Origin of the sequence: Micromonospora parathelypteridis (assembly GCF_014201145.1) — a bacterium.
In the GTDB taxonomy this organism is placed as follows: domain Bacteria; phylum Actinomycetota; class Actinomycetes; order Mycobacteriales; family Micromonosporaceae; genus Micromonospora; species Micromonospora parathelypteridis.
In genome coordinates this window covers 1,666,760-2,123,412 of record NZ_JACHDP010000001.1, presented here as the reverse complement: position 1 = coordinate 2,123,412, position 456,653 = coordinate 1,666,760, and the positions used below count along the sequence as shown (strand labels likewise).

Sequence of the window (456,653 nt, the reverse complement as noted above, 5' to 3'; positions counted from 1 at the left end):
CAGGTCACAGACCTTGGTCACGGCCGTGCCGATCACGCCGGTGAAGGTCGCGTACCCGCCGCCGATGTTGATCCCAGCCGCGCGGCCCTGCTTGTTGGCGTGTGTGCCCAGCGGCACGTGCACCGGCATTCCGCTGACCCGGTGCAGCGTCTCCACGCAGTCGCCGGCCGCCCAGACGCCGGGCAGCTCGGCCACCCGCATCCGCCGGTCCACCCGGATCCCGCCGGTCGGCCCGAGCGGGAACCCGGCAGCCTCGGCGAGCGCGGTGTTCGGGCGTACTCCCAGACCCAGGACCACGACGTCGGTCGGAATCGGCCCCTCGGCCGTGACCACCGCGGACACCCGGCCGTCCCGCTGCTCCAGACCGGTCACCGGCAGGTCGGTACGGATCTTGATGCCCAGGCCACGCATCGCGTCGGCGACCAGCTCGGCCATGTCGCCGTCCACCGTCGCCATGGGCTGGCTACCCGCCTCGACCAGGGTCACGGACAGACCGCGTTGGATCAGCGCCTCGGCGATCTCGACGCCGATGTACCCGCCACCGACCACCACGGCCCGGTGCGGCTGCGGCTCAGCCTCCAGCCAGTCGCGCAACGCCGCCCCGTCGTCGAGGGTCTGCATGCCGAAGACGCCGTTCGCGTCCGTGTCCGCCCAGGGCGGCTTCACCGGCACCGCGCCGGCGGCGTACACCAGGTCGTCGAAACGCTCGCGGACCTCGCCGCCGCGTTCCAGGTCCCGGGCGACCACCTCGCGGCGGTCCAGGTCGATGGCCGTGACCTCGTGTCGCATCCGTACGTCCATCGCGTACTTCGTGCGGAACGTCTCCGGATCCCGGGTGATCAGTTCGTCCGGGCCGGACACCAGCCCGCTGATCCAGTACGGGATGCCGCACGCCGAGTAGGAGGTGAAGTGGCCTCGCTCGAAGACCACGATCTCCAGGTCGTTACGGTCGCGGCGGCGTCGAGCCTGGGACGCCGCCGACATGCCGGCGGCATCCCCGCCGATGACGATCAGCCGTTGCGCCACGGGTTCATCCTGTCACGGGCTGATCAGTCACGGGTCTGCCGCGCGACGTCCTGCACCACGTCGGTGAGCCGCCCGGTGCGGGCGTACACCGCGCGTTGCCGGGCCGCTCCGCTGCCGTGCCGGCGCAACCCGCCCAGCAGGTCGGTCACCTCGGCCCAGTCGCCGTGCTGCTCCAGCGCCGGTCGCAGCCGATCCACGAACTGGTCCAGCAGCTCCCAGGCCGGGCGCAGCTCACCGTTGGTGACGTCGACGGCTTCGCCTTCCAGGCCGTCGTGGGCGGCCCTCCAGTGCGCGGCGACCAGCAGGTGGTGGTCGGTCTGCAACGCCGGCCGGTCGGCTTCGACATCGTCCATCGCGGTGGCCACCAGGGCCCGGACCAGCGCGGCGACCAGGACCGCGTCGTCCACCGAGGGGCAGACGTCACCGATGCGCAGCTCCACCGTCGGGTACTTCGCCGACAGGCGGGCGTACCAGTAGAGCATCCCCTCGTCGAGCATCACCCCGCTGGCGATCAACTGGCGGATCAGCCGCTGGTAGTGCTCGTGCGACTCCAGCCACGGCGTCGGCGCCACCGAGGGCCAGCGCTCCCACTCCACGGAACGCCAACTGGCATAGCCGGTGTCCTCACCTCGGGCGAACGGGGAGTTGGTCGTCATCGCGTGCAGCAGCGGCAGCCAGGGCCGTACGTGGTTGAGCACCTGCACGCCGGTCTCCGGGTCGGGGATGCCCACGTGCACGTGCATGCCGTTGTTGCCGGGTCCGGGGACGAGCAGCCGGAACCGCTCGATCATCCGGTCGAAGCGTGGCTTGTCGACCACCGGCGGCACCGGACCGTCCACCGGGCCGGTGCCGATGGCGAGCAGGCGTACGCCGGCCCGCTCGGCCGAGTCGGCGAGCGCCCGACGCAGCACGCCGAGGGAGTGCCGGATCGACGAGAGTTCCAGACCGGGTGGGCTGCCGATCTCGATCTGGCTGGTTTGGAACTCCCGCTCCACCTGCCCGCGCAGCTCGGCCGGCACCTGCTCCATCACCAGGTCGACGGCCGGGACCGCGGCTCCGGTGTGCGGGTCGACGAGCAGGAACTCCTCCTCGACACCCACGGTGAGCAAACCGGTCTCCGCAGCCATCTCGCTGGGCGCCTCCGCCACCTGGCCGGTCATGACACCACCGTCCGTTCCTGCCGTTCGCGGTCCGTCCGCGTCGGCCGCCCACTGGTTACCCAACGTGGCGACGCCGGGAAACGTGGCGGCGGCCCGTGGTACTCGGGTATGCCGCCGGATTCGGTCGGGCGGCGTGACAACGGGTCATATGCTGAGCCCGTGCCGGTGCCGCTGGGATTCCTACAGGTCGCGTGGATCTACGCGTTCGCCCAGCTCACCCTGCTTGCGGACCGGCCGGTCGACCTGCTCGCGGGCGCCGCGCTGACCGCCCTGGTGCTGCTCGCCGTGGTGCTGGCGGCGCGGGTGCTCAGCCGCTCGGGTGCGCCCGGAGCCGGGCCGCGCTGGGCCGGGTTGCGGGCCCGATCCCGTGGTCGGCGAATGCCCCGGCAGATCGACCCGGACGCCGCCGGTCGACCTCGTCCCCGCGCCCCCGGGCACCCCTCGGCCGCGTAGCGCCACGCCGCCACGCGGCCGATCCCGCCGTCACCGGTCCCCCCTGTCGAGCGGACGCCGCCCGGGGGAGGACCCCACCGGAATCGGACCGAGGGGTTTTCCATGCTTGCCTTCGCACCACTGCACGGCGCCGTCGGCGCTGCCGGCACCGCACTGTCCTGGCTCACCGACCTGCTCGAACCATTCGCCGGCGGCATGGCGACCGCCGCCGCCATCGTGCTCTTCACCGTCGCCGTCCGACTGCTGATCTCGCCGCTCACCGTCGCGCAGGTCCGCGGCGAGCGACGCCGCGCGGCGCTCGCCCCGCAGGTGCGTGACCTCCAGCAGCGGTACGCCGACGACCCGGCGACGCTTCAGCGCGAGGTGTTCGCGTTGTACCGGACCGCTGGCGCCAACCCGATCGCCGGCTGCCTGCCGTTGCTGATCCAAGCGCCGTTCCTGCTGGTCCTCTACCGGCTGTTCACCACGAGTGAGGGCGGCACCGGGCTGCTGGACGAGTGGCTTGCCGGGGTCCCGCTGGGCCACCATCTCAGCGACGGGGTGGCGGGGGCGGCCGGCCCGCTCTTCGCCGTGCTGCTGGCCGTTCTGCTGGCGGTGGCCTGGTGGTCGTCGCGGCGGGCCCGCCGGGCTTCGGCGGCCGTCGGCACGGTGGCCGGTACGCCCACCGAGGGACCGGGCGCGGCCGTGCTCGGCCGGCTGCTACCCCTGCTGCCGTTCACGACGGTGCTGGTGGCGCTGGTGCTGCCGCTCGCCGCGGTGATCTACCTGGTGACCACGAGCACGTGGTCGGCGATCGAGCAGGCGGTCCTCCGGCGACCGCAGGCGGTCGCGCTGGCCTGACCCACCTGACAGGCGAATCAACGACCGGCGGTCACCGACCGCCGGTCGTCGCGCTGCCGGCGTCGGCGGACCTTACGGATCACCCAACTGACCAGCATGACGACGAAGACCGCGACGATCGCGTAGTTGAACCAGTCGCTGTAGCGGGGCACGTCCTGCCACTGGTTGCCGAGCGCGTAGCCGGCACCGACGATGAGACCGTTCCACACCCCGCTGCCGATGGTGGTGAGCAGGATGAACTCGCCCAGCGGCATCCGGTTGGCTCCGGCCGGCACGGAGACCAGACTGCGGACCACCGGCACCACCCGGCCGATCAGCACGGCCCACCTGCCATGCCGCTCGAACCAGCGGTCGGCCTTCTCCAGGTCTTCGCTGTCCACCAACGGGATGCGGTCCAGCCACCGCTTGAGCCGTTCCTCACCGAGCGCCGCGCCGAGCCAGTAGAGCACCAACGCGCCGACCAGCGAGCCGGCCGTCGCGGCCAGCACCACGACCACCACGTTGAACTGGCCCTCGTGAGCCAGGAAGCCGGCGAGCGCCAGCACGATCTCGCTGGGGATCGGCGGGACGATGCTCTCCAACGCCACCAGCAGCGCCACGCCGACCGGGCCCATCGCCTCGATCACGGTTGCCACCCAACCGGTCAACCCGGTGAACTCGGACGGGTCACCAGTCTGGGCGTACGCCATGGTCGTCCTTCCTCATCGGCTGTCGGGGGATCGGATGGTCATACCCACTGACATCCCGATCACACCTGCCGCTCAGTGCTCCGGGTGCAGCGCGAGGTCCGCCGGCCCCTGCCGCCAGCCGGTGAACACCACGGTCAGACCGGCACGGGACGGCGCGCAGCAGAACGGGCCGGCCATCGCCACGGCCGCCGGGTCCAGCGGGGTGAGCCGAACCAGTCGCCATGGCTCGTCGTCGGCCCGGGCGCGGACGGTCAGCGCGTCGCCGGCCCGGCTGACCCGGACGGTCACCTCCCGACCCGCCCACTGCGGCACCGGTGCCACCGACCAGTCGGAGAACTCCCGGGTCACCACCGCGCCGAGCTGCGACTCGCCGTCGCTCATCTCGACGCCGGCCTTCGTCCAGGTCCGTTCGTCGACGCGGACGAGCGCGCCGGCCTGGTCGAACTGCGCCGAGAAGTCGAGCCGGAAACTCACCTCCATGGCGGTGTCGACCGGCAGTGGCGCCAGCAGAGCAGGGCCGTTGTCGTGGACGAAGCCGTAGCTGGTCTGCCGCCAGAAGTCGCTCTCCGCTGCCGGTTCGACGACCAGCTCACCGGCCGGGCCCTTCTCGACGCTTACCGGCGGGTGCAGCCAACTGCCCGCAGACCAGTCCAGCGGTTCGCTCGGGGGTACGAGATCGGTCTCCATGACGGGCACGGTATCCAACCGAGGCAGCCGGCCGCCGGACGGGTTTGCCGTAATGATCGTTCGGAGAAGTTTCTTCCGCATGGGTGACCGTTGGTATTCCGAAGCCGTCGTCTACTGCCTCGACATCGACACGTACGCCGACTCGGACGGCGACGGGGTCGGCGACATCCGTGGGTTGATCGGGAGGCTGGACTACCTGGCCCGGCTCGGGGTGACCTGCCTGTGGCTGCACCCGATCCACCCGTCCCCCAACCGCGACGACGGGTACGACGCCACCGACTTCTACAACGTGGACCCGCGCTTCGGCACCCTGGGCGACTTCGCCGAGCTCCTGCACCAGGCCGAGAACCGGGGCATCCGCGTGATCATCGACCTGGTGGTCAACCACACCTCCGACGAGCACCCGTGGTTCCAGTCCGCCCGATCCTCGCCGGACTCCCCGTACCGCGACTGGTTCGTCTGGTCCGACACCGAGCCGGACGACCGGCACCAGGGCATGGTCTTCCCCGGTGAGCAGGACGAGACCTGGAGCTACGACCGGACCGCCAAGGCGTGGTTCTACCACCGGTTCTACAAGTTCCAGCCGGATCTCAACTTCGCCAACCCGCAGGTCCGGGCGGAGATCAAGAAGATCATGTCGTTCTGGCTCCAGCTCGGCGTCTCCGGCTTCCGGATGGACGCGGTGCCGTTCATCATCGAGCTGACCGAGCCGGGCAACCCGAACTCCCCGAAGGACTTCGAGTTCCTCACCGAGATGCGCCAGCACGTGCAGTGGCGGCGCGGCGACGCCGTCCTGCTGGCCGAGGCGAACGTCGAGCCGGACCAGCTACCGACGTTCTTCGGCGACGCCAGCGGCTCCGGCAACCGGATCCACATGCTCTTCGACTTCATGCTCAACGGTCGGCTCATGCTCGCCCTGGCCCGGCAGGACCCGGAGTCGCTGATCGAGGCGTTGCGCGACACCCCGAAGCTGCCCGTCGGCGGGCAGTGGGCCACCTTCCTGCGAAACCACGACGAGATCGACCTGTCCCGGTTGACCACCGAACAGCGCAACGAGGTGTACGCGCAGTTCGGCCCGGACGAGACCATGCGCATCTACGACCGGGGCATCCGGCGCAGGTTCGCCCCGATGCTCGGCAACGACCGGCGGCGCATCGAGCTGGCGTACGCGCTGCAGTTCTCGATGCGCGGCACGCCGGTGCTGCGCTACGGCGAGGAGATCGGGATGGGCGAGGACCTGTCGCTGCCCGGCCGGGAGGCGATCCGTACCCCGATGCAGTGGTCGTACCAGCCGAATGCCGGCTTCTCCACGGCGGACCCGGAGAAGCTGGTCCGCCCGGTGATCGACAAGGGTGAGTTCGGCTACCAGGCCGTCAATGTCACCGCCCAGCGTGGTGACTCGAAGTCGTTGCTCGCCTGGTTCGAGCGCATGATCCGCACGCTGCGCGAGGCTCCGGAGATCGGCTCCGGCTCGACCACCCACATCGACGTGGCGATGCCGGCCGGGGTGCTCGCGCACCGGGCGGACGGGCCGACCGGCACCATGGTCTTCCTGCACAACCTGGGCACCGACGACGTCGAGGTGGATCTCAGCAGCCTCGAACCGGAGGCCGACCTGCCGATCGACGTGCTCGCCGACCGTGGCTACGGCGAGCTGGGCAAGCTCGGCGCGGTGAAGGTCTCCGGCCACGGCTACCGCTGGATCCGGCTCTGCCGGGGTGGCGGGTTCTGAGCTGACCGGGGGACCGCGCCGATCGGCGCGGTCCCCCTTCGCGTGCTCGCCGGACGATGTCACGTCCTCATCGCGGTGCGCCGATCAGCGCACGCCGAAGGCGCGGAGCACGGTCTGCTCGACCGAGTTGCCGGAGCTGTCGGTGGCGCCGGCCCGCAGGGAGACATAGGTCGCGCCCTTCGGTGCCCGCAGCTTCGCGGTCCAGGAGCCGTCCTTCGCACGGTCCAGCGCCTGCTTCTGCCAGTGCGCGCCGTCGTCGTACGAGATCTCCAGGCTGACCGGCCGGATGCTGCCGCAACCGGTGGCACCGGTCAGATGCGCCGCGGAGACGGTCAGGTCGGTCCGGCCCTTCGCAGTGCCGGCGGCGTCGGTGTCGACGCCGTAGTCGAGTTGGAGCAGCGGCAGCACGCTCGACTCCACTCCGGCGGCCGGTGCCTTCGACCGGAACGTCCACTCGGTGGTGGTGCTGGTGGAGTACCGGCCGACGGTCGGGTCCTGGGTGGTCCCCACCACCAGTCGGTACGGCCGCTCATCCGCGCTCGGCGCGGTGCCGCTGATCCACGTGCTGGTGCTCTCGCCGAGCAGCGTCGGACCCTGGTAGAGCTTGTTGGTCTGCCCTGCGGCGCTCATCGCCATGCCGACGTGGTCGGCGCCGCCCCAACCGGGCACGTCGAGGTTGAGAGCGTCGCCGGAGCGGGTCGGCAGTTTGAAGTTGTTGTTCAGGTGCGGTCGTTCGATCGGCTCGAAGAACTGCTCGGTGTTCCGGCTGCCGGAGCGGAAGCTGGTCCGGGGGTCGATCTGGTACGTCGTGGAGTCGAGGTACGCCTCCTGACCCCACGTGTACAGGTCGCCGGTGGACACCCAGTCGGTACGGACCGTGGCGAGCGGGCGGTTGCTGGTCTGGCCGATGCCCCAGTTGTTGTACGACGGCCAGTCGTACCGGAACTCGCCGCCCCGGGTCTGCGGCGTCGGGACGTTGAAACCGACGTCGATCCGGGCCAGCGTCTTCGGGGTCTCGGCCCGGCTCAGGTCGCGCGGAATCCGGTTGTGGTATGCCTGGACCAGGTCGTACACGTAGTCGGCGACCGGCTGCGAGGCGACCTCGACCTTCGTGGAGCCGCGCTGGATCTGCTGGATCAACGCCTCGCCCTCGTCGGTGCTGAGCATCGCCACCTCGATCGGGGTGGGGGTGAAGAAGTCGACCGAGTAGTCGCGCACCTCGCGCCACGGGAAGTCGTTGACCACCAGCATCATCTTCGCCCCGGCGGCGGTCGCCGCGGCGGCCTGCTCGGAGTCGCTGACCTCCCAGTTACGCCGGACCACGGTCACCGCGCCCCGGGCGTTCAGCCCGGCGTAGTCGCTCGCCGCACCGTTGCCGGCGAAGACCGTCGGCAACGTCCACCTGCCCTTCGGCAACTGGGTGGTGCCCTGCTGGCGCACCACGTCGTCGAAGTTCACCTTCGTGGTGCCGACGGTCAGCACCGGCTGTTCCTTGCGCCAGCGGGCACCGACGTAGAAGTCGCCGTGTCGCACGTCCCTGCTGGTGGGCTGCGCCCAGAAGCTGTCGAAGAACACGCCGCCCGCGATGAACGAGCGCCACCGCCCCTCGCCCTGGGACCGGTAGTAGTCCAGCCGGGTAAAGGTGTCGGCGGTCTGTTGCGGCACCGACGACTCGACCCGGCGGGCCGCCTTTCCGTCCAACCGAACCGTGGTGTCCGTGCGCAGGTCGATGTCGGGGTTGCCGAGCAGCGCCAGGCCGAGCGAGTTCGGGCCGTGGCTGCCGGTGACGTTCAGGAAGCTCATCGCCGAGTAGACGCCCTCGGGCAGGTAGAGCTGCGCCGTGCCATCCGGGTCGGTCTCGACGAAACTGATGTCGTAGCTGCCCGGCTGCCCCAGCTCGATGATCCCGCTGGCCGGCTTGCCGGCCCGGTCGGTCATCTCCAACCGAAGGTGGTGGTACGGGGTGAACGTGCCGACCGCGATGGCGGTGCGGGCCAGCACGGACCGGTCCGGCCCAGCGGCGACGACCTGACCGGTGTACCGACTGCCGGCGCCGGCCCGGGAGATGTCCGTGGTCAACGTGACCGTGGCGGTGCTGTTCGCGGGCACGGTCACCTGCGTCGCGGACAGGCTGAACAGCCCGGCCGGCGCGCTCGGCGCGTCCACCGAGAGGCCCAGCGTGATCGGCTGCCCAGTGGTGTTCGTGTACGTCACCGGGTGGGTGGCCTTCGTGGTGTCCTTGCGCACGCTGGTGGAGACGGTGCCGGTGGCGACGATCGGGGCGCGGACCGCGGCGGCGACGTCGACCCGACCGGTGCCGGCCTGGTAGGCGTCGTACTGCGGCGTGGCCTTGGTCGTGCTGACCAGGGCGTCCTTGAGCTGCTGACCCGTCCAGTCCGGGTGTTTCGCGGCGAGCAGCGCGGCGGCTCCGGCGACGTGCGGCGCGGCCATCGAAGTGCCGTCCATGGTCTGGTACGCGCCCTCGCCGGGCGCGTACTGCGAGCGGGCCGCGAGCACCCCGACGCCGGGCGCGGTCAGCTCCGGCTTGATGGCCTCGTCGCTGATCCGCGGGCCCTGGCTGGAGAAGTAGGCGAGTTGGTCGTCACCGTCCACGGCGCCGACGGTCAACGCCGCGTCGGCCGCGCCCGGGGCGGCCACGCTGCCGGGCAGGCCGGCGTTGCCGGCGGAGATGACGAACAGGGCACCGGTCTCGGCACTGAGCTTGTTGACCGCCTGGCTCATCGGATCGGTTCCGTCACTGGGCTGGTTGGAGCCCAGGCTCATGTTGATGACACTGGCGTCGGCCTCCCGGGCCGCCCACTCCATGCCGGCCAGGATCCAGGAGTCCATCCCGTGGCCGTCGTCGCTGAGCACCTTGCCGATGGCGAGCCGGGCATCCGGTGCGACACCCTTCTCCCGGCCACCGGAGGCGGCGCCGGTGCCGGCGATGGTGGAGGCGACGTGGGTGCCGTGCCCGACCCGGTCGGTGATCTCCTCGCCCGGCACGAACACGGCGGACGCGCTGATCCGGTCGGTCAGATCCGGGTGTGCCGCGTCGATGCCGGTGTCCAGGACGGCAACCCGCACGCCCGTGCCGGTGTCGCCGCCGGCCCAGACCGCGGGAGCGCCGATCTGCGCGGTGGTGTCGGCGAGGTCGGCGCGTACCCGCCCGTCCAGCCAGATCTTGGCGATTCCGCCGGAGAAGCGTCCCTTGTCGTCGGTCGCGGCGGTCGCCTTGGCGGTGGGGGCGGCCGTGATCGCGGCCCAGAACTCGTCGGCCCGGTCGCGGTCCTCGCTCAGCGCGGCACCCGAGATGCTGCTCAACGTACGGGTGCGGGTCGCGCCGGCGGGTGCGGTGGCGGTTCGCAGGCCGGCCGCCCCGGCGTCGTACGACACGATCAGGGGAAGGTGGTCCACCCGCTCGTCGTCGTACCCGTCGGCGATCAACCGGGTGACGTTGAACAGCCGCTTGTCCAGGGTGTTCGCGGCCACGTAGGGCAGCACCGACTGGGGGTAGACGTACAGGTCGTCGCCGGTCTCGACCACCCGCACCGGTGTCGAGGCGCCGTCTGGGCGCCGTACGTCGAGGGTGCCGCCGTTGGCGCCCTGGCGGGTGGTGACCGTGTCACCGGTGATCAGGGTGACCGAGTGGGTGCCGGGTGGGGTGGGCAGGCTTGTCGCGGGGGCGGGGGTGGCGCCGGGATCGGCCGGGGCTCCGGGGGCGGCGGCCAGGGCGGGTGATCCACCGGCTGCCGCGAGGGCCGTGGAGACCACGGCGGCTAGCCAGGCTCCACGGGTACGCGAGAACGTCACGTGATGTCGTTCCTTACTTCGTCGTCTGTTCGCTGGCGGGGGTGACAGCGATTCGGACGCTACGCGCGGAAGATCATCTCGTATAGATCCATTGTGTAAACCATGGTCATCGCCGGTGGTGGCCGACGAAGGTTAAGCTCCTCCGATCGACCCCAAGTTACCGGGAGGTAATCATGTCGGAGGAGCCCCGCGTCGCCATCGTCACCGGAGCCGCACGCGGTATCGGCGCGGCCACCGCCCGACGGCTGGCCGCCGACGGAATGACCGTCGCCGTCGTCGACATCGAGGAGGCGGCGACCAAGGAGACCGTGGACGCCATCGCCGGCGCCGGCGGCCGGGCGCTCGGAGTGGGCGCCGACGTCTCCGACCGGGATCAGGTCGAGGCGGCGGTGGCCCGTGTTGCCGCTGAACTGGGCGCGCCCACCGTGCTGGTCAACAACGCCGGTGTGCTCCGCGACAACCTGCTGTTCAAGATGACCAACGCCGACTGGGACACGGTGATGGGGGTGCACCTGCGCGGCGCGTTCCTGTTCAGCCAGGCCGCTCAGAAGCACATGGTGGACCGCAAGTGGGGGCGGATCGTCAACCTCTCCAGCACCTCCGCCCTGGGCAACCGCGGCCAGGCGAACTACGCCGCCGCCAAGGCTGGTCTGCAGGGCTTCACCAAGACGCTCGCCATCGAGTTGGGGCCGTTCGGGGTGACCGTCAACGCGGTGGCACCCGGCTTCATCGTCACCGACATGACGGCGGCCACCGCCGCCCGGATGAAGGTCGACTTCGACGACTTCCAGAAGCACGCCGCTGCCGAGATCCCGGTCCGGCGCCCGGGGCGGCCGGAGGACGTCGCGCACACCATCTCGTTCCTGACGAGCGAGGGTGCCGGTTTCGTCTCCGGGCAGGTCATCTACGTCGCCGGCGGCCCACGGGACTGACCCGCACACCGACGAGGGTGCTCCCTTCGTGGAGGGGACGCCCTCGTCGTCGGGTCAGGCGGGGGCGCGGCGGGTGCGCCAGAGCCAGATCAGGCCGAGCACCGGCAGCACCAGCGGGATGTAGCCGTACCCGCTGCCGAACTGCGACCAGACCGTCTCGTCCGGGAAGAGCTCCTTGTCGACAAGGCTCAGGATGCCGACCACGACCACCCCGACCAGCTCCACCGAGCAGCACGCCAGGGCGACCCGTCGGCCGGTGTGCCCGGCGCGGGCCAACCCCACCGCCGCCACGATGTAGATGAGTGCGGCCACCCCGGAGAGCAGGTACGCCACCGGCGCCTCGTCGAACTTGGTGGCGATCTGCAGACCGGCCCGGCTGGTCGCCGCGATGGCGAAGAGCAGGTAGACCGCGATCAGCAACCGGCCCGGGCCGGCGTTCGTGGCGCGTCCCGCCGGTCGTGTCTCAACCACCGAGCACCTCCCAGGTCTGCTGCAACCGGATCACCACCACCGGGGCCACCAGGCAGACCGCGCAGACGATCGCCGAACCCCAACGGGTCGGCTCCATCCGGGCCAGCACCCAGGCCAGCGGCGGCAGGCACACCAGCGTGACCAGGTAGCCGAAGAAGGCGCCGGGCTCACCGGGCCGGTCCCCACCGCCGACGGCCACCAGGGCCAGCACGCTCAACACGAGCAGCGCCAGTTCGAGGACGCCCAGGCCGATGAACTGCACCCGGTCCGGCGGCCGTTGGCGCACCGCTGCCACCAGCGCCCACACCGCGACGAGCAGCGACAGCACGATCGACGCCGTCGCCAGGACCCCGTCCACCGGCGAGTTGGCCGCCGCCGCGCTGGTCATCGGCCCCACCTGGTCGTCACCTCGGTCACCGGCACAGCCTACTAACCGTCGTAGTAAACGACTGACCCCGCCTCGGCACCCCCGACGCGTGCCACCGCCGGCGTGTCCGCCGCTCGCTGTAGAGCTGCCCCGCGAGTGGGGCGGGTCGGGAACCGTGCCTTGCGCCCCACGTCTGGGGCAGCTCTACAGGCACTGGCCGTACCAGCTCACGCCCGAGCGGCACGGACGTGAGCTGCTCCGGTTGGTCGACCCGCCGCCGGTGCCCCTGATGCGGCGACTAGCGTGGATCACGTCCGTGGCGTTGCCGCGGCGGGGGGAATAGCTGGAGGTACACGTGCTGCGGTTCGGCTTGTTCGGCACCGGTCACTGGGCGATCGAGACGCACGGAAAGGCGTTGCACGCGCATCCGGACGCGGAGTTGGTCGGGGTGTGGGGGCGTAACCCGGAGCGGGCCGCCGCGCTGGCCGAGCGGTACGGGGTGCCCGCCTTCGCCGACGTCGACGCGCTGATCGAGGAGTGTGAGGCGATCGCCGTCGCGCTGCCGCCGGACATCCAGGCCGACATCGCGGTCCGGGCGGCCGCCGCGGGCCGGCACCTGCTGCTGGACAAGCCGCTGGCGCTCAGCGTGGCCGACGCCGACCGCATCGTGGCAGCCGCCGACCAGTCCGGGGTCGCCTCGGTCGTCTTCTTCACCCAGCGGTTCCAGCCGAACGTGACCGCCTTCCTCGCCGCGACCGCCGCGGCCGGGGGTTGGCAGCACGGTCGGACCACCGCGTTCGCCTCGATCTTTCAGGACGGCAGCCCGTACGGCGGCTCGTTGTGGCGCCGCGAGCACGGCGCGCTCTGGGACATCGCCCCGCACGCGCTCTCCATCCTCCTGCCGGTGCTGGGCCGGGTGACCCAGGTGGCGGCGATGGACGGGCCGAGCGGGATGGTGCACCTGCTGCTCACCCACGAGGGAGGGGCCACCAGCAGCGCCTCGCTCTCCCTGGACGCCCCGACCGAGTCGATGGCCCGGGAGTTCGTGTTCTACGGCGAGAACGGCATCGAGAACGTCCCGTTCGGCGAGAACGACGCCGCCACCGCGTTCGGCGTCGCGATCGACCAACTCGTCGAGCAGGTGCGGGCCGGCACCCGGGACCACCGCTGCGACGTCCGCTTCGGCCGCGAGGTCGTCGGCATCCTCGCCGCCGCCGAAACCGCCCGCACCGAATCCCGCACCGTCACCGTTCCCGTCACCGTTCCCTAACCCCACCCACCTTGGCCCCCGGTGATCATGAAGTTAACGTCACGACACGCCGCGGCGGTTGGCAATAACTTCATGATCACCGAGGTCGGGTGATCACGGGGCCGGGAGGGCCGGGGTTGGGGGTTAGGTGATGGTGGTCAGGGCGGCGTTCAGCTCGTCCGGCGAGTCGAACTGCTCCGCCGGCAACGCCTGCAACATCTGCAACATCGCCGTGCTTGCCCCGTTCTCCTGCCCCCAGCGGATCAGGTCCTCCCGGGAGACCGGGTAGTCGAGCCCGGCCAGGTACTCCTGCAACTGAACCCCGGTGACGGTCATGCCGGCCGGCTACCCACTCGCGGTGGGCGTACACCGTCCCGGTCGGCACGCACGACGGCCCGGCGGCCGGCGTGTCGGGCCGCGACGCGCCCACGGTTTGCCGCAGCGGCGGTCGGGTAGCCGCTGGCATGCTGGTTCAGCGGCTCGGCGCGCCGAGCGACTTCGACCCGTTGCTGGAGCGCGTTCGAGACGCCCGGGTGGTGATGATCGGCGAGTCCACCCACGGCAGTTACGACTACTACCGGCTGCGCGAGCAGCTCACGCGCCGGTTGATCGCGGAGTGCGGCTTCTCCTTTGTCGCCGTTGAGGGCGACTGGCCGGACTGTGACCGGGTGCACCGTTCGGTGACTGCCGCGCCGGGTGGCGCGCTTGAGCCGCAGCTCGCGCTCGAACAGTTCGAGCGGTGGCCGACCTGGATGTGGGCAAACGCCGAGGTGGCCCGGTTCGCCAGTTGGCTGCGGGCCTGGAATGTGGAGCGTCCGGAGGACCAGCGCGCCGGGTTCCACGGGCTCGACGTGTACAGCCTCTGGGAGTCGATGCAGGCGATCTTCGACTACCTGGGGGAGGAGGACCCGACGTCGCTGGAGGCGGCACAGGACGCGTACCGCTGCTTCGAGCCGTACGGCAAGAGGGTCGAGGAGTACGGCGCGGCCAGCCGGTTCGTCTCCGCCCGCTGCGAGGAGGAGGTCGTCCGGCTGCTCGCCCGGACCCGTGAACACGCCCTCAACGATGGTCCAGATCGCTTCTCGGCCTGGCAGAACGCGGAGGTGGTGGCCGGTGCGGAGCGCTACTACCGGGCGATGGTGGCCGGCGGGCCGGACTCGTGGAACATCCGCGACACCCACATGCAGGACACGCTGGATCGGCTGCTGGACCGGTACGGCCCGGACGCCCGGGGCATCGTCTGGGCACACAACACGCATGTCGGGGACGCCCGTGCCACCGACATGGCCGCGGACGGGATGGTCAACATTGGTCAGTTGGCCCGGGAACGGCACGGCGACGACGCGGTGGCCCTGATCGGCTTCGGCAGCTACCGGGGCACGGTGATCGCCGCTCCCCGGTGGGGGTCGACTCCCGAGCCGATGGTGGTGCCGCCGGCCCGGGAGGGGTCGGTCGAACGGCGGCTGCACGAGCTGATGCCGGAGCGAGCGGTGCTGATCTTCGGCGGTGACGACCAGCCGGGCTGGGTGACCGAGACCGCGGACCATCGGGCGATCGGGGTCGTCTACGACCCGTCCTTCGAGTCCTGGGGCAACTACGTGCCGACGCGGCTCGGCGACCGGTACGACGCCTTCATCTGGTGCGACGACACCACCGCCCTGCACCCGCTGTCGGTCCCGGCAGTCCCCGGCGAGATGGAAACCTACCCAGCCGGCGTCTGACGCAGTGGAGGTGTGGCACCCCTCGGGCACCACACCTCCACTGTTGGATGGGTCAGACGTGGGTCGGGGTGCGGTCTTCCAGGTGGGTGCGGAGGCCTTCGCCTTCGATGTCGACGTTCGGGAGGGCGCGGTTCAGCCACCTCGGCAGCCACCAGGCGCGGTCGCCGAGTAGTGACATCACCGCCGGGACGATGGTCATCCGGACCACGAACGCGTCGATGGCGACGCCGATGGCGAGCGCGAAGCCCATCGACTTGATCACCGGGTCCTCCAGGAAGACGAAGCCCCCGAAGACCGAGATCATGATCAGCGCGGCCGCCGTGACCACGCGCGCGCCGTGTCCCATGCCGCTGATGGTGGCCTGCCGGGCGGACTTGCCGTGCACGAAGTCCTCCCGCATCCGGGACACCAGGAACACCTCGTAGTCCATCGCGAGCCCGAACAGGATGCCGATCAGCAGGATCGGCAGGAAGCTGATCAGCGGGCCCGGGGTGTCCAGACCGACCAGGTCGGCGAGGTGCCCCTGCTGGAAGACCGCCACCGTGATGCCGAACGTGGCGGCGACGGTGAGCAGGAAGCCCAGCGCGGCCTTGATCGGCACCAGCAGCGAGCGGAACACCAGCATCAGCAGCAGCACCGACAGCCCGACCACCAGCAGCAGGTAGATCGGTAGCGCGTCGGAGAGCTTCTCGGACACGTCGATGCCGATCGCGGTGACCCCGGTGAGCAGTACGTCCGCGTCGCGGATCCCACCCATCGAGCCGCGGATGTCGTGGACCAGGGTCTCGGTGGCCTCGTCGGTCGGGCCGGTCTTCGGGATCACGCCGAACAGCGCGGTCCGGCCGTCCGGGCTGAGCTGGGCCGGCGCCACCGCGAGGACGTTCTCGGTGCGCTGCAGCAGCGCGGTGACCTGCGGCACGGCGGCCGAGGTGGCCTGCGGCGTGTCACCGGCGACCACCACCGCGAGCCGGCCGGTGAAGCCCGCTCCGAAACCCTCGGTGGTCAGGTCGTTCGCCACCCGGGCGGGTGAGCCGACGGCGGCCGTCGCGGCGCCCGGCAGGCCCAGCCGCATGTCCGGCGTGGGCAGCGCGAGCAGGCCCAGGCCGAGCAGGCCGACCAGGATGACGGGTACGCGGAACCGGGTGACCAGCCGCGCCCAGCGGAACCCGAACCGGGACTGGTCCTCGGTCGTGGCGGTCTCGGCAACCGTGCCGTCGGCGGCAACCGTGCCGTCGGCGGCGACCGCGCGCAGCCGGCGGGGGAGTACCCGGCGACCGGCGAAGCCGAGCAGTGCCGGCTGGAGGGTGATCGCGACAAGTACCGCGACGGTGACCGTGCCGGCCGCGGCGAGACCCATCACGGTGAGGAACGGGATGTTCACCACGGCCAGCCCGGCCAGCGCGATGACCACGGTGGCGCCCGCGAAGACCACCGCGGAGCCGGCGGTGCCCACGGCTCGGCCGACCGCCTCCTCCGGGGACAGTCCGTCGAGCAGGTTCTGCCGGTGCCGGGAGGTGATGAACAGCGAGTAGTCGATGCCGACCGCGAGGCCGAGCATCAGCGCCAGGATCGGGGCGGTGCTGGTGAGCTGGACGGCGCCGCTCAGCGCGAACAGCCCGGCCATCCCGGCGCCCACGCCGATCAGCGCGTTGAGCATGGTCATTCCGGCGGCGACGAGTGAGCCGAACGTGATGATCAGGACGATCGCGGCGACGAGTACGCCGAGCGCCTCGGTGGAGCCGATCTCCGGCTCGCCGCCGAGCACCTCGCCACCCGGGGCGACCTGCCAACCCTGTGCCTTGGCCGAAGCGCCAACCTGCTCGTACGCGGTGCGCTGCGCGTCGGTCACGTCGTCCCCGCCGGTCGCGAACTGGACCTGGACCAGCGCGTACCGGCCGTTGGGCGTGACCGCGCCGACCTGGAACGGATCGACCGCGCCGACCACGCCGGGCAGTGTCGAGGCCTGCTGGACGAGTTCCTGCACCACGGCCTGGCCCTGCGGGGTGCCCAGTTGGCCGTCCGCCGGTGCCTTGACCGTGATGGTGCCGGTGGCGCCGCTGGCCGCGGGGAACTGATCGGCCAGCAGGTCGAGCGCGCGCTGGCTCTCGGTGCCGGGCATGGTGAAGTTGCTCGCCGTCGGGCCGCGCAGGGTCGCCGCGGCCAGGCCGGCGACGACGAGTACGACGAGCCAGAGCGCGACGACGAGCCGTCGCCGGCGCAACGCGCCCCGGCCGAGCCGGTAGAGCAGGGTGGCCATCAGGATTCCTTGTCCTCGGTCGTGGGTTGTTGGGGCAGGAGTGTGTCGACGGGTTCGACGGCCCGCCGGACGAGTCTGAGCAGGGCGGGGCGCAACTCGTCGTCGGAAATGTCGACGAACTCGGCGCACGCCTCGGAGATGCCGGCGAGCAGCACCAGCGCGGCGATCCGGGCTCCCGGCCGGTCGGAATGGCCGGCCAGCGCGTCCCGTAGCCGATCGGAGATCTGCTGGATGTGCGCGAAGGCCGGCTGGCACAGCAGCTCCGGGAACTCACCGCGCAGCACCGCGATCTCCCGCCGGAACCGGACCGCGAGGTCGACGAAGCCGCTGGCGGCGACCTCCTGGGCGGCCGCCCCGGTCAGGTCGGTGAGCTGGTCGTCGAGGTCCTGCAGCACGGCGATGGCCGGTGCCATCAGCTCGGCGAGCAGGGCTTCCTTGTTGGCGAAGTGGTAGAGCACGGTGGCCTTGGAGCAGCCGACCTCGCGGGCGATGTCCTGCAGGGAGGTGCCCCGGTAGCCGGTCACCGCGAATCGCCGCGCCGCCGCGGCCAGGATCTCGCCGTGCGTCTCGGACACCGCTCTCGCCATCATTGGTCCACCCCCGCAGACCAGCATGCCTGACCGATCGGTCAGAACCTGACCGATCGGTCAGACCGAAGCGGTGGCGTTCACCACACCCGGGCCGGTTTCATTCGGCGTGCTCGGCGTCGTACCTGGTCCGCGCCTCGGCGATGGCCCGACGATGCCGCTCGGCCCAGGCGGTCAGCGCCACCAGCGACTCGTACAGCTCCAGCGCCATGGGGGTGGCGGTGTACTCGACCTTGGGCGGAACAGTCGGGTAGACCGTGCGGTGCAACAGGCCGTCCCGCTCCAGGTTGCGCAGCGTCAGCGTGAGCATCCGGCGGCTGATCCCCTCGATGTGCCGCTCCAGCTCCGTGAAGCGCACCGGCCCGTGGGAGGCGGCCACCAGAACGCCGATGCTCCACTTGCCGCCGACCCGGTCGAGCACCTCGCGGACGGTGCACGCCCGCGCCTGACCCGAGGTGAAGGGCACGTTCTCGGCCGCACAGGTCAGCTCGGTTGCGATCAGCGCGGACACATCGCTGTTCCTCTGGGACATCAAAGTGCCTCCTTCCGCTCGGGTCCATGGTCACAGACGATGACCTCGGTAACAAATCGTGCACCAAGGAGGAATTTCATGGACCGCGTTGTCCCGTCCCGCTGGCCGGCGCTGCTGGTGCTCTGCGCGGGCAGCCTGATGATCATCCTGGATGGCACCGTCGTCGCGGTGGCGCTGCCCGCCGTGCAACGCGATCTGGGCTTCACCGCCGCTGGCCTGGCGTGGGTGGTCAACGCCTACCTGGTCGCGTTCGGCGGGCTGTTGCTGCTCGCCGGCCGACTCGGCGACCTGCTCGGCCGACGGGGGGTCTTCCTGGCCGGCGTCGCGCTGTTCACCCTGGCCTCGCTGGCCTGCGCGGTCGCCACCGGGCCGGCCCTGCTGGTGGGCGCACGGTTCGGCCAGGGCGTCGGCGGGGCGCTGGCCATGGCGGTCAGCCTCGGCATGATCGTCCGGCTCTATCCCGAACCGGCCGAGCGCGCCCGCGCCATCGCCGTCTTCAGCTTCACCGGCGCGGCCGGCGCGTCGATCGGCACCGTCGCCGGTGGGGTGCTCACCGACGTGGCCGGGTGGCGGGCGATCTTCCTGGTCAACCTGCCGATCGGGGCCGCCATCCTGCTCGCGGCCGTCCGCAGGCTCCCCGCCGACCAGGGAATTGGCCTGCGGGCCGGCCTGGACCTGCCCGGCGCGCTGCTCGCCACCGCCGGTCTGATGTCCGCCGTGCTGGGCATCGTGGGAACGGGCGAGCACGGCTGGACCAGCCCCCGAACCCTCGGCGCGGTGGCCCTCGCGGCGCTGCTGCTCGGCGGGTTCGCGCTACGCCAACGGGTCGCGACGACCCCGTTGCTACCGGCGCGGGTGCTGCGGGTTCCGGGTCTGGTGGCGGCGAACGCCGTGCAGTTCCTCATGGTCTCCGCGTACTTCGGTTTCCAGTTCCTGCTCGCCGTGGAGCTGCAACTGGTGCTCGGGCTGGACCCGGCCGCGACCGGCTGGGCCTTCCTGCCCACCCCGGTCGTGATCGCGGTGGTGTCGCTCGGCCTGGCCGGTCGGCTGATCGCCCGATGGGGCGCCCGCACCGTGCTGCTGGCCGGGCTCGGCCTGGCGGCCATCGGCTTCCTGCTGCTCGCCCGGCTGCCCGCCGACGGTGCCTACGTCGCCGACGTACTTCCCGCGATGCTGATCTTCGGGGTGGCCGGCGGTCTGACCCTGCCGGCCGTCACCACCCTGGCCATGGCCGGCGCGACCGACGCGGACGCCGGGCTCGCCTCCGGCCTGGCCAACACCACCCAGCAGGTCGGCGGCGCGGTCGGCCTGGCCGCGCTGGCCACCCTGGCAGCCGCTCGCAGTGACGGCTTGCGGGCTGCCGGCTGGGCCGAGACGGCCGCGCTGGCCGGCGGCTATCGGACGGCGTTCGCCGTGGCCGCTGCCCTGGTGGTCGCCGCGTTGCTGGTGGCGCTGAGCACGCTGCCGGGCGCCCGGCCCGCCGGGATCGATCGGCACGTCAGGTTGACCGACGACACCGGGGCCGGGAGGGTGGTCGGGTGAGTGAGGCCGATGAATCCCGGGACGGCGTGGCCCTGACCAACCTGGACCAGCCGCTGTCCGACCGTGACGACGCGACCAAACGTGACCTGGTGGACTACCTCGACGCGGTCAGTGAGCGGATCCTCCCGCAGTTACGGGGTCGGCCGCTGTCGGTGATCCGGGTCCGCCCCGGCCAGCCGCCGTTCATGCAGAAGAACCTGCCCCGCTACACCCCGGACTGGGTCCGCCGGGTGCCGGTCTGGGCGGAGGCGTCGCACCGGGAGATTTCGTACGCGCTCTGCGACGACCGCCGCACCCTGCTCTGGTTCGCCAACCAGCGGGCGGTGGAGTACCACCCGACACTGGCCACCGCGGCGGATCCGCACCGCCCGACCCACCTGGTGCTCGACCTGGACCCACCCGAGGGCGACGGCTTCCGCGCGGCCGTCGCCGCGGCCCTGCTGGTCCGCCAGGCACTCGCCGATGCCGGCCTGGCCGGCGCGGTCAAGACCAGCGGCGCCAAGGGCGTGCACGTCTTCGTTCCGGTGGCCGACGAGCCCACCGCGGAGGAGTTGGCCGCCGCCACCCGGGCGCTCGCCGTCCGCGCCGAGCGGCTCGACCCGGCGCTGGCCACCACGGCGTACATCAAGGAGGACCGGGGTGGCCGGGTCTTCGTGGACGCGACCCGCGCCGGCGGGGCGACCGTGGCGGCCGCGTACAGCCCTCGGCTGCGCCCCGGGACGCCGGTCTCCTTCCCGGTCGACTGGGCCGACCTGACCGAGGTGGCCCCCGCCGACTTCACCATCCGGACCGCGCCGACGCTGCTCGGTGCCGGTGATCCGTGGGCCGCGCTGATGCCGGCGCCGCAGCCGCTCCCCGCCGACCTGGTGGCCGAGGGTCGGACCATCCCGGTGGCCCGGGTGCAGGCCATGCACGAGGGAAAGCGCCGGGCCCGCGCCCGGCGGCAGGTCGATTGACGGTGGGTTGTGGCACGATTTTCCAGGTGACCAGCAAACCCGACGCGACGCAGCGACTCAGCGACCTCGCGCGGCTGCGCCGGGTCCGCGACCGGATCGACCGGGAGTACGCGTCTCCGCTGGACGTCGAGGCGCTCGCCCGGGGCGCGCACATGTCGTCCGGGCACCTCAGCCGCGAGTTCCGGCTCGCCTATGGCGAATCTCCGTACAGCTACCTGATGACGCGCCGGATCGAGCGGGCGATGGCGCTGTTGCGTCGTGGCGACCTGAGTGTCACCGAGGTCTGTTTCGCGGTCGGTTGTTCGTCGTTGGGCACCTTCAGCACCCGCTTCACCGAGTTGGTGGGCGTGCCGCCCAGCGTCTACCGCCGGCAGGCGGCGCAGGCGACGGTGGGGATGCCGTCCTGCGTGGCGAAGCAGGTGACCAGACCGATCAGGAATCGAGAAGCGCAGGTCACGGAGTCGCAACTAGCGTGACGGCCATGGACATCACCATTCACTCGAGTTTCCTTCCGCACACCGACCCCGACGCCTCGCTGGCCTTCTACCGCGACACCCTCGGCTTCGAGGTTCGCAACGACGTCGGCTACGGGGGGATGCGCTGGATCACGGTCGGGCCCGCGGGTCAGCCCACGACGTCGATCGTCCTGCACCCGCCGGCCGCCTCCCCCGGGATCACCGACGACGAGCGCCAGACCATCCTCGAACTGGTGGCCAAGGGCAGCTACTTCGGCGTCAACCTGGCCACCGAAGACCTCGACGCCACGTTCGCCAAGCTGGAGGCCAGCGACGCCGAGGTCGTCCAGGAGCCGACCGAGCAGCCGTACGGCGTACGGGACTGTGCCTTCCGGGACCCCGCCGGCAATATGATCCGCATCCAGGAAGTGCGCTGACCGTCCCGCACGACAGATGGAGACAGGATGAGCACGGCCAACCAGCCGTCCGCGCCGCACGTTGCCGACAGCCATGACCTGATCCGCGTGCAGGGCGCGCGGGTCAACAACCTCAAGGACGTCAGCGTCGAGATCCCGAAGCGCCGGCTGACGGTGTTCACGGGGGTCTCCGGCTCCGGCAAGAGCTCGTTGGTGTTCGGCACCATCGCCGCCGAGTCGCAGCGGATGATCAACGAGACCTACAGCGCCTTCGTGCAGGGCTTCATGCCGACGCTGGCGCGACCCGAGGTCGACCTGCTGGATGGCCTCACGACGGCGATCATCGTGGACCAGGAGCGGATGGGCGCGAACTCGCGATCCACCGTCGGCACCGCCACCGACGCCAACGCGATGCTGCGCATCCTGTTCAGCCGGCTCGGGCAGCCGCACATCGGCTCGCCCAACGCGTACTCCTTCAATGTCCCCTCGGTGAGGGCCACCGGCGCCATCACCGTCGAGCGCGGCGCCGGCAAGACGAAGACGGAGAAGGCGACCTTCACCCGCCTCGGCGGCATGTGTCCGCGTTGCGAGGGCATGGGCGCGGTCACCGACATCGACCTGTCGGCGCTGTACGACGACAGCCTCTCGCTCAACGAGGGCGCGATCACGATCCCGGGTTACAGCATGGAGGGCTGGTACGGCCGGATCTTCCGTGGCTGCGGCTACTTCGACCCGGACAAGCCGATCGGCAAGTACGGCAAGCGGGAGCTGCAGGACCTGCTCCACCGGGAACCAACCAAGATCAAGATCGACGGGATCAACCTGACGTACGTGGGTCTGATCCCGCAGATCCAGAAGTCCTTCCTCTCCAAGGACATCGACGCGTTGCAGCCGCACATCCGTGCCTTCGTGGAGCGGGCGGTGACCTTCACGACCTGTCCCGACTGCGACGGCACCCGGCTCAGCAAGGAAGCGCTGTCGTCGAAGATCAAGGGTAGGAACATCGCCGACGCCTGCGCGATGCAGATCAGCGACCTGGCTGCCTGGGTACGGGAAATCGAGGAACCGTCGGTGTCCCCGTTGCTGGCGGGGCTGCAACACCTGCTCGACTCGTTCGAGGAGATCGGGTTGGGCTACCTCTCGCTCGACCGGCCGTCGGGCACCCTCTCGGGCGGCGAGGCGCAGCGCACCAAGATGATCCGCCACCTCGGCTCTTCGCTCACCGACGTCACCTACGTCTTCGACGAGCCGACGATCGGGCTGCACCCGCACGACATCCAGCGGATGAACGAGCTGCTGCTGCAGTTGCGCGACAAGGGCAACACCGTGCTGGTCGTGGAGCACAAGCCGGAGGCCATCGCCATCGCCGACCACGTCGTCGATCTCGGTCCCGGAGCCGGTACGGAGGGCGGTGCCGTCTGCTACGAGGGCACCCTGGAAGGCCTGCGGGCCAGCGGCACCATCACCGGCCGACACCTCGACGACCGGGCCGCTCTCAAGGAGACGGTCCGGACGCCCACCGGCAAGCTGGAGATCCGTGGGGCGACGGCCAACAACCTGCACGACGTCGACGTCGACGTACCGCTCGGGGTGCTCGTCGTCGTGACCGGTGTCGCCGGCTCCGGCAAGAGCTCGCTCGTGCACTCCTCGATCCCCGCGGGCGCGGGTGTGGTCTCGATCGACCAGGGCGCGATCCGTGGCTCGCGGCGGAGCAACCCGGCCACGTACACCGGGTTGCTCGACCCGATCCGCAAGGCGTTCGCGAAGGCCAACGGTGTGAAGCCGGCGCTGTTCAGCGCCAACTCCGAGGGCGCCTGCCCGAGCTGCAACGGCGCCGGTGTCATCTACACCGACCTGGGGATGATGGCCGGTGTCGCCGCCCCCTGCGAGGACTGCGAGGGGAAGCGGTTCCAGGCATCCGTGCTGGAATACCGCTTCGGTGGCCGCGACATCAGCGAGGTGCTCGCGATGTCGGTGACGGAGGCCGAGAAGTTCTTCGGCGCGGGCGAGGCACGTACGCCGGCCGCGCACGCCATCCTCGACCGCCTCGCCGACGTCGGGCTCGGCTACCTCAGCCTGGGGCAGCCGCTCACGACCCTGTCCGGCGGCGAGCGGCAGCGACTCAAGCTGGCCACCCACATGGCCGAGAAGGGTGGCACCTACGTCCTCGACGAGCCGACCACCGGCCTGCACCTGGCCGACGTCGAGCAGCTGCTCGGCCTGCTCGACCGCCTCGTCGACGCCGGCAAGTCGGTGATCGTCATCGAGCATCACCAGGCGGTCATGGCGCACGCGGACTGGATCATCGACCTCGGCCCCGGCGCCGGCCACGACGGCGGCCGGATCGTCTTCGAGGGCACACCCGCCGACCTCGTCGCCGCCCGCTCCACCCTCACCGGCGAGCACCTGGCGGCGTACGTCGGCACCTGAGCGGAGGCCGTCGCCGCCGGTCGACCGACTACGCGACCGGCGGCGACGGCTCGCGCTGTGCCGTCGTGGCGGCGAGGACCCCGCACGTGGCGGTAAGCAGTCCGAGGACGGTCGTGCTCGGGTTGACGTACCCGGGCACGGCTGAGGTGACATACGTGCCGCCGCCGGTGAGGCGGCACTCGAAGCGGATCGGTAGGTAGCTGACCTCGTACCCGTTGACCTGGCTGGCCCGCTGCGGCCCGGCCTCCCGACAGGGTTCGATCGGGAAGGAGCCAGCTCCGCCGTCCTCCGCCCGCAGCACCGCGTAGCCGAGGTGGAGCAGACCCCACGCGTACATGGCGACGGTGCCGGCACCGGCGAGGAGCGCCGCCGTCCGCAGCCAACCCGGCCGGTCACGTCCGCCTTCCCGGAACACCGCTCTGAGGCTACGGACGGTGAGGACCGTCGCGGTGGTGGCCCCGGCGAGCGCGGCGAGGAGCAGAACGAGGAACAGCACGGCGACATTCTCGAGCATCCGCGCTCGCTGGCCTTAGCGGGCTAGCTGCACCGTCGGCCGGAGACTAGGAACGGGCTCTCAGGGGTGGGGTGCTGGCCGGCGGCTTGCGATGCTGGGTGGCCTGCTCGTAGTCGTAGGCCATGGCGAGCAGGGTGGGCTCGGTGAACGGCAGGCTGAGAAGTTCGACTCCGATCGGCAGGTGGTCGGGAGTGAACCCGGCTGGCATGGTCAGTGCCGGGAAGCCGGTGTTGGCCGACAACGGGCAGGTGCTGCCCGGCTGGCTCTCCGGAATCTTCGTGGCCTGCTGCATGACCGTGGGGTAGAGGACGGCGTCGAGGTCGAGGCTCGCGATGAGCTCGCGCAGTGCGTTCTGCAGCTCGGTGCGGGTCAGCAACCGCTGGAGGTACGCGTCGGTGGGCTGCGAGCGACCCAACCGGCCCTGCAGCGTGGCGAGCACGGTCGGAGTGACCTTGCCGGAGGTGACGATGTCGGCCAGGGTGACCTGGTCGCGCGGCTCCTCCAGAGCGGCCAGACCTTCCGGGAAGGTGATCCCGGGTTGGGCGAGGTAGCGGTTGAGGTCCCGCTCGAACTCGTCGTTGACCACGTCCGACCCGGCGACCAGCTCGAGGATCCGCTGCTGGTGGCCGATATCGACCACGGTGGCGCCCTGCGCGGACATGTCGGCCGCCGCCTGCCGGATGAGATCGGTGGCGGGTTGCTCGACGGCGGTCGTGCCCAGCACGTCGGTGAGGACGCCGATCCGCTTACCGCGTAGCGCCTGAGTGCTCAGCGACGAGGTGTAGCTCTCCGGTGTCTGGCCGATCGAGGCGGCGGTCACCGAGTCCTTGACGTCATAACCGACGGTCGCGTCGAGGACCAGCGCGACGTCCCTGACTGACTTACCGATCGGGCCGCCGACGTCCTGGGTCGCCGACATCGGCTGGATGCCGTCCCGGCTGGACAGTCCGAGGCTCGGGCGCAGCCCGACCAGGCCGTTGTGGGCAGCCGGGATGCGGATCGAACCGCAGGTGTCCGAGCCCATGCCGACCGGGGCGAAACTCGCCGCCACCCCGGCTGCGGTGCCTCCGCTGGAGCCGCCGGGGTTGCGGGTCTGGTCGTACGGGTTGCGGGTCTGGCCGCCGAGGGAGCTGATCGTGGTGATGCCGGAGGCGTACTCATGCAGGTTGGTCTTGGCGATGATGATCGCGCCGGCCGCGCGCAGCTTCGCCACCTGGGTGGCGTCGTCAGGTGGCCTTGTTCCGGCGAGTGCCTCGGAGCCGTTGGTGGTCGGCATGTCGTGCGTGTCGTAGTTGTCCTTCACCAGGATCGGAATGCCGTGCAGTGGTCCGCGAACCCTGCCCTTGCGCCGTTCGGTGTCGAGCTTCGCGGCCTCGTCGAGGGCGTCGTCGTTCACGGTGATGACAGCGTTGATGCCGGGTTGGTCGCCGTAGGCGTCCTCGAAGGCGTCGATGCGGCGCAGGTACTCGCGCACCAGTTGGACCGAGGTCACCTGCCTGCGTTGCAGCAATTGGCGCAGGTCGTCGACGCCCATGGTGACGACATCGTTGGCCAGACCGGGTCGGCTCAGGAGAGGAGGAGTGGCTGTCGACGCGTTGGGGGCGACCAGCGCGCCCGCGGCGAGACCGAGGGCCAGGACGGACGAGGCGAGGCGACGACGGCGGGCGAACGGGATGCCGATATTGATGTGCATGGCGCCGAGTTTCGGCTCATTCCCCTGTGGAGGACATCCGGCTAGCCTGACCAGATCCCCTAGTCAGTACCCGTAAGGGCCGGCGTGGCTCCGATCGAGGAGGAACCGGGCGGTGGCGTCGATGACGTCCTCGAAGTGCCCGCTGTGGCCGGGGTAGTGGAAACCATGCTCGGCCTGTTCGTATTCGAGCAGCGTGCACTCGTTGCCGGCCTGCACCATCGCGTCTCGGAACCGCCGCACGTGCTCGATCGGCTCCACCTCGTCGGCGGTGCCGTGGTGAATCAGCATCAGCGGACTCCCTGGCCGTACGAACTCGATCAGCGAGTACTCGATCGCCCGTCCCGTGGCGATGCCGACCTCCTGTTCGATGGAACGCTGACGCTCCGGCGAGAAGGCGAGAAGATCCAGGCCCGCCGGGTTGAGGGCCACGACGGCCGCGACACCGGGTCCGGGCACCGTTGGGGTCGTACCGGAGGCTGTCAGCGCGGCGACCAGCGCGAGATGGGCACCGGCCGAGCTGCCGCCCGAGGCCAGACACGACGGCTTGAGCCCGCGTGCCGCGGCCAGCCGCGTGAAGTGCTCCACCGCCTGCCGGACGTCGGCGACGCAGTCGTCGATACTCGCCGCGCCCTGGCCGAGCAGTCGGTACCCGGCCGACACCGCGAAGATTCCGCGCGACCCCAGCTCACGGCAGTGTGCGACCAGCCCGTCCGCCGATCCCGAGCGCAGGCCGCCCCCGTGGAACAGGACGATGCCGGCCGCGAGTGGGGTGCCGTCGGCCGGATCGAAGACCAGCAGGGGCAGTTTGCTGCCGTCGACGGTCTCGTAGACCATCGAAGATTCGCGGCAGGCTGCCATGACCAGCATTCGACCATCAACCGCAGACGACAGCCAACGACCTGTCGGCCGGTCAACGCGAAGATGCCCCGGCCGGATGGCCGGGGCATCTTCGACTGGTCTGTGCCCCCGGCAGGATTCGAACCTGCGCCCCCGCCTCCGGAGGGCGGTGCTCTATCCCCTGAGCTACGGGGGCTCAGCGACTGGAGAAGACTAGCAAACCAGCCCCCCGTACGCCGAATCGGTATCGGGTGAGCCGATCGTGTCGGCAACCGCCTACCCGGTGCTCAGGCCGCGACCGCCCGCCCACAGCTGGGCAGCGGGTGCAGGACGATTCGCCGGGGGAGCCGGCGTGGCCACTCGTTGCGCGGCCAGGAGCCGTCCACGATCAGGTGCACGGTGCGCTGCTCCTCGCCACTGAGCCGCAGCACGAAGTCGCGGGGGAGCGGCGGGTCGACCGTCGGCGTGGTGATCATGAAGCGCACCCGGCCACGCGACGAGACCGCGGAGATCACGTCGGCTGTCGGCATGGTGCCGCGCAGCCGGACCCGGCCGATCCAGTAGACCTCCGCGAGGTGCTCCTGGGCGGCCCGGGTGATCGCCGGGTACTCGCTGCGGACCCAGCGCTCGACCGCGCTGACGCAGAGCCCGCAGGCCCGCTCGCGCGGCTCGCGCGGACCCAACCCCCAGGCCCGGAGGTACGCCCCGACCGCGCCAGGATCCAGCGGCAGGTCGAATCGGCGCTGGATGAGCGTGGTGAGGCTCTGCCGTGTCCACAGCTCCTCGTCCAAGCCGAACTCGTCGGGGTGGACGCCCCGCAGTGTGTCGATCAGTTCGAGTTCCTGTTCGCGGCTGAGCATTCCCGGCTCGCCCTGCCGCTGTCCGCGACGGACGGCTGCCACCGCCCCGTCACCGCCGATGGTGTGGCGTCGGCACCAACTGGTGACCGAACGCCGTGCGTCTCTGAGTGCAACCCCCACGTCTTGGGCAACGAGCACGAATCGCAACTGGTCACGATATGTGGGGAGAAAACTCTCTAAGCAACGTAATCGGTTGGACCGCTCGAATCGCCCGTAAGGGGCATCAGCGGACGATATTGCACGACACGCCCCTGTGGGGGTCGATTTGATCATGCGCCCGGCGCTGGAAGGGGTGCTCAGCGCCCTTGATCGACTCCGTTTCGCCGATGTGGGGGTATCCGCACGCGATGACACCCCCACATCGGCGACCTGGAGTCGATCAAGGGCGCCGACCTGGGGTCGATCACTGCGGTGCCGTTGAGCGTGTCCGGCTGACACGAGCGGGCCCGCGTCCCGCTGACGTACGGCGGTGACGCGGGCCGGGTTTGCCCGTCCGGTCGATCAGCCCTTGGCCTGGGCCTGGAGCTGCTTGAGGTTGTTCAGTTCGGTCTGCTGGGTGGACTTCATGACCTGTGCCACCCGCAGCACCTCGGCGTTGTCGGTCTCGCCGAGCGCCGCGTCGATCATGTGGATGCCGCCCAGGTGGTGGTTGTACATCAAGGTCAGGAACTGCCGGTCGACCTCGATGCCCTGAGCGTCGCGCAGGGCGGCCATCTGCTGCGGCGTGGCCATCCCCGGCATCAGCCCGTCCTTGACGGTGGCTCCGTCGGACATCCACGACATCGGCGGCTGCGACCCGGTCGGGCTCAGGTCCCATTCGCGCAGCCAGGTCTGCATGGCCCCGATCTCGCCCTGCTGCCCGGTGGCGATGTCGACGGCGATCTGCCGCACCTCGGGAAGCGTCGCGGACCGGTACGCGAGCAGGCTCATCTCCACCGCTTGGGCGTGGTGGGTCGTCATGTCCCGCGCGAAGCCCGCCTCGACCGACGCGTCCCCGGGTCGGGTGAGCCGTGGGGTGAGCAGACCGCCGGCGTACCCGAGGAGCAGCCCCACCACCACCATGATGGCGAGCGCCAGCACGCCGTAGCGTCGCGCCGGGGCCCGGCCGCCCTCTTCCGGGGCGGCCTGGACCTCGTCGTAATCGCTGTCGGTGGTGGCGGGAGCAGTCATTTCGGTCCTTACTGGGTGGGCGGCTGCTGCTGAAGCTCACGCGGCGTGGTGCCGGTGGCGGTGATGCCCGTGTTGCACAGCGCCGTCGGGCCCTCGACGGAGGCGTTCACCCGCAGGTCCTTGATGAACTCGTCGATCCGCGAGTCGTCGGCGTTGTCGACCTTGAGCTGGTAGCCCCAGGCCTGGAGCGAGATCGGCTTGTCCAGGCCCTCGTACGGGCTCATCAGCGTCTTCTCGACGCCGCGCACCTTGCCGGCGAGCTTGTCGACCTGGTCCTTCGGCAGGTCCGGCCGGTAGGTGACCCAGACGGCGCCGTGCTCCAGGCTGTGCACCGCGTGCTCGTTGGCGATCGGGGCGTCGTAGACGTCGCCCATGCAGTTCTGCCAGGCGGCGTTGTGCACCCCACCCACCGGCGGCGAGTAGTTCCAGGTCAGCGGGCCCGACTTGTGCGACTCGTACTTCAGGCTGTCCGGGTCGGACTTGCGGATGTTGGCGATGCCGTCGATGGCGTTGGCCCGCTTGTCCCACGGCTTCGCGCCCTGGAACGACGCCCACGCGCCGTAACCGATGATCCCGGCCGCGAGCACGCCCACCGCGACGAAGAGCGCGATCGGGCCCCAGGCCCGACCCTGGCTCACCTTGACCGGGGTGACCGGCTTGCGCGGGCCCTTGCCACCGGCCCGGGGGGAGCCCGCCGGCTTGCCCGTCGGCTTGCCGGAACCGGCCTTGGCGCCGGACGCCGGCCGGCCCGCGGCCGGCTTCTTGCCGGTGCTGACCACGGTCGGGCGGCGCTCAGGGCCACCCGGGGTGCTGATGCTCATCGTGCCTCGTCAAGTCGGTCGGTCAGGGGAGTGGCGGGCCGGATGACGCGCAGGGGAGCCGCCGAGTGCCCGAGTCTACCCCCGATAACATGGTTGGGTGACTCCTGCAGAACTAGCCTCGGTCGTCCTTGCCGCCGCCCACGCCGTCTTCGAGCAGCGTGGGCTCGACCGCGCCGCGCTGCCGGCGAGCACGGTGGTGGAGCGACCGCGCAACCCCGAGCATGGCGACTACGCCTCGACGCTCGCTCTGCAGTTGAGCAAGAAGGTGGGCGTGCCGCCCCGGGAACTGGCCGCCGCCCTGTCCGACGAGCTGGGCCGGGCACCGGGTATCAAATCGGTAGAAATCGCCGGCCCGGGCTTCCTGAACATCCGGCTCGACGCGGCCGCCGCCGGTCAGCTCGCCCGGGTGATCGTCGAGGCCGGCGCGGAGTACGGCCGCAGCGACCGGCTCGCCGGCGAGAGGATCAACCTGGAGTTCGTCTCCGCCAACCCGACCGGCCCCGTGCACATCGGCGGGGTCCGCTGGGCGGCCGTCGGCGACGCGCTGAGCCGGCTGCTGCGTGCCACCGGCGCCGACGTCGGCACGGAGTACTACTTCAACGACGCCGGTTCACAGATCGACCGGTTTGCCCAATCGCTGCTCGCCGCCGCCAAGGGTGAGCCGGCGCCGGAGGACGGCTACGGCGGGGCGTACATCGCCGAGATCGCCACCGAGGTGCAGTCCCGCCGGCCGGAGGTGCGGTCTCTCGACGACGCCGCCGCCCAGGAGGTCTTCCGGGTCGAGGGCGTCGCGCTGATGTTCGACGAGATCCGCTCCTCGCTGCGCGACTTCGGGGTGGAGTTCGACACCTACTTCAACGAGAAGGACCTGCACGACCGGGGCGAGTTGGACCTGGCGCTGAACCGGCTGCGCGAGCAGGGTCACCTCTACGAGTCCGAGGGCGCCACCTGGCTGCGCACCACCGACTTCGGCGACGACAAGGACCGGGTGCTGCGCAAGTCCAACGGCGAGTGGACGTACTTCGCCGCGGACTGCGCCTACTACCTGGACAAGCGGGAGCGCGGCTTCGAGCGGGTCGTGATCATGCTGGGCGCCGACCACCACGGCTACATCGGCCGGATGAAGGCGATGGCCGCCTGCTTCGGCGACGACCCGGAGCGCAACCTGGAGATCCTCATCGGGCAGCTGGTCAACCTGCTGCGCGACGGCGCCCCGATGCGGATGAGCAAGCGGGCCGGCACCGTGATCACCCTGGAGGACCTGGTCGACGCGATCGGGGTGGACGCCTCCCGGTACGCGCTGGCCCGCTACTCCAGCGACTCCCCGATCGACATCGACATCGAGCTGTGGACCCGGGCGACCCGCGACAACCCGGTCTACTACGTGCAGTACGTCGCCGCACGGACGGCGGGTGTCGCCCGCAACGCCGCCGAGGTGGGGCTGGTGCCGGGCGCCGCTGACGCGTTCCGCCCCGATCTGCTCGACCACGAGAAGGAGAACGAGCTGCTCAAGGCGCTCGCCGAGTTCCCGGCGGTGGTGGCGACCGCGGCCGAGCTGCGTGAGCCGCACCGGGTGGCCCGCTACCTGGAGGAGAGCGTCGCGGCCTCCTACCACCGGTTCTACGACAACTGCCGAGTGCTGCCGTTGGGCGACGAAGAGGTCACCGACCTGCACCGCGCCCGGCTCTGGCTCAACAACGCCACCCGCACGGTGATCGCCAACGGTCTGCACCTGCTCGGCGTCTCCGCACCCGAGAGGATGTGACATGAGGGCTCATGAGGCTGGTGCGCTGCACGCGGACATCAGCAACCGGGGGCCGGCCTGGCTGCATACCCCGGAGGACGTCAACGCCCTGCTGCCGACGCTGTGGCCGCGGTCGGTGACGCGTGGCGCGGACGGCGCGCTGGCCGTCGCGGGCCTGAGCGTCCGTGACATCGCGGCCGAGTTCGGCACCCCGGTGTACGTCCTCGACGAGGCCGACCTGCGCTCGCGCTGCCGCGACTTCCGGGCGGCCTTCCCGACCGAGGACGTCTACTACGCCGGCAAGGCGTTCCTCTGCCGCGCGGTGGTCCGGATGATCGCCGAGGAGGGGCTGCACCTGGACGTCTGCACCGGAGGTGAGCTGGCCACCGCGCTCTCGGCCGGGATGCCGCCGGAGCGGATCGGTTTCCACGGCAACAACAAGTCGGCCGCCGAGTTGAGCCGGGCGCTGGACGCCGGGGTCGGTCGGATCATCGTCGACTCGTTCACCGAGATCGACCGGCTCACCGCGCTGGCCCGCGAGCGCGGGGTTCGCCCCCGGGTGCTGGTCCGGGTCACCGTCGGCGTCGAGGCGCACACCCACGAGTTCATCGCCACCGCCCACGAGGACCAGAAGTTCGGCTTCTCGCTGGCCGGCGGTGCCGCCGCGAACGCCGCGTTCAAGATCCTCGACGAGGGTGTGCTGGAGCTGCGCGGTCTGCACTCGCACATCGGCTCGCAGATCTTCGACGCCAGCGGCTTCGAGGTCTCGGCCCGTCGGGTGCTCGCCCTGCAGTCGCAGATCCGCGACGCGCGCGGGGTGGAGTTGCCCGAGCTGGACCTGGGCGGCGGCTTCGGCATCGCGTACACCACCCAGGACGACCCGGCCACACCGCAGGACCTGGCCAAGCGGCTGCGCAAGATCGTCGACTCGGAGTGCGCGGCGGAGAACCTGGCCGTGCCGCACCTGTCGATCGAGCCGGGGCGGGCCATCGTCGGCCCGTCCGTGTTCACCCTCTACGAGGTCGGCACGGTCAAGAACCTCGACGGCCTCCGGACGTACGTCAGTGTCGACGGCGGGATGAGCGACAACATCCGCACCGCCCTGTACGACGCGTCCTACTCGGCGACGGTGGCCTCCCGGGCCTCGGGCGCGGAGCCGATGCTCGCCCGCGTGGTGGGAAAGCACTGTGAGTCCGGGGACATCGTGGTGAAGGATGAATTCCTGCCCGCCGACGTGCAGCCCGGAGATCTTGTCGCCGTGCCCGGCACCGGTGCGTACTGCCGGAGCATGGCCAGCAACTACAACCATGTGCCCCGGCCACCGGTGATCGCGGTGCGCGACGGCCAGGCGCGCCTGATCGTCCGGCGGGAGACCGAAGAGGACCTGCTCGCATTGGATGTTGGATGACGTCACCTGTGCGCTTGGCGCTGCTCGGCTGTGGCACGGTCGGCCAGGAGGTGGTCCGACTGCTGCACGAGCAGTCGGCCGACCTGGCCGCGCGGATCGGCGCTCCGTTGGAGATCGCCGGCATCGCCGTCCGTCGGCTCGGCCGCGACCGGGGTGACCTGCCGGTCGACGAGTCCCTGTTCACCACCGACGCGCTCGGCCTGATCAAGCGGGACGACGTGGACGTCGTGATCGAGGTGGTCGGCGGCATCGAGCCGGCCCGCGGCTGGCTGGTCGAGGCGTTGCGCGCCGGCAAGAGCGTGGTGACCGCCAACAAGGCGCTGCTCGCCGAGGACGGCGTGGCCCTGCACGAGGCGGCGGCCGAGGGCGGCGGCGACCTCTACTACGAGGCGTCCGTGGCCGGGGCCATCCCGCTGCTGCGCCCGCTGCGCGAGTCGCTGCACGGGGACCGGATCAACCGGGTCACCGGCATCGTCAACGGCACCACCAACTTCATCCTCTCCGCGATGGACGCGACCGGCGCCGGTTTCGCCGAGGCCCTCGAAGAGGCCACCGCTCTGGGCTACGCGGAGGCCGACCCGACCGCCGACGTCGAGGGCTTCGACGCGGCGGCGAAGGCGGCGATCCTCGCCTCGCTGGCGTTCCACACCCGGGTCGGCGCCGCCGACGTGCACCGCGAGGGCATCACCGAGGTGACCGCCGCGGACGTGGCCAGCGCGCAGGCGATGGGCTGCACCATCAAGCTGCTCTGCATCGCGGCCCGGGGCGTCGACCCCACCGGCCGGGAGACGGTCAGCGTCCGGGTGCACCCGGCGATGATCCCGCGCAGCCACCCGCTGGCCAGCGTCGGCGACGCGTTCAACGCGGTCTTCGTGGAGGCGGACGCGGCCGGGCAGCTGATGTTCTACGGTCGGGGCGCCGGGGGCGCGCCGACCGCCAGCGCCGTGCTCGGCGACGTCGTCGCGGTGTCGCGCAACCGGCTCGCCGGGGTCCGCGCGGCCAGCGAGAGCGCGTACGCGGACCTGTCGGTCCGGCCGATGGGCGAGGCGTTGACCCGCTACCACGTCAGCCTCGACGTGGCCGACCGCCCAGGTGTGCTCGCCTCGGTGGCGAGCGTGTTCGCCCGGCACGACGTCTCGATCGCGACCGTGCGGCAGGGTTCGGCGAGTGGGTCGCCCGGTCGTGACGGCGACGCCGAGCTGGTCATCGTCACCCATGTGGCACCGGACGCCGCGCTCGCCGCGACCGTTGGCGAGCTGCGCGGTCTGGACATTGTCCGGTCGGTGACCAGTGTGCTGCGGGTCGAAGGCGGCGCCTGAGTCGTTGAACCATCGGTGGGACGGCTCGCGCGTCCCGCCAGGTGGGTAACCCGGGGTGTGCCATCGACCGCTCCCGCAGGCTGGTCCAAGGTGGTCTGATGCTCGGGTCGGCGCGGCGGTAGAGGCGAGGAGAACGACATGTGGCGGGGTCTGATCGAGGCGTACCGGGATCGGCTGCCGGTCACCGCGGCCACGCCGGTCATCACCCTGCACGAGGGGAACACTCCGCTGTTGCCCGCGCCGGTGCTGTCCGCCCGGATCGGGTGCGACGTGCACCTCAAGGTGGAGGGCGCCAACCCGACCGGCTCGTTCAAGGACCGGGGGATGACCCTCGCGGTGTCCAAGGCGGTCGAGGCCGGCAACAAGGCCATCATCTGCGCCTCCACCGGCAACACCAGCGCCTCCGCCGCGGCGTACGCGGCTCGGGCCGGGTTGACCTGCGCGGTGCTGGTGCCGCAAGGCAAGATCGCATTGGGCAAGCTGGCCCAGGCGCTGGTGCACGGCGCGAAGCTGCTCCAGGTGAACGGCAACTTCGACGACTGCCTGTCGCTCGCCGCGAAGCTGGCTCAGGACCACCCGGTCGCGTTGGTCAACTCGGTCAACATCGACCGGCTGCACGGCCAGAAGACCGCCGCCTTCGAGATCGTCGAGGCGCTCGGTGACGCGCCCGACATCCACTGCCTGCCGGTCGGCAACGCCGGCAACATCTCCGCCTACTGGATGGGGTACGCGGAGGAGCAGGCCGCCGGCGCCACCACCCGGGCCCCCAAGATGTACGGCTTCCAGGCTGCCGGGGCGGCGCCGATCGTGACCGGGCAGGTGGTGCCGGAGCCGTCGACCATCGCCACCGCGATCAGGATCGGCAACCCGGCGAGCTGGACCAAGGCGTTGGACGCTCGGGACGCCTCCGGTGGCCTCATCGCCGCCGTGACCGACCGGGAGATCCTCTCCGCGTACCGACTGCTCGCCCGCGAGGTGGGGGTCTTCGTCGAGTTGGGCAGCGCGGCCAGCGTGGCTGGTCTGCTTCAGCAGGCCGCGGCGGGTGCGGTGCCGCCCGGATCGACGGTGGTCTGCACGGTGACCGGTCACGGGTTGAAGGACCCGGAATGGGCGATCTCCACCGCGCCGGCGCCGTTGACCATCGCGAACGACCCGATGGCCGCCGCCCGCGCCCTCGACCTCGCCTGAGCGCGTCACCGCCGCTCGTGCGGGCCGGGGCCGCGTGACGCTCAACACACGGTGGCGACCGGTGGTACCGGCGGGGAGCGCGCGAGCAGCCTGACGGCGTGGGGGCGGCGGGGGTTCCAGTGATCGGATCCGGCACACTTTCGGGTATCCCCGCCCGCATTCTCGTTCAGGAGTGAGCCAGGCCGATGTCGCTGCTCGCCAGATTCAGCCTCGCCAACCGAGGGCTGATTGCCCTCATCGCGGTGGTGACCACGGTGTTCGGAGCGTTCGCCGTGCCGTCGCTGAAGCAGCAACTGCTGCCGTCGCTCGAGTTCCCGGCCGCGTTCATCGTGGCCGCCTACCCCGGTGCCGGCCCCGAGATCGTCGAGTCGCAGGTGACCGAGCCGATCGAGAACGCCCTCCAGGGCATCCCGGGGTTGGACAAGGTCACCTCCACGTCCCGCGAGGGGTCGGCCACCGTCCAGGTGACGTACGAGTTCGGTACCGACCTGGACGACGTGGTCAACAAGATGCAGACCGCGCTGAGCCGCATCAACGCCCAGCTGCCGGAGAACGTCGACCCCCAGGTCATCGCGGGTAGCACCGACGACCTGCCGGCGGTGGTACTGGCCGCGGCCGGCACGGCCGACGAGCGGGCGCTCGCTGAGAAGCTGAGCGCGACGGTGGTGCCGGAACTGGAGGGCATCGAGGGGGTGCGCACGGTCGAGGTGACCGGCACCCGCGACGACGTCGTGGTGGTCACCCCGGACCCGGCGAAGCTGGCCGCGGCGCAGATCCAGCCGACGGCGATCGGCGCGGCGCTGAAGACGAACGGCGTGGCGGTTCCGGCCGGCGCGGTGAACGACGGCGCGCTGGCCCTTCCGGTGCAGGTCGGTACGCCGATCGCCACCATGGAGGACCTGCGCGGCATCGTGGTCGCCCCGGGCGCGGCACCCGTCCGCCTCGGTGACGTGGCGACGGTCGAGCAGCAGCTCGCCCCTGCCACCGCGATCACCCGGACCAACGGCAAGGACAGCCTCGGCATCGCGGTCACCGCCGCGCCGGACGGCAACGCCGTGCAGATCTCGCACGAGATCCGCGACCGGCTCGCCGACCTGAAGGACGCCTCCGGCGCGGAGCTGACCGTGGTCTTCGACCAGGCTCCGTTCGTCGAGAAGTCGATCGAGTCGTTGACCACCGAGGGCCTGCTCGGCCTGGTGATGGCGGTCATCGTCATCCTGATCTTCCTGCTGTCGGTGCGCTCGACGGTGGTCACCGCGGTCTCCATCCCGCTCTCCGTGCTGGTGGCGCTGATCGCCCTGTGGATCGGTGACTACTCGCTCAACCTGCTCACCCTCGGCGCGTTGACCATCGCGGTCGGCCGGGTGGTCGACGACTCGATCGTGGTGTTGGAGAACATCAAACGACATCTCGAGTACGGCGAGGAGAAGCGGCACGCCATCGTCACCGGCGTCCGCGAGGTGGCCGGTGCGGTGACCGCGTCCACCCTCACCACCGTGGCGGTGTTCGCGCCGATCGCGCTGGTCGGCGGGTTCGTGGGCCAGCTCTTCGCGCCGTTCGCGATCACCGTGACGGTGGCCCTGCTCGCCTCGCTGCTGGTGTCGCTGACCGTGATCCCGGTGCTGGCGTACTGGTTCCTCAAGCCGCGCGGCGGCACCGTGGACGACGAGGCGGTGCGGCGCGCTGCGGAGGAGAAGGAGCTGCGCAGCCCGTTGCAGCGGGCCTACCTGCCGGTGATCGGGTTCGCCACCCGCAAGCGGTCGACCCGGTGGATCACCGTGGGTCTCGGCCTGTTGGTGCTCTTCGCGACCTTCGGCCTGTCCCAGAAGCTGGAGACCAACTTCCTGGACGACTCTGGCCAGGACACCCTCAACATGAGCCAGGAGCTGCCGGCCGGCAGTGGCCTGGCGGCCACCGACGCCGCGGCCAAGCAGGCCGAGTCGGTGCTGTCGGGCACCAAGGGCGTCGAGACGTACCAGGTGACCGCGGGTAGTGGGGACAACCCGTTCGGGGGCGGCGGCGGCAACAACGTCGCCAGCTGGAACCTGGCGCTCGACGGTGACACCGACGCGAAGCAGATGCGTGAGGTGCTGCGCAAGGAGTTCGACAAGCTCGGCGCCAGCGTGGGTGAGATCAGCTTCGGTGGCGGGCAGGAGGCGTCGACCAGCCAGCTTGAGGTGATCGTCCAGGCCAGCGACCCGGAGGTGCTGAACCGGGCCGCCGAGGAAGCCCGAGCGGCGATGGCTGGCGTCCCGGACGTCGAGGACGTCTCCACGAGCCTGGCCGAGCGGGTGCCGCGGGTCGACGTGACGGTCGACCGGGTCGCCGCCGGCCGGGCCGGGCTCACCGAGGCCGCCGTGGGGCAGCTCGTCTCGCAGGCGTTCCGGGGAGCGCCGCTGGGTCAGGTCGCGCTCGACGGTCAGCAGCAGAACGTGGTGCTGCGGTTCGGCTCACAGCCGCCGATGACGCTGGACGAGCTGCGGGCGCTGCCGGTGGGTTCGGTCAAGCTGGACGACATCGCGGACGTCACCCAGGGCGAGGGGCCGCAGCAGGTAAGCCGGATCGACGGTGAGCGCAGCGTGTCGGTGACCGGCGCGGCGACCGGCTCGAACCTGGGCGCGACCAGCGCGGAGCTGCAGAAGCGGTTGGACGCCCTCAACGTGCCGGGTGCGAGCTTCACGATCGGGGGCGTCAGCGCGGACCAGGCGGATGCCTTCGGCGACCTGGGCCTGGCGGTGCTGGTGGCGATCGCGATCGTCTTCCTGATCATGGTGGCCACGTTCCGCAGCCTGACCCAGGCGCTGATCCTGCTGATCTCCATTCCGTTCGCCTCGACCGGCGCGATCGGCCTGCTGCTGATCACCGGGACGGCGCTCGGCGTACCGGCGTTGATCGGTGTGCTGATGCTGGTCGGCATCGTGGTGACGAACGCGATCGTGTTGCTCGACCTGATCAACCAGTACCGGGCGAAGGGCATGGACGTCCGGGAAGCGGTGGTCGAGGGTGGACGGCGGCGGCTGCGCCCCATCCTGATGACCGCGGTGGCGACCATCTTCGCGCTGCTGCCGATGGCGCTCGGGTTGACCGGTGAGGGCGGCTTCATCTCGCAGCCGCTGGCGGTCGTGGTGATCGGTGGTCTGCTCAGCTCGACGCTGCTCACGCTGATCCTGGTGCCGACGCTGTACACGATGGTGGAGCACACCAAGGAGTCGCTGCGGGATCGACGCAACCGGCGGCGCTCCGGCGAGCCGGCGGAGACCGTGGCGGAGACCGACGAGGTGACGGGCCCGAACCAGGTCGCGGTCCCGAGCGGTGCGCCCGCCCCGGCGACGGCCGGGAGCGCACAGCCGGCCGGACGACCCGCCCCGTCGGGCGCGTTGGTGGAGGGCACGGACCAGTTCGAGGTGCTGCGGCTGCCCCGTAGCCGTACCTCGCCACTACCCCCGTCGGAGCCGACCGAGTAAGTAAGGACCAGCAGCACCAGGAACGCCCCCGGCGGGTTTCGCCGGGGGCGTTCCTGCGTCACCGGCCGGGACACTCCGACGGGGAGGACCTGAACCTGCACTTTGTGTCATGCCTTGCATACTCTTAGTGGCTGCGTGGCGGTGTTTGCAGAGCGGGCGGGTGGATGAGCGAGAGCGCGAACGGGTGGTCCCGGCGCGATCTGCTGCGCCGGAGCGGCCTGTTGGCGGGCGGGGCGGCCGTCGGCGCGGGGGCGTCGCAGGCATGGCAGAGCGCCCATCGCCGGTTGCCTCTCGGCGGTGGCCCGGCGAGCGCCACGCTCGTCAACCAGCAGCAGGGCCTCGCGCCCGGGGCGCTGGCGGTCGTCTGGTCGGTGCCGACCGGGCAGCGGCTGGTCGCGCTCACCTTCGACGACGGTCCCGCACCACAGTGGACTCCGCTGGTGCTGGACACCCTGGCCCAGCACCGGGTGCCGGCGACCTTCTTCCTGGTCGGGGCTCAGGTCAGGCGGTACGCCGACGTGGTTCGCGGTCGGCTCGCCGGGCACGAGGTGGGCAACCACAGTTGGACACACCGGGACCTGGCGCAGATGGACGCCGTCGAGGCGTACGACGACCTGAGCCGCAGTCACGACGCGATCGCCGACGCGACCGGGACCGCACCCCGACTGGTCCGCCCGCCCTACGGTCACCTGGGTGGGGCGGTGCTGCACGCGGCGGCCCGGCTCAACTATCGACTGGTGCTCTGGTCGTTGCAGATGGTGGAGCGCGAGTTCCCGGGTGATCCAGCCGGCCACGCCCGACGCGTCGTGGCCGATGTCCGGCCGGGGACGATCGTGCTCGGACACGATGTGGGACCGCCGCGACGGCTGGTCGCGCTACGTGGCCTGCCCGCCATGATCGAGGGGCTGCGGGCGCGCGGTTTCACATTCGTCACCGTCTCCGCGCTGCTGGGAGCAGGCGTGACCCCTACGCCGACCGGGTAGGGTCCCGCTCCGTGGCGTCCACCCTTTCGGTCCTTACCGGCAATCGGAGTTTCCGCAATCTCTTCCTCGCCGAACTGGTGGTCTTCGGCGCCGACTGGTTCGTCATGGTGCCGCTGCTGGTGCTGCTGCCGCACCTGACCGGCAGCGGGGTCTGGGGCGCGTTGGTGTTGGCGGTGGACACCGGCATCGTGGCGCTGCTGCTGCCGTACACCGGCACGATCGCCGACCGCTTCGACCGCCGGAAGATCATGATCGTCGCGAACGTGGCCGCGCTGGTCGGCGTGTTGCTGCTGCTCGGCGTGCGGGACGCCGGAACGGCGTGGCTGGCGCTGGTCGCGATCGGAGTGGTCGCGGTGGCCAAGGCGTTCTACTCGCCGGCCGCCCAGGCCGCGCTGCCGAACGTGCTGGAACCGCACGAGCTGGCCGCCGGTAACGCCGTGGCCGGCTCGGCCTGGGGCACCATGACCGTGGTGGGCGCCTCGCTCGGCGGCGTGCTCAGCACCGCTGCCGGCCCGTACGCTTGCTTCTGGGTGGCGGCGGTGGGCCTGGCGCTGGCCGCGGGCCTCGCCACGCGGATCCGCCGGCCGTTGCAGGCGCCGCGGGACGCCGACCTACCGGTCCAGCGCACCTGGACCGCCGTCCGCGAGGCGCTCGGCTACATCGGTCACCGTCCCCGGGTGCTCGCGCTGGTCACGGTGAAGTCCGCGGTCGGCCTGGGCAACGGCGTGCTGACCGTGTTCCCGTTGCTGGCCGGTGTGTACGGCGTCGGCCCGCTCGGTGCCGGCCTGCTCTTCGCCGTGCGCGGCGCCGGGGCGTTGGTGGGGCCGATCCTGATGCGACGGGTGCTCACCAACCGGTCGTGGCTGCTGCCCGGGCTCGCGCTGTCGATGTCGCTGTACGGCCTGTCCTACCTGGGCGCATCGCTCGTACGGTGGTTTCCGTTGGTGCTGTTGCTGGTCTTCGTGGCGCACTTCGCCGGGGGCAGCAACTGGGTGATGTCGAACTTCGCCCTGCAGGGCGAAGTCCCGGACCGGTTGCGTGGGCGTGTCTTCGCCACCGACATGATGCTCGCGACGCTGGCGATCTCGGTGAGCCAGTTGGCGGTGGCCCTGGTGGTCGACGAGGTGGACGAACGGGTGGTGCTCGCCGGCTGCGGGTTGGTCACCGTCGTGTACGCCGTCGGCTGGCGGATCGCCACCCGCCGACTCTCGCTCACCGACGCGGTCGCAGAGCCGGTGCCGGACCCGGCCGCCTGAATCCGGCGGTCCCAGGCTGCGGGCACCGGACCGGATCGTCGGTGCCGAGCCCTAGCATGAGCGCGTGCCGACGAATTTCACCGCTGGGCCGGTCCGTGTCCGGGTCCCCGCGACCAGCGCCAACCTGGGTCCGGGCTTCGACGCGCTGGGTCTCGCCCTCGGCCTCCACGACGATGTGGCCGCCGAGGTCTCGTCGGGCGGGGTCCGGGTCACGGTGACCGGGCAGGGTGCCGGCGAGTTGCCCGACGACGACCGGCACCTGGTGGTGCGGGCCATGCGAGCCGCGTTCGACGTGCTCGGGGCCCACCCCCCGGGGTTGAGCGTGGAGTGCGTCAACCGGATCCCCCAGGCGCGTGGGCTGGGCTCCTCGTCCGCCGCGATCGTCGCCGGGGTGCTGCTGGCCCGCGCGCTGGTCACCGACGGGGAGCACCGGCTGGACGACTCGGGCGCGCTCCGGCTGGCTGCCGAGATCGAGGGCCATCCCGACAACGTCGCACCGTGCCTGCTCGGCGGTTTCACGTTGGCCTGGTCCGAGTCGACCGGGGCCCGGGCGGTGTCCCTGCCGGTCGCCGACGGGGTGCGCCCCACAGTTTTTGTTCCGGCGGAGCGAGGTTTTACCGCGACCGCGCGGGCCGCGTTGCCGGCCACCGTGCCGCATGGCGACGCTGCGTTTACCGCGGGCCGGGCGGCGCTACTGGTGCACGCGCTCACCGCCGACCCGACTCTGCTGCTGCCGGCCACCGCCGACCGGCTTCACCAGGATTACCGCGCAGCCGGGATGCCGGCCACATCTTCCCTGGTCAACGCGTTGCGAGCGGCCGGTGTGGCAGCTGTGGTCAGTGGGGCGGGGCCGACCGTGCTGGCGTTCAGCGAGCCTCCGGCGAGCTTCCCAGTGGGAACAGATTGGCAGATCTGGCAGTTACCGATAGACGTCAGCGGCGCGCGGGTTGCTCGGGGTAGACTTGGACACGCCGAGCGGGACCCTGTTGCCGCAGGTCGGAAGAGTTGATTACGCTCTAGACCTAGCACAGCCGCGAAGCACGCGATCTCCTGCGGGGCGGCGCACCCCCGAAGCTCTCGGCGGTTAGCCCGTCACACCCCTGCCAAAGGCCCACGCCGCACCGCAGATTCCACAGGTCGCCGCAGACGGCGAGACCTGCTCACCGACGTTGGTGAGTCGGGATACCGACCGGCTGCTGTGTCACAGACTCCCGCGACGCGTCCTTGCGAGGCGGGTGCACCGAGGCCGCCCGGCCACCTGAACTCCGACTCCGGGCAGTCCCGGCCTTTATCGAGGGAAGGAATCCATTGAGCGACACCACCGACGTGACGTCGGATGTTTCCAACGTCGCTGGCGATGCCACCGCCGCCGCTCCCGCCCGTCGGCGGCGTAGCGGCACCGGTCTGTCGGCGATGCTGCTGCCAGAGCTGCAGAGCCTGGCTGCGTCGCTCGGCATCTCCGGCACGGCTCGCATGCGCAAGGGCGAGCTGATCGCCGCGATCTCCGAGCGGCAGGGCGGCAACGCCGCTGGGACCCCTCGACCGCGGGCCGAGGTCGCGGCCGCCTCGACCCGTGAGGGGGTGCGCGCCGAGGTGCGGGAGACCGCCGACCGGCCGGCAGCCGAAGGGCGCAGCGCCGAGCAGGCGCCGGCCGAGCCGGCCGCCGAAACTGAGGGCCGTGGTCGCACCCGGCGGAGCCGGGCCGCAGCGGCGGAGACACGTTCGACTGACGCGCGTGCGGCGGAGACGCCGCGTGCGGCTGAGACCGCGCGTTCGACTGAGACCGCGCGTGCGGCTGAGACGCGTACCGACGAGGCCGAAGCCGGCGAGCGGGCCGACCGTGGCGAGAACCGCCGCGACCGGGCCGAGCGTCCGGAGCGTGCCGAGCGGGGCGAGCGGGGCGACCGTGGCGAGCGTGCCGAGCGGGGCGAGCGCAACGACCGGGGCGAGCGGGGCGAGCGTGCCGAGCGGGGCGAGCGCAACGACCGTGGCGAGCGGGCCGACCGTGGCGAGCGCAACGACCGCACGGAGCGTGCCGACCGAGGCGAGCGGACCGAGCGGGCCGAGCGTCCTGAGCGCAACGACCGGGGCGACCGCAACGACCGGGGCGACCGGGGCGACCGCAATGATCGTGGTCAGCGTGCCGAGCGTGTGGAGCGGGACAACGACGACGATGACGGCGAGGGCGGCGGTCGGCGCGGTCGGCGCAGCCGCTTCCGGGACCGTCGCCGCGGGCGTGGCGAGCGCGCTGAGACCGGTGCCGACACCGGCGGGCGTGAGCCGCAGGTCAGCGAGGACGACGTTCTCGTCCCGGTGGCCGGCATCATCGACGTGCTCGACAACTACGCCTTCGTGCGGACGACCGGTTACCTGGCCGGCCCGAACGACGTGTACGTGTCGATGTCCCAGATCAAGAAGTACGGCCTGCGCCGCGGTGACGCGATCACCGGTGCGGTGCGTGCGGCCCGCGAGGGTGGCAACAGCGGCGACCAGCGGCGCGACAAGTACAACCCGCTGATGCGGCTGGACACGATCAACGGGATGGAGCCGGAAGAGGCGCGGCGGCGGCCGGAGTTCTACAAGCTCACCCCGCTCTACCCGCAGGAGCGCCTGCGGCTGGAGACCGAGCCGCACATCCTGACCACCCGGGTCATCGACCTGGTCATGCCGATCGGCAAGGGCCAGCGGGCACTCATCCAGTCGCCGCCCAAGGCGGGTAAGACGATGGTGCTGCAGGCGATCGCGAACGCGATCACCCGCAACAACCCGGAGTGCCACCTCATGGTGGTGCTGGTGGACGAGCGGCCCGAAGAGGTCACCGACATGCAGCGGTCGATCAAGGGCGAGGTCATCGCGGCCACGTTCGACCGTCCGCCGCAGGACCACACCACGGTGGCCGAGCTGGCCATCGAGCGGGCCAAGCGTCTGGTCGAGCTTGGACACGACGTGGTCGTGCTGCTCGACTCGGTGACCCGGCTCGGTCGGTCGTACAACCTGGCGGCACCGGCCAGTGGCCGGATCATGTCGGGTGGTATCGACTCCACGGCGCTCTACCCGCCGAAGCGCTTCCTCGGCGCGGCCCGCAACATCGAGAACGGCGGGTCGTTGACCATCATCGCCACCGCGCTGGTGGAGACCGGCTCCATGGCGGACACGGTCATCTTCGAGGAGTTCAAGGGCACCGGTAACGCGGAGCTGAAGCTGGACCGGAAGATCGCCGACAAGCGGACCTTCCCGGCCATCGACATCAACCCGTCCGGTACTCGTAAGGAAGAGGTCCTGCTCGCACCGGAAGAGCTGGCCATCATCCACAAGCTCCGGAAGGTGCTGCACTCGTTGGACTCGCAGGCGGCAATGGATCTCCTGCTGGACCGGCTCAAGCAGTCCCGCACCAACATCGAGTTCCTGATGCAGATCGCGAAGTCGACGCCGGGGGAGTAACCATCTCCTGGTGATCGACGACGGAGGGGCACGGCCGCTGTGGCCGTGCCCCTCCGTCATGTCACCCCGCAAGCACCAGTGCCGAGGATGGAGTTTTTCTTCGGTTTGGACAGTCGGTCTTGAAAGTTCTATTCACCATCGGCTTGACTGTCGTCCATGCGTACTCGCAGACGATCCGCCCGTCGCACCGGCGTCCTGCTGCTGACACCGCTGCTCGCCCTGGCCGCGCCGCTGCCGGCCGCAGCCGCACCTCCGGCCCCGCTCGCCGCCGCCCCGTCCCCCGGGGCCTCGCCGTCCGAGGTCTCGCCCACCGTCGCGGAAGACGCGCCGGCCGCGTCGTCGCGGCCGACCGGCTCGGTCAGTCTGGCTGCCGACCCGGCCACCGCGACTGCCCCGACCGCCGCCGGCGGTCTGGAGCCGGCCGGCGGCCTGGACACCACGAAGGCAACCCGACCGGTCGCGCCGGGCGTGCAGCTCACCTCCTTCGACAGGTACGACGCCGATGGCTGGTTGCGGGCCGACGCCCTCACCACCGACCTCGCCGGTGGGTCCACCGTCGACTACGTCAACTCGGGGGCGGTGAGTCGGGCGGAGCCGCTGCGTAACGCGGTGGACGCCTCGCGCGCGGTCGCCGCGGTCAACGGCGACTTCTTCGACATCAACAGCTCCGGTGCCGCCCAGGGCGTCGGCATCCGCGACGGTGAGCTGATCCAGTCCGCGGTCGGCGGTCACCGCAACGCGGTGGCGGTCACCGCGAGCGGTCTCGGTCGGGTGATCGAGGTGAACTTCGACGGCAGCGCCACCCTGCCCACCGGGCCGGTGGCGCTGACCCAGTTCAACAACCTGGTGCAGGCCGACGGCGTCGGCGCGTTCACCGAGCTCTGGGGGACGTACTCCCGGCAGCGGGCGGTGGAGGGCGCGGCCCGGGTGGTCGAGGTCACCGTGACCGGCGGTCGGGTGGCCGCGGTGACGGACGTGGCCGGCAGCGGCCCGATCGTCGCCGGCAGCACCGTGCTGCTCGGCCGTGACGCCGGCGCGGACGCGCTGGCGGGGCTTCGCGCCGGTGATCCGGTGACGGTGGCCTGGCGGCCGAAGCCCTCCGACGGCAGCACCCTGCACGCGGCGGTCGGCGGCGGCAACGTGCTGGTCCGCGACGGCGTCGTCCAGAGCATCGCCGACCCGACGCTGGCTCCGCGCACCGCGGTCGGCTTCAGCGCCGACGGTCGCAAAATGATCATGCTGACCGTGGACGGCCGTCAGGTCGACAGCCGCGGCGTGACACAGACCGAGATGGGCCGGATGATGGCCGAACTCGGCGCCCACCACGCGCTCAACCTGGACGGTGGCGGCTCGTCCACCCTGCTGGCCCGGGAACCGGGCGCGCCGGCCGTGCAGGTGGAGAACGGCCCCTCCGACGGTAGCGAACGGGCCGTGCCCAACGGCCTGGCCATCTACGCGCCGAAGGGCAGCGGTCGGCTCACCGGCTACTGGCTCGAGACGACCAGCGACCCCACCGCCGCCCCCGGTGTCTCACCGGTCCGCGGTGGCCGGCCCGACCGTGTCTTCCCCGGGCTGACCCGCGCCCTCACCGCCGCCGGCTACGACGAGACGTACGGCCCGGCTGCCGGGGCGCCCACCTGGCGGGCGACCCCGGCGGTACGTGGCCGCGTCGACCGCGACGGGGTGTTCCACGCCGGTGCGCCGGGGGCCAGCACGGTCACCGCGTCACGTGGCCGGGCCACCGGCTCGCTGGGTCTCACCGTGCTGGGTCCGCTGGCCCGGATCGGTCCCACCGTGCCGCGGGTCGGGCTGACCGGCCTGGACGGCAACGCCCTGGTCGGCGTGGTCGGGTACGACGCCGAAGGCAACACCGCACCGATCGAGCCGGCCGACCTGACCCTCGACTACGACCGGAACCTGCTGCGGATCGCGCCGACCGAGGACGGCAACCTCGCCGTCACCGCGTTGCGCGACACCGGCTCCGGCCTGGTGACGGTCCGGGTCGGACGCACCAGCACGGTCATCCCGGTCACCGTCGGGCTGACCGACGTGCCGGTGGCCGGCTTCGAGGACGCCGGGTCCTGGCGGTTCAGCCAGGCCCGGGCCAGCGGGTCGGTCGCGCCAGCGCCGGGGCACACCGGCACCGGCCTGCGAATGTCGTACGACTTCAGCCAGTCCACCGGTACGCGGGCCGCGTACGCCGATCCGCCCGCCTGGATCGAGGTGCCCGGCCAGCCGCAGGCGTTCGGCATGTGGATCCACGGCAACGGCACCGGCGAGTGGCCCAGCCTGCACCTGCACGACGCGCAGGACACCCAGCACGTGCTGCGCGGCCCGCTGATCACCTGGACCGGCTGGCGGTACGTGGAGTTCGCGGTGCCGGCCGGCGTGCAGTACCCGGTGCGGGTGCGCCGGTTCTACGTGGCCGAGACGAACGCCGCAGCGCAGTACACCAGCGAGGTGATCATCGACGACCTGGTGGCGAAGGTGCCGCCGACGGTGGACGTGCCGGCGGAGGCCCCGCGTACCGATCGGGTGGTGGTCCGCGACGGCACGGTCGACGGCGCGCCCTGGCGGTTCGCGGTGCTCTCCGACGCCCAGTTCGTCGCCGCCGATCCGGACAGCGACCTGGTTGCCCAGGCTCGGCGGACGCTGCGCGAGGTGAAGGCAGCCCGGCCGGATTTCCTCCTGATCAACGGGGACTTCGTGGACACCGCCTATCCGGCCGACTTCGCGCTGGCCCGGCGGGTCCTCGACGAGGAGTTGGGCGACGCGCTGCCCTGGTACTACGTCCCCGGCAACCACGAGATCATGGGCGCCCCGATCAGCAACTTCGAAGCGGCCTTCGGCGCCACCTCCCGGGTCTTCGACCACGAGGGCACCCGGTTCGTCACTCTGAACTCGTCCAGCGGGACGCTACGCGGCGGCGGCTTCGACCAGGTGCGGATGCTGCGCGAGACGCTGGACGCCGCGGCCAGCGACCCGCGCGTCGGTTCGGTCGTCGTCCTGCACCACCACCCGGCGCGCGACCCCAGCCCGGCGCAGGCCAGCCAGCTCGGCGACCGCAAGGAGGCGGCGCTGCTGGAGCAGTGGCTGGCCGACTTCCAGCACCGCACCGGCAAGGGCGCGCTGTTCGTGGGCGGGCACGTCGGGACCTTCCACGCCGATCGGGTGGACGGGGTGCCATACGTGATCAACGGCAACTCGGGCAAGACGCCGTCCACCCCGGCCGACCAGGGCGGCTTCACCGGCTGGACCGAGTTCGGCGTGGACCCGGTCACGCCGGCGGAGGCCGACCGCGCCCGGCGTGACCCGCTCGCCGAGGGGCCACGCTGGGTGGACGCGGAGTTCCACGCGCACACCGACCGGCTCGCGTTGACCGCCCCGGCCAGCGTCGCGGTCGGCACCCCGGCGTCGGTGACCGCCACGCTGACCCAGCCCGGCGGGCGTACGGTGCCGGTGGCCGCACCGGTGAGCGCCGACTGGTCCGCCTCGCCGGGGGTGCACGTCGGCTCGGCCGCCGGGGTGCGCCCGTGGCACACCGCCCGCTTCGACCCGGCCACCGGCACGCTGACGGCGCTACGTCCCGGTGCCCCCGTACGCCTTACCGTCACCGTCAACACCATCCGCGCCGAGGCCACCATCGCCCTCACCCGCTGAGTGTCAGGGGAGGGACCTCGGGTTACCGGGGTCCCTCCCCGGCCGACTCAGAAGTCGCCGTCGGCAACCTGAAAGACGGTGAGGCCGAGGGCTCGCCACATCTGGACCACCTGGACGCGGTCGTCGAAGACGCCGGCCACCCGGTAACGGTCCCGGACCTCCCGGTCGTAGATCTCCCGCTTGACGACCGCGTCCTTCCGGGTGTCGCCGAGAGCGCGCAGGTGCAGGCCGAGGTAGGGGACCGCGACGTGTCGGGCCAGCCACACCTCGGTGGCCGCGCGGGCGGAGGCGTCCCGCCCGGAGCAGAAGACCACGCCGTAGCCGGCGGCGTGCATCGCCCGGACCGCCGCGATCACGGGCGTGTTCGGCTGGTCCTCGCCCACCCGGGTCATGTCGTACGGGCTGCGCGAGACGGTCAGCGCGACGGTGCCGTCGATGTCCACCAGGACGATCTCCGGTGGCTCGCTCGACGGTGGGCGCACGACGGCGGGGCGCCCGGTGCGGGCCTGCGGCACGGGCAACGGCAGGGTCCGCCCCTCCAGGTACCGCTCGTACAGCCGGCGGATCGCGTCCGCGCCGACCTGGTCGGCGGTCGGCCGAGCGGCGTCGCGACGCAGGCACTCGTCCAGCGGCACGTCGGTGAAGTCGTGCACCTCGAACTCCGCGCCGTGGCGGGCGGCCACGTCGGCCCAGCTCCGCAGTGTCCGCGCGCGCAGGTTGGTGTCGTCCACGCAGACGTCCGCCCCGGCCCGCAGCAACGCCTCGACCTGGGCCCGCTGCACCGTGGTCACCTGCGCCTCGGCCCACTCGGTGAAGAGCCGCTCCCCGTGCAGCATTCGGCGCAGGTCGTCCCGGTTCACCCGCAGGACGGACGGCTGGAGGGTGCGGGCGAACGTCGTCTTACCCGAGGCGGGTAGTCCCCGGGTGGCGATCAGGCGGGTCATCGGCGCACCTTCGGCTCGACGGACGTACCACCGGCGGGCCACCCGGAGGCGGTCCGGCGGGTGGGCGAATGCCCCGCTGGGCGACGGGAATGCGGACGGGGAGGCACGTGTTGACGATGCCGGACGAGGTGTGCGGCCCGATTACCGGGTCGGCTCAGGCCCATGGCACACTGGTCAATCGGCCACCGGTTCCGGTTCACGCCCGAGCCCGTCGCGTACGGCGCGACGAGTGATGACGGCGACCCGGCGACCACCAACGAGAGGACCGAGGCGAGATGAAGGCAAACATCCACCCGGAGTACGTGACCACCGAGGTCAGCTGCTCCTGTGGCAACACGTTCACGACCCGCAGCACCGCCAAGGGCGGGGCGATCCACGTCGAGACCTGCAGCGCCTGCCACCCGTTCTACACCGGTAAGCAGCGCGTTCTCGACACCGCCGGCCGGGTCGCGAAGTTCCAGCAGAAGTACGCCAAGGTTCAGGCCAAGAAGGCCAAGTAACTCCTTGTTCGGCGCCCGCGTCCGGTTTTCCGCCGGACGCGGGCGCCGTCCGCTTTCCGCCCCGTTCTCGTCCGGCGGCCTGCTCTGAGGTCGGCCGGTGCCGCACCGTCGAAGGAGCATCCGCAGCATGAGCAGCGAGCGTCTGGCCGGGCTCCTCGACGAGTACGCGGAGTTGGAGAAGCGGCTGGCCGATCCGGCCATCCATGCCGACCAGGCCACCGCGCGCAGGGTCGGTCGTCGCTACGCCGAGCTGGTGCCGCTGCACAAGGCCGCCGAGGAGCTGGAGCAGGCCCGCGCCGACCTGGCCGCGGCTCGCGAGCTGGCCGCCGAGGACCCGTCGTTCGCGGGCGAGGCGGAGTCCATCGCCGTGTCCGTGCCGGTGCTGGAGGAGCGCCTCGCCGAGCTGCTCATTCCGCGCGACCCGCACGACGCCAAGGACGTGATCGTCGAGATCAAGGCCGGCGAGGGTGGCGAGGAGTCGGCGCTCTTCGCCGGTGACCTGCTGCGGATGTACAGCCGGTACGCCGAGCGGCACGGCTGGATCACCGAGGTGATCGACGCACAGGATTCCGACCTCGGCGGGGTCAAGGACGTCTCGCTGTCGATCAAGACCAAGGGTGTGCCGGAGGGCGGAAACGGCGTCTGGTCGCGACTCAAGTGGGAGGGCGGCGTGCACCGGGTGCAGCGCGTCCCGGTCACCGAGTCGCAGGGCCGGATCCACACCAGTGCCGCCGGCGTGCTGGTACTGCCCGAGGCCGAGGACGTCGACGTCACCCTCGACCAGAACGACCTGCGCATCGACGTGTTCCGCTCGTCCGGCCCGGGTGGCCAGTCGGTGAACACCACCGACTCGGCGGTGCGGATCACCCACCTGCCGACCGGCATCGTCGTCTCCTGCCAGAACGAGAAGTCCCAACTGCAGAACCGGGAGCAGGCGATGCGGATCCTGCGGGCCCGGCTGCTCGCCGCCGCCCAGGAACAGGCCGACGCGGCCGCCTCGGACGCCCGGAAGGCGCAGGTGCGCACGGTGGACCGCTCGGAGCGGATCCGCACCTACAACTTCCCGCAGAACCGGATCACCGACCACCGGATCGGCTACACCGCGTACAACCTGGACCTGGCGCTCGCCGGCGAGCTGGACGGGGTGCTGGACGCTCTCGCCGAGGCCGACCGCGCCGCCCGGCTCGCCGGCGACACCGAGCTCACCCGGCGCTGACGCCGCACGCTCCCGTCGGCTGCCGACGGTCTCGGCCGCTTGATCGACGCCAGCGGGGCGGGGGTCAGCTCGCGCGGGGGCGGGACTTGGCGCGGAGCATCTCTCGGTCGGCCTGCTCGAAGGCGACGCTGAGCGCGTCGCGCAGCCCACTGCCGCCGGAGACCTCCGCGAAGCCGATGCTCACCCCGACCGGGGTCCCCGGCACCAGCGACTCCCAGTCCTCCAGTCGGACGGCGGCCTCGATCCGACGGGCCACCTCGGCGGCCTCGGACATGCCGGTGTCCGGCAGCACCACCACGAACTCGTCACCGCCGTAGCGGGCCACGAAGTCACCCCGGCGCATCACCCGGTTGATCACCCCGGCGATGCGCTGGAGCACCAGGTCGCCGGAGTGGTGCCCGTGCCGGGTGTTGACCGCCTTGAAGCCGTCCAGGTCGCAGACGCCGATCACCACCCGCTCGCCCCGGGTGACCACGGCGGTGATGTAGCGCTCCAGTCGGCGCCGGTTGGGCAGCCCGGTGAGCGGGTCGGTCAACGCCTCGCCCTCGAACCGTGCCGCCTCGCGGCGCATCTCCTCATGGTCGATGCGGGCGGCGATGCCGTCGATGTAGACGTCCCGTAGCCGGTCGTTGCGCTGGGCCGCGAGCCGGAACGCCAGCCGGTCGGCCCGGTGCGCGGCCGAGTGGTCCCCGGCCCGGGCCAGCGCGATGCTGCGCAGACGAGCCGGCTCGGCCGCCCCGAGTGTCTCGGTGGACACGTGGATGGTGTCCAACCGGGTGACCGCCTCGATCGGCCGCCCGGCGGCGACGGCGAGACACACCTGCCCGAGCTGACGCATGTCGCGGGCGCGGGCGCTGTCCCCACCGTGGCTGATCAGGCGGGCCGGTTCGGCGTCCCCGTCGGCTTCCACCTGGTCGCCGAGCGCGGCCTGTCGGGCCGCCGCGTAGCCGTACGCGGCGAGGCTGCTCGGGCGCAGCTGACTGGCCCGCCCGGTGCGTACGAAGCGGGCCAGGTCGGCGGCCACGTCCCGCAGCACCCGCAGGCAGCCGTCGCTGTCGCCGTTGTGGTCCAGTGCCACGGCGTTGCGCAGTCGGATGCCCGGGGCGGCGAACGTCTCCTCCGGGATCCCGGCGGTGAGCCCGAGTTGCCGGGCACGCTCGATGGCGCCCAGGGCGTACCCGTGGAAGCTGAGGTAGCTGTAGGCCATCGCCAGGTCGTGCCAGCCCCAGGCGGTGTCCCGGTCCGGGTCCTCGACGGCGCCCAGCGCCCGGGCGGCTCGGACGAGGTGCGTGACGCAGCGGTCCAGTGCGCCCTGGTGGTGGGCGGCGAGCGCGGCCAGTGCGTTGAGGTGCCCGTGCAGGTACGGCTCGGCAAGGTCGCGGACGGCCGCCGACGCCTCCTCGATGGCCCGGGTGAACTCCGCGGTCCGACCGAGATTGATCAGCGCGGAGAGGCGCTGCACCAGCGCGTCGGCTCGGGCCGCCGGGTCGGTGGTGGTGCGGATCACACGCTCCAGCAGGACGTACGACTCCGCTGACCGACTGGCCTCCTGCAACGCCCGGGCGTGCGTCAAGGCATCAACCTGGTCACCGACCCGGTCGAGCCAGCCCACCCGCCAACCTCCTGTCGTGTGCGCCACGGCGCACCCGTTAGTCGCGTCGCCCGCGACGCATCATGATTATCGCGTGACCACTCTGCCGCAACACCCCCCCGAAGGGACAGGCCCCATCCGGCCGTCCGCCGCGGTGGCCCGAGCGGCCCGTGCGCTCGCCGTCGCCGGGGTCGGCTCGGCCCGGGCGGAGGCCGAGTTGCTGGCCGCGTACGTGCTGGGGGTGCCACGGGGTCGGCTGGCGCTCGCCGACGACCTCACCGACGAGCAGGTGGCGCGGCTCGACGGCCTGACGCGACGCCGTGCCGCGCGCGAGCCGCTGCAGCACCTGACCGGGCTGGCCGGGTTCCGGCACCTTGAGTTGTCGGTCGGCCCGGGTGTCTTCGTGCCCCGGCCGGAGACCGAGCTACTGGTCGGCTGGGGCGTCGAGCAGGCCCGGGGCCGGCCCGACCCGGTGGTGGTCGACCTCTGCAGCGGCTCGGGCGCGATCGCGCTCGCGGTGGCTCAGGAGCTGCCGGGGGCGCGCGTGATCGCGGTGGAGCGGTCCCCGGAGGCGCTGGCCTGGTTGCGGCGCAACGCGGCGGAGCGGGCCGGGGCGGGGGACCGGCCCATCGAGGTGGTCGAGGCCGACGTGACCGCGCCGGACCTGCTGGCGGAGCTGGTGGGCTCGGTGGACGTGCTGCTCTGCAACCCGCCGTACGTGCCGGACGACGTGGTGGTCCCGCCGGAGGTGGCCGGGCACGACCCGGCGGAGGCGGTCTTCGGCGGCGCGGACGGCCTGGCGGTGATCCGGCCGGTCGTCACCCGGGCGGCGGTGCTGCTGCGCCCGGGTGGCGTCTTCGGGGTCGAGCACGACGACACCCACGGTGCGGCGGTACCCGGGCTGCTCGCCGAGGACGGTGGGTTCACCGCCGTCATGGAGCATCTGGACCTCACCGGACGCCCTCGCTACGCCACCGCGTCCCGACGGGCGGACGGCCAGCACGCCCCGATCGGGGCGGCGTGGCAGACTGACTCCTCGTGATGCTCTACGACTGCCGGTCGCCCGCCGATCGGGACCGCGGCATCGCTGCGGCGATCGAGGCGGTCAAGAACGGCGAGCTGGTCGTCCTCCCGACGGACACCGTGTATGGGATCGGCGCGGACGCGTTCACCCCGTACGCGGTCAAGGCGCTGCTGGACGCGAAGGGCCGGGGCCGGCAGATGCCGCCCCCGGTGTTGATCGGCTCGCGACACACCCTGGACGGCCTGGTCTTCTCGTTGCCCAGCGCCGCACGGGACCTGGTGGAGGCGTTCTGGCCGGGTGCGCTGACGATCGTGGTCGAGCACTCGCCGAGCCTGCAGTGGGACCTGGGCGACAAGACGGGCACGGTGGCGGTGCGGATGCCGCTGCACCCGGTGGCGCTGGAGGTGCTGCGCGAGACCGGTCCGATGGCGGTCTCGTCGGCCAACAAGACCGGCCAGCCCGCCGCGGTGACCGCCGAGGAGGCGCGCGACCAGCTCAGCTACTCGGTGCGGGCGTACCTGGAGGCCGGGCCCTGCCCGGACCCGGTGCCCAGCACGATCGTGGATCTGACCGGTGAGGTGCCGCAGCTGCTGCGGGCCGGCGCGATCCCGTTGGAGAAACTGCGTGACGTCGTGCCGGATCTCGTCGACGGCCGGGGGGTCTGAGTGCCCCCGTTCACGGTCCTGCACGTCTGCATGGGCAACATCTGCCGCTCGCCGATGGCGGAGCGGTTGCTGGCCCTCGCGGTGCGGGAGCGGTTGACGCGGCGTGCGCAGGACCCGGCCGGTGCCGACGAGTTGGTGCACAGCCACAGTGCCGGCACGGGTGGTTGGCACGCGGGTGAGGAGATGAACCCGCCGGCGGCGCGGCAGGTCGTCGGCCGTGGCGGGGATGTCGAGGGGTTCGCCGCGCGCAAGCTGCGCTCGGACCACATCGACGCCGCCGACCTGATCCTGACCGCCACGGCCGATCAGCAGGAGTACGTGGTGGCGCTGCGGCCGGACGCGGCGGCCCGCACGTTCGTGCTGGGTGAGTTCGGCCGGCTGCTGGCCGCGGTGGACGCCGCCGCGTTGCCGCCCGGCGACGCGACCCCGGAGGCCGTGTACGCCCGGGGCGTGGCCCTGGTGGCGGCGGCTCACGATGCCCGGTTGGGCGCCTCGGCGCTGCCGACCGACGATCTGGACGACCCGTGGGGTCGCGGTGACCAGTGCTTCAGCCGGGTCGCTGACGAGATCGAGGAGACGGTCCACCCGCTGGCCGGCGCGCTGCTGCCCTGAGCGCCGTGCGAGTTTCCTCCGGGTTTGGGGAAAACCCGGGGCGAAAGGTGCGTTCCGGGTCATTCTGAACGGGTCCTAGCGTGACCGGCTCCTGCGGGGAGAGCTGATGATCCGGGCCCATCTCGACAAACTGCTCACCGTGGTGATCGCCGGAGTGCTGGCCGGGTTGATGCTGGCCGCAGCCGCCCTGCCGGTGGCCCTGGTCTTCGGGATCGGCTTCAGCGCCCTGTCCACGCCGTACTCGGAGCTGCCGAACACGCTCCGCACGCCGCCAACCGCCCAGCGTTCCAACCTCTACGCCAACGACGGCACCACCCTGATCACCTCCTTCTACCAGGAGGACCGGGTGGACGTGCCGCTGCACGAGGTGGCCCCGGTGATGCGCCAGGCGATCGTGGCGGCCGAGGACGTCCGGTTCTACCAGCACAGTGGGGTGGACCTGCGGGGCGTGGTACGCGCGTTCACCGTCAACAAGCGCGACGGCCAGACCCGGCAGGGCGCCTCCACGCTGACCATGCAGTACGTCCGCAACGTGCTGAGCAGCGACCCCCGGCTGACCGAGGCGCAGCGCGTGGCCGCCACCGAGATCACCACCGCCCGCAAGCTCCAGGAGATGCGGTACGCGCTCGCGTTGGAGCGCGAGCTCGACAAGGAGGAGATCCTCACCCGCTACCTCAACATCGCCTACTTCGGCGCCGGGGCGTACGGCATCGCGGCGGCCAGCAAGCGCTACTTCTCCCGGGCCCCGGCCGAGCTGACCCTGGCCCAGGCGGCGCTGCTGGCCGGTCTGGTCCGGTCACCGGACAGCGACGACCCGATCAACGGGGATGCCGACAGCGCGCTGCTGCGGCGGTCGTACGTGTTGGAGCGGCTGGTGGAGTCGGGGCAGGTGCCGGCGGACGCGGCAGCGGCGGCGCGGGCCGAACCACTGCAGCTACGGCCCAGTGAGACCCCGAACGACTGCACGGCGGTGCCCGAAACGCACAACGACTGGGGCTTCTTCTGCGACTGGTTCACCCGTTGGTGGAGCAGCCAGGCCGCGTTCGGTGCGACCGCCGACGAGCGGCAGCGCACGCTGCGCCGGGGCGGGTTCTCCATCGTGTCGTCGCTGGACCCCGCAGTGCAGCGGGCCACGACCGAGCAGGTCCTGAAGATCTATCGGCCGACGAATGTCGAGGCGGTGCCGACCGCGGTGGTGCAACCGGGCACCGGGCGGGTGCTGGCGATGTCGGTCAATCGCAACTACAGCGTGCGGGACAACCCGGTCGGGCAGAAGAACCACCCGAACACTGTCAACCAGTTGATCGCCGGTGGCGGTGCGATCGAGGGGTACCAGGGCGGCTCCACGTTCAAGCTCTTCACCATGCTGGCCGCGCTGGAGGCCGGCCTGCCGCTGTCGACCGATTTCGTGGCCCCCACCCAGCTGCTCACCCGTTTCCCGGTGACCGGGGAGGCGAGCTGCGACGGTCGTTGGTGCCCGACGAACGCCAGCCCGTCGTCGATGGACGGCCCCCGCACCATGTGGAGCGCGTTCGGCCGGTCGGTGAACACGTACTTCGCCTGGCTCACCGAGAAGGTCGGCGCCGACCGGGTGGTGGAGATGGCCGAGCGGCTCGGCATCGTGCTGCGGGCCGAGTCCGACGCCCGGCTGGCCCGCTACGGCGCGAAGAACTGGGGTCCGTTCACCCTGGGCGTGGCCGCGACCACTCCGCTCGACCTGGCCTCCGCGTACGCCACGGTGGCGGCCGAGGGGACCTGGTGCGCGCCTCTGCCGGTGGTCTCGATCACCGACGCGGGCGGGCGGCCGGTCGACGCCGCCAAGCCGGACTGCCGACAGGCGCTCGACGCCGACGTGGCGCGGGCAGCCACCGACGCGGCCCGCTGCCCGGTCGGCGACCAGTCGATGTACGGGCGGTGCGACGGTGCCACCGCACCCGGCCTGCGGGCGAAGCTCGGCCGTCCGGTGGCGGGCAAGACCGGCAGTTCGGAACGGTACGAGACGGAGACCGTGGTGGCGTTCACGCCGCAGCTCGCGGTCGCCTCGATGGCGGCGAACCCGGACAATCCGCGGGACGCGGTCGGTCAGGCGGTGCAGGCCCGGATGGTGGACGCGGTCGGTGCGGTGCTCGCCGCCGCCCTGCGTGACCAACCGGTACGCGACTTCGTCCCGCCGAGCGAACGAACCGCCCTCCAGCTAACCGGAGCCCGCACCGGCAACTAACCGCCCCCCACCCCCGTCCCCGCCCCCAACCCCCGCCGATCTTGCACTTTCTGTCTCGGCAAAAGGTACTTAGGCCCCAGATCGGCGACACAAAGTGCAAGATCGCGGGGGTTGGGAGGACGGGGGGACGGGGGAGCGGGGTTAGGGGGTTTGTTCGGCGTTTCGGGCTATGTTGCGGGCCATTCCGCCGAAGACCACCGCGTGGAAGGGGGCCACCGAGCCCCAGTAGGCGTGCCCGCTCAGCCCGCGCGGGAGGAAGACGGCGCGTTGCTGGTAGCGGCTGCGGCCGCCGTCGCCCGGCAACACCCGCATCTCCAGCCAGGCCCGGCCGGGCAGCCGCATCTCGGCGCGCAGTCGCAGCAGCTCGCCCGGGATGATCTCCTCGACCCGCCAGAAGTCCAGCGCCTCACCGACCTGTAGGCGGTGCGGGTCGCGTCGGCCCCGACGCAGCCCGACCCCGCCGACCAGCCGGTCCAGCCAACCGCGGACCGACCAGGCGAGGGGGAACGAGTACCAGCCGTGTTCGCCGCCGACGCCCTCGATGACCCGCCAGAGCGCCGCGGGTGACGCGTCCACCACCCGCTCCCGGACGTCGGTGTAGGCGGTGCCGCCGGACCAGTCCGGGTCGCTGGGCAGCGGTTCCGCGGGGGTGTCCGGGCCACTCGCGTTCGACCAGCGGGTCTCCACCTGGGCGTCGCGCACCTTGGCGAGCGCCAGCGCCACCGCGTCGTCGAAGCCGGTCAGCCCACCGGGTGGGTCGGGCACGTACCGGGCGATGTCGTGTTCGTGCGTCACGGCCTCGTGGATCAGGCTCTCCACCAGCGGGCGGGCGATGGCGTTGGGCACCGGGGTGATCAGGCCGACCCAGTGCGAGGACAGCGACGGGGTGAGCAGCCGGACCGGCACGATGATCCGCCGGCGCAGCCCGGCCACCCGGGCGTAGCGCTGCATCATCTCGCGGAAGGTGAGCACGTCCGGCCCGCCGATGTCGAAGCCCCGGTTGACGTCCGTCGGCAGCTCGCTGCAGCCGGCCAGGTAGCGGAGCACGTCGCGGACCGCGATCGGTTGGATCCGGTTGCGGACCCAGCGGGGGGTGACCATGGCGGGCAGCCGCTCGGTCAGGTAGCGCAGCATCTCGAACGACGCCGAGCCGGACCCGATGATCACCGCGGCGCGGAGCACCGCGGTGGGCACCCCACTGGCCAGCAGGATCCGGCCCACCTCGGCTCGGGACCGCAGGTGCGGGGACGGCACCTCCTCGTCGGACGCCGGCTCCGGCCCGCCCAGGTAGACGATTCGGCGTACGCCGGCCGCGCGGGCCGCCTCCGCGAAGTTCGTCGCCGCCGTCCGGTCCGCTGCCTCGAAGTCGGGCCGGCCGAGTGAGTGCACCAGGAAATAGGCGACGTCCACGTCGGCGAATGCGGTGGGCAGCGTCTCCGGCCGGCTCAGGTCCCCCTCGACGATCTCGGCAGCCGAGGCCCAGGGCACATCGCGCAGCCGCACCGCCTTGCGGGCCAGGCAGCGCACGGTGTGACCGTCGGCGAGCAGCAGTGGCGTCAGCCGCCCGCCGATGTAGCCGGTGGCTCCGGTGACGAGGCATCTCACAGGTCCCAGTGTGCGGCCCCCTAGACTCGTTCGCTGTGGAGACCGAGACGAGCACCTTCTGGGGGCCGGATTTCGCGCAGCTCAGAGCCACCGACCCGGAGATCGCCGGAGTGGTCCTCGGCGAGCTGGACCGGTTGCGGGGCGGCCTGCAGCTCATCGCCAGCGAAAACCTCACCTCGCCGGCGGTGCTGGCCGCGCTCGGTTCGACGCTGACCAACAAGTACGCCGAGGGCTACCCGGGCCGGCGTTACTACGGCGGCTGCGCCGAGGTGGACCGGGCCGAGGAGATCGGCATCGCCCGAGCCAAGGAGCTCTTCGGCGCCGAGCACGCCAACCTCCAGCCGCACTCCGGGGCGAGCGCCAACCTGGCCGCGTACGCCGCGCTGGTGCAGCCGGGAGACACGGTGCTGGCGATGGACCTGCCGCACGGTGGGCACCTCACCCACGGCAGCCGGGTGAACTTCTCCGGCAAGTGGTTCCACCCGGTCGGCTACCCGGTCCGCCCGGACACCGAGCTGATCGACTACGACGAGGTACGCGACCTGGCGCGGGCGCACCGCCCCAAGCTGATCATCTGTGGCGCGACCGCGTACCCCCGTCTGATCGACTTCGCCCGATTCCGGGAGATCGCCGATGAGGTCGGCGCGTACCTGATGGTGGACGCGGCGCACTTCATCGGCCTGGTCGCTGGCCGGGCGATCCCGTCCCCGGTGCCGTACGCCGACGTCATCTGCGCCACCACCCACAAGGTGCTGCGTGGCCCGCGCGGCGGCATGATCCTCTGCCGGGAGTCGCTGGCCCAGCGGATCGACAAGGCGGTCTTCCCGTTCACCCAGGGCGGCCCGCTGATGCACGCGGTCGCGGCCAAGGCGGTCGCGCTGCGCGAGGCCGCCCAGCCCGAGTTTCAGACGTACGCCAAGCAGGTGGTGAGCAACGCCCAGGCGCTCGCCGCCGGGCTGGCCGACGAGGGGATGCGCCCTGTGTCCGGTGGCACCGACACCCACCTCGCCCTGATCGACCTGCGGGACCTGGGGGTGACCGGCGCCGAGGCCGAACGCCGCTGCGACGCAGCGTCGATCACCCTGAACAAGAACGCCATCCCGTACGACCCGCAGCCGCCGATGGTGGCCTCCGGTCTGCGGGTGGGCACCCCGAGCGTCACCACCCAGGGCATGCGGGAGGGGGAGCTGCGGCAGGTGGCCACCCTGATCACCCGCGCCGTGCGCACCGATCCCGGGGCGCCGGGCGGCGCCGACGAGTTGACCCAGGTCGCCGCCGAGGTGGCTGAGCTGGTCGCGGCGTTTCCGGCGTACCCCCGTGGCTGAGCCCGGGGTGGTCGAGCCGGACACCGACCGACGGTGGCGGCTGCGGCACCTGCCGGTGTTGCTGGCCGCGTCGGCGGCGTTGGCCGCGGTCGCCGCGGTGGTGGGCGGGGTGACCGGTGGTGCGACGGCCGCGCTCGGCGCGGCGGCCGGCGTGGGCGTCACGGTGCTCAGCTACACGCTGACCACGGTGGTGCTGGCCCGGGCCGACCAGGTCAACCCGCAGTTGCTGCTGCCGCTCGGGCTGGGCCTGTACGTGCTGAAGTTCAGCCTGCTGGGTGGGGTGCTGGTGGCCGTGGCGTCGAGCGGCTGGCCCGGGTTGGTGCCGCTCTGCCTCGGCATCGTCGCCGGGGTGGCAGTGTGGACTGCGGTGCACATCTGGTGGCTGACCACGGTGCACGCCCGTCGGTCGCGCAGTTGACCTGCCGATCGGCCGGTCGTCCCAACTATCGGACGCGCGGGAATGTGTCGGCCTCCGGTCATTTTCCGACGGGCGGAAGGGGAGTAGCGTGCCCACAGACGACGGCGCCCACGAGAAGCCCACACAACGACGGTTGTGCGGGGGGTGAGGCACAGCCTCGTCTTCCCGGCTGATATCGTTCGCCCCGTCATGGCTGGTGACCAAACCCCCCGTCCCGCCGGTGAACCGGACGACTATCCGTCCGGCGCCGGTCAGGGTTGGACCGCGCTCAGCTACCTCATCGGAGGCATGCTCGTGTGGGGTTTCATTGGCTGGCTTGTTGACCAGTGGCTCGACACCGGCGGCGTCGCCACCGGGATCGGCGTCGTGCTCGGTATGGCCGGGGGGATCATCCTGGTCGTTCGCCGACTCGGCACGCCTACTTAGGAAGGGACGCGGTGTTCGGACAGGCGAACGTTCTGGCAGCGGGCCAGGCGGGATTCCCACCCACGGTGGACGACTTCTACCTGCCCAGCATCCTGCCGTGGAACGACCACGACTCGATCTGGTTTACCAAGATCACGGCGATGGTCTGGATCGCGGTCGGCGTCCTGATCATCTTCTTCCTGGCGACGTACCGGAAGCCGCAGTTGGTGCCGACCAAGAAGCAGTGGCTCGCCGAGTCGATCTACGGCTTCGTGCGCAACAACATCGCGGTCGACATGATCGGGCACGCGGGTGTGCGGTTCGCGCCCTACTTCACCACGCTCTTCTGCTTCGTGCTGTTGACGAACGCGTTCGCGATCATCCCGTTCTTCCAGATCTCGCCGAACTCGCACATCGCCTTCCCGGCGATCCTCGCGATCATCAGCTACGTGCTGTTCAACTACATCGGCATCAAGAAGCACGGCTTCGTCAAGTACTTCAAGAACTCGCTGATCCCGCCGGCGCCCTGGTACATCCTGCCGCTGCTGATCCCGATCGAGCTCTTCTCGACCTTCATCGTCCGGCCGTTCTCGCTCGCGGTGCGTCTCTTCGCGAACATGTTCGCCGGTCACATGCTCCTGCTGGTCTTCACGCTCGGCGGCTTCGCGATGCTGAGCGCCAATGCCTGGCTGGCCCCGGTCTCGGTGCTCTCCTGGGTGATGACCATCGCGCTCACCTTCCTCGAGTTCCTGGTGATCTGCCTGCAGGCATACGTTTTCACCGTCCTCACCGCCAGTTACGTGCAGGGCGCGCTCGCCGAAGAGCACTGATCCACCGCACCAACCGTTGTCGTCCCGCGTGAGAGTCACGCGTGATAACCAGGAGGAACCACACCAATGGACGTTAGCGTTCTCGCCGAGGTCAACGGCAGCACCGCTGCCATCGGCTACGGCCTCGCCGCCATCGGCCCCGGCATCGGCGTCGGCCTGGTCTTCGCTGCCTACATCCAGTCGACCGCCCGCCAGCCGGAGTCGTCCCGGATGACCCTGCCGTACGTCTGGATCGGCTTCGCCGTCATCGAGGCGCTCGCGCTGCTCGGTATCGCCTTCGGCTTCATCTGGGCTAAGTGATTCCGCCCTTCAACCGGGAGGTAACCATGAACTTCCTCGCCGCTGAGGGTGGTGAGTCCGCCCACAACCCGATCATCCCGCTCTGGCAGGAGGTCGTGGTCGGCTCGGTGGCCTTCGCCGTGCTCTGCTTCGTGTTGATGAAGTTCGTCTTCCCGCGCATGGAGCAGACGTTCCAGGCTCGGGTCGACGCGATCGAGGGCGGCATCAAGCGCGCCGAGGCTGCCCAGGCCGAGGCGAACCAGCTGCTCGAGCAGTACCGTGCCCAGCTCGCTGAGGCCCGGACCGACGCCGCCAAGATCCGTGACGACGCGCGGGCCGACGCCGAGGGCATCCGACAGGACATCCTCGCCAAGGCACGGGAAGAGTCCGATCGGGTCATCCAGGCCGGCAAGGACGCGCTCGCCGCCGAGCGGGCCACCATCGTGCGCGAGCTGCGCGCCGAGGTCGGCACGATCGCGGTGGACCTGGCCAGCAAGATCGTTGGCGAGTCGCTGGCCGACGAGGCACGCCGCAAGGGCACCGTCGACCGGTTCCTGAGCGATCTCGAGAGCACGGGGGCCCGCTGATGCAGGCCGCCAGCCGGGAGTCGTACAAGGTCGCGGCCGAGCGCCTCGACGCGTACGTCCGCGGCGCGGAGCCGTCGGCGGTGGCCTCCACCGCCGACGCCATCCTCTCCGTGGCGTCCCTGCTGCGGCGAGAGCCGCGGCTGCGCCGGGCACTGTCCGAGCCGGCTCGTTCCGGCGAGGACCGCGGTGCCCTGCTCGGCGACATGCTCGGTGGTCGGATCGGCGCCGACGCGCTCGACCTGCTCGTGGTGCTGGTGTCCGGCCGCTGGTCGGCACCGTCGGAGTTGCTCGACGGCGCCGAGCGGCTGGGCGTGGAGGCGCTGCTCGCCAGCGCCGACACTGCCGGCGAGCTGGGCGAGGTCGAGGACGAGCTGTTCCGCTTCGGCCAGGTCGTGACCGGTCAGTCGGCGCTGAGCAACACGCTGGCCGACCCGGTCGCTCCGGTCGAGCAGCGGGCCACGCTGGTCCGCGAGCTGCTCGCCGACAAGGCCCGACCGGTCACCGTCCGTCTCGTCGAGGTGGCGCTCGCCGGCTTCGGAGGGCGTTCCTTCACCGGCGCGCTCACTCGGCTGGTGGAGCTCGCCGCCGATCGACGCGACCGGCAGGTGGCGTACGTGACCGTCGCGGCCCCGTTGAGTGACTCCGACGAGCGCCGGCTGGGTGCGAGCCTCACCGCGATATACGGTCGTGAGGTCTCCGTCAAGCAGACGGTCGACCCCCACGTCCTGGGTGGCGTGAGCGTGCGGGTCGGCTCCGACCTGTACGACGGCACCATCCTGCGCCGCCTCAACGAGACCCGCAACGCGCTCGCGAAGCGCTGAGCGGCTTCGCCGCCCAGCAATGCGGTGGCTTCGCCGCCCAGCAATGCGGTGGCTTCGCCGCCTCAGTGTTGGGGCGGCTTCGCCGCCGGCAGCGCCCGGATTGACAGACGCCATTCGGACCGGTCGGTACTAGGTATCCCGGGCCCCTGAATTTTAAGGAAGCAGAGGATGGCCGAGCTGACCATCTCGACGGAGGAGATCCGCGGCGCCCTGGAGCGCTACGTCTCTTCCTACTCGTCCGACGTCTCCCGCGAGGAGGTCGGCACCGTCGCCGACACCGGTGACGGTATCGCCCACGTCGAGGGCCTGCCCTCGACCATGACCAACGAGCTCCTGGAGTTCGAGGACGGCACGCTCGGCGTGGCGTTGAACCTCGACGTCCGGGAGATCGGTGTCGTCGTTCTCGGTGACTCCGCCAAGTTGGAGGAGGGGCAGCGCGTCAAGCGCACCGAGCGGGTTCTCTCCGTTCCGGTCGGCGACGCCTTCCTCGGCCGTGTGGTCGACGCGCTCGGCCAGCCGATCGACGGGCTCGGTGACATCGCCAACGAGGGCTTCCGCGAGCTGGAGCTGCAGGCTCCGAACGTGATGTCCCGCCAGTCGGTGTTCGAGCCGCTGCAGACCGGCATCAAGGCGATCGACGCGATGACGCCGATCGGTCGGGGCCAGCGGCAGCTGATCATCGGTGACCGCAAGACCGGCAAGACCACGGTCGCCCTCGACGCGATCCTCAACCAGCGCGACAACTGGCGCACCGGCGACCCGAAGAAGCAGGTCCGCTGCATCTACGTCGCCATCGGCCAGAAGGCCTCCACGATCGCCTCCATCAAGGGGCAGCTCGAGGAGGCGGGCGCGCTGGAGTACACGACCATCGTCGCCTCCCCGGCGTCCGACCCGGCCGGCTTCAAGTACCTGGCCCCGTACACCGGCTCGTCCATCGGGCAGCACTGGATGTACGGCGGCAAGCACGTCCTGATCGTCTTCGACGACCTGAGCAAGCAGGCCGAGGCGTACCGGGCCGTGTCGCTGCTGCTGCGTCGCCCGCCGGGCCGTGAGGCGTACCCGGGTGACGTCTTCTACCTGCACTCCCGCCTGCTGGAGCGTTGCGCGAAGCTCTCCGACGAGCTGGGTGGCGGCTCGATGACCGGTCTGCCGATCATCGAGACGAAGGCCAACGACATCTCGGCCTTCATCCCGACCAACGTCATCTCGATCACCGACGGCCAGATCTTCCTGGAGACGGACCTGTTCAACCAGGGCGTCCGTCCGGCGATCAACGTCGGTACCTCGGTCTCCCGGGTCGGTGGCGCCGCGCAGGTGAAGCCGATGCGGAAGGTCGCCGGTTCGCTGCGGCTCAACCTTGCGCAGTACCGCGAGCTGGAGGCGTTCGCCGCCTTCGCCTCCGACCTGGACCGGGCCTCCCAGAACCAGCTGAACCGCGGTTCCCGGCTGGTGGAGCTGCTCAAGCAGCCGAACTACTCGCCGTACCCGGTGCAGGAGGAGGTCGTCTCCGTCTGGGCCGGCGTCGAGGGCAAGCTCGACGACATCCCGGTCGGCGAGGTGCGGCGCTTCGAGTCGGAGTTCCTCCAGTACCTGCGGCACAAGCACCAGGGTGTGCTGGCCGGGATCGCCGACAACCAGTGGGGCGACGACATCATCGGCTCCCTGGAGACGGCGATCGCCGAGTTCAAGCAGGTCTTCCTCGGCAAGGAGGACGAGCGTCAGGTCAACGACCAGGCCGCGCAGCCGCTGGAGGGCGACGAGAACCGCGAGACGGTGACCCGCTTCCGCGACGGCGCGACCGACCGCCCGGCCGAGAGCTGATCCCATGGCGGCCCAGGTACGCGTTCTTCGTCAACGGATCCGCTCGGCGAAGTCGATGAAGAAGATCACCAAGGCGATGGAGCTCGTGGCGACGAGCCGGATCGCCAAGGCTCAGGCCCGGGTGCAGGCGTCCCTGCCGTACGCCCAGGCCATCACCGGTGTGCTCACGGCGCTGGCGTCCAACGCTCGGATCGACCACCCGCTGCTCACTCCGCGCGAGCGGGTGCAGCGGGCGGGCGTCCTGTTGGTCACCAGCGACCGTGGCCTGGCCGGCGGTTACAGCTCCAACGCGATCAGGATGGCCGAGTCGCTGATCGCGCGGCTCAAGGCGGACGGCAAGGAGCCGGTACTCTACGTCATCGGGCGTAAGGGCGTCGGGTTCTACCGGTTCCGCGGCCGGCCGATCGAGGCGAACTGGACCGGCTTCAGCGAGCAGCCGTCGTTCGAGGACGCGCGTGCCGTCGGTGAGACGCTGATCAAGGCGTTCACCGCCGGTGCGGACGACGCGGACGGCAGCGCCGGTGCGGACGGGGTGCTCGGCGTGGACGAGTTGCACATCGTCTACACCGAGTTCCACTCGCTGATGACGCAGAACCCGGTCACCAAGATCATCGGTCCGATGCAGGTGGAGGACCGGCCGCGCTCCGAGGGGCTGCTGCCGGCGTACGAGTTCGAGCCGGAGGCGGAGGCGCTGCTCGACGCGCTCCTGCCGAGGTACATCAACACGCGGATCTACGCGGCGTTGATCGAGTCGGCGGCGAGTGAGTCGGCGGCACGGCGGCGGGCCATGAAGTCCGCCACCGACAATGCCGAAGAGATGATCGAGAAGTACACGCGTGAGATGAACTCGGCCCGGCAGGCCGGTATCACCCAGGAGATCAGCGAGATCGTCGGCGGCGCCAACGCGCTTGCCGCGTCGGGAAGTGAAGTGTGATGACTGCACCAGTAGAGACCAAGACGGCCACGGGTCGCGTGGTCCGGGTCATCGGCCCGGTCGTCGACGCCGAGTTCCCGCGCGACGCCATGCCGGCCCTGTTCAACGCCCTGAATGTCAACGTGAACCTGTCCGGTGGTGAGAAGACGCTGACCCTGGAGGTCGCCCAGCACCTGGGTGACAACCTGGTCCGCGCCATCTCGATGCAGCCGACCGACGGTCTGGTTCGCGGCGCGACGGTGCGCGACCTTGGCGAGCCGATCAGCGTGCCGGTGGGCGACGCGGTCAAGGGCCACGTCTTCAACGCGATCGGCGAGGTGCTGAACCTCAAGGAGGGCGAGACGTTCGAGGCCGACGACCGGTGGGGCATCCACCGCAAGGCCCCGGCATTCGCCGACCTGGAGCCGAAGACCGAGATGCTGGAGACCGGCATCAAGGTGATCGACCTGCTCGCCCCGTACGTCAAGGGCGGCAAGATTGGCCTGTTCGGCGGCGCGGGTGTGGGCAAGACGGTGCTCATCCAGGAGATGATCACCCGTGTGGCCCGCAACTTCGGTGGTACCTCGGTCTTCGCCGGCGTGGGTGAGCGCACCCGTGAGGGCAACGACCTCATCGCCGAGATGACCGAGTCCGGCGTCATCGACAAGACCGCGCTGGTCTACGGCCAGATGGACGAGCCGCCGGGCACCCGGCTGCGGGTGGCGCTCTCCGCGCTGACCATGGCCGAGTACTTCCGCGACGTGAAGAAGCAGGAGGTGCTGCTCTTCATCGACAACATCTTCCGCTTCACCCAGGCGGGTTCGGAGGTCTCCACCCTGCTCGGCCGTATGCCGAGCGCCGTGGGTTACCAGCCGACCCTGGCCGACGAGATGGGCGAGCTCCAGGAGCGGATCACCTCCGTCCGGGGCCAGGCCATCACGTCCATGCAGGCGATCTACGTGCCGGCGGACGACTACACCGACCCCGCCCCGGCCACCACGTTCGCCCACCTGGACGCGACCACCAACCTGGAGCGGTCGATCTCCGACAAGGGCATCTACCCGGCCGTGGACCCGCTGGCGTCCTCGTCCCGGATCCTCGCCCCGGAGTTCGTCGGCCCCGAGCACTTCCAGGTCGCCACCGAGGTGAAGCGGATCCTGCAGCGCTACAAGGACCTGCAGGACATCATCGCCATCCTCGGCATCGAGGAGCTCTCCGAGGAAGACAAGATCACCGTGGCCCGGGCCCGGCGGATCGAGCGCTTCCTCTCGCAGAACACCTACGCCGCGGAGCAGTTCACCGGCGTGCCGGGCTCGACGGTCCCGATCAAGGAGACCATCGAGGCGTTCCGCAAGATCAGCGAGGGTGAGTACGATCACTTCCCCGAGCAGGCGTTCTTCATGTGCGGCGGTCTCGAGGACCTGGAGGCCAAGGCCGAGGAGCTGATGAAGGCCTGACGGCCTGATTCGATCGAAGCAAAGAGACTGCCCCGGCAATGCCGGGGCAGTCTTTTGTTCATCTTCACGCCCTATCATCGTCGCGGTCCGTTACTCGTGCTCGTCGGTGTCGTGCCACCCGAGATACGGTCGTTCCGCGCGCTCACCTGAACGAGCGTTGATCTTTGCAACCTTTCGACGACGTGCGCCCGTCTTCCTCCCTGTGGGCGTAACGAACGGAGCTGCTCGTGGGTAAGGCCGGCAAGCGAGGCCGCAAGTCGTCCGTCTGGCGGGGCGTGCCGCGCTGGGCCAGGATCTGCACGGTGTTCGGCACCGTGCTGACCGTGCTCAGCGGAGCGGTGCTGGTCGGCACCGAGGCACTCATGGCCCGCTACGAGGGTGCGGTCGGCAAGGCTGACCTGTTCGGCGATCAGGCGGCGGGCGCCCAGCCCAAGAAGAGCGACATCAAGGGTCCGCTCAACATCCTGCTGGTCGGCATCGACCCGCGTACGCCGACGGCAGCGCCGTTGGCCGACTCGATCATGGTGCTGCACGTGCCGGCGTCGATGGACCGGGCCTACCTCTTCTCTCTGCCGCGTGACCTCTACGTGCCCATCCCGCCGTTCAAGAAGGCCAACTTCCCCGGCGAGACCACGAAGATCAACGCGGCCATGTCGTTCGGCAGCAAGGTGCCCGGGGCGAACCCCGACGCGGCTCGGGGCTTCGAGCTGCTGGCCACCACTGTGCAGAACGTGACCGGCATCAAGCGGTTCGACGCGGGCGCGATCATCAACTTCACCGGCTTCCAGAAGATCGTCGACGCCATGGGAGGCGTCGACATGTACGTCGAGCGGGAAGTGAAGTCCGAGCACAAGCAGCCGGACGGTAAGGCGCGGCCAGGCAATACGCGCGGCGAGGGCTACGTCGGCCCGCAGGCGATCTACAAGAAGGGCAACCAACACCTCAAAGGGTGGCAGGCGCTGGACTACGTCCGGCAGCGCTACCCGAAGAACGGTGTTCCGGACTCCGACTACGGCCGGCAGCGACACCAGCAGCAGTTCGTCAAGGCCATGGTCGGCCAGGCGTTCAGCGCCGACGTGGTGGCCAACCCCATCAAGCTGGACAAGGTGCTCCGCGCCGCTGGCCAGTCGCTGATCTTCAACGGTCGGGGCAGCAGCGTGGTCGACTTCGGGCTCGCCCTGAAGGACATCCGCCCCAACACCATCCAGATGATCAAACTCTCCGGTGGTGAGCTCAAGAACAGCAGGGGCGCCTACCTGGGTGAGCAGTTCTCGGCGGGGGTCCCGGACTTCTTCACCGCCCTGCACAACGAGCAGCTCGACCCGTTCCTGCTGGAGCATCCGGAATTCGTGAACAAGACCAAGTAGTCGTGACGCGGTTCTCCCCACCCGCGTTGGGAGCGCGCGCGCGTCAGGCTAGACTTTCGGCAATCCATCGCCGCAGCAAGGAGACAGCGTGGCACAGCAGCTTCACGTCGAGCTCGTCGCCGTCGAGGAGAAGGTCTGGTCCGGTGACGCCGAGATGGTCGTCGCGCGGACGACCGAAGGCGAGCTTGGTGTCCTGCCGGGGCACGCGCCGCTGCTCGGCCAGCTCGCAGAGCCCGGCCAGGTCCGCATCAAGCTTGCTGGCGGTGAGCAGATCTCCTACGAGGTGGCCGGCGGCTTCCTCTCGGTGAGCGCCGACGGCGTCATCGTGCTTGCCGAGAGCGCAACCCCGGTCTCCGCGCAGAGCCGCTGAGCCACACCGGGGATGGAGATCGTCGAAGGAGTCGGAGTCGGCGTTGTCGTCATCCTCGGCGCGCTTCTCACCCTCTTCGTTCGGCGAGCTCTGGTCACCCGCAGCGGTGGCATCATCCGGCTGAGCGTCCGAGTCACGACCGTGCTCGACGGTCGTGGCTGGTCGCCCGGCTTCGGCCGGTTCGCCGGTGACGAGCTGCGCTGGTACAGGATGTTCAGCTTCGCGATCCGACCCAAGCGGGTGCTCTCCCGCAAGGGGCTCGCGGTCGAGCGCCGCCGGTTGCCGGAGGGCCAGGAACGGCTCTCCATGCCGGCCGACTGGGTGATCCTCCGCTGTACCAGTCACCATGCACCGGTGGAGATCGCCATGGCGCGGTCTACCGTGACCGGTTTTCTCTCTTGGCTCGAGGCCGCCCCTCCGGGGGCGGTCTCGCCGCGTATGGCCTCCCAGGACTGGCCGGCTGCCTGAGCTGTCTTGGCTGTCGGTGGTCGCTGTCTTGGCTGTCGGTGGTTGCTGTCTGGGTTTCCGGGGAGCCCGCCCGGCTCCGGGCGGTCAGGCTTGATCCCTGCGCCGGGCGGGCTCCCCGGAAACCCTCGTCGGGCACTGTGCGTCAGTCCCGGCGGGGTTTTCTTCAGCTGCCGTTACCGGGTTGCGGGTTGTTCTGCCTCTACGGGGGCCGGTTCTGCCTCTACCGGGCCGGTTCTGGCTCTACCGGGCCGGTTCTGCCTCTACGCGGGTCGGTTCTGCCTCTACGCGGGTCGGTTCTGCCTCTACCGGGACGGTTCTGGCTCTGCTGGGGTTGGTTCTGGGTCTTGGGGGTTGGTTCTGGGTTCTTGGGTGGCTGGGTGGGCTTGATCGTCGCGAGGTCGGCGATGTTGCGGTGTTCCGCTGGTTGGATACCCCCACATCGCCGACCCTGTGTTGATCATGGGGTCGGCGGCCCGGCCGGGTGATTGGCGCGGCCGTGGGTCGTAGGGCCCGAGCCCATGCCGCGACGGCCGAGACGCAGCAAGATCGACTCCACATCCGCGATGTTGCGGTATCTGGGCGGCTGGACACCGCAATATCGGCGACATGAAGTCGATCTTGCCGGCTCTCGGCGTCGCGGCTCAGGTGGCCGGCCGGCCGGCCAGGAGGCTTCCCCTGGTACGCGTGGCTGCGGCCAGATCGGGAACGCACACCTTGACGTGGTGCGGAGCGCCGACGGTCAGCGCTTGCCGCCCGGCACCCATAGCACATCTCCCGCCGGATTTGCCGTTCTTGACAGGATAAAGAGCAGATCGGAGAGCCGGTTGAGATACTTTGCCGGGAGCGGGCTGGTCCGTTCCGGATCGTGGCTGACCAGCGCCCACGCCGCTCGTTCCGCACGCCGGGCAGTGGTCCTTGCCACGTGCAGCAGCGCCGCGCCCGCGGTGCCGCCGGGGAGGATGAAGGAGTCGAGCTTGGTCAGGCGTGCGTTGTACTCGTCGCACCAGCCTTCCAGGCGCTCGACGTACTCCTCGGTCACCCGCAGCGGCGGGTACTTCGGCTCCGGCTCGACGGGAGTGGACAGGTCGGCCCCGACGTCGAACAGGTCGTTCTGCACCGACCCCAGCACGCCCCGCAGCTCCTCGTCGAGCCCACCCAGGGCGAGCGCGACGCCGATCGCCGCGTTGCACTCGTCGACATCCGCGTACGCGGCGATCCGTGGATCGGTCTTCGGCACCTGTTCGTTGTTGCTCAGCCTGGTCATGCCGGCATCGCCGGCCTTGGTGTAGATGCGCGTGAGGTGGACGGCCATGACGCACAGCCTACGGATTCCCGACCTGACGATCCCGGCGCGCCCGGACAGCACCGCCAGTTGGCCGGTGGTGGTGGGTCCCGGCGACGCCGGCGATCCGGCGGTCAGTGATGTCGACGTCATCCGGGTCCACGGTGACGCCCGACTGGCCGGCACCGTGCACGTGGTCGGTGCCAAGAACTCGGCGTTGAAGCTGATGGCCGCCGCGTTGCTCGCGCCGGGCCGCAGTGTGATCACGAACGTCCCACGGATCACCGACATCGCGATCATGGGGGAGGTACTGCGCCGGCTGGGCTGCGACGTCCAGTTCGACGCGGACGACCCGGTCGACCCGATGGTCGCCCGCGGTGGGGTGGCCCGGTCTCGTTCGGTGACCATCGACGTGCCCGAACAGCCCGGCGCGGACGCCGACTACGACCTGGTCCGGCGGTTGCGCGCGTCGATCTGTGTGCTCGGCCCGCTGCTGGCCCGCCGGGGGTACGTGCGGGTGGCCCACCCCGGCGGTGACGCCATCGGATCCCGGGGCTTGGACATGCACGTCTCCGGGCTGACCCGGATGGGCGCGGAGATCTCCGGTGAGCACGGGTTCGTCATCGCGTCTGCCCCGCACGGGCTGCGCGGCGCGGACATCGTGTTGGACTTCCCCAGCGTCGGCGCGACCGAGAACCTGGTGATGGCGGCGGTGCTGGCCCAGGGCGTCACGACGATCGACAACGCGGCCCGGGAGCCGGAGATCGTCGACATCTGCACGATGCTCAACCAGATGGGCGCACGGATCTCCGGCGCGGGCACGTCGACGCTGCGGATCACCGGGGTGCCCGGTCTGCGCCCGGTGCGGCACGCCACGGTGGGGGACCGGATCGTCGCCGGCACCTGGGCGTTCGGCGCCGCGATGACCCGGGGCGACGTGACGGTGACGGGGCTGGACCCGGCGTTCCTGGAGGTGGCGCTGGACAAGGTGGTCGCGGCCGGTGGCCTGGTGGAGACCCGGGGGGATGGCTTTCGCGTACGGATGGACGACCGGCCCCGGGCGGTGGACGTGGTGACGCTGCCGTATCCCGGCTTCGCCACCGACCTGCTGCCGATGGCGATCGGCCTGGCCGCGGTGAGCGACGGCGCTTCCCTGATCACCGAGAACATCTTCGACGGCCGGTTCATGTTCGCCAACGAGATGATGCGGCTCGGCGCGGACATCAAGACCGATGGGCACCACGCGGTGGTGCGTGGGCGGGATCGGCTGTCGGGCGCCCCGGTGCAAGCGACCGACATCCGTGCCGGGGCAGGTTTGATCATCGCCGGGCTCTGCGCTCAGGGGGTCACCGAGGTCTCCCACGTGCACCACGTCGACCGGGGCTATCCGGACTTCGTGGCGGACCTGCGCGCCCTCGGGGTGGCGGTCGAGCGGGGCACCACTCCGGAGGAGCCGTCGCTGGAGATCTGAGGCCAGCTCCGGTCTCCACCTTCACGCCGCGCGTGCGTCCACGCGCCCGACGTCCACCCTGGCGGCAACCGTGCTCGTCGCGGCTCTCGCGATGTCAGGCGGCCTTCAGCGAGGCTCGCACGTGCCGTCGCGCGTCGTGGATGCGTGACTTCAGGGTGCCGACCGGGATGGCGAGGTGGTCGGCGATCTCGTCGTAGGTCAACTGGCACAGGTCACGCATTACCAGAGGGGCGACCAGTTCGGGTCGGTGAGCCTCCAGCCGTTCCAGCGCGTCCAGCAGGTCGAGCCGGGAGCCCGCGATCACGCTCGTGGTGCGTGGGTCGACGGCATCGAGCGGGAGCAGCGGCGTGGTTTGCTCGTCGGCCCGGCGCTTGAGGCTTCGGTACGTCTGCCGGGCGCAGTTGGCCGTGACGACGTACAGCCAGGTGGAGAACTTCGACCGGCCCGCGAAGCCGTCTATCTTGCGAGCGACCTGCAGAAGGGCATCCTGGCACGCCTCTTCGGCGTCCTGCCTGCACGGGAGGAGGCGCAGACACTGCCGCAGGACCTGCGGGCCGATCCTGATCAGCAGCGCGTCAAGAGCGGCAGCGTCGCCCGTGGCGGCGCGGCCGGCGAGCTCCTCGATTTCAAGATCGTCTGACATGCTCAGGCCCCGTTCCTCAGCGTCTTGGGGGTGATAATACGGGCGTGTCAGTACCCGACAAGATCGGCCGATATCGCGTTCTGCGGCGTATCGGTTCCGGAGCGTTCGCCACGGTGTGGCTCGGCGCCGACGATGCTCTGGACGCGTCGGTGGCGATCAAGGTACTGGCAGACAACTGGTCGTACCACGCCGATCTGCGGGAGCGGTTCGAGCAGGAAGCGCGGATCATGCGGCGGACGGATTCCAGCCTGCTCGTGCGTGTGCTCGACGTAGGTGAGCTGCCTGACGGACGGCCGTATCTGGTGATGCCGTACGCGGCCGGTGGCACCCTCGCGGATCGGCTCGTCTCGGGGCCGATGCCGGTACGGGAGGCCCTGCTCGTCGCGGCCGATATCGCCAGTGCCGTGACAGTGCTGCACGAGGCCGGTGTGCTGCACCGTGACCTCAAGCCGTCCAATGTGTTGTTTGAGCCGGCCGCGGATCGCGATCGGGTGCTCGTCGCCGACCTCGGCCTGGCCAAGGCGCTCGCGAACGCGTCCGGCTTCACCATCGCCGCCGGCACACCCGGCTACATGCCGCCCGAACAGGCCACCCGCGGCGGAGGCCTGGACATCCGCGCCGACGTGTACGCGATCGGCGCGACCCTGTACCACATGCTGACCGGAAGCCCTCCCGACCAGGCCAGCCGCGCCGGCAGGGGCGGGCGGTCGTTGCCCAGGCCGTCTCAGGTGCGGCCCGGAGTCCCGTCCACCGTGGACGATCTGGTGCGACGCGCGCTGCATCACGACCCTCGGCAGCGGTGGGCGTCCGCCGCGGTCATGCTCGAGGAGCTGCGTCGGGTCATCGCGTCGATGGAACGGGACACGGGCCGTGGCCGGCTCGTGCGGCAGTCGAGGAGAGTTGTCGGCGTCGGGGTCGCACTGACCGCGCTGCTGGCGACGACGGGTTCCAACTCCACCCTGCCGGCACGGTCGGGTTGGGTACGCGTCCACGATGTCTCTGGTGCCCTGTCGGTCGCCGTGCCGTCGAGCTGGGCCGGCGAGGTGAAGGACGCCGGCTGGGATCCTGCGGTGCTGCGACTTCCCGCTGGCCAAGCGCCGGGTCTGGTGGTCGCCCCGGATCTTGACGTCTGGCCCGATCCGGCGAGCCGGATACCCGGTGTTTTCGTCGGTGCGAGCAAGGCTCTGCTCGCCGGTGGCGCGGGGGCCGCTTTGCCCAGCCACACCTCCTGCGTCCAGCAGCCCGACCGGACCCTGGACGTGGGCGGTAACCAGGCACGAGTACGGCGATGGACCTCGTGTGGCGCCTCGGTCTCGTTCAGCGAGGTGGTGCTCTCCGTCCCGCAGCGCAGCTATGGCGTCTACCTCCAGATCAAGCAGATCGGCGACGCCGACCTGACCGACGAGATCCTGGCCGACCTGCGGTTGTCCAGCTCGCTGGCGCCGCAGGCCGGCCGGGTCGGGTCGGTTCACTCGTAGCAGTCCTGGTTCTTGAACTGCAGGGTCAGCGCGGTGACCTTGCCGTTCTTCGTTGCGATGCGGTAGACGGCCTTGTCGTTGCCGGGGGTCGTCGCGTAGCCAGCGTTGACCCCCTCCCTGTATGCCGGGTAGATCCGAAGCACCTCGGCGCTTGACATGCCGATGCCCAGACCCTCGGGCGTCCTGATGCCGGGCCACACGTCGATGGCGGCGATTCCCAGGGTCGGCGAGTGGGTGACGGTCCCCTCTTCGGTCGGTGCGGCGCGCAGGAATGAAAAGCTACAGCGCTCCGTGATGGCGAACGGGCGCAGCATTCCGGTCGCGGTGGCCTGCTGACGGGTCATTCCGAGCTTCAGCGAGCCGATGCCCTTCGGGCCCAGGACGAGCGAATCGGTGGTGGGGTTGCTCGACGGCCGCGCGGACGGCGAAGGCGACGCGGACGACGTGGACGGCGTGGACGGCGCGGACGGCGTGGACGACGTGGGCGTCGCGGTGGTGGCCGCGCTGGTCGTGGGGTCTGGTGAGCCGGCCGGCGCGGCGTTGCCGCTCTGGTGCGTCGGTGAGGCGCACGCGGCGACGAGCAGAAGGCAGGTGAGGGTTCCGACCAAGGGCGTGGTACGCATCATGAACTCCTGGCTAATTCCGCTGGGTTGTTGTCGTAGGGTTCGATGCACCCGCGAGGGAGTTTGTTCTCCGAGCGGAGTCGTGAATCCGTCACCGACTGCCCACCCCCAGGACCACCGCGGGCGCCCGACATCCTTTCGTGTGGAGCGCTTAGTCATCGTTCAGGCTCGCCGACTAGGGTGCAGTGAGGCACTCAATCGCAGCGAGGGAGAAGCAGATGGCGGGTCGACTCGCGGTCGTCGGGGCTGGGTTGATGGGTTCCGGCATCGCCCAGGTGGCAGCGCAGGCCGGCTGGCAGGTGACGCTGCGCGACCTGGACGACGCGGCCACCACCCGAGGGCTCGGCGGCATCCGGAAGTCACTGGAGAAGTTCGCCGAGAAGGGCCGGATCGAGGCGTCCGAGGTCGAGGCGACCCTCGCCCGGATCACCCCGACCACCGAGCTGGAGGCGGCGGCGGACGCGGACATCGTGGTCGAGGCGGTCTTCGAGCGGCTGGAGATCAAGCACGAGGTGTTCCGCGCGCTGGACAAGATCTGCAAGTCGGACGCGGTGCTCGCCACCAACACCTCGGCCATCCCGGTCACCCAGATCGCCGCGGTGACCGAGCGGCCCGAGGCGGTCGTCGGCACCCACTTCTTCTCCCCGGTGCCGATGATGCAGCTCTGCGAGCTGGTTCGTGGTTACAAGACCAGCGACGCCACGCTGGACACCGCGCGGGCCTTCGCCGAGGAGATCGGCAAGACGGTGGTGGTGGTCAACCGGGACATCGCCGGCTTCGTCACGACCCGGCTGATCTCCGCCCTGGTGATGGAGGCGGTCAAGCTGGTGGAGTCCGGCGTGGTGTCCGCGGAGGACCTGGACACGGCCTGCCGGCTGGGCTTCGGGCACGCGATGGGGCCGCTGGCCACCACCGACCTGACCGGCGTGGACGTGCTGCTGCACGCCTCGAAGAACATCTACACCGACACGGCCGACGAGAAGTTCTTCCCGCCGGAGCTGCTCCAGCGGATGGTCACCGCCGGCGACCTGGGCCGCAAGACCGGCAAGGGCTTCTACACGTACTGAGCCACGGCGACCGGGGCGGGTGTCCGCCCCGGTCGACCGCTCAGCCGTCGCGCTTGGTGGTCCATCGGAAGGTGGTCAGGCAGAGCACCAGGCCGACCACGCACCACAGGCCCAGCACCAGCGCGACCCGGCCCAGCTCGAACGAGCCGCCCGGCTCCTGAGCGCCGAAGCTCTCGGGCAGGAAGACCGACCGCAGCCCTTGGCACATCCACTTGAGCGGGAACAGCGCCGCCACCTGCTGCATCCAGGTGGGCAGGTCGGTGAAGACGAAGAACACCCCGGAGATGAACTGGAGCACCAGGGCGACCGGGGTGACCACCGCCGAGCCGCTGCGGGCGGTGCGGGCCAGCGACGAGATCGCGATGCCGCAGAGCGTGCAGGCGGTCACCCCGAGCACGGCGACCCAGCCGAAGGTGAACCACTTCCCGGCCGTACCCGGCAGGTGGAGGTCGAACAGCGGCACCGCGACGGCCAGCAGCAGCGCGGTCTCGGCGATGCCGATGGCCACTACCATGATCACCTTGCCGGCGAACCAGACCCACTTCGGCATCGGCGTGCCCCGGTAGCGTTTGAGCACGCCCCGGTCCCGTTCGATCGGGATCCAGATGCCGAGGTTCTGGAAGCTCACCGTCATCAGACCGGTCGCGATCATGCCGGTGATGAAGTACTGGGTGAACTTGACCCCGCCACCGATCGTGCCGCCGAAGATCGACGCGAAGATCAGGATCATGATGATGGGGAAGCCCATCGTGAAGACCACGGACTCCCGGCTGCGCAGGAACTGGGTGATCTCCAGCCGGCCCTGGCGCAGGGCGAGCGTGCCTGCTGCCGGCCGGCGGCCGCGGCTCGCGGCGACCGGCGTCGCGGGCTTCGTCGTGGTCGTCATCGTGCGTGTCCGATCATGGTGAGGTAGACGTCCTCCAGGGTCGGCCGGGTCACGGTGAGCCCGGGGACCTCGCCGCCGTAGCGCGCGGCCAGGTCGGCCACCAGGGCCGTCGGCGTCGCGCTCTGCGCACTCTCCAGCGTCCCGTCCGGGGTACGCCAGGAGACCGTCGCGAGCGCCTCCTGCCGATTGCCCAGCCGATTCGGGGCGGCCACCTCGACCAGCCGGCCTCCGGCGATCACACCGACCCGGTCGGCGAGTGCCTCGGCCTCGTCCAGGTAGTGGGTGGTCAGCACGATGGTGGTGCCGGCGGCGGCGAGGTCGCGGATCAGCTCCCAGAACTCGCGGCGGGCCTCCGGGTCGAAGCCGGTGGTCGGCTCGTCGAGGAAGAGCAGCTCGGGGCGCCCGATGATGCCCAGTGCCACGTCCAGGCGGCGCTTCTGCCCGCCGGAGAGGGTGTGCGTACGGGCCTTCGCCTTGCCGGCCAGCCCGACCCGCTCGATCACCTTGTCCGGGTCGTCCGCGTCGGGGTAGAAGCCGGAGAAGTGTCGGAGCACCTCGGCCACGGTCAACTCGTCGAACTCGCCGGTGCCCTGGAGCACGATGCCGACGCGGGAGCGCCAGTCGGCGGCAGGATGGGCCGGGTCCGTGCCGAGCACGGTGACCTCGCCGGCGTCCCGGCGTCGGTAACCCTCCAGGATCTCCACCGTGGTGGTCTTGCCGGCGCCGTTCGGGCCGAGCAGCGCGAACACCTCGCCGCGGTGGACGTCGAGATCCACGCCCGCCACCGCGACGTTGTCGCCGTACGCCTTGCGCAGCCCTCGGACGGAGATGGCCAGCTCGTCATCCATGCCGTCCAGTGTGCGTCCTGACCCGGCCGAGCTGGTGCCCGGGGTGTGGCGGTGCGCAACACTGCGAGCGCTTCGCGCCCAGACGTCCCCGACATGGACCTGTGTGGTTTTCCACAGCCCGTTTTACTGAACGGTAACTTAAGCTCCAGCCATGGATGAGACGGCATCTTCGGGGCGTCTGCCCGAGCGGGACCGCCCGTGGGTGATGCGCACCTACGCCGGCCACTCGTCGGCCACCGCGACCAACGCCCTCTTCCGGCGCAACCTGGCAAAGGGGCAGACCGGCCTCTCGGTCGCCTTCGACCTGCCCACCCAGACCGGGTACGACCCGGACCACGAGCTGGCCACCGGTGAGGTCGGCCGAGTCGGCGTGCCGGTGGCGCACCTCGGCGACATGCGGGCGCTCTTCGACGGCCTCCCGCTCGCCGAGATGAACACCTCGATGACCATCAACGCGCCGGCGATGTGGCTGCTGGCCCTCTACGGCACCGTCGGGCTGGAGCAGGGCGCCGAGCTGGCCCGCTGCGCCGGCACCACCCAGAACGACATCGTCAAGGAGTACCTGTCCCGGGGGACGTACATCTTCCCGCCGGCGGCGTCGCTGCGGCTCACCGCGGACGTCGTGGCGTACACGCTGCGCGAGATGCCCCGGTGGAACCCGGTCAACATCTGCTCGTACCACCTCCAGGAGGCCGGTGCCACGCCCGTGCAGGAGGTCGGCTTCGCGCTGGCCACCGCCGTCGCTGTGCTCGACGCGGTCCGCGACTCCGGCCAGGTGCCGGCCGAGCGGATGGGTGACGTGGTGCAGCGGATCTCGTTCTTCGTCAACGCGGGTGTGCGCTTCGTCGAGGAGATCGCCAAGATGCGCGCGTTCGGCGTGCTCTGGGACGAGATCACCCGGGACCGGTACGCGGTCACCGAGGCCAAGCAACGACGGTTCCGCTACGGCGTGCAGGTCAACTCGCTCGGCCTCACCGAGGCGCAGCCGGAGAACAACATCCAGCGCATCGTGCTGGAGATGCTCGGCGTGACGATGTCCCGCGACGCCCGGGCCCGCGCGGTGCAACTGCCGGCCTGGAACGAGGCGCTCGGCCTGCCTCGCCCCTGGGATCAGCAGTGGTCGCTGCGGATGCAGCAGGTCCTCGCGTACGAGTCGGATCTGCTCGAATATCCGGACCTCTTCGACGGCTCGCACGTGATGACCGCGCTGGTCGACGAGATCGTCACCGGTGCCCGGGTCGAGCTGGACAAGGTGCTGGAGCTGGGCGGTGTGGTCGCCGCCGTGGAGAGCGGGTATCTCAAGAGTGCCCTCGTCGGCTCGCTGGCCGAGCGCCGCCGTCGGATGGAGTCCGGCGCCGACGTGGTGGTCGGCGTCAACCGGTACCCCGAGACCGAACCCTCTCCGCTGACCGCCACCGGTGCGAAGGCTGTCGAGCAGGTCGATCCCGCGGTCGAGGCCGCCGCCGCTGACGGCGTACACCGGTGGCGTGCCGACCGGGACGCGGCCGCCGTCGACGCGGCACTGGCCCGGCTGCGCGCGGACGCCGCGACCACCACCAACCTGATGGCGGCCACCCTGGAGTGCGTCCGGGCCGGGGTGACCACCGGCGAGTGGGCCGGCGCGCTGCGCCAGGTCTTCGGCGAGTACCGGGCACCGACCGGCCTGGCCGGCGCCACCGGCAGCGGCGGCGACCCGGGCCTCGCCGCCGTCCGCGAGCGGGTCGCCGCCACCGCCCGCGAGCTGGGCAGCGGCCGGCTGCGGCTGTTGGTCGGCAAACCTGGCCTGGACGGGCACTCCAACGGCGCGGAGCAGATCGCGGTACGCGCCCGCGACGCCGGATTCGAGGTCGTCTACCAGGGCATCCGGCTGACCGCTGGGCAGATCGTCGCCGCCGCCGTGGAGGAGGACGTCGACCTGGTCGGGCTGTCGGTGCTCTCCGGTTCGCACCTGGCCGCCGTGCCCGCCGTGCTCGACGGGCTGCGGGCCGCCGGCCGGGCGGACCTGCCGGTGGTCGTGGGAGGCATCATCCCCGCCGGTGACGCGGACACGCTCAGGGCGGCCGGGGTGGCCCGGGTCTTCACCCCGAAGGACTTCGCCCTCACCGGCATCATCGACGACCTGGTGACGGTCATCCGGAGCGCCAACGACCTGCCCTGAACCCGCTTCCGGTGGGTCAGCGGCCGGCGTAGGTCATGCAGTCGGCCAGATCGTTGTCCGGGCCGACCTTGATGGACGACGCGTGGCACTCCAACTGCTCGTTGTGCCGACAGTCGGAGCGCTGGCAGGCGCCCACCTGGGCGACCAGCCCGTCCACCCCACCCCGGATGGGCGATTCGACGAAGGTGTGGCAGTGGGCGTGATCCATGCTGCCGATCGTGATCGCGAAGGCGTGGCAGTCACCCGACTGGTTGTACGCGCACGCGGAGACCACGCATTCCTGGACTCGGGGCATCTCCAACGCTGCAGTCATGCCAACCTCCTCTAGGCTTTTGACCCGATCCTAGGCTTTTATCGCCCCCCGGGAACCCGGAATGCGCCCGCCCCGCGCGCTTGCACTGGCGTTTGCGGCCGCTGATCGACACAGCGTCGGCGATGTGGGGGCATCGGTTCGCCGGGATGCCCCCACATCGGCGATATGAAGTCGATCGTGCTCGCGGGCGGTCGAAGCGTCGGACCCCGCGCGCCGGGCACCAGGGCTCAGACGCGGAAGCCCGCGGCGCGTGCCGCTTCGCGTTCCCGGCGACGTTCGGAGCGTCGCCGAACGAACCAGAAGATGAAGACCACCAGACCGAGCAGGAAGACGAGAACCAGCACCGGCAGGATGATCGCGACCACGGAGACCACCACGCTGGTGGCGTCCTCGGCGGTGCTGGCGACCGGGGCGCCGAACCCGGCGGTGGTCGCGTTGATGACGGGGCGTGCCGCCGACTTGAGCAGGTGCACACCCAGTGCCAGCAGAACGCCGGTGACGACCGGCACCCACTGGTGCGACGAGAAGAAGCTCCCCGGGTCACTGACCGTCACCGTCTCCGACGAGGACCCGGCGCCGAAGGCCAGACCGCCGGCGGTGGGCCGGACCACGGTCTGCACCACGTCGTTGAAGTGGTCGACCACGGGCACCTTGTCCGCCACCACCTCCACGGCGAGCAGTACGGCCAGGATGACGATGACCCAGCCGTTGCCGAGCCAGTTCCAGCCGCTCGGAAGGTCGATCAGGTCGGAGTAGCGGCTGAGTAGACCGAGGATGAGCAGGGGTATGTAGGCGTTCAGGCCCGCCGAGGCGGCGAGACCGGTGCCGGTGAGGACTTCGAACACGGTCTCAGCATCGCATCGACGCGCCAGTGCCGCTCGGTGGCGACCGGCGGGTGCTCGGCTACCCTCGTCGGGTGCGGTTGGTCATTGCGAAGTGCTCGGTGGACTATGTCGGACGGCTCTCGGCTCACCTGCCGCTGGCCACCCGGTTGCTGATGGTGAAGGCGGACGGGTCGGTGTCCATTCACGCCGACGACCGGGCGTACAAGCCGTTGAACTGGATGAGCCCGCCGTGTCGGCTGGAGGAGGCCCCCGGTGTGTGGCGGGTGGTCAACAAGGCTGGCGAGGAGCTACGGATCACCCTGGAGGAGATCTTCCAGGACACCTCGTACGAGTTGGGTGTGGATCCGGGCCTGCGCAAGGACGGGGTGGAGGCGCACCTGCAGGAGTTGTTGGCCGCCAACCCTGGTGTGTTGGGTGAGGGGTTCACGCTGGTCCGCCGCGAGTACATGACGGCGATCGGCCCGGTCGACCTGCTCTGCCGGGACGCCAACTCCGCCGCGGTCGCCATCGAGGTCAAGCGGCGTGGCGACATCGACGGGGTGGAGCAGTTGACCCGCTATCTCGAGTTGATGAACCGCGACCCGCTACTCAGCCCCGTTGCCGGGGTCTTCGCCGCTCAGGAGATCAAGCCGCAGGCGCGGGTGCTCGCCACCGACCGGGGCATCCGGTGCGTGGTCGTGGACTACGACAAGCTGCGGGGCATCGAGAAGGACGAGCTGACGCTCTTCTGATCGGCCCGCTTGCTACCTCCCGTACATCACCTTGATTGCCTTGACGAGCCGGGCCACGTCGGTCGGGGTCCGCTCGAAGGTCATCGACGGCAGCAGCGAGCGGGCGCGACGACGGGTGATCGCCTTGGCGCGGCCGAACTCGCGTAGCCCGTCCTCGCCGTGGATCCGCCCGAAGCCGGAGTCGCCCACCCCGCCGAACGGCAGAGTGGACATGCCGGCGAAGGTCAGGGTGGAGTTGATGGAGGCCATGCCGGAGCGCAGCCGCCGCGCGATGGACACCGCGCGTCGTCGGCCGAAGACCGAACCGCCCAAGCCGTACGGCAGAGCGTTGGCGCGGGTGATGGCCTCGTCGGCGTCACGGACCCGGCTGATGGTCAGCGTGGGACCGAAGGTCTCCTCCCGGACGGCGGCAGACTCCTCCGGGACGTCCACGAGCACGGTCGGATGGACGTACGGCGGCTGCACCGCGCTCGGGCCGCCGAGCACGGCACGCCCGCCGGAGGCGATTGCGGCGTCGATGTGCCCGCGGATCACGTCGAGTTGTCGGGGCATGGTGATCGGGCCGATGTCACTGCCCTCCGCACCGACGGTCAGCTGACCGGCGCGGGCCACCACCTTGTCGACGAAGGTGTCGAAGACCGAATCGACGGCGTACACCCGCTCGATGCCGATGCAGGTCTGGCCCGCGTTGGTCATGCCGCCCCAGACGCACGCCTCGGCGGCGGCGTCCAGGTCGGCGTCGCTGTCGACGATCATCGCGTCCTTGCCGCCGCCCTCGATCAGCACCGGGGTCAGTGTCTCGGCGCAGGCGGCCATCACCTTCCTGGCGGTGGCGGTCGAGCCGGTGAAGGCCACCTTGTCGACCCCGGAGCGGCACAGGGCGGCGCCAACGTCGCCCAGGCCGTGCACGGCGGTGAACACCGGCTGCTCGGGCACCACCTCGGCGAAGCTGTCCACCAGCCACTGGCCGGCGGCGGGCGTGTATTCGCTCGGCTTGAGCACCACGCCGTTACCGGCGGCCAGCGCGTACGCGGCGGAACCGATCGGCGTGAAGACCGGATAGTTCCACGGCCCGATCACGCCGACCACGCCGTGCGGCTGGTATTCGAGGTGCCCGGAGAACTCGGCGAGGATGAGCCGGGACCGCACCCGACGCGGGCCGAGCACGCGGCTGGCGTTGCGGGCGGCCCAGTCGACGTGCTCGATCGCGGTGACGATCTCGACGATGGCGTCGGCGATCGGCTTGCCGCCCTCGACGTGCACCACCTCGGCCAACTGCTCGATCCGCTTGGCGAGCAGGGCGCGCCACTGCAGCATCCGTTCGCGGCGGCCGGTGAAGCCGAGACCGGCCCACCACTCGCCGGAGGCGCGGGCGCGGTCGACGGCCCCCCGCACGTCGGCGTCGGTGGCGACCGGAAAGCGGCCTGCCTCAGCGCCGGTGGCCGGGCTCGTGGAGATCAACCGACCCGCCTCGATGACCGGGAGACCCGGGACATGCACAGCCGTCATGGCGGAAGTCTAGACCCGAGGATTACTCACCGGTAGGTCCTCGATCCCGGGTGGCGGGACCGGCGTCACGTGGCCTCGCTCGATCGTTGATCAGTGCAGCTCAGGGCATCGATGACAGAGGTAGCCCGTCCGAATCGTCGAACCGTGGATGGTCGGGAGGTCACGAGGAGCTGACCGCGCGGTCGGTACTGATGATTACCGTCTGGTGGCAGGCTGACGCGCGGAGTAACGGTGTGGGGTGGAGGGCAGACTGTCCATGGAGGAACATCCGGAGCTTTTACCGCTGTTGACCGTCGCGGGCGGGCCGATGCGCGGGGCGAGTTTTCGACTGCGAGTCGAACCGCAAGTGATCGGCCGGGCACCGACCGGCCACGTTGTCATCGGTGACCCGCATCTGAGCCGTCGCCACGCGGAGGTGTGGCTGGCCCCCGAGGGCCCGTCGCTGCGGGACCTCGGCTCGACCAACGGCACCTGGCTCAACGATCGCCGAATCACCGAGTTGGAACGTCTCTCCGACGGTGACGTGATCCGGCTCGGCCGCACCGAGCTGCGCCTGTTCGACCCAGGGGTGGCGCACACCGATCCGGTGGGGCTCAGCTTCGGCCCGCCCCGGCGGGACGTCCGACCGACACTTCCGCTGCCGTTGGCCGTGCCTCCGGGCGCCCGCCGCTGAGTGTCGGAGGGGTCCGTGTCATCGCCTCGCGACGACAAGGGCGCTTCCGGCACCTGACCGCACGCCGACCCGGGCGTGGCCCACACCTGTGCCGCGCCCGGGATGGCTGTCGGACACCTGGACCGGCGGAGGCGGGCGTGGCAGCATGCCGCGGATGGAAACCGAGCAGCGGACCGTGACGGCGAACGGCATCACCCAGGCGGTACGGGTGGCCGGCCCGCCGGACGGCACCCCGGTGCTGCTGATCCACGGCAACTGCTCGTCCGCGCCGTTCTGGGAGCCGCTGATCCGGCGCCTGCCGCCGACGCTGCGGGTGGTCGCCCCCGATCTGCGGGGGTACGGCGACTCCGCGACGGCACCGGTCGACGCCAGGCGGGGCCTGCGGGACTTCGCCGACGACGTGGCCGCCCTGCTGGACGACCCGACGCTCTTCGGCGTCAGCAACGCCCGCCCGGTGGTGGTCGGGCACTCCCTCGGCGGCGGAGTGGCGATGCAACTGCTGGTCGACCACCCGCACCGGGTGAACGCGGTGCTGCTCGCGGCACCGGTCTCCCCGTACGGCTTCGGTGGCACCCGCGACCTGACCGGCACGCCGACCACCCCCGACTTCGCCGGCACCGGCGCCGGCACGGCGAACCCGGACTTCGTCGCCCGGCTCGCGGCCGGCGATCGGAGCGCGGACGCCCCGGCCAGCCCGCGCGCCGTCCTGCGAGCCACCTATGTGGCCGATCCCGCCTCGCTGGGCACCGACGAGGATCTGCTGCTGGACACTGTGCTCTCCACCGCCACCGGGGACGACAACTACCCGGGCACGGCGGTGCCCTCGGAGAACTGGCCGGGCACCGCGCCGGGCGAGCGCGGGGTGCTCAACGCCCTTGCGCCGACCCACTTCCGGCTCGCCGACGAGCTGGTGGCCGTCGCCGACAAACCTCCGGTCACCTGGGTACGCGGCGACGCCGACGTCATCGTCTCGGACACCTCGCTGTTCGACCTGGCGTACCTGGGTTCCCTCGGTCTCGTTCCCGGCTGGCCCGGCGAGGAGTCCTGCCCACCGCAGCCGATGATCGGCCAGACCCGCGCGGTGCTGGAGAGGTACGCGGCGGCCGGCGGCGCGTACCACGAGGTGGTGCTGCCCGGCTGCGGTCACAGCCCGCACCTGGAGCGCCCGGCGGAGTTCGTCGCGGAGCTGCTGGCACTGACCACCGTGCCCGCCGCCTAGCACCCCCGCGTCGCCCGCCGCCTAGCACCTCCCGCGTCGCCCGCCGCCTAGCGGCCCTGCGTCGTCGTGGGTGAAATTAGCCACGGCGTCTCGACAACCGAACGTCACGTGGCAGACTCGCGCGCATAACCTAATCGGCCGTTCAGGGGCCGGGCGGAGTGTCTGGGGAGGCCGGTCGTGGCGCGCGAGTTCAGCACCGTGGGTGTGGTGGGGCTGGGCACCATGGGTGCCGGCATCGTCGAGGTCTTCGCCCGCAACGGCATCGACGTGGTGGCGGTCGAGATCTCCGAGCCGGCGCTGGAGCGCGGTCGGGCCACCCTCACCCGCTCCACCGACCGGGCGGTCGCGAAGGGCAAACTCGCCGCGGCCGACCGCGACGCCCTGCACGAGCGGGTGCACTTCGCGGCCGGGCTGGACGCGCTGCACTCCGTCGATCTGGTCATCGAGGCGGTGCCCGAGCACCTGGACCTCAAACAGCGGATCTTCGCCGAGTTGGACCGCATCTGCCGGCCGGAGACCATCCTCGCCACCAACACCTCGTCGCTGAGCGTCACCGAGATCTCGGTGGCCACCACCCGGCCCAACCAGGTGATCGGCATCCACTTCTTCAACCCGGCTCCCGTGATGAAGCTGGTCGAGGTGGTCCGCACGGTCGTCACCGCACCCGAGGTGGTCGCCGACGTCGAGGCGCTCTGCGCCCGGCTCGGCAAGGTCGACGTCACCATCAACGACCGGGCCGGCTTCATCGCCAACGCGTTGCTCTTCGGCTACCTCAACCACGCGGTCGGCATGTTCGAGTCGCACTACGCGACCCGGGAGGACATCGACGCCGCGATGAAGCTCGGTTGCGGCCTGCCGATGGGCCCACTGGCACTGATGGATCTGATCGGTCTGGACACCGCGTACGAGATTCTGGACACCATGTACCGGCGCGGCGGGCGGGACCGCAGGCACGCCCCGGTGCCGCTGCTCAAGCAGATGGTGACGGCGGGTCTGCTCGGTCGGAAGTCCGGACGGGGCTTCTACACCTACGAGCGGCCCGGCTCGCCGGTGGTCGTACCGGACGAGGCGACGCCGCTGACGACGGAGGCCGGGCTCGGCGACGGCGCGCGCGCCATCGCCAAGGTCGGCGTGGTGGGCTCCGGGACGATGGCCACCGGGATCATCGAGGTCTTCGCGAAGGCCGGCTACGAGGTCGTCTCGGTGACCCGGGGCATGGAGAAGTCCGCGACGGTCTGCGAGGCGGTCAAGACCTCGCTCAACAAGGGCGTGGTGCGCGGCAAGCTCACCGAGGCCGACCGGGACGCGGCGCTGGGCCGGATCAGCTGGTCGGCCACGCTCGACCACCTCGCCGACGTCGACCTCGTGGTCGAGGCCGTGGTCGAGGAATTGAGCGTGAAGAAGGCGCTCTTCGCGAGCCTCGACGAGATCTGCAAGCCGGGCGTGGTGCTGGCCACCACGACCTCCTCGCTGCCGGTGATCGACGTGGCGATGGCCACCCACCGGCCGGCCGACGTGGTGGGGCTGCACTTCTTCAACCCGGCGCCGGTCATGCCGCTGGTCGAGGTGGTCCGCACCATCCGCACCTCCCCGGAGGCCACCGCCACCGCCCGTGCGGTCTGCGCCGCGCTCGGCAAGACCGCCGTGGTCTGCGGCGACCGGTCCGGGTTCATCGTGAACGCGCTGCTCTTCCCGTACCTCAACGACGCGGTCAAGATGCTGGAGGCCAGCTACTCCACGGCCGACGACATCGACCACGCGATGAAGCTGGGCTGCGGCTACCCGATGGGCCCCTTCGAGTTGCTCGACGTCGTCGGGCTGGACGTCGCGCTGGCGATTCAGCGCGAGCTGTACCTGGAGTTGCGCGAGCCGGGCTTCGCGCCCGCGCCGCTGCTGGAGCACCTGGTCACCGCCGGCTACCTGGGCCGCAAGACCCGCCGCGGCTTCCGCGACCACTCGCACCGCTGACCGGGTCAACGCCGGAGGGTGCCCACTGCGTCTGCAGGGTGTGACCTTCGAGGAGTACGTCAGCAGCCGGGGCCCGGCGCTGGTCCGGCTCGCCCGGTTGCTGACCGGTGACGAGCACCGGGCCGAGGACCTCACCCAGGAGGTGCTGTCCCAGGCGTACGTGCAGTGGCGCAAGATCGCCCGCGCCGACCGGCCCGACGTGTACGTGCGCCGGATGCTGGTCAACGCCAACAACTCCTGGTGGCGCCGCCGATCGAGCCGCGAGCTGGTCGTCGACACCTTCGCCGAACGGGCGCACCGCGGCGACCTCGGCGGCGAAGCGGCCGACCGGGACGAGATGTGGCGCCTGATCCTCGGCCTGCCCGACCGCCAGCGGGCGGTGCTGGTGCTGCGCTACTACGAGGACCTCGACGACGCGACGATCGCCCAGATCCTGGACTGCTCGCCGGTCACCGTCCGCACTCACGCGATGCGGGCGCTCGCCAACCTCCGGGAGCGCTGCGGTGCCCCGGCCACGAACGGGAGCCGACCGTGAACGACCTCGACCAGCGGATCGATCAGACGCTGCGCGAGCGCGCCGAGGGCAGCGTGGACACCGACCGGCTGCTGACTGTCGCGGTGTCCCAGGGCCGCGCCCGGATCCGTCGTCGACGCACCGTCGCTGGCATCGTGCTCGGGGTGGTGGCGGTGCTCGGCGCGGGCGCGGCCATCGGTCCGGTGAAACTGCCCGAATCCGGTCCGGGCGTCGTACTGCCCGGGCCGGGCCTGCCGGCTGACCCCGTGGTGCGCGTGCTGCCGCCCCGGGCCGACGGCGTACCGGGTGCGGCCGCCCGGCCCGACCGGGTCGGCGCCGACCCCGACGTGCTGCACTTCGGGTTCGCCCCGGACGGGCCCCGCTACCTCTCCTGGTCGGTGCAGAGCGGCGTGGAGATGGCACGGCTCGACGTCGGTGGACGCACCGTCACCCTGGAGTTGGCCGCGTCCGCCGACGCGCTGCCCAGGCGCGCCCAGGGCCTGCCGGCGCTGGTGCCGGAGCTGGTCAAGGACGGCGTCTTCGACGGATCGGTGTCGCACGCCGAGGGGCCCTACGGCGTCATGGTCTGGCTGCGGCACTGGCAACCCGCACCCGGGGTGTACGCGCGGGCCAGCGTCAACGGTGCGGATGAGCGGGACCTGTTCGACGTGGCCGCCGCGCTGCGGCTCGACCAGGCGCACCGCTGCGGAGGCCCGCTGCGGCTCACCGCGCTGCCGGCGGGCACCCAGATCAGCAGGTGCGAGGTGACGGTGGCACCGTTCCCGGCGGCGTTCGGGGTGCAGATGGTGGTCTCCGGCCCGACCCCCGGCGGCATTCAGGTCGAACTGCAGTACGCGACCAGCATCACCGACAGTCGCACCGGGGGAAACCGGACGATCGGCGGCAAACTGGCCCTGATCGATTCCCAGAGTGGGAAGTTCGAGCTGCTCGGCTTCCCCAAGGCACACTTGACCGCCGACTTCGGCTGGCCGGTCCAGGGGTACACCGAGGACGACGCGGCAGTCGTGCTGGGCGGGGCGCAGGTCGCCGAGCACCTGGACCAGCCCACGACCTGGTGACCGCCCTCGGGCCGTCCGCCTCGACGGACCGTACGCTTGGTGACTGTGAGCCCCCGTCGCAATCGCCCTCGCCGGGACGACAACGCCAACCTGGACGACGACCGGGTCCGGCAGGGTGTCGCCTCGGTGCAGCAGTGGACCGACGGCGCCTGGCAGGTACGCGGGATCGGCGCGGGCGCGTCGGTCAAGACGTACCGCTGCCCCGGCTGTGACCAGGAGATCCGGCCCGGGGTGGCGCACCTGGTGGCCTGGCCGGCGGACGGCCTGGGTGACCTGACCGACCGGCGGCACTGGCACAGCGGCTGTTGGCGAGCCCGGGACCGGCGCGGCCCGGCGGTGCAGCGCGGCCGGGGCACTCCGCGCTACTGAGCTCCCGACCGGAGCGCCTCGGCTCGACGATCCGCCCGGGCGCCCCCGCGCCACGGCTTAGCGACCTGGATCACCCTGTTCGTGCCTGGGCGGGCGGCGGCGGTGAGTTCGCGACAGACTTGTGCGGTGAGCACAGCGATCCGCGCGTCGTCGATCCTCCCCGGCCGCCGGGAGGACATCGAGCTGCACACCGCCGACGGTCTGCGGCTGGTCGGCGAGCTGGCCCTGCCGGCCGACCGGCCGCCGGTGGCCACCCTGGTCTGCCTGCACCCGCTGCCCACGCACGGCGGAATGATGGACAGCCACGTCTTCCGTAAGGCGGCCTGGCGGCTGCCGGCGCTGGCCGACCTGGCCGTGCTGCGGTTCAACACCCGGGGCACCAGCAGCCTGCGCGGCACCAGCGAGGGAACGTTCGACGGCGCGGTGGGGGAGCGGTACGACGTGGCCGCCGCCATCGAGTACGCGGAGTTCGCCGAGCTGCCCAGCATCTGGCTCGTCGGCTGGTCGTTCGGCACCGACCTGGCCCTGAAGTACGGCTGTGACCCGGCGGTCGCCGGGGCGATCCTGCTCTCCCCGCCGTTGCGTTTCTCGGCCCCTGCGGACCTGGACACCTGGGCCGGTTCCGGGCGGCCGTTGACGGCGCTGGTGCCGGAGTTCGACGACTACCTGCGTCCGACCGAGGCGCGGGAGCGGTTCGCCGCGGTGCCGCAGGCCGAGGTGGTCGGGGTGCCGGGTGCCAAGCACCTCTGGGTGGGTGACGCGGAGACGGTGCTCGACGAGATCGTCCGGCGGGTCAATCCGGCCGTCGAGGTGCCGCTGCCGACGACCTGGGACGGCCCGATGGAGGCCGGCGACGTCAGCGCGTACGCCGACCGGACGGTGGCCTCGTTCGCCGACACGCCCGTCCCGGGCCCGTTGGCGAACAAGGCCGACTGACCCGCGGGCCGCGGGTCAGCGGATCTCCTGGCGCGGCAGCACCACCTCGCGCAGGATCAGTTGCAGTGCGGCCACCGTGGGGATGGCGATCAGCGCGCCCACCACGCCCAGCAGGGCCACCCCGAGCAGCGCGGCCAGCAGGGCGGCCACCTCGTTGACCTCCACCGAGCGCCGCATCACCTTCGGGTAGATCAGATAGTTCTCCACCTGCTGGTAGATGAGGAAGAAGACCGCGCAGGCGATGCCGGTGGGCAGGTTGTCGGCGAAGCCGACCAGACTCACGATCACCGCACCCAGGGTGGCGCCGATCTGCGGAATCAGGTCGGTCACCGCGACAACCACGGCGAGCGCGAACGGGTACGGCAGCCCGACGATCAGCGCGAAGACGAAGGTCGTCGCGCCGGCCAGCACCGCGATGCTCAGCGCGCCGACCATGTAGGCGCCGACTTTGGCCAGGATCTCATCGCCGATCAGTTGCACCCGCTCCCGGCGCGACCGGGGCACGAGCGAGTAGCCCAGGGCGCGCAGCCGGTTGAAGTACGCCAGGAAGTAGATGGTCAGCACCAGCACGGTCAGCGCCCGGAACACCGTGCCGAAGATCAGTTGGGCGCCGCCCAGTACACCACCGAGCGCCCGGCCGATCGTGTCGGCGTTGGCCGCGTTCTGCACCCGCTCCACCACGTCGTAGCGCTCCACCAGGTCATTGACCGTCGGATTGCGGCGCAACTCCTCGACGTAGCTGGGCAACTGCTCGATGAACTGCCCCGACTGCGTGACGATCGGCGGGACCAGCGCCACCACGCCGCCGCAGAGCAGCAGCACCACGGTCAACGCGACCGCCGCCACCGCCAGGCCGTGCGGCACGCCCCAGCGGCGTAGCCGCACCACCGCCGGGTTGAGGCCGACCGCGAGGAAGAGCGCGATCACCACCAACACCAGGATGCCGCCGGCGTTGCGAATCCCCTGATAGAGGGTGTACGCCAGCAGCACACCCAGGGCGCCGGTGAAACCGATCAGGAAGCTGCTGCGGCGCAGCGGCCGCCCCGGCGTGCCGAACTTGCCGGACGGGACCGCCGGCGGCTCGTCCGGGTCGATCCCCGGAGCGGGGACCGGCACCGGAGGCGGCACCTCGGCCGGCGCGGCCGGTGGGGGATTGCGAGTCACGTCCGGGTCGTCGCCCGACGGGCTGTGCTGCGGCACCAGAACCTCCCGGGTCTGCTTGGGGTCGGCCCCCGGCACATCCCCCGAAACCTGTTATACCTGTGAGTCATCAATATGACTCACAGGTATGTCACTCGTCAGGGCAGGGCCGCGTGGCCGGACGCTCAGCCCACAACTCCACCGTACGCGCTCGACCACGCGTGATCCGGACCGCGATCGGAGCGCCCCGACGGCGTCAGTCCTTCTCGATGGTGACCTTGCTGGGCTTGGCGCTGCGCTCGTCAGTGGTCGGCTTGGTGGGGCGCTTGCCGTTCTCGCCGGTGCTAGTGATCTTGGTGGGCGTGGCGCCTCGGCCACCCTCGCCCGGAACGGCGGCCACTGTCGGCTCGCCCTCCACCCCGGCGCTCGCCGTCCCACCGTCCACCGTGGTCACCGGCTCGGCAACCGGCCGTGTCGTCGACTGCCCGGCCTCCTCCGCGCTGGCGGTCACCGGCTGCTTGGCGTCGGCGGGTTCGGCCGTGCTCCCGCTCACCCCGTCGCCATCGGTCGGGGCGGTCGGGCCGTCGATCGGGCCGGCGACGCTCTGCAACCGCAGCTCGGTCATCTGCCGCTGAAGCTCGTCGGACTCCTGCCGGGACTTCCAGGTCTCCTGCCGCAGGTCCGCAAGCTGCTGCTGGGCCTGAGCGATCTCCAGCATCACCTGGGCGAGCTGCTGCCGGCCCGCCGCCGACTCCTGCTGGGTGGCCGCCAGGTGCTGCTGAGTGGTGGCCAGGTGCTGCTGGGTCGTGGCCGCGTACTCCTCGAACTGCCGACGGGAGGCCGCGACATGCTCGTCGGCCTCGCGGCGCTTGTCGCCGGCCTCGGTTTCGGCCCGGCTCAGCAGCTCGGCGGCCTCCGACTCGGATCGCTGGCGCAGAGCCGCCGCGTCCTGCTCAGCCGCCTGGCGAACCCCGGCCGCGCCCTGCTCGATCTCGTTCTTGCGCGTGGAGTAGTCGGTCTCCAGCTCGTTCTTGCGGCCCGTGTACTCGGTCTCCAACTCGTCGCGGCGAGTGGTGAACCCGGTCTCCAGTTCCTGCTGACGGCTGGTGAATCCCGTCTCCAACTCCTGCTGACGGCTGGTGAAGCCGGTCTCCAGCTCCTGCTGGCGGGACTTGTGCTGCTTGTCCAGCTCATCGCGGCGCTTGGCGAACTCCTGTTCGGACGTGGCCCGCCGCTGCGCCAGCTCCCGGTCGGCCGCCTCCCGACGCGAGTTGACCTCCTGCTCCACCCCGGCCCGCCACGCGCCCAGCTCCTGCTGGGTCTGTGCCCGGGTGTGCTGCACGTAAGCCTCGGTCTCGGCGCGCATCCGCTGCACGTACGCCTCGGTCTCGGCGCGGCCGCGTTTGGCCGCCTCGGAGGCCTGCGTGGTCAGCCGCTCGGCCTCCTGCTGCGCCTTCGCGCGGGTGGCCCGCCCGGCCATCGACGCGTCGTCGATGATCTGCTTGGCCTCCTGCTGGGCCTTCGCGTGGGTGGCGCGGCCGGCCTCGGTCGCGGTATCGGTGAGCCGCTTGGCCTCCTGCAGGGCCTTGGCGTGCACCTCCTTGGCGGCCTCGCGCAGGTCGCTGGCTTCCTGGCGGGCGTTGGCCAATGTCTCGCGGGCCGTCTCGCGCAGCTTGGTCGACTCCTGCTGGGCCCGCGTGTGAATCTCCTTGGCGGTGTCCCGCAGCTGGGTGGCCTCCTGCTGGGCCTTCGCCAGCGCGTCCTGCGCCGTCTTGCGCAGCTGCGCGGACTCGTCCTTGGCCGACCGCAGCGTGGCTTCCGCCTCGGCCCGCCGGGCGGCGCTGTGCCGCTCCTCCTCGGACCGCCGCGCGGCGAGGGCGATCTCGAAGTCCTTCAGTGCCCGCGCGGCCTGCTCGCGGGCCTCCTCGATGATGTGTTCGGCCGCGGCGCGGCGCGCCTCGATCTCCACATTCGCATCGGACAGGATCTGCTCGGCCAGCTCTTCGGACTGCGTGACGATCGAGTCGACCAGGGGGCCGAGGTGCCGGAACGAGGCCCGGTCGACCACGTTCATCTGCTTGCGCACCAGAGTCAGGTCGCGCTGGAGCACCTCGACCTGACCGGCGAGCTTGTGGATCTGTGTATACGCCTGTTCCCGTTCGTTGGTGAGGGTCGCGATCTCGTGCTCGGCACGCGCGACATACCGATCAACCTGTTTTTTCTCGTACCCCCGCAGAGCGGACTCGAAGCTTGGCTCCGTCGTCACGTCCCCGCCGAGAGCGAACAGTTCCTCGCCGTGCGACATGCCCCCATCCTCACACGCAACAGGCCCTGCTGGGGCGATACGGACGCGCCTTGTGCGAGCTACTTCACTTGGATTTTTTCCGGCATACCACGGGCTGGGAAACGCACACGGCGCGAGGTTGCACCGGTCACCCGGTGTCACCTCGCGCCGTCGATGCCCCGATCTGACGCCTCGCGTCAGCCAGCGGTCTCCGCGGGCACCCGCTCCTGACCGCCATCGGCCTTCTTGGCCTCCGGCTTGGCCGCCGGGGCGGCCGCGGCCGGCATCCCCGGAACGATGCCGGCGAGCCCGGAGAGCATCTGGCCCAGCTGCGAGGTGACCGCGTCCTTCTGCCGGGTGAGGTCCTCGACCTCGCGGCGGGCGGCCTGCGTGGTCAGCTCCGCCTCGGTGCGGGCCTCGGTGAGCAGACGCTGCGACTCGGCCTTGGCCTCGTTGAGGGTCTTCTCGGAGTGCGCCTTGGCCTTGTCCACCGTCTCGGCGGCGTTGCGCTCCGACTCGACCCGCCGAGCCTCGGCGCGCTGCTCGATCTCCTTGGCCCGCTCCTGCGCGGCCCGGGCACGCTGCTCGGCCTCGCTGACCATCTTCTGGGTCTGCGCGACCTGGGCGGCGTGCCGCTCGGACTCCTCGCGCTCGGACTTCTCCCGCCGCTCGGCCAACTGGAGCTCCAGAGCCTGGAGGTCCTTGTCGCGCTTGTCCCGCGCATCGGTCAGCAGCTTGGTCGCCTCGGCGCGCTTCTCCTCAGCCTCGCGGGCGGCCTTCGCCCGCTGCTGGGTGATCTCCCGCTCGGCGGTGGCCCGGAGGGTGGCGACCTCCCGCTCGACGGTCGACTTCAGCTCGGCCACCTCGTGCGCGGTGACGGTACGCAGCTGCTTGGTCTCGCGGTCGGCGTCCGCGCGCAGCGTGTCAGCCTCACGGCGGGCCTGCACCCGAACCTCGGCGGCCTCGCGCTCGGCGGCGGTGCGCAGGTTGCCCGCCTCGCGCTCGGCGCTGGCCTTCATGGCCGCGGCCTCGGCACGTGCCTTGTCGGTGATCTCGCGGGCCTCGAGGCGGGCGGCGGAGAGGATGCCCTCCGACTCGCGCTTCGCCTCGTTGCGGTGATCGTTGGCCTGCTCCTCGGCGAGCCGGAGGATCTGCTCGACGCGGGTGCCGAGCCCGGAGAGGGTGGGTCGGCTGTTCTCTTCGAGCTGCTTGTTCGTGTCGGTGAGCTTCTGCTCCAGCGCACTCATGCGCTGTTCGGCTTGGCGGAGTCGACGCTGGGCGTCGTTCATCCGCTGCTCGGCCTCGGCACGGGCCTGCTCGGACTGGGTCAGCGCGGCGGTCATCCGGCCGAGGAAGTCATCGACCTGGTGAGTGTTGTAACCGCGCAGGCCGACGGTGAAGTCTGGCTGCGAGTTCGCGTTATCGAAGAACGCGAGAGGGGAGGACTGCTGCTGGGGCATTGGGACATACTGGCAGACGCCCCAGGGTGCTTCGCAAGAGCGGTGCGAAGCTTTCGTGCCCTCTTTACATGGTCAACTGCCGCGATCCGCAGGGCCGGACCAATCGGCGATCTTGGCAGGTCCCGGGCGGGTCGGACGCCACGCAGCGTGACGCGGAAAAGGGCCCCGGGGTTACCCCGAGGCCCTTTGTTCGTTCCGGGTGGGTTTTCCGCTAATGGGAGCGGAAGAACAATGTCCGATCACCGCATTGGCCATCGAGCGTTCATCCGTCCGGCCGACTGCCGGGGCAGTGCCCCCGTACCGGCGCTGCCGGTCAGTGCTCGCCGTACCGGCGCTGCCGGTCAGTGCCCCCGGAAGCGGTTGATCGCGTCCTCGTGCTGGGCCCGCAACTCCCCGTCGCGTACGCCCAGCCCGTCGGTGGGTGCGAGGCAGCGCACCCCGACCTTGCCCTGGTGGGCGTTGCGGTGCACCTCGTACGCGGCCTGACCGGTCTGCTCCAGCGAGTAGGTGCGGGACACCGTGGGGTGCACCTTGCCGAGCGAGACCAGGCGGTTGGCCTGCCACGCCTCGTGGTAGTTGGCGAAGTGGCTGCCGATGATCCGCTTGAGGTGCATCCAGAGGTAGCGGTTGTCGTACTGGTGCAGGAAACCGCTCGTGGAGGCGCAGGTGACGATGGTCCCACCGCGCCGGGCCACGTAGACACTTGCGCCGAACGTCTCCCGCCCCGGGTGCTCGAAGACGATGTCCGGGTCCTCACCACCGGTCAGTTCACGGATCCGCTCGCCGAAGCGCCGCCACTCGTCCGGGTCCTGGGTCTCCTCGTCCTTCCAGAAGCGGAAACCTTCGGCCGCCCGGTCGATGACCAGCTCCGCGCCCATCTTGCGGCACAGCTCGGCCTTCTCCGGCGAGGAGACGACGCAGATCGGGATGGCGCCGCCGCCGAGCGCCATCTGGGTGGCGTACCCGCCGAGGCCGCCGGAGGCGCCCCAGATCAGGACCACGTCGCCCTGCTTCATGTTGGCCCCGTGGTGCGAGACGAGCTGCCGGTACGCGGTGGAGTTGACCAGCCCAGGGCTGGCCGCCTCCTCCCAGCTCAGATGCCGCGGCTTGGGCATCAGTTGGTTGGCCTTGACCACGGCCATCTCGGCCAGCCCGCCGAAGTTGGTCTCGAAGCCCCAGATCCGCTGCTGCGGGTCGAGCATGGTGTCGTCGTGCCCGGCCGCGTCCTCCAACTCGACGGAGAGGCAGTGCGCGACCACCTCGTCGCCGGGCGCCCAGCGGGTCACCCCGGGGCCGGTGCGCAGCACCACACCCGCCGCGTCCGAGCCGACCACGTGGTACGGCAGATCGTGGCGGCGGGTCAGCTCGGAGACCCGGCCGTAGCGCTGGAGGAACTTGAAGGTGGGCAGCGGCTCGAAGATGCTGGTCCACACCGTGTTGTAGTTGATCGCGCTGGCCATCACCGCGATCAACGCCTCGCCCGGCGCCAACTCCGGCGTCGGCACCTCCTGCACGTGCAGCGCCTTGCGCGGGTCCTTGTCCCGGGTGGCCATGCCGTCGAACATCCGGGCCTCCTCGGCGCGGACCACCACGCCCCGGTAGCTCTCCGGAACGGGCAGCCCGGCAACGCCGGCGAGCTCGCGGTCCGGATCGTTCGATTCCTCCGCCGCCATGATCGCTTCGAGGATGTCCTGCACGGTGACCTCCGGTTCATCCGCACCCGCACGGGCCCGGGTGCTGCCATCGTCGGCGCCGGTGGGCACGACCGCCATGTCGGCATTCGACACATCCGGCACCGGTCGCGCTCCTGTGGGGCCGGACGTTACTGAACGGTAGCTAGACCGGGAAGTCCTCTGTGAAAAACTGCATCGGCCGATGCGTGAAGGTGTCCGGCCACCCCGCCAACCGCGCACTGACGTGCTTGCGGGCCGGTTTTGGGCGGCGGGCAGGCGGCCGCTGCGGTTGATCCACTCCGCGTCGCCGAGGTGGCGGCATCCACCCTTGGGGACACCGCCACATCGGCGATCTGGAGTCGATCACCGCGCGGCGGACGGGCGGCCTCTCGGCGTGCGCGGCGGGTCAGTGGCCGGCGGGCGGGAGGCGGGCGGGAGGTCAGTGGTCGGCGGCGGGCTCGACGAGCTCGACGAGGACGCCGCCGGCGTCCTTCGGGTGCACGAAGTTGATGCGCGAGTCCGCAGTGCCGCGCCGCGGCGCGTCGTAGAGCAGGCGCATGCCCCGCGCGCGCAGCGCCGCGCAGGCCGCGTCGATGTCCACCACGGTGTACGCGACCTGCTGCACGCCCGGCCCGTTGCGGTCCAGGAACTTGGCGATCGTCGACTCCGGGGTGAGCGGTGCGAGCAGTTGCACGCAACCGCCCTCGGTGGTCGGCCCGACGGCCAGCATCGCTTCCCGGACGCCCTGCTCGGCGTTGGTCTCGACGTGTACGCAGCGCATCCCGAACGTCCGCTGGTAGAAGTCGATCGCGGCGTCCAGGTCGGCCACGGCGATTCCGACGTGGTCAATCTTGCGAAGCCCGATGTCTGTGACGTAGTCCGCACCGGGCTCGGCGGGGGAGTTCTCAGCCATGGCGCTAGTCTGACCGAACACTCGTTAAGGCGTACAGCTCGGCACCCCCTCGGAGGCAGGCATGGCTTCGGTGATCGTCAGCGGCGCGCGGACCCCGATGGGGCGCCTGCTGGGTAACCTCAAGGACCTTCCGGCCACGAAGCTCGGCGGGATCGCCATCAAGGCGGCGCTGGAGCGTGCCGGGGTCAGCCCGGATCAGGTCCAGTACGTGATCATGGGGCAGGTGCTGCAGGCCGGCACCGGTCAGATCCCGGCGCGGCAGGCGGCCGTCGAGGCCGGCGTGCCGATGTCCGTGCCGGCGTTGACCATCAACAAGGTCTGCCTCTCCGGTCTGGACGCGATCGCCCTGGCCGACCAGCTGATCCGCGCCGGCGAGTTCGACATCGTGGTGGCCGGCGGCATGGAGTCGATGACCAACGCCCCGCACCTGCTGATGGGCCAGCGCACCGGCTACAAGTACGGCGACGTGGTGGTCAAGGACCACATGGCGCACGACGGGCTCAGCGACGCCTGGGACTGCTGCTCGATGGGCGAGTCGACCGAGCGGCTCGGCACCAAGCACGGTATCTCCCGTACGGAGCAGGACACCTTCGCCGCGGCCAGCCACCAGCGGGCCGCCGCCGCGCAGAAGAACGGCCACTTCGCCGACGAGATCACCCCGGTGGTGATCCCGCAGCGCAAGGGTGACCCGCTGGTGATCAGCGAGGACGAGGGCATCCGCCCGGACACCACCGTCGAGTCGCTCGCCAAGCTGCGCCCCGCCTTCACCCCCGACGGCACCATCACCGCCGGCAGTTCGTCGCCGATCTCCGACGGCGCCGCCGCGGTGCTGGTGATGAGCAAGTCCAAGGCCCAGGAGCTGGGGCTGACCTGGCTGGCCGAGATCGGCGCGCACGGCAACGTGGCGGGCCCGGACAACTCCCTGCACTCGCAGCCGTCCAACGCGATCAACCACGCCCTGAAGAAGGGCGGTCTGAGCGTCGCGGACCTGGACCTCATTGAGATCAACGAGGCGTTCGCCCAGGTCGGCGTGCAGTCCACCCGTGACCTCGGCATCAGCCCGGACAAGGTCAACGTCAACGGTGGCGCGATCGCGCTCGGACACCCGATCGGCATGTCCGGGGCGCGTCTCGTACTCACCCTCGCCCTGGAGCTGAAGCGGCGCGGCGGCGGCACCGGCGCGGCGGCGCTCTGCGGTGGCGGTGGCCAGGGCGACGCGCTGATCATCCACGTTCCGGGCAAGGTCGAGAAGGCGCAGTGAGCGAAGCGGCTGAGCACGTCCCGCCAGCGGGCACCACGTCGGTGCGCCGCAGTCGGGACGTACCGCTGCTGGTCGAGCGGGCTCGCGCGGGTGACCCCCGCGCGGTGGCCCGGCTGATCACGTTGGTGGAGAACGGCGACGCGCTGCTGCCGGCGATCGCCGCCGCGCTGGCGCCGTACGCCGGGCAGGCCCAGGTCGTGGGGCTGACCGGTTCGCCCGGGGTGGGCAAGTCGACCACCACCAACGAGCTGGTCCGGGCGCTGCGGGCGCAGGGGCACCGGGTCGGCGTGCTGGCGGTCGACCCGTCCAGCCCGTTCACCGGTGGTGCGATCCTCGGCGACCGGGTGCGGATGCAGGACCACGCCACCGATCCGGGCGTCTACATCCGGTCCATGTCCAGCCGCGGGCACCTCGGTGGGTTGGCCGCGGCGACGCCACAGGCGGTCCGGGTGCTGGAAGGCGCCGGCTGTGACGTGGTGCTGGTGGAGACCGTCGGTGTCGGGCAGGCCGAGGTGGAGGTCGCCTCGCTCGCCGACACCACGCTCGTGTTGCTCGCCCCCGGCATGGGTGACGCGATCCAGGCGGTCAAGGCCGGCATTCTGGAGATCGCCGACGTGTTCGTGATCAACAAGGCTGACCGGGACGGCGTCGACGCCACGGTCCGCGACATCCAGGGCATGATCGCCCTCGGTGAGCGCGGCCCGGGGCAGTGGCGACCGCAGGTGGTCCGCTCGGTCGCCGCGCGCGGCGAGGGCATCGACGACATCGCCGCCGCGATCGACAAGCACCGGGGCTGGCTGGTCGAGCACGGCGAGCTGCGCCGCCGCCAGGAGGCGCGGGCCGCCGCCGAGATCGAGGCGATCGCGCTCGGCACCCTGCGCGCCCGGATCGGCTCACTGCGCGACGGTACGGAGTTGGCCACGCTCGCCACCAAGGTCGCCGAGGGCGCCCTCGACCCGTACACGGCGGCGGACGAACTGCTGGCCCAGCTCGCCCGTTGACCGTCCACCGGGGACACCCCGACGACACCTCGTCCTTGTAGGCTCGCACCGCCCCACGGCGGTGGGGTCCGGGCGGTGTGCCGGCGCGAGGAGCAGGGGAGTGGCTATGGACCACGAGGCGACGCAGGAGCTGACCACGGCATCGGTGGCGGCCGGCGGGACGACGCAGGTCTCCGACGAGGTGATCGAGAAGATTGCCGTCGCGGCGGCCCGCGCGGTTCCCGGCGTGGCCGAGCTGGGCGGGGACGTGGCCCGGTTCTTCAACTCGGTTCTCGACCGGGTCGGGCTGGATCAGGTGGGCGACGCCCGGCGGGGCTGCTCGGCCCACGTGACCGGGGACGCCGCCGTGGTCAACCTGGTGCTGGTGATCCAGGCCGGTCAGCCGGTGCCGGAGATCACCAGCCAGGTGCGTGCCCGGGTCACCGAGGCGGTCGAGGCGTACGGACTGCGGGTCGACGAGGTCAACATCCGGGTCGACGACGTGGCGATGGGTGGGCCTGCGGCTCCGACGGCCTGACCTGGTTACCCACGGGTAGAGCCTGACTTAGCGATCGTTCAGGTAAGGGCTCTACACTCGACGTGCATGTCGAGGACCCGAGGAGGAGCCCTGCTCATGGACGCCGACGAAATCGACGCCGGACGGGCGCGCTGGCAGGCCCGGTACGACGCCGCGCGCAAGCGGGACGCGGACTTCACCACGCTCTCCGGGATGCCGGTGGAGCCGGTCTACGGACCGCCCGAGGGCAGCGCGTACCCGGGCTTCGAGCGGATCGGGTGGCCGGGCGAGTACCCGTACACCCGGGGGTTGTATCCGACCGGTTACCGCGGGCGGACCTGGACGATCCGGCAGTTCGCCGGCTTCGGCAACGCTCAGCAGACCAACGAGCGCTACAAGATGATCCTCGGCGCCGGCGGCGGTGGCCTCTCGGTCGCGTTCGACATGCCGACGCTGATGGGCCGCGACTCGGACGACCCGCAGGCGCTCGGCGAGGTCGGCCACTGCGGCGTCGCCATCGACACCGCCACCGACATGCAGGCGCTCTTCGACGGCATCGACCTGGCCGACGTCACCACCTCGATGACCATCTCCGGCCCGGCCGTGCCGGTGTTCTGCATGTACCTGGTCGCCGCCGAACGGCAGGGCGCCGACCTGTCCAAGCTGGACGGCACGCTGCAGACCGACATCTTCAAGGAGTACATCGCACAGAAGGAGTGGCTCTTCGACCCGGAGCCGCACCTGCGCCTGATCGGCGACCTGATGGAATACTGCGCCGCCGAGATCCCGCGCTACAAGCCGCTGTCGGTCTCCGGCTACCACATCCGCGAGGCCGGCTCGACCGCCGCGCAGGAGTTGGCGTACACCCTGGCCGACGGGTTCGGGTACGTCGAGCTGGGCCTCTCCCGCGGGCTGGACGTGAACGTCTTCGCGCCGGGGCTGAGCTTCTTCTTCGACTCGCACCTCGACTTCTTCGAGGAGATCGCCAAGTTCCGCGCCGCCCGTCGGATCTGGGCCCGTTGGCTGCGCGACGTCTACGGCGCGACCAGCGAGAAGGCCCTCTGGCTGCGGTTCCACACGCAGACCGCCGGGGTGTCGCTGACCGCGCAGCAGCCGGTCAACAACGTCGTACGCACCGCCGTCGAGGCCCTCGCGGCGGTGCTCGGCGGCACGAACTCGCTGCACACCAACGCGCTGGACGAGACCCTGGCGCTGCCCACCGACGAGTCCGCCGAGATCGCCCTGCGTACGCAGCAGGTGCTGATGGAGGAGACCGGCGTGGTCAACGTGGCCGACCCGCTCGGCGGCTCCTGGTACGTCGAGGCGCTGACCGACAAGATCGAGGCCGAGGCCGAGGAGATCTTCGCCCGGATCCGGCAGCTCGGCGGGGACGGACCGCACCAGATCGGCCCGATGACCTCGGGCATCCTGCGCGGCATCGAGGACGGCTGGTTCACCGGGCACATCGCCGAGTCGGCCTTCGTCTACCAGCAGGCCCTCGAGAAGGGCGACAAGAAGATCGTCGGCGTCAACTGCCACACCGGTACGGTCGCCAAGGAGCTGGAGATCCTGCGCATCTCGCATGAGGTGGAGCTGGAGCAGCGCCGGGTGCTCGCCGAGCGCAAGGGCGCCCGGGACGAGGCCGCGGTTCGCGCGGCGGTGACCCGGATGGTCGAGGCCAGCCGTACCGACGAGAACATGATCCCCGCCATGCTCGACGCCGTCCGCGCCGAAGCCACCCTCGGCGAGATCTGCGACGCCCTCCGCGCCGAGTGGGGCACCTACCGCGAACCAGCCCGCTTCTAACCCACCCCCCCGGCCCCGCCCCACCCCCGCCCCGCATCCCCGCGATCTTGCATTTGCTGTCCCGACAGACGGCGCGAATGCCGCGTTTCGGCGGCAGAAAGTGCAAGATCGCGGGGGTGCGGGGTGGGGTCTGGGGTGGGGCTGGGATGGCGGGGTGAGAGTTGCAACGTCGGGGTTGCGGGTGACCTGAGATCGCGGGCTGACGTGCGAGACTAGGTAACCATGAGCGACCCACGGATCACCTCGTCGATCTTCACCCGCGGCGCGGTCGACCTCAGCACGCTGCGTGGCCCCGCACCAGCCAGTACCCGCCCCGGCACACCCCCGCAGGGTGGCCCGTCCAACGGCACCCCCGGCGCACCCACCGCCGGCGGTGACACCGCCATCGTCGACGTCACCGAGGCGACCATCCAGTCCGAGGTGCTCGAACGGTCGATGGCCATGCCCGTCATCGTCTTCTTCGGCGCGGCCGGCTTCCCGGAGAGCGACGAGTTCGCCCCGGTCCTGGAGCGGCTGAACGCCGAGGGTGGTGGCACCTGGGTGCTGGCACGGGTCGACGTGCAGGAAAATCCGCGAATCGCCCAGATGTTCCGGGTCCAGGGCATTCCCATGGTCTACGCGGTCGTCGGCGGTCAGCCGGTCGACGCCTTCTCCGGAGTGGTGCCCGAGGCGCAGCTGCGGCAGTGGATCCAGGCTGTGCTCAAGGCCGGCGGTGTTGCCGTCGCCGAGCCGGAGGATCCCCGCCTCGACGAGGCCGACGACGCGCTGATGAGCGGCGACCTGGACGCCGCCGAGCAGGCGTACCGGAAGATTCTGGCCGACGCCCCGGCGGACGCCGCGGCCACGGCGGGGCTGGCCCAGGTCGGCGTGGCTCGCCGGGTTGCCGGCGCGGACCCGGCCGCCGCGCTGGCCGCCGCCGAGAGCGCCCCCGACGACGTGGCCGCCCAACTGCTGGCCGCCGACATCGAGGTGCTCAGCGGCCTGGCCGAGCAGGCGTACGCCCGACTCGTCGGTCTGGTCCGGCGCACCGCCGGAGAGGACCGCGAGACGGTCCGCCAGCACCTGGTTTCGCTCTTCTCCATCGCCGGCCCGGATGATCCGGCGGTCGCCTCGGCGCGCCGGGCACTGGCCAGCGCCCTGTTCTGAGTTCGTAGCACGCCAGCGCGGGCCGGCGTTCCGGCCGGCCCGCCCGACCATCGAGGACGGGAGCTCATGATGCGCCGGATCGCCGTCCTCGACGCGCCGACAAATCTCGGTCTGCGGCCGCCGACGCCCACGTCGGTCCCCGGCTGCGCCAAGGCGCCCGGTGCGCTGCGCGACCACGACCTGCTGGCCCGGCTGCGCGCCCGCGACGCCGGCTGCGTCACCCCCGCCCGGTACGACCCGGGCGACTGGCGTCCCGGCGACGGGGTGTGCCACGCCCGGGAGATCGCCGACTACTCGCTGGCCCTCGCCGAGCGGATCGGCTCGATCATCGACCGGGGCGAGTTCCCGGTGGTGCTGGGCGGCGACTGCTCCGTGCTGCTCGGCTCGGCGCTGGCCATGCACCGCCTCGGTGAGGCCGTCGGCGGGCGCATCGGGTTGGTCTTCGTCGACGGGCACTCCGACTTCCGGCACCCCGGCAACGCCTCCTACGTCGGCGCGGCCGCCGGTGAGGACCTGGCCCTCGTCACCGGGCGTGGGCAGGCCGACCTGGCCGCGCTGGAGGGGCGCCGACCCTACTTCCGCGACATCGACGTGGTGGTGCTCGGCATCCGCGCGCAGGACGAGTACCGGCTCGACCTGCAGGCCGCCGGGATCACCACCCGGCCGGTGCCCGCGCTTCGTGCCGAAGGCGCCGCCCGGACGGCCCAGTGGGCGCATGAGCAGCTCGCCGACTGCGCGGGCTACTGGGTGCACATCGACGTGGACGTGCTCGACCCCGCGGTGATGCCCGCCGTGGACGCCCCCGACCCAGGTGGGATCGCCTTCGCCGAGCTGGAGATCCTGCTCGCCGGCCTGGTCGACACCCCGCACTGCCTCGGCGTGGAGCTGACCGTCTTCGACCCCGACTACGACCCGGACGGTTCGTACGCGGCCGAGATCGTCAACACCGTGGTCGCCGGCCTGGCCCCGGTCACCGCCCCGGAAGCGGTGCCGCCCCGCCTGCTGTCGGCCCGACCGGCCCCCAACCCGAGGCGCGGTAACGGCCGGACCGCGGCCGCCACCGAGCGACCCAACGGTCCGCGAACCGCGCCCGCCGACAAGTCGCAGTACGTCGAGGCCGCCTCGACCGACTTCTCCGTCGATGCCGGCCCGCCCGCCGACGCCGAGCTCGCCGGCGGTCGGTTGGTCGAGCAGTTCGGTGGCTCTTCCGGCGTGCGGTCGGCCGAGCCTTCCGTCGGGTCTCTCGGCGTGCGGTCGGCCGAACCCTCCGGCGGGTCTTCCGTCGGTCGGTTGGTCGACCAGTTCGGCGGGCCTTCCGGCGGTCGGTCGGTCGAGCCTTCCGGCGGTCGGTCGGTCGAGCAGGTCGGTGGGCCTTCCGGCGTGCGGCCGGTCGAGCATCCCGGCGAGCAGTTCGGCGGGCCTGCGGCGGATCAGTCGGGTCTGCGATCGGCGGAGCCGACTGGCGACGTCGACGTGGCGAGCCGGCTGTCCCTCGGCGGCGTGGCCCCCGCGAAGTCGGATCCACTCGGCATCCTCGGGCCGGTGCACCCCGGGCCGGCCGGCGTCGCGGCTGCGGTCGAGCGCGAACCGGTGGGCCCGCCCGCGTCGGCCGGCCCCGGCCTGCTGCGGCGGTCGACGCCGACCACGCCCGACGCCGACCACCCCAACGCCGACACCGCCTGAGCCACCCCGGACCCGCGCGACCTCAGACCGCGTCGCGTCGGACCTCGGGCCGGGCCGTCTCGGGCCGGGCCGTCTTGGGCCGGGCCGTCTTGGGCCGGGCCGTCTTGGGCCGGGCCGTCTTGGGCCGGGCCGCCTCGGACCCGCGCGACCTCAGACCCCGTGGCCTCGGACCTGCGCGACCTCAGACCTGGGCGGCCTCGGACCCGGGCCGCCTCGCGAGGCGCTTGATCGACACCGTATCGGCGATGTGGGGGTGTCTGGCGGCTTGGATGCCGCCAGGTCGGCGATCTGGTGTGGATCAGCCGCTTGGATGCCGCCATATTGGCGATCTGGTGTGGATCACTCGCGCCGATGCCGCCATGTCGGCGATCTGGTGTGGATCACGCGCGCGGATGCCGCCATGTCGGCGATCTGGTGGAGGTCAGCAGTCCCGATCTGGTGTGGATCACGCGCGCGGATGCCGCCATGTCGGCGATCTGGTGGAGGTCAGCAGTCCCGATCTGGTGTGGATCACCGACCCAGACCCAGACCCGGCGCTGACGCCGGCCGGGTCTGGGTCCTCGCGGCTCGTGGTGCCAGGTCGGTCAGGTGGTGGGGAGGGCGCGGAGGAAGCGCTCGGCGATCGGGACGGCTGAGGCCGTGCTGGCGCCGCCCTTCTCCACGAACACGGCGAACGCCACGTCGCCCCGCCAGCCGACGAACCAGGCGTGGGTGTGGGCGGGGTTGTCGTCGTACTCGGCGGTGCCGGTCTTGCCGTACACCTCGCCTGGCACATCCTTGAGCGCGCTGCCGGTGCCGCTGGTGACCACCTCGCGCATCATGGTGCGCAGCGCCGCGACCGACTCTGGCTTGAGCTGCTCGCCCGCCGGGGCCGGCTTGGCCGGCGCCGGGTCGGTCAGCAGCTTCGGCTGCTCGAACCGGCCTCGGGCGACGGCTGCGGTGGCGCCGGCCATGGCGAGCGGGCTGACCAGTGTGGTGCCCTGCCCGAACGAGGCGGCTGCCTGCTCGGCCTGGCTGCCGTTCGCTGACACCTTGCCGGTGAAGGCGTCGACGCCGAGGTCCCATTGACCTTCCAGGCCCAGTGCGCGACCGGCGGCGGCCAGCCCGTCGCCGCCCAGCTTCGGTGCCAGCGACGCGAACGCGGTGTTGCAGGACTTGGCGAAGTCGGTGCGGAACGGCACCGAGCCGAGCTCGAAGTTGTCCGAGTTCTTGAAGGACCGGCCATCGACGGTGAAGGTCTTCGGGCACGCCACCGGCCCGTCCAGGGTGATCGCCCCCCGGTCCAGCAGGCCCAGTGTGCTGACCATCTTGAACGTGGAGCCCGGAGGCACCTGGGCGGCGAAGGCCAGATTCTCCCCGGCCGGCCCGGGGCCGTTCGCCGCAGCGAGCACCGCGCTGTCGCTGATCCGCACCGCGACCAGCGCGGCTCGGCGCGGCTCCGCACGCAGCGCCCCGTCGGCCGCGTTCTGGATCGCGACATCCAACGTGGTCTTCAACGCCTGCCCGGGCTGCGCCTCCCGGCGGAACAACTCGGTGCCGGTGGGCTCCAGCTTGCCGCCCTCGGCGAGACGCTCGACCACCACGGTGAGCCCGGTGCCGCCACGCAGGCGCTCGTCGTAGCGGCCCTGCAGGCCGCCGTGCCCGACCATGTCGCCGACGACGTACCGGTCGGGGTGCGCGGCGATGTCGTCGGCCTGCGCCGGGTCGACGGTGCCGAGCAACGCCCGGGCGAACTCGCGGGTCGGCGCCAGGTCGATCTTGTCGGACTGGAACTTGGTGCCGGGCAGGTCGTAGATCCGGGGCTTGATCTGGAGGTACGCCTCCTCGCGGAGCGACACCACCTCGACGAAGGCACCCGGCTCGGCCTTGGCGACCCGCTCGGGAAGGTCGGCCAGGTCGACGGCGGGGACCAGCGCCGGGCGGATCGCCTTGAACGCCGCGTCGAGGTCCTTGACCAGCTTCTTCAAGTCGGTGACGCCGTTCGGCTGCACGCCGACCCGGACCACCGGGCGGGGGGTCACGAGCGGCTGCCCGGCGGCGTCCAGCACCCCGGCCCGGGTGCCGGCGTCGCGGCGCAGCGCCAACCGGTCTCCCTTGGTGAGCTGCTCGTGCATCACCCGGGGCTCCCAGATCACCTGCCACTGGTCGTCGTCGCCGTGGGCGAGCCGCACCTCCCGGTCGTACGCCCAGCGGGCCTCACCGGGCAGTTTCCACTCCACCCGGATCGGCGCGGTCGCGATGTCCTTGGTGACCTTCGGCTCGCCGCGACTCGTCAGCGTGGGCGGGGTGGCCGCGAACTCACCGGAAAGTTCCTTGATCTCGCGGGCCACGTCGGCCGACGGCAGCTTGGCGCCGGTCGGGTCGATCAGACCGACCGCCTGGAGATCGCCGCTGCGCCAGCCGGCGAGGAAGGCGTCGACGGTGCTCTGCGGCCCGTCGTCACCCGAGCAGCCGGCCAGAACGCCAGCCGTGAGCAGGGCCGCGGTGAAGGCGGCGGCCACACGGCGGACGGGGTTCGGCCGGTGGGGCCGGGGGTACGACAAGGGCATGGAGCTGGTCCTTCCGATCTCGGAGTGCCCTCGCACGGTAGTACGCCGACGCCGTCCTGAACGTCCCCCAGGTGTGCGGGCGCGCCTAAAGACGGGCCGGGCCAGTGTGATGAACATCCCGTGGCGGGGTATCCCGCAGCCGGCCAACCTCGTACCCGCAACGGGTGAAAGGACAAAGTCCCGATCCGGACGTCTGGCCAGTGGTCCGCCGACGAAGGCGCAGAACGGCAGGCCTAGGCTGAGCGGCAGAGTGACCCACAACGCGGTGGGTCGAGGGGAGTGGCACCGATGGACCGGCGTCCGGCGATCAAACCGGAACCCGACCTCCGGCAGGATGACTCCGGCCGGGATGACGACAGCTTCGATTCGGCGACCGACGGGGACGGCTACGGCCGACTCGACACGGGAGTCACCGGGCTGACCGGGTCGAGCATCGACACAATCTACGATCTGGGTCTGCCCACCGAGGCGTTGGCCGACGACGTGGAGGACGCCGAGCTCGACGAACCCGTTCCCAACGCGGAGCGCCTGGTGGCCCAGGCTGTCGCGCTCGCCGGGGACGACCACGACGCGGCGACACTTGTCGGCCGTTTCTGGCGGTTCGCCCCGGACGAGGAGCTGGTCGGCTTCACGGCAGAGGAGATGCTCGACGCGGCCCGGGCGCACCGGGACCTCGCCCAGCAGCGGGTGCCTGGCGAGTTGAAGCTGCGGATCCACGAGCCGCACGCCGACCAGCACCACACGGTCGTCGAGATCGTCACCGACGACATGCCGTTCCTGGTCGACTCGGTGACCGCGCTGCTCAACTCGTACCACCTGGACGTGCACCTGCTGGTCCACCCGCTGGTGGTGGTCCGGCGTGAGCCGTTGGGCCGGCTCACCGAGGTCTCCGCGGACGTGGAGCCGGACGACGCGATCGCCGGCGACATCATCGAGAGCTGGATGCGGATCGAGATCGACCCGGTCCGGGACGCGGCCGAGCGGGACCGCCTGCGCCGTGAGTTGCAGCGGGTGCTCACCGATGTGCGGGAGGCGGTGGAGGACTGGCCGAAGATGCGTCAGCGTTCCCTCGCGCTCGCCGACGAGCTGGCCTCGGCCCGTACCTCGGAAAACCGCCCACCAGTGCCGGAAAAGGACATCACCGACTCGGTGGAGCTGCTGCGGTGGCTCGCACACGACCACTTCACCTTCCTCGGTTACCGCGAGTACCGGTTGGTGGACGCCCCTGGGGGCGACGCCGCCGACCCGGTCGACGGCAAGGCGTTGGAGGCGGTGCTCGGCACCGGTCTGGGCATCCTGCGCTCTGATGCGCCGGACGCCCGGCCGCTGGCGTCGATGACCCCCGAGGCGCACGAGAAGGTGCTGGAGAAGCGCCTGCTCATCATCACCAAGGCCAACTCGCGTGCCACCGTGCACCGCTCGGCGTACCTGGACTACATCGGCTTCAAGATCTTCAACGAGCTCGGCGAGGTGATCGGCGAGCGGCGCTTCCTGGGCCTGTTCTCCACGGCCGCCTACCGGACCAGCGTCCGCGAGCTGCCGGTGGTACGCCGCAAGGTGGCCGAGGTGCTGGACCGCTCCGGGCTCAGTCGGCGCAGCCACTCCGGCAAGGATCTGATCCAGATCCTGGAGACCTACCCACGCGACGAGCTGTTCCAGATCAAGACCGACGACCTCTACCACGCGGTGATCGGTGTGCTGCGGATGGCCGGCCGTCGGCAACTGCGGGTCTTCCTGCGTCGGGACGCCTACGGACGGTTCATCTCCTGCCTGATCTACCTCCCCCGGGACCGGTTCACCACCCAGAACCGGCTGCGTATGCAGGACATCCTGCTGCGTGAGCTGAACGGTGTCGGGGTGGACTACACCACCCGCGTCACCGAGTCGATGCTGGCTCGGGTGCACTTCATCGTCCGCACCGACCCGACCCGGCCGCCGGGCGAGATCGACGCCGACCTGTTGGCCGAGGAACTGGCCGACGCGACGCGACTGTGGGACGACGACTACCGGCTGGTGCTGGAGCGCAAGCTCGGCGACGAGCAGGCCAAGCACCTGTTCACCCGGTACGCCGACGCGTTCCCGGAGGGCTACAAGGACGGGCACACGCCGTACGAGGCGATGAAGGACCTGGCGAAGCTGGAGCTGCTGGAGGAGCCCGGCCAGCTGGAGATGCACCTGTTCCGCAAGCAGCTCGCACCTCGGCCCGGCACCCGGGTGCCCGGTTCGGACCTGGCCGAGGCGATGGACGTCCGGTTCAAGGTCTACCGGTACGGCGAACCGATGATGCTCTCCGCGGTGCTGCCGGTGCTGCACTCACTCGGTGTCCGGGTGGTCGACGAGCACCCGTACGAGGTGGACCGGATCGACGGTCGGGTCTACCTGTACGACTTCGGCCTCATGCTGCCCGAGGGGCACCACGAGCTGGCCGAGGTGCGCCCGCACGTGGAGAACGCCTTCGCGGCGGCCTGGCGCGGCGAGGCCGAGGTGGACCGGTTCAACGAGCTGGTGCTGCGCGGCGGGTTGACCTGGCGGCAGGTGGTGGTGCTGCGCGCGTACGCGAAGTACCTGCGGCAGGCCGGCACGGTCTTCTCCCAGGACTACATGGAGCAGACCTTCGTCGCGTACCCGAAGCTCGCGGCACTGCTGGTGGAGCTGTTCGAGACCCGGTTCGCGCCGGGCGAGCTCAGCGCCGAGCAGCGTCAGCAGCGCAGCGGTGAGCTGGTGGAGACGATCCGGGGTGCGCTGGACGACGTGGCCAGCCTCGACCAGGACCGGATCCTGCGCTCGTACCTGACGCTGATCGAGGCGACCCTGCGGACCAGCTTCTACCAGAAGCGCTCCGACGGGCGGCCGAAGGCGTACGTGGCGTTCAAGCTCGACCCGCAGGCCATTCCGGATCTGCCGGCGCCCCGGCCGAAGTTCGAGATCTTCGTCTACTCGCCCCGGTTCGAGGGTGTGCACCTGCGGTTCGGGCCGGTGGCCCGGGGCGGGTTGCGCTGGTCCGACCGTCGGGAGGACTTCCGTACCGAGGTGCTCGGCCTGGTCAAGGCGCAGATGGTGAAGAACACCGTGATCGTGCCGGTGGGTGCCAAGGGCGGCTTCGTGCTGAAGCAGAAGCCGGGCGACCGGGACGAGGCGGTCGCCTGCTACCAGGAGTTCGTCGGCGCGATGCTGGACGTCACCGACAACATCGTCAGCGGGCAGATCGTGCCGCCCGTGGACGTGGTCCGGCACGACGGCGACGACCCGTACCTGGTGGTGGCGGCCGACAAGGGCACGGCGACGTTCTCCGACATCGCCAACGAGATCTCCACGGCGCACAACTTCTGGCTGGGCGACGCGTTCGCCTCCGGCGGTTCCGCCGGCTACGACCACAAGAAGATGGGCATCACCGCGCGGGGCGCCTGGGAATCGGTCAAGCGGCACTTCCGGGAGTTGGGCCTGGACACCCAGACCCAGGACTTCACGGTGGTCGGCGTCGGTGACATGTCCGGCGACGTGTTCGGCAACGGGATGCTGCTGTCCGAGCACATCCGGCTGGTGGCCGCCTTCGACCACCGGCACATCTTCCTCGACCCGGAGCCGGAAGCGGCCACCTCGTACGCGGAGCGTCGGCGGCTGTTCGACATGCCCCGATCCTCCTGGGAGGACTACAACCGGGAGCTGATCTCGGCCGGCGGTGGCATCTTCCCGCGTACCGCGAAGTCCATCCCGATCACGCCGCAGGTCCGGGCGGCGATCGGCCTGGACGATGACGTCGCACACCTGTCGCCGCAGGAGCTGATGAAGGCGATCGTCACCGCACCGGTGGATCTGTTCTGGAACGGCGGCATCGGCACCTACGTCAAGGCGTCCACGCAGACCAACGCCGAGGTGGGCGACAAGTCCAACGACGCGATCCGGGTGGACGGACGCAACCTGCGTTGCCGGGTGGCGGGCGAGGGCGGCAACCTGGGCTGGACCCAGCTCGGCCGGATCGAGTACGCCTTGACCGGCGGCCGGATCTTCTCCGACTTCATCGACAACGCAGCCGGGGTGGACACCTCCGACCACGAGGTGAACATCAAGATCCTGTTGAACACCGCGGTGGCCGACGGGGAGTTGACCACCGCCGAGCGGGACGAACTGCTGGCCGGGATGACCGACGAGGTCGCCGAGCTGGTGCTGCGGGACAACTACGACCAGGCTCGGGCGATCAACAACGCCCAGGCCCAGGCCGCCTCGCTGCTCCCGGTGCACCGCCGGATGATCAACGAGTTGGAGCGCTCAGGTGCGTTGGACCGGGCGCTGGAGGCGCTGCCGCCGGACGAGGAGTTGGCGGTTCGGAGCGAATCCGGCCTGACCGCGCCGGAGTTCGCGGTGCTGCTCGCGTACGTGAAGATCGTCCTGGAACGGGAGATCCTCACCGAAGGGTTGGCGGACGAGGAATGGACGACCGAGGTCCTGGTCAACTACTTCCCGACACCGATGCGTGAGCGGTTCGCCGACCGGATGGGCCGGCACCGCCTGCGCCGGGACATCGTCACCACGGTGCTGGTCAACGAGGCGATCAACCGGGGCGGCATCTCGTTCGTCTTCCGGGTCGTCGAGGAGACCGCCGCCAGTGCCGCGGACGTGATCCGCGCCTACGTGGTGGTCAGCGAGGTGTTCGGGCTGCGCGAGCTGTGGGACGCGGTCGAGGCGCTGGACAACAAGGTCGCACCCGAGTTGCAGACCAGCGTCTACCTGGACACCCGTCGACTTCTCGACCGGGCGGTGCGGTGGCTGGTCTCCAACCGGCGCTCGCCGATCGACGTGCCGGCCGAGATCACCCGGCTGCGCGACGGGGTCACCCGGCTGTTGCCGGGGCTGGAAGACCTGTTCTACGGCAACGAGCGGCAGGGCATCGCGGCGCACATCGACTCGATGACCGATCGCGGGCTGCCCCGTGACCTGGCGGAGCAGGCGACCCGGCTGATGTACAGCTTCGGCCTGATGGACGTGGTGGAGACCGCCAACAGCAGCGGGCGGGACGTCAGCGAGGTGGCCTCGGTCTACTTCGTGCTGTCCGACCTGTTCCGGGTGGACTCGCTGCTGTCGAAGATCTCCCTGCTGCCGCGGGAGGACCGCTGGCAGACGCTGGCCCGGATGGCGCTGCGCTACGACCTGTACGCCGCGCTGGCCGCGCTCACCGCGGAGGTGCTCGACTCCACCCCGGAGGACCTGCCGCCGCACGAGCGGGTGCAGCAGTGGGAGCAGTCGAACGCGACCTCGATCCACCGCGCCCGGCGGGCGATGGGGGAGTTCGACGAGTCGCGGGCGGATCTCGCCGCCCTGTCGGTGCTGCTACGCCAGATCCGCACCCTGGTGCGGACCTCCGGAGCAGCCGCCTGAGTCAGGTACGCCGGACGCGGTCCGGCCGGTCGGGTCACCCCGACCGGCCGGACCGCGTTTCGTTCGTCGCGGGTCACCCCACCAGGCTGGCGAAGACGACCACGTTGTCCGGGTAGCTCTTGGCGGCCTCGTCGAACTGCCCGCCGCAGGTGACCACCCGCAGGCTGGGCCGGTCGCTGGGCCCGTACACCAACTCGGTGGGGAAGGCCGTCTTCGGGTACGACTTCACCGAGTCGACCTTGAAGGTGGCTGCCAGACCGTCGGCCCGCCGCACGGTGACGGTGTCGCCGGGGGTGAGCGCGCCGAGGTCGAAGAAGACGGCCGGGCCGAGCTTCGCCGAGTCCACGTGCCCGACGATGACCGCGTTGCCGGTCTCGCCGGGGCTCGCGCCCGGCTCGTACCAACCGGCCTGGTCGGCCTGATCCAGCGGGGGGACCTGGACGGTGCCGTCCGGGTTGGTGCCCAACGACATGATCGTCGCGTCGACACCGATCCGGGGGATCTCGATGCTGGTCGGTGCGGAGCGCGCCAGTCCGGCCGGCGCATCTCCCTGACCGGCCGGCTGCCCATCGAGCGGCTGTCCATCGAGCGGCTGCCCATCGACCGGCGGGACGTCGGTGGCGGTGGCCTGCGGCCCGGTGACCTCGGGGCCGGCCTGGGCCAGCGGCTGCGGCGGGCGGGGAGCGGGCGTGGTCTTCAGGGAGGCGCCGATCATGCCGGCACCGATCATGGCCATGGTGACGACGACGGCCGCGCCGGCGGCACGCCACGGTTTCCCGTGACGGCCGCCGGCCCGTGTCGTCGTCACGTCAGACGAGCGAACCATCGGTCCGCCGACGACGCATCAGCACGATCCCGCCCAGCGCGGCAGCGCCGAGCAGCGTCGCCCCGCCGGTGGCAAGGCCACGGTCGGTGCCGGTGCTGGCGCCACCGTCACCACCGTCGACACCGCCGTGCGGCAGCACGACGAGCTCGCCCTCGCCGCACGAGCCCTTGAGCTCGTAGCGACCCGGCTTGGCGTCCTTGTCGACCTTGGCCTCGCCGTAGTAGACGAACTCCCGCTCCTTCTCCCAGCGGTCCTCGTCCGAGCCGTACTTGTCTTCGTCCTTGGAGTCCCAGCTCTTGTCGGAGCCGTACTCGTCGGAGCCGTACTTGTCTTCGTCCTTCGACTCCCAGCCCTTGTCCGAGCCGTACTCGTCGGAGCTGTTGTCCTTGGACTCCCAGCCGTTGTCCGAGCCGTACTCGTCCGAGCCGTACTTGTCCTCGTCCTTGGAGTCGCGGCCCTCGGAGCCGTACTCGTCGGAGCCGTTGTCCTTGGACTCCCAGCCCTTGTCCGAGCCGTACTCGTCCTCGTGCTTGGAATCCCGGCCCTCGTCGGAGCCGTACTTGTCCTCGTCCTTGGACTCCCAGTCCTTCTTGTCCTCGTCCTTGGACTCCCAGTCCTTCTTGTCGCGGTTGTCTTCCGCGTCCTGGCCGTGCTCCTCGCCCTTCCAGTCCTTGTCCTTGCTGCCCTCGTCCTCGTAGGCGTCGGCGGCTGCGCCGCCACCCTGGCCGCCGGACTTGTCGTCCTTGCCGTTCTCGTCCTTGCTGCCTTCGTCCTTGCCCTTGTCGTCCTTGCTGCCTTCGTCCTTGCCGTTCTCGTCCTTGCCTTCGTGGTCCTTGCCCTTGTCGTCCTTGCCGTGCTCGTCCTTGCCCTCTTCGTCCTTGCCGTTCTCGTCCTTGCCGTGCTCGTCCTTGCCCTTGTCGTGGTCGGCGGAGTCCTCCTCCTCGCCCCACTTGCGGTCCTCACCCCGGTCTTCCTCCACCGGCTTGAGCTTGACCTTGCCGGTGACCTTGGACCACACGTACGCGTGCTCCTGCCGATCCGGGCAGATCTCGAGGAGCTTGACCTCGTCGCCGGCCTTGACCACGTGAGGCTTGGCATAGACCTTGCCGTCGTGGTCCTTGCCGTCGTCGTGACCGTTGGCGTAGGCGATCCCCGGTGCGAACACCAGGAGCGACGCGCCGCCGAGCGCGGCGCCCGCAACGACCTTCCCGAGCATCTTCTTAGCCATGACCTGCGTCACTCCATCCCTGTTGTCCTGAGCCCGGCGACAACCGAGCTAAGACCGACGTTAGACCGTTTCATGACTTATGAAGTGAAAGATTCGTGTTTTGACCTTTGGTCAGGTAAGAGGCGAAGGGGTGCTACGCGGCTTTCAGCGCGCCGAGCGTCGTCTCTGGTGCCGCAGGCCCTTGCGGGTGCCGCACGACGTTCGGTGCTCACCGCGACCGGCGGCCTCGCTCATCCGGTAGCGCCGGCAGCGGTCCCGTAACGTGCCGCTCGGGGGTAACGTCCGAAACGGGTCCACGGGTGACCCCCGCCGCAACGCATCGAGGCATTGCCATGGAAGCGCTCCCATGCAAGAATCGGCGAACGCGGTTCGGAGAGCCACACCGCGCAGGCAGGCAGTCGAGGGCACCCGGTTACCGGAGCGACATCCCGCCGCCGATCGACCGGCCGTTGCGCCGGTGATGCACCACCACCACCACCACCATCGCCCGTCCGGGTCGGGCGCCCCCAAAGATTCCCGTGGCGCCGGAGGCCGTCCGTGCAGGACGCCCACCGGGCCGTCTCGCCGGGCCGTACGCGAGCCCGGTCTCGCCCAAGGAGATCAGTGGCATGAATGTGTGGAGAAGGCTATCCGGCCCACGCCGGGGCCTCGCGCTCGCCGGCGCGGGCGTCCTGGTCGCCGGCGGGTTGGTGACGATCCCGGTTACCGCGGCGCAGGCCGCGACGCAGTGCGACGTCGCCTACTCGAGCAACGACTGGCCCGGCGGCTTCACCGCGAGCATCACCATCAAGAACCTCGGCGACCCGGTCAACGGTTGGACGTTGGGCTGGACCTTCCCCAACTCCAGCCAGCGGGTGCAGCAGGGCTGGTCGGCCGAGTTCACCCAGTCCGGCAGCCAGGTGACCGCGCGCAGCCTGTCCTACAACGGCAACCTCGCGACCGGCGCGTCGACGAGCATCGGCTTCAACGGCGCGTGGAGCGGCAGCAACCCGAAGCCGACCTCGTTCACCCTCAACGGCGTGGTCTGCAACGGCGGAACCACCCCGACGACCGCGCCGCCGACGACCGCGCCGCCCACCTCCGCGCCGCCGACCACCGCACCGCCGACCACCGCGCCGCCCACCACCGGACCGCCCACCACCACACCCCCGCCGGGTGTGAAGGTGGACAACCCGTACGCCGGGGTTCCGGGTTACGTGAACCCGGAGTGGAAGGCCAAGGCGAACGCGGAGTCGGGCGGAAGCCGCATCTCCAGCAACCCCACCGCCGTCTGGCTGGACCGGATCGCGGCGATCAACGGCACCCCTAACAGCAGCTCGAACGGTGCCTTCGGGGTGCGGGACCACCTGGACGAGGCGCTGCGTCAGGGTGCCGGGTACATCCAGTTCGTGATCTACAACCTGCCCGGCCGGGACTGCGCCGCGCTCGCCTCCAACGGTGAGCTGGGCCCGGACGAACTGCCCAGGTACAAGTCCGACTACATCGACCCGATCGCCGCTATCCAGGGCGACGCGAAGTACCGCAACCTGCGGATCATCAACATCATCGAGATCGACTCGCTGCCGAACCTGGTCACCAACACCTCCGGGCAGGCTGGCGGCACGGCCATGTGTGACACGGTCAAGGCCAACGGCGCATACGTCAACGGTGTCGGCTACGCCCTCGCGAAGCTGGGCTCCCTCGGCAACGTCTACAACTACATCGACGCCGCGCACCACGGCTGGATTGGTTGGGACACCAACTTCGGCCCGACCGCCGACCTGCTGAAGACCGCCGCGGGCGCCTCCGGCAGCACGGTCAACAACGTCACCGGGTTCATCGTCAACACGGCGAACTACTCGGCGCTGCGTGAGCCGTACGTGAAGATCACCGACACCGTGGGCGGTCAGTCGGTCCGCCAGGCCAAGTGGATCGACTGGAACTTCTACGTCGACGAGTTGTCGTTCGCCCAGGCCTTCCGTACCAAGCTGGTCTCGGTCGGCTTCAACTCCAACATCGGCATGCTGATCGACACGTCCCGCAACGGCTGGGGCGGTTCCGCTCGGCCCACCGGACCGGGCGCGACGACCAGCGTCGACACGTACGTCAACGGTGGCCGGATCGACCGCCGTATCCACGCCGGCAACTGGTGCAACCAGTCCGGAGCGGGCATCGGCGAGCGGCCCCGGGCAAACCCGGAGTCCGGCATCGACGCCTACGTCTGGGTGAAGCCCCCGGGTGAGTCGGACGGCTCCAGCGAGCTGATCGACAACGAAGAGGGCAAGGGCTTCGACCGGATGTGCGACCCGACGTACGGCGGCAATCCGCGCAACGGCAACAGCGCGACCGGTGCGCTGCCCAACGCGCCGATCTCCGGCGCGTGGTTCTCCGCCCAGTTCCAGGAGCTCATGCGTAACGCGTACCCGGCGCTCTGACCGGATCGCCTCCGCACCCACCCGCCGCCGGCAGTAGGTGAGGCACTGCCGGCGGCAGGTTCCCCGGGTCCCCGGCTCGACCGTCAACGGTCGGGCCGGGGACCCCCCCATGGCCCGGTCAGGGCACGGTGCGCTCGATCGCCGCCCGGCCCTGCTCGGCCAGGTCACGGCGGGCCTTGTCCAGATTCTCCGGCGTGAGGTCCTGCCCGCGGGCCATCACCAGATCCTCCGGCTCCCAGGGTTGCTCGCTCCCGGTGCGGATGTTGTCCCCGCCAGCGCCGGTGCCCGTCCCGGTCGCCCCGGTGCCGGCGGCGTACGGGTCGCCGATCAAGTCGTCGGTGTCCGGCGCGAGGTCGTCCGGTCGGCCGCGGGGCTCGGTGAAGGTCGGGGTGTCCCGGTCGGGGCCACCTCCGGTCCGCAGCTGCGTGATGGTGATGTCGTCATCCACCGCCGAGGCCACCTCCGGGCTCTCCTCCAGCGGAGGTTGGCGATCGCGATCGGTCATGGTGCTGCCTCCTGTGTCCGCCCGGTGCCTGATTTCCCTCGCGTACCCCCTCGTGCCGCGCTCATGCCGCGCGGTCCGACGGTCAGGCGCCGGGCTGCTGCTCGTTGGGGGCCGGCGGTTCCGCCGGGCGCCGCCACTGCCAGAGCAGCATGAGCAGGCCGAAGACGAGCATGACCAACCCGGCCCAGAGGTTGATCCGAACACCCTGGGCCTTGTCGATCTCGGCCCGGCTGTCGAAGATGCCGATCAGCGTCACGATGATCCCGTACGCCACGAAGAGGCCACCGATCACCCGACGGATGTCGAACAACCGGGCTGCGGCGGAACGGCGCTGCTCCGCCTGCGTCTCGTCGATCAGCGGGTCCTGCGCCGGTTGGCCGTCGTTGCTCATCTGCCGACCCCTTTCCTAGAAGACCGGGATGTAGAAGAGGGCGGCCAGCACGACCGCGATCACACCGAGCAGCACGGGGGAGCGGTACCAGACGGCGTCCCCGGCGAGCACGTCGCCCTTCAGGTCGACGCCGCCCATGCCGTAGACCAGCCCGCGCAGTTCCTCGTCGCGCTTGGCGGCGGTGAGGGGTGTGAGGACCGCGGCGACCACCGCCACCGTGACGAACGCGATGCCGGCGCCCCAGAAGCTCTCCTCCAGGTCGGAGTTGAAGTCGATCACGCCGCCCTTGTAGAGCAGGTACGTCGCCAGCGACGCCAGGGTGCCCAACAGCAGCGACCAGAAGCCGGCGAGGGCGCTCATCCGCTTCCAGAACATGCCGATGATGAACGTGGCGAACAGCGGCGCGTTGAACAGTGAGAAGAGCGCCTGGATGTAGTTCATGATGTTGCTGAATCCGGCCGCGATGAACGCGGTACCGATCCCGATCACCACGGCGGCGACCGTCGCCCACCGGCCGATCCGCAGGTAGTACTCGTCGGACCGCCCGGGACGGAGGTACGCCTGCCAGATGTCGTAGGTGAAGACGGTGTTGAAGCCGCTCACGTTGGCCGCCATGCCGGCCATGAACGACGCGAGCAGACCGGTGACCGCCACCCCGAGCACGCCGTTGGGGAGCAGGTCGCGCATCAGCAGCGGGATCGCGTTGTTGTACTGCAGGTCGCCGCTCTCCGCGCCGAGACCCTTGACCGTGACCAGGGCCACCAGGCCGGGGATCACCGTGACCAGGGGAATGAACAGCTTCGGGTACGCGGCGATGATCGGCGTACGCCGGGCGGCGCTCATGTTCTTCGCTGACAGGGCGCGCTGTACCTCGGCGAAGTTCGTGGTCCAGTAGCCGAACGACAGGACGAAGCCCAGGCCGAAGACGATGCCCAGCCACTGTGCGCCGAGCGGGTTGGCGGTGCTGCCGGTGTCCTGCCAGGCGTGCAGGCCGGCCTCGCCGAGCTTGGAATCGCGTACCGAGTCCATCAGGCCGTTCACCCCGCCGACCTTGACCAGGCCGATCACGGTCACCGGGATGAGGCCGGCCAGGATGACGAAGAACTGGAGCACCTCGTTGTAGATCGCCCCGGACAGACCACCGATGGTGATGTACGCCAGCACGATCGCCGCGCCGACCACGACGGCGGTCCAGAGCGGCCAGCCGAGCAGCGCCTGCATCACCAGGGCCAGCGCGTAGAGGTTCACCCCGGCGATCAGCACCTGGGCGACGGCGAAGCTGAGCGCGTTCAGCAGGTGGGTGGGGCGGTTGAACCGCAGCCGCAGGTACTCCGGCACGCTGCGGACCTTCGACCCGTAGTAGAAGGGCATCATCACGATGCCCAGGAAGACCATCGCCGGCACGGCGCCGATCCAGTAGTAGTGGACCGTCATGACGCCGTACTGGGCGCCGTTCGCGGCCATGCCGATGATCTCCAAGGCGCCCAGGTTCGCCGAGACGAAGGCGAGGCCGGTCACCCAGGCCGGCAGGGATCGGCCGGAGAGGAAGAAGTCGACGCTGGTCCGGATCGCCCGTCGCGCGGCGAAGCCGACTCCGAGGACGGTGACGAAGTACAGCGCGAGGATCAGGTAGTCCAGGCCGTTCATGTCGAGGCGAAGACCGTCGCCGTCCATCCCCGTCACCTCTCGTCCCAAAGTTCGCGCTGATGTGCAGCGCGTGCCCTATTGCCCGGTATGCACGGTTTCACGTCTGTACCTGGGGTGAGTTGGTTTCGGGCGGATTCGGGGCGCCCCGGCCGACTGGCCGAGACGCCCCTCAGGTGCGGTCGCTCAACGGCCGAGTACGCGGTCCAGGAAGTCCCGGTAGTTACGCACCGCCATCCGCAGTTGCTCGGTGTCGGCCGAGCCGGCGTCCTGCCACCCACCCAGCGTGTTCTTCTGTGCGGCCAGCGCCGAGGAGAGGGCCTGGATGGCCTCCTCCACCAGCGACTGCGCCTCACCGGCGGCGGCATGCGGATCGTCGACGAAGCGCAACTGCACGTCCCGCCAGCGATCCCGGAAGCCCTGCGCGGTGTCCGTGTCCAGGAGCGTGGCCGGCTCGGCCGCGACTGTCGACCCGGCGGGGAGCGACGTTCCGGCGGCCCCCAGCGACGTGCCGTCGCCCTCGGTGGTGACCGGCTCGCCGTCCGCGTCCGGATCGACCATCTCCGGCGTCGCGCTGCCGTAACCGGCCGCGCCGGCGGCCACCGCGTCCGGGTCGGTCCCCGGGGCGGCATCCCGACGGTGCAACTCGGCCGTGGGGTCGGCCCGCAGGCCCTCGCGCTCGCCGTCCTCGGCACCGTCGCCGGGCTGGGCCGTCCGCTCGGCCCTCGGGTCCGGCTGATCCTCCGGGCGTGGGCTGGCCAGCGCGGAGGCGGCCACGGCGTCGGCCACCGTGGTCGCGCCGAACGTCGTCGGCAGCGGCCCGGGCTCGTTGAAGTCACCCTCGTCGGTGGACCGGTCGTCCCGCCGATGGCGCGGGTCGGAGTCGTCGGCCGGCTCGTCGTCGGCCGGGTCGTACGCGGCGTCCCGTTCGGTGCTGTTGGTCCGCTCCTCGGCGCCGGTCTGGTCGTCGAAGGTGCCCCGGTCGTCCAGGGCGTCCTCGGGGACGTCCGAGCGACCGGCCCGGTCACCGGCTGGCGGTACCGGAACGGGCGCGGAGCGGACGGCCTCCGGATGGTCGTTGCTCACCTGCTGCTCTTCCTGGCGCATCGGTGGCCTCCTCAGCGGCTCGTGGCGTCGTGGTCCGGGTGGTGGCGCTGTTCGGGCGTACGGTGGCCGGCGGGCTCCTCGCCGAGCAGGTCGGCGAAGAGTTCGCGGTAGTGCACGACCGCCTGCCGCAGCTCCTCGGTGCTGGCCTCACCCCGCGAGTTGCGCAGGTGGATGTCGTGCGCGTCGCGGTAGTTGGTCAGCGTGCGGGCGTGCTCGACGGAGAGGTGGGCGATCTGGTCGGAGAAGTCCCCGGTCGGGTAGCCCTGTTCCTCGATGAGCCGGGTGACCAGGGCGTCGGCGTCGCCCACCGTCTCGCCGGGCGAGTCGATGAAGCGGACCTGGAGCTCCTCCCAGGCGGCGCTGTAACGGGCCCGGGACTCCGGGCTGAGCGGGGTGAGCGTGAGCTCGGCGTGCCGGCGTTCCCGGTCGCGCAGTTCGCGCTCCGCGGCGGACCGGCTGTCCTGCTCCGCCACCACCCGGTCGTACTCCGGCCCGAACCGGCTGCGCAACGCGCGGCGGCGGCTGAGCGACCGGGCGGCCACGGCCAGCACCGCGACGATCACGAGCACGACGAGCACGATGACGATTACCTGCGTGGGCGACATGGGCTCCTCCTTCGTCACCTGGTATTCCCTCCGCGCACTGATCGCCAATCCCGATCCGGGGTACTTTCCTCGCGATCCGTTTAACTTGATTCAGTCCAGAAAGTGCGAGCGCCCCGCCGGTCCGCCGGCGGGGCGCTCGTCGTTGCCCATTCGGCACATCTCGCAGCGTCGATGTCGACGCGACAGGCGGTAGTGCAACGGCCCTCGATTACGTATCCTGCCCAAGGCGCCCGCGCCGGTGCCCGGCTTCCCGTCGGGCGCGAAGCCGGCCGGCGCGTTGCCCGGCGGTGCCGGCACCCCCTGCCACCCCTGTACGGGCGAGGTCTGATGAAAACCCGTGACTGGCCGATCCGCTCGAAGCTGACCGCGTTGGTCGTCGCGCCGGTGACCGCGCTCCTGGCGCTGTGGATCTTCGCGACCACGTTGACCTTCGGTCCCGCCCTGGACCTGCTCTCCGCCCGCACCCTGCTGTACGACCTGGGCCGCCCCGGCGAGGTCGTGGTCACCGAGTTGCAACGGGAACGCCGGCTCTCGGTGGTGCAGCTCGCGGGCACGGCCGAGCTACCCGCCCTGGCCGAGCAGCGGGAGCGCACCGATCGGGCGGTCGCCGAGCTGCGTCGCCGGGTCGACGGGGAAGCCCTGCGCGACGCCGCGGACGACCTGCTGGAGACCCGTGTCGACCAGTTGGTCACCGCCCTGGCGGCACTGCCGGCCGGCCGGGACTTCATCGACGACCGCAAGGTGGACCGGGCCGGCGCGATCGGCCTCTACAGCGGCATGGTCTCCGCGGCCTTCCAGGCGTTCGCCGGCATGGCGACCCTGACCGACCCCGACCTCAACCGGCAGGCACTGGCGCTCACCGCGTTGGGCCGCTCCCGGGAGTTGCTCGGCCAGAGCGACGCGCTGCTGGCCGGCGCGCTGGCCGCCGGACGGTTCGCCGAGGGCGAGCACACCCAGCTCGTGCAGGCCATCGGCAACCAACGGTGGCTCACCGAGAGCGCCGTGGCCGACCTGCCCGAGACCACCCGGGTCGCGTACCAACGGTTGACCGAGGGCGAAGCCTTCACCCGGCTGCGCGCGATGCAGGACGCGCTGGTCCTGGCCAACCGGTCCGGCCGGCCACCGGTCGACGCGGCGGCCTGGCAGACCAGCCATGACGCGGTGCAACAGCAGTTGCGCGACTTCGAGCTGGACGAGGCCGACGGGCTCACCGACCGCTCAGTGCCGATGGCGGTCCGCATCCTGGTGCGGCTCGCCGCCGCCGGAGTGCTCGGGCTCGTCGCCGTGGTGGTCTCGGTGCTGGTGGCGCTGCGGGTCGGCCGCACCCTGGTCCGGCGGCTCAGCGGCGTCCGCACCGCCGCGCTCGAGCTGGCCGAGCACCGTCTGCCGGACGTGGTGACCCGGCTGCGTCGTGGCGAGCAGGTCGACGTCGCCCGGGAGGCGCCACCACTGGAGTACGGCCACGACGAGATCGGCGAGGTCGGCCGCGCCTTCACCAAGGTGCAGCGCACCGCCGTCCAAGCCGCGGTGGACGAGGTCACCCTGCGTCGTGGGCTCAACGAGGTCTTCCTCAACATCGCCCGACGGAGCCAGAGCCTGGTGCACCGTCAACTGCACCTGCTGGACCGGATGGAGCGGCGCGCCGAGGACCCGGACGAGCTGGCCGAGCTCTTCCAGGTCGACCACCTGGCAACCCGACTCCGCCGGCACGCCGAGGACCTGGTCATCCTTGCCGGTTCCGCGCCCGGTCGCGGCTGGCGGAACCCGGTCGCGATGGTGGACCTGATCCGCGGCGCGATCTCCGAAGTCGAGGCGTACGACCGGGTGGACATCGCCGCCGCACAGCCGGCCGGCGTGTTGGGCCGGGCAGTCGGCGACGTCATCCACCTGCTCGCCGAGCTGGTCGAGAACGCCACCGCCTTCTCCCCACCGGACACCCGGGTCACCGTCACGGGGGAACAGGTGGCCAACGGGTACGTCCTGGAGATCACCGACCAGGGGCTGGGCATGTCCGCCGCGGCGCTGGAGACCGCCAACACCCGGTTGGCCAGCTCGCCCGAGTTCGACCCGGCGCAGAGCGCCCGCCTCGGCCTGTTCGTGGTGGCCCGGTTGGCGGCCCGGCACAACGTACGGGTGCGGTTGCGCCCCTCCGGGGAAGGTGGGGTGACCGCCGTGGTGCTGGTCCCCAGCGACCTGGTCACCGCCGAGCCGCCGGCCGGCCCCGACCCCGCCACGGTGACTGCCGCGTCGGCCGACCCGGGCCGGCGGCTGGCCCGCACGGCTCGCCGGGGCACGGTGCCCCGCCCCCGCACACGTCCGTCCACGGCCTCGCCCGCCAGCGCAGCGCCGCCCGCCCCGTCCAACGGCGCAGCGACCTCGGACACGTCGCCGGTCGTCGGGCTCGGCGACACGGTGTCGCCCGAGGACACGGCCGACGAGCTGGACGGCCTGCCCCGCCGGGTGCGACGGAACACCCCGGCAGCCCAGCGCCGGTCGACCGTCACCGACGCCCCGACGCCCCGATCTCCCGAGGAGGTGCGTCGGGTGATGGCCGCCCTGCAGGCAGGCACGGCTCGCGGACGCGCCACCGTCATCACGCCCTCGGCGCCCTCGGCTCCGGCGAAACCGGCAGCACCGGCCGCAGCGCCGAAGCCGGCCGCACCGGCCGAGCACACCGATCCGGCGGCCCCTACCAACCCGGCGACGAACCCCGAAACCCCCGACCGCAACTGAGAGGGACGCCTAGTGCGGCATTCGACGAAGCAGAGCGCCGGCCTCGACTGGTTGCTCGACGAGCTGGTGCAACGGGTGCCGGCCGCCCGGGAGGCGGTGGTGCTGTCCGCTGACGGCCTGCTGCTCGGCTGTTCGGCCGAGTTGGAGCGCTCCGACGCAGAGCACCTCTGTGCGCTCGCCGCCGGCTTCTCCAGCCTGGCGCGGGGCGCGAGCCGGCACGTGACCGGCGGCCCGGTCCGGCAGACCGTGGTGGAGATGGAGTCGGCGTACCTCTTCGTCACCGCCGCCGGTCAGGGTGCCTGCCTGGCGGTGGTGAGCGACGCGGACGCGGACATCGGGTTGGTCGCGTACGAGATGGCGATGCTGGTCATCCGGGTGGGGGAGAGCCTGGCCGCGCCGGCCCGATCGTCGGTGGGAACCGGTGATGCGGGCTGAGCCCCCCGGGCCGCAGCACGAGTGGCTGGACGGCGACGCCGGCCCGGTAGTGCGCCCGTACACACTCACCGGAGGCCGGGTACGCTCCGCCGTCGACAGTTTCAACCTGGTCGCGTTCGTGCTGGCTGAATCGGACGTCGACGCGGCGAGCCATCCGCACCTGCTCCCGGAGCATCGGCGGCTGGTCTCGTTGGCCCTCCGGCCGGTGTCGGTGGCCGAGCTGGCAGCCGAGCTGGACCTCGCGGTCGGTGTGGTCCGGGTGCTGCTCGGTGACCTTCTGGCCGAGGGCCTGGTCGCGGTGCACGAGCCGCCGGCCGCCGGCATCCTTCCCGACGACGACATCCTCAAGGCGGTGGTCAGTGGACTCCGTGCGCTATGACCAGGTGGGCACCAGCACCACCATCCCGCTGGCACTGAAAATCCTCATCGCGGGAGGCTTCGGAGCTGGCAAGACGACGTTGGTGAGCGCCCTGAGCGAGGTCCGTCCGCTGCAGACCGAGGAGGTGTTGACCGGCGCCGGGATCGGCACCGACGACATCTCCGGGGTGGAGGGGAAGTCGACCACCACGGTGGCGATGGACTTCGGCCGGATCACCATCAACGACGACCTGCAGGTCTACCTGTTCGGCACCCCGGGTCAGGATCGGTTCTGGTTCCTCTGGGACGAGTTGGCCTTCGGCGCGCTCGGCGCGGTGGTGCTCGCCGACACCCGTCGGTTGGCCGACTGTTTCCCGTCCATCGACTATTTCGAGCAGCGTGGCATCCCGTTCGTGGTGGGGGTGAACTGCTTCGACGACGCCCGCCGTTTCAACCTGGAGACCGTACGCCGGGCGCTCGACCTGGACCCGGACGTGCCGATGGTGCTCTGTGACGCCCGGGACCGGCAGTCCGGAAAAATGGTGTTGATCTCTCTGGTCGAGCACGTTGCCCGGCAGCGTGGGGAGCCGGTGCCGGCGGCCTGAGATCCGGGCTGGAAAGCCGGTTAACAGGCGGGCAATGCGGGCAGCCTCTGATTGGATCAGCGGAGGATGCCGGCAGAGGAGTTGGACGTGAGTGGTCAGGGTGAGGTCGTCCACATCGGGGGTTACACCGCGCAGAGTGGTGGGCGGGGCAGCGGCATCGTCGCGGCGCGTCGTGACCCGACGACCGGGGCGCTGACCCCACTCGGCACCGTGGCGGCCACGCCGTCGCCCTCCTTCCTGGCGCGGCACCCCACCCAGTCGGTGCTCTACGCGGTCAACGAGCTGACGGACGGGGAGATCAGCGCCTGGCGGGTCGGGCCGGACGGCGAGCTGGATCCGCTCGGCAGCCGGTCGACCGGTGGCGCCGAGCCCTGTCACCTGGCGGTGCTGCCCGACGGCGGTCACCTGGTGGCGGCCAACTACGGCAGCGGCAGTGTCGCGGTCTTCCCGCTCGACCCGCAGGGGGTGCCCGGCGAGCGCACCGACCTGGTGGTGCACGAGGGGCACGGCCCCGACCCGCAGCGGCAGGACCACGCGCACGCCCACATGGTCAACCCTGGACCGGACCGGGGGCCGCTCTTGGCGGTGGACCTCGGCACCGACTCGGTCTACCGGTACGACCTGGACGACGCGACCGGGCGACTCGTGCCCCGTGCGCCGCGGATCCGCACGGCGCCCGGCACCGGGCCCCGGCACCTGGCCCGTCACCCGGACGGTCGGCGCTGCTACCTCGTCGGCGAGCTGGACGCCTCGGTCACCGCGTACGAGCTGACCGACGACGGCGCGTTGCACCAGCGGGGTCGGGTCGAGGCGAGCGAGCGAACCGGTCACGTCCAGCCCTCGGAGGTCGCGGTCGGCCCGGACGGCCGGTTCCTCTATGTCGCCAACCGTGGGGTGGGGACCCTGGCGGTCTTCACCCTGGCCGGGGAGCTGCCTGAGCTGGTGGCCGAAGTGGACACCGGTGGTGAGTGGCCCCGGCACTTCGCGCTGATCGGGCAGCACATCTATGTCGCTGATGAGCGGGCGGACATGGTGCGGGTCTTCCGGCGCGACGCGGACACCGGCGTCCCCGAGGCGATCGGCGAGCCGGTGCCGGTGCCGAGCCCGACGTGTGTGCTGCCGTGAACCCCGCCGTCGATATGCGAGGGCGACACTGATTCGGCAACGCCACGAGGCCGCTGTATCACTCTGCGTCGCTAAAAGGTGGTCAACTGTTTCTCCTCCGTAACTTTAGTCCGAACGGATGTGGCAGAGACGGCACCTAGTACGCAAGATGGTCACCGTGTCAGCAGGCCGCCATCGCATGCGTTCGAAACTCCATCTAGCAGCCGCCGCCGGGACGGCGACGGTGCTCGTCGCCACGACCGGTGTGTGGTTCGGCTATCGGGAGTTGATCCAGCCCAACTGCTCCGGGGAGATCCGTCTCGCTGTGGCGGTCGCCTCCGAGCTCGCGCCCGCCGTGGACGCGGCCGCGTCCCAGTGGGTCAAGGACGGCGCGGCGGTGGGCCCAACCTGCATCCGGGTCGACGTCTCCGCGTCCGACCCGGTCGACGTGGCCGCCGTGGTGGCGGCCAAGCACGGAGCTGTCCTGGCCGGTGTGGGGCAGGCCAGCGGCACCGCCGTCAGCCCGGACGTCTGGGTGCCCGACTCCTCGACCTGGCTGCTCCGGTTGAAGAAGGACGCCACCGCGTTCGCTCCGACCAACGGCGCATCCATCGCACGCAGCCCCATCGTCGTCGCGATGCCCGAGCCGATCGCCGCCCGACTGGGCTGGCCGGACAAGAAGTTCAACTGGACGGACCTGCTCAAGCAGGTCAACAACACCAGCGCGCCGCTGCGCACCGGGATCGTCGAGCCGACCCGTGACGCGGCCGGCCTGTCCGGCCTGCTCTCGCTGACCGCGGCCGCCAGCGCTGCCGGCGGCGACGCCCAGCGCAGCACCGTCGGTGCGCTTCGGGCACTGGCCACCGGGCGCTCGTCGCTCCGCAACGATCTGCTGGCCCGCTTCCCGACCTCCAAGGACGCGACGTCCATCGCCAGCGGTCTCGGCGCGGCGGCGCTGTCCGAAGAAGACGTGATCGCCTACAACAGCAAGCAGCCGCCGGTCCCGCTCGCCGCTCTCTACATGGAGCCGGCACCGATGCCGTTGGACTACCCGTACGCGGTGCTGCCCGGCATCGAGCCGAGCAAGGCGTCGGCGGCCCGGGTGCTGTTCGAGCTGCTCACCAGCCCCAACTTCCGCAACCGGCTCGCGGCGCAGTCGCTACGCGCGCCGGACGGCAACTGGGGCGATGGCTTCAAGGCGCCGCAGGGTGCGCCGAGCCCGTCGGGCGGCGCGCCGACCGCACCGGCGAACGGTGGCACCGCCGCGGGTGGCCTCGACCCGGCCGCCATCCAGCGGGTCGTCTCCAGCTGGTCGATCGCCACCCAGTCCGGTCGGATGCTGGCCGTCGTCGACGTCTCCGGCTCGATGAAGGAGAAGGTGCCCAGCGCCAACAACCGCAGCCGGGAGGAGGTCACCGTTGACGCGGCCCGCCGCGGCCTCGGCCTCTTCGACGACTCCTGGTCGATCGGCCTGTGGACCTTCTCCACCAAGCTGGTCGGCAACCGGGACTACAAAGAGCTGGTCCCCATCGGGCCACTCTCCGGCCAGCGGGCCCAACTGGAGGCGGCGCTCGGCGCCGTCAGGCCCTCCAGTGGTGACACCGGCCTCTACGACACCACGCTGGCCGCGTACCAGGCGGTCCAGGAGAACTGGCAACCTGGCCGGGTCAACTCGATCGTGCTGTTCACCGATGGCGAGAACGAGGACGACAACGGCCTCAACCAGCAGCAGCTGCTCGCCAAGCTCAAGCAGCTCGCCGACCCGGATCGGCCGGTACAGGTCATCATGATCGGTATCGGCGAGGGCGTCAGCAAGGCCGAGCTGGAATCGATCACGAAGGTGACCGGTGGCGATGTCTTCGTCACCAAGGACCCGAGCGAGATCGGCAGCATCTTCCTCAGCGCGATCGCGCGACGGCCACCGGCGCCGCGCTGAGTCAACGCTCAATCAAAAAGGGGGCCCGCCCTACCGGATCGACGGTAGGGCGGGCCCCTTTTTTGGCTCCCAGGCTCAATAAAAGTGACGGCAATACGTCCGAAGCAATCGGCCGTCATAGTTATCGGGGCAGGATGGCGAATGATCCGGCACAGTCGGTCCGCCTCCGGTCCGACCCGTTGGCCGGGGCCATCCTGTACAGAGTGGGAGGGCCGGTGACCGCGGCGACCCTGTTGACCCCAGCCACGTCCGCTGAGCCGAAAGGCCGCCGTGTCGGGCTGGTGGCGCGCTCCGACGAACGGTCCTACGTTCGGGTCCTGGTGGTGCTGGACACCACCGTCCTCATCATCGCGCTCCTCATCGGGTACGTCACCCGCTTCGGTGACGACGATCCGAGCGGCTCGGAGATCCCGTACGTGCTGGTTGCCCCCGCGTTGGCGCTGGCCTGGCTGATCTCGCTCAAGGCGCTCGGCTGCTACGACGACCGGGTGATCGGCTACGGGGCGGACGAGTATCGGCGGGTCAGCTCCGCCAGCCTGCGACTCGCGGGTGCGACCGCCATCATCGGCTACATCGCCGACCTCGGCGTCTCCCGGGTCTTCCTGGGCATCTCCTTCGCGGTGGGCATCGTCGGGCTGGAGGTGGCGCGGTTCGCCGTCCGCAAGCGCCTGCACCGGGCCCGCCGGGTGGGTGCTGGCTGGTCCCGCAGAATGCTGGTGGTCGGCGACACCGCCCATGTCCTGGAGCTGGTGCACACGCTGCGCCGCGAGCCGTACGCCGGCTACCAGGTTGTGGGCGCGTGCATCCCGGACGCGTTGCTCGCACCGGTGGCGCAGCGACTGGGCGACGTGCCGGTGGTGGGGTCGTTCCGAGGTATCCCGGAAGCCGCCACCGCGATCGGCGCGGACACTGTCGCCGTGACCGCCTCCGGCGAGCTGACCGCGACCCGACTGCGCCGTCTCGGCTGGCAGTTGGAGGGGACCGGCGTCGATCTGGTCGTGGCACCCGCGCTGACCGACGTTGCCGGCCCGCGGATCCACACCCGCCCGGTTGCCGGCCTGCCGCTGATCCACGTCGAGGCACCGGAGTTCCGCGGTGCGCGCAAGCTGGTGAAGGGCCTCGTCGACCGGTCCGCCTCGTCGCTGGCGCTGGCGCTGCTGCTGCCGCTGATCGCGTTGATCGCCCTGGCCATCAAGCTGGACAGTCGGGGCCCGGTGCTGTTCCGACAGGTCCGCGTCGGCCGGGGTGGGCATGAGTTCGGCGTGTTCAAGTTCCGCACCATGGTGGTGAACGCCGACGCGCTGCTCGCCGAGTTGACCGCGCGCAACGAGACCGACGGCCTGATGTTCAAGATGCGCCAGGACCCTCGGGTCACTCGTGTCGGCCGGCTGCTGCGCAAGTGGTCCCTGGACGAGTTGCCGCAGCTGGTCAACGTGCTGTTGGGGCAGATGAGCATGGTCGGGCCTCGCCCGCCGCTGCCCTCGGAGGTGGCCCGCTACGACGGCGACGTGGCCCGGCGGCTGCTGGTCAAGCCGGGCATGACCGGCCTGTGGCAGGTCAGCGGCCGCTCCGACCTGAGCTGGGAGGACGGCATCCGGCTCGATCTCTACTACGTGGAGAACTGGTCCCTCGCCGCCGACCTCACCATCCTGTGGAAGACCTTCGGCGCGGTCCTGAACGGCCGCGGAGCGTACTGACCCACCGTCGGTCAGGGTTGCGGGCCGGTCCAGTCCAGGCAGACGACCACGGCGTCGTTGACCAGGTCACCGGCCACGAACGCACGCAGGTCGCCGATCAGGGACCGGACGGCGTCCAGCGGCGCCATCGGCCCGGTACGCCGTAGGAAGCGGTCCAGTGCCGTCTCGCCGTAGCGCACGTGTTGTCCGGTGGCCTCCAGCACCCCGTCGCTGACGACGAAGATCCGGTCGCCACGCTCCAGCGGGAACTTCTGCTCGTGGTAGTCGGTCGCCTCGAACATGCCGAGCGGGAACTGCGCCTCCAGGGGCTGTTCGGTGACCTCGCCGTCGCGCAGCAGGACCAGTCGGGGTGAGCCGGCGTCGACCACGGTCATCGTCCCGGAACGCAGGTCCAGTTCCATCAGCAACGCGGAGAGGTGCTGCTCGCCCCGGTACAGGTCGTAGAGCGCCTGGTCGGCAAGGGCGGTCTGGTCGGCCAGGCTCAGCCCGGCCCGGCGCGCGTTGCGCAGCGCGTGGGTGGCCAACGAGGTGAGCAGGGAGGCGGCGACACCCTCACCGCTGCCGTTGATGGTGGACAACCAGAGTCGCTGCCCGTCGTCGGACCAGTCGAAGCTGCCGCCGCGCACCGCGTACGCCGGCTCCAACTGCCCGGCCAGACTGAACGAGGGTCGGATCCGGCTGCGGCCGGGGAGCAGGTCCCACTGCATCTCGGCGGCCAGGGTGAGGCGCTGGGCGCGCCGTGCCGCCCGGTAGACGTCCGTGCCGGCGGAGACCGCCGCCAACTCGTGGGCGAGCGCGGTGGAGATTTCGGCCAGCGCGGCGAGGACCTCCCGGTCGTCCGGCACGGGCGACAGGCACAGCACCCCCCGACGCTCGCCACGCATCGTGACCGGGAACCAGGCGGTGCCGTCGGTGAGGGTCGGCGACTGGTGGTCGAAGGCGCGCCAGGCAGGGTGCCCGGGGCTCGTGATCGGATCACCCTCGGTGAGCGGCAGGAGTTCCGAGAGCCGGTAGTCGACCTGGTACAGCTCGACGTCGGTGATCCCGTACGACCGGACGAGCACATCCCCGACACCACCGACGAGCCGGTCCGCCGGTGTCTCGTTCAGGGCACGTCGTGCCTGATTGACCGGTTCGCTCATCGTCACTCCCTTGCTGAAAGCTCGACGACCAGTGGGCTCGGAGTAGTCTCGGGCCACCATGACCGAGATGAACGGTCCGACGGACCCCGAGAAGAGTATGGCTGCCGAACTGGACGAGGCGGCCGCTGCCCTGTTGGGCATCTGGGAATCCGCCCGGGAGGGGACGGCCAACCGCGTCTCCGGTGCCCAGCTACGGGCGGTGATGGTGGTGGAGCAGCACGACGGGATCAACCTGCGTCGGCTCGCCACCCGGCTCGACATGCTGCTCAGCTCCGCCAGCCGTCTCTGCGACCGGTTGGTCGCCGCCGGCATGCTGGAGCGCGAGCCGGGCCGATTCGACCGGCGGGAGATCGCGCTGCACCTCACCCCGGAGGCCCGCCGACTCCTCGCCGAGCTGCGGGCCGACCGTCAGGCGCAGCTCGCCGCCGTGCTGGCCAAGATGAGCCCAGAGGGCCGGGACGCGCTGCTGAGCGGAATGCGGGAATTCGACGAGAGCGCTCGCCGGCAGCAGGCGCAGAGCGCTTCGGCGGCGGGCGAGTCGGGGCAGGGGGACTGGCCGGACGACCCGGACCGGCCCACGGTGCGATCGAGGGACTGGTCGGTCGATCCGGACCGGCAGACCCGCACGGTGTGGGCGGGCCCGTCGGGCGGCCCGGAACGGTCGATCGGCACCAATCGGGACTGGCCGGCCGGGGACCCACCGGTGGCGCGGACCGCCTGATCACCCGTCGATCACACCGGCGCCGACCCACAGACGGACAGCCAGCCGGCGGGCTGCGCGACGATTCGGCGGGCCACCGAGCCGGCGGCACCCACCGCGGCGGCCTCCGCGCCGAGCGTCGACGGCCGGACCGTGACCGGCGACCAGGCGGCGGTGAGCACCCGGCCGGCGATCTCGGCGAGCACCGGTGGGCACAGCCAGGGCGCCAGCGCCGCGTAACCGCCACCGAGCACCACGGTGTCCAGGTCGAGCAGGTTGACGACGCTGGCCACCGCGACGCCGAGTGCCGTCCCGGCGTCGTGCAGCGCCCGCAGCGCGTCCGCGTCGCCGGCCTCGGCCAGCTCGGCGAGCCGCGCCGTCGCGGTGTCCGCGGGTAGCTCCGCCCGAGCCAGTCCGGCGGCGGCCACGATCGCCTCCTGGCCGGCGTACTGCTCCAGGCAGCCCTGCCCGCCGCAGCGGCACGGACGGCCTTCGGGGTGGACCGGGAGGTGCCCGATCTCGCCGCTCCAACCGCGGACGCCGCGGAACAGTGCCCCATCCAGCACGATGCCGGCACCGATGCCCACCTCTCCGGAGATGTGCAGGAAGCTGGACGGGCCGGGCGGCCGGGAGTGCAGCTCGCCGAGTGCGGCGAGGTTGGCCTCGTTGTCCACCACCAGCGCCGGGATGCCGGGCACCTGCTCGATCAGCGGAGGATGCTCGGCGAGCAGCGCGGGCACCGGCACGTCCCGCCAGCCGAGGTTCGGTGCGAGCCGGACCACCCCGGTGTCGTCCACCAGGCCGGGCACCGCGAGCGCGGCCCCGATCAGGGTGAGGCCCTGCTGGGCAGCGTCGTCGCGGGCCGCCCCGGCCATCTCCACCAGTCGGGCGAGGGCGTCTGCGGGGGCCACCGGGCGTAGGTCGGCCCGGTGCACGGTGCGATGCCGGACCTGGCCGGCGAGGTCCACCACGCAGACCGTCAGGTAGTCGACGTTGACCTCCAGGCCGAGCCCGGCCGGCCCCTGGTCGGCGAGGACCAGCCCGCGTGCCGGGCGGCCGGCGCCAGCGCGGGGTGCCGGGTCGGACTCGCTGACCAACCGGCCGGCGAGCAGGTCCTCGACCACCGCGGAAACGGTGGCTCTGGTCAGGCCGGTCGCGGTCGCGAGGTCGGCTCGGGACGGAGGTCGGTGGGCCGCGGCGATCCGGCCGAGCACCAGGGCGAGGTTGAGCTCGCGCAGACTGCCCTGACGGACTGCGCCGGCCGGGGCGTGGGTGAGGCTCACCCCTTGACAGTGCCATACGGCGGGCAAATAATTCAATGGCTGAACAAATAGCGGACAACACCACCCCGGAGGTCGCTCATGGCACCCCGTCCCACTCCCGCCGACAAGTTCTCCTTCGGGCTCTGGACCGTCGGATGGCAGGCCCGCGATCCGTTCGGTGACGCGACCCGCCCCGAGCTCGACGCGGTCGAGGCAGTGCACCGACTCGCCGAGCTGGGCGCGTACGGCATCACCTTCCACGACGACGACCTGATCCCGTTCGGGGCCGACGCCGCCACCCGCGATCAGCACATCGCCCGGTTCCGCAAGGCCCTCGACGAGACCGGCCTGGTGGTGCCGATGGTGACCACCAACCTCTTCACCCACCCCATCTTCAAGGACGGCGGTTTCACCAGCAACGACCGCGACGTCCGCCGCTACGCGCTGCGCAAGGTGCTGCGTCAGGTCGACCTGGCCGCCGAGCTGGGTGCCAGCACCTTCGTGATGTGGGGTGGCCGCGAGGGCTCCGAGTACGACCTCGCCAAGGACGTCCGCGCCGCCCTGGACCGCTACCGCGAGGCCGTTGACCTGCTCACCCAGTACTCCATCGACAAGGGCTACAACCTGCGGTTCGCCCTGGAGCCCAAGCCCAACGAGCCGCGCGGCGACATCCTGCTGCCGACCATCGGGCACGCGCTCGGTTTCATCTCCCAGCTGGCCCACCCGGAGCTGGTCGGCCTCAACCCGGAGGTCGGCCACGAGCAGATGGCCGGGCTCAACTACGCCCACGGCATCGCCCAGGCGCTCTGGCAGGGCAAGCTGTTCCACCTCGACCTCAACGGCCAGCGCGGCATCAAGTACGACCAGGACCTGGTCTTCGGCCACGGCGACCTGATGAACGCGTTCGCCCTGGTGGACCTCCTGGAGAACGGCGGCCCGAACGGCGGCCCGACCTACGACGGCCCCCGGCACTTCGACTACAAGCCCTCCCGGACCGAGGACATGGACGGGGTGTGGGCGTCGGCGGCCGCCAACATGAGCACCTACCTGCTGCTCAAGGAGCGGGCAGCGGCGTTCCGTGCCGACCCCGAGGTGGTCGAGGCGCTCGCCGCCAGCAAGGTCGGCGACCTGAACACGCCGACGCTCGGCGCGGGTGAGGGTTACGACGAGTTCCTGGCCGACCGGTCCGCGTTCGAGGATGTCGACGTCGACGCGGTGGCCGCCCGGGGCTTCGCCTTCGTCCGGCTCAACCAGCTCGCCGTCGAGCACCTGCTCGGCGCCCGCTGAGGCCCCGCCATGCCGTTGGTCGCAGGCGTTGACTCGTCCACCCAGTCCTCCAAGGTGGTCATCCGGGACGCGGAGACCGGTGCCCTGCTCCGGCAGGGCCGGGCACCACACCCGGACGGCACCGAGGTCGATCCGGAAGCCTGGTGGCAGGCGCTGCGTAGCGCCGTCGACCAGGCCGGCGGGTTGGCCGACGTGGCGGCGATCTCCGTCGCCGGCCAGCAGCACGGCATGGTGTGCCTCGACGAGGACGGCCGGGTCGTCCGCCCGGCACTGCTGTGGAACGACACCCGATCCGCCGACGCCGCCGCCGATCTCGTTGAGGAGGCCGGCGGCGGCGCGGTCGGGCGTCGGTTCTGGGCCGAGGCCGCCGGCAGTGTGCCGGTCGCCAGCTTCACCATCACCAAACTGCGGTGGCTGGCCACGCACGAGCCGGAGCTGGCAGCCCGGGTGGCCGCCGTCTGCCTGCCGCACGACTGGCTGACCTGGCGGCTGGCCGGCGCGCCGGGGTTGGGCGCGCTGCGCACCGACCGGGGTGACGCCAGTGGCACCGGGTACTGGTCGCCAGCCACCGGCGACTACCGACCGGACCTGCTGGAGCGGGGCTTCGGCCGACAGTTGGTGGTGCCCGAGGTGCTCGGTCCGGGGGAGTCGGCGGGAAAGCTGGCCGACGGGCTGGGTGGGCCGGGCGGCGCGCTGCTCGGCGCGGGCACCGGGGACAACGCCGCCGCCGCGCTCGGCGTCGGCGCCGGCCCGGGTGACGTGGTCGTCTCGATCGGCACCTCCGGCACCGTGTTCAGCGTCGCCGACGTGCCGGCCGCCGACGAGAGCGGAGCAGTGGCGGGCTTCGCCGACGCGTCCGGTCGCTTCCTGCCGCTGGTCTGCACGCTCAACGCGGCCCGGGTGCTGGATGCCGCCGCCGCGATGCTCGGCGTCAACCTGGACGAGCTGGCCGAGCTGGCCCTCTCCGCCCCAGCCGGAGCGGACGGGCTGGTCATGGTGCCCTACCTGGAGGGTGAGCGGACGCCGAACCGGCCGCTCGCCACCGGCGCGGTGCACGGGCTGACCCTGCGCACGTCGACCCCCGCGCACCTGGCGCGGGCTGCCGTGGAGGGCATGCTCTGCGCGCTCGCCGACGGCCTGGACGCACTGACCGCGCAGGGTGCCACGGTCCGCCGGGTCATCCTGGTCGGCGGCGGAGCCCGGTCGGCCGCGGTGCGTCGGATCGCGCCGCAGGTTTTCGGCTGCCCGGTCGTCGTTCCGCCGGCCGGGGAGTACGTCGCCGACGGCGCCGCCCGGCAGGCCGCCTGGGTCGCCCTGGGCGGTCCCACGCCGCCAACCTGGGCGGTCGAGGGCACCGAGGAGTACGCGGCCGAGCCCGTCCCCGCCGTGCGCGACCGGTACGCGGCGGCTCGCGGGTTGGTCCTCGACCGACGCTGAGACTCGGGATCGACGCGGGTGGGTGCCGGTGGAAGTCGACCGGCACCCACCCGCGTGACAACCTCCGCAGCGGAGTCTGGTTGGCTGCCCGTCATGACGGTGACCAGTGGCGGGCACGGCCGGGGCGGTGGCCCGGGGCACCGGTTGTACAGCGTCGTGGTGTTCGTGCTGCTCGCCTCGCTGGACAATGTGGCGATCGGGCTGGTCCCGCCGCTGTACGGCCCGATCTCCGACGCCTTCGACGTGTCGGGGCGGCTGCTCGGTCTGGTCACCGCGGTCAGCTTCCTGGTCAGCGCGGTCGCCGCGGTCGGCTGGGCGTACGTCGGTGACCGGACCAATCGCAAGCCGCTGCTCATGGTGGGCACGCTTGTCTGGGCGGCGGGCACCGGCGGCAGCGCGCTCGCGGGTGGCTACCTGACGTTCCTGGCCGCACAGTTGGTCGCGGCGGTCGGTCTCGGCGCGGTCGGCTCGGTGGGTTTCTCGGTGGTCACCGATCTGATCTCACCGACCCGGCGGGGGCTGGTGATGAGCTTCTGGGGCCTCTCCCAGGGGGTCGGCACCCTGGCGGGCACGCTCGTCGGTGGGCTGCTCGGGGCTACCGACTGGCGGCGGCCGTTCCTGACCCTGACCGGCGTCGGCCTGATCGCCACCCTGGCCTACCTGTTCACGTACGACATCCGGCGGGGCCAGAGCGAGCCGGAGCTGGCCGACAGGCTGGACGCCGGCGCCGAGTACGACTATCGGATCAGCCGTGCCGACCTGCCCCGCATCCTGGCCCGACGGACCAACCGGTGGCTGATCCTGCAGGGTCTGACCGCGCAGGCCGCGTTCGGGTCGCTGGTGTGGCTGCCGGTGCTCTTCGCCGAGCGGGCCGAGGCCCAGGGCTACTCGACGTCGACCGCGGTGGTGGTGGGCAGCGTCTTCGCCACGCTGTTCCAGCTCGGCGGGGTGCTCTCCATCGTGGGCGGGCTGATCGGTGACGCGGTGCAACGGCGTACGCCGAGAGGGCGGGCCCTGGTCGCCGCCGTCGGCATCCTCGCGGCGTTGCCGTTCTACCTGGTGCTGTTCTTCGTTCCGGTGACCATCGACGTGCCGGACGGCGCCAGCGGCGGCGCGGTGGTCGGCGCGGTGCTGTCCAGTGTGTTCACCGAGCCGTCGGTGGGGCTGAGCCTGCTCACCGCGATCGTCGCGCTCGCGTTGACCTCGGCCAACTCGCCGAACTGGTTCGCGCTGATCGCCGACGTGAACCCGCCGGAGCACCGGGGCACGGTCTACAGCCTGGGCAACCTGGTCAACGGGGTCGGTCGCGCGGCCGGCAACGGGCTGGTCGGGGTGGCGTTCCAGGGATTGCGAGCGGCATTCCCGCCGCCGTTGAACTTCGCGGTCGGGCTGGCCGCGTTCCAGCTCTTCTTCATACCCACCGGCGTCATGTACTGGCTCGCCTCACGGACCTCGCCGGCGGACATCGACAACGTGCACGACCTGCTGCAAGCCCGCGCCGACCGCCTCTGACAGGCCCACCCCGCCGGCCTGCTCGGGAGCATGGGTCGACGGGATGGGCCGGTCGGATCTGCGGTCAGCCGCGCAGCCAGACGGTCACGTCGGTCGGGACCGCGCCGTCGTCGTCCAGGGGTGCGCTGGTGGCGAGCACCTCGGCGCCCGCCGGCACCGGAACCGGGGCGTCACCGAAGTTGGTCAGCACGGTCAGCCCCGCGTTGCGGAAGGTCAGCACCTCGTCGCCGGAGGGCACCCACTCCAGGGTGCCCCGACCCAGCCCGTGGGCACGGCGCAACCGGAGCGCGGCCCGGTACAGCTCGTACGTCGAGCCGGGCACGTCGCGCTGGCGGTCCAGCGCGTACTCCGCCCAGAGCGAGGGTTGCGGCAGCCAGCTCGCGTCGGTCGGGCCGAAGCCGTAGGACGGGGCGTCGGCCTCCCACGGGATCGGCACCCGGCAGCCGTCCCGGCCGCGCTGGGTGTGCCCGCTGCGTGCCCAGGTCGGGTCCTGCCGGGCCTCGTCGGGCAGTGTGGTGTGCTCGGGCAGCCCCAGCTCCTCGCCCTGGTAGAGGTACGCGGAGCCGGGCAGGGCGAGCATCAGCAGCGTGGCCGCCCGGGCCCGGCGCAGGCCGAGCGCGGCGTCCGGCTGCGGGTCGCCGATGCCGATGCCGTTGGGCCGTACCGTGCCGATCGGCAGGCCGAGCCGGGAGGCGTGCCGCACCACGTCGTGGTTGGACAGCACCCAGGTGGTCGGCGCGCCGACCGAGTCGGTCGCCTCCAGCGAGCGGGTGATCACCGCGTACTGGGCCGGTGCGGTCCACGCGGCGAGCAGGTACTCGAAGTTGAAGGCCTGGTGCATCTCGTCCGGGCGGACGTAGCGAGCGAGCCGCTCGGCCGGCTCCACCCAGGCCTCGGCGACCAGCACCCGCTCGCCGGGGTAGCTGTTCAGAACCTGCCGCCACTGCCGGTAGATCTCGTGCACGCCGTCCTGGTCCCACATCGGCGGGCGCGGCTTGTCGACCTCGTTGCCGGAGAGGATCTCCTGCGGCTCCTGCCAGTCGGCCAGGTCGGCCTGCTTGATCAGGCCGTGCGCCACGTCGACCCGGAAGCCGTCCACCCCACGGTCCAGCCAGAACCGCAGCACGTCCAGGAACTCGGCGTGCACCTCGGGGTTGTCCCAGTTGAGGTCCGGCTGCCCCGTGTCGAACAGGTGCAGGTACCACTGGCCGGGTTGCCCGTCGGGGCCCACCGTCCGGGTCCAGGCTGGGCCGCCGAAGACGCTCTGCCAGTCGTTCGGCGGCTGGTCACCGGCCGGGCCGAGGCCATCTCGGAAGATGTACCGCGACCGTTCCAGGCTGCCCGGCGCGGCCGGCAGCGCTGCCTGGAACCAGCGGTGCGCCGAGGAGGTGTGGTTCGGGACCAGGTCGACGATCACCCGCAGGTTGCGGGAACGAGCCTCGGCGATCAGCTTGTCCGCGTCGGCGAGGGTGCCGAACAGCGGGTCGATGTCGCGGTAGTCGGCCACGTCGTAGCCGGCGTCGGCCTGCGGCGACGGGTAGAAGGGCGAAAGCCACACCGCGTCCACGCCCAACTCGACCAGGTGGTCGAGGCGGGCGGTGATGCCGGGCAGGTCACCGATCCCGTCACCGTCCGAGTCGGCGAACGAACGGGGGTAGATCTGGTAGATGGTCGCCTCGGTCCACCAACCGGTGATCGGGTGACCGGAGGGGTTCTGCTGCGTCGGATCGGTGTTCAGGGTCTTCTCCCGTATCGAGCTGTGGGTGGTGGGTTCAGTGTGCCCGGGGCGGTGCGGTCGAGTCCCGGACCACCAACCGAGTGGGCAGGATCACCGGCGTGTCGCAACCGGTGCTCCGTTGTCGCACGGTCGCTCCCAGCGGGCTGGCGCCGAGCGGGTCGAGCAGCATCCGGGCGGCCAACCGGCCCTGCTCGGCGGCAGGCTGGGCGATGGTGCTGAGCCCGAGCACGCCGGCCAGATCGTGGTCGTCGATGCCGATCACACTGACATCCTGCGGCACCCGCAGCCCGGCGTCGCGCACCGCGGTCATCGCGCCCATCGCCATCTCGTCGCAGGCGGCGACGATCGCGGTCGGCGGCTCGCCGCGGGCCAGCAACTCGGCGGCGGCGCGGTTGCCGCCGTCGATCGTGAAGGTGGACTCGACGTCCAGGCTCGGGTCGGGCCGCAGGCCGGCGGAGCGAAGCTCCGCCTGGTATCCGCGGCGTCGGTCGAGGTGGGTGGTGAAGGCCAACTCGTCGTCCGGGTCGCCGGAGATGTGCGCGATCCGGTGGTGGCCGAGGTCGATCAGGTGCCGGGTGGCGGCCCGGGCGGCCGCCACGTCGTCGATCCGTACGCACGGCCAGTTGGGCACCCTGCTCCCCGAGCTGATGGTCACGCCGGGCAGCTCCAGGCTGGCCAGCGCGGTCAGGTCGGCCGGCCGCAGTGGTGTGGCGACGAGCATGATGGCGTCCACCCGCTTGTGCAGGTTGGCCGTACGCAGGACCCGCTGGCGGACCTGCTCCCGGCCGCCCAGGTTGTAGAGCAGCAGGTCGTAGCCGGACTGGTGGAGGTACTCCTCGACCGCCTCGACGACGGTGCTGAAGAACCAGCGGGTGATCCGGGGGACCACCACCGCGACGGTGCCGGTCCGGCCACCGGCGAGCCGGGACGCGCTCGGTGAGACCTCGTAGTCGAGCTGTTCGGCGGCGGCGAGCACCCTGCGCCGGGTGGCGGCCGAGACCGTCGGAAGCCCGCGCAGGGCCCGCGAGACGGTGGCCGTGGATACCCCGGCCAACCGGGCGACATCATCGATCCTCGTCACGGTTCCCCCGCTCGGTGCCCGGCTCGTCCACCGCCGCCCGAGGGGCCGGGCGACGGTGGACGAGCGGGTCAGCCCTTGACGCTGCCGGCGAGCAGACCTCGCACGAAGAAGCGCTGCAGGGACAGGAAGACAATGAGCGGTACGACGATGGAGACGAACGCGCCGGCGGTCAACCGCTGCCACTCGTTGCCCCGGGTGCCGGCCATCTCGGCGAGCCGGACGGTGAGCGGGGCGGTCTCGTTGCCGCCACCGGCGAAGATCAGCGCCACCAGCAGGTCGTTCCAGACCCAGAGGAACTGGAAGATGCCGAAGGCGGCCAGCGCCGGGGTGATCAGCGGCAGCACGATGGTCCGGAAGATCTTCGGGTGGGTGGCCCCGTCGACCCGGGCCGCCTCCATCAGGTCCCCGGGCAGCTGCGAGATGAAGTTGTGCAGCAGGAAGACGGCGAACGGGAGTGCGAAGCAGGTGTGCGCGAACCACACCTGCGCGAACTTCTGCTCGTCGACCAGGTCCCAGGCCGGCATCAGGGTGACGCCGCCGAGGGTGACGCCGGTGGAGAAGAACTTCAGCAGTGGCACCAGGGCCATCTGCAGCGGGACGATCTGCAACGCGAAGATCGCGATGTAGAGCCAGTCCCGGCCGCGGAACTTGATCCAGGCCAGCGCGTACGCGGCGAGGGACGCGAAGGCGAGCGGGAAGAGCACCGACGGAACGGTGATCGCCAGCGAGTTGATGAAGTAGCTGGCGAGTTGCCCGGAGGACGACGACCGTCCGAAGAGAACCTGCTGGTAGTTCTCCAACGTGAACTGTGGGCTGGTGAACGCCGTCCACCAACCGGTCGTCTTGATCTCGTCCTCCGGTCGGAGGGAGGAGATCAACAGACCGAAGGTCGGGACGGTCCAGACCACCGCGATGACGATCGAGACCAGCGTCGCGGTACGGCTGTTCAGCCGTTTACGGACCCGGCCGGCGGTGGTGGACGGGGTGCCGTCGGTCTTCTGGGTGCCGGCGGCGACGGTCGGCGTTGCGGTCGTCATCTCAGCCCTCCCGCTGTTGACGGAGGTTGCGGATCTGGTAGATCACGACCGGGATGACCAGGATGAAGAGGAAGACCGCGAGCGCGGAGCCCTGCCCGTTCTGGCCGTACCGGAAGGCTTGGTTGTACATCTCGCTGGCGATCACGCTGGTGTCGTAGTTGCCGTTGGTCGCGGTCCGGACGATGTCGAAGACCTTGAGCGTGGCGATCGTGAGGGTCACCACCACGACGATCAGCGCCGGCCGGATGCTCGGCATGGTGATCTGCCAGAACATCTGCCACGGGCTGACGCCGTCGAGCCGGGCGGCCTCGACGATGTCGCCGGGGATCGCCTTGATCGCGGCGGAGAGCACCACCATGGCGAAACCGGCCTGGATCCAGACCATGATGACGATCAGCAGCAGCGTGTTCAGGGGTGATTCGAGCAGCCACTGCTTCGGCTCGCCGCCCAGGCTGACCACGATCTGGTTGAGCAGACCGATCTGGTCGCCTTCACCGCGATAGGCGTAGACGAACTTCCAGATGATGCTCGCGCCGACGAAGGAGATGGCCATCGGCAGGAAGATCAGTGACTTGGCCACCGCCTCGAACCGGGCCTTGTCCACCAGTACGGCGTAGATGAGGCCGAACCCGGTCGCGATCAGCGGGACCAGAACGACCCAGACCAGGGTGTTGATCAGGACCCGGACGATCGAGTCGTCGGAGAACATCCAGCCGTAGTTTCGCAGCCCCACCCAGTTGGTGCTGCCCGCATCCATGAAGGAGAGCAGCGTGGTGCGGATGGCCGGAACGACCAACCCGACCGTGAGCAGTAGCAGCGTCGGCAGCAGGAAGAAGAGCGCGAAGAGTCCCTCCCCCTGCCTGCGTCGGCGGGGGAGCGGGGCACCGCTGGCGGACGCGGCAACCAGCTGCGCCTCCCGGCGCCGAGCGAACCAGGCCGGCACCACGTCGAGAAGCAGGAGCAGACCGCCCACCACCACGACGAAAGCGATCAGCCCGTACATCAGCATGAGGAACTTCGGCTGTTCCTCCGCGAAGTCGAACTCCATCGACCCTCCCAGGTCCAGATCCGCCGGTGGGCCGGCCCGCGGCTGCGGACCGGCCCACCGCTCAGATCACTTCCAGCTGCTCTCGATGCCCTGGAGCACCGACGCGGTGTCCTTGCCGTTGATCCACTCGACCATGCCCTTCCAGAACGTCCCCGCACCGACGGCTGCCGGCATCAGGTCGGATCCGTCGAAGCGGAAGATGCCGCTCTTGTCCTGGAGGATCTGGACCGAGAGCTTGTCGATCGGGCTGGCGACGTTGGCGATGTCCAGCTTGTTGTTCGCCGTGACCCAGTTGCCGAGCTTCGCGCGGCTGTTGACGTACTCGGCCGAGGCGAGGTAGGTCTGCACCGCCTGCACCTCGGGGCGGTCGGTGTAGCCGACGACGAACTCGCCCGCGCCGAGCACCGGCTTGCCCTTGGCCGTGTCGATGGCCGGGAAGTAGAACGCGAAGGCGTCACCGTCCTCGGCCACCTTGGTGCCCTCGGGGAACTGGTTGGCGTAGAACGACGCCTGCCGGTGCATGGCGCACTTGCCGGTGGTGACAGGCAGGCCGGCCTCACCGAAGGCGGTGGTGCCGATGCTCTTCACCCCGCCGAAGCCGCCGTTCATGTACTTCTCGTTCTTCAGGATCGTGCCGGCCCGGTTGACCGCGTCGACGATCCGCGGGTCGTTGAACGGGATGGCGTGGGTGGTCCACTGGTCGTAGACCTCGGGACCCTGCGTACGCAGGATCACGTCCTCGATCCAGTCGGTGGCCGGCCAGCCGGTGGCGTCACCGGACTCGATGCCGGCGCACCACGGCTTGATGCCGCTCGCCGCGATCGTGTCGCTGAGCTTGATCAGGTCGTCCCAGCTGGTCGGGACCGTCCAGCCCTTCTCCTTGAAGAGCTTCGGCGAGTACCAGACGAAGGACTTCACGTTGGCACCGAGCGGCACACCGTAGAGGGTGCCGTTGACGGTGCCGTACTTCAGCCAGTCGGCCGGCAGGTTCTGCTCGGCCATCGTCTTGGTGTCGGCCCCGAGGGACTTCAGCTTGCCGGCGTCGGCGAACCGCTTGACCAGGCCCGGCTGGGGCACGAAGGCCAGGTCGGGCGCGTTGCCGCCGTCGACCCGGACCGGGAGCTGCGCCTCGAACTCGGCGTTGCCCTCGTAGTCGATCTCGATGCCGGTGCAGTCCTCGAACGACTTCCAGGAATTCCTGAGCAGGTCGGCCTCGGCGTCACGGATGGACGCGTAGATCGAGACCTTCTTGCCGTCGTGACCCTCGTACTTGTCGTATGCGGCGCACTCGGCCGAGCCCGCGTTGTTGCTCTTCTTGTCGTCACCGGTACCGCAAGCAGTGGCGCTGAGCGCCAGCCCGAGTACACCGGCGATCACGAAGGCCTGGCGTGGTCTGGTAAAGACCGCCATGCCGTCCTCCTTCCTAGCCGGCGCGGTCGTGCTGGTGACCCGTCGCCGGTCCGATTGGGCGTGCACACATGTAAGCGCTTGCATCCGATCCGGTCCACCCCCAGTCAGACACGAGCGAGTAACAATCCGGAAACCTCAAGGCCGCCTCGTGGGCGCGCTCCCGGACCGGATCTCGGACCCTTTCGAAGATTGACGATATCTGTCAGGCTGAGGGCACCACATCGAAGGTTTTCGACATAGGAGGAGCTGCATGCGTAAGCGGTGGATCAGCCTGTTGGTGACGGGTCTGCTCGTCGGGGGAGTACTGACGCCGGCGAGCCCGGCCCTGGCCGCGCCGACGTTCAAGGTGCCGTTCCCGTGCGGCCAGTCCTGGTCCGGGCAGACCAGGTCCAACCACAGCCCGGCGTACGCCGTCGACTTCAACCGCACCGACGACCTCGGCGACCCGGTGGTGGCCAGTGCTCCCGGCACCGTCGACCGGGTGACCGACCTCGGCGGCACCAGCTACGGCAAATACGTCCGGATCAACCACGGGGGCGGTTACAGCACCTATTACGCCCACCTCAACGGCTTCAACGTCTCGGTCGGGCAGACGGTCGGCTACGGCAAGGTGCTCGGCTGGGTTGGCAGCACCGGTGGCTCGACCGGCCCACACCTGCACTACGAGCAGCGCCTCAACGGCGGCGACATCCAGGTCCGGTTCAACGGCGGCCTCGCCCTGTACTGGGGCACCAAGAGCTACAGCAGCGACAACGGGTGCTCCTCGGGCAGTGGCAACGGCACGGTCGACACCAGCGGCACCCCGCTGACCGTCCGCTCCGGCCCCGGCACCGGGTACGCCTCGGTGGGCACCGTCGCCGACGGCACCCGAGTGACCATCGCCTGCCAGACCAGTGGCACGACGGTCACCGGCACGTACGGCACCAGCTCGATCTGGGACCGGATCGGCTCCGGCAGGTACATCGCCGACGCGTACGTGTACACCGGCCACGACGGCTACATCCCCGGCGTGCCCCGCTGCTGAGCGGGCGCGACGCTGGTCTCCGGCGGGCGAGCGCCCGCCGGAGACCAGGCCGTCAGGTGTCCAGCCGCCAGATCGACAGGTTCACCGCGCGGCGAAGGTGACCCAGGCGTCCATCGCGTCCATCGCGTCCATCGCGTCCATCGCGTCCATCGCGACGCCCGTGCCCCACTGCCCCAGGTCTGGGGCAGCTCTACAGGGGCTCAACGGGGCATCTGCGGTCGGACCGAGGCCGGGATCAGGAGGCGGGAGCGCCCGCGAAAAAGCGCCGGGGCCGCTGCGACCGGTGCTCCTGTCGGGAGGACGAAGCTCTGGTCGCGGCGACCCCGGCGGGTCCCGGTGTTACAAGGTGCGAACGTCAATTGAAGATGCTGACACCGCCCGGGCCGACCAACAGCCCGACGATGATGAGGACGATGCCCCACAGGATCTGCCGGCGGAACAGCGCGAGAATGCCGGCGACCACGAGTACGACTGCGAGAATCCAAAGAATCAGCTCCATGACCTCTGAATACCCGACTGGCCGATCGGGGAAACCTGGTCGGTGTCAAGTTGATCGCCAACGTGGAAGACGCTGTACGCCTGCTTGATCACCGGGTGCGCGACGTTGCGTACGCGTACCCCTCCGGGGGTCGTGCCGCGCTCGGTGCCGGCGTGCGCGTGCCCGTGCAGGGCCAGCGCGGTGGGCGCGGAGTCGATCGCCTGCCCCAGCTGGTACGACCCGAGGAACGGGTAGATCTCCAACGGTTCGCCGGCCAGCGTGTCCGGCACCGGTGCGTAGTGGGTGAGCGCCACCAGCATGTCGCAGTCCAGTGAACGCAGCGCCGCGCCGAGGCTGTCCGCGCTGTCGGTGGTGGTCCGCACGAACGCCTTCATCTCCGGCTCGCCGAAGTCACTCGCGCAGCGCCCGGCGAATCCGCCGCCGAAGCCCTTGACGCCGGCGATGCCGAGTCGGCCACCCGCGCAGTCCAACACCACGCCGTTGCCCTCCAGCACGGTGATGCCCGCGTCCTCGAGCACCTTGACCACCTGTGGCACCTGGTCACACTGGTGGTCGTGGTTGCCCAGCACGGTCACGACCGGCACGGCCAACCCACCAAACTCCTCTGCCACGCAGCGCGCCTCGGCCTCGGTGCCGTGCCGGGTCAGGTCCCCGGCCAGCAGCAGCACGTCGGCGCACTCCGGCAACTCCTCCAACGCGGGTCGGAACCGGCCGACCACGTCCTCGTCCAGATGCACGTCACCCACCGCGGCGATCCGGATCACCATGGAACCTCCCTCAGGGCAGTTGCTCGATCTCCGTGGGCGCCTGGGCGCGGATCACCCCGATGTCGCTGGCGATCGGCACGTCAGGAAAGCGCTCGGACACCCGGCGCAGGATCTCCGCACGCCGGTGCGGGCTCTCCACCTCGCCGTAGAGCACGAGGGCGCGTTCTCGTCGGACCACGGTGATCCCTTGTTCGGCGACGGCGGGATCCTCGGCGAGCAGCCTCTGGATCTCCGCCTCGACGTACTCGTCCGGTGGCCCGGCGCCGATGTCGCGATGATGGGTCACGATGTCCCCTCTCCTGGCTGGGTGCCGACGGCCGGCACCACCTCCAGCCGGTCCAGCAGCACCAGGAACGCCTCCGCGTACGGCGAGTGCTGCGTCTCCTTGCGTACCCTTTCCCAGTCGATCTGCTCCCGCAGCGACCGGGCCAGCGGCAGGCCGCGGGCGAAATCGCAGTAGTGCTGGGAGAAGCTGAGCAGCTTGTGCACCATGAGCTGGGTGGCGGACAGGACCGGCATGTGGATCGCGTCCACCGGCCGGATGACCGTGTCGGCGAACGTCTCCTCGGTCACCGGTGTCTCGATCGGCCGATGGATGAGGTCCACCATCCGGTCGTCGTCGAAGACCTTGACCAGCCAGTCCTCCGGTGGGCGCTGAGCGACGAAGCCGGCGGCCACCAGGGCCTCCAGCGACTGTTCGACGTCGGCCTCCCGGATCAGGAAGTCGACGTCGTGCTCGCTGGAGTGGCCCCCGTGGGCGTACACGGCGAAGCTGCCGCCCAGGGCGAACGGGATCTCGGACTGCTTGAGCACGGCGGCGACCTTCTTGAGGGTGTGCACCAGACTCTCGTCCCCGCGCTCAGCCATCTGGTTCTCCCGTCGTCAGGTCGGTGGACCGGCGGTTGGATTTCAGACTCCGGTACCCGGCATTACGGTCGGCCACACCTGGTTGTGTCGCGGTCGGGCGTCAACAGGGATGAAACACCACAAACCTCACGGACCCGGTGCATGGGTCGGATAACCTGTGGAGGGTGGCCAGATCATCGGGGATGCGACGCGGCAGGGCCCGGTTGCGCACCGTCGCCCTGATCGGCATCGACGGTTCGGGCAAGACCACTCAGGCACACCGGCTGGCCGACGCGCTGACGGCCGCCGGCCGCCCCGCGAAGTACCGCCGCAACGCCAGCGGGCGCCGTTGGCTCGGCCGCCTCGCCCACCGGCTCGGGCGGCCGGACGCGCAACGGCTCGTCGGGCGCGACGGCGTGCTGGCGGTGGAGTCCGTGCTGCGCTGGCTCGCCATCGCCGCAGCCCTGCTCAGTTGCCTGCTCACCGGCCGCACGGCGGTGATGGACCGCTACTCGGCCTGCCAGTACGCGAGCATCCGGGCGCACGGCGGGCAGCGCTGGGAGCGGCTCGCCCGGGCCGGCTATCGGCTGTTCCCGAAACCGGAGGTGACCTTCCTGCTCACCGTCGACCCGGCGGAGGCGTACCGGCGGATCGAGGAGCGCGGCACCGACCACGAGACGATGGGCTGGCTGACCGCGGCGGACACCGCCTACCGGGCCCTGCCTGAGTACCCGAGCTTCGTGGTGGTGGACGCGGGCCGCCCGGCCCAGGAGGTGACCGACCAGATCCAGGCGTACCTGGGGACCTGGCTGCCGCCGTCCCCCGGGCCGGCGCAGGGTGATGGTGACCCGTTGGCCGCTCAGGCCCGCCCGTAGACCGGGACGGTGGCGCCGCTGGTCGGGGCCGACTCGGCCGACGCGAGGAATCGGATCACCGGCGCGATCTCGGCCGGGGCCACCCAGCGGGAGTGGTCGGCGTTCGGTTGGGCGGCCCGGTTCGCCGGGCTGTCGATGACGCTGGGCAGCACGGTGTTGCAGCGCACGTTGCGCGACCGGTACTCCACCGCGACCGCGTTGGCGAACGCCAGCACCGCCGCCTTGGCCGTCACGTAGCCGGCCGCGCCGGGGAAGGGGGCGACCGCCGCGCGGGCCGAGACGCAGACCACCGCGCCGCCGCCGGCCGCCACCAGGTGGGGCAGCGCGGCCTGGGTGACCAGGTAGGTCGGCCGCAGGTTGACGGTGAGCATCCGCTCGAACTCCTCGACCGGCGTCTCGTGCACCAGCCCGCCGCTGGCGTACCCGCCGACCAGGTTGACCACCGCCCGCAGCGGCGCCGCCGGTTCCCCGGCGGCGGCCTCGACCGCACGCGCCGCGCCCGCCGGATCGCTCAGGTCCGCGACAGGCCGGACCAGCCCGTCCGCAGCCGGGTCCGCGCCGGGCCGGGCTTGCCGCTCCGGTACGACCACCCGCCAGCCCGCCTCGACGAACGCGGCGACGACCGCCCCGCCGAGCCCGCCGGTACCTCCGGTCACCAACACGCTGCGCTCCGCCATGCGCGTCACGCTAGTGCCTCGGGTGTCCGGAACCTCTCGGCGGCCCGCTGCCGGCGCTCTGCCGAGAGCAGAGCGGCTGGCTGAAACACCCGTCGGCAGCGCAGGATCATCGGATGCGGATCCTTGTTCTCGGTGGTACCCGGTTCCTCGGCCGGACGGTGGCTCAGCTCGCCGTCGACCAGGGCCACGACGTGACCTGTGCGGCCCGGGGAGTGTCCGGAGTCGCGCCGACCGGGGTCCGGTTCGTGCCGGTCGACCGTGACGATCCCGAGGCGCTGGTGCAGTTCGCCGACGAGAGCTTCGACGCCGTGGTCGATGTGACCCGCCAGATCAGTCACGCCAGGTACGCGCTCGCCGCGCTTGCCGACCACGTCGGACACTGGTCCTTCGTGTCTACGATCTCGGTGTACGCGGACAACACCACCCCGGGTCAGGCCGCGACGGACGCACCGGTGCTGCCACCAGCCCCGCCGGACGTGGATGGTCCGGTGGGGCCGGACCACCGCTGGTACGGCGAGTGCAAGGTGAGCATCGAGCGGCTGGTCCGGGAGCGGATGGGCGTGGACCGTTCGTTCATCTGCCGGGCGGGGCTGATCGTCGGCGCCCAGGATCCGAGCGACCGCTTCCCGTACTGGGTTCGTCGGCTGTCGGCCGGTGGGGAGGTGCTGGCGCCTGGCCGGCCGAGCGACCGAGTGCAGTTCGTGGACGTGGCCGATCTGGCCGGCTGGTTGCTGCATGCCGCCGACACCCGCCTCGGCGGCACGTACGACGGCATCGGGCCGGCGATGTCCCGGGCCGATCTGCTGAACGGCGTCGCCGCCGGGCTGGGCGTCGCCGATCCGGTCCTCACCTGGGTCGACCAGGAGTTCCTGCTCGCTCACGACGTGCGAGAGTGGTCGGGGGAGCGGGCGTTGCCGCTCTGGGTGCGGCTGCCGGAGTTCGGCGGCCTGATGGACCGGGACGCCCGACCGGCTCTGCACGCCGGTCTGGCGGTCCGTCCGCTACCCGACACCGTTCGGGCGACCGCGTCCTGGATGAGAGCACACCCGGCCGACGTACGGCAGGGTGGACTCGACCCGGCGGATGAGGCGGCGGTACTGCGGGAGTGGCAGGCTGTGCGGGACCGGTGATTCCGGCCGGCAACTGCATCCCCACCCGGCCTGTCATAGTTGACGCTTACGCTTGGTGAAAGTAAGTTTCACCCGTGGCGAAGAGTCCGAAGATTTCTGCGAGTCAGGAGCCCGGTGGGCTGATCGTCCACATCAGTGGGCTGTTGCCATCGCTGTCGCCCGCCGAACAGCGGGTTGCCCGGCTGGTCGTCTCCGACCCGGCCGCCGCCGCCCGGCGGACCATCACCGACCTCGCCACCGCCGCGGAGACATCCGAGGCGACAGTCATCCGGTTCTGCCGTTCGGTGGGCATGGACGGCTACCCCCAACTGCGCATCCGGCTCGCCGCCGAGGCCGCCCGCCGGATCGAGCCGCCGGACGCCCGGGTGGTCGGCGGAGACATCCCGCCCGGCGCCGACCTCGCCCAGATCATCGCCACCATCGCCTTCAACGACGCCCGCGCGGTCGAGGAGACTGCCGAACAACTCGACCCTGCCGCCTGCGAGCAGGTCGTCGAGGCGATCAGTGGCGCCGGTCGGATCGACATCTACGGCGCAGGCGCCAGTGGCTTCGTCGCCTCCGACTTCCAGCAGAAGCTGCACCGCATCGGCCGGATCGCCTTCTACTTCCCGGACGTGCACACCGCGCTGACCTCGGCCGCGCTCCTCGGCCGGGGAGACGTGGCCTTCGGCATCTCGCACACCGGCACCACCTCCGACGTCATCGAGGTGCTGGAGCAGGCCCGTACGCGAGGTGCCGTCACCGTGGCGCTGACGAACTTCCCGCGCTCGCCGATCACCGAGGTGGCGGACTTCGTGTTGACCACGGCGGCCCGGGAGACCACCTACCGCTCCGGCGCGACGGCCAGCCGGCTGGCCCAGCTCACCGTGGTCGATTGCCTCTTCGTCGGGGTGGCCGCCCGCAACCGGGCCCGGGCCCGCAAGGCCCTCGAAGCGACAGCCGAGGCGGTCCAGTCGCACCGGGTGGGTGCCAACCGGAGGCGGGCATGACGGCCGGTGCGGTGGAGCCGGACGAGGACATGCCAGCACCGCCCGCCCGCCCGACGGTCCGGGTGGGCGCACCCACCGAACGGCGTAACCCGCTCAGCGCCGACCTCGACCTGATGTCGACCCGGGACGTGCTCACCGTCATCAACGAGGCGGACCGGCGCGTGCCGGCGGCGGTCGCCGCGGTGCTCGACGAGATCGCCACCACCGTCGACCTGGCGGTCGCGGCGCTGCTCGGCGGTCACCGGGTGCACTACTTCGGGGCCGGCACCTCCGGCCGGCTGGGTGTCCTCGACGCGGCCGAGCTCGCCCCCACCTTCAACTCGCCCCGGCACTGGTTCTGCGCACACCTCGCCGGCGGCCCGGACGCCATGTTGCGGGCCGTGGAGGACGCCGAGGACGACGACCGGGGCGGCGCGGTCGAGGCAGCCAGTTGTGTGCGCGCCGGTGACCTGGTGGTTGGTCTGGCGGCCAGCGGACGCACCCCGTACGTCCTCGGGGCGCTCGCCGCGGCCCGCGCCAAGGGCGCTTCGACGGTGTTGCTCTGCGCCAATCCGGAGGCGGAGGCCGCCCGGTCGGTGGACGTGTTCATCGGGGTGGACACCGGACCCGAGGTGGTCACCGGGTCGACCCGGATGAAGGCGGGCACGGCGCAGAAGTTGGTGCTCAACGCGTTCTCGACCGCTGTCATGGTGCGACTGGGGCGGGTCTACTCGAACCTCATGATCGATATGGTGGCCACCAACGCGAAGCTCCGCGGGCGAATGATCTCGATTCTGGTCGAGGCCACCGGCTGCTCGGAGGAGGTCTCCCGGCGAGCCCTCACCGAGGCGGACGGTGACCTCAAGACGGCGCTTGTCTCCCTGGTTTCCGGTGCCGAGGTCGAGGCCGCCCGGGCTGCGCTGGCCCGCTCCGCCGACCAGGTGCGCGGGGCCCTCGCCCTGCTCGCCACCTAGCGTCACACGCCCCGGGAAGCGAACGGGGCTTCGGATTGTTCATCTGGCCGGGGGGTAATAACACTCCCGTGGATGAACCGACCGGTCCCCCGGTGCGTATCTGGCAGTGACCAGGATCGCAGCGTGGTGGTGACCCGGGTCGCTGTGCCCCCGCGGCGGGCGGTGTTGCCATGGTGCGGTAACCCGTACGTGGTGCCCAGCGGCGAGCCACCCGGCGGGTGCTGACAGCAAACATGGACCGTGCTCTCAGCTACTACTCAGGCATTCGTGACACTTTCGACTCACGACATGGAATCCCCGACACGTCTCATCTGTTGTGTAGGTGTCAGCACCGGTGGGCACAGCAGAAGTTACCAGGGGTTGACGGACGTGGGGAATGGCAAGGAACCGGGCAACCGGCGCGAGCGAGGGGACCGTGGGCAACGTGGACAAGAACATCGGCATGCGAACCGACGAGGTTGCCGAGGAGCGCGACCTGGTCGGCGTCTACCTGCACGAGATCTCCCGGACGCCACTGCTGGACGCCGCCAAGGAGGTCGAACTCTCCAAGGCTATCGAGGGCGGCCTCTACGCCGAGCACCTGCTCGGTGAGGACGCCGTCCCCACCGGTAGGGACCGGGCCGACCTGGAGTGGCTGGTCGTCGAGGGGGAGCGCGCTAAGGACCTCTTCATCCGCGCCAACCTCCGACTGGTCGTCTCGATCGCCCGCCGCTACGTGCGCTCGGGCATGCCCATGCTGGATCTCATCCAGGAGGGCAACACCGGCCTGGTCCGGGCGGTCGAGAAGTTCGACTACGAGCGTGGATACAAGTTCTCCACCTACGCCACCTGGTGGATCCGTCAGGCGATCAGCCGGGCGATCGCCCAGCAGGAGCGCACCGTCCGACTGCCGGTGCACCTCGTGGAGGACGTCAACCGGATGCGCAACGTGGCCCGGCAGCTGACTCGTGAGCTGGGCGCCGACCCGGAGCCGGAGCAGATCGCGGCCTCCCTCGGCGTCACCGTCGAGCGGGTCAACGAGCTGCGCCGCTGGTCGCAGGACACCGTCTCGCTGGACACCCCGGTGGGCGACGACGGCGACACGAACCTCGGCGATCTGGTCGCCGACAGTGACGCGCCGTCGCCGGAGGACATCGTCCTCAGCGGCCTGGAGCGGCAGCGCATCGAAGGGCTGCTCAACCACCTCGACGACCGGTCCGCCGGCATCATGCGTGCCCGCTACGGGCTGGAGGACGGCCGGGAGCACTCGCTCACCGAGGTCGCGTCCCGGTTCTCGCTGTCCCGCGAGCGGATCCGGCAACTCGAGATCCAGGCCCTCGGCCGGCTGCGTGAGCTGGCCCGGGCGGAGGGGCTGCAGGCAGCCTGACCTGGTAATAATGACGGCGAACGGCCGGCGTCCGATAGGGGGACGCCGGCCGTTCGCCGTATCCGGTCGTTCCTAGCGAACCCGGCCGTAGCCCTGGATGGACATCATGTTCATGCCCCGCTTGAGCACGTTGCGACCGGCGCTCGGCGCGTCGATCACCTGACCGTCGCCCACGTAGAGGGCGACGTGCCCGAGCCCGCTGTAGAAGACGAGGTCGCCCGGGCGTAGGTCGCCCCGGCCGATGTGGGCCACCGCGCTCCACTGCATGCGGGTGTTGTGCGGCAGGGACTTCCCGGCCGCCCGCCAAGCCGCCGAGGTCAGCCCGGAACAGTCGTAGCCGTTCGGCCCGTCGGCTGCCCAGGCGTACGGCTTGCCCACGGCGCCGAACGCGTAGCGCACAGCGGCGCCGGCGTCACCGGCCACCGCGGGCACGTTCTTGGCCTCGGCCGCCGCTGCCTTGGGTTCGGGTCGCTCGGTGGCCGCCCCGTACGCCTGCCGGCGCAGCTCGTACAGCTTCTCCAGGTCCTGTTCGATCTGCTTCTTGCCGGCCGCGAGCTGACGAGCCTGCGCGGCCTGCCGGGTCAGTGTGGCGTCCAGGCCGGCCTTCTCGTCGAGCAGCCGCCGCTGGTCGGCGGTGAAGCCGGAGATGCGCTCCTGCCGCTTGCGGGTCAGTTGGTCGAGCGTGCCAAGCCGGTCCAGCAGCCCGGAGGGGCCGCCGGGACGCAGCAGGGCGTCCGCGGTGCGCAGAGCGCCGCTCTTGTACGCGGTGTTGGCCAACTTGGCCACATCGGCCCGGCTCTGCTGGGCCTGCTGCTCCAGTGGGCCGATGCGGGAGCGTAATCGGGCCACCGCGGCCTCGTTTGTCTTGATCTCCTCACGCAGCTTGTTGTACGACTCGACGACCCGTTCCAACTCGGTGGAGGACGTTTCGATCCGGCGGGTCAGGTCGGCTGGGGACGGCTCGGCGTGGGCCACCGCCGTCGGGGCGATCAGCGCGGCCGACATGCCGACCAGCGCCACGGTGCGCAGCAGGTTTCTCAGGGATGACAAGAGCGAAAGGCCCCTCTCCCACGGCCGCCGGGGCTGCTGACGCCCTCGGCGACACCGGCCGGGGCCACCCGGGCGGACGGCACTGGGCCGGACCGGCTCGCTCAACCTAACCCGGGACGGATGTCGCTCGCAGTTGAAGCAGGGGCGAAAGTTGGGGGAGAGGCGGGTCGTGTCCCTGCGTTGGGTGGCGTTGATGACACCTGGTGCGACGGGATTGGACGCCCTTTTCGTGGGCAAATGGGCGATATGAGACCTTCGTCGTTCCGAGCGTATGCCGCCGGATTCCTGCCGGCCATAACCGGAAAAAGTGGAAATGGATGCTGTTTCTCGGCGATGTCACCGGTTTGGGGGAGCTGTCGAGAGTTCGTAAATGCCCAGGCCGGCTGGCGGGGCCACAACACAATGAAGGCCGGAGCCGGGAATCCCGTCGGCAGATAGCGACGTTTGTCACCAGCGGGTCAACCGGCCAACCGTCCCCCGCGGGAGGAACCGTGGATCGTGAAGGCGCAAGTGTGCGACCGCCGCGAACGGTGCCGGGTGCCCGGTCGACCCTGCTGTACGCGCGGCCCGGCATCATCGTGACCGTCGACCGGTTCACCGTCGGCCGAACCAGTTACCGGATCGCCGACCTGACCCATCTGCGTACCACCCGAGGCCCGCACGACCGGATCGCCGTCCGGGCCGTCGTCATCACCGCCAGCATGCTCGGCGGTGTCGCGCTGCTGCTCGGCTTCACCGGCGGGTTGGAACACCTGACCGCCGGGGCGTACCTCATCCTCGGCGCGGTGCTGCTGCTTCCCGCCGCGCTGGCCCTGGTCGGTGATCGCTGGCGCCCGCCGCCGCACGAGCTGTGGGGGTGGCACCGGGGAGCCGAGGTGCTGCTGTTCAGCGCCGACGACGAGCGGCAGTTCGGCCAGGTCACCCGGGCGCTGTTACGGGCCCGGGAAGTCAACCGGTACGGCGGCTGGGTCGACCCGCTCGCGTCGGCCGACCCGTGGCGGCCCAGCCGTTGACCCGACGACGGTGGGCCGGCGCCGAGTTGGCGTCGGCCCGCCGGCCGCTCAGCGGGCGACCGGCTCCGGAGCCCGTGCCTCCTGCGGCGCGGCCAACCAGGCGCTGACCCGGCGCTCGGCGAAGAACGAGACGAACGGCACGGTGCCGGCCAACATCACCAGCAGCATCCGCTTCAGCGGCCAGTCGGCTCGGCGACTGAGGTCGAACGCGGCCACCAGGTAGATCATGTAGAGGAAGCCGTGCGCCGGCCCCACGGTCTCCACCACGACCGCGTTGTCGAACACGTACTTCAGCGGCATGCCGATCACGACCAGCAGGATCAGCACCACGCCCACGATCCAGGCGATCACGCGGTACCGGGTAAGGGCAGCGCCCACCTTCGTCCGTCCTTCCAAGCCCGGCTCAGCCGGGATAGTCACCGGGCCGGGCGCCCGGATTGGCGTTCAACCATGACAGGTAGTGGTTGTAGGCGGCCAGGTCCGTGTCCTCGACGGCGTCGCCGGTGGCCGGCACCCGGGACACCCGCACCGGTCGGCGTACCGCCGGTCGGGATCCTGCGGTGACAGCCGGTTGCGGCGCGTCGGCCGGATCCGTCGGCGGCGCGTCGGCCTCGTCCGCGCTGCGGCGGGCCAATTTCACCTCGCGCCACCAGACGTAGACCACGAAGCCGGCGAAGATCGGCCACTCGACCGCGTACCCCCAGCTCAGGCTGTTGCCCGCGGTGGCCCGGCTGACCTGCCACCAGCCCAGCCCGAGGAAGCCCACGGCCAGCACGACCATGGCCACGTGACGCGCGATCCACGTCGGGGTCCAGAGCCGCCTCATGGCATCGAGGGTACCGGGGGCGGCGCCGGTCTCCGACACCGTGTCGTAGCTGTCGCGCGGCGGGGATGGTTTGGCGTCACCACGCCTGGGCATTCGTCTAGACGCCAGCCCAAACGAGATCAAGGGGGGCGATGATGACCGGATCGGTACGTGAGGACGGCTTTGCGTCCAGCGGCAGCACGGACATGAGCCCGGAGCAGCGGGTGCCCGAGTGGGGCGGCGATCACCTGGCCGACCCGGCGGGCACGACGGATCTCGACGGCGACCTGCTCGGCATCGACCCGACGGAGTTGACCGACGAGGATCTGATCCGCGAGATGCACAGCCTGCACCGCACCCGCCTGGACACCCTGCGGCACGCGGCGGACTCCGCGCTCGCCAACCACCTGCGGCGGACCGCGGAACTTGAGACCGAGTACCTGGCCCGCCACCCGGGCCGGGAGGTCGACCCCAGCCGTCTGCGGGACTCCTGATGGCGGCGCGCGCGGTGCGCGGCATGTCCGCGCCACCCGAGGTGGTCTTCAACACGGCCACCGACCCCGACCGAGCCTCGGCCTGGCTGCCGGAGCCGCTGCGCGGCGACGGCAGCCCCGCCGCCGAGATCAGCGGCGAGGAGTTGCGGGCTCGATGGGGTGACGGCGACGCCGATGACTGGACGGCCGAGATCCGGGTCGAGCCGGCGGATTCCGGCGGTGCCCGGATCCAGCTCGACCTGGCCGACGGGTCGGGCGGGCCGGGCCCGGACCAGTTGGCCGATGAGGCGCTCACCAACCTGGCACGCGAGGTCGCCGACAACCTCCAGGCCGGCTGAGTCGGCCGCGCGGGACGCCGCTCCCGCCCCACCACACGACACGAGGAGACCCGGTGAGCGACACTGGCCTGCGACAGAAGGCGACGCGGCTGCGTCGGGCGTACGCGCCGCACGAACACCGACCGCTCGGCGGCTACCTGGTGGCGATGGGCGCCTACGCCGGCGTGACCGGGGCGCTCGCCGGCCTGGTCAAGGCGACCGGTCGGCCGGTGCCGGAGCGACCCGCCCCGTCCGACGTGGTGCTGCTCTCCATCGCCACGCACAAGCTGAGCCGGCTGCTGTCCAAGGACGCGGTGACCAGCCCGCTGCGGGCGCCGTTCACCCGCTACGACCGCCCGATCGGCAGCGGTGAGGTGATGGAGCAGGTCCGCGACTCGGGCAGCCCTACCCGGCACGCCATCGGCGAGTTGCTGAGCTGCCCGTTCTGCCTGGCGGTCTGGGTGGCCACCGGGCTGACCGGTGGACTGGTGCTCGCGCCCCGGCTGACCCGGCTGGTGGCCACCGCGCTGACGGCGGTCGCCGCGTCCGACTTCCTGCAGATGGCGTACGCGACGGCGCAGCAGGCCGCCGAGGGTGGGCACGACGACGACTGACTCCAGGGAACGGCAGCGGGGGCCGGCGAATGCCGGCCCCCGCTGCGTGTACGCCTCAGCGCTGCATGCCGGACCAGCCGTGCGGCGACTCCGGTTCTCGTTCGTCGTCGTCCGCCCCGGTGATGATGTCCCGATCCACGGCGGTGCGGTCGTGCTCGTTGGCGAAGTCCGGCTCGGGCGTGGTGTCCCTGCCCTTCGGCGGTTGACCCAGCGCCGACACCTTCTCGTCGTGGTCCTCGTGGTCCGTCATGTCGGTGTCCCTTCTGCGGTCGCTCACGCGATGGAGCCGCTCAGCCGATGGAGCCGCCCAGCAGGTCGCTTGCCTCGTCCACCGCGTACTCGCCCTCGGGCAGCGCGTCGATGCGGGCGAGCAGGTCCGGCGGGAGTTCGGCGGCCACCGCCTGGCGGTAGATCTCCGCCTGTTCGACCCGCTCCTGCGCCCGGTAGATGTCGTCGAGCAGGTCGTCGATGGCCCGGGTGTCCGGCTCGCCGGCCACGGATGCGTCGTCGGTCACGCGATCAGCTACCCGGGCCGGAATCGGTCAAACGTCACGCGCCTGACCCGCCTGCGCGGGGGGAGCCTCGGGCCGAGCCAGTCGGGCGGGCGTAGAGACAGCGCCGCCCCCGGCCGGTGGGCCGGGGGCGGCGCTGGTGTCGGTGTGCAGGTCGCCTCTCGGCGAGTGGCACTGCGCGGCTCCAGCCGGACGGTATTCCGCGAAGGCTATTTAGGTGAGGCCCGGGGACACTGGACACACCGACACCCCAGTCAACGAGCCGACCCCCGCCCGTGTTCCGCGCGCCTTGGTGGCGGCCGTCACACCGTCGTCGGCAGGGTGGCCCGGCGAGCCTTCACCGCGGAGGCCAGGTGGTCGAGCACCTCGGCGGTGTCGTCCCAGCCGAGGCAGGCGTCGGTGACCGACCGGCCGTACTCCAGCTCCCGGGTCGGGTCGAGGTCCTGCCGACCGGGCAGCAGGAACGACTCCAGCATCACGCCGGTGATCCCGCGCTGGCCGGCAGCCAGCTGGGCGGCCACGTTGGCGGCGACCAGCGGCTGGTTGCGGTGGTCCTTGCCGCTGTTGGCGTGACTGGCGTCGATCACCAGCCGCTCCGGCAACCCCGCCGCGCGGAGCAGGTCGAGCGCGCCGCCAACCGACTGCGCGTCGTAATTGGGCCGACCGCCTCCGCCGCGCAGCACCAGGTGACCATCCGTGTTGCCCCGGGTGTGCATGATCGCCGGGGTGCCGGAGAAGTCGATGCCGGGGAAGACGTGCGGCACCCCGGCGGCGCGGATCGCGTCCACGGCGGTGCCGATGCTGCCGTCCGGGCGGTTCTTCATGCCGATCGGCATGGACAGGCCGGAGGCGAGCTGGCGGTGCACCTGGCTCTCCACCGTGCGGGCACCGATCGCGCCCCAGGCCACCGTGTCCGCGATGTACTGCGGTGTGATCGGGTCGAGGAACTCGCAGCCCACCGGCAGGCCGACACGCAGCACGTCGAGCAGCAACGCCCGGGCCAGCCGCAGGCCGGTGTTGACGTCCCCGCTGCCGTCCAGGCCCGGGTCGTTGATCAGACCCTTCCAGCCGACCGTGGAGCGGGGCTTCTCGAAGTAGACCCGCATGACGATCAGCAGGTCGTCGGAGAGCCGGTCCGCGGCGACGCGCAGGCGCTGGGCGTAGTCGAGCGCGGCGGCCGGATCGTGGACCGAGCAGGGTCCGACAACCACCAGCAGGCGGTCGTCCTCGCGGTCCAGGACGCGACTCACCGCGCGACGGCCGGTGAGCACGGCCGAGGCGAGCGGGGCTTCCAGGGGCAACTCGTGGTGCAGGAGGGCGGGCGTGGTCAGCGGCACGACACGGTCGATCCGCTGATCGCTGACCCGATCGGTCTCCGGGGTCGTCACGGTGGGCATCCTTTCGCCGACCGTGCCCGGGGCCGGTGCCCGGGACGAGCCGGCTGCTCGTACGCAAAAGGGCAGGAGCGACAGCTCCTGCCCAGCCGGCTCGGTCCGTGGTGACGTCAGTTCATGGTGAAGTCACCGGCTTGCGAGCCGGCTGTCTAAACCATCGATAGGAACGCGTCACCGGGCCAGCGTACCCGACCGGGCGGGCTAATCCGCAGTCGTCCCAAGATGCGCGCGACGAACACAGCGTGCCGAAGGCCGCGCCAGGAACACCGCGTGCCGAAGGCGAGGTCGGGGTAACAGGGGTGCCATGACAGACGAGCAGAGCGATCAGGACCGGGTCGAGTCCCGGGCGCACCTCCTACCCGAGGAAGCCGCGGTGGGCAGCGACGACCCGGAGGCGCAGGCGGAGGCCATCCTCACCGAATCGGACATCCGTGCGGCGGACCAGAACGCGGCGCCGGACACGGTGCTGGAACGTCGTACCTCGGATCAGACGGTGGCGGCGGTGGAGCCGCCGGACTGAACGGTTGCCCCGCGTGCCCGGCGGGACCCCCGGTAGGTCTGCTCCCGCAGCCAGGCCAGCGGACCTGCCACCCGGAGCTCGGGTGGCAGGTTGCGCACCGGGTCGAAGGCGAGCGCGGCGTCCTCCGCCGCACCGAGCTGGGCGCCGATGCTGACCTCCCCGACCGGCCGCCACGGACCCACGGCGGACGCGACCGCGAGCACCAGGCGCGGCGTGTCCGTCCGGGTCGCGGCGGCCACCGTGGCCAGGCTGCGGCCGAGGTCGACCGAGTCGGGGTCGACCAGCGCCGCCAGCCAGAGTCGGCGCGGGCCCGCGCGGTAGCAGATGATCGTGCTGTACGTCCCGGTGAAGCGGCGCCGAGGCAGCGGCAGGTTCCGCAGCACCGGGGCCGCGCCGCTGGAGCTGACCAGCAGGTCGAACGGTCGGCCGGTGTCGCGGTGCAGGCGCACGGCGAGGCCCAGCACGTCCGGCCAACTGCCGGGCGTGGGCGTGCCCTTGGAGAGCCGGATGGTGGTCCGGTACCGACCGGGGTCGTCCAGCAGACCGACCCCGGTGGGTGGTCCGGGCGTACCCCAGATGACCGTCTCGCCGACGAACGAGCGACCGGCCGGATGCAGCAGGCGGCCGCGGCGCCGCCGACCGAGCGCGGCGCTGGCACGTTCGACGGCGGTGGCGTCCCGGCCGGCGGACCGGGACGGTGGCGGGTTGACGGTCATTGCCCTCCGGTACCCCGACCGACGGCCTCGATGCCTCGCGGCCGGCTCGCCGACCGACCGCACGTCACCTTTCCGCCCGCGAGATCGGATAGCGTCGGGGCATGCCCGACAGCGGTTACCCCTGGCCCATCGAGACGTCCCGACTGGACAACGGCCTACGCGTGGTGGTGAGTGAAGATCGCACCGCGCCGGCCGTGGCCGTCAACCTCTGGTACGACGTTGGCTCCCGGCACGAGCCCGCCGGGCAGACCGGCTTCGCCCATCTTTTCGAGCACCTGATGTTCGAGGGCTCGGTGAACGTGGCGAAGACCGAGCACATGAAGCTGATCCAGGGCTCCGGCGGCTCGCTGAACGCCACGACCAACCCGGACCGGACCAACTACTTCGAGACGGTCCCGGCCGAGCACCTGGAGTTGGCGCTCTGGTTGGAGGCCGACCGGATGGGCGGCCTGGTCCCCGCGCTCACGCAGGAGACGCTGGACAACCAACGGGACGTGGTCAAGAACGAGCGCCGGCAACGCTACGAGAACGTTCCGTACGGGGACGCCTGGCTGCGCTTGTTGCCGCTGCTCTACCCGCAGGGGCATCCGTACCATCACGCGACGATCGGCTCGATGGCCGACCTGAACGCCGCCGACCTCGCCACCTTCCAGGCGTTCCACCAGACCTACTACGCGCCCAACAACGCGGTGCTCACCGTCGTCGGTGACGCCACCGCGTCCGACGTGTTCGCGCTGGCCGACAAGTACTTCGGCGCGCTGCCCGCACGCGACGACATCCCGCCGGCCCCGGACGGCCGCAGCGTGCCGGCGACCGGGCAGACGGCCATCGAGTCGGTCAGCGCCGACGTGCCGGCACCCCGGGTGTACATCGCCCACCGCAGCTACCCGTTCGGCAGCCCCGGCTACAACGTGATCACCGTTCTCGCCACCGTCCTCGGCAGCGGCCGGGGCAGCCGGCTCTACCAGCGGCTCGCCGACGGTGAACGGATCGCCCAGCCGGACCTGGTCGGGGCGTACGGGGTGGACCTCGCGCACGCCCCGGCACCGCTGATCGCCACCGCCACCGCCCGCGCCGGGGTGAGCGCCGAGCGGCTGGCCGAAGGGCTGGCCGCGGTCGTCGACGAGCTGGCCACCGTGCCGGTCACCGCCGCGGAGCTGGATCGAGCCAAGGCCATGCTCAGCACCGGGTGGTGGCGTCAGTTGTCCACGGTGGACGGCCGGGCCGACCTGCTCGGCCGGTACGCCACGCAGTTCGGTGACCCGGCCCGCATCGTGGACCAGTTGCCGGCCCTGCTCGCGGTGACCGCCGAGCAGATCGCCGAGGCCGCCGCCGACGTGCTCGCCACCGACCGGGTGATCCTGACCTACCTGCCCGAGGAGACCTCATGACGCTGATCGCCGACCGTCCCGGCCCGGGCGCCGCACGCCCGTACCGGTTCCCGCCGGTGGTTCGCCGCGCCGTGGCCGGCGGTCAGGTCGTCGCCGCGCACCTGCCCGGGCAGAACCTCGCCGTTGCTCTGCTGCTGCTCGACGTGGGCGCGGGCCAGGAGCCGATCGGCAAGGAGGGCCTGTCCGGGGTCCTGGCCAAGGCGCTGGAGGAGGGGACCGCGCAGCGGGACGCCGCCGCGTACGCGCTCGCTGTCGAAGGGCTCGGCACCGCCCTGTCGACCGGGTTGGACTGGGACTCGTTCCAGGCCAGCGTGGTGATCCCGGTGGACCGCCTCAGCGCGGCCGTGGAACTGCTCGCCGAGGCGGTCCGGACGCCCAGGCTGGACCCTGCCGACGTGCGCCGGGTCCGTGACGACGAGGCGACCGCGCTGCGGATGGACTGGGCCAACCCGGGTCCCCGCGCCGACGCCGCGTTGCGCGCGGACCTGTTCGGTGCCCAGAACCGCTGGGGACGCCCGATGCACGGCGACCCGGAGTCGGTCGCCGGGTTGGATGTGGAGGACGTGACGGTCTTCCACTCCGAGTGGTTCCTGCGCCCCGGCACCCTGATCGTCGCCGGTGACCTGGACCGGATCGACCTGGACGCGCTCGCCGCGGCGGCGTTCGCCGGCACCGGTGGCGGCCCGGCCGAGCGGGGTGGCCCGATCGAGGTGCCGCTGCACGCCGGCCGGCGGATCATCCTGGTGGACCGGCCCGGCTCGGTGCAGTCCACGCTGCGGCTGGGCCACCCGTCGCCGCACCGGGCGCACCCCGACCACGTGCCGATGACGCTCGCCGGCACGGTGCTCGGTGGGGCGTTCACGTCCCGGCTCAACCACCTGCTTCGCGAGGTGCACGGCTACACCTATGGCGTTCGGGGTGATTTCGCCTCGTCCCGGCGGTTCGGTCGGTTCGCGGTCAGCTCCGGGGTGCAGACCGCGGTCACCGTGCCGGCCCTGGTCGAGGCGGTGGGCGAGATCAACCGTACCCAGGCCAGCGGGGTGACCGAGGACGAGCTGGCGGTGGCCCGCTCCTGGCGGGCCGGGCAGCTCTCGGTCGAGTTGCAGAGCCCTCGGGCAATCGCCGCCGCGCTGACCACGCTGGTGGTGCACGGCCTACCGGACGACTACCACGCCCGGTTGCGTGAGTCGCTGCTCGCCGCCGACGTGGACCAGGTCTCCGCGGCGGCGGCCACCCACCTGCACCCGGACGCGCTGACCCTGGTCATCGAGGGCGACGCCGCCATCATCCGCGACGAACTAACGGCAGCCGCCCTAGGAGACCTGATCGCCTAACCCCACCACCCACCCACCACCCCCGCCCCCGTTGATCATGAAGTTGTTGTCACCTGGCACGGCGTGTCGCGGCGATAACTTCATGATCAACGAGGTGGGGGTCGGGGGGTGGGTGTGATGCCGGACGCGGGCGGTGGGAAAGGGGTCCCGTTCGTGGGGGTGGGCTGGGTAGCCTCGCGGGCATGAGGATCGGCATTGTGGGGGCCACCGGCCAGGTCGGTGGCGTGATGCGGCGGGTGCTGGCGGAGCGGGAGTTCCCAGCGGAGCAGGTGCGGTTGTTCGCCTCGGCGCGGTCCGCCGGGCGCACACTGCCGTGGCGCGACGGCGAGGTGACTGTCGAGGACGCGGCGACCGCCGACTATTCCGAGCTGGACATCGTGCTCTTCTCGGCCGGTAAGGGCACCGCCCGGGAGTTGGCCCCCCGGGTCGCCGAGGCCGGCGCCGTGGTGATCGACAACTCCTCCGCGTTCCGGATGGACCCGCTGGTGCCGCTGGTGGTCGCCGAGGTCAACCCGCACGCCGCCCTCGACCGCCCGAAGGGCATCATCGCCAACCCCAACTGCACCACGATGGCCGCGATGCCGGTGCTGCGTCCGCTGCACGCCGAGGCGGGTCTGGTCGGCCTGGTCGTCTCCACGTACCAGGCGGTCTCCGGTGCCGGGCTGGCCGGCGTCGCCGAACTGGACGAGCAGGTCCGCAAGGTTGCCGAGCACGCGGCCGGGCTGGCCTTCGACGGGTCGGCCGTGGAGTTCCCCGCGCCGCGCTCGTTCGCCGAGCCGATCGCCTTCAACGTCCTCCCGCTGGCGGGTTCGATCGTCGACGACGGCTCGTTCGAGACCGACGAGGAACAGAAGCTGCGCAACGAGAGCCGCAAGATCCTGGAGATCCCCGACCTGTTGGTCTCCGGTACCTGCGTCCGGGTGCCGGTCTTCACCGGCCACTCGCTGCAGATCAACGCCCGGTTCGCCCGGCCGCTCACCCCGCAGCGCGCCCACGAGCTGCTGGCCGACGCGCCCGGGGTGGCGCTGACCAACGTGCCGACGCCGTTGCAGGCCGCCGGGCAGGACCCGACCTACGTGGGGCGCATCCGGGCCGACGAAACCGCGGAGTACGGGCTGGCCCTGTTCTGCTCCAACGACAACCTGCGCAAGGGTGCCGCGCTGAACGCGGTGCAGATCGCCGAGCTGGTCGCCGCCGAGCGTCGCTGACCGTCGCCGTCACCGGGCCCTCGTCGACGTCGGCGAGGGCCCGGGTCCCGTTCGAGGGGCCCGCTCCTGGTCGACCGGTCGTGCTTGGATAGGACGATGCCGACCGTCCCACCTGGAGGAAAACGTGCCGGATGACCGTACCCAGCAGGCGTTGACGGATCTGGTCGCCAAGCGCTCGATGGGCGTTCTCGCGACCATCAAGCGGGACGGGCGGCCACAGCTCTCCACCGTGGTCTACTCCTTCGATCGGGCCGCGGGCCTGATCCGCGTGTCCGTCACCGACGGCCGGGCCAAGACCGCCAACCTGCGCCGCGACCCGCGCGCCAGCTTCCACGTCGCCAGCGACGACGGCTGGGCGTACGCGGTGGTCGAGGGTCGCGCCGAGCTGACCACCCCGGCCGTCGAATCCGGCGACGAGACCGTCGAGGAGCTCGTGGCGCTCTACCGGGCGCTGAGTGGCGAACACCCCGACTGGGACGAGTACCGCCAGGCCATGGTCGACGAGGGACGGTTGGTGCTGCGGCTGCACGTGGAGCGGATCTACGGCATGCCACCCCGAGGCTGACGCGCTCGTCGTTGCCGGTCAGCCCGGTTCGATCACGGTCACCCCGGGCCAGCGCTGCGCCGGCCGGTGCCGGGCCAACCGCTGTCGGGACCGGGCCACGTCCACCCGGGCCGGGTTGTGCCGCCAGATCCCGCCCAGCAGATCCCCCAGGCCGTAGGGGGCGCAGACCCTGAGGCGGTTCGCCAGGTCCAGCTGGACGGCGACCGCGGTCGCGTACTCCGGCCAGGTGGCGACTGCCTCGGCCACGCTGCGGTACGGCTCGATCGGGTCGCCGCCGAACTTCGCCGCGTACCAGGTGTGCACCGCCGCCTGGTTGCGGGCCTGCCACTGCGGCTCCGGCCAGGCCGCCGCCAGTCGGGCGGTGGCTCGATGGTCGTCGTCGGGGGTGAGCCTGGTCGGGTCGAAGAAGACCACGTCCACGTCCCGGACCGTCGCCGGGTCGAACCCGTCGCCGTACCGCTCACCCCAGACCAGATCGCGCAGGGCACCCGCGCCGATCCACGCGTCCGGCAGCCCGGAGTCCCGCACCACGGTCAACGCCCGGGTCAGCCAACCGCTGCCGCTGATCAGCTCCCGCAACTCGCCCTCGCCCGGCATCATCCGCCCACGGTAGGCGGCGGGCCGAGGCGTGCCGGCCGCAGGTGGGTGCGGCGCCCGTCGACGGGTATACCGCCCTCCCGTGCCGACTCGGCCGCCACGGAACGTCGGGGGAGGGGTGGATGGGCGCCGACACGACCAGCGACGAGGCCCGCCCCGGCGGCCCGCCCCTGCGCCGGGAAACCTCCCGTCTGCTGTCGTTCAGCGACGGTGTCTTCGCCATCATCATCACGCTGCTGGTGCTCGATCTGCAGCCACCTCGGGTCGGGCGCGGTCAGCTGCTGCACGCGCTGTTCGAGCAGTGGCCGGCGTACCTCGCCTACGTCACGTCGTACGTGTTCGTGGCGGTCAGTTGGCTGAACCACCGGTCCGCCTTCAACCGGGTCACCAGCAGCGGCAAGGGCCTCCAGTGGTACAACCTCGCGGTGCTGTTCAGTACCGCGCTGGTGCCGTTCGCCACCTCGGTCCTCTCGCAGGCCCTGCGGGAGGGTGACCAGTCGGACCAGCGGACCGGCGTGGCCCTCTACGGCCTGGTCGGCGGGTTGCTCTCGGTGACCTGGCTGGGGCTGTACCACTACCTGGCTCGACATCACGATCTGCTGGACGAGACCGTGTCGGGTGGGTTCTTCCCCATGGAACGGGCGCGAGCCGCGGCCGGCGTCCTGGGGTACGCGCTGGCGATCCTCGTCGGATTCCTGGCCAGTCCGCTCTTCGCGCTGGTGATCTTCCTGCTGCTGCCGATCTTCTATGCCATGACCAGCAGTGGCCTGTACGAGTTGCGGAGCCTGCGGCACCCCCACGGATAGGCGCCGGCCCGCCAGCGTTACCTGCTCCCGAGCGCCGGGTAGACGGGCCGTGCCGACACCGAGAGGGGAGCACCATGACAACGGTCGGAGAGTTCATGACGACCCGGTTGGTGACGATGGACGGCAACGAGACGCTCATCGCAGCCGCGCAGGAGATGCGTGACAGCGCGATTGGTGACGTGGTGGTGACCAACGGCGACAGTGTGGTCGGCATCGTCACGGACCGGGACATCACGGTCCGAGGTGTCGCGGAGAACATGGACCCGGGCTCGACCCGGCTGAGCCAGATCACCACCCGCGACGTGATCACCGTGAGTCAGTACGACGACGTGGTGGCCGCCGCGGATCTGATGCGTACGTATGCCGTACGCCGGCTCCCGGTGATCGACGACGGGCGCCTTGTCGGCCTGGTGTCGATGGGTGACCTCGCCGTCGAGCGTGAACCGCAGTCGGTGCTCGCGGACATCAGCGCCGACGACCCGAACAACTGACCGTCCGCCGCGGGCGCGCGCCGGCTCTCCCCGATGCGGGGGGAGCCGGCGCTGCGATGTCCGGACCAGACCGGTGCCGAGTTCACTCACCCGATCCGGGCGAGGTTGACCGGGGAGGCGGCGGGGACCCGTGCGGGGACGTGTGCAACGCCGGCCGTCCGCGCGACTTGAGCGCGGTAGTGGGATCCCGGGCCCGGCAACTGGGAGGAGTGGACCCGATGGTGGACGCGACCACGAGGTTCTTCGAGGATCTGGACCGGCGGGGGTACGAGCCCCTGCTGGCGAAGACCTCCGGGACGCTGCGTATCGACCTGCACGAGGGGGCGCAGACCCGGCACTGGCTGCTGAGGATCGACCGCGGCCGGCTGGAGGTGAGTCAGGAGGACCAGGAAGCCGACACGGTGATCGGCGCGAGCCCGGTCCTCTTCGACGACATCGCCGCGGGCCGTGAGCACGGCCTGGCTGCGCTGTTGCGCGGGGACATGACGGTGACCGGCGACGCCCGGCTGGTGGTGCAGGTGGAGCGGATCTTCCCGAGTTCCCCGGACGCCCGGGGGCCTCGTCGCCGCTTCGCGGGGGAGGTGCACTGATGGGGCAGAGCAACACGGTCCGGATCCTGGACGGCAACACGTTCGTCGTCTGCGAGGACACCGGCGACATCGAGGCGACTCCGAGCGAGCCGACCGGGCTGTTCTCCATCGACACCCGGTTCCTGTCCACCTGGGTGCTGACCGTCAACGGTGAGCGGCTGAACTCGCTCTCCTACGACGACCTGCAGTACTTCGAGTCGCGGTTCTTCCTCGTCCCGGGGATGGCCACGCACTACGTGGACGCGAAGTTGTCGATCATCCGGGAGCGCGCGGTGGGTGGCAGCTTCCGAGAGCAGCTCACCATCCTCAACCACGACGAGAAGCCGGTCGAGCTGGAAGTCCGGATGGACGCGGCGTCGGACTTCGCCGACCTGTTCCAGGTCAAGGACGAGATCCTCAACAAGAAGGGCGAGATCTACACCGAGGTCGAGCCGGACCGGCTGCGGTTGGGCTATCGCCGGGGCAACTTCCAGCGGGAGACGATCATCTCCTCGTCGATGGCGGCCCGCTACGACAGCAAGGGTTTCGCGTACACCGTCCATCTGGAACCCAACGAGCAGTGGGAAGCCGCCATCGACGTCCAGACGCAGGCGGTCGGGCCCGGCGGCCGGGATCTGCGTTTCGGACTGCGCGTGCACGGCACCGAGCGGCTTGCCCTGCAGCACGACCTGGAGCAATGGATCGCGGACGCGCCCAAGGTCAACAGTCAGCACGGCCGGGTGGCCAGCACCTACCGGCGCAGCCTGATCGACCTGGCGGCGCTGCGCTTCTCGCCCCTGTCGCTGGGCGGCGCCACCCTGCCGGCCGCCGGCCTGCCCTGGTTCATGACCATGTTCGGTCGGGACAGCATCCTCACCTGCCTGCAGACCCTGCCGTTCACCCCGCAGTTGTCGAAGACGACGCTGCGCATCCTCGCGTCCCTGCAGGGGAGCCGGTTCGACGACTTCCGGGACGAGGACCCGGGGCGGATCCTGCACGAGATGCGTTACGGCGAGACCGCGGCCTTCGAGGAGCAGCCGCACTCGCCGTACTACGGCTCGGTGGACGCGACGCCGCTGTTCGTCGTGCTGCTCGACGAGTACGAGCGGTGGACCGGGGACGTGGCGCTGGTCAAGGAGCTGGAGCAGGAGTCACGGGCGGCGCTGAGGTGGATCGACAACTACGCCGACCTGGTCGGCAACGGCTACATCTGGTACGAGCGCCGCAACACCGAAACCGGCCTGGAGAACCAGTGCTGGAAGGACTCCTGGGACTCGATCTCCTACTCCGACGGCACGCTGCCGCCGTTCCCACGGGCCACCTGCGAGGTGCAGGGGTACGCGTACGACGCGAAGATCCGCGCGGCCCGGATGGCTCGCGAGTTCTGGGACGACCCGGAGTTCGCCGACCAGTTGGAGCGGGAGGCGGCGGAGCTGAAGGCGCGGTTCAACCGGGACTGGTGGGTGGACGACGGCGAGTACTACGCCCTGGCCCTGGACCCGGACGGCCGCCAGTGCGACATCCTCAGCTCCAACATCGGCCACCTGCTGTGGAGCGGGATCGTCGAGCCCGAGCGGGCGGAGAAGATCGCCCAGCACCTGGTGGGGCCGCGACTCTTCACCGGCTGGGGCGTGCGGACGCTCGCCGAGGGGGAGGCCCGGTACAACCCGATCGGTTACCACAACGGCACGATCTGGCCGTTCGACAACTCGTTCATCGCCTGGGGCCTGCGCCGCTACGGTTTCGCCGAGGAGGCCGCGACCATCGCCAGCGGCATCCTGGACGCGGCCACCTACTTCGACGGCCGGTTGCCGGAGGCGTTCGGCGGCTACCCGCGGGAGCTCACCAAGTTCCCGGTGGAGTACCCGACGGCGTGCAGCCCGCAGGCCTGGTCGACAGGTACGCCGCTGCTGTTGCTCCGCACCATGCTCGGTCTGGAGCCGCACGAGGGTCACCTGGCGGTCGAGCCGCGGCTGCCGGTGGGGATGGGCCGCATCGAGGTGTTGGACATCCCGGGTCGCTGGGGTCGGATGGACGCCTTCGCCCGGGGCCGACTCGACCTGGACAACCTCGCCGACTGATCGAAGCGACCGCAGAACCGGCGGCGGCGCGCAGCCCGCGCCGCCGCCGGTCGCCACCCAGCCGGGCAGGGTAGATTCTGCGGATGCCGGAGCTCGTGTACCCGCCCGTTATCGCCACCGCCAAGACGTTGTTTCGCCTTCTCGACCTGAAGATCACCATTGAGGGCGCTCACCACGTTCCCCGCACCGGCGGGGCGGTGCTGGCCAGCAACCACGTCAGCTACCTCGACTTCATCTTCGCCGGTCTGGGTGCGAACGCGTCGGGTCGGCTGGTTCGGTTCATGGCCAAGCAGTCGGTCTTCACGCACAAGATCTCCGGGCCGCTGATGCGGGGGATGCGGCACATTCCGGTCGACCGGCAGGCCGGCGCGGCCTCGTTCCGCGCCGCCGTGGCCGCGCTCAAGCGCGGCGAGGTCGTCGGCGTCTTCCCCGAGGCGACGATCAGCCAGTCGCTGACCGTCAAGGAGCTCAAGAGCGGCACCATCCGGATGGCCCGCTCGGCGAAGGTGCCGGTATTGCCGGTCGCGCTGTGGGGCACCCAGCGGCTCTGGACCAAGGGTCACCCGCGCACGCTCACCCGCCGGCACACGCCGATCACCGTTCTGATCGGCGAGCCGATCAACCCGGCCGATTTCCCGGACCCGAACCTGCTCGACGCCGAGCTGAAGACCCGGCTCAACGCGCTCGTCGATCGGGCCCAGCGGGAGTACCCGGACGCGCCGGCCGGCCCGGACGACACCTGGTGGCTCCCCGCGCACCTGGGCGGCAGCGCGCCCACGCCGGAGGAGGCCGCCGCTCTGGACGCCGCCGACGAGCGCCGCACCGCCAGCGCCTGACGACGAGTTGGCCGGATCGTTCCGCACCCGGGCATGATGGTGTCTGCCGGCGCGTCCGTTCTCCGGTCAGGATCTTCAGTCATGAGCAGAGCAGCACTCGTCGTGATCGACGTTCAGGAATCCTTCCGTCAGCGCCCGATCTGGGCGTACGGTTCCAACCCCGACATGGTCGGTCAGGTCCAACGGCTGGTCGCCGCCGCCCGGGAGCGCGGCGACCTGGTGGTCTGGGTCCTGCACTCCGAGCCCGGCACGGGCGGATTGTTCGACCCCGCACTCGGGCACGTGCGGCTGATCGAGGGGCTGGTGCCGGCCGAGGGCGAGCCGACGCTGGTCAAGACCGCGCACAACGCGTTCACCACCACGAATCTCCAGCAGCAGCTCACCCAGGCCGGCATCCTCGACATCACCGTCTGCGGCATCCGCACCGAGCAGTGCGTGGAGACCACGACCCGGGTCGGCTCGGACCTCGGCTACCGGATGACCTTCGTCACCGACGCCACGCTGACCTTCCCCATCCCGCACTGGGACGTGCCGGAGACCGCCACGGTCGAGGAGATCCTCGCCGACCCGCGCACCCTGACCAACGAGGAGATCGTCACCCGCACCGAGTACGCGTTGGCCGGCCGCTTCGCGACCATCCGTACCGTGGACGAGGTGACCGGCGCGATCCTCGCCGGCACCCGGAGCTGACGCGATGACCCGGGTCGTCTTTCTGCTGGTCCCGCAACTGCACCTGCTGGACCTCGCCGGGCCGGCCCAGGTCTTCTCCAGTGCCGCCGACCTCGGCTACGACTATCAGCTGCACTACGTCGCCGAGCGGGAGCAGGTGCCCACGGTGCAGGGCGTACCGCTGGTCGCCGAACTCCAGTGGCCCGAGTTGGCCCCGGACGACCTGGTGATCGTGCCCGGTTGGCGGCCGGCGGCGCACGGGCCGGAGGGGCCCGTGTCGCCCGGCGACCTGCGGCGGCTGGCCGAGCACCACGCGGCCGGCGGCACGGTGGCCAGCGTCTGCGCCGGGGCGTACGCCCTCGGGCGGGCCGGGCTGCTCGACGGCCGCCGCTGCACCACCCACCACGAGGTGCAGGACGACCTGGCCCGCCGTCACCCGGCGGCCCGGGTCACCCGTGACGTGCTGTACGTGGTCGACGACCGGGTGGTCACCTCGGCCGGCATCGCCAGTGGCATCGACGTGGCGCTGCACCTGGTGGCCACCCGGCACGGCCCGGCGATCGCCGCGAAGATCGCCCACACGCTTGTCGTCTACGCCCGCCGCAACGGGCACGAGCAGCAGGCCAGCGCGATGATGCGGCACCGCTCCCACCTGTCGGACTCCGTGCACCGGGTGCAGGACCTGATCGACAGCCGGTACGCGGAGCCACTGCCACTGGCCGATCTGGCCGCCGCCGGCGGCGTGGCCGAACGGACGCTGACCCGGCTGTTCCGCGCGACCACCGGGCTCACCCCGCTCGGTTACCAGCAACTGCTGCGGGTGGAGCGTGCCGAGCACCTGATCGGGCACGGCACGACCGTGGAAGCCGCCGCGCGAACTGTCGGTTTCACCGATGCCCGGATGCTGCGCCGCCTGCGAGCCCGTTCCACGGGGTCGGCTCCGGCCCTGAGCGGTAGTAGTCGTCCCGGGAGTGGAACTCCACCGGCAGCGAGCCGGGCAGCGTGACCCGGGTGTCCCCGGCGAGCAGGCTGGGGCCGGCCCGCAGCAGCAGCACGTCGCGCTCCTGCGCCGACAGGTCGACCAGCTGAGGGCGGGTGAGCCGGAACATGGCGACCGCCCGGCGGACCTGCCGGGCCAGCGCGGCGACCTCACCGGCCGGCCCGTCCAGGGCCAGGGCCGGCTGCTGGATGGTGCGTAACGCGTCGCAGACGATCAGCAACTGCGCCGCCGCGTCCTGCTCGGCGGCCGGCAGCTCCAACCGGGACGGCCACTGCCAGCGGATCTGCCCGCTCATCAGGCCGTTGAGGCGGGCGGGCGGCCGGGACCGTGGGGTGTCGTCGACGACCAGCGACAGTTGGGAGCCGCTACCCACCCAGCAGATCCGCTGGTCGGTGACGGTGACCGAGACCTGCTCGGGCAGTTGCCAGCCGCGCCGCGTCTCTGTGGGCCCGAGCAGGTAACCCGCGACCAGCAGCCGGTGCCGCCCGAGCACCCGCTCGCCGGGGACGGGACGCAGGTTGTAGCGGTAATCCAGGGTCGGCCCCACATCGTCGTCCGGGGCGTCGAACCGGTGGGGAGCTATGAAGAAGGGGGACGCGTCGGCGTGCATCGTCACGACCTCCCGGTCAGATGGCTGTGCTGTGAAGCCTGGCGGATCGGGAGACGGCTGTCATGACGCCCGTTAGGGGGTCGGCCGGTCGTGCGTCGCCTGTGACCGGTAGATGCCGATCTCCTCCGGGCGGACGAGGCCGTCCTCGATCGCGCGGGCGAGTAATGCCGCCTTCGTGGCGGCTGGCCGCCCCGCCCGGGTGTACTTGATCCGCGCACGGTCGACGTACTGCTTCACGGTGTGCTCGCTGATCTGCATCCGACGGGCCACCGACGCCTTGGACATCGACTGGAACCAGAGCAGCAGCGCCTCCCGCTCCTTGTCGGACAGCATCGGCCGGTCCGGCCGTGGGTCGCCGACCATCGCCCCGGCCAGCGCGGGCGGCACGTACGGCCGGTCGCTCGCGGCGGCCAGCACGGTCGCCACGCAGTGCTCCCGACCTTCGTGCTTGGCCAGGAACGCCACCGCCCCGGCGTCCAGCGCGGCGAGCATGGTCGCGGGGTCGGTGTGCTCCGAGTAGACCACCACCCGCCGCCCGGCGGCGCTCAGCTCGGCCAACTTGTCCAGCGCCATCCGCCCGTGCAGCCGCAGGTCGAGCAGGACGACGTCGGCGTCCGGCGCCGCCCGCAGCACCTCGTCCGGGTCGTCCCCGGTTGCCAGTACCGTCAGCCGTGGTTCGGTGGCGAGCCAGGCGCGTACGCCGTCGACCACCACCGGGTGGTCGTCGACGATCGCCACCCCGATCGGCCGGTCGCCGGTCACCGCCGCCACTGGGTCTGCGCCCATCTGATGCTTCCGTCCCGTTCGTAGAGGTGCTCTACCTGCCCGTCGTCGTGCTCCCCGGGGGGCGGGCCGGTGGCCTCCGGCCCCTCCCGGTCCGGTGTGACCAGGCTGACCACCACCTCGTCCGGACCGGAGACCACGGTCAGTCGCGCCCAGCCCCGGGCGTCGGCGAGGATGCCGTTGAGCGGGTCGGCCAGCCGGCGTCGGATCTCCACCGGCAGCGGCGGCGGGGTGCCGATGGTGACCAGGTCGATCGGCAGACCATTGCGTTCGGCCAGGTCGGCGGCGGCCCGCAACTCGTGCAGCAGCGGGTCGGGCACGTCGTCGGACTCCGCGATCAGTCGGCGCAGCCGGGCGGCGGCCAACATGCACCGGCGCTGCACCTCCGGGTCGTCCGGGTCGACCTGGCCGGCTGCCAACTCCCCGAGCACCCGCCCGGCCGCCGAGCTGACCAGGGTGAGCCGGTCCCGGCGTTCCCGGAGGGCCCGCTCGGCGGCATCCCGCTCCGCAGCCATCGCATGGCCGGCTGCGGAGACCGCGGCCCGCTCCCGAGCCAGGCTGACGATCACCGCGCTGCCCACGAACACCGCCACCGGGAGGGAGAACGTGCCGTAGACGTACATCACGTAGCGGGCCACGTCGGCCGGGTCGGGGCCGTGCCCGAGCACGGCGATCAGCGCGATCACCGCGTGCGTGGTCAGCAGGGCGATCAGCCCCACCACCCGGCGACCCCACAGCGCCAGCACGAAGAACCAACCGAGCGTGCCCCACACCCAGTTGGCGGCGGTGAACAACTGCCGGTCGCCGACGGCGACGAAGACGGCCACGTCGACGGCCAGCAGCAGCCCGGCCAGCGGCCACGGCGGCAGCGGCGAGCCGCGCAGCAGCCGCACCCCGGCCACCGCGCCGGCCACCGCGACCAGTGCCCAGCCGCCGAGCACCACCGCCGGTGCGCCGAGCTCCGCGCGGGCGGCCAGCACCGCCGGCAACCCGATCGCCACGTGCCAGGCCAGTGCGATGGCGACGGCGACGATCCGGGCACCCCGGTCGGACGCGTGCGCCACGGCAGCCGGAGCGGCGAGCCCGGCCGCGGACGTCGGCTGCCGGGGTGCGGGCACGCTGGTCCGCTCCGGAGCCTCCGGTCCGTGGATGGGGTGCGCCGGGGCGCCGAGGTCAGCCGACACCGGGCCACTCCAGGCGAATCCGGGTGCCCGCTCCGGCTGCCGACTGCACGTCGGCCCGCCCACCGACCGCCGCCATCCGGCCGCGGATCGACTCGCGCAACCCGTACCGGTGGGGTGGGACGGTGGTCGGGTCGAAGCCGGGGCCGTCGTCGGCGACCTCGACCGCGACGCCGATCGCGTCCCGGCTCAGCCGCAGCGTGACCCGCGCCCCCGGTGCGTGGCGGACCACGTTGGACAGCGCCGCGTAGGTGCTCTCGCTGATCGCGTCGGCCACACCGGCCGGGACCGCGCACGACTCCAGGTCCAGGTGCGCCGACAGCTCGGGCAGCCGGCCCGCCACCGCCCGCAACCGCCCGTCCAACGGCACCGGGCCGTCGCCGGCCACCGGGCCGACGTTGGTGAGCGCGACGAGGGTACGCAGGTCGGTGGCGCACCGGTCGCGGAACGCGGCGGAAGGGCCGGCCACCGCGCCGAGCCCCACCATGGTGAGCGTGCCGAGCACCGTGTCGTGCAGGTCGCGATTCTGCTGGCGTTCGGCGTCGCGGGCGGCCCGTGCGACCAACGCCTCCCGGGTCAACCGTTGATGCTCGACGAACACGCGGTCCGCGCGGCCGATCCGTCGGCGCATCACCGTCGCCATCATGGCCGTGCAGGCGGTCTGCACCAGCAGCGTGGCCGCGTGCGCCCGAGCCTCGGTGGAGTTGCCGGCCGCCTGTGCGCCCGTCGCGTACGCGGCGACGACGAGCAACCCGGCCGGGATCGACCAGCGCGCCGGGGCGGTGGCCTGCGCGTTGATCACCGTGGTGCTGGCCAGCACGGCGATCCAACTGCCCTCGCCGGGCAGCACCCCCGGTGCCACCAGCACGGGGATGAGCAGGCAGGTCGCCGCGGTTATCGCGACGTCAGCGGCGACCAGGGCCGGGTTGATGCCATGACGCAACGCACGGTGCGCGTACCAGACCGACCAGGCGGTCAATGCGGCGACGACCGGCAGCAACACGACAGGCTCGACCGGCGGGCCGTGCACCGACAGGGCCACCGCCGCGCCGATCACACCACAGGTCAGCCGCAGCAGGGCCGGCATCGTGGTGAAGATGAGGCCGAGCGCGCCACCAGCCGGATTGTCCAGGGTGGGCGGCGGCGGCACGGGTTGGGTGGCAACGGCCGGCATCGGGAAGTGTCCTTCCGACAACGACCCGGTCCGGGTCCGCGCGGCATAGATCGACGTCGGAGAATAACACGGTTGATCGGCTGTGATCACCCATTGTGCGCGATGTGTCGCAGAATCGTCATGTTAGGCCGCGGGCTGGAGCAGGTCCCACCGGTTGCCGTAGAGATCGACGAATACCGCTACCGAACCGTACGCCTCGTGCCGCGGCTCCTCCAGGAAACGCACCCCGGCGGCCACCATCCGGGCGTGGTCCCGGGCGAAATCCTCGGTGTGGAGGAACAGCCCGACCCGCCCGCCGGTCTGGTCGCCGACCCGGGCCTGCTGCTCGGCGGTGCTTCCTCGGGCCAGCAGCAACGCCGTCTCCCGAGCGCCCGCTGGGCGGACCACCACCCAACGTGAACCGTCCGGACGGGCGGTGTCCTCCACCAACTCGAACCCGAGGTCGCCGACGTAGAAGTCGATCGCCTCGTCATACTCCCTGACCAGTAGCGCGACAAGTCCCAGATGTGCCATTCGGCCATTCTGCCGGCGGGCGCTCCGCACCTGGCCGGCGGCGTCCCGGCTGGTCGCCCGCGTCACGCCGCCGGTCGCTCAGGCGAACGCGATCGGGGTGGACCGGAAGAACCAGTCGATTGCCCGACCACGGTCATCCACGGCGTTCACATAGCCGATCGCCGCGTACCGGCGCCCTCCCTCGGGCATCGTGAACCTCTCCTGGAAGTCGACGCCCGTGCCCGAGACGACGCGCACCACGTGCCCGCCGGGAGGCACCTTCACCGGGAACAGGACGAAGTTGTGCTGGCTTCCGACCGTGAAGCGTTGATCGACGATCTCGGTGCCGTCGATGCTCACCGTGAGGACGACCGGGTCGTCCCTGAACGACTGGTTGCTCACCCAGAGGTGCAGATCCGCCAGGTGTTCCTCGACGAGACGGACGGTGGGCGCGGTGGGGCCGCTCGATGGGGGATTCGCCGATGCGCTCGCCGGCGGGGAATCCCGCACGTCGCTCGGCCCGGTGCATCCCGTCGCGGCAAGCAACGCGGTCACGCTGAGGACCGCGGCACGTCGTCTGTCCACCCCGCTACGACGCCGAACAGCGGGCGTCGGTTCCGTCTGGCGCGCCGGAACCGGGAGCGTCCACCGTCCGTCCCATCTTCGGGTGGAGAGGTGGTGAGCCGGATGCGCGCGGGCCGATCGGCACTGGCGGCAGCGCTGCTCGGCGTGGTGCTGAGCGGCTGCGGTGGCACGAACATCGGGCCGGGCGTCGAGAACGAGCCTGGCCCGGCCCAGATCGTCGAGACGTGGACCTCCTGCGCCAAGGCGGCGCCCCACGCCGGAGGCGTCCTGTCGCTGCCGAACACGCAGACGCCGACACCGGCCGAGCCCGAGCCGAGGATCGGGCGCATCGACCCCGCGTTCAGCCCGGTCGCCGCCGTGATCTGCGGGCGGCAGATCCGGCCGGGCCCCAACGGGGGTCAGGAGCAGGTCGCCACCGAGCGACGCGCCGAGGAGATCGCCGCGCTGCTCGCCGCGCTGCGCCTGCCCAACCAACGGGCGCGCGGCGAGAACATCTGCACCCTCGACATGGTCGTCCCGCCATGGCTGGCCCTGGTCGACGACCGGGGACGCTGGCTGCGCCCGTACCTGCCGACAACCTCCTGCGGCAGACCGCGCCCCGAGGTCCTCGCCGCGCTGGACGGGTCGCAGTGGACCACGGTGGACACCCGTACCGTCGGGCCGGTCGGATCCCCGGCGGCCGAGGCCGCCGGATGCGCGCAACGGTGGGCGGACATGGTGTGGGTGGAGACCACCAACGGACGCCCCGCGACGCCCGGGCCGGCCATACCGCCGGCCGCCGGGCCGATGCGCCTCTGCGTCTACCAGGTGCCCGCGTCCCAGCAGGGCGGCGGCAAACCGGCGGGTGATTTCGTGTACGGCGGGCCGCTCCCGGCCGAGCGCCAGGCGGGCGTGCTTCGGGCGTTGGCCAACCGCCGCGCGGTGGTCGACTGTGCCACCCCGGCATCCCGCTTCGCGGTGCTGCGCCCGCTGGACGGCGCCGGTCCCGAACGGTACGTGGAACTCGACGGCTGTCGACGTTTCCTGATCGTGCCAACGACCGGCGGGGCTCAGCTCGGCCAGGGCGACGACATTCTGGCCACCCTGCTGGGGCCCATCTGAGCCGGCTGACCGGCTTTCTGGTGGGTGGATGTCGGCCTCGGTCCACGCCGTGCTCAACGGGCCGCCATCCGCCTGTCATCTGGCTACCACTTAATGATCAACGACTGCAGGACAAATCGTGTCCCTTCGAGAGGAACCCTGCGCGTGATCCCAGTGGAAGACCCCAGACCGGCAGCCCGTCTGGCGCGGCGGCGGTTCCTGACCGTGACCGGTGCCGCCACGGCGCTCGCCTTCGCCACCAACCTGCCCGGTGGGTCGAGCGCGGCTGCCGCCACCGACAAGCTCCACGACGACCCGTTCACCCTCGGCATCGCCTCCGGCGACCCGCTGCCCGAAGCGGTGGTGATCTGGACCCGGTTGGCGCCGCGACCGTACGAGCCGTTGGGCGGCATGCCGTACCACGCCGTCGAGGTGGAGTGGCAGGTAGCCACCGACGAGCGGTTCCGGCGGATCGTCCGCTCCGGACGCGCGACCGCGCGACCCGAGTACAGCTACAGCGTGCACGTGGACGTGCGCGGCCTGCAGCCCAGCCGGCAGTATTGGTACCGCTTCAAGGTCGGCCGGTACCTCAGCCCGGTCGGTCGTACCCGCACCACCCCGGCACCCGGCCAGCGGGTCGACCACCTCACCTTCGCCGTCGCCTCCTGCCAGGCCTACACGGACGGCTACTACACGGCCCACCAGCACATCGCCGCCGAGGACGTCGACGCGGTGGTGTTCCTCGGTGACTACATCTACGAGTACGGCATCTCCGCCTCCGGCGGGCTGCGCAATCTCGCCGAGCCGGTGCCGAGCCAGTTCCGCACCGAGGCCGACACGCTCGACCGGTACCGCCTCCAGTACGCGCTCTACAAGTCCGACCCCGACCTGCGCGCGGCGCACCAGGCGGCACCGTGGATTCCCACCTGGGACGACCACGAGGTGCAGGACAACTACGCGGGCCTGATCTCCAGGACCAACGCCCCGGTCGAGGACTTCCTGGTCCGCAGGGCCAGCGCCTACCGGGCCTACTGGGAGCACATGCCGCTGCGCTCGCCGGCCCCGCAGGGACCCAACTACATGCTCTACCGCCGGTTCACCTTCGGGCGGCTGGCCGAGCTGAACGTGCTCGACACCCGTCAGTACCGCGCCGACCAGGCTTCGAGCGACGGCTGGAAGGTCGACTCCGAGGAGCGGCGGGACCCGGCCCGTGCCCTCGCCGGCGCCCAGCAGCAACGCTGGCTGCTGGACGGCGTCCGCACCTCCCACGCGACCTGGAACCTGCTCGCCAACCAGGTGATCATGAGCCGGATGGACCAGGACCCGACGGCCGGCGACCTGTACAACATGGATGCCTGGGACGGCTACGCCGCCGAGCAGAAGGTCACCCTCGACGGGCTCGCCATGCTGCGGGGACGCAACCCGGTCGTACTCACCGGCGATGTGCACGCCGCGTACGCGCTGGACATGAAGCGTGACTTCGCCGACCCGGCCTCGCAGACGTACGGCGTGGAACTCGTGGCGTCGTCGATCAGCAGCGGCGGCAACGGCAGCGAGATCTCCGCGACCGGGCAGAAGTTCCTCGACAGCAACCCGCACCTGAAGCTCGTCAACGAGCGGCGCGGCTACCTCAGGGTCCGGCTCACCGAGCGTGAGCTGCGAGCCGACTACCGGGCGGTGCCGTACGTCGACCGCAACGACGCGCCCGTCAAGACCATCAGCTCGTTCACCGTCGAGGCCGGCAATCCCGGCCTGCACGCGGCATGAGGGGTAAAGCCATGACACGTACTCTCTGGCGCCGGCTCGTCGGCCTGTCCCGCGGCCGAAAGGCCGCTGTCGCCGGTGCCGTCATCGCCCTGGTGGCGATCGGCGGCACGGCCCCCGCGGTCGCCGGCCGACCCGCCCCGACCCGGTTGAGCCTCGCCTCCGACGTCAGCCTGGTGCAGGTCAACCCGATTCCCTGCGCGAACCAGGGTTTCCAGCTCCAGTTCGGCAACACCGGGCGCTCGGACGTCTACGCCGACGCGTTCCTTGAGGTGAAGGCGCCGCTGACGCTGTCCAGGAACCTGGTCTCCAGCTACCTGCCCGCCGGCTACACGCTCAAGGTGCCGATCACGGTGACCGCGCCCCGGGGCACCGCCCCCGGCAAATACACGATCACCGTCCGGTCCGGTGAGCGTCGGCTGTCGGTGCCGGTGGAGGTCGCGCCCGGACCGGTCGACACCACCGGCAACCTCGCCAGGTACGTGCCGGTGACGGCATCCTCGGAGAACCTGCCCACCTACCCGGCGTGTGGTGCGGTGGACGGCGACCGCGACTCGAACCACTGGGCAACCACGACCGGCTGGAACGACGCGAACAAGGGTTCCTTCCCCGACTGGCTCCAGGTGACGTTCGACCAGCCCGAGAAGATCGGCCGGGTCGACGTCTACACGCTCGACTCCACCAAGTACCCGGCCGCCAGGTACGGCCTGCGCGACTGGGACGTCCAGGTGCGGGTCGGCGAGGACTGGCAGACCGTCGCCCAGGTACGCGGCAACGTCGCCGGCCTGGTCAGCTCGACCTTCACGCCGGTCACCGCGACCGCGTTCCGGGTCGTCACGCTGGCCAGCAACGAGACCGCCGGCTACTCGCGGGTGGTGGAACTCGAGGCGTACGCCTCCTGACGGAGGTCATCGCTATACACCGCGTCCGGGCCGAGATCATCTCTCGGTCCGGACGCGGTGCCTTGTCGGCTGCTGCCGGTGTCACCACGTGTCAGGGCGGCCGAAGTCGCGGGCCGGCCGGTACCCGCCGAGCACCACCAGGCCGTCCGACTCGGCGTAACCGTTGCCCCACCCCTTGAGGAACGCCTCGACGACGCATGGTTCGACCACCATCTCCAGCACGTCGCTTCCCTGGCGGCGTGCCCGGTAGTCGCCCGCGACGAGATCCCCGGACCGGGCTTCGTAACCGTTCGTGACGAGTTGCGCCCGAACCGTCAACCAGCGACCCGACCCGTCACCCACGACGAGTGAGCCATCGATGAAGGGACGACGCTCCGAATCGCCGAGCGTGACCGAGCATTCGAGCAGCCGCCCGCCGGGCGGCAGAGACTCCAGGCGGAACGGCACGACGCAGCGCTGGGCATCGTCGAACCGGACCCGGCCCGCCACGCCAATCGCGTCGTCGCGGGTGGCCGCGTACGAGTCCAGTTGGGCCCAGAGGCCGTCAGCGGGTTGCCAGCGGACGAACCACAGTTTCTGGTCCCCGGACGGATCGAACCAGGCTGCCCCCGGGCGGCCTCCGACCAGCACCGCGGTCGGTGGCTGCGGTCGTCCCGCGGAGGACAAGGTCTGTTGCAGCCCGTCCAGCGATGCCTCGCTGCGCGCCAACGCGAAACGGGCCTGGCCGGTCGGGCCCCGAAACTCGACGCTCTCGATGCCGCGCCCGGCGCGCCACGTCGCCGAGTCGGCACCGCTGACCAACGCGTCGGCCGAGAAGTGCACCACGCCAGGATCGGCACCGACATCCTCGGGGCGTGCGATGGCGCCGGGCTGCCCCGACGCTTCCGGCAGCCGGAACGCCGCGGCTGGCACGACCGCGTCATCGGGGGTCCGTCCGGGCGGGACCGCCAAGACCGCCACGGTGAGGGCGGCGCACGCTGCTGCCATGCCCCCCGCGATCAGACCGCGGCGACGCCGTCGAAGCCGGCGACCGTGATCACGGGCGTGTGCCACGATCGGTGCCGGGTCGACGTCACCACCCGCGCGCTGCTTGAGTGTTGCGGCGAGCTGCTGATCGAGGTCGCTGAACATCAGTACTCTCCTGCCCGTGCGGGGGTCGGTGCTTCCTGCCGCTTGCGCAGCGCCGCCAGGGCACGCCTCGCGTGTGTGCGAACTGTGCCGGACGAACAGCCGAGGATCTCGGCGATCATCGTGTCGTCAAGATCCTCGTAGTAGCGAAGAACGATCACCGTGCGCTGACGCGCCGGCAGATCGCAGACGAGCCGCCACAGCGCATCGCGCTCGGCGACCACGCTGGCCTCGTCCTCGGCGCCTGCCCAATCGATCACCGCCGCGACGGAGATCTCCCGGCTGCTGCGCCGACGCCACCACGAGTTGTGGGCATTGACGAGCATCCGACGGACGTACGCGTCCGGCCGATCCGTCCGGGAAATACGCCCCCAGCGGGCGTACGCCCTGGCCAGAACATCCTGAACCAGGTCCTCGGCTCGGTGCTCGTCATCGGTCAGCAGTCGGGCGAGCCGCACCAGCGCCGAAGTGCGAGCGAACGCGTACTCCTCGAACGTCACGCCCTAATTAACGTCGTAGGTCGGCCAACCTGTAGACACCCGGCGGGCTTTTCTCGCTGAGCCTGACGAGGTGTGGTCGTCTGCGGATGCGCCGGAAGCGACTACCCCAGCGCCTCGGCGGGCGGCGGAGTCCTCTTCTAGTTGTCGGGGGGAAGGACACCGCTCGCCGTGTATCGCTCGCCGTCGTCGCCCTGAAGGTCGGCCCGCAGGTCCTCGGCGAAGCTGCCAAACTCCCGGTAGGCGTCGCCGCCGAAATGCCCCTTGACGTCGATGGCGCCTTCGAACCAGGTCATCGAGACAACGCTTCCATCGGCGCAGGTGTACACGTAGAAGGGGTGGCGATCCTCGCCCCACCAGATCCATCCGCCCACCGTGAGCGCCGGAGTGTTCTCCGCGTAGGAAAACCATTCGTCCAGAGCGATCGGGTGCTCTTCGCTGTCGTAGTACTCCGCGGCTCGGGTGATGTGCAGCTCGTACCCCACGCTTCCTCCACGCCGTCAGCTCGCGTTTCGGGCGGAGCGTAGCGTCACCTGTCTCCGTGAGCCCTCTCCGGCGCGGCTACCGTGCTGCGCCGAGCCGGGGTACCGGGTGGCGGCCGCGCCACGACTCCGCCCCGCTGCGCAGTCGATTCCAGCTTCGCCGCAGCCACCACGCGTACGCCAGCGCCAGCACCGGGCCGCCACCCAGAAAGAGGATTGGGGACAGCAAACCCGGTTCGTCACCCGCCACGTAGGCACTTCCGATCGGGTCGGCCCGATCGTAGATCACGTCGATCTCCTCCCCGACGCTCGGCGCGTCCCAGATCGAGTGGCCGACCCAGGTGGTGACCTCCGCACCGCTTCGAGTGGTGAAGTGGACCGACACCAACGACTGCCGGCCGTGCTGTTCGAGCACCGCCCCGGTCGCCCGTTCGCCGCGCTCCACCATGTCGTTGCGGTGATTCAAGTTGCCGAAGCCGCAGGCCACGAGGACACCTGCCATCAGTACGCCGGCGGCGAGGCCAAAGGCGGGGTGTCGGAGCCAGTAGCCGGGACGCCATCGACTGCGAAGTTTCCGCCCCACCGGGTCAACTGGCTGCCCGGTGCTCCAAGGTGCCGTCGCTCGCGAGCGACGTCGGTAGCGCTTGACCACGGCACCTCCCGTAGGCAGGTTGTTCTCGCCCACGGTAGTTGGCTGTGCGAAGCCCTATCGATCTCACGTATGCCCCGCCGCCGCCACCCGTGAGGTCGTTATTGCTGCTGGACGATCTGGATCGGATTGCCGTCCGGATCGGCCGTCCAGGCGATCAGCAGGCGATCGAGCCATCGGTGTGGTGCGGCCAGGGCGGGAGCGCCGTTCGCCGTGAGTTCGGCGTACGCGCCGGCGGTGTCGTCGGTCCAGAGGATCACCGCGGCCCGCTGGCCCTGAGGTACGGGGTCGAGCCCGTGATCATCGCGGGTGGAGGCCACCGAGGCGATGCCGATCTTGTAGCCGTCGAGCACGAGATCGATGTGGATCGGCTCGCCCTCGACCGGCACCCGGAAGGTCTCGGTGAAGCCGAGACCGACGTAGAACTCGGCGGCGCGGGAGACGTCCTCGCTGAACAGGATCACCTGAGGACTGCGGAACATCGACACCGCCCGACGCTATCAGCGCACTGACTCCACGTGAGGCGCGCCGGTGGTGAGTAACGAAGAACGGCATGGCAAGGCCCGATCCGACCTGATGCGCCCCCGCTACCCTCGCACGATGACCGCGACGCTCAGTGACAACGCCCGGGTACTCGTAGACGGCCCGAACCCTGCGGTGCTCGCCACCGTCAACCCGGATGGTGGTCCGCAGACCTCGGTGGTGTGGGTCATTCGGGACGGCGACGACGTGCTGATCTCGACGGAGTCCGGCCGACGCAAGGAGAAGAACCTGCGGCGCGAACCGCGGGCGAGCCTGACCGTAGTCGACCGGAACGACGCCGGGCAGTACATCGAGGTACGCGGCCGGGTCAGCGTGACCGAGGACATCGGCCGGACGGTGGCGGCTCAGCTGGCCGAGAAGTACGAGGGCCCGGGCGCGGGCGAGGAGTACCGGCAGTTGCCAGCGGACGTCGTACGGGTGGTGGTTCGGTTGACTCCCGACCGGGTTCTCGGTAGCGCAGCCCGCTGACCTGCGGTGAGATGGGTGCGCCCGGCAGGATTCGAACCTGCGGCCTTGGGATTAGAAGTCCCCTGCTCTATCCGCTGAGCTACGGGCGCGTGTGGCGTGCATGTTGCGCCCAGAGGGTACCGCCGTCCTGCTGCCCGGCGGCGAAAAGGGTGCCCGCGTCCACGTTGCCGAGCAGGGTCTCACGGCGACCGCGCGCCGAGCATCTGGGTTCCCACGGACCGCCCCGGCCACGGACCGTACCTTTGGCTGGTGCTGCTGGATCCCGACGCCGAGAACGATGTCGCCTACGAGCTGTGCCAGATCGTCGGTCGTGCCATCCTGCCGTACCGGTCGTCGGTCGACGATGAGCAGGTTCACGGCACCGCGTTCTTCTTTCAGGGCGGGGACGACCCGGTGGGGGAGTCGCTGCTGACGGCGGCCAACCTGGTCGGCGCGGCGGGTGGTGAGCTGGGCTTGCGGGCGAGCGTCACCGAACCGGCCGGGGTCGCGCCGGCTGCCGTCTCCGCGACCGAGATCGTGCCCGGCTGGGCCCGCTTCCCGGGCGACGGGGTCGCGGTGCTGCCGACCGCAGGCCTGCACCGGTATGCCGGCGACGGCGGCTGGCGGTGGCGCGTCCAGCCGGTGCCCGCGGGGATCGCCGCCGGGCCCGAGGTGGTCGCCCGCCTCGGCGCCGACGCCGATTCAGCTTTCGTGCTGGCCCATGGGGTACGCGAAGACGGGTCGCGCCCGCTGGAGGTGGCGATCGAGCGGGTGGTCCGTGACGGGGACGACGTGCGGATCACGACGGAACTGCCGCCGGGGTACGTCGGCGCGCCGGTCTTCGTCGTCCAGGCTGACACCGCCGGGGAGGTGTCGCTGTACTGCCTGGGCCTGGTGCTACCCGGCGTCGGCGGTCATCCGGTGGCGACTTTCGACCGGATCCGTGCCGTCCTTCCGGCAACGCCTGGCGACGTCTGAGCCCCTACCCGCTCACCGGTCAGCCGCCGGGCGTCGCCGCACCTGCCGCGTCGACGGTAGCCGCGTCGGCCGGGGCGGTGGGACCGGCGGCGAGGAACGCTTCGGCCCAGCGACCGACCTCGTCGAAGACCTTCCGTCGTACGGCGGGGCCGGAGAGCACGAGGTCGTGCATCCCACCGTCGAAGCGGGCCAGGGTGACGTGGCGGCCGAGGCGAGGCGCGTACCGGACCATGTGCTCGACGTCCAGCACGGCGTCGGCCAGAGTCGCGTTGTCGTGCCATTTGGTGCCCCGGTAGGAGCGGGTCGAGCAGGCCAGCAGCACCGGCACCTGGATGTCCAGACCAGCGCGTAGCCGGCGTTGACCGGTGCGGATCGCGTTCAGCCAGCCGGCCCGGACCGGGAACCCGGCCAGCGGCTTCCACGCCAGGTCATAGGTCCACTCGCCGCGGTGGTCGGTGTGGATGCTCTCGCCGTACACCGTGCCCAGCCCGAACGGCAGGATGCGGTGCGGCGCCCTGCGGCCCAGCCGGGACGCGGCGGCCGCGAGGGGTCGGCGCACCGCCCAGGGGGCGTTGAGGTCGAAGAACGGGCTGTTGAGCACCAGGCCGTCGATGGTGCCGGTGTCGCGGCGGGCGTCCGCCCAGAGCGAGAGGATCAGGCCGCCGGTGGAGTGGCCCATCGCCAGCAGGGTGTCGTGTCCGTCGTCGGAGCGGATGATCTCGGCAGCGGCGTCCAGCTCGGGGAAGTAGTCGCTGATGTCGCGGCAGAAGTTCGGCGTCTGGCCGGGGAGCAGGCTGCGACCGTATTTGCGCAGGTCGAGTGCGTAGAAGTCCCAGCCACGCTCGACGTAGAAGTCGGCCAGGTGGGTCTGGAAGAAGTAGTCGACGAAGCCGTGCACGTAGAGAACGGCCCGCCCGGTGGGGCGCTCGGCCCGACGCCGGACCAGGGTCGCGACGACAGGCCCTTCGTCATCGGTGCCCAGGTCGATCGTCTGCCGCTCGTACGGCGGTCCCAACACGTCCGGTTCCACGAACGCGACGCTACGCCGCCAACCTACCCAACGGTAGCCCCTGCTCTGACCCACCCCGTCCGTCCCGCGATCTTGCACTTGCTGTCGCGGCATAACGGGCGATAGCCGCGTTTCGCGGTCCGAAAGTGCAAGATCGCGGGGACGGGGCGTGGGTTATGCCGTTTCTGCGTCTGCCCGGGTGGGGTCGGCGGCGGGGAGGGGGTCCTCGCCGTTGGTTGGGTTTTGCTCGTTTTGGGGCTGTGGGAGGTCGCGCAGGTGCTTGTTGTGGCGCGGCTCCTGGCGGGTCTTGGCGTCGTTGAGTCGGCGACGCAGGTCGTCGCGGACGTCGTTGAGCGCGGCGTGCAGGTCCTCCTCCGCAGAGGTCGTGACGATCTTCTGCCGGCCGGCGATCCAGCACTCCAGGGTGACCTTCTGGCCCCGGGCCTCCCGGTCCTTGACCGACACCTCTAGCTCGGTGGCGTCGGCGTGGAAGCTGGCCAACCGGGCGTCGAGGGTGACGAACTGCTCGGCGATCCAGTTGCGGTCGCCCTGCGAGAACCCGGCGCCCACCCGCAGGCACTCAGCGACGGTGGCCGGGTTCGCCACGGCGCTCATCGCCGCGCCCCGGAAGCGTTCGCGGAGCCGATTCTGGTGATCATCATGGCGCTGACCTCTCGTCGACGTGGAGCTGTCGGTGGTGCGTAGATCAAGTGCATACCCAGATTGGTTGGCCCCGGAAACCGCCGACGCCCAGCCGGGTGGTTCGCCGTACCACATCAGGGCGTGATCAGGGCGTTGTCCACAGGTGGGTTCGTCGTCCACAGGTCGGGGGTGGGGCGCTGGCGGTGGTCGCGCTCAACGCACAGGCTCGGTGTCGAGTCGACTCGCGCTGGCAGGCCCCGATCCCCCTGGAGGGACGATGTTCGACACCTACGTAACAATTGTCGGCAATGTGCTGACAACGCCCGAGTGGCGGCGTACCACCCAGAGCAACACCCTGGTGGCCAACTTCAAGGTCGCCTCGACCGCCCGCCGGCTCGACCGGGACAGCGGCCGGTGGGTCGACGGCAACTCGCTCCGCGTCCGCGTCAACTGCTGGCGAAAGCTCGCCGAAGGCGTGGCGGCCTCGGTGATGGTCGGCGATCCGGTGGTGGTGTGCGGCCGGCTCTACACCCGCGACTGGACCGACGACGCCGGCAACCACCGCACGCTCTACGAGCTGGAGGCGGTCGCCGTCGGTCACGACCTGTCCCGGGGCCGGGCCCGGTTCCTGCGCAACCGGCCGACCATGACGACCAGCGCCGTGGAGGACGCGGAAGCCGAGAGTCGGGTGCACGGCGAGCCCACCGAGCCGGTGCCGGCCGGGCACGCGCCCGTACTCCCCGACGACCGCCCGCTGGACGACGACTTCGAGCTGCCCGACTACGCGGCGCTGCGAACGAGCCCGTTCGTCGACGGCCCGTTCGTCGACGGCCCGGGAGACGGCGATGGCACCCCGAACGGCGGGTTGATCGGGCCGGGCAACCTCCCGCCGGGCCTCGACGACGAGCTGGCCATTCCAACCGAGCAAGCCGACGAGCTGGCCCTTCCAACTGCGGAAGACCTCGACGACAACACCGACGCGGACCTGGACGACGAGTTGGGGCCCGTGCCGGACGAGGGTCGGCCGGAGCCTGTGCCGTCCGGTCGGGGGCGGCGGGGCCGGGGCCGGGTTCCACAACCGGCGTGACCGTTCGGTTCGACCATCGCAGGTCGGGCGGTGACCGAGCTGCCTGAGGTCCCGCGCATGTCGCGGGTGCTTCGGCGGCACGACACCACACGGCACGACGGGGGTGGGGTGGCGACGCGACCAGCGTCGTCACCCCAGGTGACGGCGGAGACCCGGCTGGAGAAGGCGGGCGGCGGTCGCGGCCGTCCCCGAGGCGTTGATCGCTGGAACACCGTGGGCCGGGCTGGTTCACGGGGTGCTCGTCTAGGCTGGCCGGCCGGAGGTGGTGCGGGTGCGACGGACAGCGCCGGTGGCGAATGCGGTGGGGCTGCTTGCCGGGTACGCGCTGGACAGGCTGCTCGGAGATCCACGCCGGTTGCACCCGGTGGCCGGCTTCGGGCAGGCCGCGAGTGCGCTGGAGCGCCGCCTCTACCGGCCGGACCGGACGGCGGGCGCGGCATTCACCGCGCTGGCCGTGGGCGGGCCGGTGCTGCTCGGGGCGGTCGCCGCGACGGCTACCCGGCACCGGCCGGTGACCCGGGCGGCGCTGGTCGCCGTCGGCACGTGGACCGTGCTCGGCGGCCGGACACTGCGCCACGAAGCCACCGTCATGGGGCGGACGCTGCGTGACGGTGACCTGCCTGCCGCCCGGCGTCGCCTCGGCCACCTCTGCGGACGGGACCCCTCGACGCTGGGCGAGTCGGAGCTGGCCCGCGCCACCGTCGAGTCGGTCGCGGAGAACACTTCCGACGCCGTCGTGGCCCCGCTGGTCTGGGGCGCGGTCGCCGGCCTACCCGGGCTGCTGGGCTACCGCGCCGCGAACACCCTCGACGCGATGGTCGGGCACCGGTCGACGCGCTACGCGCGGTTCGGCACCCCGGCCGCGCGCCTGGACGACGTCCTCAACCTGGTGCCGTCCCGGCTGACCGGGCTGCTCACCATCGCCGTGGCACCGGTCGCCAACGGGGATCGGCAGCGGGCCTGGCAGGTGTGGCGGCGTGACCGCAATGACCACCCGAGCCCCAACGCCGGCCAGTGCGAGGCGGCGATGGCCGGTGCGCTCGGCGTCCGCCTCGGTGGCCGCAACGTCTACTTCGGGCGCTCCGAGGTGCGGCCGTTCCTCGGCGACGGCCCCCGCCCGGAGGCGCGCCACCTGAAGCGGGCCGCCCGGATCTCCGGCGCGGTCGGGCTGGCCGCGGTTGGCCTGGCCGCCGCGTACCCGGTGACCCTCGGCCGCCTGGTCGGAGCCGTGAGCCGCCGCTGTCTCGGTGCCGTCGCGGGCCCGAGTGGGCTGGTCAGGACGGGCAGAGCTGTCGGAGCGGGGCGGGGGAGCAGGCGATGAGCGGCGGGCTGCTGGTCGCGGGCACAACCTCCGACGCCGGCAAGAGCGTGCTCACCGCCGGCATCTGCCGCTGGCTGCACCGCCAAGGTGTGAAGGTGGCGCCGTACAAGGCGCAGAACATGTCGAACAACTCGGCGGTTGTCGTCGGGTCGGACGGGCGCGGCGGCGAGATCGGGCGGGCCCAGGCCATGCAGGCCGCGGCCTGTGGGCTCGCACCCGACCTACGATTCAACCCGGTGCTGCTCAAGCCGGGCAGCGACCTGGCCAGTCAGGTGGTGCTTCTCGGCGAGGCGGTCGACACGATCACCGCCGGCACCTTTCGGCACCTGCGTCCCCGACTCGCTGAGACCGCGTACGCGGCGCTCGCCGAACTGCGCGACACGTACGACGTGGTGATCTGTGAGGGTGCCGGCAGCCCTGCGGAAATCAACCTGCGGGCCGGCGACTACGTCAACATGGGGCTGGCCCGGCACGCCAACCTGCCCACCATCGTGGTCGGTGACATCGACCGGGGTGGTGTCTTCGCCTCGATGTTCGGCACCGTGGCCCTGCTGGACCCGGCCGACCAGGCGCTGATCGCCGGCTTCGTGATCAACAAGTTCCGCGGCGATCTCGGGCTGCTCCAGCCGGGGCTGGACATGCTGCGTCACGTCACCGGTCGCCCCACGTACGGAGTGCTGCCCTGGGCACTGGACCTGTGGCTCGACGCGGAGGATTCACTCGCCTACGGCCGCGTGCTCGGCCGGCCCGCGTCCCCGTACGGCACCGAGTGGTTGGACGTGGCCGTCGTCCGCCTACCCCGGATCAGCAACGCCACCGACGTCGAGGCGCTGGCCACCGAGCCGGGCGTCCGCGTACGCCTCACCATCGAACCGGCCGAGCTGGCCGCCGCCGACCTGGTCGTCCTGCCCGGCTCCAAGTCCACCGTCGCCGACCTCGCCTGGCTACGCGAAACCGGTCTCGCCGACGCGGTGGCCGCACACGTTGCGGCCGGCAAACCGTTGCTCGGCCTCTGCGGCGGCTTCCAGATGCTCGGCCGCGCCATCCACGACACGGTGGAGAGTCGACGGGGCAGCGTGCCAGGGCTTGGCCTGCTGCCCATCGAAATCACCTTCGATCCCCGCAAGACCGTCCGGCAGTCGGTGGGCACCGCCCACGGCGACCTTCCGGTGCGCGGCTACGAGATCCACCACGGGTACGTCTCGCAGGCCGACCCCACCCTGACCCCGCTACTGACCAGCGACGACGGTGCCGGCGAGGGAGCCGTGCTCGGCGCGGTGCACGGCACGCACTGGCACGGGGCATTCGAGTCCGACGAGTTCCGCCGGTGGTTCCTCACCGAAGCGGCTCGCCTGGCCGGCCGTACCGGTTTCCGGGTCGCACCGGCAACCAGCTTCGCCGCCGCCCGGGAACGCTCGCTCGACCTGCTCGGCGACCTCGTCGAGGAACACCTGGACACCGACGCCCTCTGGCGGCTCATCGAAACCGGCCCACCGCCCGGCCTCCCGTTCATCCCACCCGGCCCTCCACCGTCCCAGTAGCCCCACCGCGCCGGGCGGCCGGGCGGTGGGGATTCAGGCGCGGGTGATCGGCCTGGGCGGTGGGGAATTACGGGCGGATGTCGGCGGGGCGGTCGGTGGTGGGGAGTCCAGCGGCCAGCCAGGCATCGACGCCGCCGATCATGTCGGTGGCCCGACGCAGCCCGAGGGTCTGCAGGCTGGCGGCCGCCAAGCTGGAGCTGTAGCCCTGCCGGCACACCAGCACGATCTCCCGGTCGTAGCCGGTGGCCTCCGGGATCCGCCACGCGCTGGCCGGATCGAGCCGCCACTCCAGCACGGTCCGGTCGATGACGACCGCCCCCGGCAGGTCGCCCTGTTCGCGGCGCTGCGGTTCGGTACGGGTGTCGACCAGCAGCGCGCCGCCGCGGACCGCCTCGACGGTCTGCTGCGGAGTTAGTCGGTGCAGCCCGGCGCGGGCCTGTTCGAGCAGGGCGTCGATACCGGGGCTCATCACGTCTCGGAGCACCACCCGATCATGCCGATTCGGTAGCACCCCGGGCGGCGAACGGGCCGCGCGTCACCCGTCGCCGCCCCAATTCCCCCGGACGTGACGATGCCTGGTCAGGGTGGTCAGCCGGACGGGTCAATCCGGCCCACACTGGTCGCTGATCCACGTGATCCACTCCGCTTCGCCGATGTGGCGGTGTCCGGCCATCGGGATACCGCCACATCGGGGATCTGGAGTCGATCACCCTGACCTGTGGTGGCGGCGGCATACTTCAGCCATGTGCCACGCGAGGCTGCGCTGACCCCCGACCCCGGCTGGCGGGCAGTAAGCCGCGAGGCCGGGGAGGCTGCGCTGACCCCCGACCCTGGCCGGCCGGCAGTAAGCCGCGAGGCCGGGGACGGCGGAGGCGTCGAGGGGCGGTCGGGCGGGCTTCCCGTGGCGGTCGTCGAGGCGTACGCCGAATTGGCTCGTCGGGTGCTCGCGGGCCCGGCGCGGTTGGGGCGGACCCGGCTGGTGGCGGTCGACGGGCCGAGCGGCGCGGGTAAGAGCCGGTTCGCCGCGCGTCTCGCGGATGCCCTGGCGGTGCGGTCGGGTGGCCGGCCGCCGGTGGTGCACACCGACGACCTGCTCGACGGTTGGGACGATCAGGTCACCTTCTGGCCCCGGCTCGACGAGTGGGTGCTTGCCCCGTTGCGGGAAGGGAAGCCCGGTGCCTACCGGCGTTACAGCTGGGTGCGGCAACGCTTCCTGTCCCGGCCGGTCCCGGTGCCGGTGGCGCCGGTGCTGGTGTTGGAGGGGGTCAGCGCCGCCCGTGCCGTCGTCCGGCCGGAGCTGACCCTGGCCGTGTTCGTCACCGCGCCCGCGTCGTTGCGGCTGGCCCGTGCGGTGGCGCGGGACGGGCCGGAGATCCTGCCCGAGTTGCGTCGCTGGCACGCCGGCGAGCGGGCGCATTTCGCCGCCGACGACACCGCGTCCCGCGCGGACCTGCTGGTGGACGGGGCGCCGACACTGCCGCACGACACGGACCGGTACTACGTGCGCATCCGCTGAGTGGGGCATGGACGTCCGTCACCGGCTACGGCACGATGCGAGAAGCACGTGCGAGAAGGCCGAAGCGAGATGGCCCAGGCCGCAGCGAACGGGGGACTCATCATGTCGGCAACGGACACGCCCGCGCGACGCCGGATCACCCTCACCGGCATCAGTTCGCGGGCCTGGGAGCATCCGGCCGACCGGGGTGCCCTGGTCGCGTTGCGGGAGCTGCGCGGGTTCGACGACGTGGTGCGGGCGTTCTTCGGCATGTGGAACGAGCGCGGCTTCCGACTGTCCGTGCTGGCTTCCGGCATCCGGGTGGACCATCGGCAGTATCCGGCGGTGTGGCAGCGCTACACCGAGGCAGCGGCGGTGCTGGACGTGGCCGAGCTGCCCGAGCTGTACGTGACCCAGTCGCCCTGGCTGGGTGCCGAGGCGGTCGGTCTGGACCGGCCGTTCATCGTGCTGAACTCGGCCTGCGTGCAGCACCTCGACGAGGACGAGCTGCGCTGCCTGCTCGGCCACGAGCTGGGGCACGTGGGCAGCGGGCACGCGGTCTACAAGACCATGCTCATGATCCTCACCCGGTGGGCGGCCAATTTGAGCTGGTTGCCGGTCGGCGCGATCGCCCTGCGGGCCATCATCGCGGCGATGCTGGAGTGGTGGCGCAAGGCGGAGCTCTCCGCCGACCGGGCCGGTCTGCTCGCCGGTCAGGACCCCGCCGCCGCGCTGCGGCTGCTGATGAAGCTCGCCGGCGGCGGCGACCTGTCCCAGATCGACACCACCGCGTTCCTGGAGCAGGCCGCCGAGTACGCCGGTGGTGGGGACCTGCGCGACAGCCTCCACAAGATCCGGATGACCGCGTGGAGCACCCACCCGGTGCCGGTGGCGCGGGCGGCCCAACTGCGCCAGTGGATCGACTCCGGCGCGTACGGGCGGGTGCTGGCCGGGGACTATCCGCGCCGCGACGACGACAGCTCGACCAGCGTCTCGGAGGAGATCAAGGCGGCTGCCGAGTCGTACCGGGAGGAGTTCAGCCGGTCCACTGACCCGCTGGTCGGCTTGCTGCGCCGGCTCGGCGACGGCGCGAGCGACGTCGGCGAGTGGGTGGGCGGCACCGCCGGTCGGGCCCGTTCCTGGATGGATGCCGCCACCGAGGCCGCCGGTCGCGCGCACCGTGCCGGCCGGGCCGCGCCTGGTGCGACCGCGGGCGCGGGCACCGCGGGAGGCGGTGACGGTACGGGCTCCGCCAGCACGCCCCGGTAAGGCCGGCATACGATGCCGGTCATGACCTCACCGATCATGTCCGAGTCCGAGGTGCGGGCCGCCGTCGAGCGGGAGATGCCCGGCGTACGCGCCGACCTGGAGCGCCTCGTCCGTATCCCCGGCATCGCCTTCGAGGGCTTCGACCACTCGCACGTGGAACGCTCCGCCGAGGCGGTCGCCGAGCTGCTGCGCGGCTGTGGCCTCGACGTCGACATCGTGCGTTCCGGCGGGCAGCCGGCGGTGATCGGCCGTCGGGCAGCCCCGCCCGGTGCGCCCACCGTGCTGCTCTACGCCCACCACGACGTCCAGCCGGTCGGCGACCGGTCGCTCTGGGAGTCCGACCCGTTCGAGCCGGTGGAGCGCGACGGCCGGCTCTACGCCCGGGGCGCCGCCGACGACAAGGCCGGCATCATGGCGCACGTCGCGGCGCTGCGCGCGTACGGCGACGCGCTGCCGGTCGGCGTGGTCCTCTTCATCGAGGGCGAGGAGGAGTACGGCTCCGATTCGCTGGAGCAACTGCTGGTCGACCACCGCGACGAGATCGCCTCCGACGTCATCGTGATCGCCGACTCCGGCAACTGGGACATCGGCGTACCGGCGCTGACCACCTCGCTGCGGGGCATCGTCAACTGCTTCGTCGAGGTCCGCACCCTGGACCACGCGGTGCACAGCGGCATGTTCGGCGGTGCCGTGCCGGATGCGCTCACCGCGCTGGTCCGGCTGCTGGCGACGCTGCACGACGATGCCGGTGACGTGGCCGTGGACGGGCTGGTCGGCCGGGAGGGCGCCACTGTCGACTACCCGGAGGACCGGGTCCGGGCCGAGTCCGGGCTGGCCGAGGGCGTGCAGTTCATCGGCACCGGCCGGATCACCGACCGGCTCTGGACGAAGCCCGCGCTGGCGGTCCTCGGCATCGACGCCCCGGCCACCGGTGAGGCGCCGAACGCCCTGGTCCCGGCCGCGAAGGCAAAGCTCAGCATCCGTCTCGCCCCGGGCGACGACCCCAAGCGGGCGTACGCGGCGGTGCGCGCGCACCTGGAGCAGCACGCGCCGTGGGGCGCCCAGGTGACGGTCAGTTTCGAGCACGATGGCGACCCGTGCGTGATCGACGCGTCCGGGCCGATGTTCGATGCCGCCCGTTCGGCCTTCCGTACCGCGTGGGACGGCACGGACCCGGTCGACATCGGTGTCGGCGGCTCGATTCCGTTCATCGCTACCTTCCAGGAGATGTTCCCGAAGGCGGCGATCCTGGTGACCGGGGTGGAGGACCCGCACGCCCGGGCGCACGGCCCGAACGAGAGTCTGCACCTGGGAGAGTTCGCCCGCGTCTGCCTCGCCGAGGCGCTGCTGCTGCGCAATGTGGCGGCAGCGGGCAGTTAGGTGTCGGAACGGCAACTTTGGGTCTGATCTGGGAGTTTACGGCGTGTCGGACGGCCGGCTGTTATAGCCTTTCGAACATGAGTACGAACGAGGTGATGGCCCGGTTGGGGGCCGCTGTCAGCGCACTGGGAGACGTCGACGTCTCCGCGTGGTCCGAGGACACGCTCAACGAACAACTTGGTGAGCTCTCCGCTGCCCTGGTCGCCCTCGACTCGGTGCTCTCCCGGGTCGCGGGCGAGGTCCGCGCCCGGGGGCTGCGCATCGAGGAGCCCGTCTCCGCCTGACCCGTCGTCCGCGTGAGCGGGCGGCACCCACCGACACCGCCCGGGCACGGCAATGCCCGGGCGGTGTCGGAGGTGACTGGCAGGATGAGCGACGTGCGTTTCCTCGACCTGGCGGCCACCTCCGCCGCCGTCACCGCCACCAGTGGCCGACGGGCCAAGGTGGAGCTGCTCGCTGATGCGCTGCGCCGACTCGACCCGGGCGAGGTCGAGCCCGGCGCCGGCTATCTCGCCGGTGAGCTGCGCCAACGGCAGACCGGGGTCGGCTACGCCAGCCTTCGTGACCTGCCGCCACCGGCCGCCGAGCCCACGTTGACCGTGGCCGCCGTCGACGCGGCCATCGAGCAGATCTCCGCAGTGCGTGGCACGGGCTCGCAGGGTCGGCGTCGGGCGTTGCTCGGCGCCCTCTACGCGGCGGCGACGGCCGACGAGCAGCGCCTGCTCACCGCCCTGTTCGGCGGTGAGTTGCGTCAGGGTGCCCAGGCCGGGCTCCTCGCCGACGCGGTGGCCCGGGCGGCCGAGGTGCCGGTGGCGGTGGTCCGCCGGGCCCTGCTGCTCTCCGGTGACCTGCGGACCGTGGCGGTGGCCGCGTTGGCCGGTGGGGCCGCCGAGTTGGCCGGGTTCGGCCTGCAGATCGGCCGGCCGCTGGCGCCGATGCTCGCGCAGAGCGCCCCCTCAGTCGACGAGGCCCTCGCCGCGACCGGCGTGCCGGCGGTGGTCGACGTGAAGCTCGACGGCATCCGCATCCAGGTGCACCGCTCCGGCACCGACATCGCCGTCTTCACCCGCAGCCTCGACGAGATCACCGCCCGGGTGCCCGAGGTGGTCGCCGCGGTCCGTGCCCTGCCGGGCCGGGAGTTGGTGCTCGACGGCGAGGCGATCGGCCTGGACGCGACGGGCCGGCCGCTGCCGTTCCAGCAGACCTCGAGCCGGGCCGCCCGACGCACCACCCCCAGCACCACCGGGCGCACACCTGTCGCCCCGGCGGTGCTCGCCGCGGCGGCCAGCACCGGCGCGACCGTGCTCACTCCGTACTTCTTCGACCTGCTGCACCTCGACGGCCAGGACCTGATCGACCTGCCCGGCCGGGAGCGGTGGGCCGCCCTGGGCGGTGCGGTGGACTCGTCGCTGCTGGTCGGGCGGATGGAGGTCGACGGCCCGGAGCAGGCCGCCGCCGCGTTCGCCGCCGCGCTCGACGCCGGGCAGGAGGGCGTGGTGGTCAAGGCACCGGACGCCCCCTACGACGCCGGCCGGCGCGGTGCCGCCTGGGTCAAGGTCAAACCCCGGCACACCCTCGACCTGGTCGTGCTCGCCGTCGAGTGGGGCAGTGGCCGACGGAAGGGCTGGTTGTCCAACCTGCACCTGGGTGCGCGCGACCCGCACACCGGCGACTTCGTCATGCTCGGCAAGACGTTCAAGGGCCTCACCGACGAGTTGCTGCGCTGGCAGACCGAACGATTCCTCGACCTCGCCGTGGAGCGCGGCGACTGGGTGGTCCGGGTTCGCCCCGAACAGGTGGTGGAGATCGCCTTCGACGGGGTGCAGACCAGCTCGCGCTATCCCGGGGGGATGGCGCTGCGTTTCGCCCGGGTGGTGCGGTATCGCGACGACAAGTCCGCCGCCGAGGCGGACACGATCGACGCCGTCCGTGCCATCCACGCCGGCCGCGTCACCGGCTGACGGCGACGCCAGCCCCGGTCACCGGCCGGACAACGACCGGGCGTAGTTGACCTGGTTGTTGATGTGCTGCACCTGGCCCTGGTCACTGACCGGGATCCGGGCCACGTACTGCTGATAGCCGTGGGTGACCGTCACCTGCACGGTGCCGTGGTGCCGGGTCTCCTTGACCAGCAGGAAGAGCAGGCTGAAGAAGGCCAGGCAGAAGAAGCCGACGATCGCGCAGACCAGGGCCCAGGTCGCCACCTTCTCCTCGCGTTGCCAGTAGTCGGCCACATGCCAGGTGGCCCCGGCCAACGGCAGCACCCCGGCGGGCGTGCGGATGACCGGCGGGCTCACCGTGATCTCGGCGATCTGCACCGCGACCACCTCCGGCCCGGCGAAACCGGGCGATGCCGGGTGCGCCGACACCGGGGACGGCGGGTACGGCCCGAGTGCCGGCCACGCCCCGCCGGGCGGCGGTGAATGCGGCCCGGGCGGGCCGGAGAACGGCGGCGCGGGTGGTGCCGAGAACGGTGGTGCCGGTGGTGCCGAGAACGGTGGTGCCGGTGGTGCCGAGAACGGTGCCGGTGGCCGTGGGGTCGGTGGCGTAGTGGCCTGCGGCGGCAGGGTCGGGAACGGCGTCGTCGGCGGCAGCGGCGCGGAGGACGACTGGGCGGTCCACGGGTCGATCGGCGGTTGCGGCTGGGTCACCGGCTCCGGCAGCGGGGCGGTTGGATCCGAACTCACCGAGACCTCCAACGCGAGATCGACACGCGGCGGAGACTACCGGCTGCCCTGTCGTCCCGCATGCCCCCGAGTGTCCGATTGGGACCCGGGCCGGCGCCTCGGTCAGGCGGACGCGCTCGGCGTCGGCTCGGCCGCCCGGTCCAGTGGAGCCGGGTTGACGCCGATACCGGCGGCGCGACGGGCCTCTCGGCGGGCCACCCAGCCGTAGCCGAACAGGGACATCACCGCGAAGAGCCACCACTGCACGACGTAGCCGAAGTTCTGCCAGTTGTTGGCGTGCCCGACCGGTACCGCCTTGAACAACGGGTCGGCCGACGGGGTCTGCTCGTCCAGCAGGATGTAGGCGCCGTAGACCGGGTAGGGCAGCTCGCCGGCGAGCCGCGACACCCCGATTCGCCGGATCTCCAGCCGCCCCTCGCGCCGCGCCACCGCGCCGGCGCCGCTCTCGGTCTCGTGCACCCGACCGACCACCGTCACGTCGCCGGTGGGCGCTGCCGGCACGGCAGGCTGGGCGGTCGCCCCACCCGCTGCCGGCGGGATCCAGCCGCGGTCCACCAGCAGCGCTGTGCCGTCGGGAAGCACCAGCGGGGTGAGCACCTCGAAGCCGACCCGGCTGTCCACCGTCCGGCCACGGACCAGCACGGTGTTCGTCGGGTCGTACCGGCCGGTGACGGTGACCCGGGTCCAGACCTTGTCCTCGGCGGGGGCCGGGCCCGTCGTCCCCGCGCCACCGGTGGGAGCGCGCAGCGCGTCGGCCAGCGGCGCCGGGGGCATCCGCTGGCCCGCGTCGATCCGTTCGTTGACCTCGGTACGCCCCCGGTAGCGGTCCAGCTGCCAGTTGCCGAGGAACACCATGACGGCGGCGGCAACCAGGGTCAGCGCGAGGGCGCCCAGCCAACGTGGGCTCAGCAGGAACCGGTACACGGCACCGAGGCTACCCGTATGACCGGCGCCACTGACCTGGACCGGGCCGGGACCGCGCCAGAACCGCGCCACCGGCCGCGCCGCCGGCCCCGGTTGGCGGTGCTCGCGTCTCCAGCCGGACAGGTATCGTCACGCCGACGGATCGGCCCCGGTCGTCCCCGTCGCGTACCCGCCGCCGCTCGCGAGGAGTCGATGATGACCGTCGTGCCGCGCCTGGTGCTCAGCGCGCCGTCCTCCGGGCACGGGAAGAACGCGCTGGCGATCGGGCTGCTCGCCGCCCTGGCCGAGCGGGGGGTCGACGTCGCCGGGTTCAAGCTCGGGCCGGACCACGTCGACGCCGCGTACCTCGGCCTCGCCTCCGGTCGGCCCGGTCGGGCGATCGATCCCCGGCTGGTCGGCGTCGACCGGCTCGCCCCGCTGGTGGCGCACGGCGCCGCCGGTGCCGGGCTCGCCGTGGTGCAGGGCAGCATGGGCCTGTACGACTCGGTCGGCGGCCGCCCCGAGCAGGAGTCCACGGCGGCCGCCGCCGCCGCGCTGCGCAGCCCGGTGGTGCTCGTCGTCGACGTGGCTGCGATGGGTCAGTCGGTGGCGGCCCTGGTGCACGGTTTCCGCTCGTACGACGAGCAGTTGTGGCTCGGTGGGGTGATCCTCAACCGGGTGGCGTCCTCCCGGCACGAGGCCATGCTGCGCGAGGCGTTGGACGACGTGGGTGTGCCGGTCTACGGCGCGCTGCGTCGCCACGACCTGCCGGCGGTGCTGCCGTCACGGCGGCACGGTGTGGCGCCGGTGGTCGACGGGTCCGCCGACGCCGTCCGAGCGGTACGTCGGCTGGGCGAGGCCGTCGCCGCCACGGTCGACCTGGAACGGCTGCTCGGGCTGGCCCGCTCGGCCCCACCGCTGCCAGCCCCGGCCTGGTCTCCCGAGGAGGCCCTCGGCGCGTTCATCGTCCCGGCGGACCGGCCGCTGGTGGCACTGGCCGGTGGACCGGGTGGCAGCTTCAGCCACCCGGAGACCGCCGAGTTGCTGCGGGCGGCCGGCGCCGAGGTCGTCACCGTCGATCCACTGCGTGACGAGGCGCTGCCGGTCGGCACCCGCGCGCTGGTCGTCGGGGGCGCGCTGCCCGAGGCGTACGCCGAGCAGTTGTCTGCCAATCGGCGGCTGTGCATCGCGGTGGCCGAGTTGGCGCGGACCGGGCGTCCTGTGATCGCCGAGGGTGCGGGGCTGCTCTGGCTGGCCCGGGAGCTGGATGGGCTGCCGATGTGCGGTGTCCTGGACGCGGTCGGTGTCAGCCGGGACGGCCTGGTGGCCGGCTACCGGGAGGCGACCGCTCAGACCGACAGTGTGGTCGCCGCCCAGGGCACGGTGCTGGTCGGCCACAAGGCGCACCGTGCGGTGCTCACCCCCCGAGCCGGTCAGCGCCCGGCGTGGAGCTGGGATGGTGGCGCGCCGGAGGGCTTCGTCTGGCGCAACGTGCACGCCTCGCAGCTCACCCTGTACTGGGCCGGTCATCCGGCCACGGCGGCCCGGTTGGTCGCCGCGGCGGCGGCCGAGGTGGTGCCCGCAGAGCCCGGCGAGGTGTCGGTGTGATCGGCCCGGCGCTGCGTCACCGTCTCCGGGTCAGCCGACGATCGCGTCCGACGGCGGGGTGAACTGGCGGGTCGGTTGGCCCTTCAGGCCGTCGCGGAGGGTCTCCGCCACCGCCTTGATGGGGATCTGGGACTGCCCGTCACCGACTGCGTTGAACGGGTTGTCCGGGTCGGAGATGAAGCTCGCCGCGGCCAACTCCGGGGTGTAGCCGACGAACCAGGCGGACCGGGTGCTGTCGGTGGTACCGGTCTTGCCGGCGACCGGGCGCCCGACCGTGCCCCGCACGCTGTCGGCGGTGGACCAGCCGCCGCAGCCGCCGCGCGCCGGGGTGTCCCCGGTCGGGCAGCGGGCGGCGTCGGTGGCAGCCCGAGCGGCGTCCGCACTGACCACCTGCCGGCAGCGCGGCTTGGCCACCTCACGTTGGATGCCACCGGGGGTGGCGTACGTGGCCGGTGTGCCGTCCCGGTTCATGATCGCCTGCACCGGGATCGCCTCGCAGTAGCGGCCGTCGGCCGCGATGGCGGCGTAGGCGTTCGCCATCTCCAGTGGGGTGGCGTCCGAGACGCCCAGGGTGAACGCGCCCCACTTCTTCGCCTTGTCCGGGGACGCGTGATCCCGGTCGACGTCGGTGCGCCAGCGCAGCCCGAGTTGCTCGGCCAATCGGACCGCTCGGTCCGCGCCGACCTTCTCCTCCAGCCACACGAAGTACGTGTTGACCGACTTGCCGAAGCCGGACCACATGGTCTGCTGGCCGGTCATCGCGCCGCTCGCGTTGGAGGGCGCCCAGCCGTCGTAGACGGCTGACCGGTAGCGGTACGGGGCGTTGAACGAGGTGGAGAGTGTCATCCCCGAGTCGAGCGCGGCCAGCATCGGGAACATCTTGAACGTCGACCCGGCCTGGTAGCCCGCCAGGTCACCGCCGCCGAGCAGCGGCGCCACCGTGTTCGGGTAGTTGGCCTTCACCTTCGGCCCGGCCTCGGGATTGGAGCTCTGCGGGTTTTCGGCCAGGTCCAGCGAGTACGTCCGGTTCACCGCCATCGCCTTCACCCGGCCGGTGCCCGGCTCGGAGACCACGATCCCGTTGGCGAACGGGCTGCCGGTGGCCTCCTTGGTGCCGACGTTCTTCTCCGCCGCCTCCTGGATCTTCGGCTCGAGGCTGAGCACGATCCGGTAGCCGCCCCGGCGCAGCTTGTCCATCCGTTCCAGCCGGTTCTCCCCGAACGCGGGCTGCGCACTCCACCAGTTCTTCAGGTAGTCGCAGGCGAAGCCCCAGCTGTTGTACTTGTCCGCCACCGCGGCGCAGTCGTGCGGCGGGGTGGTCAGCTTCAGTCGGATCGGCTCGGCCTTGGCGGCGGCTGCCGAGTCGGGGGAGAGGTAGCCGAGCTGGCCCATCCGGTCCAGCACGTAGTTGCGCCGCCCGGTGGCCTCCTTCTGGTCGGAGTCGGCCGGGTCGTACTCCGATGGGGACTTGACGAGCCCGGCGAGGGTGGCCGCCTCGACCGGGGTGAGGTCCTTCGGGGTCTTGGAGAAGAAGATCTCGCTGGCCGCGTAGATGCCGTACGCCCGGTGCCCGAAGTACGCCGAGTTCAGGTAGCGCTCCAGGATCTGCTCCTTGCTCATCTCCTTCTCCAGGTCCAGCGCCATCCGCATTTCCTTGACCTTGCGCAGGCTGGTCTGCTGGGTGGCTTCCTGGACCTCCTTGGGCGTGCTCGCGCTGTCCCGCAGGGCCATCCGGACGTACTGCATGGTCAGGGTCGACGCGCCCTGGGAGACCCCGCTGGACCGTGCGTTGGCCACGAAGGCGCGGGCCACGCCCTTCGGGTCGACGCCATGGTGCTGGTAGAAGCGGGAGTCCTCGGCGGCGACGATCGCCTGCTGGATGTTCGGCGACATGTCCGACAACTTGGTGTACTGCCGGTATTCCTCGTAGAACATGGTCAGCACGGTCTTGCCGTCCGGGGCGTAGACGTAGGAGGTCTCGGCGGGCAGGGCGGTGGTCAGCAGCTTGGTCTTCTGTTCCACCGCGTGTGCGGTGGCCTTCGCGCCGAGCCCGGTGAGGGCGACCAGCGGGTACGCGGCGGCGGCGATCACGATTCCAGCGATCAGTCCGGCGCGGAGAAGAGGGACGAGTCGACCAGCGGCAGCAAGGGGTCGGTTGCTCACGGTTAAAAGTTATGACATTTCCGATTCGTACATGAGAAGAACTCTTAAACCGCCGGGTGGTGACGCGGCTTACGCCGAGATCGACTGTCCGACCGGCCACCTTCCCGGCAGGATCGCGGACATGCCTGATCAGCCGAGCACGCTCGCCCTGCCCATCGGGGCCGAGCCAGACCTCGCGCACCACGGCGACGTGGAGGCGACCGCCGGCCTGATCGACCTCGCCGTCAACGTCCGTCGGGCGCGGCCGCCCGCCTGGCTGGCCGACCCGATCGCCGCGACCCTGACCGACCTGGCCCGCTATCCGGACGCGGCGCCGGCCCGGGCGGCGGTCGCCGCCCGACACCGCCGTCACCCGAACGAGGTGCTGCTCACCGCCGGCGCCGCCGAGGGTTTCGTGCTGATCGCCCAGGCGCTCCGCGGCATTCGCCGTCCGGTGGTGGTGCACCCCCAGTTCACCGAGCCGGAGGCGGCACTGCGGGCCGCCGGGCACCCGGTCGAGCGGGTGCTGCTGGACCCCGCCGACGACTTCCGGCTCGACCCGTCCCGGGTGCCCGCCGACGCCGACCTGGTGATGATCGGCAACCCGACCAACCCGACCTCGGTGCTGCACCCGGCGCAGACGGTGGCCGCGCTGGCCCGCCCCGGCCGGGTGCTGGTGGTCGACGAGGCGTTCGCCGACACCACCATCGCCCCCGGGCACCCCGGCGAACCGGAGTCGCTGGCCGAGCGGCGCGACCTACCCGGTCTGCTCGTGCTGCGCAGCCTCACCAAGACGTGGGGCCTGGCCGGCCTACGGATCGGCTATCTGCTCGGCGCTGCGGAGCTGCTGACCCGGCTGGCCGCCGTCCAGCCGCTCTGGGCCGTCTCCACACCCGCGCTGGCCGCCGCGTCGGCCTGCGCCACCGACGTCGCGGTCCAGGCCGAACGCGCGATCGCCGTCGACCTCGCCGCCGACCGCGACCACCTGGTCGCCCGCCTCGCCGACCTGCCCGGTGTACGCGTCGTCGGTCGTCCCGCCAGCGCGTTCGTCCTGCTGCACCTGCCGGGCGCGACCCCGATCCGGGCCGCCCTGCGGGAGCGGGGCTGGGCGGTGCGCCGAGGCGACACGTTCCCCGGCCTCGGCCCGGACTGGCTGCGGGTGGCGGTGCGCGATCGAATCACCACCGACGCTTTCATCGAGGTGCTGCGCGAGACCATGGAGGCATGATGCTGGAAACCACGATCGCGGCGATCCGCCCGGCCGACGAGACGGCCATGGCCGCCGCCCGTGAGCTGCACGGCCGGCTGACCAAGCCGGCGGGCTCGCTGGGCGCGCTGGAGGAGCTTTCGGTACGCCTCGCCGGCCTCGCCGGGGCCTGCCCGCCACCGCTGCCCGAGCCGGCCGCAGTGGCGATCTTCGCGGGCGACCACGGAGTGCACGCCCAGGGAGTCAGCCCTTGGCCGCAGGAGGTCACCGGGCAGATGATCGGCAACTTCCTGGCCGGCGGGGCGGTGGTCAACGCGTTCGCCCGGCAGGCCGGCGCCTCGGTCACCGTCGTCGACGTCGGTGTGGCCATCCCGCTGCCCGCGCAGCCCACCGCCGAGGCAGCCATCCTGGACCCGTCCGTGCCCCGACTGGTCGTCGCGTCCGTACGCCGGGGCACCCGCGACCTCGCGGTGACCGCCGCACTCACCCGGGACGAGGCGCTGGCGGCGGTGCAGACGGGCATCCGGATCGCCGACGAGCTGATCGACGCCGGAGCCGGCATCCTGCTCAGCGGGGACATGGGCATCGGCAACACCACCCCGGCCGCCGCGCTGATCGCCGCGTTCACCGGCGCCGACGCACTCGACGCCACCGGTCGGGGCACCGGGGTCGACGACCCGACGTACGCGCACAAGGTCGCCGTGGTGCGGGCCGCGCTGGCCCGGCACGCACCTGACCCGGCCGACCCGCTCGGCGTTCTGGCCGCCGTCGGTGGCCTGGAGCACGCCGCGCTCGCCGGGCTGATCCTGGGTGCCGCGGCCCGCCGCACACCGGTGCTGCTGGATGGCGTCATCGCGGTCTCGGCCGCGCTCGCCGCCGCCGCGTTCGCCCCGGACGCGGTGGGCGCCATGGTCGCCGGGCACCGTTCGGCCGAGCCGGGCGCGACGGCGGCACTGCGCCACCTCGGCCTCGACCCGCTGATCGACCTGGGGCTGCGCCTCGGCGAGGGGACCGGCGCGCTGCTGGCGTTGCCCGTGGTCACCGGCGCGGTCCGGGTGCTGCACGAGGTGGCCACCTTCGACTCCGCCGGGGTGGCCGAGAAGTGACCACGCGCAGCGAGCGAGCCGTCCGGCTCGGGGATGCGGCGTGAGCGCCAATCCGTACCCTCTCGGGCTGCGGCTCGACGGGCGGCGGGTGGTCGTGGTGGGCGGTGGCGCGGTCGCCACCCGCCGGGTGCCCGCGCTGCTGGACGCCGGCGCGGACGTCCTGCTGGTGGCACCGGAACTGACCCCGGCGCTGCGCGCCCGTGCCGACGCCGACCGGCTGCGCTGGGTGCCACGCCGGTTCACCCCCGAGGACCTGGACGGGGCGTGGCTGGTCCAGGTCGCGATCGACGACCCCGAGGCGGCGGAGTCGGTCAGCGTCGCCGCCGCCGAGCGGCGGATCTTCTGCGTCCGGGCCGACGATCGGACGGCCGCCACCGCCTGGACCCCGGCGGTGACCCGCCACGGCCCGGTCACCGTGGCGGTGCTCGGCGGCGGTGACCCCCGTCGGGCGATGACCGTCCGCGACGCGATCCGCGACCTGCTCGCCGTCCGCCTGGCACCGGATGGGATCGCTGGCCGGCCCGACGCTTCGACCGGGACGATCGGTGGGCGGCAGACCGGGCGGGTGGCGCTGGTGGGGGCGGGGCCGGGTGATCCTGAGCTGATCACCGTGCGGGGCTGGCGCCTGCTCACCGAGGCCGACGTGGTGGTCGCCGACCGGCTGGTGCCCGGCCTGCTCCTCGACGAGCTGCGCCCGGACGTCGAGCTGGTGGACGCCTCGAAGATCCCCTACGGACCGTCCCGGGGACAGGAGGAGATCAACCGGATCCTGGTCGACCGTGCCCTGGCTGGCGCTTTCGTGGTGCGGCTCAAGGGGGGTGACCCGTACGTCTTCGGCCGGGGTGGCGAGGAGTTGCTGGCCTGCGCCGAAGCCGGCGTGCCGGTGACCGTGGTCCCCGGGGTGACCAGCTCGATCGCGGCCCCCGCCGCAGCCGGGATCCCGGTCACCCATCGGGGGGTCGCGCACGAGTTCACCGTGGTTTCCGGGCACGCGGCGCCCGACTCGCCGGCGTCGCTGGTGCGCTGGGAAGCTCTCGCCGGTCTGCGCGGCACCCTGGTGATCCTGATGGGGCTGAAGAACCTCAGCGCCATCACCGAGACCCTGATCGCGCACGGTCGGTCACCGCAGACGCCGGCCGCCGTCGTCCAGGAGGGCACGACCGGCACCCAGCGAGCGTTGCGGTCCACCCTGGGCGCGGTGGCCGCCGACGCGCTCGCCGCCGACATCCGCCCACCCGCCGTCGTCGTGGTGGGCGACGTGGTGGGCGCACTCGACGGGTGAGGGCGTGGCTGCGGATCGCCGATGTGCTGTCGATCAGCGCCGGACAAACGGGGCCGGAGCGTGTGCGCTCCGGCCCCGTCTTCGTGCGAGTTGTCGACTACTGCTTGAGCATGTTGTCCAGCAGCAGGGCGCAGCGGATCAGACCGAGGTGGCTGTACGCCTGCGGGTGGTTGCCCAGGCCGCGCTCGGCGAGCGGGTCGTACTGCTCGGGGAGCAGCCCGGTCGGGCCGGCGGTGAGCACCATCTGCGCGAACAGCTCCTCGGCATCGGTGCGACGACCGGTGCGCAGGTACGCCTCGATCAGCCACGCCGTGCAGATGTGGAAACCGCCCTCGCGGCCGGGCAGGCCGTCGTCCCAGTGGTAGCGGTAGACGACCGGGCCACTGCGCAGGTCCGCCTCGATCCGCAGGACGGTGGACAGGAAGCGCGGGTCGTCACCCGGGAGCAGGCCGGAGAGCCCGATCCAGAGCGACGAGGCGTCCATGTCCTCGTCCCCGTACGCGACGCTGTACGCCTCGACGTCGGCGTGCCAGCCGTGCTCCAGCACGTTGGCGCCGATCCGGTCGCGCAGGTCCTTCCACTCGGGCCGGTCCTCGCCGCCGTGCTCACGCATCACGTGCAGCGCGCGGTCGACGGTCATCCAGCACATCACCTTGGAGAAGACGTGGTGCCGAGGTGGCAGCCGGGCCTCCCAGATGCCGTGGTCGGGCTCGTGCCAACGACGGCGGACCGCCTCGACCATGTTCTCCAGGACCCGCCACTCGTCGTCGCGGACCGAGCCCCGAGCGTCGGCGACGGCCGCGATCAGGTCGGCGATGGGGCCGAAGACGTCCAGCTGCAGCTGGTGGTTGGCGAGGTTGCCGACCCGGACGGGCCGGGAGCCGGCGTACCCGGGCAGCGTGTCGATGACCGCTTCGGCACCCAGCTCGTAGCCGTCGATGGTGTAAAGCGGGTGCAGTCGCTCCGGGTGGCCGCCGGTGCGCTCGATGCAACCGTCCACCCAGCGCAGCAGTGCCTCGGCCTCCTCGACGGAGCCCAGGTCGACGAGAGCGCGCGCGGTCAGCGCGGCGTCGCGCAGCCAGCAGTAGCGGTAGTCCCAGTTGCGGACGCCGCCCAACTCCTCGGGGAGTGAGGTGGTTGCCGCGGCCAGGATCGAGCCGGTGGCCTCGTGGCAGAGCCCGCGCAGGGTGAGTGCGCTGCGGGCCACCAGGTCCCGGGCGGTGGACGGCAGCCGCAGCGAGGCCACCCAGTCCTTCCACGGCTGCTCGGCGGCGGCCTGCCGTTCGTGGATCGGCACCCGGTGGTGCTCCAGGCTGTGGGTGGCGAAGCGCAGCTCCAGCACGACCTGCCCACCGGCGGCGGAGAGGTCGACGACCGCCTTGGCGGTCTCGTACCCGCCGTCGTTGACGACCTCCCACTGCACGCCGGGGGAGTAGAGCGCGACCGGCTCGTTGGAGCCGAGCACCAGCAGGCCGTCGCCGAGCGGCTGCAACTGCACGGCCACCTGGCCGAACTCGGGCCTCGGCGCGAACTCCACCCGGGCCTTGCCGCTGCCGGTGAGCACCCGGACGAGGGTCGAGTCGCCGGTGACGACCGCCGGGGCGTCCGGGACGGTCTCCCGGGCCGGCTTGTCCAACCAGTCGGTGACGGTGAGCCCGGACCAACGGGTCTCCACGGTCATCGTGCCGGAGCGGTAGCGCTGACCAAGCGGGATGCCACCGCGTTCCGGGGCGACGCTGAAGTGACCGGCCGGGCTGCCACCGACCAGGTCGGCGAAGATCGCCGCCGAGTCCGGTTTGGGGTGGCAGAGCCAGCTCACCTTGGCCTCGGGAGTGAGCAGAGCGACCGTACGACCATTGGCGAGCATGGAGTGCCGCTCGATCGGCACCGCCCGCTCGCCGAACAGCCAGTGCCGTCGGGTCTCCAGCAGCAGCGCCAGCGCGCGCGCCGCCTCCAGGGGGTCGGCCACCCGGTAGCCGGCCTGGGTGTCCCCAGGGCCGATCTTGATGCCGAGGTCGGGACCGTGCAGGTGGCCGAACGCGTTCTCGTCGGTGATGTCGTCGCCGATGAAGAGCACCGCGCTGGAGGCGAGCTGGGTCCGCAGTTGGTCGAGCGCGGTGCCCTTGTGGGTGGCCACGACGGAAAGCTCGATGACCTCCTTGCCCTGGGTCACCGTGACGCCGTCGAAGGTGGCCGGGCCGTTGCGGACCGCTTCGATGGCCGCGGCGGCGACCTGCGGGTCGACCCCGCGGGTGTGCACCGCGACGCTGGCCGGCTTGCGTTCCAGCCGGATGCCCGGGTGCTCGGCGGCGATCTCGCGCAGCGCGTCCCGGACCCGGGTGCGGACCGCGACCAGCTCGGGGGAGAGCCGCTCGACGAAGCCGATGTCGAACTCGGAGCCGTGGCTGCCGACGAGGTGCACCTCGCTGGGCAGCCGGGAGAGGGCGGCCAGGTCGCGCAGAGCCCGGCCGGAGACGACCGCCACGGTGGTCTGCGGCAGCGCGGCGAGCGCGCGGACCGCGGCCACCGACTCGGGCAGCGGGACGGCCGTGCTCGGGTCCTCCACGATCGGCGCCAACGTGCCGTCGTAGTCACAGGCGATCAGGAGCTGGGGGACCCGGGCGATCCGGCCGATGGCGGCGCGCAGCTCCGGGTCCATCACCCCGGTGGCCATTGCCGCTCCATCGTTGACGGTCGTGTTCACTCGGCCTCCGCCTCGGAAACTCCAAGCTCCGAGAGGAAAGACTTGGCCCAGTGGCCCACGTCGTGGGTACGCAGGTGACGTTGCATTGTCCGCATCCGGCGGCGTGCCTCGGTTTTCTCCACGTGCACTGCCCGGAGTAGGGCGTCCTTGACCGCGTCCGGGTCGTGCGGGTTACACAAAAATGCCTGGCGAAGCTCGGTGGCGGCACCGGCGAACTCACTGAGCACCAGCGCGCCACCCTGGTCGGCACGTGATGCTACGTATTCCTTCGCCACCAGGTTCATTCCGTCTCGCAGCGGGGTCACCATCATCACGTCGGCAGCAACGTACATCGCCGCCAGCTCACTGCGACTGTACGACTGATGCAGGTAATGCACCGCCGGCACGCCGACCCTGCCGAACTCGCCGTTGATCCGGCCGACCTCGCGCTCGACCTTGACCCGAAGTGCCTGGTAGTGCTCGACGCGCTCGCGGCTGGGAGTGGCCACCTGCACCATGACGGCGTCGGGGACTGTCAACTTTCCGTCAGCCAGCAGCTCGCGGAAGGCCTTGAGTCGCAACTCGATGCCCTTGGTGTAATCCAGCCGGTCCACGCCCAGAATTATCGTCTTCGGGTCGCCGAGTTCGGCGCGGATCTGCTTGGCCCGGGCCTGGATCGCCGGGTCGGCGGCCATCCGCTCCATCTCCTGGGTGTCGATCGAGATGGGGAAGGCGCCCGCCTTCACCTGCCGACCGTCGACCTGGATCATCTGCCCCTCGTAGCGCAGCCCGAGCAGGTGCCGGGCCAGCCGGACGAAGTTCTGCGCGGCCAGCCGCTGCTGGAAACCGACCAGGTCGGCGCCGAGGAGGCCGCGCAGGATCTCGGTGCGGAACGGCATCTGCATGAACAGCTCGATCGGCGGGAACGGGATGTGCAGGAAGAACCCGATCCGCAGGTCCGGGCGCAGCTCACGGAGCATCGCCGGGACCAACTGCAGCTGGTAGTCCTGCACCCAGACCGTCGCGCCCTCGGCCGCGACGTCCGCCGCGGCCTCCGCGAACCGCGCGTTGACCAGGCGGTACGCCTCCCGCCAGCGGCGCTTGTAGGCAGGCGTCTCCACCGCGTCGTGGTAGAGCGGCCAGATCGTCGCGTTGGACTGGCCCTCGTAGTAGCGCTCCAACTCCTCGGCGCTGAGGGGGACCGGGTGCAGCCGGATCCCCTCGAGGTCGAACGGCTCGGGGGCGGCACCGGTGCCACCGGCCCAGCCGACCCAGGTGCCCTGGTGTTCGGCGAGCACGGGATGCAGCGCGGTGACCAGCCCGCCGGGGCTGCGTCGCCACTGCCGTCCCTCGGGTGTGCTCACCTCGTCGACCGGCAGACGATTCGCCACTACGACAAAGGAGCTACGGACGGTCACGATCGGCCACCTCCGGGTACTGACTGGTCCACCGCGATGAGCGTACTGAGCGTAGCTGCGGCGTCTTGTGCCTCGTGCCGGAGTCTCCTACCCGCCCCGTACGCGCCGAAATCCCGAAGGTGATCTTGTCGACAGCGTGCCGATCAGAGGTCGATGATCGGCCACTCCTTGGGCAGCACCTCACCGAGCAGCTCCCGCCGATCCGTCATGATCGGCGTGATCGCCCGGGCCGCCTCCATCGCGGCCTGGGCCAGGTCCATGCCGCCCAGGCTTCGCGACCAGCCGCCGAGAATGGCGCACATGTCGTGCTCCACGGGCGTGACCATGACCTGCTCCAGATCGCCGACGATGTCGAGCAGTGGCCAGCCGTCGCTGGTCACCTGGCGATATGCGGCTGCCAGGCAGAGTGCCGGGACGATCACGGCCCGCCCTTTGTCCGCGACTTTCGCGATCTGCTCCCCGACCGCCTCAATGCCTTCCGAGTAGGCGAGGAGGCATGCGGTGTCGAGGACGAGGCCGGCATCAGTCACGAATGGTCATCCGTCCGCGAGATGCCTCGCTCAGCAGGGCGGCTGCCTTGGCCCGCAGTTCCGGGGTGATCTTCGCGTGCGCCTCGTCGAGCTTCCTGCCCGCCTCGGCGAGGCCTTCGTCGGTGAGCTGGAAACCCACCTGGCGAAGTGCCCGCCTCGTGCGCTCGCCAGCCATCCGCTGACGAACGGAGTCGGTGATGAAGGCAGAGACGTTGGGCTCCTCGGCTAGGCGCTCAGCCACGTCGTCCGGCACGCTGATGGCGATCTTCTTGGTCATACCGGCGACGCTAGTTGGTGATACCGCACTCGGCAAGGAGGCGCGTCCGCGTACTCCTGGGGCGGGGTGATGTGGGCGAAGCGCGCCGTACCTGTCAGGATTGACGATGGCGTGCGCGCGGCCGGTCACCGGCCGGCGGCGGCGGGCGGTCCTCGCAGCCCGCGCCCGCGCCGCCGATCAGCGACAGCAACCGACGGAGGTAGCCCGCACCGTGGCCCAGTACATCTACGTCCTGGAAAAGGCCCGCAAGGCGCACGGCGACAAGGTCGTGCTCGACAACGTGACGTTGAGCTTCCTGCCGGGAGCCAAGATCGGTGTGCTCGGGCCGAATGGCGCCGGTAAGTCCAGCCTCCTCAAGATCATGGCAGGGCTGGACAAGCCGAGCAATGGCGAGGCTCGGCTCATGCCCGGCTACACCGTCGGCATGCTCGCCCAGGAGCCCCCGCTCAACGAGGCCAAGACCGTGCTCGGCAACGTCGAGGAGGCGGTCGCCGAGACCAAGGCCAAGCTGGAGCGGTTCAACAAGATCGCCGAGCAGATGGCGACCGACTACTCCGACGAGCTGATGGAGGAGATGGGCAAGCTCCAGGAGGAGCTGGACCACCTCGACGCCTGGGACGTCGACTCCAAGCTCGAACTGGCCATGGACGCGCTGCGCTGCCCGCCGCCGGACGCCGACGTGACCCAGCTCTCCGGTGGTGAGCGCCGCCGGGTCGCACTCTGCAAGCTGCTGCTGGAGGCACCCGACCTGCTGCTGCTCGACGAGCCCACCAACCACCTGGACGCGGAGAGCGTCTCCTGGCTGGAGCAGCACCTGGCCAAGTACGCCGGCACCGTCATGGCGATCACCCACGACCGGTACTTCCTCGACAACGTGGCCAACTGGATCCTGGAGCTGGACCGCGGCCGGACGTACCCGTACGAGGGCAACTACTCCACCTACCTGGAGAAGAAGGCCGCCCGGCTGGCCGTCGAGGGCCGCCGCGACGCCAAGATGAAGAAGCGCCTCACCGAGGAGCTGGAGTGGGTCCGCTCCAACGCCAAGGCCCGGCAGACCAAGTCCAAGGCCCGCCTGGACCGGTACGACGAGATGGCCACCGAGGCGGAGAAGACCCGCAAGCTGGACTTCGAAGAGATCCAGATCCCGCCGGGCCCGCGTCTGGGCAGCACGGTCATCGAGGCGAACAAGCTCAGCAAGGGCTTCGGCGACCGCCTGCTGATCGACAACCTGTCGTTCTCACTGCCGCGCAACGGCATCGTCGGCATCATCGGCCCCAACGGCGTCGGCAAGACCACTCTGTTCAAGACCATCGTCGGGCTGGAGCAGCCCACCGACGGTTCGGTCCGGGTCGGCGAGACCGTGTCGCTGTCGTACGTCGACCAGAACCGTGAGGGCCTCAACGGCGACAAGACCGTCTGGGAGGTCGTCTCCGACGGTCTGGACTACCTGATGGTGGGCAAGGTCGAGATGCCGTCGCGGGCGTACATCGCCGCGTTCGGCTTCAAGGGACCGGACCAGCAGAAGCCGACGAAGGTGCTCTCCGGCGGTGAGCGCAACCGGCTCAACCTGGCGCTGACCCTGAAGATCGGCGGCAACGTCATCCTGCTGGACGAGCCGACGAACGACCTGGACGTGGAGACCCTGTCCAGCCTGGAGAACGCGCTGCTGGAGTTCCCCGGCTGCGCCGTGGTCATCTCGCACGACCGGATGTTCCTGGACCGCGTCGCCACGCACATCCTGGCCTGGGAGGGCGACGATCAGGACCCGTCCAAGTGGTTCTGGTTCGAGGGCAACTTCGAGGCGTACGAGAAGAACAAGATCGACCGTCTCGGCGCGGAGGCCGCCCGGCCGCACCGGGTGACGTACCGCAAGCTGACCCGCGACTGACCGGCCGAGAAGTGTCTGACCGGTTCGTCTACCACTGCACGCTGCGCTGGTCCGACCTGGACGCGTACGGCCACATCAACAACTCGCGCTTCCTCACCCTCTACGAGGAGGCGCGGGTGGCGTTGATGTTCGCCGGCGGCCGGGCCTGGGGGGTCGGCTCGTTCGCCGACGGGGTGGTGATCCGTCGGCACGAGGTCGACTACCTGCGCCCGGTCGACTACGCGCTGGGCCGGGCCACCGCGGAGGCGGCGCCCACCGTTCGGATCGAGCTGTGGGTGGAGGAGATCCGGGCCTCCCGGTTCACCGTCGCCTACGAGCTGTACGACGGCGAGGTGCTGGCCAGCCGAGCCCGCTCGGTGCTGGTGCCGTTCGACCTGACCCGCCAGGTGCCCCGCCGGATCACTCCGGAGGAACGGGAGTTCCTGCTCACGTACGCACCGCAGGGCGGCGTGGCATGACCCAACCGGGCGCGGCCGGGCCTGGACAGGCGGCGTCGACTCCGACGCACGGTGTCGCCGGGGTGGCGGACGCGGGCGCCTTCCTGGCCCGGCTGGTCCGGCTGGACCCGATCGCACCGGTCCGGCTGCGGCCGGCCGGTGGGCCCGGCCGGATCGCCCTCTGGGCCCGGCTGCCGTGGCAGGTCCTGGTGGTCCGCACGGTGGCCGGTGGGCCGGCCGACGGCACTGCCGAGGACGTGACGGTGACCGCCGCGGAGCTGCTGGCCGAGCTGGAGCGCGGTGGTGCGACCCGGCCGGTACGCCGGGACGCGCAGTGGCGATGGCCGCTGCCGCCGGTGCGGAGCCGGAGGGTGGAGGCGCTGCCCGTTGCCGAGCTGCGGCGGATCGCGGACGCCGCGGCGGGCACCCTGCGTACGGCGAGCGAGCAGGGCGTGGCCGGCCGTGCGGTGGGCCAACGGGTGTTGCGTGACGCCCTGCTCGACCACGTGGCGGTGCTGGTCACGCCGGACGGATCGGCCGCCCCGCCGGTCGAGGTGTCGCAGCGGCTGGTGCAGGGGGTGGTCCGGATGGGCTTCCTCGGCGCCGCTGACGGCCCGGCCGCCGGCAACGAGGAGGCCGCCGTTCAGGTACGAGTGGCCGGTCGTTGGGTCGGCCTGGTGGGACCATACGGAGCCGCGTGGTTGCAGAAGGCCACGGATCTTGCCGTGACACCCCTCAGTACTCGTCCGAACGGATGACCCCGGCTCATTCTTCTGGGCAGGGGCGGTCGTTGGGGGGGTGCTTCAACTCGGCTGTCCGGGTACCGTCCATGCTCGGATCCAACGCACCGTAGGCGACTGGATCCGCTGGGGAGTGAGGTGCGCGAGCGATGCCGTGGTGGTCATGGCGCCCCGGTCCCGCCGACGGCGGCGATCCGGAAACCCGAAGCGGGATCACAGTCGAGAGTGCGGTCCGGGTCGGACCGCCCAGCCCTCGCCAGCCGGGGGACGACTGCCCGGCCAACGAGCGGCCCGTGTTGACCGAGATGCTCGCCACCGTCGAGCCGGTGAGTCTGCGCCGCGTCTGCGACGCGCTCGATCTACTCGACGTGCGCTATCTGGCCGATGGCGACGGCAATCTGCTGGCCATGTGGGAGCGGCACGCCGTGCTGGTCACCCTCGAAGGGCCGGAGGACGAGATCCTGGTCATGCGGGCACGTCCGCACGCCACCGTCCCGCCGGACTGGGCTGACCGGGCCTACCGGGTGGTCAACGAGTGGAACCACACCCGCCGGTTCTGCAAGGCGTACATCGGCGACCCGACCGAGCGCGGGCAGCTCCCGATCTACGCCGAGCTCCAGGTGCCGCTCGGTGCCGGCACCCACGACGCGCTGTTGGTCGAAATGCTCGACTGCGGCGCGGCGGTGGCCACCAGCTTCGTGGACTGGCTGCACGACGAGGGTGCGCTGCTCTGACGCAGCCCCTCGATCGGGTGGGTCAGACGCCGTCGGCCTGGTCGTCGGTGGCGTTGACCATGAAGTACGCGGCGCGCTCCAGGTAGTCCCAGAGCGTGCCGGCGATCTCCGGCTCCAGGTCGAGCCGGTCCACGGCGCGGCGCATGTTCCGCAGCCAGGCGTCCCGCTCGGCCGCGCCGATCCGGAAGGGCGCGTGCCGCATCCGCAGCCGGGGGTGCCCGCGCTGTGCGGAGTACGTGTTCGGCCCTCCCCAGTACTGCATGAGGAACAGGGTCATCCGGTCCGCCGCCGGGCCCAGGTCCTCCTCCGGGTACATCGGTCGCAGCAGAGGATCGGTGGCGACGCCGGCGTAGAACTCGTCGACCAGCTTGCGGAAGGTGGGCTCGCCGCCGACCGCTTCGAAGAGGGTCGTCGATGCGCCGGGACGGTCGGATTCGCCTGCGGGGTTCACCGTTCCATCCTGCCAGGTGCGTCGCGTGTCAACCCGACCCGCTCACCGTGCGTCGGATCACGCCCTGAGCCCACAGAGAGGGACTGCGGGTGCCCCCGGCCCACTCGTGTCCGCGTGGGCGCACCGCGTCAGGTGACCGCGTGCCGGCGGTGGCCGTCACCGGCGCGCGGCTCGGGAGGGCCTGTCGCCGTGCCGCTCGGGTTGGCGGGCGGTTCGGCATTGGCCGCCGACGCCGCCGCGATCGCCTCGTCCAACGTCTGCTGACTCGGCCAGCGCAGCGCGGCTACCGCCATCAGCACCACGCCGGCCGCGCTCCACAGCCCGACCACGAAGGGGATGTTGTCGAAGTGATCGGCGATCAACCCGGTGACCAGCACCGCGAAGCCCTGGATGACCTGGACACCGGTAGCCATCACCCCGAAGGCGCGGGCCCGGAAGCCGTTGGGCAGAGCCTGGACGAAGAGCCCGTTGGCCATCGGCAGCATGCCGGCGACCGCGAAACCACAGACGGCGGCCAGCAACGCCACCGCCAGCGGTGGCGGATTGAGCAACGCCGGCACCAGCACCAGTGGGGCGAGCACCGCGAGCGGCCGCATCAGCTTCAGTCGGCGGGCCGGCCCGAACAGGCGGCTCACCAGCAACCCGCCGAGGATGAAGCCGACCGGGCTGGCCACCATGATCACTGCTTGGGCCGTGCTCGCGCTCATGGCGCCGCTGCCCTCCTCGTTGGCCCAGCCAACGGCCAACCCCTCGGGGAGGATCGAGAAGAGCATCGCGCTGAACACCAGCACCGCGATCGCCCGCAGCACCGGTGTTCCGAACACGATGGCGAAGCCCTGGCGAGTTTCCCGCAGCAGGTGGGTGCGGTGCGCCGGGTTCGCCACCGCCGGGCGGTTTCGCACTCCGAGGCGGACCAGCAGCGCCGAGACGCCGAACGTGGCCGCGTTGAACAGGAGCGCGACCTTCGGGTCGATCGAGGCGACGGCGGTGCCGAGCACGTACCCGATGATCTGTGCCGCCTGCCCGACGCTGCCGTTCAGCGACAGCCCGAGCACCAGCCGGTCCCCGGCGAGCATCTGCGGCATCAACGCGGACTTCGCCGCCTGGCTCGGCGGGTTGGCCAGCGTGGAGGCGAAGATGAGCACCAACACCGCCTGGTACGGCAGCTGCGGGATGGCGATGAGCAGCATCAGCGCCATCCGGATGAGGTCACACGCCACCATCACCCGCCGGTACGGGTACCGCTCCGCGAGTGCGGCGAGCACGGGACCACCGAGCAGCCAGGGTAGGAAACTGACCGCGAAGGCAACCGCGGAGAGCCCAACCGACTCGGTCTTCTGATAGACGAGCAGGGTGACAGCGGCCTTCGCGACGTAGTCGCCGACCCAGGAGAGAGCGCCCGCCACGAACACGGCGCGGAACTCGTGCTGGGCGAACACTTCGCGAAAAGTTGCTGGGCCTTCCGCGGAAGGTCGCTCGTCGGGCACCGTCGCCTCCATCGGCCTCCGGGTCGGCCGCTCGTGGCAGCCCGGCCGGAAGCGCTCGTCAGATCTACGGATCAGCGAGGATGTGATCACGCTTTGGCGGGAACGCGTGCTCCGGATTCTGCCCGATCGTCTGACAACTATCTAGGTCGAACGGGTCATTCGTCGCTTCCCCGACTGAACGAACGGACGATACCTGAGGGGCCGGCTGGCTCGCGACCCCTGAATTCGAGGACAACGGCGCCTGGGTCAGGTAGCGCCGCCCTGACCAGTCTCACCGTCCGGCAACGGCCTGGTCGGCAACCCGGGATAGATGCGGGCCGCCGCGATCTGTGCGGTGATCCCCGAGTTCTCCAGAGCCTCCGCGAGCCGCCGACGCAACTCCCGGCCCACCGCGAACTGCCCGTCGGCGGTCGTCTTCACCACCGTCCGGATGACCGCGCCGTCCACTGTCACCTGCTCGACGCCCAGCACCTCCGGCGCCTCGACGATCTCCGGTGACAGTTCGGGGTCCATCGCGATCGAGGCGGCCGCGGTCCGCAGGACGGCGGTGGCCTCCTCGGTGCTGCTGAAACCAATCGGCAGGTCCACCACCACGAGAGCCCAGCCCTGGCTCTTGTTGCCCACCCGGATGATCTCACCGTTGCGGATGTACCAGAGCACCCCGCGACCGTCGCGCACGGTGGTGACCCGGAGCCCGACCGCCTCGACCACGCCCATCGCCTCGCCCAGGTCGACGTTGTCGCCCACGCCGTACTGATCCTCGATCAGCATGAAGAGGCCGGCGATCAGGTCCTTGACCAGGCTCTGCGCGCCGAAGCCCAGCGCGACGCCGGCGATCCCCGCGCTGGCCAGCAGCGGCGCCAGGTCGAAGCTGAACTCCCGCAGGATCATCAGCAGTGCGATGCCGAAGACGAACGCGGTGGTCAGGCTGCGCAACACGGAGCCGATCGCCTCCGCCCGCTGCCGTCGCCGCTCGGGCACGAACTCGGCCGGGTCGACCGCGGCGCTGGGCACCCGCTCGCGCAGCGGCCGCAGCATCGTCGGCACCGCGCCGTCGGTGGTCGTCCGGACCAACCGGTTGATCGTGCGATGCACCGCCCAGCGGGCCGCCATCGCCAGCGCCACGATCAGCAGCACCCGCAGCGGCTTGAGCAGGATCCAGTAACTGCCCTCGGCGAACCAGGCCGACCTGGTCATTCGGAACAGGAATTCGCAGGAGGAACTGCCCTGGCAGTTCACCGACCCGACGGTGGACAGGGCAAGGGGCATCACGCTGGCGGCACTCACCCTGTCTTCGTACCGCAAGGAGCCCGCGCGCCCGCCGCCGACCCACCGGCCGGGTGACCTGCCGCCGAGGGCATGCCCGGAACGGGGCGAACCGGCCATCGTGACAGGTGCGGGAAAGAGCTTCATGCCCGACCCCGGATTAGTGCGTGCAATCCGGGGTCCGATCAGGGACTATTGGCGCAACGGACGTCGGTGATCGGCCTGGCGTCGACCGTGTGGGCCGTCGTGCCCCGGCCCCGGTCGGCGGCGGTCCGCAGCAGCCGCTGAACCGGGAGGGTGATCGCGATGCCTGACATACGACCCACGGTGGGCTCCGGCGCGTTGGTCCTCAACGCCACCTACGAGCCGCTGTGTGTCGTGTCGGTGCGTCGCGCCGCGATCCTCGTCCTCTCCGCGAAGGCGGTCTGCGTCGCTGATGGCGACGGCATCCTGCACAGCGCTCGGGACGCGCTCCCGGTGCCATCCGTGGTCCGACTGACCCGCTTCGTCCGCGTGCCGTACCGAACGCACGTCGGGCTGTCCCGGCGGGCGATCTTCGCCCGCGACGGGTGGCGGTGCGGGTACTGCCGGGGCCCGGCCGAGACCATCGACCACGTCTTTCCCCGTAGCCGGGGTGGCCGGCACGCCTGGGAGAACGTGGTCGCCGCCTGCGCCCGGTGCAACCACACCAAGGGAGACAAGACCCCGGCCGAGATGGGGTGGCGGCTGCACGCGCTGCCGGCCGCGCCGAAGGGCACCGCGTGGCGGGTGCTCGGGCACCGCGCCCCCGACCCCCGTTGGGCGGACTGGCTCGACCTGCGGGAGCCCGAAGTCGCCGCCTGACTCGTGAGATGGGCGCGACGGCGGCGCTGGTCGCTGGCTCAGTCCTGCTGGTCGTCCGCTCGGCGGGCCGCGCGCTCGTGACGGTCGGCTGCTCGGCCGTGCGCGATCGCGAGTAGCCGGTCGATCTCGGGCAGCATCTGCGGACCGGGCATGACGATGCTGCCGAAGCCGTACAGCGCGTAGCCCGGGTGCGGCACGAGGGTGTCCAGCCGGGCGAAGTCGAATGCGTGCCGGTGCTCCTCGAATGCCTTGGGCGGGAAGCCGAACAGCCTCTCGAACTCGGCGCGACCCAGGTCCAGGTTGAGGCGGAAGACACCGGGGCGGTCGAGCTGTGCGGCCTCGTCGAAGCCGGGCACGTCGTGCTCGACGATGGTGGCGAATGGCTGGCGGCGGTCCGGGCCGACGTGGAAGAACCGGTCGCCCCAGGCCCCCTCGGGTGCGCCGTTCTCCTCGCTCGCCACGACCTGTTCGACGCCCGGCAGCGCGAGGATCCGATCGGCGAGCATGGCCGCGTCGACGCCGGTAGGGATGTGCAGTACCGCATCGGCGTGTTCGATGGTGGCCTGGTCCAGCGGGAAGTAGCGGTAGTCGTGCTCTCTCTGCTCGGCCGGCGCTATCTCGGACGCACGGACGTACCCGGGATGGTTGGTCTTCTGCTGGAGTCTGCCTTCGTAGGTCGACGTGGCGGGTGCCTCGATGCCGAGCGCGGGACTCGATCCGAGGCTGCCGACGACCAGCGCGTACTGGTCTTTCAGCAGTGCGGCGATGATCGCGCCGGCGCCGGCCCACGACACCTCGGTTCCGGCCATCGCCATCGTGCTCTGGTGGCGTTGGAGGTGTGTGTTGTGCGCGAACACCAGTGTCGGTCCACGGTGCGCCTCGGTCGCCCGGATCGCGAGCAGGTTCTCGGCCATCAGGGCGTCCCGGACTCCGGCCAGGCGGGCGAAGCGTTCCTCCTGCGGCAGTGGTGCGGCGGCCGCGGCGTGGTAGCGCAGCAACGCGACCGCGGACGTGGCGTGTACGAACGCCGCCTGCCAGCCCTCGGGCCGCCGGGGTGCCCGCAGGTACAACTCGGTCAGGAGGTCGTCGGCGAGCACCCGCAGACGCTGGGCGTCGGTCGAGCACCCGATCGACCTGCCCGGCTCCCAGATCGCGGCGGAATCGCTCCACCGCTCCTCGTCCCCGATCAGGTCGTCGATCTCCGCTGACCGGTCGAGGCCGAGGAAGTCATCGACCCGGATGAGATGGCGCCGTGGACTCGGAGCACTCTCGATCTCCAGCGGGGCGTCGAAACCGTGGAAGGTCAGGCGCTCGGCAGTCGGCCGCACGGCGTTCCACTCGCGCATCCGCAGCAGCAGGTCGCGGTTGGCCGGGGCGGTGCCGAACCCGTGGCTGAACCCCTCGACCAGCGCGCGGTCGAGAGTCACGCCGTCGTCACCTTGCACGAACTCGTTGGCGATCAGCCCCGCCGCCCGGTCGCTTTCCAGCGCGATCGACCGGTAACCATGCTCGGCCAACGACAGGAAGGCCTCGTTGCGGATCTGCAGGAAGGCGGACTCACCATGCGTCGGCTCGCCGAGCGCGAGCAGGGACGGAGATCCAACAAGCAGGTCGAGAAGGGAAGTCATTCCATCAACCGTATCGTTGAACCAGCGGTTGAGACTCACGAGCGATTGAGCGCGGTGACAACCGCAAAACCCTCAAACCATGGGGTACGCCGGCCGGCGGCGCGTCAGCGCGCGGCGCCGTACGCCCGCAGGAAGGTCTGGACGCCCACCGCCGTGATCCGATCAGTTTCCTCCGGTGGCAGCGGGATGACGCCCCAGTAGGACCGCTGCACGATGTCCGCAGAGATCAGGACCATGAAGTGGGCCGTGGCCTGGGCGGGGTCGCCGTGTACGTCGAGCAGGCCGTGGTCGGCCAGCGCGGCCATGACCACGGTCAACTCGCGGGAGACCGGGCGTGGCCCGGCCTCCTGCCAGGCGTCGAGGGCCTCGGTCGGGACGTGCCCGGCCTCGCCGTGGATGTGTCGGACCAGTGAGAAGTGGTCCCGGAAGTCCGTCATCAGGGCGACCCAGGCGCGCGCCAGGGCCAGCAGGTCCCGCTCAAGATCCTCGGGTCGGGGCGGGCGCTGCGGATCCAGGCACTTCCGCAGTCGGACGAGTTGTTCGTCCCTGACCTGCCCCGCACTCCACTGCATCACCGAGCGGAACAGCTCCGCCTTTCCGCCGGGGAAATGGTTGTAGAGCGTGCGGGTGGAGGCGCCGGCCTCGGCGGCGATCGTGTCGATGCTGGCCCGGGTGTAGCCATCCCGCCCGAAGACCTCGCACGCGGCATGCGCGAGCGCCGCTGCCTTGTCCCCTCGCCCGCGTCGCGGCCGGCTCGCCGCCATTCCGTCCTCGAAGTCGGTGCTGGCCATCGTCGTCTCTCCCGCGTGCTGCTCGTCAATTACAACGGTGGTTGTAGTTTATACAACGACCGTTGTAATCTACCGTACGCGTCGCATCGGGCGCAGAAACAGCGAGCCGCCTGGGGGAACCGTCATGCCCGAAACCACCCGTGCCATCGAGTCGGCAACGGCTGAGAACGCCGCGCTACGGGTCGCCGTCATCGTCGGCAGCGCTCGCGGTGGCCGCGTCGGCCCATCCGTGGCCGAATGGTTCACCCGCCATGTCGGTGAGCGCACCGACATCGAACTCGACGTCATCGACGTCGCCGACCTGGATCTCCCCGTGGCCATGCCCGGCTGGGACGGTCTGCCCGTGCCTGCCCCGGCGATCCGGGTCAACCTCGCCAACGTCAGCTCCCGGCTCGCCGCCGCACAGGCATTCGTCGTCGTCACCCCCGAGTACAACCACAGCTTCCCGGCCGCCCTGAAGAACCTCATCGACTGGCACTACGTCCAGTGGCAGGCCAAACCAATCGGGTTCGTCTCGTACGGCGGGCTGGGCGGCGGCCTTCGGGCGGTCGAGCAGCTCCGGCAGGTCTTCGCCGAGCTACACGCCATGACAGTGCGCGACTCCGTGAGCCTGCACGGGCCATGGTCAGGGCTGGGCGAGGACGGCGTACCACTCGACACGACGGTGTGCGAGGGAGCCGCCAAGAGCATGATCGATCAGCTGGTGTGGTGGGGCCGCGCACTACGCGCCGCCCGCGCCACGCACCCGTACGGCAAGTGACGGCTGTGCGCGACGTTGCCGGCCTTGCCGGAAAGAGGGGTTCCACCGAGGACAGCGGCTTGACCGGGAGGACCGCTTCCACCGCCGACGGGACCTCCCGGGGCCTGGCTGGTGTGCTCACCGTCGTCGTGATCGGCTCGATCATGGCCGTGCTGGACGTCACGATCGTCAACGTCGCCCTGCGTCCGCTGGCGGTGGTGTTCGACGCGCCGCTCGCCGCCGTCCAATGGGTGGTCACCGGCTACACCCTCGCCCTCGCCGCCGTGATCCCGGCAGCCGCGTGGGCCATGTCCCGCTTCGGCGCGAAACGGGCCTACCTGACCGCGATAGCCCTGTTCACCGCCGGCTCCGGACTGGCCGCGCTGTCCTGGAACATCGAGACACTGGTGCTGTTTCGGATCCTGCAAGGGCTCGGCGGCGGCCTGTTGGTGCCGGTCGGTATGGCGATGGTCATCCGGACCGCCGACCGGGAACGGATGGGCAGGGCGATGGCACTGCTCGGCATTCCGGTGCTGATCGGCCCGGTGACCGGGCCGATCCTGGGTGGCTGGCTGATCGACACCAGGTCCTGGCACTGGATCTTCCTGGTCAATCTGCCCGTCGGCGCGCTGGCGCTGGTGCTCGCGGCGCGGCTGCTGCGGCACGACGAGCCACAGCCGGCAAGCCGGTTGGACCTGGTGGGCCTGCTGACGCTGTCCCCGGGACTGGCCCTGCTGATCTACGGGCTTTCCACCGCCGGCGAGCGCGGCAGCCTCGCCGCACCGCAGGCGTTGCTGCCCACCGTAGCCGGGCTGCTGCTGACCATCGGATTCGTCGTTCGTGGCCTGACCGCCCGCGCTCCGCTGTTGCGGCTGCGTCTGCTGCGCGACCGGACCTTCGCGGCCGGCTGCGCCGCCATGGTGCTGTTCCCGGCCGGATACTTCGGCTCCATGCTGCTGGCGCCGATGTACTACCAGACCACGCGCGGGCTTGGTGCGACCGAGTCGGGCATGCTGGCCGTTCCACTGGCCGTCGCCGTCGGCGTCTCGATGCAGATCGCCACCCGCAGGGTCGACCGGGTGTCCCCGCGACTGATGGTCCTCTCCGGCATCCTGATCGCCGCGTGTGGTCTGTCGCTGTTCGCCGTTCAGGTGGGGCCGGAGACGCCCTACTGGCGGTTGGCGGCGGCGCTGCCGGTGATGGGGGTCGGTGTCGGCATGGTGATGATGCCGGCGAACACGACAGCGATTCGAGGGCTGGCCACCGAGGACGTTCCGTCGGGCAGCACCTTGCTCAACATTGGCTCCCAGGTGGGCGTCTCGATCGGCACGGCGTTGCTGTCGGTGGTGCTGGCGTCGAACACCGCACGTACCGGGGGCGGGATACGGTCGGCGGCCGCCTTTCAGCACACCTATTGGTGGGCGGTGATGCTGCTCGCCCTGGCGGCGCTACCGGCGGCGCTGCTGCCGCGACGACGGGCGGGCGCGACGAGCGCACCGCGCCTGCCCGACCCCGCCTGAACCAGTCGGCTTCTCCAGAAGGGCACACCATTCATGTACGCGGCATTGCTGCACGAGTTCGGACCCGCCGGAAACCTTCGGTACGAGCAGGTCGCCGCACCGGTGCCCGGGAACGGCGAGGTTCGCGTCGAGGTACGGGCCAGCGGCGTCCACTTCATCGAGACCACGTTGCGGACCGGACGCGGGATCGGACCGCATTCCGCCCCGGCGTTGCCCGTCGTGCTGGGCAGTGAGGTCGCCGGGGTGGTGAGCGCACTCGGGCCGGACGTCGACGACAGTTGGCTGGGTCGTCCGGTGGTGGGCACGCTTGCGTCCTACGGTGGCTACGCCGAGCAGGCGGTGGTTCCGATCGATGCCCTCCACGATCGGCCCGAGCAACTGAGCGCGGAGGCCGCCGTGGCGATGGTCACCACGGGTGCCACCACGCTCGGACTGCTCGACATCGCACAGCCCGGCCCCGGAGACGTCGCGCTGGTCACCTCGGCAGCCGGTGGCGTTGGCGCCCTGCTCGTGCAGGCCCTACGTCGTCGGGGCGTCATCGTCGTGGGCTTGGTCGGTGGACCGGACAAGGTCAGGCAGGCCACCTCGTTGGGGGCCGACATCGCCGTCGATTACCGGGACCAGCGCTGGCCGGATGCGGTACGGGCAGACCTCGGTAGCCACCGGCAGGTGAACATCGTCTTCGACGGTGTCGGCGGAACCTCGGGGCGTCAGGCTTTCGACCTGCTCGGTCCCGGCGGGAGATTCGTGTTGCACGGCTGGGCTTCGGGCACCGCCACCCGCATCACCACCGACGACATCATCGCCCGGGCCAGCACCGTCACCTGGGCCCTGGGGCCACAGTTGCTGCGGCGGGCCGGCACCATGCGTGAGCTGCAGGCCCAGGCCATTCGGGCGGCCGCAGACGGAGCACTCACACCGCTGATCACCCGGTATCCCCTCAGCCGTGCCGAGGACGCGCACGCCGACCTGGAGAACCGTCGCGCAATCGGCAAGGTCATCCTCGTTCCGTAGCCCCGCCGCCCAGCAGTCCGAGGGGCTGCTGGGCGGTGAGCGATCGTGGGTAGCCGGTCAGCCAGCATGAGCCTTGACCAGCGAGGCGAAGACCACGACGTTGTCCGAGTAGCCGGTCTCGCCGCCCACCCATTGGCCGCCGCAGGTGATCAGTCGAAGGCTCGGGCGGCTGAAGTCGCCGTACACCTCGTCCACCGGCAGTCGCCCCTTGTCGAACTTCTCCACCGAGTTCACCTCGAAGACCGCCACGCTGTGGTCGGTGCGGGTGACCTCGATCTCGTCGCCGTCGCGCAGCTCACGGAGTTGGTGGAAGACTGCCGGCCCGCTGGTGGTGTCGACGTGTCCGACGATCACCGCCGGGCCGTACTGGCCAGGGGTGGGCCCCTGGTCGTACCAGCCGGCCTCCTGCGCGCGGGCCGCGTCCGGCACCGCGATGGTGCCGTCCGGGGCGATGCCCACATCGTGCACGGGCGCCTTCAGGTCGATCTTCTCGATGGCGAGGCTGGTCGGGCGGCTGGCCGGCAGCACCGGGAACTTCTTCGGTGGCGGTCGCAGGCCGGCGCTGAGCCGGTCCGGCAGCAGGCTCACGCCGGTCACCTGCTCGACGCCGAGCATCGCCACGATCAGCACCATCAGCGTGGCGATGGCCAGCACCGGCAGCCCTGGTCCCGTACCGAAACGGGGTCGGGCCAACCGCGTGCCGGCCGGGCTGCGCGGTGGCAGCGGACGGGCGGCCGGATCGCTGGTGCTGACACTGGCCGACCCGGCCTGCCCGGCGACCCGACACAGCCGACCGGAGGCGCGGGCCACCAGCCGGCCGGAGGCACGCAGCACCGGCCCGGCCCGGAAGCGGGCGCGGCCCTCCGGCCGCGCACGCGCGGATCTGCGGGTCATGGGTAATCCGGCTCAGGAGCCGGCTCCGCCCCGGCGCCGGCCGCCCGCCATTCCGAGCGCGACCGCGGTGGCGACAATTGCCACGCCGCCGAGCACCAGCAGCGAGCCGGTGCCGCGACCGCTTGCCGTTCCGCCGCCCCCGGTCGCCGGTCCCTTGCTGGGTGATGCCATGTTCAGCACGGTGAGCGTGGTCGACGCGGTCTGGCCGTTCTCGCAGCGCAGGTCGACCGGGTAGTCACCAGCCTGTTTGTCGGCCGGGATGGTGACCTGCGCGGTCAGGAAACCCTTGTCCGGCTTGAGCATCACGTGCCCGAACGCGTCGGAGTGCACGTTGGATTTCCGGTTGTTGTTGTCGTTGTCGCAGCTCGCCCGGATGCTGACCCGGCTACCGGCCTGGGCGCTGTTCGGTGTCACCTCGACGAAGGTGTTGTCGCCGGCACGCGCCGGTGAGACCGACATCAGGACGAACGCCCCGATCAGCCCCACCAGTGTCAGTGCGGACGAGAGCGCGCGGTTGATCGTGCGGATTCCCTGCATGATTTCCCCCCAACCGGCGACGACCGCCGGAACCCTCCCCTGGGCACGGCGTTGCTTTCCCGCTACCCCAGGCCCAAACCGGCCCGTCCCGTCGCCCAGGCCCGCGCGCGCCCCCAACTCGCCGCGATCTTGCACTTCCTGCCCCGACAAACAGCCCTACAGCCGACATTTCGCCGACACAAAGTGCAAGATCGCCGGGAGCGGGGGGGGGGGGTGGGGTCAGGTGCGGCGGGGTGGGGGGAGGGGGGTGATGGGCTGCCAGTCGAGGGGGGAGGAGAGGACCATCGTGCTCGACGGCTGGCCGTACGGGGCGAGTCGGTCGATGACCCCCTCGAAGGCGCCGATCGAGCCGGCGGCCACCTTCAACATGCTGCACGCGTCGCCGGTGATCCGGTGGATCTCCAGGATCTCCGGCCAGCCGGCCACCGCCGGATCGTGCAGGATGCATCGCGCGCCGTAGCAGGACATCCGGATCAGCGCGACGACGCTACGGCCGGCTCGGGTCAGGTCGACATGGGCGTGGTAGCCGGTGATGACGCCGGCCTCCTCCAGCCGGCGAACCCGCTCCGCGACCGCGGGCGGGGACAGGTGCACCCGCCGGGACAACTCACTGAAGGAGAGTCGCGCGTCGGCCTGCAGCTCGCGCAGCAGGGCCCAGTCCATGTCGTCCACGCTCAGACCTTACTTTCGTGAACCGACTTCGCCTAGTTGCCTTCGTTTCGCCAGGAGAACGCGCTGAGAGCCGTTGATCTGGCATTCCGCAGCCGATCCGACCGCGGGATCATGACGTCGCTAGTCCGGGGGAGGGAGACGAGATGGTGGATCAGACGGAGCGGCGGGCGCCGAACCGCCCCGCCACGGTGCGACCGGTAACCCCGGGGCAGCGGGCCGCCCAGGCGGCGCGTACCGGTGGCGAGCCGACGTTGGAGTTCGCCGACATGGTGCCGTACGACGCGTACGTGCAGGCCAGCGCGCTGCACAAGATGCAGCAACCGCTCAGCAGCGACCCCGGCGAGATGTCCTTCCTGATGGTCAGCCAGATCATGGAGCTGTACTTCGGGCTGACCTGCCACGAGCTGCGGGAGACCCAGCGGCTGATCCGCGCCGACGAGATCTGGGAGGCGCTGGCCCCGCTGCGCCGAGCCAAGCTGCACCTGGAGGGGCTCAACGCCGCCTGGCAGGGCCTGCGCTGGATGAGCCCGGCCGACTTCAACCGGTTCCGCAACCTGCTCGGTGAGGCCTCCGGCTTCCAGTCGGCCATGTACCGGCAGTTGGAGTTCCTGCTCGGGCTGCGCGACCCGGCGCTGATCCGCCCGTTCCGCCGGCAGACCGAGGTGCACGCCGCGCTGAGCGCCGCGCTGGCCGCCCCGAGCCTGTGGGACGACGTGCTCGCGCTGCTCGCCCGGCGCGGCTTCGACCTGCCCGCCGACCTGCTCGGCCGGGACGTGGCCGTCGAGCACGACCCGCAGCCGTCGGTCGAGGCGGCCTGGGTGCAGATCTACGGCGACACCGGCCCGGACAACCACCTGCGACTGCTCGGCGAGGCGCTGAGCGGTGTCGCCGAGGAGTTCGGCGACTGGCGCTGGAACCACGTGAAGGCGGTGCAGCGGACGATGGGCGCCAAGGTCGGCAGTGGCGGTTCCGCCGGGCTGGCATGGTTGCAGCGCAGCATGTCCCGGGTGGTCTTCCCGGAGCTGTGGTCGGCCCGTACCGCGATGTGACCGGAGAGCGAGACATGCACACCCCAGAACAAGAGGCACACCGCCTCGCCGGAGGCGAGGCCGATGCGTACCGCCTCGACGAGGCCGACCCCGGCCACCGGCACCTGTTCCACGTGCCGCCGGCTGATGGCGGCGACCACCCCGAGTCGGCGTACCTCGCCGGCAACTCGCTCGGCCTGCAACCCCGGGCCACCCGCGACGAACTCCTCGCCGACCTGGACGCCTGGGGGCGGCTCGGCGTCGAGGGGCACCTGGAGGCGGAGCGCGCCTGGCTGCCGTACCACGAGCTGTTGACCGCGCCGGCTGCCCGACTGGTCGGCGGCCGGCCCGCGGAGACCGTGGTGATGAACTCGCTCACGGTCAACCTGCACCTGCTGATGGTGAGCTTCTACCGCCCGGCCGGCACCCGCACGCGGATCGTCATCGAGGACGCGGCGTTCCCCTCGGACAGTTACGCCGTGCGCAGTCAGGCCCGGTTCCACGGTCTGGACCCGGACGACACGGTGGTCCGGCTGCGCCCACGCGCCGGCGAGGACGCCCTGCGTACCGAGGACGTGACCGACTACCTGGCCGCCGAGGGCGATCGGGTGGCGCTGGTGCTGCTCGGCGGGGTCAACTACCTGACCGGCGAGCTGCTGGACATCCCGGCGATCACGGCCGCCGGCCGCGCCGCCGGAGCGGTGGTCGGCTGGGACCTGGCCCACGCGGTCGGCAACGTGCCGCTGGCCCTGCACGACTGGGACGTCGACTTCGCCGCCTGGTGCTCCTACAAGTACCTGAACTCGGGGCCGGGTGCCCTGGCCGGCGTCTTCGTGCACGAGCGGCACCTCGGCGACGAGGACCTGCCCCGCTTCGAGGGGTGGTGGAGCACCGCGGAGGCCACCCGCTTCGAGATGACCCCGGTGTCCCGGCCACCGGCCACCGTGGAGGCCTGGCAGATCTCCAACCCGCCGATCTTCGCGATGGGTCCGGTGCGTACCTCCCTGGAGTTGTTCGACACGGTCGGCATGACGGCGCTGCGCGCGCGCAGCCTGCGACTCACCGGCTGGTTGGAGTCGCTCCTCGACGAGGTCACCGTCGGCCGGCCGCTGCGCGTGGTCACCCCGCGCGACCCGGCCCGGCGGGGCTGCCAACTCTCGGTGCGTATCGGCACCGGCAGCGCCGCCGAGCTGACCAAACGTCTGCGGTACGAGCACGGCGTCATCGCCGACGCCCGTGAGCCGGACGTGGTCCGGTTCGCCCCGGTGCCGCTCTACTCCACGTACCACGACTGTTGGCGGGCAGCCGCCGCGCTCGCGGCGACGGTCGGGCAGGTGACCGCATGACGTCCCGACGCGACGAGATCGCGATCATCGGTGCGGGGCTGGCCGGCTGTCTGGCCGCCTGTTTCCTGGCCCGGCGCGGCTACCCGGTGGCCCTCTACGAGCGCCGGTCCGACCCGCGTGCCGGCACGACCGAGCGCGGTCGCTCGATCAACCTGGCGCTCTCCGAGCGCGGGTTGGACGCGCTGCGCCGGATCGGCCTGGCCGAGCAGGTGATGACCGACGCGCTGCCGATGCGCGGCCGGATGATCCACCCGGTCGAGGGGGAGCAGCAGTTCCAGTCGTACAGCGCGGCCGGTGACCGGGCGATCAACTCGATCAGCCGGGGCGCGCTGAACAACGCCCTGCTGGACGAGGCCGCCGCGCTGCCCGGGGTGCGGATCGTCTTCGACCACCGGCTGGTCGGGCTCGACCCGATCGACGGCACCCTGAGCTTCGAGACCCCGCAGGGCCCGGTCGCCGCCAAGGCGTCGGTCGTGCTGGGTGCCGACGGCGCCGGCTCCGCGGTGCGCGGGCAACTGCTCGCGTACGGGCTGCTGGACGAGAACGTGGACTTCCTCGACTACGGCTACAAGGAGCTGACGATCCCGGCGCTGGGCGGGGACTTCGCCCTGGACCCGGACGCCCTGCACATCTGGCCGCGCGGCACCTCGATGATGATCGCGCTGCCGAACCCGGACCGCTCCTTCACCTGCACGCTGTTCTGGCCCAACGAGGGCGCCGGGAGCTTCGCGGCCCTGGACAGTCCGGCGGCGATCGAAGAGCACTTCGCCCAGCACTACCCGGACGTCATCCCGCTGGCGCCGAACCTGGTCGACGACTACCAGCACAACCCGGTGGGCGTGCTCGGCACGGTCCGCTGCACCCCCTGGCAGGTCTACGGGAAGGTCGGGTTGCTCGGCGACGCGGCGCACGCGATCGTGCCGTTCTACGGCCAGGGCGCCAACTGTGCCTTCGAGGACGTGATCGAGCTGGACCGCTGCCTGGACGAGTGCGCCGACGACTGGTTGGCGGCGCTGCCGCTGTTCCAGCGACGCCGGCAGGAGAACGCCGAGGCCATCGCGACGATGGCGCTGACCAACTTCGTGGAGATGCGGGACAAGGTCGCCTCCCCGGTGTTCCAGCTCCGGCGGAGGGTGGAGCACGCACTGGAACGGGCCCTGCCCGGCCGGTACGTTTCCCAGTACGAGCTGGTGTCCTTCTCCACCACCCCGTACGCGGAGGTGCGCCGCCGGGTCCGACGGCAGCACCGGGTGCTCGGCGCGGTGGTGGGCGGGGCCGGGTTGCTGCTGGTCGGCGCGATCGGCGCGGCACTGAGCCGAGGGAGGCGCGCATGACCGGCAACTGGGATCCGCGGTTGATGGCCGGTCACGCGCCGGCCGGGCCACTGCGGCTGCGCAACTTCGTCGGCGGCGAGTTCGTCGACGGTGGGTCGACGTTCGCCAAGGCCAGCCCGGTCACCGGCGAGCAGGTGTTCGAGGTGGTCGAGGCGTCGAAGTCCACCGTGGACGATGCGGTGGCCGCCGCCCGGGCCGCCCTGCGCGGGCCGTGGGGCCGGATGGGCGAGCGGGAACGCGCCGAGGTGCTGCGCCGGGTCGCCGACGAGTTGGAGCGCCGCTTCGACGACCTGGTCGCCGCCGAGGTCGCCGACACCGGCAAGTCCATCGCCCAGGCCCGCACGCTGGACATCCCGCGTGGCGCGGCGAACTTCCGGGCGTTCGCGGAGATCGTGGCGACCGCCCCCACCGAGTCGTTCACCACCGTCACCCCGACCGGCGGTCGGGCGCTCAACTACGCGCTTCGCAAACCGGTCGGCGTGGTCGCCGTCATCGTGCCGTGGAACCTGCCACTGCTGCTGCTCACCTGGAAGGTGGCCCCGGCGCTGGCCTGCGGCAACGCCGTCGTGGTCAAGCCCAGCGAGGAGACGCCCGCCTCGGCGACGTTGCTCGCCGAGGTGATGGCCGCCGCCGGCGTACCGGCCGGGGTGTTCAACCTGGTGCACGGGTTCGGGCCCGACTCGGCCGGCGAGTTCCTCACCCGCCACCCGGGAGTCGACGCGATCACCTTCACCGGCGAGTCGGCCACCGGCGGCGCGATCATGCGGGCTGCCGCCGACGGAGTGAAGGCGGTGAGCTTCGAGCTGGGCGGCAAGAACGCCGGCCTGGTCTTCGCCGACGCCGACCTGGACGCCGCGGTGGCCGGCTCGATGCGTTCCAGCTTCACCAACGGCGGGCAGGTCTGCCTCTGCACCGAACGCCTCTACGTGCAGCGCCCGGTCTTCGAGGAGTTCACCGGCCGGCTCGCGAAGCGCGCGGGCGAGCTGGCGTACGGCTGGCCGACCGACGAGGCCACCGCCACCATGCCGCTGATCTCCCACCAGCACCGGGCGAAGGTGCTCGGCGCATACGAGTTGGCCCGCGCCGAGGGCGCCGAGGTGCTGACCGGCGGCGGCACGCCCACCTTCGGTGACGCCCGTGACGGCGGGTCGTACGTGCAGCCGACCGTGCTCACCGGGCTCGGCCCCGACGCGCGTACCAACCGGGAGGAGATCTTCGGCCCGGTGGTGCACGTGGCGCCGTTCGACACCGAGGACGAGGCGTACGCGCTCGCGAACGGCACCGAGTACGGCCTGGCGGCGACCGTGTGGACCCGGGACGTGGGCGTCGCCCACCGAGCCGGAGCGCGGCTCGACGCCGGCATCGTCTGGGTCAACACGTGGTTCCTGCGCGACCTGCGTACCCCGTTCGGCGGGGTGAAGGCGTCCGGCATCGGCCGCGAGGGCGGCGTGCACTCGTTGAACTTCTACTCCGAACTCACCAACGTCTGCGTGGACCTGTCGTGAGCGCACCGCAGCGAGGAGCGGACATGGAACCCGACATCGAGGCCGCCAACCGGGAGTTGGCCGACGCCCGCAACACCGGCAAGCCGTGCCCACCGCTACGCGGTCGGCTGCTGCCGGAGGGGGACGTCGAGTCCGCGTACCGTGTGCAGCAGCTCCAGGCGCGGGCCTGGCAGGGCCGCGGTGAGCGCCGGGTCGGCGCGAAGATCGGGCTGACCTCCCGGTCGGTGCAGGAGACCTTCGGGGTGTTCCAGCCCGACTTCGGGATGCTGACCGACGCCATGGCGGTCGGCGACGGGGTCGAGGTGGCCATCGACCGGCTGCTCCAGCCCCGGGTCGAGGCGGAGATCGCGTTCGTGCTCGACAAGGACCTCCCGGACCCACAGATCACGACGGTCGACCTGATCGGCGCGGTCGACTACGTGCTGCCGGCGATCGAGATCGTCGACTCGCGCATCGCCGCCTGGGACATCTCCATCGTGGACACGGTCGCCGACAACGCCTCCAGCGGGCTCTACGTGCTCGGCACGACGCCGCGTCGGCTCGCCGACATCGACCTGCGGCTCTGCGGGATGGTGCTCGAGCACGCCGGTGAACCGGTCTCGGTGGGCGCCGGCGCGGCCTGCCTGGGCAACCCGCTGCACGCCGTGCAGTGGCTGGCCGGCACCCTCGCCCGCGCCGGTGACCCGCTGCGCGCGGGCGACGTGGTGCTCTCCGGCGCGCTCGGCCCGATGGTGCCGGTCACCCCCGGTGCCGCCTACGAGGCGCGAATCTCCGGGCTGGGCTCGGTGCGCACCTGCTTCAGCAAGGGAGGCAACCAGTGACCGGAGTGGCGGTGCTGGGATCGGGAAACATCGGCACCGATCTGATGATCAAGGTGTTGCGGCTCAGCAGCGAGCTGCGGATGGTGGCGATGGCCGGCATCGACCCGGCGTCCGACGGTCTGGCCCGGGCCCGCCGGCTCGGCGTGGCCACCACCGCCGACGGCGTGGACGGGCTCGTGGCGATGCCCGAGTTCGCCGACGTCGAGCTGGTCTTCGACGCCACCTCGGCCGGCGCGCACCGGCACCACGACGAGGTGCTGCGGGCGCACGGCCGCACGGTTGTCGACCTCACCCCGGCCGCGCTCGGCCCGTACGTGGTGCCGCCGGTCAACCTCGACGAGCACCTGCACGAGCCGAACGTCAACATGGTGACCTGTGGCGGTCAGGCGACCGTGCCGATCGTCGCCGCCGTCCGCCGGGTCACCCCGGTGGCGTACGGGGAGATCGTCGCGTCCATCGCGTCCCGCTCCGCCGGGCCGGGCACCCGGGCCAACATCGACGAGTTCACCGAGACCACGGCCCGGGCCATCGAGGTCGTCGGTGGCGCCGAACGGGGCAAGGCGATCATCGTGTTGAACCCGGCGGACCCGCCGCTGCTGATGCGCGACACCGTCTACTGCCTCTGCCCGGACGCTGACGCCGACACCGACGCCATCGCCGCCTCGGTGGCGGACATGGTGGCGTCGGTGCAGGAGTACGTCCCCGGCTACCAGCTCAAGCAGGACGTGCAGTTCGACCGGGTCGAGGCCTACCTGCCGACACTCGGGCGGCAGCTCACCGCGCTGCAGGTGTCGGTGTTCCTGGAGGTATCCGGTGCCGGGCACTACCTGCCGGCGTACGCCGGCAACCTGGACATCATGACCTCCGCCGCGTTGCGCACCGCCGAGCGGCTGGTAGCGCTGCGTTCTTCGGAGGTGGCCGCGCGATGACCGAGCTGTACATCCAGGACGTGACGCTGCGCGACGGCATGCACGCCATCGCCCACCAGTACACCGTCGAGCAGGTACGCACCATCGCCGCAGCGCTGGACGCCGCCGGCGTCGCCGCCATCGAGGTGGCACACGGTGACGGGCTCGCCGGTTCCAGCGTCAACTACGGCCACGGCGCTGCCAGCGACGCCGAGTGGATCTCCGCCGCCGCCGAGGTGTTGACCACGGCGAAGTTGACCACCCTGCTGCTGCCGGGCATCGGCACGATCGCCGACCTGAAGGCCGCCAAGGCGCTCGGGGTGACCAGCGTCCGCATCGCCACCCACTGCACGGAGGCCGACATCTCCGCCCAGCACATCTCCTGGGCCCGGGAGAACGGCATGGACGTGGCCGGGTTCCTGATGATGTCGCACATGAACGACGCCGCCGGGCTCGCCGGGCAGGCCAAACTCATGGAGTCGTACGGGGCGCACTGTGTCTACGTCACCGACTCCGGTGGTCGACTGTTGATGTCGGACGTGGCGCAGCGGGTCGACGCGTACCGGCAGGTCCTCGCTCCGGAGACGCAGATCGGCATCCACGCCCACCACAACCTGTCCCTCGGGGTCGCCAACAGCGTGCTCGCCGTCGAGCACGGTCGGGTCACCGGGCCCGGGATGGCCGGACCCGACGCACCGCACGGCCGGACCGTCCGCGTCGACGCGTCCCTCGCCGGCATGGGCGCGGGTGCCGGCAACGCCCCGCTGGAGGTCTTCGTCGCGGTCGCCGAGCTGCACGGCTGGAAGCACGGCTGCGACGTGTTCGCGCTGATGGACGCGGCCGACGACATCGTCCGCCCGTTGCAGGACCGGCCGGTCCAGGTGGACCGGGAGACGCTCTCCCTGGGGTACGCGGGGGTCTACTCCAGCTTCCTGCGGCACGCCGAGCGCGCCTCCGCGAAGTACGGCGTGGACGTCCGTTCGATCCTGGTCGAGCTGGGCCGGCGTCGGATGGTCGGCGGCCAGGAGGACATGATCGTGGACGTGGCACTCGACCTGGCCGGCAAGGAGCAGCAGTCATGATTGGACCGGACGTCGCGGGGATCGCCGAGAGGTTGGGCGCGGCTGCCGACGCGGCCACCGCCATCCCGCAGCTCGCCGCCGAGACCGGCCTCGACGTGGACGCCGCGTACGCCGTGCAGGCCGCCCTGCTCCAGCGCCGCCTCGACGCCGGTCAGCGGCTGGTCGGGCTGAAGATGGGGCTCACCAGCAAGGCGAAGATGGCCCAGGTCGGCGTCGACGAGGTGATCTGGGGACGGCTCACCGACGCGATGCGGGTGCCCGACGGCGGTGCCGTGGACCCGGCCGCGTACATCCATCCCCGGGTCGAGCCGGAGGTGGCGTTCCTGCTGGACCGGCTGCCCGAGCCGGGTGAACCGGTCGGCGACTTCGCCAGCGCGGTCCGCGCGGTCGCCCCGGCCATCGAGTTGATCGACTCCCGGTACGCCGACTTCCGTTTCTCGCTGCCGGACGTGATCGCCGACAACACCTCGGCCGCCGCGTTCGTGATCGGGCCGTGGTCGCCGGTGCCCGCGGGGCTGGACAACCTCGGCGTACTGCTGGAGGTCGACGGGCGGGTGGCGCAGGTCGGCTCGACCGCGGCGATCCTCGGCGATCCGCGCCGGGCCCTCGACGAGGGCATCCGGTTGGCCGGCCGGCACGGGGTGCGGTTGCAGTCCGGCTGGGTCTTCCTGGCCGGCGCCGCAACCGCTGCGGTGCCGCTGCGTCCTGGCGCCCATGTCCGTGCTGTCGTCGAGAAGCTCGGCACTGCCTCTCTGCGGGCTTCGTCATGACCGCGCGGGTGGTGGCTGGGAAGGCTGTGCCGCGGGGGGCTTTTCCGCACGTCAAGGTCGCGGGCGGGTTCGTCTTCGTCTCCGGTACGTCGTCGCGGCGGCCGGACAACAGCTTCGCCGGCGTCTCCGTCGACGAGTTGGGGACGACGAACCTCGACATCCGGGTGCAGACGCGGGCGGTCATCGAGAACGTGCGGGACCTGCTGCGCTCGGTCGGGGCGGACCTCACCGACCTCGTCCAGGTGACGTCGTACCTGGTCAACATGAACGACTTCGGTGGCTACAACGAGGTGTGGGCGGAGTTCTTCGACGCGTCCGGCCCGACCCGCACGACGGTGGCGGTGCACCAGTTGCCGCACCCGCACCTGCTCATCGAGATCCAGGCCGTGGCCCTTCTTCCCTCCGGAGGTCAGTCGTGAGCGAGATTGCCGAGCCGTTCAGCTTTCCAGGCTGGATCGCGGACAACCAGCACCTGTTGAAGCCGCCGGTGGGCAACAAGGAGATGTTCCCCGGCGGGGACGACTTCATCGTGATGGTGGTCGGCGGGCCCAACCAGCGCACCGACTTCCACGTGGACCCGTACGAGGAGTTCTTCTACCAGGTCAAGGGCAACATGCACATCAACCTGATGACCCCGGAGGGTCCGCGTACGGTGCACGTGCGCGAGGGCCAGATGTGGATGCTGCCGCGCAACACCCCGCACTCGCCGCAGCGGCCCGAGGCCGGCTCGATCGGTGTGGTCGTCGAGCGGGTCCGGGAGGAGGGCACGCTGGAGACGTTCCAGTGGTACTGCCCCGGGTGCGGCAACAAGGTGCACGAGGTGGAGCTGCAGGTCCGCGACATCGCCGCCGACCTACCGCCGGTGTTCCAGGCGTTCTACGCCGACGAGCAGGCGCGCACCTGCGCCACCTGCGGCACCCTGCACCCGGGCAAGGGCTGATGCCGGCAGGTGTGGTGGACGTGCACACGCACGTCGTACCGAAGGGTTGGCCGGACCTCGGCGCAGCGTGCGGCGGGTCCGGTTGGCCGTGGCTGCGGGTCGACTCCGAGCGGGCCGCCATGATCATGGTGGGGGAGACCGAGTTCCGCCCGGTCGGCGCCGAGTGCTGGGACGCGTCGCGCCGACTGGCCGACATGGACGCCGACGGCGTGGACGTGCAGGTGGTCTCGCCGACGCCGGTCTTCTTCAGCTATGACCGCCCGGCCGACCAGGCGGTGAAGGTCGCCCGGATCTTCAACGACCTGACCCTGGAGGTCACCGCCGCCGGGGGCGACCGCCTGGTGCCGTTCTGCCAGGTGCCCCTGCAGGACCCGGACGCCGCCTGCGCCGAGCTGGACCGGAGCCTGGCCGCCGGGCACGTGGGGGTGGAGATCGGCAACCACGTCGGCGACCGGGACCTCGACGACGCCGGGGTGGTCACCTTCCTCCAGCACTGCGCCCAGGTCGGCGCGCCGGTCTTCGTCCATCCGTGGGACATGCCGGGCGGTCCGCGGCTGGACCGGTGGATGGCCCGTTGGCTCACCGGGATGCCCGCCGAGACGCACCTGTCGGTGCTGGCGATGATCCTGGGCGGCGTCTTCGACCGGGTGCCGGAGTCGCTGCGGATCTGCTTCGCACACGGCGGTGGCAGCTTCCCGTTCTGGCTCGGCCGCGCCGACAACGCCTGGCACCGCCGCGGCGACCTGGTCCGTGGCGCGTCCGCCGGCCCGCCCAGCAGCTACGTCGACCGGTTCAGCGTCGACTCGGTGGTCTTCGCGTCGCCCGCGCTGCGGCTGCTGGTCGACACCCTGGGGGAGGACCGGGTGCTGGTCGGCAGCGACTACCCGTACCCGTTGGGCGAACGACCGGCCGGCGCGGTGGTCCGCGACGCCGACTTCCTCACCGACGCCCAGCGGGACAAGCTCCTGTCCGGCAACGCCCTGCACTTCCTCGGCCGGTCGGACACCACCTGATCGGCGGACGTCGTGTCGGCCGTCGACGGGCGTTCCCAGCGGGCAGGATGAGGGCATGTCCGAGCCGCACGACCTGACCGCGTTGGAGCAGGCCGCCGCGATATCCCGCGGCGAGCTGTCCAGCGTCGACCTGGTCGAGCACTACCTGCGCCGGGTGGCAGCCCTCGGCGACACCGTGGGCGCGTTCGTCACCGTCACGCCGGATCTCGCCCGGGAAGCCGCCCGGGCAGCCGACTCCGCGCCCGTCGAGGCCCGGGGCCCGCTGCACGGCGTACCGACCGCGTTCAAGGACCTGACGCTCACCGCCGGCGTCCGCACCACCTTCGGCTCGGCCGCTTTCCGTAACTTCGTCCCACCGGTCGACGCCGACGTGGTCCGGCTCATCAAGGCCGCCGGTCTGGTCAGCCTGGGCAAGACGACCACCTCCGAGTTGGGCTGCTCGCTCTACTCCGAGGGCCGGGTCGCGCCCCCGGCCCGCAATCCGTGGGAGCTGGCGTACACCGCGGGTGGTTCCAGTGGCGGCGCGGCGGCGGCGGTGGCGGCCGGGCTGGTCCCGGTCGCCCAGGGGTCCGATGGCGGCGGCTCGCTCCGCATCCCGGCGTCGCTCTGCGGCCTCGTCGGCTACAAACCCAGCCGAGGCCTGGTCTCCGGCGGGCCGCTCGGCTCCGGCGCGTTCGGCCTGCCCACCAGCGGCCCGCTCGGGCGGACCGTCACCGACGTCGCCGCACTGCTCGACGTCATGGCCGTCCCGGTCCCCGGCGAGCCCTACCTGCCACCGCCCACGCCGCCCGGCGGCTACCTGACCGCCGCTCGCCAGGCCGCGCCCGGCCCGCTGCGGATCGGCCGGTTCACCACGCCGATGCTCGCCGACGAACCGGTGCACCCCGACTGCGTGGCCGCCGTGGACCGGGCCGCCGCGCTGCTCACCGCGGCCGGCCACGAGGTGGTCGAGGTGCCGCCGCCGCTCGGGCCGGCGGCGTGGCCGCTGTTCGAGATCCTCTGGTACGTGCTGGCGCTCACCCCGGTGCCCCCGCAGCTCGAAGCGGAGCTGCTGCCGCTGACCCGGCTGCTGCGGGCCCGGGGCGCCGAGATCTCCGCCGGCACCCTGGCCGCCACTCTCGGCGAGTTGCAGGCGCAGGTCCGCCTCGGTGCCCGTCGCACCGCCGGCTGCGATCTCCTGCTCTGTCCCACCCTGGCCGCACCGCAGGCGCCCGTCGGCTGGTTCACCGCCGACGGTGACCCGGCGGCGGACTTCGACCGGCAACGCCGCTTCTCGCCCTACTGCGCCATTTTCAACGTCACCGGCGATCCCTCCGTCTCCCTGCCGCTCGGCACCACCACCGACGGCCTGCCCGTCGGGGTGCTGCTCACGGGCCGGTACGGCGACGACGCGCGGCTCATCGCTACCGCTGCGCAACTGGAAGACTCCAGTGACGGATGGGATCGGCACCCCGCAATCTGGCGGGCCGCCGACTCCGCTAACGTGAATGGTGACGGAGTCGGGCGGTCGGCATCATGATCGTCCATCCGACCCGACTGTTCGAGGTCGTCCTTCTTCCGCCTGGGGGCGTTGGGATTGTCTGTTACCGAGACGTTGCTGGTCTTCGTCGGCATCCCGGTGGCCGCGGTGCTGGTCATCGCCGGCCTGTCGTACGTCGGTAGCCGTGGTGGTGCCACCGGCGGTGGCGGGGGCGCCAAGCGCTACCGGCCGGGCCGGCCCTTCGACTTCACTCCGGTCTGGTTCCTGGGCCGCCCGGAGCAGCTGGCCGACTCGGCCGGCACCGCGCTGACGGCGGGGGCGCAGGCGCCCGCGCTGACCAGCCACAAGCTTGAGCAGGCCAGCGTCGAGGCGCCGGCCGGTGGAACCGGAGGCGCAAGTGACCGTTGGTGAGAAGCAGGCCGGGTCGGAAAATCCGCCCGAGGTGCTCGACGGGCCGTTCTCAACCCGCCAGCTGCTGCGCATCGACGAGGCGCTGCGCCTGGCCGACCAGGGCACCGGGCTGGTCTTCTCGGTCTTCGTCGGCGGTCTCGACGAGCCCATTCGCGAGCACGCCCAGCGGCTGCACCGCCAGCTCGCCGACCCCGACAAGTCGGTGCTGATCGCCGTGTCACCCAACCAGCGTCAGCTGGAGGTCGTCACCGGGCGCTACGCCCGCAAGCGCATCCCCGACACGTACGCGAAGCTGGCCGCGCTCTCCATGGTCGGCGCATTCAGCGGCGGTGACCTGGCCGGCGGCATCATCAACGGCCTCGACCAGCTCGCCAGCCACGCCGGCAAGGGCTGACCCGCTCCACCCCAAGCGCCGCACGCCGCGCTGTGTCGCACGCCGCCACGCAAGATCGTGCTCGATCCATGAAGTAGGGGCTTCCGCCGCGTCGGAGGCCCCTACTTCCATGTTCGAGCGTGATCTTCCCTGGCGGGGCCTGATCGTCACGGCTGAGCGTGCCCGGTGAGCACCACCGGACCGGCGTTGGCCCGGGCCGCCGGCGCCGGACAGAGAAACGACGTCGGCCCGGGTCGGCGCGGGTTTGTACCCACGCCGACGCCGGGCCGCGTACTTCCTGGTCAGGCCTGCTGGGCGTCCTTCGCGCGGGCCTTGAGCGCGCGGACCACGCCGTCGCGGCCCTCGGCGACCAGCCGGCGCAGCGGGGCGGGGTACCCGTCACCGGCCAGCCACGCGTCGGTGGCCGCGACCGTGTCGTCGTCCACCAGGTAGGTCGGGTAGGCCAGCTGGGCGAACTCCTGTGCCGGCTCGCTGTCCCGGGTGGCCCACACCTGGCCGACCGCAGCGAAGTACCGATCGCGGTACGGGGCAACCAGTTCCACCTGCGCCGGGTGGGCGAGGCCCTGCAGGAGCGCCCGGTGGCGCCAGTTGGGCAGCGCGTCCGGGCCGGTCAGCAGCGCCCAGACGGCCGCCTTGTTCTCTGCCGTCGGCACCAGCGCGTGCGCGTACGCCGCCTCCCGCTCGCCGCTGGCGGTGCGGTCGTTGACCAGCTCCGCCTCGATCTCGGCGGTGCCGGCGGCACCGTTGGCGACCAGCGCGGCGAGAACCGACCAGCGCAGCTCGGTGTCCACGGTCAGGCCGGCCGGCGCACCGTTGCCGTCCAGCCAGCCGCGCAGCGTGGCCAGGTCGTCCTCGGAGCGGGCCGCCGAGGCGTACGCACGGGCCCAGGCAAGCTGGAACCCGCTGCCGGGCTCGGCGGCGGCGAGCGCGTCACGGGCGGTACGGGCCAGCTCGGCCCAGCCGGTCGGCGCCCAGGCCGGGTCGGCGTAGAGGGTGATCGCGGTGGTCGCCTGGCGCAGGGTCGCGGTGACCAGGTTGATGTCGGTCTCCGCGGGGAGCCCGGTCAGCGCGAGCGCCACGTAGTCGCGGGCCGACAGCTCGGCGTCGCGGATCATGTCCCATGCCGCGGTCCAGCACAGTGCCCGCGCCAGCGACGACTCGAAGCCACCGATGTGCTGCACCACGGTCGCCATCGAACGGTCGTCGAGGCGCAGCTTGGTGTAGCTCAGGTCGTCGTCGTTGAGCAGCAGCACATCGGCGGCCCGCTTGCCGCGCAGCTCGGCGAGGTCGGTCCGCTCGCCGGTCACGTCGACCTCGTGCCGCTCGCGGCGGACCAGCCGCCCGTCGGTCAGGTCGTACAGGCCAACGCCGATCCGGTGCGTACGCAGGGTCGGGTACGCCGCCGGCGCCTCCTGCCGCACCACCACCTGCTCGTACGTTCCGTCCGCGCCGATCGTCACCTCGGGCCGCAGCGTGTTGACCTGTGCGGTCTCCAGCCACTGCGCGGCGAACTTGCGCAGCTCCCGGCCGGACGCGGCCTCCAGCTCGGTGAGCAGGTCGTCGAAGGTGGCGTTGCCCCAGGCGTGCTTGCCGAAGTAGGCCCGCAGCCCGGCGACGAACGGTTCCTCACCCACGTACGCGACGAGCTGCTTGAGCACGCTCGCGCCCTTGGCGTAGGTGATGCCGTCGAAGTTGACCTCGACGGCCTCCATGTCCGGCATCTCGGTGTAGACCGGGTGGGTGGAGGAGAGCTGGTCCTGCCGGTAGCCCCAGTTCTTCCGGATGGACAGGAACGTCGTCCACGCCTCGTTGAACCGGGTCGCGTGGGTGTTGCACCAGTGGCTGGCCCACTCGGCGAACGACTCGTTCAGCCACAGGTCGTTCCACCAGCGCATGGTGACCAGGTCACCGAACCACATGTGGGCCAGCTCGTGCAGGATCGTGTTGGCCCGCTGCTCGTACTCGAAGTTGGTGACCTGCGAGCGGAACAGGTAGTGCGACTCGGCGTGCGTCACGCAGCCGAAGTTCTCCATCGCGCCGGCGTTGAAGTCGGGCACCCAGAGCTGGTCGTACTTCGGCAGCGGGTAGCGCACGCCGAACTTCTCGTGGAAGAAGTCGAAGCCCTGCTTGGTGATCAGGAACAGGTCGTCGGAGTCCAGGTACTGCGCCATCGACGCCCGGCAGAAGGCCCCCAGGTCGATGCCGTCGTGACTGTCGCGCACCTCGTGGTACGGCCCGGCGCACATCGCCGTGATGTAGGTGCTCATCCGGGGCGACTCGGTGAAGTGCAGCGTCTTGAGCCCCTCACCTGCCGGCTCCTCGCGCTGCACGGGCATGTTGGACACCGCGCGCCAGTGCGCCGGAACGGTGGCGTGCCAGGTGTAGACGCTCTTCAGGTCGGGCTGGTCGAAGCAGGCGAACACCCGCTGCGCGTCGGCCGTCTCGAACTGGCTGTAGAGGTACGTTTCGCCGTCCACGGGGTCGACCGTGCGGTGCAGACCCTGGCCGCTGTTGGAGAAACCGAAGTCGGCGTCGACCACCAGGGTGTTGTCGCTCTCCAACCCGGACAGGACGAGGCCCTTCTCGGCCGACCAGTTGGTGAGGTCGACCGGCGCGCCGTTCAGGGTCGCGGAACGCACCGACTCGGCGGCCAGCTCGATGAACGTGCTCGCTCCCGGCTCGGCGCAGCGGAACCGGACCTCGGTCGTCGACCGGAACGTGCGGCCGTCGGCGGCCAGCACGGCGGTCGACAGGTCCAGACTGATGTCGTACCCCGTCACGTTGAGCAGGCGGGCCCGCTCGGTCGCCTCGACCTGCGTCAGGTTGCGCACTCCCGGCACTGTTCGTCTCCATCCCACATTTCGCCGTACGCCCGGCGGCGCCCGTCCGCCAACCGCTCGTGGCGGCCAGCCCGATCCGAGTCTTCCACGTACGGGCAGCCCGCGGTGGCCGAGGTCACGCTCTCATTCGGGTGCCGATGAATGCACCGCGGGGTGAAGATTCTCTTGAGACGTCGGGCTTCCGGCGCCATTCCGCCGCGAAGGGACCTCACCGTGAGCGATCGTGTCACCGCCGACATGTGGTTCGACCCGGCCTGCCCGTGGGCGTGGATCACGTCCCGCTGGCTGCTCGAGGTCGAGAAGGTCCGGGACGTGGACATCCGCTTCCACGTGATGAGCCTGGCCGTGCTCAACGACGGCCGGGACGAGCTGCCCGAGGAGTACAAGACGTTCCTGAAGACCGCCTGGGGCCCGGTGCGGATCTGCATCGCCGCCGAGCAGCGGTACGGCGGCGACGTCCTGCGCAAGCTCTACACCGCGCTCGGCACCCGGATCCACCTCGGCAAGGAGGAGCGGGGTCAGGAGCTGTACGTCGCCGCGTTGACCGATGCCGGCCTGGACCCGGCGCTGGCCGCGGCCGCCGACAGCACCGAGTACGACGAGGCGCTGCGGGCCAGCCACGAGGCGGGTATGCGCCCGGTCGGGCAGGACGTCGGCACTCCGGTCGTCCACGCGCCCGGCCCGGACGGCACCCCGGTCGCGTTCTTCGGCCCGGTGATCACCCCGGCGCCGAAGGGGGAGGCCGCCGGTCGACTCTGGGACGGCGTGCTGCTGGTCGCCGGTACTCCGGGCTTCTACGAGCTCAAGCGCACCCGTGAGCAGGGCCCGATCTTCGACTGACGGGCCGGGAAGGGTCCCCTGCGCGGGTGAACAGGGGACCCTTCCGACCGGGCACCCCACGACGACTCGCTCGGCGTGTCGCGGCACAGCGGGGTCTGCCCCCGTCACCGGGAGACCGCCGGGCTCGTTGGCCTGCATGTCCGCCGCAGCGACCCGCAGGGCCGCACCCCGCAGCTCGTGGAGGCATTCCCGATGGCCAAGCACCGTGCGTCCGGTGACGATCAGCTGACCCGGCAGGGGGTGATCGAGACTCCCGGCGCGGCCTACTGGTCGGTCGACGACTCCCGCTGGCCGACGGTCCGCCCCGACCTGCCCGCCCACGTGGCGGAGCTGCTCGCCCCGCCGATCGTGGTCGGCGTGGCCCGGGTTCCGGTGACCTCCCGCCTGACCCCGCCGGCCGACGATGCTTCGGCCGATGCTCCGGCACCGCTCGCCGATTCCGTGTCGCCGCCAGCGCCGGTTCTCGACTCTCTGCCGCCGGTCCCGGTCGTGCCTGCTCTCGTACCGTCGGCTCCGGTCCTTCCGTCGGCGGCCGCGCCGGCCGAACCCGCGCCGCCTCCGCCGGCACCCACCACCCCGCGTCCGGTGCCGACGCCGCCGCTGAACCCGCGGCCCGTCCCGTCGCCGCCTCCCGAGCGTCCGGTGCCGGGGCCGCCCGCGTCGCCCCGCCGCGCGGTGAACACCGGGCCGGCCGTGACCGGCCGACGGGGCAACGGCGGGCCGGCGACGGCAGGCAGGCACCGCCGGGGCGCGTCCGACCGCGCCAGCTGACCGACCTCGGCACTTTTTCATCTGGTGGACGCCGCGCGGGTCCCCGTCGGCGGCGACATCGTCGCCGGTAGCGTCAGTGGGCATGACGGTCGTGCATCCGATCTCCCGGGCCTGGGTCACCACTGGTGGCACCGGCGCGCAAAACTACGACGAGTTCGCCGACGACGCGGAGATCACCGCGATCATCGAGGCGAACCCGCACAGTGCTCTCGGCATCGAGATGCCGCAGCGCGCCCCGCAGAGCCTGGGCAAGTCGTTCCTCGACGCGCTGCCGGACGCGGTGGCCCGCCTCGCCGAGGCCAAGGCCGACGGCAGCTACACCCCCGCCGAGCAGGTGGTGGTGCTCTACCGGATCAGCGCGCCCGGCGAGGAGCCGGCGTACGGGCTGTTCGCGATGGTGGACACCGACCAGATCTCCACCCGGGCCGACGAGCCGGGCCTGGTGATCCGTAACGAGGACGTCTTCATCGCCAAGGTCCGCGAGCGGGTGGCGCTGGCCGACGCGCTGGGCCACCTGCTCTCCCCGGTGCTCCTGCTGCAGACCGGGCGGGGCGACGAGCTGCACGCCGCCCTCGCGGCGGCGACCGACACGGCCGGGGCGCCCGCCGCGACGGACACCGACCAGGCGGGGCGCACGCATGCCATCTGGCTGCTCGGTCCCGGCCCGGAGCAGGCCACGCTGACCGCCCTCGCCGGTGGCGGGGAGCTGGTCGTCGCCGACGGTAACCACCGCAGCCTGGCCGCCCAGACCGGCGGGCTGCCGCGCTTCCTGGCCGTGGTCACCACCCCCGCGTCGGTCGCCATCCAGCCGTACAACCGGCTGGTCAGCGAGCTGACCACCACACCGGCCGAGCTGCTCGACCGGCTGCGGGCCGCGGGCGCCGAGGTCGAGCCGATCGACGGCCCGGTCGAGGTCCCGGCGGCCGGCGGCACCGTGCACCTTCGCCTCGACGGCCAGGGGTACGCGGTGCGCCTGCCCGCCACGGCCGCAGGTGACCTGGAGAACCTGGACCACGCCCTGGTCGAGCGGCTGCTGCTGCGCGACGCGCTCGGGCTGGACCCGGGCGACAAGCGGATCACCTACGTCGGCGGTGACTACCCGGCGAGCTGGCTCACCGGGGAGGTCGACGCCGGGCGGGCCGAGCTGGCCGTCCTGATCGCGCCGGTGACGGTGGGCGACTTCGTCGCGGTCAATCTGGCCCGGGAGAAGATGCCGCGCAAGAGCACCTGGTTCACCCCGAAGGCGCGCGGCGGTATGGTCGTCGCCGAGCTGCCGCGCTGAGCGGCCTCGCACCCGACCGTGTGACGAACCCGGCTCTCCGACGCCGCCCGTGCGACGTCGGAGAGCGCGGCCTGACAGACTGCCCGGTATGCGCGTCTACCTGGGATCCGATCACGCCGGTTTCGAGTTGAAGGTGCACCTGGCCAACCACCTGGCCATGCAGGGGTACGACGTGGTCGACGTCGGTCCGCACGGCTACGACCCGGACGACGACTACCCGACGTTCTGCCTGCACACCGGCGACCAGGTGGTGGCGGACGAGACGGGCCTCGGGGTGGTCATCGGTGGATCCGGCAACGGCGAGCAGATCGCCGCGAACAAGGTCGCCGGGGTCCGCGCCGCGCTGGCCTGGAACGTGGAGACCGCTCAGCTGGCCCGCCAGCACAACGACGCGAACGTGGTAGCGGTCGGCGCCCGCCAGCACACTTTGGACGAGGCCACCGGCATCGTCGAGGCATTCCTGAACACGCCGTTCTCCGGCAACGAGCGGCATGCCCGCCGGATCGCCCAGGTGGCCGAGTACGAGCAGACCCGGCAGCTGCCCGACCTGCCCTGACCCGACCGGCGGTCAGCGCGGCGAGCGGGGCAACTCCTCGCGGGGCACCCAGTTACGTCGGACGACCACCACCCGGGCCTCCGCCTCGGCCAGGTCGTCGTCGGTGGGGCGGGCGGCGTCCCGGGCCCGCAGCGCGGCGCTCAGCCCCACCTGGGACGAGCCCGAACCGACCAACCCGCGCAGCCCGCGCTCGCCGTCGCGCTCGTCGCCGCCCGGGCTCCTGCGGCGCGGCGACGGGTTGTCACTGGCCGGCGCGCCCGCGGTGCTGGGCCTCGGGCCGTCGTCGCCCCGACCCGCCGACTCGGCGTCGGGGTGGTGGCGCAGCCGTCGCCGTCGTCGGTCGTGGTCACCCATCAGCCGACCGTACCCCGCTGGGCGTGCGATCCGGCACTGTCGTGCCGGCCCGCGTCTCGGGCGGGTTCGGCGGCCTGTTTGCCGGCTGGCTACCCTCGAATCCAGGCGGTGGTGATGCCGTCGGTCAGGGGGAGGACGAGATGGCAGACCAGACGCAGCCGTGGGCGGAGCGGACCGTGGAGGTGCCACCGCAGGCCGGCGTCGGGGTGCCGCCGCAGCGCGATGGGTTCCGCCGGGGCGTGGCCCCGGTGGGTCAGCCGCGCAGCCCGCGGACCGAACCGTTCCCGGTGGTCGAGCAGGAGCCGACCGGCACCGGATGGCCCGGCGGGCCGGTCCCGCGCCGGTCGCTGAGCTGGCGGATGGCGCAGCTGCGTCGTGGCGGTGAGTGGAGTGCCGCCGCGGGGCTCTTCGCGTTCGTCTGCTGGGGGATCTGGGCGCTCTCCGGCCAGGGTGACCTGAGCGGCCCGCTGCTGGTGCTGGTGCTGAGCCTGCTGGTGGCGGTCGGCCTGTTCGCCCTGTCCCGGTTTGTCGGCCGGGTGGTGCTGGAGCGGCAGTTCGGGCGGGTCCGCCGCAGCGCCCGAGGTGCGCACCTGGCGACGGCGGTGTTCCTCGCCGGCCTGGGCGTGGCGTGGCTCCAGCAGACCGAGTGGGTCGTCTCGGCGTGGAACTGGATCTCCTCGAACTGACGGACCGGGGAACGCCGGGCGGGCAGGCCTTCGCCGCCCGCCCGTGCGCCCGGTCGCGGCGCGCCGCGACACCGGTCGTCTCCCCACCAGGCAAGGCCGCTGCTTACCCGGCCGGCCACGGTTCATCCGTGGCCGGCCGGTCTGTCTCACGCCCCGTTCGGTCGGATCGCCGCCGGGAGCTCTGGCGGCGATCCGACCGCGCCGGTCAGCCGGCGGCAGACTCGGCGGCGTAGTCGCGGGCTACCCGGACCATTTCCACCAGCCCGCCGGCGTACTCCTGGGACTCGCCGTGCGCCTCGTCGAACGGCGGCTGGAAGCCGACGGCCTCCCACTCGCTGGTGGCCGCATTCCACCTGTCGTTGCCGACCTCGAAGTCCCACGCGAAGATGCCCAGCTCGTAGTAGAGCTGGTCGGCCGAGTTGCCGGCCGCGGAGTAGAGCACGTCGGCGACCGGACCGGTCTGCGACGGCCAGGTGACGGTGCCGCGTTCCTGTGCGATGGCGCCGACGATCCGCCGGGCGCTGTTGAGGAACAGCGTCGACTCGTCGATCGACGGCCGGGGCAGGGTGATCCGCCCGTCGGCCCGGTACGCCCCGGGCGGCCACATGAAGTACCCGCCGTAGGAGTGGACGTTCATCGCGAACTTGATGTTCGGGTGGGCCTGGGCGAGCGCGATGACGTTGCTGCTCTCCGCTTCGGACAGTTCGGCGGTGCCCGCGTAGGTGCCGGAGAGGCAGTTGGCGCTGGCGCCCACGTAGCCGTCGAAGTACGACCCGACGGTGTAGTTGCGGTTGAGGTCGACGCCCCACGAGGTGCGGTTCTTCGGGTCGCGGGCCGCTCCGGTGCAGTGGTTGACCAGGTTCTTGCGCTGGAAGTTGAAGTCGTTGAACGAGTAGTTCGCGCCATCCGGGTTGACCGTCGGGATGACGAAGATGTCGACCTGCTCCAGCAGCTCACGGGTGGCCGGGTCGGTGCGGGCGTTGGCCAGCATCCGCTCGGCGAACTCCAGCGTCACCAGCGGCGTGGCCCACTCCCGGGCGTGTTCCTGGGAGTACGCGAGCACCCCCACCCGGGAGCCGTCCCGGTGCACACCGAGGCGCAGGGCCTGCACCGTCCACGGCCGCGCCGGCACCTCGGTGCCCTGGAGGCCGTCGTCGAGCCGGGCGGGTCCGGCGACCGGCATGGGCAGCCCGGCCGAGCCGTCCTCGACGGTGGCCCGGAACCGGTTTGGTTGGCGGGCGTTGATCGCCGCCGCGACCTCGTCGGTGGTGCTCACCGTCTTGCCCGCGGTGTCGGTGGCCAGCGAGACCGTGAGGACGCGGTCGCGGTAGCCGACGGTCAGTGGGCGGTTTCGCCGACCCGGGTCGACCGTCCGCACCTGTACGCCGTTCATGCTCTGGTCGCCGAAGCGGACCGACTCGACCACCACGGCGGCCACCGCCGGGTCGCCCAGATAGGCGGCGGCGGTGCGCCGGTATCCCTGGGTCTTGTTCGGCAGGTCGATCACGTCGACCAGGCCCCGGTACTGGCGGGCCAGTCGCTTGATCCGCGCCTGGATGTCGATCGGCGTCAGGTACGCGTCGATGAAGTCCTTCTGGTAGCCGGCCGGCAGGGGCGGCGGGGTGGCATTCGGCCAGAGTGCCGGCGTGACCGCCCGGCTGACCCCGCCGAGGCTGGAGGTGGCGGTCAACTGAACCGGCCGATTCGGCACCGGCTGGGGAAGCGCGTAGTGGTACTGGTACTCGCCGGAGTCCTCGAACCGCGACAGCGGGAACGATCCGGTGGCGCCGTCGGACGTCCGCCAGCTGACGGTGATCTCCACGTCCGGGTCGTCGGTGGCGGTGGTGGCCACCTGGGCCTGCAGGAAGGTCTGCCCACCCGTGGTCCACCAGTACGCCTGCTGCACCTGGAGGGTGTCCACGGCCGCGGCGGCGGTGGTCCGTTGGCCGGCCGCCGGAGCGCGCAGGCCGGCAGCGGTGCGGGCCTGAGCCGCGCGGACGCTGTCGGCGTAGCGCTGGCTGCCGTCCTCGGCACGCTGCACGACCTGGACCGCGGTCGCGCCCTGCGAGGTCAGCTCGGCGAGCTGCGCGCCGGTCAGCACCAGGTCGGCGAGGATCCGCCCGTCCCGGGTCCGGGGCCGGTTGGCCAGGTCCGCGCCGGCGGCGACCAGCCGGTCGAGCTGTGCCTGATCGCGTAGCTGTACGCGGACCAGGGCGGTTTCCGTGGTGCTCAGGGTGATTGGTGTGGCCGGATCGGCGGGTGCCGCACTTCCCGGACCAGGGTGGGACAGCACTGCGCTGAACAGGATCGCTGTTGTGGCGGCAGCTGTCCACCGTCGTCGGACGATCATGTGCCCTCCTGACGGACATCGATGTCTTGGTCCCACACCAGTGCATAGATCGATATCTGTCAAGGTCGGCACCGCCGAACGCGGTTGTAGCCTCCGGACACCGTTTCTCGTTGATCTCAGAAGAAGCGCGAGTTCAGGAGCAACCGTCTGGGCCAGACCCCGCGTGACTATCTCGAAACCGGGGAACGGAGGCCTGAATGAGCGATCGCGACGAGGCGTTCGCCGAGTACTTTGCCGCACGGTCCGATGCCATGCGCGGCACCGCGTACCTGCTGTGCGGCGACTGGCACCGGGCCGAGGACCTGGTCCAGACCGCGTTCGTCAAGCTCTACCGGGTCTGGAATCGGATCTCGCGACACGAGGTGCTCGACAGCTACGTGCGCCAGATCCTCATCCGGACATTCCTCGACGAGCGGCGCCGCGGCTGGTGGCGGCGCGAACGGGTGGGGGTCGACAACGCCGAGCAGATGGCCGCCCCCGACTCGCCGGAGAGTCGGTTGGTGCTGCTCCAGGCACTGGCCTCCGTCGCGCCGCGCCAGCGGGCCGTACTGGTTCTCCGCTACTGGGAGGACCTTTCGATCGAGGACGTCGCGGCGCTGCTGGGGTGCTCTCCAGGGACGGTGAAGAGCCAGGCAGCACGCGGGCTCGACACGCTGCGCGGCCTCCTGGCCCCCACCGAAAGCGGGATCGAGATGGGGAAGCGATGAACGGAGAAGAGTTGCGCGACGCGTTGCGCAGCGAGATGGCGAGCACGACCCCGCCACCACCATTGAGTACGGGGGCAATGCTCGGCGCGGCACGGCGGGCGCACTTCCGCCGCCGGGCGGTGTGGGCGTCGCTCGGATCGGCGGCGGTGGTGTTGGCGGTGACCGGCTTCGCGGCCGTCGCCAACCCGGGTGGTGGCCGGGTCTACCAACCGGCGGGTGGCGGTCTACCGGCCGGGCCGGATTCCGGGGACACCAAGCAGGCGTGGCCGACCGGGCCGGACGGTCGCCCGCAGGAGGACCGGACCGCGCGGGCCGGAACCAAGCACGATCAGGGAGTTCGACTGCTCAACGAGGTCGTCTCCGTCGTGCCCGCCGGCTACACCAAGCCGGACGACCCCGCGAACCAGCCCGCCGAGCAGAGGACGCTGCGGACCCACCAGGCACAGTTCGAGGACAAGGTGAACGGCGTCGACCTGTGGAGTTACATGTCCTCGGTCGCCGTGGCCCAGGGCAACGGCACCGGGCGCGTGATCGTCGAGGTGCACGACGCCGGCAACCCGCTGCCGACCGAGCCGTGCGAGCTGGCCCAGAACTTCTGGGGCATGCAGGGCGAGTGCCAGGTCGAGACGATCGGAGCGGCGAAGGTCGGCGTGGTGGTCCGACCGGACAGCGACGACCGGCTCGACCAGTGGTCGGCGTACCGGCACCCGGATGGCGTGGTGGTCTTCGTGGCGCAGGGCGCGAGGCTCGACGAGAACCAGCCGGCGTTGAAGAATCTGCCGTTCTCCGTACCGGAGTTGGCGGCCCTCGCGGTCGACGAGCGGTTCCACCTGAAGTGACGCGGTGACCCGGCCTCGCCGGGTGGGCCCAGGTGCCGCGGTCGCGGTCCACCTGGGTCCTCGGGCGTCTGACGGGCGACCCCTCGGCGGTAGCCTCGGGCCTCATGAGCTGGTTGCCTGCCGACTTCGTCCACCCTGTCCACGTGCCCGTGCCGCACACCGCGCTTCACCTGCGGCCGATCCGGGAGGCGGACACCGCCATCGACTACCCCGCCGTGATGGGCTCCCGGGAGCGCCTGTGGGAGATCTTCGGCCCGGCCTGGGGGTGGCCCCCGGAGACGATGACCTATGAGGAGGACCGCGTCGACCTGCTGCGGCACGAGAAGGAGATAGCCGCGCACGAGTCGTTCAACTACGCGCTGCTGGACGAGGAGGAGACGGCGATCCTCGGCTGTGTCTACATCGACCCGCCCGAGCGCACCGGCTCCGACGGCGAGGTCTCCTGGTGGGTGGTGGACGACCTCGTCGGCGGCGAGGTGGAGCGCGCGCTCGACGCGCTGGTGCCGCAGTGGATCGCCGCCGACTGGCCCTTCCAGCAGCCCCGTTTTCTGGGCCGTGACATCTCCTGGCAGGACTGGCTCGCGCTGCCGCGCCTCTCGTGACACGTTCGAGGTGGGCGACCGGCCCGGGACTGGCGATGTGGCCTCTGACCTGGGCCGGAGGCCGTTGGAGCGGGCGACGAGAATCGAACTCGCGTAGTCAGTTTGGAAGACTGAAGCTCTACCATTGAGCTACGCCCGCGTGCACCCCGCCACTGCGGGACGCGCTGACAGCGTACCCAATCGCAGTGCCGACCGCGCAGCCGCACCACCGCCCCGGCCTCAAGATCCGCGCAACATCGGGGATGTTGCGGCCTCGACCCGCCGGGAAGCAGCACTTTCCCCGAAGTTGCGCGGATCTTGGGACCGAGCCGGGCCGGCGCGCGGGCCGCGGGCGGCGCGGAGCGCAGGTGGGCAGTAAGAGTGCTTTCAGCGGATATGTCCAGGTGGGGGGTCCCCCGGCACCGCCTGAGTCGCGCCGACGGCATAGACTGCACGTCGCCACGGGGTGTGGCGCAGCTTGGTAGCGCACTCGCTTTGGGAGCGAGGGGCCGTGGGTTCAAATCCCGCCACCCCGACTGTCGTCCGCGGCCGATCCGCCCCGGGTGCCGCCCAGTGCGGTCCCCGGGCGCTGCCGGTGCGTCAGGCCGGCTCACCTACACTCGATGGGCTGAATCACGCCCAGACTCAACTGAGATCCGTCAAGGAGTACGCCTGTGAAGAGCACCGTCGAGACTCTGAGCCCGACGCGCGTGCGGCTCGCCATCGAGGTGCCGTTCGTCGAGCTCGAGCCGAGCCTCAAGAAGGCGTACCGGGAGATCGGTTCGCAGGTCCAGGTTCCGGGCTTCCGCCGGGGCAAGGTGCCGACCGCGGTGATCGACCAGCGGGTCGGCCGGGGCACCGTCCTCAACGAGGCGGTCCAGGAGGCCATCCCGGAGAACATCCTCGCCGCGGTTCGCGAGCACGACCTGAAGACGCTGGGGCGTCCCGAGGTCGAGATCACCGAGTTCAACGACGGTGACTCGCTGAACTTCACCGCTGAGGTCGACGTCCGTCCGGAGATCACCATCCCGGACGCGACCACCCTCGAGGTGACCGTCGACGAGCTGCAGATCGACGAGAGCGAGATCGACGAGCAGGTGAAGAACCTGCGGGAGCGTTTCGCGACCCTGAAGACCGTCGAGCGGGCCGCCGCCGAGGGTGACTACGTCCAGATCGACCTGAACGCCACCGTCGACGGCGAGGACGTGCCGGGCGGCCAGGCGAGCAACATCTCCCACGAGGTGGGCAGCAAGCAGCTGCTGCCGGGCCTCGACGAGGCCGTGGTCGGTCTCGCCGCCGGCGAGGACACCACCTTCACCACCCAGCTGGTCGGCGGCGACCTCGCCGGTCGGGACGCCGAGGTGGCCGTGACCGTGCGCACGGTCAAGGAGAAGGAGCTGCCCGAGCTGAACGACGAGTTCGCCCAGATGGCGAGCGAGTTCGACACGATCGAGGAGCTGCGCGGCGACCTGCGGGCGCGGGTCACCCAGGGCAAGCAGGTCGAGCAGATCTACGCCGCCCGCGACAAGGCGCTCTCGCAGCTCGTCGAGGCCGCCGAGATCCCGGCGCCGGAGGGTGTCGTCCGCGAGGAGGTCGCCAGCCGTAAGCAGGCGATGATCGACCAGTTGGAGCGCATCGGCGCCTCGATGGAGGAATACCTCGCGGCCGAGGAGAAGACCGAGGAGCAGATCGACGCCGAGCTGACCGAGGCGGCGACCGAGGGCGTCAAGGTCCAGCTCCTGCTGGACACTCTGGCTGACGCGGAGGACGTGGAGGTCTCCGACGACGAGTTCGGGCACGAGATCGTGCACCGGGCGCAGCGTGCCGGGATGGCCCCTCAGCAGTACTACGACCAGCTGGTGCGCTCCGGCGCGGCCGCCGCGGTCTTCGGCGACGTGCGGCGGGGCAAGGCGCTCGCAGCCGTCATGGAGCGGATCACGATCAAGGACTCGGCCGGCAACGAGGTCACCCTGGACGCGCTGCGCGCCGCCAACGAGGCGGAGCACAACCACGCCCACTGATCGTCGGGTGCGGCCGCCGTCCGCCGCTGTGCGGTGGACGGCGGCCGAATCCTTTCCGGGGTACGCCCGGAAGCCCGCGCCGCGGGTGCTCCCGACACAGCTGCGCTGAGAGCGAACAGTGCCCCGACCGGGACTCTGCCGCCTCCCACAGCGGTTAGTGTCGGGAAAGACGGTACGGAGAGCGAAGGGCTGCCATGACCGACATGCACATCCCCAAGAAGTCGCTCCGGGCGATTGACGCGCGCGGTGGCGACTCCATTGGCAACCTCGACGACTCGGTCTACAACCGGTTGCTCAAGGAACGCATCATCTTCCTGGGCAGTGAGGTGACCGACCAGGTCGCCAACCGCATCTGCGCGCAGCTGCTGCTGCTCGCCGCGGAGGACCCGGACCGCGACATCAACCTGTGGATCAACTCGCCGGGTGGCTCGGTCTACTCCGGCATGGCGATCTACGACACCATGCAGTTCATCGACAACGACGTGTCGACCGTGGCGATGGGCATGGCTGCCTCGATGGGCCAGCTGCTGCTCTGCGCGGGCACCAAGGGCAAGCGTTACGCCCTGCCCCACGCACGGATCATGATGCACCAGCCGTCCGGTGGTCTGGGCGGCACGGCGTCCGACATCGCCATCCAGGCGGAACAGATGCTCTACACGAAGCGGATGTTCCAGGAGCGGGTCGCGCACCACACCGGCCAAGACCAGTCGCAGATCGAGGCGGACTCGGACCGGGACCGTTGGTTCACTGCCCAGGAGGCCATGGACTACGGCTTCATCGACAAGGTGATCATCGGGGCCGCACAGGTTCCGGATGGCGCCGGGACCCTGAGCTGAGGAGCTGACGATGACCGATCTGAGCCTGCCGCCCCAGTTCGCGGCCGTGCACAACCGCTACGTGTTGCCGTCGTTCGTCGAGCGCACGTCGTACGGGGTCAAGGAGTCGAACCCGTACAACAAGCTCTTCGAGGACCGGATCATCTTCCTCGGCGTCCAGGTGGACGACGCGTCGGCCAACGACGTGATGGCCCAGCTGCTGACGCTCGAGGGCACCGACCCGGACCGCGACATCATCATGTACATCAACTCGCCGGGTGGCTCGTTCACCGCGATGACGGCGATCTACGACACCATGCAGTACGTCCGTCCGGACATCCAGACGGTCTGCCTCGGGCAGGCCGCCAGCGCGGCGGCGGTCCTGCTGTCGGCGGGCACCGCGGGCAAGCGGATGGCCCTGCCGAACTCGCGGATCATCATCCACCAGCCGGCCACCGAGGGCGGCTACGGGCAGGGCTCGGACATCGAGATCCAGGCCCGGGAGATCCTGCGGATGCGGACGCAGCTGGAGGACATGCTCTCCCGCCACTGCAACCGCCCGATCGAGCAGGTTCGCAAGGACATCGACCGTGACAAGATCATGACGGCCGAGGAGTCCAAGGAGTACGGGCTGGTCGACACGATCCTGACCAGCCGCAAGAAGGGTCTGCTGGCGACCCACTCCGCCAGCTGAGCAGTACCGGGTCAGAGGTTGGCCGGGGCACCCGTTCCCGGCCGACCTCTGACACACCCGTTTTGGGGGTCGGAGAATGCCCCGCCAGCGGGTAACGTCGGGTCCGTACCGCTTCGCCGGTTGGGCCGGCGGGGTGAACCACACCGGGCGGCACGCAGCGTCCGCAGGTCAGGGCCGGGTCTCCGGCCGATGAGTGCAGGGAGAACGTAGGTGGCACGGATCGGTGACGGCGGCGACCTACTGAAATGCTCCTTCTGCGGCAAGTCGCAGAAGCAGGTCAAGAAGCTCATCGCGGGCCCAGGGGTCTACATCTGCGACGAGTGCATCGATCTCTGCAACGAGATCATCGAAGAGGAGTTGGCCGAGTCCGGCGAGGTGAAGTGGGAAGAGCTTCCCAAGCCGATGGAGATCTGCCAGTTCCTCGACAACTACGTGGTGGGCCAGGACCAGGCCAAGAAGGCGCTCGCGGTCGCGGTCTACAACCACTACAAGCGGATCCAGGCCGAGGCGGCTGGCGCGCCCGGCTCCGGCAGTGATGCCGTCGAGCTGGCCAAGTCCAACATCCTGCTGCTCGGCCCGACGGGGTGCGGCAAGACCCACCTGGCGCAGACCCTCGCCCGGATGTTGAACGTCCCGTTCGCCATCGCCGACGCCACGGCGCTGACCGAGGCGGGCTACGTCGGCGAGGACGTGGAAAACATCCTCCTCAAGCTGATCCAGGCCGCCGACTACGACATCAAGCGCGCCGAGACCGGCATCATCTACATCGACGAGGTCGACAAGATCGCCCGTAAGTCGGAGAATCCGTCGATCACGCGCGACGTCTCCGGTGAGGGCGTGCAGCAGGCTCTGCTCAAGATGCTCGAGGGCACGGTGGCCAACGTGCCACCGCAGGGCGGGCGCAAGCACCCGCACCAGGAGTTCATCCAGATCGACACCACCAACGTGTTGTTCATCTGTGGTGGCGCCTTCGCCGGCCTCGACCAGATCATCGAGTCCCGCACCGGTCAGGGCGGCACCGGCTTCGGTGCCCGGCTCCGGTCGGTCTCCGATCGGTCGACCGATGACATCTTCAGCCAGGTCATGCCGGAAGACATGCTCAAGTTCGGGTTGATCCCCGAGTTCGTGGGCCGACTACCGGTGATCACCAACGTGCGCAGTCTGGACCGCAGCGCCCTGGTGCGGATCCTCACCGAGCCGCGCAACGCCCTGGTCCGTCAATATCAGCGCCTGTTCGAGCTGGACGGGGTCGAGCTCGAGTTCGACGAGCCGGCGCTGGAGGCGATTGCCGACCAGGCGATGCTGCGGGGCACCGGTGCCCGTGGTTTGCGGGCCATCATCGAAGAGGTTCTGCTCTCCGCGATGTACGAGGTGCCGAGCAACCCCGATGCCGCCCGGGTGTTGATCACCCGCGAGGTGGTCCTGGAAAATGTCAACCCGACCATCGTTCCGCGCGAGTTCACCGGGCGTCGTGCCCGGCGGGACCGCGAGGAGAAGTCGGCCTGATCCTCCCCGCGTCACGCCGGTCGCTCGGTCCTGACGCGGCCGGCGTGATCGCGTTCGGCGGTCCCATTCGCCCGACGGGGTGATGACCACCATCATCAGTCGGACCGGCTCGTCGCTGTCGTTGCGGTAGCCGTGCTGCTGAGCGTCCCGCTGCTGATCGTTCTGGTGCTGGTTGTGCCCGGGGACCTCAAACTCCGGTGACATCGGCTGGGGACTGCTCGCAGGGGTGGCCGAGGCATTGCTCGGCGTCCTCCACACCCTTCTCGGCCAGGCGGACGAGAACGCCGGAATGTCGCCCGGGAGCGGCTGCGCGCGGTTCAGGTCGCCGGGCTCGGCTTCGCCCCCGGGGCTCTGGTGCTGGCCAGCCTCTGACGCTGTCCGCGCTGCCGCTGCGGCCGTACCCTGTCCTCATGCGCGTCGCCGTCTGCCAGCTGAACGCCCGGGACGACCGCAAGGCCAATCTGGCCGCCGCGGAGGTCCTGCTGGAACGCGCGGCCGCCGGCGGCGCGGACCTCGCGGTTCTGCCGGAGTACGTCGACTACCTCGGCCCCGCCGCCGGGTTGCCGGAGCCGGAGTCGGTGGACGGGGAGGTCGGCAGTTTCTTCGCCGGGATCGCCCGGCGCCTCGGGATCTGGCTGGTGGCCGGCTCCTTCCACGAGGCCGGCCCGGACCCGGAGCACACCTGGAACACGTCGTTGGTCTTCGACCGCTCCGGCAGCCTGGCCGCGAGCTACCGCAAGATCCATCTGTACGACGTGGAGATCCCCGGTCGGGTCTCCTACCGGGAGTCGGCAAGTGTCGCGCCCGGAGTGCAACCGGTGGTGGTGGACATCGAGGGTCTGCGGGTCGGCCTGTCGATCTGCTACGACCTGCGGTTCCCGGAGCTGTACCGGCTGCTCGCCACCGACGGTGGCGCACAGCTGCTGGTGGTGCCGGCGGCATTCATGATGCACACCGGTCGGGACCACTGGGAGGTCCTGCTGCGAGCCCGGGCGATCGAGAACCAGTGTTTCGTGGCGGCGGCTGGCCAGACCGGCGACCACGATCCGGGTCGCACCTGCTTCGGGCGCAGCATGGTGGTCGACCCGTGGGGGACGGTCCTCACCCAGTTGCCGGACGGCCCGGGCGTGTCCGTCGTCGACCTGGACCTCGACCGGCTCTCCGCCATCCGGGCCGAGTTGCCCAGCCTGGCCAATCGGCGGCTCTGAGCGTCAGCCCTCCAGGAGGACGCCGATCACCGCGAACCCGGCGATGGCCGCGGCGGTGACCAGCAGCGCGGTGGTCATCCGGGACCTGCCCCGTCGGGCGAGCCGTCCCACGGAGATCACCAGGACGACCAGCACGACCGCACCGATCACCAACTGCCAGAACGGCAGAAGAAGGCCGAGCAGCGACTCCTCGGCTAACACCCTCGTGCCGGGCCCGGACTCATACATGTCTGACACTCTGGCACGTCGGGGCAGCCCGCGTGTCGCGCTGTCTGGATGCGTCCACGTCGCCGCGCTGGTGTCGATCTTGACGACGAAGGGTGGGTGGCCGGGGCCCGCGGCAGGGGAACGGGGCGTGGCCTTCGTAAATGATCGAGGTGGCGAGGCTCGTGTGGCGACTCGTGCGGCGGCTCGTGTGCGGCGTGGCTCGCGGGGAGGTCCGGGCGGTCTGGCTTCGCTCGGGCAGCGTGCCTGCGTGGTGGTTGGGCGGCGTGCCTGCGTGGTGGTCGACGTAGGCAGGGCTCGGTGCGGCGTGGTGGTTGAGGTGGCCATGATCGTCACCAGGTCGCCGATGTGGGGGTGTCGCGCTGTTTGGATGCCCCCACATCGCCGATCTGGTGTCGATCATGGCGATGGAGGGGGTGGGCGGGCACTGGCCGCGCGGCAGGCCGATGCGGCGTGTCCTGCGTGGTGGTCGGGCAGTGTGCCTGTGCGGTGGTCGGGCAGTGTGCCTGTGCGGTGGTCGGGCGGCGTGTCCTGCGTGGTGGTCGGGCAGTGTGCCTGTGCGGTGGTCGGGCAGTGTGCCTGTGCGGTGGTCGGGCGGCGTGTCCTGCGTGGTGGTCGGGCAGTGTGCCTGTGCGGTGGTCGGGCAGTGTGCCTGTGCGGTGGTCGGGCGGCGTGTCCTGCGTGGTGGTCGGGCAGTGTGCCTGTGCGGTGGTCGGGCAGTGTGCCTGTGCGGTGGTCGGGCAGTGTGCCTGTGCGGTGGTCGGGCGGCGTGTCCTGCGTGGTGGTCGGGCAGTGTGCCTGTGCGGTGGTCGGGCAGTGTGCCTGTGCGGTGGTCGGGCGGCGTGGTGGTCGACGTGGGCAGGGCTCGGTGCGGCGCGGTGGTTGAGGTGGGCATGATCGTCACCAGGTCGCCGATGTGGGGGTCTCGCGCCTATTGAATGCCCCCACATCGCCGATCTGGTGTCGATCATGGCGCTGGGGCGCTGGGGCGCTGGGGCGCTGGGGCGCTGGGCGAGCAGGGTCTGCGCGGCGGTCGGCGCCGACCTGACCGGCAACGCCACCCGTCCGGCCGGTTGGCGCTGGCGCGGTCGATGCCCCGGGGCGAGCCGTAGTGCGTTCCGTGGCCCGGGTGGCGGTCGGGTCGGTGTGGTCGCCGGCTACGCCGGGGACCGCCGCGTCGCGGTCGACCAAACCAGTGATGAACCCTGATTTGCCTTCTCCGGGCCGTCCGCGTAACTTTCTCTCTGCACGGGGGAGGCCGGACAAACCGGCCGAGAACGGGCGCCAGGCTCGTGGCGGGAACGCCGAGCGAGACTGAGGATCGGGCGGTGCGGAACACTCCGGATACGGAGTTGCGAACGCGAAGCCGACCGGGTAGAGTTCTGAAGCCGGCAGGAGCCGGGCGGAGAGCCGCGAAGCGGCGATCGGCCGGTCTGCGGCTTCCCACGACAGTAACGACCGCCGGCTACGGCGTGCGTCAACGTGGGTCCGGACGAACCAGATTGATCGCCTCGAACATGAGGTTGACAATGAAAGTTCGACCAAGTAGGTTTGAGCGGTTGCCCCGAAACGGGGTTCCACTGAGTGTGGGGCTTTGGTTTGGTGTGTGGTTGTTCTTTGAGAACTCAACAGGGTGCTTGTAAAGCCAGTGCCAATTATGATTTATACCCCGGACTGGTCAGTTTTTGCTGGCTGGTTGGGATTCCTTTGGCAACATTTGTTTGTTGTCAGGATGCTGTTCAACTAATTTTTTGTTGGAGAGTTTGATCCTGGCTCAGGACGAACGCTGGCGGCGTGCTTAACACATGCAAGTCGAGCGGAAAGGCCCTTCGGGGTACTCGAGCGGCGAACGGGTGAGTAACACGTGAGCAACCTGCCCCAAGCTTTGGGATAACCCCGGGAAACCGGGGCTAATACCGAATAGGACCTTCGGCCGCATGGCTGGGGGTGGAAAGTTTTTCGGCTTGGGATGGGCTCGCGGCCTATCAGCTTGTTGGTGGGGTGATGGCCTACCAAGGCGACGACGGGTAGCCGGCCTGAGAGGGCGACCGGCCACACTGGGACTGAGACACGGCCCAGACTCCTACGGGAGGCAGCAGTGGGGAATATTGCACAATGGGCGGAAGCCTGATGCAGCGACGCCGCGTGAGGGATGACGGCCTTCGGGTTGTAAACCTCTTTCAGCAGGGACGAAGCGAGAGTGACGGTACCTGCAGAAGAAGCACCGGCCAACTACGTGCCAGCAGCCGCGGTAAGACGTAGGGTGCGAGCGTTGTCCGGATTTATTGGGCGTAAAGAGCTCGTAGGCGGCTTGTCGCGTCGACCGTGAAAACTTGGGGCTCAACCCCAAGCCTGCGGTCGATACGGGCAGGCTAGAGTTCGGTAGGGGAGACTGGAATTCCTGGTGTAGCGGTGAAATGCGCAGATATCAGGAGGAACACCGGTGGCGAAGGCGGGTCTCTGGGCCGATACTGACGCTGAGGAGCGAAAGCGTGGGGAGCGAACAGGATTAGATACCCTGGTAGTCCACGCTGTAAACGTTGGGCGCTAGGTGTGGGGGGCCTCTCCGGTTCCCTGTGCCGCAGCTAACGCATTAAGCGCCCCGCCTGGGGAGTACGGCCGCAAGGCTAAAACTCAAAGGAATTGACGGGGGCCCGCACAAGCGGCGGAGCATGCGGATTAATTCGATGCAACGCGAAGAACCTTACCTGGGTTTGACATGGCCGCAAAACTCGCAGAGATGTGAGGTCCTTCGGGGGCGGTCACAGGTGGTGCATGGCTGTCGTCAGCTCGTGTCGTGAGATGTTGGGTTAAGTCCCGCAACGAGCGCAACCCTCGTTCGATGTTGCCAGCGCGTTATGGCGGGGACTCATCGAAGACTGCCGGGGTCAACTCGGAGGAAGGTGGGGATGACGTCAAGTCATCATGCCCCTTATGTCCAGGGCTTCACGCATGCTACAATGGCCGGTACAATGGGCTGCGATACCGTGAGGTGGAGCGAATCCCAAAAAGCCGGTCTCAGTTCGGATCGGGGTCTGCAACTCGACCCCGTGAAGTCGGAGTCGCTAGTAATCGCAGATCAGCAACGCTGCGGTGAATACGTTCCCGGGCCTTGTACACACCGCCCGTCACGTCACGAAAGTCGGCAACACCCGAAGCCGGTGGCCCAACCCTTGTGGAGGGAGCCGTCGAAGGTGGGGCTGGCGATTGGGACGAAGTCGTAACAAGGTAGCCGTACCGGAAGGTGCGGCTGGATCACCTCCTTTCTAAGGAGCACCTTCACCTGAAAGGGTGCAAGGAGCCCGCGGCCCACGAATGTTGGGTCGGGGTGCTCAGATGGCGGAGACACTGGCAAGTTTTTCCTCGGCAACGGCCGGGATCGCCTAGTACAGCCACTCTTCGGAGTGGTGGGAACGGTTGCTTCCGGTGCGGCTGAGAAGGAATGTAAGCACCCTGTTGGGTCCTGAAAGAACAACCCTTGGGTTGTTGTTTCAGAGCCTTGAGTGGAGCGTGAACGCTTCACGAGGTTGCCAGGCATGGCCTGGCCCCACATACCGCCGGCGGTTGTCGGGTTTGGTGTGGGGCGGATCGGGTTGTGGGTTGGTCGTTTGTTGAGAATTGCACAGTGGACGCGAGCATCTTTGTGGTCAAGTTGTCAAGGGCGAACGGTGAATGCCTTGGCACCAGGAGCCGATGAAGGACGTGGGAGGCCGCGATAGGCCTGGGGGAGCTGTCAACCAAGCTGTGATCCCAGGGTGTCCGAATGGGGAAACCTGGCACCAGTCATGTGGTGTCACCCACACCTGAACACATAGGGTGTGTGGAGGGAACGCGGGGAAGTGAAACATCTCAGTACCCGCAGGAAGAGAAAACAATTTAGTGATTCCGTGAGTAGTGGCGAGCGAAAGCGGATCGAGGCTAAACCGGCTGCGTGTGATACCTGTCAGGGGTTGCGTGGTTGGGGTTGTGGGACCCTGCTGAACAAGCTGACACTTGTTCGAGAAGTTACAAAGTTAGTGGCTAGTCGAACAGTCTGGAATGGCTGACCGTAGACGGTGAAAGTCCGGTAGGTGAAAGTTGCTGACCTTCTGTGGGTGTTCCCGAGTAGCGGCGGACCCCTGAAATCTGCCGTGAATCTGCCAGGACCACCTGGTAAGCCTAAATACTTCCTGGTGACCGATAGCGGACAAGTACCGTGAGGGAATGGTGAAAAGTACCCCGGGAGGGGAGTGAAATAGTACCTGAAACCGTTCGCCTACAATCCGTCGGAGCCTTGCGGGGTGACGGCGTGCCTTTTGAAGAATGAGCCTGCGAGTTAGTGGCATGTGGCGAGGTTAACCCGTGTGGGGGAGCCGTAGCGAAAGCGAGTCTGAATAGGGCGATTCAGTCGCGTGTCCTAGACCCGAAGCGGAGTGATCTAGCCATGGGCAGGCTGAAGCGCGGGTAAGACCGCGTGGAGGGCCGAACCCACCAATGTTGAAAAATTGGGGGATGACCTGTGGTTAGGGGTGAAAGGCCAATCAAACTCCGTGATAGCTGGTTCTCCCCGAAATGCATTTAGGTGCAGCGTCGCGTGTTTCTTGCCGGAGGTAGAGCACTGGATGGTCTAGGGGGCCCACAAGCTTACCGAAATCAGCCAAACTCCGAATGCCGGTAAGTGAGAGCGCGGCAGTGAGACTGCGGGGGATAAGCTTCGTAGTCGAGAGGGAAACAGCCCAGATCACCAGCTAAGGCCCCTAAGCGTGTGCTAAGTGGAAAAGGATGTGGGGTCGCATAGACAACCAGGAGGTTGGCTTAGAAGCAGCCACCCTTTAAAGAGTGCGTAATAGCTCACTGGTCAAGTGGTTCCGCGCCGACAATGTAGCGGGGCTCAAGCACACCGCCGAAGCTGTGGCATTCACATTTTATCCTCGCTTGGACTTGATTCCTTGTGCAGGTGTGTGGATGGGTAGGGGAGCGTCGTGCCGCGAGTGAAGCAGCGGGGTGACCCAGTTGTGGACGCGGCACGAGTGAGAATGCAGGCATGAGTAGCGAAAGAAGGGTGAGAAACCCTTCCGCCGGATGACCAAGGGTTCCAGGGCCAGGCTAATCCGCCCTGGGTGAGTCGGGACCTAAGGCGAGGCCGAGAGGCGTAGTCGATGGACAACGGGTTGATATTCCCGTACCCGCGAAAGAGCGTCCCTGATGAACCTCGTTGTGCTAACCACCCAAACCTTCCGAGACCTTCGGGTTGAGGAGGGGGAGCGTGGGAACCTGATGGGTAGTAGTCAAGCGATGGGGTGACGCAGGAAGGTAGCTGAGCCCGGCCGGTGGTTGTGCCGGGGTAAGCGTGTAGGCCGTGTTGTAGGCAAATCCGCAACACATATAGGCTGAGACGTGATGCCGAGCCGATTCAGGTGAAGTCAGTGATCCTATGCTGCCGAGAAAAGCCTCTAGCGAGTTCTTAGCGGCCCGTACCCCAAACCGACACAGGTGGTCAGGTAGAGAATACCGAGGCGATCGGGCGAACTGTGGTTAAGGAACTCGGCAAATTGCCCCCGTAACTTAGGGAGAAGGGGGGCCGGAGACGTGAAGCCCCGCGCGGGTGGAGCGTTGTATGGCCGCAGAGAGCAGGGGGAAGCGACTGTTTACTAAAAACACAGGTCCATGCGAAGAAGTAATTCGATGTATATGGACTGACGCCTGCCCGGTGCTGGAACGTTAAGGGGACCTGTTAGCTCTTCGGGGCGAAGCGGAGAACTTAAGCGCCAGTAAACGGCGGTGGTAACTATAACCATCCTAAGGTAGCGAAATTCCTTGTCGGGTAAGTTCCGACCTGCACGAATGGCGTAACGACTTCCCCACTGTCTCAACCACAGGCCCGGCGAAATTGCAGTACGAGTAAAGATGCTCGTTACGCGCGGCAGGACGGAAAGACCCCGGGACCTTTACTATAGCTTGACATTGGTACTCGAATTAGCTTGTGTAGGATAGGTGGGAGCCGGTGAAGTCCATACGCCAGTATGGGTGGAGGCAATCTTGAAATACCACTCTGGTTGATTTGGGTATCTAACTTCGGACCGTTATCCGGTTCAGGGACAGTGTCTGGTGGGTAGTTTAACTGGGGCGGTTGCCTCCTAAAAGGTAACGGAGGCGCCCAAAGGTTCCCTCAGCCTGGTTGGCAATCAGGTGTTGAGTGCAAGTACACAAGGGAGCTTGACTGTGAGACTGACAGGTCGAGCAGGGACGAAAGTCGGGACTAGTGATCCGGCACTTGCGAGTGGAAGCGGTGTCGCTCAACGGATAAAAGGTACCCCGGGGATAACAGGCTGATCTTCCCCAAGAGTCCATATCGACGGGATGGTTTGGCACCTCGATGTCGGCTCGTCGCATCCTGGGGCTGTAGCAGGTCCCAAGGGTTGGGCTGTTCGCCCATTAAAGCGGTACGCGAGCTGGGTTTAGAACGTCGTGAGACAGTTCGGTCCCTATCCGCCGTGCGCGTAGGATACTTGAGAAGGGCTGTCCCTAGTACGAGAGGACCGGGACGGACGAACCTCTGGTGTGCCAGTTGTCCTGCCAAGGGCACGGCTGGTTAGCTACGTTCGGAAGGGATAACCGCTGAAAGCATCTAAGCGGGAAGCCTGCTTCAAGATGAGGTATCCCACCCACTTTGTGGGGTAAGGCCCCCAGCTAGACGACTGGGTTGATAGGCCGGAAATGTAAGCCCGGTAACGGGTTCAGTTGACCGGTACTAATAGGCCGAGGACTTGACTACTAAGCTGCTACGCGTCCACTGTGCAACTCTCGATAAACGAACAACAGACCACATGGTTGGTGTTGTTTGATATGTCGATAGAGTTACGGCGGTCATGGCGGAGGGGAAACGCCCGGTTACATTCCGAACCCGGAAGCTAAGCCCTCCAGCGCCGATGGTACTGCACTCGTGAGGGTGTGGGAGAGTAGGACGCCGCCGGACAATCTTTCAGAAAGGGCCACCCCCGACGGGGTGGCCCTTTCTGCATATCCGGAACCCTCCGAGGGCCGAATTCGACGCGGTCAGTTCCGCGACTGCATGTCCGCGCGGAGGTTGCGCAGCAGGCCGCCGGCGTCGTTTACGGAACGCCCCGGGAACATCGCCATCACGACGCTGCCGTGGTCGGCCCACCCGCACACCGCGAAGTCGCCGCCCTCACCGCTGGTGTTGCCGCACTTCATCACGCCGCCCAGGTCGCCCGCGGGCACCTCGCGCAGGCCGCTCACCGCGCCCGTCTCGTCCGACATCAGGCGGAAGAGGCTGTCCAGGTCCCGCTCCGGCTGCCAGAGCAGCGTGGTGCCACCGAAGATGAGCACCGAGCGCTTGTCGTCGGCCGGGTCGCGGTAGACCGTGCCGAAGCTGCGGTCCAACTCGATGTCCGCGGCCAGACCGCTGCGCAGGTAGTCGGCTGTGCTCTTCGCCCGTTCGCTGTCGTCCCGGGACAGGCCCGCTACCTGCTCGGGTGAGGTCAGCTGGGTGTCTTTCTGCTGCGCGATCCGCCACCCGCCAACACCCAGCACACCGGCGCCCGCGAGGCCGACCACGAGCGCGACCGTCCAACCGATCTTGCGCCGTCGGGACCAGCCTCCCGACCGCTCGTCGGGGTCACCCCCGGAGTCTCGGGTGCTCAGCTGGATCGGCTCTTCGGTCAGCTCGACCGGCTCGCGACCGCCGTCGAGCGATCGCTCGGTGAGATGTGCGTCGGACATAGCCGACACCGTACGCGAACCACAGGTGGCGCACGTCAGGTCTGCGGAAGCCCTCCGTAGACTTGTCAGGTGACCGAGAGACTGGATGCCCAACGCCCCGACGCCCCCACCCTTGCCGGCCAGTACCAGCCCGGCGAGGTAGAGCAGCGACGGTACGAGCAGTGGGTAGCCGCCGGGCACTTCCGGGCCTCCGCCGACAGCGACAAGCCGCCCTTCACCATCGTCATTCCGCCGCCGAACGTCACCGGCTCCCTGCACATGGGCCACGCGTTCGAGCACACGCTGATGGACGCCTTGACCAGGCGTAAGCGGATGCAGGGCTTCGAGGCGCTCTGGCTGCCCGGCATGGACCACGCCGGCATCGCCACCCAGAACCTGGTCGAGCGTCAGCTCGCCGCCGAGGGTCTCTCCCGGCACGACCTCGGTCGGGAGAAGTTCGTCGAGCGGGTCTGGCAGTGGAAGGCCGAGTCCGGCGGCGCCATCCTCGGCCAGATGCGACGCCTCGGCGACTCCGTCGACTGGGACCGTGAGCGCTTCACCATGGACGAAGGGCTGACCCGCGCCGTCCAGACGATCTTCAAGAAGCTCTTCGACGAGGGCCTCATCTACCGGGCCAACCGGATCATCAACTGGTGCCCGCGATGCCTGACCGCGCTCTCCGACATCGAGGTCGAGCACACCGACGACGACGGTGAGCTGATCTCCATCCGGTACAGCGACGAGGTCGTGGTGGCCACCACCCGGGCCGAGACGATGCTGGGCGACACCGCCGTGGCCGTGCACCCGGATGACGAGCGCTACCAGCACCTGATCGGTACCGAGGTCGAGTTGCCGCTGACCGGCCGCCGCATTCCGATCGTCGCCGACGCGCACGTCGACCCGTCGTTCGGCACCGGCATGGTCAAGGTGACCCCGGCGCACGACCCGAACGACTTCGAGATCGGCCAGCGTCACGACCTGCCCGCAATCACCGTGATGGACGAGCGCGGCGTGATCACCGTGCCCGGCCCGTTCGAGGGGTTGGACCGGTTCGAGGCGCGGCCGGCGATCGTGGCGGCGCTGCGCGAGCAGGGCCGGATCGTCGCGGAGAAGCGGCCGTACGTGCACGCCGTCGGCCACTGCTCGCGGTGCAAGACGACCGTCGAGCCGCGGCTGTCGCTGCAGTGGTTCGTCAACACCGCGCCGCTCGCCCAGGCCGCTGGCGACGCGGTCCGTGACGGCCGGGTCCGCATCGAGCCGGCGGAGCTGGCCAAGCGCTACTTCGCCTGGGTCGACAACATGCACGACTGGTGCATCTCCCGCCAGCTGTGGTGGGGTCACCGCATCCCGGTCTGGTACGGCCCGCAGGGCGAGATCATCTGTGTCGGCCCGGACGAGCAGCCGCCGACGGGCGACGGCTGGCGGCAGGACGAGGACGTGCTGGACACCTGGTTCTCCAGCGCGCTCTGGCCGTTCTCTACGCTCGGCTGGCCCGAGCAGACCCCGGACATGGCCAAGTTCTACCCGACGAGCGTCCTGGTCACGGGCTACGACATCCTGTTCTTCTGGGTGGCCCGGATGATGATGTTCGGCCTGTACGCGATGGACGGCAAGCAGCCGTTCGACGTGGTGGCCCTGCACGGCATGGTTCGCGACGAGCATGGCAAGAAGATGTCCAAGTCGTTCGGCAACGTGGTCGACCCGCTGGACTGGATCGACCGGTTCGGCGCCGACGCCACCCGGTTCACCCTGGCTCGCGGTGCGAACCCCGGCCAGGACGTCCCGGTCAGCGAGGAGTGGTGCCAGGGCTCGCGCAACTTCTGCAACAAGCTCTGGAACGCCACCCGGTTCGCCCTGATGAACGGGGCGCACACCACGGGCGACCTGCCGGCCGTCGAGCAGCTGTCCACCGTCGACCGGTGGATCCTGTCCCGGCTGGCGCACGTCACCGCCGAGGTCGACGAGCAGTTCGAGGCGTACGAGTTCGCCAAGGTGTGTGACCTGCTCTACCACTTCGCCTGGGACGACGTCTGCGACTGGTACGTCGAGCTGAGCAAGCCGGTGCTCGCCGAGGGTGGTGAGCGGGCTGACACCAGCCGGCGGGTGCTCGGGCACGTGCTGGACCAGCTGCTGCGGCTGCTGCACCCGGTGATCCCGTTCGTCACCGAGGAGTTGTGGCTCGCGCTGACCGGTGGCGAGACGGTGCAGACCGCCGCCTGGCCGGTGGTCGACCGGTCGTTGGTCGACGACGCTGCCGAGGCCGAGCTGGTCAGTGTGCAGCGGGTGGTCACCGAGATCCGGCGGTTCCGTTCCGACCAGGGGCTGCGCCCGACCCAGCGGGTGGCCGCCCGGTTGGACGGGCTGGCCGGGGCTGGTATCGACGCCCACGAGCCGCTGATCCGTTCGCTGGTCCGGCTCGACCCGGCCGGCGACGATTTCCAGGCCAGCGCGACGCTGGCCATGCCCGGCGCGGTCGGTGTCGCGTTGGACACCCGGGGGTCGATCGACGTGGCCGCCGAGCGTGCCCGGCTGACGAAGGACCGCGCGGCGGCTGAGAAGGAGGTCGCGCAGGCCCGGTCGAAGCTCGACAACCCTGCCTTCATCGGCAAAGCCCCCGAGCCGGTGGTCGCCAAGATCCGCGACCGGCTCGCCACCGCCGAGGCCGACCTGGTCCGGATCGACGCTGCACTGGAGACACTTTCCTCGTGACCGACCGTACCGATTTCGCCGCCGTCGAGGCCGAGCTGGCCAACCGCGGTTTCACTCGCATGGTCTTCGAACTGGACCGGATCGAGTCGCTGCTCGACCTGCTCGGCAGCCCACAGCGGGCGTACCCGGCGATCCACCTGACCGGCACCAACGGCAAGACCTCCACCGCGCGGATGATCGACTCGCTGTTGCGGGCGCACGGGCTGCACACCGGGCGGTACACCAGCCCGCACCTGGAGACCGTCCGGGAGCGGATCAGCCTGGATGGGGAGCCGGTCAGCGAGGAGCGGTTCACGTCGGTGTACCGGGAGATCAAGCCACTGGCCGAGCTGATCGACGCGCGGTCGGACGAACCGCTGACGTACTTCGACATGACCACCGCGCTGGCGTTCGCCACGTTCGCCGACGCGCCGGTCGACATCGCGGTGGTCGAGGTGGGCCTCGGCGGCGCCGAGGACGCCACCAACGTCATCCAGGCCGGGGTCTGTGTGATCACCCCGATCGGGTTGGACCACACCGAGTGGCTGGGTGACACGCTCCAGGACATCGCGCTGGCCAAGGCCGGCATCATCCACCCGGGTGCCACGGTGATCTCGGCGGCGCAGGAGGAGGAGGCAGCCGGCCCCCTTCTCGACCGTTGCGCCGAAGTGGGAGCGACCCTCGCCCGGGAGGGCACCGAGTTCGGCGTGTTGAGCCGGGCGGTCGCCGTCGGCGGGCAGGTGCTCAGCCTGCAGGGCCTGGGTGGCGTCTACGACGACGTGTTCGTTCCGCTGCACGGTGCCCACCAGGCGCAGAACGCCGCGGTGGCGCTCGCCGCCGTGGAGGCGTTCCTGGGTGCCGGGGCCCGACGGCAGTTGGACATCGAGGCGGTCCGGGAGGGCTTCGCCTCGACCAGCTCCCCGGGGCGGCTGGAGCGGGTACGCAACGCCCCGACCATTCTGTTGGACGGCGCGCACAACCCGCACGGCATGGCCGCCACCGTCACCGCGCTGCAGGAGGAGTTCGCGTTCAGCAAGCTGGTGGCGGTGGTCGGCGTACTCGCCGACAAGGACGCCGAAGGGATGTTGGCGCTGCTGGAGCCGGTGGTCGACCAGATGGTGGTCACGCGCAACAGCTCGCCACGGGCGATGCCGACCGATGAACTCGTCGAGCTGGCCTCCGAGATCTTCGGCGAGGAGCGGGTGGAGTTGGCCGAGGACATGCCGGACGCGATCGAGCTGGCGGTGGCGCTGGCCGAGGAGGACGTCCCCGGTGAGCTCAGCGGGGTGGGGGTGCTGGTCACGGGTTCGGTGGTGACGGTCGCCGACGCCCGTCGGCTGCTGAAGCGATGACCGGCCCGGAGCGCGACCCGCGCGCCACCGAGGAGTCAACCGGTTCGCCGGTCGATCAGGGCTCAGCCGGTTCGCCGGCCGATCAGCCGACGGGGGAGGAGCCGGCGGCCGGGCAGCCGCGACCCTCCGGGTTGCGCAACCCGGAGCGGGCGGTACGCGGCCTGGGCGCTGGCACGCTCAGCCTGGAGGCGCTCGTGCTGCTGCTGGCGATCCAGCCGATCCGGGTGGTCGGTGGTGACCTGAGCGGTGCCGCGATCGGTGCCGTGGTGGCACTGGCGGTGGCCGCTGTCGTACTCGCGGGCATGATGCGCCGCCCCTGGGCCTGGCACGCCGGCACCGTGCTCCAGGGCCTGCTGATGCTGGGGGGCCTGCTGCACTGGTCGCTGCTCGGGCTGGGCATCATCTTCGCCCTGGTGTGGGCGTACGCGCTGCACGTTCGTCGGGTCATCCTCGGTTGACGCCCGACCCGGTCTGCTGGCACCCCGAGAGGGGGGCGGGCCGGGTCAGGCCTCGGCGCGTTCCCGCCACTGGGTGAGCGCGATGCCGTGGCCGTCCGGGTCGCGGAACGCCGCCGCCCACACCTCCAGCTTGGTGCCCCGGTTGACCACCCGTGGCGCGTACGTGAATCGGACGCCCGACTCGCGTAGCCGCTCGTACGCCGCTTCGATGTCGTTGACCTCGAGGTTGACGTGCACCAGCCGGCGGCTGATGGGCGCGGCGCCGGTCACCTCCCGCAGCACGAGCCGGGTCGTGCCGGAGGCGAGTACGGCGTTGCCGGCACCCTGGTCGACCTCGGTGAAGCCGAGCACGTCGCGGTAGAAGCCGAGCGACCGGGACAGGTCGGTCACCAGGAGGGTGAGGCCCACCCCGCTGATCGGCGCCGCCGGGTCCGCAGCCGCGCCCCCGTCGAACCCGAAGATCGCCTCGTCCAGTTCCGCGTCGGTGACGGTCTCGCGGGCCGCCCCGACCGTGGACGGATCGTCCAGCGGAAGGTCGAGTGGGTCGAGCGGGTCGGTCGCCCGTGGGCCGGACCGCTGCGCGGGCGGCGGGTCGAAGCGTTCCGCGGGCGGCGGGTCGGTTGTCCGGTCGTCCTCCGGCACGTCGAAGGGACCGGCGTCGGGCTCGTCGAAGCGCTCCTCGGCCGGCGGACGCGGTGCCGGGGTGGCCCGCCGGGGCAGCCCACCACCGGCCTGCTGCTCGACGACGACGCCCTCCAGGACCACGGGGCCGCCCGGGCTCTGGTGCATCACCACGGGCTCGCGCTCGTCGGACACGACGCCCGGGTCGTCGCGCAGGGGGTCGGGGCGCAGCGGGTCGCTGGTGCGCAGAGGGTCGGGGCCGAGCGGGTCCCGGAACGGGTCGCGGAAGTCGTCCCGGAAGTCGTCGTCCGGCCCACGGTCGGCCCACGGCGGGGCATCCTGCTGGATCAGCACCTCGTCGATGGCGTCGGCGTCGGCGAACTCCGGTGGGAGGTCCGCGACGGCGGCGGCGGTCTCGGCGTGGGTCAGCACCTCGTCCCAGAGGACCTTGACGTGCCGCTGGTCGTCCAACGCGACCCGGATCGGCAGGGTCTGGCCCAGCGACGGCCACTTGGCGACCGGCACCCTCGGCTCGATGATCTTCTTGGATCGGGGCGGCAGGCCAGGCGCGTCGATCACCAGTTGCAGTTCGCAGCGGCCGAACGCGTACTGGGTGGGTGGTTCGGAGGCGCTGTGCACGTGCCCGACGCCGACCACCCAGGTGCGCCCGCCGCCGCGTACGGTCGCCAGCGCGATCGCCAGCACCAGCAGGGCGACCCCGAGAGCCACGATGGCCCAACTGGTCATGCCCAGCCCGAAGAGGACGACGAACGTGGCCACGGTGCCCAGCACCGTGCCGATCAGCTTGCGTACCGGCGCGATGGGCCGGTTCCCGCCATTCGCCACAGTGGACCTCCCGGGGGTCAGGGCCAGGCTAGGCCGGATCGGCCGCCGGGGGAAAGACCGGCCGCCGCGCCGGCGCCGGGACCGGGTCGCTAGGCTGACCGTACCGATCCCAAGCGTTCAGCGCGTACAGGAGGAACCCAGCGTGTCCAGCAACAGCCCGGATGAGCGCAGCCTCGTTCTGATCAAGCCCGACGCGGTCCGCCGCGGCCTGGTCGGCGAGGTCCTCTCCCGCTTCGAGCGCAAGGGGCTGCAGATCGACGCGATGGTGCACCGGACGATGGACGCCGCGCTCGCCGACGAGCACTACGCCGAGCACGTCGACAAGGCGTTCTACCCGCCGCTGAAGGACTTCATGACCAGCGGTCCGCTGGTCGCTCTGGTGCTCTCCGGAGATCAGGTCATCGACGTGGTCCGCGGGCTCGTCGGTGCCACCGACGGGCGCAAGGCCGCCGCCGGCACCATCCGGGGTGACCTGTCGCTGTCCAACCGGGAGAACCTGGTGCACGCCTCCGACTCGACGGACAGCGCCAAGCGCGAGATCGCGCTCTGGTTTCCTGAGCTGGGCTGACGCGACCCGGCCGAGACCGACCGTCGGCGCCGGCGTTCAGTCGACGGACTGCAGTTTTGTCGGGTTGCCGACCACGTAGATCCTGGTGATCTGACCGCCTGCCGCGGCGATGGTGAGGGTGTACCGAGTGCCGTCCGCGCGGGTGATCACCACTGCGGGTTCCCCGTTGAGTTCGACCCGTTCGATCGTCATCGGGTGGCGCGGGCCGTAGATCCCGGCGTAGAACCGGGCGATCCGGTCCGCGCCGCCGACCGGGTTGAGGGCGGCCCGAACCCGCCCACCACCGTCGTTCCAGGCGACGGCGTCCGAGGCGACCAGGCCGGTGAGGGTTTGCAGGTCCCCGTCCTGGGCGGCGGCCAGGAACGCGTTGAGCAGCCGCTCCCGCTCCGAGCGGCTGGCGGTGAACCGGCGCTGCTCCTGCCGTACCCGCGCGGTCGCCCGATGATGCAGCTGCCGGCAGTCGGCGGCGGACCGGTCCAGGATCTCGCCGATCTCCGTGTACGGCAGCTCGAAGGCCGTGTGCAGGACGTACACCGCCCGCTCCGGCGGGGTGAGCCGTTCCAGGACGTGCAACAACGCCGTGGAGAGCGAGTCGCGCAACTCCGCGTGGTCCAACGGCCCGAACGGCGAGGGCGTGGTCGGCACCGGCTCGGGCAACCACGTCCCCACGTACGTCTCGTGGGCGGCCTGCCGGGCCCGCAACCGGTCCAGGGCCAACCGGGTGACCACCCGGGACAGGTACCGGCGCGGCTCGCCGACAGCCGAGCGGTCCACGCCCAACCAGCGCAGGTACGTCTCCTGCAGCACGTCCTCCGCGTCGTGCCGGCTGCCGAGCAGGCGGTACGCGAGCCCAAGCAGCATCGGCCGGTGCGCCTGGAGCGCACCGGCCGCCTCTGCTGCCTCGGTGGTCACGCCTGGGCCGGAGGCTCCAACCGCATCGTCACTCCGATCCGATTCCACACGTTGATTGTGGCAATCGCGATGACGAGGTCGGCCAGTTCCTTCTCCGACCAGACCTTTGCGGCGGCATCCCACACCTCATCCGGAACACCGTGCTCACCGAGCCGGGTGACCGCGTCGGTGAGCGCCAGCGCTGCACGCTCCCGCTCGTCGAAGAACGGCGACTCCCGCCACGCGGCGACCGCGAACAGGCGGCGGCTCGACTCGCCTCCGGCGAGCGCGTCCTGGCTGTGCATGTCCACGCAGTAGGCGCACCCGTTGATCATCGACGCCCGCAGTTTCACCAGCTCAAGCACGGTGCGGTCGACGTTCGACTGGACGTACTTCTCCAGCCCCAGGACGGCCTGGTACGCCTTCGGCGCCACCTCGCCGGGATTCATTCGCTGCATGACTACCTCCCCTGATCGGTTCGACACCGACACGACGGATCGGCGGGGGCGTGTCGTGACAGCCAGGGCTGTGACTCCGGTCATGCCGACCGGACAACCGGCGTTCCGACCCGCGTCATCCGCATCGCCGATCGCGGTCATCTCCGCCCGGTAGACCGACGGGGTCAACCCATCACCGGGAGGAAGCATGACCGAGCTTGATCGACGTACCCTGCTGCGGGCTGGCCTGGTGGCCGGTGCCGGAGTCGCCGGCGGCGCCCTGCTGGGCGGTGCCGGCGCGAGCGCGGCCCCGGCCTGGCGCCCGGCCGGACGCCCGGTACTCACCCACGGTGTCCAGAGCGGTGACGCCACCGCGGACTCGGCGCTGGTCTGGACGCGGGCCGACCGGCCGGGCCGGATGCTGGTCGAGGTGAGCCGTCGGCCGGACTTCCGGGGCGCCCGGAAGCTGCGGGGCCCGGTGCTCACCCCGAACGGTGACTTCACCGGAAAGGTCCGGCTGCGCGGCCTCCCGGACGCCGAGCGGCTGCACTACCGGGTCCGGGTGGAGAGCCTGGACCGGCACGGGGTCGTCAGCGAGCCGCTGACCGGAACGCTGACCACCGCGCCGGGTCGGCACCGGCGGCGCGACGTGAAGTTCGTCTGGACCGGCGACATCGTCGGGCAGGGCTGGGGGATCGACCCGAACTTCGGCGGGATGTCGATCTTCCGGGCGATGCGGGAGACCCGGCCGGACTTCTACCTGTGCAGCGGCGACACGGTGTACGCCGACGGCCCGCTGGTCGAGTCGGTGACGCTGCCCGACGGGCGGATCTGGCGCAACCTGGTGACCCCGGAGAAGAGCAAGGTCGCCGAGACGCTGACCGAGTACCGGGGACAGTTCGCCTACAACCTGCTCGACAAGCACCTGCGGGAGTTCGCCGCCGCGGTGCCGCAGATCAACCAGTGGGACGACCACGAGGTCCTCAACAACTGGTACCCGGGGGAGATCCTGGACGACCCGCGCTACACCGAACAGCGGGTGGACGTGCTCGCCGCCCGGGCCCGGCAGGCCTTCAACGAGTGGCTGCCGGTTCCGGTCGACGGCCCGATGTACCGGCGGCTGTCGTACGGGCCGTCGCTCGACGTGTTCGTGCTCGACATGCGGACCCACAAGGACCCGAACGACGGCAACACGTACGCCGACCCGAAGCGCGGCCTGCTCGGCCGCGAGCAGCGGGAGTGGCTGATCCGGGAGCTCAAGCGGTCCACGGCGACCTGGAAGGTGATCGCCAACGACCTGCCGATCGGGGTGGTGGTGCCGGACGGTCCGACTGCCCAGGAAGGCGTCGCGCAGGGCGACCCGGGCGCGCCGGCCGGGCGTGAGCTGGAGTTCGCCGAGGTGCTGCGGGCCACCCACCGGGCCGGCGTGACCGGCATGGTCTTCCTCACCGCCGACGTGCACTACTCGGCCGCGCACCACTACGACCCGTCCCGCGCGTCGGTCGGTGACTTCACCCCGTTCTGGGAGTTCGTCTCCGGGCCCGCGCACGCCGGCGCGTTCGGCCCGAACGCGCTGGACGGCACGTTCGGCCCGAAGGCGGCCTTCGTGCACGCCCCGCCGCAGGCCAACAGCTCACCGGCGGAGGGCTTCCAGCACTTCGGTGAGGTCTCCATCGACGGGAAGTCGGAGGCCCTGACGGTCCATCTCCGCGACCGCGACGGCGCCTCCCTCTGGTCCACCACCCTCCCCGCCCCCTGACCCACCAACCCCCGACCCCGCCCCCGCCCCTGCCCCGCCCGGGCCGGGTCGGGGGTCGGGGGCGGGTTGGGTTACAGGGTGTCCAGGGAGGCTCGGCGGCGGGACTCGGCTTCGAAGACCTTGAGTAGGAGTGCGGCGAGGACGGCGTAGGTGGCGGCGATGGCGAGTTCGGCGGCGAGCTGAGGTGCGGCGGCCCGGAAGCCGTCGCCTGCGACCAGCCGGCGGGCCGCCTCGGCGGCGTGGGTGATCGGCAGCAGCTCGCCGGTGACCCGCATCCAGGCCGGTAGCCCGGCGGCGGGCACGTTCACCCCGGTGAGCAGGAGCAGCAGCGCAACCGAGACGTTGGAGACCAGCCAGACATCGCGGAACCGAAGCCCGATCGCGCCCAGGGTCAGGCCGAAGAAGCCGCAGGCCAGCGCCGCGACCGCCAGGGTCAGCAGCAACCCCGGCAAGGCGTCGAGCGGTACCCGGAGGCCGAGCAGCAGCGACGCGGCGCTCATGGTGGTCACCGCGATCAGCAGACCATTCGCCGCGTACGGCAGGACCCGGCCGAGGAAGACCGCGGTGCGGCTGCGCGGCGACAGCAGCACGTGCCCGAGGGTGCCGAAGCGGCGCTCGTTGGAGACCGCCATCGTGCCGCCGAAAACGCAGGCCAGGGAGGCCGCCAGTACCGCGTTGCCGGTGATGTAGAAGCCGTCGTCGGCGACCCCGAGCTGGCGTCCCAGGTAGGCGAAGAAGAGCAGCTGGAACAGCGGGCCGACGAGCAGCGTGCCGACGAACATCGCCGGGGTGGTCCAGTTGAACAGCGCCCGGTAGGCGATCACGCCACCGGTGCCGACCAGGCGGAGCAGTGCGGTCATCGTCGCCTCCTCAGGCCAGAGCGAGGGTGGCCGCCGCGCGGGCTCGCCGCTCGACGTGGGTCATCATGATCGCGCCGAGCACCAGGCAGGCCAGGCTGATCGCCAGGCAGACGCCGAGCGACGGCCAGACCGGCCCGCTGCCGGTGGCCGCCTCGCGAACCGCACGCGCACCCCAGGTGGTGGGCAGTACGGCGGCGATCGGGCCGGTCCAGCCGGGCAGCGCGGTGATCGGCACGAGCATCCCGGAGACCAGCCAGATCGGGTACTCCAGCGTGTTGGTCAGCGCGTTGGCGTTGCGTAACAGCACGAACGTGGAGGCGAGCAGCAGGCCGAACATGCCGAGCCCGATGATGCAGCCGGGCACCGCGACCGCGAAGGCCAGCGGGTCGGCGAAGGTCAGCGGAATGCCGTAGAGCAGGCGGCCCCAGGCGAGCGTGGCGACCATTGCGTACGTGCCGGTGAGCGCGGTGGCCAGCGTGATCGGCAGCACCACCAGAGCCGGCGGCCGGGGCGCCAGCATGATCATCTCCAGGGTGCCCTGCCAGCGCTGGTTCTGGATCGCGCCACCGGAACCGAACAGCACCGACGACCAGACGCCCATCAGCCCCGCCCCGACGGCGGCCTCCAACAGCCGACCCGGCTCGCCGCCGGCCCGGAACAGGTAGACGGCCAGGGTCGCCTGCACCACCGGCACGATCAGCGCCGTGGCGATCTCGAACGGCGACCGGCTGAGCTGCTTGGCGTGCAGCAGCGCGCCCACCGCGATCATCCGCAGCGTCCTCACCCGGCCACCGCCTCGACCGGGCGGGCCTGTGCGTTCACCCGGTTCACGATCGCCACGTACGCGTCCTCCAGGGTGGGCTGCCGGGCGGTGACCCGACCCAGCCGGACCCCGTCCAGCGCGCGCAGCACGTCCGCCTGCACGTCCACCCCCGCGTCGGACTGCACGCTCAGCACCTGGGCCGCCCCGGCGACGGTCACGCTTGCCTCCCGTACGCCGGGCAGGGCGTGGATGGCGGCGAGCGGGGCGTCGTTGACCCCGTACGCCTCCACCTCCAGCACCTGCCGGCCGTCGGCGTGATGGCGCAGCTCGGCGGGGGTGCCGAGGGCCTGGATCGTGCCGTTCGCGATCACCGCGATCCGACCGCACAGCTCGTCCGCCTCGGCCATGTAGTGCGTGGTGAGCAGCACGGTGGTGCCGGTGGCGGCCAGTTCGGCGACGGTCTGCCGCAGTTCCCGGGCGGCCACCGGGTCCACACCGATCGACGGCTCGTCGAGGAAGAGGACGCTCGGCCGGTGCAGCAGGCCCCGGGCGATGTGCAGCCGCTGCCGCATGCCCCGGGAGTAACCCTCCACCCGGTCGTTCTCCCGGCCGGTCAACCGGACCAGCTCGAACAGCTCGGCGATCCGCCGTTTCTGCTCCCGCCCCGGCACGCCGTACAGCTCGGCGAAGTAGCGCAGGTTGTCCCGGGCGGAGAGCCGGTCGTACAGGCCGCGGTCGCCGCCGAAGACGTACCCGATCCGCCGGCGTACCTCCCGGGTCTGCCGGACCACGTCGAAGCCGCAGACCCGGGCCTCACCGGCGGTCGGGATGAGCAGGGTGTTCAGCAGCTTGATGGTCGTGGTCTTGCCAGCGCCGTTCGGTCCGAGCAGGCCGAACAGCTCCCCGTTGCCGACCGTCAGGTCGACGCCGCGGACCGCCTCCACCTCCCGGCGCTGTGGTCGTAACCAGCCCGTTCGGCTGCGGTAGGTGCGGCGCAACCCGGCCGCCTCGATCGCGTACTCGCTCATGGGCGGCCACGGTAGGAGCAGCGGGCGGGCGGGGAAATGAATTCGGATCGGGCCGAATGCTCAGGCCGAGGCGGTCACCGGCTCGTCGCCGATCAACTGCACCAGGGCCACGCCGGCCGGTTCCAGCCCGTACAGCACCCGCCGGCCGACCCGACGACGGTGCACCACGCCGGCCGTGAGCAAAGCGGAGAGCTGCTCCGAGACGGTGCTTGGGGCCAGCCCCAGGGTGGCCGCGAGGCCGGCGGTGGTCGCCGGCCGGGTCAGCGCCCGCAACACCTGAGCCCGCCCTCGGCCGACCAGCACCGCGAGCCGGTCGATCGCCGGGTCCGTCGCGGGCCGGTCGGCGATCGGCCGGTCGGCCAACAGCACCGAGCCCCGGGCCTGGTACGAGACCGCGAGGATCTCCGAGTGATCGGTGGAGAAGGTGAGCGCTCCTCGGGAGAAGATCAACGGGATCAGCAGCAGCCGCTGGTCGACCGCCGTGAACTCCCCCTCGAACGGCTTGACCAGGGTCAGCACCGGCTTCTCCCAGAGCACCCGCTCGTGCAGGTCGGCCAGCAGCGCGTCCGGGCCGTGCGCGGCGAGCGCTCGCGCCCGGTGCAACACCTCCTCGTCCAGGGCAGCCCGCATCGCCGGCCACCAGGGCGCGATCGCGGCGTTCCAGTACGCCTGGAGGCCGTCGGCGAGCCGGTTCAGGGCCGCCTGCCGATCGGTGACGAACGGACGCAACCAACCCGGGAGGTCGGCGGGACGGTGGTAGCGGGGAAGCTGCTCGGCGATCACCGAGGCTGGCGTGGCCCGGAGCACGGCCAACTCCTCGGCGATGGTCGGGCTCGCCGTCGGTGGCACCGGGCCCAGGAAATCCGGGTACCAGGCGCCGGTCTCCGCATAGAGCCGGGCCGGGACAGCCTCCGGCAACTCGGCGAGCACCCTCCGGGCGTGCCGTGCCCAGCCGGTGTAGGGCCAGGGCGCCTCGTCCGGGTACCGGTCGAGCAGGTAGAGGCTGCACTTGGCCTCCCACAGCGGGCTGGTCGCGATCCGGGTACGGGCCAGCGTGGGCTCGTCCAGCTCGATCCTGATCACCCGGCCAGCCTAGGCGGCGGTCGGCGCGCGGGATTACTCGGCGGCGGAGCGGTGGGCGGGTCGAGTATCGTTGAGCACCGTAAGGCGATGACCCGGCCATCACCGGTGAGCCTCCGGAAGAACAGCCGGGTGACCGGCCCAGTAGAACCGGACGGGTCCGGCCCGTCACAGCCGGTAAATGAGCGGGCGGTCGATCCTGACCGCCAAGCGGGGTGGTACCGCGGACCACCCGGGAGCGCCGACTGAGGCGTACCCCGGAAAGGTTCGTCCTCGCAGACCCACTGATGAGTGAGCTGCGCGAGGAGAGCGACCCCCGATGGCCTATCCGATGCACGACCCGACCGCCGCCGGTGTCCCGGCGAGCCCGGACCTGCCCGCGGTCGAGCGCCGGGTGCTGGAGCACTGGACGGCCGACAAGACCTTCGAGGCGTCGGTCGAGGCCCGCCCGGCCGGCGACGACGGCAAGAACGAGTACGTCTTCTACGACGGCCCGCCGTTCGCCAACGGTCTGCCGCACTACGGCCACCTCTTCACCGGCTACGTCAAGGACGTGGTGCCGCGCTACCAGACCATGCGCGGCCGGCACGTCGAACGGCGCTTCGGCTGGGACTGCCACGGCCTGCCCGCCGAGGTGGTGGCCGAGAAGCAACTCGGCATCACCAGCAAGGCGGAGATCCTCGACCTGGGCGTGGCCCGGTTCAACGAGGCCTGCCGCACCTCGGTGCTGGAGTTCACCCAGGACTGGGAGCGGTACATCAACCGGCAGGCCCGCTGGGTCGACTTCACCAACGACTACAAGACCCTCGACCTGGACTACATGGAAAGCGTCATGTGGGCCTTCAAGACCCTGCACGACAAGGGTCTGATCTACGAGGGCTTCCGGGTGCTGGCGTACTGCTGGCGCTGTGAGACGCCGCTGTCGAACACCGAGACCCGGATGGACGACGTCTACCGGGACCGGCACGACCCGACGCTGTCGGTGTGGTTCGGGCTGACCCCCGACGAGTCCGCCCCGGAGTTGCTGCGCGGCGCGGTGAAGCTGGGCGTCTGGACCACCACGCCGTGGACCCTGCCGTCGAACCTGGCGCTCGCCGTCGGCCCGGACATCGAGTACGCGGTGCTGGAGCACCGGGGTTCCCCGGACAGCGAGGGCAGCGGGGAGCGGTACGTCGTCGGCGCGGCGCGGCTGGCCGCGTACGCCAAGGAGCTGGACGGTTACGAGCAGGTCGGGACGGTGTACGGCCGGGACCTGGTCGGGCGCCGCTACACCCCGCTGTACGACTTCCTCGTCGAGCAGGCCGGGGAGAACGCCTACCAGGTGCTCGGCGCGGGGTTCGTCACCACCGAGGACGGCACCGGGATCGTGCACCTGGCGCCGGCGTTCGGTGAGGACGACCAGGACGTCTGCAACGCCGCCGGCATCCCCACCATCGTCACGGTCGACGATCACACGCGGTTCACCGCGCTTGTCCCGCCCTACCAGGGCGAGCAGGTCTTCGACGTCAACAAGCCGGTGATCCGGGAGCTGAAGGAGCGGGGGGTGGTGCTCAAGCAGGACACCTACACCCACTCGTACCCGCACTGCTGGCGCTGCGACACCCCGCTGGTCTACAAGGCGGTGTCGTCGTGGTTCGTGGCGGTGACCCAGTTCCGCGACCGGATGGTCGAGCTGAACCAGCAGATCAACTGGACGCCGGGGCACATCAAGGACGGCTCGTTCGGCAAGTGGCTGGCCAACGCCCGGGACTGGTCGATCAGCCGGAACCGGTTCTGGGGCTCGCCGATCCCGGCCTGGAGGTCCGACGACCCGAACTACCCACGGTTGGACGTCTACGGCTCGCTCGCGGACATCGAGCGGGACTTCGGCGTACGCCTGACCGACCTGCACCGGCCCGCGGTGGACGACCTGGTCCGCCCCAACCCGGACGACCCGACCGGCAAGTCGATGATGCGCCGGGTCCCGGAGGTGCTGGACTGCTGGTTCGAGTCCGGGTCGATGCCGTTCGCCCAGGTGCACTACCCGTTCGAGAACGCGGACTGGTTCGAGCACCACTACCCGGGTGACTTCATCGTCGAGTACATCGGGCAGACCCGCGGCTGGTTCTACACCATGCACGTGCTGGCCACCGCGCTGTTCGACCGGCCGGCGTTCCGCAACTGCCTCAGCCACGGCATCCTGCTCGGCTCGGACGGGCGCAAGATGTCCAAAAGCCTGAGCAACTACCCGGACGTCTACCACGTGTTCGACTCGTACGGCTCGGACGCGATGCGCTGGATGCTGATGTCCTCGCCGGTGCTGCGCGGTGGCGACATGTCGGTCACCGAGGCGGGTATCCGCGACGCCGTCCGGCAGGTGCTGCTGCCGCTGTGGAACGTCTGGTACTTCTTCACGCTCTACGCCAACGCGGACTCCCACACCGCCCGTCGCCGGACGGACTCGACGCACCTGCTCGACCGGTACGTGCTGGCCAAGACGAACGAGCTGGTGTCGACGGTCGGCGCGCAGATGGACGCGTACGACATCTCGGGTGCCTGCGCCACCGTCCGTTCCTACCTGGACGCGCTGACCAACTGGTACGTGCGCCGTTCCCGGGACCGGTTCTGGTCCGGTGACGTCAACGCGTTCGACACGCTCTGGACCGTGCTGGAGACGCTCTGCCGGGTGGTGGCGCCGCTGGCGCCGCTGACCGCGGAGGAGATCTGGCGCGGGCTCACCGGGGAACGCTCGGTGCACCTGACCGACTGGCCGGAGGCGACCGAGTTCCCGGCCGACCACGACCTGGTCGCCGCGATGGACGCCACCCGGGCGGTCGCCTCGGCGGCGCTGTCGCTGCGCAAGGCCAAGGGGCTGCGGGTACGACTGCCGCTGTCCACGCTGACCGTGGCCTCGCCGGCGGCGGAGCAGCTGCGCCCGTTCGCCGACCTGGTCGCCGACGAGGTCAACGTGAAGGCGGTGGAGTTCAGCGCGGAGCTGTCCGCGTACTGCGAGCAGGTCCTGACCGTGGTGCCCCGGGCGCTCGGCCCCCGGGTCGGCAAGCAGGTGCAGCAGGTCATCAAGGCGGTCAAGGCGGGCGACTGGGAGCTGGTCGACGGCGCCCCGGTGGCCGCTGGTGTCACCCTCGCCGAGGGCGAGTACGAGTTGCGCCTGGTCGCCGCCGACGCCGAGCACTCCGCGCCGCTGCCCGGTGCCGAGGGTGTGGTGGTGCTGGACACCGAGGTCACCCCGGAGTTGGCCGCCGAAGGGCTGGCCCGCGACGTGGTGCGGGTGGTCCAGCAGGCTCGCCGGGACGCCGACCTGAACATCTCGGATCGGATCGTGGTGGCGGTGTCGGCGTCCGAGGAGGTGCGTGCGGCGGTGGCCGCGTACGCCGACTTCGTCTCCGGTGAGGTGCTGGCCGACTCGGTGGACTTCGTCGAGGGCCTCGACGGCTTCGACGGCGAGGTCGGCGAGGGCGAACGGGTGACGGTTACCGTCCGCCGCGTGTGAGGGAGGTGCCCTTCCTGACGCCTCGCGCACAGGAAGGGCACCTTCGCAACGGAACATCGCCAGGGTGCGGGCGCCTCGCCACCTCAGTCGGTGAGGTGTGGAGGCGTCCGCTACCGTGACACCGCCTGTCCGTACCTCATCTGCCGGAGGACCAGTGCCCCTGCTCTACACCATCGGCAAGCTCGCCGTGGGGCCCACGCTGCGGTTGGCGTTCCGCCCGACCGTCGAGGGGCTGGAGAACGTGCCGGAGACCGGCGGCGCGATCTTCGCCGGCAACCACCTCTCGGTGGCCGACGAGCTGTTCCTCGGCACGGTCGTGCCCCGGCACCTGGCGTTCTGGGCGAAGTCGGAGTATTTCAAGGGCACCGGCGTGAAGGGCGCGATCTCCAAGTTCGTCCTCACCGGCCTGGGCGCCATCCCGGTCGAGCGGGGCGGCGGTCGGGCTGCGCTGTCCGCGTTCGACGCGGCGATCCCGGCGCTCGAGGCCGGTGACCTGGTGGTGGTCTACCCGGAGGGCACGCGCTCGCCGGACGGCAGGCTCTACCGGGGGCGGACCGGGGCGATTCGGCTGGCGACCTCCACGGGCGTGCCGATCATTCCGGTGGGCATGATCGGCACCGACAAGGCCCAGCCGATCGGGGCCCGGGTGCCCCGTCCCGGCGCTGCCAAGATCACCATTCGGTTCGGCAAGCCACTGGACTTCAGCGGTCGGCCGACCGACCGCACCTCGCTGCGGCAGATGGCCGACGAGATGATGAGTGAGATCCAGAAGCTCACCGGCCAGGAGTACGTCCCCCGCTACGCTCCGCCGCGCGCCCACCCGGACCCGATCCGCGAGGCCTGACCCGACCTCAGCCCTTGGGCTGGACGATCTGGGCGCGCAGGGTGGCCAGTAGCGCGGCGCTGTCGCCGACGGAGAGTCGGGTGAACACTCCGGTGGCGATGCTGCCGTAGTCGACCGAGGTGCAGACCACCACGTCGCCGCCACCGGAGCGGCCGACCGCGCACCGTTCGTGCCGGCCCCGCACGCCGGTGTCCACGCTCTCGGGGGCGTCCAGCGCGTAGCGCTCGGTGAGCCGGCTGATCTCGGCCTCCGCGTCCGACTCCGGGTTCAGCCGGAAGCCCGTGCCGCCGAAGACGGTCACCTGCTTGCCGTTCGAGGTGGAGTAGATACCGGCGAAGGTGTCCTCGGCCAGCCAGTGCTCCTTGCGTACCTCGTTCTCCAACTGCTGGGCGGTCTCCGCGCTGCGGTTGTCCTGGCGCAGGCTCAGGTCGTCCACCTGCGCGGGCAGTGCGGCCTGGACCGGGTACTGGGCCGAGATCGGGAACCCGTAGTAGGCGGGGCAGCCGCAGCAGCAGGCCAGGGTGAGCAGCAGGAGCCACGGCCAGCGGCGACGTCGGCGGACCGGCACCGGCACGTACCCCTTGGGGGCCTGCCAGCCCGGCGGCGGTGCCATCGGCGGCGTGGTGGATCGCCGGCCCCGGCGCTGCTTGGGGGGCGCGGGCGGCAGCGCGGGCGGCGACATCGGCCGGGTCGGGATCCGGGGCCCGGTGGCCTGTGGTGGCCGCGGGGCGGCCGCCGGAGACACCGGGTGCGACCCGACCGGGGGAGCGGGCGGACCGGACCACTGCCGGGTCGCCGGCGGCGTCGGGTAGGGCGCTGTCGGGGGAAGCGGGGGCAGCTCGGCGGACGGCAGGTCCCAGCCGCCGGTGTCCACGCCGGCCCACGGGTCGACCGGGGTCTGGTGCTCCGGCGGGCCGACTGGCACCGGCGGCGGCGGGGTCGGCTCGACCGACTCACCCCAGGCGGGTCGGCGCGGCAGCGGGGGCGGCACCGGCGCCGAGCCGCTCCACCTGGGCGCGGGGGCCTCGGCGGTGGCGGCCTCGGGCTGGCCCGAGGGTTGCGGCTGGTCCGGAGTCTCGGGCTGCGCCGGGGACTCCGGCTGCGCCGAGGGTTGCGGCTGGTCCGGAGTCTCGGGCTGCGCCGAGGGCTCCGGCTGGTCCGACGGTACGGCTGGGGAGGTCGGCTCGTTGGCGGCCGCCGGATCCCGGTCCGGCTCCGCGCCCGGGGTACTCCCGTCGGCCGGCCGTGCTCCCGGCTGGGGCTCGGGCATCGCGGCAATCTCCTCTCGCGCCGGTCCGAGGTTAGTACCGCGCCGCCACCGCCGGACGGGCGCGTACCCTTGGGCATCATGAGTGCCCCGTCCCCGACGCCGCGTGCGGCCGCGACCGACTCTGGCCACGACTCCGTCTCGGCGCAACTGACGCCGCGCCGCGACCTGGAGCCGTCGGTCTGGTCCCAGCTTGAGCCGCTGCTGCCCCAGGTCTCCAAGCCCATCCAGTACGTCGGGGGCGAGCTGGGCGCCGTGACCAAGGACTGGGGCGCGGCGACCGTGCGTTGGGCACTGATGTATCCGGACGCCTATGAGGTGGGCCTGCCCAACCAGGGCGTGCAGATCCTCTACGAGGTGCTCAACGAGCTGCCCGACACCCTCGCCGAGCGGACGTACGCGGTCTGGCCGGACCTGGAGACCCTGATGCGCACGCACGGCGTGCCGCAGTTCACCGTCGACGCGCACCGGGCGGTCCGCGACTTCGACGTGTTCGGCATCTCCTTCTCCACCGAGCTCGGTTACACCAACATGCTCACCGCGATCGACCTGGCCGGCATCCCGATGCTGGCCGCCGACCGCACCGACGCCGACCCGGTGATCGTGGCCGGCGGGCACGCCGCGTTCAACCCGGAGCCGATCGCGGACTTCATCGACGCCGCGGTCCTCGGCGACGGCGAGGAAGCGGTTCTGGAGATCACCGCGATCGTCCGGGAGTGGAAGGCCGAAGGCTCCCCGGGCGGCCGCGACGAGCTGCTGCTGCGGCTGGCCCGGACCGAGAGCGTCTACGTGCCGCGCTTCTACGACGTCGACTACCTCCCGGACGGGCGGATCCAGCGGGTCGTGCCGAACCGGGCGGACGTGCCGTTCCGGGTGCACAAGCGCACGACGATGGACCTGGACGCCTGGCCGTACCCGAAGAAGCCGCTCGTCCCGCTGGCCGAGACGGTGCACGAGCGGTACGCGGTGGAGATCTTCCGAGGCTGCACCCGGGGCTGCCGGTTCTGCCAGGCCGGCATGATCACCCGTCCGGTGCGGGAGCGGTCGATCACCACGGTCGGGCAGATGGTCCGCGAGGGCCTGGAGTTCTCCGGCTTCAACGAGGTCGGCCTGCTGTCGCTCTCCTCGGCGGACCACTCCGAGATCGGTGACATGTGCTCGGGCCTCGCCCAGCAGTACGAGGGCACCAACGTCTCGCTGTCGCTGCCGTCGACGCGGGTGGACGCCTTCAACATCGACCTCGCCCAGGAGTTGTCCCGCAACGGGCGGCGTACCGGCCTGACCTTCGCCCCGGAGGGCGGGTCGGAGCGGATCCGCAAGGTCATCAACAAGATGGTGTCGAAGGAAGACCTGATCCGCACCGTCGTCACCGCGTACACCAACGGCTGGCGGCAGGTGAAGCTCTACTTCATGTGCGGCCTGCCGACCGAGACCGACGAGGACGTCCTCGAGATCGCGGACATGGCGCACGAGGTGATCAAGGCCGGTCGGGCCGCCACCGGCTCCAAGGACATCCGCTGCACCGTCTCGATCGGTGGGTTCGTGCCGAAGCCGCACACCCCGTTCCAGTGGGCCGCGATGGAGCGTCCGGAGGTCATCGACCACCGGCTCAAGATCCTCAAGCAGGCGATCAACTCGGACCGTTCGCTGGGGCGGGCCATCGGCTACCGCTACCACGACGGCGAGCCGTCGCTGATCGAAGGGCTGCTCTCCCGGGGCGACCGCCGGGTCGGCTCGGTGATCCGCAAGGTGTGGGAGAACGGCGGCCGGTTCGACGGCTGGAGCGAGCACTTCTCGTACCAGCGCTGGGTCGACGCGGCGGCCGAGACGCTGCCCGCGTTCGGGGTGGACCTCGACTGGTACACCACCCGGGAGCGCGAGGAACTGGAGGTCCTTCCCTGGGACCACCTGGACTCGGGCCTGGACAAGGACTGGCTCTGGCAGGACTGGCAGGACTCGGTCAGCGAGTTCGAGCAGGACGACTGCCGGTGGACGCCCTGCTTCGACTGCGGTGTCTGCCCATCGATGGACACCGAGATCCAGATCGGCCCCACCGGTAAGAAGCTGTTGCCGCTCACCCCGCTGGGTGGCAACGGCATGAAGGTCCCGGCCGGCGGCCACTCCCACTGACCGCCCGTCGCAGGGCAGCGCCTGGTGGCGGTGAGCCACTAAACTCCACATCCGACATGTCACCCAACGGGTCCGCGTCTCGCGGGCCCGTTGGCGCTGGTCGGGCCGCACAGCCCGCAACGGTCGACGCCGCGACCTCGCTGGGTATCGACGACGGTTGGTGCGGTGCGATGGCCGCTGGGGCTGCCCCGACTGGGTCAGACTCGATACGCTGGGTCTGACATGGACCGACCCGGCGGGTCGGGGACGGGGGAGGAAGCTAATGGGGACCATTCCGCCGCCGAACACCGGCGATCTACAGGTCAGCGTCGAGGACCTGGACGCCGCAGCGGCGTACGTCGAGCGGCTGAAGCAGTACGTCGACGACACCATCAGCTACGAGATGGAACGCATCAAGGAGCGGATGAAGGGCGACAGCAACAACGCCCAGACCGTCCCGAACGGCACCCCCTTCGGCGCCTACGAGGACGCCCGCATGCAGTGGCAGGCGCTGACCAAGTCGACGGCCAACATGGAGATGCACCTCAAGACGCTCTCCCAGAGACTCGCCTCGCTGAAGCAGGGCACCGAGGACATCGCCAAGGCGTTCCGTGACGCCGAAGCGCGCAACGGCGCCAACGGCAAGGAGATCGAGCGGCTGCTCGAGTCGGCGGCTCCGCCGCCCGCTGCCGACGGCGCGCCCACCTACCCGTACACGGCCTGAGGGGGACGGCATGGCTGGAGGAACCTGGGAGCGGTGCGTCCGCGAGGTGACGCTCTCCGCCGACCCGGAGACGGTCGGATCGGTCGGGCTGGGATGGGGCAACCTCTCCTCCGGCCTGACGCAGTTGCGGGACGCGCTCGTCGGCCGATCATTCGTCGGCCCGATCGCCACGGGTCAGGAGCGCCCGCACGTCGGTGGTCTGCCCGGGATGCTCGCCGGCTGGAAGGGCAGCGGCGGTGACGCCTACCGCGAGCATCTGGGTGAGATCGGTAAGCAGATCGAGGATCTGATCACCGATTCGACAAACGTCAGCGGCGCCATGGCGCGGATCGAGACGGACATCCGCACGGCGGTCGCCTCGATCCCGGTCCCACTGGGGGACGACTTCGGCATCAACGAGTGGAGCCTGCCCAACGGCACCGAGCTGGACGACGCCCGCGACGGCGAGAGCGCATCGGGCTTCCTCGCCGCGCTGCGCAAGGACTACCAGAGCAACCCCGGTTCGTACGCCGACGGCGCGTTCCGCGACAAGGCCGACGACCTGGAGGCGACCATGAAGGTCGACGGCCAGGCGGGTGACCAGAAGCGGGGTGGTTGGTGGGACACCAAGTCCCATCTGGACAACTGGTACCGGGACAACCAGCAGGCGGCCAACACCGCGATGTCCCCGCTGCCCCAGGCCGTCTACACCGAGCGCCCGAAGCTGCAGGTGGGCGAGGCGGGGCGCTATAGGGACGACTACCGACCGGACGATCGGGTGCCGCCGAAGGACGTCGGTGACGTCGGTGGCGGTGGCGGGTTCGACACCGGCGGTGGCCCACAGATCGGCAGCAAGCCGCCCGGCATCGGCGCCGACATCAGCGGTGGGCCGACGTCCAAAGGGGGCCCGTTCTCCCCGCCTCCGACCAGCGGGTTCGGCGACGGCTCCGGCACCGGCGGCGGCTCCGGTTCGTTCACCCCTCCGCCCACCGGTTCGGGTTATCCGGGCGTCGACGATGGCTACAGCACCGGTCTGGCCGGCGCCGCGCCCAGCGGCATTGGCGCCGGATACGGCGGCGCGGGTGGTGGCCTCAGCGGCGCCAACCTCGGCAGCGCCGGACTCGGTGGCGCCGGCGGTGGTTTCGGTGGCGGCGCGGGCGGCGGGATCGGTGGTGGTGGCGGCGGTGGCCTGGGTGCCGCCGGCGTGGGCAGCATCCCCGGCATGGTGGGTGGTGGCAACGGCAAGGTGCCGCCGATGACGAGCGCGGCGAACGCGCTGCGCGCCGCCACGGGTGCGGGTGCGGGTGCGGGTGCGGGCGGCGCCGGCCTGGCGGGCGGCGCGCGTGGCGGCGCCGGGATGGGGGCCGCCGGGATGGGCGGCATGATGGGCGGCGCGGGCGGTGCCGGGCACGGCGGTGGTGGTACGGGTTCTGAGCACTCGTCGTGGTTGACTGAGGACGACGATCCGTGGGGTCCTGGTGACGGGGCGTCCCCGGGCATCCTGCGATGAGGACTAACGGATGACAGTGAACGTCGGAGCGTTCCGGCCGGCTGCGGCCTGCCTGCTGGTGGGGCTCCTGGTGCTGGGGGCCGCCCAGCCGGCGGTCGCGGCACCTCGGCGAGCCGAACAGTGGTATGTGGACGAGCTCCGGATCGAGCAGGCGCACAAGCTGTCCACCGGGCGGGGCGTGGTCGTGGCCGTGATCGACAGCGGCGTCAACGCCAACCATCCGGATCTGAAGGGCCAGGTGCTACCCGGTGGCCGCAGCGACGGCGGCAGCGGAGACGGACGGGCCGACGCGCAGGGGCACGGCACGCACATGGCCGGCATCATCGCGGCCACGAACGCCAGCTCCGACGGCGTGGACGGCATTGCCCCCGGCGCGAAGATCCTGCCCATCAGGCTGGACGACTCGGCAGAGGATGACGCGCCGTATGACGACGTGCTGGTCAGCCGCGGCATCCGGATGGCCGTCGACGGTGGCGCCAAGGTGATCAACATTTCCCTGGGCAAGCCGTCGGCCGTCACCCCCGAAGAGGTCAGTGCCATCCAGTACGCCCTGGACCACGACGTCGTCGTGGTGGTCGCCGCCGGTAACACCGCCAACGGCAGCGTCAAGGTCGATGCTCCCGCCAGCGTTCCCGGCGTGATCGCCGTGACCGGGACGACCCGGGGCGGCAGGTTCTGGTCCGGGTCGGTCCAGGGTCCGGAGGCGGTGGTCGCCGCACCCGGTGATGACATCTACAACGCCGGCCGTGACAACGGCTACGGCTGGGGTGACGGCACCTCCGATTCCACGGCGATCGTCTCCGGCGTCGCCGCGCTGATCCGATCGAAGTACCCGAACCTCGACGCCCCCAACGTGATCAACCGGATCATCCGCACCGCCCGGGACGCCGGTCCCGCCGGCCGCGACCCGCAGTACGGCTTCGGCCTGATCGACCCGGTGACCGCACTGAGCGCGAACGTGCCGCCGGTCAGCGCCAACCCGCTGCTCGACCCGGCCGCCGTGACGAGTCCGGCGCCCGCCCAGTCGGCGGACGCGGCCGAGGAGTTCGACGTCACCCAGCACGGCGACCGTGGTGGCCCGACGGACCAGCAGGTCATGGTGGTCGTCATCGGTGTCGCCGTGGTGGTGGTGCTGCTGTTGGGGCTGGTGGTGTTCCTGATCTGGAACCGCCGTCGGTACCGCCGTGAGGCGGCCCTGGCGGCCGAGGTCCCGGACCACCTGCTCGACCAGGAGCCTCCCGGCGGTTACGGACCGCCCGGCGGATACGGGCCACCCACCGGTTACCCGCCGCCCCCCGGCGCTGGTTACGCACCGCCGTCCGGTTACCCCCCACCTGCGGGGTACGCCCCGCCCAGTGGTGGATACCCCCCACCGTCCGGCTACGCGCCGCCGGGTTACGGCCCGCCGGGAGGGGCACCACCACCGCCCCCGCCGCCGGGGAGCGGTAACCGGTCCTGATCATGGTGGCCGGCCGGATGACCTTCGGGTCTCCCGGCCGGCCATCGGCGTCCCGGCAGGTGATCATGGTGGAAGTCGACCGGTTTCCACCGTTTCGCCGGGGCAGGACGACCGCCCCGGATGCGTACCGTCACGGGCCCTGCGCCAGGATGGGCGGACACGCAGGTACACCCGAGGAGCCCACGATCGCCAAGAAGCCTCAACCCGAGGGCGGCCAGGCGCCGGTCGTCCAGCGCGTCCGCATCCGGTACGCCAAGCGCGGGCCGCTGCGGTTCACCTCGCACCGGGACTTCGCCCGGGCGTTCGAGCGTGCGCTGCGCCGGGCCGCCGTACCGATCGCCTTCTCCCAGGGTTTCCACCCGCATCCGAAGATCTCCTACGCCAGCGCCGCGCCCACCGGGGTGGCGAGCGAGGCGGAGTACCTGGAGATCGCTCTTCAGGCGGAGGTCGACCCGGAGCAGCTGCGGGCCGCGCTGGACGCCGCGCTCTCGCCAGGGCTGGACGTGTTGGACGCCGTGGTCGCCGAGGGGGGCAACCTTCCGGACCGGATCGAGGCCTCGCGCTGGCACATCGAGTTGCCCGAGGTCGAAACGGCGGTGCTACGCGCTGCGGTCGACGCTTTTCTCGCGGCCGAAGAGGTGCTGGTCGAGCGGATGACCAAGCAGGGCCGGCGCACTTTCGACGCCCGCGCGGCCGTGATATCGGTCGATGTCCTCGCGCCAACGCCGACGCCTTCCGGGGCGCCGGCCGTACCGTGTGCGATACTCGAACTGGTCGTGCGGCAGGTCACCCCGTCCGTACGGCCCGATGACGTCCTTTCCGGCCTCCGCGTGGTGGCCGACCTGGAGCCGCCGGTTTCGCCGAGGGTGACCCGGCTGGCTCAGGGCACGTTGACCGCGCAGGGTGCGATCGTGGATCCGTTGGATGCGGACCGCGGCGGGGCAGCCATCGTTGGGCACTGACCGACGGTCCGTGCTCTGGCAGGCAGACTTCGGCGGTCGCGCACCACGCGCGCCCGGCGGAAACACTTTTGCGGCGACCCTGCGTGGCAGCGCTCACACGCGCCCGGGGTAGCCAGAACTGGAGAACGTCCATGCTCGAGAACGAGCCCGAGGGCGGCGAACGGACCGGTTCACAGCCGGCCGGTGAAACCGCCGACCAGAGCACCACTGCCGACGGCGCCCCCGTCGCGACCCCCACCACGGCTGTCGGTTCAGCCCCGGTGGACCCGGTCGGCGCGGAGAGCGCTGAGCCTGCCGCGCCGGTTCGGCGTACCCGGGCGACCCGGCGTCGGGCCGCCCCGCTGAACCAGCCGGAGCAGACCGACGCGCCGATCGAGGCGCCCACCGGCGACACCGGCAGTGCCGAGTCGCCGCAGGCGGAGGTCTTCGCCCCGATCTCCGGCGACCTGGAGGTCGCCCCGAAGACCCCCCGGCGCCGCCGCAAGGCCACCCCCGTCGAGACGACCGCCGAGGAGCCGCTGGTCGCGGCCTCCGCGGAGGCGGCCTCGGCCGAGGTGGTCCCGCCGGTCAAGGTAACCCGTACCCGGCGTAAGAAGGCCACGCCGGCTGCCGTCGAGGAGCCGCCCGCGGTCGAGGAGCCCATCGCCGAGGAGCCGCTCGTCGCCGAGGAGCCGGTCGCCGTCGAGGAGCCGGCGGAGTCGGACCTGCGCGAGGCCGAGGCCGAGTTGAACGACACGGAGGCCGTCCCGAGCAAGACCGCCGCCGAGCTGGCCTGGAGCAGTGGCGCGCAGGAGCGTTCCGGTGAGGTGTCGCCGGGTGCCGCCGTCGCCGGTGTGACCGATGAGCCGAACGACCAGGTCGAGCCGGAGCAGCCGCGTACCCGTCGTCGGCGGGCCGCCCTCTCCGCGCCCACCGTGCTGTTCATGGCACCCCAGCCGGACGCTGTGCCGGTTACCCGACCGGTCGAGCCCGCCCCGGTCGCCGAGGAGCCGGCAGTGGAGGAGGCCGCAGAGCCGTCCCGCCGCCGGCGGCGTGGTCGCCGCGAGGTCGAGCCCGTCGAGGCGATCGAGGCCGAGGAAGAGCCGACCGAGGAGGCCGACGAGGCCACCGAGGCGGATGAGGACGACGAGGACAGCGCCGCCGCGCGCCGCCGCCGCCGGCGTGGTCGCCGGGGTCGTGGCCGGGGCAAGGGCGGGGCCGACGACGCCGAGGACGAGGAGTCCGAAGAGGCGGCGCAGGCCGATGAGGAAGAGACCGCCGAAGTCGAGGCCGAGGGTGACGAGGACGACGAGGCCGAGGGCGGGGACGGCCTGACCCGTCGCCGCCGGCGTCGTCGTCGCCGTGGCGCCGGCGACACGGAGGGCGCCGCCGACGACGGCGTACCGACCGTCGTGAAGATCCGCGAGCCGCGCCGGACCGTCGACGAGGTGCAGGGCGTGTCCGGCTCGACCCGCCTGGAGGCCAAGCGCCAGCGCCGCCGGGATGGCCGGGAGCAGCGGCGTACGCGGCCGCCGATCCTCAGCGAGTCGGAGTTCCTGGCGCGCCGGGAGGCCGTCGACCGCGTGATGGCGGTCCGCCAGCGCGGTGACCGCACCCAGATCGCCGTCCTGGAGGACGGCGTGCTGGTCGAGCACTACGTCACCCGCAACTCCTCCGGCACGATGGCCGGCAACGTCTACCTCGGCAAGGTGCAGAACGTGCTGCCGAGCATGGAGGCGGCGTTCGTCGACGTCGGCCGGGGCCGCAACGCGGTCCTGTACGCCGGTGAGGTCAACTGGGACACCTCCGGCCTGGAGGGGCGGGCCCGCTCGATCGAGCAGGCGCTGCGCTCCGGCGACTCGGTGCTGGTCCAGGTCACCAAGGACCCGATCGGGCACAAGGGCGCTCGGCTGACCAGCCACATCGCGCTCTCCGGCCGACACCTGGTCTACGTGCCCAACGGCAACGCCTCCGGGATCAGCCGGAAGCTGCCGGACAACGAGCGCAAGCGTCTGCGGGACGTGCTCAAGAAGCTGGTCCCGGACGGCGCGGGCGTGATCGTCCGTACGGCCGCCGAGGGCGCCAGTGAGGACGAGCTGGCCCGCGACGTCAAGCGTCTCCAGGCCCAGTGGGAGGACATCCAGGCCAAGGCTGCCGAGGGTGGCGCTCCGGTGCTGCTCTACGGGGAGCCCGACCTGGTCATCCGGGTGGTCCGGGACCTGTTCAACGAGGACTTCCGCGAGCTGGTGATCGAGGGCGAGCAGTCGTACGACATGGTCGAGTCGTACCTGTCGCACGTCTCCCCGGATCTGGTTGACCGGGTCCGCCGGCACGTCGGCACGAGCGACGTCTTCGCCGAGTACCGGATCGACGAGCAGATCATCAAGGGTCTGGACCGCAAGGTCTTCCTGCCCTCCGGTGGTTCGCTGGTGATCGACCGTACCGAGGCGATGACGGTCGTCGACGTCAACACCGGCAAGTACACCGGCTCCGGGGGCAACCTGGAGGAGACCGTCACCCGCAACAACCTGGAGGCGGCGGAGGAGATCGTCCGCCAGCTCCGGCTGCGCGACATCGGTGGCATCGTGGTAATCGACTTCATCGACATGGTGCTCGAGTCGAACCGCGAGCTGGTGCTGCGCCGACTCACCGAGTGCCTGGGCCGGGACCGCACCAAGCACCAGGTCACCGAGATCACCTCGCTCGGTCTGGTGCAGATGACCCGTAAGCGGATCGGCGCGGGCCTGCTGGAGGCGTTCAGCGAGACCTGCGAGTGCTGCAAGGGCCGGGGCGTCATCATGCACACCGAGCCGGTGCCGGAGAAGCCGCGCCCTGCCGGTGCGGGGGAGAAGGTCAAGGCGGTCGCCTCGTCGGTTGCCGCCGCTCCGGCCGCCGAGCAGGGCACCGCGTCGTCCCGCCGCCGGGCGCGTAAGAACGCCCCGGTCGAGCGGGCCGCGGTCGAGGTCGTCGACACCGACACCAGCGTCGAACCGGACGCCGACTACCAGGACACCATGGGCTACGACCTGTCCCGCTACGAGTCGGACACCGCCGCCGCGCCGGCGATCTCCGACAGCCAGCAGGGCGAGTCGGCTCGGCTGGCCGCGGCGGACGACCCGGACGCGCTCGCCGACGGTGAGGGCGACGAGGAGAGTGCCGAGGGTGGCACCGGCCGTCGCCGTTCCCGCCGGGGTGGCGCCCGCCGGCGGACCCGCCCCTGACCGTCTGACCGGCCAAGTGTTTGGCGAGGTCCCTTCCCCGGCAAAGACGGGGGAGGGACCTCGCCGTTCCGGCCACCCCGGTCCAGGAGCGGCCGCCCCGGGTCAGGAGAAGAAGATGCGCCGTCTGCTCGCCGTCACCGCGCTGGTCACCGTGCTCTTCGGCGCGGCGGGCTGTTCCGCCGACCGGTCGGGCGTTGGGCCGGGTCCGACCGGTGTGACCGCCGAGGGCTCCGGTACGACGCCCCCCGGAGTCACCGCCATGCCGGCCAGTGGTGGTGCGGCGGGAGGCACGACGCAGATCTGCGCCGCTGCCCAGCAGGCCAGTACCACCGCCCTCCGGACGTATGTGGCCGAGGTGGGCCAGATGATCGCGGCGGTGGGCGCCGGGGACAGCAGCACGGCCGAGGCTGCCCGCAGGCGGGCCGAGGCGGCGCTGGCCGCCTGGCGGACCCAGCTGCGGGAGCAGTCGGAGCAGGCCACCGATCCGCAGCTCAAGACTCTGCTCACCGACCTCGGCACCGAAGTGGCCGCGCTCGGCGCTGACGTGGAGTCCATCGACGAAACCGAGCTCGACCGGCTCCAGCAGCGCCTCGACCAGCTCTGCGCGCGCTGACCAGGGCGGGCCGGTTTGGGGTCCGGGCCAGCAATGGCGTACTCTTGCCTGCGGCGCACTTTTGGTGTGCCGAGTTCCCGTGTGCCCGCGCCGCCGTGCACTGCTACCCGGCGAGCCGCCGCGGGGACGACCGCCAGCAGCCTCAACGACAGGGAGTCCGCCTCCGATGTACGCGATCGTCAAGACCGGCGGCAAGCAGTACAAGGTCGCCGAGGGCGACGTGATCGAGGTCGAGAAGCTCACCGGTGCCCCCGGTGACGCGGTGAAGCTCACCGCGGTGCTCCTCGTCGACGGTGACGACCTGGTGACCGACGCGGCGAAGCTTGCCGAGGTCGCGGTGTCCGGCGAAATCGCCGCGCACACCAAGGGCCCGAAGATCCGGATCCACAAGTTCAAGAACAAGACCGGGTACCACAAGCGCCAGGGTCATCGCCAGCCGTTGACCCAGGTCAAGGTGACCGGCATTTCCAGCGGGAAGTAGGTCGTCCTCCAATGGCTCACAAAAAGGGTGCGTCCAGCTCGCGTAACGGTCGTGACTCCGCGGCCCAGCGACTCGGCGTGAAGCGCTTCGGTGGTCAGGTCGTCAGCGCCGGTGAGATCATCATCCGGCAGCGTGGCACCAAGTTCCACCCCGGTGACCTGGTCGGCCGTGGCGGCGACGACACGCTGTTCGCGCTGTCCGCCGGTGCGGTCCTGTTCGGCACCAAGCGCGGTCGTAAGACCGTCAGCATCGTTCCGCAGCAGTAGTTCTCGAGCTAAGCGGGCCGCGGACCTCCGGGTCCCGGCCCGCTTAGTTTTTTTTCGAAGTGCGGGGTCGAACCTCGCTGGAAGGATTGACGCCGTGGCAACGTTCGTTGACCGGGTCGTTCTGCATCTGCAGGCCGGCGATGGCGGGCACGGTTGTGTCTCGATCCACCGCGAGAAGTTCAAGCCGTTCGGCGGGCCGGACGGCGGCAACGGCGGGCACGGCGGCAGCGTGTCGCTGGTTGTCGACCCGCAGGTGACCACGCTGCTCGACTTCCACTTCCACCCGCACGTCAAGGCCGACAACGGCAAGGGCGGCGCTGGGTCGAACCGGGACGGGGCCAACGGCCACCAGCTGGTGCTCAAGGTGCCCAACGGCACCGTGGTGCAGACCTCCGACGGCACGGTGCTGGCCGACATGGTCGGCGCCGGCACCACCTTCGAGGTGGCCCGCGGCGGGCGCGGCGGGCGGGGCAACGCCTCGCTGGCCAACGCCAAGCGCAAGGCTCCGGGCTTCGCCGAGCTGGGCGAGCCGGGCGACCAGTTGGACATCGTGCTGGAGCTCAAGAGCGTCGCCGACGTGGGCCTGGTGGGCTTCCCGTCGGCCGGCAAGTCGTCGCTGATCTCGGTGATCTCCGCGGCCAAGCCGAAGATCGCCGACTACCCGTTCACCACCCTCGTGCCCAACCTCGGTGTGGTCCGGATGGACAACCACACCTTCACCGTCGCGGACGTGCCAGGTCTGATTCCTGGCGCGGCGACCGGCAAGGGTCTGGGCCTGGAGTTCCTGCGGCACATCGAACGCTGCGCGGTGCTGGTGCACGTCATCGACTCGGCGACCCTGGAGCCCGGGCGCGACCCGGTCGCCGACATCGACGCCATCGAGGCCGAGCTGGCCGAGTACGGGGCCGGGCTCTCCGAGCGCCCCCGGATCGTCGCCGTGAACAAGGTCGACGTGCCGGACGGCCGGGACCTCGCCGAGATCGTGCGCCCCGACCTGGAGGAGCGCGGCTACCGGGTGTTCGAGGTCTCCGCGGCCACCCGGGAAGGGCTCAAGGAGCTCACCTACGCGATGGCCGAGATGGTCGAGGCGGAGCGCAAGGCCGCCCCGCCCGCCGAGCCGACCCGGATCGTGATCCGTCCGATCGCCGTGGACGACGACGGCTTCACCATCACGGCCGAGGCCGACGGCTCCTTCACCATTCGCGGCATCCGGCCGGAGCGCTGGGTCAAGCAGACCAACTTCGACAACGACGAGGCGGTCGGCTACCTGGCCGACCGGCTGGCCCGGCTCGGGGTGGAAGACAAGCTGGCCAAGGCCGGCGCGCAGCCCGGCGACCTGGTCCGGATCGGTGAGCGCGAGTTCGACTGGCAGCCGACGCTCTACGCCGGCGTGGACTTCGTACCCGGCAACCGGGGCACCGACGTCCGCCTGGAGGAGAAGTCGAACCGGCTTTCCGCGGCGGACCGGCTCGCCGCCCGCAAGGCCCGCCGGGTGCGGTCGGCCGACGAGGTGGGCGCGGACTCGTCCGACGACCTCGACGACATCGACGACGAGGACGACGCCGAGTAGCCCGTTGCGCTCCGTGATCGGGTTGATTTCCGGAAACCTTCGCGAAATCCTCCCGTCCTAGCGTGGGGTGATGCTGATCGAGTCCCGGCCTGCCATCGATCCGGAGATCGCCGCCCTGGTCATCGCGCAGCAGCGTGAGCTGCGCGAGGCCGATGGCGGATTGGATGGGCAGGTCTTCGTCCCGCACGACGACGCCCGCTACCTGGCGGTGGTGGTGAACGGGCGGGCGGTCGCCTGCGGGGCGCTCCAGTCGATCGACGCCGAAACCGGCGAGGTCAAGCGGATGTACGTGCGGCCCGCGTACCGGGGGCGGGGCATCGCCCGTCAGTTGCTGGCGGCGCTGGAGGAGTGTGCGTTCCGGCAGGGGCACTCGGTGGTCTGCCTGGAGACGGGCACCTACCTGCCGGCCGCGATCGCGCTGTACAGGTCCTGCGGCTACGACGAGGTCCCCGTCTTCGGGGAATACGTAGGCAACCCGTACAGCATCTGTTTCGCCAAGCGGCTGCCGGTCGCGGCCTGACGGCCGCGCCGCCGACCTGTCACGTCAGTGCCGGTCGGCGGGGTTGTCCAGGCGTCCGCCGGTGCCCGCCTGGTTCGACAGCAACAGCCCGAGCGCGAGCATCCCGAAGCCGAGCGCGAGGTGCAGCCAGTTGTCGGCGTCGTTGATCGGCAGGATGTTCGCCCCGGCCTCCGGGTCGACGGCCTCGATCGCCAGGCCGTACAGCCAGAGCGCGAGGTAGATCGCGCCGCCGCCGGCCAGGAACAGTCGGGCGCCGCCGACGCTGCGGGCCAGCACCAGACCGGCCAGCCCGAACAGCAGGTGCACCGCGTTGTGCAGGATCGACACCTGAAAGAGCCCGAGCAGCAGTGCGTCGGAGTGGTGCCCGGCGAACCTCAGCTCGCCGTAGTCGGTGGTGATGCCGGGTATGAAGCCGAGGACGCCGATCAGCAGGAAGACCCCGGCCACGGCCAACGCGGCCGACTGGACCCGGGGGCGGTGGCTGGCCGGTCGGCCACCTCGCGCGTCTCGTGCCATCGCTGCCCCCTCCGTGGATCTGCCAGCCCTCGCGAACCTCACTGTCCGCAGCGGCGACGTGACGCAGCCCGACGATCCTCCATTTTGAAGTCGATCCGGCCTGCCGCGCAGAGAAATGCACGAAGAGGTATGGAAGCCGAAACGCAGGGTAGGGGTTTTGTCAGCGGCCGCGGCAACGTCGGCCGCATCCCCCGGCACAACCGCGACGACTTTCTGAGCGGAAGGGAAATCATGTCTTACGACCTTTCACCTACGTCTTCCACGTACGGGCAGGAGTCAACCAACGGCGGTGGCGTCCGCGACCAGGCGCGCCACGTCGGTTCCGAAGCCGCGCAGGCTGGCGGTGCGGTCGCCCAGACGGCCAAGGAGCAGGGCACCGAGGTCGGCCGTGAGGCGGCCCGGCAGGCCCGCAACCTCTACGGCGAGGCTCGCACCCAGCTCGCCAGCCAGACCGGTGAGCAGCAGCGCCGGGCCGCTGGTGGGCTGCGTTCGCTGGCCGACGAGATGCGCTCGATGGCCGAGCAGGGCGGCCAGGCCGGCCCGGTGAGCGAGCTGGCCCGCCAGGCCGCGGACCGGGTGCACGGCGTCGCCGGCTGGCTCGAGGAGCGCGAGCCCGGCGACCTGATCACCGAGGTACGCGACTACGCGCGGCGCAACCCCGGCACCTTCCTGGTCGGCGCGGCGGTCCTCGGCGTGCTGGCCGGTCGGCTGACCCGTGGCATCTCCGCCGCTGGCGACGACTCCGGCAACGGGTCCTCGACCTACCGGGGCGCTGGGGCGTACGACCCGGAGCAGACCGCCGTGATCCCGACGCCGCCGCCGACGCCTGCGCCTCGGGCGGTGCCCGACGCCGTCCCGCAGGGCGGCTACCTCGACCCGACCCCTGGCACGCACACCCCGCCGACGTCCGGTGGCTACGCCGACCCGGCGCCTGGTGGCTACGCCGACCCCACGCCTGGTGGCTACACCGACCCGACGCCCGGTGGTTATGCCGAGCCCAACCGGGGCGACCACCCGGAGCACTCCGGCACCGGTCAGCCGCTGCCGCCGGTGACCCAGACCGACCCGCTGCCGGGCGTGCCGTCCAGCGGCAGCCCCCGCCCGTGAGCAACCGAGTCATCCGAAGGGAGGCGACGGCATGACCATGCCGACGCAGGGGTCCGGACTGGACTCCGGATACCACCCCGACGCGGGTGCCCCGCACACCGCCGCGGAGGTGAAGAGCAGCTCCCTGGGTGACCTGATGCGTCAGGTCACCACCGACCTGTCGACGCTGATGCGTCAGGAGGTCGAGCTGGCCAAGGCCGAGATCCGTCAGGAGGGCAAGAAGGCCGGTAAGGCCGCCGGGCTCTTCGGCGGCGCCGGCTTCGGTGGCTACATGGTGGCGCTCTTCCTCTCGCTCGCCCTCTGGGCCGGGCTGTCCAACGTGATGGACGCCGGCTGGGCCGGGCTGATCGTGGCGGTCATCTGGGCTGCGATCGCCGCGGCTCTCTACTCCATGGCCAAGAAGAACGCCCAGCACGTACGCGGGCTCAAGCAGACCAACGACAGCGTGCAGCGGATCCCCGACGCGCTCAAGCCGCACCCGGAGGGAGTCACCCGATGAGCACCGATCCCGATCAGATCCGCCGGGAGATCGAAGCCACCCGCAACAGCCTCAGCTCCGACGTGGACGCGCTGGCGTACAAGGTCAGCCCCAGCCGCATCGTCGACGACCGCAAGCAGCGGGCCCGTTCCGCTCTGCAGAATGTGAGGGACAAGGTCATGGGAACCGCGTCTGACCTCGGCCACGGCACCGGCCAGGCCGCCCACTCGGTGGGTGACCGCGCCTCGTCGGCGGCCTCCAGCGTCAGCGACGCCGCGCACTCGGCGGCTACCACTGTCAGCGATGCCGCCCACAGCGCGCCACGGGTGCTCCGGCAGAAGTCCCAGGGCAACCCTCTCGCCGCCGGTCTGATCGCGTTCGGGGTCGGCTGGCTGGCGTCGTCGCTGATCCCCGCCTCCCGCCGTGAGCAGGAGGTCGCTACCCAGGTGAAGGCCAAGGTCAGCGAGCACAGCGGGGCGGTGACGGAGAAGCTGGGCGCGGTCGCCAACGAACTCAAGGAGGAGTTGCGCGAGCCGGCTCAGCACGCTGCCGAGTCGGTGAAGTCCACCGCTCAGGACGCCGTGCACGCGATCAAGGACGACACGAAGTCGGCCGCGCACGACGTCAAGGACCAGGCCCAGCAGGTCCGCCCCTGACCCCACCCCACCGCACCGCAGTCGCGACAGCTCGCGGCCACCACGGTGACCGCGAGCTGTCGCGACTCCACCCCGCCCCGCCCCCGCTCCCGCCCCCCTGCTCCCGCCCCCCGCTCCCCGCCCCGCGATCTTGCAGTTTCGGTCCTGCTTTTGCCGGCTTTCGGCCCTTCTGTCCAGACAGTAAGTGCAAGATCGCGGGGCGGGGGCGGGGGCGGGGGCGGGGCGAGGGCGGGGCGTGGTTAGTGGGGGCGGGTCTGCAGGGTGTGGGTCGGGTGGGCGGCTCGGCGGATTCGGGTTTCGCCGTAGCGGACGCCGCCGAGCAGGAACCGCTGGGCGACCGCGAGCCAGCCGCACACGCCGCGCTCCAGCAGCCAGACCGGGGCTGCCAGCGCCGTTGCCGGCGGGAAGACCGCTGTGCCGCCCGCGCGGCGGCGGCCCAGCTCGGCGAGGGCGACGGTGCCGACCGCCGCGCCGAGCAGCAGCGCGGGCCGCCGGGCCGCGACCGCCGCGGCCAGCGCCGGCAGGACCGCGAGCGCGGTCAGCAGACGGGCCGGCTGGGCCAGATCGTCGTACGCCTGGCGGACGCGTTGGCTGCGGAAGTGGGCGGCATCCGGCGGCAGTCGGCGTACGTACAGCCAGGCCGGCGCGGCCTCGGTGCCGTCGTACGCGCGCATGGTGCGGATCAGCTCCAGGTTCTCGAAGAGCACGTCCGGGTCGTACTCGCCCATGGCGAGGAAGGTGCTGCGACGCACGGCGAGGGTGCCCGGGTAGTCCGCGCCGAGCGCCCGGTTGAGCAGCGTCCGACCGGTGTCCCACCAGGCGTGCCAGGGCAGGGGGTCGAAGTAGTTCTGCGGTCGTACCAGATCGGCCCGACCCAGCAGGCGGTGCACGGCGATCAGCCCGGCGTCGTCGTACCGGACGTCGTCATCGGCGATCACCACGTGTTCGCGTTCCGCCGCGCGGACGCCGGTGCACACCCCGATCACCTTGCCGTTGAGCCCGCGATCGGCGGGATCGGGTGGAAGGTGCCGGACCAGCCCTCGCCATGCTTCGGCGTGCCGCGCGAAGAGGTCCGGTGCCGAGCCGTCGACCACGAGCACGTCGACTCTTCCGGCCAGCCAACGCAGGTAGCCGGTCAGCTCGGCCAGGCCGGTGTCGGTGTGCCAGCGCAGCGGCAGCACGTACGCCATCGGCAGGCGGGCCGCCGATGTGCTGGCACCGTGCCTGACGGCCCACCCACGCACGGCGCGTGGTACGTCACCGCTGGGGTTGACCGAGGGCATTGGCGCCTCCTGGGCGGGACGTACGGTCGGCGGGGCGAGGTCAGGCAGTGCCGCGGATGTTGGTGAGGGTCAGGCCGATGGGCGGCAGCGCGGGCATCCGGTGCAGGTCCAGGGCCAGGTTCTGGGCGCCGATGTCGTAGCGCATGGCGGTGGTCAGGTTGGCGACCGCCCGCTTCATCAGCTCGATGGTGATCCACTCGCCGGCGCAGCGGTGCCCTGTCCGGTGGTCACCGCCGCCCTGCGGGATCAGCTCGAACGGGTCCACCCGACGACCGGCGAACCGGTCCGGGCGGAAGAGCTCCGGTTGTGGCCAGAGCGACGGGTGGTGGTTGGTGCCGTAGAGGTCGAGCAACACGCGTCGGCCGCGGGGGAAGTGGTGACCCTGCCAGTCGAAGGAGCGTCGGACCCGGGCCGCCGCGATCGGGAAGAACGGGTAGTACCGGCGTACTTCCTGGACGAAGTGCTCGGCGGTTTCGTCGTCGTCGCGGACCCGTTCCCGCCAGGCCGGATGGTCGTGCAGGGCGAGCGCGGCGAAGACGAGGTACTGGTCCACGGCGACCACCGGGCGCAGCACGTTGAGCAACTCCACCGCCGCGATCCGCCGGGGGAGGAGCTCGCCCCGCCGGTCCCGGTGCTCGGCGATCACCGCCAGGGCGCTACCGGCCGGTGCCGGCGAGAAACCGGCCCGGGTCCGCTCGATGAGGGCGGCCAGCCACCGCTCGGCGCGGTGCCGGGCGAGGCGTCCCCGCCAGTGTCGGGGACCGACCACTGCCGGAGCTTCGATCATGGCGTGCAGCTCGACTGCGCGCCGGTCGACCTGCGACGCGGGCAGTGGCACCCCGGCCCAGGCGCAGACCACCCGGGTCAGCAGCCGGCCCAGCTCGTCGTAGAGCCGCACCGGCCCAGCGCCCTCCCAGGCGGGGATCCTGGTAAGCCACTCGTCGTCGAAGAGCTGGCCGAGCTGCCGGATGGCGGTCGGTGTCATGATCGTCATGAACATGGCCTTGCGGTCCCGATGCTCCGGTCCGTCCAACCCCTGTACGCCGCCCCGGCCGGTGAGGGTCCGCTGCACCCGCATCGGCATCGCGGTCGCCCGTTCGAAGCGCTCGTTGTCGTAGAACAGTTTTGCCGCCGGCCGGCCGCGGAGGCAGATGGTCGGGGCGAGCAGGATCCGGGTCCGGAAGACGTCACTGCCGTACCGCTCGCAGCGTTCGCCGATGAACCGGTAGCCGGAGCGGAGCAGCGCGAGGGTGCTGTCCGGGCTGCGGTCGGCCGGCATGGTCGCCATCGGGTCTCCTCCTGCGCAGGTGCCGGCGGTCGCCGCCGGCCTGCTCCTCGCCGCCCGCCAGACCGGCACGCCGGCGACGGCACGCTGCCTGACCGGCACGCCGGCGACGGCTCGCGGGCTGCGTTTACCCCCGTCGTCGCCGCTGAATCCCCGCGTCGGCTGGCCCCTCCCAGGGGCGGCGAAACCTGGTTGGCTGCTGGTGGGCCGACGGCCACGACCACGGGGAGGAAGCATGCGGGACAACAGGTCGCCACACTGGCGGCAGCGGCGCGCGGTCGAGGCGCTGGGCTCAGGTCGAGACGGGCGGGCGCTGATCGGGCCGCCCCGGCGACCCACGCGGCCGCACCGGTTCTTCACCGTGCATCTGGGCTTCACCGCGCCCGGCGCGGCCGATGCCCGCGAGGTGGCAGTGGCGTACGCGGAGGCGCTGAGCCTGCTCCGCCCGGAGGTGGCCCTCGGCGCGGCGGCCCTGTCGCCGGCCGACGCTTGGCACCGGGCCGAGCGGCTGTTCTGCGGGGCGGTCGGCCCGGACGGGGAGCGCTGCGTCGACGTGGCCGATCACCCCGGTTTCCACCACGCCCCCGGCCCCGGCGGCCTGGGCTGGGGCGACGGCGACGGCCCGGGTGACGGCTGATGGGGCTCACCAACCTGGGCCGACGGCCCGGGCCGGCAACTCGGCGTCCAACCCTGACGCCTGCGGCGCGTTTCCGCTCGTGTCGCCGTGCCGGTGTCCGGGTTACCGGCACCGGCACGGCACGCCAACAGCGACGAGGTGGCGAGGCGGGTCAGTCCAGGTCGAACTCCCCGTCCTGTGCGCCGGCCACGAACGCGTCCCACTCGGCCTGGGTGAAGACCAGCACCGGTCCTTCGGGCTCGGCGGAGTTGCGCATCCCGATCAGATCGTCGACGAAGGCGACCTCAACGGCGCTGTCGGAGGTGTCCCCTTCGGCCCGCTGCCAGACCGCTCGAGAGAGGTCGAAGTCGCCCTTGGGGTGCTGCGCCATGGTTCTTTCCTCCAGTGCCGAGGGTCGTGTGGTGACCGAGTGCCGATCCCCATCGGGCAGGATAAGCGGATGCCGAGCCTGACCCGTGTAGAGGCGACCGCGCGTGGCGCGGCGATTACTGTCGAGTCCTATCAGGTGGACCTCGACCTGACCGGCGGCGCCGAGCTGTTCCGCTCCCGCGTCGCGATCCGGTTCCGGGCGACCCCCGGCGCCGCGACCTTCGCCGAGGTCAAGCCTGCCAAACTGCTGGCGGTACGCCTCAACGACCGCGACCTCGACCCCGACCTGTTGACCGACAACCGGCTGCCGCTGAGCGGGCTGGACGCGGAGAACACGCTGATCGTCGAGGCCGAGATGGCGTACTCCAACGCGGGGGAGGGGATGCACCGCTTCGTCGACCCGGCCGACGGCGAGACCTACCTCTACGCGGTGAGCTTCCTCGACAACGTGCAGCGCATCTTCGCGGCGTTCGACCAGCCTGACCTCAAGGCTCCCTTCGTCCTCTCGGTCACCGCTCCACCGGAGTGGACGGTCTCCAGCAACGCCGAGGTGACCGCCCAGCCGACTCCGGGTCGCTGGGAGTTCGCCCCGAGCGCGCCGCTGGCCACGTACTTCTTCTCGCTGATCGCCGGGCCGTACCACGTCCGGCGGGCCGAGCACGATGGGGTGCCGCTGGGCATCTACTGCCGCCGATCGCTCGCCGAGCACCTGGACGCCGACGCCGAGGAGATCTTCACCATCACCCGGCAGTGCCTGGACCGGTTCCACCAGCTCTTCACCGAGCGCTACCCGTTCGGCAAGTACGACCAGGCGTTCGTGCCGGAGTTCAACGCCGGCGCGATGGAAAACCCCGGCATCGTCACCTTCCGTGACGACTACGTGTTCCGCTCGGCGGTCACCGACACCCAGCGCGAGCAGCGGGCCAGCACCATCGCCCACGAGATGGCGCACATGTGGTTCGGTGACCTGGTCACCATGCGTTGGTGGGACGACCTGTGGTTGAACGAGTCCTTCGCGGAGTACCTGGGCTACCGGGTCACCGCCGAGGCGACCCGCTTCGAGCAGGCATGGACGACCTTCGCCATGCGCCGCAAGGGCTGGGGGTACGCGGCCGACCAGCGCCCCTCCACCCACCCGGTCGCCCCGGAGGAGGTGGCCGACGCCGACGAGGGCCTGCTCAACTTCGACGGCATCTCGTACGCCAAGGGCGCCGGCGTGCTCCGACAGCTGGTCGCGTGGCTCGGTGACGAGGCGTTCCTCGCCGGTCTGAACGCGCACTTCGCCGCGCACCGTTTCGGCAACGCCACCCTCGCCGACCTGCTGGCCAGCCTCTCCACCGCCAGCGGCCGGGACCTTTCCGACTGGGCCGAGGTGTGGTTGCGCCGGCCGCAGGTCAACACGCTGCGCGCCGAGGTCGCCGTCGACGCCGACGGCCGCTACACCGAGGTGGCGGTGGTGCAGACCGCGCCGGAGTCGCACCCGGTGCTGCGCCCGCACCGGATCGGCGTGGGCCGCTACTCGGCGGACGGCACCGTGCAGCGCGACGAGGTGGATGTCGACCCGGCTGCCGATGGTGGCCGGACGGTCCTCGCTGAGCTGACCGGTGCGCCGGCGGCCCGGCTGTTGCTGCTCAACGACGGTGACCTCACCTTCGCGAAGGTGCGTCTCGACCGGGCATCGGCGGATGCCGTTCCGCTGATGCTGCCCGGTCTGGCCGACCCCCTCGCCCGGGCGATCCTCTGGGGTGAGGCGCTGGACGCGGTGACCGACGGGGAGCGGCCGGTCACCGCCCTGGTCGACCTGATGGTCGCCGCCCTGCCCACCGAGACCGAGGTGATCATCGCCGAGGACGTGCTCACGCTCAGCCGGTCGTTGGTGGACCGCTACCTCGACCCGCTGACCCGGTCCGCGGCGTTGGCCCGGATCGCCGGGGCATGCCAGCAGCTGCTCGATGGCGCGCCGGCGGGCGAGTCGCTGCAGCTGGCTGCCGCCCGGGGCTGGATCGCCGCGACCACCGACGCGGATCTGCTCGTCGGCTGGCTCGCCGGCCGGGACGTGCCGGCCGGGTTGAAGGTCGACGCGGAGCTGCGCTGGTCGGTGCTGCGTCGGCTGGTGGTGCTGGGCGCCGCCGGCGAGGCGGAGATCGCCATCGAGGCGGCCGCCGACAACAGCTCCACGGGCGCGGAACGGGCCGCCCGCTGCCGGGCCGCCCTGCCCGACCCGGCCGCGAAGCAGGCAGCATGGGAGATCATCGTGCGGGACACCAGGCTGTCCAACCGACTGTTGGAGGCGACCGCCGAAGGGTTCTGGCAACCCGAGCAGGCCGAGCTGACCGCCGCCTACGTCGAGCGGTACTTCGCGGACATGCCGGCCGCCTCGCGCCGGCGTACTCCGTGGACGGCCGACCGGGTGGCGAAGCTGGCGTTCCCCCAGTACGCCGTGGCGCAGCCGACCCGGGAGGCGGCCGCGGCGCTGTTGGCCGGCGACGACCTGACCCCCGGGCTGCGTCGGGTGGTCACCGACGCCGACGACGACCTGCGCCGCGCGCTGGTCGCCCGGACGGCGGTGGCCGCCGCGGCGGCGTGAGGGTAGGCGGGCGCGACGGCGTACGGCTGGGCGGGCGCGGGGTGGCTGGTGGGCCACCCCGCGCCGTGCTCAGCGCAGCGCGGGCTCGGTCGTGACCGGAGCGTCCCAGTCGATGACGTAGCGCTGCTCGTCGGCGACGGTCTTCTCCGGGTCCATCACGGTGCGCACCATCAGCGGAATCAGCAACGGCATCAGCGTCCGGGCGACCGGCCCCGGCGCCTTCGCGTGGTTGATCCGCGCGGCGCGGGCGGCGACCTTCTCCACTCGGGCGCGGCGCAGCCGCACGTACGCGGCGAACGCCGTCTCCACGTCCGGCAGATCGCGCAGGCAGCGGGCGAGCTGCACCGCGCTCTCGATGGCCAGCGACGCGCCCTGCCCTGAGCTGTTCGACGGCGCGTGCGCCGAATCGCCGACCAGCACCATCCGGCCCCGGTACCAGTGCGGCACCGGCGGCATGATCTGCAGCGACCCGGCGACCTGGAGTTCGTCGGCGTGGCTGGTCGCCATCAGCTCTCGGCCCGGGTCGTCGTCGCCGTAGCTGGTGCGCAGTGTGTCCAGCCATTGCGCCGCCGGCACCGCGCGTGCCTCGACGAAGCTCATCGGCCGCTGCTGCGGCAGGTTGGCCCCCCACCTGGTGCCGCCGCCGGGCTCCGGCCAGTACAGGTAGTAGCCGCGCCGCCCGAACGCGAACGTCATCGTGCCCGGTTCGACGTCCACCTCGTGCCGGGCGACCGCCTCGAAGCTGAGCAGCCCGGTGAACCGGGGGCCGGGGGCGGCCGGGTCGATGAGGCCGCGGACCCTGGACCGGATGCCGTCGGCACCGACGAGGATGTCGGCGGTGGCGGTGCTGCCGTCCTCGAAGCGGGCGGTCACCCCGCTGTCGGTCTGCTCGGCGTCGACCAGCCGCTTGCCGTACTCGAACGGGACGCCCTCGGCGACCGCCCGGTCGTGCAGCACGCGGTGCAGCTCGGCCCGGTGCACCACGCGCAGCGGCGGCACCCCGGCCAGGGTGGGTAGGTCGATGTGGCGACGGCCGACGGCCATCGCGCTGCGCTCGATCGGGGTGGCGATCGCGGTCACCGCCTCGTCCGCGCCGACCGTGCGCAGGGCCGCGACGCCGTTGGGCGCGAGCGCGAGGGTGCCGCCGACCCCGCTGGCCGTGGCGGGGTACGCCTCGTAGACGGTGGCGATGATGCCGGCGCGGTGCAGCGCGAGCGCCGTCACCGGTCCGGCGATGCCGCTGCCGATGACGATCGCGGTTCGTGCCGTGGTCATGGTCTCTCCCTGGGTGTCGTCGGTTCGTGCGCGTGCGAACCGACCTGGGAGGGAGCCCGGCTATCCTCTGTTTGCCGCTTCGGGCCGGATGCCTTCCCAGGTGTCGGTTCGAGGTAAGGGCTCCGGCGGGGTGTTGGCGCACCCCGCCGGAGCCGTTCGTCAGTCGGTGGTGTCCGAGGTCGGGGTGCTGGTCCTCTCGGCCAGCTCGGTCAGCTCGGCCGGAATCTCGCCGGTCTCGTGGTAGGCCCGCCAGAAGTCCAGCCCCGGGTAGCTGCCCGAGGTCAGCTCGGCGAGCAGGGCACGCAGCCAGGCCGTCTCCGCGGCCCGCATGGCCAGGTCGTACTCCGACTCCACCAGGAACAGCCGCGGGACCTCCCGCAGGTGGGCGTCGAGCGTTTCGCGGTCCTGCCGGAGCGCGTCGTCCAGCAGGTCCAGCCGCTGGCGGAGCAGGTCGGTGGCCTCGTCGGGGTGCAGCGCGGCGAGGACGGACAGCCCGGCGCGGAAGCGGGGATGCTCCGGCATCGGGGTGGAGACCAGCTCGCGAGCCCAGTCGACCAGCTCGGCACGCCCGGCTTCGGTGATCCGGTAGACGGTGCGTTCCGGCCGTCGGCCCTCGCGGACGCTTTCCACCGCGTCGATCAGGTGGTGTTTGTCCAGGTTGCGGATCACTGTGTAGAAGGACCCCCACTTGAACTCCATGTCCTGGTCCTTGCCCCAGGAGCGGAGTGCGGTGGCGATCTCGTACGGGTGCATCGGCCGTTGGACCAGGGCGGACAGCACCGCCAGCGCCAGCAGGTTGCTGACCTTGCGCCGCTTCGGCACGGCTGCCCCCTGTCCTCGTGACCAATTACTTGTCGACGAGTATACGCAGACGGGTAGCCCGCCCGCGACCCCTCGTGCCAGGCCGAGACGGTCGGCCAGGACGGTCGGCCTACGATCACTGGGTGGAGGAAGATATCCGGCGGATCGGGATCATGGGTGGCACCTTCGACCCGATCCACCACGGGCACCTCGTCGCGGCCAGCGAGGTGGCGGACCGGTTCGGCCTGGACGAGGTGGTCTTCGTCCCGACCGGGCAGCCGTGGCAGAAGGCTGACGAACCGGTCAGTCCGGCCGAGGACCGGTACCTGATGACCGTCATCGCCACCGCCTCCAACCCCCGCTTCCAGGTCAGCCGGGTCGACATCGACCGCACCGGGCCGACCTACACGGTCGACACCCTGCGCGACCTTCAGGCCGAGTACGGCCCCAAGGTGCAGCTGTTCTTCATCACCGGCGCGGATGCCCTGCAGCGCATCCTGTCCTGGAAGGACCTGGACGAGATCTTCGAGCTGGCGCACTTCGTGGGGGTGACCCGTCCCGGCTTCCCGCTGACCGACAAGCACCTGCCGGCGGACACCGTCAGCCTGATCCAGGTCCCCGCGATGTCCATCTCGTCGACCGACTGCCGTGCTCGGGTCGCCCGGGGCGAGCCAGTTTGGTATCTGGTGCCCGACGGTGTGGTGCAGTACATCGCCAAGCGGAGCCTCTATCAGCGCTGACTGCGCCGGATATCGCCCGGTTTAGGCCCCAAACTGGCCAGAACTGCAGGGCCGGGGTGTCGTCGGGTATGAGACGCTTGGAGGATCGCACGCTTGATCGAAGGAGAACGGTGACAGTTTCCGAACGCGCTCACGAGCTGGCTATCGCGGCCGCCCAGGCCGCTGCAGACAAGAAGGCGCAGGACATCGCGATCATCGACGTCGGCGACCAGCTCGCCATCACCGACGCGTTCGTGCTCGCCGCTGCCCCCAACGAGCGTCAGGTGCTGGCCATCGTCGACGCCATCGAGGAGCGCCTGCTGGAGATGCCGGAGAAGGCCAAGCCGATCCGGCGCGAAGGCGAGCGCGGTGGCCGCTGGGTGCTGCTCGACTACGTCGACATCGTGGTGCACGTCCAGCACACCGAGGAGCGCGAGTTCTACGGGCTCGACCGCCTCTGGAAGGACTGCCCCACCATTCCGTTCGTCGACCGCGACCTGGTCGAGGCCGACGCTGGGTCCGCCACCGCCGAATGACCCGACTGATCGTCTGGCGGCACGGCAACACCGACTGGAACGCCGCCAATCGCGTCCAGGGTCAGACCGACGTACCCCTCAACGAGCTGGGTCGCGACCAGGCTCGCGCCGCCGCGCCGCTGCTTGCGGCGCTGCGGCCCGACGCCATCGTGTCCAGCGACCTGAGCCGCGCCGCGGAGACCGCTGCCGCGCTCGCGACGCTCACGGGGCTTCCGGTACGCACCGACGCCCGGCTGCGTGAGCGGCACTTCGGTCAGTGGCAGGGGCTGCGCCTCACCGAGGTCGCCGAGCGCTTCCCCGACGAGTACGCCCGCTGGCGGGCCGGCGACCCCGACCCGGGCGCCGATCTGGAACCGCTGCACGACCTCGGCGAACGGGTCGCCGCGGCCCTGCTGGAGGCGGCCGACGCGGCCCCCGACGGCACCGTGGTGATCGCCACCCACGGCGGCGGCTCCCGGCAGGGCATCGGTCACCTGCTCGGCTGGGACCCGGGCGTGCTGCGCGGCGTCGGCTCCCTGGCCAACTGCCACTGGACCGAGCTGCGGCGCGCACCGAGCGCGCCGGCCATCGGCCGGCCCCAGGACGTCCGAGGTTGGCAGCTGCGGGCCCACAACGTCGGCCTGATCACCGCCCCGGTCGTCGTCGACGCGATCTGAGGGCTGGCGCTTCGGCGTTCGGGGCCTCGATCGGCTAGCGTGCCGGGCATGCCCGTCGCGGTCGTCATCGATTCCACCGCCTACCTTCCGCCCGAGCTGTTGCAGGCGCACCGGCTGACGGTGGTGCCGCTGACCGTCGTGCTCAACGGCGCGGAAGGGCTGGAGGGGGTGGAGACCCAGCCCGCCGACGCCACCCTGGCGCTGAGCGCCCGCCGCGTCACGGCGACCACCTCCCGCCCGGCACCCGAGCAGTTCGCCCGGACGTACCGCCAACTGCTCGACGCCGGCGCCGACGGGGTCGTCTCGGTGCACCTCTCCGCCGCGCTGTCCGGCACGGTTGAGGCCGCCCGCCTGGCCGCCGCCGACCTGGATGGCCGGGTGGAGGTCGTGGACAGCCGCTCGGCCGGCATGGGGCTGGGCTTTCCGGCCATCGCGGCCGTCACCGCCGCCGAGGCCGGCGTCGACCTCGCAGGTGTACGCGACGCGGCGCTCGCCGCGGTCGCCCGCACCACCGTCTTCTTCTACGTCGACACGCTGGAGTTCCTCCGCCGAGGCGGCCGGATCAACGCGGCCGAGGCGCTGTTCGGCACCGCGCTGTCCGTCAAGCCGATCATGCATATGCCGGACGGGGCGATCGTGCTGCGCGAGAAGGTCCGCACCGCCAGCCGGGGGGTGGCCCGGCTCGTCGACCTGGCCGTCGAGGCGGCCGGGGACGACGACGTGGATCTCGGGGTGCACCACCTGGCCGCGCCGCAACGGGCCGAGGCGCTGCGCGTCGCGCTGACCGAGCGGCTCGGTGACCGGCTGCACGACACGTACGTCTCCGAGGCGGGCGCGGTCGTCGCCGCACATGCCGGTCCGGGCCTGGCCTGCGTGGTCGTCCACCGCCGACCGGCGGGCTGAGCGGTGCCGCCGTCCTGTGTGGTCACCGGGGGCGGTCGCGGTGTCGGCCGGGCCGTGGTGGAACGCCTGGTGGCGACCGGTGCCACCGTCGTCGTGTTGGAGCGTGACGCCGACGCGGCCGACTGGCTGGCCAGCCACCCGGCCGCCGACCGGCTCGTCGCGGTGATCGGCGACGCCGCCGACGAGCGGGTGGCCGAGCACGCTGCCGAGCTGGCCGAACGTGCCGCGCCCCTGACCGGCTGGGTGAACAACGCGGCGGTGTTCCGCGACGCCACGCTGCACTCCGCGTCGGCCGACACGGTGCTGGACCTGATCGGGCTGAACCTGCGCCCGGCCGTGGTGGGCGCCGCGGTGGCCGTCCGCCGGTTCCTGGCCCGCGCCGCCGGCGGCGCGATCGTCAACGTCTCGTCGCACCAGGCCCGCCGGCCCGTGTCAGGCGCCCTGCCGTACGCGACGGCGAAGGCCGCCGTGGAGGGGCTGACCCGGGCGCTGGCCGTCGAGTACGGGAGGCACGGCATCCGCGCCAACGCCGTCGCGCTCGGCTCGATCGCCACCGAGCGGCACACCGAATTCCTGGCCGCCCAGGAGCCCAACCAGGCCCAGTGGATCGACGACGAGCTGAATCGGCTGCACCCGGTGGGCCGCATCGGGCGGGTCGACGAGGTGGCGGAGGCCGTCGCGTACCTGCTGTCGCCGGCGGCGAGTTTCGTCAACGGAGTGATCCTGCCGGTGGACGGGGGACGAGCCGTGCTCGGCCTCGACCCGGAGGCCCGCTGACCCGCCTACGCCGCGAAGCAGATCCGGCTCCTCGTGTTAGCCTCCGTGTGCGCCCCAGATGGGCCTACCCCCCGGAGGTTCTGGCTACTTCAGCCACCACGCCGAGATTGACGCGATGCACGCGTCTCTTGTGCGGAATCCGGGGCGTCGGCGCCCTCGGGGCTTTGTCATCGGTGTGGCTGGGTGAACGCTCGGGGCTTCCGGTCGGGTCTTCGGATCGACCGGGAAGACGGTACGCATGACAGTCACGTTCAACCACACCATCATCGCCAGCAAGGACAAGCAGGCCTCGGCCGCGTTCTACCGGGAGCTGTTCGAGCTGCCGGAGGCGCCGTCGTGGGAGCCGTTCGTCAACGTTCAGCTGGACGAGGGTGTGCTGCTCCAGTTCGCCGAGCCGCCGGTGGACATCCAGATGCAGCACTACGCGTACCTGGTCGACGACGAACTGTTCGTACGGTGCCTGGCGTTCGTCGAGGGGCGGGGCATCACGTACTGGGCCGACCCGCAGCTGAAGCGGGAAGGGGAGACCAACACCGAGCACGGTGGGCGAGGCTTCTACTTCTTCGACCCGGCGGGACACGCCATCGAGATCATCACCCGGCCGTACCTGTAGCGGGCCTGTCGGCCGGTCGGGCGCGGTTGGCCCCTCCGGCCGTCAGCCTTGCTGCTGAGCCTCGTGGGTCGTGGGGTCAGCGCTCTCGCCCGGCCGTACGGGATTGGTCAGCTGGAACCCCGGCGCCGCGAAGTTGGCCCCATGCTCGCGATCGGACAGCACGAACGTTCCGCCCCGCTGCTCTGGCTGCCAACCGCTCTCCAGGCCGCAGAGGATGACCGCCCGCACGTCGGCGGGTGTGGGGTAGCCGTCGTCGACAACGTACGGCCCGGGGGCCGACAACAGATCCGCTTCGAGTTTCTGGCTGTTCTTGCCGCCGGAACCCCAGGCGCGAACGTAGACGGCCCGCCGGGAGAAGCCGTTGACCCGCACGCTGTGCAGTGCCGCGCGCCACGTGTAGGTGCGCCCGTCGATGTGCATCTGCCGTAGTCGAGCCCGCATCTGAGCCACCTCCGTGGTCGGAGCTTTCAAGATCGGCAAGGCCTACTCTACTTCGTACTCCTCAATGGACCGATGGGTGATTGCTTACCGGACCTACCCTGCTGCCCATGAGGCCTCGCGGTCGCCGTCGGATCGTCAACCCACTGGGCGCGGTGTATCTGGCGGTGTTCACCGTCGCCGGCGCGATCGGCGCTCTGGCCGGAACAACCTGGGTTCGAGCCGACATGGTTGCTGTGCCGGCCACCGTGTTGTGGTGCGGCGCCCTGCTGGTGGCCGGGCTGGCGGTCTCGCCGCCGCCCCGGATCATCCTGCTGTCCGTGGCCTGGCTGATCAGTCCCCTCCTGATGTTCGCGGCCACCGGGGGACTGTGGTCGACAGTGCTCACGCAACGCGGTGAACGGGTCGTGGCAACCGTGATCGACGTGCGGGACGGCAACGAGAAGGGCCGCCACCTCTACTACACCCTCGCCGACCAGCACGATCGACGCATTCCCGGGGAACTGGGGATGTGGCCAGGCAGCAGCATTGGTGCCTCGAACAACCCCGAGGGCACGGTGGGGCAACGCGTCATCGTGGTACGGGATCCCCAGGGCTTGGTCGACCCGCGCCTACCCGAGGAGATCGGCACCGGCCAGGGCACCCTGATCCTCCTGCCGGGCGTCTTCGTCGTTCTCGCCGTGTTCTGCATGCTGGCCGGGCGGCAACGGCCCGGCGATGACGCGCCGCAGTGGTGGCAACCGCCCGGACGGTCCGACTCACACTCGACGCACTCATAGCAGATCGTCGCATGATCAGGGCGTTGTCCACAGTGGTGAAGGTTGTCCACAGGATGGCGTCGTCACCCTCCACCGCGCCAGGCCGCCGCCATAACGTCGCGCTGTGTCGCACGACGAGGAGACAGAGGTGCGCCAGCGCTTGCGCCGGCTGACGGAGGCGGCTGTCGTACCGCTACCCCGGCCGGACGCGCTGCCTACGGGCGTACCCCCGTCGTCCCTGGTCGGTGCGCAGCCCGCGGACGTGCATCCCTCCCGGCCTGCCGCATCGGTCGCCGAGCCGGCGTCGGGGGGCCTTGCGGTCCCGCCCGAGTCACGGTTGCCCGGCCCGGGGGCGTTCGACCCCGGACGGCGGGGTGTGCGGGCGTTGGCGGTCGTCGCCGTGGTGGTGGTGCTGGTCGCGGCCGGTTGGGCCTGGCGGTCCCGGCCGCAGCCGGAGCCGGTCGCCCCGCTGATCAGCGAGACCGCGTCGGCCGTGCCGGCGGGTGACCCGAGCGCGTCCGGCCCCGGCGAACTGGTGGTGGCGGTCGCGGGCAAGGTCCACAAGCCCGGTTTGGTACGGCTGCCGGCCGGCTCCCGTCTCGCCGACGCGGTGCAGGCGGCCGGTGGCGCGCTACCCGGGGTCGACGTGGCGTTGCTCAATCCCGCCCGCAAGGTTACCGATGGCGAGCTGATCGTGGTCGGGGTGACGCCGCCGCCGGGCGGTGCATCCGGACCTGCGGCGGGCGGTGCGGCACCCGTCGTCGGGCCGCTGAATCTCAACACCGCGACGCTGGCGCAGCTCGACGCGCTGCCCGGGGTTGGGCCGGTGCTCGCCCAACGGATCCTCACCCACCGGGATCAGCACGGCGGGTTCAAGTCCGTTGGCGACCTGCGGCAGGTCGACGGGATCGGCGATGCCCGTTACGAGCAACTCAAGGATCTGGTGACGGTGTGAGCAGATCCGCCTCCGCTGCTGGCGCACCGCCGGCTGGTCGGGCTCAGGCCGAGTCGCTGGCTGGTCGGGCTCCGGCCGAGTCGCTGGCTGGTCGGGCGCAGGCCGAGCCGCCGGATCTGCGACTGGCCGGGCTCGCCGTGGCGGCCTGGCTCACCGCGCTCGCCGGCCTGCACCTTGGCACTCGTGTCGCCCTGCTGGTGGCCGGCGCGGCGGCCGGTCTGACGTCGGTGGGTGCCCTACATCTGCTCGGCCGCTTCGGCCGTCCCCGAACCGCAGTGCGCCGCTACGGGTGGGTCGCCGTGGCGGTCGGTCTCGGTGTGGTCTGCGGTGGTGCGGCCACCGCCGCCCAGCTCGCCGTTCGCGACGCGCCGGCGATCCGTGCCCTGGCCGAGCAGCGTGCTCCGGTCACCGCCGAGCTGGTCGTCCGGGACGATCCGCGCCCGATCCGCTCTGCCGGGCGGCCGGGAATGCTGCTGGTATCGAGCGAACTGGTCCGGCTCACCGGCCCGGACGGCCGCCGGATCCACGCGTCGGTGCGGCTGCTCGTCCTGGCCACCGACCCGGCCTGGCGTGATCTGCTGCCCGGGCAGCGTGTCACCTCCGAGGGGCGGCTCGGCGTCCCCCGCGGAGGCGATCTCACCGCGGCCGTGCTCAGCACCAACGATCCGCCGGAGCGGCACGGTGTGTCGTCCTGGGCGCAGCGCGCCGCCGGCATTCTGCGTGCAGGCCTGCAACGGGCGTGCGCGCCGCTGCCCGACGACCCGGGCGGGCTGCTGCCGGGGCTGGTCGTGGGGGACACCAGCCGACTGCCACCCTCCGTCGAGGAAGACTTCCAGGCGACCGGGATGACACACCTCAATGCCGTTTCTGGGAGCAATGTCGCCATTGTGGTGGGCGCGGTGTTGTTGCTGGCCCGGTGGGCGCGCGCTGGCCCATGGCTCGCCGTCGGGCTCTGCGGGGTGGCGCTGGTGGGGTTCGTCATCCTGGTCCGCCCGTCGCCGAGTGTCGTACGGGCCGCCACGATGGGAGCGATCGGGCTCGCCGCGCTGGCCGCCGGTCGTCCCCGCGCCGCGCTGCCCGCGTTGGCCGCCGCCGTCACTGTGCTGGTGCTGGTGGACCCGGAGTTGGCCGGGGATCCCGGGTTCGCGCTCTCCGTGCTGGCCACCGGTGGCCTGCTGCTGCTCGCCGCACCCTGGCGGGACGGGCTGCGGCGGCGGGGTGTCCCGCCCGGCCTGGCGGAGGCGTTGGCCGTGCCGGCGGCCGCGCAACTGGCCTGCGGGCCGGTCGTCGCGGGCATCTCCGGCACGGTCAGCCTGGTTGCGGTGCCGGCCAACCTGCTCGCGGTGCCGGCCATCGCGCCGGCGACCGTGCTGGGCGTGCTGGCGGCGATCGTGTCGCCGATCTGGCCGTCCGGTGCCGAGTTCCTCGCGTGGCTGGCGAGTTGGCCGGCCTGGTGGCTGGTGGTCATCGCCCGCCAGGGCGCCCGGCTGCCGGGCGGCACCCTGCCGTGGCCCGGCGGGTTGCCGGGCGCCCTGCTGCTGACCGTGTTGACCGTCGCACTGTTGCTCGCGGTGCGACGGCCCCTCGTGCGCCGACTGGTGGCGGTGGTCGGCGTCGCCGCAGTCCTGGGCGCCTTTCCGGTTCGGCTGGTGGCTGCCGGCTGGCCGCCACCGGGTTGGGTGGTGGTGGCCTGCGCGGTGGGCCAGGGCGACGCCCTGGTGCTCCCGGTCGCCCCGGGCCGGGCGGTGGTGGTGGACGCTGGACCGGAGCCGGGTGCGGTGGACGGTTGCCTGCGTCGACTCGGCGTACGGGAGGTGCCCCTGTTGGTGATCAGCCACTTTCACGCGGACCACGTGGGCGGGGTGGCGGGGGTGTTTCGGGGGCGGTGGGTGGGTGCCGTGCTGACGCCGCCTTCGACGGACCCGGAGAGCGGCCGGGATCTGGTCCGGGCGGCGGCCACCGGTGGGCGGGCCGCGCTGTTGACCACCGTGGCCGGTGCGCGCCATCCAGTGGGCGGGGTCGACCTGCTGGTGCTCGGCCCGCCGTACCCGCTCGCCGGGACCAGGTCCGACCCGAACAACAACTCGCTGGTGCTGCGTGCGACCGTCGCCGGGGTACGGATCCTGCTGCCGGGCGACGCGGAGACCGAGGAGCAGCACGCGATGGTGGCGCGGGCCGCGCCCGGCCAGTTACGGGCGGACGTGTTGAAGGTCGCGCATCACGGTTCGGCGTATCAGGACCCGAGCTTCCTGGACGCGGTGCGGCCGGCAGTGGCGCTCGTGCCGGTGGGCACGGGCAACACCTACGGGCACCCGAATCCGGGGCTGCTTGCCCGGCTGAGCAGGGGCGGCGCCCGGGTGCTGCGCACCGACACCGACGGCGACCTGGCGGCGCTCCGGACCGATGGTGGCCTGGCCGTGGTCCGTCGGGGGATCCCACCGGGTCGACAATTCTGAGCCGACAGCGCGTCGGATCTCCAATGATCGACTCCAGATCACCGATGTGGGGGCATCAGGGTCACTTGATAGCGCAATATCGCTGATCTGGTGTGGATCAAGCGCAGGGCTGGGGGGATCGCGGGGATTGAACGGCTCGCGGGGACGCAGGGAGCGCGGGGACGTGGGGCCGTGGAGGCGGCCGGGCGGGCGTCGACCAGTCCGCAGCAGGCCACGTTCGATAGGCGAATTGCGGAATCGGTGACGAATTGGGATAGATGTCGGGTTTTGCACTGTGTGCGGGCTGCGCCGACCAAGCAGCGAATGAGCAGGCACGATCCCGCCGTGGGCCGTGCGAATATGGGCGGCGTGACCGCCGCCAGCCTCGCCCCCATTCTGCTCGTCCTCGGTGACGAGGAGCTGCTCGCCACGCGCGCGGTCACCGAAGCTGTCGCGAAGGTCCGTAGCGTCGACGCCGAGGTGGACGTCCGCGAATACCAGGCCAGTGCGCTCACCGTCGGCGAGATCGCCGAGATGCTCAGCCCCTCGCTGTTCGGCGGGCGGCGGCTGCTCATCCTGCGTTCCGGCCAGGATGCCCGCAAGGACCTGGTCGCCGCGCTACTGGCGTACGCGAAGAATCCCGACCCGGAAGTCCAGTTGCTGGTGCTGCACCTGGGTGCCGCCAAGGGCAAGGCGTTCGCCGACGGGCTGCGGGCGGCCGGCGCGACGGTCGTGCCGGCGGCCAAGCTCAAGGGGCACCGCGAGCGGGTGGCCTTCGTTCGTGACGAGATCCGCCGAGCCGGCGGGAAGTGCTCCGACGACGCCGCCGAGGCGCTCATCGCGGCGGTCGGCAACGACCTGCGCGAGCTGGCCGCTGCCTGCTCCCAGCTGATCGCCGACACCGATGGGCGGATCAGCGCCGACACGGTCGCCCGTTACTACCGGGGTCGGGTCGAGGTGACCGGCTTCACCGTGGCGGACGCCACCATGGTCGGTGACGTGCCGGGGGCACTGGAGGCGCTGCGCTGGGCCCTGCACGTCGGGGTCGACCCGGTGCCCATTGCCGACGCCCTGGCCGACGGGGTGCGCACGGTGGCCCGGGTCGCGTCGGCCGGGCGGGGCAACGCGTACCAGCTCGCCAGCACCCTCGGGATGCCGGCGTGGAAGATCGAGCGGGCGCAGCGGCAGGGGCGGGGCTGGACGCCGGAAGGCCTGGTCCGGGCCATGCAGGTCGCCGCCGAGTGCAACGCGGCCGTCAAGGGCGGCTCCGACGACCGGGCGTACGCCCTGGAGCGCGCGGTCTTCTCGGTCGCGGCGGCCCGGCAGGGCAGCATCAGGTGACGGGGGCGAACCGCCCAGCGTGGGCCACCGTCGCAGTCGACGAGGAGCGGTACCGACCGCTCTACGCCCGACTCCTCGGCCTGCGGTTCGTCAACCCCGGCGGCGTGCTGTGCTTCCTCTTCTTCGAGGGCACCATCGCCCTGGCGGTGCTGCTCGCCCTCGCCGAGTTGGTCACCTGGTGGGCGGTACTGGTGCTGCCGGCCGTGGTGGCGGCGATGGTCAAGCTCAACGACGTGGTGGCGGCGATCGTGGTCCGTTCCGCCGCGCTCGTGCCCGAGCAGGAACGGGACCGTTTCCGTCGGCAGATGGAACCGGTGGTCGGTCGGGCCCGAGTGGAGTGGATCTCGCACAGCGTCACCGGCGTGGTGATCACCGCCGACCCGGTGCCACCCACCCGCCGCGCCGACCCGTCAAGCTGAGCGCTGGGCCTCTGCCGGCTGGCCGCCGACCCGTCACGCTGAGCGCCAGACCTGCCGGCTGAGCGCCGACCGGTCAAGCGCCGGGCCGACCGGGCCGTAGACACACGGAAGCCCCGGGCCGAGGCCCGGGGCTTTCCGAATCTGTCTGACGGTGAAATCGTCAGGCGGACAGCGCCACCACGCGCTTCGCGATCGCGGACTTGCGGTTCGCGGCCTGGTTGGAGTGGATCACGCCCTTGCTGACGGCCTTGTCCAGCTTGCGCGAGGCGTCCTGCATGAGCGCGGTGGCCTTCTCGACGTCACCGGCCTCGGCAGCCTCGTTGAACTTCCGGACGGCGGTCTTCAGCGACGACTTGACCGACTTGTTGCGCAGCCGGGCCTTCTCGTTCTGCCGGTTGCGCTTGATCTGGGACTTGATGTTCGCCACGCGACAGCCTCGTCTTGATAGCTCGGGTTGGTCAGCTTGTGCGCGGGATGACGAACATGCGTCATCGCTGCGCGAAGAGCCAGGTTACCAGGTCGCCCGGGCCGAGCCAAAACGGCTCGGCCTTCGCGCGGACGGACCCGGCCCGTCGGGGGCCAGAATACGCTCCGGGCCGTTGCCGCCGGTCACCGCCAGCCCTGACGGCGAGCCAGCCAGTCGAGTGCCTGCTCCCCGCTCCACCGCTGGTGGGCGGGCAGGTGCGGCGAGGCGGTCGGCGGTGCCGCCGCGGCACCGGTGAGGTAATAGCCGGCCAACGCGGCCAGGGTCGCGTCCAGCGCGTCCGGGGGCGCGCCCGCGGTCGCCGGGTGCGCGGCGAAGAGCCGGTCCGCGTCCAACCCGCTGGCGTACGCGGTGAGCAGCAGGCCGGCCAGGTCGAACCAGGCCGGCCCGGAGCAGACCCAGGTCCAGTCACAGAACCAGGCTCGGCCGTCCGCGTCGATCAGCACGTTGTCGACCCGCAGGTCGCCGTGGATCAGGCCGGTCACCCCGGCGGCGTACCGGGGGAGGCGCGACTCCAGCGCCACCAGCTCGGGCAGCCGGCCCCGTGCCGGTGGCGGCAACGGTGGGGTCGGCTCGCGCCCCGCGGCGACCTCCTCCCACCAGAGGATGTCCGAGCGGGCCAGATCGGCCAGGTGCGGCAAGCCGAGCGCGGTCAGCTCCGCAGGCGGGTCGGCCAGGGCGGCGGCCACCTCCGCGTACCCGGCGAGGGTCGCGTCCAACTCGCCGGCCACCCAGGGCAGGCGCGGGGTGTGGCCGTCGACGGCGTCGGTGCAGAGCACGAACCAGCCGGCCTCGTGCAGGGTCCACCGGGGGCGGGGCGCCGGCAGGCCCACCGGCAGCCGGTCCAGGATCGCGGCCTCTCGGGCGTACCAGTCGACCAGATGCGGTTGCTCGGCGGCGGGTGCCGCCTTGACGAAGGCCCGGCCGCCGTCGGCCGTCTGGAGCACGGCGGCGAACCCCCGGGTGAACCCCGCGCCCGCGACCCGGGCGTTGACCACCGGCGCGCCGAGCCGTTCGCCGACCGCGGCCCGCAGCGCCGCCGGCAACGCCGGCCACGACGGGCGCAGCGCGCTCGCGTGGTAGGGCACCGGCGGCAGCAGGGGAGGAGACACCCCACCATGCTGCCCCGGGGTACGTGCGCGACGCACGGCGACACTGCCAGACTGCCAACCCATGAGGACCGAGGACTTCTGGCAGCTGATCGACCAGGCTCGGGCCGGCGGCGGGGGTGAGCCCGGCCCGGTCGCCGCGCGGGCCGTCGCGCTGCTCGCCGAGCGCGACCCGGAGGACATCATCGGGTACGCCCGGCATCAGACCCGGGTGCTGGCCGCCTCGCACAAGGCGGACCTGTGGGGTGCGGCGTACCTGATCAACGGTGGCGCCTCGGCCGACGGCTTCGAGCACTTCCGGGGCTGGCTGATGACCCAGGGTCGGGCGGTCTTCGCCCGCGCGGTCGGCGAACCGGACTCGTTGGCCGAGTTGCCCCAGGTGCGGGCGGCCTCGCTGAGCGGCGAGGAGTTCTCCGCCGAGCAGATGCTCTCGGTTCCGTGGGACGCGTACCGCAAGGCCACCGCGACCGAACTGCCGGCGGACCGCGACCCGGTGCGTACGCCGGACCTCAACGACTTCTGGGACTTCGACGACGAGGAGGAGGCGCGTCGTCGGCTGCCCCGACTGGCCGCGCTCTTCGTCGAGCCGCCGATGGAGTGAGGCACCCCCGGGCCGATCCGTCGCCCGCGCAGCGGGCGCACCCCGGCGGCGTGGGAACATAGAGGGGGTCGGCGGCGCGCCGGCCTGTTCACGTCAGCCGACCAGAACGGACCGCTGTGCCACCGAAGCTCGATCCCGGCGCGAATGCTCCCGGTTCCACCGACCCCGGTCGCATCCGGAACTTCGGCATCATCGCCCACATCGACCACGGAAAGTCGACCCTGGCCGACCGGATGCTGCAGCTCACCGGCGTGGTCGACCCCCGGCAGATGCGCGCCCAGTACCTGGACCGGATGGACATCGAGCGCGAGCGCGGCATCACCATCAAGAGCCAGGCCGTCCGCATGCCGTGGACCATCCGCGACGGCGAGCGGACCGGCGAGCACGCGGTGCTCAACATGATCGACACCCCGGGGCACGTCGACTTCACCTACGAGGTGTCCCGGTCGCTGGCCGCCTGCGAGGGTGCCGTGCTGCTGGTCGACGCGGCGCAGGGCATCGAGGCGCAGACGCTGGCCAACCTCTACCTGGCCCTCGAGAACGACCTGCGTATCATCCCGGTGCTCAACAAGATCGACCTGCCGGCCGCCCAGCCGGAGAAGTACGCCGAGGAGTTGGCCCACCTGATCGGCGGCGACCCCGCCGACTGCATCCGGGTCTCCGGCAAGACCGGCGAAGGCGTACCGCACCTGCTCGACGAGATCGTCCGGCAGTTCATCCCGCCGGTCGGCGACGCCGAGGCGCCCGCACGGGCGATGATCTTCGATTCGGTGTACGACGTCTACCGCGGCGTCGTCACGTACGTCCGGGTCATCGATGGCCGGATCAGCGCCCGGGACCGGATCAAGATGATGTCCACCGGGGCCGTGCACGAGCTGCTGGAGATCGGCGTCATCTCCCCGGAGATGGTGAAGGCCGAGGCGCTCGGCGTCGGCGAGGTCGGCTACCTGATCACCGGCGTGAAGGACGTCCGGCAGTCCCGGGTCGGTGACACGGTCACCATCAACAGCCGGCCGGCGGCCGAGGCGCTGGGCGGCTACAAGGACCCGAAGCCGATGGTCTACTCCGGCCTCTACCCGATCGACGGGTCCGACTACCCCAACCTGCGCGAGGCGCTCGACAAGCTCAAGCTCAACGACGCCGCGCTGGACTACGAGCCGGAAACCTCCGGTGCGCTCGGCTTCGGCTTCCGCTGCGGCTTCCTCGGCCTGCTCCACCTGGAGATCATCCGGGAGCGGCTGGAGCGCGAGTACAACCTCGACCTGATCTCCACCGCGCCGAACGTCGTCTACCGGGCGATCACGGACGACGGCGAGGAGATCGTCGTGACCAACCCGAGCGAGTACCCCACCGGCAAGATCGCCGAGGTGTACGAGCCGGTGGTCCGGGCCACCGTGCTGACGCCCAACGACTACGTGGGCGCGGTGATGGAACTCTGCCAGGGTCGGCGCGGCACCCTGCTCGGCATGGACTACCTCTCCGCCGACCGGGTGGAGCTGCGCTACACGCTGCCCCTCGCGGAGATCATCTACGACTTCTTCGACCAGTTGAAGAGCCGTACCAAGGGCTACGCCTCACTCGACTACGAGCCCTCCGGCGAGCAGGCGTCCGACCTGGTGAAGGTGGACATCCTGCTGCACGGCGAGCCGGTGGACGCGTTCAGCGCCATCGTGCACAAGGACAAGGCGTACAACTACGGCGTCACCATCGCCGCCAAGCTGCGTACCCTGATCCCGCGCCAGCAGTTCGAGGTACCGATCCAGGCGGCCATCGGCAGCCGGGTCATCGCCCGCGAGACCATCCGGGCGATCCGCAAGGACGTGCTCGCCAAGTGCTACGGCGGTGACATCAGCCGTAAGCGCAAGCTGCTGGAGAAGCAGAAGGAAGGCAAGAAGCGGATGAAGATGGTGGGCCGGGTCGAGGTGCCGCAGGAAGCCTTCATCGCCGCCCTCTCCTCCGACTCCGGCGACGGCAAGGCAGCCGGGAAGAAGTAGCGCCGCCCCACCACCCGTCGGCGCGGCTGCCCGTTGGTGGGGTCGCCCGCCGGCGCGGGCGCCTGTCGGTTGGGGTCGCTTTCCGTGCGGTGGCCTTCCGTGCGGTGGCCTTCCGTGCGGTGGCCTTCCGTGCGGTGGCCTTCCGTGCGGTGGCCTTCCGTGCGGTCGGTCTCGTTATGCGGTCAGGTTGCCCCGTGCGGTCGGGCCCTCTGTGTGGTCGGGCCCACTCGACGGGCTCCTCGTCGACCCGTTGCCTCGGTCGGCCTGCTTCGGCCGGGCTGCCTCGACCGAACTGTTTCGGGCGGGCTGTTCCGGTGGGCCTGCTTCAGCAGGCTCCTCGGCCGGTCTGCTTCGGTCGAGCTGCCTCGACCGGTCTCGTCGACCCGTTGCGTCGGTCGGTCTGCTCGGCCGGGCTGCCTCGACCGGTCTATTCGCCCGTCGTGGATGCCGGCTGGTTGCTGACGGCGGGAGTATGACCGCGGCGGCGGAACTTTTTTGGAACGCCGTCGCGGGCCGAATGGGTCGACGAGATGGGCTCCTACCTGTGTGGACGCGCTTCCGCGCCAACCGACGCACCCGTTGGACATTGACGCCCGGCTTCGTCCTGTCAGGTGAGTCGGTTTGGGTTTTCGGCGGCCCGGGCACTTAGCGGTCACGACAGGAAGCACACACATCGTGTGTCAGACATTCTTTGAAGGAGGACGACCGTGGAGCTCACCGTGTGGGGCATCATCACTGCGATCGTTGTTGGTCTCATCGTCGGCGCGCTCGGCCGCCTGGTCGTCCCCGGCCGGCAGAACATGCCGATCTGGCTGCACATGCTCATCGGTATCGGCGCGGCTCTGCTGGGCACCGTGCTGGCGCGGGCCATCGGCATCGCCACCGAGACGAACGGCGTGGACTGGGGCGAGCTGCTGGTGCAGGTCGTCGTCGCGGCCATCGCGGTCGCGCTGGTGGCTGGCGTGGGTCGCCGCCGCAGCGTCACCCGATAACACCGAGCACTACCACGTACCACCGCAACACCCCGGATGGGCGCTCGACCGACAGGTCGGGCGCCCATCGGCGTTCATCCCGGCAGTGGCCGATCGCCGTGCCTGTCCGCGTGCCTCCGGTGCACCGGATCGCCGTGACCGGCTCCGCTCCCTCTCGGCGAAGTGGGGGTGTCCCTGTGGGTCTGATGCCGCAATGTCGGCGATCTGGTGATGATCTCTTGGCCCGGCGTCCTGTGTGGTCACACGGCCCGGGCCTGCGTCGGCCCTCTCTGGCGCCCCACCAGGATCGACTCCGTTTCGGCGATGTGGCGGTGTCTTCCCGGGCTGATACCGCAATGTCGGTGATCTGGTGTTGATCTTCCGGTCGGGTGTCTTGAAGGGGTGGACGGCTGGGGCCCTCTCGGCGGGCCTTTCTGGCGCGCCCCACCGTGATCGACTCTGTTTCGGCGATGTGGGGGTGTCAGCCCGGGCTCATACCGCAATGTCGGCGACCTTGTGTTGATCATGTGGCCGGGTGCCGGGTGCCGGGTGCCGGGTGGCTGGGTGGTCGGGTGGCCGGGGCGGGGGCCGTGGCCCCGCGGGCCTGGGCGGGTGGCTGGTCGCCACGGTGGCCGGTCGACATCGTGGGGCCTGCGCGGAGGTGGGCGGTGGAACGTGTTCCTGTCGGCCAAGTCGTGATCGTTTGGTGGCCGGAGTCGGTTTGGATTTTCGGTGGGGCGGGCACTTAGCGGTCACGACAGGAAGCACACACATCGTGTGTCAGACATTCTTGAAGGAGGGTGGCCGTGGAGCTCACCGTGTGGGGCATCATCACTGCGATCGTTGTTGGTCTCATCGTCGGCGCGCTCGGCCGCCTGGTCGTTCCGGGCCGGCAGAACATGCCGATCTGGCTGCACCTGTTGATTGGTGTCGGCGCGGCTCTGCTGGGCACCGTGCTGGCGCGGGCCATCGGCATCGCCACCGAGACGAACGGCGTGGACTGGGGCGAGCTGCTGGTGCAGGTTGTCGTCGCGGCCGTCGCGGTCGCGCTGGTGGCTGGCGTGGGTCGCCGCCGCAGCGTCACCCGATAACGACTCGGCATCGCCTGCGGGACAGCAGGCCCGATAACGACCTGGCATCACCTGGAAGACAGCAGGACTGGCAAGACCGCACTACCGGAAAGAGCGCCCGGCCCTGGCCGGGCGCTCTTTCGTGCTATGTGCCCAACTTCGGCCCGATGTCACGGCGGCACTCGTCGGGCTTCTGCGGTACGGTCGCCACGATTTCGGCCAGCCCCGCCCACTGTCGTAAAGGAATTCTTCGTACTAAGGTGCGGCGGAGAAGGTTAGTTCCAGGCGGCGCGAGGGGAGAGTGGGCGTGAACAGGTGGAAGCGGCTGGCCCCGGTCACCGCCATGGTGGCCTCGGCCGCGATGGTGCTGACCGGCTGCGGGGGTTCCGGTGAGGACGCGGCTGACGACAGCAAGCTCACGGTCTGGATGATGGGCGAGGGCGGCGACGCGCAGAACGCCTTCCTCGACGGGGTCGAGGCCGAGTTCCGCCAGAAGCACCCCGACACCGACGTGGTGGTGCAGTACATTCCCTGGCTCGAGGCGCCCAAGAAGTTCCAGGCGGCGCTCGCCGGGGGCGAGGGGCCGGACGTCACCGAGCTGGGCAACACCGAGACTCAGGGCTGGGCTGCCCAGGAGGCGCTCGCCGACGTGAGCGGGCGGATGGGCGGCTGGGCCGACAGCAAGGACCTGCTGCCTGACCTGGTGCGCAACGCGCAGCTCGACGGCAAGCAGTACGGCGTGCCGTGGTACGCGGGCGTCCGGGCGATCTACTACCGCACGGACTGGTTCGCCGAGGCGGGCGTTCAGCCGCCGAAGACCTGGGACGACCTGGTCACGGTGGCCAAGGCCGTGCAGGCGAAGAAGAAGGGCACCTACGGCATCGCCCTGCCGGGCAACTCCGAGCTGCCTTTCTACTCCTTCCTCTGGGGGGCCGGCGGCGAGATCGCCAGCAACCAGGGCGGCGCCTGGAAGTCCGGCTACACCACGCCCGAGGCGCAGCGGGCCGTCAAGTTCTGGACCGACCTGGTGACCGTCCACAAGGTGGCCCCGCCGGCAGCGGCAGGCTGGAACGAGATCGACGCGCGCACCCAGTTCGCCACCGGCAAGGCGGCGATGGCGTTCGCCGGTAGTTGGCAGCAGGGCGCCATCAAGAAGGACAACCCCGAGATCGAGAAGGTCTGGGGTACGTTCCCGATCCCCGGCCCGGACGGCAAGGCGGCGCCCGGTTTCGCGGGCGGCTCGGACGTGGCGATCTGGAAGGACAGCGAGCGGCAGGACCTGGCCTGGGACTACCTGACCGTGCTGCTGAACAAGAAGAACGCGCAGAGCTTCGCGAGCAGCCTCGGCTTCTTCCCCGTCTACCAGGATCTCGTCGCGGGTGACACGTACGCCAACGACAAGGTGATGGCGGCGTTCGCCACCACCATGCAGAACACCAAGCTCACGCCGCTCACCCCGAAGTGGGTGGAGGTCAGCCGTACCAAGACGGTGACCCAGGCGATGAACAGCTCGGTCATGAAGGGTCAGAAGACGGTCGAGAAGGCTACCGCCGATGCGGCCGGTGAGATGGAAAGCATCCTCAACGCCAAGTGACCACGCTGACCGAGGTGCCGGAGACGGCCGCCGCGCGGGAGACCCCCGCGCGGCGGCGTCGCCGGGTGGACCGCCTGCCCTACCTGCTGCTCCTGCCCGCACTGGTGATCATCGGGGTGCTGCTGCTCTGGCCGCTCGGCCAGGTGGTGGCGATGTCCTTCTACCGGCTGAACAGCGTCCGGCAACTGCGCGGCGACCGAGAGTGGCCGTGGGTGGGGCTGGGCAACTACGCCGACATCCTCTCCGATCCGTTCTTCCTGACCGTGCTGCGCAACACGGTGTTGTTCGCCGCGGCCAACGTGCTGCTCACGATGGTCCTCGGCACGCTGGTCGGGCTGCTGCTCAACCGGCTCGGCCGCAAGATGGCGACCTTCGTGGCCAGTTGCGTGATGCTCGCCTGGGCCACGCCGGCACTGACCGGCACCATCGTCTGGAAGTGGATCTTCGACGACACGAGCGGCCTCGTCACGTGGCTGTTCAACGCGTTGCCGGACGGGCTCTCCAACAGTCTGTTCGGTCGTAGCGACTGGACCGGCTACGGCTGGTTCAACTCGCCACTGCTCTTCTTCGCCATTCTCACTCTGGTGGTGGTCTGGCACTCGTTCCCGTTCATCGCGGTGAGCGTGCTCGCCGGTCTCAAGAGCGTGCCGAGTGAGCTGCACGAGGCGGCCCGGGTGGACGGCGCCAGCCCGTGGCGGGTGTTCTGGAAGATCACCTTCCCGCTGCTGCGCCCGGTCTTCGGGATCCTGATCGTGCTCTCCACCATCTGGGACTTCAAGGTCTTCACCCAGCAGTTCGTGCTGGCCGGCGGCACCCAGGACCGGCCAACGTTCATGCTCGCCATCTACTCGTACGCCGAAGCTTTCTCTCCGCCGCCGAAGTACGGACTCGGCGCGGCCATCGCGGTGATCCTCACGCTGATCCTGCTGGTGGTCACCGGCTTCTACGTACGGATGGTGCTCAGGCAGGAGGACGAGTCGTGAAGAAGGTCGCCCTCAACGCCGCCGGGCTGCTGGTCGCGCTCTTCGCGGCGTTCCCGGTCTACTGGATGATCTCCACCTCGCTGAAGCCGAGCAACGAGATCTTCTCGGCCACCCCGCAGCCGGTGCCGACCCATCCGACGCTGGCGCACTACCGGGAAATCCTGACCGGCAACCTGATCCCCGGAGTCAGCTTCTTCGACTTCTTCCTCAACAGCGTGCTGGTCGCGGTCTCCACTGTGGTGCTCAGCGGCCTGGTCGCGTTGCTCGCCGCGACCGCGGTGGCCCGGTTCCGCTTCCGTCTGCGCACCAGCTTTCTGATCATGCTGCTGGTGGTGCAGATGATCCCGCTGGAGGCGTTGGTCATCCCGCTCTTCCTGATGATCCAGCGGCTGGGGCTCTACAACACCCTGCCCAGCCTGATCCTCACGTACCTCGGTTTCTCGTTGCCGTTCGCGGTCTGGATGCTGCGCGGCTTCGTCGCCGCGGTGCCCAAGGAGTTGGAGGAGGCCGCGGCCATCGACGGTGCCAGCCGGGCCCAGACCTTCCGTCGGGTCCTCTTTCCGCTGGTCGCGCCCGGCCTGGTGGCCACCAGCATCTTCTCCTTCATCACGGCGTGGAACGAGCTGATCTTCGCGTTGACGTTCATCAACGATCAGGGGAGCTACACGCTGCCGGTGGCGATGACCTTCTTCTTCGGCCGGGACGACACCAACTGGGGCCCGGTGATGGCCGCGTCCACCCTGTTCACCCTGCCGGTCATCATCTTCTTCCTGCTGGTGCAGCGCCGGATGGTCTCCGGCCTGGTGGCCGGCGCCGTCAAGGGCTGAGTGCGGACCCGCCGCAGGTCGGCCGCCCGCATGAACCAGGCCTAAGCTGGCCGTCATGACGGGCAGGGTGGCAGCGGTGAACCTCGGCGTGGTGACCGAGGCGGAGTGGGCCGGCGACGCGAGCGGTCGCAGCGGCATCGACAAGCGGCCGGTCGACGGGCCGGTGCTGGTCCGCTTCGACGGGGTGGTCGGTGACTTCATCGGAGAGCGGGCCCATCACGGCGGCCCCGACCAGGCGGTCTACGCCTACGCCGAGGAGGACGCCGGTTGGTGGGCGGCCGAGCTGGGTCGGGCCGTACGGCCCGGTGGGTTCGGTGAGAACCTGACCACGTACGCGGTCGACGTGACCGGCGCGGTGATCGGCGAGCAGTGGCAGGTCGGCGCTGCCCTGCTCCAGGTCACCAAGCCGCGTACGCCCTGCACCACCTTCGCCGGCTACTGGGGCGTACCGGATCTGATCAAGCGGTTCACCGCCCGGGCATTGCCCGGCGCCTACCTTCGGGTGTTGCGGGAGGGGGAGGTGGGTCCGGGCGACCCGGTCGAGGTGGTGGAGCGGCCCGCGCACGGCGTGACCATCGGTGAGGTGTTCCGGGCGACGAGCCTGGAGCCGGAGCTGCTGCCCCGGCTGCTGGACGCGGAGGACCTGCCGGAGAAGATCCGCGAGAAGGCCCGCCGTCGCCTCGCCGCTCGGCGCTGACCGAGGTGCCGCGACGACACCCGGCCTTCCGGTCCAGGCGGGGACAGTCGGCGGGCGAGCCATTGGATTCGGCCGTAAGAACCGGATGACGGGGCTGACCGAGGGCCGTTGCCCGTAATGTCCCCACCGAGGGCGTGCGGCGGGGGGCCGGGTGAAGCGCGATGTCGATGGCGACGGACGGTGGTGCTGGGGCGGCCCCACCAGCCGACCCGGACCTGGAGCGTCCGGCGTTCCTGGAGCTCTTCTTCGACCTCGTCTACGTCTTCGCGCTGGTCACCTTGGCGAATCTGTTGGCCAACAACCCGACCTGGATCGGCGTCGCCGAGACGTTGGTGCTGCTGCTCGCGTTCAGCATGATCTGGGCGCTGACGGTATGGGGCGCGGACGCCATCGACCTGGCCCGCCCGTCGGGGCAGGGACAGATCATCTGGGTGGCGGCGACCAGCCTGCTGCTGGCCGCGGTCGCGACAGATGCGTACGGTGATCGCGCGCTGCTCTTTGCGATCGCGTACTTGTTCATCCACTTCAGCACCGCCGCTTACTACGCCCTCGCCCCCTCGGCCAAGACCCTGCTTCCCGGCAGTATCCGGATCCTGACCTGGGAGTCCATCGCCGGCGTCGGCTGGATCGGCGGGGCACTCGTCGGCGGTTCGGGCCAGTTGCCGATCTGGGCGCTCGCGGTCGTCGTCGAGTACTCCGCGGCCGGGTTCGGCTGGCCGGTGCCCGGGATCGGCCGCTCACATGCGCGCGACTGGCGGCTGGTCAGCGGGCGGGTGGCCGAGCGTTACCGGCAGTTCGTCATCGTCGCGCTCGGTGTCGCGCTCTTCGTGACCGGAACGACCTTCAGCACGAGCGATGTCACGCTGGAACGAGCCTGGGCACTGGCGGTGGTGTTCGGCACCGTGGTGCTGATGTGGCGGATCTACACCTACCGCGCTGGTGAGTTGCTGACCGACGCCATCGCCCGGTCGACCAACCCGGCGCTGCTCACCCAGTTCGCCGCGGTCACCCATTTGATCATGGTGGCCGGAATCGTCGGCGCGGCGGTCACCAGTCACCTGGTGGTGGGCCGCCCGTGGGGCGAGACCCCGCCGTCGTGGGCCGCGGTCATCCTCGGCAGCCCCGCGTTGTACCTGGCCGGGCGGGGCGTACTCGATTTCACCGTGTTCGGGCGGATCTCGCGGTCCCGGCTGGGCGGGCTGCTGCTGCTGGCGTGCGTGGCGCCGGCGGCGCCACTGCTGCCGCCGATCGTGGTCGCGCTGCTCGCCATGACCGTGCTGGCCCTGATCGCCGTGGCGAACCTGGTGAGCACCCGTCGACACGCGCGTATGCCGGCACCGCCGATGCGGCGGTGACTCCTCGCGGCGGCCCCTCATGGTGTCGATGCGGTAGCTCCGACCGGTCCGCGGCGCGCGGCCAACTCTTCGCAGACCAGGGTGAGCAGCAGGACCAGGTTCGCTACCACCAGGGCGGTCAGCGGCTTGCGCAGGAACGTGTCGGGCCCCACCAGAGCGCACAGCGCCACGATCGCCAGCGCCACGATCGCCAGCACCCGGGACCAGAGGATCCGGGCGGTCACCACGGCATCGAACAGGACGCTGCCGAGCAGGAACAGGACCGGTCCACCGAGGATGGCGGCGAGCAACTCGACCGGAGCGCGGCCGAACGGTCGGTCGACGACTATCGAGGTGCTGGTCGAGACCAACACCACCCCGGCCACCATGACCAGGTGGGTGTACGAGGTGGAGGTGCCGGAGCGGACCCGTTCGACCGTTGCGACACCCGGTGGGGCAAGGATCCGCTGGACCCGCTGGAAGTAGAGCTGGAACAGCAGGACCGCGCTGACGAACGCGACCGCACAGGTGACCACCGGGCCGGCGGTGAATCCGCTGCCGGCCAGCCCCATGCCGGTGTTCAGGATCAACTCGCCGAGCGCGACGATGAAGATCGCCCGATGCCGCTCGGAGAGGTGCACCCCGGTGAAGATCTGGCTGGCGAGCTCGGTACGCCCCAGCCACGGCGTCGGCCAGCCGAACCGGGCCGAGCCGAGGTCGACCGCCACCGCGAGCGACCAGAGCACCAGCCGAGCCGTCTCCTCCACGAACACTCCGGCCACCCATGGCGCCACGGTGATGCCGAACCAGAAGAACACCCGGATGCTCCTGGCCTGGATCGGACGGTTCATCCGGGTGCCGGGGATCAGAACGGCGTCACGGGTGAGGTGGATGCCGAAGTACGCCGCGACGAAGAGCCACCCGTACCGGCCGAAGGCGTCTGGGGTCGCGATTGCCATCAGCAGGGTGCCGAGCATGACCAGCAGGACGGTGGCCTGGATGATCGGCAGCCGAGGGTCGAACAGGTCGGTGATCCACGCGGTCAGCACCCAGACCCACCAGGCGGCCAGCAGTAGGACGGCGGTCTGCGCCGCGCCTCGAACGGTCAGGTTGTCGGCCAGGCTGGCAGCGAGCCGGGAGAACATGAAGATGTAGACCAGGTCGAAGAAGAGCTCCAGGAAGGTCGGATACTCCGGCTCGCCGCGGCGGCGGAGGATCCGGGGTAGCGGAGCGGACGTCACTGCGGCTGCCTCCTGTGCCACCCCGCGCCCTGGGCGGCGGGAGCGCTGCGCCCCGACCCTGCGCACCCGCCACGCTACCGACAGTATGGTGCCGGGTGGCCCAGAACGGGCTCGCCCCGAGGGGTGGCGGCTCGCGGAACGTGGAACGGCCCCCTGCCTTGGGCAGAGGGCCGTTCTACGAGCAGCAGAAGATCAGCGGAGCCAGGGGACGCTGCGGTCGAGCCGGCCGCGCTCCTTGAGCTCCTTGCGCAGTGGGATCTCGTCGTCGACGTACCCGTCCCAGTTGATGCCCCAGTAGTTGGCGGTGTGGGTGCCCTCACCGATCAGCTGGCGCTGCACCGGGGTGCGGTTGCGGTACCACTCGCCGTTCACGTCGGGGTGCAGCTCGTCCAGCGGACGGATCCACCGGTAGGTGTAGCCGACGAAGAGCATCTTGCGGGTGATGGTCGACAGGTTCGTCGACCGCGAGTGCCACTGCCGGCGGTCGAAGATGAAGGCGTCGCCCGGGTTGGCGGTGATCTCCACCGTGCCCTCCGGGTCCGGGTTGTGCACGCTGAGGTCCGCGGGCCGGGGCAGCGAGTTCAACAGGTGGCTGCCCGGGATGACCTTGGTGGCGCCGCGGCCGGTCTCGGAGAGGTCCGACAGCACGTACGCGACCTTCAGCGAGAACATCGGCCGAGGCAGGTTCGGGTCCATCGTCTCAGGGTCGGAGTTCTGCCGGTACCCGTCCTGGTGCCAACCCCAGTAGGGCTTCTCCGGCTCAGCCGCCGGCGGGGTGACGTCCAGGTGGTTGTGGTGGGTGTAGATGTTCCAACCGGCCAGCCCCCACATGTACGGGAAAGCGATCGGGTGGGTGAGCAGCTCGCCGAAGAGCTCGTCGCGCTCCAGGAAGCCCAGCAGGTGCAGGGTGCCGTCCTTCTTGGTGGTGCCCTTCGCCTGCTCCTCCGCGTAGACGCGGTCGACTGCCGCCTCCAGCGCCGCCCGGTGGTCCTCCGTCAGGACGTTGCGCAGCAGGAGGAAGCCCTGCTCGTGAAACTCCTTGCGGTCAGTGTCGCTGATCGGTTCGTAACCGGTCCGGTCGCCGTAATCGAACACCGCGTCGTACCCCTCCCCATGAGGTGAAACCTTTTCTGGCACAGGCCGCCGATCGTAACGCGATGGCCAGGGCATCGGGGAGGGTGTGTTTCACGGGTGTGCCCTCAGTGGGACCCCGTGCAGCGGGAGGACTGCGTAGCGTGAGACTTCCACGACAAGTTGAGGGGATCGAACTATTTTGTCCGATTGTGCGGTGACTGCCGGTTAAGAGATCCGGGCCGGTCACCCCTCGTTGAACACCTCGGCGACCACCTGACCGGCGGGGTTCTGCTGGCCGCTCACCCGATCCCAGGTGCCGTCGCGAGCGGTCCACTCCAGGTCGCCGAAGCGGACGCGCTTCACCCCGTGGTCCTGGGCGTGCGAAACCAGCCAGTGCGCGTACCGCCAGCCGTCACGCTGGTCGCCCGGCGTCACCGCCAGCCCGGTCGGGTCGGTCGGGTCGAGGCCCTTCAACCCCCAGTCCAGCGCCAGGTTGCGGGTGAGCTGCGCGGCCGCCGCCGCGCCGTGCATTGCCGGGGTACGCCCCACCGTGCACGCGACCGCGCCGCTGGCGTCGCCCATCAGTGCCCGGCTGAGCACCTCGGAGTCGTCGGCCCATTTCTGGTAGGCCTCGGGGAAGGCGGATCGCTGCACCCGTTGGGCGGCGTCGGTGACGCGCATCTTCTCCCAGCCGCGCACTTTCTTGAGCGCCGCGTAGAACCGGTTGGCCGCGTAGCGCGGGTCGCGGATCTGTGCCGGGGTGCCCCAGCCCTGGCTCGGTCGCTGCTGGAACAGGCCGACCGAGTCCCGGTCGCCGTCAGCGAGGTTGCGCAGCCCGGACTCCTGGTACGCCGTGGCCAGCGCGACAACCACGGCCCGCTCGGGCATGCCGCGCTTCGCGCCGATCGCCGCGATGGTCGCCGCGTTTGCCATCTGGTCGGCATCCAGCGCGACCCGGCCGTCAGCCTGCACGGTGCACTTTCGTGACAGCGTCGGCAGCTGGAGGCGGTCGCCGACCTGCCGTACGACGAGCCAGATCGCGATCACGGCGACGAGGATGAGCACCACTCCACCCGCTACGGCTGCCCGAGTTCGCACCCACACCCCCAGATCGACAAGTCTGCCAAGCGTACGTCCCCGCCGCTCCGTTCGGGTCGTCCGAGCGGTTCGGGGCCGGCTCGGCGGCTCCGCCCCGGTTCGGGGTCGGCTCCGCCGACGCGTTCCGATCGAGGCATTCCCGCTTCAGGCGTGGTCTCACCTCCTCGTATGGCCTCGCCGCCCACCATGGCTCGGCGACAATCGAGGCATCTCCTGCCAGGTCCCGCCAGCCGGGTGGCAAGCACCCAGCGTTTCGGCGGGCTGACCTGTCGTGCGCATCACCGCCGCGACCCTGTGGGGAGGTGATTGACCGGTCAAGGACTTGAGGCGGTTGACATGTCAATCGCTGGCCCGCCCGGTCGAACACGCAGGCGGCCGGACCGGCCACGGAGCAAGGAGGAGTTCCATGGGAACGCTCGACGGCAAGGTTGTGCTCGTCACCGGCACCGGCGGCGGTCTGGGACGCGTCGCGGCGCTGACGTTCGCGCGGGAGGGCGCGAAGGTCGTCGGGGCCGACATCCAGGTGGCCGGCAACGAGGAGACGGTCGAACTCGTCCGGATCGCCGGCGGTGAGATGACCGGCATCGCGCCAGTCGATCTCACCAACCCGGAGCAGGTGCGGAAGCTCGTCGAGGACGCCGCCGCGGCCTATGGCGGGCTCGACGTGGTCTACAACAACGCGGCCGCGCTCCGCTTCGGCCCGATGCCGGACTTCTCCGTCGAGGACTGGAGGTACACCATCACCGGTGAACTCGACATTCCCTACTTCGTGTCGAAGTTCGCCTGGCCGCACCTCGTCCAGCGCGGCGGGGGCGTCATCATCAACGCCGCCTCCATGGCCGGCATGATCGCGGGTCAGGTCCCCCCGATGGTCGGCCACACCGCGGCGAACGCCGGCGTCATCGGTTTGACGCGACAGTTGGCGCTCGAAGGCGCGCCACACGGGATCCGGGCGGTCGCGGTCAGCCCCGGGCCCATCCTCACCCCGGCCAGTGAGCGCGACCTGGGCGACAACCAGGCGGCCCGGGACGCGATCACCAGCAAGACCCTCCTCAAGCGGTTTGCCCGCCCCGAGGAGGTCGCCGAGCTGGTGGTGTTCCTCGCATCGGACCGGGCGTCGTACATCACCGGGGCGAACTACCCGGTCGACGGCGGCGCGACCGCCTGGTGACCCGACCGAGCGGCCGGGGACGCCACCTAGCAGTGGCCGTCCCCGGCACCCCGGTCCTACCCGGCACCGGCCCCGGCACCCCCGGTCCTACCCGGCATGATCACCGTGATCCGCGTCCAGAGCGGCCACCCATCGAGTCAATCTCTTCTCCCGGAACGCGGTGACCCCCTCGCGTCCCTCGTCGGAGAGGAAGTAGCCGGTCGAGAGGGCGGCCAACCGGGCCAGGTCGCCACGCAGCTCGGCGGTGCCCGGCCGGCGCAGCAGCTCCTTCGCGCCGGCCAGCGCGCCGGGCGCGCCGCGGACCAGCGAGTCGCAGAACCGCTGCACCGCCGCGTCCAGGCCGTCTGCCGGCACGGACGCCGTGACCAGGCCGATCTCGGCGGCCCGCCGGCCGTCGAAGGTGTCTCCGGTCAGGTACAGCTCGGCGGCGGCGCGCGGGTGCAGCCGGGGCAGCACGGTCGCCGAGATCACCGCCGGGATCACCCCGATCCGCACCTCGGTGAACGCGAACGTCGCCTGATCGGCGCAGACCGCCAGGTCGGCGGCGGCGATCAGGCCCAGCCCACCGGCTCGCGCCGGCCCGGCGACCCGGGCCAGCACGGGCTTCGGGCACTCCCAGAGCGCGGCGAGCACGTCACCCAGCATCCCGGCGGGCACCGTCCCACTGGCGTACGCCGCGGCGGTCTCCTTCAGGTCGGCTCCGGAGCAGAAGACCGGGCCGGTGTGGTCGAGCACGATCACTCGAACCGCGTCGTCGGCGACCGCGTCCGCCAGCCCGGCCAGCAGCTGGGTCATCAGGCCGGTGGAGAGCGCGTTGCGGTTGTGCGGGCTGTCCAGGGTGAGGGTGGTCACCCCACGGGCCGTGGCGACCCGCACGAGGACGTCGGGAGAGGTCATGCCGGGCACACTAGTGGCCATGCCCGGCGTCCTTCCAGATGGTGAGACCGTCCCCGTTGACGGATCGCTGCCCGCCACCGCCACCGCAGCGGTCGGCGCGCGCGGCTTCGGCGTGTACGTGCACGTCCCGTTCTGCGCGAGCCGCTGCGGCTACTGCGACTTCAACACCTACACGGCGGCCGAGCTGGGCGGTGGCGCCAGCCGCGAGGGGTACGCCGACACCGTCCTGGCCGAGTTGGCACTCGCGGCCCGGGTGCTCGGCGACAGCCCGCCGCCCCGGGTCGACACCGTCTTCGTCGGCGGCGGCACGCCCACCCTGCTCCCCGCCGACGACCTGGCCCGCATCCTCGACGGCATCGACCGCACCTGGGGGCTGGCCGCCGACGCCGAGGTCACCACCGAGGCCAACCCGGAATCGGTCACCCCGGAATCGTTGAAGCTGCTGCGGTCCGCCGGCTACACCCGGATCTCGCTGGGCATGCAGTCCGCCTCCCCGGGAGTGCTGGCGATCCTGGACCGCAAACACAGCGCCGGCCGGGCCACCGCCGCCGCCCTGGAGGCCCGGGACGCCGGGTTCGAGCACGTCAACCTGGATCTGATCTACGGGACGCCGGGGGAGCGGGCCGAGGACTTCGCCGCATCGCTGGAGCAGGTCGTGGCCGCCGGGGTGGACCACGTCAGCGCGTACGCCCTGATCGTCGAGGACGGCACCCGGCTCGCCGCCCGGATGAGGCGCGGCGAGCTGGCGTACCCCAGTGACGACGTGGCCGCGGACCGCTACCTCGCCGCGGAGGCCGCACTCGACGCGGCCGGGCTCTCCTGGTACGAGGTCTCCAACTGGGCCCGCACCGACGAGGCCCGCTGCCGGCACAACCTGCTCTACTGGACCGGCGCGGACTGGTGGGGGCTGGGGCCGGGGGCGCACAGCCACGTCGGTGGGGTGCGCTGGTGGAACGTCAAACACCCCTCGGCGTACGCCCAGCGGTTGGCCGCGGGCGCGTCTCCTGGCCTCGCCCGGGAGGTGCTCACGGTCGACGAGGCGCACATGGAGGACGTGATGCTCCGGCTGCGACTCGCCAGCGGCCTGCCGCTGGCGGTGCTCGACGGCGTCGGCCGGGCCGGTGCGGAGCGGGCGCTGGCCGACGGCCTGCTGGACACCGATGCGTACGCGGCCGGCCGGGCGGTGCTCACCCTGCGCGGGCGGCTGCTGGCCGACGCGGTCGTGCGCGACCTGCTGCCCTGAGCGGACCCGCTGCCCCGGACCGGGGCAGCGGGTGCTGCGGGCCGGCCGGGGGAGCGGCCGGCCCGGATCACTTGATGAAGTTGGCGGACATCGGGTAGCGGTAGGCGGTGCCCTCGTTGGCCTTCATGCCCGCGATGATCCCGAACAGGATCTGGATCACCACGACGGCGATGCTGGGCAGGAAGAGCAGGCACCAGCTCACGAAGAGCAGCACGAACGCGATGATCGACCAGAGGATCTGGAAGTTCAGGGCGGCCAGAGCGTGCGCCCGGACGGCCGGCGACTGGTTACCGCGGGCCAGGTAGGCGATGAGCGGGGCGACGAAGCCCAGCGGACCAAAGCTGATCAGCGCGCCGAGGGAACCGCCGAAGTGCGCGACCAGCGCCCAGGTCTTGTCCTCGTTGCTGGCATAGCCGCCGTAGGCGCCACCGGTCGGATATCCGCCGGCGGGGTAGCCGCCGGGCGGGGGGTAACCGCCGGGCGGAGGATAGCCACCCGCCGGAGGGTAGCCACCTGACGGCGGTTGGTCACCAGTGGGCGGAGGATAGCCACCGGCCGGGGGATAGCCGCCCGGGCCGGGTGCCCCGGACAGTGGTGCGGTGGGCGGCTCGGCCGACGGAAACGAGCTCGGGGAGGTCGGCTCCGGCGGGTAGTCGCCGGGCTCACCCGCTCCGGGAGGGCGAGGAGGTTCAGTCATGGATGTCACGGTAGAGGCCAGTGGCAACGCCGCACCAGAGCGACTCCGCCCGGCAGTGTGGGCCGATCGGCCCAGCGGGGTTGCGCGAGCCGCACCGATGAGCCGCCGTTGATCATCGCGCCGGCGGGTACGCCGACGTAGACTGGCACTCGTTACAGTCGAGTGCCAGGAAGGCCCGGCCGGCCTATGGCGCCGGCGGCCGACGTGCGACAGGAGGTGCGGAGAATGGGTCTCGACGACCGGAAACTCGCCGTGCTCCGCGCGATCGTCGAGGACTACGTCTCCACCCAGGAGCCGGTCGGCAGCAAGGCGCTCGTCGAGCGGCACCAGCTCGGCGTGTCTCCGGCCACGGTCCGCAACGACATGGCCGTGCTGGAGGAAGAGGGCTACATCCGGCAGCCGCACACCAGTGCCGGCCGGGTGCCCACCGATCGCGGCTACCGGCTCTTCGTCGACCGGTTGTCCCGGGTCAAGCCACTCAGCCCGGCCGAGCGCCGGGCCATCGAGCGCTTCCTGGTCGGCGCGGTCGACCTCGACGACGTGGTGCACCGCACGGTGCGGCTGCTCGCTCAGCTGACCCGGCAGGTCGCCGTCGTGCAGTACCCGAGCCTGGCCCGTTCCTCGGTTCGTCACCTGGAGCTGGTGCCGATCTCCACCACCCGGCTGATGCTCGTCATGATCGCCGACACCGGCCGCGTGGAACAGCGGCTGGTGGAGCTGCCCGGCCCGGTGCCCGCCGACAACGTCACCGACCTGCGCCGGTTGGTCAACGAAAAGCTCGCCGGCGCCCGGCTGTCCGACACGCCGCCGTTGGTGCAGGCGCTTGTCGAAGAGGCGCCAGCCGAGCTGCGTCCGACGATGACCACCCTCGCCACGGTGCTCCTGGAGACGCTGGTCGAGCGCCATGAAGAACGCATCGCGCTCGCCGGCACCGCCAACCTCACCCGGGGCGGCCTGCTCGACTTCCAGGGTTCGCTGCGGCCGATCCTCGAGGCGCTGGAGGAGGAGGTCGTGCTCCTCAAGCTCATCGGCGAGACCGAGCCGAGCACGACCCGGGTGCTGATCGGCGACGAGAACGAGTTCGACAACCTGCGCGCCGCCTCCGTGGTCAGCACCGGGTACGGCCCAGGCGCCACGATCGTCGGCGGCCTGGGGGTGCTGGGGCCCACCCGGATGGACTACCCCGGCAATATCGCCACGGTGCGCGCCGTGGCACGCTACGTGGGCGAGTTGCTGGCCCAGAACTGACAGTCAGGGCCGACGGCCGGCTGCCGCCGGATCGGCGCAACGCGAGACGAACATGAGGACACGGAACGCAGTGGCCAGGGACTACTACGGCATTCTCGGTGTGAGCCGGGAAGCCTCCGATGACGAGATCAAGCGCGCCTACCGCAAGTTGGCGCGCCAGTTCCACCCGGACGTCAATCCGGACCCGGAGGCTCAGGAGAAGTTCAAGGACATCAACGCCGCGTACGAGGTCCTCTCGGACGACCGGAAGCGGCAGATCGTCGACCTGGGTGGCGACCCGCTCGCCCCGGGTGGCGGTGGCGGCGCTGGCGGCCCGGGTGGTCCGGGTGGTGCCGGCCCGTTCGTCGGTTTCCAGGACATCATGGACGCGTTCTTCGGTGGCGCGGCCGGTGGCGCCCGTGGCCCGCGTCCGCGTACCCGGCCGGGTGCCGACGCGATCCTGCGACTCGAGTTGGACCTGCACGAGACGGCGTTCGGCGTCGAGGCGCCGATCACCGTCGACACGGCCGTGCTCTGCACCACCTGCTCCGGAGCGGGCACGGCCGCCGGCACCCACCTGGCGACCTGCGAGGCGTGCGCCGGGCGGGGTGAGGTGCAGTCGGTGCAGCGCACCTTCCTCGGCCAGGTGGTCTCCGCCCGGCCGTGCACCGTGTGCCAGGGCTACGGCACCACCATCCCGCACCCCTGCCCCACCTGCGCCGGCGACGGCCGGGTGCGCACCCGCCGCTCGCTGACCGTCAAGATCCCGGCCGGGGTCGAGGACGGCATGCGGATCCGGCTGGCCCAGCAGGGCGAGGTGGGCCCGGGTGGCGGCACCGCCGGCGACCTCTACGTGGAGATCCACGAGCGGCCGCACGACGTCTACTCCCGCAAGGGCGACGACCTGCACTGCCGCGTCACCGTGCCGATGACCGCGGCGGCGCTCGGCACCCGCCTGACCATCAAGACCCTGGACAGCGAGGAGACGGTCGACGTCAAGGCCGGCACCCAGCCGGCCAGCACGCTGCGGCTGCGCGCCCGGGGTGTGCCACACCTGCGTGGCACCGGCCGGGGCGACCTCTACGTGCACCTGGACGTCCGGACGCCGACCAAGCTCGACCCGGACCAGGAGAAGATGCTGCGCGACTTCGCCAAGACCCGTGGTGAGGAGGTCGCCGAGCTGTCCAAGCAGGGCGGCTTCTTCTCCCGGATGCGCGACGCGTTCAACGGGCACGCCTGAGGTGTCCGCGCCGCTGTTCCTGGTCGAGGCGCTGCCCACCGGCGACGCGCTCACCCTGGACGGCCCGGAGGGGCACCACGCCGCGACCGTGCAGCGGCTGCGCGTCGGCGAGGAGCTGCTGCTCGCCGACGGTCGGGGCGGCACGGCCGCCGCGGTGGTCACCGCCGTCGGCCGGGGCAGCCTGGAGGTCACCGTCACCTCCCGGGGGTACGCGGACGCGCCCGTACCCCGGCTGGTGACCGTGCAGGGCATCGCCAAGGGCGACCGGGGTGAGCTGGCCGTGCAGGCGATGACCGAGGTCGGGGTCGACGAGATCGTGCCCTGGGCGGCGTCCCGCTCGGTGACGCAGTGGCGCGGAGACCGTGGCGTACGCGCCCGGGACAAGTGGGTGGCCACCGCTCGGGAGGCCGCCAAGCAGGCGCGCCGTCCCTGGCTGCCGGTGGTGGCCGGTGCGCCGGACGAGTCCACCGCGACGGTGGCCCGCCGGATCACCGGCGCCGCCGCCGGCTTCGTGCTGCACGAGGAGGCAACGGAGCGGCTCACTACCGCCGAGCTGCCGTCCGCCGGTGAGATCGTCCTGGTGGTGGGGCCCGAAGGGGGCATCGCCCCGGCCGAGCTGACAGCTTTTCAGGAGGCTGGAGGCCGGCCGGTGCGGCTCGGGCCGGCCGTGCTGCGTACCTCCACCGCCGGCGTGGCGGCGCTCAGCGTGCTCGCCACCCGGCTCGGCCGCTGGTAGTTCCAGCCCTGCCGCTCGTGGTTCAGCTGCGCAGGTAGGAAGCGCCGTTGAGGTCGACGATCGTGCCGGAGGCCCACTCGGCCTCCGGCGAGGCCAGCCAGTGCACCGCGGCGGCGATCTCCTCCGGTCGGGCCACCCGGTCGAACGGGCTCTGCGCCCGGATGGCCGCGCCCTGCTCGCCGCCCAGGCGCTCGGCGACCATGTCGGTCGCCACGAAGCCCGGCGCGACGGTGGCGACCGCGATGCCGTACGGCGCGAGCGCCACGGCGAGGGACTGGCCCAGCGCGTTCAGTCCCGCCTTGCTGGCGCCGTACGCCGGCTGGTCCGGCTCGCCGCGGAAGGCGCCTCGGGACGAGACGTTGACGATCCGACCGCCGCGTTCCCGCATGTGCTGGGCAGCGCACCAGGTGACGTTTCCCGCACCGGTCAGGTTGGTCTCCAGCACCTGCCGCCAGCGCTTCTGCCACTGCTCGTAGGACGCGCCGAAGATGGGGTGCGGGTCGTCCCGGTCGCCGTACATCCCGGCGTTGTTGACCAGCACGTCCAGCCCGCCGAGCAGTTCGGCGGACCGGTCGACCATGGCCCGGACCGCGTCCGGGTCGGTGAGGTCGGCGCGGACCACCACGTGCCCGGTGCCGGGCAGTTGCGCGCGCAGTTCCTCGGCCGCGTCGCCGGAGTCGCGGTGGTGGATCGCCACCCGGTCACCACCTGTCGCGAACGCCGTCGCCACCGCCCGGCCGATTCCGCGCGAAGCACCGGTCACGAGTACCGCTCGATCCGTCATGCCGGCCATCCTGCCTCAGCAGTCTTTTCCTTACACTGCCCGGATGGGATCCGACTGCCTGTTCTGCCGCATCGTCGCCGGGGAGATTCCGGCCACCGTGGTCCGGGAGACCGACACCACGCTCGCCTTCCGTGACATCGACCCGAAGGCGCCGGTGCACGTCCTGGTCATTCCGAAGGAGCACTACGCGGACATCGCCACGCTCGCCCAGGGTGACCCGGCGTTGGCCGCGGACGTGCTGGCGACGTCGGCCGCGGTGGCCGAGGACGAGGGCCTGCTCGGCGACGGGTTCCGGTTGATGTTCAACACCGGCGCGTACGGCGGTCAGGAGGTGTTCCACGTGCACGCACATCTGCTCGGCGGCGCACCGCTCGGCCCGATGCTCGCTCGGAACCTGGCATGAGCGAACCCGGTAGTCGCGTGGACGAGCGCCTGGGCCGGCTGGTCCGGCGGGTGCAGGCCGATGCGCGGGTGCCGGCGGTGTCGGCGGCGCTGCACCGGGCCGACCGACCGCTCTGGACCTGCACCATCGGCGCGACCGGCACCGACGACCCGCTGGGGCCGGGCACCCAGTTCCGGATCGGCTCGATCACCAAGACCTTCACCGCGGTGCTCACGCTGCAGTGCCGCGACGACGGGCTGCTGGACCTGGACGACCCGATCGGCCGGCACCTGGATCTCCCCGCACACGGCGAGCTGACCGTCCGCCGGTTGCTGTCGCACACCGGTGGCCTGCAACGCGAGCCGTTCGGCGACGTCTGGGACAGCCTGCGCGCGCCGGACGCCGAGCAGTTGCTGGCTGAGCTGGACCGGGCCGAGCGGGTGCTGCCGACGGGCCGCCGGTTCCACTACTCCAACCTGGGCATGGCCGTGCTCGGGCAACTCGTCGCCCGGCTGCGCGGCGAGAGCTGGGCGCAGTCGCTCACCGAGCGGGTCCTGACGCCGCTGGGGCTGACCGACACCACGGTGACCCCTCGGCCGACGGCGGCCACCGGATTCCTGGTCGACGCGTACTCCGACGAGGCACACCCGGAGCCGCCGACCGATTTCGGCGCGGTCGGTCCGGCCGCCCAGCTCTGGAGCACCGCGACCGACATGGCCCGCTGGGCGGCGTTCCTCGCCGACCCGGCCGCGCTGGACCCGGCCGGCGCGGTCCTCGCTCCCGCCACGCTGGACGAGATGCGCTGGCCGGTGACCACCACCGACGAGACGCTCTGGGGCGCGGGCTTCGGTCTCGGGCTGATCCTGGTCCCACAGGGGGATCGGGTGGTGCACGTGGGGCACGACGGGGCGATGCCCGGTTTCCTCGCCGGAGCGTACGGCCGGCGAGGAGGCGACGGCACGGCCGGCGCGATGGGTGCCGCGGTGCTCGGCTCGTCCGGCACGGCGGCCGAGGTGTTCGATCTGCCGCACCGGCTGCTCGCGGCGGCGGTCGAGCACGACCCGGCCGAGATCGAGCCGTGGCGGCCCGGCGCACCCGCCCCGGCGGCCCTGCGGGGAGTGCTCGGACGCTGGTGGGGCGAGGGCTTCGAGTACGTCTTCTCCTGGCACGACGGCGCCCTGCGGGCGCGGGGGGTCGGCGACCCCGCCGGACGCCCACCGGCGATCTTCACCCCACTGCCGGACCAGCCGGACGTGTTCCGCACGGTCTCCGGTCGGGAGGTCGGTGAGCTGCTGCGGCTGACCCGGGACGAGACCGGCGCGGTGGTCCGGATGCACTGGGCGACGTACCGGTTCACCCGTCACCAGGAGACCTTCGACCGGTACGACTTCCGGGCCGGGAGTTGATCGCGGCCAGCGGAAATGGGCGCGATGCGCCCTGCGTTGACCCGATACGATGGGTGGAACGTCCGCACGCCGTGCCAGCAGAGCCGGCTTCGAGATCGAGAGCAGGTGGCGCAGGGCCCTTCGGCCCGACCTATGACCGGCACCCCACCTCCCGGCCCGCCCCGGGTGCAGACCAGGATCACCGTGCCCGACCCGAAGATCATGGTCAATCTGCTCGGCGCAGGCGACGAGATCCTCCGACTCGTCGAACGCTCGGTCAACAGTGACGTGCACGTACGCGGCAACGAGATCACCATCACCGGTGAGCCCGCGGACAACGCCCTCGCCGAGCGGGTCTTCAGTGAGCTGCTCGAACTCATCGAGAAAGGCGAGACCCTGACCACTGACGCCGTCCGGCGTACCGTCGGCATGCTCGAGCAGGGCAGTGCCGAGCGGCCCGCCGAGGTTCTGACGCTCAACATCCTCTCCCATCGCGGGCGCACCATCCGCCCCAAGACGCTTGGGCAGAAGCGGTACGTCGACGCGATCGACTCCAACACCATCGTCTTCGGCATCGGCCCGGCCGGCACCGGAAAGACCTACCTGGCCATGGCGAAGGCCGTCCAGGCGTTGCAGGCCAAGCAGGTCAACCGGATCATCCTGACCCGGCCGGCGGTGGAGGCGGGCGAGCGCCTGGGCTTCCTGCCCGGCACGCTCAACGAGAAGATCGACCCGTACCTGCGCCCGCTCTACGACGCGCTGCACGAGATGCTCGACCCGGAGACGATCCCGAAGCTGATGGCCCAGGGGACGATCGAGGTCGCGCCACTCGCGTACATGCGCGGTAGGACCCTCAGCGACGCGTTCATCATCCTGGACGAGGCACAGAACACGACGCCCGAGCAGATGAAGATGTTCCTCACCCGGCTCGGCTTCAACTCCAAGATCGTCGTGACCGGTGACATCACCCAGGTGGACCTTCCCGGCGGGACCAGCAGCGGCCTGCGGGTCGTTCGGGAGATCCTGGAAAACGTCGACGACGTGCACTTCGCCCAGTTGTCCAGCTCCGACGTGGTCCGTCACCGGCTGGTCGGGGAGATCGTCGACGCGTACGCCCGCTGGGACGCCGAGCGGGAGAATCAGCAGGCGCAGGGCGTTCACGCCGTGCCGGGGCGACCCGCCCAGGGCGGCCGTGCCGGCCGTCGCCGCTAAAGCAGAGGAAAGCAGTTGTCCATCGAGATCGCCAACGAGTCCGGTGTCGAGGTCGACACCGACGCCGTGCTCGCCGTCGCCCGGCACGCCCTCGACGAGATGGGGGTCAACCCCCTCGCCGAGCTGTCCGTGCTGCTGGTCGACATCGACTACATGACCGAGCTGAACCACCGCTGGATGGGTGGCGACGGCCCGACCGACGTGCTCGCCTTCCCCATGGACGAGGGCAGCGTCGATCACGGCCCGGGTGAGTCCGCGCCCGCCGGCGGCGAGCCCGCCCTGCTCGGCGACATCGTGCTCTGCCCGGAGGTCGCGGCCAAGCAGGCGGCGACCGCCGGGCACGCACCGGCCGACGAGCTGCACCTGCTCACCGTGCACGGGGTGCTGCACCTGCTCGGCTACGACCACGCCGAGCCGGAGGAGGAGCGGGAGATGTTCGCTCTCCAGGCTCGCCTGCTCACGAGCTGGCGGTCGACCCGCACCCAGTGATGTCCACTCCTCCGTTACTGGCGGCCGGCGCCACCGCCGGCCTTCCCGACCTGCAGCTGATCGTCTTCGCGGCCGGCTTGGTGGTGTTGGCCGGTCTGATCGCGATGACCGAGGCGGCGCTCGCCGCGGTCTCGCCAGCCCGGGCTGCCGAGCTGGCCCGCGACGGCGTGCGGGGCGCGCGCACCCTCCAGGTCGTCGCCGGCGACGTCGTCCGGCACCTCAATCTGCTCCTGCTGTTGCGGCTGCTCGCCGAGCTGACCGCCACCACACTGGTGGCGCTGGTCGCGGTGGACAGCTTCGGCGCCGGCTGGCGGGCCGCTCTGGTGACCGCCGGCGCGATGACCGTGGTCAGCTTCGTGGTGGTCGGCGTCGCTCCGCGCACCATCGGCCGGCAGCACGCGTACGCCGTGGGTCGAGCGGTGGCGCCATTGGTCCGCTGGCTGGGCCGGGCGCTCAACCCGCTCGCGTCGCTGCTGATCCTGATCGGCAACGCGGTGACCCCGGGGCGCGGCTTCCGGGAGGGGCCCTTCGCCAGCCAGGTCGAGTTGCGTGAGCTGGTCGACCTGGCCGAGCAGCGCGGTGTGGTCGAGCACGGCGAGCGTCAGATGATCCACTCGGTCTTCGCGCTCGGTGACACCATCGCCCGCGAGGTGATGGTGCCGCGTACCGAGATGGTGTGGATCGAGGAAGGCAAGACGCTCGCGCAGGCGTTGGTGCTCTTCCTGCGTTCCGGTTTCTCCCGCATCCCGGTGATCGGCGAGAGCGTCGACGACGTGCTCGGTGTGCTCTACCTCAAGGATCTGATCCGGCGCTCCCGCGGCGGAGACCCGGAGGCCGAGCAGTTGCCGGTGGCCGAGCTGATGCGTCCGGCGACCTTCGTACCGGAGTCCAAGCCGGTCGACGACCTGCTGTCGGAGATGCAGGCGGCCCGCAACCACCTGGTCATCGTGGTCGACGAATACGGCGGCACCGGCGGTCTGGTCACCATCGAGGACATCCTGGAGGAAATCGTCGGTGAGATCACCGACGAGTACGATGTCGAACGCCCGCCCGTCGAACGTCTGGCGGACTCCTCGGTGCGGGTGACCGCCCGCCTGCCGGTGGAGACTCTGGGCGAGATGTTCGACACCGATCTGCCCACGGACGAGGTGGAGACGGTCGGTGGCCTGCTGGCCCAGTCGCTGGGACGCGTGCCGATCCCCGGCGCGGAGGTCGAGGTCGCCGGTCTCCGGCTGGTCGCCGAGGGCACCACCGGCCGACGCAACCGGATCGACACCGTCCTGGTCAGCCGGGTGGAGTCGGGCCAGGAGCAGGACACTGCGGGGCGCGGCGAGCACGCCGGCCCCGGGCACGACACGAACAACTATCGAGACGACGAGAGGCAATCCGCCGATGCCTGACACACCCGCCGCGCCTGCCGCCCGGCCCGCCCCCACCGCGTCGGCCGCGCTGAGCGCCGAGGACGGCAAACTCGTCGTCCTGGCCCGGGGAGCACGCGGACGGGTCGGCGCCGTAGAGGGCGCCGCGGTCCGGGATCAGGACGGCCGGACGTACGCCGCGGCCAGTGTCGCGCTGCCCTCGCTGACCCTCACCGCGTTGCAGTTGGCGGTCGCGTCGGCCGTGGCGGCCGGGGCGAGCCGGCTGGAGGCCGCGGCGGTGGTGACCGAGGCTTCGACCCTGGACGGCGCCGGGCATGCGGCGGTACGGGACCTCGCGGTGGACGCGCCGATCCACGTGGCCGCCCCGGACGGCACGATCCTCGGCACGGTGACTCAGTGAGCCCCGTGCAGGACCCGCAGGCACGGCCGTACCGGGCCGGTTTCGGTTGCTTCGTCGGCCGGCCCAACGCGGGCAAGTCGACGCTGACCAACGCCATCGTCGGCACCAAGATCGCGATCACCTCGAACAAGCCGCAGACCACCCGGCACGTCATCCGGGCCGTGCTGCACCGTCCGGAATCGCAGCTGGTCCTGGTCGACACGCCAGGTCTGCACCGTCCCCGTACCCTGCTCGGCGAGCGCCTCAATGATCTGGTCCGGTCGACCTGGACGGAGGTCGACGTGATCGGCCTCTGCATCCCGGCCGACGAGCCGGTCGGGCGCGGCGACCGGTTCATCAGCGGTGAGCTGGCCGAGCTGAAGGCGACCGTGCTGGCGGTGGTCACCAAGACCGACCTGGTGGACAAGCGTCGCCTGGCGGAGCAGTTGCTCGCGGTCAGCGAGATGGGGGAGTTCGCCGAGATCGTGCCGGTGAGCGCGGTCTCCGGGCACCAGGTGGACACGCTCGTCGATGTGATGACCAAATACCTGCCGCCGTCGCCGCAGCTCTACCCGGACGACATGCTGACCGACGATCCCGAGCAGGTGCTGGTCGCGGAGCTGATCCGGGAAGCCGCCCTGGAGGGGGTCCGCGACGAGCTGCCGCACTCCATCGCCGTGGTGGTGGAGGAGATGATCCCTGAGGGTCAGGTCATGAAGATCTACGCCGACCTGTACGTGGAGCGGCCCAGCCAGAAGGCCATCGTGCTCGGTCACAAGGCGAGCCGCCTCAAGGAGGTCGGCACCAACGCCCGCCGGCAGATCGAGGAGTTGCTGGGCGGCCGGGTCTATCTCGACCTGCACGTGCGGGTCGCGAAGGACTGGCAGCGCGACCCGAAGCAGTTGCGCAAGCTGGGCTTCTGACCTACCCCGCCGAGGCGGGTGCCCGGCCGGCGACATGATCGTCTTCGGTCGGGCAGATGGGGAAGTTCACGTTTGGGTGGGGGTCGCGGCCGTTTGGTGTGGGAGCCGCGCAGGGTAGGGGAGGTATGCCCCGCGTCCCCGACCGAGATGCAGGCTGATGCGCAACAGGTATCTCGATCTGCTCCGTTTCCTGGCCATCGTCCGAGTGATCGTCTACCACGTCACCGGGTACGCGACCCTCACCCTCGTCTTCCCCGCCATGTCGGTGATGTTCGCGCTGGCCGGTTCGCTGATGGCCGCGTCGCTGACCCGCTCCGGGCCGGCGGCGGTCGGGCGTCGACTGCGCCGACTGCTGCCGTCGCTCTGGGTGCTCGCCGTGGTCTTCGTACCGGCCATGCTGCTCAGCGGGATGGCGCTGACACCCCGAGTTCTGCTGTGGCTGTTTCCGATCGCCGACCCGCCCGCCAACAACTGGGGTGCCCTGGCGCTGAGCATCATCTGGTACCTGCGCGACTACCTGTGGTTCGTGCTCGCCTCACCTGTCGCGTTCTGGCTGTTCCGGCGTGCCCCTCTGCTCACCCTGCTGGCGCCGTACCTCCTGCTGGTGGCGATCGAGGCGGGGATCTACCCGGCGGCGCCGCCGGTGCTGCGTGAGTTCGGGCTCTATTTCGGAGCGTGGATGCTCGGCTTCGCCCATCACGCCGGGATGCTGCGCCGGCTCTCCGGCTGGTTGCTCTACCCGCTGGCACTCGCACTCGCGGTCGGCGGCGGCGCCTGGATCGTCGGGCATCCCGGTCCCCGCGGGTACGACCTGAACGACAACCACCTGGGCAACGCCCTCTGGTCGGCCGCGTTCATCCTGATCGTGTTGGGTCGGGCACCGTCCGGGGTGGGCTGGCTGGGTCGCAGCCGACTGTTCGACCGGGCGGTGACCGTGGTCAACCGACGGGCGCTCACCATCTACCTCTGGCACATGCCGTTCGTGGTGGCGCTCACCCCGCTGGTCAGCGTGGTGGGTTGGTCCCCTCGGCAGCCGGTGGGGTTGGCCATTCGGGTGCTGCTGGTCTTCGCGCTGGTCGGGCTGGTCACCTTGGCCATCGGCTGGGTCGAGGACGTCGCCGCCCGTCGCCGCCCGGAGCTGATCCCCGGCGGCCCGGTCCCGTCCGCCGGGGCGGCGGAGGCGACCGGCGAACGAACGGTGGTACCGGCGCAGCGGGTGGCCGGGGAATCCGCCAGCGTCGAGATCAACGCTGGCGGATCGTGAGGTTGCCGCTGCTGGCCGAACCGTCGAGGACCAGGGACGCCGCCGGGTTGTCGGCGACGGTGACGGTCTTGTCGCCGGAGTCGGCGTTGGACCGGACCCGGTAGCTGCCCTCCGGCACCAGCAGCGTGACGTCACCGCTGGACGCGTGGACCCGGGCCGAGGCGGGCTTGTCCAGCTCGACGTTGACGTTGCCGGAGGTGGCCTCCGCGTCGACCGTGCCGCTCAGCCGGCGTGCGCTGATGTCTCCGGACGAGGCGCGCAGCCGTACCGCGGCGGCGGCCTCGCTCACCTCGATGTTGCCGGACTGGGTCTCCACCCCGAGCGCGCCAGACGCACCGGAGACCCGCACGTCGCCCGAGCTCAGCCGCACGTCCACCGCGCCGACCCGGCTCAGCTCGATGTTGCCGGAGCTGGTCTCGCCCTGCACCGTCACGCCCTCCGGCACCGTCACCTCGTAGGAGATGCTGCACCGCGAGCCGCAGTCGGTGTCCAGCACCAGCTCGCTGCCTTTGATCTCGTACCGGGCGTTGTCGGGTTCACCGCCCTGGTAGCGCACCACCCGCTTGATCCGCACCTGGGACGCCGGGCCGGTGCCGCGGACCACCACGTCGCCCGCACCACCCGACAGTCGGATCGTGGTGACCTGGACTTCCTCGGTGTTGTCGTAGTCGAGCCGGCGGAACGACAGGTTGTCGCACCCGGCGAGCACGATGAGGGTGGTGGCGAGCCCCAGCGCGACGGGAGTGACGACGCGACGGCGGCGGGGGGTGGTGGTCCGGTGCAGTGCCATGGCCAGCACGCTACGGCCGAGCGAGAGCCCGGCGCATCGGGGTTCAGCCGCGCGTCCACCCCGAACCAACCCTGATTTCACACCCCGAGGGAGAATGGCCCGATGGCCGGGTATCGCCGACAGCTCTACCGCGACGACGCGGTGGTGCTGCGTGTGCAGAAACTCGGCGAGTCTGACCGGATCATCACCCTGCTCACCCGCCGGCACGGCCGGCTGCGCGCGGTGGCCCGGGGCATCCGCCGCACCACCAGCAAGTTCGGTGCCCGGTTGGAGCCGTTCGGCCACGTCGACCTCCAGCTCGCCGGTGACCCGAAGGGCAACCACGGCAGCTCACTGCACACCGTCAGCCAGGTCGAGGGCATCGAGCTGTACGGCAAGCGGTTCCTGGGGGATTACCCCCGCTACACGGCGGCCAGTGCGATCGCCGAGACGGCGGAGCGGCTGACCCCGGTCGAGCGGGAGCCGTCGCTGCGGCTGTTCCAGCTCACCGTGGGCGCGCTGAAGGCGCTGTCCCGGGGCGAGCATGACACCACCCTGGTGCTCGACGCGTACCTGCTGCGCGGGATGTCCCTCGCCGGCTGGGCGCCGGCGCTGATCGCCTGCGCGGTGTGCGGCACCCCCGGGCGGCACCGGGCGTTCTCCGTGCCGGCCGGTGGCGCGGTCTGCCCGGATTGTCGGCCACCCGGGGCGGCTCACCCCGCGCCGGCCACCATCGATCTGATGTCCGCGCTGACCACCGGCGACTGGGTGGTCGCCGACGCCACCGACTCCGGCGTACGCCGGGAGTGCAGTGGGCTGGTCGCGGCTCACCTGCAGTGGCACCTGGAGCGCGCGCTACGCTCGCTGCCGCTGGTCGACCGGGGTCCCTCGGCGGCCGGCACGGTCCCGCCACCGGAAGGCACCGGGGCCGTGGTGCTCCGGCCACGTGGCGACATCGAGGCCGGGGCGGACAGCGCGAGCAAGGAGTGACCGAGTGATCCGATCGAAGAAGGCCGGCCGGCGCGAGCCGACGCCGCCGACACCGCATCCGTCCGGCGCCCGGCCGCCGGCGCTGCCCACCGAGGCGGTGCCGAAGCACGTGGCGGTGGTGATGGACGGCAACGGTCGCTGGGCCAAGGAGCGCGGGCTGGCCCGCACCAAGGGTCACGAGGCGGGGGAGCACAGCCTTTTCGACACCATCGAGGGTGCGATCGAGATGGGCATCCCGTACCTGTCGGCGTACGCCTTCTCCACGGAGAACTGGCGGCGCTCGCCCGACGAGGTCCGGTTCCTGATGGGGTTCAACCGGGACGTGATCCGTCGCCGCCGCGACCAGCTGGTCGACCTCGGCGTCCGGGTGGTCTGGTCGGGTCGGTCCGGGCGGTTGTGGAAGAGCGTCATCTCCGAGCTGCAGACCGCCGAGGAGATGTCCCGCGACAACTCGACGTTGACCCTGCAGTTCTGCGTCAACTACGGCGGGCAGGCCGAGATCGGTGACGCCGCCGCCGCGATCGCCCGTGACGTGGCGGCCGGGCGGCTGGATCCGGCGAAGGTCAACGAAAAGACCGTGGCGAAATACCTCTACCACCCGGAGATCCCGGAGGTGGACCTGTTCCTGCGCCCCTCCGGGGAGGAGCGGATCTCCAACTTCCTGCTCTGGCAGGCCGCGTACTCCGAGCTGGTCTTCCTGGACACGCTCTGGCCCGACTTCGATCGCCGCCACCTCTGGTATGCGTGCGAGTTGTACGCGCAGCGGGACCGGCGCTTCGGCGGGGCGCTGCCCAACCCGGTCGCCCCGGTCATCTGAGGCGGCGCGCTTACCCTCACGTCACTCTGGGTATCACCTCTGTCAGAAGCCACTGACGGAGGTGAACCCACATGATCCAGAAGCGCATTGCCCAGTGGGCGGTGATGGCGGTCGCGGTGCCACTGGCGGCTGCCGGTGCCCGCCGGCTCAGCCACACCCTGGAGGCCCGGCGTGGTCCCTCCGGGGCGACCCGGTTGCTGACCAGGGGTGCGGACCTGATCCGCCCGCAGAAGGCCAAGCGCCGCAGGTTCTTCTAACCCCCAGACCCCACCCTCCCGGCGCCGCCCGCACCCCGTGCAGGCGGCGCCGCCCCATCCCCACCCACCCGGCCCCCGCCCTGCCCCGCCCTGCCCCCCGCCCTGCCCCTCGCGGTCGATCATGGAGTTGTGGTGGACGGTTCAGGCGCTTTCACGACTTCTGTCCACCACCACAGCTCCATGATCGACGCGGCAAGGGTGGGGCGCGGTGGGGGTGGGCTGGGTTTGTGGTGCGGTTGTTCCGGGGTCTTGTGGGATGGGGGCGGGTAGGGTCCGGAGGTGGTGGGACGACGGCGATGGAGGTGGATGTGCGGGACCTTCGGTACAAGATGATCATGGCGTTGAACGCGGCTGACCTTGGTGATCCGATCTGTGAGCAGGTGGCCGACATCTGTGCCGAGATCGCCGAACAGCACTGCGCCGAATTCGGTCACACACCGCAGCTGCGTACCGGCGAGATCGCCGAGCTGGCCACCGGCGACCCGGCCCTGACCTGGGCGCCGACGACCCCCGACGCCGTGCAGCGTGCCTGGTGACCGCGACGGCCCCCGCCCCCGCGGTCGACGTACGCCGTGGTGAGGATCGCTTCGCCACCCGGATCTCCTGGCTCGACTCCAAGCACTCGTTCTCGTTCTCCCGGCACTACGACCCGGCCAACACACACCACGGTCTGCTGCTGGTGAACAACGACGACGTGGTGCACCCGGGGGCTGGCTTCGAGACCCACCCGCACCAGGACATGGAGATCATCACCTGGGTGCTGCGCGGCTCCCTGGTGCACCAGGACTCCACCGGGCACTCCGGGGTGATCTACCCGGGCCTGGCCCAGCGGATGAGCGCCGGCACCGGCATCCTGCACTCCGAGAAGAACGACGCCTGGCGACTCAACAACCAGGAGCCGCACACCGACCCGGTCCACTTCGTCCAGATGTGGGTGCTCCCCGACGAACAGGGTGTCGACCCCGGCTACGAGCAGCTGGAAATCGAGGACGAACTGCTCCGCGGCGGCCTGGTGCCGGTCGCATCCGGGATGGACCGCTATGACGGCGCGTCGGCGATCCGGATCCGCAACCGGTACGCGACTCTGCACGCCGCTCGGCTCGCCCCCGGCGACGAGGTCACCATCCCCGACGCGCCCTTCGTGCACCTGTATGTGCCCAACGGCACGGTGACCCTGGAGGGCAGCGGCCCGCTCGGCACCGGCGACGCGGCCCGGCTCACCATGACCGGCGGCCGGCGGGTCACCGCCGACGAGCCAGCCGAGATCCTCGTCTGGGAGATGCACGCCACCGTCGCCTGACCGCCAGAAGGCGCGCACCGCCGCCATGATCTCGCCCGAACATGGATGTAGTGGCCTCCCCATCGGGGGAGACCACTACATCCAGGATCGAGCACGATCACGGCAGCGCGGGGCGTGCCGCGCCGGCTACGCGGGAGACTCGGTGCGGTCGCCGGCCCAGGTGGTGTGGAACGAGCCCTCGCGGTCCACCCGCTGGTAGGTGTGCGCACCGAAGTTGTCCCGCAGACCCTGGATCAGCGCGGCGGGCAGCCGCTCGGCGCGCAGCGCGTCGAAGTACGCCAGCGACGACGAGAACGCGGGCGTCGGCACACCGGCCCGGGTCGCGTCGGCGACCACCCGCCGCCAGCTCGGCACGCCAGCGCCGACCGCCTCGGCGAAGTACGGCGCCACCAGCAGCGTCGGCAGGTCGGGCTGCTCGTCGTACGCCTCGCGGATCCGGTTCAGGAAGCGCGCCCGGATGATGCAGCCGCCCCGCCAGATCGTCGCCGTGCCGCCGAGGTCGATGTTCCAGTCGTACTCCTGGCTCCCGGCGCGGATGTGGTCGAAGCCCTGCGCGTACGCGACGATCTTGGAGGCGAGTAGCGCGCGGCGAACGTCCTCGATGAAGGCGTTCCGGTCCGCGACCTGCCACTTCTCACCCGCGTCCGGGAACGCCCGCCGCGCGGCCTCCCGCTGGTCGACGTGTCCGGAGAGCGAGCGGGCGAAGGTCGCCTCGGCGATCCCGGTGATCGGAATGCCCAGGTCCAGTGCGCTCTGCACGGTCCACCGGCCGGTGCCCTTCTGCTCGGCCCGGTCCTGCACGATGTCGACGAACGCGCGGCCCGTCGCCGCGTCGGTGTGCGCGAGCACGTCGGCCGTGATCTCGATGAGGAACGACTCCAACTCGCCGCTGTTCCAGTCGCGGAAGATCTCCGCGATCTCCGCCGGCTCCGCGCCCAGACCGGCCCGAAGCAGGTCGTACGCCTCGGCGATGAGCTGCATGTCGGCGTACTCAATGCCGTTGTGCACCATCTTGACGAAGTGCCCGGCGCCGTCCGGCCCGATGTGCCTGCAGCAGGACACACCGTCCACCTGGGCGGCGATCTTCTCGAACATCGGCCCGAGCTTGGCGTACGACTCGGTGGAGCCGCCGGGCATGATGCTCGGCCCGAGCAGCGCGCCCTCCTCACCGCCGGAGACACCGGTGCCGCTGAAGTGCAGCCCCTGCGCGCGTAGCGACTCCTCCCGGCGGCGGGTGTCGGCGAAGTGCGCGTTGCCGCAGTCGACGATGATGTCGCCCTCCTCCAGCAGCGGCACCAACTCGTCGATCACCGCGTCGGTGGGGGCGCCCGCCTTGACCATCACGATCACCGCGCGGGGCCGTTCCAGCGACGCCACGAACTCGGCCATCGTCTCGCCGGGCACGAACGTGCCCTCGTCGCCATGCTCGGCGATGAGGCTGCGAGTGCGCGCAGGCGTTCGGTTGTGCACCGCCACCGTGAAGCCGTTACGGGCCAGGTTGCGGGCCAGGTTTCGGCCCATCACCGCCAACCCGGTCACACCGATCTGCGCCGTCGCCTGCTCAGCCATCCGTGCCGCCACCTCTCGCCGTCGTGCTGCTGTGCTGCCGTGCTGCGACCGTATCGCGGTGCGCGGCGGTACGGGCGTGTCGTCGACGCTCGGTCACCGGCCGGTGGCGCTCAGCCCTGGGCCAGTCGATCCTCCACGTGCGCCACCTTCGCGGTGAGCGCGTCGGTCACTCCGGGTCGGATGTCGGCCTTGAGCACCACGCTCACCCGGGGCGCCTGCGCGGCCACCACGTCGACCGCCTGCTTGACGACCGCCATCACCTCGTCCCACTCGCCCTCGATGGTGGTGAACATGGCGTCGGTGCGGTTGGGCAGGCCGGAGTCGCGGACCACCCGCACCGCGTCGGCGACCAGGTCACCGACGGACTCACCGACACCGAGCGGGGTTATCGAGAACGCGATCAGCATGCCGCTGATGGTGCCAGGAAAAATCGGCTGCGCCGACGTACGGCGAGCCGATAGTGTGCGGGCATGCGCAACTGACGCCCCTTCTCCGAGCCGGCCCGCCGCCCCGCGTCGCGGTCCGTGCGCTCCCGGGCGTCCCGCATCCCAGCCGCGTTCAGCGGTGCTGGCCGTGCCCGACTCCGGTGAGCAGTTCTCTCGCGTTCGACCGTCGCGCCGCGACGGTCACCAGCCGATCCGACCGACCGCCGGCAGCGCGGGACCGGCCGTGACGGTCGGCACCGAAGGAGGCCCGGATGCCCGCCAGGCGCAACCCGAAAAAGTCCCGTAAGACCCCGCTCGGCACCGCCCCGGCGACCGAGCGCGGCCCGCTCCCCGACCTGACGGTGCGGCCGGCTCTACCGGCTCTGCCGGTCGAGTCGATCCTGCCGCTCGACGTGCCGACGAGCGACGTGCCAGTGGTGGTCGACGTGCCCTCGGTGGGCGACGCGTTGGTCGTACCCCCGGTGGTCAACGTACCGACAACGCTGGACGTGTCCGCGGTGGTCGACCCGTCGTCGACCGCCGGACGGCCGGCGGCACCGAAGGCCGGACCGCCGCAGGCCGGCGGAGGCCGCTCCGGCGGCGGCAAGAGCCAGCGAGCGGGTCAACCGCGCCGCTACGCCTTCCGCCGCAGCTGAGCCACCCAACCCGACCCCGCCCGGCCCTCGCCCTGCCCGCCCCACCGATCTTGCAGCGCCGGTGTCCGATGTTCGGACCTGGGCATGATCGACTCCATGTCGCCGATGTGGCGGCATCCCGCCTCGCGGATACCGCAAGGTCGGCGACATGGAGTGGATCACCTCCGGACGCCCACCGCGCGGGGCCGGGTGGCGGCGGGGCCGGGCGCTTAGCCGATCAGAGGGCGGAAGGTGCCTAGGAGAACGCTTGTCGTCAGGGCGGCGCCGGCCAGTACGACCGCCCCGGTGATGAGGAGGGTGTCGGCGCGGGTGAAGCGTTGGCGGCGGGCGACGGTTCGGGGCGTACCGGCGTCGAAGCCGCGCGCGTCCATCGCGACGGCGAGGCGGGTGCCCCGGCGGATCGCCCCGACGAGCAGCGCGAACGCGGTGGAGGCGAACAGTCGCAGCTTCGCCACCGGGTTGCGTCCCGCGTCGACGCCCCGCGCGCGTCGGGCCATGCTGATCATCTGCCACTCCTGACCGAGCAGCGGCACCAGTCGGAACGCGGCCAACGCGCCGATGGCGAATCGGGCCGGTGCCTTCGCGTTCTGGATCAGCGCGTCGGCCAGGTCGGTGGGGTCGGTGGTCGCAAAGACGATCACACCGGGCAGGGCCACCGCGAAGACCCGCAGCACCAGGCCGAGCGCGGTGAGCAGCACGCCGGTGCTCACCAGCACCGGTCCGACGTCCAGGAGTACCCGGCCGGACCGGTCGGCCGCGAAGAGCACCAGGGTGACCAGGATGCCGGCCGCGCTGAGCAGCAGTGGCAGGGCCCGCCGGGCCAGTACCCGGTAGCCGATGCCGAACAGGGGCAGCACGGCGAGTTCGATCGCGATGGCGATCGCCGGCGCCACCGGGTCCAGAGTGGCCAGCAGGGTGAACGAGAAGACCAGCGCGGCGGCCACCTTCGCCACCGGGTTGCGGCGGGCCAACGGCGCGCCGGGCGCCGCGACCGGCTCAATGTTGATCATCGGTCGCCGTCGCCAGCTCGGTGGAGGGTGACGGTGCGGTCGGCGAGCGCGGCGACGAAGTCCGCGTCGTGGGTGACCGCGACCACGCCGTGCCCGGCGTCGCGCAGGTCGGCGAAGAGGTCGACCAGTTCCTGCCACGTCCGCCGGTCCTGGCCGAAGGTGGGTTCGTCGCAGATCAGCAGGCGGGGCGCGGTGGCCAGGGCGGTCGCCACGCTCAGCCGCCGCGCCTCCCCACCGGAGAGGGTGTACGGGTTGGCGGCGGCGAGCCGAGCCAGGCGCAGCCGTTCCAGCAGCCCGGCCACGGTCTCCTTGACGGCCGCCTCGGGCTGACCGGTCCGGCGCGGGCCCAGCGCCAGCTCGTCGAAGACGGTGCTGGTGACGAACTGGTGCTCCGGATCCTGGAAGACCGACCCGATCCGCCGGGCCAGCGCGGGGGCCCGCCAGCGGTGCGGGGGAGTGCGGTGGTCCGCGCCGGCCAGCTCGGCGGATGCGGTGACCCGCCCGGTGCCCGGCCGGAGCAACCCGCCGAGCAGCAACGCCAGGGTGGACTTGCCGGCGCCGTTGGGTCCGCGTACGGCGAGTGCCTCGCCGGCGCGTACCGCCAGGTCGGTGGAGCCCAGCCGGGGCGGCAGGCCGAGCCGGTCGGCGGTGAGCAGGAGGTCCCCGGGCGCGGCGGTTGCCGGCCGGGGCGTGATGGGGTGACCGGGCACCCACACCCCCTCGGCGGCCAGGGCGGCACCGTGCGCGGCGAAGACCGCCTCGGGGGTGCCGTCCGCGCGGACCCCGCCGCCGGGTTCCAGGACGACCACCCGGTCGACCAGCGGTAGTGCCTCGGCGACCCGGTGCTCGACCAGGATCAGCGTGGTGTCGGCGTCCAGCGCGCCGGCCACCGCCTGTCGGACCAGGTCGGCCCCGGCCGGATCGAGGTTGGCGGTTGGTTCGTCGAGCAGCAGCAACTCGGGGCGCAGGGCCAGCGCGCTGGCCAGGGCGAGGCGTTGCTGTTCGCCGCCGGAGAGCGCGGCGGTGTTGCGGTCGCGGGGGTACGGGAAGCCGACCCGGTGCAGCGCCTCGTCCACGCGGGGCCAGATCTCGTCGGTCGGTACCCCGCGGTTCTCCAGCCCGAACGCGACGTCGTCGCCGCAGCGCGCCATCACCAGTTGGGTCTCCGGGTCCTGGAAGACGATGCCGACCCGTTCCCGTCCCTTGCGCGGGTCGAGCCCGTCGATCTCGACGACGCCCTCCTGCTCGCCGGAGTCCTCGGGCAGCAGCCCGGCCAGGGCGCTGAGCAGGGTGCTCTTGCCGGCCCCGGAAGGCCCGAGCAGCAGGACCCGCTCCCCAGCCTCGACCCGCAGGTCAACGCCCCGCACAGCCCAGGCGCGCCGCCCAGCGTGCCGCCACCCGAACCCCCGCAGCGAAACCTCGCCCACCAAACCCACCCCCTCCCGGCCCCCGCACCCCCGCCGCCCCGCGCCCCGCGTCCCGCGTCTCACCTGTTGATCAAGAGGTTCGCGTCAGAAAATCGCGGTTCGTTGACGCAAACCTCTTGATCAACGCAGTCGACAGCGGTGGTCAGATGAGCGCGCGGTCCTGGGCTACCGGGAAGCGGTCCAGGACTCCCGTGTTGGCCAGGGCCCTGGTCAGCAGCCAGCCGCCGGCGCCGGCGATCACGGTGGCGCTGACGATGGTGAGCAGCGCGTACGGGATGCGGTAGTCGGCCAGCGCGTAGTCGACGTTCCAGACGAAGAAGTCGAAGAGCGCGGCGCTGAGGCCGGTCAGCGCGCCGGCCAGCATCGCGGTCGGCAGGCGGAACGACCGGTACCGGAAGGCGGCGAACGCCAACTCGGCGCCGATGCCCTGCACGATGCCCTGCGGGATGACCGTGCCGGCCCACTGGCTGCCCAGCAGCGCGGACAGGACGGCGGCCACCGTCTCGCAGTAGAGCGCGGCGCCGGGCTTGCGGATGACCAGACCGCCGATCACGGCCGGCATCAGCCAGACGCCGTAGAGCAGCGTCTGCGCCGGCGGGAAGAAGGCGAACGCGCCCTCGGTGGCGCTCCAGACCAGGCCCCACGCCCAGAAGATGACGCCGAAGGCGACCGCGATCACCGAGGCGACCACGATGTCGATGGTCCGCCAGCGGCTGGTGTCGGTGGTGGAATTCATGTGTTGCTCCCAGTTCTGACTGCGAACCAGGAGAAGACGCACGCCGCGCGTCCGGTGGCACCGGACGGCGGCGCGGCTGGAGGTCGACCGAACTCCCTGCGCTGGCATTACCCAGATCAGGTTCGAGGGTCTGCGGGCGTGCCCGCACTCTCAGCGCTGTGCGCTCCCCTGTCGGATGTGAAGTTGTCTCGCTGACGCTAACACCGAACAGGGCCGTCAGCCCAGCAGGGCATCCGCCTGACCTGCGGGGAGCGACCGACTCGCCGTCGGCTGGGTACGCTTCCGATCATGCGGGTCGACGCGCGAGGTTTCACGTTCGAGGTAACCGCCGGCGGACCGCCGGACGGCGTACCCGCCCTGCTGCTGCACGGTTTCCCGCAGCACAGCGGCGAATGGGACGACGTCGTGCCGACGCTGCACGCGGCCGGGCTGCGCACGTACGCGCTGGACCAGCGCGGCTACTCGCCGGACGCCCGACCCGCCCGGGTGGCCGACTACCGGATCCCCGAGCTGGTCGCCGACGTGGTGGCGGTGCTCGACGCCCTCGGGCTGGACGCTGTCCACCTGGTCGGCCACGACTGGGGAGCGATCGTGGCGTGGGCGGTCGCCGCCGGGCACCCGGATCGGGTCCGCACGCTGACCGCGGTGTCCGTGCCACATCCGGCGGCGATGGCGCAGGCCCTGGCCACCGACAGCCAGCAGAAGGCCCGCTCGTCGTACATCGCGCTGTTCCGCAAGCCGGACAAGGCCGAGAAGGTGCTGCTGGCGTGGCACGCGACCGCGTTGCGCAAGCTGCTCGGCGGGGTGGGCGACGCGCGCCGGGTGGACCGCTACGCCGACCCGATGCGCGAGCCGGGGGTGCTCACCGCCGCGCTGAACTGGTACCGGGCGATGTCCCGCGCCGACCTGGCCGGCGTCGGCCCGGTCGCGGTGCCCACCACGTACGTCTGGAGTGACCGGGACGTCGCCATCGGCCGGACCGCCGCCGAGGCGTGCGCGGCCAACGTCATCGGTGAATACCGCTTCGTGCAGCTGCCCGGGGTGAGTCACTGGATCCCGGACACGGCGCCAGGCCCGCTCGCCGAGGCGATCCTGGCCCGAGCCGGCAAGACGGCCTGAACCGTGCGGGTCAGCGAGGGAGGGCCATCGTGACGACGGACGCCAGCGGGCCGGGCACTCGGCGCTCGATCGCCGCGCAACTGCGCGTGCTGGGCGTACGCCCCGGCGCGACGCTGCTGGTGCACGCCGCGCTGCGTCCGCTGGGATTCGTCTGCGGCGGGCCGCACGCGGTGGTGCTCGCCCTGCGCGACGCGCTCGGTCCCGACGGCACGATCGTGGTGCCCACCCACACGCCGGACAACAGCGACCCCGCGGGATGGAGCAGACCGCCGGTGCCGGCGGACTGGTGGCCGCTGATCCGCGCCGAGATGCCGGGCTTCGACCCGGCGGTCACGCCGAGCCGGTTCATGGGTGTGCTCGCCGAGACGGTTCGCGGCTGGCCCGGCGCGATGCGCAGTTCGCATCCGCACGTGTCGTTCGCCGCGCTCGGGCCGGCCGCCGAGCAGGTGGTGGCCGGGCACACCCTCGGCGACATGCTCGGCGAGGGCTCGCCGCTGGCCCGGCTCTACGACCTGGACGCCGACGTGTTGCTGCTGGGCGTGGACCACTCCAAGAGCACCTCGCTGCACCTGGCCGAGTACCGCAGCCCGGGCGCACCCCGCGAGCAGGTGGGCGCCGCCGCGCGTACCGGCGACGGTGGTCGCGAATGGGTGTGGTGGCAGGACGTACGGCTCGACTCGGACGACTTCGACGCGTTGGGCAGGGACCTGGAGGCCACCGGGGCGGTTCGCACCGGACCGGTCGGCGACGGGACCGGCAGGTTGATGCGCCAGCGGGCGGCGGTCGACTTCGCGGTGCGCTGGCTGGCCCGCAATCGGACGACGGAGGACGCATGACGCTGAGTGCCGAGGACTATCTGGCCGTGGTGACCGAGACGATCGGCCAGGTGGCCGCCAGTCAGCGGGAGGCGGTGGGGCGGGCCGCCGACCTGATCGCCGAGGCTGTACGCGCCGACGGCGTGGTGCACGCGTTCGGCACCGGGCATTCGGAGGCCCTCGCGATGGAGATCGCCGGACGGGCGGGCGGTCTGGTGCCGACCAACCGGATCGCGCTGCGCGACCTGGTGCTGATTGGTGGCGAACCGGCCGAGCAGCTCGGTCCGATGTTGGAACGGGATCCGGAGGTCGCGCACCGCCTCTACGAGCTGGCCCCGGTGCGGCCCACCGACGTCTTCGTGCTGGCCTCGAACTCCGGGGTCAACGGCGCGATGGTGGAGTTCGCCATGCTGGTGAAGGAACGCGGCCACGCTCTGGTGGCGATCACCTCCGCGCAGCACTCCGGCCGGATGACCTCCCGCCACCCGTCCGGGCGCAAGTTGGGCGACCTCGCCGACGTGGTGCTCGACAACGGTGCGCCGTACGGGGACGCGACGCTGCCGCTTCCCGGCGGTGGCGCGGTCGGCGCGGTCTCTTCGATCACCGCCGCGCTGCTGGCGCAGCAGATCACCGTGGAGGTGGTGGCGCGGTTGCTGGCGGCGGGGGAGCGGCCGCCGGTCTACCTGTCGGCGAACATCCCGGACGGTGACGCCCACAACACGGCTCTGGAGGCCCGGTACGCGGGCCGGATCCGACGCGGGTCCTGACGCTGTCGCGGGCGTTCCCGGTCGCCCGGTATCGACTCGCGCGCCAGGCCGAAATGCGAACTCACGATGAACGGACGGTGTCGTGAACTTGTTTCGCGCTCGGCCGGGTGGGGCATTGGCGTTGCTGCCGGCGGGCGGGACCGCCGGCAGTAGCGTCGCACCGGAGGTAGCGCGTGTCCAAGGAGACCGAGAAGCAGCGTTGGCAGCGCAATTTCGCTGACCTGTTGCAGGAGTTACGGGTCGCACAGACCGGCGTGCAGATTCTCTTCGCCTTCCTGCTCACCCTGCCGTTCAGCAACGGATTCACCCAGACCAGCGAGTTCCAGCGGGACGTCTACATCGTCGCGCTGCTCGCCGCGGCGGCCGCCACCGCAATGATCATCTCGCCGGTGGCGTTCCACCGGGCGCTGTTCCGGCAGGGGCGCAAGCCGGAGCTGGTGCGGTTCGCCCACCGGATGGCCAGCGGTGGCCTCGCCTTCATGCTGATCGCGATGGTCAGCGCGGTGCTGCTGATCACCGACTTCGTGCTGGACCGGCCGATCGCCTTCGTGCTCAGCGCGCTGACCGGGCTCTGGTTCCTCATGTTCTGGGTTGCCCTGCCGTTCGCCCGGCGCAACTGGGGTGAGGACGACATCGACGACGAGGACGACGACCCGGACGAGATCGCCGGCCGCTGAGCGGGGCGAGCGGGCCGAAGCAGATCTTCACGCAACGCTACCCCTGGGTAACACCCGGGGGTAGCGTGGCGTTGAGGGCGCATACCAACGCAGCCGCACCAAGGTTCGAGGGGGCAGCCGTGACCACGACGCAGGACGGCCGACAAGCACCGGACGGCCCCGATTCCGACGCCACCCCCGACACCGCCGGCGCTGCGGCGCCGTTGCCCGCGGAGGCCGGGCACGTCTCGGAAAAGGAGGCGCGGCGGGTCGCCGAGGCCGCCCGCGAGTCCACCTGGGACCGGCCCAGCTTCGGCAAGGAGCTGTTCCTCGGCCGGTTCCGGCTCGACCTGATCGACCCGTGGCCGCAGTCCGACCCGGACGATGTGGCCCGCGCCGAGGAGTTCCTTGGTCGGTTCCGCGCCTTCCTCGACTCCGAGGTGGACGGCGCCGCCATCGAACGCGATGCGTCCATCCCCGACTCGGTCTTCCACGGCCTCGCCGACCTCGGTGCGTTCGGCATGAAGATCGACCGGAAGTACGGCGGGCTCGGGCTGAGCAACCTGCACTACTGCCGGGCGCTGATGCTGGCCGGTTCGGTCAGCCCGGCCATCGGCGCGCTGCTCTCTGCGCACCAGTCGATCGGGGTGCCGCAGCCGCTGAAGATGTTCGGCACCGCCGAGCAGAAGCAGAGCTTCCTGCCCCGACTCGCCGCCGGCGAGGTGTCCGCGTTCCTGCTCACCGAGCCGGACGTCGGCTCCGACCCGGCCCGGCTGGCCACCATCGCCGAGCCGACCGAGGACGGCACCGGTTACCGGCTCAACGGGGTGAAGCTCTGGGCCACCAACGGCATCGTGGCCACCCTGCTGGTGGTGATGGCCCGGGTGCCGGCCACCGAGGGGCGACGGGGTGGGATCACCGCGTTCGTGGTGGACGGCGACAGCGCGGGCATCACCGTCGAGCGGCGCAACGAGTTCGTCGGCCTGCGCGGCCTGGAAAACAGCCTCACCCGGTTCCACGACGTGTTCGTGCCCACCGAGAACGTCATCGGCGGCGAGGGCAAAGGGCTGAAGATCGCCCTGACCACGCTGAACACCGGCCGGCTCTCCCTCCCGGCGATGTGCGTGGGCGCCGGCAAGTGGTCGTTGAACGTGGCCCGGGGGTGGGCCGCCGACCGGGTCCAGTGGGGCCGGCCGGTGGGCGAGCACGAGGCGGTCGCGCAGAAGCTCTCCTTCATCGCCGCCACCACGTACGCCATGGAGACCATGCTCGACCTCTGCTGCCTGCTCGCCGACGACGACCGCAACGACATCCGGATCGAGGCGGCCCTGGTCAAGCTGTACGCCAGCGAGATGGCCTGGACGATCGCCGACGAGCTGATCCAGATCCGGGGCGGGCGCGGCTACGAGACGGCCGACTCGTTGGCCGCCCGCGGCGAACGCCCGGCCAACGTCGAGCAGGTGCTGCGCGACCTGCGGATCAACCGGATCTTCGAAGGCTCCACCGAGATCATGCATCTGCTGATCGCCCGGGAGGCGGTCGACGCCCACCTGTCGGTGGCTGGCGACATCATCGACCCCGACGCCGGGCTGGGCCGCAAGGCACGGGCCGGCGCCCGAGCGGGCGCCTTCTACGCGAAGTGGCTGCCCACTCTTGCCGTGGGTCGGGGGCAGAGCCCTTCGGCGTACGCCGAGTTCGGGCCCCTCGCCGCGCACCTGCGACAGGTGGAGCGGTCGTCGCGCAAGCTGGCCCGGTCGACGTTCTACGCGATGTCCCGCTGGCAGGGAAAGATGGAACGTAAGCAGGCGTTCCTCGGCCGTGTGGTGGACATCGGCGCCGAGTTGTTCGCGATGTCCGCGGTCTGCGTCCGTGCTTCCGCCGAACGGGACAGCCGACCGGAGAACGTCGAACTGGCCGACCTGTTCTGCCGGCAGGCGCGGGTGCGGGTGGATGCCCTGTTCACCGCCCTCTGGGACAACACCGACTCGGTCGACACCGCCGCCGCGAAGCGGATCCTCGCCGGCCGTTACGCGGGCCTGGAGGAGGGCGTGATCACTCCGTCCGACGAGTTGCCCTGGGTGGCCGGCTGGTCGCCCGGCCCGTCCACCGCCGAGGACGTCCGCCGCCGCATCCCGCCCAAGCCCTGATCCGTCCCTGCCGCCAACCGCACGCCAGGTGTCAGCGGGCGACAGCCCAGGCCAGCACCGCCGCCAGGATCAGGCCGTTGAGCCCGGCCAGAGCCAGGTACGCCGCGGGCGGGATCTTCTTGCCCCGGCGCACGAAGGAGACCAGGACGGCGGCGTAGCCGAGCAGCAGGACGGCGATGACGATCAGGAAGTAGAACACCCGAAGACCTTAGCGGCCCCGACCGCGTACGCCGAGTTGACGCAGCTCCAGCGTGGCCAGCGCGTCGATGGTCTCGTCGTCGCCGCGCCGCCACGCCTCGGCGACGTCTGGCGCGATCCGGTTCAGTCGACCCAGTGGCTGACTGACCAGCGCGCGCAGGGCGAGCAGGTCCCGGCCGGCCGGGACGGCAGCCAGCTTCGCCGCTGACCCCGCTCGGCGCATCCACCGGAGCCGCAGTGGCAGCCAACCGAAGAGCACCAGACCCAACGGAAAGATCAGCACCGCGATGGTGAGGGCGAGGGCGAGCTGGTCGACCATGTGCTGCTGGTCGCGGCCGGCGTCGGCGAGCGACCGGGCGGCATCGGCGGCGCGTTGGAAGGGCGCGGTCAGCTCGTCGCCGACCAGCGGCACCCGGCCGACCTTGCTGCCGGCGTCGCCCAGGTTGTCGGCCAGCCCGGTGCCGGCGCCCTCCAGCTTCTGCCCCGGTACGGCGAGCTTCTGCACCAGGTCGTGCAGCCACAGCGCGCCGCGGATGGCCGCGTACACCCAGGCGACGACGAGCAGGTCGGTGAGCAACTGTCGGGCGGCGGTCGGAAACCGATCGGCATAGATTTTCACGCCGGACAGCGTTGCACGAACGGCCTCGGCTCGACACCCGTCGTTTGGTGGCCGGGGCGAACCGGCCCGCAGCGCGGCGGCGCTGGCCCGCGTTTGCCTGTCACGCTGCGGGTGGCGTTCGCGCTCAGGTGAGCCGGAGGTCCACGAACGGCACGGTGTCACCGGGCAGGACGTACCGCTCGATCTCGACGAAGCCGTGCTGTCGGGCGAACCGCAGGCCGTCGTCGTTGGAGGCCAGGACGACGGTGTCGATGACCTGCGCGCCGAGGTCTCGTGCCCTCGCCAGCCCTCGCTGGTAGATCTGCTCCCCGTAGCCGTGCCGGCGATCTCCCGGCAGAACCCGTGCGATCACGGTCGCGGCCGCCGTATCGGATTCCGGGGGTCGTACCGTCGAGCAACCCACCGCCACCCCCTCGACGTACGCGACCTCGAGGATGTTCCGCTGGGCGCGGACGACGATCTCGTCGGCCGACAGCGTGGCCGTGGGGATGATCAGATTGTGGACGTGTTGCCAGTCGAGCAGGGCTGCTTCGCCACCCACGGGCTGGACCGGCCTGAACTGAAGGTCTGACACGATCTCAGGCTAGTCAATGCGAGCAGGCCGGGCAGGTCCCGAAGATCTCCATGGTGTGGCTGATGTCGGTGTAGCCGTGCTGCGCGGCGACCCGGTCGGCCCAGCTCTCCACGGCCGGCCCGGCCACCTCGACCGTACGCCCGCAGGCCCGGCAGACCAGGTGGTGGTGGTGCCCCTCGCTGCAGCGGCGGTAGAGGTGCTCGCCACCCGGCGGACGCATCACGTCGATCTCGCCCGCGTCGGCCAGCCCCTGCAGAGTGCGGTAGACGGTGGTCAGACCGACCCGTTCGCCGCGCTGCCGCAGCATCGCGTGCAGGTCCTGGGCGCTGTGGAAGCCCTCCATCTCGCCCAGCAGCGCGCTCACCGCCGAGCGCTGCCGGGTGTTGCGCACCGCGGCGCTGCTCTCGCTCATGATCCCTCCCCCGCATGGCTGACCGCGTCGGCCACGATGTGCGCGACGTGCTCGTCGACCAGGCTGTAGGCGATCTCCCGACCGCGCCGCGAACCCCGCACCACGCCCGCGCCGCGCAGCACCCGCAGGTGCTGGGAGACGAGCGGTTGCGCGGCGCCGAGCTTCTCCACCAACTCGTGCACGCACCGCTCACCGCCGGCCAACTCGCTGACGATGGCCAGCCGAATGGGCGCGGACAGCGCGCGGAGCAACTCGCTCGCCCCGTCGAACCCGTCGTAGCCCGTCGCGCTGGTCATCCTGCAACGGTAACCAATACCACCGACATCCCGCCGATCAGGACCTGTCCAGCACGACCTCGTGTGGTTCCGGTGTTGGCGCGGCGGTCGGTGTCGCCCGGCGGCGCAGCGCCCGCCAGACCCCGCCGGCCACGGCCACCACCAGGAAGGAGGCGATCGCCACCAGCACCACCGAGGCGCCCGGCGCCGTGTCCGCCGTGGCCGCCACCCAGACACCGGAGCCGGCGGCGAAGAACCCGAGCACCATCGCGGCGGTCATCGTGCTGCGGAAGCCCCGGGTGACCTGCTGTGCGGTGGCGACCGGCACGACCATCAGCGCGCTGATCAGCAGCACCCCGACGGCCCGCATCGCGATGGTCACGGTGATCGCGGTGGCGACGGCGATCAGCAGGTTCAGCGTGCGTACCGGAAGGCCGGAGACCCGGGCGTACTCCTCGTCGTGGCTGACCGCGAAGAGCGCCGGGCGCAACGCGATCATCGTGATCAGGATCGCCGCGCCGAGCACCGCGATGGTGATCACGTCGGTGAGGGAGGTGGTGATCAGCGACCCGAACAGATAGGCGTTGAGGTTGGCGCTGGTCGCGTCGGAGAGGCCGACCAGCAACACGCCGCCCGCGATTCCCCCGTAGAAGAGCAGGGCCAGGGCCAGGTCGCCGGACGTACGCCCGCGGGCACGGACCACCTCGATGGCGATCGCGCCCGCGGTGGCGACGAGCACCGCCACCAGCACCGGCGAGCGGTTGAGCAGCAGACCCGCGCCGACGCCGGTCAGCGCCACGTGCCCCACGCCGTCGCCGATCAACGCCAGCCGGCGCTGCACCAGGTAGATGCCGAGGGCCGGCGCGGCCAGGCCGATCACCAGCGCGCCGATCAGGGCATGCTGCATGTAGGAGTACTGGAAGAGTCCCATGCGTCAGTTGCTCCACAGCCCGGCGGGCTCGTCGGGACCGTGCGGGTGCACGTGGTCGTGGTCGGGCTCCGCGTGATGGCCGGCCGGGTCCGGCACCGCACCGTCGTGACAGATACCACCCTCGTGTACGACGACCGCCCGGCTGATCACCGGTCGCAGCGGGCCCAACTCGTGGGCGACCAGCAGCACCGTTCCGCCGTCGGCGACGAAGTCGCGCAGCGCGTTGGCGAACGCCTCCTGGCTGGCCGCGTCCACCCCGGCGGTGGGCTCGTCGAGGACCAGCAGCTCCGGCTGGCCGGCCAGTGCGCGGGCGATCAGGGTGCGCTGCTGCTGGCCGCCGGAGAGCGTGGACACCGGGTCGCCGGCCCGGTCGGCGAGCCCGACCGCCACCAGCGCGGCGTCGACGGCGGCCCGGTCGGCTCGACCCGGCGGGCGGAGGATCCCCCGGCGGGCCAGCCGGCCGGAGGCCACCACCTCACGGACGGTGGCCGGTACGCCGCCGCCGGCGCCCAGGCGCTGCGGGACGTACCCGATGCGCGCCCACTGCCGGAAGCGGCGCAACGGCCGGTCGAAGAGGGTGACCGAGCCGGCGCTGATGGGCACCAGCCCGAGCACGGCGCGGATCAGGGTGGACTTGCCGGAGCCGTTGGCACCGAGCACCGCGACCACCTCGCCGGCGGTCACGGTGAGCGAGACGTCCCGGAGCACGGGGCGGCCGTCGTAGCCGACCACCCCGTGTTCGACGGTGATGACAGGTGAGGTCACGAGCAGCTCAAGGCCGTCTGCAGGGTCTGCAGGTTCGTACGCATCACCGAAAGGTAGTCCCCGTTGCTGCCAGCGGCGAGCCCCTCGATCGGGTCGAGCACGGCGGTCTTCGCGCCGACCTGACCGGCGATGGTCTCGGCGACCTTCGGGCTGACCAGGGTCTCGAAGAAGATCGTGGTGGCCTGGTGCTCCTTCGCCTCCTCGATCGCGTGAGCGAGCCGCTGCGGCGAAGGCTCGACGTCCGGGCTCAGCCCGGTGATGCCGACCTGGTCGAGCTGGTAGCGGTCGGCGAGGTAGCCGAACGCGGCGTGGCTGGTCACGATCTCCCGCCGCTGGCAGGTCGCCAGGCCGTGCCGGAACTCGCCGTCCAGGGCCGTGAGGTCGGCGCGTAGTGCCGCGGCGCCGGCGGTGTAGTCGGCGGCGTGGTCCGGGTCGGCCTTGCCGAGCCGCTGGGCGAGCTGGTCACCGATGCCGGCGAGGCGGGTCGGGTCGAGCCAGACGTGCGGGTCCTTGGCACCGCTGTCCTCGGCGTTCTCCTCCTCGCCCTCGTGGTTGTGCCCGCCGGCGCTCGCGTCCAGCAGCGGCTGCACGCTGGTCACGTCGAACGCCCGGTCGCCGCCGTTCTGTGCGACGGCGTCGTCGACCGCAGGCTGGAATCCCTTGAGGTAGACGATCAGCTCGGCCTCGCTGACCTGACCGACCTGGCTCGGGTTGAGCTCCAGGTCGTGCGGCTCGGCACCGGGCTTGGCCAGGTTGGTCACCCGGACCGCGTCGCCGCCGACGCGCTCCGCGATGAACTGGAGGGGATAGAACGCGGCCACCACGTCGACCCGTTGGGGGTCGGCGCCGGCGGCACCACCGGTGGAGCAGCCGGCCGCGGCACCCAGGGCGAGGAGGGTGGTCGCGGCGGCCAGGACACGGAACGTGGTGCGGTTGCTCATGACGTCAACTGTCCGTGGCAACGATAATGATTGTCAAAAACGCATGATTGCATGTCAGAGCAGCTTCGCGAGGCCCACCGTCACCAGCAGGGTCAACATCACCAGTCGAATCAGCCGGGTCTGCGGTGCCTGAACCGCCCAGGTCGTCGCCATCAGGGCGATCAGGACCGCGGCGAGCGCGAGCGTCAGCAGCCCGCCGATCACCCCGGGCGTGAAGAACGCCACCAGCACCACCACCAAGGTGAGCAGGAACACCGACGTCGGGTTCGCCCCGGCCAACCGGGCCAGCAGAGGGCGCTGCGTACGCTGCATCCCACAGACTCTACGAGGAGGACCTCCGTTGCTGGTGACCAACCGGTTCGTGGTCGACGTCGATGTTGCCGACGACTTCACCGAACGGGCGCACGCCGCCCTCACCGCACTGGCCGCCCGCCCCGGCTACCTGCGCGGTCAACTGGTCCGGGCGCTCGACGATCCCCGGTACTGGTCGCTGGTCACCGAATGGGAGTCGGTCGGCACGTACCGGCGCGCGCTGGGCGCCTTCGAGGTCAAGGTCAGCGCCGTGCCGCTGCTCGCCGAGTCGGTCGACGAGCCCTCCGCGTACGAGGCACTGGCCACCGCGGCCCCCGGCGGAGCCGTGGTCGTCGCCGAGAGTGATCGGGCTGCGGGTCCTTACCGCTGAGCCACCGGACACTACGCTGCTCCTATGACCCCACCCGCCCCGCCGCCCGGTCCCGGGGTGGCTCCGCCGTTCGCCGCGCCGCCCACCGAGGGCCGCCGGACCCGGCTCTGGATCGGCCTCGGCGTCGGCGCGCTCGCCGTGGTGCTCTGCTGTGGCGGGGGCGGCAGCGCCGTCGTCGGCCTGGCGGTCACCGGCGTGCAGGCGGTCCGCGAACAGGCCCGCACCGTGACCGGCGACTACTACCAGGCGCTGGTCGAGCGGGACTACGGGCGGGCGTACGAGCAGCTCTGCGACGACGCGCAGCGGCGCGAGTCCCGGCCCGAGTTCGAACGGCGGGCCGCCGCCGAGCCACAGGTCACCGCGTTCCGGTTGGGTGAGGTGGACACCATCAACCTGACCTTGCCGGTCGACGTGACGCTCGAGGGTGGCGACCGGGAGCAGCAGCAGGTCATTCTCGGTAACGACGGTCAGACCGGCGGCGTGGAGGTCTGCGGGGTCAGCTGACCCGCCCCCGGTATTCTGCTGGGCTCAGGGCGACGGTGGTCGTACCGTTGTCCCGAACCGACCGTTCCATCCACATCTCGCCCCCGCCGACCGCCAGCCGGCGTAGGAGGAAACATGCCAGTCGACCGTATCGACGCCGTCGTCAGCCTCGCCAAGCGCCGAGGCTTCGTCTTCCCCTCCAGCGAAATCTACGGAGGCACCCGATCGGCGTGGGACTACGGCCCGCTCGGCGTGGAGCTCAAGGAGAACGTCCGCCGGCAGTGGTGGAAGACCATGGTCCAGCAGCGCGACGACGTCGTCGGGCTCGACTCGGCGGTGATCCTGGCCCGCAAGGTGTGGGAGGCGTCCGGTCACATCGCCGAGTTCGTCGACCCGCTGACCGAGTGCCAGTTCTGCCACAAGCGCTTCCGGGCGGACCACCTCGAAGAGGCGTACGAGGCCAAGCACGGCAAGCCGCTGGCCTCGCTCACTGAGCTCAACTGCCCCAACTGCGGCAACAAGGGCACCTTCACTGAGCCGAAGATGTTCAACGGCCTGATGAAGACCTACCTGGGCCCGGTGGAGAGCGAAGAGGGCATGCACTACCTGCGCCCGGAGACCGCGCAGGGCATCTTCGTCAACTACAAGAACGTCGAGACGGTCGCCCGCAAGAAGCCGCCGTTCGGCATCGCGCAGACCGGTAAGTCGTTCCGCAACGAGATCACCCCGGGCAACTTCATCTTCCGGACCCGCGAGTTCGAGCAGATGGAGATGGAGTTCTTCGTCGAGCCGGGCACCGACGAGCAGTGGCACGAGTACTGGCTCCAGGAGCGCTGGAACTGGTACCTCGACCTCGGCCTGTCCGCGGATAACCTGCGCCTCTACGAGCACCCGGCGGAGAAGCTCTCGCACTACTCCAAGCGGACGGTCGACATCGAATACCGCTTCCAGTTCGGCGGCACCGAGTTCGCCGAGCTGGAGGGTGTCGCCAACCGCACCGACTTCGACCTCTCCACGCACAGCAAGCACTCCGGCGTCGACCTGTCCTACTTCGACCAGACCAAGAGTGAGCGCTGGATGCCGTACGTCATCGAGCCGGCGGCGGGTCTGACCCGCGCGGTGCTCGCCTTCCTGCTGGAAGCGTACGACGAGGACGAGGCACCCAACACCAAGGGTGGCGTGGACAAGCGCACCGTCATGCGCTTCGACCCGCGGCTCGCACCGGTCAAGGTGGCCGTGCTGCCGCTGTCGCGCAACGAGGCGCTGTCGCCGAAGGCCAAGGACCTCGCGACGCTGCTGCGCAAGCGCTGGGTGGTGGAGTTCGACGATTCGCAGGCGATCGGCCGCCGCTACCGCCGGCAGGACGAGATCGGCACCCCGTTCTGCGTGACTGTCGACTTCGACACGCTGGACGACAACGCTGTGACGGTGCGCAACCGGGACACCATGGCCCAGGAGCGGGTCTCCCTGGACCAGGTCGAGCGCTACCTGATCGAGCGCCTCCCCGGCTGCTGATGTGCTCGGAAGGCCCCGTCCCGACCGCGGTCGGGACGGGGCCTTCTGCTGTCTGACCAGGGGCGGGACGCGAGACGAAGCGTCGGCGACTCGCGGGTCGATGAAATTAATTCAGTGCCATCTTTCGATATTTTGGTCTCGATCGGAAGAAGGTGGGATGACATGACGAATCGACTGTCCGTCCTCCGCTTGACCGCTGCGGCGTCGATCGTCGTGGGACTGCCGGCGCTCTCCGGCTCAGCGGCCCACCACGGTGCCGCCCAGGCCCCCCGGGCGAGCGCTGCCGCCCACGCCCCGCCGCCACCGAGCGCGTCCTCCGCAAGGCGTGGGTCGGTTGGTGCGGTCCCCACGGCCACGGCCTCCGTATCGCCCGTCCCTGGGATGATCGAGGCCACCCAGTGGAGGCTCGAGCCGCCGGCTCCGTCCCGCGGCGGTCCCGCGCGGCGTGCGTCCCCGCGGGCCGTGACACGTCTCGCCCCCGTCACGGCGATCCACTCGCAAGCCAAGATCGACAGCGGAGCGCTGGTGACGTGGACGACCTCGCCGACGTGCCTCCTGGCGGGGCACGACACCACGGGTTGGGCGTGGCTGGACGACCTCCCGACAGGGAGGGTGGTGCGGGTCGTCTCGGGGCCGTGCGCGGGCACCTACCAGGTGGTCGGGCACCGATGGCAGCCGCGCAAGGGCGGTACGATGCCGCGCTGGATGAGCCGATACGACCTCGTGCTGCAGACCTGCACGGGGCGGAGCGGGACGGGGTTCAGCACCGCTCGACGGCTGGCCCGGTAGGCCCGGTCGGGTCGGCCCCGGGGGTGTCAACCCGAGCGCCGCCCTGCGGCAGGCAAAGGGGGAGGAACCCCTCCGTATACTTGCGGGGTGAGTGATGTCGCGGTGGCGGCCGGACGCCCGTTGACCCTCGGTGGCTACCAGGTGTGGCCGCCGGTGGTTCTCGCGCCGATGGCCGGGATCACCAACGTCGGGTTCCGCCGGCTCTGCCGGGAGCAGGGCGGCGGCATCTACGTCTGCGAGATGATCACCACGCGGGCGCTGGTCGAGCGGAACCCGAAGACGCTGCGCATGATCGCGTTCGGCGACGACGAGAAGCCTCGCAGCCTCCAGCTCTACGGCACCGACCCGGAGATCACCGCTGCCGCCGTGCGGATCGTCGTCGAACGCAACCTGGCCGATCACATCGACCTCAACTTCGGCTGCCCGGTCCCCAAGGTCACCCGGCGTGGGGGCGGCGCGGCGTTGCCGTGGCGGCGCCGGCTCTTCGCCCGACTGGTGCAGGCCGCGGTGGCTGCCGCCGCGCCGGCCGGGGTGCCGGTCACGGTGAAGATGCGCAAGGGCATCGACGACGACCACCTGACGTACGTCGAAGCCGGGCTCGCCGCCCAGGACGCCGGCGTGGCCGCGGTGGCCCTGCACGGGCGGACCGCCGCGCAGCGCTACTCGGGCACCGCCGACTGGGACGCGATCGCCACGTTGAAGCAGGCCCTCGACGTGCCGGTGCTCGGCAACGGCGACATCTGGGAGGCCGACGACGCGCTGCGGATGGTCGCGCACACCGGGGTCGACGGCGTGGTCGTCGGGCGCGGCTGTCTGGGTCGACCGTGGCTCTTCGCCGATCTGGAGGCCGCCTTCAACGGGCGCTCGGAGCGGCGGTTGCCCACCCTCGGCGAGGTGGCGGTGACCATGCGCCGGCACGCCGAGCTGCTGGTAGACCAGTTCGTGGCCGGCGCCAGCAACCCGGCCCGGGGTGAGCGGGACGGCTGCACCGATTTCCGCAAGCACGTCGCCTGGTACCTCAAGGGCTTCCCGGTCGGCGGCGAGCTGCGCCGCTCGCTGGCGATGATCGAAAGCCTGGCCCAGCTCGACGACCTGCTCGGAAAGCTCGACCCGACGGAGCCGTTCCCGGTGGCCGCCCTGGGCCAGCCGCGCGGACGCACCAACTCGCCGGGCAAGGTCTTCCTGCCGGACGGCTGGCTGGCCAGCCGAGACGACGACGCCGTCCCCGAGGGCGCCGAAATGGACGACTCCGGCGGCTGATCGCTGACGTCCGGCACCGGCGCGTGAGTGCGGAGCGTGGATGCGGCGGGCTCCGAACCCGTCCGTCCGTGCCGCTGTCGCCACGGTCCGTCCGTCCGTCCGTGAGTATCGGCTGGGCGTAGGGGGTCGGCACGCTTTGGAGCTGATGCCGCAGACGAACCGCCCTGAGGCCGCGCCGTGAATCGTCTACGACATCAGCTCCAAAGGGCCAGCGGCGCACACTCGGCCCGACGCACACTCGGCCCGGCGCACACTCGGCCCGGCGCGGCTCTGCCCCGGAGCGGAGCGGCTCTGCCCGTCCTCGCCAGTGGCCTAACCGACGCCGAAGGGCCGGGCCCCGTGGTTGGGGTCCGGCCCTTCGGTGTGGTCGTGGTGTGCTGGTGTGGGTCAGCTGGTGGCGTAGCCGCGGGTGGCGATCCAGTCGGCGAGGTGCTCGATGGTGATGTCGTAGGCGGCTTGGTTGGGGTCGGCGGAGTCGGCGATGGTGACGGTGTTGCCGTTGTCGTGGTAGCCGACGACGCTGATGTAGTGCCCGCCTTCGTAGGAGTGGGTGGTGCCGGTGGTGTCGGTGCTGGTGCCGGCGATGTTGGCGACGACGGCGCGGCCCTGGTCGACGGTGTGGACGACGTCGGTGCGCAGGGTGTCGGTCTGCTTGGTGTCAGCGTTGGGGTTGCTGATTTCCACGGACCGGTAGGCGTCGGGCTTGCCGGTTTCCTTGTTCAGGACGGGGGTGATGTCGTTGATGGAGTTGGTGCCGGCTTCGGTGGTGCCCATTTCCTTGGCCATGTCGTCGACGTTGATGTTTTTGCCTTGGACGGACAGGGCGTTACGGGTCGCGGCGGGCCCGCAGTAGTAGAAGTTCGGCTGCGCCTCGTAGCGCACACCCAGCTCCCGCTCACCCGAGGGCTTGCGGTCGTTCTGCGTCTGCGAGGTCGGCTTGGCGTCGGACGCGGCGTAGGCGGCGGTGACGGGGCCGGCGATGGCGCCGCCGGTGAAGGCGAGCCCAGCGGCGGTGAGGGCGGTCTTACGGATCAGATCGGTACGCATGATGGCGTGCTCCTCTGCGATGGGGGTACGCAACACACACCCGGGGGGTGGGTGTGCTGCGGGAAGAAGTCCTGGAGGGTGCCCGGCAGCCCGCAAGGGGCCGGCATCGGGGCGTCTCCGTGGAGGGTGTAACCGTGGCGGCCCGGCAGGTGTTCCCGGGGGCTGCCGCACGCTGAAGCCCGGGGGCTACGGCGGCATGCCAGGTATAACGACCCCGGCCGGCCCCCGATTCCACCGCCCGGGTGACCCCGACCACCGGGCAACGTGCATTAAACCGGACATACGGGCCACGCGTGGATTGCCTTGCCCGGTGCCTGGAGGTGATCCACACCGGGTCGCCGACATGGGGGCATCCGGTGTCGGGGATACCCCAATGTCGGCGACGTTGAGTGGATCACTTCGTGTGTCCGGTTGACGCCGGACTGCGGGGCCGCTCGGCGTCAGCCGGTCGTCGTGTCGGCCTGCTCCGGGTGGCGCTGCTCCGGGATGGTCGGGACGGCCGGGGTCGTCGGCCAGGGGATCTCGGGCGCGCGGTGGAAGGTGGTGCCCGCCGTCGCCCAGCGCGGGCCGTGAGCCGCCAACCGGTCGCGGAAGTCGGCCCAGTCGTGCGTTTCCCGAGGTGACCAGCCGAGTTCGGCGATCGCGGGGAGCCGGGGGAGGAGCAGGAGCTCGATGTCGGCGAGCGAGGTGACCGATTCGGTCCAGAGCGGCGCCTCCACGCCGAGTACGGCCTCCCCGGGAACGTTCGTGAGGTGCGTGCCCGGGTCCCAGTCGTACGCCTTTCGCACGTCGATCAGGCCAGCCCAGTCATGCCCGATCGGGGTGTCCGACGCGTACTTCATGTCCAGGTAGGCGTGGTTGCCGGGGGAGAGGATCAGTCGGGCGCCCCGGCGTACGGCATCGGCCGTGGTGGGGTCCTCACCGTTCGTGCCCCACCACTGCAGCACCCGCCCGTCCTCGTGCCCGGCCGGCGCGAGCTGGTGCCAGCCGACGACGGTCTTGCCGAGGCCGGCCACGATGCGTTGGGCCCGCTCGACGAAACCGGTGTACACCTCTCCCTTCACCTTGAACGCCTCGTCGCCGCCGATGTGCAGCCACGGCCCCGGGGTGAGTGCGGCCACCTCGCCCAGGACGTCGGCGACGAACTCGTACGTCCGCTCGTCGGCCGGGTCGACGTAGCTGAAGCCGACCTCGGTGCCGGTGTACGGCGGCGGGGCGATCTTGTCCGGTGCCAACTCCGGGTACGCGACCAGCGCCGAGTTGGTGTGCCCGGGGAGGTCGATCTCCGGGACGACGGTGATGTGGCGAGCGGTCGCGTAGGAGACGATCCGCCGGTAGTCGGCCTTCGTGTAGTGCCCGCCGGGACCTCCGCCGACCTCGGTCGTCGCGCCGACGCCTGTCAACTTCGGCCAGGAGTCGACGGCGATCCGCCAGCCCTGGTCGTCGGTGAGGTGCAGGTGCAGGTGGTTGAGCTTGTAACGGGCCAGGTGCTCGATCACCCGGAGCACGTCCTCGACGGCGAAGAAGTGCCGCGCGACGTCGAGCATCGCGCCCCGGTACGGGAAGCGGGGCGCGTCGGTGATGGTGCCGCCGGGCAGCGCCCAGTGTTCGGTGACCGGGACCGGGCTCTCGATGGCCGGTGGCAGCAGTTGGCGCAGGGTCTGCACGCCGTAGAAGAGGCCGGTGGCGGTGACGGCGGTGACGCGTACCCCGTTGGTGGTGATGTCGAGCCGGTAGCCCTCGGTGCCGAGGTCGGCGGTCTCGTCCAGCACCAGCGCGATGCCGCCCGCGGGGTCGGGCGTGGTGGCGTCGGTGACCGGCAGCGGGTACCCGGTGGCTGGCCGGAGCAGCTCGGCGAGCTGTGCGGCGACCGCCAGCGCGGCGGGGTCGGCGCTGGCCACGATGACCGCTTCGGCGGCCAGGACCCAGGCCTCGGTCGGGTCCGGCTGGACCTGCCGGGGAGCGGGCACGACGTCGCTCAGCCGGTGCGGGGCTGGTGGGGCGGGCAACTCGGCGGCGGTCCGCTCGGCCGCCGCGGGGTCGGCGGCGGGGTCGAGGGAGGGGATGGTCGACACGGCGGCGACTCCGGGGGGGTGTATTCGCGTCGGTTATGGCAAAAGTGAGGTTCGCTGGCTGGCGTGCCGTCAAGCCTACGACTCTCGGCCGGCATGCGTGTTACTGCGCGTGGAAGCGTTCCCAAAAACCGGTACGAACACGGATAGTCGTGATAGCTGTGCCTATTGTCACCGAACGGTCCCAGGTCACCCGATGTTCGCTTAACCTTCGCCCACCGATCGGCGTCGACTCCGGGATTACCGGCAGTCCGTCCGGGGCAAGAAAAAACTGAACCTTCGTTAAGTGTCAATCCGGCGCGTGTGTGGAGGCTCTGGTGGCAGCGCAAGAGACCGTCGATCAGAAGTACGTCTACGACTTCTCCGAAGGCAACAAGGATCTCAAGGACCTGCTCGGCGGCAAGGGGGCCAACCTCGCCGAGATGACCAACCTCGGCCTGCCCGTCCCGCCCGGCTTCACCATCACCACCGAGGCCTGCCAGGCGTACCTCGCGACGGGACGGGAGCCCGACGGCCTCGCCGGTCAGATCGAGGCGCACCTGGAGTCGCTGGAGCGCGCGATGGGCAAGCGTCTCGGCGACCCGCAGGACCCCCTGCTGGTCTCCGTCCGCTCCGGGGCCAAGTTCTCCATGCCGGGCATGATGGAGACCGTCCTCAACGTCGGTCTCAACGACCAGAGCGTGGTCGGTCTCTCCGCGCAGGCGGGAACGAACGACAGGTTCGCCTGGGACTCCTACCGTCGCCTCATCCAGATGTTCGGCAAGACCGTCTGCGAGGTGCCGGGCGAGGAGTTCGAGCAGGCGCTCGACAAGGCCAAGAGCGCCAAGGGTACGACCAACGACCTCGACCTCGACGCGGACGACCTGCGGGGGCTGGTCGACGCGTACAAGAAGATCTTCCTCAAGCACACCGGTCGCGAGTTCCCGCAGCAGCCGCGCGAGCAGCTCGACCTCGCCATCCGGGCCGTCTTCGAGTCGTGGAACGCCGAGCGCGCGGTGCTCTACCGTCGCCAGGAGCGCATCCCGGCCGACCTCGGCACTGCGGTCAACGTGGTGACCATGGTCTTCGGCAACCTCGGCCCAGACTCCGGCACCGGAGTCGCGTTCACCCGTGACCCGGCCAGTGGCGCGCAGGGCATCTACGGCGACTACCTGGCCAATGCCCAGGGTGAGGACGTGGTCGCCGGTATCCGCAACACCGTGCCCCTGCAGGAGTTGGAGCAGCTCGACAAGGCCTCCTACGACGAGCTGCTCGGCATCATGGCCCGGTTGGAGGAGCACTACAAGGACCTCTGCGACATCGAGTTCACCATCGAGCGCGGCAAGCTGTGGATGCTGCAGACGCGGGTCGGCAAACGCACCGCCGCCGCCGCGTTCGTCATCGCCGGGCAACTCGTCGACGAGGGCCTGATCGACCTGGACGAGGCGCTGCACCGGGTCAACGGCGCGCAACTGGCCCAGCTGATGTTCCCCCGGTTCCAGCTGGACCACGAGTTCCAGCCGGTCGCCAAGGGCATCGGCGCCTCGCCCGGCGCGGCGTCCGGCACGGTGGTCTTCACCTCCGCGCGGGCCGTCGAGCTGGCCGCCGAGGGCAAGTCGGTGATCCTGGTCCGCCGGGAGACCAACCCGGACGACCTGAACGGCATGATCGCCGCCCAGGGCATCCTCACCTCCCGGGGTGGTAAGACCAGCCACGCCGCCGTGGTGGCCCGGGGCATGGGCAAGACCTGCGTCTCCGGTGCCGACGAGATCGAGGTGAACGTCCCGGCGAAGCGGTTCACCGTCGCCGGGCAGACGGTCAACGAGGGCGACGTCGTGTCCATCGACGGCACCACCGGCAAGGTGTACCTGGGCGAGGTGCCGGTCATGCCCTCGGAGGTGGTGCAGTACTTCGAGGGCAGCCTCGACCCGGAGCACATCGACAACGCGCTGGTTCGGGCCGTGCACCGGATCATGACGCACGCCGACGGGAAGCGGCGGCTCGCGGTCCGCACGAACGCCGACACCGGCGCGGACGCCGCCCGGGCCCGGCGCTTCGGCGCCGAGGGCATCGGGCTGTGCCGCACCGAGCACATGTTCCTCGGCGACCGACGGGAGTTGGTCGAGCGGCTGATCCTGTCCCGGGCCGAGGGTGAGCGGGAAGCGGCCCTGGCGGCGTTGCTGCCGTTGCAGCGGGCCGACTTCGAGGAGATCTTCCGCGAGATGGACGGTCTGCCGGTCACGGTCCGGCTGATCGACCCGCCGCTGCACGAGTTCCTGCCGCCGCTGGAGCAGCTCGCGGTCAACGTCGCGGTCGCGCAGGAGCGGGGCGAGGACGTCGCCAAGGAAGAGGCGCTGCTCGCCGCCGTCCGGCGGATGCACGAGGAGAACCCGATGCTCGGGCTGCGGGGCGTTCGCCTCGGCCTGGTCATCCCCGGCCTGTTCGCGATGCAGGTCCGGGCCATCGCCGAGGCGGCCGTCAGCTGCGCCCGTGGCGGCGGCGTAGCCAAACCGGAGATCATGGTGCCGCTGGTCGGCGCAGTGCAGGAGTTGGAGACGGTCCGCGCCGAGGCCGAAAAGATCATCGCGGAGGTGGTCGGGGACAGCGGGGTCGAGGTGCTGATCGGCACCATGATCGAGGTGCCCCGGGCGGCGCTGACCGCCGGGCAGATCGCCGAGGCGGCCGAGTTCTTCTCCTTCGGCACCAACGACCTGACCCAGATGGGCTGGGGCTTCTCCCGCGACGACGTCGAGGGCGCATTCTTCTGGCGCTACCTGGAGCTGGGCATCTTCGGCATCTCGCCGTTCGAGTCGATCGACCGCGATGGCGTCGGCCGGCTGGTGCGGATCGCCGCCGAGGAGGGCCGGGCCGCCCGCCCCGGGCTGAAGCTCGGTGTCTGCGGTGAACACGGCGGTGACCCGGACTCGGTGCACTTCTTCCACGAGGTCGGCCTGGACTATGTGTCCTGTTCGCCGTTCCGCGTGCCGGTGGCGCGGCTGGAGGCCGGCCGGGCGGTCGTGGAGACCGGCGGGTCGGACAGCCGCTGACGCGGGGCCGGCGGCGACCGGGCGACCCGGCCGCCGCCGGCACCAACGCTCGAATCGGGTCGTGGGCGGACGATCCGCCGAGGCTCAGATCGGCGGGCGACGCCAGGTCGGTCGAGCCGGGCGGCGTAACTGCGTCGGCAGGGTCGCCATCGGGGTACGCACGGCGAGCGGCGCGTGCGCGTCCGGAACAGACGTGGCGCCGATGCCGCCACCGCGCGTGTCCAACACCGAACCGGCTCGGCGGGCCACCGCCCGCGCCTCCTCGTGCAGCGCCTCCAGGTCATCCGCCGCCGACACGGTGACCAGGGTCAGCAGGGCGGTGCGCCCGGCCGGGTAGGTCACCACGCAGCCGGCCGTCGTGCAGACGACCGACTCCCGGAACTCACCCCGCCGGACGGTGTCGGCCACCCGGTGGCCGAGCCCGAAACTGGCCGCGGCCAGCGCGGCGAGATGGGTGGCGTCGGTGCTGGGCAGATCGCTGGAGATGAGCAGCCCGTCGGTGCCGGCCAGCACCGTCCCGGCGACCTCGGGTCGGCGTCGGCGCAGCCCGCGTAGTTCCGTTCCCACCACCGTGTCTGCGTCCACGAACTGCTCCCTTACCCGTGCGGGATCTGCGTGTCGGTCGGCTGGTCACGTTCCGCGCTGGGAACGCTACCGCTGGCGACTTCCGCCCGCGAGCCCGTAACCCACGGCAATCGGTTGACAACTCCGGGCCGATCGGCGGTTGTGGACACTCCACCGACGCGTCGGGGGTCAGTCGGGCAGGTGTGGCGGGCGTAACCTTGGCTCGCTCGCACACGGCCGATTGCGTACGCCGTCGAACGGGAAGGGTGATTGCATGACCAGCGTCTGGGAGAGCCTGACCATCGATGCCCGCGATCCGGCCCGACTGGCCCGCTGGTGGGCCGAAGCGCTCGGCTATCAGGTCGTCACCGAGAAGCCGGACGGCGTGGAGATCCGCCAGTCCGCGGACCAGCACCCCGCCCTGTTCTTCAATCTGGTGACCGACGGCAAGGACCGCAAGAACCGGCTGCACCTCGACCTGCGCCCCGCCGACCGGGAGGCCGAGGTCGAGCGCCTGGTCGACATGGGCGCCCGGCACGTCGACATCGGCCAGGGCGAGGTCGAGTGGACGGTGTTGGCCGACCCGGAGGGCAACGAGTTCTGCGTTCTCCGTGAGCGCGAGGAGTGAGCCGGGCGGCGGACGCCCGGCGGATTGAGGAGCCACCCAAGGACACCGGGCACCGCCGGTCACCGTACGAGCGCGACCGTGCGCGGGTGCTGCACTCCGCCGCGTTCCGCCGACTGGCCACCAAGACCCAGGTGCACACCGCCGGGACGGACGACTTTCTGCGTACGCGGCTGACGCACTCGCTGGAGGTTGCGCAGATCGCGCGGGAGATGGGTGCCCGGTTGGGCTGCGACCCGGACGTGGTGGACGTCGCCGGGCTCGCCCACGACCTCGGGCACCCGCCGTTCGGCCACAACGGCGAGGCGGCCCTGGATCTGCTCGCCACGCCGTGTGGCGGCTTCGAGGGCAACGCGCAGACCCTGCGGGTGCTGACCCGGCTGGAGGCGAAGGTGCTCGCCCCGGACGGCTCGTCCGCCGGGCTGAACCTGACCCGGGCGTCGCTCGACGCGATCGGCAAGTACCCGTGGCCGCGCCGCCCCGGGGAGCGCAAGTTCGGCGTGTACGCCGACGACACCGCGGTCTTCGAGTGGATCCGGGCCGGTGCGCCCGGCGATCGGCGCTGTCTCGAGGCGCAGGTGATGGACTGGGCCGACGACGTCGCGTACTCGGTGCACGACGTGGAGGACGGCATCCACGGCGGGTACGTCACGCTGCGCCCGTTGCTCGTCGACGCCGACGAGCGGGCCGCGCTCTGTGCCGACGTGGCCGGCGCCTACTCCGGGGAGACCGCTGCCGACCTGGCGGAGGTGCTGGTCGAGTTGTTGGCGGATCCGCTGCTCGCCCCGCTCGCCGGGTACGACGGCAGTCACCGCGCCCTGGTCGCGTTGAAGGCCACCACCAGCGGGGTGACCGGGCGGTTCGTGTCCGCGGCGGTGGCTGCCACGGAGGAGCGCTTCGGTCCCGGCCCGCACCGTCGCTACGCCGCGGACCTGGTGGTGCCACGTCTGGCCCGGGCGCAGTGTGCCCTGCTCAAGGGCATCGCGCTGCGTTACGTGATGCGTCGCGCCGGCTTCCGGGGCCGCTACGAGAGGCAGCGGACAATGCTGGCCGAGTTGGTCGCCGCGCTGGTCCGGCGCGCCCCGGACGGGCTCGACCCGATCTTCGCTCCGCTGTGGCGGGCCGCGCCGGACGACGTCGCCCGACTGCGCGTGGTGATCGACCAGGTCGCCTCCCTCACCGACCCGGCGGCCGTGACCTGGCACACCCGCCTGGTCGACAGGGGCGTACCGCCGACGGACCCCCGGGCAGCTTAGGCTAGCCTAAGCTGCATGACGGAACGCCCCAGGAACGTCACCTCGGTCCACGTGCTGCGCACCGAGCGGCCCACCCCGCACCTGATCCGGCTCGTCCTCGGTGGGGACGAGCTGACCGACCTGCCGGTGGGCGAGTTCACCGACCACTACATCAAGGTGGTGTTCCCGCAGCCCGGCGTCACGTACCCGCTGCCGTTGGACCTCGCCGCGATCCGCCGGGACCTGCCCCGGGAGCAGTGGCCGCGGCTGCGCGCGTACACGGTGCGACGCTGGGACCCGTTGGCCGAGGAGCTGACCGTGGACGTGGTGTACCACGGCGACGAGGGGCTGGCCGGTCCGTGGGCTGCCGCGTTGCGCCCCGGTGACCCCGTGCACTTCGTCGGCCCCGGCGGCGCGTACGCCCCGAGCCCGGACGCGGACTGGCACCTGCTGGTCGGCGACGAGAGTGCCCTGCCGGCGATCGCGGCTGCCCTGGAGCGGCTGCCACTGGGCGCCCCGGCCCACGTCTTCGTGGAGATCGCCGACCCGGCCGACGAGCAGAAGCTGCTCAGCCCTGGCGCGGTCGAGCTGACGTGGCTGCGCCGCGGCGATCGCCCGGTGGGCGAGGCGCTGGTCGCGGCGGTGCGGGAGCTGGAGTTCCCGGCCGGCCAGGTGCACGCGTTCGTGCACGGTGAGGCTGCCTTCGTCCGGGAGTTGCGCCGACTGCTGCGCGCCGAGCGGGGCATTCCGCTCGACCGGCTCTCCATTTCCGGCTACTGGCGGCGCGGCATGGACGACGAGGGCTGGCGTTCCACCAAGGCCGCCTGGAACAGCCAGGTGGCCGCCGAGGAGGCCACCGCCGCGGTGGCGGTCGAGCCGGCTGCCGCCTGAGCGCCGCTCAACCGTCGGGATTGTTCTCCGACTCCTGACGGGCCGAGGCGAGTCGCCGGGTGAGCAGCACGGCGTACCCGGCGATCGCCGCGGACAGCAGCAACAGCATCAACCTCGGTTCGTGCACCGTCGCGGTGATCACGCTGACCGAGATCACCCCGTAGCCGGTGATCGCCAGTCGGGCGACGCTCGGCCGCGACCAGAGCCAGTACAGGCCCAGCCCACACAACGTCCAGACCACGACCGAGGCGGCCAGCAGAAGCCGCAGCTCCAGCGGCAGCCGGTTCACGTTGTCGTCGATCAGCCGGACCACCTGCCCGAGAGCCCAGCCGAGCAGCAGCAGCGAACCGCCGAGCGGGATGTGCAGGTAGCCGTACGCCTGCCCGCCACGCAGCCGACGCTGCGTCAATCGGGTGGTGACGAACGTGGTGTAGACCCACCAGACGGCAGCCGGCACCACGAAGGCCATCCCGGCGGCGACGATCATGTGCGGCCGGGGGTGGTCCGGCACCGCGAAGAGCAGGCTGGCCAGCGCGCTGCCCAGCACGATGATGGTGAACTGCCCGATCCGCTCCGGCAGGTGGCGGTTGTCCACGGGCCACCGGTTGAGCCGGCCCTTGCCGACCCACGGCGTGGCCAGTTCGATGATCATCGCGATGATCCACATGACCGGGCGCGCTTCGGTGGGCACGAAAAGCGAGACCAGCCAGATCAACCAGCCCGTCCCGAAGCCGATCAGGTAGACCGACGTCACCGTGCGGGCCATCGGGCTCGTCGTCCGGGCCCGCAGGTAGAGCAGGAGCAGCACGCCCCGCACGATCAGGTACCCGACCGTCAGGAGCACGCTCTCCGGCACCTCGTCGACACCGAGCGTCATCGCGCCCGCGCCGACCAACGCGCCCAGCACCAGCAGTCGGTGCACGGCGTCGTCCGGGTCGAACCGGGTGTCGTAGTAGACCTGCCCCACCCAGGCCCACTGCACCACTACGAAGAGCCCGATCACGGCCAGCACGGCGTTCGGCGACGGAGTCGGGTCGTTGCCCAGCCGGGCCACCACCGCCGCCAACGCGTACACGAAGATGATGTCGAGGAAGAGCTCCAGCCAGGTGGCGTGGCGGTGGCCGGCCTCGTCCGTCTGCGGGGCCTGTCCGCGTAGTCCCAACTGGCCGGCCAACCAACGGGACCAGTGGACGCCGTCGGCCCGTACCCTGCGCATCTGGTCATGGTCCCCGCGCGGGCCCGGCTGCCGGGTGGAAACCGGCGAGCCGGCAGCGGTCGCCGCCACACCGGCGTCCCCCGGCCGGCGCGTCGTCGGTCCGGCAGGGCAGGATGTACGCCGAGGGGGTGGCGCATGGCTGGGCGGATCCGGGACGAGGACATCGCACTGGTCCGGGAACGCACCTCGATCGGGGATGTGATCTCCGAGACGGTCACCCTGAAGTCGGCCGGCGGCGGCAACCTCAAGGGTCTGTGCCCGTTCCACGACGAGAAGAGCCCGTCGTTCAACGTCTCGCCGGCCCGCAACGTCTGGTACTGCTTCGGCTGCGGGGCCGGCGGCGACGCGATCAAGTTCCTGATGGACGCCGACCACCTCAGCTTCGTGGAGTCCGTCGAGCGGCTGGCCGGCCGCGCCGGCATCCAGCTGCGCTACATCGAGGACGACAAGGGCACCCCCCGCCCCCGTCCGCAGCAGGGCCAGCGCCAGCGCCTGGTGGCCGCGCACGCCGCCGCGGTGGAGTTCTACCGGGCGCAGCTCAGCACCGCGGGTGCCCGGCCGGCACGCGAGTTCCTGGCCAAGCGGGGCTTCGACCGGGCCGCCGCCGAGCGCTACGGCTGTGGCTTCGCGCCAGAGGGCTGGGACCTGCTCACCAAGCACCTCCGCCAGCAGGGTTTCACCCACCAGGAGTTGGTCACGGCCGGGCTGTCCCGGGAGTCCCGCTCCGGCACCCTGATCGACCGGTTCCGCCGTCGGCTGCTCTGGCCGATCCGCGACCTCGCCGGCGACGTGATCGGCTTCGGCGCGCGCAAGCTCTTCGACGACGACGACGGCCCGAAATACCTGAACACCCCCGAGACGCCGATCTACAAGAAGTCGCACGTGCTCTACGGCATCGACCAGGCCAAGCGGGAGATCGCCAAGCAGGGCCGGGCAGTGATCGTCGAGGGCTACACCGACGTGATGGCCTGCCACCTCGCCGGGGTGACCACGGCGGTGGCGACCTGCGGCACCGCCTTCGCAGCGGATCACATCTCCGTCCTGCGTCGGCTCCTGTTCGACAGCGACGAGGTGGCCGGCGAGATCATCTTCACCTTCGACGGTGACGCTGCCGGCCAGAAGGCCGCACTACGTGCCTTCGAAGACGATCAGCGGTTCGTCGGGCGCACGTTCATCGCGGTCAGCCCGGACAACATGGACCCGTGCGATCTGCGGCTGGCCAAGGGTGACCTGGCGGTGCGTGACCTGGTCGCGCGCCGCGAGCCGCTTGTCGACTTCGCGCTCCGACACGTGATCAGCCGCTTCGACCTGGACACCGTCGACGGCCGGGTCGAGGCGATGCGCCACGCCGCGCCGCTGGTCGCGCGACTCAAGGACCGGGAAAAGCGTCCGGAGTACGTCCGCAAGCTCGCCATGGACCTCGGCATGGAGATCGAGCCGGTGCAACGGGCAGTGCTCGCCGCCGCCAACACCCCACCGCCCGGCACGCGCGACGCGGCACCCGCCGCCCGACCCACTTCGGCCCGTGCCGAGCCGACATCGGACAGCCCGCAGTCGATGGTCGAGCGGGAGGCACTGAAGCTCGCCCTGCAACAGCCCGTCCTGGCCGGGCCCATGTTCGACGCGGTCGAGGCCACCGAATACCGCCACCCGATGCACGTCGCCGCGCGTACGGCCATCGCGGCGGCCGGTGGGGCCGCGTCGGCGACCGGCGGCGCGGTCTGGATCGAGTCCGTCCGCGACGCTTGCGACGACCTGGCTTCGGCGGCGCTGGTCGGCGAGTTGGCGGTGGAGCCGCTGCGGATCGACGGCGAACCGGACCCCCGCTACGTGTCGATCACGATGGCCCGGGTGCAGTTCGGCTCGGTGACCGCCCGAATCCGCGATCTCAAGTCGCGCATCCAGCGGATCAACCCGGTCAACAACAAGGACGAGTACTTCGCCGCCTTCGGTGAGCTGCTGTCACTGGAACAGCACGCCCGGGCGCTGCGCGAACAGGCCGCGGGAGGCCTCTAGATGGGACTGTTCAGCCGCAAGCCGAAGCTGCCACCGGCCTCCCGGCCGCCGCTGACCGGCGACGAGCGGGTGCTGGCCTGGGCTGCCGCCGGCAACGGTGAGGGCGACGGCGTGGTGGTCGCCAGCAACCTCGGGTTGTGGCTGCCCGGTCGAGGGCACCGGCTCGGCTGGCACACCATCCTCAAGGCGGTCTGGTCCGGCCGGGAGCTGACCGTCACACCCGCCGAGCTCGTCGTCGAACGCGACGGCTACACGCTGGTCGCCGACGGCCCGGCCGAGACGTACCTCCTGCTCGACCCGGGTGAGCTGCCGCACCAGGTGCGGGCGCGGGTCACCCGCTCGGTCGCGTACACCGAGCATCAGCCGGTGCCCGGCGGCGCTGCGCGGGTCGCGGCCCGCCGCGAGGCCGGGGTCGACGGTCTCACCTGGACGGTTCGACTCGACCCCGGCACCCCGGCGGACGACGAGGCCTTGCTCGCCGAGACCGATCGTCTGGTCACCGTGGCCCGCGCCGCCACCGCACCGGTCGACGGCTGACCGGCTGTCAGTTGGCGCCGAGATCCTTCAGCGCCTTGTCGGCGCCCCGGTGCAGCGCGACGGGCTCGGTCTTCCGGGCGGTCTCCAGCGAGATCCCCTTGGCTGCCGGGTTGGCCTGCGCCAACGCGTCCCGCTTGTCGAACACCGTCCGGGTGATCGCACAGGCGACGTTGGCGTCCAGATCCTTGCGGACCAGCAGCACGTTCGGCACGACGATGGTCGGGGTGTCCGTCGCCGTCCGGTACGCGTCCCGGCCGATCGTCCCGGCCTGGTAGGCGGGGCTCAACTCGGTCATCTTCGGCAGCAGCGCCGCGATGTCGACGAACTTCACCCGGTCGCCGGCGGTGGTGAACAGGTCGGTCAGTCCACCGGTGGGCAGCCCACCGGACCAGAAGAACCCGTCGACGCTGCCGTCCTTGACGCCCTCGACCGTCTTCGTGAGGTCGAGCCGCTGCGCCCGGACGTCCTTGGCCGGGTCGAGGCCGGCGGCTTCCAGCAGCCGGTTGGCGATTACCTCGGTGCCGGACTTCGGGGAACCGGTGGAGATCCGCTTGCCCCGCATGTCGGCCACCGAGTTGATCCCGGAGTCGTTGCGAACCACCACCTGCGTGTAGTTGTCGTAGATGCGCGCGAGCGCCTCGACCGGCTGCGGCGCGGTGAAGCTGCCCTTGCCCTCGACCGCGTTGACCGCCGTGTCGAAGAGGGAGAACGCCACGTCGTACTGGCCAGCGACCAACTGTTCGACGTTCTGCACCGAGGCGCCGGTCTCGGCGGCGGTGCCGCTGAGCTTGCCGCCGGTGGCTCCGGACAACTGGCCGGCCAGGGCGTTGCCGACGACGTAGTAGACACCTGTCGCGTTGCCGGTGGCGATACCGACGCGGGTCTCCTGGGCCACCTCGCAGGTGACCTCGCTGGCCGCGTCGTCCTTGGCCGCGCCGCCCTGCTGGCCTCCGCAGCCCGCGGCACCGGCCGTGACGAGGGCGAGCACGCTCAGACCCGCCGCGACCCGTACGTCGATTCGTCTCACGGTTTCTCCTCCCGGAGGTTGGCTGACGATCCGGCTCGTGGCCGACCGGCCCGGCCGGTGGATTGCCGTCGTACGAAGACACCCGCTGCCGCGACGGCGGCCAGCGCGACGCCGACCGTGACCGCGACGGGTTGGAGCCAGAGCAGGGTGACGCCGGCGAGGACACCGAGTACGCGCTCTGGTGCGCCGGCCGGGCCCAGCCCGGGCAGCCAGCCACCGGCGGCGACGGCGAGCACCGCCACGCTGAGCGCTATCACCACGGCGGCGAAGGCGATCCGCCGTGCGCCACCGATGCCGAGCAGCCCGAGCCCGGCCGGCGTGATGACGAAGGCGATCGGTGTCAGGTACGCCGGTAGCGCGTAGCGCAGGGTCTGCCACATGGTCGGCACCAACCTGCCCCCGGTCACCGCCGCGGCCGCCACCGCGGCGAGCGCGGTCGGTGGGGACACCTCGGACAGGACCGCGAAGTAGAAGACGAACATCGCCACGGCGGGCGCCGACACGCCGAGGTCGATGAGGGCCGGGCCGACGATCACCCAACCGATCACGAACGAGGCGGTGACCGGCACGGCCAGGCCCAGCAGGCTGAGTGCGACGGCCGCGAGCAGCGCGGTGAGCACCAGCACCAGGGTCGGGTCCGAGGTGGCCGCCTTCGCCCCGCTGATCAGCAGCGCCGCCGCCTGCGGCCCGAGGCCGGTCTTCGTGGTGGTCGCCGTGATGATGCCGGCGGCGGCGCAGACGGCGGTCACCGCGAGCACGCCGCGTACGCCGGTGACGAGCGCGGCCACCAGCCGGGCCGCGGTGAGCCGCTGCGCGCGGTCCAGGAAGGAGAGCGCGACCGCCAGGAGGGTGGCGAAGACGACGGCCCTCGTCGCGGAGACGCCCACGGCGAGGAGCACGACGATCGCGACCAGTGAGGCGAAGTGGTAGCCGAACCGGGCCAGCAGACGCCAGGGCGACCCGACGTCGATCACCACGGGGCGTACGCCGGACCGGCGGGCGTCGATCTCCACGGCGAGGAGGATGCCGAGGTAGTAGAGGACCGTCGGCACCGTGGCCCAACCCAGCACCTGCAGGTACGACACGCCCAGGTATTCGGCGATGATGAACGCCGCCGCGCCCAGGGTGGGCGGCGAGAGGATCGCGCCCACTCCGGCCGCGGCCAGCATGCCGCCGGCCCGCTCCGGGGGATAGCCGGCGCGACGCAGCAGTGGCCAGGTGACCGCGCCGATGCTCACCGTCGTCGCCGCGCCGGATCCGGACACGGTGCCGAGCAGGAAGCCGGAGGCCACCGCCGTACGACCGGCGGCGGTACGCGAGCGGCGGAACGCCGCGGCCGACAGGTCGACGAAGAACCGCCCGGCCCCGGACAACTCCAGCACCGCACCGTAGATGGTGAACAGCACGATGTAGGAGGCGGCCACGTCCAGTGGTGTGCCGTAGAAGCCGCTGTCGGAGTTGTAGAACGCGTCGACCAGTTGGCTGAAGTCGAGCCCGGCGTGGGCGACCGGCCAGGACTGCGGCAGCAACCCGCCGTAGTAGCCGTAGCCGAGGAACAGCAGGCAGACCGCGGGCAGGATCCAGCCGGTGGCCCGGCGGCACGCTTCCAGCAGCAGGAGCAGCAGCACGGTGCCCAGCACCAGGTCCATCGGCGCCAGCAGACCCTGCCGGTCGAGGAAGGCGTCGTAGCCGCCGCCACCGGAACCGAGGGGAATCGGCAGGACGGGGTAGAGGCAGGCGGCCACCGCGAGGGCGGCCAGCACCCAGTCCGTCACGGTGGGCCGCGTCGACGTCGGACGAAGCGGGGCCGGCCCGTCGGCGTTCTCGGTGCGCTCAACGCTGTCGGCGTTCTCGGTGCGGCGTCGACGGGCCCGCAGTCGGGCCCGCAGCCGAAGGTCGGCCGGGTAGGCGAGGAAGACCAACGGGAGTACGCCGGCCAGGAAGATGATGAGGTAATACTTGCTGCCCTGCGACAGCGGTTGGAACACCTGCCAGAGGGCGAGGGCGGCGACCGCCAGCGCTGCCGCGGTGAGGAGCAGACCCGCGGGCCCGGTCAACACCCGGCCCGGTTTCTCGTCCTCGAACTGGGCGGCCAGGTCGCGGGTCGCCCGCTCGGCGGCGGAGCGGTCGTCGTCGATGGCGCGCTCGGTCGGGTCGGCGGCGAGCTCGGTCAGGTGCGGTCCACTGTCGGCCTCGGTGGGGTCGACTGTCGGTCGCGGCCGAGGTGGCGTGCCGCCGCTGCCCGCTGTGGGCACACCGGCGGGGGAGTTGGCAGGTCGGACGGGTGGCGACGAACCATCGGGCGAGCTGATGGGCGACACGAGAGGACGATACACGTCGATCGGGCGCACAGTGGGGCATTGATCGGCGTTTCGCCGCCGGCGGTGCGGGTGGGGGTCGGCCGGTCGGTCGCGGCACGTATTTGCGTGGAGGGCTGTCGGACTCGCCGGTTAGGGTCGGGTGGTGACTTCGGGGCGACCACTCATTCAGGCTCGGGGGCTGGTGAAGCGGTTCGGTGACTTCACCGCCGTCGCCGGCATCGACGTCGAGGTGCGTTCGGGTGAGGCGTTCGGCTTCCTCGGGCCGAACGGCGCCGGCAAGTCCTCCACCATGCGGATGGTCGGCTGCACCTCCCCACCCAGCGGGGGTGAGCTGCGCATCCTCGACATGGACCCGGTCGGGGACGGGCCGGCGATCCGGGCCCGGCTCGGCGTCTGCCCGCAGTTGGACAATCTCGACCCGGAGCTGACCGTCCGGGAAAATCTGACCGTCTACGCCCGCTACTTCGGCATCTCACGGCGGGCGGCCCGGGAGCGGGCCGACGAGCTGCTCGACTTCGTCCAGCTCAGCGAGCGGGCCGACAGCAAGGTCGAGCCGCTCTCCGGTGGGATGAAGCGTCGGCTGACCATCGCCCGCGCGTTGGTCAACGACCCGGAGATCGTGCTGCTCGACGAACCGACCACCGGTCTCGACCCGCAGGCCCGGCACCTGGTGTGGGAGCGGCTGTTCCGGCTCAAGCAGCAGGGCGTCACGTTGGTGCTCACCACCCACTACATGGACGAGGCCGAGCAGCTCTGCGACCGGCTGGTGGTGATGGACGGCGGGCGGATCGTCGCCGAGGGCTCACCCCGGGCGCTGATCGCGGAACACTCCACCCGCGAGGTGGTCGAGCTGCGCTTCGCCGCCGAGTCGCAGGAGCCGTTCGCGGGCAAGCTCGACGGTGTGGGGGAGCGGGTCGAGGTCCTGCCCGACCGGGTCCTGCTCTACGTGCCCGACGGCGACGCGGCGGTCACCGAGGTCTCCGCGTTGGGGCTCAACCCGGCCAACGTGCTGGTGCGGCGCAGTGGCCTGGAGGACGTCTTCCTGCACCTGACCGGCCGCACCCTGGTCGACTGACCGACCTTCTGATCGTCGGCAGCTCAACGGCTCTGACCGGGAAGCTGCGCGTGAGCCGGGTTACGGCCGCGTTTGATCTTGGGCGTAGCATCGGCCGACCGGTCGGTGGGTTCACCGAACCGGCCGCCGACCACGGAGGTCCCATGTCCGATCTGCTGACCGCCAACCGACGTCAGGCTGGGCTGACCGCCCTCTATCTGGGCATCTTCGCGATGGTCTGGTTCAGTGTGCCGGCGGCGGAGCAACCGCTGCGGGCCCTGCTCGTCGTGGGCAGCATCGTCGCACTGCTCACCGCCGTGGTGGGCGGCGTGCTGTCGGCCCGCCTCCGGGGGGCCGGTAGCCCTCGGGACCGCGCCGCCGACCGCCCGTACCTGCTCATCGTCGTCGCCGAATTCGCCGCCGCTGGGCTGGGCGCTGCCGTGGTGGCCGCCGCCGGCTGGTCCGAGTACGTCCCGGTGCTGGTCTGCCTGGTGGTCGGACTGCACTTCTTCCCGCTCGCCCCGCTGCTGCGGGATCCGCTGCTCCGGCCGCTCGGTGTCGCGCTGTGCCTGGTGGCGGCGGCGGCGCTCGTCACCGGCCTGGCCTCGGGAGTGTCCGCTGGCCTGGTGGTCGGCACCGGCGCGGGAGTGCTGCTGCTCGGATACGCCCTGCAGGCGCTGATCCGCGCGTACCGCCCGGCCTGATCGACTCCAGGTCGGCGACGCGGGGGTGTCCGGGCGGCGGTAGGCCGCCACATCGCCGATCTGGAGTGGATCATCGCGCCGCCGTTGGAAACCCGGGCGACACGTTGGCGGGGCCGCCGTAGGGTGACCGGCGACCTGTCGTACCCCCGGGGTAGACAGGTCGGGACGGGGGTGGTCGTGGTGAGTGTGGCGGGGCAGACCCGATTGCCGTGGGTGCCGGCGTACGCCGTGTTCGAGCACTACCTGGTGGGTCTGCGGCGCACCTGGCGGGCCGGGGTGTTCTCCTCCTTCCTGCTGCCGGTGCTCACCGTGCTCGGCTTCGGGCTGGGCGTCGGCGCCTACATCGACCAGGGCGTCGGCGGGGTGCGTTACCTCGACTGGCTGGTCCCCGGGCTGATCGCCTCGACCGCCCTCCAGGTGACCGTCGGTGACTCGACCTGGCCGGTGTTCAGCAACTTCCGGTGGGTCAAGACCTACTTCGCGCAGAGCGCGTCGCCGCTGCGGGTTGGTGACATCGTGGCGGGGCACCTGGCGTTCGTGCTGTTCCGGGTGCTCACCACGATCGCGGCGTTCCTGCTGGTCACCGGCTTGTTCGGGGCGTTGCGGTCGCCGTGGGCGGTGGCGACCCTGCCGGTGGTGGCGTTGCTCGGGCTGGCCGTTGCCGCGCCGGTCTTCGCGTACACCGCGTCAGTGTCCAGCGACAGTTGGCTGGCGATGCTGTTCCGGTTCGCGGTCATCCCGATGACGCTCTTCGCCGGGGTGTTCTTCCCGGTCGAGTCGCTACCCGAGGCGCTGCGCTGGGTGGCGTACGTGACGCCGTTGTGGCACGCCGTCGACCTCTGCCGCGCGGCCACGCTCGGCGTCGCCCCACAGTGGTCGGTCGTGGGGCACCTGCTGTACCTGGCCGCCTGGGCGGTCGCCGGCTGCCTGCTGGCGCTGCGCGCGTTCCGTCGCAAGCTCGTCGTCTAGGGAGGCTGTCGTGGTCACGCTGATCCTGCCCCGGCTGATCGACGTCTCCGCCGCGTCCCGGCGGTCGGGGTCGGTGGTCGAGCGCAACGTCGCGGCGCTGAAGTCGGTCTACTGGCTGCTGCTGCTCTCCGGCTTCGTCGAGCCGCTGCTCTACCTGCTCTCCATCGGGGTGGGCGTCGGGGCGCTGGTCGGCGATCTGCCGTTGCCCGACGGGCGGCTGGTCTCGTACGCCGAGTTCGTGGCTCCGGCGATGCTCGCCTCCTCGGCGATGACCGGGGCGCTCGCGGAGACCACCTTCAACTTCTTCGGCAAGATGAAGTACATGAAGCTGTACGACGGGATGATCGCCACCCCGGTACGGCCGTTCGAGATCGCCGTCGGTGAGTTGAGTTGGGCGATGCTGCGGGGCAGCGCCTACTCGGCCGCGTTCCTCGGGGTGATGGTCGCGCTGGATCTGACCAGCGTCACCCGCGCGCTGACCGCTCTGCCGGCCGCGGTGCTGGTCGGGTTCGCGTTCGGGGCTCTCGGCATGGCGATCTCCACGTTCATGCGCAGTTGGCAGGACTTCGACCTGATGGGCTCGGCCCAGTTCACGCTGTTCCTCTTCTCCGGCACGTTCGTGCCGGCGCAGGCCTATCCGACCCTGCTGCACTGGCTGATCGAGATCACCCCGCTGTACCGGTCGGTGCACCTGATCCGCGGGGTCGCGCTGGGCAGCGGTGGCTGGGTCTGGCTGCTCGACGTGCTCTACCTGCTGGCGATGGTGGCGATCGGCCTGCTGGTGGCGTCGCGCCGGATGGGCAGGTTGCTCTACCAATAGGGGTTATCCGTGCCCGTCGACGGGGCATGTCCGGAGGTGACACCGCCGACGGACAGGAGGGGCGATGGCCTCGGACGAGTCTTCCGCCCACCGGGAGCACCAGCGTGATCCGGTCGGGCCCGATGCGGGGCCGGACAGCCCCACCGATCTGCCCGGCAGTGGCTGGAAGGCGGCGCTGCGGCGCACGGTCACCGAATTCCAGGACGACAGCCTGACCGACTGGGCGGCGGCGTTGACCTACTACGGGGTGCTGTCCATCTTCCCGGGGCTGCTGGTGCTGATCTCCATCCTCGGTCTGCTCGGCAGGAGCGCCACCCAGGGCGTCAAGGACACCGTCAACCAGGCGGTGCCGAACGACAGCATCCAGAAGATCATCGAGGACGCGATCACCCAGGCGCAGGGCAGCGGCGGCCTGGCCAGCCTCGCGGCGATCATCGGTCTGCTGGCGGCGTTCTGGTCCGCCTCCGGGTATGTCGGCGCGTTCATGCGCGCCTCGAACACCATCTACGACGTGCCGGAAGGCCGGCCGATCTGGAAGACGCTGCCGATCCGGCTCGGCGTGACCGCCGTGATCGGGGTGCTGCTGCTGGCCAGCGCGGTGATCGTGGTCTTCACCGGACGTCTCGCCGAGTTGGTCGGGGACGCGGTCGGCCTCGGCGCGACGGCGGTCACGGTGTGGGACATCGCCAAGTGGCCGGTCCTGCTGATCCTGGTCAGCCTGATGTTCGCGATCCTCTACTGGGCTTCGCCGAACGCGCGGCACGGCGGGTTCCGCTGGGTCAGCCCGGGCGGTGTGCTGGCCGTGGTGATCTGGCTGGTGATCTCCGGCCTCTTCGCCCTCTACGTGAGCAACTTCGGCTCGTACAACAAGACGTACGGGGCGCTGGCCGGTGTGATCATCTTTCTGGTCTGGCTCTGGCTGAGCAACATCGCGATCCTGCTGGGTGCCGAGTTCGACGCGGAGTTGGAGCGGGGTCGCGCCATTTCGGCCGGTCACGCCGTCGACGACGAGCCGTACGTCGAGCTGCGCGACGACCGCAAGCTCCGGAAGAAGCGGAACTCCGCCGGCAGACGCTGACCGCCCTGCAGCGGCCCCCGTCCCGTACGGACGACCCGCGCAAACCGCCCCGCCACCGAGGTCCGGCTGGCGGGGCGATTTCGTGTTCGTCGATGGCACCGGGGGCGACCGGACGCGGGCGGCCCGTGATCCTTTTCTTGATCGACTAGTAGCTTTTGTTCTTTCGGACAAAAGTTCATCTCGAAACGGTCGAAGCTCTGGACAGGCGGTGCGGAACGCTCTTACTGTGTCGGACACAACACATCGCCATTGCGTCGATGTGAACGAGGCCTATGAAGAGGTGAATCCCGGTGCGGACCGTCGACCCGTTGCACGTGCGACTGCTCCGGTTGCTCCGCGACGAGGGAGCCGTATCCCGGGCCGAGCTGGGCGACCGACTCCAGATGCCGCGCCCGCGCATGCTCGCCGAGCTGGATCGTCTGGTCGCGCTCGGTTACGTCGCGGAGGCAGGGCTCGCCGCCTCCCGGGGCGGGCGCCGCTCGACCCTGGTCGAGCTGAACCCGAAGCTGCGCTTCGCCGCCGTCGACCTCGGCGCGAGCTCGATGGACATCGAGGTGGTCAACGGCCGCCTCGAACCGGTCGCCCACTACGCCGAGGCCGCCGACATCCGCAACGGGCCGAAGGTGACCCTGCAGCGGGTCAACGAGCTGCTGCACAAGGCCCGGGTCGACGGCGCGTACGAGCGCTTGGACGCGGTCGGCATCGGCGTACCCGGCCCGGTCAGCTTCCGCGACGGCGTCCCGGTCTCGCCGCCGATCATGCCAGGCTGGGACCGGTTCCCGGTGCGCGAGCTGCTCAGCCGGGAGCACGGTTGCCCGGCGGTGGTGGACAACGACGTCAACATCATGGCTATCGGTGAGCGCCACGGTGGGGTCGCGCACTCGGTGGACGACTTCCTCTTCGTGAAGATCGGCACCGGCATCGGCTGCGGCATCTACCTCACCGGCGAGGTCTACCGGGGCACCGACGGCTGTGCCGGCGACATCGGCCACATCCAGGTCGACTCGCACGGTCCGATGTGCTCGTGCGGCAACATCGGCTGCCTGGAAGCGTTGTTCAGCGGTGCCGCACTGGCCAAGGAGGCCACCGTCGCCGCCCGCAGCGGGACGTCACCGGCGCTGGCCGAGCGGATGGCCCTGCGTGGTGTGGTGACCGCACTTGACGTCGCCGAGGGCGCCGTCGAGGGCGACGTGACCTGCATCCAGCTGATCCGTGACGGCGGACGGCGGGTCGGTGGAGTGCTCGCCGGCCTGGTCAGCTTCACCAACCCGTCGATGATCGTGATCGGCGGCGGGCTGGCCCAGCTCGGGCACATCCTGCTGGCCGAGATCCGCAGCGTGGTCTACCGCCGTTCGCTGCCGCTGGCCACCGGCAACCTGCCCGTCGTGCTGTCCGAGCTCGGTGGTCGCGCCGGCGTCACCGGTGCGGCAGTGCTCGCCAGTGACGTCGCCTTCGGTGAAGCCGCATGAGACTGAGCGAATTTCCGTCGTGAGTGAGGAGGAGACTGTGGCCCTGCCCGAGGATGACCCCGCCACCACGTCGGCCGAGGCCGTCGCCGAGGCACCGCTGGTCGAGGCTCCCGCCGACACCGTCGCGGGCGAGGTGGTCCTGCGCCTCACCGATCTGGTCAAGACCTTCCCCGGCGTACGCGCGTTGGACGGCGTGCAGCTGGAGGTGCGTGCCGGCGAGGTGCACTGTCTGCTCGGGCAGAACGGCGCCGGCAAGTCCACCCTGATCAAGGTGCTCTCCGGGGTCCACCAGCCCGATTCCGGGCAGGTGGAGTGGCGCGGCGAGCCGGCGACCTTCGCCAACCCGCAGGCCGCCATGAAGGCCGGCATCGCCACGATCTACCAGGAGCTCGATCTCGTCGAGGACCTGTCGGTGGCGGAGAACGCGTTCCTCGGTCACGAGCACCGCAGCTTCGGGTTCGTCCGGCGCGGCACGATGGCCCGGCACACTCGGCAGATCCTCAGTCGGCTCGGCCACGGGGAGATCCCGCCCGGGAGGATGGTTCGGTCGCTGCCGGCCGCCGGTAAGCAGATCGTCAGCATGGCCCGCGCGCTGTCGCACGAGGCCCGACTGATCATCATGGACGAGCCGAGCGCGGTGCTGGCCCACGACGAGGTCGGCAACCTGTTCCGGATCATCCGGGAGCTGACCGCGCAGGGCATCGCCGTCATCTACATCTCGCACCGGCTGGAGGAGATCCGCGAGATCGGCGACCGGGTCACCGTACTCAAGGACGGCCGGACCACGGCGGCGAACCTGCCGGCGCGCGACACCCCGACCCGCGACCTGGTCAGCCGGATGACCGGCCGCACCATCGAGTACGTCTTCCCGGATCGACCGGCCGAAGACCCCGCCGGTGCGGATCTGCTCCAGGTGGAGGGGTTGACCCGCGCCGGAGAGTTCGCGGACGTCTCGCTGAGCGTTCGCGCCGGGGAGATCGTCGGCATCGCGGGGCTGGTCGGCTCCGGCCGCTCCGAGCTGCTGGAAACCATCTACGGTGCGCGTCTCGCGGAGGCCGGTTCGGTCCGGATGGACGGGCGGGTGCTGCGTCCCGGCGTCGGCGCGGCGGTGCGGGCCGGCATGGGGATGGCCCCGGAGGAACGCAAGAGTCAGGCGCTGCTGCTCGGAGAGCCCATCTACCGCAACGTCACGTTGGCCACCTTCGGCCGATACGCGCGGCTGGGCTTCACCGACGCCGCCAAGGAACGAGCCGAGGCGGACCGGATCACCGAGAGCCTGGAGCTGCGGCCCCGGGGCGTCGACCGGCCGGTACGCACGCTCTCCGGCGGCAACCAACAGAAGGTCGTGGTCGGGCGGTGGTTGCTCGGCGGCACCAAACTGCTGCTTCTCGACGAGCCGACCCGGGGCGTGGACGTGGGCGCCCGGGCTGAGCTCTACCAGGTCATCCGGGCGTTGGCCGCCCAGGGCGTCGGGGTGCTGCTGGTCTCCAGCGAGGTGCCTGAGGTGCTTGGTCTGGCCGACCGGGTGCTGGTGATGCGGGAAGGGCGGGTCGTCCGCGAGGCTGCGGCCGGCGAACTCGACGAGAACACCGTGCTCGACCTCGTGATGGCGGGGTCCTTGATGGAAGGCGCACCGGCATGAGCGACGCGACTCCCACTCCCACCGCGACACCGGAGCGCGCGCAGCTTCCGGCGCAGTCGCCGCCGGTGGACCCGGCGGAGACGGCGGTGGCCAGCGACAAGGCAGGATCCACGGGCCGACTTTCGTGGTGGCGGGGTGACGGCGGCGACGGTGCCAAGCGCAACCTCGGTCTGATCGGGGTGCTGGCCGCGCTCATCGTGGTCGGCGCGGTCACCAAACCGGAGCTCTACGGGGACCCGAACTGGGTCTGGAACAACGTTCTCGCCATCCTGCAGCTCGCCTCGGTCGTCGGTGTGGTCACGGTCGGGATGACCTTCGTGATCATCGGCGGCGGGATCGACCTGTCGGTCGGGGCGATCGTCGCGCTGGCCGGGGTCTGGTGCACCACGGTCGCCACCCAGGAATTCGGCGCCGGCGGCATGATCTTCACCGCCATCGTGGTCGGCATCTGCGTCGGCCTGGTCAACGGCGTACTCATCTCGTACGGGCGGCTCGTCCCCTTCATCGCGACGCTCGCGATGCTGGTGGCGGCTCGCGGGCTCGCGGCGTCGATCTCCAACAAGCAGACCCAGGTGTCGAGCAGCACCTTCATCAACGACATCGCGGCGCGCAAGGTTCTCGGGATTCCGATCCTCGTCTACATCCTGGGCGCGGTGGTGGTGGCCGGCTGGATCCTGCTCAACCGCACGACCTTCGGCCGGCGAACCATCGCCGTCGGCGGTAACCCGGAGGCGGCACGGCTGGCCGGCATCAACGTCCGCCGGCACACCATGTTCCTCTACGCGCTGTCCGGTCTGTGCTGCGGCATCGCGGCCATCATGCTCACCTCGCAGGCCACCTCGGCGCAGGCGGCGATGGCCAACCTCTACGAGTTGGATGCGATCGCCGCCGCGATCATCGGCGGGACGCTGCTCAGCGGCGGCCGGGGCACGATCGTCGGCTCACTGCTCGGCGTCATCATCTTCGCCACGATCACGAACCTCTTCGCCATCAACGGCCTCTCCATCGAGGCGCAGAACATGGTCAAGGGCGGCATCATCGTCGCCGCCGTCCTGGTCCAGCAGTTCCAGTACAAGTCCTTCACTCGGCTCCTCGCGCGGAACAGGGTCACCACCGCAACCTGACGCACCGCACCGTTGTCCCAGGCGACGTCGAGAAATTCGACAGTGGCCGGGCCTCGCACACCCTCACCAACACAAATCCCGCTCCCAGGAGGTCGTTCATGACCCAGCACAGTCGCGACGTGTCGCGCCGCCGGTTGCTCTTCGGTGGAGCCGCAGTCGGCGCCGCCACCCTGCTCACCGCCTGCACCAGCAACGACACCCCGGCGGCCAGCACCCAGACCAAGGCCGCCGGTGACGGTGCCGGCAACAACGCCCCGGGCAAGAAGGTCGTCATCGGCTTCTCCGCCCCGGCCGCCGACCACGGCTGGATGGGCGCGATCCACGCCAACGCCAAGGCTCAGGCCGCGGCCTACTCGGACGTGGAGTTCAAGGAGGTCGACGGTGGGTCGAACTCCGAGGCCCAGCGCTCCACGCTCGGCACGCTGATCGCCCAGAAGCCGGACATCATCGTCGTGCTGCCACACGACGGCAAGGAGGTCAACGCCGTTGCCCTCCAGGCGATGCAGGCGGGCATCCCGATCGTGAACCTCGACCGGGCCTTCCCCGACGCGCTGGCCTCGCGGCTGGTCATCAAGGGCGACAACTACGGCATGGGCGTCTCGGCCGGGCACTTCATCGGCAAGCAGCTCAAGGACAAGGGCGTCAGCAACCCGATCATCGGCGAGATCGCCGGTCTGGAGATCCCGCTGACCGTCGAGCGCAGCAACGGCTTCAAGGCCGCCCTGGCGACCTACGGGTTCCAGGTGAACAACCGTCGCTCGGCCGAGTTCACCTCGGACAGCGGTCAGCGCGAGGCGTCCCAGCTGCTCCAGGCGCTGCCGAAGATCGACGCGATCTGGAACCACGACGACGACCAGGGCATCGGTGTGCTCGCCGCCATCAAGCAGGCCAACCGGTCGGAGTTCTTCATGGTCGGCGGCGCGGGTTCGAAGCTCGCGATCGACGCGATCAAGGCCGACAACAGCGTGCTCAAGGCGACGGTCACCTACAACCCGTCGATGGCCTCGTCGGCAATCTCCCTCGCGCGGCTCATCGCGCAGGGCCGGGGCCTGGGCGACCTGACGGAGCTGCAGGTTCCCAAGGAGTTGACCCTCGCCTCCGAGACGATCACCAAGGAGAACGCGAGCAGCTACGACAAGCTCGGGTTCTGACACACGGGGGGAGACCCACCTTGTCCACGACAGACAAAGAACTGCGGGTCGGCATGGTCGGCTACGCGTTCATGGGCGCCGCGCACTCACAGGCGTGGCGCACCGTGAACCGCGTGTACGACCTGCCGGCGCGGGCCCGGATGGCGTTGATCTGCGGCCGAGACACAGCGAAGGTGGCCGACGCCGCCGACCGGCTCGGCTGGGACGCGTACACCACGGACTGGCGTGACCTGATCAACCGGGACGACATCGACGTGGTCGACATCTGCACCCCGGGCGACAGCCACGCCGAGATCGCCCTCGCCGCGTTGGCCGCCGGCAAGCACGTCCTGTGCGAGAAGCCGTTGGCCAACACGGTGGCGGAGGCCCGGGCGATGACCGCCGCGGCGGACGCCGCCCGGACCACCGGAGTGCGGTCGATGTGCGGGTTCAACTACCGCCGGGTCCCCGCAGTGACGATGATGCGCCAGATGGTCGCCGACGGACGGCTCGGGGTGATTCGACACGTTCGCGCGGTGTACCTGCAGGACTGGATCGTGGACCCGCAGTTCCCGCTGGTCTGGCGTTTGCAGAAGGACAGGGCGGGCTCCGGCGCGCTCGGTGACATCGGTGCCCACATCATCGATCTGACCCAGTTCGTCACCGGTCAACGGATCAGTGGGGTCAGCGCGGTCACCGAGACCTTCGTCAAGGAGCGGCCGTTGCCGGCCGGGTCGAGCGGGTTGGCGGCCACGGTGGACGGCGGCAGCTCCGCCGACGGCAACGGCACCGGGCCGGTCACCGTCGACGACGCCGCGGTCTTCGTGGCCCGGCTCGACGGTGGCGCTCTGGCCACGTACGAGGCGAGCAGGTTCGCCACCGGCCGCAAGAACGCCCTGCGTGTCGAGATCAACGGCTCGTTGGGCACCGTGGTCTTCGACCTGGAGCGCCTCAACGAGCTGGAGTTCTACGACGCCACCCGTCCCGCTGTGGAGCAGGGCTTCAACCGCATCCTGGTGACCGAGGGCGAGCACCCGTACATGTCGGCGTGGTGGCCGCCGGGCCACATCATCGGCTACGAGCACTCGTTCACGCACGAGATGCGCGACTTCATCGAGGCGGTCGCCACCGGTGTCGACCCGACTCCCTCCTTCGCCGACGCGTTGCAGGTCCAGTTGGTGCTGGACGCGGTGGCCCGCTCGGCGGAGCTCGGCTCGTCCTGGGCCGAGGTGGCGCCGGCGCTGACCGCGGCGGCTGTCTGACCATTGACCATCCGCGACGGCGGTGTTCGTACCGCTGTCGCCCGACCGGCTTTCCGAAGCCGACCGGCGAGGGACCGGCCGCGGATTGCGCCCCGTGGCTGGGACGAGGTCGGCATCGGAGAGTGTGCAGCCGGGCCGTACGGCCCGGTGGCGCACGAGAAGGACGGTCGTCCGGTGCGACCGGACCGGGATTCCCCGGCCGCACCGGAGGACCGCCACCACCGGTGAAGATCCGGAGGACCTGATGGCACCGCCCGCTGTTGCCCCCACCCGTCCCGCATCCACTCGTCGATTAACGGCGGGTCGTGCTCCGGTCGGTGATGTGGCGGGCACGGCGGCCTGAGACGCCCGGCCGGGGCACGCCAACGCCCTGACCGGTCGGATGCGGGGGAGGCAGGGTCGAGACGCCGACCCGACCCTGTCTACCAGCCCCGTCTGCTCGCACCCGTACCGGGAACCGGTCCGGCGTCGGCGCCGCCGACGCCGACGCCGGAACCGGTGCTCTCCCGGTGCGGGGCGGGCGGGCGGGGCCCATCCACCCAGGCTGTATCTTTCCGAAACATATTCTGATATTCCTATATTTAGCGGTACCGACGGTTCCTCCTGGATGGGAAGGAGCACCATGCGAACAGGTGTCTGGCTGGTAGGAGCGCGCGGTTCCGTCGCGACCACCAGCATCGTCGGAGGGCTCGCGCTGCGAGCCGGCCTGGCCGGGCCAACCGGTTGCGTCACCGAGCTGCCCGAGCTGCGCGGCCCCGCCCTGCCAGCCTTCGCCGACCTCGTCTTCGGTGGGCACGACCTGGCCACCACCCCGCTCTGCAAGCGCGCGGAGGCACTGGCCGACAGCGGCGTCATTCCCTGGCGGCTGGTCGCCGCGATCCCCGACGAGCTGAACGCGGTCGAGCAGGAGCTGCGACCCGCACCGGTGGGCGCCACCCAGGCGGATCGTGCCGCCGCCGTGGTGCGCGACCTGACCAGCTTCCGCGAGCGGCACGAGCTGGACCGGGTGGTGGTGGTCAACGTCTCCGCCACCGAGCCGGCCCCCCGACCGCACCCCGGGCACGCCGACCCGGCCGCGCTGCGCGCCGCTCTCGCCGGACCGGACGAGGTGCTGCCGGTCAGCTCCCTCTACGGGTACGCGGCGGTGCTGGCCGGCTGCCCGTACGTCGACTTCACCCCGTCCACCGGGCTGCGACTGCCGGCGTTGACCGCGCTGGCCGAGGAGGCCCGACTGCCGTACGCCGGGCACGACGGCAAGACCGGGGAAACCCTGGTCAAGTCGGTGCTCGCGCCGATGTTCGCGATGCGCAACCTGGACGTGCGCTCCTGGTCCGGGGTCAACCTGCTCGGCGGTGGCGACGGCGCCACCCTCGCCGACCCGGCCGCGAACGCGGCGAAGGTGCAGAGCAAGCAGCGGGTGCTCGGCGAGACGCTGGGCTACGTCCCGCAGGGCGGCACGCGCATCGAGTACGTCGAGGAGCTGGGCGACTTCAAGACCGCCTGGGATCTGATCACCTTCGCCGGTTTCCTCGGCACCGGTATGCGGATGGAGTTCACCTGGCACGGGTGCGACTCCGCGCTGGCCGCGCCGCTGGTGCTCGACCTCGCCCGGCTCACCGCCGCCGCGCACGCCGCCGGGCAGGTGGGGCCGCTGACCGAGCTGGGCTTCTTCTTCAAGGACCCGCTCGGCGCGCCCAGCCACTCGCTGGGCGAGCAGTGGGCCCGGCTGACCGACTTCGCGCGGCTTCTGCACGCCGGCGGGGACAGTGCCCATGACCACGCTGGCTGACCTCGCCGAGCTGGTCCGGGCGCCGGCCGCGCTCTCGGTGCCCGGTGACGTGGTCGCCGGAGCGGCGGCGGCCGGCGCGTTGAGCCCGCGTACCCCTGCCCTCGCCGGCGCCTCGGTGCTGCTCTACTGGGCCGGCATGGCCGCCAACGACTGGGCCGACCGACGCCTCGACGCCGTGGAGCGGCCCGAGCGGCCGATCCCCAGCGGGCGGGTCACCCCGGCCGCCGCGGTCGGTCTCGCGGCTGGCCTCACGGCCGCTGGCGTGGGCCTGGCCGCCGCCGTGGGCGGTCGCCGCGCCGTCGCGCTCGCCGTGCCGTTGGCCGCCACCATCTGGGGGTACGACCTGCTGGCCAAGAACACCGCCGCCGGTCCGGCCGTGATGGCTGCCTGCCGGGGGCTGGATGTGCTGCTCGGCGCGTCGGGTGGCCGGGTGAGCAGGGCGTTGCCGGCGGCGGCGACAGTCGCCGCGCACACCTATACGGTCACCGCGCTGTCCCGCCGGGAGGTCACCGGCGCGGACACCACCCTGCCGATGTGCACCCTCGCCGGCACCGCGGTTGTCGCCGCCAGCGCCGCCGTCGTCGCCCCCCGGCGGGTTGCCGCGCTGCCCGCCGTGCTGGCCGGGTGGTATGCCGCCCGCTACGGCGCGGCTCAGGCCGAGGTCGTCCGGGACCCGTCGGCCGGGCGGGTTCGTGCCGCCGTCGGTGCCGGGATCACCGGGCTGCCCGCGCTGCAGGGGGCGCTCACCGCGCGAGGCGGAGCCGGCCTGCTCGGGTTGGCCGTCGCGGCGGCAGCGCCGTTGGGTCGACGGTTGGCCCGGAAAGTCTCCCCGACATGACCGTTCCCCAGCCCCGATCCGCTCCGCCGGCCTCCGACGCCACGACGTTGCGCCTCGGGTACGGCACGAACGGCTTCGCCAACCACCGTCTCGACGACGCGCTCGCCGTCCTCGCCGATCTCGGCTACGACGGGGTGGCGCTCACCCTGGACCACGACCATCTGGACCCGTTCGCGCCCGGGCTCACGCGCCGGGTCGCCACCGTCGGTCGTCGGTTGAACGAGCTGGGTCTGGCGGTGGTGATCGAAACCGGGGCGCGTTACCTGCTCGACCCGTGGCACAAGCACGCCCCGACGTTGCTGCACGACGACCCGACCCGGCGGATCGAGTTCCTGCGCCGGGCCGTCCGGATCGGCGCCGACCTGGGCGCGGAGGCGGTCTCGTTCTGGGCCGGTGTCCGGCCAGAGGCGGTGTCGCCGCAGTGCGCCTGGGACCGGCTGGTGGCCGGATGCGCCAGCGTGGTCGACGCGGCCGACGCCGCTGGCGTCACCCTCGGCTTCGAGCCGGAGCCGGGGATGCTGGTGCAGGACATCGCCGACTGGCGTCGGCTGCGCGCCGCGCTCGGTGACCCGGCCCGGTTCGGCATCACCCTCGACATCGGCCACTGCCGCTGCCTGGAGCCGTGGCCGGTGCCGCAGTGTGTCGCCGAGGTGGCCGAGCACCTGGTCAACGTGCAGATCGACGACATGCGCCGGGGTGTGCACGAGCACCTGGAGTTCGGTGTCGGCGAGATCGACTTCCCGCCGGTGCTGGCGGCCCTGGCGGCAGCCGACTATCGCGGGCTGGTCGCGGTGGAGCTGCCCCGCGACTCGCACGCCGCACCCGCCGTGGCCGCCCGGTCGATCGAGTTTCTCCGCGCCGCCGCACTGGCCGGCCGCACGGAGGACGAGGTGCCCGCAGACATACCTGGGGTGCCTGCGTAGCAGCAAGGGAAGGAGACGGGATGACACCGGATTCACTACGGGCCGCGCTGCGAGGCGTACCCGATCCCGATTGGCTGGACGCGGCGCTGCGCCGGGTCCCGGCCGAGCCCACCGCGATCACCCGACTCTTCCCCGCCGCCGGCCGGCGTTGCGGTCGGGCCGCGCTGCCCGACGCCCCCGGCTGGACCGCCGACGACGCGGCCCGGGTGCTGCTGCTCACCAGCCTGCCCGGCGACCACGCGGCGTACGCCGAGCGCCTCTACGAGCACGGCGACGCGGCCGAGCGCCGAGCGGTGCTGCGGGCGTTGCCGCTGCTGCCGATCGGCGCCGCCGGTGTGCCGTTGCTGCACGACGCGATCCGGACCAACGACACCCGGCTGGTCGCCGCGGCGCTCGGCCCGTACGCCCAGCACCTCCCCCCGGCCGCCTGGCGGCAGGCGGTGCTCAAGTGCGTGTTCAGCGGTGTCCCCCTCGACGGGGTGGCCGACCTGGACGCTCGGGCGGACGGTGAGTTGGCGGCGATGCTGGGCGCGCTGGCCGCCGAACGGCACGCCGCCGGCCGGGAGTTGCCCGCCGACGCCACCGACCTGCTCGACCGGCTCACCGCCGCACTGCCCCGGGAGGCGTGAATGCGTATCTTCGACCCGCACATCCACATGACCTCACGCACCACCGACGACTACGAACGGATGGCGGCCGCCGGGGTCCGCGCGGTGGTGGAGCCGGCGTTCTGGCTGGGCCAGCCCCGCACCAGCGCCGCCTCGTTCGCCGACTACTTCGACTCGCTGATCGGTTGGGAGCCGTTCCGGGCGGGGCAGTTCGGGGTGCGGCACCACGCGACCGTGGCGCTGAACCCCAAGGAGGCCAACGACCCGCGCTGCCGGGCGGTGCTCGACCTGCTGCCCCGCTACCTGGACAAGGACGCGGTGGTGGCGGTCGGCGAGATCGGGTACGACTCGATGACGCCGGAGGAGGACGAGGCGTTCGCCGCGCAACTGGCTCTGGCCGTGGCGTACGACCTGCCGGCGCTGGTGCACACCCCGCACCGGGACAAGGCGCGCGGATGCGAGCGGACCCTCGCCGTGGTCGCCGAATCCGGCATCGACGCCTGTCGCGTGGTGGTCGATCACCTCAACGAGGTGACCGTCAAGCTGGTCCGGGACAGCGGCTGCTGGCTGGGTTTCTCCATCTACCCGGACACCAAGATGACGCCGTCGCGGATGGTGGAGCTGCTGCGGGAGTACGGCACGGATCGGATGCTGGTCAACTCGGCCGCCGACTGGGGTCGCTCCGACCCGCTGCTGACCCGGGCCACCGGCGAGGCGATGCTGCTGGCCGGGTTCAGCGACGACGACGTCGACAAGGTGCTGTGGCGCAACCCGGTGGAGTTCTACGGACAGTCCGGTCGGCTCGACCTCAGCGACCTGGACGTCGTCGCGGCCGTGGACCCGCAGACCGGCAACTCGATCCTGCGCGGCGGCAGCTGATGCGGCTGCGACACGGTGGCGGCGACACCGTCCACCTCGGCTACTGCACCAACGTGCACCCCGCCGAGGACCTCGCCGGCATCCTCGGTCAACTGGACACCTACGCCGTGCCGGTCCGTGAGGCGCTCGGCAGTGACCTGCTCGGGCTCGGCCTGTGGCTGGCCGCCCCGGTCGCCGCCGAGCTGGCCGCCGACCCGACGCTACGCCGTCGGTTGCGCACCGAGCTGGACGCGCGCGGGCTGGAGGTGGTCACCCTCAATGGCTTCCCGTACGCGGCCTTCCAGGCCCCCGTGGTCAAGCAGGACGTGTACCACCCGGACTGGACCACCGAGCAGCGCCTGACGTACACGCTGGATCTGGCCCGGGTGCTCGCCGACCTGCTGCCCGACGACGCCGCCCGGGGCTCGATCTCCACGCTGCCGCTGGCCTGGCGGCAGCCGTGGGACGCCGATCGGGCCGACGCGGCCCGACGCCGGCTGGACCAACTGGCCGCCGGCCTGGCCGCGGTGCAGCGGGACACCGGCCGGGTAGTGCGGGTCGCCTTCGAACCCGAGCCCGGCTGCGTCGTGGAGAGCACCGGACAGGCCGCCGAGCTGCTGTCCGGCGTGGACACCGAGCGGTTGGGCGTCTGTCTCGACCTGGCCCACCTGGCGTGCGCCTGGGAGGAGCCCACCGAGGCACTGGAACGACTGCGGGCGGCCGGGCTGCCCGTGGTGAAGGTGCAGGTCTCCGCCGCCGTCGAGGCGGCCGACCCGGAGAGTGGGGCCGAGGCGTTGCGCCGCTGGGTGGAGCCACGCTTCCTGCACCAGACCCGGGGCGCCGGGTGCGCGGGGCTGGCCGACCCGGCCGACCCGGCGTACGCGGCCGACGACCTGGACGAGGCGCTGGATCGGGCGCTGCCCGGCCCGTGGCGGGTGCACTACCACGTGCCCCTGCACGCCCCACCCGAGGAGCCGCTCGGCTCCACCCTGCCCGTGCTGCGCACCGCCCTGGCCGCGCTCTTCGACGGCCCGACCGCCGGCTGCGACCACCTGGACGTCGAGACGTACACCTGGGGGGTGCTGCCGGCCGCACGGCGGCCCGGCACCGACGCGGAGTTGGCCGCCGGCATCGCCGCCGAGCTGGCCTTCGCCCGCGACGAGCTGGTCGGCCTGGGTCTGACTGCGGAGCAGAACGTGACTGCGGGGGTGACGCGATGAGCCGGCGACTGGTGGTGCTCGACGTGGTGGGGTTGACGCCCCGACTACTGGCGCACATGCCTCGACTGCGGGGGGTCGCCGACGGCGGCTTCCGGGCCGAGCTGGGCACGGTGCTGCCCGCGGTGACCTGCTCGGTGCAGTCCACCTTCCTCACCGGCGAGCCGCCCAGCGGGCACGGGATCGTCGGCAACGGGTGGTATTTCCGGGAGCTGGGCGAGGTGATGCTGTGGCGGCAGCACAACGCGCTGGTCGGCGGGGACAAGCTCTGGCAGGCGGCCCGTCGGGCCGAGCCCGGCTACACCGTCGCCAACGTCTGCTGGTGGTACGCGATGGGCGCGGACGTCAACTGGACGGTCACCCCACGCCCCGTGTACTACGCCGACGGGCGCAAGGAGCCGGACTGCTACACCGACCCGCCGGAGCTGCACGACGCGCTCACCGGCCGGCTGGGCACCTTCCCGCTGTTCACCTACTGGGGGCCGACCGCCGGGCTGCCGTCGTCGCGGTGGATCTGCCAGGCGGCCGAGCAGATCCTGGCCGACGTGTCACCCGACCTCACCCTGGTCTACGTCCCGCACCTGGACTACGACCTGCAACGGTTCGGCCCGTCGTCGGCCCAGGCCGCCGCCGCGGCAGCCGAGTTGGACGCGGTGCTCGGGCCGCTGCTGGACGCCGCCCGGGCCCGGGACGCCACCGTGGTGGTGCTGTCGGAGTACGGCATCACCGACGTGTCCCGACCGGTGGACGTCAATCGGCTGCTGCGCGCCGAAGGGCTGCTGCGGGTGCACACCCAGGCCGGCATGGAATACCTCGACCCGTGGACGTCGAGGGCGTTCGCGGTCGCCGACCACCAGGTCGCCCACGTCTACGTCCGGGACCCGGCCGACGTGCCCGCGGTGGCGAAGCTCTGCGCCGGCCTGCCCGGGGTGGCCGAGGTTCTCGACGCCGACGGCAAGGCCGCCTACGGGTTGGACCATCCGCGCGCCGGTGAGCTGGTGTTGGTGGCCGAGCCGGACGCCTGGTTCACGTACTACTACTGGCTGGACGACGCCCGAGCGCCGGACTTCGCCCGGCTCGTGGAAATTCATCGGAAGCCGGGTTACGACCCGGCGGAGCTGTTCTTCGATCCGGCCAACCCCGGTGCCGCGAAGGCTCGTGCCGGGGTCGCCCTGGCCCGCAAGAAGCTCGGTATGCGCTACCTGATGAGCGCGGTCGGCCTGGACGCCGGCGCGCAGGCGGTGCGCGGCTCGCACGGACGGCTGCCGGACGACCCGGCGGACGCTCCGGTGCTGCTCTGCTCCGACCCGAGCGCCGCCCGGGACCGGATCGCGGCCACCGACGTCAAGGCGCTGCTGCTGGAACTGGCCGGGCTGGGCGCCGGCGGTACGGACGGGTCGGGGGAGGGGGCATGACAGTTACCGTCGCGCCCACCGACGCGAGCGGGCTGCGGGCGCGCTTCGACGCGGAGCTGGCCGGGTTCCTCGAGCGGCAGGGCCCGGACTGGCCGGACGGCGCGCCGCGCGGCGTCTTCACCGCGCTGCAACGGTTCGTGCTGGCCGGCGGAAAGCGGTTACGCCCGCTGTTCTGCTACTGGGGCTGGCGCGGCGCGGGGGCTCCCGACGGCACCCCGATCGTGGTGGCCGCGGCGGCCCTGGAGTTGTTCCACGCGTTCGCGCTGATCCACGACGACATCCTGGACGGCAGTGACCGCCGGCGGGGTGAGCCGTCGGTGCACCGGCTCTTCGCCGACCTGCACGCCCGTTCGTCGTGGCGCGGCGACCCGGAGGCGTACGGCCGCAACACCGCGCTGCTCTGCGGGGACCTCTGCGCCGCCTGGTCGGATCAGATGTTCCACGAGTGTGGGCTGAGCACCGAGCAGGTGCACCGGGGCTACGGCGTGTTCGCGCTGATGCGTACCGAGGTGATCGCGGGGGAGTACCTGGATCTGGTCTCGGGCGTGGGTGACGGCTCGGTGGCCAGCGCGCTGACCGTGATCCGGATGAAGGCCGCCCGGTACACGGTGACCCGGCCGCTGCAGATCGGGGCGGCGCTGGCCGGCGCCGGGCCGGAGCTGATCGCCGCGCTGGGCGAGTTCGGCGACCCGTTGGGCGACGCGTTCCAGCTCCGCGACGACGTGCTGGGTGTCTTCGGGGACCCGGCGGTCACCGGCAAGTCGGTCCTGGACGACCTGCGGGAGGGCAAGCCCACGGTGATGATGGCGCTGGCCCGCAGTGCCGCAGACCGTTCGCAGACCATCCGGTTGCGGGAGCTGTTCGGCAACCCGGCCCTGGACGCCGACGGCGCGGCGGAGCTGCGCGCGATCATCGAGGTGACCGGTGCCCTGGAGCGGATCGAGCAGATGATTCGGGTCCGGACCGAGGCCGCGCTCGCCGCGTTGCAGAGCGCCATGGTGGCCGACGAGGCCCGCTCGGCGCTTGTCGCGCTGGCCGGACAGGCGATCGATCGCCACGCCTGATCGGCGACTTTCGATCAGATCGACGAAAGTTGATGCTGAATCGCCGGAAGGTATGGACACATTGAAACTCCTAACTTAGTGTCGTGACCAACACGACAATGTTTCGTCGAGGTGAACCGGCGGCGCGGTAACCCACGACCCCCACCATCACCGCTCGGCATCCGGCGCGACGGCGCGCGCCCGCCTGGCAGTCATTCGTCAGGAAGGGGCAGCACACATGTCCATGAAGGACGCTCCCAAACATCGATCCCGACGATGGTTCTCGGCTGGATCGGCAGTGTTGCTGGTTGCCGCGGCCGGCACGGTCGCACTCGGCGCCGGCTCGACCCCCGCGCAGGCGCACACGATCGTCGCCAGCGACTTCCAGCAGGTCGAGCTCGCCCGTGGCGTGAACGACATGGGTGAGCCGATGTCGCTAGCCGTGCTGCCGGACCGCTCGGTCCTGCACACCGCCCGCAACGGCACCCTGCGCCGCACCGACGCCAACGGCACCACCTCCGTGATCGGCACCCTGTCGGTCTACACGCACGACGAGGAGGGGTTGCAGGGCGTCGGCGTCGACCCGGGCTTCGCCAGCAACCGGCAGATCTACCTCTACTACGCCCCGCCGCTCTCCACCCCCGGCGGCGACGCGCCGGCCACCGGCACCGACTTCTCCGCCTGGAACGGCGTCAACCGGCTCTCCCGGTTCACCCTCAACGCCGACTTCACGGTCAACCAGGCGAGCAAGGTCGACGTGCTCGACGTACCGGCCAGCCGTGGCGTCTGCTGCCACGTCGGCGGGGACATCGACTTCGACGCCGCCGGCAACCTCTACCTGTCCACCGGCGACGACACCAACCCGTTCGAGTCGTCCGGCTACTCACCCCTGGACGAGCGGACCAACCGCAACCCCGCGTACGACGCACAGCGCAGCGCCGGCAACACCAACGACCTGCGCGGCAAGATCCTGCGGATCAAGGTGAACGCGAACGGGACGTACTCCATCCCGTCGGGCAACCTGTTCGCGCCCGGCACGGCCCAGACGCGCCCGGAGATCTACGCGATGGGGTTCCGCAACCCGTTCCGGATCAGCGTGGACAAGGCCACCGGGGTTGTCTACGTCGGTGACTACGGGCCGGACGCGGGCACCACCAGCGCCACCCGTGGGCCGTCCGGCCAGGTCGAGTTCAACCGGGTCGCCGCGCCGGGCAACTACGGCTGGCCGTACTGCACCGGCACCAACACCTCCACCGAGACGTACAACGAGTGGGACTTCGCCGCCAACACCGGCGGTGCGAAGTACAACTGCGGCGGTGGGCCGACCAACAACTCGTTCCGCAACACCGGCCGGACCACCCTGCCGCCGGCCCAGCCGGCCTGGATCCGGTACGCCGGCGACGCCGGCACCCCGACCGAGTTCGGCGGCGGCTCCGAGTCCCCGATGGGCGGCCCGGTCTACCGGTACAACGCCTCGTCGACCTCCACCACCAAGTTCCCGCAGTCCTTCGACGGGCAGTTCTTCGCCACCGAGTTCGGCCGCGGCTGGATCAAGCCGATCCACGTCAACTCGGACGGCTCCCGGGGCACCATCGACACCTTCCCCTGGGTCGGCAAGCAGGTGATGGACTCGGCGTTCGGCCCGGACGGCGCGTACTACGTGCTCGACTACGGCACCGGCTACTTCAACGGTGACGCCAACTCGGCGCTCTACCGCTTCGACTACGTCGGCGGCGGCAACCGGGCGCCGACCGCGGTGGCCAGCGCCAACCGGACCTCCGGTGCGGCCCCGCTCGCGGTGACCTTCTCCTCCGCCGGCTCGTCCGACCCCGAGGGGGGTGCGCTGACGTACTCGTGGGCCTTCGGAGACGGGACCACCTCGACCGCGGCCAACCCGACGAAGACCTACACCGCCAACGGCAGCTACACCGCCACCCTGACGGTCCGGGACCCGCAGGGTGCCACCGGCAGCAGCAGTGTGCGGATCAGCGTCGGCAACACCGCGCCCACGGTGACCATCAACAACCCCGGTAACGGCCAGCTGTTCAGCTTCGGCGACACGGTGCCGTTCAGCATCACGGTCACCGACCCGGAGGACGGCACGATCGACTGCACGAAGGTCAAGATGACCTACGTGCTCGGGCACGACCAGCACGGGCACCAGATCACCTCGCAGACCGGCTGCTCGGGCTCGATCACCATCCCGGTCGACGGTGAGCACGACGACGCGGCGAACATCTTCGCGATCTTCGACGCCGAGTACACCGACGCCGGTGGCCTGACCACGCACACCCAGCACACGCTGCCGCCGCGGCACCGCCAGGCCGAGTTCTACGGCACCTCGTCCGGGATCAACGTGTTCAGCAAGACCACGGCCGAGGGCGGCAAGACCGTCGGTGACATCAACAACGGCGACTGGATCGCGTTCCAGCCGTACCGGCTGGGCAACGTGACCTCGTTCAACGCCCGGGTCTCCTCGGCGGGTGCCGGTGGCACCCTCCAGGTCCGGGCCGGCTCGGCCACCGGCACGGTGCTCGGCTCGGCCACGGTCCCGGTGACCGGCAGCTGGGAAACGTTCGCCACGGTGACCGGGACGATCAGCAGCCCGCCGACCGGCACGACCACCCTCTACCTGACCTTCGCCGGCTCGGGCACCGGGGCGCTCTACGACCTGGACGCGTTCAGCTTCGTCACCGGAACCCCCACCGGCGGGGGTGGCCCGATCAGGGGCCTCGGCGGCAAGTGTCTGGACGTACGCAACGGTGCCACCGCCGACGGCACGCAGATCCAGATCTACACCTGCAACGGGAGTACGGCGCAGAACTGGACGGTCACCCCGAACTCCACGATCAAGTCGTTGGGCAAGTGCCTGGACGTCTCAGGTGCCGGCACCGCCGACGGCACCAAGATCCAGCTCTACACCTGCAACGGGACCGGGGCGCAGAACTGGGCCGCGCAAGCCGACGGCACGGTACGCAACGTGGCGTCCAGCAAGTGCCTCGACGTCTCCGGCAACAGCTCCGCCGACAGCACGGTGGTCCACCTCTGGACCTGCACCGCCGCCGCCAACCAAAAGTGGATCCTGCCCTGAGCTGAGAGGTGGGGCCCCTTGTTGACGCCTAGTGTTGTACAAGGGGCCCCTCCTAACCGTCATTAGGAGAGCGATATGCGCAGACTCCTGCGACCCGTCCTCGGCGCGGCCCTGGCCGCCCTCGCCGTCATCGCCTGCACCACCCCGGCCAGCCCGGCCAGCGCCGCCGACGCACCGTACGACGTCCTGGTCTTCTCCAAGACCGCCGGATTCCGGCACGACGCGATCCCGGTCGGCATCCAGACCATCCGCGACCTGGGCGCGGCGAACAACTTCACCGTCACCGCCACGGAGGACGCCGCGGCGTTCACCACCGGCAACCTCGCCCAGTACGAGGCGGTCGTCTTCCTCAACACCACCGGCGACGTGCTCAACGCCAGCCAGCAGACCGCCTTCGAGTCGTACATCGGCTCCGGTCGCGGGTACGTGGGTGTGCACGCGGCCGCCGACACCGAGTACGACTGGCCGTTCTACGGCAACCTGGTGGGCGCGTGGTTCGCCTCGCACCCGGCGATCCAGCAGGCCAACATCAAGGTGGAGGACCGGGGACAGGCGGCGACCGCGCACCTGCCGCAGACCTGGACCCGCACCGACGAGTGGTACAACTACCGGACCAACGCCCGCTCGACCGCCCACGTGCTGGCCACGCTGGACGAGTCGTCGTACTCCGGGGGCGGGATGGGCGCCGACCACCCGCTGAGCTGGTGCAAGAGTTACAACGGTGGCCGGTCCTTCTACACCGGCGCCGGGCACACCCAGGCGTCGTACGCGGAGCCGGCGTTCCGGTCCCACCTGCTCGGCGGCATCCGGTACGCCTCCGGTCGGAGCAAGGCCGACTGCCGGCCCGAGACCGGCTACACCCCGATCTACAACGGTTCGACGAGCGGCTGGTCGCAGGCGGGCCCGGGCAACTTCACCAACTCCGACGCCACCCTGACCTCGGTGGGTGGCATGGGGTTGTTCTGGTACAACGCCAAGCAGTTCACCAACTACTCGTTGAAGCTGGACTGGAAGCTGGCCGGTGACGACAACTCCGGCATCTTCATCGGCTTCCCGCCGTCCACTGATCCGTGGTCCGCAGTGGACAACGGCTACGAGATCCAGATCGACGCCACCGACGCCGCCGACCGCACGACCGGGTCGGTCTACACCTTCAAGTCCGCCGACACCGCGGCCCGCGACGCGGCGCTGAACGCGCCGGGGGAGTGGAACACCTACGAGCTGCTGGTCGAGGGTGAGCGGCTGCAGATCTTCCTCAACGGAGTGAAGATCAACGACTTCACCAACACCAACCCCGTCCGCTCGCTGGCCGGCCACATCGGCATCCAGAACCACGGCACCGGTGACGACGCCTCGTTCCGCAACGTCCGGATCAAGGAGTTGGGCACCACGCCGCCGCCGACCGGGAACACCACGATCCAGGCCGAGGCGTTCAGCTCGGCCAACGGCGTCACCCCGTTCACCAAGGCGGGCGCCAACGGTGGGCAGACCATCGGCTACATCGACCCGGGCGACTGGGCCGCGTACAACGGTGTGAACCTGACCGGGGTCACCTCGTTCACGTCCCGGGTCGTCTCCGGCGGCGCGGGTGGCACCATCCAGGTGCGTACGGGCTCGGCAACCGGCCCGGTGCTCGGTTCGGTCGCGGTGCCGAACACCGGCAGTTGGACCACCTTCGCCAACGTCACCACCGCGCTGTCCAGCGTCCCGTCCGGCACCCAGAACCTCTACCTCACCTTCACCGGTAGCGGCACCGGGCTCTTCGACGTGGACGACTTCACCCTGGTCAAGGGGAGCGGGGGCACTCCCGGCGTCGGTCCGATCAGGGGTCTCGCCGGCAAGTGTCTGGACGTGCGCAACGGCGGCACCGCCGACGGCACCCAGATCCAGCTCTACACCTGCAACAGCAGCACCTCGCAGACCTGGACCGTGACGTCGGGCTCGACGATCAGGGCGCTCGGCAAGTGCCTGGACGTCTCCGGCAGCGGCACCGCCGACGGCACCAAGATCCAGCTCTGGACCTGCAACGGCACCGGGGCGCAGAACTGGGCGGCCCAGTCCGACGGCACCCTGCGTAACACGTCGTCGGGCAAGTGCCTCGACGTCTCCGGTAACAACTCGGCGGACAGCACCGTCGTGCACCTCTGGACCTGCCTCGGCGCGGCCAACCAGAAGTGGACCCTGCCCTGACCGACTGAGTCGGGAGCGGCCGTCGTCGCGGCCCACCCTTCCGCGACGGCGGCGCTCGGGGAGCGGTGTCATCCGTGAGCGTTATACCTGTGGGTCATGAATATGACTCGCAGGTATAACGCTCGCACCGGTATCCGGCCGCCCACTCCCACACACCGCCCGCGGACCGACCCACAACCGGCTGCCGTACCTTGACCAGCATGGGGCGGTTCGCGCGGTGGCGCGGGATGGTGTGGGCGCAGGGGCACCGGCTGCGCGTCGGGCTCCTCGGACCCGACGCGCCCGACGACGCGTCCGAGCCGCCGCCGAGCCTGAACCGCCTCGACGCGCTGGTGGAGGGCTTCGCCGCCGGCCAGCCGGTGCGGTGGACCCTGGCCGGGCAACCCCGGCCGCTGCCGGGCCCGGTCGACGTGGTGGCGTACCGGATCATCGAGGAGTCGTTGACCAACGCGTGCCGGCACGCGCCGGGCGCGGCGGTCGCGGTCCGCCTGCGCTACGACCCCACGGGCATCACCATCGAGGTACGCGACGAGGGCGCCGCCTCCGCCAGGTCGGGCGGGGTCGCCCAGGGCGCCGGACGGGGTCTGCTCGGGGTACGCAGGCGCGCGGAGCGGCTCGGCGGCACGTTGACCGCCGGCCCGCGCGCCGGTGGCGGCTTCATCGTGCGGGCCGTCCTGCCCGCGCCCGAGGAGGTGGCCGAATGATGATCCGGCTGCGGGGCTTTCGCGATGGGGTGCCGCGGAAATAGGGTGGGGGCGGCGACCGTGCTGGTGGCCGGTGACCCGGTGGGAGGCGCAACCCGCCGGGCCCAGGTGTGTTCCACACACCCACCGGTGACCGCCCCGGCGCCACGCACGTCCGGTCACCCTCGCCCTGGTCCGCACCTGGAATCCCCATTACAACAGGGGAGTAGAACAATGGCGCGACCCATCACGCTCTTCACCGGCCAGTGGGCCGACCTACCTTTCGAGGAGGTCTGCCGGCTCGCCTCCGAGTGGGGCTACGACGGTCTGGAGATCGCCTGCTGGGGCGACCACTTCGAGGTCGACAAGGCGCTCGCCGACGACTCGTACGTCGAGCGCAAGCGGGAGACCCTCGCGAAGCACAACCTCGAGGTCTTCACGATCTCCAACCACCTCGTCGGTCAGGCGGTCTGCGACCACCCGATCGACGAGCGGCACCAAGACATCCTGCCCGGCCGGATCTGGGGCGACGGGGAGCCCGAGGGGGTCCGCCAGCGGGCCGCCGAGGAGATCAAGGACACCGCACGGGCCGCGGCGAAGCTCGGCGTGAAGACGGTCGTCGGCTTCACCGGTTCGTCGATCTGGCACACCCTGGCGATGTTCCCACCGGTGCCGCCGTCGATGATCGAGCGCGGCTACCAGGACTTCGCCGACCGTTGGAACCCGATCCTCGACGTGTTCGACGAGGTGGGGGTGCGGTTCGCGCACGAGGTGCACCCCAGCGAGATCGCGTACGACTACTGGACGACGAAGCGGGCGCTGGAGGCGATCGGCAACCGGCCCGCGTTCGGGCTGAACTGGGACCCGTCGCACTTCGTCTGGCAGGAGCTGGACCCGGTGAACTTCATCTTCGACTTCGCCGACCGGATCTACCACGTGGACTGCAAGGACGCCAAGGTTCGCACCGGGGATGGCCGGCGTGGCCGGCTCGCCTCGCACCTGCCCTGGGCCGACCTGCGCCGCGGGTGGGACTTCGTCTCCACCGGGCACGGCGACGTGCCCTGGGAGGACTGCTTCCGCGCGTTGAACGCGATCGGCTACACCGGCCCGATCTCGATCGAGTGGGAGGACGCCGGCATGGACCGGCTGGTCGGTGCCCCGGAGGCGTTGCAGTTCGTTCGCCGACTCGCCTTCGACGCCCCGAGCGCCGCCTTCGACGCGGCGTTCAGCAGCAAGGACTGACCGGACCCCGGACAGACCACGGGCCGGTCGCCCTGCGGCGACCGGCCCGTCGACGTGCGATTGGTCAGAGCGTGCTGGCGTTCGTGCCCGAGCCGGACGGCTTGGTGCGGGGGTTCGTTGACGACGGCGACCCGGAGGTCGTGCCGACCGTGCTGGTGCCCGCCTTGGCGCCCACGGTGGCGGGCGTGCCGGCGAACGCGTCGTCGGCGGCGGTCAGCTCCGACTTGCCGGTGCTGCCGTTGCCGGTGCCCAACTTCTCGCCCAGTTTGGTCTGGCCGAGCTTGTCCTTGCCCTCGCTGTAGAGCTTGTTGGCTTGGGCCTGCGCGACCCCGGCCGCCTCCTGGACGGTCGGGTGGTCGAGCACCTTACGGCCCCGAACCACGAGCTCCTCGTACTTTTCCCGGCCGGCACGGGCGCCCAGGACGAATCCCGCAGCCAGCCCGCCAAGAAACATGATCTTTCCGCGCATGGCGGCTCCTTCCGTACCTGACGCGCCGTCGCCTCGGCGAGTTGCCCCGTCGGAAGGCGACCAATTCGCGCCTGCGTCCTCTGTCCGCAGCTAACTACCCATCCTGCTCCCCGCTCAAGCATGCTTGTGCCGGGATGGCGATTTACCCTAATTGTCGATGCGTTGCGCGTCCTGGCCTGCCCGTCTTGATCATCAGGGGGTGGGGCGGAACCCACTGGACCGGCACCGGGCGATGTCCTGTATTCTTTTCCCGTCGCACGGCGCCGGGGAGATCCGGAGTCGCGCGGTGCACGATCCCCTGTAGCTCAATTGGCAGAGCAGCCGGCTGTTAACCGGCAGGTTATTGGTTCGAGTCCAATCGGGGGAGCTTCTCCACCCAGCGCCCGCCGGCAGTCCTGCCGGCGGGCGTTTTCGTGTGTGTGCCACCGGTTTCGCCCTCCCTCGACGTGCTCGCCCGGCAGGATGGTCGATGTCGACTTAGACTCCCGCTGCGTCGATTGATGCGTCGATTCTTGGGGTGAGTGCGGATGTCCGGACGAGGCGGCAGGGCCACGCTGATCGCGGTGGCGGTCGTGCTGGTCTGGCTGGTGATCGGCGGTGTGGCCGGGCCGTACGCCGGGCGCCTCAGCGAGGTCGCCACCAACGACAACGCCGCCTTCCTGCCCACCGACGCCGAGGCGACCCGTGCCCAGGACCTCACCGGCGACTTCGTCGACCGACAGACCATCCCGGCACTGGTCGTCTACGAGCGGCCCTCCGGCATCACCGACGCGGACCGGCAACGGGCCAGCGCCGACGCCGCCCGGTTCGCCCAGGTGCCCGGAGTCCTCACCCCGCTGCCCCCGCCCATCCCGAGCCAGGACGGCCAGGCACTGCAGGTCGTCGTGCCGGTCGACGACGCCGAGGGGGAGGAGATCGGCTCCGTCGTCAAACAGTTGCGCGACATCACCGGCGGCGACCGGGACGGGCTCACCGTGGACGTCGCCGGACCTGCCGGCCTGCTCGCCGACCTGATCGAGGTCTTCGCCGCCATCGACGGGCCACTGCTGCTGGTCACCCTGGTCGTGGTGCTGATCATCCTGCTGGTGGTCTACCGCAGCCCGGTGCTCTGGATCTTCCCGCTGCTCGCCGCCGGAATGTCGTACGCCCTGGCCTCGGTCTTCGTCTACCTGCTCGCCGACGCCGACGTGATCAAGCTCAACGGGCAGGCGCAGGGCATCCTCACCGTGCTGGTCTTCGGCGCCGGCACCGACTACGCGCTGCTGATGATCGCCCGCTACCGGGAGGAGCTGCACCGCCACGACCGGCCCTGGGACGCCATGCGTACGGCGTGGAAGGGCGCCGCGCCCGCCATCATCGCCTCCGGCGGCACGGTCATCGTCAGCCTGCTCTGCCTCCTGCTGTCCAGCCTGAACTCCAACCGGGCACTCGGGCCGGTCGCCGCCATCGGCATCGCGGGCACCCTGCTGGTGATGCTCACCTTCCTGCCCGCGCTGCTGCTCCTCGGTGGCCGGTGGGCGTTCTGGCCCCGACGGCCCCGGGAGGACCAGGCCGACCCCCGGGTCGAGCACGGCATCTGGAGCCGCGTCGCTGGCTTCGTGGCCCGGCACGCCCGACCGATCTGGCTGAGCACCGCCGTCGTGCTGGCCATCCTCACGCTGGGCCTCACGCAGCTCGGCGCCACCACCCTCGGGCAGTCCGACCTGTTCACCCAGCGCACCGACTCGGTGGACGGCCAGGAGGTGATCACCCGACACTTCCCGGCCGGCACCGGCAGCCCGGCAACCATCTTCACCACCGAGCAGACCGCCCGGCAGGTCGCCCAGGTGGCGCAGGGCGTGCCCGGCGTCGCCGAGGTCCGCCCGCTCACCGCCGGCCCGCAGACCGGCCCACCCGAGGAGAACGCCGCGCCGAAGGTCGTCGACGGGCGGGTGCAACTGGAGGCGACCCTGACCGACCCGCCGGACAGTGACGGCGCCGAGCGCACCCTCCGCGAGCTGCGGGTGGCCGTACACCAGGTGCCCGGCGCCGACGCGGTGGTCGGCGGCTTCACCGCGATCAACGTGGACACCTCGGACGCCGCGAAGCGCGACCAGAACGTCATCATCCCGGTGGTGCTGGTGGTCATCGCGGTCATCCTGGCCCTGCTGCTCCGGGCACTGCTCGCCCCGGTGCTGCTGATCGCCACGGTGCTGCTCAGCTTCGCGGCCACCCTCGGCCTGTGCGCGCTGCTGTTCCGCCACGTCTTCGGCTTCCCGGGCGTGGACTCGGCGTTCCCGCTGTTCGCCTTCGTCTTCCTGGTCGCCCTCGGCATCGACTACAACATCTTCCTGATGAGCCGGGTGCGGGAAGAGTCGGTCAAGCGCGGCACCCGCGCCGGTGTGCTCGCCGGCCTCGCCGTCACCGGCGGGGTGATCACCTCCGCCGGCATCGTGCTCGCAGCGACCTTCTCCGCCCTCGCCGTCCTGCCCCTGGTGGTGCTCGTCGAGTTGGGTACGGCGGTCGCGCTCGGGGTGCTGATCGACACCATCATCGTCCGGTCGCTGCTGGTGCCCGCGCTCGCGTACGACATCGGGCCGAAGATCTGGTGGCCGGGCCGGTTGTCCCGGGCGAACGGCGAGCGGGAGGCGCGCGATGCTGGCTGAGACCGACGTGGTCATCGTCGGCGGCGGCCTGGCCGGCCTCGCCACCGCCCGCCGGCTGCACCGCGCCGGCGTGCCCTGGCGGCTGCTGGAGGCCAGCGGCCGGCTCGGCGGGCGGGTCGCCACCGACGTCGTCGACGGGTACCTCATCGACCGGGGCTTCCAGGTGCTCAACACCGCCTATCCCCAACTCGGCACGCTGCTCGACACCGACCGGCTCGACCTCGGGTACTTCACCTCCGGCGTGCTCGTGCGCAAGGGCGACCAACTCCTGCGGCTGGTCAACCCGAGACGCGAGCCGACCGGCGGCCCGCGCACCGCACTCGCCGGGGTCGGCTCCCTGCTCGACCGGTTGCGCTTCGCCGCGCTCGCGACCGGCTGCGCGACCCTGCCCACGTCCCGGCTGCTCACCGCACCGGAGACCAGCGCCGAGACGGCGTTGCGCCGGGCCGGCCTCTCCGACGCGATCATCGAGGAGCTGCTGCGGCCATTCCTGTCCGGTGTGTTCCTCGAGCGGGAACTGTCCACCTCCAGCCACGTACTCGCGATGGTGTTGCGCTCCTTCGCCCGCGGCCGGATCGGCCTGCCCGCCGAGGGCATGGCCGCGCTGCCGCGCGCCATCGCCGACCCACTGCCAGTCGACCTGCTCGACCTGGACACCCCGGTCGCGGAGGTCACCCCCGGCCGGGTCCGCACCCAGGCCGGCGACATCCGCTGCCGGGCCGTCGTGGTCGCCGTCGACCCGCCCGCCGCGTCCGCGCTGCTGCCGGCCCTGGCGACGGTGCGCATGCACAGCTACACCACCTACTACCACAGCGCGACCGAGCCGCCGCTCACCGAGCCGATCCTCCTCGTCGACGGCGACCGGCGGGAAATCGTCGCCAACACGGTGGTGCTCAGCAACGCCGCCGGAACGTACGCGCCCGCCGGACGGCACCTCGTGGCCACCTCGGTGGTCGGCCCGACGCCCCCGCCCGAGCCGACCGTACGGGCCGAGTTGACCCGGCTGTACGGGCAATCCACCGCCGACTGGACCCACCTCACCACCGTGGCCGTTCCCCAGGCGCTGCCCGCCGCGCCGCCACCGCAGGGGCTGCTGCGTAAGGCCGTGTCGTTGGGGGACGGCCTGTTCGTGGCCGGTGACCACCGGGACAGCCCGTCCATCCAGGGCGCACTCGCCAGCGGGTGGCGCGCCGCCGGGGCGGTGCTGGACGAGTTGCGCGCCAGCTGACCGCCGTTCCCGGGCGGCCGGGAGCGCGCTGTTATATTCCTGTTGCCCATCGTGCTGTCGAGGCGTGGGCACCGGCCGGCTCGGTGCTGGCTGCTGATCGCCGAGCGGGATAAGATCCGGCGCGGTATCGGGGCGGTAGCTCAGCCGGTTAGAGCAGGGGACTCATAATCCCTCGGTCGCGGGTTCGAGTCCCGCCCGCCCCACCACGCAACCTCCCTGGTCGGCCATGCTGCCGATGACCCGGACGAACCGCGACGAGGTCCGGACCGGCGCCCTCAGTCCGCGCCTATGGGTGGTCCAGAGGTGGGTCCGCGTACTCGCCAAACGGCTCGACGGACCCGTCCCAACCATTCCAGCCGTGTTGGGTGATCTGGCCGTCCGCGTAGGTGTACGACCAGCGGGCGCCGTCTTCGCCCTCGATATCAACCGTGCCCGAGCGAGCGAACGGCGCGATCGCGACGTAGAAGGCCGTCGCCCGGTCGGACCACTTGGGGTCACCCTCGTCGTCGTACCCGAACTCGATCCAGTCCCCGTCGCGGACGATTGAGGCCATGGCCGCCTCCGCCAGGTCGACCAGCGTGCCGTTCGACGGAACCGCATCCGACTCGTACCACTCACCTCGCCCAGCCAGGGCGGCTCGGACGGCGGCGGCCGCAGCGGCGTCCTCCGACTCCGGGAGGTTCAGGCGGCCTGAAGGAATCACCGTGTATCCCACGGCGGGAACCCTACAACGGTCAATGCCCCGACATGCATGCCTGGTCGGCGGCGCGGGCTACAGGGCGCCGGGACTCTGCTCGCGGGTGCGCCTGATGCTGGCGACCTCGCCACTGATCGGCCACCAGTAGAAGGGGATGAACGCGATGACCACGACGAGGCCCACGACCGGATGAAGAGCGCCCAGAGCGGTTCCGGCGGCGATCCAGAACGGCGCGGGGCGGAAACGTCTGCTGATCGCCCTGGCGGTGTCGTTGTCGGTGGCGGAGTTCAGCAAACGGCGGCCATGTCTTGCGTACTCCCAGATCGCATTGAAGAGGATGGCGGCCAGCTCGTAGGTGGCTCCGTAGAAGATGAGTGCAGTTTGCTTGCCGTGGCCGGACTCGAATGCGTGGGCCAGGAGGGATGAGGCGAACGGCAGGAACGCGATCACCATCAGCAGCAGGGTGTTGAGCAGGATCAGCAGGCGGTCGGCGGAGCCGATGTGGTCGAACATGACGTGGTGATTCACCCACATCTGCCCGATCAGTAGGAAGGTGATGGCGTAGGCCACGTATGAGGGCCACAGTTCGATGAGGCCGCGGAGCAGGTGCTCGGTGTCCTCCGGCGGCTGGATCTCCAGGACCAGCAGGGTAACGGCGATGGCGATGACCGCGTCGCTGAAGGTGACCAACCGCTTCGGATCCCGTTCCGCGCCGATCGGGCTGCTGGATCGGGTCGTGTCCTTCGTGGAGCCGCCGTTGGCCGCGCGGGACCAGCGCATGAGCCTCCCCCAACGGTTGAGAGCACCTGGGCACACCCACCGCAGGCAGGGCTACCCGGCTGCATGTGCTGCATGTGCTGCTGGGCGGTTTCGGAATAAAAGGACCCGTTGCACCCAACCTTCCGGTGCCGAGGGTTCCCGCCGTCGCATCAACCAAACCAGCCATCCAGCCACCGACCGAAGGGCTCAGTTGCCCTCAGCCGATGTGCAGCAGCAACACCTGGTCATCGCGGAGTTCGGAGATGCTGTCGCGCAACAGCCGCAGCCCGTCGAGAGCGACCATGCCGCTCTCCTCGAAGTCCATCCCCATCTCATCGAAGTGAGCGGCCAACTCCTCCGTGCGGTGACCAGCGGGGTCGAGCTGATCCAGTAACCGCTCCGGGGCGGGAGTGATGAGTATGGTCAGCCCGTAGGCGCTGTTGATGGCCTCCGACTCGGCATTGAACTCGGACCGCTCCAGGTCGATGCCGCGCTCCTCCAGATAGGTCAGGACGTACAGCAGGCAGTAGCCGGACCATTCGTACTCCTGCCGCGCCCTTCGCCCGTGTTCGGCCAGGTACGAGTGGAGCGACGACGGCGATGTGCGGGCCAGGCGGGCCAACTCGGTGATGCTGTCCCTGGGGACCAGGGTCAGAGACGCGATCGCGGACACCACAATCCCCCTCGTACGACTCTGCCGCTACGGCTTTCCGCCGGCTCGTCGGGCAGGCTACTGAGAGGGAGTGACACGGTTCAGGGCAGCACGCGACAGGTCACGTGCAGGACCGAACTGGCCGCCCGCGCCGTCACCTGATCGAGCTTCAGTGTCGAGGTGCTCGGCGGTCGCGGGCCCGCGAGGCGGGCCGCCCGTGTCCGCAGGTGGCCCGTCGTGGCTGCGGTTCATCGGTCCCCGTCCGGGGTGTTCGGTGTCCGCGGTGACGACAGCCGGCCTTGGTTCCTCGGTCGTCCTGGTCAGTGCCGACGACGACGGTGGGCGTACCGGGAGCGACGCTGGCGGCCGCCGCGCAGACCGCCGTATGGAAGGACGGCGCCTCGATAAAGGACGCAGGTCCAGCACCGTCACGCTCCACCCCGCCGCTTCGAGGTACGGACGCAGCGCGTCCCATGTCGCCGCGGTGAGAGGCGGACTGTGGACGAGGAGCATCGTCGGTTCGGCGAGCACCATCACATCCAGGTTGCTGTGCGGTCAGCTATACAGCCAAAGCCACCCGCATGAGCCTACGACCCGGACGGGCCGCGTTGACCGAGCCGCCGTCGACGGCCTCGGCTACCAGCGTGGGATCCTCATCGCCGTTTAGACTTTGTCGGCATAGCCACGAAACGAAGTACCGCGTCTCGTCGCCTATCGGTGACGATCGTCATCGCTGTCCTGGTCACACTCGCGCTGGCAGCCCTGCTGGTCCTGCGGCATGATGCCGCCGCCCGCGTAGTGGGCGTGGAAGCCTACAAGATCCTGCTGCAGTTCATCCTGGTCGCCGTTCTGGGCGGCGCCGTGTCCATCATTTACCAGGCATTCAACCGCGACGCCGACCAGCGCGCCCAGGACGTCCGTCACGAGGAGAGCGTGAGCCTCGCCCGCCGGGAAGCCCGGCAGCGGTACCTGCGCGATCTCGTCGAGCAGTACAACGCGGTCAAGCGTGCTCGGCGAATGCTGCGTGCTCAGGCGCTGGTGCGCCGACCCGGCAACGAGAACGTGCCGTGGCTGCGTGCCGGCCGATACGACGAGTTCCTTCAAGTGGTCCTCGACGCGCAGCTGTCGTTGGAGGCGCACTCTTTCGCGGTGCGAGCCGACAACGAGCTGTTCCCGGAGCGGGAGCAGCTGGCCGTCGCCATCAGTCGTGCCGAGACCTACCTGCGCGAGCTGGTCACCGAGTACGAGGAGACGATGCCCGCGTTGGAGGACGAGCAGGCGCTCGTAGAACTGTCGGCACTGCCGTTGGTCGCGGGCTTCATTGGTCCATACGGGGAGGCCGCCGACTTTCGGGAGCGGTTCGTCGCGCCGATGCAGCAGGCGTTGGGCACGATTCAGCGGCTTCTGCTGACCTAGCGATGAGATTGACATATATGAAATTAGGCGTAACGCTGGGCCGGTGATTCCTCCGGTGGCGCCGACAGCATCACCGTATGCCGTGTTGGCCGAGAACCGCGGTGGCCACAGTTACTTGATCCGGCCGCCAGGCGGCGGAGAACCGGTCGACCTGGGGTCGGGTCGGGTGGTCGAAGGCAACGACAACGTGACGTTCGGCCACTGGACCGCATTGGTGGCGTGGTCACCCATGACCCGATCGTTCCGGATGATCCCGGCGCACGGCGGTGAAATCGTACCGGGCCGGCTGTCCGACCACATAGCAGCGCTATTGGCCGGCATCCGGGACGGCAAGCCGCACCCGGTCCAACTCGACCTGGATATCACGATGGCGTGCGCGTCGGCGTGCACCTTCTGCTTTTCCGCCGGTTACCGCTCGGTTGGTGGCTCCGGCCTGCACCTGTCCTGGCCCGCCCTCGAACGCACCCTGCGGTCGGCGGCCGGGATGGGCGTGCGCGTGGTCCGCTTCGACGGCGGCGGTGATCCGCTTGTCAGCCCTCATTTCGCTGCGGCCGTCGACCTGTGCCGGCAGCTCGGCCTGACCTCCGCCGTGTTGACCGCCGGCGATCTGCTGAGACCCGAGCTACTGCTGACGCTGGTGCGGGCGTGCACCTATGTGCGGGTCAGCCTCAACGCGGCCACCGACAAGACGAGGATGCTCCTGCACCGGACCCCGCGACTGGGCGTGACGTCTCTGCTGCGGATGCTCGCCGAGCTCGATCGGCTGCGCCGTGCAGAATATGGCCCCGATCCGCTGGCGGTGATGCCGCTCGGCGGCACGTCGATGGTCCATCCGACAAACGTCGCGGAGATGTACGCCATCGCCGCGGCCGCCAAGACCGCTGGGCTGGACCACGTGTCCTTCCGGGTGGTCCTCGGCGACCGCTTGCGGGTGGCGTTCACCGCCGAGCAGGAGGACAACTACCACCTCCAGGTCGACCGGATACGCACCGAATTGGTCGACGACGAGTTCCAGGCATTCTTCCCGACCCGGTCGCTCACCGACACCGGTTACGTCCCGCGCGAGTACTTCTCGACCTGCCTGGCGTCGACTCACCGCGCCCTGGTCGAGGTCGGGTCGTCCCCGTCCGAGCCGGCCCTGGTGCCCTGCGGACGCTATCGGGGGCAGGGCTTCTCTGGCGGCGCGGAAGGCACTGTGTTCGGCCGGATGACCGACGACGGCGGCCTGGACGACATCTGGTGGACACCGCGGATGACGTCTCTTGTCCAGCAATTCCCCGGCGCGTGCGGTGATTGCATCGACCGGTCGGCGAACATAATGTTCAACGGCATCCACGAGGCGCTGACCGCCGACCGCGACACGGCGTTCTTCAGGTTCGCCGGCCCTTGAGTAAAGTAGCCAACTCGGAGGCCAGCAGCCGGTCGCCGAAGCCACGCGGCTCGTCGCTCTCTGCGTAACCCGTCGCCATGATTTCCACGTCGCCGTTCGGCGACAGCGTCAGGGTGCGGTCGGCGTTTCCGAGACCGAACCGGACGTGCAGGCGGCGACCCGGAAACGTTCGGGCGCCGAACGTCGCGGCCCGGTGTGCGGCCTGTTCGCCAGTGTCCGCATCGGTCCAGTCCTCGCCGGCCAGGGCATTCAACGTGCGGGCCTCGGCGACGATGATTGTCGCCGACCGGCCGCATCGCCGGACCTCGGCGATACCTGTCGACCGGAACACGTCGTGCGGGACGATGTCGTAGACGACCTCGGCACCCGAGTCGTGGGCCTGTGCCATGAGAGTGAGCGTGGCGGTCCGGCGCGGCTCGGCCCGTAGCGCGTAACCGTCGACGACCAGCACGTCGGCGTCCATGAGCTCGGATCGCAACATCTCCGCGTCCCCGGTGTCCCACTGCCCCAGTGCGGCCGGTTCCCCGACCAGCAACAGGCGAGCGCCCTTGGCCCGGTGCTCGGCCTCGTCCCGGACATAGATTGCGACGGCTGACGGAAGGTCCGGTTTCACCGCCAGCCGGGCACGGACGCCGCGGTACTCGAGTTGCGCGCGGATCACCTCGCCCACCGCGTCACCGCCCACCGCGGCTACCGCGACGACCTCGTCGAAAAGTGCCGTGGCCGCCAAGGCGAAGTTAGCCGCCGAGCCGCCGACCATGGCGGCGACATCACCGTAGAAAAGCCGGTCCGCGAGGAGGGACGGAAACGTCGCCCGAAGATGTCCGTTCACCTCGAAGAGGACATCTCCCGCGACGACCGCCTTCACTGGAGAATGAAGTCGCTGTGCGGGTAGGTGTCCAATAGTCGCCGGGTCTCCTCGTTGGCGAGCGAGACGGTGTACTGGTTGGTGTCGTACTCCTCGCGGGTGATCCAGCGGTGGCCGGCGTGCTCCGTCGAGAGCTGCACCGAGCTCGATACTGCCTGAGCCACGTAGAACGCCACCAGGATGGGCTGGCCGCTGTCGTGCACATCGTATTTCAGGTGGCAGAGTGGGGAGACACTGCCGATCTCGATGCCGGTTTCCTCCCGCACCTCGCGGCGTAGTCCCGCGATCGGCTCCTCGAACGGCTGAAGTGTGCCGCCCGGCAGGTCGAACATATACTTTCGCCGGTCCGCCCGCTCCTCGAGCAACAGGAAGCGGCCGGATTGGTCGAAGACGAACGCGAAAGCTCCGGCGAGGTACTGGCCGCGTTCTTCGGGCACGGCGGACTCCTAGATGAGAGGGGTGAGGGCGTCGGGATCCACTCGGCCCAGCGGATCGGCCGTCAACGCCCCGATCGATGACTGGATCGCCATGAGCTTGCGGTACTCGAAGCGGGGACCAAGCTCCACGCGACTGACATAGTCCGCCAGCACGCGGGAGAGCGCCCTCTCTGCCTCGCGCAGGCACTCTGTCATCTGCTGTGGCCAGTGCTCCGGCTGCGTCACGGCCAGCCAGCGCGCCTGCGCCATCTTGACCGAGGCAAGAGCGGCGCGCCCGGCGATCACGCCCACCGGCTTACGGTCGAACTCGGGCTCGAAACCTTGCCTAGCTTCCGCGGCGGCCTTGGACCACGCCTCGTCGTCGAGCGTCGCCGGCTCGACAACGGAGCGCACCACCGTCATGTACGCCATTGTGCCAGCCAATCGGCCCTCGTAGTGGGATGGTCGGCCACCACGGTGCCAGTACTCCTCATAGGACCGCCGTGCTGATTCCAGCGCGGCGAGCGTGAGGCGCACGGTGGCCTGACGAGCGACCAGCCCGGCTTCGGGCGCGACCGCGTTGTCGAAACGCGGGTGCGCGCTCAACACATACGCGTCGGCGAGGGCGAGGTGGACGAGGGCCGACTCGGAACGCGAGGCAAGCAGCGCGAGCTGCGCCACCGCGTCGTCCAGGCATGCCTGCGCAAGGCTGAGCTCGCCGCGGTGCCGGTGGGCCACCCCGGCGATGAGAAGCCGCTCCGCCTCCAGTTCCGGGCAGACGTCGAGGCAGAAGACGCGGTACGGACCGTCGAGGAGCCGGTTGAGGCTGCTGTACATATTCAGCTTCAGCAGGCACTTGGACAGGAAGTAGAAGAACAGCGTGAGCTCGCTGCGTGTGATCGACAGATCGCCGCTCAGTCGGGCCGCCAGCCGACGGAACTGCGTCAGGGATGCTTGATAGGAGCCGGCCTCGTAAAGGTCGCAGGCGGCGCGTAGCAGCGGCTCGAAGATCTGCAGCTCGCGCGTCGAGTGCGACAGCAGGGCAGCCACGTCCGGGATCTGGATCGCCAGCGCCTCGCCCTGTCGCACCACCCGAGCCTCGATCATGCGGTTGGTGTCCGCCCGGGCCAAGACGTGATTGACCTTTTCCGGATCGGTGTCCGGATCGGGCAGCGGCTCCGGGTACACCTCGGTCAACGCCCGGAACACCTCGGCGAGGCGGCGTTCGCGCTCCGGCAGCCGCCGCCGCACTTCCTCCGCGATCGCCGGCAACTCGGCCTCGAACGCGCCGATGGCGGTGGGCCGCCATGATTCGGACAGTTGCCCGAGGACCACCTCGACCTCGGACTCCAGATCGAGGTAAGCGGCCACCGGCTCCTCCGTTGGTGGCCCGGGCACCCGTTCGCGGACATGGTCGCCGCTCGCCGGGATCGGCAGTTCTGCCGAGCGCCCGCCGCGGGCCAGTTCGGCGGTCTGTGCCAACACTAGGCGGGCGGCGAACCAGCGCTGGAAGTTTGTCAGGCGGCTGTCGTCACGAACAACCATTTTGACCATGCGGCGAATCACGGCTATGAGGTAGCCGGGAATCTGCTCTGCGTCGTGCTCGGAACGGCCCCAGACCGCCGACCGCAGGCAGCGCACCACGTTCTGCAGTGGCAGCCACGCCCCCTGTCCCAGGGCATCGTGCTGTGAGGACGTGGTGAACGCCGCCATCGTGTAGTACGGCTCCAGCAGAGCCGTCAGCCGCTGGGCCTGGTCCGCCGTTGCCTCCGGTGGACAGAGCACTCGCAGGACCAGGTCGGCCTCGAGCGTCGCCAGGTCACGCAGGAAGTGGTGCCGGCCTGTGTGCAGGAAGTCGATGATGCCGAACGAGCCGTTCGGCCCCATCAGTACGTTGTCGGCGTGCAGATCACCGTGTCCGATGGTGGTTAGCTGCGGCTTGCGCAGGCTCTCCGGCGGTTGTGACCAGACATCGCGGACGAGCTTCGGCTCGGCGATCTCACCCCACTGACGCTCGGCGGCGGCGTACTGCTCGAAGCGCTCCAGGGTCTCCGCCTCGAGCGGGTACTCCTCGGCGATCAGGTCGAAGTAGGTTGAAGACCGAGAACGATGCCACACGTGCACGATGGTCAGCAGGGTCTGCACCGCGTCCACGATGCCGATCGAGTCGTCGGCGCTCGCCAGATCCCGGATCATGTCGGCCAGCGTTCGGGCGGCGTAGAACTTGTAGACCAACGCCGCGTGGTTGCCGACGATCACCGCAGCGGAGAGCACGTCGGGCATCTCCCCGTGGCCCAGGTACGGCTGCACATATTGCTGCCACCGCTCGTGCTCGGTGTGGATGTCGCCGACCGGCCCAATCTTGACGACACACGGATGCTGGGCCGAGCCGTCCTGCTCCGGTCGTACGTGGAGGACCGCCGCACCGGAGATTCCTGGGGTGAGGGCGCCGACGTGCAGCACGGTCCGCCGGGGAAAGGCACGTCGGAGCAGTTCGTCGAGAGTGTCGGCGCCGAAGGCATCCCGCACCCGGGACACCAGGTCGTCGTTCTTCTGCCACAGGATGTCCACGGGGTGCTCCCAGTGCAGTCGCGCCGGTCGATGACCGTCTCGGTCCAGCGTACGTCGTCCGTCGCGAGTGCACCTCGATTACGGATCGGGATTGCGGTCGGCGGGACTCCAGCCGAGGGATAAGTCCGCGTCGGCGATCGTCGCGTCCGGGGTGTGGGACGGTGGCGCCCCGAACAGCGTCGAGGAGAACAGGCGGGCCACCTCGGGGGAAGCGGGCGGGGTCGACGAGTCGTGCCAGCGCCCGCCGTAATCGCGCTCGGCGTCGGCCTGTCCCTGGCCCTCGGCCCTCCCCTCGGCGAGTTCGCTGTACTGCCGTACTGACTGGACCACGTATCCGCTGACGAGGGACAGGGCACCGAACTTCGTGTGCCCAGCCCAGGTGGGTGTGGGGGCATGGTCGCCAGCGCGGTCTCCATCCAGGCGATCTGGTTCGGCCCGGAGGTGCTGCCCTTCCGGCAGCAACGGGCAGTGCGTGGAGATGCGTGACCGGCGCATCCGGGTCGGCGTTCGCGACTCCAAGGCGCCCGATGCGGGATGCTGAGCCCCCCGCCGGCTGGGACACGATTGTCGACAGCATCAAGACGAACGACTGCCGTCCCTGAGCCCTCCTTTCGAGGATCATCAGCCCATCGCGCTATGCGGCGGGGGGAGCCGCAGCTCGAATTCGATCGTCCGCACCGATCTCTCCGGGCACACCGCAATCGGTTCGGGTCGTCCGGTCTCGTAGCCCTGGGCGAAGTCGACTCCACAGCCCTTCAGAAGTTCCAGGGTCTCCTCGTCCTGGACGTATTCGGCGGCAACACGGATGCCGAGCGTGTGGCAGAGTTCCACCAGCTTCGAGACGACGGCCTGATCGGCCGGAGACCGGCAAAGGTCGACGATGAACATCCCATCGATCTTCACGAGGTCCACCGGGAGGTATTTCAGGTGGGCCAGGGCACCGTATCCCGTTCCGAAGTCGTCCAACGCGAGGTGGCAGCCGATCTCTCTGATCCCGGTAGCGAAGGCGAGGGCCTCGTTACGGTTCTCGATGAGCGTGGTTTCGGTGATCTCGAAGGTCAGGCATTCCGGCTTCACCCGGTGCCGGCGGATCGCCTCGGTCACGAAGCCGAGCAGATCCGGGTCGGCGAGGGAGTTGCCAGAGATGTTGACCTGGTAGTGGGAGGTTTGGGCCCCCCGGCCGATCAGTTCGAGGGCATGGTCGATCACCCACTTGTCCACGGTGAGGATCTCGCCGACGCGCTCGGCCATGTCGAGGAAGGCCGAGGGTGCGACGGACTCGCCGGTATCGCTCCGCACGCGCAGGAGGATCTCGTGGCGAGTGACCTCGTTGAGGCGAAGGTCGACGATGGGCTGGGCATAGAGGGCGAACCTGTTGGCAGACACCGCCTGCCGTACCCGGGAGCGGTAGTTGTCTATCCGGTCCTTGGTCGCCACGGGCTCGGTGAGGACTGTGGTCGGGATGCCGCTGCGGCGCGCGTCACGGACCGCGTGTTCACCGTCGACGAGCAGGTCGAACCCGGTAGCGGCGATGCCGCTGCCGAAATGCACAAGGCCCGCCCACGTGTTCAGGCGCAATGTCTTGTGTTGAATGCTGAACAGATGGCGTCGGAACGTGTCGACGATCCGAGTCGCCAGGGCCTCGGGAGCCTCCGCCGGCTCCGCGGTGGGAGCGAGGAGTACGCCCCACAGGCCGGAGCCGACCAGGCCACAGGTCACCCCATCGCCGACGATCGTTCGCAGGTGCCCGGCGACCTCTGCCGTGAGTTGGTCGTGGTCCTCGTCGGTGAGCGCTTCGGGTGGCCGGGTGGTGGGTTCGGTTGCCACCACGATGAGTGTTCCGCCCGTGGTACGGCGTGCTCGGTCGACCTCGTCGGTCAGGTAACTGCGGGTCGGCAGTCCACTGACGAGGTCCAGCGCCGCCAGGTCGGCGCAGAGCATTTCACTGCGGGTGGCGAGCCGACGGCGCTCTTGCCGGGCGAGTTCGAGCGCGGTGGCATCCTCACCGGTGGCGATGATCCCCGACGGCACACCGCCGGTGGTGAGTATCTCGATGTGGCAGTGCACGTGGCGGACGGCACCGCCCGGCTGGATCACCCTGAACGTGACCTCGTCCGGCTGGCGCTGTTCCCATGCCGTCCGTACGACGTCGCGAACCGTCTCTACGTCGGCGCGATGCACGAGGTTGGCAAGTCTTTCGGGAGTGAGTCGCAGTGTTCCGGGCGCATGCCCGAAGATCATTGCCATCTCGTCCGACCAGAAGAGGTGCCCGAAACTCTCGGTCTTGCCCGTGCCAGCCGTCCAGGTGATCGTGCCGAGCTTCGCCAGTTGCGCGGCACGCGCAACTCTGGTGGCCTCGTCGACATCGGCGGTCAGCGGATCCACGAGGTCGGCGCCGACAATGATTTCGTACCCTTCGGCGACAGACAGGTCGTACTGACCCTGCGCGGCCCGCGCCACGCGGCGTGCACGGGCGAGTTCGAGAGGGCTCGGTCGGCTTGTCTCAGCCAACGTCAGAATGTCATTGAGGTCCACGACTGCCTCCCTGCCGCCGTCGGCCGTCCGAGTCCCGATAGCCGGCTTCCTCGGCTAGCTCGCGCAGGCGCTTCTTGGCAGCTTGCTTGTAGGAGCGGACGCTGTTCTCGGCCAATCCGAGGAAGCGGGCGATCTCCTGGTTGGAGAACCCCTCGCGAGACATCTGGAACACCTCGGCCTGCCGTGATGGCAGGTGGTGCAACCAGGTCCGCAACGTCTCCTGCGCTTCCCACGCGTCGGCGATGTCGATGTGCGGCGCCGGGGGCAGGTCTTCCGGCGCTACCGCGGCTTCGCGCTGACGTCGATGGAGCTCCTTGCGGATCTTGTTTCGGGCCGTGATGATCACCCAGCCGATCGGCTCGGTGTAGGTGCGGATCTTGAGCCACTGGACACGTCCGTGTAGGTACGCCTCGTTGAGAGCGTCCTGAACCACCTCGCGGTCCCAGCACGTCGCCCGGAGAATTCGCTCCACGGTGTGGTAGCTGCCCTCGGCGAAAGCGGCGAACTCCTGGTCGTGCTCGGCTTTCGCGCGCGCGGCCTCTGCCTTGCGCACCGCTTCACTGTCCACTGGCTCCGGTGTCAGGGCAGCGCTGCCGTCGACTCCCATCACGCGGCCTCCCTGATGTCATCGCGTCGCGCCGCGTCGCGGCTGCTCAACTCCACCTCGCGATGACCGTCCCGGTCACGCTCCACGATGCGTACGACGTCGTGGTCGGCCTCCGCCAGCCTGATCAACCAGGCCGCCCGGGCAGCTGTTCGCGTCGATGCCTCGCGCTCCTCATGCAGCCGTGTTCGATGCGCGACGTACGCCCGTAGAAATCCTGCCGTCGTTCCGGCGATGGCTAGAGCCAGGACCAACACTCCGTGATCGGAGACCGCCGCCGCCAGCGTTTCGTTCATCATTACCCCTCGTCGCCCTCGGTTTGCCAATTACTATCCGTGGCGACGAGCGAATGTAGATGTCTCTCTGTCCACAATCTTCGCGGTGATCAGCGATCAAGATGGTGACCTGTCGATACTGCTCAAAGTCATGACCTCGGCACGCTGGGCGAGTGCAGTGGGCGAGCGCCGCCGAGCCCCGGAACCCGGCCGTTTGGCTACCTTCAGTGAATGGGTGATCACTTGGCTGGGCCCCTGAGTGTCAGCGCCCGGAATCACACTGCGTCTGCGCCGCGGCAATCCCGGTCACGCGGGGAGTGGCCGGCGCGATAGGGCTGGCGCGCATGAGGTCGGCCCGACACGGCGACCTTCGCGAGATCACGACGGGGCAGGGCATGTTTCAGGGCACCCGAGGCAATCTGCTCGACCGCCTAGCCGAGGCGGTCGGGTTCGTCGCCGTCGCACGCCAGACGCGGGTTGCCATCGACGGACCGCCCGCCGCCGGCAAACCGACCCTCGCCGACGAGTTGGCCGTCGTCCTGCACGGACAGGGCCGCGACGTCATCCGCCCGACGATCTTGAGTTCGCCGTGGGCCTACGTCACTGGCTGGTGCGTCGCCGCTGCCGACGCACCAGCGCCAGAGCAACGAACACCAGGGGTACGGCGAGTGCGGCGTACAGCCACGGCGCTGCGGCGAATGGGGATGGACGCGGCTCCGGACCACCGAACGCGGCCCGGTTCAGCAGGTCGCCGGGCACCTCAAGGTCGCTGACGCCGCTCGGGGCGGTCAGCAGCACCCGCTCCGGACCGCGAGCGGAGATCGCCGCGAGAACCGTACGCTGCTTCTCGTGGTCCGCCTCCGGTGATTGCCGCTCGACGACCGGGTCGCCGTTCTGCCAGGCGACCAGTTCCACGGCCGAGCCGGGGACGGGGAGGGCGTCGCCGACCGGCTTGCCGGTGGCCGCGTCGAGGAACTCGATTCGCCATGAGCGCCGGAGCATCTCGGCGGTGTCCGCGCAGCGCAGGGTGGCGCATCCGTCGTAGGCGAGCAGGGCGATCCGTCGGCCGTCGGGGCTCCAGGCGCCTCTGCCCGCCAGTGTCCGCTGCTCGCCCAGGTCGACCTGCCAGCGCACCCCGCCGCCGGCCGGGTCGGCCACCACCAGCCGTCCCCGCTCGGCGATCTCGGCAGCCGGATCGGGCGGGCCCACGACGGCAAGCAGCGACCCGTCGGGGGACCAGGCCGCCGAGGTGTGGCTGGCGAAGGTGCCGACCGGCAGCACCCGTTCCGTTCCCGCCTGCGGATCGAAGGTGAGTAGGTCGTCCGGCTTCGACGGGTCGTTGAGCTGCTGATTGTCCGGCCCGTACGTGATCACTTGGTCGTCGTTGATCTTGCTGGCGAGGACCAGCCTGCCATCCGGGGACCAGGCCAGCGGGTTCAGGTATGGCCGGTGCGTACGCCGTTCGTCGCCGGTGCGTAGGTCGACAAGGCTCCCGGTGCCGGGGCGCAAGTACCACTGCCCGTCGGGTGAGAGCAGGCCGGGCGCCTCGGCCAGGCTGATGGGCAGCAGCCGGTAGCCGCCGTCCCGCCCGACCACGACCCCGGTTGACTCGAAATAGCGGGTGTTCGCGGTGAAGAAGAGCATCGAGGCCGGGCCGACCGGGTGCTGGCCCACCGTTGCCTGCCACAGCCACGGGTCCTGCACCCGGCTCGGGACGACCTCGGCGGGGGCCGCGTCGCGCCGCCCGGCGAGCCAGCCGGGCGTCTGGGCGGCGACGATGATGATGGCTGCCGCGGCGACGAAGGTCGCGATGGCCGGCGCTCGACGCATGGACATCACACCAGTAAATCCGACCCGGCAGGGCGGCGATGTCCCTCCTCGGCTGTTCCGCCGTCGCGAGTCGCAACGCTCCGGCGCGCCCAGCACCGCCGGGCCTCAGCCGCCGGCATACCGGACGGCCCAGAAACCCCACAACGCCGTCACGCCCAACACGGCAATCGCCACTGCGAACGGCCACCAGCGCCCGCGAGGACGGATCAGGGCGGCGGCGGCAGTCGCCAGGAGGAGCACCGCGATGACTGCCGTCCACAAGGTCGCGGTGGCCACCCGAGCGGCACCGCCGCAACCTGCGGGGGCGGGCAGGATGGCCGCGCACACATCGAAGCGGGGCACGGCCAGCCACCAGTAGCCCACCCAGGCGGCGACAGCGATGACGGTGGCCGCGGCGACCCCCAGCCAGGACCGGCCGCGCGCCGGCTTCGCTGTCTCCGCATCCCTGCGCATGCCGTCATCATATTGATCGGCGTCGCGCAGGAGCAGGGTCACGGCCGGCCCAGGCAGGGGCGTCTCACGAAATGGCGGTGAGGGTTTCCGTTCGCGTCGCGGCGATGTGGTGGCGACGGACCGGGTGCAGCGTCGGGTGGGCGATCCCCCAGGCCGCGCCCGTGCAGACGATCTCCTTGTAGCGGGCCGCCAGCCTTCCGGTGAGGAGCGACGGCTTGGCCCGGTCGTCGGCGGTCACGTACTGGATGATGCCGTCGCGACGACCGAGGCTGATGCACTGGTTGAAGTAGCGCAGCGGAGCCTTGGGGATCTTCCGACCGGTCAGGCGGGCGGCGATGGCGTCGGCGGCCTGCCAGGCCATCGGGACCCCCGAGGCGCAGGACATCCGCAGGGGTTTGCCGCCCGGCCCGTCGGCGAGCCCGGCGTCGCCGACGGCGTACACGTCGGGGTGTGAGACCGACCGCATCGTGGCGTCGACGACGATCTGGCCGGTCGGCGCGACGGTCAGGGTCGTGGCGGCGGCGATGGGGTGGACGGCGAAGCCGGTCGTCCATACGGTCACCTGGGCCGGGAGCACCCGGCCGTCGGCGGTCACCGCGCCGGTCGCCTCGACTCGTGCGATGTCGGTGTGCTCGTGGACGGTGATGCCGAGCCGGTCGCAGACTCCGCGCAGGTGCTGCTGCGCCTTCGCGTTGAGCCAGTCACCGAGGCCACCACGGGCGGCGATCGCCACGTCGAGGTCCGGCCGGGCCTCCGCGATCTCGGTCACGGCTTCGAGGCCGGTGAGACCCCCGCCGACGACGAGCACGGTCCCGCCGGCCGCGAGGTGGTCGAGGCGGTCGCGCAGCCGCAGCGCCGAGGGCCGGCCGGCAATGTCGTACGCGTGCTCGACGACGCCGGGGACGCCGTGGTCCGCGGACGCGCTGCCGAGGGCGTAGACGAGCGTGTCGTACCCGATCTCGTCGGCGCCGTTCTCGGCGACGAGCGCGACGGTCTTGCGGTCGACGTCGACGGCGGTGACCCGGGCCTGGCGGACCTCGACACCGGTGCCCGCGTAGATGTCGGTCAGCGTCCGGCGCTTGAGCTGCTGACCGGTGGCGAGTTGGTGCATCCGGACCCGCTCGACGAATTCGGTGTCGGCGTTGACGACGGTGATCTGCGTGTCGTCGGAGTGCAGCCGCTTGGCGAGGCGCCCGGCGGCGACCGCTCCGGCGTAACCGGCCCCGAGGACGACGATGCGGTGCTTCATGGTGTCACTCCTGTCTCGGTGGTTGTCGCTACCTGAACCGGGCAGCGACTCGATTCCTGACAGGAGTTGGCTATGAGCTGGGTCACCAGATGACGAGCAGGGGCTCCTCATGCTCGGAGGCGGCCCACTGACGCGTGGCCCGTACGAGTTTGTCGGGGTTGACCTGGCTCTGGATCACCGCGACGCCCTCCGGCGTCACCTCCAGGGACATGACGGCGAAGACCTGGCCGCCGGTCACGAGCACTACGGCGGGACCGCCGTTGACGACGTCGGCATAGAAGGCGAGGCTGCCGCCCACGAGGTCACGCTTGACGTCGGTGGGCTTGAACAGGCCACGCAGGAACCTCGCCACCGCCGACGCGCCGACGATCGCTCCGGTCCGGGCCGGGATCTTGCCGCCGCCGTCGCCGGTGCTCGTCACGTCGTCGGTCAACAACTCGACCAGCGGCTGGATCTCGCCGCTGGCGGCCGCGGTGAGGAACTCCGCGACGATCTTCCGCGCGGTGGCCCCGTCCACCGCCGTGCGGGGCCGGCCCGAAGCGACGTGCTGCTTGGCGCGTCGGAAGATCTGCTGGCAGTTCGACTCGGTGATGTCGAGGATCTCGGCGATCTCGCCGTGCGAGTAACCGAAGGCCTCGCGCAGCACGTACACCGCACGCTCGTTGGTCGACAGTCGCTCCATGAGGGTGAGCACCGCCATCGACACCGATTCACGCTGTACGGCGGTGTCGACCGGGCCGAGCATCCGGTCGCCGGCGAGGACGGGCTCGGGCAGCCAGGTGCCCACATAGGTCTCCCGCCTGGCCCGCGCCGAGGTGAGCTGGTTGAGGCACAGGTTGGTGAGCACCTTCGTCAACCACGCCTCGGGCGTCTCGACGCGCCCCCGGTCGGCGGCCTGCCAGCGCAGGAACGTGTCCTGAACCGCGTCCTCGGCATCACTCGCCGAGCCCAACAGGCGATAGGCGATCGCCTCCAGACGAGCCCTGGAGCGTTCGAACAGCTCGACCTCGTCCAGACTGAGCGCCATGGCTCGACAGTATCCACGCATCGCACGCGCTGTCTGATCGCTCCCCGAACCGGCGTGACAGGCGCGGCACGGGACGCGCCTGATCAACAAGGCGGCCAGGCGTTCGGCTTCCCGATCACGCGTCCTGGCGAGGTAGCTCGCTGGCACGTGCGCCAGGTGCGTGCGCGGCAGCGCTCACGGCGGCGGAGGGGGCGGTCCTGGCCCTCATCTTCACGTACGCGATCACCGCCACCAGCAGCAGCACGAGCGACAGCGGCAGGGGAGCGAAGGAACGCCAGATGGGCCACACCGGCTCAGCCAGCCCGTTCGCCAACAGGTCCTGCCAGGTGAGGGCAGCGCCCGGGAGGAGGACGATCGTCCCCAGCGTGCCAACCAACCCGGGTACGGGTCGACGTTGCCGTCCCGCCAACCAGAACAGCGCCCCGCCGAGTGCGGCACCAACGGCGGTCGCGGCGAGCGTTGCGGCGACGAGTCCGTCCGGAGCGGTCGGCGCGATCCTCAGTAGTGCCCCGTACGTCTCGTGGGTGAGCGTGGCCGTCATCCCGTCCCGCTCCGCCCGCCAACCATCGCACCGGGTGCCCGGTACGCGATCGCTGCCCTGCCACCCCAACGATTCGGCACTGCGCCGTAGCGATTCGGAGTGCGCGCAGTCGACGCTGTCGCGGTAGTGGAATTCCGCGTACGCGGAGCCGAAGTCGTCGGAGGCCAGAAAAGTGCCGTACCGGTTGCCGCGGGCGAAGGTCGAGGCGGGTTGCTCGGTGCCGGGGAGCAGTTGCTCGGCCATGCTCTGCGCCTGGTCGGAGCTCAACGGCGCCGCACCGCGGCCGCCGTACCAGGAGCCGAGGGCCAAGCCGACCGTGCCGAGCAGCACCGCGCCGAGCAGCACCAGCGCGACGTGCCGCAGTCGATGCCCCACCGGCGATCCCCCTGTCGTTGTGCGGCGCAGCGTAGTCCGAGCGAACAAGCCCTGGTGCCCAGCCGGGGCACCTTTTGATCAACAGGGTGCTTCGAGGTGGCCGGAGTGAATGAGGTCGTCGGCCAGTTCGCCTACCAGCAGCCTGGGTCGGCGCTTCAGCCACCACCGGTCGGATCCGCTGTGCGGCCACCGGGACGGATCGTCCTCAAGGACGGTGACCGCACGGAACTCCTCATCCAGAGGGTCCACGTGGCCTTGCCAGTTCGCCCGCACGGGCTCGGTGAGCAGGGGCAGCGCCTGCTCGAGCCATTCCCGGCAGGACAGGTCATTCCTGTACTCGTCCAAATTCCAGTCGTAGCCTTCGCGGATCGATTCGATCATCGCCGACCAACCGTCGACCGCCTGAGGGAGGCTGAACACCATTTGCCAGCCCCGTTCGCGCAGCTTTTCGCCTACCCGCAACGCGGACTGGTAGTCAGCACGAGTGAGGTTCAGATCCTCCATCGGCCCGACCATACGCGGGACCCAGGTACCCCGCGCACCTCCAACGGTCAGCCGGGAACGCGGCCGTCCGCCGCCTGGATCAACAGGCGGAAGCCCATCGGTACCCGTTGGTGACGAGGCAGGCCGAGCACCTCGTAGTCGACCGTGAGGTCATCGAAGAACAGCCCCGATTCGGGGGCCATCTCCACGTCCGGGGTCGTGATCGTGACGAAGACCGGAAGCTCCTTGCCCGCCTCCACCCTCGTCGACCGGAACGGTGTCGCCGCAGCCGGGTCGAACACGACGGCGGTGGCGTCGTCGGCACGGTTGACCGCCAGACGGACGGTCTTGAACACCTGCTGCTCCGTGGGGCCGTCCTCGGCCGCGATGCCGGTGATCGTCACCGGCCACGGACCGGGATTGCGGATGGATGCGCCGAACGTGTTCTGCCGGCCGGCGTCGAAGGCGAACCGCACCTCCGTCATCGGCCCTTTCGTAAGGGTTTCCGCATCGGCTCCATGCCACCACGAGCTGCCATGATCGAGACGATGACTCGTGGTGGTCGACAGATACCCGGCGCACAGAGCGACAGTCAGCGTGGCGGCGACCAGGAGCCGTCGACGGCCCAGCAGTTTCAGTCCCCGTACGAGGACGTGCGGCGGCGTCCACGTCATGGAGGCGCACGCTACAACGTGCCGCAGTGTCAGTGCGCGACAGGACGCGGCGACCACCGCGGTCAGGCAGATCACGACCGCCGCGATGAGCGGCGGGCGAGCGCCGAGGTGGACGGCCGCCGAGCCGAGTGGGATCGCCCCGACGAGAGGCCCGAACATCGCGGTGTTGGCCGTTGCGGAGACCCGACCGAGCAGCGCCGACGGTGTGTGCGTCTGCACGGCGGTCACGGCCGCGACCAGGGTCCAGGGCAGGCCGATGCCGGCGACTGCCGCGCCAATGACCGTGGCCGGCCACCACGGCAGGCAACGGGCCAGGCACCCGACGGCGAACAGCATCGTCCCGGCGACGCCGACAGCGGCCGGACCCCGGCCGGCGATGAGCCGACCGACGAGCAGGCCACCGATGATGGAACCGGCACCCTGGGCGCTGGTCAGCACGCCCAGGAACGTCGTCGGTAGGCGCAGCTCCGTGACGACCATCGCGTAGATCGCCGCCGTCGTGAAGCCGGACATGGCGATCGACACGGCGGCGAGCACGACAGGTACGCCCGTCGCTCGCTGTCCGAACAGGACCGACAATCCGGTACGCAGACCACGGTGCCGCTGCGGTGGCTGGTCGGGTGGCGTCCGGCTCAGGCGCACCGTCGCGTACAGGATGGCGACCAGGACCGGCAGGGCCGCGCTGAGTACGACGACCGCGTGCCCGCCGCGCCACGCGTAGAGGCCCGCTCCGGCCAGGGGAGCGACGAGCTTCATGCCCTCCTGCGCGCTTGAGCGCCACCCGTTGACGTCGCCGAGTTCGGCTGGCGACAGCGCGGACGGCAGCAGCGCCGTCTCGCCCGCGTCGATGAGCACGTAACTGACGCCGTAGACGGACGAGACGACGAAGATGAGCCACGTCTGCCCTGGCCCGCGCACCGCGAAGAGCGCTGGCAGAGTGCCGGCCAACATGAGGTTGACCGCGATGACCAGTGGCCGTCGGGGCGCCCGGTCGAGCAGGGCGCCCAGCCACGGGCCGGCAAGCACCGGGGCGTACACGCACAGCCCGGCGAGGGCCGCGAGCCCGGTGGAGCCGGTGAGGTCCAGGATCCAGATGCCGGACACCAGGGACATGGCGCTGCTGCCGAATCCGGACAGCAGGGAGATCGCCACGAACAGTCCCGCGTTGCGACGCATGAGCCCTCCAGGTTGAGCCGAGACGACTCACATCCTGATTCTTGAGCCCTGGCTAGGCAATGCTGTCGACTCTTGTCAACGTGTCATTGACAGCGCCGCGTCGACCTTCGCTGCGGCGGCGCGCACGGGCGCTGGCAGCCGTTCGCCCGCCTCGGCCAGGTCAGCGACGAGATGCAGGGCCAACGCGTACAGCGAGCCCGGGACGGCATCCAGCGCGGCGTCCACCGTGCTTCGCACGAGTGCCGCCCGATCGAACCGGGTGTCCCATCGTCGGTCCGCGGCGATCCACCGCCCGAGGTCCGCCACCGCGGTCCGCAACGTCGCGATCCGCGCCGAGTAACCGAGGTCGAGGTGCTGCCGGCGCGACCACCGCGCCGCCACCAGACGCTGCCGGCGCTGCTCTGCGGCCTGCCGGCTGCCGAGGCCCAGCGCCTCCGCGATCTGCGCCCACGTCGCGCCGTCGTGACGCGCCCGGTCGATGAGCGTCAACTCCTGCTCGTCCAGCCGGGCACGGGTGGCGCGCACCTCGGCCAACTGAGTCAGCTCCGTCGTCACGTGTCAACGCTACATTGACACCACGCGCTGTTCCCGTGGCGGCGGTGGGCTCTAGTCCGACGTTGGCTCGCGCACCATGAACACGTCCACCGGATCCTCGGTGTCGAGCGTGAATCCGTGCCGCTCGTACAACCGCCGGGCCGGACTGCCCTGCAGCACGTTCAGCCGGACCCGGGTGCCGTCGCGGTCGCACTGCCCCAGCAACTCGCGCAGCACCGCCGTGCCGATGCCGCTGCCCTGCAGGTGGGGCGCCAGGTAGAAGTGCTCCAGCCAGCGGGCGTCGTCCGCCGGACGCAGCGCCACGCAGCCGGCGAACGCGCCGCCCACCTCGACAACCCAGGTGTACGCCGGGACGAACCCGTCCCGCAGGCGCTGCCGCACCCGCTGCTCGTCGTATCGCCCGAGCCGTTCCAGATCGGCCCGCAGCACCACGGCCCGCAGCTCGGCCACCGCGTCGACGTCCGACAGCGAAGCCGGTCGAAGTCTCCAGTCCCCCATGATCACCACGCTATCCCTGTCGACCGGCAGTGCCGCTCACCCCGCAAGCGCGGGTGGCCGTCGACACAGGCCGGCTCGCCCCCGTCGAGTGCCTGTCATATCGTTCCGGAATGACGCACCCGGTGTGGGCGGACGGTGACGCGTACGAGGCGTACGTCGGTCGGTGGAGCCGCCTGGTCGCGGCGGAATTCCTGCTCGGGTTGGGCGTCCCGCCGGGGCGGCACTGGCTGGACGTGGGCTGCGGGACGGGCGTGCTGACCTCGACGATCCTCGCTGACGTCGCACCCGCTCAAGTGATCGGCGTCGACCGGTCAGCGGGTTTCGTCGCCACTGCGCGTACCCGTGTCACCGACCCGAGGGCGACCTTCCACGTCGGTGACGCCCGTGCGCTGCCGTTACCCGACCGAATCGCCGACGTGGTGGTCAGTGGGTTGACGCTGAACTTCGTCCCGGAGCCGGCGCGGGCGGTGGCGGAGTTCGCCCGGGTGGTCCGGCCGGCCGGCGTGGTGGCGGCCTACGTCTGGGACTACGCCGCCGGCATGGCGATGATGCGGCACTTCTGGGAGGCCGCCGCGCAGCTGGATCCAGCCGCCTCCGAGTTGGACGAGGGAAACCGTTGCACGGTGTGCGAGCCCGAGGCGCTGCGGGCGCTCTGGGAGGACGCCGGCTTCGACGCGGTGTCGGTCCGGCCGGTCGACGTGCCGACGGTCTTCACCGACTTTGCCGACTACTGGACGCCGTTCCTCGGTGGGCAGGGTTCCGCGCCGTCGTACGTCACGACGTTGGCCGAACCGGCCCGGGTCGCGCTGAGGGAGGCGCTGGCGGCCCGGCTGCCGGTCGAGCCGGACGGCTCGATCCGCCTCACCGCGCGGGCCTGGGCCGTACGGGGTGCGGCGCCCAGGTAGCCGGGGGTTTCACATTTCCGCAGGTCAGGGCGGGTCTGTGTCGTATACCGGACAAGACGGGGGAGCCTCTGGCGGGGCACTGTTGGGGCAGGTACCGACACCGTTGGGGGCGCCCGCAGCGGTGTCATCCCGCACACCGGGACAAGGACGTCATCATTGCCGACGCCGCCCCATGGCCACGTCGCCTGCGCCGGTGTTCCGCCCTTCTTTTCGCACCCCCGTGCATGACGCCGGTCCGGCGTCGGTCATTCGCTCCGCCCGGACCGCGACCAATCAGAGAGGGCCGGACATGGCCACTCCCACCGCGATCGCAGCCTTGAGCGCGCCGGTCTACTCGCCGGGCGAACAGATGCTGCTGACCGTCAACTACTCCGACGCCGACAACACACCGCTGACCGTCACCATCGTGGTCACCGACGCGCAGGGCAACAGCAGCGCACCGGTCACGGCCAGCGTCGTCATCGACCCGCTCACCGTGAGCGTCACCGACGACTCCGGCCGGACCTGGGCCCGCGTCTCCGACAACGGCGCGGTCGCCGTGTACCGAGCGGTGGCGTGATGCCCCGCGTCACCGTCCAGGTGCGCGACGCCGCCGGGAACACCGCGACGGCCACCGCCGACTACCTCGTGGCGAGCCGACCCGTTCTCGGCGGCTACTACCTCTCCGGTAACGCCGACCCGACCGCCGACATGGCCGGCGGCAACTTCCGCTCGCTCACCCAGTACCGCAGCTTCGCCGACGGCTTCATCTTCCCCGGCTACAACCGGCCCTGGCTGATCACCCTGGGCCGGGCGGGGATACAGATGAACATGGTCCTGGAGCTGAAGCACTACGGCGCCCCGGACACTGGACCGCAGACCTTCACCGTGGACGGCACGACCTACACCGTGCCGGCGCCGTCGATGACCATCCAGCAGCGCCCCGGCACGACCTGGCCAATCGCGTACGGCTACAGCCAGGTGCTCAACGGCCAGTGCGACGGGTTGTTCCACCGCGCTCTGGCGCAGTACCGGACGCTCGGCTTCGGCGTGAACATCCAGCTCGCCTCGGAATTCGACACCGACCACGAGTTCGGCACCACCGACGCCGGTGCGGCGTACACCTGGGCACAGTCCGACGCCCGCGCGGTGCAGGCGGTCAACTACATCCTCACCTGGTTCAAGGCGCGGACGCTGCCCGGCGGCACGACCTTCTCGGTCGGGATCGGCGGCTTCGACCGGGCCTGCTTTCAGCGCATCCACCTGGAACCGCTGATGACCCGCCTGGATTTCCTGCAGTGGAACGTCTACGCCACCAACGCCAGCCACACGGCGCTGGCCCGGTTCCGCCGCACCAAGGACTGGGCGGTGGCCGACCTCGGGCCGGTGGCGCTGTCCCGTCCGGTGCTCATCACCGAGTGGGGGGTGCGGGTGGCGGAGATCCCCAACCAGGCCGCCTGGATCGCGACCGTGCCGGCGGCCATCGCCCAACTCAACGCGGAGCGTGGGCCACGGATCGCGCGCACCAACTACTTCAACTCCGGGTGGGGCACGCTCACACCGAAGGCGACCGGGTTGGCCGCGCTGCGGGCGGCGTACGCCACCCCGCCGTTCATCTGAGTCCGCGGCCGGCGGCCCGGTCGGTGCGACTGCCGATCGGGCCGACCCGGCCGACCCTATGCTCGGATCATGGAACTGCGGATCTTCACCGAACCCCAGCAGGGCGCCACCTACGACCAGTTGCTCGCTGTCGCGCGCTGCGCCGAGGACGCCGGCTACGGAGCCTTCTTCCGGTCCGACCACTACCTCTCGATGGGCGGGGTGACCGGCGAACCCGGCCCCACCGACGCGTGGACCACGCTGGCTGGCCTGGCCCGGGACACGAGCCGTATCCGGCTCGGCACGTTGATGACCGCCGCGACCTTCCGGCTGCCCGGCCCGCTGGCGATCACCGTCGCGCAGGTCGACCAGATGAGCGGCGGCCGGGTGGAGCTGGGCATCGGCACCGGCTGGTACGCCGAGGAGCACACCGCGTACGGCATCCCGTTCCCGCCCCTGGCCGAGCGGTTCGACCGGCTGGAGGAGCAGCTCGCGGTCATCACCGGGCTCTGGTCCACGCCGTCGGGGGAGCGGTTCGAGCACGCCGGCCGGTACTACCCGGTCAGTGACTCGCCCGCACTGCCCAAGCCGGTGCAGCAGCCGCGCCCACCGATCCTGATCGGCGGGTCGGGCCCGAAGCGCACCCCTCGGCTGGCCGCCCGCTACGCCGACGAGTTCAACGTGCCGTTCGCCTCGGTGCCGGACACGGCGGCGCGGTTCGACGGGGTCCGCGCGGCCTGCGCCGAGATCGGCCGGGATCCGGCCCAGCTGGTCTGGTCCAACTCCCTGGTGCTCTGCTGCGGGCGCGACGACGCCGAGGTGGCCCGGCGGGCCGCCGCCATCGGTCGGGACCCGGACGAGTTGCGGGCCAACGGCCTGACCGGGACGCCCGGTGAGGTTCTGGACATCATCGGCCGGTACGCGGAGGTCGGCACCGAGCGGCTCTACCTCCAGGTGCTGGACCTCAGCGACCTGGACCACCTGGAGCTGGTCGCCAACGAGGTGATGGCGAAGCTCTGAACCACGCCGCCGCCGGTCAGGCGCCGCGGTGGACGCCGCTGCCCGTTCCGGCGGCGTGCGGGTCGCGCAGCACGGTGTCCAGCCGCCCGTCCCGATCACTGTCCACATAGGTGATGTCGGGGATTCCGTCGCCGTCCACGTCGATCTGGACGATGTCGGCGACGCCGTCGCCATCCAGGTCGGTGACCACCTCCACCGACCCGTCCCGGTGCCGGGTCACGATTGACTGTGGCCCGGCACCGGGCGCCCTTGGTGCCGGCCCGGGCGCCGGCACCGGCGTCGGGGCCGGGGCGGGCGCCGGTGTGGGGCGGGGACCGGGCGTGGGCGCCGGGTGGCTCGGCAACCCGCCGGCCGGCGGCGCGCTGACCTGCTCGACCCCCATGCCGGTCGGGTCCAGCTCCTCCTCGGAGGGGAAGACGTCGCCCCGCAGGGCCGGATCGCGGTAGCTGCTCATGAGCGTAGGGTTCCCCGACGATGACGAGAACAACCGTGCCCGATCGACCGGTGTCCTCGGTGCCCGGTTTGGCGGAAGATGCTGGGACCGTCGCCACGGTCATGAACGGGGGTCCGAGCGTGGAATTGCGCCGGAATCGGGGGGCCCGTGCGCTCGCCCTGGTATGCGTACTCGGTGGGGTGCTCCTGTTGGTCTATCCCAGCGACGGCGCCCTACTACGGACGATCATCGCGGGGGGTGCCGTCGCTCTCGGTGTTGTGGCGCTGGTCAGCGCGCTGCGACCGTTCCGGTTCGGGATCGGGGCCGAGGGGCTCACCATCCGACGGCCCGGCCTGCGCCGGATGATCCGGTGGGCCGAGGTCGACGCGTTGGTCCTCGACGAACCGCCCCGCCGCGACGGCTACTCGAAGCCGCCGCGGCTGCTGCTGGTGCCCGTGCCGGGGGTGCCGCTCGAGTCGGTGACCGCCCGCCACCCACTCGACGGCCGCCCCGCCATCGAGTTGCTCGTCCTCGACCAGGTCCGCGAGCAGCCCGACCAGGTGTCCGCCGCGCTCACGCGCTACGCCGGCGACCGTTACGTCGACCTGCCGGCTCTGCGCCGCGCCGCCTTCGCCGACCCGGATCTCCCGGTGGGCCTGCGGGGCTACCAGATGGACCGGGTCGACAGGTTGATCCGACGCGGCCAGGACGCCCTGGTGTCGGGGGACGCTCCAACCCGGCAGGCGGCTCGGGGGGAGATCGAACGCGCCACCGCGGCCGGTCTGCCGATCGCCCAGCGTGGCTACAACACGCTCCAGACGGATACGGTTCTGGACGCCCTCGTCGCCGCGTTGGCCGACCACCAGTCCACCGATCGGGAGACCGCAACATGATCGTGCAGGGACAGAACGTCACGTCGGCCACGGCGGCGGACGTTCCGCGCCGCAACTGGGCCGGCAACGTGCGGTACGCCGCTCGGGCGTTCCACCGACCGACCTCCACCGACGAACTGCGCCGACTGGTCGCCGGCAGCACCCGGATCCGGGCGGTGGGCAGCGGGCACTCCTTCAACCGCTTCGGTGACACCGACGGCGACCTGGTCACCCTCGCCGGGCTGCCCCAGACCGTCGACGTGGACCACGAGCGGGGGCGGGTCACCGTCAGCGGCGCGATGCGCTACGGCGACGTCGCCCAACACCTGCAGAGCCAGGGGTACGCGCTGGCCAACCTCGCCTCGCTGCCGCACATCTCGGTGGCCGGCGCGGTGGCCACCGCCACCCACGGCTCCGGCCAGACCCACGGCAACCTGGCCACCGCGGTCGCGGGCCTGGAGTTGGTCACGGCCGACGGTGACCTGCTGCGGGTCGACCGCGACGCCGACGGGGACAGGTTCGCCGGCCTGGTGGTCGGGCTCGGTGCGCTCGGCCTGGTCACCCGGGTCACCCTGGACGTGGTGCCGGCCTTCGAGCTGAGCCAGTACGTGTCTCTCGACCTGCGCCGGGAGGCGCTGGACGAGGCTCTCGGCTCGGCGTACAGCGTGAGCGTCTTCACCGACTGGCGTACGCCCCGGCTGCGTGAGGTGTGGCGCAAGCAGGTGACGGACCAGTCGCCGCCCCCGGGGGACTGGCTCGGCACCACCGCCGCCGACGAGCCACGGCACCCGGTGCTCGGGATGCCGCCGGAGAACTGCACCCCACAACTCGGCGAGCCGGGCCCCTGGCACGAGCGGCTGCCGCACTTCAAGCTCGGCTTCACCCCGAGCGGCGGCGAGGAGCTGCAGTCCGAGTACCACGTGCCGCGTACGGCGGCAGCCGACGCGCTCGCCGCGCTGGACGACGTGGCGCACCTGATCGCACCGGTCCTGCTCGTGTGCGAACTGCGGACCGTGGCGGCGGACGAGCTGTGGCTCAGCCCGAACCACCAGCGGGACAGCTTCGTCGTGCACTTCACCTGGGTCGACGACACCGCCGCCGTGCTGCCGGTGGTGGCCGCGGTGGAGGAACGGCTGGCGCCGTTCGCACCCCGCCCACACTGGGGCAAGGTCTTCGTCACCGACCCCGCCGAGCTGGCCACCCGCTACCCGAGGTACGCCGACTTCGCCGCCCAGCTGACCCACCTGGACCCGACCGGCAAGTTCCGCACCGACCTGCTGGACCGGTACTTCCCCCGCTGACCCGTCCCGTGCCATAGCTCCGTGGCATGGGGCGGGTGGGATTGGTGGGGGTGGGGCACCCCGACAGACGATGACTGGCGTCGATGAATCGCATCGACCGGTCCCCGTCCCGGGATCGTCGGCTCCACCCCTCGGAGCGAGACATGCAACCCGTACCCGCCAGCACCGAAGTCCCCCTCACCCGCCGCCCCCGTCGTGGTCTGCGCTGGGCGCTCGCCCTGGCCGTGCTCGGCGCCGGACTGAGCGCCGCGCCGGCCGCTCATGCCGCCGCCAGCCCGTATCAGCGCGGCCCCGCCCCCACCGTGGCCAGCATCGAGGCCAGCCGCGGCGCGTTCGCCATCGCTCAGAGCACCGTCGCCGCCACCAGCGTCACCGGGTTCCGGGGCGGAACGATCTACTACCCGACCAGCACCGCCGAGGGCACCTTCGGCGCGGTGGCGATCTCACCCGGCTACACCGCCACCCAGTCCAGCGTGGCGTGGCTCGGGCCGCGCCTTGCCTCGCAGGGCTTCGTGGTGATCACGATCGACACGCTGTCCCGCTACGACCAGCCGGCCAGCCGGGGCACGCAACTGCTCGCCGCCCTGGACTACCTGACCACCAACAGCAGTGTGCGTACCCGGATCGACCGCAACCGGCTCGCCGTGATGGGGCACTCGATGGGCGGCGGTGGCAGCCTCTCGGCGGCGAGTTCGCGGCCGCAGTTGCAGGCGGCGATCCCGTTGACCGGCTGGCACTCCGTCAAGAACTGGTCCGGCGTACGGGTGCCGACGCTGGTGGTGGGCGCGGAGAACGACTCGGTGGCGCCGGTCGCGTCGCACTCGGAGCCGTTCTACACCAGCTTGCCGTCCAGCCTGGACAAGGCGTACCTGGAGCTCAACAACGCCAGCCACTCCGCGCCCACCTCGCCGAACGTGACGGTCGCGAAGTACAGCATCTCCTGGCTGAAGCGCTTCGTGGACGATGACACCCGCTACGAACAGTTCCTCTGCCCCGCACCCCAGGCGTCAACGATCCAGGAGTACCGCGACACCTGCCCGCACTCCTAGCACCCACGCCCCCTGCCCCGCCTCGGTTGATCATGAAGTTGTTGCCACTCGGTGTGGCGTGTCGGCGCAATAACTTCATGATCAACGGGTTGGGGTGGGGGTGCGGAGGGTGCTGCGCTGGACGGCGCGGCTGATGTCGCTGGGGGAGACTATGCCGACCAGTTGGCCGTCCTGCACCACCAGGGCGCGGCCGTCGGCGCACTCACTGAGCCGGGGGAGCAGGTCGTTGAGCTGTTCACCCGTCTGGGCGAGGACCAGTTGGTCGGCCCGGCAGGCCACCTCGGCCAGCGTGGTCGACGCCCGCCGCTCGGCCGGCACGCCGCGTACCCGGTCGACGGTGACCAGGCCCGTCGGCCGGCCGTCCTCGGTCAGCGGCAACGCCGAATGCCGGTACGCGAACAGGTAGTGGTCGACGAAGTCGGCGACCGTCATCTCCGCCGAGGCGGTCTGCGGCTGCGGGGTCATCACGTCGCCCACCCGTACGCCACGCAGCGCGCTGCCGGTGCGAGCCTGCCGCTCCTCGGTTCCGGCGGCGCCGATCAGGAACCAACCGATCAGGGCCAGCCAGAGACCACCGAAACCGACCCCGGACAGGAACTGCCACAGCCCGAGACCGATCAACAGCACGCCCAGCACCCAGCCGGCCCGGGCTGCGACCACGGACGCCCGGGTCCGGTCACCGGTGGCCTTCCACACCGCGGCGCGCAGCAACCGGCCGCCGTCCAGGGGCGCGGCCGGCAGGATGTTGAAGATGGCCAGCAGCACGTTGATGCCGGCCAGCCACGCCACCGCCCCGAAGAGCAGCCCGTCCTGCCCGGCCAGCGCGAGCAGCGCGGCGATCGCGCCGAAGAACGCCCCGAGCACGAGACTGACCAGCGGGCCGACTCCCGCGATCCGCAGTTCTGCGCCCGGGTCGCGCGGCTCGCCCCGCAACTCGGCCACCCCGCCGAACAGCCAGAGCGTGATGCCGTCGACCGTCAGTCCGTTGCGCTTGGCCAGCACCGCGTGCGACACCTCGTGGGCCAGCAGGCCGACGAAGAAGACCACCGCCGCGGCCAGCCCAGCGAGGGCGTACGCGACCGGCGATCGATCGGGGTACGAGCGGGGGAACTGGTTGGCGGCCAAGCCCCACGCGATCAACGCGAAGATGACCAGAACACTCCAGTTGACACCGACCGGCACCCCCGCGACCCGGCCAAGCCGGAAACTCGCCCTCATCCCTGTCCGTTACCCCCGGCGGGCCGACACATGCGGCGTGCGGGGTGATCGCGGCTCAGCGGCGGGGGCTCTCGCTGGCGATCTTTGCTTCCCGGGGCAGGGCCGCCGCGCGTAGCGCCCAGTCCAGCGCGTAGTCGGCGACCTTCTCCCAGCCGTCCTGGCCGACGGTGAAGTGCGTCCGGCCGGGGAACTCCTCGTACGCGGTGAGCGCCCGGGACTTCTGGTAGAGCCCCGCGTTGCTGCGGACCACCGACGCCGGCACCACGTGGTCGCGTTCGCCGGCCATCAGCAGCAGCGGCGCGCGATCGTCGCGCCCGACGTCGACCCGGGCGGGTGAGCGCGGGTCGACGTTGGCGAACGCGCCCTCGAAGAACACCCGGCCGGCACCGGGGACGGCGTAGCGCTGCCAGGCCCGGTCGGAGTCCTCGCGGCTCATCGTGTTGCCGAAGGTGTAGGCGAAGTCGTCTGCGGTGAACGGGACGGCCTTGCTCCGGTTGGCGGGGCTGCGCAGGATCGGGAAGCCGGAGCGCAACTGGCTCAGCGGCACCTTGAGCACACCCTTCACCGCCGCGGGGTGCACCCCCACCACCGCCGCGCCGAGACCCCGATCGGCCAGGATCTGGGCGAACAGCCCGCCGAACGAGTGCCCCATGATGATCGGCGGTCGGGGCAACGCCCGGATGATCCGGTCGTAGTGCGCGACGATCGTGGCCATGCTCTGCTCGGCGATCGGGCCGGGATCGTCGCGCAACTGCTCCACCGACCGGTCCATGCCGGGCCAGGCGGGCGCGATGACGTGCATGCCGCGCTCGGTGTATCGCTGGGCCCACCCCTCCCAGCTGCGCGGCGTCATCCAGAGCCCGTGGATCAGCACGATCGTGTCGACCTGACCCTGTGGCGTGGTACCCATCGCGTCCCCCCGGTGTCGCGGCGTCCGGCCCGGCGGTTACCCGTTGCGGTGCGCGAAAATCCTCCGGCGTCCGCCGGGGTCGGCCCCTGACAAATGTCATGGCAGGGCCGTGACGGCCGCTCCAGGTACCGGGGTACGGCACGCCGGAACATCTACACCATGACCAGTACGAATCCGGCCGTCGAGTTGGACGGCCTCACCAAGACCTTCGGCGCGGTCACCGCGGTCGACGGGCTGAGCCTGCGGGTGCAGCCCGGCGAGGTGGTGGCCTTCCTCGGCCCGAACGGCGCGGGCAAGACCACCACCATCGACATGCTGCTCGGGTTGGCCCGCCCGGACGCGGGCACCGTCCGCGTCCTCGGCGGCACCCCGGACAACGCGGTGGCCCAGGGGCGGGTCGCCGCCGTTCTGCAGACCGGCGGGTTGCTCAAGGACCTCACCGTCGGCGAGACGGTCGAGATGACCTCGCACTTCTACCGGCACACCCGCCCGGCCGCCGAGGTGTTGGAGCGGGCCGGCATCGCCGACATCGCCGGGCGGGTGGTCGGGCGTTGCTCCGGCGGCCAGCAGCAGCGGCTGCGCTTCGCGCTGGCCCTGTTGCCCGACCCGGACCTGATGGTGCTCGACGAGCCGACCACCGGCATGGACGTCGAGGGTCGGCGGGACTTCTGGCAGGCCCTGCGCCGGGACGCCCGGGCCGGACGGACCGTCATCTTCGCCACCCACTACCTGGACGAGGCGGACGCGTACGCCGACCGGATCGTGCTGGTCCGGCAGGGGCGGATCGTCGCCGACGGCACCACCGCGGAGATCAAGAACCTGGCGGCCGGTCGTACGGTGCGGGCCACCCTGCCCGGCGCCGACCAGGCCGCGCTGGCCGCGCTGCCCGGTGTGGACGCCGTGGAGGTACGCGGCGACAGCGTGCTGGTGCGCACCGGCGACTCGGACGCGATCGCCCGGCACCTGCTCACCCGGACCGCCGCCCGGGACGTGGAGATCACCTCCCGCAACCTCGAGGACGCCTTCCTCGCCCTGACCACCGCGCACACCGGAGCCTGAGATGACCACCTCCACCCCCACCGCGACCCGTGCCACCGAGCCGGACCGTCGGCTGCCCACCCTGGGCGGGTTCGCCCCGGGCGCCCTGCGCATCGAGCTGCGCCGGGTGCTGCGCAACCGCCGCACCCTCGCCTTCACCCTGATCATGCCGGGCGCGTTCTTCCTCATCTTCGGCCTGCCGCAGCGCGGGCAGTCACTGGACAACGGCCGCCCGGTGGCGGCGTACGTCATGATCAGCCTGGCCGTGTACGCGGCCATGGTGGCGACCACCAGTGTCGGCGGCGCGGTGGCCACCGAACGGGCGCTGGGCTGGAGCCGGCAACTGCGGCTCACCCCGCTGCGCCCGGCGGCGTACGTGGCGACCAAGCTGATCACCGCGATGAGCCTCGGTCTGCTCGCGGTCGTCGTCGAGTTCCTGGTGGGCGCCGTGGCCGGCGTTCGCATCCCGGTGTACGTCTGGCTGCTGTCCGGGGTCGCCGCCTGGCTCGGCTCGCTGGTCTTCGCCGCGTTCGGTCTCTTCATCGGCTACCTGGCGCCGGCCGAGAACGTCATGCAGATCATCGGCCCGGTCCTGGCCGTGCTGGCCATGTTCGGCGGGCTGTTCGTCCCGGTCGAGGTGCTGCCGGACGTGCTCCAGCAGGTCGCCAAGTTCACCCCGGTGTACGGCATGGGCGTGCTGGCCCGTGCCCCGCTGACCGGCGAAGGGGTCAGCATGGCGGCGGTGGCCAACCTCGTGGTCTGGGCGCTGCTCTTCGGCGTCGGTGCGGCGCGGTTGTTCCGCCGGGACACCGCGCGGGTCTGAGCGCACCGACCGCTAGCGTGATCCCGATGGACCTCTCGACGGGGCAGTCCCGGCCGGCGAGCCGCCACTGGCGGTTCACCGGCTGGCTGCTGGCGGCCGTGTGGTTGTTCTTCCTCAACGTGCCGCTCTCCACCGCGTTGCACGAGCCACAGCTCTGGCGGCGGGTCCTCGGCGTGGCGGCACTGGCCGTCTTCGCCGTCGGCTATGTGCTGCTGTTCCAGTGGGCCCGCCGGCTGCGCCAGTCGCTGCTTCCGATCCCGGTGGGTCGTGCGCGGATCGGGCTGTTGCTGCTTCTCGCGGTGGGCCTGGCCAGCATCCCGGGCGCTGGTGGGGACTGGCTGGCCACCCTTGTCTACGTCGCGGCGGCGGCGGTGTTCCTGCTCCCGCCGCAGGAGGCGTTGGCCTGCGTGGTGGTCTGCGCGCTGACCCCCGCGCTGGCGTCCTGGCTGGTGCCGGGCTGGGAGGCGGAGAGCGGCATCGTCTTCGCGGTGCTGCTCGCCTCGTTCGCCATGTTCGGGGTGTCGCGGCTGGCCCAGCGCAACAGTGAGCTCCAGGCCGCCCAGCAGGAGATCGGCCGGCTCGCGGTGGCCGAGGAGCGGGCCCGTGCCGCCCGCGACCTGCACGACATCCTGGGGCACTCGCTGACGGTGGTGGCGATCAAGGCCGAGTTGGCCGGACGGCTGATCGAGGTGGACACCGAGCGTGCCGCCGTCGAGATCGCCGAGGT

423 protein-coding genes, 6 tRNA genes, 3 rRNA genes, 2 pseudogenes and 1 riboswitch (2 of these 435 running past the window's edge) are annotated in these 456,653 nt (G+C 71.0%); of the genes and pseudogenes, 268 read left to right on the top strand and 166 right to left on the bottom strand.

Annotated elements, in window-relative coordinates:
* On the bottom strand, window positions 1-1,026 hold the 5' portion of the coding sequence (locus HNR20_RS09200) for an FAD-dependent oxidoreductase (RefSeq protein ID WP_184178210.1). Its footprint begins 354 nt before the window's first position; only the first 1,026 of its 1,380 coding nucleotides appear in the window; it begins with the start codon at window positions 1,024-1,026; its stop codon lies beyond the left edge, outside the window.
* 23 nt (window positions 1,027-1,049) lie between these two features.
* Window positions 1,050-2,186, bottom strand: a complete 1,137-nt coding sequence (locus HNR20_RS09195; protein WP_184178208.1) for a carboxylate-amine ligase — start codon at window positions 2,184-2,186, stop codon at window positions 1,050-1,052.
* Between the two features lie 159 nt (window positions 2,187-2,345).
* Here HNR20_RS09195 and HNR20_RS09190 point away from each other — a divergent pair, with 159 nt between their 5' ends.
* Window positions 2,346-2,639, top strand: a complete 294-nt coding sequence (locus HNR20_RS09190) for a DUF6412 domain-containing protein (RefSeq protein ID WP_229687068.1) — start codon at window positions 2,346-2,348, stop codon at window positions 2,637-2,639.
* Between the two features lie 102 nt (window positions 2,640-2,741).
* On the top strand, window positions 2,742-3,479 hold the full coding sequence (locus tag HNR20_RS09185; RefSeq protein WP_184178206.1) for a YidC/Oxa1 family membrane protein insertase: 738 nt from the start codon (window positions 2,742-2,744) through the stop codon (window positions 3,477-3,479).
* A 17-nt stretch (window positions 3,480-3,496) separates the two neighbouring features.
* On the opposite strand, the gene HNR20_RS09180 is transcribed toward HNR20_RS09185, so the two are convergent.
* Window positions 3,497-4,168 carry a DedA family protein gene (locus tag HNR20_RS09180; RefSeq protein ID WP_184178204.1) on the bottom strand — a complete coding sequence of 224 codons (672 nt, stop codon included), beginning with the start codon at window positions 4,166-4,168 and terminating at the stop codon, window positions 3,497-3,499.
* A gap of 72 nt (window positions 4,169-4,240) precedes the next feature.
* Entirely contained in the window at window positions 4,241-4,855 is a 615-nt protein-coding gene (locus HNR20_RS09175) for a DUF1349 domain-containing protein (protein ID WP_184178202.1), read from the bottom strand.
* Between the two features lie 79 nt (window positions 4,856-4,934).
* On the opposite strand from HNR20_RS09175, the gene HNR20_RS09170 reads away from it, so the two are divergent.
* Window positions 4,935-6,587, top strand: a complete 1,653-nt coding sequence (locus tag HNR20_RS09170; protein ID WP_184178200.1) for an alpha-amylase family protein — start codon at window positions 4,935-4,937, stop codon at window positions 6,585-6,587.
* An 84-nt stretch (window positions 6,588-6,671) separates the two neighbouring features.
* Here the strand turns inward: HNR20_RS09170 and HNR20_RS09165 are convergent, their stop codons facing one another.
* Entirely contained in the window at window positions 6,672-10,400 is a 3,729-nt protein-coding gene (locus HNR20_RS09165; RefSeq protein ID WP_221309753.1) for a S8 family serine peptidase, read from the bottom strand.
* A 173-nt stretch (window positions 10,401-10,573) separates the two neighbouring features.
* Between HNR20_RS09165 and fabG the strand changes: the two genes are divergently transcribed.
* The gene (fabG, locus tag HNR20_RS09160; protein ID WP_184178198.1) at window positions 10,574-11,332 is read left to right on the top strand and encodes a 3-oxoacyl-ACP reductase FabG; all 759 of its coding nucleotides are present in this window, start codon (window positions 10,574-10,576) and stop codon (window positions 11,330-11,332) included.
* Window positions 11,333-11,386: 54 nt separating this feature from the next.
* Here the strand turns inward: fabG and HNR20_RS09155 are convergent, their stop codons facing one another.
* Window positions 11,387-11,803, bottom strand: coding sequence for a hypothetical protein (locus HNR20_RS09155; RefSeq protein WP_184178196.1), 417 nt, complete (start codon window positions 11,801-11,803; stop codon window positions 11,387-11,389).
* Window positions 11,796-12,191 (bottom strand): hypothetical protein, encoded by a 396-nt coding sequence (locus HNR20_RS09150; RefSeq protein WP_184178194.1) that lies wholly within the window; start codon window positions 12,189-12,191, stop codon window positions 11,796-11,798. Before HNR20_RS09150 ends, HNR20_RS09155 begins: the two co-directional genes overlap by 8 nt.
* Window positions 12,192-12,525: 334 nt before the next feature.
* Between HNR20_RS09150 and HNR20_RS09145 the strand changes: the two genes are divergently transcribed.
* Window positions 12,526-13,440, top strand: a complete 915-nt coding sequence (locus tag HNR20_RS09145) for a Gfo/Idh/MocA family protein (RefSeq protein ID WP_184178192.1) — start codon at window positions 12,526-12,528, stop codon at window positions 13,438-13,440.
* A gap of 123 nt (window positions 13,441-13,563) precedes the next feature.
* Here HNR20_RS09145 and HNR20_RS09140 read toward each other — a convergent pair whose 3' ends face one another.
* The gene (locus HNR20_RS09140) at window positions 13,564-13,755 is read right to left on the bottom strand and encodes a DUF2795 domain-containing protein (protein WP_184178190.1); all 192 of its coding nucleotides are present in this window, start codon (window positions 13,753-13,755) and stop codon (window positions 13,564-13,566) included.
* 128 nt (window positions 13,756-13,883) lie between these two features.
* Here HNR20_RS09140 and HNR20_RS09135 point away from each other — a divergent pair, with 128 nt between their 5' ends.
* Window positions 13,884-15,140 carry an erythromycin esterase family protein gene (locus HNR20_RS09135; protein WP_184178188.1) on the top strand — a complete coding sequence of 419 codons (1,257 nt, stop codon included), beginning with the start codon at window positions 13,884-13,886 and terminating at the stop codon, window positions 15,138-15,140.
* Between the two features lie 52 nt (window positions 15,141-15,192).
* On the opposite strand, the gene HNR20_RS09130 is transcribed toward HNR20_RS09135, so the two are convergent.
* The 3 genes from HNR20_RS09130 to HNR20_RS09120 form a co-directional block, all read right to left on the bottom strand.
* Window positions 15,193-17,397 carry an MMPL family transporter gene (locus HNR20_RS09130; protein WP_184178186.1) on the bottom strand — a complete coding sequence of 735 codons (2,205 nt, stop codon included), beginning with the start codon at window positions 17,395-17,397 and terminating at the stop codon, window positions 15,193-15,195.
* Entirely contained in the window at window positions 17,397-17,984 is a 588-nt protein-coding gene (locus HNR20_RS09125; protein ID WP_184188213.1) for a TetR/AcrR family transcriptional regulator, read from the bottom strand. The genes HNR20_RS09130 and HNR20_RS09125 overlap by 1 nt, the downstream gene beginning before the upstream one ends.
* A 100-nt stretch (window positions 17,985-18,084) precedes the next feature.
* Window positions 18,085-18,519: a winged helix-turn-helix transcriptional regulator gene (locus HNR20_RS09120; RefSeq protein ID WP_229687067.1), complete on the bottom strand. Its 435-nt coding sequence runs from the start codon at window positions 18,517-18,519 to the stop codon at window positions 18,085-18,087.
* A gap of 75 nt (window positions 18,520-18,594) precedes the next feature.
* On the opposite strand from HNR20_RS09120, the gene HNR20_RS09115 reads away from it, so the two are divergent.
* From HNR20_RS09115 to HNR20_RS09095, 5 genes are read left to right on the top strand one after another with little or no spacing between them, the layout of a single operon-like run.
* Window positions 18,595-20,058 (top strand): MFS transporter, encoded by a 1,464-nt coding sequence (locus HNR20_RS09115; protein ID WP_184178184.1) that lies wholly within the window; start codon window positions 18,595-18,597, stop codon window positions 20,056-20,058.
* Window positions 20,055-21,014 carry a DNA polymerase domain-containing protein gene (locus HNR20_RS09110; RefSeq protein WP_184178182.1) on the top strand — a complete coding sequence of 320 codons (960 nt, stop codon included), beginning with the start codon at window positions 20,055-20,057 and terminating at the stop codon, window positions 21,012-21,014. Before HNR20_RS09115 ends, HNR20_RS09110 begins: the two co-directional genes overlap by 4 nt.
* Before the next feature lie 26 nt (window positions 21,015-21,040).
* Complete coding sequence (locus tag HNR20_RS09105; RefSeq protein WP_184178180.1) at window positions 21,041-21,490, top strand: helix-turn-helix transcriptional regulator; 450 nt, start codon at window positions 21,041-21,043, stop codon at window positions 21,488-21,490.
* Window positions 21,491-21,495: 5 nt separating this feature from the next.
* On the top strand, window positions 21,496-21,906 hold the full coding sequence (locus HNR20_RS09100) for a VOC family protein (RefSeq protein WP_184178178.1): 411 nt from the start codon (window positions 21,496-21,498) through the stop codon (window positions 21,904-21,906).
* Window positions 21,907-21,933: 27 nt separating this feature from the next.
* The gene (locus HNR20_RS09095; protein ID WP_184178176.1) at window positions 21,934-24,315 is read left to right on the top strand and encodes an ATP-binding cassette domain-containing protein; all 2,382 of its coding nucleotides are present in this window, start codon (window positions 21,934-21,936) and stop codon (window positions 24,313-24,315) included.
* Window positions 24,316-24,343: 28 nt separating this feature from the next.
* Here the strand turns inward: HNR20_RS09095 and HNR20_RS09090 are convergent, their stop codons facing one another.
* The 7 genes from HNR20_RS09090 to HNR20_RS09060 all read right to left on the bottom strand — a co-directional run bounded on the left by HNR20_RS09090 (window position 24,344) and on the right by HNR20_RS09060 (window position 30,210).
* Complete coding sequence (locus HNR20_RS09090) at window positions 24,344-24,829, bottom strand: hypothetical protein (RefSeq protein ID WP_184178174.1); 486 nt, start codon at window positions 24,827-24,829, stop codon at window positions 24,344-24,346.
* 46 nt (window positions 24,830-24,875) lie between these two features.
* Window positions 24,876-26,522, bottom strand: a complete 1,647-nt coding sequence (locus tag HNR20_RS09085) for an amidase (RefSeq protein ID WP_184178172.1) — start codon at window positions 26,520-26,522, stop codon at window positions 24,876-24,878.
* A gap of 63 nt (window positions 26,523-26,585) precedes the next feature.
* On the bottom strand, window positions 26,586-27,389 hold the full coding sequence (locus tag HNR20_RS09080; RefSeq protein ID WP_184178170.1) for an alpha/beta hydrolase: 804 nt from the start codon (window positions 27,387-27,389) through the stop codon (window positions 26,586-26,588).
* A 94-nt stretch (window positions 27,390-27,483) separates the two neighbouring features.
* A tRNA-Arg gene (locus HNR20_RS09075) sits at window positions 27,484-27,555 on the bottom strand.
* Window positions 27,556-27,646: 91 nt separating this feature from the next.
* The gene (locus HNR20_RS09070) at window positions 27,647-28,339 is read right to left on the bottom strand and encodes a winged helix-turn-helix domain-containing protein (RefSeq protein ID WP_184188208.1); all 693 of its coding nucleotides are present in this window, start codon (window positions 28,337-28,339) and stop codon (window positions 27,647-27,649) included.
* A gap of 381 nt (window positions 28,340-28,720) precedes the next feature.
* Entirely contained in the window at window positions 28,721-29,389 is a 669-nt protein-coding gene (locus tag HNR20_RS09065; RefSeq protein WP_184178168.1) for a DUF305 domain-containing protein, read from the bottom strand.
* Between the two features lie 8 nt (window positions 29,390-29,397).
* On the bottom strand, window positions 29,398-30,210 hold the full coding sequence (locus tag HNR20_RS09060) for a thioredoxin-like domain-containing protein (protein WP_184178166.1): 813 nt from the start codon (window positions 30,208-30,210) through the stop codon (window positions 29,398-29,400).
* A gap of 97 nt (window positions 30,211-30,307) precedes the next feature.
* On the opposite strand from HNR20_RS09060, the gene argS reads away from it, so the two are divergent.
* The 10 genes from argS (at window position 30,308) to HNR20_RS09010 (ending at window position 48,673) form a co-directional block, all read left to right on the top strand.
* The gene (gene argS, locus HNR20_RS09055; protein ID WP_184178164.1) at window positions 30,308-31,975 is read left to right on the top strand and encodes an arginine--tRNA ligase; all 1,668 of its coding nucleotides are present in this window, start codon (window positions 30,308-30,310) and stop codon (window positions 31,973-31,975) included.
* A 1-nt stretch (window position 31,976) separates the two neighbouring features.
* Window positions 31,977-33,362 (top strand): diaminopimelate decarboxylase, encoded by a 1,386-nt coding sequence (gene lysA, locus HNR20_RS09050; protein ID WP_184178162.1) that lies wholly within the window; start codon window positions 31,977-31,979, stop codon window positions 33,360-33,362.
* 8 nt (window positions 33,363-33,370) lie between these two features.
* Window positions 33,371-34,681, top strand: coding sequence for a homoserine dehydrogenase (locus HNR20_RS09045; protein WP_184188205.1), 1,311 nt, complete (start codon window positions 33,371-33,373; stop codon window positions 34,679-34,681).
* Window positions 34,682-34,819: 138 nt separating this feature from the next.
* Window positions 34,820-35,869 (top strand): threonine synthase, encoded by a 1,050-nt coding sequence (thrC, locus tag HNR20_RS09040; RefSeq protein ID WP_184178160.1) that lies wholly within the window; start codon window positions 34,820-34,822, stop codon window positions 35,867-35,869.
* A gap of 185 nt (window positions 35,870-36,054) precedes the next feature.
* Window positions 36,055-39,333, top strand: a complete 3,279-nt coding sequence (locus tag HNR20_RS09035; protein WP_184178158.1) for an efflux RND transporter permease subunit — start codon at window positions 36,055-36,057, stop codon at window positions 39,331-39,333.
* A gap of 164 nt (window positions 39,334-39,497) precedes the next feature.
* Window positions 39,498-40,316, top strand: coding sequence for a polysaccharide deacetylase family protein (locus HNR20_RS09030; RefSeq protein ID WP_184178156.1), 819 nt, complete (start codon window positions 39,498-39,500; stop codon window positions 40,314-40,316).
* 11 nt (window positions 40,317-40,327) lie between these two features.
* A complete protein-coding gene (locus HNR20_RS09025) occupies window positions 40,328-41,572 on the top strand; it encodes an MFS transporter (RefSeq protein ID WP_184178154.1) in 1,245 nt (414 codons plus the stop codon).
* A gap of 64 nt (window positions 41,573-41,636) precedes the next feature.
* Window positions 41,637-42,581 carry a homoserine kinase gene (gene thrB / locus HNR20_RS09020; protein WP_184178152.1) on the top strand — a complete coding sequence of 315 codons (945 nt, stop codon included), beginning with the start codon at window positions 41,637-41,639 and terminating at the stop codon, window positions 42,579-42,581.
* Between the two features lie 299 nt (window positions 42,582-42,880).
* Window positions 42,881-45,013, top strand: coding sequence for a transcription termination factor Rho (gene rho, locus HNR20_RS09015; RefSeq protein ID WP_184178150.1), 2,133 nt, complete (start codon window positions 42,881-42,883; stop codon window positions 45,011-45,013).
* Window positions 45,014-45,169: 156 nt separating this feature from the next.
* Window positions 45,170-48,673, top strand: a complete 3,504-nt coding sequence (locus HNR20_RS09010) for a phosphodiester glycosidase family protein (protein ID WP_184178148.1) — start codon at window positions 45,170-45,172, stop codon at window positions 48,671-48,673.
* Between the two features lie 47 nt (window positions 48,674-48,720).
* Here the strand turns inward: HNR20_RS09010 and HNR20_RS09005 are convergent, their stop codons facing one another.
* Window positions 48,721-49,617, bottom strand: a complete 897-nt coding sequence (locus HNR20_RS09005) for a phosphatase domain-containing protein (protein ID WP_184178138.1) — start codon at window positions 49,615-49,617, stop codon at window positions 48,721-48,723.
* A gap of 275 nt (window positions 49,618-49,892) precedes the next feature.
* Between HNR20_RS09005 and rpmE the strand changes: the two genes are divergently transcribed.
* Both rpmE and prfA read left to right on the top strand, forming a co-directional pair.
* Window positions 49,893-50,117, top strand: a complete 225-nt coding sequence (gene rpmE, locus HNR20_RS09000) for a 50S ribosomal protein L31 (RefSeq protein ID WP_007464546.1) — start codon at window positions 49,893-49,895, stop codon at window positions 50,115-50,117.
* A 127-nt stretch (window positions 50,118-50,244) separates the two neighbouring features.
* A complete protein-coding gene (gene prfA, locus HNR20_RS08995) occupies window positions 50,245-51,333 on the top strand; it encodes a peptide chain release factor 1 (RefSeq protein ID WP_184178136.1) in 1,089 nt (362 codons plus the stop codon).
* A gap of 64 nt (window positions 51,334-51,397) precedes the next feature.
* On the opposite strand, the gene HNR20_RS08990 is transcribed toward prfA, so the two are convergent.
* Window positions 51,398-52,945 (bottom strand): GGDEF domain-containing protein, encoded by a 1,548-nt coding sequence (locus HNR20_RS08990; protein WP_184178134.1) that lies wholly within the window; start codon window positions 52,943-52,945, stop codon window positions 51,398-51,400.
* A gap of 73 nt (window positions 52,946-53,018) precedes the next feature.
* Between HNR20_RS08990 and prmC the strand changes: the two genes are divergently transcribed.
* The 4 genes from prmC (at window position 53,019) to HNR20_RS08970 (ending at window position 57,446) form a co-directional block, all read left to right on the top strand.
* Window positions 53,019-53,966, top strand: coding sequence for a peptide chain release factor N(5)-glutamine methyltransferase (gene prmC, locus HNR20_RS08985; protein ID WP_184178132.1), 948 nt, complete (start codon window positions 53,019-53,021; stop codon window positions 53,964-53,966).
* Window positions 53,966-54,613 (top strand): L-threonylcarbamoyladenylate synthase, encoded by a 648-nt coding sequence (locus HNR20_RS08980; protein WP_184188202.1) that lies wholly within the window; start codon window positions 53,966-53,968, stop codon window positions 54,611-54,613. The genes prmC and HNR20_RS08980 overlap by 1 nt, the downstream gene beginning before the upstream one ends.
* Entirely contained in the window at window positions 54,614-55,225 is a 612-nt protein-coding gene (locus HNR20_RS08975) for an arsenate reductase/protein-tyrosine-phosphatase family protein (RefSeq protein ID WP_184178131.1), read from the top strand.
* A gap of 106 nt (window positions 55,226-55,331) precedes the next feature.
* Entirely contained in the window at window positions 55,332-57,446 is a 2,115-nt protein-coding gene (locus HNR20_RS08970; protein WP_184178129.1) for a transglycosylase domain-containing protein, read from the top strand.
* Between the two features lie 141 nt (window positions 57,447-57,587).
* On the opposite strand, the gene HNR20_RS08965 is transcribed toward HNR20_RS08970, so the two are convergent.
* Window positions 57,588-59,051 carry an SDR family oxidoreductase gene (locus tag HNR20_RS08965; RefSeq protein ID WP_184178127.1) on the bottom strand — a complete coding sequence of 488 codons (1,464 nt, stop codon included), beginning with the start codon at window positions 59,049-59,051 and terminating at the stop codon, window positions 57,588-57,590.
* Window positions 59,052-59,086: 35 nt separating this feature from the next.
* Between HNR20_RS08965 and glyA the strand changes: the two genes are divergently transcribed.
* From glyA to HNR20_RS08900, 13 genes are all read left to right on the top strand, one after another.
* Entirely contained in the window at window positions 59,087-60,376 is a 1,290-nt protein-coding gene (gene glyA / locus HNR20_RS08960; protein ID WP_184178125.1) for a serine hydroxymethyltransferase, read from the top strand.
* Entirely contained in the window at window positions 60,369-60,794 is a 426-nt protein-coding gene (locus tag HNR20_RS08955) for a hypothetical protein (protein WP_184178107.1), read from the top strand. Before glyA ends, HNR20_RS08955 begins: the two co-directional genes overlap by 8 nt.
* 189 nt (window positions 60,795-60,983) lie before the next feature.
* Entirely contained in the window at window positions 60,984-61,220 is a 237-nt protein-coding gene (locus HNR20_RS08950; RefSeq protein WP_088991414.1) for an AtpZ/AtpI family protein, read from the top strand.
* An 11-nt stretch (window positions 61,221-61,231) separates the two neighbouring features.
* Window positions 61,232-62,029 (top strand): F0F1 ATP synthase subunit A, encoded by a 798-nt coding sequence (atpB, locus tag HNR20_RS08945; RefSeq protein ID WP_184178105.1) that lies wholly within the window; start codon window positions 61,232-61,234, stop codon window positions 62,027-62,029.
* 66 nt (window positions 62,030-62,095) lie between these two features.
* Entirely contained in the window at window positions 62,096-62,329 is a 234-nt protein-coding gene (locus tag HNR20_RS08940) for an ATP synthase F0 subunit c (RefSeq protein WP_184178103.1), read from the top strand.
* Window positions 62,330-62,355: 26 nt separating this feature from the next.
* Window positions 62,356-62,895 (top strand): F0F1 ATP synthase subunit B, encoded by a 540-nt coding sequence (locus HNR20_RS08935; protein ID WP_184178101.1) that lies wholly within the window; start codon window positions 62,356-62,358, stop codon window positions 62,893-62,895.
* Window positions 62,895-63,716: a F0F1 ATP synthase subunit delta gene (locus tag HNR20_RS08930; RefSeq protein ID WP_184178099.1), complete on the top strand. Its 822-nt coding sequence runs from the start codon at window positions 62,895-62,897 to the stop codon at window positions 63,714-63,716. The genes HNR20_RS08935 and HNR20_RS08930 overlap by 1 nt, the downstream gene beginning before the upstream one ends.
* 168 nt (window positions 63,717-63,884) lie before the next feature.
* Complete coding sequence (gene atpA / locus HNR20_RS08925; RefSeq protein ID WP_184178097.1) at window positions 63,885-65,537, top strand: F0F1 ATP synthase subunit alpha; 1,653 nt, start codon at window positions 63,885-63,887, stop codon at window positions 65,535-65,537.
* 4 nt (window positions 65,538-65,541) lie between these two features.
* Window positions 65,542-66,471, top strand: a complete 930-nt coding sequence (locus HNR20_RS08920; RefSeq protein ID WP_184178095.1) for a F0F1 ATP synthase subunit gamma — start codon at window positions 65,542-65,544, stop codon at window positions 66,469-66,471.
* Complete coding sequence (gene atpD, locus HNR20_RS08915) at window positions 66,471-67,907, top strand: F0F1 ATP synthase subunit beta (RefSeq protein ID WP_184178093.1); 1,437 nt, start codon at window positions 66,471-66,473, stop codon at window positions 67,905-67,907. Before HNR20_RS08920 ends, atpD begins: the two co-directional genes overlap by 1 nt.
* Window positions 67,908-68,128: 221 nt before the next feature.
* Window positions 68,129-69,274: an LCP family protein gene (locus HNR20_RS08910; RefSeq protein ID WP_184188199.1), complete on the top strand. Its 1,146-nt coding sequence runs from the start codon at window positions 68,129-68,131 to the stop codon at window positions 69,272-69,274.
* An 88-nt stretch (window positions 69,275-69,362) separates the two neighbouring features.
* Entirely contained in the window at window positions 69,363-69,644 is a 282-nt protein-coding gene (locus tag HNR20_RS08905) for a F0F1 ATP synthase subunit epsilon (protein WP_184178091.1), read from the top strand.
* Window positions 69,645-69,656: 12 nt separating this feature from the next.
* Entirely contained in the window at window positions 69,657-70,112 is a 456-nt protein-coding gene (locus tag HNR20_RS08900; RefSeq protein WP_184178089.1) for a DUF2550 domain-containing protein, read from the top strand.
* 739 nt (window positions 70,113-70,851) lie between these two features.
* On the opposite strand, the gene HNR20_RS08895 is transcribed toward HNR20_RS08900, so the two are convergent.
* On the bottom strand, window positions 70,852-71,424 hold the full coding sequence (locus HNR20_RS08895; RefSeq protein ID WP_184178087.1) for a cob(I)yrinic acid a,c-diamide adenosyltransferase: 573 nt from the start codon (window positions 71,422-71,424) through the stop codon (window positions 70,852-70,854).
* On the opposite strand from HNR20_RS08895, the gene murA reads away from it, so the two are divergent.
* On the top strand, window positions 71,423-72,865 hold the full coding sequence (gene murA / locus HNR20_RS08890; RefSeq protein ID WP_184178085.1) for a UDP-N-acetylglucosamine 1-carboxyvinyltransferase: 1,443 nt from the start codon (window positions 71,423-71,425) through the stop codon (window positions 72,863-72,865). The two genes, HNR20_RS08895 and murA, sit on opposite strands and share 2 nt — an antisense overlap.
* A gap of 94 nt (window positions 72,866-72,959) precedes the next feature.
* On the opposite strand, the gene HNR20_RS08885 is transcribed toward murA, so the two are convergent.
* Entirely contained in the window at window positions 72,960-73,508 is a 549-nt protein-coding gene (locus tag HNR20_RS08885; protein ID WP_184178083.1) for an RNA polymerase sigma factor, read from the bottom strand.
* Between the two features lie 44 nt (window positions 73,509-73,552).
* Between HNR20_RS08885 and HNR20_RS08880 the strand changes: the two genes are divergently transcribed.
* The gene (locus HNR20_RS08880) at window positions 73,553-74,986 is read left to right on the top strand and encodes a serine/threonine-protein kinase (protein ID WP_221309749.1); all 1,434 of its coding nucleotides are present in this window, start codon (window positions 73,553-73,555) and stop codon (window positions 74,984-74,986) included.
* Here HNR20_RS08880 and HNR20_RS08875 read toward each other — a convergent pair.
* Window positions 74,977-75,609, bottom strand: a complete 633-nt coding sequence (locus HNR20_RS08875; RefSeq protein ID WP_184178081.1) for a hypothetical protein — start codon at window positions 75,607-75,609, stop codon at window positions 74,977-74,979. The two genes, HNR20_RS08880 and HNR20_RS08875, sit on opposite strands and share 10 nt — an antisense overlap.
* A gap of 218 nt (window positions 75,610-75,827) precedes the next feature.
* Here HNR20_RS08875 and HNR20_RS08870 point away from each other — a divergent pair, with 218 nt between their 5' ends.
* A complete protein-coding gene (locus HNR20_RS08870; protein ID WP_184178078.1) occupies window positions 75,828-76,676 on the top strand; it encodes a 3-hydroxyacyl-CoA dehydrogenase family protein in 849 nt (282 codons plus the stop codon).
* 40 nt (window positions 76,677-76,716) lie between these two features.
* Here HNR20_RS08870 and HNR20_RS08865 read toward each other — a convergent pair whose 3' ends face one another.
* The gene (locus HNR20_RS08865; RefSeq protein ID WP_184178076.1) at window positions 76,717-77,562 is read right to left on the bottom strand and encodes an ABC transporter permease; all 846 of its coding nucleotides are present in this window, start codon (window positions 77,560-77,562) and stop codon (window positions 76,717-76,719) included.
* On the bottom strand, window positions 77,559-78,410 hold the full coding sequence (locus tag HNR20_RS08860) for an ABC transporter ATP-binding protein (protein ID WP_184178074.1): 852 nt from the start codon (window positions 78,408-78,410) through the stop codon (window positions 77,559-77,561). The genes HNR20_RS08865 and HNR20_RS08860 overlap by 4 nt, the downstream gene beginning before the upstream one ends.
* 151 nt (window positions 78,411-78,561) lie before the next feature.
* Between HNR20_RS08860 and HNR20_RS08855 the strand changes: the two genes are divergently transcribed.
* Window positions 78,562-80,568, top strand: a complete 2,007-nt coding sequence (locus HNR20_RS08855) for an ethylmalonyl-CoA mutase (RefSeq protein WP_184178072.1) — start codon at window positions 78,562-78,564, stop codon at window positions 80,566-80,568.
* Between the two features lie 16 nt (window positions 80,569-80,584).
* Here the strand turns inward: HNR20_RS08855 and HNR20_RS08850 are convergent, their stop codons facing one another.
* Both HNR20_RS08850 and HNR20_RS08845 read right to left on the bottom strand, forming a co-directional pair.
* A complete protein-coding gene (locus HNR20_RS08850; RefSeq protein ID WP_184178070.1) occupies window positions 80,585-80,881 on the bottom strand; it encodes a DUF1540 domain-containing protein in 297 nt (98 codons plus the stop codon).
* Between the two features lie 227 nt (window positions 80,882-81,108).
* Complete coding sequence (locus tag HNR20_RS08845) at window positions 81,109-81,726, bottom strand: DUF4126 domain-containing protein (protein ID WP_184178069.1); 618 nt, start codon at window positions 81,724-81,726, stop codon at window positions 81,109-81,111.
* Window positions 81,727-81,797: 71 nt separating this feature from the next.
* Here HNR20_RS08845 and nucS point away from each other — a divergent pair, with 71 nt between their 5' ends.
* Window positions 81,798-82,457, top strand: coding sequence for an endonuclease NucS (nucS, locus tag HNR20_RS08840; RefSeq protein ID WP_184178063.1), 660 nt, complete (start codon window positions 81,798-81,800; stop codon window positions 82,455-82,457).
* Window positions 82,458-82,469: 12 nt separating this feature from the next.
* Here nucS and HNR20_RS08835 read toward each other — a convergent pair whose 3' ends face one another.
* Window positions 82,470-83,966, bottom strand: coding sequence for an aldehyde dehydrogenase family protein (locus HNR20_RS08835; RefSeq protein ID WP_184178060.1), 1,497 nt, complete (start codon window positions 83,964-83,966; stop codon window positions 82,470-82,472).
* 256 nt (window positions 83,967-84,222) lie between these two features.
* Between HNR20_RS08835 and HNR20_RS08830 the strand changes: the two genes are divergently transcribed.
* From HNR20_RS08830 to HNR20_RS08800, 7 genes are all read left to right on the top strand, one after another.
* A complete protein-coding gene (locus HNR20_RS08830; protein WP_184178059.1) occupies window positions 84,223-84,639 on the top strand; it encodes an FHA domain-containing protein in 417 nt (138 codons plus the stop codon).
* Window positions 84,640-84,784: 145 nt separating this feature from the next.
* A complete protein-coding gene (locus HNR20_RS08825) occupies window positions 84,785-85,858 on the top strand; it encodes an alpha/beta hydrolase (protein ID WP_373290992.1) in 1,074 nt (357 codons plus the stop codon).
* Window positions 85,859-86,035: 177 nt separating this feature from the next.
* A complete protein-coding gene (locus HNR20_RS08820) occupies window positions 86,036-87,826 on the top strand; it encodes a 3-hydroxyacyl-CoA dehydrogenase family protein (RefSeq protein ID WP_184178057.1) in 1,791 nt (596 codons plus the stop codon).
* A 40-nt stretch (window positions 87,827-87,866) separates the two neighbouring features.
* A complete protein-coding gene (locus HNR20_RS08815) occupies window positions 87,867-88,361 on the top strand; it encodes a SigE family RNA polymerase sigma factor (RefSeq protein ID WP_184178056.1) in 495 nt (164 codons plus the stop codon).
* On the top strand, window positions 88,358-89,419 hold the full coding sequence (locus HNR20_RS08810) for a hypothetical protein (RefSeq protein ID WP_184178055.1): 1,062 nt from the start codon (window positions 88,358-88,360) through the stop codon (window positions 89,417-89,419). Before HNR20_RS08815 ends, HNR20_RS08810 begins: the two co-directional genes overlap by 4 nt.
* A 45-nt stretch (window positions 89,420-89,464) precedes the next feature.
* Entirely contained in the window at window positions 89,465-89,788 is a 324-nt protein-coding gene (locus HNR20_RS08805; RefSeq protein ID WP_229687109.1) for an Rv1322 family protein, read from the top strand.
* Window positions 89,789-89,914: 126 nt separating this feature from the next.
* Complete coding sequence (locus tag HNR20_RS08800) at window positions 89,915-90,724, top strand: alpha/beta hydrolase (protein WP_184178053.1); 810 nt, start codon at window positions 89,915-89,917, stop codon at window positions 90,722-90,724.
* A gap of 15 nt (window positions 90,725-90,739) precedes the next feature.
* Here HNR20_RS08800 and HNR20_RS08795 read toward each other — a convergent pair whose 3' ends face one another.
* From HNR20_RS08795 to mce, 5 genes are all read right to left on the bottom strand, one after another.
* Window positions 90,740-91,924, bottom strand: coding sequence for an AI-2E family transporter (locus tag HNR20_RS08795; protein ID WP_373290990.1), 1,185 nt, complete (start codon window positions 91,922-91,924; stop codon window positions 90,740-90,742).
* A 196-nt stretch (window positions 91,925-92,120) separates the two neighbouring features.
* Window positions 92,121-94,169 (bottom strand): coiled-coil domain-containing protein, encoded by a 2,049-nt coding sequence (locus tag HNR20_RS08790; protein WP_184178051.1) that lies wholly within the window; start codon window positions 94,167-94,169, stop codon window positions 92,121-92,123.
* Between the two features lie 176 nt (window positions 94,170-94,345).
* Entirely contained in the window at window positions 94,346-95,608 is a 1,263-nt protein-coding gene (locus tag HNR20_RS08785; RefSeq protein ID WP_184178049.1) for a DivIVA domain-containing protein, read from the bottom strand.
* Between the two features lie 341 nt (window positions 95,609-95,949).
* Entirely contained in the window at window positions 95,950-97,305 is a 1,356-nt protein-coding gene (gene ccrA / locus HNR20_RS08780) for a crotonyl-CoA carboxylase/reductase (protein WP_184188188.1), read from the bottom strand.
* 415 nt (window positions 97,306-97,720) lie between these two features.
* Window positions 97,721-98,194, bottom strand: coding sequence for a methylmalonyl-CoA epimerase (gene mce, locus HNR20_RS08775; RefSeq protein WP_184178047.1), 474 nt, complete (start codon window positions 98,192-98,194; stop codon window positions 97,721-97,723).
* A 61-nt stretch (window positions 98,195-98,255) separates the two neighbouring features.
* Between mce and HNR20_RS08770 the strand changes: the two genes are divergently transcribed.
* The 6 genes and pseudogenes from HNR20_RS08770 to HNR20_RS32230 all read left to right on the top strand — a co-directional run.
* Complete coding sequence (locus HNR20_RS08770) at window positions 98,256-99,455, top strand: acetyl-CoA C-acetyltransferase (protein WP_184178045.1); 1,200 nt, start codon at window positions 98,256-98,258, stop codon at window positions 99,453-99,455.
* Window positions 99,452-100,456 (top strand): methylmalonyl Co-A mutase-associated GTPase MeaB, encoded by a 1,005-nt coding sequence (meaB, locus tag HNR20_RS08765; RefSeq protein ID WP_184178043.1) that lies wholly within the window; start codon window positions 99,452-99,454, stop codon window positions 100,454-100,456. Before HNR20_RS08770 ends, meaB begins: the two co-directional genes overlap by 4 nt.
* Window positions 100,457-100,562: 106 nt before the next feature.
* Window positions 100,563-100,973: an Asp23/Gls24 family envelope stress response protein gene (locus tag HNR20_RS08760; protein WP_184178041.1), complete on the top strand. Its 411-nt coding sequence runs from the start codon at window positions 100,563-100,565 to the stop codon at window positions 100,971-100,973.
* Between the two features lie 96 nt (window positions 100,974-101,069).
* Complete coding sequence (gene icmA / locus HNR20_RS08755) at window positions 101,070-102,758, top strand: coenzyme B12-dependent isobutyryl-CoA mutase large subunit (RefSeq protein WP_184178039.1); 1,689 nt, start codon at window positions 101,070-101,072, stop codon at window positions 102,756-102,758.
* A gap of 222 nt (window positions 102,759-102,980) precedes the next feature.
* Window positions 102,981-103,904 carry a tetratricopeptide repeat protein gene (locus tag HNR20_RS08750; protein WP_184178037.1) on the top strand — a complete coding sequence of 308 codons (924 nt, stop codon included), beginning with the start codon at window positions 102,981-102,983 and terminating at the stop codon, window positions 103,902-103,904.
* 66 nt (window positions 103,905-103,970) lie between these two features.
* Window positions 103,971-104,939 (top strand): annotated as a pseudogene (locus HNR20_RS32230) (arginase family protein); the annotation flags it as partial.
* 1,232 nt (window positions 104,940-106,171) lie between these two features.
* Here HNR20_RS32230 and HNR20_RS08740 read toward each other — a convergent pair.
* The gene (locus tag HNR20_RS08740) at window positions 106,172-108,136 is read right to left on the bottom strand and encodes a penicillin-binding transpeptidase domain-containing protein (protein ID WP_184178033.1); all 1,965 of its coding nucleotides are present in this window, start codon (window positions 108,134-108,136) and stop codon (window positions 106,172-106,174) included.
* A 288-nt stretch (window positions 108,137-108,424) separates the two neighbouring features.
* On the opposite strand from HNR20_RS08740, the gene HNR20_RS08735 reads away from it, so the two are divergent.
* Window positions 108,425-113,509: an NAD-glutamate dehydrogenase gene (locus tag HNR20_RS08735; protein ID WP_184178031.1), complete on the top strand. Its 5,085-nt coding sequence runs from the start codon at window positions 108,425-108,427 to the stop codon at window positions 113,507-113,509.
* A gap of 73 nt (window positions 113,510-113,582) precedes the next feature.
* Here the strand turns inward: HNR20_RS08735 and HNR20_RS08730 are convergent, their stop codons facing one another.
* Both HNR20_RS08730 and HNR20_RS08725 read right to left on the bottom strand, forming a co-directional pair.
* The gene (locus HNR20_RS08730) at window positions 113,583-114,317 is read right to left on the bottom strand and encodes a class F sortase (RefSeq protein ID WP_184178029.1); all 735 of its coding nucleotides are present in this window, start codon (window positions 114,315-114,317) and stop codon (window positions 113,583-113,585) included.
* 1 nt (window position 114,318) lies between these two features.
* Window positions 114,319-115,563 carry a putative sodium/potassium/calcium exchanger gene (locus tag HNR20_RS08725; protein WP_184178027.1) on the bottom strand — a complete coding sequence of 415 codons (1,245 nt, stop codon included), beginning with the start codon at window positions 115,561-115,563 and terminating at the stop codon, window positions 114,319-114,321.
* A gap of 608 nt (window positions 115,564-116,171) precedes the next feature.
* Between HNR20_RS08725 and HNR20_RS08720 the strand changes: the two genes are divergently transcribed.
* Window positions 116,172-117,977, top strand: coding sequence for a glycoside hydrolase family 6 protein (locus HNR20_RS08720; protein ID WP_184178025.1), 1,806 nt, complete (start codon window positions 116,172-116,174; stop codon window positions 117,975-117,977).
* 118 nt (window positions 117,978-118,095) lie between these two features.
* Here HNR20_RS08720 and HNR20_RS08715 read toward each other — a convergent pair whose 3' ends face one another.
* The 5 genes from HNR20_RS08715 to HNR20_RS08695 form a co-directional block, all read right to left on the bottom strand.
* Window positions 118,096-118,482 carry a hypothetical protein gene (locus tag HNR20_RS08715; protein WP_184178023.1) on the bottom strand — a complete coding sequence of 129 codons (387 nt, stop codon included), beginning with the start codon at window positions 118,480-118,482 and terminating at the stop codon, window positions 118,096-118,098.
* A gap of 82 nt (window positions 118,483-118,564) precedes the next feature.
* A complete protein-coding gene (locus HNR20_RS08710) occupies window positions 118,565-118,873 on the bottom strand; it encodes a hypothetical protein (protein WP_184178021.1) in 309 nt (102 codons plus the stop codon).
* Between the two features lie 15 nt (window positions 118,874-118,888).
* Window positions 118,889-120,547, bottom strand: coding sequence for a sodium:solute symporter family protein (locus HNR20_RS08705; RefSeq protein WP_184178019.1), 1,659 nt, complete (start codon window positions 120,545-120,547; stop codon window positions 118,889-118,891).
* 156 nt (window positions 120,548-120,703) lie between these two features.
* A complete protein-coding gene (locus tag HNR20_RS08700; protein ID WP_184178017.1) occupies window positions 120,704-121,624 on the bottom strand; it encodes a hypothetical protein in 921 nt (306 codons plus the stop codon).
* An 11-nt stretch (window positions 121,625-121,635) separates the two neighbouring features.
* Window positions 121,636-122,229 carry a hypothetical protein gene (locus tag HNR20_RS08695; protein ID WP_184178015.1) on the bottom strand — a complete coding sequence of 198 codons (594 nt, stop codon included), beginning with the start codon at window positions 122,227-122,229 and terminating at the stop codon, window positions 121,636-121,638.
* A 327-nt stretch (window positions 122,230-122,556) separates the two neighbouring features.
* On the opposite strand from HNR20_RS08695, the gene HNR20_RS08690 reads away from it, so the two are divergent.
* From HNR20_RS08690 to HNR20_RS08660, 7 genes are all read left to right on the top strand, one after another.
* On the top strand, window positions 122,557-124,962 hold the full coding sequence (locus HNR20_RS08690) for a sensor histidine kinase (protein ID WP_184178013.1): 2,406 nt from the start codon (window positions 122,557-122,559) through the stop codon (window positions 124,960-124,962).
* A 12-nt stretch (window positions 124,963-124,974) separates the two neighbouring features.
* On the top strand, window positions 124,975-125,397 hold the full coding sequence (locus tag HNR20_RS08685; RefSeq protein ID WP_184178011.1) for a roadblock/LC7 domain-containing protein: 423 nt from the start codon (window positions 124,975-124,977) through the stop codon (window positions 125,395-125,397).
* Window positions 125,387-125,776: a DUF742 domain-containing protein gene (locus HNR20_RS08680; RefSeq protein ID WP_184178009.1), complete on the top strand. Its 390-nt coding sequence runs from the start codon at window positions 125,387-125,389 to the stop codon at window positions 125,774-125,776. The genes HNR20_RS08685 and HNR20_RS08680 overlap by 11 nt, the downstream gene beginning before the upstream one ends.
* Window positions 125,757-126,359 (top strand): GTP-binding protein, encoded by a 603-nt coding sequence (locus HNR20_RS08675; protein ID WP_184178007.1) that lies wholly within the window; start codon window positions 125,757-125,759, stop codon window positions 126,357-126,359. Before HNR20_RS08680 ends, HNR20_RS08675 begins: the two co-directional genes overlap by 20 nt.
* Window positions 126,360-126,446: 87 nt before the next feature.
* The gene (locus HNR20_RS08670) at window positions 126,447-127,484 is read left to right on the top strand and encodes a lactonase family protein (protein WP_184178005.1); all 1,038 of its coding nucleotides are present in this window, start codon (window positions 126,447-126,449) and stop codon (window positions 127,482-127,484) included.
* A 157-nt stretch (window positions 127,485-127,641) separates the two neighbouring features.
* Window positions 127,642-129,399, top strand: coding sequence for a substrate-binding domain-containing protein (locus HNR20_RS08665; protein WP_184178003.1), 1,758 nt, complete (start codon window positions 127,642-127,644; stop codon window positions 129,397-129,399).
* A gap of 215 nt (window positions 129,400-129,614) precedes the next feature.
* On the top strand, window positions 129,615-131,096 hold the full coding sequence (locus HNR20_RS08660) for a sugar transferase (protein WP_184178001.1): 1,482 nt from the start codon (window positions 129,615-129,617) through the stop codon (window positions 131,094-131,096).
* An 11-nt stretch (window positions 131,097-131,107) separates the two neighbouring features.
* Here HNR20_RS08660 and HNR20_RS08655 read toward each other — a convergent pair whose 3' ends face one another.
* Window positions 131,108-132,238, bottom strand: coding sequence for a PP2C family protein-serine/threonine phosphatase (locus tag HNR20_RS08655; protein ID WP_184177999.1), 1,131 nt, complete (start codon window positions 132,236-132,238; stop codon window positions 131,108-131,110).
* Between the two features lie 67 nt (window positions 132,239-132,305).
* Here HNR20_RS08655 and HNR20_RS08650 point away from each other — a divergent pair, with 67 nt between their 5' ends.
* On the top strand, window positions 132,306-132,959 hold the full coding sequence (locus tag HNR20_RS08650) for a MarR family winged helix-turn-helix transcriptional regulator (RefSeq protein ID WP_229687066.1): 654 nt from the start codon (window positions 132,306-132,308) through the stop codon (window positions 132,957-132,959).
* A gap of 11 nt (window positions 132,960-132,970) precedes the next feature.
* On the opposite strand, the gene HNR20_RS08645 is transcribed toward HNR20_RS08650, so the two are convergent.
* A complete protein-coding gene (locus tag HNR20_RS08645) occupies window positions 132,971-134,221 on the bottom strand; it encodes an ROK family transcriptional regulator (RefSeq protein WP_184177997.1) in 1,251 nt (416 codons plus the stop codon).
* 78 nt (window positions 134,222-134,299) lie between these two features.
* Between HNR20_RS08645 and xylA the strand changes: the two genes are divergently transcribed.
* The 3 genes from xylA (at window position 134,300) to HNR20_RS08630 (ending at window position 138,436) form a co-directional block, all read left to right on the top strand.
* Window positions 134,300-135,487 (top strand): xylose isomerase, encoded by a 1,188-nt coding sequence (gene xylA, locus HNR20_RS08640; RefSeq protein WP_184177996.1) that lies wholly within the window; start codon window positions 134,300-134,302, stop codon window positions 135,485-135,487.
* A gap of 9 nt (window positions 135,488-135,496) precedes the next feature.
* Window positions 135,497-136,924, top strand: coding sequence for a xylulokinase (gene xylB, locus HNR20_RS08635; protein ID WP_184177994.1), 1,428 nt, complete (start codon window positions 135,497-135,499; stop codon window positions 136,922-136,924).
* Window positions 136,925-137,017: 93 nt separating this feature from the next.
* The gene (locus HNR20_RS08630; RefSeq protein ID WP_184177992.1) at window positions 137,018-138,436 is read left to right on the top strand and encodes an MFS transporter; all 1,419 of its coding nucleotides are present in this window, start codon (window positions 137,018-137,020) and stop codon (window positions 138,434-138,436) included.
* A 64-nt stretch (window positions 138,437-138,500) separates the two neighbouring features.
* Here the strand turns inward: HNR20_RS08630 and HNR20_RS08625 are convergent, their stop codons facing one another.
* The 5 genes from HNR20_RS08625 to HNR20_RS08605 all read right to left on the bottom strand — a co-directional run bounded on the left by HNR20_RS08625 (window position 138,501) and on the right by HNR20_RS08605 (window position 144,750).
* Window positions 138,501-140,174 carry a glycoside hydrolase family 13 protein gene (locus tag HNR20_RS08625; protein ID WP_184188183.1) on the bottom strand — a complete coding sequence of 558 codons (1,674 nt, stop codon included), beginning with the start codon at window positions 140,172-140,174 and terminating at the stop codon, window positions 138,501-138,503.
* A gap of 34 nt (window positions 140,175-140,208) precedes the next feature.
* The gene (locus HNR20_RS08620; protein ID WP_184177989.1) at window positions 140,209-141,255 is read right to left on the bottom strand and encodes a LacI family DNA-binding transcriptional regulator; all 1,047 of its coding nucleotides are present in this window, start codon (window positions 141,253-141,255) and stop codon (window positions 140,209-140,211) included.
* Window positions 141,256-141,323: 68 nt separating this feature from the next.
* Entirely contained in the window at window positions 141,324-142,292 is a 969-nt protein-coding gene (locus tag HNR20_RS08615) for a carbohydrate ABC transporter permease (protein ID WP_184177987.1), read from the bottom strand.
* Window position 142,293: 1 nt separating this feature from the next.
* Entirely contained in the window at window positions 142,294-143,340 is a 1,047-nt protein-coding gene (locus tag HNR20_RS08610) for a carbohydrate ABC transporter permease (RefSeq protein WP_184177985.1), read from the bottom strand.
* A gap of 66 nt (window positions 143,341-143,406) precedes the next feature.
* Window positions 143,407-144,750: an ABC transporter substrate-binding protein gene (locus tag HNR20_RS08605; protein ID WP_184177982.1), complete on the bottom strand. Its 1,344-nt coding sequence runs from the start codon at window positions 144,748-144,750 to the stop codon at window positions 143,407-143,409.
* A 250-nt stretch (window positions 144,751-145,000) separates the two neighbouring features.
* Between HNR20_RS08605 and HNR20_RS08600 the strand changes: the two genes are divergently transcribed.
* A complete protein-coding gene (locus HNR20_RS08600; RefSeq protein ID WP_184177981.1) occupies window positions 145,001-145,774 on the top strand; it encodes a M23 family metallopeptidase in 774 nt (257 codons plus the stop codon).
* A gap of 81 nt (window positions 145,775-145,855) precedes the next feature.
* Here the strand turns inward: HNR20_RS08600 and HNR20_RS32225 are convergent, their stop codons facing one another.
* The 5 genes from HNR20_RS32225 to HNR20_RS08580 all read right to left on the bottom strand — a co-directional run bounded on the left by HNR20_RS32225 (window position 145,856) and on the right by HNR20_RS08580 (window position 147,907).
* On the bottom strand, window positions 145,856-145,978 hold the full coding sequence (locus tag HNR20_RS32225; RefSeq protein WP_260321802.1) for a hypothetical protein: 123 nt from the start codon (window positions 145,976-145,978) through the stop codon (window positions 145,856-145,858).
* A gap of 151 nt (window positions 145,979-146,129) precedes the next feature.
* Window positions 146,130-146,273 carry a GPGG-motif small membrane protein gene (locus HNR20_RS08595; RefSeq protein WP_165435832.1) on the bottom strand — a complete coding sequence of 48 codons (144 nt, stop codon included), beginning with the start codon at window positions 146,271-146,273 and terminating at the stop codon, window positions 146,130-146,132.
* Window positions 146,264-147,040, bottom strand: a complete 777-nt coding sequence (locus HNR20_RS08590) for a metallophosphoesterase family protein (protein ID WP_184177979.1) — start codon at window positions 147,038-147,040, stop codon at window positions 146,264-146,266. The genes HNR20_RS08595 and HNR20_RS08590 overlap by 10 nt, the downstream gene beginning before the upstream one ends.
* Before the next feature lie 10 nt (window positions 147,041-147,050).
* Window positions 147,051-147,326, bottom strand: coding sequence for a BON domain-containing protein (locus tag HNR20_RS08585; RefSeq protein ID WP_110561562.1), 276 nt, complete (start codon window positions 147,324-147,326; stop codon window positions 147,051-147,053).
* Window positions 147,323-147,907: a nucleotidyltransferase gene (locus tag HNR20_RS08580; RefSeq protein ID WP_184177977.1), complete on the bottom strand. Its 585-nt coding sequence runs from the start codon at window positions 147,905-147,907 to the stop codon at window positions 147,323-147,325. The genes HNR20_RS08585 and HNR20_RS08580 overlap by 4 nt, the downstream gene beginning before the upstream one ends.
* Before the next feature lie 164 nt (window positions 147,908-148,071).
* On the opposite strand from HNR20_RS08580, the gene HNR20_RS08575 reads away from it, so the two are divergent.
* Entirely contained in the window at window positions 148,072-148,761 is a 690-nt protein-coding gene (locus HNR20_RS08575; RefSeq protein ID WP_229687065.1) for a dTMP kinase, read from the top strand.
* Here the strand turns inward: HNR20_RS08575 and HNR20_RS08570 are convergent.
* The gene (locus tag HNR20_RS08570) at window positions 148,746-149,438 is read right to left on the bottom strand and encodes an SDR family NAD(P)-dependent oxidoreductase (protein ID WP_184177976.1); all 693 of its coding nucleotides are present in this window, start codon (window positions 149,436-149,438) and stop codon (window positions 148,746-148,748) included. The two genes, HNR20_RS08575 and HNR20_RS08570, sit on opposite strands and share 16 nt — an antisense overlap.
* 113 nt (window positions 149,439-149,551) lie before the next feature.
* On the opposite strand from HNR20_RS08570, the gene HNR20_RS08565 reads away from it, so the two are divergent.
* The 4 genes from HNR20_RS08565 to HNR20_RS08550 all read left to right on the top strand — a co-directional run bounded on the left by HNR20_RS08565 (window position 149,552) and on the right by HNR20_RS08550 (window position 153,876).
* Window positions 149,552-150,568, top strand: a complete 1,017-nt coding sequence (locus tag HNR20_RS08565) for an NAD-dependent epimerase/dehydratase family protein (protein ID WP_184177974.1) — start codon at window positions 149,552-149,554, stop codon at window positions 150,566-150,568.
* Between the two features lie 74 nt (window positions 150,569-150,642).
* Complete coding sequence (locus HNR20_RS08560) at window positions 150,643-151,557, top strand: MurR/RpiR family transcriptional regulator (protein WP_110561559.1); 915 nt, start codon at window positions 150,643-150,645, stop codon at window positions 151,555-151,557.
* Window positions 151,554-152,510, top strand: a complete 957-nt coding sequence (gene murQ / locus HNR20_RS08555; RefSeq protein WP_184177972.1) for an N-acetylmuramic acid 6-phosphate etherase — start codon at window positions 151,554-151,556, stop codon at window positions 152,508-152,510. The genes HNR20_RS08560 and murQ overlap by 4 nt, the downstream gene beginning before the upstream one ends.
* 376 nt (window positions 152,511-152,886) lie before the next feature.
* On the top strand, window positions 152,887-153,876 hold the full coding sequence (locus tag HNR20_RS08550; protein ID WP_184177970.1) for a sigma-70 family RNA polymerase sigma factor: 990 nt from the start codon (window positions 152,887-152,889) through the stop codon (window positions 153,874-153,876).
* A 72-nt stretch (window positions 153,877-153,948) separates the two neighbouring features.
* Here HNR20_RS08550 and HNR20_RS08545 read toward each other — a convergent pair whose 3' ends face one another.
* Window positions 153,949-154,926: a C40 family peptidase gene (locus tag HNR20_RS08545; protein ID WP_184177968.1), complete on the bottom strand. Its 978-nt coding sequence runs from the start codon at window positions 154,924-154,926 to the stop codon at window positions 153,949-153,951.
* Between the two features lie 512 nt (window positions 154,927-155,438).
* Between HNR20_RS08545 and HNR20_RS08540 the strand changes: the two genes are divergently transcribed.
* On the top strand, window positions 155,439-155,939 hold the full coding sequence (locus tag HNR20_RS08540) for a DUF6232 family protein (protein WP_229687064.1): 501 nt from the start codon (window positions 155,439-155,441) through the stop codon (window positions 155,937-155,939).
* A 48-nt stretch (window positions 155,940-155,987) separates the two neighbouring features.
* Here HNR20_RS08540 and HNR20_RS08535 read toward each other — a convergent pair whose 3' ends face one another.
* Window positions 155,988-156,317, bottom strand: coding sequence for a DUF3817 domain-containing protein (locus HNR20_RS08535; protein ID WP_184177964.1), 330 nt, complete (start codon window positions 156,315-156,317; stop codon window positions 155,988-155,990).
* A 25-nt stretch (window positions 156,318-156,342) separates the two neighbouring features.
* Window positions 156,343-156,765, bottom strand: coding sequence for a hypothetical protein (locus tag HNR20_RS08530; RefSeq protein WP_184177962.1), 423 nt, complete (start codon window positions 156,763-156,765; stop codon window positions 156,343-156,345).
* A gap of 131 nt (window positions 156,766-156,896) precedes the next feature.
* On the opposite strand from HNR20_RS08530, the gene HNR20_RS08525 reads away from it, so the two are divergent.
* From HNR20_RS08525 to HNR20_RS08515, 3 genes are read left to right on the top strand one after another with little or no spacing between them, the layout of a single operon-like run.
* Window positions 156,897-157,238, top strand: a complete 342-nt coding sequence (locus tag HNR20_RS08525; RefSeq protein ID WP_184177960.1) for a DUF6158 family protein — start codon at window positions 156,897-156,899, stop codon at window positions 157,236-157,238.
* A complete protein-coding gene (locus tag HNR20_RS08520) occupies window positions 157,238-157,576 on the top strand; it encodes an SRPBCC family protein (protein WP_184177958.1) in 339 nt (112 codons plus the stop codon). The genes HNR20_RS08525 and HNR20_RS08520 overlap by 1 nt, the downstream gene beginning before the upstream one ends.
* A gap of 53 nt (window positions 157,577-157,629) precedes the next feature.
* Window positions 157,630-158,169 carry a DUF1360 domain-containing protein gene (locus HNR20_RS08515; protein ID WP_184177957.1) on the top strand — a complete coding sequence of 180 codons (540 nt, stop codon included), beginning with the start codon at window positions 157,630-157,632 and terminating at the stop codon, window positions 158,167-158,169.
* 55 nt (window positions 158,170-158,224) lie between these two features.
* Here the strand turns inward: HNR20_RS08515 and HNR20_RS08510 are convergent, their stop codons facing one another.
* From HNR20_RS08510 to HNR20_RS08500, 3 genes are all read right to left on the bottom strand, one after another.
* Entirely contained in the window at window positions 158,225-158,419 is a 195-nt protein-coding gene (locus tag HNR20_RS08510; RefSeq protein WP_184177955.1) for a hypothetical protein, read from the bottom strand.
* A 40-nt stretch (window positions 158,420-158,459) separates the two neighbouring features.
* On the bottom strand, window positions 158,460-158,684 hold the full coding sequence (locus tag HNR20_RS08505; RefSeq protein WP_184177953.1) for a hypothetical protein: 225 nt from the start codon (window positions 158,682-158,684) through the stop codon (window positions 158,460-158,462).
* A gap of 299 nt (window positions 158,685-158,983) precedes the next feature.
* On the bottom strand, window positions 158,984-160,078 hold the full coding sequence (locus HNR20_RS08500) for a 3-deoxy-7-phosphoheptulonate synthase (protein ID WP_184177951.1): 1,095 nt from the start codon (window positions 160,076-160,078) through the stop codon (window positions 158,984-158,986).
* A gap of 301 nt (window positions 160,079-160,379) precedes the next feature.
* On the opposite strand from HNR20_RS08500, the gene HNR20_RS08495 reads away from it, so the two are divergent.
* Window positions 160,380-160,595, top strand: coding sequence for a hypothetical protein (locus HNR20_RS08495; RefSeq protein WP_184177949.1), 216 nt, complete (start codon window positions 160,380-160,382; stop codon window positions 160,593-160,595).
* Here HNR20_RS08495 and HNR20_RS08490 read toward each other — a convergent pair.
* Complete coding sequence (locus HNR20_RS08490) at window positions 160,562-161,311, bottom strand: phosphodiesterase (RefSeq protein ID WP_184177947.1); 750 nt, start codon at window positions 161,309-161,311, stop codon at window positions 160,562-160,564. The genes HNR20_RS08495 and HNR20_RS08490 overlap by 34 nt on opposite strands.
* Window positions 161,312-161,412: 101 nt before the next feature.
* Here HNR20_RS08490 and HNR20_RS08485 point away from each other — a divergent pair, with 101 nt between their 5' ends.
* The 4 genes from HNR20_RS08485 (at window position 161,413) to HNR20_RS08470 (ending at window position 165,809) form a co-directional block, all read left to right on the top strand.
* Window positions 161,413-162,702: a M16 family metallopeptidase gene (locus HNR20_RS08485; protein WP_184177945.1), complete on the top strand. Its 1,290-nt coding sequence runs from the start codon at window positions 161,413-161,415 to the stop codon at window positions 162,700-162,702.
* Window positions 162,699-164,036, top strand: coding sequence for a M16 family metallopeptidase (locus tag HNR20_RS08480; protein WP_184177943.1), 1,338 nt, complete (start codon window positions 162,699-162,701; stop codon window positions 164,034-164,036). Before HNR20_RS08485 ends, HNR20_RS08480 begins: the two co-directional genes overlap by 4 nt.
* 182 nt (window positions 164,037-164,218) lie before the next feature.
* Window positions 164,219-165,244, top strand: a complete 1,026-nt coding sequence (locus HNR20_RS08475; protein WP_184177941.1) for an aspartate-semialdehyde dehydrogenase — start codon at window positions 164,219-164,221, stop codon at window positions 165,242-165,244.
* 124 nt (window positions 165,245-165,368) lie between these two features.
* On the top strand, window positions 165,369-165,809 hold the full coding sequence (locus tag HNR20_RS08470; protein WP_184177939.1) for a PPOX class F420-dependent oxidoreductase: 441 nt from the start codon (window positions 165,369-165,371) through the stop codon (window positions 165,807-165,809).
* 18 nt (window positions 165,810-165,827) lie between these two features.
* Here the strand turns inward: HNR20_RS08470 and HNR20_RS08465 are convergent, their stop codons facing one another.
* Window positions 165,828-166,409, bottom strand: a complete 582-nt coding sequence (locus tag HNR20_RS08465) for a nucleotidyltransferase family protein (protein WP_184177937.1) — start codon at window positions 166,407-166,409, stop codon at window positions 165,828-165,830.
* Between the two features lie 119 nt (window positions 166,410-166,528).
* On the opposite strand from HNR20_RS08465, the gene HNR20_RS08460 reads away from it, so the two are divergent.
* From HNR20_RS08460 to HNR20_RS08430, 7 genes are all read left to right on the top strand, one after another.
* Window positions 166,529-167,212, top strand: coding sequence for a TMEM175 family protein (locus tag HNR20_RS08460; protein ID WP_184177935.1), 684 nt, complete (start codon window positions 166,529-166,531; stop codon window positions 167,210-167,212).
* A 74-nt stretch (window positions 167,213-167,286) separates the two neighbouring features.
* The gene (locus HNR20_RS08455) at window positions 167,287-167,703 is read left to right on the top strand and encodes a CBS domain-containing protein (protein ID WP_184177933.1); all 417 of its coding nucleotides are present in this window, start codon (window positions 167,287-167,289) and stop codon (window positions 167,701-167,703) included.
* Window positions 167,704-167,921: 218 nt separating this feature from the next.
* Window positions 167,922-168,293 carry an SCP2 sterol-binding domain-containing protein gene (locus HNR20_RS08450; RefSeq protein WP_184177931.1) on the top strand — a complete coding sequence of 124 codons (372 nt, stop codon included), beginning with the start codon at window positions 167,922-167,924 and terminating at the stop codon, window positions 168,291-168,293.
* On the top strand, window positions 168,293-170,353 hold the full coding sequence (locus HNR20_RS08445) for an amylo-alpha-1,6-glucosidase (RefSeq protein ID WP_184177929.1): 2,061 nt from the start codon (window positions 168,293-168,295) through the stop codon (window positions 170,351-170,353). The genes HNR20_RS08450 and HNR20_RS08445 overlap by 1 nt, the downstream gene beginning before the upstream one ends.
* A gap of 83 nt (window positions 170,354-170,436) precedes the next feature.
* On the top strand, window positions 170,437-171,189 hold the full coding sequence (locus HNR20_RS08440; RefSeq protein WP_184177927.1) for a lysophospholipid acyltransferase family protein: 753 nt from the start codon (window positions 170,437-170,439) through the stop codon (window positions 171,187-171,189).
* A gap of 81 nt (window positions 171,190-171,270) precedes the next feature.
* Window positions 171,271-171,879 carry an isochorismatase family protein gene (locus tag HNR20_RS08435; protein WP_184177925.1) on the top strand — a complete coding sequence of 203 codons (609 nt, stop codon included), beginning with the start codon at window positions 171,271-171,273 and terminating at the stop codon, window positions 171,877-171,879.
* 4 nt (window positions 171,880-171,883) lie between these two features.
* Window positions 171,884-172,864: a GlxA family transcriptional regulator gene (locus HNR20_RS08430; protein ID WP_184177923.1), complete on the top strand. Its 981-nt coding sequence runs from the start codon at window positions 171,884-171,886 to the stop codon at window positions 172,862-172,864.
* Here HNR20_RS08430 and HNR20_RS08425 read toward each other — a convergent pair.
* The 6 genes from HNR20_RS08425 to HNR20_RS08400 form a co-directional block, all read right to left on the bottom strand.
* Window positions 172,746-173,468 carry a hypothetical protein gene (locus HNR20_RS08425; RefSeq protein ID WP_184177921.1) on the bottom strand — a complete coding sequence of 241 codons (723 nt, stop codon included), beginning with the start codon at window positions 173,466-173,468 and terminating at the stop codon, window positions 172,746-172,748. The genes HNR20_RS08430 and HNR20_RS08425 overlap by 119 nt on opposite strands.
* A gap of 72 nt (window positions 173,469-173,540) precedes the next feature.
* Window positions 173,541-174,254 (bottom strand): response regulator transcription factor, encoded by a 714-nt coding sequence (locus HNR20_RS08420; RefSeq protein ID WP_184177919.1) that lies wholly within the window; start codon window positions 174,252-174,254, stop codon window positions 173,541-173,543.
* Complete coding sequence (locus HNR20_RS08415; RefSeq protein ID WP_229687107.1) at window positions 174,227-175,369, bottom strand: phosphatidylglycerol lysyltransferase domain-containing protein; 1,143 nt, start codon at window positions 175,367-175,369, stop codon at window positions 174,227-174,229. The genes HNR20_RS08420 and HNR20_RS08415 overlap by 28 nt, the downstream gene beginning before the upstream one ends.
* Window positions 175,370-175,424: 55 nt before the next feature.
* Entirely contained in the window at window positions 175,425-176,606 is a 1,182-nt protein-coding gene (locus tag HNR20_RS08410) for a sensor histidine kinase (RefSeq protein ID WP_184177915.1), read from the bottom strand.
* Window positions 176,607-176,729: 123 nt separating this feature from the next.
* On the bottom strand, window positions 176,730-177,119 hold the full coding sequence (locus tag HNR20_RS08405; protein ID WP_184177913.1) for a VOC family protein: 390 nt from the start codon (window positions 177,117-177,119) through the stop codon (window positions 176,730-176,732).
* Between the two features lie 78 nt (window positions 177,120-177,197).
* Window positions 177,198-177,683: a hypothetical protein gene (locus HNR20_RS08400; protein ID WP_184177911.1), complete on the bottom strand. Its 486-nt coding sequence runs from the start codon at window positions 177,681-177,683 to the stop codon at window positions 177,198-177,200.
* A 102-nt stretch (window positions 177,684-177,785) separates the two neighbouring features.
* Here HNR20_RS08400 and HNR20_RS08395 point away from each other — a divergent pair, with 102 nt between their 5' ends.
* The 3 genes from HNR20_RS08395 (at window position 177,786) to HNR20_RS08385 (ending at window position 181,429) form a co-directional block, all read left to right on the top strand.
* Window positions 177,786-178,784, top strand: coding sequence for a hypothetical protein (locus HNR20_RS08395; protein ID WP_184177909.1), 999 nt, complete (start codon window positions 177,786-177,788; stop codon window positions 178,782-178,784).
* A 144-nt stretch (window positions 178,785-178,928) separates the two neighbouring features.
* Window positions 178,929-180,530, top strand: a complete 1,602-nt coding sequence (locus tag HNR20_RS08390; protein WP_221309743.1) for an alkaline phosphatase D family protein — start codon at window positions 178,929-178,931, stop codon at window positions 180,528-180,530.
* 11 nt (window positions 180,531-180,541) lie between these two features.
* Window positions 180,542-181,429 carry a discoidin domain-containing protein gene (locus tag HNR20_RS08385; RefSeq protein ID WP_184177905.1) on the top strand — a complete coding sequence of 296 codons (888 nt, stop codon included), beginning with the start codon at window positions 180,542-180,544 and terminating at the stop codon, window positions 181,427-181,429.
* An 81-nt stretch (window positions 181,430-181,510) separates the two neighbouring features.
* Here HNR20_RS08385 and HNR20_RS08380 read toward each other — a convergent pair whose 3' ends face one another.
* From HNR20_RS08380 to HNR20_RS08360, 5 genes are all read right to left on the bottom strand, one after another.
* On the bottom strand, window positions 181,511-182,560 hold the full coding sequence (locus HNR20_RS08380) for a hypothetical protein (RefSeq protein ID WP_184177904.1): 1,050 nt from the start codon (window positions 182,558-182,560) through the stop codon (window positions 181,511-181,513).
* Complete coding sequence (locus HNR20_RS08375; RefSeq protein WP_184177902.1) at window positions 182,560-183,057, bottom strand: SigE family RNA polymerase sigma factor; 498 nt, start codon at window positions 183,055-183,057, stop codon at window positions 182,560-182,562. The genes HNR20_RS08380 and HNR20_RS08375 overlap by 1 nt, the downstream gene beginning before the upstream one ends.
* Window positions 183,058-183,194: 137 nt before the next feature.
* Window positions 183,195-183,539, bottom strand: a complete 345-nt coding sequence (locus HNR20_RS08370; RefSeq protein WP_184177900.1) for a hypothetical protein — start codon at window positions 183,537-183,539, stop codon at window positions 183,195-183,197.
* A 76-nt stretch (window positions 183,540-183,615) separates the two neighbouring features.
* The gene (locus tag HNR20_RS08365; RefSeq protein WP_184177898.1) at window positions 183,616-184,038 is read right to left on the bottom strand and encodes a DUF3592 domain-containing protein; all 423 of its coding nucleotides are present in this window, start codon (window positions 184,036-184,038) and stop codon (window positions 183,616-183,618) included.
* Window positions 184,039-184,286: 248 nt separating this feature from the next.
* Window positions 184,287-184,667 carry a VOC family protein gene (locus HNR20_RS08360; RefSeq protein ID WP_229687106.1) on the bottom strand — a complete coding sequence of 127 codons (381 nt, stop codon included), beginning with the start codon at window positions 184,665-184,667 and terminating at the stop codon, window positions 184,287-184,289.
* Window positions 184,668-184,785: 118 nt separating this feature from the next.
* Here HNR20_RS08360 and HNR20_RS08355 point away from each other — a divergent pair, with 118 nt between their 5' ends.
* The gene (locus HNR20_RS08355) at window positions 184,786-185,196 is read left to right on the top strand and encodes a PPOX class F420-dependent oxidoreductase (RefSeq protein ID WP_184177894.1); all 411 of its coding nucleotides are present in this window, start codon (window positions 184,786-184,788) and stop codon (window positions 185,194-185,196) included.
* A gap of 16 nt (window positions 185,197-185,212) precedes the next feature.
* Here HNR20_RS08355 and HNR20_RS08350 read toward each other — a convergent pair.
* A tRNA-Arg gene (locus tag HNR20_RS08350) sits at window positions 185,213-185,285 on the bottom strand.
* A gap of 160 nt (window positions 185,286-185,445) precedes the next feature.
* On the opposite strand from HNR20_RS08350, the gene HNR20_RS08345 reads away from it, so the two are divergent.
* Window positions 185,446-186,153: a hypothetical protein gene (locus HNR20_RS08345; RefSeq protein WP_184177892.1), complete on the top strand. Its 708-nt coding sequence runs from the start codon at window positions 185,446-185,448 to the stop codon at window positions 186,151-186,153.
* Window positions 186,154-186,172: 19 nt separating this feature from the next.
* On the opposite strand, the gene HNR20_RS08340 is transcribed toward HNR20_RS08345, so the two are convergent.
* On the bottom strand, window positions 186,173-187,183 hold the full coding sequence (locus HNR20_RS08340; RefSeq protein ID WP_184177890.1) for an alpha/beta hydrolase: 1,011 nt from the start codon (window positions 187,181-187,183) through the stop codon (window positions 186,173-186,175).
* A 153-nt stretch (window positions 187,184-187,336) separates the two neighbouring features.
* Window positions 187,337-187,777, bottom strand: a complete 441-nt coding sequence (locus tag HNR20_RS08335; protein WP_229687063.1) for an HPF/RaiA family ribosome-associated protein — start codon at window positions 187,775-187,777, stop codon at window positions 187,337-187,339.
* 304 nt (window positions 187,778-188,081) lie between these two features.
* Here HNR20_RS08335 and HNR20_RS08330 point away from each other — a divergent pair, with 304 nt between their 5' ends.
* From HNR20_RS08330 to HNR20_RS08320, 3 genes are all read left to right on the top strand, one after another.
* Entirely contained in the window at window positions 188,082-188,891 is an 810-nt protein-coding gene (locus HNR20_RS08330) for a single-stranded DNA-binding protein (protein ID WP_184177888.1), read from the top strand.
* A gap of 271 nt (window positions 188,892-189,162) precedes the next feature.
* Window positions 189,163-190,212: a cobalamin biosynthesis protein gene (locus HNR20_RS08325; protein WP_184177886.1), complete on the top strand. Its 1,050-nt coding sequence runs from the start codon at window positions 189,163-189,165 to the stop codon at window positions 190,210-190,212.
* Window positions 190,209-191,753, top strand: coding sequence for a cobyric acid synthase (locus HNR20_RS08320; protein WP_184177884.1), 1,545 nt, complete (start codon window positions 190,209-190,211; stop codon window positions 191,751-191,753). Before HNR20_RS08325 ends, HNR20_RS08320 begins: the two co-directional genes overlap by 4 nt.
* A 67-nt stretch (window positions 191,754-191,820) precedes the next feature.
* On the opposite strand, the gene HNR20_RS08315 is transcribed toward HNR20_RS08320, so the two are convergent.
* Complete coding sequence (locus HNR20_RS08315; RefSeq protein ID WP_030488216.1) at window positions 191,821-192,222, bottom strand: rhodanese-like domain-containing protein; 402 nt, start codon at window positions 192,220-192,222, stop codon at window positions 191,821-191,823.
* A 432-nt stretch (window positions 192,223-192,654) separates the two neighbouring features.
* Between HNR20_RS08315 and HNR20_RS08310 the strand changes: the two genes are divergently transcribed.
* The 5 genes from HNR20_RS08310 to HNR20_RS08290 all read left to right on the top strand — a co-directional run bounded on the left by HNR20_RS08310 (window position 192,655) and on the right by HNR20_RS08290 (window position 197,858).
* Entirely contained in the window at window positions 192,655-193,269 is a 615-nt protein-coding gene (locus tag HNR20_RS08310) for a uridine kinase family protein (RefSeq protein ID WP_184188177.1), read from the top strand.
* Between the two features lie 102 nt (window positions 193,270-193,371).
* Window positions 193,372-194,517, top strand: a complete 1,146-nt coding sequence (locus tag HNR20_RS08305) for a M48 family metallopeptidase (RefSeq protein WP_184177882.1) — start codon at window positions 193,372-193,374, stop codon at window positions 194,515-194,517.
* Window positions 194,518-194,553: 36 nt separating this feature from the next.
* Entirely contained in the window at window positions 194,554-195,897 is a 1,344-nt protein-coding gene (locus HNR20_RS08300; RefSeq protein ID WP_184188174.1) for a dipeptidase, read from the top strand.
* Between the two features lie 77 nt (window positions 195,898-195,974).
* A complete protein-coding gene (locus tag HNR20_RS08295; RefSeq protein WP_030333429.1) occupies window positions 195,975-196,181 on the top strand; it encodes a hypothetical protein in 207 nt (68 codons plus the stop codon).
* Between the two features lie 84 nt (window positions 196,182-196,265).
* Window positions 196,266-197,858, top strand: a complete 1,593-nt coding sequence (locus tag HNR20_RS08290) for an ATP-dependent DNA ligase (protein WP_184177880.1) — start codon at window positions 196,266-196,268, stop codon at window positions 197,856-197,858.
* Between the two features lie 18 nt (window positions 197,859-197,876).
* Here HNR20_RS08290 and HNR20_RS08285 read toward each other — a convergent pair whose 3' ends face one another.
* Together HNR20_RS08285 and HNR20_RS08280 are read right to left on the bottom strand one after the other, a co-directional pair.
* A complete protein-coding gene (locus HNR20_RS08285; protein WP_184177878.1) occupies window positions 197,877-198,584 on the bottom strand; it encodes a hypothetical protein in 708 nt (235 codons plus the stop codon).
* A 102-nt stretch (window positions 198,585-198,686) separates the two neighbouring features.
* Entirely contained in the window at window positions 198,687-199,508 is an 822-nt protein-coding gene (locus tag HNR20_RS08280; protein WP_184177876.1) for an SURF1 family cytochrome oxidase biogenesis protein, read from the bottom strand.
* A gap of 195 nt (window positions 199,509-199,703) precedes the next feature.
* Between HNR20_RS08280 and HNR20_RS08275 the strand changes: the two genes are divergently transcribed.
* Window positions 199,704-201,095, top strand: a complete 1,392-nt coding sequence (locus tag HNR20_RS08275) for a cobyrinic acid a,c-diamide synthase CobB (RefSeq protein WP_184177874.1) — start codon at window positions 199,704-199,706, stop codon at window positions 201,093-201,095.
* Window positions 201,096-201,125: 30 nt separating this feature from the next.
* On the opposite strand, the gene HNR20_RS08270 is transcribed toward HNR20_RS08275, so the two are convergent.
* Window positions 201,126-203,258 (bottom strand): transglycosylase domain-containing protein, encoded by a 2,133-nt coding sequence (locus HNR20_RS08270; RefSeq protein WP_184177872.1) that lies wholly within the window; start codon window positions 203,256-203,258, stop codon window positions 201,126-201,128.
* A 121-nt stretch (window positions 203,259-203,379) separates the two neighbouring features.
* Here HNR20_RS08270 and cobC point away from each other — a divergent pair, with 121 nt between their 5' ends.
* From cobC to cobA, 3 genes are read left to right on the top strand one after another with little or no spacing between them, the layout of a single operon-like run.
* On the top strand, window positions 203,380-204,465 hold the full coding sequence (gene cobC / locus HNR20_RS08265; protein WP_184177870.1) for an Rv2231c family histidinol phosphate aminotransferase CobC: 1,086 nt from the start codon (window positions 203,380-203,382) through the stop codon (window positions 204,463-204,465).
* Window positions 204,465-205,550 (top strand): nicotinate-nucleotide--dimethylbenzimidazole phosphoribosyltransferase, encoded by a 1,086-nt coding sequence (gene cobT / locus HNR20_RS08260; protein WP_184188172.1) that lies wholly within the window; start codon window positions 204,465-204,467, stop codon window positions 205,548-205,550. Before cobC ends, cobT begins: the two co-directional genes overlap by 1 nt.
* Window positions 205,551-205,590: 40 nt before the next feature.
* Window positions 205,591-206,832, top strand: a complete 1,242-nt coding sequence (cobA, locus tag HNR20_RS08255) for a uroporphyrinogen-III C-methyltransferase (RefSeq protein WP_184177869.1) — start codon at window positions 205,591-205,593, stop codon at window positions 206,830-206,832.
* Window positions 206,833-206,929: 97 nt separating this feature from the next.
* On the opposite strand, the gene otsB is transcribed toward cobA, so the two are convergent.
* From otsB to HNR20_RS08235, 4 genes are all read right to left on the bottom strand, one after another.
* The gene (gene otsB, locus HNR20_RS08250) at window positions 206,930-209,506 is read right to left on the bottom strand and encodes a trehalose-phosphatase (protein WP_184188170.1); all 2,577 of its coding nucleotides are present in this window, start codon (window positions 209,504-209,506) and stop codon (window positions 206,930-206,932) included.
* A 26-nt stretch (window positions 209,507-209,532) separates the two neighbouring features.
* Window positions 209,533-210,933, bottom strand: coding sequence for an alpha,alpha-trehalose-phosphate synthase (UDP-forming) (locus HNR20_RS08245; RefSeq protein ID WP_110567725.1), 1,401 nt, complete (start codon window positions 210,931-210,933; stop codon window positions 209,533-209,535).
* Window positions 210,934-211,076: 143 nt separating this feature from the next.
* On the bottom strand, window positions 211,077-211,463 hold the full coding sequence (locus HNR20_RS08240) for a hypothetical protein (protein ID WP_184177868.1): 387 nt from the start codon (window positions 211,461-211,463) through the stop codon (window positions 211,077-211,079).
* The gene (locus tag HNR20_RS08235) at window positions 211,456-211,740 is read right to left on the bottom strand and encodes a hypothetical protein (protein ID WP_184177867.1); all 285 of its coding nucleotides are present in this window, start codon (window positions 211,738-211,740) and stop codon (window positions 211,456-211,458) included. The genes HNR20_RS08240 and HNR20_RS08235 overlap by 8 nt, the downstream gene beginning before the upstream one ends.
* 211 nt (window positions 211,741-211,951) lie before the next feature.
* Between HNR20_RS08235 and ettA the strand changes: the two genes are divergently transcribed.
* The 4 genes from ettA to HNR20_RS08215 all read left to right on the top strand — a co-directional run bounded on the left by ettA (window position 211,952) and on the right by HNR20_RS08215 (window position 215,539).
* Window positions 211,952-213,628, top strand: coding sequence for an energy-dependent translational throttle protein EttA (gene ettA / locus HNR20_RS08230; RefSeq protein WP_184188167.1), 1,677 nt, complete (start codon window positions 211,952-211,954; stop codon window positions 213,626-213,628).
* 11 nt (window positions 213,629-213,639) lie between these two features.
* A complete protein-coding gene (locus tag HNR20_RS08225) occupies window positions 213,640-214,086 on the top strand; it encodes an acyl-CoA thioesterase (RefSeq protein ID WP_184177866.1) in 447 nt (148 codons plus the stop codon).
* Window positions 214,083-214,823, top strand: a complete 741-nt coding sequence (locus tag HNR20_RS08220; RefSeq protein WP_184177865.1) for a DUF8185 domain-containing protein — start codon at window positions 214,083-214,085, stop codon at window positions 214,821-214,823. The genes HNR20_RS08225 and HNR20_RS08220 overlap by 4 nt, the downstream gene beginning before the upstream one ends.
* A 131-nt stretch (window positions 214,824-214,954) precedes the next feature.
* Window positions 214,955-215,539 (top strand): type III secretion system chaperone family protein, encoded by a 585-nt coding sequence (locus tag HNR20_RS08215; RefSeq protein WP_184177864.1) that lies wholly within the window; start codon window positions 214,955-214,957, stop codon window positions 215,537-215,539.
* Window positions 215,540-215,561: 22 nt separating this feature from the next.
* Here HNR20_RS08215 and HNR20_RS08210 read toward each other — a convergent pair whose 3' ends face one another.
* From HNR20_RS08210 to HNR20_RS08200, 3 genes are all read right to left on the bottom strand, one after another.
* Window positions 215,562-215,990 (bottom strand): globin, encoded by a 429-nt coding sequence (locus HNR20_RS08210; protein ID WP_184177862.1) that lies wholly within the window; start codon window positions 215,988-215,990, stop codon window positions 215,562-215,564.
* 128 nt (window positions 215,991-216,118) lie between these two features.
* Entirely contained in the window at window positions 216,119-217,489 is a 1,371-nt protein-coding gene (locus tag HNR20_RS08205) for an MFS transporter (protein WP_184177860.1), read from the bottom strand.
* Window positions 217,490-217,723: 234 nt separating this feature from the next.
* Window positions 217,724-218,782, bottom strand: a complete 1,059-nt coding sequence (locus tag HNR20_RS08200; protein ID WP_184177858.1) for a mechanosensitive ion channel family protein — start codon at window positions 218,780-218,782, stop codon at window positions 217,724-217,726.
* 267 nt (window positions 218,783-219,049) lie between these two features.
* Here HNR20_RS08200 and HNR20_RS08195 point away from each other — a divergent pair, with 267 nt between their 5' ends.
* A complete protein-coding gene (locus HNR20_RS08195; protein ID WP_184177856.1) occupies window positions 219,050-219,586 on the top strand; it encodes an HNH endonuclease in 537 nt (178 codons plus the stop codon).
* 38 nt (window positions 219,587-219,624) lie between these two features.
* Here the strand turns inward: HNR20_RS08195 and HNR20_RS08190 are convergent, their stop codons facing one another.
* Window positions 219,625-221,214, bottom strand: a complete 1,590-nt coding sequence (locus HNR20_RS08190; RefSeq protein WP_184177854.1) for a DUF6194 family protein — start codon at window positions 221,212-221,214, stop codon at window positions 219,625-219,627.
* Window positions 221,215-221,318: 104 nt separating this feature from the next.
* A complete protein-coding gene (locus HNR20_RS08185) occupies window positions 221,319-222,005 on the bottom strand; it encodes a TetR/AcrR family transcriptional regulator (protein WP_184177852.1) in 687 nt (228 codons plus the stop codon).
* 124 nt (window positions 222,006-222,129) lie between these two features.
* Between HNR20_RS08185 and HNR20_RS08180 the strand changes: the two genes are divergently transcribed.
* Genes HNR20_RS08180 through HNR20_RS08170 form a run of 3 tightly spaced genes read left to right on the top strand, consistent with a single transcriptional unit; the run spans window position 222,130 to window position 225,278 of the window.
* Entirely contained in the window at window positions 222,130-222,765 is a 636-nt protein-coding gene (locus HNR20_RS08180; RefSeq protein WP_184177850.1) for an NADPH-dependent FMN reductase, read from the top strand.
* Window positions 222,766-222,824: 59 nt separating this feature from the next.
* Window positions 222,825-224,264, top strand: coding sequence for a DHA2 family efflux MFS transporter permease subunit (locus HNR20_RS08175; RefSeq protein ID WP_221309740.1), 1,440 nt, complete (start codon window positions 222,825-222,827; stop codon window positions 224,262-224,264).
* A 33-nt stretch (window positions 224,265-224,297) separates the two neighbouring features.
* On the top strand, window positions 224,298-225,278 hold the full coding sequence (locus tag HNR20_RS08170; RefSeq protein ID WP_184177848.1) for a zinc-binding dehydrogenase: 981 nt from the start codon (window positions 224,298-224,300) through the stop codon (window positions 225,276-225,278).
* A gap of 57 nt (window positions 225,279-225,335) precedes the next feature.
* On the opposite strand, the gene HNR20_RS08165 is transcribed toward HNR20_RS08170, so the two are convergent.
* From HNR20_RS08165 to HNR20_RS08155, 3 genes are all read right to left on the bottom strand, one after another.
* Window positions 225,336-226,172, bottom strand: coding sequence for a class F sortase (locus tag HNR20_RS08165; RefSeq protein ID WP_184177846.1), 837 nt, complete (start codon window positions 226,170-226,172; stop codon window positions 225,336-225,338).
* A gap of 12 nt (window positions 226,173-226,184) precedes the next feature.
* Window positions 226,185-226,709, bottom strand: coding sequence for a hypothetical protein (locus HNR20_RS08160; protein WP_184177844.1), 525 nt, complete (start codon window positions 226,707-226,709; stop codon window positions 226,185-226,187).
* Window positions 226,710-226,928: 219 nt separating this feature from the next.
* Window positions 226,929-227,381, bottom strand: a complete 453-nt coding sequence (locus HNR20_RS08155) for an Lrp/AsnC family transcriptional regulator (protein WP_184177842.1) — start codon at window positions 227,379-227,381, stop codon at window positions 226,929-226,931.
* A 146-nt stretch (window positions 227,382-227,527) separates the two neighbouring features.
* On the opposite strand from HNR20_RS08155, the gene HNR20_RS08150 reads away from it, so the two are divergent.
* Genes HNR20_RS08150 through HNR20_RS08085 form a run of 14 tightly spaced genes read left to right on the top strand, consistent with a single transcriptional unit; the run spans window position 227,528 to window position 240,413 of the window.
* A complete protein-coding gene (locus HNR20_RS08150; RefSeq protein ID WP_184188162.1) occupies window positions 227,528-228,430 on the top strand; it encodes a tryptophan 2,3-dioxygenase in 903 nt (300 codons plus the stop codon).
* A 14-nt stretch (window positions 228,431-228,444) separates the two neighbouring features.
* A complete protein-coding gene (kynU, locus tag HNR20_RS08145; protein WP_184177840.1) occupies window positions 228,445-229,755 on the top strand; it encodes a kynureninase in 1,311 nt (436 codons plus the stop codon).
* Window positions 229,752-231,089, top strand: coding sequence for an FAD-dependent oxidoreductase (locus HNR20_RS08140; protein ID WP_184177838.1), 1,338 nt, complete (start codon window positions 229,752-229,754; stop codon window positions 231,087-231,089). The genes kynU and HNR20_RS08140 overlap by 4 nt, the downstream gene beginning before the upstream one ends.
* Window positions 231,090-231,112: 23 nt before the next feature.
* Window positions 231,113-232,594, top strand: a complete 1,482-nt coding sequence (locus HNR20_RS08135; protein ID WP_184188159.1) for a 2-hydroxymuconic semialdehyde dehydrogenase — start codon at window positions 231,113-231,115, stop codon at window positions 232,592-232,594.
* A 23-nt stretch (window positions 232,595-232,617) separates the two neighbouring features.
* Window positions 232,618-233,415, top strand: a complete 798-nt coding sequence (locus HNR20_RS08130) for a 2-keto-4-pentenoate hydratase (protein WP_184177836.1) — start codon at window positions 232,618-232,620, stop codon at window positions 233,413-233,415.
* Window positions 233,412-234,344, top strand: coding sequence for an acetaldehyde dehydrogenase (acetylating) (locus HNR20_RS08125; protein ID WP_268240257.1), 933 nt, complete (start codon window positions 233,412-233,414; stop codon window positions 234,342-234,344). The genes HNR20_RS08130 and HNR20_RS08125 overlap by 4 nt, the downstream gene beginning before the upstream one ends.
* Entirely contained in the window at window positions 234,341-235,405 is a 1,065-nt protein-coding gene (gene dmpG / locus HNR20_RS08120; protein WP_184177834.1) for a 4-hydroxy-2-oxovalerate aldolase, read from the top strand. Before HNR20_RS08125 ends, dmpG begins: the two co-directional genes overlap by 4 nt.
* The gene (locus HNR20_RS08115) at window positions 235,402-236,175 is read left to right on the top strand and encodes a 2-keto-4-pentenoate hydratase (protein ID WP_184177832.1); all 774 of its coding nucleotides are present in this window, start codon (window positions 235,402-235,404) and stop codon (window positions 236,173-236,175) included. Before dmpG ends, HNR20_RS08115 begins: the two co-directional genes overlap by 4 nt.
* Window positions 236,172-236,594, top strand: a complete 423-nt coding sequence (locus HNR20_RS08110; RefSeq protein ID WP_184177831.1) for a RidA family protein — start codon at window positions 236,172-236,174, stop codon at window positions 236,592-236,594. Before HNR20_RS08115 ends, HNR20_RS08110 begins: the two co-directional genes overlap by 4 nt.
* Complete coding sequence (locus tag HNR20_RS08105; protein WP_184177829.1) at window positions 236,591-237,115, top strand: 3-hydroxyanthranilate 3,4-dioxygenase; 525 nt, start codon at window positions 236,591-236,593, stop codon at window positions 237,113-237,115. The genes HNR20_RS08110 and HNR20_RS08105 overlap by 4 nt, the downstream gene beginning before the upstream one ends.
* Window positions 237,115-238,128: an amidohydrolase family protein gene (locus HNR20_RS08100; RefSeq protein WP_184177827.1), complete on the top strand. Its 1,014-nt coding sequence runs from the start codon at window positions 237,115-237,117 to the stop codon at window positions 238,126-238,128. The genes HNR20_RS08105 and HNR20_RS08100 overlap by 1 nt, the downstream gene beginning before the upstream one ends.
* Before the next feature lie 55 nt (window positions 238,129-238,183).
* Window positions 238,184-239,647 carry an amidase gene (locus HNR20_RS08095; protein WP_184177825.1) on the top strand — a complete coding sequence of 488 codons (1,464 nt, stop codon included), beginning with the start codon at window positions 238,184-238,186 and terminating at the stop codon, window positions 239,645-239,647.
* 51 nt (window positions 239,648-239,698) lie between these two features.
* Window positions 239,699-240,019 (top strand): aa3-type cytochrome oxidase subunit CtaJ, encoded by a 321-nt coding sequence (gene ctaJ / locus HNR20_RS08090; protein WP_444543400.1) that lies wholly within the window; start codon window positions 239,699-239,701, stop codon window positions 240,017-240,019.
* On the top strand, window positions 240,006-240,413 hold the full coding sequence (locus tag HNR20_RS08085) for a DUF5130 family protein (RefSeq protein WP_184177823.1): 408 nt from the start codon (window positions 240,006-240,008) through the stop codon (window positions 240,411-240,413). Before ctaJ ends, HNR20_RS08085 begins: the two co-directional genes overlap by 14 nt.
* A gap of 281 nt (window positions 240,414-240,694) precedes the next feature.
* On the opposite strand, the gene pepN (HNR20_RS08080) is transcribed toward HNR20_RS08085, so the two are convergent.
* Window positions 240,695-243,244 (bottom strand): aminopeptidase N, encoded by a 2,550-nt coding sequence (gene pepN / locus HNR20_RS08080; RefSeq protein WP_184177821.1) that lies wholly within the window; start codon window positions 243,242-243,244, stop codon window positions 240,695-240,697.
* 222 nt (window positions 243,245-243,466) lie between these two features.
* Between pepN (HNR20_RS08080) and HNR20_RS08075 the strand changes: the two genes are divergently transcribed.
* From HNR20_RS08075 to HNR20_RS08060, 4 genes are all read left to right on the top strand, one after another.
* Complete coding sequence (locus HNR20_RS08075) at window positions 243,467-244,093, top strand: mycothiol-dependent nitroreductase Rv2466c family protein (RefSeq protein WP_184177820.1); 627 nt, start codon at window positions 243,467-243,469, stop codon at window positions 244,091-244,093.
* Between the two features lie 192 nt (window positions 244,094-244,285).
* Window positions 244,286-244,864: a hypothetical protein gene (locus HNR20_RS08070; RefSeq protein WP_184177818.1), complete on the top strand. Its 579-nt coding sequence runs from the start codon at window positions 244,286-244,288 to the stop codon at window positions 244,862-244,864.
* An 82-nt stretch (window positions 244,865-244,946) separates the two neighbouring features.
* Complete coding sequence (locus tag HNR20_RS08065) at window positions 244,947-246,146, top strand: DUF1015 family protein (protein WP_184177816.1); 1,200 nt, start codon at window positions 244,947-244,949, stop codon at window positions 246,144-246,146.
* A gap of 88 nt (window positions 246,147-246,234) precedes the next feature.
* Window positions 246,235-246,702, top strand: a complete 468-nt coding sequence (locus tag HNR20_RS08060; RefSeq protein WP_184177814.1) for a ribose-5-phosphate isomerase — start codon at window positions 246,235-246,237, stop codon at window positions 246,700-246,702.
* Between the two features lie 12 nt (window positions 246,703-246,714).
* Here HNR20_RS08060 and HNR20_RS08055 read toward each other — a convergent pair whose 3' ends face one another.
* The gene (locus HNR20_RS08055) at window positions 246,715-247,056 is read right to left on the bottom strand and encodes a hypothetical protein (RefSeq protein ID WP_184177812.1); all 342 of its coding nucleotides are present in this window, start codon (window positions 247,054-247,056) and stop codon (window positions 246,715-246,717) included.
* Window positions 247,057-247,196: 140 nt separating this feature from the next.
* On the opposite strand from HNR20_RS08055, the gene HNR20_RS08050 reads away from it, so the two are divergent.
* Window positions 247,197-247,742 (top strand): hypothetical protein, encoded by a 546-nt coding sequence (locus tag HNR20_RS08050; protein ID WP_184177810.1) that lies wholly within the window; start codon window positions 247,197-247,199, stop codon window positions 247,740-247,742.
* 205 nt (window positions 247,743-247,947) lie between these two features.
* Here the strand turns inward: HNR20_RS08050 and HNR20_RS08045 are convergent, their stop codons facing one another.
* Window positions 247,948-250,092, bottom strand: a complete 2,145-nt coding sequence (locus tag HNR20_RS08045; RefSeq protein ID WP_184177808.1) for a M14 family zinc carboxypeptidase — start codon at window positions 250,090-250,092, stop codon at window positions 247,948-247,950.
* A 197-nt stretch (window positions 250,093-250,289) separates the two neighbouring features.
* Between HNR20_RS08045 and HNR20_RS08040 the strand changes: the two genes are divergently transcribed.
* From HNR20_RS08040 to HNR20_RS08030, 3 genes are all read left to right on the top strand, one after another.
* Window positions 250,290-250,799 (top strand): SigE family RNA polymerase sigma factor, encoded by a 510-nt coding sequence (locus HNR20_RS08040; protein ID WP_184177806.1) that lies wholly within the window; start codon window positions 250,290-250,292, stop codon window positions 250,797-250,799.
* Window positions 250,796-251,638, top strand: coding sequence for a hypothetical protein (locus HNR20_RS08035; RefSeq protein ID WP_184177804.1), 843 nt, complete (start codon window positions 250,796-250,798; stop codon window positions 251,636-251,638). Before HNR20_RS08040 ends, HNR20_RS08035 begins: the two co-directional genes overlap by 4 nt.
* A 104-nt stretch (window positions 251,639-251,742) precedes the next feature.
* On the top strand, window positions 251,743-252,240 hold the full coding sequence (locus HNR20_RS08030) for a GNAT family N-acetyltransferase (protein WP_184177803.1): 498 nt from the start codon (window positions 251,743-251,745) through the stop codon (window positions 252,238-252,240).
* Between the two features lie 65 nt (window positions 252,241-252,305).
* Here HNR20_RS08030 and HNR20_RS08025 read toward each other — a convergent pair.
* Window positions 252,306-252,379, bottom strand: a tRNA-Gly gene (locus HNR20_RS08025).
* Between the two features lie 302 nt (window positions 252,380-252,681).
* Here HNR20_RS08025 and HNR20_RS08020 point away from each other — a divergent pair.
* The 6 genes from HNR20_RS08020 to HNR20_RS07995 all read left to right on the top strand — a co-directional run bounded on the left by HNR20_RS08020 (window position 252,682) and on the right by HNR20_RS07995 (window position 258,463).
* Window positions 252,682-252,755 (top strand) — tRNA-Pro (locus HNR20_RS08020).
* A gap of 138 nt (window positions 252,756-252,893) precedes the next feature.
* On the top strand, window positions 252,894-254,240 hold the full coding sequence (gene tig, locus HNR20_RS08015; RefSeq protein WP_184177801.1) for a trigger factor: 1,347 nt from the start codon (window positions 252,894-252,896) through the stop codon (window positions 254,238-254,240).
* Between the two features lie 194 nt (window positions 254,241-254,434).
* A complete protein-coding gene (locus HNR20_RS08010) occupies window positions 254,435-255,076 on the top strand; it encodes an ATP-dependent Clp protease proteolytic subunit (RefSeq protein WP_088988027.1) in 642 nt (213 codons plus the stop codon).
* Between the two features lie 10 nt (window positions 255,077-255,086).
* Window positions 255,087-255,749 (top strand): ATP-dependent Clp protease proteolytic subunit, encoded by a 663-nt coding sequence (locus HNR20_RS08005; protein WP_007464109.1) that lies wholly within the window; start codon window positions 255,087-255,089, stop codon window positions 255,747-255,749.
* A 210-nt stretch (window positions 255,750-255,959) separates the two neighbouring features.
* Complete coding sequence (gene clpX, locus HNR20_RS08000) at window positions 255,960-257,255, top strand: ATP-dependent Clp protease ATP-binding subunit ClpX (RefSeq protein WP_074313784.1); 1,296 nt, start codon at window positions 255,960-255,962, stop codon at window positions 257,253-257,255.
* A 410-nt stretch (window positions 257,256-257,665) separates the two neighbouring features.
* Entirely contained in the window at window positions 257,666-258,463 is a 798-nt protein-coding gene (locus HNR20_RS07995; RefSeq protein WP_184177799.1) for a carbon-nitrogen hydrolase family protein, read from the top strand.
* Between the two features lie 3 nt (window positions 258,464-258,466).
* Here HNR20_RS07995 and HNR20_RS07990 read toward each other — a convergent pair whose 3' ends face one another.
* Window positions 258,467-258,691 (bottom strand): hypothetical protein, encoded by a 225-nt coding sequence (locus HNR20_RS07990; protein ID WP_184177797.1) that lies wholly within the window; start codon window positions 258,689-258,691, stop codon window positions 258,467-258,469.
* 957 nt (window positions 258,692-259,648) lie between these two features.
* On the opposite strand from HNR20_RS07990, the gene HNR20_RS07985 reads away from it, so the two are divergent.
* The 4 genes from HNR20_RS07985 to rrf all read left to right on the top strand — a co-directional run bounded on the left by HNR20_RS07985 (window position 259,649) and on the right by rrf (window position 265,643).
* Entirely contained in the window at window positions 259,649-259,897 is a 249-nt protein-coding gene (locus HNR20_RS07985) for a hypothetical protein (RefSeq protein ID WP_184177795.1), read from the top strand.
* A 542-nt stretch (window positions 259,898-260,439) separates the two neighbouring features.
* Window positions 260,440-261,954: ribosomal RNA gene (locus HNR20_RS07980) — 16S ribosomal RNA — on the top strand.
* A gap of 379 nt (window positions 261,955-262,333) precedes the next feature.
* A 23S ribosomal RNA gene (locus HNR20_RS07975) occupies window positions 262,334-265,442 on the top strand.
* A gap of 84 nt (window positions 265,443-265,526) precedes the next feature.
* Window positions 265,527-265,643, top strand: a 5S ribosomal RNA gene (gene rrf, locus HNR20_RS07970).
* The 16S, 23S and 5S rRNA genes sit together here, the layout of an rRNA operon.
* A gap of 80 nt (window positions 265,644-265,723) precedes the next feature.
* Here the strand turns inward: rrf and HNR20_RS07965 are convergent.
* Complete coding sequence (locus HNR20_RS07965) at window positions 265,724-266,410, bottom strand: hypothetical protein (RefSeq protein ID WP_184177793.1); 687 nt, start codon at window positions 266,408-266,410, stop codon at window positions 265,724-265,726.
* Window positions 266,411-266,479: 69 nt separating this feature from the next.
* Here HNR20_RS07965 and HNR20_RS07960 point away from each other — a divergent pair, with 69 nt between their 5' ends.
* Genes HNR20_RS07960 through HNR20_RS07950 form a run of 3 tightly spaced genes read left to right on the top strand, consistent with a single transcriptional unit; the run spans window position 266,480 to window position 270,887 of the window.
* Entirely contained in the window at window positions 266,480-269,098 is a 2,619-nt protein-coding gene (locus HNR20_RS07960) for a valine--tRNA ligase (RefSeq protein ID WP_184177791.1), read from the top strand.
* On the top strand, window positions 269,095-270,429 hold the full coding sequence (locus HNR20_RS07955) for a bifunctional folylpolyglutamate synthase/dihydrofolate synthase (RefSeq protein WP_184177783.1): 1,335 nt from the start codon (window positions 269,095-269,097) through the stop codon (window positions 270,427-270,429). Before HNR20_RS07960 ends, HNR20_RS07955 begins: the two co-directional genes overlap by 4 nt.
* Window positions 270,426-270,887, top strand: a complete 462-nt coding sequence (locus HNR20_RS07950) for a DUF4233 domain-containing protein (protein WP_229687223.1) — start codon at window positions 270,426-270,428, stop codon at window positions 270,885-270,887. The genes HNR20_RS07955 and HNR20_RS07950 overlap by 4 nt, the downstream gene beginning before the upstream one ends.
* A gap of 45 nt (window positions 270,888-270,932) precedes the next feature.
* Here the strand turns inward: HNR20_RS07950 and HNR20_RS07945 are convergent, their stop codons facing one another.
* Entirely contained in the window at window positions 270,933-272,354 is a 1,422-nt protein-coding gene (locus HNR20_RS07945) for a VOC family protein (protein ID WP_184177781.1), read from the bottom strand.
* A 142-nt stretch (window positions 272,355-272,496) separates the two neighbouring features.
* Here HNR20_RS07945 and ndk point away from each other — a divergent pair, with 142 nt between their 5' ends.
* Window positions 272,497-272,922, top strand: coding sequence for a nucleoside-diphosphate kinase (ndk, locus tag HNR20_RS07940; protein ID WP_184177779.1), 426 nt, complete (start codon window positions 272,497-272,499; stop codon window positions 272,920-272,922).
* Window positions 272,923-272,958: 36 nt separating this feature from the next.
* On the opposite strand, the gene sigJ (HNR20_RS07935) is transcribed toward ndk, so the two are convergent.
* Together sigJ (HNR20_RS07935) and HNR20_RS07930 are read right to left on the bottom strand one after the other, a co-directional pair.
* Window positions 272,959-273,834, bottom strand: coding sequence for an RNA polymerase sigma factor SigJ (gene sigJ, locus HNR20_RS07935; protein WP_184177777.1), 876 nt, complete (start codon window positions 273,832-273,834; stop codon window positions 272,959-272,961).
* Window positions 273,831-274,262, bottom strand: coding sequence for a carboxymuconolactone decarboxylase family protein (locus tag HNR20_RS07930; RefSeq protein ID WP_373291062.1), 432 nt, complete (start codon window positions 274,260-274,262; stop codon window positions 273,831-273,833). Before HNR20_RS07930 ends, sigJ (HNR20_RS07935) begins: the two co-directional genes overlap by 4 nt.
* Window positions 274,263-274,458: 196 nt before the next feature.
* On the opposite strand from HNR20_RS07930, the gene HNR20_RS07925 reads away from it, so the two are divergent.
* Window positions 274,459-276,009 (top strand): alkaline phosphatase D family protein, encoded by a 1,551-nt coding sequence (locus HNR20_RS07925; RefSeq protein ID WP_184177773.1) that lies wholly within the window; start codon window positions 274,459-274,461, stop codon window positions 276,007-276,009.
* A gap of 71 nt (window positions 276,010-276,080) precedes the next feature.
* Here the strand turns inward: HNR20_RS07925 and HNR20_RS07920 are convergent, their stop codons facing one another.
* The 4 genes from HNR20_RS07920 to HNR20_RS32645 are packed head-to-tail and all read right to left on the bottom strand — an operon-like array spanning window position 276,081 to window position 279,743.
* Window positions 276,081-276,869 carry an ABC transporter permease gene (locus tag HNR20_RS07920; protein WP_184177771.1) on the bottom strand — a complete coding sequence of 263 codons (789 nt, stop codon included), beginning with the start codon at window positions 276,867-276,869 and terminating at the stop codon, window positions 276,081-276,083.
* A 10-nt stretch (window positions 276,870-276,879) separates the two neighbouring features.
* Window positions 276,880-277,653: an ABC transporter permease gene (locus HNR20_RS07915; RefSeq protein ID WP_229687222.1), complete on the bottom strand. Its 774-nt coding sequence runs from the start codon at window positions 277,651-277,653 to the stop codon at window positions 276,880-276,882.
* Entirely contained in the window at window positions 277,650-278,660 is a 1,011-nt protein-coding gene (locus tag HNR20_RS07910) for an ABC transporter ATP-binding protein (RefSeq protein ID WP_184177769.1), read from the bottom strand. The genes HNR20_RS07915 and HNR20_RS07910 overlap by 4 nt, the downstream gene beginning before the upstream one ends.
* Window positions 278,661-278,720: 60 nt before the next feature.
* Entirely contained in the window at window positions 278,721-279,743 is a 1,023-nt protein-coding gene (locus HNR20_RS32645) for an ArsR family transcriptional regulator (protein WP_184177767.1), read from the bottom strand.
* Between the two features lie 316 nt (window positions 279,744-280,059).
* Here HNR20_RS32645 and ileS point away from each other — a divergent pair, with 316 nt between their 5' ends.
* The gene (gene ileS, locus HNR20_RS07900; RefSeq protein WP_184177765.1) at window positions 280,060-283,230 is read left to right on the top strand and encodes an isoleucine--tRNA ligase; all 3,171 of its coding nucleotides are present in this window, start codon (window positions 280,060-280,062) and stop codon (window positions 283,228-283,230) included.
* Between the two features lie 154 nt (window positions 283,231-283,384).
* Window positions 283,385-284,074 (top strand): lysophospholipid acyltransferase family protein, encoded by a 690-nt coding sequence (locus HNR20_RS07895; RefSeq protein WP_184177763.1) that lies wholly within the window; start codon window positions 283,385-283,387, stop codon window positions 284,072-284,074.
* A 7-nt stretch (window positions 284,075-284,081) separates the two neighbouring features.
* On the opposite strand, the gene HNR20_RS32215 is transcribed toward HNR20_RS07895, so the two are convergent.
* Window positions 284,082-285,344, bottom strand: coding sequence for a hypothetical protein (locus HNR20_RS32215; protein WP_229687221.1), 1,263 nt, complete (start codon window positions 285,342-285,344; stop codon window positions 284,082-284,084).
* 78 nt (window positions 285,345-285,422) lie between these two features.
* Between HNR20_RS32215 and HNR20_RS07885 the strand changes: the two genes are divergently transcribed.
* The 11 genes from HNR20_RS07885 to HNR20_RS07835 all read left to right on the top strand — a co-directional run bounded on the left by HNR20_RS07885 (window position 285,423) and on the right by HNR20_RS07835 (window position 298,734).
* Complete coding sequence (locus HNR20_RS07885; protein WP_184177761.1) at window positions 285,423-287,471, top strand: TIGR03960 family B12-binding radical SAM protein; 2,049 nt, start codon at window positions 285,423-285,425, stop codon at window positions 287,469-287,471.
* 262 nt (window positions 287,472-287,733) lie between these two features.
* A complete protein-coding gene (locus HNR20_RS07880) occupies window positions 287,734-288,174 on the top strand; it encodes a hypothetical protein (RefSeq protein ID WP_184177760.1) in 441 nt (146 codons plus the stop codon).
* 10 nt (window positions 288,175-288,184) lie between these two features.
* A complete protein-coding gene (locus tag HNR20_RS07875) occupies window positions 288,185-289,663 on the top strand; it encodes a hypothetical protein (protein WP_184177759.1) in 1,479 nt (492 codons plus the stop codon).
* Window positions 289,664-289,673: 10 nt separating this feature from the next.
* The gene (gene mycP / locus HNR20_RS07870; RefSeq protein WP_184177758.1) at window positions 289,674-291,122 is read left to right on the top strand and encodes a type VII secretion-associated serine protease mycosin; all 1,449 of its coding nucleotides are present in this window, start codon (window positions 289,674-289,676) and stop codon (window positions 291,120-291,122) included.
* Between the two features lie 149 nt (window positions 291,123-291,271).
* Window positions 291,272-292,084, top strand: coding sequence for a TIGR03936 family radical SAM-associated protein (locus HNR20_RS07865; protein ID WP_184177757.1), 813 nt, complete (start codon window positions 291,272-291,274; stop codon window positions 292,082-292,084).
* A 131-nt stretch (window positions 292,085-292,215) separates the two neighbouring features.
* Window positions 292,216-295,284: an Rne/Rng family ribonuclease gene (locus HNR20_RS07860; protein WP_184177756.1), complete on the top strand. Its 3,069-nt coding sequence runs from the start codon at window positions 292,216-292,218 to the stop codon at window positions 295,282-295,284.
* Between the two features lie 115 nt (window positions 295,285-295,399).
* On the top strand, window positions 295,400-295,897 hold the full coding sequence (locus HNR20_RS07855; RefSeq protein WP_184177755.1) for a hypothetical protein: 498 nt from the start codon (window positions 295,400-295,402) through the stop codon (window positions 295,895-295,897).
* Between the two features lie 166 nt (window positions 295,898-296,063).
* On the top strand, window positions 296,064-296,378 hold the full coding sequence (rplU, locus tag HNR20_RS07850; RefSeq protein ID WP_007464063.1) for a 50S ribosomal protein L21: 315 nt from the start codon (window positions 296,064-296,066) through the stop codon (window positions 296,376-296,378).
* 11 nt (window positions 296,379-296,389) lie between these two features.
* Complete coding sequence (gene rpmA, locus HNR20_RS07845; RefSeq protein ID WP_007464062.1) at window positions 296,390-296,644, top strand: 50S ribosomal protein L27; 255 nt, start codon at window positions 296,390-296,392, stop codon at window positions 296,642-296,644.
* A gap of 94 nt (window positions 296,645-296,738) precedes the next feature.
* The gene (gene obgE / locus HNR20_RS07840) at window positions 296,739-298,214 is read left to right on the top strand and encodes a GTPase ObgE (protein ID WP_184177754.1); all 1,476 of its coding nucleotides are present in this window, start codon (window positions 296,739-296,741) and stop codon (window positions 298,212-298,214) included.
* A gap of 70 nt (window positions 298,215-298,284) precedes the next feature.
* Window positions 298,285-298,734 carry a GNAT family N-acetyltransferase gene (locus HNR20_RS07835; RefSeq protein ID WP_184177753.1) on the top strand — a complete coding sequence of 150 codons (450 nt, stop codon included), beginning with the start codon at window positions 298,285-298,287 and terminating at the stop codon, window positions 298,732-298,734.
* A gap of 24 nt (window positions 298,735-298,758) precedes the next feature.
* Here the strand turns inward: HNR20_RS07835 and HNR20_RS07830 are convergent, their stop codons facing one another.
* Window positions 298,759-299,250 (bottom strand): DUF4383 domain-containing protein, encoded by a 492-nt coding sequence (locus tag HNR20_RS07830; protein WP_184177752.1) that lies wholly within the window; start codon window positions 299,248-299,250, stop codon window positions 298,759-298,761.
* Between the two features lie 231 nt (window positions 299,251-299,481).
* Between HNR20_RS07830 and HNR20_RS07825 the strand changes: the two genes are divergently transcribed.
* The 3 genes from HNR20_RS07825 to HNR20_RS07815 are packed head-to-tail and all read left to right on the top strand — an operon-like array spanning window position 299,482 to window position 301,491.
* The gene (locus tag HNR20_RS07825) at window positions 299,482-300,357 is read left to right on the top strand and encodes a hypothetical protein (RefSeq protein ID WP_184177751.1); all 876 of its coding nucleotides are present in this window, start codon (window positions 299,482-299,484) and stop codon (window positions 300,355-300,357) included.
* Between the two features lie 31 nt (window positions 300,358-300,388).
* Window positions 300,389-300,856 carry a phage holin family protein gene (locus HNR20_RS07820; protein ID WP_184177750.1) on the top strand — a complete coding sequence of 156 codons (468 nt, stop codon included), beginning with the start codon at window positions 300,389-300,391 and terminating at the stop codon, window positions 300,854-300,856.
* Window positions 300,853-301,491: a DUF3618 domain-containing protein gene (locus tag HNR20_RS07815; protein WP_184177749.1), complete on the top strand. Its 639-nt coding sequence runs from the start codon at window positions 300,853-300,855 to the stop codon at window positions 301,489-301,491. The genes HNR20_RS07820 and HNR20_RS07815 overlap by 4 nt, the downstream gene beginning before the upstream one ends.
* Before the next feature lie 239 nt (window positions 301,492-301,730).
* Here the strand turns inward: HNR20_RS07815 and HNR20_RS07810 are convergent, their stop codons facing one another.
* A complete protein-coding gene (locus tag HNR20_RS07810) occupies window positions 301,731-302,774 on the bottom strand; it encodes a glycosyltransferase family 2 protein (RefSeq protein WP_229687220.1) in 1,044 nt (347 codons plus the stop codon).
* A 40-nt stretch (window positions 302,775-302,814) separates the two neighbouring features.
* The gene (locus HNR20_RS07805) at window positions 302,815-304,062 is read right to left on the bottom strand and encodes a cytochrome P450 (protein ID WP_184177748.1); all 1,248 of its coding nucleotides are present in this window, start codon (window positions 304,060-304,062) and stop codon (window positions 302,815-302,817) included.
* A 232-nt stretch (window positions 304,063-304,294) separates the two neighbouring features.
* On the opposite strand from HNR20_RS07805, the gene HNR20_RS07800 reads away from it, so the two are divergent.
* A complete protein-coding gene (locus tag HNR20_RS07800) occupies window positions 304,295-304,696 on the top strand; it encodes a hypothetical protein (RefSeq protein ID WP_184177747.1) in 402 nt (133 codons plus the stop codon).
* Between the two features lie 151 nt (window positions 304,697-304,847).
* Here HNR20_RS07800 and HNR20_RS07795 read toward each other — a convergent pair whose 3' ends face one another.
* On the bottom strand, window positions 304,848-305,066 hold the full coding sequence (locus tag HNR20_RS07795; RefSeq protein ID WP_030491749.1) for a DUF397 domain-containing protein: 219 nt from the start codon (window positions 305,064-305,066) through the stop codon (window positions 304,848-304,850).
* Window positions 305,067-305,135: 69 nt separating this feature from the next.
* Between HNR20_RS07795 and pepN (HNR20_RS07790) the strand changes: the two genes are divergently transcribed.
* Window positions 305,136-307,652, top strand: coding sequence for an aminopeptidase N (gene pepN / locus HNR20_RS07790; RefSeq protein WP_184177746.1), 2,517 nt, complete (start codon window positions 305,136-305,138; stop codon window positions 307,650-307,652).
* A gap of 69 nt (window positions 307,653-307,721) precedes the next feature.
* On the opposite strand, the gene HNR20_RS07785 is transcribed toward pepN (HNR20_RS07790), so the two are convergent.
* Window positions 307,722-308,927 (bottom strand): FAD-dependent monooxygenase, encoded by a 1,206-nt coding sequence (locus HNR20_RS07785; protein WP_184177745.1) that lies wholly within the window; start codon window positions 308,925-308,927, stop codon window positions 307,722-307,724.
* Window positions 308,928-309,086: 159 nt separating this feature from the next.
* A complete protein-coding gene (locus tag HNR20_RS07780; RefSeq protein WP_184177744.1) occupies window positions 309,087-309,749 on the bottom strand; it encodes a PadR family transcriptional regulator in 663 nt (220 codons plus the stop codon).
* 122 nt (window positions 309,750-309,871) lie between these two features.
* Here HNR20_RS07780 and nadD point away from each other — a divergent pair, with 122 nt between their 5' ends.
* From nadD to HNR20_RS07750, 6 genes are all read left to right on the top strand, one after another.
* Entirely contained in the window at window positions 309,872-310,468 is a 597-nt protein-coding gene (nadD, locus tag HNR20_RS07775; protein ID WP_110566004.1) for a nicotinate-nucleotide adenylyltransferase, read from the top strand.
* Window positions 310,469-310,578: 110 nt separating this feature from the next.
* Window positions 310,579-310,983: a ribosome silencing factor gene (gene rsfS, locus HNR20_RS07770; RefSeq protein ID WP_184177743.1), complete on the top strand. Its 405-nt coding sequence runs from the start codon at window positions 310,579-310,581 to the stop codon at window positions 310,981-310,983.
* The gene (locus HNR20_RS07765; RefSeq protein ID WP_184177742.1) at window positions 310,980-311,639 is read left to right on the top strand and encodes a histidine phosphatase family protein; all 660 of its coding nucleotides are present in this window, start codon (window positions 310,980-310,982) and stop codon (window positions 311,637-311,639) included. The genes rsfS and HNR20_RS07765 overlap by 4 nt, the downstream gene beginning before the upstream one ends.
* 48 nt (window positions 311,640-311,687) lie before the next feature.
* Window positions 311,688-312,542, top strand: a complete 855-nt coding sequence (locus HNR20_RS07760) for a DegV family protein (RefSeq protein ID WP_184177741.1) — start codon at window positions 311,688-311,690, stop codon at window positions 312,540-312,542.
* Between the two features lie 3 nt (window positions 312,543-312,545).
* Window positions 312,546-313,319, top strand: coding sequence for an SDR family NAD(P)-dependent oxidoreductase (locus HNR20_RS07755; RefSeq protein ID WP_184177740.1), 774 nt, complete (start codon window positions 312,546-312,548; stop codon window positions 313,317-313,319).
* A gap of 238 nt (window positions 313,320-313,557) precedes the next feature.
* A complete protein-coding gene (locus HNR20_RS07750) occupies window positions 313,558-313,932 on the top strand; it encodes a VOC family protein (RefSeq protein ID WP_184177739.1) in 375 nt (124 codons plus the stop codon).
* A gap of 42 nt (window positions 313,933-313,974) precedes the next feature.
* On the opposite strand, the gene HNR20_RS07745 is transcribed toward HNR20_RS07750, so the two are convergent.
* The gene (locus HNR20_RS07745) at window positions 313,975-314,373 is read right to left on the bottom strand and encodes an integrase (RefSeq protein WP_184177737.1); all 399 of its coding nucleotides are present in this window, start codon (window positions 314,371-314,373) and stop codon (window positions 313,975-313,977) included.
* Between the two features lie 107 nt (window positions 314,374-314,480).
* Between HNR20_RS07745 and HNR20_RS07740 the strand changes: the two genes are divergently transcribed.
* The 5 genes from HNR20_RS07740 (at window position 314,481) to HNR20_RS07720 (ending at window position 320,278) form a co-directional block, all read left to right on the top strand.
* Window positions 314,481-315,149, top strand: a complete 669-nt coding sequence (locus tag HNR20_RS07740) for a hypothetical protein (RefSeq protein WP_184177735.1) — start codon at window positions 314,481-314,483, stop codon at window positions 315,147-315,149.
* Window positions 315,150-315,252: 103 nt separating this feature from the next.
* Entirely contained in the window at window positions 315,253-316,083 is an 831-nt protein-coding gene (locus HNR20_RS07735) for a ComEA family DNA-binding protein (RefSeq protein ID WP_184177733.1), read from the top strand.
* A gap of 56 nt (window positions 316,084-316,139) precedes the next feature.
* A complete protein-coding gene (locus tag HNR20_RS07730; RefSeq protein WP_184188140.1) occupies window positions 316,140-318,539 on the top strand; it encodes a ComEC/Rec2 family competence protein in 2,400 nt (799 codons plus the stop codon).
* A gap of 339 nt (window positions 318,540-318,878) precedes the next feature.
* A complete protein-coding gene (holA, locus tag HNR20_RS07725) occupies window positions 318,879-319,859 on the top strand; it encodes a DNA polymerase III subunit delta (protein WP_184188137.1) in 981 nt (326 codons plus the stop codon).
* Window positions 319,856-320,278, top strand: a complete 423-nt coding sequence (locus tag HNR20_RS07720) for a hypothetical protein (RefSeq protein WP_184177731.1) — start codon at window positions 319,856-319,858, stop codon at window positions 320,276-320,278. Before holA ends, HNR20_RS07720 begins: the two co-directional genes overlap by 4 nt.
* Window positions 320,279-320,438: 160 nt before the next feature.
* On the opposite strand, the gene rpsT is transcribed toward HNR20_RS07720, so the two are convergent.
* Both rpsT and HNR20_RS07710 read right to left on the bottom strand, forming a co-directional pair.
* A complete protein-coding gene (gene rpsT, locus HNR20_RS07715; RefSeq protein WP_109818418.1) occupies window positions 320,439-320,705 on the bottom strand; it encodes a 30S ribosomal protein S20 in 267 nt (88 codons plus the stop codon).
* A gap of 182 nt (window positions 320,706-320,887) precedes the next feature.
* Window positions 320,888-321,874, bottom strand: a complete 987-nt coding sequence (locus HNR20_RS07710) for a phosphotransferase (RefSeq protein ID WP_229687219.1) — start codon at window positions 321,872-321,874, stop codon at window positions 320,888-320,890.
* A 61-nt stretch (window positions 321,875-321,935) separates the two neighbouring features.
* On the opposite strand from HNR20_RS07710, the gene HNR20_RS07705 reads away from it, so the two are divergent.
* The 9 genes from HNR20_RS07705 to HNR20_RS07665 all read left to right on the top strand — a co-directional run bounded on the left by HNR20_RS07705 (window position 321,936) and on the right by HNR20_RS07665 (window position 331,963).
* Window positions 321,936-322,472: a DUF4240 domain-containing protein gene (locus HNR20_RS07705; RefSeq protein WP_184177727.1), complete on the top strand. Its 537-nt coding sequence runs from the start codon at window positions 321,936-321,938 to the stop codon at window positions 322,470-322,472.
* Between the two features lie 116 nt (window positions 322,473-322,588).
* Window positions 322,589-324,466 (top strand): translation elongation factor 4, encoded by a 1,878-nt coding sequence (gene lepA, locus HNR20_RS07700; RefSeq protein WP_184177725.1) that lies wholly within the window; start codon window positions 322,589-322,591, stop codon window positions 324,464-324,466.
* A gap of 707 nt (window positions 324,467-325,173) precedes the next feature.
* Window positions 325,174-325,458 (top strand): GlsB/YeaQ/YmgE family stress response membrane protein, encoded by a 285-nt coding sequence (locus tag HNR20_RS07695; RefSeq protein ID WP_184177723.1) that lies wholly within the window; start codon window positions 325,174-325,176, stop codon window positions 325,456-325,458.
* Between the two features lie 785 nt (window positions 325,459-326,243).
* On the top strand, window positions 326,244-326,528 hold the full coding sequence (locus tag HNR20_RS07690; RefSeq protein ID WP_184177721.1) for a GlsB/YeaQ/YmgE family stress response membrane protein: 285 nt from the start codon (window positions 326,244-326,246) through the stop codon (window positions 326,526-326,528).
* 286 nt (window positions 326,529-326,814) lie between these two features.
* Window positions 326,815-328,101, top strand: coding sequence for a sugar ABC transporter substrate-binding protein (locus tag HNR20_RS07685; protein WP_184177719.1), 1,287 nt, complete (start codon window positions 326,815-326,817; stop codon window positions 328,099-328,101).
* The gene (locus HNR20_RS07680; protein ID WP_184177717.1) at window positions 328,098-329,084 is read left to right on the top strand and encodes a carbohydrate ABC transporter permease; all 987 of its coding nucleotides are present in this window, start codon (window positions 328,098-328,100) and stop codon (window positions 329,082-329,084) included. The genes HNR20_RS07685 and HNR20_RS07680 overlap by 4 nt, the downstream gene beginning before the upstream one ends.
* Window positions 329,081-329,911: a carbohydrate ABC transporter permease gene (locus tag HNR20_RS07675; RefSeq protein ID WP_184177715.1), complete on the top strand. Its 831-nt coding sequence runs from the start codon at window positions 329,081-329,083 to the stop codon at window positions 329,909-329,911. The genes HNR20_RS07680 and HNR20_RS07675 overlap by 4 nt, the downstream gene beginning before the upstream one ends.
* A 55-nt stretch (window positions 329,912-329,966) precedes the next feature.
* Window positions 329,967-330,608 (top strand): MOSC domain-containing protein, encoded by a 642-nt coding sequence (locus HNR20_RS07670; RefSeq protein ID WP_184177712.1) that lies wholly within the window; start codon window positions 329,967-329,969, stop codon window positions 330,606-330,608.
* A gap of 161 nt (window positions 330,609-330,769) precedes the next feature.
* Window positions 330,770-331,963 (top strand): low temperature requirement protein A, encoded by a 1,194-nt coding sequence (locus HNR20_RS07665; RefSeq protein ID WP_184177710.1) that lies wholly within the window; start codon window positions 330,770-330,772, stop codon window positions 331,961-331,963.
* 17 nt (window positions 331,964-331,980) lie between these two features.
* Here HNR20_RS07665 and HNR20_RS07660 read toward each other — a convergent pair whose 3' ends face one another.
* From HNR20_RS07660 to HNR20_RS07650, 3 genes are all read right to left on the bottom strand, one after another.
* On the bottom strand, window positions 331,981-333,183 hold the full coding sequence (locus tag HNR20_RS07660) for a low temperature requirement protein A (protein ID WP_184177708.1): 1,203 nt from the start codon (window positions 333,181-333,183) through the stop codon (window positions 331,981-331,983).
* Between the two features lie 192 nt (window positions 333,184-333,375).
* Window positions 333,376-334,278, bottom strand: coding sequence for a phytanoyl-CoA dioxygenase family protein (locus tag HNR20_RS07655; protein WP_184177706.1), 903 nt, complete (start codon window positions 334,276-334,278; stop codon window positions 333,376-333,378).
* A 222-nt stretch (window positions 334,279-334,500) separates the two neighbouring features.
* On the bottom strand, window positions 334,501-335,361 hold the full coding sequence (locus HNR20_RS07650; protein WP_184177704.1) for a hypothetical protein: 861 nt from the start codon (window positions 335,359-335,361) through the stop codon (window positions 334,501-334,503).
* 400 nt (window positions 335,362-335,761) lie between these two features.
* Here HNR20_RS07650 and HNR20_RS07645 point away from each other — a divergent pair, with 400 nt between their 5' ends.
* Window positions 335,762-336,526, top strand: coding sequence for an SDR family NAD(P)-dependent oxidoreductase (locus HNR20_RS07645; RefSeq protein ID WP_184177702.1), 765 nt, complete (start codon window positions 335,762-335,764; stop codon window positions 336,524-336,526).
* An 87-nt stretch (window positions 336,527-336,613) separates the two neighbouring features.
* On the opposite strand, the gene HNR20_RS07640 is transcribed toward HNR20_RS07645, so the two are convergent.
* Window positions 336,614-337,423 (bottom strand): enoyl-CoA hydratase-related protein, encoded by an 810-nt coding sequence (locus HNR20_RS07640; protein WP_184177700.1) that lies wholly within the window; start codon window positions 337,421-337,423, stop codon window positions 336,614-336,616.
* A gap of 19 nt (window positions 337,424-337,442) precedes the next feature.
* On the opposite strand from HNR20_RS07640, the gene hemW reads away from it, so the two are divergent.
* On the top strand, window positions 337,443-338,666 hold the full coding sequence (gene hemW, locus HNR20_RS07635) for a radical SAM family heme chaperone HemW (protein WP_184188134.1): 1,224 nt from the start codon (window positions 337,443-337,445) through the stop codon (window positions 338,664-338,666).
* 67 nt (window positions 338,667-338,733) lie between these two features.
* Here hemW and HNR20_RS07630 read toward each other — a convergent pair whose 3' ends face one another.
* Window positions 338,734-339,363 (bottom strand): DUF4870 domain-containing protein, encoded by a 630-nt coding sequence (locus HNR20_RS07630; RefSeq protein ID WP_184177698.1) that lies wholly within the window; start codon window positions 339,361-339,363, stop codon window positions 338,734-338,736.
* A 225-nt stretch (window positions 339,364-339,588) separates the two neighbouring features.
* On the opposite strand from HNR20_RS07630, the gene hrcA reads away from it, so the two are divergent.
* The 3 genes from hrcA (at window position 339,589) to HNR20_RS07615 (ending at window position 342,566) form a co-directional block, all read left to right on the top strand.
* Entirely contained in the window at window positions 339,589-340,611 is a 1,023-nt protein-coding gene (gene hrcA, locus HNR20_RS07625) for a heat-inducible transcriptional repressor HrcA (RefSeq protein WP_110562694.1), read from the top strand.
* A gap of 70 nt (window positions 340,612-340,681) precedes the next feature.
* Window positions 340,682-341,830 (top strand): molecular chaperone DnaJ, encoded by a 1,149-nt coding sequence (gene dnaJ, locus HNR20_RS07620; protein ID WP_184188132.1) that lies wholly within the window; start codon window positions 340,682-340,684, stop codon window positions 341,828-341,830.
* Between the two features lies 1 nt (window position 341,831).
* On the top strand, window positions 341,832-342,566 hold the full coding sequence (locus tag HNR20_RS07615) for a 16S rRNA (uracil(1498)-N(3))-methyltransferase (protein WP_184177696.1): 735 nt from the start codon (window positions 341,832-341,834) through the stop codon (window positions 342,564-342,566).
* Window positions 342,567-342,588: 22 nt separating this feature from the next.
* Here the strand turns inward: HNR20_RS07615 and HNR20_RS07610 are convergent, their stop codons facing one another.
* Window positions 342,589-343,350 (bottom strand): SDR family NAD(P)-dependent oxidoreductase, encoded by a 762-nt coding sequence (locus tag HNR20_RS07610; RefSeq protein ID WP_184177694.1) that lies wholly within the window; start codon window positions 343,348-343,350, stop codon window positions 342,589-342,591.
* Window positions 343,351-343,393: 43 nt separating this feature from the next.
* On the opposite strand from HNR20_RS07610, the gene HNR20_RS07605 reads away from it, so the two are divergent.
* The 8 genes from HNR20_RS07605 (at window position 343,394) to HNR20_RS07570 (ending at window position 350,763) form a co-directional block, all read left to right on the top strand.
* Window positions 343,394-343,753, top strand: coding sequence for a histidine triad nucleotide-binding protein (locus tag HNR20_RS07605; protein WP_184177692.1), 360 nt, complete (start codon window positions 343,394-343,396; stop codon window positions 343,751-343,753).
* Window positions 343,750-345,138, top strand: a complete 1,389-nt coding sequence (locus HNR20_RS07600; RefSeq protein ID WP_184177691.1) for a serine hydrolase domain-containing protein — start codon at window positions 343,750-343,752, stop codon at window positions 345,136-345,138. The genes HNR20_RS07605 and HNR20_RS07600 overlap by 4 nt, the downstream gene beginning before the upstream one ends.
* 132 nt (window positions 345,139-345,270) lie before the next feature.
* Complete coding sequence (locus HNR20_RS07595) at window positions 345,271-346,329, top strand: PhoH family protein (RefSeq protein ID WP_184177689.1); 1,059 nt, start codon at window positions 345,271-345,273, stop codon at window positions 346,327-346,329.
* 15 nt (window positions 346,330-346,344) lie between these two features.
* A complete protein-coding gene (ybeY, locus tag HNR20_RS07590; protein WP_110562700.1) occupies window positions 346,345-346,818 on the top strand; it encodes an rRNA maturation RNase YbeY in 474 nt (157 codons plus the stop codon).
* Entirely contained in the window at window positions 346,794-348,218 is a 1,425-nt protein-coding gene (locus HNR20_RS07585; protein ID WP_184188129.1) for a hemolysin family protein, read from the top strand. Before ybeY ends, HNR20_RS07585 begins: the two co-directional genes overlap by 25 nt.
* The gene (locus HNR20_RS07580) at window positions 348,211-348,597 is read left to right on the top strand and encodes a cytidine deaminase-like protein (protein WP_184177687.1); all 387 of its coding nucleotides are present in this window, start codon (window positions 348,211-348,213) and stop codon (window positions 348,595-348,597) included. The genes HNR20_RS07585 and HNR20_RS07580 overlap by 8 nt, the downstream gene beginning before the upstream one ends.
* A gap of 5 nt (window positions 348,598-348,602) precedes the next feature.
* Window positions 348,603-349,499: a GTPase Era gene (gene era, locus HNR20_RS07575; RefSeq protein WP_373291061.1), complete on the top strand. Its 897-nt coding sequence runs from the start codon at window positions 348,603-348,605 to the stop codon at window positions 349,497-349,499.
* Between the two features lie 157 nt (window positions 349,500-349,656).
* Window positions 349,657-350,763, top strand: coding sequence for an acyltransferase family protein (locus tag HNR20_RS07570; RefSeq protein WP_184177683.1), 1,107 nt, complete (start codon window positions 349,657-349,659; stop codon window positions 350,761-350,763).
* On the opposite strand, the gene HNR20_RS07565 is transcribed toward HNR20_RS07570, so the two are convergent.
* Window positions 350,744-351,553: a DUF4097 family beta strand repeat-containing protein gene (locus tag HNR20_RS07565; RefSeq protein ID WP_184177681.1), complete on the bottom strand. Its 810-nt coding sequence runs from the start codon at window positions 351,551-351,553 to the stop codon at window positions 350,744-350,746. The genes HNR20_RS07570 and HNR20_RS07565 overlap by 20 nt on opposite strands.
* A 102-nt stretch (window positions 351,554-351,655) precedes the next feature.
* Here HNR20_RS07565 and recO point away from each other — a divergent pair, with 102 nt between their 5' ends.
* From recO to HNR20_RS07540, 5 genes are all read left to right on the top strand, one after another.
* Entirely contained in the window at window positions 351,656-352,522 is an 867-nt protein-coding gene (gene recO, locus HNR20_RS07560) for a DNA repair protein RecO (protein ID WP_184177679.1), read from the top strand.
* 4 nt (window positions 352,523-352,526) lie between these two features.
* Entirely contained in the window at window positions 352,527-353,339 is an 813-nt protein-coding gene (locus tag HNR20_RS07555) for an isoprenyl transferase (protein WP_184177677.1), read from the top strand.
* A gap of 71 nt (window positions 353,340-353,410) precedes the next feature.
* Window positions 353,411-353,596 (top strand): hypothetical protein, encoded by a 186-nt coding sequence (locus tag HNR20_RS07550; RefSeq protein WP_088988090.1) that lies wholly within the window; start codon window positions 353,411-353,413, stop codon window positions 353,594-353,596.
* Window positions 353,597-353,904: 308 nt separating this feature from the next.
* Window positions 353,905-354,132, top strand: coding sequence for a thioredoxin reductase (locus HNR20_RS07545; protein ID WP_229687218.1), 228 nt, complete (start codon window positions 353,905-353,907; stop codon window positions 354,130-354,132).
* Entirely contained in the window at window positions 354,129-354,896 is a 768-nt protein-coding gene (locus HNR20_RS07540; protein ID WP_229687217.1) for a pirin family protein, read from the top strand. The genes HNR20_RS07545 and HNR20_RS07540 overlap by 4 nt, the downstream gene beginning before the upstream one ends.
* Before the next feature lie 126 nt (window positions 354,897-355,022).
* On the opposite strand, the gene gnd is transcribed toward HNR20_RS07540, so the two are convergent.
* The gene (gnd, locus tag HNR20_RS07535) at window positions 355,023-356,465 is read right to left on the bottom strand and encodes an NADP-dependent phosphogluconate dehydrogenase (RefSeq protein WP_184177675.1); all 1,443 of its coding nucleotides are present in this window, start codon (window positions 356,463-356,465) and stop codon (window positions 355,023-355,025) included.
* A 110-nt stretch (window positions 356,466-356,575) separates the two neighbouring features.
* A complete protein-coding gene (locus HNR20_RS07530; protein ID WP_184177673.1) occupies window positions 356,576-356,872 on the bottom strand; it encodes an MTH1187 family thiamine-binding protein in 297 nt (98 codons plus the stop codon).
* Between the two features lie 290 nt (window positions 356,873-357,162).
* Here HNR20_RS07530 and HNR20_RS07525 point away from each other — a divergent pair, with 290 nt between their 5' ends.
* Window positions 357,163-357,546 carry a hypothetical protein gene (locus HNR20_RS07525; protein ID WP_184177671.1) on the top strand — a complete coding sequence of 128 codons (384 nt, stop codon included), beginning with the start codon at window positions 357,163-357,165 and terminating at the stop codon, window positions 357,544-357,546.
* A 209-nt stretch (window positions 357,547-357,755) separates the two neighbouring features.
* Here the strand turns inward: HNR20_RS07525 and HNR20_RS07520 are convergent, their stop codons facing one another.
* From HNR20_RS07520 to HNR20_RS07510, 3 genes are all read right to left on the bottom strand, one after another.
* The gene (locus HNR20_RS07520; RefSeq protein ID WP_184177669.1) at window positions 357,756-358,556 is read right to left on the bottom strand and encodes an energy-coupling factor transporter transmembrane component T family protein; all 801 of its coding nucleotides are present in this window, start codon (window positions 358,554-358,556) and stop codon (window positions 357,756-357,758) included.
* Window positions 358,553-359,983 (bottom strand): ABC transporter ATP-binding protein, encoded by a 1,431-nt coding sequence (locus HNR20_RS07515; RefSeq protein WP_184177667.1) that lies wholly within the window; start codon window positions 359,981-359,983, stop codon window positions 358,553-358,555. The genes HNR20_RS07520 and HNR20_RS07515 overlap by 4 nt, the downstream gene beginning before the upstream one ends.
* 142 nt (window positions 359,984-360,125) lie before the next feature.
* Window positions 360,126-360,719, bottom strand: a complete 594-nt coding sequence (locus HNR20_RS07510; RefSeq protein WP_184177665.1) for an ECF transporter S component — start codon at window positions 360,717-360,719, stop codon at window positions 360,126-360,128.
* A gap of 75 nt (window positions 360,720-360,794) precedes the next feature.
* Window positions 360,795-360,899: riboswitch (TPP riboswitch) on the bottom strand.
* A 108-nt stretch (window positions 360,900-361,007) separates the two neighbouring features.
* Between HNR20_RS07510 and HNR20_RS07505 the strand changes: the two genes are divergently transcribed.
* The 5 genes from HNR20_RS07505 (at window position 361,008) to HNR20_RS07485 (ending at window position 366,223) form a co-directional block, all read left to right on the top strand.
* Complete coding sequence (locus tag HNR20_RS07505) at window positions 361,008-361,838, top strand: alpha/beta fold hydrolase (RefSeq protein ID WP_184177663.1); 831 nt, start codon at window positions 361,008-361,010, stop codon at window positions 361,836-361,838.
* A gap of 29 nt (window positions 361,839-361,867) precedes the next feature.
* The gene (locus tag HNR20_RS07500; protein WP_184177661.1) at window positions 361,868-362,674 is read left to right on the top strand and encodes an AAC(3) family N-acetyltransferase; all 807 of its coding nucleotides are present in this window, start codon (window positions 361,868-361,870) and stop codon (window positions 362,672-362,674) included.
* A complete protein-coding gene (locus HNR20_RS07495; protein WP_184177659.1) occupies window positions 362,671-363,420 on the top strand; it encodes a sugar isomerase domain-containing protein in 750 nt (249 codons plus the stop codon). The genes HNR20_RS07500 and HNR20_RS07495 overlap by 4 nt, the downstream gene beginning before the upstream one ends.
* A gap of 173 nt (window positions 363,421-363,593) precedes the next feature.
* On the top strand, window positions 363,594-364,097 hold the full coding sequence (locus tag HNR20_RS07490; protein ID WP_184177656.1) for a DUF6328 family protein: 504 nt from the start codon (window positions 363,594-363,596) through the stop codon (window positions 364,095-364,097).
* A 119-nt stretch (window positions 364,098-364,216) separates the two neighbouring features.
* Window positions 364,217-366,223, top strand: coding sequence for an acyl-CoA dehydrogenase family protein (locus tag HNR20_RS07485; protein ID WP_184177654.1), 2,007 nt, complete (start codon window positions 364,217-364,219; stop codon window positions 366,221-366,223).
* Window positions 366,224-366,254: 31 nt separating this feature from the next.
* Here HNR20_RS07485 and HNR20_RS07480 read toward each other — a convergent pair whose 3' ends face one another.
* From HNR20_RS07480 to HNR20_RS07440, 9 genes are all read right to left on the bottom strand, one after another.
* Entirely contained in the window at window positions 366,255-366,422 is a 168-nt protein-coding gene (locus tag HNR20_RS07480) for a hypothetical protein (protein WP_184177652.1), read from the bottom strand.
* A gap of 9 nt (window positions 366,423-366,431) precedes the next feature.
* Window positions 366,432-367,040: a hypothetical protein gene (locus HNR20_RS07475; RefSeq protein ID WP_184177650.1), complete on the bottom strand. Its 609-nt coding sequence runs from the start codon at window positions 367,038-367,040 to the stop codon at window positions 366,432-366,434.
* A 124-nt stretch (window positions 367,041-367,164) separates the two neighbouring features.
* Window positions 367,165-367,614: a GNAT family N-acetyltransferase gene (locus HNR20_RS07470; protein ID WP_184177648.1), complete on the bottom strand. Its 450-nt coding sequence runs from the start codon at window positions 367,612-367,614 to the stop codon at window positions 367,165-367,167.
* Window positions 367,615-367,627: 13 nt separating this feature from the next.
* On the bottom strand, window positions 367,628-368,026 hold the full coding sequence (locus tag HNR20_RS07465) for a Fur family transcriptional regulator (protein ID WP_184177646.1): 399 nt from the start codon (window positions 368,024-368,026) through the stop codon (window positions 367,628-367,630).
* Window positions 368,023-368,322 (bottom strand): ArsR/SmtB family transcription factor, encoded by a 300-nt coding sequence (locus tag HNR20_RS07460; RefSeq protein WP_030338189.1) that lies wholly within the window; start codon window positions 368,320-368,322, stop codon window positions 368,023-368,025. The genes HNR20_RS07465 and HNR20_RS07460 overlap by 4 nt, the downstream gene beginning before the upstream one ends.
* A gap of 37 nt (window positions 368,323-368,359) precedes the next feature.
* On the bottom strand, window positions 368,360-369,232 hold the full coding sequence (locus HNR20_RS07455; protein ID WP_184177644.1) for a metal ABC transporter permease: 873 nt from the start codon (window positions 369,230-369,232) through the stop codon (window positions 368,360-368,362).
* Window positions 369,233-369,235: 3 nt separating this feature from the next.
* The gene (locus tag HNR20_RS07450) at window positions 369,236-369,997 is read right to left on the bottom strand and encodes a metal ABC transporter ATP-binding protein (protein ID WP_184177642.1); all 762 of its coding nucleotides are present in this window, start codon (window positions 369,995-369,997) and stop codon (window positions 369,236-369,238) included.
* Window positions 369,994-370,938, bottom strand: coding sequence for a metal ABC transporter substrate-binding protein (locus HNR20_RS07445; protein WP_184177640.1), 945 nt, complete (start codon window positions 370,936-370,938; stop codon window positions 369,994-369,996). Before HNR20_RS07445 ends, HNR20_RS07450 begins: the two co-directional genes overlap by 4 nt.
* Window positions 370,939-370,992: 54 nt before the next feature.
* The gene (locus HNR20_RS07440) at window positions 370,993-371,250 is read right to left on the bottom strand and encodes a hypothetical protein (protein ID WP_184177638.1); all 258 of its coding nucleotides are present in this window, start codon (window positions 371,248-371,250) and stop codon (window positions 370,993-370,995) included.
* A gap of 28 nt (window positions 371,251-371,278) precedes the next feature.
* Here HNR20_RS07440 and HNR20_RS07435 point away from each other — a divergent pair, with 28 nt between their 5' ends.
* The 5 genes from HNR20_RS07435 (at window position 371,279) to dusB (ending at window position 375,667) form a co-directional block, all read left to right on the top strand.
* A complete protein-coding gene (locus HNR20_RS07435; protein WP_110566725.1) occupies window positions 371,279-371,620 on the top strand; it encodes an antibiotic biosynthesis monooxygenase in 342 nt (113 codons plus the stop codon).
* A gap of 24 nt (window positions 371,621-371,644) precedes the next feature.
* A complete protein-coding gene (locus tag HNR20_RS07430) occupies window positions 371,645-372,124 on the top strand; it encodes a hypothetical protein (RefSeq protein ID WP_184177636.1) in 480 nt (159 codons plus the stop codon).
* 114 nt (window positions 372,125-372,238) lie between these two features.
* Window positions 372,239-373,618 carry a glycine--tRNA ligase gene (locus HNR20_RS07425; protein ID WP_110566721.1) on the top strand — a complete coding sequence of 460 codons (1,380 nt, stop codon included), beginning with the start codon at window positions 372,239-372,241 and terminating at the stop codon, window positions 373,616-373,618.
* Between the two features lie 525 nt (window positions 373,619-374,143).
* Complete coding sequence (locus HNR20_RS07420) at window positions 374,144-374,407, top strand: hypothetical protein (RefSeq protein WP_184177634.1); 264 nt, start codon at window positions 374,144-374,146, stop codon at window positions 374,405-374,407.
* Window positions 374,408-374,494: 87 nt separating this feature from the next.
* The gene (gene dusB, locus HNR20_RS07415) at window positions 374,495-375,667 is read left to right on the top strand and encodes a tRNA dihydrouridine synthase DusB (RefSeq protein ID WP_184177633.1); all 1,173 of its coding nucleotides are present in this window, start codon (window positions 374,495-374,497) and stop codon (window positions 375,665-375,667) included.
* Window positions 375,668-376,054: 387 nt separating this feature from the next.
* Here the strand turns inward: dusB and HNR20_RS07410 are convergent, their stop codons facing one another.
* Entirely contained in the window at window positions 376,055-376,714 is a 660-nt protein-coding gene (locus HNR20_RS07410) for a C39 family peptidase (protein ID WP_184176877.1), read from the bottom strand.
* A 440-nt stretch (window positions 376,715-377,154) separates the two neighbouring features.
* On the bottom strand, window positions 377,155-378,813 hold the full coding sequence (locus HNR20_RS07405; protein WP_373291060.1) for a beta-N-acetylhexosaminidase: 1,659 nt from the start codon (window positions 378,811-378,813) through the stop codon (window positions 377,155-377,157).
* Between the two features lie 290 nt (window positions 378,814-379,103).
* Here HNR20_RS07405 and ppdK point away from each other — a divergent pair, with 290 nt between their 5' ends.
* Window positions 379,104-381,812 carry a pyruvate, phosphate dikinase gene (gene ppdK, locus HNR20_RS07400; RefSeq protein ID WP_184177629.1) on the top strand — a complete coding sequence of 903 codons (2,709 nt, stop codon included), beginning with the start codon at window positions 379,104-379,106 and terminating at the stop codon, window positions 381,810-381,812.
* Between the two features lie 84 nt (window positions 381,813-381,896).
* Here ppdK and HNR20_RS07395 read toward each other — a convergent pair whose 3' ends face one another.
* Complete coding sequence (locus HNR20_RS07395) at window positions 381,897-382,397, bottom strand: roadblock/LC7 domain-containing protein (protein WP_184177627.1); 501 nt, start codon at window positions 382,395-382,397, stop codon at window positions 381,897-381,899.
* Window positions 382,398-382,650: 253 nt separating this feature from the next.
* Between HNR20_RS07395 and HNR20_RS07390 the strand changes: the two genes are divergently transcribed.
* From HNR20_RS07390 to HNR20_RS07380, 3 genes are read left to right on the top strand one after another with little or no spacing between them, the layout of a single operon-like run.
* Entirely contained in the window at window positions 382,651-383,004 is a 354-nt protein-coding gene (locus tag HNR20_RS07390) for a VOC family protein (protein WP_184177625.1), read from the top strand.
* A complete protein-coding gene (locus tag HNR20_RS07385; RefSeq protein ID WP_184177623.1) occupies window positions 383,001-384,257 on the top strand; it encodes a deoxyguanosinetriphosphate triphosphohydrolase in 1,257 nt (418 codons plus the stop codon). The genes HNR20_RS07390 and HNR20_RS07385 overlap by 4 nt, the downstream gene beginning before the upstream one ends.
* Before the next feature lie 15 nt (window positions 384,258-384,272).
* Window positions 384,273-385,127: a siderophore-interacting protein gene (locus HNR20_RS07380; RefSeq protein ID WP_184177621.1), complete on the top strand. Its 855-nt coding sequence runs from the start codon at window positions 384,273-384,275 to the stop codon at window positions 385,125-385,127.
* Between the two features lie 7 nt (window positions 385,128-385,134).
* Here the strand turns inward: HNR20_RS07380 and HNR20_RS07375 are convergent, their stop codons facing one another.
* On the bottom strand, window positions 385,135-386,343 hold the full coding sequence (locus HNR20_RS07375) for a low temperature requirement protein A (protein ID WP_184177619.1): 1,209 nt from the start codon (window positions 386,341-386,343) through the stop codon (window positions 385,135-385,137).
* Window positions 386,344-386,478: 135 nt separating this feature from the next.
* Here HNR20_RS07375 and dnaG point away from each other — a divergent pair, with 135 nt between their 5' ends.
* Window positions 386,479-388,359, top strand: coding sequence for a DNA primase (gene dnaG / locus HNR20_RS07370; protein WP_184177617.1), 1,881 nt, complete (start codon window positions 386,479-386,481; stop codon window positions 388,357-388,359).
* A complete protein-coding gene (locus tag HNR20_RS07365) occupies window positions 388,360-388,896 on the top strand; it encodes a hypothetical protein (protein WP_184177615.1) in 537 nt (178 codons plus the stop codon). It begins immediately after the preceding gene.
* A 7-nt stretch (window positions 388,897-388,903) separates the two neighbouring features.
* Here HNR20_RS07365 and HNR20_RS07360 read toward each other — a convergent pair whose 3' ends face one another.
* Together HNR20_RS07360 and HNR20_RS07355 are read right to left on the bottom strand one after the other, a co-directional pair.
* Window positions 388,904-389,923 (bottom strand): TAXI family TRAP transporter solute-binding subunit, encoded by a 1,020-nt coding sequence (locus HNR20_RS07360; protein ID WP_184177613.1) that lies wholly within the window; start codon window positions 389,921-389,923, stop codon window positions 388,904-388,906.
* Window positions 389,920-392,244: a TRAP transporter permease gene (locus HNR20_RS07355; protein WP_229687216.1), complete on the bottom strand. Its 2,325-nt coding sequence runs from the start codon at window positions 392,242-392,244 to the stop codon at window positions 389,920-389,922. The genes HNR20_RS07360 and HNR20_RS07355 overlap by 4 nt, the downstream gene beginning before the upstream one ends.
* Window positions 392,245-392,386: 142 nt before the next feature.
* On the opposite strand from HNR20_RS07355, the gene HNR20_RS07350 reads away from it, so the two are divergent.
* From HNR20_RS07350 to HNR20_RS07245, 22 genes are all read left to right on the top strand, one after another.
* Window positions 392,387-393,319 carry an ABC transporter ATP-binding protein gene (locus tag HNR20_RS07350; protein WP_184177611.1) on the top strand — a complete coding sequence of 311 codons (933 nt, stop codon included), beginning with the start codon at window positions 392,387-392,389 and terminating at the stop codon, window positions 393,317-393,319.
* Window positions 393,320-393,462: 143 nt separating this feature from the next.
* Window positions 393,463-394,002: a hypothetical protein gene (locus HNR20_RS07345; RefSeq protein WP_184177609.1), complete on the top strand. Its 540-nt coding sequence runs from the start codon at window positions 393,463-393,465 to the stop codon at window positions 394,000-394,002.
* Window positions 394,003-394,173: 171 nt separating this feature from the next.
* Window positions 394,174-394,971 (top strand): ABC transporter permease, encoded by a 798-nt coding sequence (locus HNR20_RS07340; protein ID WP_184177607.1) that lies wholly within the window; start codon window positions 394,174-394,176, stop codon window positions 394,969-394,971.
* A gap of 10 nt (window positions 394,972-394,981) precedes the next feature.
* Window positions 394,982-395,791, top strand: coding sequence for an ABC transporter permease (locus HNR20_RS07335; protein WP_184177605.1), 810 nt, complete (start codon window positions 394,982-394,984; stop codon window positions 395,789-395,791).
* A gap of 64 nt (window positions 395,792-395,855) precedes the next feature.
* A complete protein-coding gene (locus tag HNR20_RS07330) occupies window positions 395,856-396,869 on the top strand; it encodes a YihY/virulence factor BrkB family protein (protein WP_184177603.1) in 1,014 nt (337 codons plus the stop codon).
* 290 nt (window positions 396,870-397,159) lie between these two features.
* Window positions 397,160-398,338, top strand: a complete 1,179-nt coding sequence (locus tag HNR20_RS07325) for an ROK family protein (protein WP_184177601.1) — start codon at window positions 397,160-397,162, stop codon at window positions 398,336-398,338.
* Between the two features lie 133 nt (window positions 398,339-398,471).
* Window positions 398,472-399,980, top strand: a complete 1,509-nt coding sequence (locus tag HNR20_RS07320; RefSeq protein WP_184188118.1) for a sugar ABC transporter ATP-binding protein — start codon at window positions 398,472-398,474, stop codon at window positions 399,978-399,980.
* A complete protein-coding gene (locus HNR20_RS07315) occupies window positions 399,977-401,104 on the top strand; it encodes an ABC transporter permease (protein WP_184177599.1) in 1,128 nt (375 codons plus the stop codon). Before HNR20_RS07320 ends, HNR20_RS07315 begins: the two co-directional genes overlap by 4 nt.
* Before the next feature lie 98 nt (window positions 401,105-401,202).
* Complete coding sequence (locus tag HNR20_RS07310; protein ID WP_184177597.1) at window positions 401,203-402,255, top strand: substrate-binding domain-containing protein; 1,053 nt, start codon at window positions 401,203-401,205, stop codon at window positions 402,253-402,255.
* Window positions 402,256-402,308: 53 nt separating this feature from the next.
* Entirely contained in the window at window positions 402,309-403,496 is a 1,188-nt protein-coding gene (locus HNR20_RS07305; RefSeq protein ID WP_373291059.1) for a Gfo/Idh/MocA family protein, read from the top strand.
* A 622-nt stretch (window positions 403,497-404,118) separates the two neighbouring features.
* Complete coding sequence (locus HNR20_RS07300) at window positions 404,119-405,285, top strand: inositol-3-phosphate synthase (RefSeq protein WP_184177593.1); 1,167 nt, start codon at window positions 404,119-404,121, stop codon at window positions 405,283-405,285.
* Window positions 405,269-406,123, top strand: a complete 855-nt coding sequence (locus HNR20_RS07295; RefSeq protein WP_184177591.1) for an SCO3242 family prenyltransferase — start codon at window positions 405,269-405,271, stop codon at window positions 406,121-406,123. Before HNR20_RS07300 ends, HNR20_RS07295 begins: the two co-directional genes overlap by 17 nt.
* Complete coding sequence (locus HNR20_RS07290; protein ID WP_184177589.1) at window positions 406,120-407,046, top strand: sugar phosphate isomerase/epimerase family protein; 927 nt, start codon at window positions 406,120-406,122, stop codon at window positions 407,044-407,046. Before HNR20_RS07295 ends, HNR20_RS07290 begins: the two co-directional genes overlap by 4 nt.
* 20 nt (window positions 407,047-407,066) lie before the next feature.
* Window positions 407,067-407,675, top strand: coding sequence for an EboA domain-containing protein (locus HNR20_RS07285; RefSeq protein ID WP_184177587.1), 609 nt, complete (start codon window positions 407,067-407,069; stop codon window positions 407,673-407,675).
* Window positions 407,676-408,533: a TatD family hydrolase gene (locus HNR20_RS07280; RefSeq protein WP_184177585.1), complete on the top strand. Its 858-nt coding sequence runs from the start codon at window positions 407,676-407,678 to the stop codon at window positions 408,531-408,533.
* Window positions 408,533-409,732: a metabolite traffic protein EboE gene (eboE, locus tag HNR20_RS07275; protein ID WP_184177583.1), complete on the top strand. Its 1,200-nt coding sequence runs from the start codon at window positions 408,533-408,535 to the stop codon at window positions 409,730-409,732. Before HNR20_RS07280 ends, eboE begins: the two co-directional genes overlap by 1 nt.
* Window positions 409,729-411,144, top strand: coding sequence for an alkaline phosphatase family protein (locus HNR20_RS07270; protein ID WP_184177581.1), 1,416 nt, complete (start codon window positions 409,729-409,731; stop codon window positions 411,142-411,144). The genes eboE and HNR20_RS07270 overlap by 4 nt, the downstream gene beginning before the upstream one ends.
* On the top strand, window positions 411,141-412,208 hold the full coding sequence (locus HNR20_RS07265; RefSeq protein WP_184177579.1) for a polyprenyl synthetase family protein: 1,068 nt from the start codon (window positions 411,141-411,143) through the stop codon (window positions 412,206-412,208). Before HNR20_RS07270 ends, HNR20_RS07265 begins: the two co-directional genes overlap by 4 nt.
* Before the next feature lie 217 nt (window positions 412,209-412,425).
* The gene (locus HNR20_RS07260) at window positions 412,426-415,278 is read left to right on the top strand and encodes a PQQ-dependent sugar dehydrogenase (protein WP_184177577.1); all 2,853 of its coding nucleotides are present in this window, start codon (window positions 412,426-412,428) and stop codon (window positions 415,276-415,278) included.
* Window positions 415,279-415,353: 75 nt separating this feature from the next.
* Window positions 415,354-417,468 (top strand): ThuA domain-containing protein, encoded by a 2,115-nt coding sequence (locus tag HNR20_RS07255; protein ID WP_184177575.1) that lies wholly within the window; start codon window positions 415,354-415,356, stop codon window positions 417,466-417,468.
* A 200-nt stretch (window positions 417,469-417,668) separates the two neighbouring features.
* Entirely contained in the window at window positions 417,669-418,172 is a 504-nt protein-coding gene (locus tag HNR20_RS07250; RefSeq protein ID WP_184177573.1) for a sensor histidine kinase, read from the top strand.
* A 213-nt stretch (window positions 418,173-418,385) separates the two neighbouring features.
* Window positions 418,386-419,393 carry a sugar phosphate isomerase/epimerase family protein gene (locus HNR20_RS07245; protein ID WP_184177571.1) on the top strand — a complete coding sequence of 336 codons (1,008 nt, stop codon included), beginning with the start codon at window positions 418,386-418,388 and terminating at the stop codon, window positions 419,391-419,393.
* A gap of 64 nt (window positions 419,394-419,457) precedes the next feature.
* Here the strand turns inward: HNR20_RS07245 and HNR20_RS07240 are convergent, their stop codons facing one another.
* A complete protein-coding gene (locus HNR20_RS07240) occupies window positions 419,458-419,862 on the bottom strand; it encodes a hypothetical protein (protein ID WP_184177569.1) in 405 nt (134 codons plus the stop codon).
* Between the two features lie 294 nt (window positions 419,863-420,156).
* Between HNR20_RS07240 and HNR20_RS07235 the strand changes: the two genes are divergently transcribed.
* The 4 genes from HNR20_RS07235 (at window position 420,157) to HNR20_RS07220 (ending at window position 423,941) form a co-directional block, all read left to right on the top strand.
* Window positions 420,157-420,229 (top strand) — tRNA-Asn (locus HNR20_RS07235).
* 160 nt (window positions 420,230-420,389) lie between these two features.
* Window positions 420,390-422,507 (top strand): MMPL family transporter, encoded by a 2,118-nt coding sequence (locus HNR20_RS07230; RefSeq protein ID WP_184177567.1) that lies wholly within the window; start codon window positions 420,390-420,392, stop codon window positions 422,505-422,507.
* Window positions 422,497-423,735 carry an NAD(P)/FAD-dependent oxidoreductase gene (locus tag HNR20_RS07225; RefSeq protein WP_184177565.1) on the top strand — a complete coding sequence of 413 codons (1,239 nt, stop codon included), beginning with the start codon at window positions 422,497-422,499 and terminating at the stop codon, window positions 423,733-423,735. Before HNR20_RS07230 ends, HNR20_RS07225 begins: the two co-directional genes overlap by 11 nt.
* Window positions 423,736-423,864: 129 nt before the next feature.
* Window positions 423,865-423,941, top strand: a tRNA-Ile gene (locus tag HNR20_RS07220).
* Window positions 423,942-424,021: 80 nt separating this feature from the next.
* Here the strand turns inward: HNR20_RS07220 and HNR20_RS07215 are convergent.
* The 3 genes from HNR20_RS07215 to HNR20_RS07205 all read right to left on the bottom strand — a co-directional run bounded on the left by HNR20_RS07215 (window position 424,022) and on the right by HNR20_RS07205 (window position 425,864).
* Window positions 424,022-424,450 carry a hypothetical protein gene (locus tag HNR20_RS07215; RefSeq protein ID WP_184177563.1) on the bottom strand — a complete coding sequence of 143 codons (429 nt, stop codon included), beginning with the start codon at window positions 424,448-424,450 and terminating at the stop codon, window positions 424,022-424,024.
* A 57-nt stretch (window positions 424,451-424,507) separates the two neighbouring features.
* Window positions 424,508-425,212 (bottom strand): TMEM175 family protein, encoded by a 705-nt coding sequence (locus HNR20_RS07210; RefSeq protein ID WP_184177561.1) that lies wholly within the window; start codon window positions 425,210-425,212, stop codon window positions 424,508-424,510.
* A gap of 196 nt (window positions 425,213-425,408) precedes the next feature.
* Complete coding sequence (locus tag HNR20_RS07205; RefSeq protein WP_184177559.1) at window positions 425,409-425,864, bottom strand: hypothetical protein; 456 nt, start codon at window positions 425,862-425,864, stop codon at window positions 425,409-425,411.
* A gap of 696 nt (window positions 425,865-426,560) precedes the next feature.
* On the opposite strand from HNR20_RS07205, the gene HNR20_RS07200 reads away from it, so the two are divergent.
* Window positions 426,561-427,259 carry a hypothetical protein gene (locus HNR20_RS07200; RefSeq protein WP_184177557.1) on the top strand — a complete coding sequence of 233 codons (699 nt, stop codon included), beginning with the start codon at window positions 426,561-426,563 and terminating at the stop codon, window positions 427,257-427,259.
* A 229-nt stretch (window positions 427,260-427,488) separates the two neighbouring features.
* Entirely contained in the window at window positions 427,489-428,649 is a 1,161-nt protein-coding gene (locus HNR20_RS07195; protein ID WP_184177555.1) for a radical SAM protein, read from the top strand.
* Here the strand turns inward: HNR20_RS07195 and HNR20_RS07190 are convergent.
* The 4 genes from HNR20_RS07190 to HNR20_RS32210 form a co-directional block, all read right to left on the bottom strand.
* On the bottom strand, window positions 428,630-429,481 hold the full coding sequence (locus HNR20_RS07190) for a PfkB family carbohydrate kinase (RefSeq protein WP_184177553.1): 852 nt from the start codon (window positions 429,479-429,481) through the stop codon (window positions 428,630-428,632). The two genes, HNR20_RS07195 and HNR20_RS07190, sit on opposite strands and share 20 nt — an antisense overlap.
* Before the next feature lie 32 nt (window positions 429,482-429,513).
* Window positions 429,514-429,954: an NUDIX hydrolase gene (locus HNR20_RS07185; protein WP_184177551.1), complete on the bottom strand. Its 441-nt coding sequence runs from the start codon at window positions 429,952-429,954 to the stop codon at window positions 429,514-429,516.
* A gap of 9 nt (window positions 429,955-429,963) precedes the next feature.
* A complete protein-coding gene (locus HNR20_RS07180; RefSeq protein ID WP_221309733.1) occupies window positions 429,964-432,471 on the bottom strand; it encodes a phosphotransferase in 2,508 nt (835 codons plus the stop codon).
* Between the two features lie 111 nt (window positions 432,472-432,582).
* A complete protein-coding gene (locus HNR20_RS32210; RefSeq protein ID WP_260321798.1) occupies window positions 432,583-432,999 on the bottom strand; it encodes a hypothetical protein in 417 nt (138 codons plus the stop codon).
* Here HNR20_RS32210 and HNR20_RS32845 point away from each other — a divergent pair.
* Window positions 432,983-433,045 carry a hypothetical protein gene (locus HNR20_RS32845; protein ID WP_373291058.1) on the top strand — a complete coding sequence of 21 codons (63 nt, stop codon included), beginning with the start codon at window positions 432,983-432,985 and terminating at the stop codon, window positions 433,043-433,045. The genes HNR20_RS32210 and HNR20_RS32845 overlap by 17 nt on opposite strands.
* A gap of 80 nt (window positions 433,046-433,125) precedes the next feature.
* Here HNR20_RS32845 and HNR20_RS07165 read toward each other — a convergent pair whose 3' ends face one another.
* The 3 genes from HNR20_RS07165 to HNR20_RS07155 are packed head-to-tail and all read right to left on the bottom strand — an operon-like array spanning window position 433,126 to window position 435,939.
* A complete protein-coding gene (locus tag HNR20_RS07165; RefSeq protein ID WP_184177544.1) occupies window positions 433,126-435,039 on the bottom strand; it encodes an EAL domain-containing protein in 1,914 nt (637 codons plus the stop codon).
* Entirely contained in the window at window positions 435,026-435,646 is a 621-nt protein-coding gene (locus HNR20_RS07160) for an RNA polymerase sigma factor (RefSeq protein WP_221310244.1), read from the bottom strand. The genes HNR20_RS07165 and HNR20_RS07160 overlap by 14 nt, the downstream gene beginning before the upstream one ends.
* Window positions 435,646-435,939, bottom strand: coding sequence for a hypothetical protein (locus tag HNR20_RS07155; RefSeq protein WP_229687215.1), 294 nt, complete (start codon window positions 435,937-435,939; stop codon window positions 435,646-435,648). Before HNR20_RS07155 ends, HNR20_RS07160 begins: the two co-directional genes overlap by 1 nt.
* A gap of 374 nt (window positions 435,940-436,313) precedes the next feature.
* Between HNR20_RS07155 and HNR20_RS32205 the strand changes: the two are divergent.
* A pseudogene (locus tag HNR20_RS32205) lies at window positions 436,314-436,496 on the top strand (uridylate kinase); the annotation flags it as partial.
* Between the two features lie 22 nt (window positions 436,497-436,518).
* Here HNR20_RS32205 and HNR20_RS07150 read toward each other — a convergent pair.
* The 9 genes from HNR20_RS07150 to HNR20_RS07110 all read right to left on the bottom strand — a co-directional run bounded on the left by HNR20_RS07150 (window position 436,519) and on the right by HNR20_RS07110 (window position 444,779).
* Window positions 436,519-437,754: a WD40 repeat domain-containing protein gene (locus tag HNR20_RS07150; protein WP_184177538.1), complete on the bottom strand. Its 1,236-nt coding sequence runs from the start codon at window positions 437,752-437,754 to the stop codon at window positions 436,519-436,521.
* A 99-nt stretch (window positions 437,755-437,853) separates the two neighbouring features.
* Window positions 437,854-438,201 carry a hypothetical protein gene (locus HNR20_RS07145; protein WP_184177536.1) on the bottom strand — a complete coding sequence of 116 codons (348 nt, stop codon included), beginning with the start codon at window positions 438,199-438,201 and terminating at the stop codon, window positions 437,854-437,856.
* A 64-nt stretch (window positions 438,202-438,265) separates the two neighbouring features.
* The gene (locus HNR20_RS07140) at window positions 438,266-439,450 is read right to left on the bottom strand and encodes an NAD(P)/FAD-dependent oxidoreductase (RefSeq protein ID WP_184177534.1); all 1,185 of its coding nucleotides are present in this window, start codon (window positions 439,448-439,450) and stop codon (window positions 438,266-438,268) included.
* A gap of 82 nt (window positions 439,451-439,532) precedes the next feature.
* Complete coding sequence (gene sigJ, locus HNR20_RS07135) at window positions 439,533-440,477, bottom strand: RNA polymerase sigma factor SigJ (protein WP_184177532.1); 945 nt, start codon at window positions 440,475-440,477, stop codon at window positions 439,533-439,535.
* 115 nt (window positions 440,478-440,592) lie between these two features.
* Window positions 440,593-441,393, bottom strand: coding sequence for a hypothetical protein (locus HNR20_RS07130; protein ID WP_184177530.1), 801 nt, complete (start codon window positions 441,391-441,393; stop codon window positions 440,593-440,595).
* Window positions 441,394-441,471: 78 nt separating this feature from the next.
* On the bottom strand, window positions 441,472-441,897 hold the full coding sequence (locus HNR20_RS07125; RefSeq protein ID WP_184177528.1) for a hypothetical protein: 426 nt from the start codon (window positions 441,895-441,897) through the stop codon (window positions 441,472-441,474).
* Between the two features lie 47 nt (window positions 441,898-441,944).
* Window positions 441,945-443,726 (bottom strand): MFS transporter, encoded by a 1,782-nt coding sequence (locus HNR20_RS32840; RefSeq protein WP_373291051.1) that lies wholly within the window; start codon window positions 443,724-443,726, stop codon window positions 441,945-441,947.
* A 75-nt stretch (window positions 443,727-443,801) separates the two neighbouring features.
* Window positions 443,802-444,281, bottom strand: a complete 480-nt coding sequence (locus HNR20_RS07115; protein WP_184177527.1) for a hypothetical protein — start codon at window positions 444,279-444,281, stop codon at window positions 443,802-443,804.
* Window positions 444,282-444,332: 51 nt separating this feature from the next.
* Window positions 444,333-444,779, bottom strand: a complete 447-nt coding sequence (locus tag HNR20_RS07110; protein WP_184177525.1) for a GNAT family N-acetyltransferase — start codon at window positions 444,777-444,779, stop codon at window positions 444,333-444,335.
* A 110-nt stretch (window positions 444,780-444,889) separates the two neighbouring features.
* Here HNR20_RS07110 and HNR20_RS07105 point away from each other — a divergent pair, with 110 nt between their 5' ends.
* From HNR20_RS07105 to HNR20_RS07090, 4 genes are all read left to right on the top strand, one after another.
* Window positions 444,890-445,684, top strand: coding sequence for a class I SAM-dependent methyltransferase (locus HNR20_RS07105; protein WP_184177523.1), 795 nt, complete (start codon window positions 444,890-444,892; stop codon window positions 445,682-445,684).
* Between the two features lie 289 nt (window positions 445,685-445,973).
* On the top strand, window positions 445,974-446,243 hold the full coding sequence (locus tag HNR20_RS07100; protein WP_184177521.1) for a hypothetical protein: 270 nt from the start codon (window positions 445,974-445,976) through the stop codon (window positions 446,241-446,243).
* Window positions 446,243-447,283, top strand: coding sequence for a hypothetical protein (locus HNR20_RS07095; RefSeq protein ID WP_184177519.1), 1,041 nt, complete (start codon window positions 446,243-446,245; stop codon window positions 447,281-447,283). Before HNR20_RS07100 ends, HNR20_RS07095 begins: the two co-directional genes overlap by 1 nt.
* 69 nt (window positions 447,284-447,352) lie before the next feature.
* Window positions 447,353-448,282 carry an LLM class F420-dependent oxidoreductase gene (locus HNR20_RS07090; protein ID WP_184177517.1) on the top strand — a complete coding sequence of 310 codons (930 nt, stop codon included), beginning with the start codon at window positions 447,353-447,355 and terminating at the stop codon, window positions 448,280-448,282.
* A gap of 16 nt (window positions 448,283-448,298) precedes the next feature.
* Here HNR20_RS07090 and HNR20_RS07085 read toward each other — a convergent pair whose 3' ends face one another.
* Window positions 448,299-448,736: a hypothetical protein gene (locus HNR20_RS07085; RefSeq protein WP_184177515.1), complete on the bottom strand. Its 438-nt coding sequence runs from the start codon at window positions 448,734-448,736 to the stop codon at window positions 448,299-448,301.
* Between the two features lie 119 nt (window positions 448,737-448,855).
* Here HNR20_RS07085 and HNR20_RS07080 point away from each other — a divergent pair, with 119 nt between their 5' ends.
* From HNR20_RS07080 to bdeA, 3 genes are all read left to right on the top strand, one after another.
* A complete protein-coding gene (locus HNR20_RS07080) occupies window positions 448,856-449,608 on the top strand; it encodes a hypothetical protein (RefSeq protein WP_184177513.1) in 753 nt (250 codons plus the stop codon).
* Window positions 449,605-450,888 (top strand): FAD-binding protein, encoded by a 1,284-nt coding sequence (locus HNR20_RS07075; protein ID WP_184177511.1) that lies wholly within the window; start codon window positions 449,605-449,607, stop codon window positions 450,886-450,888. Before HNR20_RS07080 ends, HNR20_RS07075 begins: the two co-directional genes overlap by 4 nt.
* Before the next feature lie 143 nt (window positions 450,889-451,031).
* Window positions 451,032-451,937 carry a bis(hydroxyethyl) terephthalate hydrolase gene (gene bdeA, locus HNR20_RS07070; RefSeq protein ID WP_184177510.1) on the top strand — a complete coding sequence of 302 codons (906 nt, stop codon included), beginning with the start codon at window positions 451,032-451,034 and terminating at the stop codon, window positions 451,935-451,937.
* Between the two features lie 81 nt (window positions 451,938-452,018).
* On the opposite strand, the gene HNR20_RS07065 is transcribed toward bdeA, so the two are convergent.
* Window positions 452,019-453,155 (bottom strand): site-2 protease family protein, encoded by a 1,137-nt coding sequence (locus HNR20_RS07065; RefSeq protein WP_184177508.1) that lies wholly within the window; start codon window positions 453,153-453,155, stop codon window positions 452,019-452,021.
* 55 nt (window positions 453,156-453,210) lie between these two features.
* A complete protein-coding gene (locus HNR20_RS07060) occupies window positions 453,211-454,065 on the bottom strand; it encodes an alpha/beta hydrolase (protein WP_184177506.1) in 855 nt (284 codons plus the stop codon).
* 159 nt (window positions 454,066-454,224) lie between these two features.
* Here HNR20_RS07060 and HNR20_RS07055 point away from each other — a divergent pair, with 159 nt between their 5' ends.
* The 3 genes in view from HNR20_RS07055 to HNR20_RS07045 are tightly spaced (at most 26 nt apart) and all read left to right on the top strand, a layout consistent with a single transcriptional unit that may run on beyond the window.
* On the top strand, window positions 454,225-455,124 hold the full coding sequence (locus tag HNR20_RS07055) for an ABC transporter ATP-binding protein (RefSeq protein ID WP_184177504.1): 900 nt from the start codon (window positions 454,225-454,227) through the stop codon (window positions 455,122-455,124).
* Window position 455,125: 1 nt separating this feature from the next.
* Entirely contained in the window at window positions 455,126-455,926 is an 801-nt protein-coding gene (locus HNR20_RS07050; RefSeq protein WP_184177502.1) for an ABC transporter permease, read from the top strand.
* 26 nt (window positions 455,927-455,952) lie between these two features.
* Window positions 455,953-456,653, top strand: partial view of a sensor histidine kinase gene (locus HNR20_RS07045; protein WP_184177500.1) — the 5' portion only. 430 nt of this gene lie beyond the right edge of the window; the window shows 701 of its 1,131 coding nt (coding positions 1-701); its start codon is at window positions 455,953-455,955; the stop codon falls past the right edge of the window.

Coding starts and splice junctions, on each gene's coding strand:
- HNR20_RS09195 (WP_184178208.1), bottom strand. CDS start 2,186: ATGACCGGCCAGGTGGCGGAGGCGCCCAGCGAGATGGCTGCGGAGACC.
- HNR20_RS09185 (WP_184178206.1), top strand. CDS start 2,742: ATGCTTGCCTTCGCACCACTGCACGGCGCCGTCGGCGCTGCCGGCACC.
- HNR20_RS09180 (WP_184178204.1), bottom strand. CDS start 4,168: ATGGCGTACGCCCAGACTGGTGACCCGTCCGAGTTCACCGGGTTGACC.
- HNR20_RS09175 (WP_184178202.1), bottom strand. CDS start 4,855: ATGGAGACCGATCTCGTACCCCCGAGCGAACCGCTGGACTGGTCTGCG.
- HNR20_RS09170 (WP_184178200.1), top strand. CDS start 4,935: ATGGGTGACCGTTGGTATTCCGAAGCCGTCGTCTACTGCCTCGACATC.
- fabG (WP_184178198.1), top strand. CDS start 10,574: ATGTCGGAGGAGCCCCGCGTCGCCATCGTCACCGGAGCCGCACGCGGT.
- HNR20_RS09150 (WP_184178194.1), bottom strand. CDS start 12,191: ATGACCAGCGCGGCGGCGGCCAACTCGCCGGTGGACGGGGTCCTGGCG.
- HNR20_RS09140 (WP_184178190.1), bottom strand. CDS start 13,755: ATGACCGTCACCGGGGTTCAGTTGCAGGAGTACCTGGCCGGGCTCGAC.
- HNR20_RS09135 (WP_184178188.1), top strand. CDS start 13,884: ATGCTGGTTCAGCGGCTCGGCGCGCCGAGCGACTTCGACCCGTTGCTG.
- HNR20_RS09130 (WP_184178186.1), bottom strand. CDS start 17,397: ATGGCCACCCTGCTCTACCGGCTCGGCCGGGGCGCGTTGCGCCGGCGA.
- HNR20_RS09125 (WP_184188213.1), bottom strand. CDS start 17,984: ATGGCGAGAGCGGTGTCCGAGACGCACGGCGAGATCCTGGCCGCGGCG.
- HNR20_RS09115 (WP_184178184.1), top strand. CDS start 18,595: ATGGACCGCGTTGTCCCGTCCCGCTGGCCGGCGCTGCTGGTGCTCTGC.
- HNR20_RS09100 (WP_184178178.1), top strand. CDS start 21,496: ATGGACATCACCATTCACTCGAGTTTCCTTCCGCACACCGACCCCGAC.
- HNR20_RS09095 (WP_184178176.1), top strand. CDS start 21,934: ATGAGCACGGCCAACCAGCCGTCCGCGCCGCACGTTGCCGACAGCCAT.
- HNR20_RS09090 (WP_184178174.1), bottom strand. CDS start 24,829: ATGCTCGAGAATGTCGCCGTGCTGTTCCTCGTTCTGCTCCTCGCCGCG.
- HNR20_RS09085 (WP_184178172.1), bottom strand. CDS start 26,522: ATGCACATCAATATCGGCATCCCGTTCGCCCGCCGTCGTCGCCTCGCC.
- HNR20_RS09080 (WP_184178170.1), bottom strand. CDS start 27,389: ATGCTGGTCATGGCAGCCTGCCGCGAATCTTCGATGGTCTACGAGACC.
- HNR20_RS09065 (WP_184178168.1), bottom strand. CDS start 29,389: ATGACTGCTCCCGCCACCACCGACAGCGATTACGACGAGGTCCAGGCC.
- HNR20_RS09060 (WP_184178166.1), bottom strand. CDS start 30,210: ATGAGCATCAGCACCCCGGGTGGCCCTGAGCGCCGCCCGACCGTGGTC.
- lysA (WP_184178162.1), top strand. CDS start 31,977: ATGAGGGCTCATGAGGCTGGTGCGCTGCACGCGGACATCAGCAACCGG.
- thrC (WP_184178160.1), top strand. CDS start 34,820: ATGTGGCGGGGTCTGATCGAGGCGTACCGGGATCGGCTGCCGGTCACC.
- HNR20_RS09035 (WP_184178158.1), top strand. CDS start 36,055: ATGTCGCTGCTCGCCAGATTCAGCCTCGCCAACCGAGGGCTGATTGCC.
- HNR20_RS09030 (WP_184178156.1), top strand. CDS start 39,498: ATGAGCGAGAGCGCGAACGGGTGGTCCCGGCGCGATCTGCTGCGCCGG.
- HNR20_RS09010 (WP_184178148.1), top strand. CDS start 45,170: ATGCGTACTCGCAGACGATCCGCCCGTCGCACCGGCGTCCTGCTGCTG.
- HNR20_RS09005 (WP_184178138.1), bottom strand. CDS start 49,617: ATGACCCGCCTGATCGCCACCCGGGGACTACCCGCCTCGGGTAAGACG.
- rpmE (WP_007464546.1), top strand. CDS start 49,893: ATGAAGGCAAACATCCACCCGGAGTACGTGACCACCGAGGTCAGCTGC.
- prfA (WP_184178136.1), top strand. CDS start 50,245: ATGAGCAGCGAGCGTCTGGCCGGGCTCCTCGACGAGTACGCGGAGTTG.
- HNR20_RS08980 (WP_184188202.1), top strand. CDS start 53,966: ATGCTCTACGACTGCCGGTCGCCCGCCGATCGGGACCGCGGCATCGCT.
- HNR20_RS08970 (WP_184178129.1), top strand. CDS start 55,332: ATGATCCGGGCCCATCTCGACAAACTGCTCACCGTGGTGATCGCCGGA.
- HNR20_RS08950 (WP_088991414.1), top strand. CDS start 60,984: ATGGCTGGTGACCAAACCCCCCGTCCCGCCGGTGAACCGGACGACTAT.
- HNR20_RS08940 (WP_184178103.1), top strand. CDS start 62,096: ATGGACGTTAGCGTTCTCGCCGAGGTCAACGGCAGCACCGCTGCCATC.
- HNR20_RS08935 (WP_184178101.1), top strand. CDS start 62,356: ATGAACTTCCTCGCCGCTGAGGGTGGTGAGTCCGCCCACAACCCGATC.
- HNR20_RS08930 (WP_184178099.1), top strand. CDS start 62,895: ATGCAGGCCGCCAGCCGGGAGTCGTACAAGGTCGCGGCCGAGCGCCTC.
- atpA (WP_184178097.1), top strand. CDS start 63,885: ATGGCCGAGCTGACCATCTCGACGGAGGAGATCCGCGGCGCCCTGGAG.
- HNR20_RS08920 (WP_184178095.1), top strand. CDS start 65,542: ATGGCGGCCCAGGTACGCGTTCTTCGTCAACGGATCCGCTCGGCGAAG.
- atpD (WP_184178093.1), top strand. CDS start 66,471: ATGACTGCACCAGTAGAGACCAAGACGGCCACGGGTCGCGTGGTCCGG.
- HNR20_RS08900 (WP_184178089.1), top strand. CDS start 69,657: ATGGAGATCGTCGAAGGAGTCGGAGTCGGCGTTGTCGTCATCCTCGGC.
- murA (WP_184178085.1), top strand. CDS start 71,423: ATGACGCACAGCCTACGGATTCCCGACCTGACGATCCCGGCGCGCCCG.
- HNR20_RS08895 (WP_184178087.1), bottom strand. CDS start 71,424: ATGGCCGTCCACCTCACGCGCATCTACACCAAGGCCGGCGATGCCGGC.
- HNR20_RS08885 (WP_184178083.1), bottom strand. CDS start 73,508: ATGTCAGACGATCTTGAAATCGAGGAGCTCGCCGGCCGCGCCGCCACG.
- HNR20_RS08875 (WP_184178081.1), bottom strand. CDS start 75,609: ATGCGTACCACGCCCTTGGTCGGAACCCTCACCTGCCTTCTGCTCGTC.
- HNR20_RS08870 (WP_184178078.1), top strand. CDS start 75,828: ATGGCGGGTCGACTCGCGGTCGTCGGGGCTGGGTTGATGGGTTCCGGC.
- HNR20_RS08865 (WP_184178076.1), bottom strand. CDS start 77,562: ATGACGACCACGACGAAGCCCGCGACGCCGGTCGCCGCGAGCCGCGGC.
- HNR20_RS08860 (WP_184178074.1), bottom strand. CDS start 78,410: ATGGATGACGAGCTGGCCATCTCCGTCCGAGGGCTGCGCAAGGCGTAC.
- HNR20_RS08855 (WP_184178072.1), top strand. CDS start 78,562: ATGGATGAGACGGCATCTTCGGGGCGTCTGCCCGAGCGGGACCGCCCG.
- HNR20_RS08850 (WP_184178070.1), bottom strand. CDS start 80,881: ATGACTGCAGCGTTGGAGATGCCCCGAGTCCAGGAATGCGTGGTCTCC.
- HNR20_RS08835 (WP_184178060.1), bottom strand. CDS start 83,966: ATGACGGCTGTGCATGTCCCGGGTCTCCCGGTCATCGAGGCGGGTCGG.
- HNR20_RS08830 (WP_184178059.1), top strand. CDS start 84,223: ATGGAGGAACATCCGGAGCTTTTACCGCTGTTGACCGTCGCGGGCGGG.
- HNR20_RS08825 (WP_373290992.1), top strand. CDS start 84,785: ATGCCGCGGATGGAAACCGAGCAGCGGACCGTGACGGCGAACGGCATC.
- HNR20_RS08790 (WP_184178051.1), bottom strand. CDS start 94,169: ATGTCGCACGGCGAGGAACTGTTCGCTCTCGGCGGGGACGTGACGACG.
- HNR20_RS08785 (WP_184178049.1), bottom strand. CDS start 95,608: ATGCCCCAGCAGCAGTCCTCCCCTCTCGCGTTCTTCGATAACGCGAAC.
- mce (WP_184178047.1), bottom strand. CDS start 98,194: ATGGCTGAGAACTCCCCCGCCGAGCCCGGTGCGGACTACGTCACAGAC.
- HNR20_RS08770 (WP_184178045.1), top strand. CDS start 98,256: ATGGCTTCGGTGATCGTCAGCGGCGCGCGGACCCCGATGGGGCGCCTG.
- HNR20_RS08760 (WP_184178041.1), top strand. CDS start 100,563: ATGGACCACGAGGCGACGCAGGAGCTGACCACGGCATCGGTGGCGGCC.
- icmA (WP_184178039.1), top strand. CDS start 101,070: ATGGACGCCGACGAAATCGACGCCGGACGGGCGCGCTGGCAGGCCCGG.
- HNR20_RS08750 (WP_184178037.1), top strand. CDS start 102,981: ATGAGCGACCCACGGATCACCTCGTCGATCTTCACCCGCGGCGCGGTC.
- HNR20_RS08740 (WP_184178033.1), bottom strand. CDS start 108,136: ATGCCCTTGTCGTACCCCCGGCCCCACCGGCCGAACCCCGTCCGCCGT.
- HNR20_RS08735 (WP_184178031.1), top strand. CDS start 108,425: ATGGACCGGCGTCCGGCGATCAAACCGGAACCCGACCTCCGGCAGGAT.
- HNR20_RS08725 (WP_184178027.1), bottom strand. CDS start 115,563: ATGGCTAAGAAGATGCTCGGGAAGGTCGTTGCGGGCGCCGCGCTCGGC.
- HNR20_RS08720 (WP_184178025.1), top strand. CDS start 116,172: ATGAATGTGTGGAGAAGGCTATCCGGCCCACGCCGGGGCCTCGCGCTC.
- HNR20_RS08715 (WP_184178023.1), bottom strand. CDS start 118,482: ATGACCGATCGCGATCGCCAACCTCCGCTGGAGGAGAGCCCGGAGGTG.
- HNR20_RS08710 (WP_184178021.1), bottom strand. CDS start 118,873: ATGAGCAACGACGGCCAACCGGCGCAGGACCCGCTGATCGACGAGACG.
- HNR20_RS08705 (WP_184178019.1), bottom strand. CDS start 120,547: ATGGACGGCGACGGTCTTCGCCTCGACATGAACGGCCTGGACTACCTG.
- HNR20_RS08700 (WP_184178017.1), bottom strand. CDS start 121,624: ATGCGCCAGGAAGAGCAGCAGGTGAGCAACGACCATCCGGAGGCCGTC.
- HNR20_RS08695 (WP_184178015.1), bottom strand. CDS start 122,229: ATGTCGCCCACGCAGGTAATCGTCATCGTGCTCGTCGTGCTCGTGATC.
- HNR20_RS08690 (WP_184178013.1), top strand. CDS start 122,557: ATGAAAACCCGTGACTGGCCGATCCGCTCGAAGCTGACCGCGTTGGTC.
- HNR20_RS08680 (WP_184178009.1), top strand. CDS start 125,387: ATGCGGGCTGAGCCCCCCGGGCCGCAGCACGAGTGGCTGGACGGCGAC.
- HNR20_RS08655 (WP_184177999.1), bottom strand. CDS start 132,238: ATGAGCGAACCGGTCAATCAGGCACGACGTGCCCTGAACGAGACACCG.
- HNR20_RS08650 (WP_229687066.1), top strand. CDS start 132,306: ATGAACGGTCCGACGGACCCCGAGAAGAGTATGGCTGCCGAACTGGAC.
- xylA (WP_184177996.1), top strand. CDS start 134,300: ATGGCACCCCGTCCCACTCCCGCCGACAAGTTCTCCTTCGGGCTCTGG.
- xylB (WP_184177994.1), top strand. CDS start 135,497: ATGCCGTTGGTCGCAGGCGTTGACTCGTCCACCCAGTCCTCCAAGGTG.
- HNR20_RS08630 (WP_184177992.1), top strand. CDS start 137,018: ATGACGGTGACCAGTGGCGGGCACGGCCGGGGCGGTGGCCCGGGGCAC.
- HNR20_RS08615 (WP_184177987.1), bottom strand. CDS start 142,292: ATGACGACCGCAACGCCGACCGTCGCCGCCGGCACCCAGAAGACCGAC.
- HNR20_RS08610 (WP_184177985.1), bottom strand. CDS start 143,340: ATGGAGTTCGACTTCGCGGAGGAACAGCCGAAGTTCCTCATGCTGATG.
- HNR20_RS08605 (WP_184177982.1), bottom strand. CDS start 144,750: ATGGCGGTCTTTACCAGACCACGCCAGGCCTTCGTGATCGCCGGTGTA.
- HNR20_RS08600 (WP_184177981.1), top strand. CDS start 145,001: ATGCGTAAGCGGTGGATCAGCCTGTTGGTGACGGGTCTGCTCGTCGGG.
- HNR20_RS08595 (WP_165435832.1), bottom strand. CDS start 146,273: ATGGAGCTGATTCTTTGGATTCTCGCAGTCGTACTCGTGGTCGCCGGC.
- HNR20_RS08590 (WP_184177979.1), bottom strand. CDS start 147,040: ATGGTGATCCGGATCGCCGCGGTGGGTGACGTGCATCTGGACGAGGAC.
- HNR20_RS08580 (WP_184177977.1), bottom strand. CDS start 147,907: ATGGCTGAGCGCGGGGACGAGAGTCTGGTGCACACCCTCAAGAAGGTC.
- HNR20_RS08570 (WP_184177976.1), bottom strand. CDS start 149,438: ATGGCGGAGCGCAGCGTGTTGGTGACCGGAGGTACCGGCGGGCTCGGC.
- HNR20_RS08565 (WP_184177974.1), top strand. CDS start 149,552: ATGCGGATCCTTGTTCTCGGTGGTACCCGGTTCCTCGGCCGGACGGTG.
- murQ (WP_184177972.1), top strand. CDS start 151,554: ATGACGGCCGGTGCGGTGGAGCCGGACGAGGACATGCCAGCACCGCCC.
- HNR20_RS08550 (WP_184177970.1), top strand. CDS start 152,887: ATGGCAAGGAACCGGGCAACCGGCGCGAGCGAGGGGACCGTGGGCAAC.
- HNR20_RS08530 (WP_184177962.1), bottom strand. CDS start 156,765: ATGAGGCGGCTCTGGACCCCGACGTGGATCGCGCGTCACGTGGCCATG.
- HNR20_RS08525 (WP_184177960.1), top strand. CDS start 156,897: ATGATGACCGGATCGGTACGTGAGGACGGCTTTGCGTCCAGCGGCAGC.
- HNR20_RS08520 (WP_184177958.1), top strand. CDS start 157,238: ATGGCGGCGCGCGCGGTGCGCGGCATGTCCGCGCCACCCGAGGTGGTC.
- HNR20_RS08510 (WP_184177955.1), bottom strand. CDS start 158,419: ATGACGGACCACGAGGACCACGACGAGAAGGTGTCGGCGCTGGGTCAA.
- HNR20_RS08500 (WP_184177951.1), bottom strand. CDS start 160,078: ATGCCCACCGTGACGACCCCGGAGACCGATCGGGTCAGCGATCAGCGG.
- HNR20_RS08495 (WP_184177949.1), top strand. CDS start 160,380: ATGACAGACGAGCAGAGCGATCAGGACCGGGTCGAGTCCCGGGCGCAC.
- HNR20_RS08490 (WP_184177947.1), bottom strand. CDS start 161,311: ATGACCGTCAACCCGCCACCGTCCCGGTCCGCCGGCCGGGACGCCACC.
- HNR20_RS08485 (WP_184177945.1), top strand. CDS start 161,413: ATGCCCGACAGCGGTTACCCCTGGCCCATCGAGACGTCCCGACTGGAC.
- HNR20_RS08480 (WP_184177943.1), top strand. CDS start 162,699: ATGACGCTGATCGCCGACCGTCCCGGCCCGGGCGCCGCACGCCCGTAC.
- HNR20_RS08475 (WP_184177941.1), top strand. CDS start 164,219: ATGAGGATCGGCATTGTGGGGGCCACCGGCCAGGTCGGTGGCGTGATG.
- HNR20_RS08465 (WP_184177937.1), bottom strand. CDS start 166,409: ATGATGCCGGGCGAGGGCGAGTTGCGGGAGCTGATCAGCGGCAGCGGT.
- HNR20_RS08460 (WP_184177935.1), top strand. CDS start 166,529: ATGGGCGCCGACACGACCAGCGACGAGGCCCGCCCCGGCGGCCCGCCC.
- HNR20_RS08455 (WP_184177933.1), top strand. CDS start 167,287: ATGACAACGGTCGGAGAGTTCATGACGACCCGGTTGGTGACGATGGAC.
- HNR20_RS08450 (WP_184177931.1), top strand. CDS start 167,922: ATGGTGGACGCGACCACGAGGTTCTTCGAGGATCTGGACCGGCGGGGG.
- HNR20_RS08445 (WP_184177929.1), top strand. CDS start 168,293: ATGGGGCAGAGCAACACGGTCCGGATCCTGGACGGCAACACGTTCGTC.
- HNR20_RS08440 (WP_184177927.1), top strand. CDS start 170,437: ATGCCGGAGCTCGTGTACCCGCCCGTTATCGCCACCGCCAAGACGTTG.
- HNR20_RS08435 (WP_184177925.1), top strand. CDS start 171,271: ATGAGCAGAGCAGCACTCGTCGTGATCGACGTTCAGGAATCCTTCCGT.
- HNR20_RS08430 (WP_184177923.1), top strand. CDS start 171,884: ATGACCCGGGTCGTCTTTCTGCTGGTCCCGCAACTGCACCTGCTGGAC.
- HNR20_RS08425 (WP_184177921.1), bottom strand. CDS start 173,468: ATGCACGCCGACGCGTCCCCCTTCTTCATAGCTCCCCACCGGTTCGAC.
- HNR20_RS08420 (WP_184177919.1), bottom strand. CDS start 174,254: ATGGGCGCAGACCCAGTGGCGGCGGTGACCGGCGACCGGCCGATCGGG.
- HNR20_RS08410 (WP_184177915.1), bottom strand. CDS start 176,606: ATGCCGGCCGTTGCCACCCAACCCGTGCCGCCGCCGCCCACCCTGGAC.
- HNR20_RS08405 (WP_184177913.1), bottom strand. CDS start 177,119: ATGGCACATCTGGGACTTGTCGCGCTACTGGTCAGGGAGTATGACGAG.
- HNR20_RS08395 (WP_184177909.1), top strand. CDS start 177,786: ATGCGCGCGGGCCGATCGGCACTGGCGGCAGCGCTGCTCGGCGTGGTG.
- HNR20_RS08385 (WP_184177905.1), top strand. CDS start 180,542: ATGACACGTACTCTCTGGCGCCGGCTCGTCGGCCTGTCCCGCGGCCGA.
- HNR20_RS08380 (WP_184177904.1), bottom strand. CDS start 182,560: ATGTTCAGCGACCTCGATCAGCAGCTCGCCGCAACACTCAAGCAGCGC.
- HNR20_RS08365 (WP_184177898.1), bottom strand. CDS start 184,038: ATGGCAGGTGTCCTCGTGGCCTGCGGCTTCGGCAACTTGAATCACCGC.
- HNR20_RS08360 (WP_229687106.1), bottom strand. CDS start 184,667: ATGTTCCGCAGTCCTCAGGTGATCCTGTTCAGCGAGGACGTCTCCCGC.
- HNR20_RS08355 (WP_184177894.1), top strand. CDS start 184,786: ATGACCGCGACGCTCAGTGACAACGCCCGGGTACTCGTAGACGGCCCG.
- HNR20_RS08335 (WP_229687063.1), bottom strand. CDS start 187,777: ATGAGCGCCGTGGCGAACCCGGCCACCGTCGCTGAGTGCCTGCGGGTG.
- HNR20_RS08330 (WP_184177888.1), top strand. CDS start 188,082: ATGTTCGACACCTACGTAACAATTGTCGGCAATGTGCTGACAACGCCC.
- HNR20_RS08320 (WP_184177884.1), top strand. CDS start 190,209: ATGAGCGGCGGGCTGCTGGTCGCGGGCACAACCTCCGACGCCGGCAAG.
- HNR20_RS08315 (WP_030488216.1), bottom strand. CDS start 192,222: ATGAGCCCCGGTATCGACGCCCTGCTCGAACAGGCCCGCGCCGGGCTG.
- HNR20_RS08305 (WP_184177882.1), top strand. CDS start 193,372: ATGTCGGCAACGGACACGCCCGCGCGACGCCGGATCACCCTCACCGGC.
- HNR20_RS08300 (WP_184188174.1), top strand. CDS start 194,554: ATGTCCGAGTCCGAGGTGCGGGCCGCCGTCGAGCGGGAGATGCCCGGC.
- HNR20_RS08295 (WP_030333429.1), top strand. CDS start 195,975: ATGAGTACGAACGAGGTGATGGCCCGGTTGGGGGCCGCTGTCAGCGCA.
- HNR20_RS08290 (WP_184177880.1), top strand. CDS start 196,266: ATGAGCGACGTGCGTTTCCTCGACCTGGCGGCCACCTCCGCCGCCGTC.
- HNR20_RS08275 (WP_184177874.1), top strand. CDS start 199,704: ATGACCGTCGTGCCGCGCCTGGTGCTCAGCGCGCCGTCCTCCGGGCAC.
- cobC (WP_184177870.1), top strand. CDS start 203,380: ATGCCTGATCAGCCGAGCACGCTCGCCCTGCCCATCGGGGCCGAGCCA.
- cobT (WP_184188172.1), top strand. CDS start 204,465: ATGCTGGAAACCACGATCGCGGCGATCCGCCCGGCCGACGAGACGGCC.
- otsB (WP_184188170.1), bottom strand. CDS start 209,506: ATGGCCACCGGGGTGATGGACCCGGAGCTGCGCGCCGCCATCGGCCGG.
- HNR20_RS08235 (WP_184177867.1), bottom strand. CDS start 211,740: ATGACCAAGAAGATCGCCATCAGCGTGCCGGACGACGTGGCTGAGCGC.
- HNR20_RS08220 (WP_184177865.1), top strand. CDS start 214,083: ATGACCCAACCGGGCGCGGCCGGGCCTGGACAGGCGGCGTCGACTCCG.
- HNR20_RS08215 (WP_184177864.1), top strand. CDS start 214,955: ATGCCGTGGTGGTCATGGCGCCCCGGTCCCGCCGACGGCGGCGATCCG.
- HNR20_RS08205 (WP_184177860.1), bottom strand. CDS start 217,489: ATGGAGGCGACGGTGCCCGACGAGCGACCTTCCGCGGAAGGCCCAGCA.
- HNR20_RS08195 (WP_184177856.1), top strand. CDS start 219,050: ATGCCTGACATACGACCCACGGTGGGCTCCGGCGCGTTGGTCCTCAAC.
- HNR20_RS08190 (WP_184177854.1), bottom strand. CDS start 221,214: ATGACTTCCCTTCTCGACCTGCTTGTTGGATCTCCGTCCCTGCTCGCG.
- HNR20_RS08185 (WP_184177852.1), bottom strand. CDS start 222,005: ATGGCCAGCACCGACTTCGAGGACGGAATGGCGGCGAGCCGGCCGCGA.
- HNR20_RS08180 (WP_184177850.1), top strand. CDS start 222,130: ATGCCCGAAACCACCCGTGCCATCGAGTCGGCAACGGCTGAGAACGCC.
- HNR20_RS08170 (WP_184177848.1), top strand. CDS start 224,298: ATGTACGCGGCATTGCTGCACGAGTTCGGACCCGCCGGAAACCTTCGG.
- HNR20_RS08165 (WP_184177846.1), bottom strand. CDS start 226,172: ATGACCCGCAGATCCGCGCGTGCGCGGCCGGAGGGCCGCGCCCGCTTC.
- HNR20_RS08160 (WP_184177844.1), bottom strand. CDS start 226,709: ATGCAGGGAATCCGCACGATCAACCGCGCGCTCTCGTCCGCACTGACA.
- kynU (WP_184177840.1), top strand. CDS start 228,445: ATGCACACCCCAGAACAAGAGGCACACCGCCTCGCCGGAGGCGAGGCC.
- HNR20_RS08140 (WP_184177838.1), top strand. CDS start 229,752: ATGACGTCCCGACGCGACGAGATCGCGATCATCGGTGCGGGGCTGGCC.
- HNR20_RS08135 (WP_184188159.1), top strand. CDS start 231,113: ATGGCCGGTCACGCGCCGGCCGGGCCACTGCGGCTGCGCAACTTCGTC.
- HNR20_RS08130 (WP_184177836.1), top strand. CDS start 232,618: ATGGAACCCGACATCGAGGCCGCCAACCGGGAGTTGGCCGACGCCCGC.
- dmpG (WP_184177834.1), top strand. CDS start 234,341: ATGACCGAGCTGTACATCCAGGACGTGACGCTGCGCGACGGCATGCAC.
- HNR20_RS08115 (WP_184177832.1), top strand. CDS start 235,402: ATGATTGGACCGGACGTCGCGGGGATCGCCGAGAGGTTGGGCGCGGCT.
- HNR20_RS08110 (WP_184177831.1), top strand. CDS start 236,172: ATGACCGCGCGGGTGGTGGCTGGGAAGGCTGTGCCGCGGGGGGCTTTT.
- HNR20_RS08100 (WP_184177827.1), top strand. CDS start 237,115: ATGCCGGCAGGTGTGGTGGACGTGCACACGCACGTCGTACCGAAGGGT.
- HNR20_RS08095 (WP_184177825.1), top strand. CDS start 238,184: ATGTCCGAGCCGCACGACCTGACCGCGTTGGAGCAGGCCGCCGCGATA.
- HNR20_RS08070 (WP_184177818.1), top strand. CDS start 244,286: ATGGCCAAGCACCGTGCGTCCGGTGACGATCAGCTGACCCGGCAGGGG.
- HNR20_RS08065 (WP_184177816.1), top strand. CDS start 244,947: ATGACGGTCGTGCATCCGATCTCCCGGGCCTGGGTCACCACTGGTGGC.
- HNR20_RS08060 (WP_184177814.1), top strand. CDS start 246,235: ATGCGCGTCTACCTGGGATCCGATCACGCCGGTTTCGAGTTGAAGGTG.
- HNR20_RS08055 (WP_184177812.1), bottom strand. CDS start 247,056: ATGGGTGACCACGACCGACGACGGCGACGGCTGCGCCACCACCCCGAC.
- HNR20_RS08050 (WP_184177810.1), top strand. CDS start 247,197: ATGGCAGACCAGACGCAGCCGTGGGCGGAGCGGACCGTGGAGGTGCCA.
- HNR20_RS08045 (WP_184177808.1), bottom strand. CDS start 250,092: ATGATCGTCCGACGACGGTGGACAGCTGCCGCCACAACAGCGATCCTG.
- HNR20_RS08040 (WP_184177806.1), top strand. CDS start 250,290: ATGAGCGATCGCGACGAGGCGTTCGCCGAGTACTTTGCCGCACGGTCC.
- HNR20_RS08035 (WP_184177804.1), top strand. CDS start 250,796: ATGAACGGAGAAGAGTTGCGCGACGCGTTGCGCAGCGAGATGGCGAGC.
- HNR20_RS08030 (WP_184177803.1), top strand. CDS start 251,743: ATGAGCTGGTTGCCTGCCGACTTCGTCCACCCTGTCCACGTGCCCGTG.
- HNR20_RS08010 (WP_088988027.1), top strand. CDS start 254,435: ATGACCGACATGCACATCCCCAAGAAGTCGCTCCGGGCGATTGACGCG.
- HNR20_RS08005 (WP_007464109.1), top strand. CDS start 255,087: ATGACCGATCTGAGCCTGCCGCCCCAGTTCGCGGCCGTGCACAACCGC.
- HNR20_RS07995 (WP_184177799.1), top strand. CDS start 257,666: ATGCGCGTCGCCGTCTGCCAGCTGAACGCCCGGGACGACCGCAAGGCC.
- HNR20_RS07990 (WP_184177797.1), bottom strand. CDS start 258,691: ATGTATGAGTCCGGGCCCGGCACGAGGGTGTTAGCCGAGGAGTCGCTG.
- HNR20_RS07965 (WP_184177793.1), bottom strand. CDS start 266,410: ATGTCCGACGCACATCTCACCGAGCGATCGCTCGACGGCGGTCGCGAG.
- HNR20_RS07950 (WP_229687223.1), top strand. CDS start 270,426: ATGACCGGCCCGGAGCGCGACCCGCGCGCCACCGAGGAGTCAACCGGT.
- HNR20_RS07930 (WP_373291062.1), bottom strand. CDS start 274,262: ATGAATCCCGGCGAGGTGGCGCCGAAGGCGTACCAGGCCGTCCTGGGG.
- HNR20_RS07925 (WP_184177773.1), top strand. CDS start 274,459: ATGACCGAGCTTGATCGACGTACCCTGCTGCGGGCTGGCCTGGTGGCC.
- HNR20_RS07920 (WP_184177771.1), bottom strand. CDS start 276,869: ATGACCGCACTGCTCCGCCTGGTCGGCACCGGTGGCGTGATCGCCTAC.
- HNR20_RS07910 (WP_184177769.1), bottom strand. CDS start 278,660: ATGAGCGAGTACGCGATCGAGGCGGCCGGGTTGCGCCGCACCTACCGC.
- ileS (WP_184177765.1), top strand. CDS start 280,060: ATGGCCTATCCGATGCACGACCCGACCGCCGCCGGTGTCCCGGCGAGC.
- HNR20_RS32215 (WP_229687221.1), bottom strand. CDS start 285,344: ATGCCCGAGCCCCAGCCGGGAGCACGGCCGGCCGACGGGAGTACCCCG.
- HNR20_RS07885 (WP_184177761.1), top strand. CDS start 285,423: ATGAGTGCCCCGTCCCCGACGCCGCGTGCGGCCGCGACCGACTCTGGC.
- HNR20_RS07880 (WP_184177760.1), top strand. CDS start 287,734: ATGGGGACCATTCCGCCGCCGAACACCGGCGATCTACAGGTCAGCGTC.
- HNR20_RS07875 (WP_184177759.1), top strand. CDS start 288,185: ATGGCTGGAGGAACCTGGGAGCGGTGCGTCCGCGAGGTGACGCTCTCC.
- mycP (WP_184177758.1), top strand. CDS start 289,674: ATGACAGTGAACGTCGGAGCGTTCCGGCCGGCTGCGGCCTGCCTGCTG.
- HNR20_RS07865 (WP_184177757.1), top strand. CDS start 291,272: ATGGGCGGACACGCAGGTACACCCGAGGAGCCCACGATCGCCAAGAAG.
- HNR20_RS07860 (WP_184177756.1), top strand. CDS start 292,216: ATGCTCGAGAACGAGCCCGAGGGCGGCGAACGGACCGGTTCACAGCCG.
- HNR20_RS07855 (WP_184177755.1), top strand. CDS start 295,400: ATGCGCCGTCTGCTCGCCGTCACCGCGCTGGTCACCGTGCTCTTCGGC.
- rplU (WP_007464063.1), top strand. CDS start 296,064: ATGTACGCGATCGTCAAGACCGGCGGCAAGCAGTACAAGGTCGCCGAG.
- rpmA (WP_007464062.1), top strand. CDS start 296,390: ATGGCTCACAAAAAGGGTGCGTCCAGCTCGCGTAACGGTCGTGACTCC.
- HNR20_RS07835 (WP_184177753.1), top strand. CDS start 298,285: ATGCTGATCGAGTCCCGGCCTGCCATCGATCCGGAGATCGCCGCCCTG.
- HNR20_RS07830 (WP_184177752.1), bottom strand. CDS start 299,250: ATGGCACGAGACGCGCGAGGTGGCCGACCGGCCAGCCACCGCCCCCGG.
- HNR20_RS07825 (WP_184177751.1), top strand. CDS start 299,482: ATGTCTTACGACCTTTCACCTACGTCTTCCACGTACGGGCAGGAGTCA.
- HNR20_RS07820 (WP_184177750.1), top strand. CDS start 300,389: ATGACCATGCCGACGCAGGGGTCCGGACTGGACTCCGGATACCACCCC.
- HNR20_RS07815 (WP_184177749.1), top strand. CDS start 300,853: ATGAGCACCGATCCCGATCAGATCCGCCGGGAGATCGAAGCCACCCGC.
- HNR20_RS07810 (WP_229687220.1), bottom strand. CDS start 302,774: ATGCCCTCGGTCAACCCCAGCGGTGACGTACCACGCGCCGTGCGTGGG.
- HNR20_RS07805 (WP_184177748.1), bottom strand. CDS start 304,062: ATGGCGACCATGCCGGCCGACCGCAGCCCGGACAGCACCCTCGCGCTG.
- HNR20_RS07800 (WP_184177747.1), top strand. CDS start 304,295: ATGCGGGACAACAGGTCGCCACACTGGCGGCAGCGGCGCGCGGTCGAG.
- HNR20_RS07795 (WP_030491749.1), bottom strand. CDS start 305,066: ATGGCGCAGCACCCCAAGGGCGACTTCGACCTCTCTCGAGCGGTCTGG.
- pepN (WP_184177746.1), top strand. CDS start 305,136: ATGCCGAGCCTGACCCGTGTAGAGGCGACCGCGCGTGGCGCGGCGATT.
- HNR20_RS07785 (WP_184177745.1), bottom strand. CDS start 308,927: ATGACCACGGCACGAACCGCGATCGTCATCGGCAGCGGCATCGCCGGA.
- HNR20_RS07765 (WP_184177742.1), top strand. CDS start 310,980: ATGACCCGACTGATCGTCTGGCGGCACGGCAACACCGACTGGAACGCC.
- HNR20_RS07760 (WP_184177741.1), top strand. CDS start 311,688: ATGCCCGTCGCGGTCGTCATCGATTCCACCGCCTACCTTCCGCCCGAG.
- HNR20_RS07750 (WP_184177739.1), top strand. CDS start 313,558: ATGACAGTCACGTTCAACCACACCATCATCGCCAGCAAGGACAAGCAG.
- HNR20_RS07745 (WP_184177737.1), bottom strand. CDS start 314,373: ATGCGGGCTCGACTACGGCAGATGCACATCGACGGGCGCACCTACACG.
- HNR20_RS07740 (WP_184177735.1), top strand. CDS start 314,481: ATGAGGCCTCGCGGTCGCCGTCGGATCGTCAACCCACTGGGCGCGGTG.
- holA (WP_184188137.1), top strand. CDS start 318,879: ATGGGCGGCGTGACCGCCGCCAGCCTCGCCCCCATTCTGCTCGTCCTC.
- HNR20_RS07705 (WP_184177727.1), top strand. CDS start 321,936: ATGAGGACCGAGGACTTCTGGCAGCTGATCGACCAGGCTCGGGCCGGC.
- HNR20_RS07670 (WP_184177712.1), top strand. CDS start 329,967: ATGACGGGCAGGGTGGCAGCGGTGAACCTCGGCGTGGTGACCGAGGCG.
- HNR20_RS07665 (WP_184177710.1), top strand. CDS start 330,770: ATGTCGATGGCGACGGACGGTGGTGCTGGGGCGGCCCCACCAGCCGAC.
- HNR20_RS07645 (WP_184177702.1), top strand. CDS start 335,762: ATGGGAACGCTCGACGGCAAGGTTGTGCTCGTCACCGGCACCGGCGGC.
- HNR20_RS07640 (WP_184177700.1), bottom strand. CDS start 337,423: ATGACCTCTCCCGACGTCCTCGTGCGGGTCGCCACGGCCCGTGGGGTG.
- hemW (WP_184188134.1), top strand. CDS start 337,443: ATGCCCGGCGTCCTTCCAGATGGTGAGACCGTCCCCGTTGACGGATCG.
- HNR20_RS07630 (WP_184177698.1), bottom strand. CDS start 339,363: ATGACTGAACCTCCTCGCCCTCCCGGAGCGGGTGAGCCCGGCGACTAC.
- hrcA (WP_110562694.1), top strand. CDS start 339,589: ATGGGTCTCGACGACCGGAAACTCGCCGTGCTCCGCGCGATCGTCGAG.
- HNR20_RS07610 (WP_184177694.1), bottom strand. CDS start 343,350: ATGACGGATCGAGCGGTACTCGTGACCGGTGCTTCGCGCGGAATCGGC.
- HNR20_RS07605 (WP_184177692.1), top strand. CDS start 343,394: ATGGGATCCGACTGCCTGTTCTGCCGCATCGTCGCCGGGGAGATTCCG.
- HNR20_RS07600 (WP_184177691.1), top strand. CDS start 343,750: ATGAGCGAACCCGGTAGTCGCGTGGACGAGCGCCTGGGCCGGCTGGTC.
- HNR20_RS07595 (WP_184177689.1), top strand. CDS start 345,271: ATGACCGGCACCCCACCTCCCGGCCCGCCCCGGGTGCAGACCAGGATC.
- HNR20_RS07580 (WP_184177687.1), top strand. CDS start 348,211: ATGCCTGACACACCCGCCGCGCCTGCCGCCCGGCCCGCCCCCACCGCG.
- HNR20_RS07570 (WP_184177683.1), top strand. CDS start 349,657: ATGCGCAACAGGTATCTCGATCTGCTCCGTTTCCTGGCCATCGTCCGA.
- HNR20_RS07565 (WP_184177681.1), bottom strand. CDS start 351,553: ATGGCACTGCACCGGACCACCACCCCCCGCCGCCGTCGCGTCGTCACT.
- recO (WP_184177679.1), top strand. CDS start 351,656: ATGGCCGGGTATCGCCGACAGCTCTACCGCGACGACGCGGTGGTGCTG.
- HNR20_RS07550 (WP_088988090.1), top strand. CDS start 353,411: ATGATCCAGAAGCGCATTGCCCAGTGGGCGGTGATGGCGGTCGCGGTG.
- gnd (WP_184177675.1), bottom strand. CDS start 356,465: ATGGCTGAGCAGGCGACGGCGCAGATCGGTGTGACCGGGTTGGCGGTG.
- HNR20_RS07530 (WP_184177673.1), bottom strand. CDS start 356,872: ATGCTGATCGCGTTCTCGATAACCCCGCTCGGTGTCGGTGAGTCCGTC.
- HNR20_RS07525 (WP_184177671.1), top strand. CDS start 357,163: ATGCCCGCCAGGCGCAACCCGAAAAAGTCCCGTAAGACCCCGCTCGGC.
- HNR20_RS07520 (WP_184177669.1), bottom strand. CDS start 358,556: ATGATCAACATTGAGCCGGTCGCGGCGCCCGGCGCGCCGTTGGCCCGC.
- HNR20_RS07510 (WP_184177665.1), bottom strand. CDS start 360,719: ATGAATTCCACCACCGACACCAGCCGCTGGCGGACCATCGACATCGTG.
- HNR20_RS07505 (WP_184177663.1), top strand. CDS start 361,008: ATGCGGGTCGACGCGCGAGGTTTCACGTTCGAGGTAACCGCCGGCGGA.
- HNR20_RS07495 (WP_184177659.1), top strand. CDS start 362,671: ATGACGCTGAGTGCCGAGGACTATCTGGCCGTGGTGACCGAGACGATC.
- HNR20_RS07465 (WP_184177646.1), bottom strand. CDS start 368,026: ATGAGCGAGAGCAGCGCCGCGGTGCGCAACACCCGGCAGCGCTCGGCG.
- HNR20_RS07460 (WP_030338189.1), bottom strand. CDS start 368,322: ATGACCAGCGCGACGGGCTACGACGGGTTCGACGGGGCGAGCGAGTTG.
- HNR20_RS07455 (WP_184177644.1), bottom strand. CDS start 369,232: ATGGGACTCTTCCAGTACTCCTACATGCAGCATGCCCTGATCGGCGCG.
- HNR20_RS07445 (WP_184177640.1), bottom strand. CDS start 370,938: ATGAGCAACCGCACCACGTTCCGTGTCCTGGCCGCCGCGACCACCCTC.
- HNR20_RS07440 (WP_184177638.1), bottom strand. CDS start 371,250: ATGCAGCGTACGCAGCGCCCTCTGCTGGCCCGGTTGGCCGGGGCGAAC.
- HNR20_RS07430 (WP_184177636.1), top strand. CDS start 371,645: ATGACCCCACCCGCCCCGCCGCCCGGTCCCGGGGTGGCTCCGCCGTTC.
- HNR20_RS07425 (WP_110566721.1), top strand. CDS start 372,239: ATGCCAGTCGACCGTATCGACGCCGTCGTCAGCCTCGCCAAGCGCCGA.
- HNR20_RS07410 (WP_184176877.1), bottom strand. CDS start 376,714: ATGCGTACCGATCTGATCCGTAAGACCGCCCTCACCGCCGCTGGGCTC.
- HNR20_RS07390 (WP_184177625.1), top strand. CDS start 382,651: ATGACCAGCGTCTGGGAGAGCCTGACCATCGATGCCCGCGATCCGGCC.
- HNR20_RS07380 (WP_184177621.1), top strand. CDS start 384,273: ATGACGGAACGCCCCAGGAACGTCACCTCGGTCCACGTGCTGCGCACC.
- HNR20_RS07375 (WP_184177619.1), bottom strand. CDS start 386,343: ATGCGCAGGGTACGGGCCGACGGCGTCCACTGGTCCCGTTGGTTGGCC.
- dnaG (WP_184177617.1), top strand. CDS start 386,479: ATGGCTGGGCGGATCCGGGACGAGGACATCGCACTGGTCCGGGAACGC.
- HNR20_RS07365 (WP_184177615.1), top strand. CDS start 388,360: ATGGGACTGTTCAGCCGCAAGCCGAAGCTGCCACCGGCCTCCCGGCCG.
- HNR20_RS07345 (WP_184177609.1), top strand. CDS start 393,463: ATGTCCGATCTGCTGACCGCCAACCGACGTCAGGCTGGGCTGACCGCC.
- HNR20_RS07330 (WP_184177603.1), top strand. CDS start 395,856: ATGGCCTCGGACGAGTCTTCCGCCCACCGGGAGCACCAGCGTGATCCG.
- HNR20_RS07315 (WP_184177599.1), top strand. CDS start 399,977: ATGAGCGACGCGACTCCCACTCCCACCGCGACACCGGAGCGCGCGCAG.
- HNR20_RS07310 (WP_184177597.1), top strand. CDS start 401,203: ATGACCCAGCACAGTCGCGACGTGTCGCGCCGCCGGTTGCTCTTCGGT.
- HNR20_RS07305 (WP_373291059.1), top strand. CDS start 402,309: ATGGTCGGCTACGCGTTCATGGGCGCCGCGCACTCACAGGCGTGGCGC.
- HNR20_RS07300 (WP_184177593.1), top strand. CDS start 404,119: ATGCGAACAGGTGTCTGGCTGGTAGGAGCGCGCGGTTCCGTCGCGACC.
- HNR20_RS07295 (WP_184177591.1), top strand. CDS start 405,269: ATGACCACGCTGGCTGACCTCGCCGAGCTGGTCCGGGCGCCGGCCGCG.
- HNR20_RS07290 (WP_184177589.1), top strand. CDS start 406,120: ATGACCGTTCCCCAGCCCCGATCCGCTCCGCCGGCCTCCGACGCCACG.
- HNR20_RS07285 (WP_184177587.1), top strand. CDS start 407,067: ATGACACCGGATTCACTACGGGCCGCGCTGCGAGGCGTACCCGATCCC.
- HNR20_RS07280 (WP_184177585.1), top strand. CDS start 407,676: ATGCGTATCTTCGACCCGCACATCCACATGACCTCACGCACCACCGAC.
- eboE (WP_184177583.1), top strand. CDS start 408,533: ATGCGGCTGCGACACGGTGGCGGCGACACCGTCCACCTCGGCTACTGC.
- HNR20_RS07270 (WP_184177581.1), top strand. CDS start 409,729: ATGAGCCGGCGACTGGTGGTGCTCGACGTGGTGGGGTTGACGCCCCGA.
- HNR20_RS07265 (WP_184177579.1), top strand. CDS start 411,141: ATGACAGTTACCGTCGCGCCCACCGACGCGAGCGGGCTGCGGGCGCGC.
- HNR20_RS07260 (WP_184177577.1), top strand. CDS start 412,426: ATGTCCATGAAGGACGCTCCCAAACATCGATCCCGACGATGGTTCTCG.
- HNR20_RS07255 (WP_184177575.1), top strand. CDS start 415,354: ATGCGCAGACTCCTGCGACCCGTCCTCGGCGCGGCCCTGGCCGCCCTC.
- HNR20_RS07250 (WP_184177573.1), top strand. CDS start 417,669: ATGGGGCGGTTCGCGCGGTGGCGCGGGATGGTGTGGGCGCAGGGGCAC.
- HNR20_RS07245 (WP_184177571.1), top strand. CDS start 418,386: ATGGCGCGACCCATCACGCTCTTCACCGGCCAGTGGGCCGACCTACCT.
- HNR20_RS07240 (WP_184177569.1), bottom strand. CDS start 419,862: ATGCGCGGAAAGATCATGTTTCTTGGCGGGCTGGCTGCGGGATTCGTC.
- HNR20_RS07230 (WP_184177567.1), top strand. CDS start 420,390: ATGTCCGGACGAGGCGGCAGGGCCACGCTGATCGCGGTGGCGGTCGTG.
- HNR20_RS07225 (WP_184177565.1), top strand. CDS start 422,497: ATGCTGGCTGAGACCGACGTGGTCATCGTCGGCGGCGGCCTGGCCGGC.
- HNR20_RS07210 (WP_184177561.1), bottom strand. CDS start 425,212: ATGCGCTGGTCCCGCGCGGCCAACGGCGGCTCCACGAAGGACACGACC.
- HNR20_RS07195 (WP_184177555.1), top strand. CDS start 427,489: ATGACCCGATCGTTCCGGATGATCCCGGCGCACGGCGGTGAAATCGTA.
- HNR20_RS32210 (WP_260321798.1), bottom strand. CDS start 432,999: ATGCGCCGGTCACGCATCTCCACGCACTGCCCGTTGCTGCCGGAAGGG.
- HNR20_RS07160 (WP_221310244.1), bottom strand. CDS start 435,646: ATGGGAGTCGACGGCAGCGCTGCCCTGACACCGGAGCCAGTGGACAGT.
- HNR20_RS07155 (WP_229687215.1), bottom strand. CDS start 435,939: ATGAACGAAACGCTGGCGGCGGCGGTCTCCGATCACGGAGTGTTGGTC.
- HNR20_RS07150 (WP_184177538.1), bottom strand. CDS start 437,754: ATGTCCATGCGTCGAGCGCCGGCCATCGCGACCTTCGTCGCCGCGGCA.
- HNR20_RS07145 (WP_184177536.1), bottom strand. CDS start 438,201: ATGCGCAGGGATGCGGAGACAGCGAAGCCGGCGCGCGGCCGGTCCTGG.
- HNR20_RS07140 (WP_184177534.1), bottom strand. CDS start 439,450: ATGAAGCACCGCATCGTCGTCCTCGGGGCCGGTTACGCCGGAGCGGTC.
- sigJ (WP_184177532.1), bottom strand. CDS start 440,477: ATGGCGCTCAGTCTGGACGAGGTCGAGCTGTTCGAACGCTCCAGGGCT.
- HNR20_RS07125 (WP_184177528.1), bottom strand. CDS start 441,897: ATGGAGGATCTGAACCTCACTCGTGCTGACTACCAGTCCGCGTTGCGG.
- HNR20_RS32840 (WP_373291051.1), bottom strand. CDS start 443,726: ATGCGTCGCAACGCGGGACTGTTCGTGGCGATCTCCCTGCTGTCCGGA.
- HNR20_RS07110 (WP_184177525.1), bottom strand. CDS start 444,779: ATGGGGGACTGGAGACTTCGACCGGCTTCGCTGTCGGACGTCGACGCG.
- HNR20_RS07105 (WP_184177523.1), top strand. CDS start 444,890: ATGACGCACCCGGTGTGGGCGGACGGTGACGCGTACGAGGCGTACGTC.
- HNR20_RS07100 (WP_184177521.1), top strand. CDS start 445,974: ATGGCCACTCCCACCGCGATCGCAGCCTTGAGCGCGCCGGTCTACTCG.
- HNR20_RS07095 (WP_184177519.1), top strand. CDS start 446,243: ATGCCCCGCGTCACCGTCCAGGTGCGCGACGCCGCCGGGAACACCGCG.
- HNR20_RS07090 (WP_184177517.1), top strand. CDS start 447,353: ATGGAACTGCGGATCTTCACCGAACCCCAGCAGGGCGCCACCTACGAC.
- HNR20_RS07085 (WP_184177515.1), bottom strand. CDS start 448,736: ATGAGCAGCTACCGCGATCCGGCCCTGCGGGGCGACGTCTTCCCCTCC.
- HNR20_RS07075 (WP_184177511.1), top strand. CDS start 449,605: ATGATCGTGCAGGGACAGAACGTCACGTCGGCCACGGCGGCGGACGTT.
- bdeA (WP_184177510.1), top strand. CDS start 451,032: ATGCAACCCGTACCCGCCAGCACCGAAGTCCCCCTCACCCGCCGCCCC.
- HNR20_RS07065 (WP_184177508.1), bottom strand. CDS start 453,155: ATGAGGGCGAGTTTCCGGCTTGGCCGGGTCGCGGGGGTGCCGGTCGGT.
- HNR20_RS07060 (WP_184177506.1), bottom strand. CDS start 454,065: ATGGGTACCACGCCACAGGGTCAGGTCGACACGATCGTGCTGATCCAC.
- HNR20_RS07055 (WP_184177504.1), top strand. CDS start 454,225: ATGACCAGTACGAATCCGGCCGTCGAGTTGGACGGCCTCACCAAGACC.
- HNR20_RS07050 (WP_184177502.1), top strand. CDS start 455,126: ATGACCACCTCCACCCCCACCGCGACCCGTGCCACCGAGCCGGACCGT.